The 461,373-nt window shown below is 50.6% G+C and carries 416 protein-coding genes, 1 tRNA gene and 4 pseudogenes (2 of these 421 cut by a window edge); 321 read left to right on the plus strand and 100 right to left on the minus strand.

Going from position 1 to position 461,373, the window contains the following annotated elements; genetic code table 11:
* The 3 genes from RHOM_RS05690 to RHOM_RS05700 form a co-directional block, all read left to right on the plus strand.
* Nucleotides 1–265, plus strand: partial view of a glycosyl hydrolase family 8 gene (locus tag RHOM_RS05690; RefSeq protein ID WP_014079324.1) — the end only. It extends 878 nt beyond the left edge of the window; the window shows 265 of its 1,143 coding nt (coding positions 879–1,143); the start codon falls outside the window, past its left edge; it ends in the stop codon at nucleotides 263–265.
* 115 nt (nucleotides 266–380) lie between these two features.
* Nucleotides 381–2,795 carry a GH36-type glycosyl hydrolase domain-containing protein gene (locus RHOM_RS05695; protein ID WP_014079325.1) on the plus strand — a complete coding sequence of 805 codons (2,415 nt, stop codon included), beginning with the start codon at nucleotides 381–383 and terminating at the stop codon, nucleotides 2,793–2,795.
* A gap of 17 nt (nucleotides 2,796–2,812) precedes the next feature.
* Nucleotides 2,813–5,524 carry a GH36-type glycosyl hydrolase domain-containing protein gene (locus RHOM_RS05700; RefSeq protein ID WP_014079326.1) on the plus strand — a complete coding sequence of 904 codons (2,712 nt, stop codon included), beginning with the start codon at nucleotides 2,813–2,815 and terminating at the stop codon, nucleotides 5,522–5,524.
* Nucleotides 5,525–6,141: 617 nt separating this feature from the next.
* Here RHOM_RS05700 and RHOM_RS05705 read toward each other — a convergent pair.
* Nucleotides 6,142–6,882, minus strand: coding sequence for an AraC family transcriptional regulator (locus tag RHOM_RS05705; protein ID WP_014079327.1), 741 nt, complete (start codon nucleotides 6,880–6,882; stop codon nucleotides 6,142–6,144).
* Nucleotides 6,883–7,065: 183 nt separating this feature from the next.
* Here RHOM_RS05705 and RHOM_RS05710 point away from each other — a divergent pair, with 183 nt between their 5' ends.
* The 19 genes from RHOM_RS05710 to cydC all read left to right on the plus strand — a co-directional run bounded on the left by RHOM_RS05710 (nucleotide 7,066) and on the right by cydC (nucleotide 30,251).
* Nucleotides 7,066–8,505, plus strand: coding sequence for an ABC transporter substrate-binding protein (locus RHOM_RS05710; RefSeq protein WP_014079328.1), 1,440 nt, complete (start codon nucleotides 7,066–7,068; stop codon nucleotides 8,503–8,505).
* 59 nt (nucleotides 8,506–8,564) lie between these two features.
* Nucleotides 8,565–9,524: a carbohydrate ABC transporter permease gene (locus tag RHOM_RS05715; protein ID WP_014079329.1), complete on the plus strand. Its 960-nt coding sequence runs from the start codon at nucleotides 8,565–8,567 to the stop codon at nucleotides 9,522–9,524.
* A gap of 3 nt (nucleotides 9,525–9,527) precedes the next feature.
* Nucleotides 9,528–10,373 (plus strand): carbohydrate ABC transporter permease, encoded by an 846-nt coding sequence (locus tag RHOM_RS05720; RefSeq protein ID WP_014079330.1) that lies wholly within the window; start codon nucleotides 9,528–9,530, stop codon nucleotides 10,371–10,373.
* Nucleotides 10,374–10,452: 79 nt separating this feature from the next.
* Nucleotides 10,453–12,825, plus strand: coding sequence for a glycoside hydrolase family 3 protein (locus tag RHOM_RS05725; RefSeq protein ID WP_044024873.1), 2,373 nt, complete (start codon nucleotides 10,453–10,455; stop codon nucleotides 12,823–12,825).
* 99 nt (nucleotides 12,826–12,924) lie between these two features.
* The gene (locus RHOM_RS05730) at nucleotides 12,925–13,539 is read left to right on the plus strand and encodes a DUF4867 family protein (RefSeq protein WP_044024874.1); all 615 of its coding nucleotides are present in this window, start codon (nucleotides 12,925–12,927) and stop codon (nucleotides 13,537–13,539) included.
* Nucleotides 13,540–13,600: 61 nt separating this feature from the next.
* On the plus strand, nucleotides 13,601–15,091 hold the full coding sequence (locus RHOM_RS05735; RefSeq protein WP_014079333.1) for an L-fucose/L-arabinose isomerase family protein: 1,491 nt from the start codon (nucleotides 13,601–13,603) through the stop codon (nucleotides 15,089–15,091).
* A gap of 93 nt (nucleotides 15,092–15,184) precedes the next feature.
* Complete coding sequence (xylB, locus tag RHOM_RS05740; RefSeq protein ID WP_014079334.1) at nucleotides 15,185–16,651, plus strand: xylulokinase; 1,467 nt, start codon at nucleotides 15,185–15,187, stop codon at nucleotides 16,649–16,651.
* 718 nt (nucleotides 16,652–17,369) lie between these two features.
* Nucleotides 17,370–17,852, plus strand: coding sequence for a GNAT family N-acetyltransferase (locus RHOM_RS05745; protein WP_014079335.1), 483 nt, complete (start codon nucleotides 17,370–17,372; stop codon nucleotides 17,850–17,852).
* A 15-nt stretch (nucleotides 17,853–17,867) separates the two neighbouring features.
* Nucleotides 17,868–18,095 (plus strand): hypothetical protein, encoded by a 228-nt coding sequence (locus RHOM_RS05750; RefSeq protein ID WP_014079336.1) that lies wholly within the window; start codon nucleotides 17,868–17,870, stop codon nucleotides 18,093–18,095.
* Between the two features lie 394 nt (nucleotides 18,096–18,489).
* The gene (locus RHOM_RS05755; protein ID WP_014079338.1) at nucleotides 18,490–20,646 is read left to right on the plus strand and encodes a PRD domain-containing protein; all 2,157 of its coding nucleotides are present in this window, start codon (nucleotides 18,490–18,492) and stop codon (nucleotides 20,644–20,646) included.
* Nucleotides 20,647–20,674: 28 nt separating this feature from the next.
* A complete protein-coding gene (locus tag RHOM_RS05760; RefSeq protein WP_014079339.1) occupies nucleotides 20,675–21,022 on the plus strand; it encodes a PTS lactose/cellobiose transporter subunit IIA in 348 nt (115 codons plus the stop codon).
* Nucleotides 21,019–21,327: a PTS sugar transporter subunit IIB gene (locus tag RHOM_RS05765; protein WP_014079340.1), complete on the plus strand. Its 309-nt coding sequence runs from the start codon at nucleotides 21,019–21,021 to the stop codon at nucleotides 21,325–21,327. The genes RHOM_RS05760 and RHOM_RS05765 overlap by 4 nt, the downstream gene beginning before the upstream one ends.
* A 24-nt stretch (nucleotides 21,328–21,351) precedes the next feature.
* A complete protein-coding gene (ptsP, locus tag RHOM_RS05770; protein ID WP_014079341.1) occupies nucleotides 21,352–22,965 on the plus strand; it encodes a phosphoenolpyruvate--protein phosphotransferase in 1,614 nt (537 codons plus the stop codon).
* Nucleotides 22,966–23,007: 42 nt separating this feature from the next.
* Nucleotides 23,008–23,265 carry an HPr family phosphocarrier protein gene (locus RHOM_RS05775; RefSeq protein WP_014079342.1) on the plus strand — a complete coding sequence of 86 codons (258 nt, stop codon included), beginning with the start codon at nucleotides 23,008–23,010 and terminating at the stop codon, nucleotides 23,263–23,265.
* A gap of 776 nt (nucleotides 23,266–24,041) precedes the next feature.
* Nucleotides 24,042–25,235 carry an HD-GYP domain-containing protein gene (locus RHOM_RS16485; protein ID WP_014079344.1) on the plus strand — a complete coding sequence of 398 codons (1,194 nt, stop codon included), beginning with the start codon at nucleotides 24,042–24,044 and terminating at the stop codon, nucleotides 25,233–25,235.
* 3 nt (nucleotides 25,236–25,238) lie between these two features.
* On the plus strand, nucleotides 25,239–26,405 hold the full coding sequence (locus RHOM_RS05785) for an HD-GYP domain-containing protein (protein WP_014079345.1): 1,167 nt from the start codon (nucleotides 25,239–25,241) through the stop codon (nucleotides 26,403–26,405).
* A gap of 3 nt (nucleotides 26,406–26,408) precedes the next feature.
* The gene (locus RHOM_RS05790) at nucleotides 26,409–26,798 is read left to right on the plus strand and encodes a nitrous oxide-stimulated promoter family protein (RefSeq protein ID WP_014079346.1); all 390 of its coding nucleotides are present in this window, start codon (nucleotides 26,409–26,411) and stop codon (nucleotides 26,796–26,798) included.
* Nucleotides 26,788–28,557, plus strand: a complete 1,770-nt coding sequence (locus RHOM_RS05795; protein WP_014079347.1) for an ABC transporter ATP-binding protein/permease — start codon at nucleotides 26,788–26,790, stop codon at nucleotides 28,555–28,557. The genes RHOM_RS05790 and RHOM_RS05795 overlap by 11 nt, the downstream gene beginning before the upstream one ends.
* Complete coding sequence (cydC, locus tag RHOM_RS05800) at nucleotides 28,557–30,251, plus strand: thiol reductant ABC exporter subunit CydC (RefSeq protein ID WP_014079348.1); 1,695 nt, start codon at nucleotides 28,557–28,559, stop codon at nucleotides 30,249–30,251. Before RHOM_RS05795 ends, cydC begins: the two co-directional genes overlap by 1 nt.
* Before the next feature lie 100 nt (nucleotides 30,252–30,351).
* On the opposite strand, the gene RHOM_RS05805 is transcribed toward cydC, so the two are convergent.
* A tRNA-Ala gene (locus RHOM_RS05805) sits at nucleotides 30,352–30,424 on the minus strand.
* Nucleotides 30,425–30,666: 242 nt separating this feature from the next.
* Between RHOM_RS05805 and RHOM_RS05810 the strand changes: the two genes are divergently transcribed.
* From RHOM_RS05810 to rhaD, 30 genes are all read left to right on the plus strand, one after another.
* Nucleotides 30,667–32,163, plus strand: coding sequence for an AAA family ATPase (locus tag RHOM_RS05810; protein WP_014079349.1), 1,497 nt, complete (start codon nucleotides 30,667–30,669; stop codon nucleotides 32,161–32,163).
* A 48-nt stretch (nucleotides 32,164–32,211) separates the two neighbouring features.
* Nucleotides 32,212–33,915 (plus strand): ABC-ATPase domain-containing protein, encoded by a 1,704-nt coding sequence (locus RHOM_RS05815; RefSeq protein WP_014079350.1) that lies wholly within the window; start codon nucleotides 32,212–32,214, stop codon nucleotides 33,913–33,915.
* Nucleotides 33,916–33,933: 18 nt separating this feature from the next.
* Nucleotides 33,934–36,594 carry a translation factor GTPase family protein gene (locus RHOM_RS05820; protein WP_014079351.1) on the plus strand — a complete coding sequence of 887 codons (2,661 nt, stop codon included), beginning with the start codon at nucleotides 33,934–33,936 and terminating at the stop codon, nucleotides 36,592–36,594.
* Between the two features lie 24 nt (nucleotides 36,595–36,618).
* Complete coding sequence (locus RHOM_RS05825; RefSeq protein ID WP_044024876.1) at nucleotides 36,619–36,867, plus strand: hypothetical protein; 249 nt, start codon at nucleotides 36,619–36,621, stop codon at nucleotides 36,865–36,867.
* A gap of 79 nt (nucleotides 36,868–36,946) precedes the next feature.
* Nucleotides 36,947–37,321, plus strand: coding sequence for a hypothetical protein (locus tag RHOM_RS05830; protein ID WP_143761678.1), 375 nt, complete (start codon nucleotides 36,947–36,949; stop codon nucleotides 37,319–37,321).
* 30 nt (nucleotides 37,322–37,351) lie between these two features.
* A complete protein-coding gene (locus RHOM_RS17680) occupies nucleotides 37,352–37,495 on the plus strand; it encodes a hypothetical protein (RefSeq protein WP_014079354.1) in 144 nt (47 codons plus the stop codon).
* 232 nt (nucleotides 37,496–37,727) lie between these two features.
* Nucleotides 37,728–38,753: a [Fe-Fe] hydrogenase large subunit C-terminal domain-containing protein gene (locus RHOM_RS05835; protein WP_242823164.1), complete on the plus strand. Its 1,026-nt coding sequence runs from the start codon at nucleotides 37,728–37,730 to the stop codon at nucleotides 38,751–38,753.
* 107 nt (nucleotides 38,754–38,860) lie between these two features.
* A complete protein-coding gene (locus RHOM_RS05840; protein WP_014079356.1) occupies nucleotides 38,861–40,270 on the plus strand; it encodes an RsmF rRNA methyltransferase first C-terminal domain-containing protein in 1,410 nt (469 codons plus the stop codon).
* 53 nt (nucleotides 40,271–40,323) lie between these two features.
* Nucleotides 40,324–40,929 carry a hypothetical protein gene (locus RHOM_RS05845; RefSeq protein ID WP_014079357.1) on the plus strand — a complete coding sequence of 202 codons (606 nt, stop codon included), beginning with the start codon at nucleotides 40,324–40,326 and terminating at the stop codon, nucleotides 40,927–40,929.
* 104 nt (nucleotides 40,930–41,033) lie between these two features.
* Complete coding sequence (locus RHOM_RS05850) at nucleotides 41,034–42,635, plus strand: hybrid sensor histidine kinase/response regulator (RefSeq protein WP_014079358.1); 1,602 nt, start codon at nucleotides 41,034–41,036, stop codon at nucleotides 42,633–42,635.
* A gap of 179 nt (nucleotides 42,636–42,814) precedes the next feature.
* Complete coding sequence (locus RHOM_RS05855) at nucleotides 42,815–44,269, plus strand: response regulator (protein ID WP_014079359.1); 1,455 nt, start codon at nucleotides 42,815–42,817, stop codon at nucleotides 44,267–44,269.
* 70 nt (nucleotides 44,270–44,339) lie between these two features.
* Nucleotides 44,340–44,837 (plus strand): RNA polymerase sigma factor, encoded by a 498-nt coding sequence (locus RHOM_RS05860; protein ID WP_014079360.1) that lies wholly within the window; start codon nucleotides 44,340–44,342, stop codon nucleotides 44,835–44,837.
* A gap of 20 nt (nucleotides 44,838–44,857) precedes the next feature.
* Nucleotides 44,858–45,790 carry an RsiV family protein gene (locus tag RHOM_RS05865; protein ID WP_044024877.1) on the plus strand — a complete coding sequence of 311 codons (933 nt, stop codon included), beginning with the start codon at nucleotides 44,858–44,860 and terminating at the stop codon, nucleotides 45,788–45,790.
* 35 nt (nucleotides 45,791–45,825) lie between these two features.
* Nucleotides 45,826–46,542, plus strand: coding sequence for an alpha/beta hydrolase (locus RHOM_RS05870; RefSeq protein ID WP_014079362.1), 717 nt, complete (start codon nucleotides 45,826–45,828; stop codon nucleotides 46,540–46,542).
* 122 nt (nucleotides 46,543–46,664) lie between these two features.
* On the plus strand, nucleotides 46,665–47,015 hold the full coding sequence (locus RHOM_RS05875) for a hypothetical protein (protein ID WP_014079363.1): 351 nt from the start codon (nucleotides 46,665–46,667) through the stop codon (nucleotides 47,013–47,015).
* A gap of 73 nt (nucleotides 47,016–47,088) precedes the next feature.
* The gene (locus RHOM_RS05880) at nucleotides 47,089–47,847 is read left to right on the plus strand and encodes a YdcF family protein (RefSeq protein ID WP_014079364.1); all 759 of its coding nucleotides are present in this window, start codon (nucleotides 47,089–47,091) and stop codon (nucleotides 47,845–47,847) included.
* Nucleotides 47,848–47,858: 11 nt separating this feature from the next.
* Nucleotides 47,859–48,575, plus strand: a complete 717-nt coding sequence (locus tag RHOM_RS05885) for a ribonuclease H1 domain-containing protein (RefSeq protein WP_014079365.1) — start codon at nucleotides 47,859–47,861, stop codon at nucleotides 48,573–48,575.
* 41 nt (nucleotides 48,576–48,616) lie between these two features.
* A complete protein-coding gene (locus RHOM_RS05890) occupies nucleotides 48,617–49,747 on the plus strand; it encodes a GntR family transcriptional regulator (RefSeq protein WP_014079366.1) in 1,131 nt (376 codons plus the stop codon).
* A gap of 38 nt (nucleotides 49,748–49,785) precedes the next feature.
* Nucleotides 49,786–51,186, plus strand: coding sequence for a glycoside hydrolase family 27 protein (locus RHOM_RS05895; protein WP_014079367.1), 1,401 nt, complete (start codon nucleotides 49,786–49,788; stop codon nucleotides 51,184–51,186).
* Between the two features lie 149 nt (nucleotides 51,187–51,335).
* The gene (locus RHOM_RS05900) at nucleotides 51,336–52,934 is read left to right on the plus strand and encodes a xylulokinase (protein WP_014079368.1); all 1,599 of its coding nucleotides are present in this window, start codon (nucleotides 51,336–51,338) and stop codon (nucleotides 52,932–52,934) included.
* Between the two features lie 140 nt (nucleotides 52,935–53,074).
* Nucleotides 53,075–54,571, plus strand: coding sequence for an L-arabinose isomerase (gene araA / locus RHOM_RS05905; RefSeq protein ID WP_014079369.1), 1,497 nt, complete (start codon nucleotides 53,075–53,077; stop codon nucleotides 54,569–54,571).
* Nucleotides 54,572–54,691: 120 nt separating this feature from the next.
* Complete coding sequence (gene fsa / locus RHOM_RS05910; RefSeq protein WP_014079371.1) at nucleotides 54,692–55,345, plus strand: fructose-6-phosphate aldolase; 654 nt, start codon at nucleotides 54,692–54,694, stop codon at nucleotides 55,343–55,345.
* A gap of 76 nt (nucleotides 55,346–55,421) precedes the next feature.
* Complete coding sequence (locus tag RHOM_RS05915; RefSeq protein ID WP_014079372.1) at nucleotides 55,422–56,258, plus strand: transketolase; 837 nt, start codon at nucleotides 55,422–55,424, stop codon at nucleotides 56,256–56,258.
* The gene (locus RHOM_RS05920) at nucleotides 56,246–57,184 is read left to right on the plus strand and encodes a transketolase family protein (RefSeq protein ID WP_014079373.1); all 939 of its coding nucleotides are present in this window, start codon (nucleotides 56,246–56,248) and stop codon (nucleotides 57,182–57,184) included. Before RHOM_RS05915 ends, RHOM_RS05920 begins: the two co-directional genes overlap by 13 nt.
* Before the next feature lie 29 nt (nucleotides 57,185–57,213).
* Complete coding sequence (locus tag RHOM_RS05925) at nucleotides 57,214–57,909, plus strand: L-ribulose-5-phosphate 4-epimerase (RefSeq protein ID WP_014079374.1); 696 nt, start codon at nucleotides 57,214–57,216, stop codon at nucleotides 57,907–57,909.
* A 59-nt stretch (nucleotides 57,910–57,968) separates the two neighbouring features.
* A complete protein-coding gene (locus RHOM_RS05930; RefSeq protein ID WP_014079375.1) occupies nucleotides 57,969–59,015 on the plus strand; it encodes an aldose epimerase family protein in 1,047 nt (348 codons plus the stop codon).
* A 193-nt stretch (nucleotides 59,016–59,208) separates the two neighbouring features.
* Nucleotides 59,209–60,201 (plus strand): AraC family transcriptional regulator, encoded by a 993-nt coding sequence (locus tag RHOM_RS05935; protein ID WP_014079376.1) that lies wholly within the window; start codon nucleotides 59,209–59,211, stop codon nucleotides 60,199–60,201.
* Between the two features lie 129 nt (nucleotides 60,202–60,330).
* Entirely contained in the window at nucleotides 60,331–61,752 is a 1,422-nt protein-coding gene (rhaB, locus tag RHOM_RS05940) for a rhamnulokinase (protein ID WP_014079377.1), read from the plus strand.
* Complete coding sequence (locus RHOM_RS05945; RefSeq protein ID WP_014079378.1) at nucleotides 61,749–62,999, plus strand: L-rhamnose isomerase; 1,251 nt, start codon at nucleotides 61,749–61,751, stop codon at nucleotides 62,997–62,999. The genes rhaB and RHOM_RS05945 overlap by 4 nt, the downstream gene beginning before the upstream one ends.
* Nucleotides 63,000–63,040: 41 nt before the next feature.
* The gene (gene rhaD, locus RHOM_RS05950; RefSeq protein ID WP_014079379.1) at nucleotides 63,041–63,862 is read left to right on the plus strand and encodes a rhamnulose-1-phosphate aldolase; all 822 of its coding nucleotides are present in this window, start codon (nucleotides 63,041–63,043) and stop codon (nucleotides 63,860–63,862) included.
* A 121-nt stretch (nucleotides 63,863–63,983) separates the two neighbouring features.
* Here the strand turns inward: rhaD and RHOM_RS05955 are convergent, their stop codons facing one another.
* Nucleotides 63,984–64,181 (minus strand): hypothetical protein, encoded by a 198-nt coding sequence (locus tag RHOM_RS05955; RefSeq protein WP_044024625.1) that lies wholly within the window; start codon nucleotides 64,179–64,181, stop codon nucleotides 63,984–63,986.
* 164 nt (nucleotides 64,182–64,345) lie between these two features.
* On the opposite strand from RHOM_RS05955, the gene RHOM_RS05960 reads away from it, so the two are divergent.
* The 10 genes from RHOM_RS05960 to fliB all read left to right on the plus strand — a co-directional run bounded on the left by RHOM_RS05960 (nucleotide 64,346) and on the right by fliB (nucleotide 80,188).
* Nucleotides 64,346–67,912, plus strand: coding sequence for a PD-(D/E)XK nuclease family protein (locus RHOM_RS05960; RefSeq protein WP_014079380.1), 3,567 nt, complete (start codon nucleotides 64,346–64,348; stop codon nucleotides 67,910–67,912).
* The gene (gene addA / locus RHOM_RS05965) at nucleotides 67,913–71,596 is read left to right on the plus strand and encodes a helicase-exonuclease AddAB subunit AddA (RefSeq protein WP_014079381.1); all 3,684 of its coding nucleotides are present in this window, start codon (nucleotides 67,913–67,915) and stop codon (nucleotides 71,594–71,596) included. It begins immediately after the preceding gene.
* A gap of 64 nt (nucleotides 71,597–71,660) precedes the next feature.
* Entirely contained in the window at nucleotides 71,661–72,287 is a 627-nt protein-coding gene (locus RHOM_RS05970; RefSeq protein ID WP_014079382.1) for a Maf family protein, read from the plus strand.
* A gap of 26 nt (nucleotides 72,288–72,313) precedes the next feature.
* Nucleotides 72,314–72,571 (plus strand): hypothetical protein, encoded by a 258-nt coding sequence (locus RHOM_RS05975; protein ID WP_014079383.1) that lies wholly within the window; start codon nucleotides 72,314–72,316, stop codon nucleotides 72,569–72,571.
* A 73-nt stretch (nucleotides 72,572–72,644) separates the two neighbouring features.
* Nucleotides 72,645–74,042, plus strand: coding sequence for an NAD(P)/FAD-dependent oxidoreductase (locus tag RHOM_RS05980; RefSeq protein ID WP_014079384.1), 1,398 nt, complete (start codon nucleotides 72,645–72,647; stop codon nucleotides 74,040–74,042).
* Between the two features lie 25 nt (nucleotides 74,043–74,067).
* On the plus strand, nucleotides 74,068–75,060 hold the full coding sequence (locus RHOM_RS05985; RefSeq protein ID WP_242823165.1) for a peptidylprolyl isomerase: 993 nt from the start codon (nucleotides 74,068–74,070) through the stop codon (nucleotides 75,058–75,060).
* A gap of 27 nt (nucleotides 75,061–75,087) precedes the next feature.
* The gene (locus tag RHOM_RS05990) at nucleotides 75,088–76,449 is read left to right on the plus strand and encodes an MATE family efflux transporter (protein ID WP_014079386.1); all 1,362 of its coding nucleotides are present in this window, start codon (nucleotides 75,088–75,090) and stop codon (nucleotides 76,447–76,449) included.
* Between the two features lie 110 nt (nucleotides 76,450–76,559).
* Nucleotides 76,560–77,459: an undecaprenyl-diphosphate phosphatase gene (locus RHOM_RS05995; RefSeq protein ID WP_081468035.1), complete on the plus strand. Its 900-nt coding sequence runs from the start codon at nucleotides 76,560–76,562 to the stop codon at nucleotides 77,457–77,459.
* Between the two features lie 9 nt (nucleotides 77,460–77,468).
* Nucleotides 77,469–79,025 carry an ABC-F family ATP-binding cassette domain-containing protein gene (locus RHOM_RS06000; RefSeq protein ID WP_014079388.1) on the plus strand — a complete coding sequence of 519 codons (1,557 nt, stop codon included), beginning with the start codon at nucleotides 77,469–77,471 and terminating at the stop codon, nucleotides 79,023–79,025.
* Nucleotides 79,026–79,060: 35 nt separating this feature from the next.
* Nucleotides 79,061–80,188: a flagellin lysine-N-methylase gene (gene fliB, locus RHOM_RS06005; protein ID WP_014079389.1), complete on the plus strand. Its 1,128-nt coding sequence runs from the start codon at nucleotides 79,061–79,063 to the stop codon at nucleotides 80,186–80,188.
* A gap of 232 nt (nucleotides 80,189–80,420) precedes the next feature.
* On the opposite strand, the gene htpG is transcribed toward fliB, so the two are convergent.
* Nucleotides 80,421–82,520: a molecular chaperone HtpG gene (gene htpG, locus RHOM_RS06010; protein ID WP_014079391.1), complete on the minus strand. Its 2,100-nt coding sequence runs from the start codon at nucleotides 82,518–82,520 to the stop codon at nucleotides 80,421–80,423.
* Nucleotides 82,521–82,839: 319 nt separating this feature from the next.
* Between htpG and RHOM_RS06015 the strand changes: the two genes are divergently transcribed.
* The 3 genes from RHOM_RS06015 (at nucleotide 82,840) to hcp (ending at nucleotide 88,236) form a co-directional block, all read left to right on the plus strand.
* The gene (locus RHOM_RS06015) at nucleotides 82,840–85,662 is read left to right on the plus strand and encodes a hypothetical protein (protein ID WP_014079392.1); all 2,823 of its coding nucleotides are present in this window, start codon (nucleotides 82,840–82,842) and stop codon (nucleotides 85,660–85,662) included.
* A gap of 65 nt (nucleotides 85,663–85,727) precedes the next feature.
* Nucleotides 85,728–86,540: a polysaccharide deacetylase family protein gene (locus tag RHOM_RS06020; protein WP_014079393.1), complete on the plus strand. Its 813-nt coding sequence runs from the start codon at nucleotides 85,728–85,730 to the stop codon at nucleotides 86,538–86,540.
* Between the two features lie 100 nt (nucleotides 86,541–86,640).
* Nucleotides 86,641–88,236: a hydroxylamine reductase gene (hcp, locus tag RHOM_RS06025; RefSeq protein WP_014079394.1), complete on the plus strand. Its 1,596-nt coding sequence runs from the start codon at nucleotides 86,641–86,643 to the stop codon at nucleotides 88,234–88,236.
* 99 nt (nucleotides 88,237–88,335) lie between these two features.
* Here hcp and RHOM_RS06030 read toward each other — a convergent pair whose 3' ends face one another.
* On the minus strand, nucleotides 88,336–89,640 hold the full coding sequence (locus RHOM_RS06030; protein ID WP_014079395.1) for a glycosyltransferase: 1,305 nt from the start codon (nucleotides 89,638–89,640) through the stop codon (nucleotides 88,336–88,338).
* A gap of 158 nt (nucleotides 89,641–89,798) precedes the next feature.
* Here RHOM_RS06030 and RHOM_RS06035 point away from each other — a divergent pair, with 158 nt between their 5' ends.
* The 4 genes from RHOM_RS06035 (at nucleotide 89,799) to crcB (ending at nucleotide 94,015) form a co-directional block, all read left to right on the plus strand.
* Entirely contained in the window at nucleotides 89,799–90,662 is an 864-nt protein-coding gene (locus RHOM_RS06035; protein ID WP_014079396.1) for a DUF6033 family protein, read from the plus strand.
* Between the two features lie 43 nt (nucleotides 90,663–90,705).
* A complete protein-coding gene (locus tag RHOM_RS06040; RefSeq protein ID WP_014079397.1) occupies nucleotides 90,706–91,440 on the plus strand; it encodes a GNAT family N-acetyltransferase in 735 nt (244 codons plus the stop codon).
* 70 nt (nucleotides 91,441–91,510) lie between these two features.
* Nucleotides 91,511–93,571 (plus strand): glycosyl hydrolase 53 family protein, encoded by a 2,061-nt coding sequence (locus RHOM_RS06045; protein ID WP_014079398.1) that lies wholly within the window; start codon nucleotides 91,511–91,513, stop codon nucleotides 93,569–93,571.
* A gap of 81 nt (nucleotides 93,572–93,652) precedes the next feature.
* Nucleotides 93,653–94,015, plus strand: a complete 363-nt coding sequence (gene crcB / locus RHOM_RS06050; RefSeq protein WP_014079399.1) for a fluoride efflux transporter CrcB — start codon at nucleotides 93,653–93,655, stop codon at nucleotides 94,013–94,015.
* Between the two features lie 667 nt (nucleotides 94,016–94,682).
* Here crcB and RHOM_RS06055 read toward each other — a convergent pair.
* The gene (locus tag RHOM_RS06055; RefSeq protein ID WP_044024626.1) at nucleotides 94,683–98,966 is read right to left on the minus strand and encodes a 2-hydroxyacyl-CoA dehydratase; all 4,284 of its coding nucleotides are present in this window, start codon (nucleotides 98,964–98,966) and stop codon (nucleotides 94,683–94,685) included.
* Nucleotides 98,967–99,227: 261 nt separating this feature from the next.
* On the opposite strand from RHOM_RS06055, the gene RHOM_RS06060 reads away from it, so the two are divergent.
* Nucleotides 99,228–100,085 carry a cation-translocating P-type ATPase gene (locus tag RHOM_RS06060; protein ID WP_014079401.1) on the plus strand — a complete coding sequence of 286 codons (858 nt, stop codon included), beginning with the start codon at nucleotides 99,228–99,230 and terminating at the stop codon, nucleotides 100,083–100,085.
* Between the two features lie 75 nt (nucleotides 100,086–100,160).
* Here RHOM_RS06060 and aroC read toward each other — a convergent pair whose 3' ends face one another.
* A complete protein-coding gene (aroC, locus tag RHOM_RS06065; protein WP_014079402.1) occupies nucleotides 100,161–101,261 on the minus strand; it encodes a chorismate synthase in 1,101 nt (366 codons plus the stop codon).
* Nucleotides 101,262–101,385: 124 nt separating this feature from the next.
* On the opposite strand from aroC, the gene aroA reads away from it, so the two are divergent.
* The 25 genes from aroA (at nucleotide 101,386) to RHOM_RS06185 (ending at nucleotide 130,957) form a co-directional block, all read left to right on the plus strand.
* On the plus strand, nucleotides 101,386–102,711 hold the full coding sequence (gene aroA / locus RHOM_RS06070; protein WP_014079403.1) for a 3-phosphoshikimate 1-carboxyvinyltransferase: 1,326 nt from the start codon (nucleotides 101,386–101,388) through the stop codon (nucleotides 102,709–102,711).
* 46 nt (nucleotides 102,712–102,757) lie between these two features.
* Complete coding sequence (tgt, locus tag RHOM_RS06075; protein ID WP_014079404.1) at nucleotides 102,758–103,909, plus strand: tRNA guanosine(34) transglycosylase Tgt; 1,152 nt, start codon at nucleotides 102,758–102,760, stop codon at nucleotides 103,907–103,909.
* 98 nt (nucleotides 103,910–104,007) lie between these two features.
* Complete coding sequence (gene yajC / locus RHOM_RS06080) at nucleotides 104,008–104,325, plus strand: preprotein translocase subunit YajC (RefSeq protein ID WP_014079405.1); 318 nt, start codon at nucleotides 104,008–104,010, stop codon at nucleotides 104,323–104,325.
* 130 nt (nucleotides 104,326–104,455) lie between these two features.
* Nucleotides 104,456–104,701: a hypothetical protein gene (locus RHOM_RS06085; RefSeq protein WP_014079406.1), complete on the plus strand. Its 246-nt coding sequence runs from the start codon at nucleotides 104,456–104,458 to the stop codon at nucleotides 104,699–104,701.
* Between the two features lie 120 nt (nucleotides 104,702–104,821).
* Nucleotides 104,822–105,922, plus strand: a complete 1,101-nt coding sequence (locus RHOM_RS06090; RefSeq protein WP_014079407.1) for a DUF6056 family protein — start codon at nucleotides 104,822–104,824, stop codon at nucleotides 105,920–105,922.
* A gap of 164 nt (nucleotides 105,923–106,086) precedes the next feature.
* Nucleotides 106,087–107,187, plus strand: coding sequence for a 3-isopropylmalate dehydrogenase (leuB, locus tag RHOM_RS06095; RefSeq protein ID WP_014079408.1), 1,101 nt, complete (start codon nucleotides 106,087–106,089; stop codon nucleotides 107,185–107,187).
* Nucleotides 107,188–107,212: 25 nt separating this feature from the next.
* Nucleotides 107,213–108,886, plus strand: coding sequence for a dihydroxy-acid dehydratase (ilvD, locus tag RHOM_RS06100; RefSeq protein ID WP_014079409.1), 1,674 nt, complete (start codon nucleotides 107,213–107,215; stop codon nucleotides 108,884–108,886).
* A 23-nt stretch (nucleotides 108,887–108,909) separates the two neighbouring features.
* Entirely contained in the window at nucleotides 108,910–110,592 is a 1,683-nt protein-coding gene (ilvB, locus tag RHOM_RS06105) for a biosynthetic-type acetolactate synthase large subunit (RefSeq protein ID WP_014079410.1), read from the plus strand.
* 86 nt (nucleotides 110,593–110,678) lie between these two features.
* Nucleotides 110,679–111,767 carry a 3-phosphoserine/phosphohydroxythreonine transaminase gene (serC, locus tag RHOM_RS06110; protein ID WP_014079411.1) on the plus strand — a complete coding sequence of 363 codons (1,089 nt, stop codon included), beginning with the start codon at nucleotides 110,679–110,681 and terminating at the stop codon, nucleotides 111,765–111,767.
* Nucleotides 111,760–112,923 (plus strand): phosphoglycerate dehydrogenase, encoded by a 1,164-nt coding sequence (locus RHOM_RS06115; RefSeq protein WP_014079412.1) that lies wholly within the window; start codon nucleotides 111,760–111,762, stop codon nucleotides 112,921–112,923. Before serC ends, RHOM_RS06115 begins: the two co-directional genes overlap by 8 nt.
* A gap of 15 nt (nucleotides 112,924–112,938) precedes the next feature.
* Nucleotides 112,939–114,180 carry a DUF1015 domain-containing protein gene (locus RHOM_RS06120; RefSeq protein WP_014079413.1) on the plus strand — a complete coding sequence of 414 codons (1,242 nt, stop codon included), beginning with the start codon at nucleotides 112,939–112,941 and terminating at the stop codon, nucleotides 114,178–114,180.
* Between the two features lie 18 nt (nucleotides 114,181–114,198).
* Nucleotides 114,199–115,164, plus strand: coding sequence for a mechanosensitive ion channel family protein (locus RHOM_RS06125; protein WP_014079414.1), 966 nt, complete (start codon nucleotides 114,199–114,201; stop codon nucleotides 115,162–115,164).
* Between the two features lie 113 nt (nucleotides 115,165–115,277).
* Complete coding sequence (locus RHOM_RS06130; RefSeq protein WP_014079415.1) at nucleotides 115,278–115,481, plus strand: cold shock domain-containing protein; 204 nt, start codon at nucleotides 115,278–115,280, stop codon at nucleotides 115,479–115,481.
* A gap of 280 nt (nucleotides 115,482–115,761) precedes the next feature.
* Nucleotides 115,762–118,689: an insulinase family protein gene (locus RHOM_RS06135; RefSeq protein ID WP_014079416.1), complete on the plus strand. Its 2,928-nt coding sequence runs from the start codon at nucleotides 115,762–115,764 to the stop codon at nucleotides 118,687–118,689.
* Nucleotides 118,690–118,727: 38 nt separating this feature from the next.
* Entirely contained in the window at nucleotides 118,728–119,636 is a 909-nt protein-coding gene (era, locus tag RHOM_RS06140) for a GTPase Era (protein WP_014079417.1), read from the plus strand.
* Nucleotides 119,637–119,660: 24 nt separating this feature from the next.
* Complete coding sequence (locus RHOM_RS17355; protein WP_014079418.1) at nucleotides 119,661–119,906, plus strand: hypothetical protein; 246 nt, start codon at nucleotides 119,661–119,663, stop codon at nucleotides 119,904–119,906.
* On the plus strand, nucleotides 119,845–120,612 hold the full coding sequence (gene recO / locus RHOM_RS06145) for a DNA repair protein RecO (protein ID WP_014079419.1): 768 nt from the start codon (nucleotides 119,845–119,847) through the stop codon (nucleotides 120,610–120,612). The genes RHOM_RS17355 and recO overlap by 62 nt, the downstream gene beginning before the upstream one ends.
* A gap of 44 nt (nucleotides 120,613–120,656) precedes the next feature.
* Nucleotides 120,657–121,427 (plus strand): hypothetical protein, encoded by a 771-nt coding sequence (locus RHOM_RS06150; protein ID WP_014079420.1) that lies wholly within the window; start codon nucleotides 120,657–120,659, stop codon nucleotides 121,425–121,427.
* Nucleotides 121,428–121,467: 40 nt separating this feature from the next.
* Nucleotides 121,468–122,865, plus strand: coding sequence for a glycine--tRNA ligase (locus tag RHOM_RS06155; protein WP_014079421.1), 1,398 nt, complete (start codon nucleotides 121,468–121,470; stop codon nucleotides 122,863–122,865).
* Between the two features lie 258 nt (nucleotides 122,866–123,123).
* On the plus strand, nucleotides 123,124–123,939 hold the full coding sequence (gene srtB, locus RHOM_RS06160) for a class B sortase (RefSeq protein WP_014079422.1): 816 nt from the start codon (nucleotides 123,124–123,126) through the stop codon (nucleotides 123,937–123,939).
* Nucleotides 123,923–124,945 carry an LCP family protein gene (locus RHOM_RS06165; RefSeq protein WP_014079423.1) on the plus strand — a complete coding sequence of 341 codons (1,023 nt, stop codon included), beginning with the start codon at nucleotides 123,923–123,925 and terminating at the stop codon, nucleotides 124,943–124,945. The genes srtB and RHOM_RS06165 overlap by 17 nt, the downstream gene beginning before the upstream one ends.
* A 59-nt stretch (nucleotides 124,946–125,004) precedes the next feature.
* A complete protein-coding gene (locus tag RHOM_RS06170; protein ID WP_014079424.1) occupies nucleotides 125,005–125,727 on the plus strand; it encodes a hypothetical protein in 723 nt (240 codons plus the stop codon).
* A gap of 292 nt (nucleotides 125,728–126,019) precedes the next feature.
* Nucleotides 126,020–128,656: a pyruvate, phosphate dikinase gene (gene ppdK, locus RHOM_RS06175; protein WP_014079425.1), complete on the plus strand. Its 2,637-nt coding sequence runs from the start codon at nucleotides 126,020–126,022 to the stop codon at nucleotides 128,654–128,656.
* 291 nt (nucleotides 128,657–128,947) lie between these two features.
* A complete protein-coding gene (locus tag RHOM_RS06180; protein WP_014079426.1) occupies nucleotides 128,948–130,315 on the plus strand; it encodes an MATE family efflux transporter in 1,368 nt (455 codons plus the stop codon).
* Between the two features lie 12 nt (nucleotides 130,316–130,327).
* A complete protein-coding gene (locus RHOM_RS06185; protein WP_014079427.1) occupies nucleotides 130,328–130,957 on the plus strand; it encodes a cytidylate kinase-like family protein in 630 nt (209 codons plus the stop codon).
* 224 nt (nucleotides 130,958–131,181) lie between these two features.
* Here the strand turns inward: RHOM_RS06185 and RHOM_RS06190 are convergent, their stop codons facing one another.
* Together RHOM_RS06190 and RHOM_RS06195 are read right to left on the minus strand one after the other, a co-directional pair.
* Nucleotides 131,182–131,955: a sulfite exporter TauE/SafE family protein gene (locus tag RHOM_RS06190; protein WP_014079428.1), complete on the minus strand. Its 774-nt coding sequence runs from the start codon at nucleotides 131,953–131,955 to the stop codon at nucleotides 131,182–131,184.
* Between the two features lies 1 nt (nucleotide 131,956).
* Entirely contained in the window at nucleotides 131,957–132,391 is a 435-nt protein-coding gene (locus tag RHOM_RS06195; RefSeq protein WP_014079429.1) for a MarR family winged helix-turn-helix transcriptional regulator, read from the minus strand.
* Between the two features lie 283 nt (nucleotides 132,392–132,674).
* Between RHOM_RS06195 and RHOM_RS06200 the strand changes: the two genes are divergently transcribed.
* Both RHOM_RS06200 and RHOM_RS06205 read left to right on the plus strand, forming a co-directional pair.
* A complete protein-coding gene (locus tag RHOM_RS06200) occupies nucleotides 132,675–133,571 on the plus strand; it encodes a YitT family protein (RefSeq protein WP_014079430.1) in 897 nt (298 codons plus the stop codon).
* A 77-nt stretch (nucleotides 133,572–133,648) separates the two neighbouring features.
* Nucleotides 133,649–134,170 (plus strand): GNAT family N-acetyltransferase, encoded by a 522-nt coding sequence (locus RHOM_RS06205; protein WP_014079431.1) that lies wholly within the window; start codon nucleotides 133,649–133,651, stop codon nucleotides 134,168–134,170.
* Between the two features lie 2 nt (nucleotides 134,171–134,172).
* On the opposite strand, the gene RHOM_RS06210 is transcribed toward RHOM_RS06205, so the two are convergent.
* Nucleotides 134,173–134,940: an exodeoxyribonuclease III gene (locus tag RHOM_RS06210; RefSeq protein WP_014079432.1), complete on the minus strand. Its 768-nt coding sequence runs from the start codon at nucleotides 134,938–134,940 to the stop codon at nucleotides 134,173–134,175.
* Between the two features lie 114 nt (nucleotides 134,941–135,054).
* Here RHOM_RS06210 and RHOM_RS06215 point away from each other — a divergent pair, with 114 nt between their 5' ends.
* The 10 genes from RHOM_RS06215 (at nucleotide 135,055) to RHOM_RS06260 (ending at nucleotide 144,959) form a co-directional block, all read left to right on the plus strand.
* Nucleotides 135,055–135,777, plus strand: a complete 723-nt coding sequence (locus RHOM_RS06215; RefSeq protein ID WP_014079433.1) for a DUF5131 family protein — start codon at nucleotides 135,055–135,057, stop codon at nucleotides 135,775–135,777.
* Between the two features lie 19 nt (nucleotides 135,778–135,796).
* Nucleotides 135,797–137,449 carry an ASKHA domain-containing protein gene (locus RHOM_RS06220; RefSeq protein ID WP_014079434.1) on the plus strand — a complete coding sequence of 551 codons (1,653 nt, stop codon included), beginning with the start codon at nucleotides 135,797–135,799 and terminating at the stop codon, nucleotides 137,447–137,449.
* A gap of 17 nt (nucleotides 137,450–137,466) precedes the next feature.
* Nucleotides 137,467–138,834, plus strand: coding sequence for an MATE family efflux transporter (locus RHOM_RS06225; protein ID WP_014079435.1), 1,368 nt, complete (start codon nucleotides 137,467–137,469; stop codon nucleotides 138,832–138,834).
* Nucleotides 138,835–138,998: 164 nt separating this feature from the next.
* A complete protein-coding gene (locus RHOM_RS06230) occupies nucleotides 138,999–141,605 on the plus strand; it encodes an EAL domain-containing protein (RefSeq protein ID WP_014079436.1) in 2,607 nt (868 codons plus the stop codon).
* Nucleotides 141,589–141,942, plus strand: coding sequence for an Hpt domain-containing protein (locus tag RHOM_RS06235; RefSeq protein WP_014079437.1), 354 nt, complete (start codon nucleotides 141,589–141,591; stop codon nucleotides 141,940–141,942). Before RHOM_RS06230 ends, RHOM_RS06235 begins: the two co-directional genes overlap by 17 nt.
* Nucleotides 141,939–142,646, plus strand: a complete 708-nt coding sequence (locus RHOM_RS06240) for a 4'-phosphopantetheinyl transferase family protein (RefSeq protein ID WP_014079438.1) — start codon at nucleotides 141,939–141,941, stop codon at nucleotides 142,644–142,646. The genes RHOM_RS06235 and RHOM_RS06240 overlap by 4 nt, the downstream gene beginning before the upstream one ends.
* Nucleotides 142,647–142,691: 45 nt before the next feature.
* Nucleotides 142,692–143,195 carry a transcription elongation factor GreA gene (gene greA, locus RHOM_RS06245; protein ID WP_014079439.1) on the plus strand — a complete coding sequence of 168 codons (504 nt, stop codon included), beginning with the start codon at nucleotides 142,692–142,694 and terminating at the stop codon, nucleotides 143,193–143,195.
* A 28-nt stretch (nucleotides 143,196–143,223) separates the two neighbouring features.
* Nucleotides 143,224–144,093 (plus strand): methylenetetrahydrofolate reductase [NAD(P)H], encoded by an 870-nt coding sequence (gene metF / locus RHOM_RS06250; protein ID WP_014079440.1) that lies wholly within the window; start codon nucleotides 143,224–143,226, stop codon nucleotides 144,091–144,093.
* Nucleotides 144,094–144,129: 36 nt separating this feature from the next.
* Entirely contained in the window at nucleotides 144,130–144,504 is a 375-nt protein-coding gene (locus RHOM_RS06255) for a hypothetical protein (RefSeq protein ID WP_014079441.1), read from the plus strand.
* Nucleotides 144,501–144,959 (plus strand): hypothetical protein, encoded by a 459-nt coding sequence (locus RHOM_RS06260; RefSeq protein ID WP_014079442.1) that lies wholly within the window; start codon nucleotides 144,501–144,503, stop codon nucleotides 144,957–144,959. Before RHOM_RS06255 ends, RHOM_RS06260 begins: the two co-directional genes overlap by 4 nt.
* Nucleotides 144,960–145,028: 69 nt before the next feature.
* Here RHOM_RS06260 and larC read toward each other — a convergent pair whose 3' ends face one another.
* Nucleotides 145,029–146,318, minus strand: a complete 1,290-nt coding sequence (gene larC, locus RHOM_RS06265; protein ID WP_014079443.1) for a nickel pincer cofactor biosynthesis protein LarC — start codon at nucleotides 146,316–146,318, stop codon at nucleotides 145,029–145,031.
* A 40-nt stretch (nucleotides 146,319–146,358) separates the two neighbouring features.
* Nucleotides 146,359–147,111, minus strand: a complete 753-nt coding sequence (gene larB, locus RHOM_RS06270; RefSeq protein ID WP_014079444.1) for a nickel pincer cofactor biosynthesis protein LarB — start codon at nucleotides 147,109–147,111, stop codon at nucleotides 146,359–146,361.
* Between the two features lie 216 nt (nucleotides 147,112–147,327).
* Between larB and RHOM_RS06275 the strand changes: the two genes are divergently transcribed.
* The 13 genes from RHOM_RS06275 to RHOM_RS06330 all read left to right on the plus strand — a co-directional run bounded on the left by RHOM_RS06275 (nucleotide 147,328) and on the right by RHOM_RS06330 (nucleotide 163,092).
* Nucleotides 147,328–147,900, plus strand: coding sequence for a TetR/AcrR family transcriptional regulator (locus tag RHOM_RS06275; protein ID WP_014079445.1), 573 nt, complete (start codon nucleotides 147,328–147,330; stop codon nucleotides 147,898–147,900).
* A 40-nt stretch (nucleotides 147,901–147,940) separates the two neighbouring features.
* Nucleotides 147,941–150,346: a glycoside hydrolase family 2 protein gene (locus RHOM_RS06280; RefSeq protein WP_014079446.1), complete on the plus strand. Its 2,406-nt coding sequence runs from the start codon at nucleotides 147,941–147,943 to the stop codon at nucleotides 150,344–150,346.
* A gap of 22 nt (nucleotides 150,347–150,368) precedes the next feature.
* The gene (locus tag RHOM_RS06285) at nucleotides 150,369–151,829 is read left to right on the plus strand and encodes a DUF6937 domain-containing protein (protein WP_014079447.1); all 1,461 of its coding nucleotides are present in this window, start codon (nucleotides 150,369–150,371) and stop codon (nucleotides 151,827–151,829) included.
* A gap of 33 nt (nucleotides 151,830–151,862) precedes the next feature.
* A complete protein-coding gene (locus RHOM_RS06290; RefSeq protein ID WP_014079448.1) occupies nucleotides 151,863–153,239 on the plus strand; it encodes a glycoside-pentoside-hexuronide (GPH):cation symporter in 1,377 nt (458 codons plus the stop codon).
* Complete coding sequence (locus RHOM_RS06295; protein WP_014079449.1) at nucleotides 153,240–155,681, plus strand: alpha-galactosidase; 2,442 nt, start codon at nucleotides 153,240–153,242, stop codon at nucleotides 155,679–155,681.
* On the plus strand, nucleotides 155,644–156,963 hold the full coding sequence (locus tag RHOM_RS06300) for an MBL fold metallo-hydrolase (protein WP_014079450.1): 1,320 nt from the start codon (nucleotides 155,644–155,646) through the stop codon (nucleotides 156,961–156,963). Before RHOM_RS06295 ends, RHOM_RS06300 begins: the two co-directional genes overlap by 38 nt.
* 70 nt (nucleotides 156,964–157,033) lie before the next feature.
* Nucleotides 157,034–157,357, plus strand: a complete 324-nt coding sequence (locus RHOM_RS16490; RefSeq protein ID WP_052298518.1) for a hypothetical protein — start codon at nucleotides 157,034–157,036, stop codon at nucleotides 157,355–157,357.
* Nucleotides 157,358–157,384: 27 nt separating this feature from the next.
* Entirely contained in the window at nucleotides 157,385–157,654 is a 270-nt protein-coding gene (locus RHOM_RS16495; RefSeq protein ID WP_052298519.1) for an acyltransferase family protein, read from the plus strand.
* A complete protein-coding gene (locus RHOM_RS06310; protein ID WP_014079451.1) occupies nucleotides 157,641–157,766 on the plus strand; it encodes a helix-turn-helix transcriptional regulator in 126 nt (41 codons plus the stop codon). Before RHOM_RS16495 ends, RHOM_RS06310 begins: the two co-directional genes overlap by 14 nt.
* 211 nt (nucleotides 157,767–157,977) lie before the next feature.
* Nucleotides 157,978–158,670 (plus strand): response regulator transcription factor, encoded by a 693-nt coding sequence (locus RHOM_RS06315; RefSeq protein WP_014079452.1) that lies wholly within the window; start codon nucleotides 157,978–157,980, stop codon nucleotides 158,668–158,670.
* Nucleotides 158,667–159,698 (plus strand): sensor histidine kinase, encoded by a 1,032-nt coding sequence (locus RHOM_RS06320; protein WP_014079453.1) that lies wholly within the window; start codon nucleotides 158,667–158,669, stop codon nucleotides 159,696–159,698. Before RHOM_RS06315 ends, RHOM_RS06320 begins: the two co-directional genes overlap by 4 nt.
* 221 nt (nucleotides 159,699–159,919) lie before the next feature.
* Nucleotides 159,920–160,585, plus strand: a complete 666-nt coding sequence (locus RHOM_RS06325) for an ABC transporter ATP-binding protein (RefSeq protein ID WP_014079454.1) — start codon at nucleotides 159,920–159,922, stop codon at nucleotides 160,583–160,585.
* A gap of 14 nt (nucleotides 160,586–160,599) precedes the next feature.
* Nucleotides 160,600–163,092 carry an ABC transporter permease gene (locus tag RHOM_RS06330; RefSeq protein ID WP_014079455.1) on the plus strand — a complete coding sequence of 831 codons (2,493 nt, stop codon included), beginning with the start codon at nucleotides 160,600–160,602 and terminating at the stop codon, nucleotides 163,090–163,092.
* A 256-nt stretch (nucleotides 163,093–163,348) separates the two neighbouring features.
* On the opposite strand, the gene RHOM_RS06335 is transcribed toward RHOM_RS06330, so the two are convergent.
* On the minus strand, nucleotides 163,349–164,389 hold the full coding sequence (locus RHOM_RS06335; RefSeq protein WP_014079456.1) for a hypothetical protein: 1,041 nt from the start codon (nucleotides 164,387–164,389) through the stop codon (nucleotides 163,349–163,351).
* Between the two features lie 302 nt (nucleotides 164,390–164,691).
* On the opposite strand from RHOM_RS06335, the gene RHOM_RS06340 reads away from it, so the two are divergent.
* The 10 genes from RHOM_RS06340 (at nucleotide 164,692) to RHOM_RS16500 (ending at nucleotide 172,689) form a co-directional block, all read left to right on the plus strand.
* The gene (locus RHOM_RS06340) at nucleotides 164,692–164,916 is read left to right on the plus strand and encodes a helix-turn-helix domain-containing protein (protein WP_008368839.1); all 225 of its coding nucleotides are present in this window, start codon (nucleotides 164,692–164,694) and stop codon (nucleotides 164,914–164,916) included.
* Nucleotides 164,917–165,062: 146 nt separating this feature from the next.
* Nucleotides 165,063–165,266, plus strand: coding sequence for a hypothetical protein (locus RHOM_RS06345; RefSeq protein WP_004614949.1), 204 nt, complete (start codon nucleotides 165,063–165,065; stop codon nucleotides 165,264–165,266).
* A gap of 286 nt (nucleotides 165,267–165,552) precedes the next feature.
* On the plus strand, nucleotides 165,553–165,870 hold the full coding sequence (locus tag RHOM_RS06350; RefSeq protein ID WP_008816380.1) for a DUF3847 domain-containing protein: 318 nt from the start codon (nucleotides 165,553–165,555) through the stop codon (nucleotides 165,868–165,870).
* 2 nt (nucleotides 165,871–165,872) lie between these two features.
* Complete coding sequence (gene mobQ / locus RHOM_RS06355; RefSeq protein WP_074104019.1) at nucleotides 165,873–167,345, plus strand: MobQ family relaxase; 1,473 nt, start codon at nucleotides 165,873–165,875, stop codon at nucleotides 167,343–167,345.
* A 47-nt stretch (nucleotides 167,346–167,392) separates the two neighbouring features.
* The gene (locus RHOM_RS06360; protein WP_014079457.1) at nucleotides 167,393–168,133 is read left to right on the plus strand and encodes a CHC2 zinc finger domain-containing protein; all 741 of its coding nucleotides are present in this window, start codon (nucleotides 167,393–167,395) and stop codon (nucleotides 168,131–168,133) included.
* Nucleotides 168,018–169,358, plus strand: a complete 1,341-nt coding sequence (locus RHOM_RS06365) for a virulence-associated E family protein (protein ID WP_009321442.1) — start codon at nucleotides 168,018–168,020, stop codon at nucleotides 169,356–169,358. The genes RHOM_RS06360 and RHOM_RS06365 overlap by 116 nt, the downstream gene beginning before the upstream one ends.
* Nucleotides 169,359–169,628: 270 nt before the next feature.
* Entirely contained in the window at nucleotides 169,629–169,814 is a 186-nt protein-coding gene (locus RHOM_RS06370; protein WP_004849804.1) for a hypothetical protein, read from the plus strand.
* Nucleotides 169,815–169,921: 107 nt separating this feature from the next.
* A complete protein-coding gene (locus RHOM_RS06375; protein ID WP_014079459.1) occupies nucleotides 169,922–171,544 on the plus strand; it encodes a recombinase family protein in 1,623 nt (540 codons plus the stop codon).
* A gap of 91 nt (nucleotides 171,545–171,635) precedes the next feature.
* Nucleotides 171,636–171,839, plus strand: coding sequence for an AbrB/MazE/SpoVT family DNA-binding domain-containing protein (locus RHOM_RS06380; RefSeq protein WP_014079460.1), 204 nt, complete (start codon nucleotides 171,636–171,638; stop codon nucleotides 171,837–171,839).
* Between the two features lie 334 nt (nucleotides 171,840–172,173).
* A complete protein-coding gene (locus RHOM_RS16500) occupies nucleotides 172,174–172,689 on the plus strand; it encodes a GGDEF domain-containing protein (protein WP_014079462.1) in 516 nt (171 codons plus the stop codon).
* Nucleotides 172,690–172,801: 112 nt separating this feature from the next.
* Here the strand turns inward: RHOM_RS16500 and RHOM_RS06390 are convergent, their stop codons facing one another.
* Complete coding sequence (locus RHOM_RS06390) at nucleotides 172,802–174,124, minus strand: MATE family efflux transporter (RefSeq protein ID WP_014079464.1); 1,323 nt, start codon at nucleotides 174,122–174,124, stop codon at nucleotides 172,802–172,804.
* Nucleotides 174,125–174,805: 681 nt separating this feature from the next.
* Between RHOM_RS06390 and RHOM_RS06395 the strand changes: the two genes are divergently transcribed.
* The 11 genes from RHOM_RS06395 to RHOM_RS06445 all read left to right on the plus strand — a co-directional run bounded on the left by RHOM_RS06395 (nucleotide 174,806) and on the right by RHOM_RS06445 (nucleotide 184,675).
* Nucleotides 174,806–176,272 carry an anthranilate synthase component I family protein gene (locus RHOM_RS06395; RefSeq protein WP_044024886.1) on the plus strand — a complete coding sequence of 489 codons (1,467 nt, stop codon included), beginning with the start codon at nucleotides 174,806–174,808 and terminating at the stop codon, nucleotides 176,270–176,272.
* A complete protein-coding gene (locus RHOM_RS06400; RefSeq protein ID WP_014079466.1) occupies nucleotides 176,269–176,838 on the plus strand; it encodes an anthranilate synthase component II in 570 nt (189 codons plus the stop codon). Before RHOM_RS06395 ends, RHOM_RS06400 begins: the two co-directional genes overlap by 4 nt.
* A gap of 14 nt (nucleotides 176,839–176,852) precedes the next feature.
* Nucleotides 176,853–177,626: an indole-3-glycerol phosphate synthase TrpC gene (trpC, locus tag RHOM_RS06405; protein ID WP_014079467.1), complete on the plus strand. Its 774-nt coding sequence runs from the start codon at nucleotides 176,853–176,855 to the stop codon at nucleotides 177,624–177,626.
* Between the two features lie 12 nt (nucleotides 177,627–177,638).
* Nucleotides 177,639–178,313, plus strand: a complete 675-nt coding sequence (locus tag RHOM_RS06410) for a phosphoribosylanthranilate isomerase (RefSeq protein WP_014079468.1) — start codon at nucleotides 177,639–177,641, stop codon at nucleotides 178,311–178,313.
* Nucleotides 178,314–178,361: 48 nt separating this feature from the next.
* Complete coding sequence (trpB, locus tag RHOM_RS06415; protein WP_014079469.1) at nucleotides 178,362–179,573, plus strand: tryptophan synthase subunit beta; 1,212 nt, start codon at nucleotides 178,362–178,364, stop codon at nucleotides 179,571–179,573.
* A 37-nt stretch (nucleotides 179,574–179,610) separates the two neighbouring features.
* On the plus strand, nucleotides 179,611–180,402 hold the full coding sequence (gene trpA / locus RHOM_RS06420) for a tryptophan synthase subunit alpha (protein WP_014079470.1): 792 nt from the start codon (nucleotides 179,611–179,613) through the stop codon (nucleotides 180,400–180,402).
* Nucleotides 180,403–180,416: 14 nt separating this feature from the next.
* A complete protein-coding gene (gene trpD / locus RHOM_RS06425) occupies nucleotides 180,417–181,427 on the plus strand; it encodes an anthranilate phosphoribosyltransferase (RefSeq protein WP_014079471.1) in 1,011 nt (336 codons plus the stop codon).
* Between the two features lie 18 nt (nucleotides 181,428–181,445).
* Complete coding sequence (locus RHOM_RS06430) at nucleotides 181,446–182,486, plus strand: threonine aldolase family protein (protein ID WP_014079472.1); 1,041 nt, start codon at nucleotides 181,446–181,448, stop codon at nucleotides 182,484–182,486.
* A gap of 14 nt (nucleotides 182,487–182,500) precedes the next feature.
* Nucleotides 182,501–183,523, plus strand: coding sequence for an asparaginase (locus RHOM_RS06435; RefSeq protein ID WP_014079473.1), 1,023 nt, complete (start codon nucleotides 182,501–182,503; stop codon nucleotides 183,521–183,523).
* A 153-nt stretch (nucleotides 183,524–183,676) separates the two neighbouring features.
* Nucleotides 183,677–184,234 carry a biotin transporter BioY gene (locus tag RHOM_RS06440; protein WP_044024887.1) on the plus strand — a complete coding sequence of 186 codons (558 nt, stop codon included), beginning with the start codon at nucleotides 183,677–183,679 and terminating at the stop codon, nucleotides 184,232–184,234.
* Between the two features lie 15 nt (nucleotides 184,235–184,249).
* The gene (locus RHOM_RS06445) at nucleotides 184,250–184,675 is read left to right on the plus strand and encodes a DUF1284 domain-containing protein (protein ID WP_014079475.1); all 426 of its coding nucleotides are present in this window, start codon (nucleotides 184,250–184,252) and stop codon (nucleotides 184,673–184,675) included.
* 595 nt (nucleotides 184,676–185,270) lie between these two features.
* Here RHOM_RS06445 and RHOM_RS06450 read toward each other — a convergent pair.
* Nucleotides 185,271–186,530, minus strand: coding sequence for a chloride channel protein (locus RHOM_RS06450; RefSeq protein ID WP_014079477.1), 1,260 nt, complete (start codon nucleotides 186,528–186,530; stop codon nucleotides 185,271–185,273).
* A gap of 252 nt (nucleotides 186,531–186,782) precedes the next feature.
* Between RHOM_RS06450 and RHOM_RS06455 the strand changes: the two genes are divergently transcribed.
* The 10 genes from RHOM_RS06455 (at nucleotide 186,783) to RHOM_RS17910 (ending at nucleotide 198,945) form a co-directional block, all read left to right on the plus strand.
* Nucleotides 186,783–187,001 carry a helix-turn-helix transcriptional regulator gene (locus tag RHOM_RS06455; protein WP_014079478.1) on the plus strand — a complete coding sequence of 73 codons (219 nt, stop codon included), beginning with the start codon at nucleotides 186,783–186,785 and terminating at the stop codon, nucleotides 186,999–187,001.
* 20 nt (nucleotides 187,002–187,021) lie between these two features.
* Nucleotides 187,022–187,828: a DUF3169 family protein gene (locus tag RHOM_RS16505; protein ID WP_014079479.1), complete on the plus strand. Its 807-nt coding sequence runs from the start codon at nucleotides 187,022–187,024 to the stop codon at nucleotides 187,826–187,828.
* 814 nt (nucleotides 187,829–188,642) lie between these two features.
* Nucleotides 188,643–190,076 (plus strand): ABC transporter substrate-binding protein, encoded by a 1,434-nt coding sequence (locus tag RHOM_RS06465; protein ID WP_014079480.1) that lies wholly within the window; start codon nucleotides 188,643–188,645, stop codon nucleotides 190,074–190,076.
* 118 nt (nucleotides 190,077–190,194) lie between these two features.
* Entirely contained in the window at nucleotides 190,195–191,037 is an 843-nt protein-coding gene (locus tag RHOM_RS06470) for a carbohydrate ABC transporter permease (RefSeq protein WP_014079481.1), read from the plus strand.
* Nucleotides 191,037–191,909, plus strand: coding sequence for a carbohydrate ABC transporter permease (locus RHOM_RS06475; protein ID WP_014079482.1), 873 nt, complete (start codon nucleotides 191,037–191,039; stop codon nucleotides 191,907–191,909). Before RHOM_RS06470 ends, RHOM_RS06475 begins: the two co-directional genes overlap by 1 nt.
* 50 nt (nucleotides 191,910–191,959) lie before the next feature.
* Nucleotides 191,960–192,976: a LacI family DNA-binding transcriptional regulator gene (locus RHOM_RS06480; protein ID WP_014079483.1), complete on the plus strand. Its 1,017-nt coding sequence runs from the start codon at nucleotides 191,960–191,962 to the stop codon at nucleotides 192,974–192,976.
* 10 nt (nucleotides 192,977–192,986) lie between these two features.
* The gene (gene malQ / locus RHOM_RS06485) at nucleotides 192,987–194,495 is read left to right on the plus strand and encodes a 4-alpha-glucanotransferase (RefSeq protein WP_044024889.1); all 1,509 of its coding nucleotides are present in this window, start codon (nucleotides 192,987–192,989) and stop codon (nucleotides 194,493–194,495) included.
* Between the two features lie 188 nt (nucleotides 194,496–194,683).
* On the plus strand, nucleotides 194,684–195,622 hold the full coding sequence (locus RHOM_RS06490; RefSeq protein WP_044024890.1) for a diacylglycerol/lipid kinase family protein: 939 nt from the start codon (nucleotides 194,684–194,686) through the stop codon (nucleotides 195,620–195,622).
* 133 nt (nucleotides 195,623–195,755) lie between these two features.
* The gene (gene spoIVA, locus RHOM_RS06495; RefSeq protein WP_014079486.1) at nucleotides 195,756–197,240 is read left to right on the plus strand and encodes a stage IV sporulation protein A; all 1,485 of its coding nucleotides are present in this window, start codon (nucleotides 195,756–195,758) and stop codon (nucleotides 197,238–197,240) included.
* A 694-nt stretch (nucleotides 197,241–197,934) separates the two neighbouring features.
* A complete protein-coding gene (locus tag RHOM_RS17910; RefSeq protein ID WP_014079488.1) occupies nucleotides 197,935–198,945 on the plus strand; it encodes a TrmH family RNA methyltransferase in 1,011 nt (336 codons plus the stop codon).
* On the opposite strand, the gene RHOM_RS06505 is transcribed toward RHOM_RS17910, so the two are convergent.
* Complete coding sequence (locus RHOM_RS06505) at nucleotides 198,930–199,520, minus strand: hypothetical protein (RefSeq protein ID WP_014079489.1); 591 nt, start codon at nucleotides 199,518–199,520, stop codon at nucleotides 198,930–198,932. The two genes, RHOM_RS17910 and RHOM_RS06505, sit on opposite strands and share 16 nt — an antisense overlap.
* Before the next feature lie 244 nt (nucleotides 199,521–199,764).
* On the opposite strand from RHOM_RS06505, the gene RHOM_RS06510 reads away from it, so the two are divergent.
* The 8 genes from RHOM_RS06510 (at nucleotide 199,765) to rpsU (ending at nucleotide 208,253) form a co-directional block, all read left to right on the plus strand.
* On the plus strand, nucleotides 199,765–200,409 hold the full coding sequence (locus RHOM_RS06510; protein ID WP_044024891.1) for a YczE/YyaS/YitT family protein: 645 nt from the start codon (nucleotides 199,765–199,767) through the stop codon (nucleotides 200,407–200,409).
* A 71-nt stretch (nucleotides 200,410–200,480) separates the two neighbouring features.
* Nucleotides 200,481–201,308, plus strand: coding sequence for a purine-nucleoside phosphorylase (locus RHOM_RS06515; protein WP_014079491.1), 828 nt, complete (start codon nucleotides 200,481–200,483; stop codon nucleotides 201,306–201,308).
* Between the two features lie 84 nt (nucleotides 201,309–201,392).
* Entirely contained in the window at nucleotides 201,393–202,691 is a 1,299-nt protein-coding gene (locus RHOM_RS06520; RefSeq protein ID WP_014079492.1) for an amidohydrolase family protein, read from the plus strand.
* Nucleotides 202,692–202,747: 56 nt separating this feature from the next.
* Nucleotides 202,748–203,503: an MBL fold metallo-hydrolase gene (locus RHOM_RS06525; protein ID WP_014079493.1), complete on the plus strand. Its 756-nt coding sequence runs from the start codon at nucleotides 202,748–202,750 to the stop codon at nucleotides 203,501–203,503.
* Between the two features lie 114 nt (nucleotides 203,504–203,617).
* On the plus strand, nucleotides 203,618–203,770 hold the full coding sequence (locus RHOM_RS06530) for a hypothetical protein (protein WP_014079494.1): 153 nt from the start codon (nucleotides 203,618–203,620) through the stop codon (nucleotides 203,768–203,770).
* Between the two features lie 19 nt (nucleotides 203,771–203,789).
* Entirely contained in the window at nucleotides 203,790–206,468 is a 2,679-nt protein-coding gene (gene alaS / locus RHOM_RS06535) for an alanine--tRNA ligase (protein ID WP_014079495.1), read from the plus strand.
* 175 nt (nucleotides 206,469–206,643) lie between these two features.
* Nucleotides 206,644–207,936 carry a methyl-accepting chemotaxis protein gene (locus RHOM_RS06540; protein WP_044024628.1) on the plus strand — a complete coding sequence of 431 codons (1,293 nt, stop codon included), beginning with the start codon at nucleotides 206,644–206,646 and terminating at the stop codon, nucleotides 207,934–207,936.
* 140 nt (nucleotides 207,937–208,076) lie between these two features.
* Nucleotides 208,077–208,253 carry a 30S ribosomal protein S21 gene (gene rpsU / locus RHOM_RS06545; RefSeq protein ID WP_006856185.1) on the plus strand — a complete coding sequence of 59 codons (177 nt, stop codon included), beginning with the start codon at nucleotides 208,077–208,079 and terminating at the stop codon, nucleotides 208,251–208,253.
* A 133-nt stretch (nucleotides 208,254–208,386) separates the two neighbouring features.
* Here rpsU and RHOM_RS06550 read toward each other — a convergent pair whose 3' ends face one another.
* Complete coding sequence (locus tag RHOM_RS06550; protein ID WP_014079497.1) at nucleotides 208,387–209,025, minus strand: lactate utilization protein; 639 nt, start codon at nucleotides 209,023–209,025, stop codon at nucleotides 208,387–208,389.
* 131 nt (nucleotides 209,026–209,156) lie between these two features.
* On the opposite strand from RHOM_RS06550, the gene RHOM_RS06555 reads away from it, so the two are divergent.
* The 9 genes from RHOM_RS06555 (at nucleotide 209,157) to gltA (ending at nucleotide 221,274) form a co-directional block, all read left to right on the plus strand.
* On the plus strand, nucleotides 209,157–210,896 hold the full coding sequence (locus RHOM_RS06555; RefSeq protein ID WP_014079498.1) for an ABC transporter ATP-binding protein: 1,740 nt from the start codon (nucleotides 209,157–209,159) through the stop codon (nucleotides 210,894–210,896).
* 124 nt (nucleotides 210,897–211,020) lie between these two features.
* Entirely contained in the window at nucleotides 211,021–212,226 is a 1,206-nt protein-coding gene (locus tag RHOM_RS06560) for a CobW family GTP-binding protein (RefSeq protein WP_014079499.1), read from the plus strand.
* Between the two features lie 50 nt (nucleotides 212,227–212,276).
* Nucleotides 212,277–213,218, plus strand: coding sequence for a TIGR03943 family putative permease subunit (locus tag RHOM_RS06565; RefSeq protein WP_014079500.1), 942 nt, complete (start codon nucleotides 212,277–212,279; stop codon nucleotides 213,216–213,218).
* Nucleotides 213,219–213,394: 176 nt separating this feature from the next.
* Nucleotides 213,395–215,515 carry a methyl-accepting chemotaxis protein gene (locus tag RHOM_RS06570; protein ID WP_014079501.1) on the plus strand — a complete coding sequence of 707 codons (2,121 nt, stop codon included), beginning with the start codon at nucleotides 213,395–213,397 and terminating at the stop codon, nucleotides 215,513–215,515.
* A gap of 350 nt (nucleotides 215,516–215,865) precedes the next feature.
* Nucleotides 215,866–216,972 (plus strand): ABC transporter substrate-binding protein, encoded by a 1,107-nt coding sequence (locus RHOM_RS06575; RefSeq protein ID WP_014079502.1) that lies wholly within the window; start codon nucleotides 215,866–215,868, stop codon nucleotides 216,970–216,972.
* 1 nt (nucleotide 216,973) lies between these two features.
* Nucleotides 216,974–217,942 carry an ABC transporter permease gene (locus RHOM_RS06580; protein WP_014079503.1) on the plus strand — a complete coding sequence of 323 codons (969 nt, stop codon included), beginning with the start codon at nucleotides 216,974–216,976 and terminating at the stop codon, nucleotides 217,940–217,942.
* 22 nt (nucleotides 217,943–217,964) lie between these two features.
* Nucleotides 217,965–218,783 (plus strand): ABC transporter ATP-binding protein, encoded by an 819-nt coding sequence (locus RHOM_RS06585; RefSeq protein ID WP_044024893.1) that lies wholly within the window; start codon nucleotides 217,965–217,967, stop codon nucleotides 218,781–218,783.
* Nucleotides 218,784–218,925: 142 nt separating this feature from the next.
* Nucleotides 218,926–219,804 carry a sulfide/dihydroorotate dehydrogenase-like FAD/NAD-binding protein gene (locus tag RHOM_RS06590; protein ID WP_014079505.1) on the plus strand — a complete coding sequence of 293 codons (879 nt, stop codon included), beginning with the start codon at nucleotides 218,926–218,928 and terminating at the stop codon, nucleotides 219,802–219,804.
* 84 nt (nucleotides 219,805–219,888) lie between these two features.
* Entirely contained in the window at nucleotides 219,889–221,274 is a 1,386-nt protein-coding gene (gene gltA, locus RHOM_RS06595) for an NADPH-dependent glutamate synthase (RefSeq protein ID WP_014079506.1), read from the plus strand.
* 635 nt (nucleotides 221,275–221,909) lie between these two features.
* Here the strand turns inward: gltA and RHOM_RS06600 are convergent.
* The 3 genes from RHOM_RS06600 to RHOM_RS06610 are packed head-to-tail and all read right to left on the minus strand — an operon-like array spanning nucleotide 221,910 to nucleotide 223,812.
* Nucleotides 221,910–222,752, minus strand: a complete 843-nt coding sequence (locus RHOM_RS06600) for a hypothetical protein (protein ID WP_014079507.1) — start codon at nucleotides 222,750–222,752, stop codon at nucleotides 221,910–221,912.
* Nucleotides 222,746–223,444, minus strand: coding sequence for an ABC transporter ATP-binding protein (locus RHOM_RS06605; protein ID WP_014079508.1), 699 nt, complete (start codon nucleotides 223,442–223,444; stop codon nucleotides 222,746–222,748). The genes RHOM_RS06600 and RHOM_RS06605 overlap by 7 nt, the downstream gene beginning before the upstream one ends.
* Complete coding sequence (locus RHOM_RS06610; RefSeq protein ID WP_014079509.1) at nucleotides 223,441–223,812, minus strand: GntR family transcriptional regulator; 372 nt, start codon at nucleotides 223,810–223,812, stop codon at nucleotides 223,441–223,443. The genes RHOM_RS06605 and RHOM_RS06610 overlap by 4 nt, the downstream gene beginning before the upstream one ends.
* Nucleotides 223,813–223,997: 185 nt before the next feature.
* Here RHOM_RS06610 and RHOM_RS16510 point away from each other — a divergent pair, with 185 nt between their 5' ends.
* From RHOM_RS16510 to RHOM_RS06630, 4 genes are all read left to right on the plus strand, one after another.
* Nucleotides 223,998–224,576, plus strand: a complete 579-nt coding sequence (locus RHOM_RS16510) for a LytR/AlgR family response regulator transcription factor (protein ID WP_014079510.1) — start codon at nucleotides 223,998–224,000, stop codon at nucleotides 224,574–224,576.
* 30 nt (nucleotides 224,577–224,606) lie between these two features.
* Entirely contained in the window at nucleotides 224,607–225,368 is a 762-nt protein-coding gene (locus tag RHOM_RS06620) for a hypothetical protein (protein ID WP_014079511.1), read from the plus strand.
* A 17-nt stretch (nucleotides 225,369–225,385) separates the two neighbouring features.
* Nucleotides 225,386–226,468, plus strand: coding sequence for a hypothetical protein (locus tag RHOM_RS06625; RefSeq protein ID WP_143761682.1), 1,083 nt, complete (start codon nucleotides 225,386–225,388; stop codon nucleotides 226,466–226,468).
* 285 nt (nucleotides 226,469–226,753) lie between these two features.
* Nucleotides 226,754–228,259, plus strand: a complete 1,506-nt coding sequence (locus RHOM_RS06630; protein ID WP_014079513.1) for a methyl-accepting chemotaxis protein — start codon at nucleotides 226,754–226,756, stop codon at nucleotides 228,257–228,259.
* Between the two features lie 552 nt (nucleotides 228,260–228,811).
* Here RHOM_RS06630 and RHOM_RS06635 read toward each other — a convergent pair.
* Nucleotides 228,812–229,900: a pyridoxal phosphate-dependent aminotransferase gene (locus RHOM_RS06635; RefSeq protein WP_014079514.1), complete on the minus strand. Its 1,089-nt coding sequence runs from the start codon at nucleotides 229,898–229,900 to the stop codon at nucleotides 228,812–228,814.
* Nucleotides 229,901–229,977: 77 nt separating this feature from the next.
* On the opposite strand from RHOM_RS06635, the gene RHOM_RS06640 reads away from it, so the two are divergent.
* The 13 genes and pseudogenes from RHOM_RS06640 to RHOM_RS06700 all read left to right on the plus strand — a co-directional run bounded on the left by RHOM_RS06640 (nucleotide 229,978) and on the right by RHOM_RS06700 (nucleotide 247,759).
* Nucleotides 229,978–233,526, plus strand: a complete 3,549-nt coding sequence (locus RHOM_RS06640) for a DUF5717 family protein (protein WP_014079515.1) — start codon at nucleotides 229,978–229,980, stop codon at nucleotides 233,524–233,526.
* 17 nt (nucleotides 233,527–233,543) lie between these two features.
* Entirely contained in the window at nucleotides 233,544–234,785 is a 1,242-nt protein-coding gene (locus RHOM_RS06645) for a DUF5716 family protein (protein WP_014079516.1), read from the plus strand.
* A 17-nt stretch (nucleotides 234,786–234,802) separates the two neighbouring features.
* A complete protein-coding gene (locus tag RHOM_RS06650) occupies nucleotides 234,803–235,615 on the plus strand; it encodes a tetratricopeptide repeat protein (RefSeq protein WP_044024896.1) in 813 nt (270 codons plus the stop codon).
* A gap of 15 nt (nucleotides 235,616–235,630) precedes the next feature.
* Nucleotides 235,631–236,800: an AAA family ATPase gene (locus tag RHOM_RS06655; RefSeq protein WP_014079518.1), complete on the plus strand. Its 1,170-nt coding sequence runs from the start codon at nucleotides 235,631–235,633 to the stop codon at nucleotides 236,798–236,800.
* A 58-nt stretch (nucleotides 236,801–236,858) separates the two neighbouring features.
* Nucleotides 236,859–237,080: a spore coat associated protein CotJA gene (locus tag RHOM_RS06660; RefSeq protein WP_014079519.1), complete on the plus strand. Its 222-nt coding sequence runs from the start codon at nucleotides 236,859–236,861 to the stop codon at nucleotides 237,078–237,080.
* Complete coding sequence (locus RHOM_RS06665) at nucleotides 237,080–237,349, plus strand: spore coat protein CotJB (RefSeq protein ID WP_014079520.1); 270 nt, start codon at nucleotides 237,080–237,082, stop codon at nucleotides 237,347–237,349. The genes RHOM_RS06660 and RHOM_RS06665 overlap by 1 nt, the downstream gene beginning before the upstream one ends.
* Nucleotides 237,349–237,957, plus strand: a complete 609-nt coding sequence (locus RHOM_RS06670) for a manganese catalase family protein (protein WP_014079521.1) — start codon at nucleotides 237,349–237,351, stop codon at nucleotides 237,955–237,957. The genes RHOM_RS06665 and RHOM_RS06670 overlap by 1 nt, the downstream gene beginning before the upstream one ends.
* Before the next feature lie 721 nt (nucleotides 237,958–238,678).
* Nucleotides 238,679–240,915: pseudogene (gene feoB, locus RHOM_RS06680) on the plus strand (ferrous iron transport protein B).
* Nucleotides 240,912–241,085, plus strand: coding sequence for a FeoB-associated Cys-rich membrane protein (locus RHOM_RS17370; protein WP_014079524.1), 174 nt, complete (start codon nucleotides 240,912–240,914; stop codon nucleotides 241,083–241,085). The pseudogene feoB and the gene RHOM_RS17370 overlap by 4 nt, the downstream one beginning before the upstream one ends.
* Nucleotides 241,086–241,225: 140 nt before the next feature.
* Nucleotides 241,226–242,545 carry an extracellular solute-binding protein gene (locus tag RHOM_RS06685; protein WP_014079525.1) on the plus strand — a complete coding sequence of 440 codons (1,320 nt, stop codon included), beginning with the start codon at nucleotides 241,226–241,228 and terminating at the stop codon, nucleotides 242,543–242,545.
* A gap of 16 nt (nucleotides 242,546–242,561) precedes the next feature.
* Nucleotides 242,562–244,295 carry a methyl-accepting chemotaxis protein gene (locus RHOM_RS06690; protein ID WP_014079526.1) on the plus strand — a complete coding sequence of 578 codons (1,734 nt, stop codon included), beginning with the start codon at nucleotides 242,562–242,564 and terminating at the stop codon, nucleotides 244,293–244,295.
* 142 nt (nucleotides 244,296–244,437) lie between these two features.
* Complete coding sequence (gene gltX, locus RHOM_RS06695; RefSeq protein WP_014079527.1) at nucleotides 244,438–245,892, plus strand: glutamate--tRNA ligase; 1,455 nt, start codon at nucleotides 244,438–244,440, stop codon at nucleotides 245,890–245,892.
* 13 nt (nucleotides 245,893–245,905) lie between these two features.
* On the plus strand, nucleotides 245,906–247,759 hold the full coding sequence (locus RHOM_RS06700) for an ATP-dependent helicase (RefSeq protein WP_044024630.1): 1,854 nt from the start codon (nucleotides 245,906–245,908) through the stop codon (nucleotides 247,757–247,759).
* Here the strand turns inward: RHOM_RS06700 and RHOM_RS06705 are convergent.
* Both RHOM_RS06705 and RHOM_RS06710 read right to left on the minus strand, forming a co-directional pair.
* Nucleotides 247,740–248,051 (minus strand): DUF1292 domain-containing protein, encoded by a 312-nt coding sequence (locus tag RHOM_RS06705; protein ID WP_014079529.1) that lies wholly within the window; start codon nucleotides 248,049–248,051, stop codon nucleotides 247,740–247,742. The genes RHOM_RS06700 and RHOM_RS06705 overlap by 20 nt on opposite strands.
* A 26-nt stretch (nucleotides 248,052–248,077) precedes the next feature.
* Nucleotides 248,078–249,172 (minus strand): HD domain-containing phosphohydrolase, encoded by a 1,095-nt coding sequence (locus RHOM_RS06710; RefSeq protein ID WP_014079530.1) that lies wholly within the window; start codon nucleotides 249,170–249,172, stop codon nucleotides 248,078–248,080.
* 335 nt (nucleotides 249,173–249,507) lie between these two features.
* Here RHOM_RS06710 and RHOM_RS06715 point away from each other — a divergent pair, with 335 nt between their 5' ends.
* Complete coding sequence (locus tag RHOM_RS06715) at nucleotides 249,508–251,409, plus strand: alpha-amylase family glycosyl hydrolase (RefSeq protein WP_014079532.1); 1,902 nt, start codon at nucleotides 249,508–249,510, stop codon at nucleotides 251,407–251,409.
* Nucleotides 251,410–251,421: 12 nt separating this feature from the next.
* Nucleotides 251,422–252,027, plus strand: coding sequence for a DUF5662 family protein (locus RHOM_RS06720; RefSeq protein ID WP_014079533.1), 606 nt, complete (start codon nucleotides 251,422–251,424; stop codon nucleotides 252,025–252,027).
* Here the strand turns inward: RHOM_RS06720 and RHOM_RS16905 are convergent.
* Entirely contained in the window at nucleotides 251,933–252,874 is a 942-nt protein-coding gene (locus RHOM_RS16905; RefSeq protein ID WP_014079534.1) for an RluA family pseudouridine synthase, read from the minus strand. The two genes, RHOM_RS06720 and RHOM_RS16905, sit on opposite strands and share 95 nt — an antisense overlap.
* A 152-nt stretch (nucleotides 252,875–253,026) precedes the next feature.
* Here RHOM_RS16905 and sigK point away from each other — a divergent pair, with 152 nt between their 5' ends.
* The 46 genes from sigK to tsf all read left to right on the plus strand — a co-directional run bounded on the left by sigK (nucleotide 253,027) and on the right by tsf (nucleotide 294,791).
* Nucleotides 253,027–253,665 carry an RNA polymerase sporulation sigma factor SigK gene (gene sigK, locus RHOM_RS06730; protein ID WP_044024633.1) on the plus strand — a complete coding sequence of 213 codons (639 nt, stop codon included), beginning with the start codon at nucleotides 253,027–253,029 and terminating at the stop codon, nucleotides 253,663–253,665.
* 132 nt (nucleotides 253,666–253,797) lie between these two features.
* Entirely contained in the window at nucleotides 253,798–255,327 is a 1,530-nt protein-coding gene (locus tag RHOM_RS06735; RefSeq protein ID WP_014079536.1) for a YifB family Mg chelatase-like AAA ATPase, read from the plus strand.
* A gap of 4 nt (nucleotides 255,328–255,331) precedes the next feature.
* On the plus strand, nucleotides 255,332–256,399 hold the full coding sequence (gene dprA, locus RHOM_RS06740) for a DNA-processing protein DprA (RefSeq protein WP_014079537.1): 1,068 nt from the start codon (nucleotides 255,332–255,334) through the stop codon (nucleotides 256,397–256,399).
* A 26-nt stretch (nucleotides 256,400–256,425) separates the two neighbouring features.
* Nucleotides 256,426–258,510, plus strand: a complete 2,085-nt coding sequence (gene topA / locus RHOM_RS06745) for a type I DNA topoisomerase (RefSeq protein WP_014079538.1) — start codon at nucleotides 256,426–256,428, stop codon at nucleotides 258,508–258,510.
* 107 nt (nucleotides 258,511–258,617) lie between these two features.
* The gene (gene codY / locus RHOM_RS06750; protein ID WP_044024634.1) at nucleotides 258,618–259,400 is read left to right on the plus strand and encodes a GTP-sensing pleiotropic transcriptional regulator CodY; all 783 of its coding nucleotides are present in this window, start codon (nucleotides 258,618–258,620) and stop codon (nucleotides 259,398–259,400) included.
* A gap of 222 nt (nucleotides 259,401–259,622) precedes the next feature.
* Nucleotides 259,623–260,018 (plus strand): flagellar basal body rod protein FlgB, encoded by a 396-nt coding sequence (flgB, locus tag RHOM_RS06755; protein WP_014079540.1) that lies wholly within the window; start codon nucleotides 259,623–259,625, stop codon nucleotides 260,016–260,018.
* Between the two features lie 14 nt (nucleotides 260,019–260,032).
* Nucleotides 260,033–260,473, plus strand: a complete 441-nt coding sequence (gene flgC / locus RHOM_RS06760) for a flagellar basal body rod protein FlgC (protein WP_014079541.1) — start codon at nucleotides 260,033–260,035, stop codon at nucleotides 260,471–260,473.
* A 33-nt stretch (nucleotides 260,474–260,506) separates the two neighbouring features.
* On the plus strand, nucleotides 260,507–260,821 hold the full coding sequence (fliE, locus tag RHOM_RS06765) for a flagellar hook-basal body complex protein FliE (RefSeq protein ID WP_014079542.1): 315 nt from the start codon (nucleotides 260,507–260,509) through the stop codon (nucleotides 260,819–260,821).
* A 3-nt stretch (nucleotides 260,822–260,824) separates the two neighbouring features.
* Entirely contained in the window at nucleotides 260,825–261,553 is a 729-nt protein-coding gene (locus RHOM_RS17915; RefSeq protein ID WP_242823168.1) for a hypothetical protein, read from the plus strand.
* A gap of 95 nt (nucleotides 261,554–261,648) precedes the next feature.
* The gene (locus tag RHOM_RS17920; protein ID WP_242823169.1) at nucleotides 261,649–262,443 is read left to right on the plus strand and encodes a flagellar M-ring protein FliF C-terminal domain-containing protein; all 795 of its coding nucleotides are present in this window, start codon (nucleotides 261,649–261,651) and stop codon (nucleotides 262,441–262,443) included.
* A gap of 1 nt (nucleotide 262,444) precedes the next feature.
* Entirely contained in the window at nucleotides 262,445–263,455 is a 1,011-nt protein-coding gene (gene fliG, locus RHOM_RS06775) for a flagellar motor switch protein FliG (RefSeq protein ID WP_014079543.1), read from the plus strand.
* Entirely contained in the window at nucleotides 263,436–264,257 is an 822-nt protein-coding gene (locus tag RHOM_RS16910; RefSeq protein WP_242823170.1) for a FliH/SctL family protein, read from the plus strand. Before fliG ends, RHOM_RS16910 begins: the two co-directional genes overlap by 20 nt.
* Nucleotides 264,258–264,269: 12 nt before the next feature.
* Nucleotides 264,270–265,580, plus strand: coding sequence for a flagellar protein export ATPase FliI (gene fliI / locus RHOM_RS06785; RefSeq protein ID WP_014079545.1), 1,311 nt, complete (start codon nucleotides 264,270–264,272; stop codon nucleotides 265,578–265,580).
* 29 nt (nucleotides 265,581–265,609) lie between these two features.
* Nucleotides 265,610–266,050: a flagellar export protein FliJ gene (gene fliJ, locus RHOM_RS06790; protein ID WP_014079546.1), complete on the plus strand. Its 441-nt coding sequence runs from the start codon at nucleotides 265,610–265,612 to the stop codon at nucleotides 266,048–266,050.
* Nucleotides 266,051–266,065: 15 nt separating this feature from the next.
* The gene (locus RHOM_RS06795; RefSeq protein ID WP_014079547.1) at nucleotides 266,066–266,929 is read left to right on the plus strand and encodes a MotE family protein; all 864 of its coding nucleotides are present in this window, start codon (nucleotides 266,066–266,068) and stop codon (nucleotides 266,927–266,929) included.
* Between the two features lie 85 nt (nucleotides 266,930–267,014).
* Nucleotides 267,015–268,499: a flagellar hook-length control protein FliK gene (locus tag RHOM_RS06800; RefSeq protein ID WP_014079548.1), complete on the plus strand. Its 1,485-nt coding sequence runs from the start codon at nucleotides 267,015–267,017 to the stop codon at nucleotides 268,497–268,499.
* A gap of 20 nt (nucleotides 268,500–268,519) precedes the next feature.
* A complete protein-coding gene (locus RHOM_RS06805; RefSeq protein WP_014079549.1) occupies nucleotides 268,520–269,329 on the plus strand; it encodes a flagellar hook capping FlgD N-terminal domain-containing protein in 810 nt (269 codons plus the stop codon).
* A gap of 21 nt (nucleotides 269,330–269,350) precedes the next feature.
* On the plus strand, nucleotides 269,351–269,749 hold the full coding sequence (locus tag RHOM_RS06810) for a TIGR02530 family flagellar biosynthesis protein (protein WP_014079550.1): 399 nt from the start codon (nucleotides 269,351–269,353) through the stop codon (nucleotides 269,747–269,749).
* 84 nt (nucleotides 269,750–269,833) lie between these two features.
* Nucleotides 269,834–271,492: a flagellar hook protein FlgE gene (locus tag RHOM_RS06815; protein ID WP_014079551.1), complete on the plus strand. Its 1,659-nt coding sequence runs from the start codon at nucleotides 269,834–269,836 to the stop codon at nucleotides 271,490–271,492.
* Nucleotides 271,493–271,727: 235 nt separating this feature from the next.
* The gene (locus RHOM_RS06820; protein ID WP_055230073.1) at nucleotides 271,728–272,522 is read left to right on the plus strand and encodes a motility protein A; all 795 of its coding nucleotides are present in this window, start codon (nucleotides 271,728–271,730) and stop codon (nucleotides 272,520–272,522) included.
* Complete coding sequence (locus RHOM_RS06825) at nucleotides 272,522–273,457, plus strand: OmpA/MotB family protein (RefSeq protein ID WP_014079553.1); 936 nt, start codon at nucleotides 272,522–272,524, stop codon at nucleotides 273,455–273,457. The genes RHOM_RS06820 and RHOM_RS06825 overlap by 1 nt, the downstream gene beginning before the upstream one ends.
* 13 nt (nucleotides 273,458–273,470) lie before the next feature.
* Nucleotides 273,471–274,004 (plus strand): flagellar basal body-associated FliL family protein, encoded by a 534-nt coding sequence (locus tag RHOM_RS06830; protein ID WP_014079554.1) that lies wholly within the window; start codon nucleotides 273,471–273,473, stop codon nucleotides 274,002–274,004.
* 26 nt (nucleotides 274,005–274,030) lie between these two features.
* Nucleotides 274,031–275,011 carry a flagellar motor switch protein FliM gene (gene fliM, locus RHOM_RS06835; protein ID WP_014079555.1) on the plus strand — a complete coding sequence of 327 codons (981 nt, stop codon included), beginning with the start codon at nucleotides 274,031–274,033 and terminating at the stop codon, nucleotides 275,009–275,011.
* 2 nt (nucleotides 275,012–275,013) lie between these two features.
* Nucleotides 275,014–276,177, plus strand: coding sequence for a flagellar motor switch phosphatase FliY (fliY, locus tag RHOM_RS06840; RefSeq protein ID WP_014079556.1), 1,164 nt, complete (start codon nucleotides 275,014–275,016; stop codon nucleotides 276,175–276,177).
* A gap of 67 nt (nucleotides 276,178–276,244) precedes the next feature.
* Nucleotides 276,245–276,604, plus strand: coding sequence for a response regulator (locus RHOM_RS06845; protein WP_014079557.1), 360 nt, complete (start codon nucleotides 276,245–276,247; stop codon nucleotides 276,602–276,604).
* 1 nt (nucleotide 276,605) lies between these two features.
* A complete protein-coding gene (locus tag RHOM_RS06850; RefSeq protein WP_014079558.1) occupies nucleotides 276,606–277,004 on the plus strand; it encodes a flagellar biosynthetic protein FliO in 399 nt (132 codons plus the stop codon).
* A 3-nt stretch (nucleotides 277,005–277,007) separates the two neighbouring features.
* Nucleotides 277,008–277,880, plus strand: coding sequence for a flagellar type III secretion system pore protein FliP (gene fliP / locus RHOM_RS06855; protein ID WP_044024635.1), 873 nt, complete (start codon nucleotides 277,008–277,010; stop codon nucleotides 277,878–277,880).
* A gap of 31 nt (nucleotides 277,881–277,911) precedes the next feature.
* Nucleotides 277,912–278,181 (plus strand): flagellar biosynthesis protein FliQ, encoded by a 270-nt coding sequence (gene fliQ / locus RHOM_RS06860; protein WP_014079560.1) that lies wholly within the window; start codon nucleotides 277,912–277,914, stop codon nucleotides 278,179–278,181.
* Nucleotides 278,182–278,189: 8 nt separating this feature from the next.
* The gene (gene fliR, locus RHOM_RS06865) at nucleotides 278,190–278,969 is read left to right on the plus strand and encodes a flagellar biosynthetic protein FliR (protein ID WP_014079561.1); all 780 of its coding nucleotides are present in this window, start codon (nucleotides 278,190–278,192) and stop codon (nucleotides 278,967–278,969) included.
* 1 nt (nucleotide 278,970) lies between these two features.
* Nucleotides 278,971–280,095 carry a flagellar biosynthesis protein FlhB gene (gene flhB / locus RHOM_RS06870; protein ID WP_014079562.1) on the plus strand — a complete coding sequence of 375 codons (1,125 nt, stop codon included), beginning with the start codon at nucleotides 278,971–278,973 and terminating at the stop codon, nucleotides 280,093–280,095.
* Between the two features lie 18 nt (nucleotides 280,096–280,113).
* The gene (gene flhA / locus RHOM_RS06875) at nucleotides 280,114–282,147 is read left to right on the plus strand and encodes a flagellar biosynthesis protein FlhA (RefSeq protein ID WP_014079563.1); all 2,034 of its coding nucleotides are present in this window, start codon (nucleotides 280,114–280,116) and stop codon (nucleotides 282,145–282,147) included.
* A complete protein-coding gene (gene flhF / locus RHOM_RS06880) occupies nucleotides 282,148–283,413 on the plus strand; it encodes a flagellar biosynthesis protein FlhF (protein WP_014079564.1) in 1,266 nt (421 codons plus the stop codon). It abuts the gene before it with no gap.
* Nucleotides 283,414–283,531: 118 nt separating this feature from the next.
* Complete coding sequence (locus RHOM_RS06885; RefSeq protein ID WP_014079565.1) at nucleotides 283,532–284,308, plus strand: nucleotide-binding protein; 777 nt, start codon at nucleotides 283,532–283,534, stop codon at nucleotides 284,306–284,308.
* On the plus strand, nucleotides 284,305–285,060 hold the full coding sequence (locus tag RHOM_RS06890) for a flagellar brake protein (protein ID WP_242823171.1): 756 nt from the start codon (nucleotides 284,305–284,307) through the stop codon (nucleotides 285,058–285,060). Before RHOM_RS06885 ends, RHOM_RS06890 begins: the two co-directional genes overlap by 4 nt.
* A 3-nt stretch (nucleotides 285,061–285,063) precedes the next feature.
* The gene (locus tag RHOM_RS06895) at nucleotides 285,064–286,149 is read left to right on the plus strand and encodes a protein-glutamate methylesterase/protein-glutamine glutaminase (RefSeq protein ID WP_044024636.1); all 1,086 of its coding nucleotides are present in this window, start codon (nucleotides 285,064–285,066) and stop codon (nucleotides 286,147–286,149) included.
* Between the two features lies 1 nt (nucleotide 286,150).
* On the plus strand, nucleotides 286,151–288,274 hold the full coding sequence (locus RHOM_RS06900) for a chemotaxis protein CheA (RefSeq protein WP_014079568.1): 2,124 nt from the start codon (nucleotides 286,151–286,153) through the stop codon (nucleotides 288,272–288,274).
* A gap of 15 nt (nucleotides 288,275–288,289) precedes the next feature.
* Nucleotides 288,290–288,736 carry a chemotaxis protein CheW gene (locus tag RHOM_RS06905; protein WP_014079569.1) on the plus strand — a complete coding sequence of 149 codons (447 nt, stop codon included), beginning with the start codon at nucleotides 288,290–288,292 and terminating at the stop codon, nucleotides 288,734–288,736.
* Between the two features lie 163 nt (nucleotides 288,737–288,899).
* On the plus strand, nucleotides 288,900–289,520 hold the full coding sequence (locus tag RHOM_RS06910; protein WP_014079570.1) for a chemotaxis protein CheC: 621 nt from the start codon (nucleotides 288,900–288,902) through the stop codon (nucleotides 289,518–289,520).
* Between the two features lie 13 nt (nucleotides 289,521–289,533).
* Nucleotides 289,534–290,019 (plus strand): chemotaxis protein CheD, encoded by a 486-nt coding sequence (locus RHOM_RS06915; RefSeq protein WP_014079571.1) that lies wholly within the window; start codon nucleotides 289,534–289,536, stop codon nucleotides 290,017–290,019.
* Between the two features lie 15 nt (nucleotides 290,020–290,034).
* Complete coding sequence (locus tag RHOM_RS06920; RefSeq protein WP_014079572.1) at nucleotides 290,035–290,331, plus strand: hypothetical protein; 297 nt, start codon at nucleotides 290,035–290,037, stop codon at nucleotides 290,329–290,331.
* Between the two features lie 22 nt (nucleotides 290,332–290,353).
* Entirely contained in the window at nucleotides 290,354–291,118 is a 765-nt protein-coding gene (locus RHOM_RS06925) for a FliA/WhiG family RNA polymerase sigma factor (RefSeq protein WP_014079573.1), read from the plus strand.
* A 22-nt stretch (nucleotides 291,119–291,140) separates the two neighbouring features.
* Nucleotides 291,141–291,467 carry a hypothetical protein gene (locus tag RHOM_RS06930; RefSeq protein ID WP_014079574.1) on the plus strand — a complete coding sequence of 109 codons (327 nt, stop codon included), beginning with the start codon at nucleotides 291,141–291,143 and terminating at the stop codon, nucleotides 291,465–291,467.
* Nucleotides 291,468–291,485: 18 nt separating this feature from the next.
* Nucleotides 291,486–292,205, plus strand: a complete 720-nt coding sequence (locus tag RHOM_RS06935) for a DUF6115 domain-containing protein (RefSeq protein ID WP_014079575.1) — start codon at nucleotides 291,486–291,488, stop codon at nucleotides 292,203–292,205.
* The gene (locus RHOM_RS06940; protein ID WP_014079576.1) at nucleotides 292,202–292,816 is read left to right on the plus strand and encodes a hypothetical protein; all 615 of its coding nucleotides are present in this window, start codon (nucleotides 292,202–292,204) and stop codon (nucleotides 292,814–292,816) included. Before RHOM_RS06935 ends, RHOM_RS06940 begins: the two co-directional genes overlap by 4 nt.
* A gap of 164 nt (nucleotides 292,817–292,980) precedes the next feature.
* A complete protein-coding gene (rpsB, locus tag RHOM_RS06945; protein WP_014079577.1) occupies nucleotides 292,981–293,721 on the plus strand; it encodes a 30S ribosomal protein S2 in 741 nt (246 codons plus the stop codon).
* A 134-nt stretch (nucleotides 293,722–293,855) separates the two neighbouring features.
* Nucleotides 293,856–294,791, plus strand: coding sequence for a translation elongation factor Ts (gene tsf, locus RHOM_RS06950; RefSeq protein ID WP_014079578.1), 936 nt, complete (start codon nucleotides 293,856–293,858; stop codon nucleotides 294,789–294,791).
* A gap of 141 nt (nucleotides 294,792–294,932) precedes the next feature.
* Here the strand turns inward: tsf and RHOM_RS06955 are convergent, their stop codons facing one another.
* Both RHOM_RS06955 and RHOM_RS06960 read right to left on the minus strand, forming a co-directional pair.
* The gene (locus RHOM_RS06955; protein ID WP_044024903.1) at nucleotides 294,933–295,628 is read right to left on the minus strand and encodes a hypothetical protein; all 696 of its coding nucleotides are present in this window, start codon (nucleotides 295,626–295,628) and stop codon (nucleotides 294,933–294,935) included.
* A gap of 17 nt (nucleotides 295,629–295,645) precedes the next feature.
* Complete coding sequence (locus RHOM_RS06960; protein WP_014079580.1) at nucleotides 295,646–297,166, minus strand: DUF1538 domain-containing protein; 1,521 nt, start codon at nucleotides 297,164–297,166, stop codon at nucleotides 295,646–295,648.
* 240 nt (nucleotides 297,167–297,406) lie between these two features.
* On the opposite strand from RHOM_RS06960, the gene RHOM_RS06965 reads away from it, so the two are divergent.
* The 14 genes and pseudogenes from RHOM_RS06965 to RHOM_RS07030 all read left to right on the plus strand — a co-directional run bounded on the left by RHOM_RS06965 (nucleotide 297,407) and on the right by RHOM_RS07030 (nucleotide 312,949).
* On the plus strand, nucleotides 297,407–297,844 hold the full coding sequence (locus RHOM_RS06965; protein ID WP_014079581.1) for a MarR family winged helix-turn-helix transcriptional regulator: 438 nt from the start codon (nucleotides 297,407–297,409) through the stop codon (nucleotides 297,842–297,844).
* A gap of 52 nt (nucleotides 297,845–297,896) precedes the next feature.
* Entirely contained in the window at nucleotides 297,897–298,352 is a 456-nt protein-coding gene (locus RHOM_RS06970; protein WP_014079582.1) for a hypothetical protein, read from the plus strand.
* Nucleotides 298,353–298,382: 30 nt separating this feature from the next.
* Nucleotides 298,383–299,345: pseudogene (locus RHOM_RS06975) on the plus strand (Na/Pi cotransporter family protein); the annotation flags it as partial.
* A gap of 32 nt (nucleotides 299,346–299,377) precedes the next feature.
* The gene (locus RHOM_RS06980; RefSeq protein WP_014079584.1) at nucleotides 299,378–300,229 is read left to right on the plus strand and encodes a DUF368 domain-containing protein; all 852 of its coding nucleotides are present in this window, start codon (nucleotides 299,378–299,380) and stop codon (nucleotides 300,227–300,229) included.
* Between the two features lie 122 nt (nucleotides 300,230–300,351).
* Complete coding sequence (locus RHOM_RS06985; protein WP_014079585.1) at nucleotides 300,352–301,308, plus strand: polysaccharide deacetylase family protein; 957 nt, start codon at nucleotides 300,352–300,354, stop codon at nucleotides 301,306–301,308.
* Nucleotides 301,309–301,333: 25 nt separating this feature from the next.
* Nucleotides 301,334–302,173 carry a polymer-forming cytoskeletal protein gene (locus RHOM_RS06990; RefSeq protein ID WP_014079586.1) on the plus strand — a complete coding sequence of 280 codons (840 nt, stop codon included), beginning with the start codon at nucleotides 301,334–301,336 and terminating at the stop codon, nucleotides 302,171–302,173.
* 5 nt (nucleotides 302,174–302,178) lie between these two features.
* Nucleotides 302,179–302,877, plus strand: a complete 699-nt coding sequence (gene pyrH / locus RHOM_RS06995; RefSeq protein ID WP_014079587.1) for a UMP kinase — start codon at nucleotides 302,179–302,181, stop codon at nucleotides 302,875–302,877.
* Nucleotides 302,878–302,903: 26 nt separating this feature from the next.
* The gene (gene frr, locus RHOM_RS07000; RefSeq protein ID WP_014079588.1) at nucleotides 302,904–303,455 is read left to right on the plus strand and encodes a ribosome recycling factor; all 552 of its coding nucleotides are present in this window, start codon (nucleotides 302,904–302,906) and stop codon (nucleotides 303,453–303,455) included.
* A 117-nt stretch (nucleotides 303,456–303,572) separates the two neighbouring features.
* Entirely contained in the window at nucleotides 303,573–304,295 is a 723-nt protein-coding gene (locus RHOM_RS07005) for an isoprenyl transferase (protein WP_014079589.1), read from the plus strand.
* A 24-nt stretch (nucleotides 304,296–304,319) separates the two neighbouring features.
* Nucleotides 304,320–305,126 carry a phosphatidate cytidylyltransferase gene (locus RHOM_RS07010; protein WP_014079590.1) on the plus strand — a complete coding sequence of 269 codons (807 nt, stop codon included), beginning with the start codon at nucleotides 304,320–304,322 and terminating at the stop codon, nucleotides 305,124–305,126.
* 15 nt (nucleotides 305,127–305,141) lie between these two features.
* Nucleotides 305,142–306,299 carry a 1-deoxy-D-xylulose-5-phosphate reductoisomerase gene (locus RHOM_RS07015; RefSeq protein WP_044024637.1) on the plus strand — a complete coding sequence of 386 codons (1,158 nt, stop codon included), beginning with the start codon at nucleotides 305,142–305,144 and terminating at the stop codon, nucleotides 306,297–306,299.
* Complete coding sequence (gene rseP, locus RHOM_RS07020) at nucleotides 306,296–307,330, plus strand: RIP metalloprotease RseP (RefSeq protein ID WP_014079592.1); 1,035 nt, start codon at nucleotides 306,296–306,298, stop codon at nucleotides 307,328–307,330. Before RHOM_RS07015 ends, rseP begins: the two co-directional genes overlap by 4 nt.
* Nucleotides 307,331–307,342: 12 nt before the next feature.
* A complete protein-coding gene (ispG, locus tag RHOM_RS07025; RefSeq protein WP_014079593.1) occupies nucleotides 307,343–308,395 on the plus strand; it encodes a flavodoxin-dependent (E)-4-hydroxy-3-methylbut-2-enyl-diphosphate synthase in 1,053 nt (350 codons plus the stop codon).
* Between the two features lie 30 nt (nucleotides 308,396–308,425).
* Nucleotides 308,426–312,949 carry a PolC-type DNA polymerase III gene (locus tag RHOM_RS07030; protein ID WP_014079594.1) on the plus strand — a complete coding sequence of 1,508 codons (4,524 nt, stop codon included), beginning with the start codon at nucleotides 308,426–308,428 and terminating at the stop codon, nucleotides 312,947–312,949.
* A gap of 125 nt (nucleotides 312,950–313,074) precedes the next feature.
* On the opposite strand, the pseudogene RHOM_RS07035 reads toward RHOM_RS07030, so the two are convergent.
* Nucleotides 313,075–314,369, minus strand: a pseudogene (locus RHOM_RS07035) (tyrosine-type recombinase/integrase).
* Nucleotides 314,370–314,443: 74 nt separating this feature from the next.
* Here RHOM_RS07035 and RHOM_RS17785 point away from each other — a divergent pair.
* The 5 genes from RHOM_RS17785 (at nucleotide 314,444) to RHOM_RS07060 (ending at nucleotide 317,477) form a co-directional block, all read left to right on the plus strand.
* Nucleotides 314,444–314,830: a hypothetical protein gene (locus RHOM_RS17785; RefSeq protein WP_172623727.1), complete on the plus strand. Its 387-nt coding sequence runs from the start codon at nucleotides 314,444–314,446 to the stop codon at nucleotides 314,828–314,830.
* Nucleotides 314,794–315,462, plus strand: coding sequence for a hypothetical protein (locus RHOM_RS07045; RefSeq protein WP_242823172.1), 669 nt, complete (start codon nucleotides 314,794–314,796; stop codon nucleotides 315,460–315,462). Before RHOM_RS17785 ends, RHOM_RS07045 begins: the two co-directional genes overlap by 37 nt.
* Nucleotides 315,463–315,621: 159 nt before the next feature.
* Nucleotides 315,622–315,999, plus strand: coding sequence for a GntR family transcriptional regulator (locus tag RHOM_RS07050; protein WP_014079596.1), 378 nt, complete (start codon nucleotides 315,622–315,624; stop codon nucleotides 315,997–315,999).
* 1 nt (nucleotide 316,000) lies between these two features.
* A complete protein-coding gene (locus RHOM_RS07055; RefSeq protein WP_014079597.1) occupies nucleotides 316,001–316,888 on the plus strand; it encodes an ABC transporter ATP-binding protein in 888 nt (295 codons plus the stop codon).
* Nucleotides 316,866–317,477, plus strand: coding sequence for an ABC-2 transporter permease (locus RHOM_RS07060; protein ID WP_014079598.1), 612 nt, complete (start codon nucleotides 316,866–316,868; stop codon nucleotides 317,475–317,477). Before RHOM_RS07055 ends, RHOM_RS07060 begins: the two co-directional genes overlap by 23 nt.
* Nucleotides 317,478–317,606: 129 nt before the next feature.
* Here RHOM_RS07060 and RHOM_RS07065 read toward each other — a convergent pair whose 3' ends face one another.
* Both RHOM_RS07065 and RHOM_RS16915 read right to left on the minus strand, forming a co-directional pair.
* Complete coding sequence (locus RHOM_RS07065) at nucleotides 317,607–317,822, minus strand: TnpV protein (protein ID WP_081467966.1); 216 nt, start codon at nucleotides 317,820–317,822, stop codon at nucleotides 317,607–317,609.
* A gap of 414 nt (nucleotides 317,823–318,236) precedes the next feature.
* Nucleotides 318,237–318,431 (minus strand): annotated as a pseudogene (locus RHOM_RS16915) (recombinase family protein); the annotation flags it as partial.
* 127 nt (nucleotides 318,432–318,558) lie between these two features.
* Here RHOM_RS16915 and RHOM_RS07070 point away from each other — a divergent pair.
* The 3 genes from RHOM_RS07070 (at nucleotide 318,559) to RHOM_RS17645 (ending at nucleotide 319,527) form a co-directional block, all read left to right on the plus strand.
* Nucleotides 318,559–318,864, plus strand: coding sequence for a type II toxin-antitoxin system RelB/DinJ family antitoxin (locus RHOM_RS07070; RefSeq protein WP_014079601.1), 306 nt, complete (start codon nucleotides 318,559–318,561; stop codon nucleotides 318,862–318,864).
* The gene (locus RHOM_RS07075) at nucleotides 318,861–319,190 is read left to right on the plus strand and encodes a type II toxin-antitoxin system RelE/ParE family toxin (RefSeq protein ID WP_014079602.1); all 330 of its coding nucleotides are present in this window, start codon (nucleotides 318,861–318,863) and stop codon (nucleotides 319,188–319,190) included. Before RHOM_RS07070 ends, RHOM_RS07075 begins: the two co-directional genes overlap by 4 nt.
* Before the next feature lie 133 nt (nucleotides 319,191–319,323).
* Nucleotides 319,324–319,527, plus strand: a complete 204-nt coding sequence (locus RHOM_RS17645; protein WP_044024639.1) for a hypothetical protein — start codon at nucleotides 319,324–319,326, stop codon at nucleotides 319,525–319,527.
* Here the strand turns inward: RHOM_RS17645 and rpmB are convergent.
* Nucleotides 319,498–319,683 (minus strand): 50S ribosomal protein L28, encoded by a 186-nt coding sequence (gene rpmB, locus RHOM_RS16920; protein ID WP_006856028.1) that lies wholly within the window; start codon nucleotides 319,681–319,683, stop codon nucleotides 319,498–319,500. The genes RHOM_RS17645 and rpmB overlap by 30 nt on opposite strands.
* Before the next feature lie 244 nt (nucleotides 319,684–319,927).
* Here rpmB and RHOM_RS07085 point away from each other — a divergent pair, with 244 nt between their 5' ends.
* The 3 genes from RHOM_RS07085 to recG all read left to right on the plus strand — a co-directional run bounded on the left by RHOM_RS07085 (nucleotide 319,928) and on the right by recG (nucleotide 324,178).
* Nucleotides 319,928–320,287, plus strand: coding sequence for an Asp23/Gls24 family envelope stress response protein (locus RHOM_RS07085; RefSeq protein ID WP_014079604.1), 360 nt, complete (start codon nucleotides 319,928–319,930; stop codon nucleotides 320,285–320,287).
* A 14-nt stretch (nucleotides 320,288–320,301) separates the two neighbouring features.
* Nucleotides 320,302–322,020 (plus strand): DAK2 domain-containing protein, encoded by a 1,719-nt coding sequence (locus tag RHOM_RS07090; protein ID WP_014079605.1) that lies wholly within the window; start codon nucleotides 320,302–320,304, stop codon nucleotides 322,018–322,020.
* A gap of 100 nt (nucleotides 322,021–322,120) precedes the next feature.
* The gene (recG, locus tag RHOM_RS07095) at nucleotides 322,121–324,178 is read left to right on the plus strand and encodes an ATP-dependent DNA helicase RecG (RefSeq protein WP_014079606.1); all 2,058 of its coding nucleotides are present in this window, start codon (nucleotides 322,121–322,123) and stop codon (nucleotides 324,176–324,178) included.
* Nucleotides 324,179–324,270: 92 nt separating this feature from the next.
* On the opposite strand, the gene RHOM_RS07100 is transcribed toward recG, so the two are convergent.
* Nucleotides 324,271–324,477: an alpha/beta-type small acid-soluble spore protein gene (locus tag RHOM_RS07100; protein ID WP_014079607.1), complete on the minus strand. Its 207-nt coding sequence runs from the start codon at nucleotides 324,475–324,477 to the stop codon at nucleotides 324,271–324,273.
* Nucleotides 324,478–324,812: 335 nt separating this feature from the next.
* Between RHOM_RS07100 and RHOM_RS07105 the strand changes: the two genes are divergently transcribed.
* From RHOM_RS07105 to RHOM_RS07115, 3 genes are all read left to right on the plus strand, one after another.
* Nucleotides 324,813–325,529, plus strand: coding sequence for an ABC transporter ATP-binding protein (locus RHOM_RS07105; RefSeq protein ID WP_044024908.1), 717 nt, complete (start codon nucleotides 324,813–324,815; stop codon nucleotides 325,527–325,529).
* Between the two features lie 14 nt (nucleotides 325,530–325,543).
* The gene (locus tag RHOM_RS07110) at nucleotides 325,544–328,345 is read left to right on the plus strand and encodes an FtsX-like permease family protein (protein ID WP_014079610.1); all 2,802 of its coding nucleotides are present in this window, start codon (nucleotides 325,544–325,546) and stop codon (nucleotides 328,343–328,345) included.
* Between the two features lie 105 nt (nucleotides 328,346–328,450).
* Nucleotides 328,451–329,587: a glycoside hydrolase family 88/105 protein gene (locus RHOM_RS07115; RefSeq protein ID WP_014079611.1), complete on the plus strand. Its 1,137-nt coding sequence runs from the start codon at nucleotides 328,451–328,453 to the stop codon at nucleotides 329,585–329,587.
* Nucleotides 329,588–329,594: 7 nt separating this feature from the next.
* Here RHOM_RS07115 and RHOM_RS07120 read toward each other — a convergent pair whose 3' ends face one another.
* Nucleotides 329,595–331,427 carry an Rqc2 family fibronectin-binding protein gene (locus tag RHOM_RS07120; protein WP_014079612.1) on the minus strand — a complete coding sequence of 611 codons (1,833 nt, stop codon included), beginning with the start codon at nucleotides 331,425–331,427 and terminating at the stop codon, nucleotides 329,595–329,597.
* Nucleotides 331,428–331,633: 206 nt separating this feature from the next.
* Between RHOM_RS07120 and pepF the strand changes: the two genes are divergently transcribed.
* Nucleotides 331,634–333,430 carry an oligoendopeptidase F gene (gene pepF / locus RHOM_RS07125; RefSeq protein ID WP_014079613.1) on the plus strand — a complete coding sequence of 599 codons (1,797 nt, stop codon included), beginning with the start codon at nucleotides 331,634–331,636 and terminating at the stop codon, nucleotides 333,428–333,430.
* Between the two features lie 80 nt (nucleotides 333,431–333,510).
* Complete coding sequence (locus RHOM_RS07130; protein WP_242823173.1) at nucleotides 333,511–333,735, plus strand: PTS sugar transporter; 225 nt, start codon at nucleotides 333,511–333,513, stop codon at nucleotides 333,733–333,735.
* A 29-nt stretch (nucleotides 333,736–333,764) separates the two neighbouring features.
* On the opposite strand, the gene RHOM_RS07135 is transcribed toward RHOM_RS07130, so the two are convergent.
* Complete coding sequence (locus tag RHOM_RS07135) at nucleotides 333,765–334,199, minus strand: hypothetical protein (protein WP_014079615.1); 435 nt, start codon at nucleotides 334,197–334,199, stop codon at nucleotides 333,765–333,767.
* 217 nt (nucleotides 334,200–334,416) lie between these two features.
* Here RHOM_RS07135 and RHOM_RS07140 point away from each other — a divergent pair, with 217 nt between their 5' ends.
* From RHOM_RS07140 to RHOM_RS07200, 13 genes are all read left to right on the plus strand, one after another.
* Nucleotides 334,417–335,631 (plus strand): L-aspartate oxidase, encoded by a 1,215-nt coding sequence (locus tag RHOM_RS07140; RefSeq protein WP_014079616.1) that lies wholly within the window; start codon nucleotides 334,417–334,419, stop codon nucleotides 335,629–335,631.
* The gene (gene nadC, locus RHOM_RS07145; protein WP_014079617.1) at nucleotides 335,600–336,457 is read left to right on the plus strand and encodes a carboxylating nicotinate-nucleotide diphosphorylase; all 858 of its coding nucleotides are present in this window, start codon (nucleotides 335,600–335,602) and stop codon (nucleotides 336,455–336,457) included. The genes RHOM_RS07140 and nadC overlap by 32 nt, the downstream gene beginning before the upstream one ends.
* Nucleotides 336,458–336,465: 8 nt before the next feature.
* Nucleotides 336,466–337,014, plus strand: a complete 549-nt coding sequence (locus RHOM_RS07150) for a transcription repressor NadR (protein WP_014079618.1) — start codon at nucleotides 336,466–336,468, stop codon at nucleotides 337,012–337,014.
* Nucleotides 337,015–337,187: 173 nt separating this feature from the next.
* Nucleotides 337,188–338,066, plus strand: a complete 879-nt coding sequence (locus RHOM_RS07155; protein ID WP_014079619.1) for a YicC/YloC family endoribonuclease — start codon at nucleotides 337,188–337,190, stop codon at nucleotides 338,064–338,066.
* Between the two features lie 9 nt (nucleotides 338,067–338,075).
* Nucleotides 338,076–338,345 (plus strand): DUF370 domain-containing protein, encoded by a 270-nt coding sequence (locus RHOM_RS07160; protein ID WP_014079620.1) that lies wholly within the window; start codon nucleotides 338,076–338,078, stop codon nucleotides 338,343–338,345.
* Entirely contained in the window at nucleotides 338,326–338,967 is a 642-nt protein-coding gene (gene gmk, locus RHOM_RS07165; RefSeq protein ID WP_044024640.1) for a guanylate kinase, read from the plus strand. Before RHOM_RS07160 ends, gmk begins: the two co-directional genes overlap by 20 nt.
* Before the next feature lie 25 nt (nucleotides 338,968–338,992).
* Nucleotides 338,993–339,241: a DNA-directed RNA polymerase subunit omega gene (gene rpoZ / locus RHOM_RS07170; protein WP_014079622.1), complete on the plus strand. Its 249-nt coding sequence runs from the start codon at nucleotides 338,993–338,995 to the stop codon at nucleotides 339,239–339,241.
* 85 nt (nucleotides 339,242–339,326) lie between these two features.
* Complete coding sequence (gene rimO / locus RHOM_RS07175; RefSeq protein ID WP_014079623.1) at nucleotides 339,327–340,667, plus strand: 30S ribosomal protein S12 methylthiotransferase RimO; 1,341 nt, start codon at nucleotides 339,327–339,329, stop codon at nucleotides 340,665–340,667.
* Nucleotides 340,664–341,206 carry a CDP-diacylglycerol--glycerol-3-phosphate 3-phosphatidyltransferase gene (gene pgsA, locus RHOM_RS07180; RefSeq protein ID WP_014079624.1) on the plus strand — a complete coding sequence of 181 codons (543 nt, stop codon included), beginning with the start codon at nucleotides 340,664–340,666 and terminating at the stop codon, nucleotides 341,204–341,206. Before rimO ends, pgsA begins: the two co-directional genes overlap by 4 nt.
* Nucleotides 341,207–341,220: 14 nt before the next feature.
* Nucleotides 341,221–341,751 (plus strand): CinA family protein, encoded by a 531-nt coding sequence (locus RHOM_RS17925; RefSeq protein WP_014079625.1) that lies wholly within the window; start codon nucleotides 341,221–341,223, stop codon nucleotides 341,749–341,751.
* Complete coding sequence (rsmD, locus tag RHOM_RS07190) at nucleotides 341,739–342,290, plus strand: 16S rRNA (guanine(966)-N(2))-methyltransferase RsmD (protein ID WP_014079626.1); 552 nt, start codon at nucleotides 341,739–341,741, stop codon at nucleotides 342,288–342,290. The genes RHOM_RS17925 and rsmD overlap by 13 nt, the downstream gene beginning before the upstream one ends.
* 29 nt (nucleotides 342,291–342,319) lie before the next feature.
* Complete coding sequence (gene coaD, locus RHOM_RS07195) at nucleotides 342,320–342,805, plus strand: pantetheine-phosphate adenylyltransferase (protein WP_014079627.1); 486 nt, start codon at nucleotides 342,320–342,322, stop codon at nucleotides 342,803–342,805.
* Between the two features lie 10 nt (nucleotides 342,806–342,815).
* Nucleotides 342,816–343,442 (plus strand): hypothetical protein, encoded by a 627-nt coding sequence (locus RHOM_RS07200; RefSeq protein ID WP_014079628.1) that lies wholly within the window; start codon nucleotides 342,816–342,818, stop codon nucleotides 343,440–343,442.
* Between the two features lie 14 nt (nucleotides 343,443–343,456).
* Here the strand turns inward: RHOM_RS07200 and RHOM_RS07205 are convergent, their stop codons facing one another.
* Nucleotides 343,457–344,398 carry a nucleoside recognition domain-containing protein gene (locus RHOM_RS07205; RefSeq protein ID WP_044024641.1) on the minus strand — a complete coding sequence of 314 codons (942 nt, stop codon included), beginning with the start codon at nucleotides 344,396–344,398 and terminating at the stop codon, nucleotides 343,457–343,459.
* A gap of 30 nt (nucleotides 344,399–344,428) precedes the next feature.
* Between RHOM_RS07205 and RHOM_RS07210 the strand changes: the two genes are divergently transcribed.
* Genes RHOM_RS07210 through RHOM_RS07230 form a run of 5 tightly spaced genes read left to right on the plus strand, consistent with a single transcriptional unit; the run spans nucleotide 344,429 to nucleotide 350,477 of the window.
* Complete coding sequence (locus RHOM_RS07210; protein ID WP_014079630.1) at nucleotides 344,429–345,892, plus strand: aminoacyl-histidine dipeptidase; 1,464 nt, start codon at nucleotides 344,429–344,431, stop codon at nucleotides 345,890–345,892.
* Between the two features lie 12 nt (nucleotides 345,893–345,904).
* Entirely contained in the window at nucleotides 345,905–346,765 is an 861-nt protein-coding gene (locus tag RHOM_RS07215) for a M23 family metallopeptidase (RefSeq protein ID WP_014079631.1), read from the plus strand.
* Between the two features lie 9 nt (nucleotides 346,766–346,774).
* Nucleotides 346,775–347,512 (plus strand): pseudouridine synthase, encoded by a 738-nt coding sequence (locus RHOM_RS07220; RefSeq protein ID WP_014079632.1) that lies wholly within the window; start codon nucleotides 346,775–346,777, stop codon nucleotides 347,510–347,512.
* Nucleotide 347,513: 1 nt separating this feature from the next.
* Nucleotides 347,514–349,481, plus strand: a complete 1,968-nt coding sequence (locus RHOM_RS07225; RefSeq protein WP_014079633.1) for a YgiQ family radical SAM protein — start codon at nucleotides 347,514–347,516, stop codon at nucleotides 349,479–349,481.
* Nucleotides 349,482–349,502: 21 nt separating this feature from the next.
* Nucleotides 349,503–350,477 carry an RluA family pseudouridine synthase gene (locus tag RHOM_RS07230; RefSeq protein ID WP_014079634.1) on the plus strand — a complete coding sequence of 325 codons (975 nt, stop codon included), beginning with the start codon at nucleotides 349,503–349,505 and terminating at the stop codon, nucleotides 350,475–350,477.
* Between the two features lie 166 nt (nucleotides 350,478–350,643).
* Here RHOM_RS07230 and RHOM_RS07235 read toward each other — a convergent pair whose 3' ends face one another.
* The gene (locus RHOM_RS07235) at nucleotides 350,644–351,021 is read right to left on the minus strand and encodes a metal-dependent transcriptional regulator (RefSeq protein WP_014079635.1); all 378 of its coding nucleotides are present in this window, start codon (nucleotides 351,019–351,021) and stop codon (nucleotides 350,644–350,646) included.
* A gap of 210 nt (nucleotides 351,022–351,231) precedes the next feature.
* Here RHOM_RS07235 and RHOM_RS07240 point away from each other — a divergent pair, with 210 nt between their 5' ends.
* The 21 genes from RHOM_RS07240 to RHOM_RS07340 all read left to right on the plus strand — a co-directional run bounded on the left by RHOM_RS07240 (nucleotide 351,232) and on the right by RHOM_RS07340 (nucleotide 378,577).
* Nucleotides 351,232–351,765 (plus strand): Holliday junction resolvase RecU, encoded by a 534-nt coding sequence (locus RHOM_RS07240; RefSeq protein WP_014079636.1) that lies wholly within the window; start codon nucleotides 351,232–351,234, stop codon nucleotides 351,763–351,765.
* A gap of 102 nt (nucleotides 351,766–351,867) precedes the next feature.
* Complete coding sequence (gene hisZ, locus RHOM_RS07245) at nucleotides 351,868–353,055, plus strand: ATP phosphoribosyltransferase regulatory subunit (protein ID WP_014079637.1); 1,188 nt, start codon at nucleotides 351,868–351,870, stop codon at nucleotides 353,053–353,055.
* A 28-nt stretch (nucleotides 353,056–353,083) separates the two neighbouring features.
* Nucleotides 353,084–353,746, plus strand: a complete 663-nt coding sequence (hisG, locus tag RHOM_RS07250; RefSeq protein ID WP_014079638.1) for an ATP phosphoribosyltransferase — start codon at nucleotides 353,084–353,086, stop codon at nucleotides 353,744–353,746.
* Nucleotides 353,743–355,050 carry a histidinol dehydrogenase gene (gene hisD, locus RHOM_RS07255; RefSeq protein ID WP_014079639.1) on the plus strand — a complete coding sequence of 436 codons (1,308 nt, stop codon included), beginning with the start codon at nucleotides 353,743–353,745 and terminating at the stop codon, nucleotides 355,048–355,050. Before hisG ends, hisD begins: the two co-directional genes overlap by 4 nt.
* 64 nt (nucleotides 355,051–355,114) lie before the next feature.
* A complete protein-coding gene (gene hisB / locus RHOM_RS07260; protein WP_014079640.1) occupies nucleotides 355,115–355,702 on the plus strand; it encodes an imidazoleglycerol-phosphate dehydratase HisB in 588 nt (195 codons plus the stop codon).
* 17 nt (nucleotides 355,703–355,719) lie between these two features.
* Nucleotides 355,720–357,000: a bifunctional phosphoribosyl-AMP cyclohydrolase/phosphoribosyl-ATP diphosphatase HisIE gene (hisIE, locus tag RHOM_RS16925; protein WP_014079641.1), complete on the plus strand. Its 1,281-nt coding sequence runs from the start codon at nucleotides 355,720–355,722 to the stop codon at nucleotides 356,998–357,000.
* Nucleotides 356,964–358,073 (plus strand): acyltransferase, encoded by a 1,110-nt coding sequence (locus RHOM_RS07270; protein WP_014079642.1) that lies wholly within the window; start codon nucleotides 356,964–356,966, stop codon nucleotides 358,071–358,073. The genes hisIE and RHOM_RS07270 overlap by 37 nt, the downstream gene beginning before the upstream one ends.
* A 28-nt stretch (nucleotides 358,074–358,101) precedes the next feature.
* Nucleotides 358,102–358,404, plus strand: a complete 303-nt coding sequence (locus RHOM_RS07275; protein ID WP_014079643.1) for a hypothetical protein — start codon at nucleotides 358,102–358,104, stop codon at nucleotides 358,402–358,404.
* 13 nt (nucleotides 358,405–358,417) lie between these two features.
* Entirely contained in the window at nucleotides 358,418–360,280 is a 1,863-nt protein-coding gene (locus RHOM_RS07280; protein ID WP_014079644.1) for a TIGR03960 family B12-binding radical SAM protein, read from the plus strand.
* Nucleotides 360,270–360,986: a TIGR03936 family radical SAM-associated protein gene (locus tag RHOM_RS07285; RefSeq protein ID WP_014079645.1), complete on the plus strand. Its 717-nt coding sequence runs from the start codon at nucleotides 360,270–360,272 to the stop codon at nucleotides 360,984–360,986. Before RHOM_RS07280 ends, RHOM_RS07285 begins: the two co-directional genes overlap by 11 nt.
* Complete coding sequence (locus RHOM_RS07290) at nucleotides 360,983–362,239, plus strand: ribonuclease E/G (RefSeq protein WP_014079646.1); 1,257 nt, start codon at nucleotides 360,983–360,985, stop codon at nucleotides 362,237–362,239. The genes RHOM_RS07285 and RHOM_RS07290 overlap by 4 nt, the downstream gene beginning before the upstream one ends.
* A gap of 89 nt (nucleotides 362,240–362,328) precedes the next feature.
* Nucleotides 362,329–365,058 (plus strand): GH36-type glycosyl hydrolase domain-containing protein, encoded by a 2,730-nt coding sequence (locus RHOM_RS07295; RefSeq protein ID WP_014079647.1) that lies wholly within the window; start codon nucleotides 362,329–362,331, stop codon nucleotides 365,056–365,058.
* An 11-nt stretch (nucleotides 365,059–365,069) separates the two neighbouring features.
* Nucleotides 365,070–368,186 (plus strand): hypothetical protein, encoded by a 3,117-nt coding sequence (locus tag RHOM_RS07300; protein ID WP_014079648.1) that lies wholly within the window; start codon nucleotides 365,070–365,072, stop codon nucleotides 368,184–368,186.
* 107 nt (nucleotides 368,187–368,293) lie between these two features.
* On the plus strand, nucleotides 368,294–369,709 hold the full coding sequence (locus RHOM_RS07305; protein WP_014079649.1) for an ABC transporter substrate-binding protein: 1,416 nt from the start codon (nucleotides 368,294–368,296) through the stop codon (nucleotides 369,707–369,709).
* Nucleotides 369,710–369,814: 105 nt separating this feature from the next.
* The gene (locus RHOM_RS07310) at nucleotides 369,815–370,750 is read left to right on the plus strand and encodes a carbohydrate ABC transporter permease (protein WP_014079650.1); all 936 of its coding nucleotides are present in this window, start codon (nucleotides 369,815–369,817) and stop codon (nucleotides 370,748–370,750) included.
* 2 nt (nucleotides 370,751–370,752) lie between these two features.
* Nucleotides 370,753–371,586, plus strand: coding sequence for a carbohydrate ABC transporter permease (locus RHOM_RS07315; RefSeq protein WP_014079651.1), 834 nt, complete (start codon nucleotides 370,753–370,755; stop codon nucleotides 371,584–371,586).
* Nucleotides 371,587–371,792: 206 nt separating this feature from the next.
* On the plus strand, nucleotides 371,793–373,451 hold the full coding sequence (locus RHOM_RS07320; protein ID WP_014079652.1) for an extracellular solute-binding protein: 1,659 nt from the start codon (nucleotides 371,793–371,795) through the stop codon (nucleotides 373,449–373,451).
* A gap of 18 nt (nucleotides 373,452–373,469) precedes the next feature.
* Nucleotides 373,470–375,278 carry a sensor histidine kinase gene (locus RHOM_RS07325; protein WP_014079653.1) on the plus strand — a complete coding sequence of 603 codons (1,809 nt, stop codon included), beginning with the start codon at nucleotides 373,470–373,472 and terminating at the stop codon, nucleotides 375,276–375,278.
* Nucleotides 375,275–376,777, plus strand: coding sequence for a response regulator (locus RHOM_RS07330; protein WP_014079654.1), 1,503 nt, complete (start codon nucleotides 375,275–375,277; stop codon nucleotides 376,775–376,777). Before RHOM_RS07325 ends, RHOM_RS07330 begins: the two co-directional genes overlap by 4 nt.
* 111 nt (nucleotides 376,778–376,888) lie before the next feature.
* A complete protein-coding gene (locus RHOM_RS07335) occupies nucleotides 376,889–377,416 on the plus strand; it encodes an ECF transporter S component (RefSeq protein WP_014079656.1) in 528 nt (175 codons plus the stop codon).
* Between the two features lie 12 nt (nucleotides 377,417–377,428).
* Nucleotides 377,429–378,577, plus strand: a complete 1,149-nt coding sequence (locus RHOM_RS07340; RefSeq protein WP_014079657.1) for a pyridoxal-phosphate-dependent aminotransferase family protein — start codon at nucleotides 377,429–377,431, stop codon at nucleotides 378,575–378,577.
* Between the two features lie 450 nt (nucleotides 378,578–379,027).
* On the opposite strand, the gene RHOM_RS07345 is transcribed toward RHOM_RS07340, so the two are convergent.
* Nucleotides 379,028–380,362: an MATE family efflux transporter gene (locus RHOM_RS07345; protein ID WP_014079658.1), complete on the minus strand. Its 1,335-nt coding sequence runs from the start codon at nucleotides 380,360–380,362 to the stop codon at nucleotides 379,028–379,030.
* Nucleotides 380,363–380,683: 321 nt separating this feature from the next.
* Between RHOM_RS07345 and rplU the strand changes: the two genes are divergently transcribed.
* From rplU to rsfS, 8 genes are all read left to right on the plus strand, one after another.
* Nucleotides 380,684–380,989: a 50S ribosomal protein L21 gene (rplU, locus tag RHOM_RS07350; protein ID WP_014079659.1), complete on the plus strand. Its 306-nt coding sequence runs from the start codon at nucleotides 380,684–380,686 to the stop codon at nucleotides 380,987–380,989.
* A 15-nt stretch (nucleotides 380,990–381,004) separates the two neighbouring features.
* Entirely contained in the window at nucleotides 381,005–381,334 is a 330-nt protein-coding gene (locus tag RHOM_RS07355) for a ribosomal-processing cysteine protease Prp (protein WP_014079660.1), read from the plus strand.
* A 3-nt stretch (nucleotides 381,335–381,337) separates the two neighbouring features.
* A complete protein-coding gene (gene rpmA, locus RHOM_RS07360) occupies nucleotides 381,338–381,622 on the plus strand; it encodes a 50S ribosomal protein L27 (RefSeq protein ID WP_014079661.1) in 285 nt (94 codons plus the stop codon).
* A 140-nt stretch (nucleotides 381,623–381,762) separates the two neighbouring features.
* The gene (gene obgE, locus RHOM_RS07365; RefSeq protein ID WP_014079662.1) at nucleotides 381,763–383,046 is read left to right on the plus strand and encodes a GTPase ObgE; all 1,284 of its coding nucleotides are present in this window, start codon (nucleotides 381,763–381,765) and stop codon (nucleotides 383,044–383,046) included.
* 17 nt (nucleotides 383,047–383,063) lie between these two features.
* Complete coding sequence (gene yhbY, locus RHOM_RS07370; protein ID WP_014079663.1) at nucleotides 383,064–383,360, plus strand: ribosome assembly RNA-binding protein YhbY; 297 nt, start codon at nucleotides 383,064–383,066, stop codon at nucleotides 383,358–383,360.
* Nucleotides 383,357–383,977, plus strand: coding sequence for a nicotinate-nucleotide adenylyltransferase (gene nadD / locus RHOM_RS07375; RefSeq protein ID WP_014079664.1), 621 nt, complete (start codon nucleotides 383,357–383,359; stop codon nucleotides 383,975–383,977). Before yhbY ends, nadD begins: the two co-directional genes overlap by 4 nt.
* A gap of 2 nt (nucleotides 383,978–383,979) precedes the next feature.
* Nucleotides 383,980–384,567, plus strand: coding sequence for a bis(5'-nucleosyl)-tetraphosphatase (symmetrical) YqeK (gene yqeK, locus RHOM_RS07380; protein WP_014079665.1), 588 nt, complete (start codon nucleotides 383,980–383,982; stop codon nucleotides 384,565–384,567).
* 49 nt (nucleotides 384,568–384,616) lie between these two features.
* Nucleotides 384,617–384,964 (plus strand): ribosome silencing factor, encoded by a 348-nt coding sequence (rsfS, locus tag RHOM_RS07385; RefSeq protein WP_014079666.1) that lies wholly within the window; start codon nucleotides 384,617–384,619, stop codon nucleotides 384,962–384,964.
* 320 nt (nucleotides 384,965–385,284) lie between these two features.
* Here rsfS and lexA read toward each other — a convergent pair whose 3' ends face one another.
* The gene (gene lexA / locus RHOM_RS07390; protein ID WP_014079667.1) at nucleotides 385,285–385,902 is read right to left on the minus strand and encodes a transcriptional repressor LexA; all 618 of its coding nucleotides are present in this window, start codon (nucleotides 385,900–385,902) and stop codon (nucleotides 385,285–385,287) included.
* Nucleotides 385,903–386,110: 208 nt separating this feature from the next.
* Here lexA and RHOM_RS07395 point away from each other — a divergent pair, with 208 nt between their 5' ends.
* Together RHOM_RS07395 and RHOM_RS07400 are read left to right on the plus strand one after the other, a co-directional pair.
* Nucleotides 386,111–386,443, plus strand: a complete 333-nt coding sequence (locus RHOM_RS07395) for a LysM peptidoglycan-binding domain-containing protein (RefSeq protein WP_014079668.1) — start codon at nucleotides 386,111–386,113, stop codon at nucleotides 386,441–386,443.
* A 134-nt stretch (nucleotides 386,444–386,577) separates the two neighbouring features.
* A complete protein-coding gene (locus RHOM_RS07400) occupies nucleotides 386,578–387,315 on the plus strand; it encodes a lysophospholipid acyltransferase family protein (protein ID WP_014079669.1) in 738 nt (245 codons plus the stop codon).
* A 113-nt stretch (nucleotides 387,316–387,428) separates the two neighbouring features.
* On the opposite strand, the gene RHOM_RS07405 is transcribed toward RHOM_RS07400, so the two are convergent.
* Both RHOM_RS07405 and RHOM_RS07410 read right to left on the minus strand, forming a co-directional pair.
* A complete protein-coding gene (locus RHOM_RS07405; RefSeq protein WP_014079670.1) occupies nucleotides 387,429–388,478 on the minus strand; it encodes a tyrosine-type recombinase/integrase in 1,050 nt (349 codons plus the stop codon).
* Nucleotides 388,475–389,245, minus strand: a complete 771-nt coding sequence (locus RHOM_RS07410; protein ID WP_014079671.1) for a tRNA 2-thiocytidine(32) synthetase TtcA — start codon at nucleotides 389,243–389,245, stop codon at nucleotides 388,475–388,477. Before RHOM_RS07410 ends, RHOM_RS07405 begins: the two co-directional genes overlap by 4 nt.
* Before the next feature lie 116 nt (nucleotides 389,246–389,361).
* On the opposite strand from RHOM_RS07410, the gene dtd reads away from it, so the two are divergent.
* Complete coding sequence (gene dtd, locus RHOM_RS07415) at nucleotides 389,362–389,811, plus strand: D-aminoacyl-tRNA deacylase (protein WP_014079672.1); 450 nt, start codon at nucleotides 389,362–389,364, stop codon at nucleotides 389,809–389,811.
* A 288-nt stretch (nucleotides 389,812–390,099) separates the two neighbouring features.
* Here the strand turns inward: dtd and RHOM_RS07420 are convergent, their stop codons facing one another.
* The 8 genes from RHOM_RS07420 to RHOM_RS07455 all read right to left on the minus strand — a co-directional run bounded on the left by RHOM_RS07420 (nucleotide 390,100) and on the right by RHOM_RS07455 (nucleotide 396,856).
* A complete protein-coding gene (locus tag RHOM_RS07420) occupies nucleotides 390,100–390,729 on the minus strand; it encodes a cytidylate kinase-like family protein (RefSeq protein WP_014079673.1) in 630 nt (209 codons plus the stop codon).
* 77 nt (nucleotides 390,730–390,806) lie between these two features.
* Nucleotides 390,807–391,730: an RluA family pseudouridine synthase gene (locus RHOM_RS07425; RefSeq protein WP_014079674.1), complete on the minus strand. Its 924-nt coding sequence runs from the start codon at nucleotides 391,728–391,730 to the stop codon at nucleotides 390,807–390,809.
* On the minus strand, nucleotides 391,723–392,277 hold the full coding sequence (gene lspA, locus RHOM_RS07430; protein WP_014079675.1) for a signal peptidase II: 555 nt from the start codon (nucleotides 392,275–392,277) through the stop codon (nucleotides 391,723–391,725). The genes RHOM_RS07425 and lspA overlap by 8 nt, the downstream gene beginning before the upstream one ends.
* Nucleotides 392,278–392,321: 44 nt before the next feature.
* Nucleotides 392,322–393,416: a 3-dehydroquinate synthase gene (aroB, locus tag RHOM_RS07435; RefSeq protein WP_014079676.1), complete on the minus strand. Its 1,095-nt coding sequence runs from the start codon at nucleotides 393,414–393,416 to the stop codon at nucleotides 392,322–392,324.
* 12 nt (nucleotides 393,417–393,428) lie between these two features.
* Complete coding sequence (locus RHOM_RS07440; RefSeq protein WP_014079677.1) at nucleotides 393,429–394,181, minus strand: YlmH family RNA-binding protein; 753 nt, start codon at nucleotides 394,179–394,181, stop codon at nucleotides 393,429–393,431.
* A 5-nt stretch (nucleotides 394,182–394,186) separates the two neighbouring features.
* A complete protein-coding gene (locus RHOM_RS07445; RefSeq protein WP_014079678.1) occupies nucleotides 394,187–394,732 on the minus strand; it encodes a cell division protein SepF in 546 nt (181 codons plus the stop codon).
* A gap of 9 nt (nucleotides 394,733–394,741) precedes the next feature.
* The gene (locus RHOM_RS07450) at nucleotides 394,742–395,449 is read right to left on the minus strand and encodes a YggS family pyridoxal phosphate-dependent enzyme (RefSeq protein ID WP_014079679.1); all 708 of its coding nucleotides are present in this window, start codon (nucleotides 395,447–395,449) and stop codon (nucleotides 394,742–394,744) included.
* Between the two features lie 15 nt (nucleotides 395,450–395,464).
* Nucleotides 395,465–396,856: an HlyD family efflux transporter periplasmic adaptor subunit gene (locus RHOM_RS07455; RefSeq protein ID WP_014079680.1), complete on the minus strand. Its 1,392-nt coding sequence runs from the start codon at nucleotides 396,854–396,856 to the stop codon at nucleotides 395,465–395,467.
* Nucleotides 396,857–397,035: 179 nt separating this feature from the next.
* Between RHOM_RS07455 and RHOM_RS07460 the strand changes: the two genes are divergently transcribed.
* Entirely contained in the window at nucleotides 397,036–397,248 is a 213-nt protein-coding gene (locus tag RHOM_RS07460; protein ID WP_014079681.1) for a DUF378 domain-containing protein, read from the plus strand.
* A 66-nt stretch (nucleotides 397,249–397,314) separates the two neighbouring features.
* On the opposite strand, the gene RHOM_RS07465 is transcribed toward RHOM_RS07460, so the two are convergent.
* The 26 genes from RHOM_RS07465 to RHOM_RS07590 all read right to left on the minus strand — a co-directional run bounded on the left by RHOM_RS07465 (nucleotide 397,315) and on the right by RHOM_RS07590 (nucleotide 425,904).
* On the minus strand, nucleotides 397,315–397,737 hold the full coding sequence (locus tag RHOM_RS07465; protein ID WP_014079682.1) for a hypothetical protein: 423 nt from the start codon (nucleotides 397,735–397,737) through the stop codon (nucleotides 397,315–397,317).
* A 146-nt stretch (nucleotides 397,738–397,883) separates the two neighbouring features.
* Nucleotides 397,884–398,870, minus strand: coding sequence for a D-alanyl-D-alanine carboxypeptidase family protein (locus RHOM_RS07470; RefSeq protein ID WP_014079683.1), 987 nt, complete (start codon nucleotides 398,868–398,870; stop codon nucleotides 397,884–397,886).
* Complete coding sequence (locus tag RHOM_RS07475) at nucleotides 398,854–399,249, minus strand: methylglyoxal synthase (protein WP_014079684.1); 396 nt, start codon at nucleotides 399,247–399,249, stop codon at nucleotides 398,854–398,856. Before RHOM_RS07475 ends, RHOM_RS07470 begins: the two co-directional genes overlap by 17 nt.
* Before the next feature lie 17 nt (nucleotides 399,250–399,266).
* A complete protein-coding gene (locus RHOM_RS07480) occupies nucleotides 399,267–400,370 on the minus strand; it encodes an FtsW/RodA/SpoVE family cell cycle protein (RefSeq protein ID WP_044024643.1) in 1,104 nt (367 codons plus the stop codon).
* On the minus strand, nucleotides 400,349–400,552 hold the full coding sequence (gene minE / locus RHOM_RS07485) for a cell division topological specificity factor MinE (protein WP_014079686.1): 204 nt from the start codon (nucleotides 400,550–400,552) through the stop codon (nucleotides 400,349–400,351). The genes RHOM_RS07480 and minE overlap by 22 nt, the downstream gene beginning before the upstream one ends.
* 1 nt (nucleotide 400,553) lies before the next feature.
* On the minus strand, nucleotides 400,554–401,357 hold the full coding sequence (gene minD, locus RHOM_RS07490; protein ID WP_014079687.1) for a septum site-determining protein MinD: 804 nt from the start codon (nucleotides 401,355–401,357) through the stop codon (nucleotides 400,554–400,556).
* 25 nt (nucleotides 401,358–401,382) lie between these two features.
* The gene (locus tag RHOM_RS07495) at nucleotides 401,383–402,057 is read right to left on the minus strand and encodes a septum site-determining protein MinC (protein ID WP_014079688.1); all 675 of its coding nucleotides are present in this window, start codon (nucleotides 402,055–402,057) and stop codon (nucleotides 401,383–401,385) included.
* Nucleotides 402,058–402,075: 18 nt separating this feature from the next.
* Entirely contained in the window at nucleotides 402,076–404,880 is a 2,805-nt protein-coding gene (locus tag RHOM_RS07500) for a penicillin-binding transpeptidase domain-containing protein (protein WP_044024913.1), read from the minus strand.
* A 22-nt stretch (nucleotides 404,881–404,902) separates the two neighbouring features.
* A complete protein-coding gene (gene mreD / locus RHOM_RS07505; protein WP_014079690.1) occupies nucleotides 404,903–405,421 on the minus strand; it encodes a rod shape-determining protein MreD in 519 nt (172 codons plus the stop codon).
* A gap of 10 nt (nucleotides 405,422–405,431) precedes the next feature.
* Entirely contained in the window at nucleotides 405,432–406,289 is an 858-nt protein-coding gene (gene mreC, locus RHOM_RS07510) for a rod shape-determining protein MreC (RefSeq protein ID WP_014079691.1), read from the minus strand.
* A gap of 8 nt (nucleotides 406,290–406,297) precedes the next feature.
* A complete protein-coding gene (locus RHOM_RS07515) occupies nucleotides 406,298–407,314 on the minus strand; it encodes a rod shape-determining protein (protein WP_014079692.1) in 1,017 nt (338 codons plus the stop codon).
* 12 nt (nucleotides 407,315–407,326) lie between these two features.
* The gene (radC, locus tag RHOM_RS07520; RefSeq protein WP_014079693.1) at nucleotides 407,327–408,022 is read right to left on the minus strand and encodes a RadC family protein; all 696 of its coding nucleotides are present in this window, start codon (nucleotides 408,020–408,022) and stop codon (nucleotides 407,327–407,329) included.
* An 89-nt stretch (nucleotides 408,023–408,111) separates the two neighbouring features.
* Entirely contained in the window at nucleotides 408,112–409,410 is a 1,299-nt protein-coding gene (locus RHOM_RS07525; protein ID WP_014079694.1) for a methionine gamma-lyase family protein, read from the minus strand.
* A gap of 17 nt (nucleotides 409,411–409,427) precedes the next feature.
* Complete coding sequence (miaA, locus tag RHOM_RS07530) at nucleotides 409,428–410,381, minus strand: tRNA (adenosine(37)-N6)-dimethylallyltransferase MiaA (protein WP_044024914.1); 954 nt, start codon at nucleotides 410,379–410,381, stop codon at nucleotides 409,428–409,430.
* A gap of 2 nt (nucleotides 410,382–410,383) precedes the next feature.
* Entirely contained in the window at nucleotides 410,384–412,504 is a 2,121-nt protein-coding gene (gene mutL / locus RHOM_RS07535; RefSeq protein ID WP_014079696.1) for a DNA mismatch repair endonuclease MutL, read from the minus strand.
* A gap of 39 nt (nucleotides 412,505–412,543) precedes the next feature.
* Entirely contained in the window at nucleotides 412,544–415,168 is a 2,625-nt protein-coding gene (gene mutS, locus RHOM_RS07540; protein ID WP_014079697.1) for a DNA mismatch repair protein MutS, read from the minus strand.
* Between the two features lie 10 nt (nucleotides 415,169–415,178).
* The gene (locus RHOM_RS07545; protein WP_014079698.1) at nucleotides 415,179–416,777 is read right to left on the minus strand and encodes an NAD(P)/FAD-dependent oxidoreductase; all 1,599 of its coding nucleotides are present in this window, start codon (nucleotides 416,775–416,777) and stop codon (nucleotides 415,179–415,181) included.
* Nucleotides 416,774–418,072: a BaiN/RdsA family NAD(P)/FAD-dependent oxidoreductase gene (locus RHOM_RS07550; RefSeq protein WP_014079699.1), complete on the minus strand. Its 1,299-nt coding sequence runs from the start codon at nucleotides 418,070–418,072 to the stop codon at nucleotides 416,774–416,776. Before RHOM_RS07550 ends, RHOM_RS07545 begins: the two co-directional genes overlap by 4 nt.
* A 102-nt stretch (nucleotides 418,073–418,174) precedes the next feature.
* On the minus strand, nucleotides 418,175–418,549 hold the full coding sequence (locus tag RHOM_RS07555) for a BofC C-terminal domain-containing protein (protein WP_014079700.1): 375 nt from the start codon (nucleotides 418,547–418,549) through the stop codon (nucleotides 418,175–418,177).
* Nucleotides 418,550–418,604: 55 nt separating this feature from the next.
* Entirely contained in the window at nucleotides 418,605–420,266 is a 1,662-nt protein-coding gene (locus RHOM_RS07560) for a putative polysaccharide biosynthesis protein (protein WP_014079701.1), read from the minus strand.
* A 46-nt stretch (nucleotides 420,267–420,312) separates the two neighbouring features.
* Nucleotides 420,313–420,813 carry an rRNA maturation RNase YbeY gene (gene ybeY, locus RHOM_RS07565; RefSeq protein ID WP_014079702.1) on the minus strand — a complete coding sequence of 167 codons (501 nt, stop codon included), beginning with the start codon at nucleotides 420,811–420,813 and terminating at the stop codon, nucleotides 420,313–420,315.
* A complete protein-coding gene (locus RHOM_RS07570) occupies nucleotides 420,810–421,991 on the minus strand; it encodes an HD domain-containing protein (RefSeq protein WP_014079703.1) in 1,182 nt (393 codons plus the stop codon). Before RHOM_RS07570 ends, ybeY begins: the two co-directional genes overlap by 4 nt.
* On the minus strand, nucleotides 421,984–423,030 hold the full coding sequence (locus RHOM_RS07575; RefSeq protein ID WP_014079704.1) for a PhoH family protein: 1,047 nt from the start codon (nucleotides 423,028–423,030) through the stop codon (nucleotides 421,984–421,986). The genes RHOM_RS07570 and RHOM_RS07575 overlap by 8 nt, the downstream gene beginning before the upstream one ends.
* Nucleotides 423,017–424,249 carry a sporulation protein YqfD gene (gene yqfD, locus RHOM_RS07580; protein ID WP_242823174.1) on the minus strand — a complete coding sequence of 411 codons (1,233 nt, stop codon included), beginning with the start codon at nucleotides 424,247–424,249 and terminating at the stop codon, nucleotides 423,017–423,019. The genes RHOM_RS07575 and yqfD overlap by 14 nt, the downstream gene beginning before the upstream one ends.
* A gap of 16 nt (nucleotides 424,250–424,265) precedes the next feature.
* The gene (locus tag RHOM_RS07585; protein ID WP_044024644.1) at nucleotides 424,266–424,565 is read right to left on the minus strand and encodes a YabP/YqfC family sporulation protein; all 300 of its coding nucleotides are present in this window, start codon (nucleotides 424,563–424,565) and stop codon (nucleotides 424,266–424,268) included.
* Between the two features lie 28 nt (nucleotides 424,566–424,593).
* The gene (locus tag RHOM_RS07590) at nucleotides 424,594–425,904 is read right to left on the minus strand and encodes a pyrimidine-nucleoside phosphorylase (protein WP_014079707.1); all 1,311 of its coding nucleotides are present in this window, start codon (nucleotides 425,902–425,904) and stop codon (nucleotides 424,594–424,596) included.
* Nucleotides 425,905–426,056: 152 nt separating this feature from the next.
* Here RHOM_RS07590 and RHOM_RS07595 point away from each other — a divergent pair, with 152 nt between their 5' ends.
* The gene (locus tag RHOM_RS07595; RefSeq protein WP_044024645.1) at nucleotides 426,057–426,488 is read left to right on the plus strand and encodes a DUF4854 domain-containing protein; all 432 of its coding nucleotides are present in this window, start codon (nucleotides 426,057–426,059) and stop codon (nucleotides 426,486–426,488) included.
* 7 nt (nucleotides 426,489–426,495) lie between these two features.
* Here RHOM_RS07595 and rlmH read toward each other — a convergent pair whose 3' ends face one another.
* Nucleotides 426,496–426,987, minus strand: coding sequence for a 23S rRNA (pseudouridine(1915)-N(3))-methyltransferase RlmH (gene rlmH, locus RHOM_RS07600; protein ID WP_014079709.1), 492 nt, complete (start codon nucleotides 426,985–426,987; stop codon nucleotides 426,496–426,498).
* 90 nt (nucleotides 426,988–427,077) lie between these two features.
* On the opposite strand from rlmH, the gene RHOM_RS07605 reads away from it, so the two are divergent.
* Together RHOM_RS07605 and RHOM_RS07610 are read left to right on the plus strand one after the other, a co-directional pair.
* Nucleotides 427,078–427,755 carry a hypothetical protein gene (locus RHOM_RS07605; RefSeq protein WP_014079710.1) on the plus strand — a complete coding sequence of 226 codons (678 nt, stop codon included), beginning with the start codon at nucleotides 427,078–427,080 and terminating at the stop codon, nucleotides 427,753–427,755.
* Between the two features lie 91 nt (nucleotides 427,756–427,846).
* Nucleotides 427,847–428,431, plus strand: a complete 585-nt coding sequence (locus RHOM_RS07610) for a xanthine phosphoribosyltransferase (protein ID WP_014079711.1) — start codon at nucleotides 427,847–427,849, stop codon at nucleotides 428,429–428,431.
* Between the two features lie 598 nt (nucleotides 428,432–429,029).
* On the opposite strand, the gene RHOM_RS07615 is transcribed toward RHOM_RS07610, so the two are convergent.
* The 17 genes from RHOM_RS07615 to RHOM_RS07695 all read right to left on the minus strand — a co-directional run bounded on the left by RHOM_RS07615 (nucleotide 429,030) and on the right by RHOM_RS07695 (nucleotide 450,624).
* Nucleotides 429,030–430,211, minus strand: a complete 1,182-nt coding sequence (locus tag RHOM_RS07615; protein ID WP_014079712.1) for a chitobiase/beta-hexosaminidase C-terminal domain-containing protein — start codon at nucleotides 430,209–430,211, stop codon at nucleotides 429,030–429,032.
* A 47-nt stretch (nucleotides 430,212–430,258) separates the two neighbouring features.
* Nucleotides 430,259–431,098, minus strand: a complete 840-nt coding sequence (folD, locus tag RHOM_RS07620) for a bifunctional methylenetetrahydrofolate dehydrogenase/methenyltetrahydrofolate cyclohydrolase FolD (RefSeq protein WP_014079713.1) — start codon at nucleotides 431,096–431,098, stop codon at nucleotides 430,259–430,261.
* A 21-nt stretch (nucleotides 431,099–431,119) separates the two neighbouring features.
* The gene (locus RHOM_RS07625; RefSeq protein ID WP_014079714.1) at nucleotides 431,120–432,790 is read right to left on the minus strand and encodes a formate--tetrahydrofolate ligase; all 1,671 of its coding nucleotides are present in this window, start codon (nucleotides 432,788–432,790) and stop codon (nucleotides 431,120–431,122) included.
* A 55-nt stretch (nucleotides 432,791–432,845) separates the two neighbouring features.
* Entirely contained in the window at nucleotides 432,846–435,668 is a 2,823-nt protein-coding gene (locus RHOM_RS07630; RefSeq protein ID WP_014079715.1) for a DNA translocase FtsK, read from the minus strand.
* A gap of 22 nt (nucleotides 435,669–435,690) precedes the next feature.
* A complete protein-coding gene (locus RHOM_RS07635) occupies nucleotides 435,691–436,569 on the minus strand; it encodes an undecaprenyl-diphosphate phosphatase (protein WP_014079716.1) in 879 nt (292 codons plus the stop codon).
* 95 nt (nucleotides 436,570–436,664) lie between these two features.
* Complete coding sequence (locus RHOM_RS07640; RefSeq protein WP_014079717.1) at nucleotides 436,665–437,348, minus strand: ClpP family protease; 684 nt, start codon at nucleotides 437,346–437,348, stop codon at nucleotides 436,665–436,667.
* A gap of 113 nt (nucleotides 437,349–437,461) precedes the next feature.
* Nucleotides 437,462–438,916, minus strand: a complete 1,455-nt coding sequence (gene glgA / locus RHOM_RS07645) for a glycogen synthase GlgA (RefSeq protein WP_014079718.1) — start codon at nucleotides 438,914–438,916, stop codon at nucleotides 437,462–437,464.
* Nucleotides 438,917–439,060: 144 nt separating this feature from the next.
* The gene (locus RHOM_RS07650) at nucleotides 439,061–439,789 is read right to left on the minus strand and encodes a YebC/PmpR family DNA-binding transcriptional regulator (RefSeq protein WP_014079719.1); all 729 of its coding nucleotides are present in this window, start codon (nucleotides 439,787–439,789) and stop codon (nucleotides 439,061–439,063) included.
* Nucleotides 439,790–439,834: 45 nt separating this feature from the next.
* Nucleotides 439,835–441,196, minus strand: coding sequence for a hemolysin family protein (locus RHOM_RS07655; protein WP_014079720.1), 1,362 nt, complete (start codon nucleotides 441,194–441,196; stop codon nucleotides 439,835–439,837).
* Nucleotides 441,197–441,276: 80 nt separating this feature from the next.
* Nucleotides 441,277–441,624, minus strand: coding sequence for a type II toxin-antitoxin system PemK/MazF family toxin (locus RHOM_RS07660; RefSeq protein ID WP_014079721.1), 348 nt, complete (start codon nucleotides 441,622–441,624; stop codon nucleotides 441,277–441,279).
* An 89-nt stretch (nucleotides 441,625–441,713) separates the two neighbouring features.
* Nucleotides 441,714–443,246, minus strand: a complete 1,533-nt coding sequence (locus RHOM_RS07665; protein WP_014079722.1) for a bifunctional ADP-dependent NAD(P)H-hydrate dehydratase/NAD(P)H-hydrate epimerase — start codon at nucleotides 443,244–443,246, stop codon at nucleotides 441,714–441,716.
* 108 nt (nucleotides 443,247–443,354) lie between these two features.
* Nucleotides 443,355–444,017 (minus strand): redox-sensing transcriptional repressor Rex, encoded by a 663-nt coding sequence (locus RHOM_RS07670; RefSeq protein ID WP_014079723.1) that lies wholly within the window; start codon nucleotides 444,015–444,017, stop codon nucleotides 443,355–443,357.
* A gap of 97 nt (nucleotides 444,018–444,114) precedes the next feature.
* The gene (abc-f, locus tag RHOM_RS07675) at nucleotides 444,115–446,067 is read right to left on the minus strand and encodes a ribosomal protection-like ABC-F family protein (protein WP_014079724.1); all 1,953 of its coding nucleotides are present in this window, start codon (nucleotides 446,065–446,067) and stop codon (nucleotides 444,115–444,117) included.
* On the minus strand, nucleotides 446,064–447,278 hold the full coding sequence (locus RHOM_RS07680; protein ID WP_014079725.1) for an NADP-dependent isocitrate dehydrogenase: 1,215 nt from the start codon (nucleotides 447,276–447,278) through the stop codon (nucleotides 446,064–446,066). Before RHOM_RS07680 ends, abc-f begins: the two co-directional genes overlap by 4 nt.
* A gap of 56 nt (nucleotides 447,279–447,334) precedes the next feature.
* Nucleotides 447,335–447,997 (minus strand): GntR family transcriptional regulator, encoded by a 663-nt coding sequence (locus tag RHOM_RS07685; RefSeq protein WP_014079726.1) that lies wholly within the window; start codon nucleotides 447,995–447,997, stop codon nucleotides 447,335–447,337.
* Nucleotides 447,998–448,011: 14 nt separating this feature from the next.
* Nucleotides 448,012–449,394 (minus strand): 2-isopropylmalate synthase, encoded by a 1,383-nt coding sequence (locus RHOM_RS07690; protein ID WP_044024916.1) that lies wholly within the window; start codon nucleotides 449,392–449,394, stop codon nucleotides 448,012–448,014.
* A 216-nt stretch (nucleotides 449,395–449,610) separates the two neighbouring features.
* Nucleotides 449,611–450,624, minus strand: a complete 1,014-nt coding sequence (locus RHOM_RS07695; protein WP_014079728.1) for a response regulator — start codon at nucleotides 450,622–450,624, stop codon at nucleotides 449,611–449,613.
* Between the two features lie 145 nt (nucleotides 450,625–450,769).
* On the opposite strand from RHOM_RS07695, the gene RHOM_RS07700 reads away from it, so the two are divergent.
* The gene (locus RHOM_RS07700) at nucleotides 450,770–450,997 is read left to right on the plus strand and encodes a hypothetical protein (protein WP_014079729.1); all 228 of its coding nucleotides are present in this window, start codon (nucleotides 450,770–450,772) and stop codon (nucleotides 450,995–450,997) included.
* A 59-nt stretch (nucleotides 450,998–451,056) separates the two neighbouring features.
* On the opposite strand, the gene RHOM_RS17685 is transcribed toward RHOM_RS07700, so the two are convergent.
* Nucleotides 451,057–451,209 (minus strand): hypothetical protein, encoded by a 153-nt coding sequence (locus RHOM_RS17685; protein ID WP_169312218.1) that lies wholly within the window; start codon nucleotides 451,207–451,209, stop codon nucleotides 451,057–451,059.
* A 159-nt stretch (nucleotides 451,210–451,368) separates the two neighbouring features.
* Between RHOM_RS17685 and RHOM_RS07710 the strand changes: the two genes are divergently transcribed.
* On the plus strand, nucleotides 451,369–451,704 hold the full coding sequence (locus RHOM_RS07710; protein ID WP_014079731.1) for a hypothetical protein: 336 nt from the start codon (nucleotides 451,369–451,371) through the stop codon (nucleotides 451,702–451,704).
* A gap of 16 nt (nucleotides 451,705–451,720) precedes the next feature.
* Entirely contained in the window at nucleotides 451,721–452,005 is a 285-nt protein-coding gene (locus RHOM_RS07715) for a hypothetical protein (protein ID WP_014079732.1), read from the plus strand.
* 31 nt (nucleotides 452,006–452,036) lie between these two features.
* Here RHOM_RS07715 and RHOM_RS07720 read toward each other — a convergent pair whose 3' ends face one another.
* Nucleotides 452,037–453,338 (minus strand): InlB B-repeat-containing protein, encoded by a 1,302-nt coding sequence (locus RHOM_RS07720; protein ID WP_014079733.1) that lies wholly within the window; start codon nucleotides 453,336–453,338, stop codon nucleotides 452,037–452,039.
* Nucleotides 453,339–453,400: 62 nt separating this feature from the next.
* Nucleotides 453,401–455,491, minus strand: a complete 2,091-nt coding sequence (locus tag RHOM_RS07725; protein ID WP_014079734.1) for an elongation factor G — start codon at nucleotides 455,489–455,491, stop codon at nucleotides 453,401–453,403.
* A gap of 309 nt (nucleotides 455,492–455,800) precedes the next feature.
* Here RHOM_RS07725 and RHOM_RS07730 point away from each other — a divergent pair, with 309 nt between their 5' ends.
* Complete coding sequence (locus RHOM_RS07730; protein WP_014079735.1) at nucleotides 455,801–456,898, plus strand: prephenate dehydrogenase; 1,098 nt, start codon at nucleotides 455,801–455,803, stop codon at nucleotides 456,896–456,898.
* A gap of 74 nt (nucleotides 456,899–456,972) precedes the next feature.
* Here RHOM_RS07730 and nagE read toward each other — a convergent pair whose 3' ends face one another.
* The 6 genes from nagE to queA all read right to left on the minus strand — a co-directional run.
* On the minus strand, nucleotides 456,973–458,442 hold the full coding sequence (nagE, locus tag RHOM_RS07735) for an N-acetylglucosamine-specific PTS transporter subunit IIBC (RefSeq protein ID WP_172623742.1): 1,470 nt from the start codon (nucleotides 458,440–458,442) through the stop codon (nucleotides 456,973–456,975).
* Nucleotides 458,443–458,558: 116 nt separating this feature from the next.
* Nucleotides 458,559–459,047 carry a PTS sugar transporter subunit IIA gene (locus RHOM_RS07740; protein ID WP_044024918.1) on the minus strand — a complete coding sequence of 163 codons (489 nt, stop codon included), beginning with the start codon at nucleotides 459,045–459,047 and terminating at the stop codon, nucleotides 458,559–458,561.
* A gap of 16 nt (nucleotides 459,048–459,063) precedes the next feature.
* The gene (gene licT / locus RHOM_RS07745; RefSeq protein WP_044024647.1) at nucleotides 459,064–459,906 is read right to left on the minus strand and encodes a BglG family transcription antiterminator LicT; all 843 of its coding nucleotides are present in this window, start codon (nucleotides 459,904–459,906) and stop codon (nucleotides 459,064–459,066) included.
* Between the two features lie 17 nt (nucleotides 459,907–459,923).
* The gene (gene nagB, locus RHOM_RS07750) at nucleotides 459,924–460,664 is read right to left on the minus strand and encodes a glucosamine-6-phosphate deaminase (RefSeq protein WP_014079739.1); all 741 of its coding nucleotides are present in this window, start codon (nucleotides 460,662–460,664) and stop codon (nucleotides 459,924–459,926) included.
* A gap of 244 nt (nucleotides 460,665–460,908) precedes the next feature.
* Nucleotides 460,909–461,247 carry a PilZ domain-containing protein gene (locus tag RHOM_RS07755; RefSeq protein WP_014079740.1) on the minus strand — a complete coding sequence of 113 codons (339 nt, stop codon included), beginning with the start codon at nucleotides 461,245–461,247 and terminating at the stop codon, nucleotides 460,909–460,911.
* Between the two features lie 14 nt (nucleotides 461,248–461,261).
* Nucleotides 461,262–461,373 carry the final stretch of a tRNA preQ1(34) S-adenosylmethionine ribosyltransferase-isomerase QueA gene (queA, locus tag RHOM_RS07760; protein WP_014079741.1) on the minus strand. 920 nt of this gene lie beyond the right edge of the window, so 112 of the gene's 1,032 nt are visible here — the last part of the coding sequence; its start codon lies beyond the right edge, outside the window — the gene reads right to left on this strand; its stop codon occupies nucleotides 461,262–461,264.

Below are 461,373 nucleotides of genomic sequence, written 5' to 3' on the forward strand. Positions count from 1 at the left end.
GAGCTTTTACTGCGAAAAGCAGAGCGGACACTGGGATGGTGTGTTTCTGACGGACGGCACGCTTCTTAGAGAGCGGGCGCTGCACCCGGTTGCGGTGATAGCGGTAAATGCAGAGGCTTCGCTGGCTGCGAAGGGAGAAAATGCAAAGGAGTGCATCAGAAGGTTCTGGGAGACGCCGCTTCGGACAGGGGAACGCCGTTATTACGACAATTTCCTGTATCTGTTTGCCATGCTGGCACTGTCCGGGAATTATCGTATTTACTGAATAAAGTTAGGTCATGAATCTGATATTTTAATGTCGTATCTGGTATTCTGATTTTCAAAGGAAGGTTATATTTAATGTAGAAAACCTTAGAAAATCAAAACAGGAGAAAGCATATATGAAATATGGATATTTTGACGAGACGAAGAAAGAGTATGTAATTACAAGACCGGATACACCGGCACCGTGGGTTAATTATCTCGGTTCCCCGGAATATGGCGCGATTATTTCAAACAATGCAGGCGGATACAGTTTTGCAAAATCCGGAGCTAACGGAAGAATTTTAAGATACATCTTTAACCAGTTTGACGAACCCGGAAGATATATTTATATCAGGGATAATAAAAGCAAAGACTACTGGTCGGCTTCCTGGCAGCCGGTGGGAAAGGATCTGAAAACTTACCGGAGTGAATGCCGCCATGGAACTGCTTATACAAAAATGCAGGCGGATTACAGCGGTATTCACTCAGAAGTGAGATATTATGTGCCGCTAGACCGGGCGTATGAGGTGTGGAATGTATGCATTGCCAACACATCTGCAGAAGAAAGAGAACTGACGGTTACCGGGTACGCTGAATTTACAAACAACAGCAACTATGAGCAGGATCAGGTGAATTTACAGTATTCGCAGTTTATTACGCGCACGGTTTTCTGTGGGGATCATGTGCGGCAGATGATTCATGCGAATCTGGATCAGATCGAGGAAGGCAGCGATGTCGATGATAAAATCGTTGTCAGCCGTTTCTTTGCACTGAAGGGAGCGAAAGTGACATCCTGGTGCGGCGACAGAGAGAAGTTCCTCGGAAGATATCATGGATATGGCAATCCGGCAGGTGTGGCAGAGGGAACATTGTGTAACGAGGGAAATGAGAACGGCAACAGCTGCGGAGCACTCAGTACGGTGGTGCGGCTTGCACCGGGAGAGCACTGTGAGTTCGCATTTCTGGTTGGAATGAAAGAGGAACCTGAGGTGGCAGAGATTTTGGCCTCCTATGCGCTGCCGGAGCAGGTCTGTGGAAAGGAATTGCAGCAGCTGACCGATTACTGGCATGGAAAGCTTGCACATTTTCAGATAAAGACACCGAGTGAAGAATTCAATGCCATGATAAATACATGGAACGCCTATAACTGCTTTATGACATTTATCTGGTCGCGTGCAGCGTCGTTTGTCTACTGTGGACTGCGCAATGGATACGGTTATCGTGATACGGTACAGGATATACAGGGAGTCATTCACCTTGCACCGGAGATGGCAGTTGAAAAAATCAGGTTTATGCTTTCCGCACAGGTGGATAATGGAGGCGGACTGCCACTGGTAAAGTTTACACACAATCCGGGACATGAAGATACGCCGGATGATGCATCTTATGTAAAGGAGACCGGGCATCCGGCATATCGTGCAGACGATGCGCTCTGGCTGTTTCCGACCGTCTACAAGTATATAGCGGAGACCGGACATCTGGAATTTATGGATGAAGTGATTCCGTATGCAAACCGGGGAGAGGCGACTGTTTACGAGCATCTGAAGCGTGCCATCGATTTTTCCATGAACCATCTGGGAAAACACGGTATGCCGGCGGGGCTGTATGCCGACTGGAATGACTGCTTAAGACTGGGCAAAGAAGGGGAATCCACATTTGTTGCCATGCAGCTTTATTATGCGATGAATATATTGCGAAAGTTTGCAGAATACAAGCAGGATAAAGAAACGGCTGCCTATCTTGATGAAAAGCAGGAGGAACTGGGGAAATTGCTGCAGGAACTCTGCTGGAATGAGGACCGTTTTATCCGTGGATTTACAGAAGCAGGCGAAGTGATCGGAAAGCGCACGGATCCGGAGGCAAATATGTGGCTGAACCCGCAGAGCTGGGCGGTGATCAGCGGGCTGGCAAAAGCGGATCAGGCGGATATGGCGCTTGAGAGGGTATATGAGAAATTAAACACGCCGTATGGTGCAATATTGATGGACCCGCCGTATCATGCGCACGCCTTTGACGGAGCACTGGCTGTCATCTATAATCCGGGTGCAAAAGAAAATGCAGGTATTTTTTCACAGTCGCAGGGATGGATTATCCTGGCGGAGGCATTGCGGGGACATGGAGACAGAGCATTTACTTATTTTATGGAAAATGCACCGGCTGCACAGAATGACCGTGCACAGATCCGCGTGATTGAACCTTATTGCTATGGACAGTTCACGGAAGGAAAGGCAAGTCCGAATTTCGGAAGGTCACATGTGCACTGGCTCACGGGAACTGCTTCCACGGTTATGGTCGGCTGTGTGGAGGGAATTCTGGGTATGCGTCCGGATTTCTATGGACTGCATCTTACGCCTGCAATTCCGCATGAATGGGAGGAGTTTGAAGTAAATAAAGTTTTCAGAGGCTGCCAGTTACATATTGTTGTGAAAAATCCGGGACATGTGCAGTCGGGATGCGACAGACTACTTGTAAATGGAGTCAGGATGCAGGGAGATTATATTCCGCAGGAAGTATTGAAAAAGCAGACAGAAATCGTATTGTATATGTCATAAGATGGGAGGAAAGATTCGTGGGAAAGATAGAATTTTTGGATCAGCAGGGAAGCTTCCGGGTGTATCAGCCGGAAGACTACAGTGGATTGTATTTTCCTCTTGCAGGAGACGGTGGGTTAAAATCCTGCATTACACCGACACTCGGCGGCGACAGCAAAAGGGATCAGAACCATTTCCTGATGGAGCCGGTCAGTATTGAAAATCTCCATAACAATAAAAATACAAGAAATTTCTGGTGCCGTATCAAAAACCGGGGATACTGGTCAGCCTGCGGTTCGTCGGCAGAGGCAGAATTTCTGCGGTTTACCGGAGAACAGGAGAAAAGCGTACTGGAAGCCGGATTTATGTGGCAGAAACTGACGCGGACATCCGCAGTCCATGGACTAAAAGCAGAGATTACTTCTTTTGTTACGGTAGACGGAGCGATGGAAGTGATGATGACGGAACTTACCAATATAACAGAGGAACCGCTTGAAATGACACCGATTGCAGTGATGCCGGTCTATGGAAGAAGTGCGGACAATATCAGGGATCACCGCCATGTGACTTCCCTGCTGCACCGGATCTGTACCACGGATTATGGGGTGGAGGTGACGCCTGCGATGTCGTTTGATGAGCGGGGGCATCAGAAGAATCATACAACGTATTTTGTATATGGTTCCACCGGAGAGGGAGAGGCACCGGCAGCTTTTTACCCGACCGTCGGGGAGTTTATCGGGGAGGGAGGTTCCTATCTCATACCGGAGGCAGTCCGGACAGAAAAGCCGGGAGCTGTGGCAGGAAGTAAGGCAGAGGGAAAAGAAGCAGTGGGAGCTCTTAAATTTGCGGAGATTTTATTAAAACCACATGAGACAGTCTGCTATCTGACTCTGGGCGGAATGACCGACGAGAGATCACAGATCGAACCTCTTACAGCATCTCTCAGACAAAGAAGCCAGGTAAAGGAAGCTTATGATGAAGTAAAACGGTACTGGACAAAGAAAGTAAACATCACATTTAAAACGGGTAATCCGGATGCAGACAATTATCTTAAGTGGATTACGTTCCAGCCAATTCTGCGGAGAATTTACGGCTGTTCGTTCCTGCCGTATCATGATTACGGAAAAGGAGGACGTGGCTGGCGGGATCTGTGGCAGGATTGTCTGGCATTGCTTCTCATGGACCCTTCCGCAGTCCGGCAGATGATCATCGACAATTACGGCGGTGTCCGGGTGGACGGAACCAATGCCACAATTATCGGAAATGCGCAGGGGGAGTTTATTGCGGACCGGAATCATATTACCCGTGTGTGGATGGATCATGCGTTCTGGCCGTTTGTGACGACAAAATTTTATATTGACCAGACAGGAGATCTCGAGATTCTTTTTGAGAAGGTTCCGTATTTTAAGGATCTGCAGTCCAAAAGAGGCACAGATCACGATACCGGATGGGACGAGACATATGGAAAATGCCAGCGCACAGAGGGTGGCGTCGTCTATTTCGGAAGTGTACTGGAACATCTGCTTCTTCAGAATCTCTGTGCATTCTACGATGTCGGCGCGCACAATGAGATGCGGCTGCACGGGGCAGACTGGAATGACGCGCTGGATATGGCATGGGAAAATGGAGAAAGCGTGGCATTTACAAGTGCTTATGCGGGAAATTTAAAAGAGATTGCGCACTGTATCCGGCTGTTAGAGCAGGAGACCAGCTGCAAGCGTTTTGAGATTGCAGAAGAGATGGGAATGCTGTTTGCAGGTGGCAGGGAGCTGTATGAGAATGTGGAAAAGAAACGAGGGATACTGGACGCCTATCTGGAGAAATGTGCACATAATCTCAGTGGTCAGACCATGATCGTAAAAGCAGAGCAGATCTGTAGCAATCTGGAGGAAAAAGCAGACTGGCTGATGGAGCATATAAGGATGCAGGAGTGGATTGCTGAGGATGAGGCACGCGGATGGTTTAATGGCTATTATGACGATCATAAGAATCCGGTGGAGGGCTGTAAAGACGGAAAGGTACGGATGATGCTGACGAGTCAGGTTTTTGCGATTATGAGCGGCACGGCAACACCGGATCAGATCCGCAAAATCTGCCAGAGTGCCGATAAATATCTGTATGATGAGAAAGCGGGCGGCTACCGTCTGAATACGGATTTTGGTGAAGAAAAAATGGATCTGGGAAGAATGTTTGGATTTGCTTACGGGGAGAAGGAAAACGGAGCAGTATTTTCCCATATGGCTGTCATGTACGCCAATGCACTGTACCGGAGAGGATTTGCGCGGGAGGGTAATAAAGCCCTGCAGGCTCTTCTTAACGCGGCAATGAATTTTGACAACAGCAGGATGTATCCGGGACTGCCGGAATATTATGATCTGTCAGGAAGAGGCATGTATGCATACCTGACGGGTGCGGCAAGCTGGTATCTCCTTACGATGGTTACGGAAGTATTCGGCGTAAAGGGGGTCATGGGAGATCTGGTAATTGCGCCGGCATTCATGCCGGAACAGTTTGATGCGCAGGGAAATGCAGAAGTAAAGCTGATTTTTGCGGGAAAGAAATTCGACATCCGGTTCTCAAATCCGGAAAAGTGCGAGTGTAAAAAAGAGTGGATAAAAAGTGTCCTCTGCGATGAAAAGCAACTGGAACCGGAAGCGGGGGCAGCATATGCCGTGCGGATCAAAAAGGAATGGATCAAACAGCTGGATGCAGAAAAAGAGCATGTCATAAAAATCCTGTTTGGAAGATAGGAAGCAGATAGTGGTCTTCACAGGAGGCATATACGGTTCTTCGGGGGTAAACAATATTGCAGGAAGCACAGCATGCCAGATTCCTGGAGAAAAGCAGCTGGAGCATTCGTCGGGAAAAAATGCGCGTATTTCTTCCAGCCAGAGCTTTGCAGCTGATTCCGTGTCTCTTCCACGTTTGGACACACTGGCGGGCACATGTCCGACACACCGGAGACAATGGGCGGACTTTCTGGCAGCACTAACTGTGCTCCCTCATAGACAATATTAAACCGCGCGAACCGAAACTCGCTGCTATCAGCTATTGAAATCAGGGCAGATAGCAGCTCAGACATCGGCTTCGCGCGGTTATGTTTTTTTCGGGAGCACAGGTAAGTGCTGCACAAAAGTCCTACAAATTGTCTCGCGGAGTGCGGACATGCCCCGCCGGAGTGCTCCAAACTTGGAAAGACACGGATCATCGCAGCTGCAAATCACGGCTGGTTAGAAATGCCGTATTTTTTGTACCGAATGCTCCGGCTGTCTTTCTCTGGGAATCGCAGGACATATACTTTCTGCAATATTGCTTACCGCCAAAGGGGAACCGTGCCTGTCTCCGGTGGTGGCTTCTTCGCGGGGAGTTACCACATGGATTTGTAATATTTATTGCGGTATTTTTTGGGAGTCATACCGGTAAAGTCCTCGAACGTCTGGATAAAGTGGCTCTGCGAAGAAAAGGAAAGGTAATTGGCAATGTCTATGATGGACTTGTCAGAGTAGCGCAGGAGATGCGTTGCCTTTTCTATTTTTTTCTCGCGGATATAGTCACTGATGGAAATGCCGAGGTTCTGCTTGAATACCCGGGAGAGATAGCTCTCGGATAATCCGGTATATTCTGCCAGCACGGCGACGGTAATGCGTTCTTTGATATGACTGTAAATATAATCCACACACTGTACGACCGGCTTGGATAAGATGGAACTTTTTTTCTGAAGAACCATCTTGCCGGTAAAGTCTTTAGCCATTTCATGGTGAAGATCCGCAATCTGCCGGACGGTTGTGCAGGTGTCCATTTTCAGAATGTAAAAGTCGCTCAGACGATAGGCCTGTTCCGGCTCCAAACCGCCGTCAATGCAGTAGCGTGTAAGCATGGCGGCAGTGACTACAAAATGATATTTTATGTTGGTAAGCGCATTGCGCGAGAGCACACCGGTTCCCTCCAGATGGATAAATGCATCCTCTTTGCAGTTGGCGACAACAGTTTCCATATCCCCTGTTTTGACTGCCGTATAAAAGGAATATTCCACGGTTGGCGGCCGGTGAAGGGTCTCAAGTTCACTGCTTTTTAATTCGGTCTCGTACCATTCTTCTGAAAAGGCCATTGGCTGTTTCCTCCGTAAAATAAGAATATGGTTATTATGACATGAATCTGATATTTTTACAATTGATTTAGTATATTCCAGTCATAAAATTCAGTACAATTCTATCTGTAATCAAGAAGACGGCAGACATTATAGGGAAAGGGTCTGACGTTGAAAAACTAAAATACAGGGAGGAATTGAAGTATGAAACAGCGGGTTATCAGCTTAATGCTGACAGTGGCTATGGGGGCTACTTTACTTGCAGGATGTGGAAGCAGTGCCACAGACAGTGCCAATGCCGGAGCAGACAGCGGCAAGGAGAGTGCAGCGGCTGCAGGCACAGAGTCGGACGAGAAAGATTTCAGTGGTGAGGGAAAGGTAATTAACATCTATTCCTGGAACGATGAGTTCCGTACACGTCTTGAGGCAGTATATCCGGAGGTGGAATCTACTTCCTCAGACGGAACGGTAACAACGCTGAAGGATGGAACAGAGATTCACTGGGTGATCAATCCGAATCAGGATGGTGTTTATCAGCAGAAGCTGGATGAAGCGCTTATGAATCAGGCAGATGCTGCGGCAGATGACAAGGTAGATATCTTCCTGTCCGAGACGGATTATGTATTTAAATATACCGATAAGGATGCGGATGTTGCCATGCCTCTGACAGATCTTGGAATTGATCCTGAGACGGATCTGGCGGATCAGTATGATTTTACGAGAACTACGGCTTCTGATTCTGACGGTGTGCAGAGAGGATCTACCTGGCAGTGCTGTCCGGGACTTTTAGTATACCGCCGCGATATTGCAAAGGATGTATTCGGAACAGATGATCCTGAGGCAGTCGGCGAGAAGGTGAAGGACTGGGCAACCATCAAGGACACCGCGGCAGAGTTAAAGGCAAAAGGATATTATACCTTTGCATCCTATGCGGATACGTTCCGTCTGTACGGCAACAGTATTGATGAATCCTGGGTTCAGCCGGGAGATACCACCGTCAAAGTAGATCAGAAAATCATTAACTGGGTGAATGATTCTAAGGAATGGCTGGATGCCGGTTATCTGGACAGCAACATCAAGGGTCAGTGGAATGATGACTGGAATAAGTCCATGGGCTCCCAGTCCAAGGTTTTTGCATTTCTGCTTCCGGCATGGGGCATTGACTTTGTGCTGAATCCGAACTGGGATGGAGAGGCCGGCAACTGGGCAGTTACGAACCCGCCACAGGAATATAACTGGGGTGGTTCCTACATCCATGCGGCAACAGGAACAGATAATGTAAAATATGCGAAGGATATTATTCTTGCAATGACAAGCAATCAGGACAACCTGTTAAAGATTTCACAGGATTACTCTGATTTCACGAATACGAAGTCCGGAATGGCAGAGGCAGCAAAGGATGATGCAGACTTCTCGTCAGAATTCCTTGGCGGACAGAATCCGTTTGTCTACTTTGCACCGGTAGCTGAGAATATCAAGATTGCTCCGTTATCTGCATACGATCAGGGATGCGTGGAACTGATTCAGAATTCGTTCAGCGATTATCTGCAGGGAAATGTAGATTTTGATAAGGCAAAGGCAAACTTTGAGACAGCAATCAAAGAGCGTTATCCGGATATCACAGAAGTTCAGTGGCCGGAATAAGACCATGACTGCGGAGCAATTTTGCTCCGCAGAACTATTATGGCAGAGAGGGCAAAGGAATGAAAAAAAAGAAAAAAAGTATCAGCTATGGAAAATGGGGACAGATATTTATTCTTCCGTTTTTTATTATCTATTTTATTTTTTCACTGATTCCGTTGGCAGATACCGTCAGATACAGTTTTTATGAATATTACCGTTCCGGAATTAAGGAGGTCGGACCTAATTTCGTTGGAATGGCAAATTATATCAGTCTGTTGAAATCCGATATGATGGCATATGGAAAAAACACGCTGATTCTGTGGCTGATCGGTTTTATCCCGCAGATTGTGATCGCACTTGTTCTTGCGAGCTGGTTTACGGATGCCAGATTAAAGATACATCACAAACAATTTTTTAAGGTTGTCATTTATCTGCCCAATCTGATCATGGCATCTGCATTTGCACTTTTATTTTTTACACTGTTTTCCACGAGTGGACCGGTCAATTCCATTCTGATGTCTCTGGGATGGATCAATAGCCCGATTGATTTTATGGGATCTGTTTTTGGCACGCGTTCCCTGATTGGACTTATGAATTTCCTGATGTGGTTTGGCAATACGACGATTATGCTGATGGCAGCAATCATGGGAATCAGTGTGGAGGTATTTGAGGCCTGCGAGATCGATGGGTGCAACAGTCTGCAGAGATTTTTCTATATTACGCTTCCGATGATCCGGCCGATTCTTGCATATACACTGATTACCTCGATTATCGGCGGATTGCAGATGTTTGATGTGCCACAGATCTTAACGAACGGTCAGGGAAATCCGGACCGGACATCCATGACACTGATCATGTTCTTAAATAATCATTTAAAGAGCAAGAACTATGGTATGGCAGGAGCGTTATCTGTTTATCTGTTCATCATCAGTGCGATCTTATGTTTTATCGTGTATAAGATGACAAATGATAATGATCCGGACGGATCGAAGGCAGCGGCGAAAAAAGCTGCCAGAGAAGAAAGAAGAAGGAGGAGATAAAACATGAAATCAAAATCAGGAAACAGTTTGCGGAGTGTTCTGGCGCATATTGTGTTGATTGTACTGTCATTTATGTGTCTGTTCTTCTTCTATATTCTGATTATCAATGCAACCCGTTCTCATGCGGAGCTGCAAAAGGGGTTTTCGGCATTGCCGGGCACCCATCTGCTGGAAAATTTAAAGAATGTGGCAAATGACGGAAGCTTCCCGATGTTTCGCGGAATTATAAACAGTATCTGTATCTCGACTGCCTGTGCGGGTTTGTGTACTTACTTTTCCGCGTTGACGGCATATGGTCTGTATGCTTATGAATTTAAGACCAGAAAGATAGCATTTACCTTTATCATGGCAATTTTGGTCATGCCGACTCAGGTAACGGCAATGGGATTTTTGCGGCTGATCACGAAAATGGGGTTGTATGATACCTGGTATCCGCTCATTATTCCAAGCATCGCGTCGCCTGCGGTATTCTATTTTATGTACAGCTACCTGCAGTCATCACTGCCCCTGTCCTTAGTGGAGGCGGCAAGAATCGACGGCTCAGGCGAATTCAGGACGTTTAACTGTATTGTGCTGCCGATTATGAAGCCGGCGCTCGCGGTACAGGCGATTTTCACTTTTGTCGGTTCCTGGAATAACTACTTTGTTCCGGCACTGATTCTTCAGACCAAGAGCAAAATGACAGTGCCGATCTTAATTGCGACATTGCGTGGAGCAGACTATATGAACTTTGACATGGGAAAAGTTTACATGATGATTACGGTGGCGATTGTGCCGATCATTGTAGTATATCTTTTATTATCAAAATATATTATCGCCGGTGTGACACTTGGTGGAGTGAAAGAGTAAACACGATCTGGACAGAGAATCATATGGAAGAAAATTCTGTATGGTTCTTTCTGTCATTTTGAAGGGAAAAGCAGAGAATATGGAAAAAAGAGAATGGAGATATAGTGGAACCATAGAGGAAAGAACGTCCATCCGGGAGCAGGTGCATGATGTTCTGGCAAGAAAAGTGGCAGAAGAGGCAATGGTTTTATTAAAAAATGAATCGCTTCTGCCGCTGCCTTTGGATGTTCCTATGGCGCTGTTTGGAAGCGGGGCAAAAAAGACGGTAAAAGGTGGAATCGGCTCCGGGGATGTCAACAACCGGAAGACAATTTCTGTCTATCAGGGACTGCTGGAAGCGGGCGCAATGATCACAAGTGAAGCGTGGCTGTGCGACTATGAAAAGCGGTATGAGCAGGCGAGAGAGGAATGGAAAAAACTGGTTCTCGAAGAAACAAAACGGGTTGAGAATCCGTTTGACGCATATTCCAATCATCCGTTCTGTTTCCCGGAGGGAAGAGCGGTTACAGAACAGGACATTGCCGGGGCAGGGGTGGCAGTTTATGTGCTGAGCCGCATTTCAGGTGAGGGAAGTGACCGCAGAAAAGAGCGCGGCGACTATGAATTAAGCCGCAGGGAACAGGAAGACCTGTTATTTTTGAATGAGAAAAAGATTCCGGTAGTGCTCCTGCTGAATACCGGTGGTCCGGTAGAACTGACAGATATTTTAGAGCAGGCAAAAAATATACGGGCTGTGTTAAATATTTCCCAGCCGGGACAGGCAGGTGGTTATGCGGTGGCGGACATCCTGTTTGGAAAGGCGGTTCCAAGCGGAAAACTTACGGCAACATGGGCGAGACATTACGGGGATTATCCGTCAGCGGATACTTATGGATACAGGAACGGAGATCTGGAAAAGGAAGAATACCGGGAGGAAATTTTCGTTGGATACCGTCATTTTGACCGGGAAAATCTGCCGGTATTATTTCCGTTCGGGTACGGACTTTCCTACACATCATTCCTAATCCGCCAGCGGTCTGTACGCGAGGAAACGAATTCCCTGGAACTTGCAGTGTCTGTGCAGAATACGGGTGGAACCTATGCCGGGAAGGAGACAGTGCAGGTCTATGCGACATTCCCGCAGACCGGAATGGAAAAAGAAAAAAAGCGGCTGGTGGGATTCGCCAAAACAAAATGTCTGCTGCCGGGGGAAATACAGCAGCTGGAGATTAAAATACCAAAAAACATGCTTGCAAGTTTTTCGGAAGAACAGAGTGCCTGGTATCTGGAAGACGGAACGTATGGCATATGGATCGGTGCCGATTCACAAAAGTTAGAACAGGCATGGGAATTTGATGTGTACGAACGGACGATCACAGAGCACACATGCCGGCTGGAGGCAGCAGAGAGTGATGCAGGAAAGCTTTCTGCCGCTGAAGAGCAAAAAGTGCATCTGACCGGAAAAATACCGGCAGAGGAACTGATTCCGCTCTTATATGGCCATGTGGAACAAAACAGCAGTACACTCGGCGCGGCGGGAATCCGTGTCCCGGGATCGGCGGGAGAGACAACACATGCGCTGGAACAGCCCTATGGAATAAGGGCGTTAATCATGGCGGACGGACCGGCAGGAATCCGGCTGCATCAGTCGTATGAGGTAGACGCAGATTCGGGGAAAGTCTATGGAAAAAGTGTACTGGGAGCACTGGAAAATGGCTATCTGGAGCCGATGCAAAAGCATGAGAATGCCAAGACCTACTATCAGTTCTGTACGGCGTTTCCGGTCGGAACGGCAATGGCGCAGACCTGGAATGAGGAACTGCTGCAGTCTTTCGGAAGAGCGGTATCACATGAAATGAAAGAATTCCATATTGATCTGTGGCTGGCACCGGGAATGAATATCCAGAGAAATCCGCTGTGCGGGCGGAATTTTGAATACTATTCGGAAGATCCATTTCTCTCAGGCAAGATGGCTGCTGCGGTTGTCCGAGGTGTACAGGAGGAGGGAACCTGTGGAGCTGTGATCAAGCATTTTGCATGCAACAATCAGGAAGACAACCGTATGGGGGTCGATGTGCATATTTCAGAGAGAGCCCTAAGGGAGATCTATCTTAGGGGATTTGAGATTGCAGTCAAAGAAAGCGCACCGGTTGCAATCATGACATCCTACAACCGGGTCAATGGAGTTCACGCGGCAAACAGCAGAGCGCTATGCACTGTAATTGCCAGAGAAGAGTGGGGATTTGACGGTGTACTCATGTCGGACTGGAGTACAACAGCGCCGGAAGACGGCAGTATTCCATGGAAGTGTATCGAAGCCGGAAATGATCTGATTATGCCGGGAAGTGAGAAAGATGATGCGGATATCCGGCAGGCGTATGCAGACGGAAGGCTGTCGGAAAAGAAAATCCGTCTCTGTGCGGGAAGAATTATTTCACTGATAAATAAATTAGATAAAAAGACAAAAAAGTGACATTGGAAAGACAAGAAACAGGTAGTCTCCATGACTGTCTCCTGTTATACTCTGCTTATAAGGTACACTTATGGAAAGGAGCACAAACAGGGGGGAATCATGGAGATTTATTCAATTAAAGACGAAAAGTTCCGCAGGTATGGGAAAGTCTGGAGCGGCTTTGACTGCACGAGACTGATCCGCGAGATGGAACACACGCCGCTGCCGGAGGATGTCATTTATGTGCCATCCATGGAGGAACTGGAGGTGCTGCCGGAGGCGGGAGAGTTTGCCAGACGGATCTACGGCGGACTTCCGATTCAGATCGGTTATTGTAACGGCAGCAATCACAGATTAAATGCGTTGGAGTATCACCGCAATTCGGAGATCAATATTGCGGTAACCAATATGGTGCTGCTGTTAGGATGGCTGCCGGATGTGACCGATGCGTTTACTTATGACACATCCAGGGTGGAAGCATTTTTTGTCCCGGCGGGAACGGTTGTTGAGATGTATGGAACGACACTTCACTATGCGCCGTGCAATGACGGGGAGGAAGGATTTAAATGTATTGTGATTCTTCCGAAAGGGACGAATACGGAGATTGATTTTGCCTTGCCCAAAAGCGGAGAGGATGCGCTTATGACTGCGAAGAACAAGTGGCTGATCGCACATGAGGAAGCAGGAATCCGTGGTGCTTTTAACGGACTTTTGGGGGTCAATATTGAGGTGTAAGAAAGATACAGGGAAAACGGAGCAGGAAGGTTTCTATTTTTGAAACGGAAAGGAGATTTTTATGAACAAAGAAAATATGCCGGAGATTAAGATCGGAGTTGTGGCAGTCAGCAGAGACTGCTTCCCGGAGAGCCTGTCGGTGAACCGGAGAAAGGCGTTAATGGACGCTTACACGAAAAAGTACGGAAAGGATCACATCTATGAATGTCCGATCTGCATCGTGGAGAGCGAAATACATATGGTGCAGGCACTGGAGGATGTGAAGGCGGCCGGGTGTGATGCACTGGTCGTATACCTCGGCAATTTTGGACCGGAGATCGCCGAGACACTGCTGGCAAAGCATTTTGACGGACCGAAAATGTTTATTGCTGCGGCGGAAGAATCCGGGGACAGTCTGCTGGATGGCAGAGGGGATGCTTACTGTGGAATGTTAAATGCCAGCTATAACTTAAAGCTTCGCAATATCAGGGCATACATTCCGGAGTATCCGGTTGGAACGGCAGAGGAATGTGCGGACATGATTCATGAATTTGAGCCGATCGCCCGCGCGGTAGTTGCGCTTTCCAATTTAAAGATCATAAGCTTCGGACCAAGACCGTTAAATTTCCTTGCCTGCAACGCACCGATAAAGCAGCTTTACAATCTGGGTGTGGAGATTGAGGAAAATTCAGAGCTTGATTTATTCGAGGCGTTCCATAAACATGACGGGGATGAGAGAATCCCGGCGGTTGTGGCAGAGATGGAGGCGGAGCTTGGAGCCGGGAATAAAAAGCCGGAAGTGCTTGCAAAGCTGGCGCAGTATGAACTGACCTTAAAAGACTGGGTGCGCGATCACAAGGGCTACCGCAAGTATGTGGCGATTGCGGGCAAGTGCTGGCCGGCATTCCAGACACAGTTCGGTTTTGTCCCGTGTTACGTCAACAGCCGTCTGACCGGACAGGGAATTCCGGTGTCCTGCGAGGTGGATATTTACGGCTGTTTAAGCGAGTTCATCGGCACCGTGGTGAGCGAAGATGCCGTGACACTGCTTGACATCAATAACTCGGTGCCGGCAGATATGTATGAGGAAGAGATCGAGGGAAAATATCCATATACGTTAAAGGACACCTTTATGGGATTCCACTGTGGAAATACCACTTCCGGAAAGCTTGCGTTCTGTGAGATGCGCAATCAGAAGATCATGGCGAGAAGCCTTCCGGTCGAGGTGACAAACGGAACCCTTGAGGGGGACATCATGCCGGGGGACATTACGTTTTTCCGTCTGCAGAGCACCGCAGACTGCGAGCTCCGCGCTTATATCGCACATGGGGAGGTGCTTCCGGTGGCGACAAGATCTTTTGGATCGATCGGTGTTTTCGCCATCCCGGAGATGGGAAGATTTTACCGCCATGTGCTGATTGAGAAGAATTTCCCGCACCACGGCGCGGTGGCATTCGGACATTACGGCAAGGCGCTGTACGAAGTATTTAAGTATATCGGTGTGCCGGTGGAGGAGATCGGCTACAATCAGCCGGCAGGCGTGCGCTATCCGACGGAGAATCCGTTTGCATAGAAAAGTCTTGCAGTGCATAGCGAAGTCTTGCAGTGCATAGCGAAGTCTTGCAGTGCATAGCGAAGTCTTGCAATGATAAGAAAAGGGGAGAGTATGTTATATATAGGAATTGATCTTGGCACATCAGCAGTAAAATTGCTGCTGATGGATGCCGATGGTAAAATAAAAAAAATTGCATCGCGCACCTACGATCTTTCATTTCCACATCCGGGCTGGTCGGAACAGAATCCGGCAGACTGGTATGAACAGTCGATCGACGGCTTAAAAGAACTTCTGGCGGAATGTGATAAAAGCCGGGTGGCGGGGATCAGCTTCGGGGGGCAGATGCATGGTCTGGTGACATTGGATGAGCGGGATGAAGTGATTCGTCCGGCGATCCTCTGGAACGACGGGCGCACGGCAGAAGAGACCGATTACTTAAATCAGGTGATCGGAAAGGAAACACTGTCGGGATATACCGCGAATATTGCCTTCGCCGGATTTACGGCGCCAAAGATTCTCTGGATGCAAAAGCATGAGCCAGATCTGTGGAAACGGGTGAAAAAGATCATGCTACCGAAAGATTATCTCGCATACCGCCTGTCCGGAACGTTCTGCACCGATTATTCGGACGCCTCCGGTATGCTGCTCCTTGATGTGGAGCACCGGGCATGGTCGGAGCAGATGCTTGAGATCTGCCATGTGGAAAGAGAGCAGCTTCCGAAGCTTTATGAGAGCTATGAGGTGGTGGGAACCTTAAAGCCAGAGATCGCGGAAGAACTGGGACTTTCTCCTGAAGTAAAGATCATTGCGGGAGCGGGCGATAATGCGGCGGCAGCCGTCGGCACCGGGACGGTCGGTGAGGGGAGATGCAACCTGTCGCTTGGAACGAGCGGCACGCTCTTTATCTCCAGTGAAAAGTTTGGTGTGGACGCACACAATGCCCTGCATTCCTTTGATCACGCGGATGGCGGTTATCATCTGATGGGGTGTATGCTCTCGGCGGCATCCTGCAACAAGTGGTGGATGGATGAGATTTTAAAGACGACGGAGTATGCGCGGGAGCAGGAAAAGATTAAAAATCTGGGAGAAAACCGGGTATTTTTCCTGCCTTATCTGATGGGGGAGCGCTCTCCGCACAACGACCCGGATGCGAGAGCCATGTTCCTTGGAATGTCGATGGACACCACACGGGAAGATATGACGCAGGCGGTGTTAGAAGGCGTAGCGTTCGGTCTCAGGGATTCCCTCGAGGTGGCGCGCAGTCTGGGCATCCGGATCGAACGCTCCAAGATCTGCGGCGGCGGTGCAAAGAGCCCGCTGTGGAAGAAGATCCTTGCGGCTGTTTTAAACCTTAAGCTTGATCTCATAGAGAGCGAGGAGGGACCGGGATATGGCGGAGCGATCCTTGCGGCAGTGGGCTGCGGGGAATATGAGAGTGTACAGGCGGCATGTGAGAAGCTGGTGCATGTTGTTGACACCGTTGAGCCGGATCCGGTGCTGGTGGAGAAGTATGAGGCGCGCTATCAGGAATTCCGGAAGCTGTATCCGGCTGTGAAAGCACTTTTCCCGTTTACGTGAAATAGAATTCTGCAAAAATGCGGCTGTCGCATTAGAGGAATCGTTGGCTTTCAGCGATAAGTGATATTATGAGAAGTATGCCACTACGATTTCGGTTGGAATACCTACGGAACATTCTGTTCAAAAAATGCGGTATTTCTAACCAGCCGGTGACTGCATCTGCGATGATCCGTGTCTTTCCAAGTTTGGAGCAATCCTAGGGTGCATGTCCGCACCCCAGAGACAATTTGTAGGACTTTTGTGCAGCACTTACCTGTGCTCCCGTAATATAACATAACCGCGCGAAGCAGATGTTTGAGCTGCTATCTGCCCTAATTTCAATAGCTGATAGCAGCGAGTTCTGTTCGCGCGGTTTAATAATGTCTATGAGGGAGCACAGTTAGTGCTGCCAGAAAGTCCGCCCATTGTCTCGGGTGTGTCGGACATGCACCCGTCGGATTGTCCAAACGTGGAAGAAACACGGAATCAGATGCAGTCATCCGGCTGGAAGAAATACACCCATTTTTTTCAACGAATGTTCCATCTGCAGTTCCAGCCGAAATCTGTATCATGTGCTTCCTGTAATATCACTTATCGCTGAAAGGGATAACATCTGCTACATGCGACAGCCTTATTTTTGCGGATATTTCACGTAAAGTGAAAAGGCTTTACTTGCACTGGGCGAAGAAGGCGCTTATAATGTGTTCTGATAAGAGAACGGCGCAGGGAGGAAGAGAAGATGATCATAAGACATGCGGCAATGGAGGACTTAAAGGCGGTTACAGAGCTGGAAGCAAAGTGCTTTCCTGCGGCGGAAGCGGCGGGGAGAGCGGCATTTTTCGATCGGCTGGCAAGTTTTCCTGATCATTTCTGGCTGCTCTACGAGGATGAAAAACTGGTATCCATGATTAACGGCATGGCAACCGACGAGGAGCATCTGACCGACGCGATGTATGAACATGCCGATATGCACAGCAAGGATGGTGCGTGGCAGATGATCTTTGGTGTGGCGACGGACCCCGCAGAGCAGGGAAAGGGATATGCGGCAGCGCTGATGCGCAGGGTAATTGCGGATACAAAGTCACAGGGGAAAAAGGGACTGGTGCTGACCTGTAAGGAGAGGCTGCTTTCGTTTTACGGGCAGTTCGGCTACCGGAATGAGGGGGTATCCGGATCGGAACACGGAGGCGCTGTGTGGTATGAAATGCGTCTGACTTTTTAGAATAAGGAGAAAAACATGGAAGAATATCTGATCAAAAATACAACAAGAGAACAGCGGGAGCAGATCGTAAAAGATTCCCTGGGATACAGTGAGTTAGGATGCGATGATGCCATGGACGGGTATGATATGTATCTGCCTTATATTGAGGGAATCAAGGAACTTCGTGAGATCACGATGGAATATCAGGCGCAGTATGTGCGTGATATGGAGCGCGAGGAGCGCGGGCGCTGCAATCTGTACTAGAAACGGTGCCATTTTTCCTTCAAGAAACATCAAAATATAACCTTGAAATTATCATAAGAACCCGTGAGAACATATCTGAATTGCGGAGATGTTCTCACGGGTTCTTTTTTTCAAAATCTTTAAAAATGTAAAAAAAGAAAAAACTTGTACACTAAGTGTATATGATCAGCAGAAACATATACACTAAATAAGCGGAGAAAGAAGCGACAGGAAGAAAAGAAGCGGATTATTGGAAAAAACAGACAAAAAGAGAGTTGAAAAAGAAAGCATTTTGTATGAAAATGAGTATAGATGAAGGATACAAAATTTATACACTATGTGAAATTGACAGTCAGAAAGAAAAAACATATAGTAAGCGTATCGAAGAGATCAGCGATTTCTTATGAGGAACCATATGAAGGGAAACAGAGAGCAGATATACGAATTTGTAAAACTCCACAGCTCCGTGAATGCCAATCACGGGATCTCTACTAATGAGATCGCAGAGGCACTCGGAATGCAGCGCACCAACGTCAGCACTGCACTGGGCGAACTCCTCCGGGAAGACAGGGTAAAAAAGAGCAGCAGCCGGCCGGTCTTATATTCGCTGACGGAAGCGTTTGCGGATGAGGAGGGAGCGTTCCGGGAACTGGTGGGATATGACGGCAGTTTAAAATACGCCGTTCAGCTTGCCAGGGCGGCACTTTTGTATCCGCACCGCGGACTGAATGTTCTTCTGATCGGAAGAGAGGGAAGCGGCAGAAAATACATGGCGGAAGTGATGCACAAAGCTGCCGTACAGCAGGGACTGGTTGCGGAACAGGCGCCGTTTGTAATGTGTGACTGCATGGATTTCGGAGCGGACGATACGGCAACGATCGCAGAACTGCTCGGAGACGGCGTGCAGGGAGGAATGCTCGCGGAGGCAGCCACGGGAATCCTGTTTTTACATAAGGTACAGTTCCTGTCGGTGAACGTCAGACGTAAGCTGCTCCGCTGTTTTGTGGAGGCGGAGGATGCGCGGGAACTGCCGATGATTTTTCTATCCTGCGACGACAAGGCGCTGGATGTGATTTCCATGCTGGAAGACCACGTGCTGGCGGAGATCCGGCTCCCGTCCCTTACGGAGCGTCCGCTTCCAGAGCGGCGGAAGCTGCTGGAACATTTTCTGGTGGCGGAGGCATGCAGAACGAAGCGCACGATCACGCTGGAGTCCGAGGTGCTCACCTGCCTGATGCTGTTCCCTTGTGAAAAGGAGATACTGACCTTAAAGACACAGATCCGGAAAGCCTGCATGAATGCTTATCTGCGGGACTACATGGATCACGGGGGAGAACTTCACCTCTACATCAGCGACTTTGATCCGTCTGTGCGCAAGGGATTCTTAAACTACCGCGCGGACAAGGAGGCGGTGGATGCGCTGGTAAAACCGCAGATGCGCTATTTCTATCAGGAAGGGGGCGTGACGGTACTTGCACCGGAAATGCCGCCTGCCGAGGAGACGCAGGTCAGCGAGCCACAGATCCGGACGGACGAACCGTCGCCGGTACTTTTATTTGTCTTTTACGGACAGGGAGTCGCGCGGGCACTCTCAGATACCATCGAGGAGCAGCTTCACCGCGGAAACGTGTATGCCGTTGACATTCCTTACGAACAGAAGGATGAACAGACCTACGAGTTGCTGCGGCAAAAACTGCTCGCGATCGATAGAGGGGCGGGAGTCCTTGCCGTGTATGACCAGAAGGTATTGCAGCAGATGTTGTATACAATTTCCTGCGAGACAGGAACACAGCTCCGCGCGGTAGCGCTTCCGGTCACAAGATTCGGAATGGAGTGGTCGAAGGGGGCGGCAATCGCCGATGGGGTGGACCGGGTTTACCGGATGGCGGCAGAGTCGCTCGGGGCGCTGCGGCATTCCCCAAAAAAAGTAATCGTTACGCTCTGCACCACAAGTGAGGGTGTTGCGCTGCAGATGAAGCAGTATCTCATCCAGCATAAAGCCTGCACGGACGCGGAGGTGATTGCCTTATCCTTATCGGACCGGAACCTGCTGCGGGAAAAACTGCTGGAACTTATGCAGGGAGCAGTGATCCTGTGTATTATCGGAACGTATGATCCGGACATTCTGGCGATTCCGTTTCTGTCAGCGGCGGATGTGCTGGCGGTGCCGGTGGAGCGTCTGCCGGAGCTTTTGCGCACACAGCGCATGGAAAAGGCGGAGGTTGATTTTGATGAAATGTTCCGCTGTCTGGGCGATCATCTGGAATATGTGGACATCGGCCGCTTAAAGGAGGCGCTCATGGAACTGGCGGAGCAGATTGAGGGAAAATATCCGATGTCGTTAGATACCAAGACAGGACTTGTGATGCACATTGCCTGCGCAGTCAACCGGATTGCGGGAAGGGGCGTTTCCATAGAGAATCCGCACCGCGAGGAAATTGTGCAGAAGTATCACGGGGTATACCGGGATCTGCGAAAATATGTAGCGCCGGTCGAGCGGAAATTCCACATGATTTTTTCCGATGACGAGATGGCGAACATCATTTCCATACTGATGCAGATTCAGGAATGAGACAGAGTCGGTCACGGAGGTGAGCAGGATGGATGAAATCGATGAGACAGAACAGCAAAGAGAAGCAGCGATGGAGATCATTGCGAAGGCAGGTGCGGCGAAAAGCTGTGCATTCGCAGCGATTCATAGAGCTAAGGACTTTGATTTTGCGGGAGCCGCGGAGCAGTTGGACGAGGCGGAACGCTATGCCACGGAAGCACATAAGGTGCACACCGATCTTCTGGTACGGGAGGCGGGCGGACAGCAGACAGACGCAGGACTGCTGATGACACACGCGCAGGACCATTTCATGATGGCGACGCTGGCGCAGGAAATGGCGGAGGAGATCGTGGATGTCTACCGTGCGCTTGAGGAGGCAAAAGGAGGCAGCCGATGAAGATATTACTTGTCTGCAGCGCGGGAATGTCGACCGACATTCTGCGCGGGGAACTGATAAAATATGCAAAAAAGGAACAGATTCCGCTGGAAGTAAAGGCCGTCGGGGTACATGCCTACAGGGAATGCTGCACGGGGTATGATGTGATCCTTCTGGGACCGCAGATTGCATACCGCAGGGAAAAGATTGCGGCGGAGTGCGGAAATCTGCCGGTGCTTGCCATTGCGCCGGGGGACTATGCCGCGGGAAATGCCGCACACATACTGGAACAGGTAGAGACCACACTGCGTGGATTAGATGAATAAGCGAAGAATGAAAGGAGAATGCATATGATTTGTATCGAGGGAAAAACCGCTTTTAGCGGAATCGCAATCGGCCCGATCCGGGAGTTTGCCAAGAAGAGCAGCGCGGTGAGAAGATCACATGTTGATGATACCGCAGCTGAGTGTATACGCTTTGAGGAGGCAAAAAAAGTCGCGATGGAGGAGCTGGGAGCACTCTATGACAAAGCGGTAAAGGAAGTCGGAGAGGACAATGCAGCGATCTTCGAGGTACATCAGATGATGCTGGACGATGAGGATTACTGCGATTCCATCCGCAACATTATCACGACACAGGAGGTCAATGCAGAGTTTGCCGTTGCTACGACAGGGGACAATTTTGCAGCGATGTTCGCCGGCATGGATGACGAGTACATGAAGGCGCGTTCGGCGGATGTCAAGGATATTTCCGAGCGCCTGATCGCCGTGTTGCATCACGGCAGCGGCGCGCAGTCCATGGAGATGGAGCAGGCGATCATTCTGGCGGACGATCTGGCACCGAGTGAGACGATCCAGCTTGACCGTTCCAAGGTGCTGGCGTTTGTGACGAGAGAAGGATCGACGAATTCCCACACCGCAATCCTTGCCCGCACAATGAACATTCCTGCACTGGTATGTACGCCGGTAGCGGACGGCATGGACGGCAAAATGGCGATTGTGGACGGCATGGCAGGCAAAATCATCATTGAGCCGGAGGAGAGCGTCCTGGCGGAGTATCAGAAGAAGAAAGAAGACGAGAGCAAACGCAAAGAACTGTTATCGGCATTGAAGGGCAAGCCGACCGCAACAAAATCCGGCAAATCCATTAAGCTGTACGCGAATATCGGCGGCATCGGCGACGTTGGCGCGGCGTTAATGAACGATGCGGAGGGAATCGGTCTGTTCCGCAGTGAATTCTTATATCTGCAGAATGACCATTATCCGACGGAGGAGGAGCAGTTTTCCGCATACAAGAGCGTTGCGGAGATGATGGGTGGCAGAAAAGTTATCATCCGTACGTTGGACATTGGTGCAGATAAAAAGATCGACTACTTTAATCTGGACAAAGAGGATAACCCGGCGCTCGGCTACCGCGCAGTGCGCATCTGCCTGGATCGTCCGGAGATTTTTAAGACACAGCTTCGCGCGCTGTACCGTGCGAGTGCGTTCGGCAACATTGCCATCATGGTGCCGATGATTATTTCCGTCTGGGAGGTACAGAAGGTCAAGGAGATCATGGCGGAGATCCGTGCAGAACTTGATGCACAGAAGATCCCTTACGGCAAGGTGGAGTTCGGTATTATGATCGAGACACCGGCGGCAGTCATCATTGCCGATGAACTGGCAAAGGAAGTGGACTTTTTCAGTATCGGAACCAACGATCTGACACAGTATACACTGGCAATCGACAGGCAGAATGCAAAGCTTGATATGTTCTATGATTCCCACCATCCGGCAGTGCTTAAGATGATTCAGATGGTCATCGACAGTGCGCATAAGGAGGGTATCTGGGCAGGAATCTGCGGGGAACTCGGCGCAGATACAACATTGACGGAACAGTTCGTTGCGATGGGAATCGACGAATTGTCCGTATCACCTGCGATGGTACTTCCGGTGCGCGAGCGCGTTGTCGGAATGGAGTAAATAAAAGCCACATAAATTAAGAAAAGAAAGGAAATGGAAAACATGAAAACATTTGATTACACCGTAAAAGACGAACTTGGAATTCACGCAAGACCTGCAGGTCTTCTGGTAAAAGAGGCAAAGAACTTCACCAGCAAGATCACCATCAAGAAGGGTGAGAAGGAAGTGGACGCTACCAGAGTGATGGCAGTGATGGCGCTTGGCGTAAAGCAGGGCGAGACAGTGACCGTCAACGTGGACGGCGCGGATGAGGATGCCGCTGTTGCAGCGATGAAGGCATTCTTCGAGAAAGAACTGTAAAATCTGAAAAAAGAGTAGCTCCGGCGGATTCGTAAGAGTCTGCCGGAGTTTTTTTATGGGGCTGCCGCGATAAGCATAGACCTCTTTGGGGTGATAAGTAATATTATTAGAATAGTAGAGCACAAAAAAGTTCCAGAATAAACATGCGACGGCAAATTCTTTGAAGCAAAATTCATGTATTTCTTCCATGCCGCAGTTGGCATCCCATTCCGTGTCTTTGCCACGTTTGAACACTCCCGGAGTGTGTCCGACAAGCCACAGACAATGGGCGGACTTTCTGGTGTCCCTAATGGCACCTCTTCACAGACAATATAAAACCGCGCGAACCGAACTCGCCGGCATCTGCTATTGAAAATATGGCAGATGCCGACTCAGACAGCGGCTTCGCGCGGTTATGTTTTGTTCAGAGGTGCCATAAGGGACACACACAAAAGTCCTACAAATTGTCTGCCGGCTTGTGGACACAGTCCGTGGAGTGCTCCAAACTTGGAAAGACATGGATCATCACAGATGTCATCTGCGGCATGGTTAGAAATACCGGATTTTGCGTTCAGAATTTGTTGCCGCATGTTTATCTGGAACTTTTAAATATCTGTTTCTAATAATATTACTTATCAGAGCAAAGCGTAATATGCTTATTGCGGCAGCCCCATAAAAACGCTCCTCTGTACATGTGAAGTGGGATTTGGTAGAATAAGGGATATGAAAAATGATGCTTGACAAGAAGAAAATAGTTAGGATAAACTAATTCGGCGGATAAAAGGAGCGGGAGACAAATGAAGCTGTTTCGGGGAGCGGTAGATACGATAAAAAGAGTGTACCGGTATGAGAAGACAACCGGCATGGATGTTGGGGCACTGCAGGGGGTCATGCTGATCTTTGCGGTGGTGTTGTTTCTGATTGACATTGAGAATTTCCGGCTGGGAAAGTATGTCATCGGAATTGTGACACTGGTCGTGGGAATTGTGAGCGTGACGGCGGTGTTTGTAATCCGGCGGTTCCAGAAGGTGGTTCTCGTGTGTCGGATTGCGGTCTTTTTGTTCCTGCTGCTGGCGGCTGCCATTCTGTACGCGGGTGCGAATGACGGCTTTTCCCTGCTGTGGTATCTGCTGCTGCCGGTTATCACGCTGGTTCCGCTTGGAATGCCATTTGGGGCGCCGGTGTGCATCGGATTTGGTCTGATGATTATGACTTTTTTCTGGACGCCGCTTGCGGATATATTAAGGTATGATTATCCGAGGGATTATCGGGTGTTCTATCCGATTTTTTACTGGGGATTCTGCCTGATGGATGTGGCGATGGATATTTTTTACAAAAATTATCAGATCCGGCAGCGCCAGAATGAGGAAAATCTGGAGAATGAGGTGCAGGAGGCGGTTGCGGGCACGAAGAATCTGATGATTCACTCAGTCACGGCGATCAGCCAGCTGATCGATGCCAAGGACCGTTACACGAGAGAACACTCCCAGCGTGTGGCGGAGTATTCCAGGCTGATCGCGGATTATATGCGGGGAGGCTGCGCATCAGGGGAGGAACTGGAACTGATCTACCGCAGCGGTCTGCTTCATGACATCGGCAAGATTGCGGTGCCGGACGCCGTTTTAAATAAGCCGGAACGGCTGACGGATGAAGAGTACGAGGTGATGAAAAAACATACGGTCTGGGGCAGAGAGATCTTATCCGGTCTGGAGTTTTTGCCGCAGGCGGATCTGGGCGCGACATACCATCACGAGCGGTACGACGGAAGCGGCTATCCTTATGGCATGCACGGGGAGGAGCTTCCGGAGATGGTCCGCATTATCAGTGCGGCGGATGCGTTAGACGCGATGAATTCCAATCGCTGTTACAGAAAGCACTGTGACAGGGATTACATTATCGGCGAATTCCGAAAGGGAGCCGGGAAACAGTTTGACGCCGGAGTGGCGCAGGCGGTTGTTGCATTGATCGAGGAAGGCAGGATTACGGTATAAAGGATGAAGAACGCAGAGACAAAAGCAAAGAGAATAAGAGAGAACTTCTGGGATACGGTCAATGCTCCTTATGAGGACAGGGAATTGGCACTCTGGATGAAAATTGTTTTCGGATTTATCTGGGCAATCAGTATTTTGAACGGCATATTTTACGGTGTCAGGGCATCCTATCTGATTGCGTTGGGGATCATGGTGGCGCTGCTTTTTGGCAATATTGCGGTCTGTCGGAGGCATTACCGCAGATGGATCGATGTGGTGACATTCACGTTGCTCAGCATTCCGATTTTTTATGTGTATTACCACGCGAGCATTGGGTACTTCAGTGTATTGTTCCCGATGCTGTTTTCCTGCGGAATTGTATTTATCTTAGGAATCCGCAACAGTTTTGTCATCAATCTGTTCTATCTTGCGGCGATGATTTTGTGCTTCCGGTTCGACCTGAATGCTTCCGCGGAAGATATCTACGGGGAGAATGTGGCACTGCGTTTTCCTTATCTGTATGTGTGCTTTGTGTTCATGGCATATCTGTTAATGTACTCCATCCAGCATTACTGGGTGGAGAAGCAGAGACGGCAGGAACGGCTGGAGCGGCGCGTGCGCGAGGAAAAGGAAAAGCTGTGGGGAATGTCCATGCGTGTGATGAATGCGATGTGCCGCGCGCTGGGCGCGAAGATTCCCGGTGAGGAGGAACACTGCAGGCAGGTGGCGGAATACGCAAAAGAGATTGCAAAAAGACTGGATCTTCCGGAGGATATGGTGTCCGGGGCTTATCAGGCAGGTCTTCTGCACGAGATTGGAATGATCGGCATTCCAGACGAACTGATCCAGAGACGGAACCTGACGGATGAGGAGTACGGTGTGTTCCAGACTTATGTGAAGATGGGCTATGATATGATCAGCGAACTGCAGGTGGCGGATACAATCGCGGAGACCGTGTACTATCATCGGGAGAATTATGATGGCAGCGGTTATCTGGCGGGAAAGTGCGGCAATGAGATACCGGTGCTCGCGCAGATCCTCGCGGTGGCGGACTATGCGGACCGCCATCTACGCTGGGGCGAGAGTACGGAAATGGTGAGAGGCAAGATAAAGGAGCGGGAAAATACAAGGTTTGAACCAAAGTGCGCCGGGATAATGGAACAGATTTTAAAGGAGAGAAGTGAGGACTAGGGAATGGAGAAAATGACGGCGCAGGAGATAGAACAGAAGCGTGCGGGGGAGAAAGAGACCGTGGATTGCATGATCGGCATCTACTGCCGCGGAGTGCACGGGACGAAGCGGGGAGAACTCTGCGAGGCGTGCCGCCAGCTGCAGGCGTACGCCGATCTTCGCACGGAAAAATGCCCGTTTATGGAGACGAAGACGTTCTGCAGTGCCTGTAAGGTGCACTGTTATTCGAAGGAGATGCAGGAGAAAATCCGTGAAGTGATGAAGTATGCGGGACCAAGGATGTTGTTTGTGCATCCGCTGCTTGCCATCCGGCATGTGCATATCACACTTCGGAATAAGAAAAAGCAGAAAGAGATCAGTACAAGGGAAAAGGGAGAGAAACATGTTTCATAAAAGACTGTTAAAGGAATTTTCCGATAACCGGAAATACGTGGCGGGAATGGTTATCATGCAGTGGGCGGCGCTTCTTGCCAATGTGGCGCTTATGTATGTGCTGGCAGCGTATGTCGGGAGAATATCCGGAATTGTAAAAGGGGAGAGCCTCACGACCTCCCCGTCCGACGGAGTGCTGCTTATCGTATTTGCGGCGGCGCTTTTTGTGCGGATCGCGGCGACGAGTGCGGCAAACCGGATGTCCTATCTTGCGTCCACGCAGGTGAAGCGCAGACTGCGCGACCGGATCTATGAGAAGATGATGGAGTTCGGGGCGGCTTACCGGGAGGCGGTGGCGACCTCGGAGGCGGTGCAGATCGCGACGGAGGGAGTGGATCAGCTTGAGATCTACTTCGGAAAATATGTGCCGCAGTTTTTTTACAGCATGCTGGCGCCGCTGACCTTGTTTGTGATTGTTGGCACCATGAGTATCAAGGTGGCGGCAGTGCTGCTGCTCTGCGTACCGCTCATTCCGGTGTCGATTGTGGCGGTACAGAAGTTTGCCAAGAAGCTGCTGGCAAAATACTGGGGAACCTACACGGAACTCGGCGATTCCTTTCTGGAAAATCTGCAGGGACTTGTCACGTTAAAGATTTATCAGGCGGACGGGCGCTATGCGAAGAAGATGGATGAGGAGGCGGAAAAGTTCCGCAAAGTGACCATGCGTGTACTGATCATGCAGTTGAATTCGATCAGCGTGATGGATCTGGTTGCCTACGGCGGAGCGGCGCTCGGCATCATCTTAAGCGTGCTTGAATACCGGGCGGGAGCGGTCACGTTTGCGGAGTGCTTTTTTATCATTATGATCTCGGCGGAGTTTTTCCTTCCGCTGCGTCTGCTCGGCTCCTTCTTTCATATTGCGATGAATGGAAATGCCGCTGCGGACAAGATTTTCCGGTTTTTGGATACGTCGGTGCCACAGCATGGTACTGTGCAGAAAACGCAGGGCAATGAGATCTGTTTTTCCCATGTGGACTTTGCTTACACACTGGATGCCCCGGTGCTGCGCGATGTGGATTTCTCCGTGCCGGGCGGGAGTTTTGTCGCGCTGGTCGGTGAATCGGGTTGTGGAAAAAGTACGGTCGCATCGCTTGTGATGGGGGAAAACCGTCCAAAAGAGGGCGGCAGTGTTACGATCGGTGGAGTGCCGGTCACAGAGCTTACGGCGGAGGCACTTTACCGGAAGGTGACAAGAGTGCGCCATGACAGCTATCTCTTTGCGGGAACCGTGGAGGACAACCTTCGGATGGGAAAGGCAGATGCCACGCAGAAAGAGATGGAGGACGTGCTTTTGAGAGTGGATCTGCTTCAGACGATCCGGGAGAAAGGCGGACTTTCCATGCAGCTTGAGGAGCGCGCGGCAAACCTTTCCGGCGGGCAGAAGCAGCGTCTGGTGCTGGCGCGGGCGCTGCTGCATGACAGCGATATCTATATTTTTGACGAGGCGACATCCAACATTGACGTGGAGAGTGAGAACCGGATTATGGAAGTCGTCCGCGGGCTTGCCCGTGAAAAGACGGTGCTTCTGATCTCACACCGCCTTGCCAATGTCACAGTGGCGGATGAGATCTTCGTGCTGCAGGCGGGGACGGAAGGGATCGCAGAGCACGGCACGCATCAGGAGCTGATGCAGCGGCAGGGATATTACTGCAGGCTGTATGAGGCGCAGCAGGAACTGGAATCCTATGCGGGCACACAGCAGAAGGAGGTGACGGTGTAATGAAGCAGAACAAAGACAATCAAAATAAAAAGCAGAGAAGCGGATTTGCCGTCATGTGCGGGCTGATCGGGATGATAAAGCCGCTGCTTGGCATCATGTGTCTGGCGATTCTGATGGGCTGTGCGGGCAATCTGATGGCGACGTTTTTAACAATCCTCGGAGGCTATGCACTGCTTACCGTGACCGGTGTATACAGTGGAATGAGGCTTTCCGTGATCTTTACGCTGCTGGTCTGCTTCGCGGTGGCGCGCGGAATCCTGCGTTACGCAGAGCAGGCGAGCAATCATTATATCGCGTTTAAACTTTTAGCGCGCATCCGGCATCAGGTGTTTGATTCCCTGCGCAGACTGGCACCGGCCAAGTTGGACGGCGCGAAAAAGGGCAACCTGATCTCGATTATCACCAGCGATATCGAACTTCTCGAGGTGTTTTATGCACACACGATCTCGCCGATCGCAATCGCGGTCATCACATCGGTGGTTATGACGATCTTCTTAGGAAGGATACATCCCGTTTTCGGAGTGCTGGCACTTTTCTTCTATGTGCTTGTCGGAGCCGTGATTCCGGTTGTCAACGGACGGATCGGAGCTGCCGGCGGCAAGGAATACCGGGAGGCATTCGGCGCTTTGAATACCTGTGTGCTGGACAACCTTTACGGCCTTGAGGAGACGCTGCAGTACGGACAGCAGGAGGCACGCATCGCTAAGATGGCGGAGCAGACCGGACATCTGGAGACGGTCAACGGCGCATTAAAGCGGGGGGAGAACTTACAGCGCGTGATCACCGACGGTGTGATTCTCTTTGCGGGTGTGCTTGCGGCGCTCGTGGGTGGAACGCTTGCAGAAAACGGCAGCATCCCGGGAAGCGGGGCGGTGATTGCGGTGATCGCGCTCGCAAGCTCCTTCGGACCGACAGCAGCACTCTCGGCGCTGTCAAATAATTTAAACCACACCTTGGCGAGCGGAAACCGTGTGCTGGATATCCTGGAGGAAAAACCGCTCGTGGAGGAAGTGACCGGAAAAGAGGAGACGTGCGGTCAGAATATACACTGCGACCATGTGTCCTTTGCCTACGCGAACACGCAGGAGAGCGGGGAAGAAGACGGACGCGACGTGCTGCGGGATTTTACGGCGGATTTTACGGAAAAGCGGATTCACGGCATTCTCGGAAAGAGCGGCTGCGGAAAATCGACCTTGTTGAAGCTTCTGATGCGGTTCTACGAGCCGGATGAGGGAGTGATTGCCTACGACGGAACAAAGATCGGAGAGATCAATACAGCGGCGCTGCGCGGCGGTATCTCCTATGTGACGCAGGAGACGTTTTTGTTCCATGACACGGTGGCGGAGAACCTTAAGGTGGCAAAAGAGGATGCCACAGAGGAGGAGCTGGAGCGGGCGGCGCGGGCGGCGTCCATCCATGATCTTATCATGAGTCTGCCGGACGGTTATGAGACGAAGATCGCGGAGCTGGGGAGCTCCCTGTCGGGAGGAGAGCGGCAGCGTCTCGGAATTGCGCGCGCCTTTCTGCACGATGCAGACATCCTGTTCCTCGATGAACCGACCAGCAACATTGACAGCTTAAACGAGGGTATGATTCTGCGCAGCCTGAAAGAGGAATGTGCGGACAAAACGATTCTGATGGTGTCACACCGGAAGTCCACGATGGGCATTGCGGACGACGTGCTGGAAATGTAGGCGGATCAAAGCCGTACAAGAGACCCGTTTGAAGATAAGAGAGACAGAAATGTCCGGCAGCGTCTGCTGCCGGACATTTCTTTAAAAACATAAAAAAAGATGGAGATAGGGGGACTCGAACCCCTGACCTACGCGTTGCGAACGCGTCGCTCTCCCAGCTGAGCTATATCCCCGGATTCTGATTCAGACGATATCAAAAATCTTTCGCCCGAACAATATGTATTATGCCACATTTGTTTTTGAAATGCAACAGGTAACGAAACCTTTTGCGGGTAAAGTTATTGACTTTTCCTGTAGCGGAACATAGAATATTTATAATTGCAGGGAACCGGCAAAAGACAGTGCATGTGAAGTGGCTGCAGGGAGTATTCCCGCGGTCATTTTTGAATTTTAAGAGATAAAAAGGGACACAGATATGAATATCAGGCAGGCAAAAAATGAGATCAAACATACCGTGGAGGCATACTTAAAGAAGGATGAGGCGGGGGATTATGAGATTCCGGAGATCCGGCAGAGACCGGTGCTTCTGATGGGACCTCCGGGCATCGGCAAGACACAGATCATGGAGCAGATCGCCAGAGAACTCGGGGTCGGGCTGGTGGCATACACGATCACGCACCACACAAGACAGAGCGCCGTCGGACTGCCGTTCATCCGGGAGGAGGAATTCGCGGGGAAGACCTACTCTGTGACGGAGTACACGATGAGTGAGATCATCGCCAGTGTATACCGCAGGATTCGTGACAGCGGGCAGCGGGAGGGAATCCTGTTTATCGATGAGATCAACTGTGTGTCTGAGACGCTTGCGCCGACGATGCTGCAGTTTTTACAGTGCAAGACCTTCGGCAACCAGAAGATACCAGAGGGATGGGTGATTGTGGCGGCGGGCAATCCGCCGGAGTACAACAAATCCGTGCGCGATTTTGATATGGTAACCCTCGACCGTGTGCGCTATATGACCGTGGAGGCGGATTACAGGGTCTGGAAGGAGTATGCGAGGGCACAGCACATCAGCGGAGCGATCTTAAGCTACCTGGAACTTCGCCCCGGCAACTTTTACCGCGTGGAGGCGGATGTGGACGGCATGCAGTTTGTGACGGCGCGAGGATGGGAGGATCTCTCCAATCTGATGGCGGTCTATGAGAAGCTCGGTTTTCTGGTGGACGAGCAGGTTATCCGGGAATATATCCATCACGCCGATGTGGCGGAGGATGTGGCGGCGTATCTGGATCTCTACCGCAAATATCAGGATGACTACGGCATTCCGCAGATTCTGGACGGCTGCGTCAGACCGGAGATCTACGCGCGCATCTATGCGGCGGCGTTTGATGAGCGGCTCTCGGTGGTACATCTGCTGCTGGACGGTCTGGCGGTGTTTTTCGGCAGGGCAGCGTCTGAGCGGGCATTGACGGATGCGTGGTATGCCTTTTTAAAAGAGTACCGCAGACAGGTGGAGACAGCCGCAGATCCGGCGGAATGTTACCGGACGCTTGTCGCAGAGCGGGAGCAGGAGATGCTGCGGCAGATTGCAAATGACGCTTACACCCGCGAGGAGGCAAAGCGGGAGAAGCTTTTGATGGAAAAATTAAAAGCAGCGCAGCAGGAAGTGACAAAAGATTCGGCACAGCGCTGTTTTGAAGCGGCAAAAGTGGGATTTGACCGGCAGCGGGAGGTACTGGTGCAGACCGAGGAAGCAGCGGGCGCGGCGTTGGAGCACGCGTTTGACTTTATGGAGCAGGCGTTCGAGAACGGTGAGGAGATGGTGGTGTTTGTCACGGAGCTCACGATTACGTCGGAGTCCGCAAGGTTTCTCTCCGAGCATACCTGCGAGCGCTATCTGACATACAACAAACAGCTTTTAATTGGAACGAGACGAGCGGAGCTGTTGTCGGAGCTGCGTCGGGACAACTGACGATTTCGCAGGAAAGAATATAAAAGGAATATAAGAAGGAATAAAAAGATGCAGTCACAGAATGAACTTAGAAATCTGTTACAGAGAATTGATCATAAGAGTTATCCGGCTTACAAGGATACGAGAGGAAGCTACGATTTCGGCAATTATGTGTTGTCGATCGACCATGTGCAGGGAGATCCGTTTGCCGCACCGTCGAAGGTGAGCGTCCATGTCAGGGGAGGGGCAGCGAAGTTCCCGGCGGATCTCTACCGGATGAAATGCCGCAGGCTGGCAGTGTGCGACTATCTGCTGCGTCAGTTCGGGCAGGAACTTGAGCGCGTGTCTTTCAAGGCAAAAGGCTCCGGAAAGAGCGGACTTCTGGCGGTGAGCCGCCCGGGACAGGAAGTGTTGGAGCGCACCGCATGCCAGATGGATGAGGCAAAGGGGGATCTGGTGCTTCGCTTTGAGGTGGGATTCCCTGCCAACGGGAGAACCGTCAATGCAAGAGAACTGGAGAAAATCTTCTTTACGTTTCTTCCGGAATGTGTATCACACAGCCTGTTTTATAAGGCGCTGGATGAAAAGGCGGTGTACCGTGCGGCGGATCTCGCGGAGGATCAGCAGTATATCCGGGATCATTTAAAGGAGCAGGGGCTGGTGGCATTCGTGGCGGATGCATCCATCCTGCCGCGTGAATCCGGCGTGTCCGGCAGACCGATGAAGGACGCCGTGAAGTTTACGGCGCCGGAATCCATGAAGGTAAGCTTTGCGCTGCCGCATGCGGGAAAGATACAGGGCATGGGAATAAAGAAAGGAATCACACTCATCGTCGGCGGCGGATACCACGGCAAATCCACGCTGCTTAAGGCGCTGGAGCTTGGCGTGTACAACCATATTGCCGGGGACGGCAGGGAGTATGTCATTACCGATGATACGGCGATGAAGATCCGCGCGGAGGACGGAAGAAGCATCAAAAAGGTGGATATTTCCATGTTCATCAACGATCTTCCGAACGGAAAGGATACGAGTGCCTTTCGCACGGAGGATGCGAGCGGAAGCACCTCCCAGGCTGCCAATGTGGTGGAGGCCATGGAGGCGGGAGCAGAGACGTTCCTCATCGATGAGGATACGAGTGCAACCAATTTTATGATCCGCGACGAGCTGATGCAGAGGGTGGTAAACCGCGAGGATGAGCCGATCACGCCGTTTATCGACCGTATCAGGGAGCTGTATGAGCAGTACGGTATCTCCACGATTCTAGTGGCGGGAAGTTCCGGCTCCTATTTTCATGTGGCGGACTGCATTGTCCAGATGAACCGCTACAAACCGCAGGAGATCACCGCTTTTGCGAAGGAGGAAGCGGACAGATTCCCGCTGCCGGAGGTGAAGCCGCCGAAACAGGCGGCTCCGACGTTTGAGCGTGCGGTGCGGCCGGATCGCGCATTCAAGGAAGATGCCCGCATGAAGTTAAAGACAATGGGACGCGACGGCATCTCCATCAACCGCGATACGATCGATGTGCGCTATGTGGAGCAGCTGGCGGATACGGAACAGCTCGCGGCGCTCGCCTACTTTTTAAAGTATGCCGAGATCCATGTATTCAACGGAAAACGCACCTTAAGGGAGAGCGTTTCCCTATTGATGCAGTATGTGGAGGAGCACGGACTTGCCGCGGTGACGGAGAGCAGCTATGTGCCGTGCGGGCTGGCAATGCCGAGGGCACAGGAGATTTTTGCATGCATCAACCGTTACAGAAGAATCAGTTTGTAGGAAAAGGAACCGGAGAACGTGAGTGACAAAGCGAATATTGCAGCAGCAGTTCTGGCACATGTAGATGCCGGGAAGACAACTTTATCGGAGGCACTGCTCTATGAGAGCGGAATGATCCGCAGGGCGGGCCGTGTGGACAACAAGGATGCGTTTCTGGATACCTTTGCGCTTGAGAAGGAGAGAGGAATCACCATTTTTTCCAAGCAGGCGGTATTAAAGCTGCCGGAGGAGACGGTCACGCTTTTAGATACGCCGGGGCATGTGGATTTTTCGGCGGAGATGGAGCGGACGCTTCAGGTGTTGGATTATGCGATTCTTGTCATCAGCGGGGCGGACGGTGTGCAGGCGCATACGAGGACGCTGTTTGGGCTTCTGGCGAAGTATGAGGTGCCGGTGTTTTTGTTCGTGAACAAGATGGACCAGCCGGGAACGGATCAGGAGGCGCTGCTCCTGGAATTGAAAAAGGAACTGCATGAGAACTGCGTGGATTTTTCGGATCAGGAGAGCGCGGCTTTTGCGGAAAATGTGGCGGTGTGCGATGAGCAGGTCTTAGAGCAGTATCTGGCAGGGGAAGCGGTCGGAACGGAGCAGATCAGAAAGCTGATCCGGGAACGTAAGCTGTTTCCGTGCTATTTCGGATCTGCGCTCAAGATGCAGGGGGTGAAGGAGTTTCTGGCGGACTTTATCCGGTATGCCAGTATCCCGGCCTGCGGGGAGACATTCGGCGCGCGGGTATTTAAGATTGCACGGGATGCGCAGGGAAACCGCCTGACCTACTTAAAAGTGACCGGTGGAAGCTTAAAAGTCAGACAGGTCATCGGGGAGGAGAAGATCAACCAGATCCGCATTTATTCCGGCGAAAAATATGAGACGGCAGAGGAAGTTGGCGCCGGAGGCATCTGTGCGGTCACGGGTCTGCTTCACACATTCCCGGGGGAGGGACTTGGCGCAGAGAAAGCGTCCAGGCTGCCGGTGTTAGAGCCGGTACTGACTTATCAGATCATACTGCCGGAAGAGGTAAGCCCGGCAGTCATGCTTCCCAGACTGCGGGAACTTGAGGAGGAGGAACCGCAGCTTCACATTGTGTGGGATGAGACCTTAAAAGAGATCCAGGTGCAGGTGATGGGGGAAGTACAGATCGAGGTTTTGAGCGAACTGATCCGTCAGCGCTACGGAGTGCAGGTCACATTTGGCGCCGGAAGGATTGTATACAAGGAGACCATTGCAGGTACGGTGGAGGGCGTGGGACATTTTGAACCGCTCCGCCATTACGCCGAGGTGCATCTTTTGCTTGAACCGGGAGAGCCGGGAAGCGGGCTCGTATTTGAGACGGACTGCAGCGAAGATGTGCTCGACCGCAACTGGCAGCGGCTGGTGCTCACCCATCTAAGAGAGAAGGAACACGTCGGTGTGCTGACAGGATCGGCGCTTGCGGATATGAAGATCACGCTCGTTGCCGGACGCGCGCACACAAAGCACACGGAGGGCGGTGATTTCAGGCAGGCAACCTATCGTGCGCTGCGTCAGGGACTGATGCAGGCGGAAACGGTGCTGCTGGAGCCGTGGTATGATTTCAGACTCTCGCTTCCGGCAGGAGCGGTCGGACGCGCCATGAATGATATCGACCGCATGAAGGGAACGATTGCCTACAGTGCAGACGGCTGCATTGTGGGAAGTGCGCCCGTGTCCGCCATGCAGAATTACCAGCGTGAGGTGATGGCATACACCGCGGGAGAGGGGAAGCTTTCGGTTGCCTTAAAGGGATATTTTCCCTGTCACAACACGGAGGAAGTGGTGGCGCAGATCGGGTATGATGCCCAGAGTGATCTGGAGAATACGGCGGATTCTGTATTCTGTGCGCACGGAGCAGGATTCATTGTGCCGTGGGATCAGGTGTTTTCCTATATGCACCTGCCGCCGGTGCTCGGGCAGGATAAGAACGGGGAGGAATGGTATCCCGGACAGTGGCTGCCGGATGCGGCGAATTTCCACGCAAAGACGGGGGAGGAAGAAGCCTGGATCGGCACGGAAGAGATTGACAGAATCCTTGACCGGACATACAATGCTAATAAGAGAGACAAAGATGCCGGCGCAACGAACGGCTATAAAAAGAAGCGCATCATAGAAAGCAGTCCCGCTTCTGCTTCCGGAGGCGGGAAGCAGAAGGATGCCGGCGTGGAATATCTGCTGGTGGACGGCTATAATGTGATTTTTGCGTGGCAGGAACTTGCGGAACTTGCCAGAGTGAATATGGATAGCGCGCGCGGGCGGCTTTTGGATATTCTCTGCAACTATCAGGGAATCCGCAGATGTGAGCTGATTGTGGTATTCGATGCGTACCGTGTCGAGGGACATCAGACGGAAGCGTGTGATTATCACAATATTCATGTGGTGTACACGAAGGAGGCGGAGACGGCGGACGCGTATATTGAGCGTTTCGCCCATGAACACGCGTCGAGATACCGCGTGACGGTTGCCACTTCCGACGGGCTGGAGCAGATTATTATCCGCGGAGCCGGATGCATCCTGCTCTCGGCGAGAGAGTTTGAGCAGGAAGTAAAGGAGAAGAACCGGCAGCTGCAGGCAGAGTACGACAGCAGAAAAGACCATGGAAAGGTCTATCTGCGGGATCAGATGCCAAGCCAGGTGCTTGACGGATCTTTGGAGGAACAGCAGTAATTTTGTTCCGGAATGGAGATTGGAATGAGAAGGGAAGAAGAAGTCAGACTGACACATTCGGGTATCTTTGCAAAAGACGGCAGACGCTGTGTGTCTGTGCGTTTTGAGCGGGGAAGGGATGTCGCGGAAGCCATATTGCCGGCATGCCGCGTGACGAAGAATGAGGGCTTTACGGACGAAGAAGTCCGCGGACTGGAGCAGTATCTGGAGAGTAAAAATGATGAGATTTTTGCAAAGGCAAAGGAAATCAATCCGATCAGGGGAATTCTTTAAATGCCATCTCTGCCTTTTGCTCATAGCCGCGATGCTTGTGGCGGCGGCACTGCCAAACGGAGTGCGGGAGTCCGGACCTTTGGACAGTGTGAAGCGGATGGGGCAGACCGGTGGACAGGAATTTTGTCCGGACCGTAAGCAGACCGGCACCATGGTCGCGTCACCGAACGAGGAGCGCCCGGAAGTGGAAGCCGCAGGCAGGGAACTGAGTGAGGCGCATGTCATAGAGACGCTGAGGCAGAAGAGTGCCTACCGCTACCGGAATGTCCAGCAGCTTCGGCTCCTAGTGTGGCTTCTGGAATGTGGTCTGGCGGGACTTTTGGGCGCGCTGTTTCTTTTGGCGGGGAGAGAGCGCGGGCAGCAGTGGGAACTGATTCCCTCGGGAAGAAGGATTGTAGCATACATAAGGAGGGCCGACGGAAAAAAGAACGGCCTTGTATCCTCCATAAAATAGCAATTATTATTTTATGAGAGGATAAAAACTATGAATATTTTAATATGGATTCTGATGATCGTTGGTGGAGCAGCCGGAATGTTATCGACTGCATATCTGGTGCTGGCTATGCCGGTAATCTTTGGATGGAAAGTATACCGCAAGTTCAAGTATCACATCGGTCTGTATGATTAGAAGAAACGGGAGTTTTGGCTCCCGGGGCAAAAGAGGAAGTCATCCGGCAGGAACGGATGGCTTTTTCTTTTGTGCATCAAACTACAACCGGAAAAGTGTGCGAAGAATAAAAAGGAGGATGTATGGGCATCCTTGAAAGAAAAGGCAGGTGTGAAAGATGGAGAGCATACGCAGATTGCATGAGGAAATATTAAAAAGAGAGCACAAAGCGGAGAAACAGAGGAAAGAAGAAATGCGATATGATCAGATGGACTGTCTGCTTTTGGCGGGAGAAGAAAAGACGGAGCGCACAATTCCGGTCTGTGAGACGGTCTTTCCGGAAAAGTTCGCGGATTTAAATGCGGTGCGCGAAGTGCTGCTTACACCGGAAAAACAGGTATATGCGCTGATTGCGCCGGCATTTATGGGACAGTTTGGAGAGGGGGTCTCCCCGGGAGCAATCCGTGCGGCATTGAAACGCGCGGGATTTTCCGGGATGGTGGAGGTGGCGGTATTTGCCGACATTTTAACCTTGAAGGAAGCGCTTGAATTTGACCGCCATGTGAACCGGGATACGGATTTTTTGCTTACGAGCTGCTGCTGTCCGGTCTGGGTGTCCATGATCCGCAATATTTACGGGGAACTGGTACCGTATATGCCGGGGGCGGTGTCTCCGATGATCGCTGCGGGCAGGGCGGTGAAAAAGATGCATCCGGATGCCGTCACCGTGTTTATCGGTCCGTGCCTTGCCAAGAAAAAGGAGGCGAAGGAGCCGGATATCTGCGATGCGATTGATGTGGTGCTGACCTTTCAGGAGACGGCGATGCTGTTTGAGGCAATGGGGATTGCGCCGCAGCAGATGGAGGAGGATGCAAGCGAACATTCTTCGGGAGCAGGCAGAATCTATGCGCGGACCGGAGGCGTCAGCGAGGCGGTCGTGCGGACGGTAGAACAACTTCACCCGGGACGGAAAATTGCGGTCCGCCCCATGCAGGCGGATGGCGGAAAGGCGTGTAAGCAGATGATTGAGGCAATCCAGGAGGGGAAGACGGAGGCTAATTTTTTTGAGGGAATGGGATGCGTCGGAGGCTGTGTCGGAGGACCGCGGGCGCTGCTGCCGCGCGAAGAGGGCAGTGCCTACGTGGATCATTACGGAAAAGAGGCATTGTATCAGACACCTCTGGAGAACCCTTATGTAATCGAATTGCTTGAAAAGCTGGGATTTTCCACCGTGGAGGATTTTCTGGAAAAAAGTGATCTTCTCACGCGCCATTTTTAAATGCAGTAAGTATTGTTCAGGGGCATGCATTTAAAATGCGTTGCCGGGGGGGACGGTTCGTGCTACAATAGGCGGCAGAGAATCATGCAGAGACAAAGGAGAGAAAGATGCTGCCACAGGAATTTTTGGAACGGATGGAGAACATGCTGGGGGAGGAGTATCCTGCATTTTTAAAAAGCTATGATATAGCGCGCTACCAGGCGCTGCGCTTGAATCCGCAGAAGGGGGACGACGCGTCATTTTTAAACCGCATGGTATTCTCGCTGGAGCGTGTACCGTGGGCAGAGCATGGCTACTATTACACGGCGCAGGATACGCCGGGAAAACATCCGTATCACGAAGCCGGCGTATATTATATCCAGGAGCCGAGCGCCATGGCTCCGGCAGCGTATCTGACGCAGCAGATGGCAGACGGTGCGGGCGAGCGGATTCTTGATTTGTGCGCGGCACCGGGAGGAAAAAGCACGCAGATTGCGGCGGCGATGGCAGGCAGGGGAATCCTCATCAGCAATGAGATCCATCCGGCGAGGGCAAAGATTCTCTCGGAGAATATCGAGCGCATGGGAATTGCCAATGCGGTGGTGACGAATGAGACGCCGCAGCGCCTCGCAGAACATTTCAGTGAGTATTTTACCAGAATCATGGTGGACGCACCGTGTTCCGGCGAGGGGATGTTCCGGAAGAACGAGGAGGCGTGTGAGCAGTGGAGCACACAGAATGTAGAACTGTGTGCCGACAGACAGGATGAGATCTTAGACTGCGCGGCATCCATGCTTGCGGGCGGCGGGAGACTGGTCTATTCGACCTGCACATTTGCACCGGCGGAAGACGAGGGAAGTATCGGGCGATTCCTGGAGAGACATCCGGAATTCTACGTGGAGGAGGTGCCGCTTGCGGAGGGAATGTCGCACGGACTGGGAGAACTTTCCGCGACGATCCGTCTGTGGCCGCATAAGCTTCGCGGGGAAGGACATTATGTGGCGGTGCTGCGCAAGGAGGGAACGCTTGCGGACGGCGGATCGGGTCTGTTAAAGAACGGGTATGAGAACGGACTTGCGGCAGGAGATTCTAAGAGCGCTGCGGCGGGCATCCCGGAATATCTGGCATTTGCCGGGGAGACTTTCGCCGGGGACGCATTGGAGAAGTATGCAGGACGGGAGTGCCGCTATCTGAAATTCGGCGAGCAGCTCTACCGGATCCCGGAGGGCATGCCGTCGGTAAAAGGTCTTAAGGTGCTGCGCCCGGGACTGCATCTGGGAACGGCGAAGAAAGGCAGATTTGAGCCTTCACACGCACTTGCGCTCACACTTCATGCGGCGGATGTTTTACATACGATGGATCTTCCTTCGGACGGGCGGGAGATCCGTGGATACCTAAACGGGGAGACGTTCCCGGCGCAGGGAGAAAAGGGCTGGTATTTAATCACGGTGGACGGATACAGTACCGGCTGGGGAAAGCTCGCGGGCGGAATCATGAAGAATCATTACCCGAAGGGACTGCGAAAACGGCTTTACTAGCACAACACCGACTCTGTAATGCAGTACAATAAGAGCAGGAAAGGGAGCGCAGTGTGGAACGAAGATACATAGAGAGCCGGCTCTGGACCTGTCTGACAAGTGTGTTTTTAGAACAGGTCAGGAGCCGGTATCATTTTGAGGAAAAAGATAAGGCGCTTTTGAAGGGTGTGGCATCCGATCTGGCGGGCTGCCTGAAATGGAAGGAAGCGGCGTATCTGATGTTTGAGGATGGGACGGATACGGTACGCCGGGCGACTGCGGTTGTGACGCTTGGAAGCGATGTGGACCTGCTGCAGGAACGCTACCAGAACACCGGACGCATGCTGGAAAGCTATATGCTTGAGAGTATCGGCGGAGAACTTCTGATGTTAGGCTATGGCATGCTGGAGGCATGGATACGGGAGAATACCGGGTATCAGGTGGCGGCATATCATTTTTTCGGTGATGACGAAGCACATCCGCTGTCTGCGATGCCGGAGATCTTAGCGCGGGCAAAACAGCACAAGGTCGTCTGTACGGCAGGGTATTGCCTGAAACCGAAGAAAAGCGTGGTGTTTGAGATGGAGCTTGCGCCGGCGGAGGCGTGCGGGGAGACGGCACATGGCGGCAGAATCTGCGCACATTGCAGCAGGAGGGACACATGCCCGAACCGTAGGTAGAACTGCACTTTCAGGGGGAAAAATGAAAAATTGCAGTGGAAAGTTTTTCAAATCCTGTTATAATAAAGCATAGTTTGTTTTTTTGAAATAAAGGAGTATGCAGAATGGGAGACGCGAAATCCATCAAAGAGCGCGGAATACTGGAGCAGGTCATCAAGTCGGAACTCGATTTTATTACCTATGTGGATGTACATACCGGAACATTTCATGTGATCGTGACCAATGACGATACGGATGTGACTCCGCCGCCGGAGGGAGATTATACACAGGTAAATGCGCAGATGATACCGCTGTATGTTCATCCCAAGGACCGGGAGGCATGCGCGGCTGCGTTAGAACTGCCGCATATTCTCTCGGAACTGGAACAGAGGGATGATCTGGTTGTTTCGTACCGCCTGCTGTGCGGGGAGGTATACCGCAGAAAAGAACTGCATATTTCTTATCAGCAGGATGACCGTGACACGGTGGTTTTGGTGCGCCGGGACGTGACGGAGAGCTATGAGGAAGAACAGCGGCAGCAGGAGAGACTGATGTCGGCGCTGTTTGACGCAAGACATGCCAATCAGGAGAAGAATGAATTTTTGGAGCGCATGAGTCACGAGATCCGGACGCCGATGAATTCCATCATAGGTCTTACGTATCTGACCAGGGAATATGTGAACAATGAGAAGCAGGTGCTCGAGAATCTGGACAAGATCAGCCAGTCAGCCCGTTTTATGCTGTCTTTTGTGGATGATATTTTAAATCTTTCCCAGATCGAGAGCGGCAACGTCGCATTGAACAGCCAGAAGGTGGTCTTAGATGCCTTTTTGGAGGAGACGGTGGAAGAGGCGATGCGGCAGGCGGCGGAGCGTCGCGTTCACTTTGCGGTGGACAGACGCGGAAGCTTTGATGCTACCTATTGCTTTGACGCGGAGAAGCTGGAGCGGGCGCTTTCCAATATTCTGGAGAATGCCGTAAAATACACGATGCCGGACGGAAAGGTTGACTTTATTGTGGAGCATACCGGCGATGACGGGGAGGATGCCGGCTTCCGGTTTGAGATCCGGGATACGGGAGTCGGAATGGACGAAGCGTTTATTCCGCATATGTTTGAGCCGTTTGAGCAGGAGGATGAAGGAATCACGACGCTAAACGGCGGTACCGGTCTTGGCCTTCCCATTGCGCGCAACATTATTGAATTTATGGGCGGGCACATTGACGCATACAGCGAAAAGGGCAAGGGCTCGACGTTCATTGTGAATGTGAACTTAAAGCGTGTCAGAAATTCCGGAGAAAAGCTGCGGGGACAGGGCGATGTACAGGCGCCCGACTACGATTTTACCGGCAAAAGAGCGCTGCTGGTCGAGGACAATGAGGTCAACATTGAGATCACGCGCAATATCCTGCTGCACAAGAATCTGCAGGTGGATGTGGCGGTCAACGGAGAGGAGGGCGTGACGCATTTTCTTTCCCATGAGCCCGGATATTACGACGTCATCCTGATGGATATCCGGATGCCGGTCATGGACGGACTGACGGCGACCAGAAAGATCCGGGAATCCGGACGTGAGGATGGCAAAACGGTTCCGATCGTGGCGATGACAGCCAATGTGTTTGAGGAGGACGTGCGAAAGTCCCTCGATGCCGGGATGGATGCACACTTAAGCAAGCCGATTGAGATTACACAGATGTATGCCGTCCTCGACAGTATGATTTACCGTTGAGAAGAAAAAGGGGCTGGTGCTTCAAGCACCAGTCCCTTTTTGTGTCGAATTTTGTAGAAGAGGAAGGACAGGGGCGCTGGATGTTAAAAAACGGTACGGATTTTGCTGAGAAATAAAAGATGGTATGTTATATTTTAAAAGATATGTTACCGATACGATAAAAGAATGGAGCCGAATCAATGCAAAAGAACAGAGTGATGCTGGTAGCGGATGATATCGACGTAAACAGAGCGTCGTTTCGCGCAATGTTTGAAGAGGAATATGAGGTGCTGGAAGCCGGGAACGGAAATGAGACACTAAAAATTTTAGAAGAGCGGAAAGTGGATATTGTCATACTGGATATGTGTATGCCCGTAAAGAGCGGGAAGCAGGTATTAAAGCAGATGAAGGCAGATCCGAAGCTTCTCGATATCCCGGTCATCGTGAAGACGGTCATCGGTGAGGAGAGAGAACTTGAAATGTTAGAGATGGGGGCGGACGATTTTATATTTTCTCCCTGCGAGCCGGAGGTGGTAAAAAAGCGGGTGTTCAATATCATGACACGCTATGAGACACTGGCGGAGCGGCTTGAGAGCCAGCGGCATTTAAGCACGGTCAGAGAACATCTGCTGTTTCAGGTGGCGCGGACGGTGCGCACGGACGTCGCGGTAATCGAGGAGTGTTACAGAGAAATGACAGGTCAGAGAACGGAAAATAAGTCTGTGGGACTGGAGGATATGTACAGGCATCTGGAGCACATCCGGGAACTGACGGACAGTGTTTTGGACGGGCAGATTGTAGGTGCGGGCGAGAGTGTCTGCGACACCTTTCAGATTTCGGATGTGGTTGCGGAACTGACCTCAGAGTGCAGGACAATCTGTACGGAAATGGGGATTGAGGTGACGGTGCAGGAGGGTGAGATTTTCTGCGAATATCTGGTGGGCGATGTCAGGAGGCTCAAGCAGATCTGGGCAAGACTGCTAAAGAAAGCGTATATCAACGCGCGGCCGGGATGCCGGATTTTTACAGGCTATCGGGAAGTAAGAACGGGGGAGGATGAGCTTGAACTGGAACTTGCCGTGCAGGGCAGCATTGACGGAGGAGAAGACTATCCGCTGATCAAGAGCCTCGTAGAACTTTTGCACGGAACGATGTGTGTGGAAGTACAGGAGGATGCGCAGATTCTCTGCAGGGTGTTCCTGCCTTTCGGAATCGGAAAAGCGATCGGACAGCCTAAAAGTTTTGCGGGGTTAAAGACGCTTCTTCTGGACGACAATGAACTGTCGAGAGATTATCATGCAGCGGTTCTTGCGCGTCTCGGGCTTCCGGTTGACGTGGTGCAAAACGGGGCGGACGCCGTGGCGTATTTAAGGAGAGCCGCGTCTAAGGGCAACGCCTATGATCTGTGTTTTGTGAACTGGTATATGCAGGGCGGTGAGCCGTTTATCCGGTCGGTGCGGGAAAATTTTCCGAAGGGAAGCCTTACGATCTGCTGTTCGACCAATGAGAAGGAACTGGTGGAGTGTCAGATGCTTGCCGCAGGAGTGGATTGTGTGGTGGAGCGCCCGATTTACCAGGAGGGAATGTACCGGTTTTTGACGGAACTGTGCAGACAGGAGAGTGGAAAAAACGGAACCGGATCGGAGAAAATATAATTTTTTATACGGCAGCGAAACTTTTTTGGTGTCCGGACGGTCTAATAGTTAAAAGGAGGTGTGAGATCGTATGTTTTTCTCCGGGAAAAACCATAAGGAACAAAAGATAGAACAGCTTTTGCTGGAAAATTACAACAAATACTATCGTCTTGCCTACAGTTACGTACATCATGAGGCGGATGCCGCGGATATCGTACAGAACGGAGCGTACAAGGCGATCAAAAACAGCGATGCGCTAAAGCAGGAGGAATATGCGCAGACATGGATTTACCGCATTATGTTAAACGAGATCTTCGGATATGTAAAAAAGAACCGGGAAGTTTCCCTGGATGAGATGCCGGCGGAAGAGGGAAGAGAAGACCGCTATGAGAACATTGATCTAAGAAGGGCATTGGACGCCATGGAAGAACGGGATAAAGCGGTCATTGAACTGCGCTATTTTGAGGACATGAAGCTGGAGGATATTGCGCGCGTGCTGGGGGAGAACCAGAATACGGTAAAGAGCCGGCTGTACCGCGGATTAAAGAAGCTACGGCTGGAACTTACGGATACATGGCAGTGGGAATAGAGGAAAGGATGGTGCCGCATATGGGAAATAAGAAACAGGATTGTAAAAAGATCGAGGAATTAAAGCGACAGTATGCCGGATCGGAAATGTCCGGCGAGCAGGTGGAGCAGATGAAAAAACGGATCGAGGAAGCAAAGATGGAAAAACGAAACGAGAGCAGAAAAATGCATACCGTGAGAAATATTGTGGCAGCGGCTGCTGCAGTGGCGGCAGTCTTCGTGGTGCTGCCGAACACCTCGGGGAGCGTGGCGTATGCCATGGGGAATCTACCGGTGGTCGGAAAACTCGTGGAGGCTGTGACGTTCCGGGATTATCAGTACGACAACGGAGGTCATGCGGCGGACATTAAGACGCCGGAGCTGACGGTAAAGGAGAGCGATACGGAACAGATGACGGACACTGAGGTCCAGGTGCAGGAGAACTTAAAAAAGACAACGGCAGAGATCAATGCGGAGATTGAAAAGATTACGGATCAGATCGTATCGGAGTTCGAGGAGAGCAGGAAGGAAGAAGAGGGCTATCAGGAGGTCGTGGTCAAGCACGAAGTTATCAGCACGACCGACGATTACTTTACGTTAAAGCTGATGTGCTATCAGGCGGCAGGCAGCGGCGCGGAGTGGGACTATTATTATACGATTGACTTAAAGACGGGGGAGCGTCTGACACTTTCGGATTTATTCCAGAGTGGCGCGGATTATATCACCCCGATCAGCGAGAATATCAAGGAGCAGATGCAGCAGCAGATGGCGGAGGATGACGGTAAGATGTACTGGGTGGATAATGCCGAGGTTCCGGAATGGAATTTTGACAAAATTACGGATGAGACTTCATTTTATCTGGATTCGGACGGCCATCTTGTGATATGCTTTAACGAGGGTGATGTGGCACCGATGTATATGGGATGCGTACAGTTCGTCATTCCGGATGAGGTGGTTGCAGATATCCGAAAGTAACGGAAGCAGATTCCGGTGTCGGAGGATGAGAGACAATGAAGCATGCAAAAGCGGTGCGCAGAATTATTTTTACGGTTTTAATCGTGGCAGCCGTGATTGTGGGATTTAATACCTATACGGCAGATTATTATCATGCGAAGGACTATGAACTTCAGACAACAGAGGTATCGGAGACGGATGCCTACATCGCTTACGGAGATCCGCAGAGTGAGACGGGACTGATCTTTTATCCGGGAGCCAAGGTGGAAGAGACGGCGTACGCACCGGTTATGGATGGGCTTGCGCAGCAGGGAATCTTTTGCGTGACGGTAAAGATGCCGGCGCACCTTGCCATTTTAAAGCCGAATGCGGCGGATGAGGTGCGGCAGGAGTTTGGAGAGGTAAAGCGCTGGTATCTGGCGGGACATTCTCTGGGCGGAGCCATGGCGGGCAGCTATGCGGCAAAGCATGAGTCAGAGCTCGCGGGACTTATTTTTCTGGCGGCGTACCCGACCAGGAAACTTCAGACGCTTCCGGTGCTCTCGCTCTACGGGAGCGAGGACGGCGTTTTGAATATGGAAAAATATCAGGAAGCAATCGGTCTTGCGGCGGACTGCCGCGAGTATGTCTTAGAGGGCGGCAACCATGCCGGGTTCGGCAATTACGGATCGCAGAAGGGAGACGGCGAGGCCGGGATTACGGACAGGGAGCAGTGGCAGGAAACGATCGATTACATCATGGACATGATCCGGCAGCAACAGGGGGAAAAGTAGCGGAACCCGGAGAATAATGAAACGGAATCTGAGCGGAAAACGAAGGAAAGCGGTTTACAGTACCGCCGCCTTTGTGGTATGATAGTACCAGTGCAAACTCAGGATAAAGGAGCGATTGGATCATGCAGGACAATTTGAGAGAGGAATTGATTAAGCAGTTTCCGGCGGAAGTTGTGGAACTGGTGGAGCCGTCCGGTAAGAAGTTTTATGCCTGTCCGACCTGCAAGCGCGTGGTGACATTGAACGAGAGCAAGTGTGCCGGTTGCAGCCAGGTATTGAGCTGGGATCACATCCGGCAGGAAGAGATGGTGAAGGGTGTGAAGACGGCAACCTTAAAATTTGAGGTTGGCGGAGATTTTAATAAAGGCGACTGCAGAAAGTGTCCGCTTTCTTACATTGCAAAAGAGAATAATGAGAACGTTTATGAATGTCCGTTAAAAATGCGTGCGAACTGTAAGCTGGAGATTTCGTAACAAGATTTGTAACAAGAGAGGACAAGAGCGGCCCGCTTCGGCGTGCCGCTCATTGCTTTTTGAGGGAGGTAAGATGGCACGGATGCATTGGTGGATAATGGCAGTTGGAGCCGTATTTTTCCTGTGGTTTTTCATTCCGGCATTTGTCGTGGTTAATATCGGTAACATTACGGGAATGGCGGTGTCAGCCCTTGTGCTGCTGTACGGTATTTTTTACCGGCAGGTACAGGATGTGGCAGGGAGACTTTGGCAGACGCGCGGTGGCAGAGCGGGATTGTCCGCCCTGGGCATGGTGCTCCTTTTTATTCTGCTTATCGTGACAGTGGAGACGGCGGGGATGATAAGAAGCGCGGCAAACCGTGCGCCGGAGAATACGACGGCGGTGGTCTTAGGATGCAGCGTCAAGGGGGAGCGGCCGAGCCGGGTGTTGAATGAACGGCTTTGCGCGGCGTATGAGTATCTGAACCGGAATCCAAAAGCTGTGTGCGTATTATCCGGCGGACAGGGAGATGGAGAGGAGATCAGCGAGGCAGAGTGCATGTACCGTTACCTGACCGGGCGGGGGATCGACGGGGCGAGACTGCTTCTGGAGGACCGGTCCACGACGACGGCGGAAAATCTGCAATATTCCATGGAATTGTTACAACAGCACGGAATCGACGGACCCATCACGATTATAACCAGTGAATTCCATGAGTACCGGGCGAATCAGACGGCAAAGAGACTTGGCATTACAAGCTACAGCACACCGAGCCGGACATTTTTTCTCTACCTTCCGACCTTTTATGTGCGGGAATTATATGGTATATTGTATTATAAAATATCGAAATAAAGGATGACGAGATGGCAGTAAAATATTATGCGGTAGCGGTTGGTAAGAAACCGGGAATATACACAAAATGGGACGAGTGTAAGGCGATGGTGCACGGGTTCCACGGAGCGGTTTACAAGAGTTTTAAGACGCTGGAAGAAGCGGAGACGTTTCTGGAAAGCGCACCGGCGCGTGGGGGAGAAGCTCATGCAAAAGGAGCGGCGCAGCAGAATGCAACGCAAGGAGCAGCACAGCAGAAATCAGGAACAGCCGGAGACGGCAAGGCAGAGACGAGAGGTGCGGAATCTGCCGGAGAGACAGAGGATCTGCCGGAGAATTACGCGTTCGTGGATGGCTCTTTTCACGCCGGTACCGGCGTGTACGGTTATGGAGGTTTTTTGATTCATGCCGGCGGAAAAGAAGTGCTGCAGGGTGCGGGGAAGGAGCCGGAGATGGCGTCGATGCGCAATGTGGCAGGCGAGGTTTTCGGGAGCATGGCAGCCATCGAAAAGGCGCTCGAACTTGGCTTAAAGGATCTTACGATCTATTACGATTATATGGGAATCGAGATGTGGGCAAAAGGACTCTGGAAGCGCAATAAAAAGGGTACGGTGGCCTACTACGAGTATGTGCGCTCGGTGGAGGATAAGATCCGGCTTTCTTTTGTGAAGGTAAAGGGACACTCGGGCGTCATGGGCAATGAGGAGGCAGACCGCCTGGCGAAGGAGGCTGTCGGGATAACGGGCTGACGGCGCGCAAAGAGAGAAGGCATTCAGGGGGATCGGACGGAATGGATAAGAGATTAAAATATTATGATCTGATGGAGCAGCTCCACGGCAAGATCATGTCGGGGGAGATACGCCCGGGAGAGAAGCTTCCCTCGGAGAATGAACTGTCGGCGGAGTACGGGGTCAGCCGGCAGACGGTGCGCAAGGCACTGCAGATTTTGCAGAATGAGGGATACATATATGCGGAACACGGCCGCGGAACCTTCTGCTCGGAGATGTTACGGCACACGATGCCATCCAAAAATATCGCGGTTGTGACAACTTATCTTTCGGATTACATTTTTCCGCGCATTGTGCAGGGAATTGACCAGGTGCTCACGGAGAACGGTTACAGTATTCTCCTAAAAAATACGCGCAACTCGAGAAGCCTTGAGGCGAAGTGTCTCGAGGAACTGCTGCAGAAGGATATTGACGGACTCATCATTGAGCCGAGCAAGAGCCAGATTTTCTGCCGGCATGTGAATCTGTATGAGATGCTCGACAGCTATCATATTCCCTATGTATTTATCCAGGGAGTACATGCACAGCTTCTGGACCGGCCGCAGATTCTCCTGGACGACTGCCGGGGCGCCTATCTTGCGACCAGATACCTGATTGAACTGGGACACCGGCGCATTGTGGGCGTCTTCAAATCCGACGACACGCAGGGACAGCAGCGCCACAAGGGGTATGTGCAGGCATTGCAGGAAGCGGGAATTGCGTATGATCCGGATAAGGTGATCTGGTTCTACACGGAGGACCGCAAGACCCATCCGTTTGAGCGGATCAGGCAGATGGCGAGAGATCGCGGCAATCATCCGTTTGAGGCGGTGGTGGCGTACAACGATCAGGTAGCCATCGAGGTGATCCGCGCGCTGAATGAGGAGGGGCTCTCCGTGCCCCAGGATGTTTCGGTGACGGGGTATGACAATTCCTATCTGGCACAGACATGCCGCGTGCCGTTGACGACGATCTCCCATCCGCAGGAGGAACTGGGAGCGGCAGCCGCCGAACTGCTGCTTCGGATTATCCGGGAGGGGAATTCCAATATCGAAGGAAAATGCGTCTTGATGGAGCCGGAACTTGTGATTCGGGAATCCTGCAGAAGAAGAGACGATACGGACATGACACAGGACGATAAAAACAACTTGTAAGTACGAAAGTACAAGTCATACACTTGGAAGCAGGATGTATGACAACAAAAAGCCGCTGCATCTGCAGCGGCTTTTTGTGTTCTATAGGAAATATCGTGAATGGGGAAGAGAAGGAGAGAAGCATGAAATACCGGATGAAACATGCCCCGATGGGGTGGAACAGCTATGACTATTACGACACCACAGTGACGGAGCGGGAGGTCAGGGCAAACGCGGATTATATGGCGGCGCACTTAAAACCGTACGGCTGGGAATATATTGTGGTGGACATCCAGTGGTATGCAAAGAACACCGGAAGTCAGAGGGAGAAGTATCAGTATATTCCGTTTGGGGAGGTGTCGATGGATGAGTACGGGCGGCTGCTCCCCTGTACGGACCGCTTCCCGTCGGCGAAGGACGGCGTGGGCTTTCGGGCGCTGGCGGATTATGTGCACGGGCTGGGGTTAAAGTTTGGAATCCATATCATGCGGGGAATTCCGCGGGAAGCGGCACACCGGCATCTGCCGATTTTGGGAAGCGACGCGCTGGCGAGCGATATAGCGGATCCGTCGTCGATCTGTAAGTGGAATCCCGACATGTACGGCATCCGTATGGGAGAGCCGGGCGCACAGGAATATTACGATTCCATCGTGGCGCTGTACGCACAGTGGGGTGTGGATTTTATCAAATGCGATGATATCTGCAATACCAATCTGTACGTGGAACATCCGTATTCGGCGGCGCATGAGATCGAAATGCTGCAGCATGCGATTGAAAAGTGCGGCCGGGACATCGTGCTCTCCCTGTCGCCGGGACCGGCGCTGATCGAAAAGGCATGGCATTATGAAACCTATGCCAACATGTGGCGCATCACGGATGATTTCTGGGATACGTGGGAGCTGCTCTACGACATGTTCCGGCGCTGTGAACTGTGGCAGAACCATGTGGGCTGCGGATCGTTTCCGGACTGCGATATGCTGCCGGTCGGCCGGCTCGGAAAAGGGTTCGGGCAGGAGCGGCAGACAAACTTTACGAGGGATGAGCAGAAGACGATGATGACGCTCTGGTGTATGTTCGGCTCGCCTTTAATGATCGGCGGTGAACTGACGAAGCTGGATGACTGGACGCGTTTTCTTCTGACGAGACAGGAACTATTGCAGATGCTCGATGCAGACTATGTGGGCAGGCAGGTGGCGCGCGATTTGCGGCATGCGGTCTGGAGCTGTGTTAATGAAAAAAAGGGCGAACGGTATCTTGCCCTGTTTAACTTTATGGAGCAGCCGGCGCAGTGTGAGGCTGCATTGCCGGAGACGGAAGCGTTTGCAGACATGTGCGGGCAGCCAGGAACCATCCGTGCGCGGGAACTCTGGGATGGAACGGAACTCATTGTGCACAATGACTGCCTTTCGGATGAAATCCCGGCACACGGTGTACATGTTTTCCGGATAGATAAAAAATAGAGAACCACACGATATAAAAATGAATAAAAAACAACTTGTTATTACGAGCATACAAGTTTTATGCTTAAGATAACATCAACAAGATGAGTGCAGGGAAATCATGGGTGTATGAGAGATGCGGCATGGTTTCGGAAAGGGGTTTGTTACACATGGGAAACGCAAAGGAGAGGATTGAGAGCGGGAAGGCGGTGCTTGGTATTGAGTTCGGTTCTACCAGAATCAAGGCAGTGCTGGTGGACGAGACACATCAGCCGATCGCGTCAGGCGCGCACGACTGGGAGAATCAGCTGGTCGACGGAATCTGGACGTACAGCCTGGATATGATCTGGGACGGTCTTAGAGACTGCTACCGCAAGATGACCGAGGATGTACAGAACAAATACGGTGTTGCCGTCACAAAGCTTGGTGCTATCGGATTTTCCGGAATGATGCACGGCTATATGCCGTTTGATGGGAAGGGGGAGCTTCTGGTTCCGTTCCGCACCTGGAGAAATACCATCACGGGCGAGGCGGCCGCAGCACTGACGAAGGAGTTCTCGTTTAATATTCCGCAGCGCTGGAGCATCGCACATCTGTATCAGGCAATCTTAAACGGGGAAGAGCATGTGGATAAAATCGCATATTTTACCACGCTTGCGGGATATATTCACTGGAAACTCACTGGGGAGAAGGTACTGGGAGTCGGAGAGGCATCCGGTATGTTCCCGATCGATGCGAAGACAAGAGATTACAACCGGAAGATGCTGGCACAGTTTGATGCGCTTCCTGCGGTAGGGAAATATACATGGAAGTTAGAGGAGATTCTTCCGAAGGTGCTCGTGGCAGGGGAGAATGCTGGAACACTGACAGAGGAGGGAGCAAAGCTTCTTGATCCGAGCGGCAGGCTGGAAGCCGGAATTCCACTCTGCCCGCCGGAGGGAGATGCCGGTACCGGTATGGTGGCAACGAATTCGGTGGCTGTGCGCACCGGAAATGTATCTGCCGGAACATCCGTGTTTGCAATGGTGGTTTTAGAGGAAGACTTAAAGGCGGTACACGAGGAACTGGATATGGTGACCACACCGTCCGGCGATACCGTGGCGATGGTGCACTGCAACAACTGTACCTCGGATCTGAACGCCTGGGTCGGTCTGTTCCGGGAGTTTGCGGAGAACTTCGGAATCAATGTCGATATGAACGAGCTTTTCGGAAAGCTTTACAATAAGGCGCTGGAGGGTGACAAGGACTGCGGCGGACTTCTGGCATACAACTATTTCTCGGGAGAGCCGGTGACCGGAGTGAACGAGGGACGGCCACTGTTCGTGCGCAAGCCGGATGCACATTTTAATCTCGCCAATTTCATGCGGACACATCTGTATGCAGCGCTTGCAACCTTAAAGATCGGTCTGGATATTCTGCTGAAGGAAGAAAAAGTAAAAGTGGATCGCATCTACGGACACGGCGGACTCTTTAAGACCAAGGGCGTCGGACAGGGAATTTTGGCCGCAGCGATGGATGCGCCGGTGGCAGTGATGGAGACAGCCGGCGAGGGCGGTCCGTGGGGCATGGCGCTGCTGGCATCCTACATGCTGCAGAAAGCGGACGGCGAGAGCCTGGAGCAGTACCTCTCCGAAAAAGTCTTCGGCGGGGAGTCCGGAAGCGTGATGGAGCCGGATCCGGCGGATGTTGCGGGATTTGACGCTTACATCAAGGCGTACAAAGCGGCGCTTGCAACAGAGAAAGAGGCAGCCCGGACGATGCCGTTATAAGACAGGCACGAAGGCGGCAGCCTGGACGATGCCGTTATAGACAGATACGGGGGCAGCGGCAGATGCTGCCGCTGCTTACAGATTGGGATTTACACAGCAGTTACTGCTGAAACATAAATATATTTCATGGAGGGAACATTATGTTAGCAACAAAAAATTACAAGTTCTGGTTCTGCACCGGATCACAGGATCTTTACGGAGACGAGTGCCTCGCACATGTGGCAGAGCATTCCAAAATCATCGTGGCAAAGTTAAACGAGTCCGGCGTGCTTCCGTATGAAGTGGTATGGAAGCCGACACTGATCACCAATGAACTGATCCGTAAGACCTTCAACGAGGCAAATGTAGATGAGGAGTGCGCAGGCGTCATCACATGGATGCACACATTTTCCCCGGCAAAGTCCTGGATTCTCGGATTACAGGAGTACAGAAAGCCGCTGCTTCATTTACATACCCAGTTCAATGAGGAGATTCCTTACGACACCATCGACATGGATTTCATGAACGAGAACCAGTCGGCACACGGAGACCGTGAGTACGGTCATATCGTGACACGTATGGGAATCGAGCGCAAGGTAGTCGTGGGACACTGGAGCGACGTCAATGTGCAGGAGCGCATTGCATCCTGGATGCGCACAGCAGTCGGCGTGATCGAGAGCAGCCATATCCGCGTGATGCGTGTGGCAGACAACATGAGAAACGTAGCTGTTACCGAGGGGGATAAGGTCGAAGCACAGCTGAAGTTCGGCTGGGAAGTGGATACCTATCCGGTCAACGAGATTGCGGAGGCAGTTGCAGCTGTATCCGAGTCCGATACCAACGCTTTGGTAGATGAGTATTATGACAAATATGACATTTTATTAGAGGGACGTGATCCGCAGGAGTTCAGACGCCATGTAGCCGTACAGGCACAGATCGAGATCGGTTTCGAGCGTTTCCTGGACGAGAAGAATTATCAGGCAATCGTAACACACTTCGGTGATCTCGGTGCCTTAAAGCAGCTTCCGGGACTTGCAATCCAGCGCCTCGAGGAAAAAGGCTACGGCTTTGGCGCAGAGGGTGACTGGAAAGTGGCAGCGATGGTGCGCCTGATGAAGATTATGACAGCAGGCAAGAAGGAGGCAAAGGGTACTTCCATGCTGGAGGATTACACCTACAATTTCGTAAAAGGCAAAGAGGGAATCCTCGAGGCACATATGCTTGAGATCTGCCCGTCCATCGCAGACGGCCCGATTTCCATCAAGTGCCAGCCGCTTTCCATGGGTGACAGAGAAGACCCTGCGAGACTGGTATTTACCTCCAAGGAAGGAAGCGGTATCGCGACATCCTTGATCGATCTCGGCAACCGTTTCCGTCTCATCATCAACGATGTGGACTGTAAGAAGACAGAGAAGCCGATGCCGAAGCTTCCGGTAGCAACGAATTACTGGACACCGCAGCCGGATCTCTACACCGGTGCGGAGGCATGGATTTTGGCAGGCGGCGCACACCACACCGCATTTACCTACGACCTCACCGCAGAGCAGATGGGCGACTGGGCAAATGCCATGGGCATCGAGGCAGTTTATATTGACAAGGATACAAAGATCCGCGAGTTCAAGAAGGATCTGATGCTTGGCAATCTGTTTTACCGCTAAAAAACAATAAGAAGCATACGGGGATGTCAAAACGGCATCCCCCGGTAAATGAGAATGGTACCGGGGCAGACCCGGATACACATATAGGGTGCGCGCACAAGCGCAGAAAGGGAGAGGAATATGAAGTTTTTTATTGACACAGCAAACGTAGAGGACATCCGCAAGGCAAATGATATGGGAGTGATCTGCGGCGTTACCACAAACCCGTCTCTGATTGCCAAAGAGGGCAGAGATTTCAACGAGGTCATCAAGGAGATTACGACGATCGTTGACGGTCCGATCAGCGGCGAGGTAAAAGCAACCACTGTGGATGCAGAAGGCATGATCAAAGAAGGACGTGAGATCGCAGCGATCCATCCGAACATGGTAGTCAAGATCCCGATGACCGTAGAGGGATTAAAGGCAGTCAAAGTGCTGTCCGCAGAGGGAATCAAGACGAATGTGACGCTTATTTTCACAGCAAACCAGGCGCTTCTTGCAGCGCGCGCAGGCGCAACCTATGTATCTCCGTTCCTTGGCAGACTCGACGACATCAGCACGGCAGGTATCGATCTGATCCAGGACATCGTGCAGATCTTCGACAACTACGGACTTGAGACCGAGATTATCGCTGCATCGATCCGCAACCCGATCCATGTGACAGACTGTGCATTAGCAGGCGCACATATCGCAACGGTTCCGTACAAAGTTATTGAGCAGATGACCAAGCATCCGCTTACCGATGCGGGAATTGAGAAATTCCAGGCGGACTACAGAGCTGTATTTGGTGACTAATTACCGAAGATGCTCTGCGGTATTTGATGACAAAGTTTTGCAGTAGCAATGACAAAGAATGCATGAAGGGGGAACTATGGATAAGCTGGCACTTCAGAAGATGGCTGTTGAAGTCCGCAAGGGAATTGTATCGTCCGTGCACAGCGCGAAGGCGGGACATCCGGGCGGATCACTCTCAGCAGCAGATATCTTCACCTATTTATATTTTGAAGAGATGAATATTGATCCGAAGGATCCGAAGAAGGAGGACCGCGACCGTTTTGTGCTGTCCAAGGGACACACGGCGCCGGGACTTTACTCGGCACTGGCAAACCGCGGTTATTTTCCGGTGGAGGATCTTTTGACCCTGCGCCATACCGGATCGTATTTACAGGGACATCCTGATATGAAGCACATTCCGGGCGTGGATATGTCTTCCGGTTCTCTGGGACAGGGACTTTCCGCAGCGTGCGGCATGGCTCTGGCAGGGAAGATGAAACAGCAGGATTACCGTGTGTATGCACTTTGCGGCGACGGCGAGATCGAGGAGGGACAGATCTGGGAGGCTGCCATGTTCGCAGGTTTCCGCAAGCTGGATAACCTCTGCGTGATTGTGGACAACAACAACCTGCAGATCGACGGACCGATCGACGAGGTCTGCTCGCCGTACCCGATCGACAAGAAGTTCGAGAGCTTTAATTTCCACGTCATCAACATCGACGGCAATGATTTCGATGAGATCAAGCGGGCGTTTGATGAGGCGAGAACTACGAAGGGAATGCCGACCGCGATCATTGCGCACACCGTAAAGGGAAAAGGCGTCTCCTACATGGAGAACAGTGTCGGCTGGCACGGAAAAGCGCCGAACGATGAGGAATACGCAGTGGCGATGGAGGATCTTAGAAAGGCAGGTGAAGCATTGTGTCAGAAGTAAAGATTGCAACGAGAGAGAGCTACGGCAATGCTTTGGTCGAGCTTGGAGGAGAGCATGAGAATCTGGTTGTCTTGGATGCGGATCTCGCAGCGGCAACCAAGACCGGAATGTTCAAGAAGGCATTCCCGGACCGCCACATTGACTGCGGTATCGCAGAGGCGAATATGACCGGCGTGGCAGCCGGAATGTCCACATGTGGATTTGTACCGTTTGTGAGCACCTTCGCCATGTTTGCGGCAGGACGTTCTTACGAGCAGGTGCGCAATTCCATCGGATATCCGCATCTGAATGTGAAGATCGGTGCGACACATGCCGGAATTTCCGTCGGGGAAGACGGCGCGACCCATCAGTGCAACGAGGATATTGCCCTGATGCGTGCGATCCCGGGAATGGTTGTCATCAACCCGGCGGACGACATCGAGGCTCGCGCGGCAGTGAAGGCTGCCTACGAGTACGTGGGACCGGTGTATCTGCGCTTTGGCAGACTGGCGGTTCCGGTCATCAACGACGGCGCGGATTATAAGTTTGAGATCGGCAAGGGCGTGACGCTCCGTGAGGGAAGCGACTGCTCCATCATTGCAACCGGACTTTGTGTCTCGGAAGCACTGGCAGCAGCGGATACGCTGGCAGAGCAGGGCATTCATGCGGAAGTCATCAACATTCACACCATCAAGCCGCTCGACGAGGAACTTGTGGTAAAGACTGCAAAAAAGACGGGGCGCGTATTCACGGTGGAGGAGCATTCCATCATCGGAGGACTCGGCGCTGCAGTGGCGGAGACGCTCGGTGAAAAATGCCCGACAAAGATTACCAGAATCGGTGTCAACGATGTCTTTGGCGAATCCGGTCCGGCAAAAGAACTTCTTCACAAATACGAACTGGATGCAGAGGGAATCGCAAACCGCATCCTGCGTGAGATGAAGTAGAACGGCGCAGCACAGGAGGAAACTAAGAGATGTTAGAAGAATTAAAAAAAGAGGTCTATGAAGCCAACATGGAACTTCCGCGCAGAGGGCTCATTACCTACACCTGGGGCAATGTCAGCGGAATCGACCGCGAGAGCGGCTATTTCGTCATCAAGCCGAGCGGTGTGGATTATGATGCCTTAAGCCCGGACGATATGGTAGTCATGGATCTTGACGGAAATAAGATCGAGGGCAGATATAAGCCGTCCTCCGACACGGCGACCCATATCGAACTCTACAAAAAGTACGAGGAGATCGGTGGTATTGTACATACCCATTCCCCGGAGGCTGTCGCGTGGGCGCAGGCGGGCAGAGACATTCCGCTTTACGGCACAACGCATGCAGACTATTTCTTCGGACCGATTCCGTGCGCCAGAAATCTGACGCCGGAGGAGATCGACGAGGCATATGAGAAGAACACCGGACTTGTGATTATTGAGACCTTTGAGACAAGAGGCATCAAGCCGATGTACACACCGGCGGTTCTCTGTGCGAATCACGGACCGTTTACCTGGGGTAAGGATGCCGCAGAGGCAGTCCACAATGCGGTCGTGCTGGAGGAAGTGGCGAAGATGGCGCGCAACACCGAGCTTATCAATCCGAAGGTGAAGCCGGCGCCGGATTGTATCAAGGAAAAGCATTTCTACCGCAAGCATGGGGCAAATGCCTACTACGGACAGAATTAGTACGTCAGAAGAAACGGTCTGCCGTTTCGCAATAAATATGCTTAGAAATGAGGATCAGTATGCAAAAACGAAGCTTTGGCCAAACAAAGGAAGGCAGGGAGGTCACGGAGTACACGCTTGTCAATGCGCAGGGAATGACGCTTTCTGTCATTGATCTCGGGGCAACGATCGTATCGATCACAATGAAGGGCTCAGACGGAAACGTATATGACGTTGTGCTGGGATACGATACACCCGTTGATTATCAGAACAATACCTGCTATTTCGGAGCTGTGATCGGGCGCAATGCGAACCGGATCGATCATGCACACATCCATCTGGACGGAAAAGACTATTCGCTGGAAGCAAATGACAACGAGAACAATCTGCACAGCGGATCGCACGGTTTTCACGCAGTGATCTGGGATGTGGTGCAGGAGAGCGCACAGAGTATTACGTTTTCCTATGTAAGCCGCGACGGGGAACAGGATTTCCCAGGCAATATGACGGCGAAGGTCACGTACACGCTGGACGATAACGGGGAGGTCGCGATCGCCTATGAGGCAGTCTGCGACCAGACGACGGTGGCGAACTTTACGAACCATGCCTACTTTAATCTGGACGGACATGATTCCGGCGTGATAGAAGGGCAGAAGCTTGAACTTCACGCATCTTACTATACGCCAGTCATTGATTCCAAGGCGATTCCGACCGGAGAACTCGCAAAAGTAGCCGGGACGCCGTTTGATTTCCGGGAGATGAAGGAGATCGGACGGGACATCGAAGCGGACGATACGCAGCTTCGTTATGCGGGCGGTTATGACCACAATTATGCGCTGGACAAGGCGGACGGCACCATGCAGCTTGCTGCGCGCGCCAGAGGTGCAAAGTCCGGCATCTGCATGGATGTGTATACGGACTGTGTGGGGATCCAGCTCTATACCGGCAACTTTATCACGCCGCAGACCGGCAAGGGCGGCGTGCAGTACGGCAAGCGCCATGCATTCTGTCTGGAGACGCAGTATTTCCCGAATGCGGTGAATGAGAAGAATTTCAAATCACCGGTGTTAAAAGCGGGCGATACGTATCGCTCGGTGACAAAGTATTGCTTCGGGCTGGAAAAATAAAAACAAATAATCAGGAATAAGGAAAAGTGGATTTTATCACGGAAAACGGTGGTAAGATCCACTTTTTTTATTCGGAGAAGTCTGATACTTGACAACGGGTGTGGCCTGTGTGGATAATTGTAGAAGAGAGCAGACGTGCTGGTGACAACGGCAGGCGGGGCGCAGAGTTTTACAGAAGGGCAGCAGAGCGGCGATGAGAGAAGAACTTCTTAACGAACTGATGGTCATTTCAGAGGAAGAAAAAAAGTACAGAGCGGGACAGGGAATGGTCGAGCGTCAGCTGTATGCGAGAGAGTCGATCGGGGAGATTGACCGGGATCTGCTGTTAAAGCGGGGACGGCTCATCACCGTGCGCCCGCACAGCCGCTTTGTGGATTTCCCGGAGCACCGGCACAATTATGTGGAGATCATGTATGTCGTGCAGGGGAGCATCACGCACATCATTGAGGGGAAGGAGCTGACGCTTCACAAGGGGGATGTGCTGATGTTGAACCAGCAGGTGCGCCATGCTATCCGCAGGGCAGAGTATGAGGATATCGGCATCAATTTTATCGCGCTGCCGGAGTTTTTTGAGGTGCCGCTTTCCATGCTGCACGAGAAAAATGTGCTTGCGGAATTTATCGCCGGCGCTTTCGGACAGAAAAATCCGGTATCGCACTACCTGCTGTTCCGCTTAAAGGAGCAGCCGCAGGTGGAAAATCTCATGGAAAATATGATCGAATCCATGTTGCATGAACATTCCGATGAGGATGTCATGAACCAGTATACGATGGGACTGGTATTTTTATATCTTCTGAATCACCTTGAGAATTTAAGCCACAATTCCTCGATGGATTACCGGGAGACGATCGTGCAGGCGGTGCTCGGGTACATCAAGAGCGACTGCAAAAATGCGAATCTGACGAAGATCGCAAAAGATACCCACCAGTCGGTCTCGGTGTTAAGTAAGCTGATCCGGCAGAAAACCGGCGATACGTTCAAGGAGCTTTTGCAGCAGCGGAGATTTGAGACGGCGGCGCATCTGCTTAAGGAGACGGATCTGGCGGTGGAGGAGATCGCGCTCGATGTCGGGTATGAGAATCTGAGTTATTTTTTCCGGCAGTTTAAGAGCCGGTACGGCGTGACGCCGCGTGCGTACCGCATGATGAATTTACGTGATGCCGGGAACCTTGATGAAAAATCATAGAGAATTATAGAGAACATTTGAGAATGGAAAATAAGGACAGTTTTTTAGTCGAATCAGAGCCTAAAAAACTGTCCTTATTTTTGTTATGCTGACAGCAGAAATGAGAAGGAAAGAGAAAGGAGCAGGGGGATGGAGACGACGTATTATCTGGCGGTGGACATCGGAGCGTCGAGCGGACGGCACATGCTGTCCCATCTGGAAGACGGGAAGCTGGTATTGGAAGAGATCTACCGTTTCCCGAACGGAATGACGGAGAAGAACGGGCACAAGGTATGGGATGTCGAGCGGCTGTTTGCGGAGATTTTAAACGGCATGAAGCAGTGTGTCAGACTGGGAAAAATTCCGCACAGCATGGGGATTGACACCTGGGCGGTGGACTATGTACTTTTGGATGGGCAGGGAAGACGTATCGGAGATGCGGCAGCCTACCGCGACGGCAGGACGCAGGGCATGGATGAAAAAGTGTATGCGCACATTACGGAGGAAGAACTCTACCGCAGAACGGGAATCCAGAAACAGATTTTTAACACGATCTATCAGCTGGCGGCAGTAAAAGAGCAGCATCCAAAATGGCTGGAGCAGGCGGACTGTCTGCTGATGATGCCGGATTATTTTCATTTTCTTCTGACCGGGAAAAAGGTGCAGGAGTATACCAATGCGACGACGACCCAGCTGGTCAGCCCGGTGACAAAGGACTGGGATGAGCAGCTGATCCGGCAGCTGGGCTATCCGAGACGGCTGTTTCAGGAGATCCGGATGCCGGGGTATGAACTGGGGAGCCTGCGGGGGGAGATCCAGAAAGAAGTGGGATTTTCCTGCAAGGTGATCCTGCCGCCCACACACGATACCGCCTCGGCGGTGGCGGCGGTGCCAACGCAGGAGGAAGAGACGCTCTATATCAGCTCCGGCACATGGTCGCTCATGGGAACCGAACGGATGACGGCGGATTGCAGCAGTGCGGCGAGAGAGCACAACATGACAAACGAGGGCGGTTACGACTGCCGGTTCCGCTATCTGAAAAATATCATGGGACTCTGGATGATCCAGTCTGTCCGAAAGGAGAGTGCGCCGGAACTTGGGTTTGGAGAGATCTGTGCGCGCGCCGCAAAGGAGACGATTGCATCGCGTATCGACGTCAACGATGCGCGCTTTCTGGCGCCGAAGAACATGACGGAGGAAGTAAGGAGGGCATGTCGGGAAGCGGGGGAGCAGGTTCCGCAGACCATCGGGGAACTGGCGGCGGTCATCTACCACAGTCTTGCGCAGTGCTATGCCGGGACGGCAGAGGAGATCGAGGCGTTGATGGGAAAACAGTACCCAGAGATTCACATTGTGGGCGGCGGCGCGAATGCGCAGTATTTAAACCGGCTTACCGCAGAATACACCGGAAAGACGGTCGAGGCGGGACCGACGGAGGCGACGGCGCTCGGCAACCTTGCCGCGCAGATGATTGCGGCGGGAGAATTTGAAGACCTCAGGGCGGCGAGAGCATGCATTGCGGATTCGTTTGCAATGGAGAAGTTTGAAGGAGAGAAGGGAGAAACGAGATGACAGGTTATGAAGCAGCAAAGGCAAAGTATGAGGCACTTGGCGTGGACACAGACCGCGCGATCGAGCGGTTGAAAAAGGTTCCAGTATCGCTGCACTGCTGGCAGCTGGACGATGTGATCGGATTTGACAATGACGGCGGACTCACAGGCGGAATCCAGACGACCGGAAACTATCCGGGGCGCGCCAGAACGCCGCAGCAGCTGATGGAGGACATGGAGGAGGCAATGAAGCTGATGCCGGGAACGGCAAAATTAAATATTCATGCGTCCTATGCGATTTTTGAGCCGGGAGAATTTGCGGACCGCGACGCCTTAGAGCCGAAGCATTTTGCAAAGTGGGTGGAATTTGCGAAGAAGCACCATATGGGAATTGATTTCAACCCAACGTTTTTCTCCCACGAAAAAGTAAAAGACGGACTTACCTTATCAAGCCCCGATGAGGAGACCAGAAAGTTCTGGATCAACCACGGAAAGGCATGCATCCGCATCTCAGAATATTTTGCAAAGGAGACCGGCGTGCCGTGCGTCATGAATATCTGGACGGGGGATGGATTTAAGGATGTTCCGGCAGACCGTATGGGACCGCGTCTGCGCTGCAAGGATTCGATCGAGCAGATTTTATCCGAACCGTATGACAGAAATCTCGTCAAGCCGTGCGTGGAATCCAAGGTATTCGGTATCGGTGTGGAGTCTTACACCGTGGGTTCGGCAGAATTTACATTGAGCTTCGCCGCACAGCATGAAGGCTGTATGCCGCTCATGGACAACGGACATTATCATCCGACGGAGTATGTTTCGGACAAGATTCCTGCCATGCTCTGTTTTTACCCGGAGTTTGCGCTTCACATTACCAGAGGCGTGCGATGGGATTCGGATCATGTGCTGCTCTTAGATGACGAGACGAAAGAGATGGCAAAAGAGATCGTAAGAAACGATGCGCTTGACCGTGTATACATGGCGCTGGATTACTTTGATGCGAGCATCAACCGTGTCCTGGCGCTTGCAACAGGCTTTCGGAGCTGGCAGAAAGCCCTGTTAACGGCACTGTGCACGCCGAATGAAATGTTAAAGGAGCTGCAGGATACGAATCAGCTGGGAAAACTCATGGTTATGCATGAGGCGGTAAAAATGCTTCCGATCGGCGAGATCTGGGAGGAATACTGCCGCAGGGAAGGCGTGTGCGACGACCTTCATTTCTACGACGAGATCGAGCGTTACGAGCGTGAGGTACTGACCAAAAGAGGATAAGCAGATAGAAGCTGAATCAGAGAGAAGAGAGGAAGAGAATCATGAAATTTTTGGATGCAGAATTTGTACAGGGATTTATCCGCATGGCAAACGACGGATGGGAGCAGGGCTGGCATGAGAGAAACGGCGGAAACTTATCTTACCGCGTGAAACCGGAGGAAGTGGAAGCGGTGCGGGAGAACTTTCAGGAAAAGGAGTGGCAGCCGATCGGCACCACGGTGCCCAATCTGGCAGGAGAGTATTTCCTTGTGACCGGAAGCGGAAAATATTTCCGCAACGTCATCTTAAAGCCGGAAGATTCGATCTGCATGATTGAGCTGGATGAAAAGGGCGAGAACTACCGGATCGTGTGGGGACTGGTAAACGGCGGAAGACCGACCTCGGAGCTGCCGAGCCATCTGATGAACCTGGAGGTAAAGAAACTGCAGAATCCGAAGTACCGCGTGGTCTATCACGCGCATACCACCAATATCATTGCGCTGACGTTCGTGCTTCCACTGGAGGACCGCGTATTCACGAGAGAACTCTGGGAGATGGCAACGGAATGTCCGGTGGTATTCCCGGCGGGTGTCGGCGTGGTGCCGTGGATGGTTCCGGGCGGCAGGGAGATTGCGGTTGCGACCAGCGAGCTGATGAAAAAATATGATCTTGCGATCTGGGCGCATCACGGCATGTTTGCTGCCGGCGAGGACTTTGACTTAACGTTCGGTCTGATGCACACCGCAGAAAAATCCGCGGAGATTCTGGTGAAGACGCTCTCCATGCGTCCGGATAAGCTCCAGACGATACAGCCGGACGACTTCAGACATCTGGCAGAGGATTTTCATGTGACCCTGCCGGAAGAATTCCTGTATGAAAAATAAAAGAGAAGCCTGCCTGCAGGCATAAGAAAACCCCCGGGCGCAATGGAAAGGTACGAAACCTTGGATTGTCAACCGGGGGCCTTCTTATGAAATTCTTTTGTCTGATTCATAGAACCTTTCTCTAGGCAGTGGCATCGAACGAATGAACATCATCCTCCTCTGTCACCGTCATTGCCTGATGCAGCAGTGTGGCGAACGAAGAAGAAGGCTGCTGTTTGGAACGTTGCTGCTTTCTGCTCTCTGGTGCAAGCCGGTCGATCCGGTTTACGGGGTGAACGGGTAACACGAAAACACTATCATAGTAGATTGCGACAATCATCCTCCTTGACAAATAAATCACAACTGATAGGGGTTAATGAGTTCCTTCTCTACTATATATATCGGCTGACATCAGAAATAATTAAGAGAAAATAGAGAGAATATTATTTGGAAGAAGCGTGCACCTGTGTTAAAATATTGCTGTGAACAGGGGGCACGTTTTTTATGTCATTACAGTTTGTGTTCGGCAATTCCGGAAGCGGAAAGTCCGATTATTTATATCAGTCGATATTGGAGGAAGCGGAAAGGGAACCGGAGAAGAATTTCCTTTTGCTTGTTCCGGAACAATTTACGATGCAGACGCAGCGCGAACTTGTGTGGCGGCAGCCCAATCATGCCATCATGAACGTGGATGTGCTCAGTTTTGTGCGTCTGGCGTACCGTGTGTTTGACGATCTCGGAATGCAGGATCTGGTCATTTTAGAGGAGACGGGCAAGAATCTGGTGCTGCGCAAGGTGGCGGAGCTTAAGAAAAAGGAACTCTCGGTGCTCGGTGGCAATCTCAACAAAATGGGATACATCGGCGAGATCAAGTCCCTGATCTCGGAGATGGCGCAGTACAATATCACGCCGGAGGATCTTGGCGCTTTTCTAGGCGCGCAGGATGTCGGGGATACCCTGCGCTGTAAGATGCAGGATATTCTTACGATGTATGAGGGATTCCGGGAGTATATTGACGGGAAATACATCACGGCGGAGGAGATTCTGACGCTCTTGTGTGAGGTGGCGGAGGAATCCGAGCTCATCAGGGACAGTGTGATTGTCTTTGACGAATTTACGGGATTCACCCCGATCCAGAACCGGCTGCTTAGGGTGATGCTGCCGCTTGCCGACCGCGTCATCGTGTCGCTCTCCATGGATATCCGGGAGGATTTTTACCACAGCAGAGGCGTGCACGAGCTTTTTTCCATGAGCAAGGAGACCGTACAGACACTGCTTAAGATTGCGGCGGATGCGGGATGCGAGGTACTCTCTCCGGTGATTATGGAGCCGGGAGAGCACAGGCGCTATGAAAATGCACCGGAGCTGTTTTTCATGGAACAGAATCTGTTCCGTCCGATGTACCGGAAGTGGCGGAAGCCGGTTAATGACATCAGCATCACCAGCTTAAAGGATCCGCGCCAGGAGCTTTCTTTTGTCGCAAGGGAGATTGTGCGTCTGGTACGGACAAAGGGCTACCGTTACCGGGATTTTGCGGTGGTGACCGGAGACGTGCCACAGTATGCCAACTACGTTCCGGAGACGTTTGCACAGTACGGGATCCCGTTTTTTATCGACCAGACGAGAAACATTCTGTTTCACCCGTTCATCGAGTTTATCCGCGCGGCGCTTGAGGTCGTGGAGTTTGATTTCTCCTATCAGAGTGTGTTCCGCTTCCTTCGGAGCGGACTGGCGGGACGGCTTCTGACGGAGAATAAGACGGAGCAGACGGCAGACGAGGACGGCGCTGGAGCCGGAGCCGGAGTGAATGATGAGGACGGCGCTGGAGCCGGAGCCGGTGCGGATGCAGAGGATGTGATTGACCGCCTGGAGAATTATGTGCTTGCAAAGGGAATCCGCGGCAGAAAGCGCTGGAGCGAGAAATGGACGTCTGTGACGAAGCGGGATGCCTGCCATCCGGAGGCGGCGCAGGAGGAGATGGCTCTTTTGAACCGGGTGCGGGAGCGGATCGTTCTGGCATTTGAGCCGCTGTGTGGACTTTTTTCCGGGAAAAAACACACGGTTGCGGAGCAGACCTACGGACTGTATGAGTTTATCTCGGCGCTGGATATTGAAGCGCAGCTTAAGGAGAAGCAGTTCCTCTTAGAACAGGCGGAGGAGACGGAGTACAACGGCGTGCGCAGGAACCAGACCAGAGCGCAGGAGTATGGTCAGATTTATAAGATCGTGATGGATCTTTTTGACAAGGTTACATCGTTGCTCGGGGAGGAGCAGATGTCGATCCGGGAGTACGGAGATATTCTGGACGCAGGATTTTCTGCGGCAAAGGTCGGTATGATTCCGCCGGGAAATGACCGCGTGACGGTCGGAGACATTGAACGCACCAGATTAAATCATATCCGGATTCTGTTCTTTGTGGGGGTCAATGACGGTATCGTGCCGAAAGCCGGCAGCACCGGAAGCATCATCTCACAGTTCGAGCGCGAGAAGATGGCGGAGCATCATCTGATGTTAGCGCCGGGGGCGCGGGAAAAAGTTTTTATCCAGAAGTTTTACCTGTATCTGAACTTAACCAAGCCGTCGGACGGATTGTATGTCACCTACTCGAGGGTCAGTCCGGAGGGAAAGGCGCTGCGCCGGTCTTATCTGATCGGAACGCTCTGCAATATGTTCCCGGAACTAAAGATCCGTGAGCCGGAGGAGGAGACGGAGGCGTCCGCGATTTTAACGCCGGAGAGCGGGATCGATTATCTGTTGGAGGGACTCTGGACAGAACAAAAGTCACATACCTGGAAGGCGCTTGCAAAGTGGTATCTCTCGGATGAGACTTATCATGCGAAGGCGCTGCGCCTGCTTGCGGCATCTTTTTACCGTTACAGCGGAGAGCCGATCGGAAAAGAGGTTGCGCGCGCCTTATACGGCACGGAACTGGAGAACAGTGTCACAAGGCTGGAGCAGTTTGCGGAGTGTGCGTTTGCGCATTACATGACCTACGGACTGGGACTGTCGCAGCGGGAACTGCAGGAGTTTGCCGGCGTGGATATGGGAAATATCTATCATGACGCGCTGTGGCATTTTGCGGAGCGCATCCGCAGGTCTTCGTATACCTGGTACGATCTGCCCGAACAGACGCGTGAGGCGTGGATTGAGGAGAGCATGAATGACGCGATTGCGGGCTGTGCGAATGTGGGCGCATTCGACGAGGCGAAGAACCGCTATCTGCTGTCGTGCATGAAAGACACGATCCGGCGCACGGTGTGGGCGCTCACGATCCAGGTGCAGAAGGGGCGTTTTACGCCGAGTGATTTTGAGGTGTCGTTTTCGCAGGCCGATCATCTGGAGGCAATCCGCTTTCAGCTGACAGAGGAGGAAAAAATGCGTCTGCGGGGCAGGATTGACCGTGTGGATACCTGTGAGACGGACGATAAGGTGTATGTAAAGATCATTGATTACAAATCGGGCAACACCACATTTTCCCTGCTGAATCTGTATCACGGGCTGCAGCTGCAGCTGGTGGTTTATATGAATGCGGCGCTCGAACTGGAGGCAAAAAAGCATCCGGGAAAACAGGCGGTGCCTGCGGGAATGTTTTACTATCACATTGAGGATCCCATGGTTGACGGCAGCGGCACAGAGTCGGAGGAGGAGATCCGGCAGGCCGTGCTGGAGGAATTAAAGCCGAACGGGTTAGTCAACGACGATCCCGAGATATACGGGGCGATGGATACGGAACTTTCCGGAAGCTCCGCAGTCATTCCTGTGGCGCTTAAAGCGGACGGTTCCTTAAAAGCGACGTCCAAGACGGCGAGTACGGAAGAATTTGAGACAATGTCGGACTACGTGAAGGAGACCGTGACGAAGGCGGGCAGAAGAATCCTAGGCGGAGATGTGGCGGCGGCACCGTATGAACTCGACGGGAGAAGCGGCTGCGATTATTGTCCGTATCACATGGTGTGCGGATTTGACGCGCGGATACCGGGCTTTTCTTACCGGAAGTTAGAAAAGCCGGACGGTGCCGAGGCGATTCTTGCGAAAATGAGAGAGACGCGAAGCGAGGAGAAGAGACAGTAGATGGGTGTTTCATGGACCAGAGAACAACAACAGGTAATCGATTTAAGAAAGCGCAACATTCTGGTATCGGCAGCTGCCGGTTCGGGTAAAACGGCGGTTTTAGTCGAGCGCATTATCAAGATGATCACGGAGGGAGAACATCCGGTGGACATCGACCGGCTTTTGGTGGTGACGTTTACGAATGCGGCTGCGGCGGAAATGCGGGAGCGCATCGGGGCGGCGATCGAGAAAGCGCTGGAGGAGCATCCGGATTCGGAGCATCTGCAACGCCAGCTGACGTTAATCCACAATGCGCAGATCACGACTATCGACAGTTTTTGTCTGTATGTGATCCGCAATCATTTCCACGAGATTGACCTGGAGCCGGATTTTAGGATCGGGGACGAGGGAGAGTTAAAGCTGTTAAAAGAGGACGTGCTGCGCGGCGTGCTGGAGAGCAATTACGAACAGATGACACCGGAGTTTGCGGCATTTGCAAAAGGGTATGTGTCGGGGAAGAGTGATGCGAAGGTGGCGGAGATGATCCTCTCGCTCTATGAGTTCTCCATGAGCTACCCGTGGCCGATGGAGTGGCTTACTTCCGGCATCTGTGGCTATGAGATATCGGATGTGCAGGAGATGGCAGAAGCGCCATGGATGCAGCCGCTCGTGCTGCATCTGCGGTCGGTGCTGGCGGATCTGGTAAAAAAGCTTCGCATCGCGCATGTGCTTACGCGGGAGGAAGACGGACCGAATATCTATGAGAAGGTGATCTCGTCGGATCTCGCAAAGTTCGAGGGACTGGCGGCGTGTGAAAATTTTCTGGAACTGTACGAAAAGCTTACCGCCGTCACTTATGACAGGCTGCCGTCGAGCCGCGGCTTTTCGGGAGATGCAGGGAAGCTTTCGCGTGTGAAGGAACTCCGCGACCAGGTGAAGGATACGGTAAAAAAGATCAACAAGCAGTATTTCTTTGCATCGCCGGAAGTCATGTGCGGGCAGGTGCGCCGGGCAGAGCCGATGGCGAAGGAACTGGTGCGTCTTGCCATCGCATTCTCCGAGGCGTTTGCAGCGGAAAAGCGCCGCAAGAATCTGGTGGATTTTCACGATCTGGAGCATTTCGCACTGGAGATTCTCGTGGATGCAAAGACAAAGCAGGCGCGCGCTGCGGCGGAGGAGTTCCGCGACATGTACGAGGAGATCATGATCGACGAGTATCAGGACAGCAATCATGTGCAGGAGACGCTTCTTAGGGCGATCTCGAGAGAGGAGTGCGGAGCGTACAACCTGTTCATGGTGGGGGACGTCAAGCAGAGTATCTACCGCTTCCGTCTGGCGAGACCGGAGCTTTTTATGGAAAAATACGATACCTACACGCTGGAGGAAAGCAGTACGCAGCGTATCGATCTGCACAGGAATTTCCGGAGCCGGTCAGAGGTGCTTGATCTGACAAACGATGTGTGTTACCGGATCATGGCGCGCGATCTCGGCAATGTGGCATACGATGAGGATGCGGCGCTCTACGCGGGCGCAGATTATTGTGCGCCGGATGAGGCAGGGATGTTTGCACCGGAGATTCTTGTGGCGGACAGTGCCGAAGAACTCTTAGAGGGCAGCGGGTACGAAGACCGGAAGCTGTATGAGGCGAAGCTTGTGGCAGAGCGCATCCGGAAGCTGATGACAGAGCAGAAGGTGACGGACAAGGCGACGGGGGAACTGCGCACCGTGCGTTACAGCGATATTGTGATTCTGCTCCGCAGCCTAAGCGGGTATGCCGATTCGTTTGCCGCCGTGTTGAACGAGGCGGGAATACCGGCGCATACGGTGTCAGCAACCGGCTATTTCTCGGCGGTGGAGGTGCAGACGGTGCTTGCGATGCTTCGGATTCTTGACAATCCGAGACAGGATATTCCGCTTGCGGCAGTGCTTAAGTCTCCGATCGCCGGGCTTACGGACGAGGAGCTGGGACGGCTTAGGGCGCACGACCGCAGCGTGCCTTTCTGTGAGTGTGTGCTCGCACGCTGCAGGGAACTTGCGCAGAGTGAAGAACCTTTGGCGGAAGGTTATGAGAAAAAACTGTGGGAGTTCTGGAAGCTGTATGAGAGGCTGCGGGCGCTTGTGCCGGACACCCCGATTCACGAGCTGATCGAGATCGTGTTGAAGGAAAGCGGCTACGGAAATTATGCGGCGGCGATGCCGGCAGGAGCCAGACGCAGAGCGAATCTGCGCATGCTGGTGGAGAAGGCGATCGCCTATGAGAATACGAGCTACAAGGGATTGTTTCATTTTGTGCGCTACATCGATGAACTCCAGAAATACGATGTTGATTTTGGCGAGGCGGACATGGTCGGGGAGAATGAGGACGTCGTGCGCATTATGAGTATCCACAAGAGCAAGGGACTGGAATTCCCGGTGGTCTTTGTGTGCGGTCTGGGAAGAAATTTTAACAAGCAGGATACCAGAAGCCGCATGGTGCTGCACCCGGAACTGGGAATCGGAATTGACTGGATCGACGGCGAGCGCAGGATCAAGACGCCGACCATATTAAAGCGCGCCATCGCAAAGCAGATCGAACTGGAGAATCTGGGCGAGGAGCTCCGCGTGCTCTATGTGGCGTTCACACGCGCGAAGGAGAAGCTGATCTTAACGGGGTGCAGAAAAGATGCAGAAAATGATCTGGCGGCGCTAAGGGAAGCGGCACAGGAGGAACTTTTCCCGGAAACGGAGCATGTTCCTCTGCCGTATCTGCTCCGGGAGAGCGCGGCAGGCTATTTCGACTGGCTGCTTCCGGCGGTGTTTTCCTATCACGGACGCTATCAGGTGCGCGTTGTGCCGGCGGAGGAACTGCTCGACGCAGAGAGCCGTCACATGAAGGAGGAGACGGAGAATCTGGAACAGTGTCTGTCACGCATTGCAGCGGCGGATGCGGCAGACGTGGCGGAATTTGACGGGAAGTTTTCATTCACCTATCCGTACGAGCGCGATCTGGAGCGCAAAAACAAATATTCCGTGTCGGAATTAAAGCATCGGGCGATGCGGGAAAAGCTTCTGGAGGAGGAGACGGATGTTGTCCCGGCGTTTTTAGAGACGGAGGGAAAATCCTATGTTCCGCCGTTTGTCCAAAAAAAAATGGAGCAGGAAGAAACCGGCGGACAGAACCAGGGTGCACTGCGCGGAACTGCGGTTCACAGGGTGATGGAGTGCTACCAGTTTTCGGCGGCGGCAGGAGTCACGGAACAGATTGAGGCGATGCTTGCCGGAGGACAGATCACGGAGGAGATGAAGCGCCTGGTAAAACCGGCTCTCATCGAGACGTTTCTCACATCGGCGGCGGGAGAGCGGATGAAGCGTGCGGAGACTGCCGGAACGCTGTACCGGGAGAAACCGTTTGTGATGGGATTTACGGGCGAGGAGCTCGCGGCATTCGGATTCGGAGACGGAGAGAAATGTGCGGATGACAAAGAGCTGACGCTGATCCAGGGAATCATCGATGTGTTCTGGATTGAGGAGGACGGCATTGTGGTGCTGGACTATAAGACGGACCGTGTGAAAACCGGCAAGGAACTGGCGGACCGTTATGCTTCGCAGTTAAAGCTCTACGGCGAGGCGCTGGAGCGGATCTATAACCACGGAAGTGAGAGGACGCTTCGCGTGAAGGAGCGGCTTCTCTACTCGTTCCGGCTGGGCGCAGTGATACCGGTGTAACGTAAATGGAACATAAGAAACGATAGATTTCAGAGATAAGAACATCAGAAAGGAAGAAAAAGAGATGGGACAGATCATACTGGCATCCGCCTCACCGCGGAGAAAGGAATTGTTAGAGCAGATCGGGATTTCGTTTGAAATCTGCCCGGCCAAAGGTGAGGAGCGGATCACGAAGAGCGTACCGCACGAAGTCGTGGAGGAACTGGCGTCGCAGAAGGCCATCGAGGTGGCATCCATGGTAAGAACCTACGAGGAGACGCATCAGGAACTGGTGACACCCTCGGATCTTATGGTGATCGGCGCCGACACGATTGTCTCCTGCGGGGGACAGATCTTAGGGAAGCCCAAAGACGAGCGTGATGCCTGCCGCATGCTTAAGCTTCTCTCCGGCGGCACACACCAGGTATACACCGGAGTGTCGATCGTGCTTTTGGATGCGTCCGGAAAGGCCGGTCAGGTGATGTTTCATGAGAAAACCGATGTCACGATGCGCGCGATGAGCGAGGAGGAGATCCGGCGCTATGTCGCCACCGGCGAGCCGATGGACAAGGCGGGCGCATACGGAATTCAGGGGAAATGTGCGATTTTTGTTGACAAAATCGATGGCGACTATAATAATGTTGTAGGGCTTCCGGTAGCAGCCATTTACCGGGAATTAAAGAAGCTTGGAATTGATATCTATTTATGGTAAAATAAAACGTTGGCGGAGGAAAAGATATGTACGATGAAATGTGCCTGGATACATTTTTGGCGCAGCAGGAGAAGCTGTTTCGGGAACCTGTGGCAGAAAGCAGGGAAGAGGCGGAGGAATTTCTTTCGGACTGTTTCGCAACGGTCTGTGAGAATCTGAAGGAAGTGCGGGCGTACTTTAAGGAAGAGGGTGCGGATATCGCCGGAATGAGCAGCGAGGATCTGGCGGAGCAGGCAGAAGTGTTCGCACTGCCGGACGGAAGATACCTGATCGTGGAAGCTTAAGCCGTCTGCTTTGGAGAACGTAGGAAGATACATAACAGAATGGTAGAATATATAGAAAGAACGAGGGAATGTAATGAAGAATTATGATGTGATCATTATAGGAGCCGGTCCTTCCGGAATTTTTTGTGCGTATGAGCTGATTCATGCGAAAAAGGATCTGAAAGTGTTAATGATTGAAAAAGGAAGACGGATTGAGAACCGTGAATGTCCGAAGCGTAAGACCAAGGTATGCGTGGGATGCAAGCCGTGTTCCATCACGACCGGATTCGCCGGTGCGGGAGCTTTCTCCGATGGCAAGCTGTCCTTATCGCCGGATGTCGGCGGCAACCTGCCGGAGATTTTAGGCTACGATAAGACCGTGGAGCTGTTAAAGGAATCGGATGATATTTATCTGAAATTCGGTGCGGATTCCAAGGTGTACGGTGTGGATAAAGAGAAGGAAATCCGCGAGATCCGTAGAAAAGCGATCATGGCGAACCTAAAGCTGATCGAATGCCCGATCCGTCATCTCGGCACGGAGGAAGGCTACAAGATCTATTCCAGACTGCAGGAGCACCTGTTAGAGGAAGGGGTCGAGATGGAGTTTGGCACCATGGTCAAGGACATCATCATCGAGGACAACCAGGTCAAGGGTATCATTACCGACAAGGATGAGACATACACGGCAGCAGAGGTCATCTCCGCTGTGGGACGTGAGGGTGCAGACTGGTTCTCCCATATCTGCAATCAGCATGATATTGAGACAAAGGTCGGCACTGTGGACATCGGTGTGCGCGTCGAGGTGCGCGATGAGGTGATGGAGTTCTTGAATGAGAACCTCTACGAGGCGAAGTTAGTGTACCATACGCCGACGTTCGATGATAAGGTGCGTACCTTCTGTACCAACCCGTCCGGCGAGGTTGCAACCGAATACTACGACAACGGACTGGCGGTAGTCAACGGCCACGCCTACAAGTCCAAGGATTTAAAGACCAACAATACCAACTTTGCCATTCTGGTATCGAAGAACTTCACAAAGCCTTTTAAGACGCCGATCGAATACGGCAAGCAGATCGCACAGCTCTCCAATATGCTCTGTGACGGCAGGATTCTGGTGCAGACATTCGGAGACTTTAAGCGTGGCAGAAGAACGACGGAGGAGCGCCTGTGCCGTAACAACCTCATCCCGACCTTAAAGGATGCGGTACCAGGAGATCTCTCCTTAGTATTCCCGCACCGGATCATGGTGGATATCGAGGAGATGCTGATGGCTCTCGACAAGGTAACGCCGGGTATTGCAAGTGATGAGACACTGCTCTACGGTGTGGAGGTCAAGTTCTACTCCAATAAGGTAGTGGTAAACTCTGACTTCGAGACGAGTGTCAAGGGACTCCGTGCGATCGGAGACGGCGCGTCCGTGACGAGAGGACTGCAGCAGGCATCCGCGAACGGAATTTCTGTGGCGAGAAGTATCTTGAAAAATATCATGTAGATGTTGAGATAAAGGGTGTTTCACGATGAGAAAAAGATGGGCGATGGGAATGACAGCGTGCGTATGCGCGCTGTCAATGGCTCTTACGGGATGCCAGATTGGCAATAAAGATATTGTGGTCTCGGGAACGCTAAGCAGCAGGCAGGTGTTTACACTGGACAAGTCTGCATGCAGCTTAAAGGAGGCAAAGGTATATCTGGCAAATTATCAGAATATCTATGGAACAGCATATACGATTGACCTCTGGCAGCATGACTTTGGAGACGCATCCCTGCTTGACTATGTGAAGGACATCACGCTGGAGGAGCTCACCCGTGTATACACGATGGATCTGCTGGCACAGTCGCAGGAAGTGACGCTCTCGGAGGATGAGACTGCGAAGGTGGCGGAAGCGGCAAAGGAATATTATGCATCCCTCTCGGAGGATGAGACCGCCTATATGGACGTCGCCGAGGCGGATATTGCGGAGTATTATACGCACTATGCGCTGGCGCAGAAGCTGTATCATTCACTGACGAACGGTGTCAACGAGGAGGTCAGCGACGATGAGGCGCGCGTGATGGAAATCATGCAGATTTATGTCACGGACGAAGACCGGGCGCACGAGGTGGAGCAGAAGCTGGCGCAGGGGGATGATTTTGCCTCCGTCGCCAACAATTATAACGAATTGTCGGCGATTCAGGTGACGGTATCGAGGGATGATCTGCCCGACGAGGTGGAGGAGGTGGCATTTCAGCTGGACGACAATGCCGTCTCCGGAATGATCGCTGCCGGAAATGGATACTATTTTATCAAGTGCCTGAATAAATATAATGAAGAGCTGACGGAAGCGAATAAGTCCAATATTGTGGAAAAACGTGAAAAAGAAGCATTTGACGATGTCTACAATGAATTTGTCGCATCGTTATCCTCGAGGCTGAACACGGATCTGTGGGATGGAATTGAGCTTACCACGGATGGCAGTATTCAGACGAACAGCTTTTTTGCGGTATTTGAGAAGTATTGCGGTGAGATCTGAGATACAGTATGAAATGAGGTAGATTCTATGACGAAAGATATGACAAGCGGTTCACCGATGAAGCTCATTTTAGGATTTTCGGTGCCGCTGTTGTTTGGATTTTTGTTTCAGCAGTTTTATAATCTGGTGGATACCCTGATTGTTGGAAGATTTCTGGGAGTGGATGCACTTGCGGCAGTGGGATCGACCGGTTCGCTGAACTTTCTGATTATTGGATTCTGCATGGGAGTGTCCAACGGTTTTGCCATTCCTCTGGCGCACCGGTTTGGAGCCGGCGATTATAAGGCAATGCGTGCGTTTATGATGAATGCAGTCTATCTGGCGGTGATCTTTTCTGCGGTCATGACGGTGTTTACGGTGGCATTCTGCCGGCCGATCTTACAGTTGATGCAGACGCCGGAGAATATTATTGATGACGCCTACACCTACATTGTTATTATTTTTGCGGGGATTCCGGCAACCTATCTGTACAATCTGGTGTCCGGCGTGATAAGGTCGATGGGTGACAGCAAGACGCCTCTGATTTTTCTGGCGCTGGCTGCATTTGTGAATATCGGACTGGATCTGCTTTTAATCATTGTATTTCCGATGGGAGTTGCCGGAGCAGCGCTTGCAACTGTGATCTCGCAGGCATTTTCCGGTATCGCGTGCGTCATCTACAGCAAGAGAAAGTTTGAGATCCTGCACACCGATGAGGAAGAGCGGAAAGTGAATAAGGGCTACATGAAAACCCTCTGCGGCATGGGTGTGCCGATGGGATTACAGTATTCGATCACCGCGATCGGCAGCGTGATCCTACAGAGCGCAGTCAACACGCTCGGATCGAATGCCGTGGCATCCATGACGGCGGGAAGCAAGATCGGTATGTTCTTCTGCTGCCCGTATGATGCGCTCGGTTCTACAATGGCAACCTACGGCGGACAGAACGTGGGAGCGAAGAAGTTAGACCGCTTGAGCGGCGGATTAAAAGCGGCGGGAATTCTGGGAATCGGATATTCGATTCTGGCGTTTGTGGTGCTGTGGCTTTGCGGCAATCAGCTTGCCATGTTTTTCGTGGAGAGTGCACAGGCGGAGGTCATTGCAAATGTAAGGCTGTTTCTGGTATGCAACAGTGCCTTCTACATTCCGTTGGCTTTCGTGAATATTGTACGCTTTTTGATTCAGGGTATGGGATACAGCAAGTTTGCAATTCTGGCAGGCGTCTTTGAGATGGCGGCGCGTACCCTGGTCGGATTTGTGTTTGTTCCGATGTTCGGCTATCCGGCAGCGTGCTTTGCAAGCCCGGTCGCATGGATTTTTGCTGACTGTTTCCTGTTCCCGGCATATTTCCATGTGTTGAAGAAGACGAAGAAAATGTTGAGCGAGCCTGTCCGCACGAGCGTGGCATAGCAAGCAGGCATGGTACCGGCTGAGCGTGGCATAGCAAGCAGGCATGGTACCGGCTGAGTGTGGCATGGCAGCGGCTGATGCATAGCAGTTATGAGAAGAATGGAGTATTTATGGCAGAGATTTTAAAGGCAATTATATTTGGTATCGTGGAGGGAATTACGGAGTGGCTGCCGATCAGCAGCACCGGACACATGATTCTCTTAAACGAGTTTCTGACACTGGATGTGAGCGCAGAGTTTTGGGATATGTTTCTGGTAGTGATCCAGCTGGGAGCGATTTTGGCGGTTGTGGTGCTGTTCTGGAATCTGATCTGGCCGTTTGCGCGCAGTTCCTCGGAAGCAGTCGTGGCCGCAGAACAGAATGAGAAGAGCGGTTCTCTTGCAAAGAGAGAATACTGGGTGTTAGGTCCCGTCACGGTGCGCATGCCGGTCATTATCAACTGGTGCAAGATCGTGGTGTCCTGCCTGCCGGCAATCGTATTTGTTGTGCTGGGGCTGGATGAGACCTGCGACAGACTGTTTTACAATCCGGTGTGTGTGGCGGTGGCACTGATTGTGTTCGGTGTTGCCTTTATTCTGGTGGAGAATCACAATGCAGCAAAGCAGGCGCCCGTGGAGCAGATGCGGGACATTACGTTTCAAATGGCGATTCTGATCGGTTTGTTCCAGCTGCTCGCGGCTGCGTTTCCGGGAACGTCGCGCTCCGGTGCAACGATTATCGGTGCGCTCTTAATCGGTGTATCAAGGAAGGCTGCGAGTGAGTTTACGTTCATTCTGGCGATTCCGGTGATGCTCGGTGCAAGCCTGCTAAAATTGATGGACTTCGGACTTCATCTGACCGGGACGGAGTGGGCGGTTCTGCTTTCCGGTATGGTCAGCGCGTTTCTGGTGTCGGTTGTCGTCATCAAGTTCCTGCTCGGATATATCAGAAAGCATGACTTTAAAGTGTTTGGCTGGTACCGCATTGGGCTCGGCGTGGTGGTGCTTTTGTACTTTTTTCTGCTGAAATAGAGGTGATGGATGAGTATTTTAAACGTAGAACATTTGACGCATGGATTCGGTGACCGTGCGATACTGGACGATGTGTCCTTCCGCCTGTTAAAGGGGGAGCATATCGGTCTTGTCGGAGCGAACGGCGAGGGAAAGTCGACGTTTCTAAATATCGTTACGGGAAAGCTGATGCCGGACGAGGGAAAAGTGGAGTGGGCGAAAAATGTGCGGGTCGGTTACCTCGACCAGCACTCGACACTCACCGCGGAAATGACGATTGAGAGTGTCTTAAAGTCGGCATTTTCGTGGCTGTTTGCGTTGGAAGAGAAGATGAATCAGATCTGTGATGCGCTCGGCGAGGCGGACGAGTCGCAGATGGATGCCATGATGGAAGAACTCGGCGTGATACAGGACACCCTGACGATGCATGATTTTTATACGATCGACGCAAAGGTGGAGGAGGTTGCCAGAGCGCTCGGACTCTTAGAACTCGGGCTGCACCATGATGTGACCGATCTAAGCGGCGGGCAGCGCATGAAGGTGCTGCTGGCAAAGCTTCTTCTGGAGAAGCCGGACATTCTTCTGCTGGACGAGCCGACGAACTATCTGGACGCGGAGCATATCGCGTGGCTGACACGCTATCTGCAGGAGTACGAGAATGCGTTTATCCTGATCTCGCACGACATTCCGTTTTTGAACGATGTTGTCAATATCATCTACCACATGGAGAACCAGCACCTCGACCGCTATGTCGGCAACTACGACAAGTTTGAGGAAGTCTACGCGGTAAAAAAGGCACAGCTTGAGGCGGCATACCGCAAACAGCAGCAGGAGATCAGTGAATTAAAAGATTTCGTGGCGCGCAATAAGGCGCGCGTATCCACCCGCAACATGGCGATGTCGCGGCAGAAAAAGCTGGACAAGATGGACGTCATCGAGCTTGCGGCGGAGCGCCCGAAGCCAGAGTTTTCCTTCCTGGTGGGACGCACGCCCGGCAGATATATTTTTGAGACGAAGGATCTGGTGATCGGCTATGAGGAGCCGCTCTCGAAGCCGCTTTCGATCGCACTGGAACGCGGACATAAGGTGGCGCTGATCGGTGCAAACGGAATCGGCAAGACAACACTTTTAAAGAGTCTACTAGGTCTGATTCCCGCGCTTGGCGGCGGTGTCGAGCAGGGCGAGAACCTCATGGTCGGCTACTTTGAGCAGGAGATCAAGGGGGAGAACAAGCGCACCTGCATTGAGGAGATCTGGGAGGAGTTCCCGGCATTTTCCCAGTATGAGGTGCGTGCGGCGCTTGCAAGATGCGGTCTGACCACAAAGCATATCGAGAGCCAGGTGAGAGTCTTAAGCGGCGGCGAGCAGGCGAAGGTGCGGTTGTGTAAACTGATGAACCGAGAGACCAACGTTCTGCTTTTAGACGAGCCGACCAACCATCTGGATGTGGACGCGAAGGAAGAATTAAAGCGTGCGCTGAAGGAGTACCGCGGAACGGTTCTGTTAATCTGCCATGAGCCGGAGTTTTACCAGGATATCGTGGGAGAGGTCTGGGACTGCTCGAAGTGGACGACGAAGATTCTCTGATAAGAGGCCGGCAGAATGACATGAGGGGGAACGAAATGAAGCCCGATTATTATGATGAGTTTCAATGCATCGCGGATGCGTGCAGTCTGACATGCTGTCAGGAATGGAAGATTGCGGTGGACCGTAAGACGGCTGCCGCATGGAAAAAAACAGAAACGCCGGAAGGGGTCCGTCCGAAAAGACGGACCTTATCTGATTATACAAAAAAATACGGGGATGGACGAATCATTACGCTCGATGAAAAAATGCGCTGTCCGTTTCTGGATGAGAGAAAGCTCTGCCGGCTGGTTTTAACTTACGGGGATGCGGTTTTGTCGGAGACCTGTACGGTGTTTCCGCGCGAGAAACATGAGGTGGCGGGGATCACGGAATATTCTCTGATGCCCTGCTGTCCGGCGGTCGTGGATCTGCTTTGGGGGCGGGAGTGCATCCGGTTTTCGGATGAGGCAGACAGTGCCTCCTACGGCGCATATGAAGCGGTGTATGGGGTGAGAAAACGTTTCCTCACAATCATGTCAGACCGTGCGTACCGGCCGGCACAGAGTCTTTGCATGCTGTTTTACATGGCGCTTGATCTGTGCGACGCGGGAACTTCATGGAAGGCGGAAGTCCCCAAATACGGGGATGCGCCTTTTAGAAAAGAACTTGCCGATGCGGTGGAGCATGCCGGGGCGGATTGCCGGGCGGCATTTGTGGAGCGCAATGAGCTGTTTCTGGATCTGGCGGAAAACTACCGGAAGGAAGGGCTGTACCGTACTTTTTTAACACCGGCGGCAGAGGAAGCGGAACAGATCGCGGAAGATTACGGGAAGATCCGTAAGGAAGATCTCGATGCATTTGCGCAGGCATTTTCTCCATATGAGGCACTGATGCGGTGCTATCTGCAGTCAGAGATTTTTTCGGAGTGTCTGGGGGAGCCGGACGACGTCGAGTATGTGACGGTAAAGCTGCAGTGGATTGCATTAGAGTATGCAGCCATCCGGCATGCCGCTTTTCTGTGCTGGCACAGGGAAGGCGCACTTTCCTATGAGACCATGCGCAGCTGTATGGTAATTCTGTCGCGCATGCTGGGATATGAAGACGAGGATATCTGGGAATACCTGGAGAACAGTTTTGAACGGCTGATCTGGGACTGGGGATATTTTGCCCTTGTTGTCTCGTAAAATGAGATGCCCTGCGTGTCAGGGCATCTCATCAAACGGATGGAGATGATGCTCCTTCAGATAGGAGACAGATGCTGCAAGATCCTCATAGCTGCGCACCTCAATTAACAGTGTGAAAATTGTGTGAAAGAGAAGGGATTTTCCGATAGAAAAAGCAGGACGGGGCGCGAAATTCACCCGCATAGAGTGAATTTCGCGCCCCATCCTGCTGTCTGTGAGAAGACGAATTGATTTATTTGGCAAGAAGCATCATGATCTTGTTGCTGCGCTCCACGAACTTGCTCATGGCATCGACGGACAACGGTTGGTTGGACAGCATTGCCAGGTCATAGAGCTGCTCGCAGAACATCGGAACGTTCTCGGAATCCTTGTGCTCGAAAATGTATTTGACCAGTGCATGGTTCGCGTTTAAGGTTAAGGTCTGGTCTGCGGCGAACATATTCGGGTCCATACCGCCCATGCCGCCCATAGCGTACATCTTCATCATATCCTGCATACGTCTGCCTTCCTCGGAGAGAGTGATGATGGAAGCAAGATTCTCATTCTTTAACTTCTCCACCTTGACGGTCAGCTTGTCGTTGCCAAGTGCCTTTTTAAACAGGTCGGTCAGCGTGTCGGTCTCTTCCTTTAAATCAGCGGCATCGTCTGCATCCTTTAAGGAGTCTGTGACATCCGCATCGATTCGCATGAATTTATAATGCTCGTTGCGTTGCTCTAACTGGGAGATGAAGGAGGTATCGATGTTGTGGTCTAAGATCACAGCGTCCATTCCCTGCTCCTTGAAGAGCTTGATGTACTGTCCCTGCTGTACCTTGTCGGTCACGTAGTAGATGACCTTGCGCTCGTCCTTTTCCTCTTCGGAATCGTCCTTTGCATCAGCATCCTCTGTGACGGAATTGCCGTTCTTGTCAACAACATCGGAAGCAGCATCGGTGTCTTCCTTTTTCTCCTCTTCTTTTACGAGAAGCTCCGGAAGGGTAAGGTACTTGTCATCCAGATTTTTAAAGAGGATATAGTCGTTCATCTTGTCGCAGAACTTGGGGTCTTTTAAGCAGCCGTATTTGATGAACGGACTGATGTCATCCCAGTATTTCTCGTAGGATTCCTTGTCTGTCTTGCACATGCCGATCAGCTTGTCAGCCACTTTCTTCGTGATGTATTCCTCAATCTTCTTGACGAATCCGTCATTCTGCAGAGCGGAGCGGGAGACATTGAGCGGAAGATCCGGACAATCGATCACACCCTTTAAGAGCATCAGAAATTCCGGAATGACTTCCTTGATATTGTCGGCGATAAATACCTGGTTGTTGTATAATTTGATAGTTCCCTCGATGGAATCGTACTCTGTATTGATCTTCGGGAAGTAAAGGATACCCTTTAAGTTGAACGGATAATCCATATTCAAGTGAATCCAGAACAGCGGCTCCTTGTAATCTAAGAATACCTTGCGGTAGAACGCCTTGTATTCCTCGTCGGTGCAGTCGTTCGGGTTCTTAAGCCACAGCGGGTTAGTGTCGTTGAGCGGAACCGGGCGTTTTAAAATCTTTAACTTATCCTTGGCAGGGGAGATCTCGACAGTCTCCTTCTCACCGTTCTCGTTCTCTTTTTCCTCGGTCTTTGCCTCCTCGTGAATCTCCTCCACGACCGTATCGGTATCGCGCTTGTCAGCAGCGTCGATGGTCTCGTATTCCGGCTCGGCATTTGCCTTGCTAAGGTAGATCTCGGTCGGCATGAAAGAGCAGTATTTCTCGATCACTTCGCGTGCACGGTACTCGTTTGCAAATTCGAGACAGTCCTCGTTCAGATGAAGCGTGATCTGTGTACCGATCGTTGTCTTGGTGCCGTCGGTCAGTTCGTAATCGGTACCGCCGTCGCAGGTCCAGTGTACCGGTGTGGCGCCTTCCTTATAAGATAAGGTATCGATCTCAACCTCGTCCGCTACCATGAAAGCGGAGTAGAAGCCCAGTCCGAAATGTCCGATGATCTGATCGTCCGTGGACTTGTCCTTGTACTTCTGAATGAAATCGGTCGCACCGGAAAATGCGATCTGGCAGATGTATTCCTCGACTTCGTCTGCCGTCATACCAAGACCGTTATCGGTAAATGTCAGGGTCTTAGCCTCAGGGTCTACGGTGACGCTGATCTTTGCCTTGAAATCAGCTGGGAGCGTGTACTCGCCCATCATGTCTAACTTTTTTAATTTGGTAATGGCATCACAGCCGTTGCTGATCAACTCACGATAGAAAATGTCGTGGTCGGAATACAGCCATTTCTTGATAATCGGAAACAGGTTATCGCTGTCAATTGAAAGACTTCCATGTTTGTTTGCCATAATAAAACACTCCTTTATCTAAAAATAAAATATGTACGGTAGAACGGAAGACGACAGTAACATCGTCATTCCCTTTTAAATAAGAGTTTATATCCGTCATTCCAAAAAGTCAATACAAAATCAGCACTCTTTTCACATGAGTGCTAACAACATTCCCGGAAGGCTGAAAAACAGGGAAACAGCGGAATTATTAAAAGTTTATAAAGTGAGGGGATGGTTTCTTGAAAAAAAATATTTTTTGCATGCGAGATTTGAAAAACGCCTCATATATGAGTATACTGTTGGTAGAAAGCGATGGATGAGAAGTGAGGTTGCGTCTATGATACTGTTGAGAGCAAATACGGAATTGCACCAGACATTTGAACGCCTGATTGAGGCGATGAAAGTTCCGGTCAAATGGAACGGCATATTTGTAGTGATTGACAATTACATGATTTTACAGGGGGAGGTGCGTTCCCTGTTTTTCCATTTTGACACGCGCAATGTGGCGACGAACATCATCGACATACCGGTAAAAGAGGACGAGATCGGTGAGGTCGGCACGAACATGCGGGTGCAGAATGCCATCAACCTGATTTTATATGCATTCGGAAAATGGGGGACGATCAAGGGCGTCCGCGTAGACAAAAGTTTTGAACAGTTAAATACGCTGTTTACGGACATTATGAAGGAGATGCAGGTCGAACCGGAGTACACGCCGTCCTATCTGCGTTTCTACCGGAGCGGAATGCGGATCACCTATGAGGATGTTATCCAGACGGCGCAGGAAGAGGAGCAGGCACAGCCGGAGGATGAGGAAACGAACGAGGGCGGACTCTGGCACAAGGTCGTCTGGAAACGCGCTCAGGCGGAGTTCGCCCGGGCGGACATCACGGTGAGCGAGCGGAGAAAGAGCCGGATCGGGAATAATTTTTACCTCGTGGGGTATCTCTGCCCGGCATGCTGCGGCAAGCTGCATATGGCGGTCTATCCGGCTGGAAAGGAATTTAAGATCGAGACGGAGGAGGGCGGCGTGCTGCTGGCGAGAGCCGCGACCTGCAATGCCTGCAGGCGGTTTTACACGCCGCGTCCCGGCAGATTGTTCTCGGAGGGCGATATTTACACGCTGGATTTTGCGACGGACGACGCGGCGTATGACGATTATCTGGAGCTTTTGGGGAGAAATGCCGACCGGGTGTCCAACTATCACACGAATGTCTATGCCGACGGAAGACGGCCGGATACGGAGGAGGACGGGGAGGAATCCCTGGAGGATCTCTGCAACGCACTGCCGGAATTGTCGGATCTTGAGGTGAAAAAGCTGTCCGCGCGGATGGAGGAGGGCTTTTATCCGGAAGAATCCGTGGAAAAATACGAGGCAAAAGTGCACAGCCGGGAGAGAGAGCGGCACGACGAGGGACGCTCTTTGCCGCAGCGGGAACAGGCAGCGGAAGAACCGGATAAGCAGTCTGGAACGCGGACACCGAAAGAGACGGCGAAGCAGTCAGCGGGGCGGAAGGAGACAGACAGCGTAGGGAGTGGACGACCGGCAGACCGCGGACGCGGTATGGCTGCAGAGACGGAAACGCGCAGAGCAGACCACAGAGCGGCGGAGGCAGAAATGCATGGAGCAGATCGCAGAGCGGCGGAGGCAGGAAGCAGCCTGCGTCCGGACGCGGATGGAGCGGGCAGACCCGCCGCTAAGGAGCGGACAGGCGGAAAAGACATCCATGCGGCAACGCAGACGCCGGAGGGAGGAATGACCGTGGACGGCGTCATTGTCACACCGGAAGAACGGAAAAGCGTGCAGGAGCACTATGAGGCGCGTCTGGCGGTCATGGACCGCTATTCCGACCGGCAGCTGCAGGAGTTAAAGCGGCAGCTGGAAGGAGAGCGCAAGCTGACGGAGGACGAGAAGAAGCCATATATAAAGAAGATACAGGACCGGATTTATGAGGGGCGTGTCCGGGAACTTCAGGAAAAAGCGGATGCCTGTGAGGGGAAGAACTACACGCTGACCAAACGGGTATTGGAGGAAGTGGAAGCTGCGGATCTTCCGGAAGAACAGAAGCATCCGCTGCGGGAGAAGCTGCAGCAGCTCAAACAGAGCCAGGCGGAGCGCGAAGTGGCGGCGATGGTGGCAAAGATGCCGGCGAATCTCGACCGGAAGCAGTACCGGCTCTATGTCGACCGGCTGCACGATTACGACGGAGTGGATCTGACACCATACGAACAGAAGATTGTGGCGGGGAGAGAGGCAGCGGAGAAGCAGGAACTTTCCAACATGATCCGGCGCGCGAGAAAAGTGAGCAGGGAGGACTACGTGGATCTTGCAGAGCGGCTTAGGGAGGGAGATTTTCTTCCGGGGCTTGTGGCACCCTATCTGGAGAAGGTCAACGACCGGATCAGGGAGCTGGATGCGGATGCCATCGCAGCAATCTGTCCGGCACCGATGCAGATGAATTTTGAGGAGGGCATAGAGGCATACCAGAAGATCAAGGAGGGAGATTTTCTCCCGGAGCTTAAGACGGATGCGCTTAAGACGCTCGAAAAGCGGCTCTCCAAAATCAAGGCGGACGAGTGTGAGCTTCTGGTGGGAAAGCTGAAAAAAGAACTGGAGGAGAACGGTGTCGGGGAGAATCCGAGACATCATTTTTATCCGGCGAGGAAAGTGCTGCTTGGGCAGGCGACGCCGGAGGAGACGGATGTGATCGAATATGCCATGGCGTCCTATGCGGCCGGCAGAGGTCTGTTTGAGTACCCGATTCTGGTGGTGGATGTGGCGCGCGATGCGTCTGGAAAAGAGGGGATGATTTTAACGCCGGAGCATCTTTACTACAGCACGGCATTTACCTCCTACGGAATCCCGGTCGCCTCGATTGCGTCTGTCACGGCGTCTACGGGACTGCTCAATAAGGGACTTTACGTGCACCAGAAGAACGGAACCAAATTAAAGATCCCTTATGCGGTTGGCACGAAGGAGCTGCCGGACTATGCCGGGGAACTCGATGATTTTATTCATTATCTGCAGGAGAAGCCGGAGTCCAGAAAGCTTACCTATCTGGCGAGCGAGAAGCACGATACAATCTGCTGCTTCCGCTGCGGCTACCAGTATAAGGGCGGCGGCGTCTGCCCGAAGTGCGGCTATCAGAATAACGGCTGATTCTGTCATGGGACAGGGCGGTTTCCGATATACATAGATAACAAGAGAACAGACAGGATCTTGTTATGCAGCAGAATTGTAAAAAGGGCCTGTGCCTTGCGTTTTTATTTTCCGCGATGTTTTTAACCGGGTGGGAGATCGCCGGGATGCGGAGCAGACAGACAAAAGAGACGGCGGCGGTCGCGTACGAGGCGGGCAACTGGGGGCTCGGCTTTGGCGCGGAGGGAACCCAGCCCACCGGCAATGCAACCTCTGCGGAGTTGGCGCAGTACGATGCACACTATGTCGGGGATCCGTCCGGGAAGGTGCTCTATCTGACCTTCGACTGCGGATACGAGAACGGGAATACAGAGCCGATTCTCGATGCATTAAAAAAGCACCAGGCGCCTGCCACTTTCTTTGTGGTGGGACATTTTCTGGAGAGCGCGCCGGAGATTGCCAAGCGGATGGTGGCGGAGGGACATACGGTGGGGAACCATACCTATCATCATCCCGATATGTCGTCGATCGCGGATCTTACCGCGTTCCAGAAAGAGATGGACGACAACGCCGCGCTTTTTTCCGAGGTGACCGGGCAGAAGATGGCGAACTATTACAGACCGCCGCAGGGAAAATACAGCACGAAGAATCTCGAGATGGCAAAACAGCTCGGCTATCACACTTTTTTCTGGAGTCTTGCCTATGTGGACTGGAATGTCGATGCACAGCCGACGAAGGAGGAGGCGTTTGAAAAGCTGCTGGGAAGAATTCATCCGGGGGCGATTGTGCTGCTGCACAGCACCTCGAAGACGAACGGGGAGATTCTGGATGAACTGCTGACCAAATGGGAGGAAATGGGATACACGTTTCATCCCCTGTCGGAGCTTTGCGAAAAATAAAAGCGAAAAGAATTGTTTTGTTGGAAAAACAACAGAAAAATCTCCGGAGATTTCATACAATGCGTAGGTAATCAATCAGGAAATCAAAGGAGAGATCAATATGGAACATAAAATGTTTTGTTTTCAGTGTGAGCAGACAGCGGGATGCAGCGGCTGCACCGGGAATGCAGGCGTCTGTGGAAAAAGCAGTGCGACGGCAGCGCTGCAGGATGAACTGACCGGCGCGTTGATCGGGCTTGCAAAGGCGTGCGGCAACAATCCACGCACCGAGGACACCACACATATTTTAATAGAAGGATTATTCACAACGATCACGAATGTCAACTTTAATGATGAGACACTGCGTGAGATGATCGCAAAGGTTCATGCGGAGAAGGAACGCGTGGTTCCGAACTGTGCCACCTGCGCATCGCCGTGCGGCAATACCTCGGATTACGACATGAAGGAGATCTGGGAGGCGGATGAGGATATCCGTTCCCTGAAGTCTTTGATTTTATTTGGCATCCGGGGCATGGCTGCCTACGCTTATCATGCGGCGGTGCTCGGCTATGAGGATGAGACGGTCAATGCATTTTTCTATAAGGCGCTTTCGTTCCTGGGCTTTGATCTGGAGATGGGAGACCTGCTTCCGGTGGTTCTGGAAGTCGGCGAGGTGAATTTAAAGTGTATGGAGCTTTTAGACCGCGCCAACACAGAGACATTCGGCAATCCGAAGCCGACAAAGGTGCCGCTTACCGTGGAGAAGGGACCGTTTATCATCATCACCGGTCACGATCTCTACGATTTAAAACTGCTTTTGGAGCAGACGAAGGATAAGGGAATCAATGTCTATACGCACGGTGAGATGCTTCCGGCACATGCGTATCCGCTGTTAAAGCAGTATCCGCATTTAAAGGGAAACTTTGGAACGGCATGGCAGAATCAGCAGAAGGAGTTCGACGGGGTTCCGGCGCCGATTCTGTATACAACGAACTGTTTGATGCCGGTGAAGGAGAGCTACCGTGACCGTGTATTCACAACAGAGGTGGTTTCTTATCCGCAGATGGTGCATATCGGTGCGGACAAGGACTTTACGCCGGTGATCGAGAAAGCGTTAGAGCTCGGCGGTTACAAGGAAGATACGGAGTTCACCGGCATCAACGGCGGTAAAGAGGTGATGACCGGATTTGCACACGGCACGGTGCTCTCCGTTGCGGATCAGGTGGTGGATGCGGTAAAGAGCGGCGCAATCCGTCATTTCTTCCTGGTGGGCGGCTGTGACGGTGCCAGACCGGGACGCAATTACTATACCGAATTTGTAAAACAGACCCCGAAGGACAGTGTGATCTTAACGCTTGCATGCGGAAAATACCGCTTTAACGATCTGGATCTCGGGGAGATCAGTGGTCTGCCGCGCCTGATGGATATGGGACAGTGCAATGATGCGTACAGCGCGATCAAGGTTGCGGTGGCGCTTGCCGAGGCGTTTGGCTGCTCGGTCAATGAACTGCCGTTATCCATGGTATTGTCCTGGTATGAGCAGAAGGCGGTCTGTATCCTTTTGACGCTGCTGCATCTGGGCATCCAGAACATCAAGCTGGGACCGACACTTCCGGCGTTTATCTCCCCGAATGTGTTAGCATATCTGGTGGAGCATTACCATATTGCACCGATCACGACACCAGAGGCAGACTTAAAGGAGATTCTCGGAGCGTAAGGGAACGGGAAAATTTCATTCTAATCGAAGAAGGCAGGTACAAAAAAGCAGTTTGTACTTGTCTTTTTTGTTACGGTATCTAAAAAACACGGCCGGGCGCTAGACGCCTAGCACCCGCATGGTATTTTCCTTGATCTTTTCCGTCACTTTCGCATAGCAGATGAGCTCTTCCTCGCTCAATCCGGCAAAGCGCGCCATATCAAAATCGTTTTGTGCGGTGGCGAGCTCCGGGAGGAGCGCAGTCGCTGCCGGAAGCAGATCCACGTGCAGGTATTTTCTGGTGCTGTTGACGCGGATATAATCTTTGGCGGAAAGCTTTTGCAGGGTGCGCGCGAGCGAGCTTTTGGATAATCCGGCAAAATCGGCAAGTTCCGTGCGGCTGCAAAATGTATGCATCTGGCTTAAGGACAGCAGGAGGGACAGCTCGCCAAGCGTCAGATCATTGCGCAGGGCGATCGCCTCCAGACAGCGGTCCAAAAGCTTGCGGCTCCGGTAGAACTCCGATAGGATACCCTCTCCGGAGATCGCGGAAGGACAGACCGGGATGCGCTCTGTGCCAAGCTTTTTTGCACCCGGCAGAAGCGTCGGCGGCACAGTGCCGTCACTGGCGGCATCCAGAAAAAAGCGGTAGACGGACAGCCGCTTTTTTTCGTATACTTTTTCGTCGTAGACATTCTTATAAAATTCATTGTAATATTCAAAGACCATGAATTTCATCTTGACGGTCTTTGTGATGCTTAATCCCTGACTTGCAAGGGAACCTTTTGTCTTGACATAATAGTAGACCGGCGCCTGCAGGGCGTAGAAGACGTTGGCATGTAAAATATATTCCAGATTAAACAAAAAGTCCTCACACCAGTTCACCGAGACATCCATGCGCAGATGATATTTTTCCACAAGATCACGCCGGTACAGCTTGTTCCAGAGAACGCCATAATAAAAATCAGCGGGATTCTCCATCATATGCGCAGCAAACTCTTCGCGTGTGAGGACACCGTTATCCTCAATATCGCCCTTGTGCGAGACGCGCTCTCCGACGACGCGGTAGAAATCGGCGATCACCAGATCGCAGTCATGCTCTGTGGCGGCGCGCACGAACAGCTTTGTCGCATCCGGTGTGATCCAGTCATCACTGTCGAGAAACTGCAGGTAAGTGCCGCGAGCCTGGCTGATGGCGAGATTACGGCTGTCCGATACGCCGGTATTTTCTTTGTGGATGACTGTAATGCGGGCATCTGCGGCGGCGTAAGCATCGCAGATGTCACCGGAGCCGTCTGTACTTCCGTCGTCGACTAAGAACAGTTCGTAGTCGGTATATTCCTGATGCAGAATGCTGTCAATGCAGCGCTGCAGATAATTTTTTGCATTGTAGACAGGTACGATAATGCTTACTGTAGGGTTCATGAAAAGAGACCTCCCGAAAAGATACTCCTTTTATCTTACCTTTGATTTTTTAAATTTGCAATGGCAAGATGGACATATCTGACCGATATATAAAGTAAAGAGAGCAGACCTGCCGAAACGGATTTCGGCAGGTGGAAATGGCGAAAGGGGAGATTTGTATGAGTTTGATACCGGATTATGCAAATGCAGTGGGAAGTGCCATGTCCTATAACCGTAAGGCGGCAGACACAAAAGGAAAAGAAAAGACGGATGGAAACGCATCGTCAGAGAAGACCGGGAAAGCCAATAAGGCGGACAAGACAGACAGGACAGGAAAAACCGGAACGGTGACTGGAAGAACGATCGGCAATCCGAAACTCAGCGAAAAAGCGGCAAAGTATTATGAAGAACTGAAAAGAAAATATTCCAATATGGACTTTATTCTGGTCAGCGAGGATCAGAAGGAGAAGGCAAGGGCGCAGGCGGGAAGCTATGCCAATGCATCGAAGATGGTAGTTCTCATCGACGAGGACAAGATTGAGCGCATGGCGGAGGATGAAAATTACCGCAGACAGTACGAGGCGATCATTGCGAATGCGGGAAGCGGCATTGCACAGATGAAAAGTTCGCTGGAGGCTTCCGGTACAAAAGTAAAAGGCTACGGCATGCAGGTGAATGATGGCGGCACCGCCACCTATTTTGCCGTGCTGCAGAAGTCTTCCGACGCGCAGAAGGAGCGGATTGAGAAAAAGCGCGAGAAGGCGGCGGAAGAAAAGAAGGCGGAGGCGAGACGGGCGCAGAAAGAAGCGCAGGAGAAGCGGATCAGGGACGGAAAAAATCAAAGAGATGAACATGCAACAGAGCGTGTGAATAAGACAGATGAGGCGTCTGAGGCAGACTGGGAAAATACGGTGACGATCACGGCGTCAAGTATCGGGGAGCTGTTAAAAAAGATCAGCGATTACCAGCAGAATGAGCGGATGAATACGGTGCAGACGAAAGAGGAACGCTTGGTCGGCGGACACATCGATTATAAAGGCTGACCGGATGCCGGGAGAATGAAAACAAAGAGAAAGAGATACGACAATGAAGGACGGACAGAAGCAATATCGGATTCTTAGGATTGACGAGCCGGATTTTGGCTGTGAAGGACGTGATGACGGGGAAGCGGCGTATGATGAGATCACGCTGGTAAACGAACAAGGAGAAACCTGCCTGGTGCGCATGGAGGAGCAGCAGGTGTGGAACATGGGACTGGATGAGGGAATGCTTGTCTGGGTCGGAAAAGACGGACAGATCCGGGGACGCTGTAAGAGAATGGACATCAGCCGCTGGTCGGAAAAATATCAGGTGCGCGCACTGACAGAGCAGGATGTGGGAGCTATTTATGAACTCTCCCGGAAGAACAATCTGTATTATGAATATTGTCCCCCGTATGTGACAAGAGACAGCATCCTGTCAGATCTTGTGGCGCTTCCGCCCGGAAAACTCCCCGATGATAAGTATTACGTGGGATTTTTCCGGGGAGAGACACTGCTTGCACAGATGGATCTCATTGCCGATTACCCGGAGCGGGCGATGGCGTATATCGGACTTTTTATGATGGAGGCTTCTGTTCAGCAGGCGGGGATCGGCACCAGAATTGTGGAGGATCTGTGTCGTCATCTGGCTGAGGAAGGAATCCGCACCGTGCGGCTCTGCTGGGTGAAGGGCAACCCGCAGGCAGAGCATTTCTGGAGAAAAAATCAGTTTGCGCCGATCAGAGAAACACAGAGCATGTCGGGACAAACGGTGGTTCTGGCAGAACGGAGGTTGAAATAAACGTCTTTATGTGATAAAATGTAGCTGCGTAACCGGTTGCGCAGCTACATTTTTTGCAGGAGAAGAAGTGATGATAACGTGTGGGAACAGGAATTACAGAAAATGGCTGGCACTTATGGTCAGCGGCGGTCTTGCCGTAACGGCGCTTGCAGGCTGCGGCGGGAGCAATGGAGGAACAGAGCAGAGCGCGCAGACAGAGGTCTCGGAGGGGATTAAGACGGCGGCAGAAGATAATAAGGTGACGACGTTTGCGCTGCCGGATGGACCGGAGGAGTCGGAGATCTATGTGGAGCCGATCGCCGATCTGCCGGATGATTTTATCCTGGGAATGGATGCGTCCGCGGTACTTTCACTGGAGAACAGCGGCGTGACGTATTACAATTATGAAGGAAAAGAGCAGGATGTCTTTGAGACGCTGGCACAGTCCGGCGTAAATTATATCCGCCTCCGCGTGTGGAATGATCCGTATGACGCGGATGGAAACGGGTACGGCGGCGGCAACAATGACGTTGCGACGGCGGTCACCCTTGGAAAACGGGCGACGGCGTACGGCATGAAGGTGTGCGTGGATTTCCATTACTCGGATTTCTGGGCGGACCCGAAGAGACAGCATGCACCGAAAGCCTGGGAGGGTATGAGTGCGTCGGAAAAGAGCGAGGCACTCTATGATTTTACGAAGGAAAGCCTTGCCGAGCTTTTAGACGCGGGTGTCGATGTCGGAATGGTGCAGGTCGGCAACGAGATCAACAACGGCATGGCAGGCGAGGAGGATGTCGATACGGTCATGGATCTGATTGCATCGGGAAGCCGTGCGGTGCGTGAGATTGCAAAGGATTACGGAAAAGATATCAAGGTTGCCGTTCATTATACCAATATTGAGGATTACGAGGAAGTGGACACCAGGGCTGCCAATCTGCAGAATGCCGGCGTGGATTACGATCTGTTCGGTCTGTCCTATTATCCTTACTGGGATGGAACGATGGAAAATATGCAGGCAGTTGCAGAAAATATTGAGAACACCTACGGAAAAGATGTCTATATCGCAGAGACATCCTACTGCTATACGACAGAGGACGGCGACGGCTTTGCAAATAGTTTTGCCGGCACGGAGGATCTGGTGGACGGATATGTGGCGACGGTGCAGAGCCAGGCGACGATGATCCGCGACATCTGTGCAGCGGCGGATGAGGCGGGAGCGCTCGGCGTCTTTTACTGGGAAGGCACCTGGATTCCGGTCGGAGATGCCGATGCGGATAACACAGCCCTCTGGGAAAAATACGGAAGCGGCTGGGCGAGCATCTATTCGGCGGACTATGATCCGGAGGATGCCGGTCTGTATTACGGAGGCTGTTCCTGGGACAATCAGGCGATGTTTGATTTTACGGGGCACCCGCTTGCCTCATTAAATGTATTCAAATATTTGAAATATGGTGCGACGGCGCCGCTTGCCGTCGATTTTATTACGGAGGTTGCGGTAACCTGCGATGTGGGCGGTGAGGTGACGCTGCCGGATACGGTTGAGGTGGTATACAATGACCGCGCGGCGAACACACAGGAGGACGTGACCTGGGATGCAGAGCAGCTTGCTGCGATCGATACGGGCAAAGCGGGAAGCTACGAGGTGGCGGGAACGCTTGCGGACGGTACGGCAGTGACGGCACAGGTTGAAGTGGAGATGGTGAATTACGTCTTAAATCCGAGCTTTGAGGATGAGGACACTTCGATGTGGAAGGTTTCCTACGAGGGAGAGAATAATCCGACCGATTTCCAGAACAAGGCGGATGATGCCTACACCGGAGATATCGCGTTCCATTTCTGGTCGGGAGATTCCGATATGGACTTTTCCATCGAGCAGGAATTTACGGATCTTGCGCCTGGAACCTATCAGCTTTCGGCGTACGCACAGGGCGGAGATATGTCAGTGGACGCTTCGATGGAATTGTATGCAGTGGCAGACGGTACGGAATGGACAGATCCGTTTATGATGACAACCTATGCCGACTGGCAGAATCCGACGGTCAGAGAAATTAAGGTGACGGACAGTACACTCACAATCGGCGTGCGCTTCAAGTGTAATGTGAAAAGCTGGGGAACGGTGGATGATGTGACCTTGAATCGTATTTCGGATTAAAAATATTGGAAGGAACGGGAGAAATTTGAACGGTGATTCCTCCTGCGAAAAAACGTCTGCGGAATGGAGAGGGAGATTCATATGATAAAATGTCTGTGTGTGGGACTTGGAGGAGCCGTCGGTGCCATGCTGCGCTATCTGATCGGACTGGTGCCGGTGGGCGCGTCCAACGGATTCCCGGTCAAAACGCTTCTGATCAATATACTCGGTGCGTTTGTCATCGGCGTGCTGGCGGTTCTGGGAGAAAAGCATTCGCTTCCGCCGCTTCTGGTACTGACGCTAAAGACCGGCGTCTGCGGTGGCTTTACAACATTTTCCACATTTGCACTCGAGACCAGCCAGCTGTTCCAGAACGGAAGCTATGGACTGGGGATAGGGTATGTGTGTGCCAGTGTTATTTTGAGCATTGTGGCGGTGCAGCTTGCGTGCCTGTGGCTGTCCTAAGCAGGGCTGACGCAATGCAGCGGAAGGGGCGCGCATGAAGTGTGTTGTGTCCTTTTTATGATAAGTAATATTAAATATTATAAGAAACACACCTACAGATTTCATGTGGAAATGCAGAGGAAAATTCGTTGGAGAAAAATGTGAGCATTTCTTCCGGCCGAATGTTTGCATCGGATTCCGTGTCTCTTCCACGTTTGGACAATCCGACGGGTGCATGTCCGACACACCGGAGACAATGGGCGGACTTTCTGGTGTCCCTAATGGCACCTTTTCACAGACAATATAAAACCGCGCGAACCGAAACTCGCCGGCATCTGCTATTGAAAATAAGGCAGATGCCGACTCAGACATCGGCTTCGCGCGGTTATGTTTTGTTCGACATAAAGATGGCATTTATGCCATCTGTTGTCTGATGCCGCAAGGGACACACACAAAAGTCCTACAAATTGTCTTCCGGGATGCGGACATGACCCGCGGAGTGCTCCAAACTTGGAAAGACACGGATCATCGAAGATGCAAACATCCGGCTGGTTAGAAATGCCACATTTTTTGAACCAAATTTCCCTCTGTATCTCCATCTGAAATCCCACGGTGTGATCTTCTGATAATATTACTTATCACGAAAAGGGGCTGCACATTTGATGCGCAGCCCCTTTCTCTGTATCTGTCAGCCTGCAGCCTGATCCTTCTGCTCCGGTGCGTTCTGCTTTGCCAGATTTTTGTTCGCGGTGGAGAGCATCAGCTTGATACGGTTGAGCTGGTTTACCTCGCTGGCACCCGGATCGTAATCGATGGCCACGATATTGGAACCCGGATAGCGGTGACGCAGTTCCTTGATGACACCCTTGCCGACCACATGGTTCGGCAGGCAGGCGAACGGCTGCGTGCAGACGATGTTCGGTGTTCCGGTGTGGATCAGCTCTAACATCTCACCGGTTAAGAACCAGCCCTCGCCGGTCTGGTTGCCCTCGGATACAATGTCTCTTGCATATCTGGCAAGATCATCGATGTGCGCAGGTGCAGTAAAGTGCCTGCTCTTTGTGAATTCATCTCTTGCAGCGCTGCGCAGCCACTCAAAGAAATTGATGCCCAGACGGCCGATCTTCTTGGACTTCTGGCTCATGCCGAGATTGTCTGCTTTAAAGCCCGTATTGTAGAAGCAGTAGAGCAGGAAATCGGTCAGATCCGGTACGACTGCCTCTGCGCCCTCGGATTCGAGAAGCTCCACCAGATGATTGTTTGCAGCCGGATGGAACTTGACAAGAATCTCGCCGACAACGCCAACGCGCGGTTTCTTGATGTCTTTGCGCGGAAGGTTGTCAAAATCGCGGATGATCTCGCGGCACATTTTCTTGAACTTGCCGTGGGAGAGCATCTTTTTCTGGGTAATAAAGGCGATAACCTCTTTTTTCCATTTTTCGTGCAACTCGTCCGTTGATCCGGCAACCGCCTCGTAAGGGCGCGTTGCGTAGACGCAGCGCATGAAGATATCGCCAAACTCCAACGCGTAGAGTCCGTGCTGGATCAGTGGCAGTGTCAGCTTAAAGCCCGGGTTCTTCTCCAGACCGCTCAGATTGATCGAGATGACCGGAACGTCCGGATAGCCGGCTTTTTCCAGTGCACGCCGGATGAAGCCGATGTAATTGCTGGCGCGGCAGCCGCCGCCGGTCTGGGAGATTAAGACCGCGGTGCGCGACATATCATAACCGCCGGACATCACGGCCGCCATCAGCTGGCCAACCACGATCAGGGACGGGTAGCAGGCGTCATTGTTGACGTACTTTAAGCCGACATCCACGCAGGTGCGGCTGTCCACATCCGGAACAACAAGGTTGTACCCGGCCGTCTGGAACGCCGGCTCCAACAGCTCAAAATGGATCGGTGACATCTGTGGGCAGAGGATGGTGTAATTCTTGCGCATTTCCTCCGTGAAGACGACGCGGTTGTAATTCGCCGGAACGATGGTGCGCTTCGTCTGCTTCTTCTCACGGACACGGATCGCCGAGATCAGGGAACGGATACGGATGCGCGCCGCACCGAGGTTGTTGACCTCATCGATTTTTAAACAGGTGTAGATCTTGCCGGACTTTGTCAGAATATCATTGACAGCGTCTGTCGTGACAGCATCCAGACCACAGCCGAAGGAATTCAGCTGGATGAGGTCGAGATCGTCTCTTGTCTTGACATAGTTCGCCGCTGCGTACAGTCTGGAGTGATACATCCACTGATCCATGACGATGAGCGGGCGCTCCACCGGCTGTAAGTGGGAGATGGAATCCTCCGTGAGCACGGCGATGCCGTAGGAGGTAATTAGCTCCGGAATACCGTGGTTGATCTCAGGGTCTACATGGTACGGACGACCTGCGAGGACGATACCGCGTCTTCCGGTCTCCTTTAAATACTGTAAGACTTCCTCGCCTTTTTTCTGCATCTCCATCCGGCAGACGGCAAGCTCCTTCCAGCCTTCGGCAACCGCGTCGCGGATCTCGGATTCCGGAATCCCGAACTCCGACTGGCCAAAGGTCTTAATCAGCTGGGAGGAAAGCGTCTCCTCGCTGGCGAAAGACATAAACGGATTTAAGAACTTCACCTGACCGGAAGTGATCTCGTCCACGTTATTTTTGATATTTTCCGCGTAGGAGGTAACGATCGGACAGTTGTAGTGATTGTTGGAATCCGGGAATTCGTTGCGCTCATAAGGAATACACGGGTAGAAAATAAAATCGACGTTCTGGTGGATCAGCCATGTCACATGACCGTGTGCCAGCTTTGCCGGGTAGCACTCGGACTCGCTCGGGATGGAATCAATTCCAAGCTCGTAGATCTTGCGCGTCGACTGCGGGGAGAGTACCACGGAAAAACCGAGCTTCTTAAAGAAAGTTGCCCAGAACGGGTAGTTCTCGTACATATTTAAAACGCGCGGAATACCGACTGTGCCGCGTGCTGCTTCCTCGGCGGAAAGCGGGGTGTAGTCAAACAGGCGTTTGTTCTTGTATTCGTAGAGGTTTGGAATGTTGTCTTTATTTTTCTCCTTGCCGAGGCCGCGCTCACAGCGGTTGCCGGTGATATACTGGCGGTTGCCGGAAAAGCGGTTGATTGTGAGGAGACAGTGGTTGGTACATCCCTGACATCTTGCCAGCTTTGTGTCGAAGGTCAGCGCATTGATCTGTTCGATGGAAAGCATGGAGGTCTGGTAGCCTGCCTCGTGACGCTCTCTGGCGATCAGTGCGGCACCGAAAGCACCCATGATGCCGGCAATATCCGGACGGACACATTCGACACCCGCAATTTTCTCAAAACTGCGCAGTACGGCATCGTTGTAAAACGTACCGCCCTGTACGACGATATTTTTCCCGAGCTGGCTTGCATCGGAAAGCTTGATTACCTTAAATAAAGCATTCTTGATGACAGAGTACGCAAGACCCGCAGAAATATCTGCAACGGATGCGCCCTCTTTCTGCGCCTGCTTTACTTTGGAATTCATAAATACGGTGCAGCGGGTTCCAAGATCGATCGGATTTTTGGCAAAAAGAGCCTCCTTTGCAAAATCCTGTACAGAGTAGTTGAGGGATTTTGCAAACGTCTCGATGAAAGAACCGCAGCCGGAGGAACAAGCCTCATTGAGCTGTACGGAATCCACCGTCTGATTCTTGATCTTGATACATTTCATATCCTGACCGCCGATGTCTAAGATACAGTCGACTTCCGGGTCGAAGAACGCGGCTGCATAGAAATGTGCCACCGTCTCAACCTCGCCGTCATCGAGCATCAAAGCGGCTTTTAACAGCGCTTCACCGTATCCGGTGGAGCAGGAGTGAACGATCTTTGCCTTCGGTGGAAGGAGCGTATAGATCTCCTTGATGGAACGGATTGCCGTCGCAAGCGGACTTCCGTTGTTGTTGCTGTAGAAAGAATACAAAAGGGAACCGTCCTCGCCGACTAAGGCAATCTTGGTCGTGGTGGAACCTGCATCGATGCCCAGATAGCAGTTGCCCTCGTAGGTGGAGAGATCTGCGGACTTGACATTGTGCCCGTCGTGACGTGCGCGGAAAGCGTCGTATTCTTCCTGGCTGGCAAACAGAGGATCCATACGGGCAACCTCAAATTCCATCTTGATGCCGTTCGAGAGCCGGTCGCGGAGAGAGACGAGCGTGGTTGTCTCGCCCGGCTTGTAGTTCAACGCGGAACCGATCGCCGCGAACAGATGCGAATTCTCCGGTGTGATGGCGTGTTCATCGTCCAGATTCAGGGTGCGGATAAAAGCAGCCTTGAGCTCGGAGAGGAAATGAAGCGGACCTCCGAGAAAGGCAACGTGGCCGCGGATCGGCTTACCGCAGGCAAGCCCGCTGATTGTCTGATTGACCACCGCTTGGAAAATGGAGGCAGAGAGATCCTCTCTGGTAGCACCCTCGTTGATTAACGGCTGGATATCGGTCTTGGCAAAGACACCGCAACGCGCAGCGATCGGGTAGATGGCCTTGTAATTCTTGGCGTATTCATTCAGACCTGTCGCATCCGTCTGGATGAGGGATGCCATCTGGTCGATAAAAGAACCGGTACCGCCGGCACAGATGCCGTTCATACGCTGCTCGACATTGCCGCCCTCAAAATAGATGATCTTGGCATCCTCACCACCGAGCTCGATGGCAACATCGGTCTGCGGTGCATAATGCTGCAGGGCAGTGGACACGGCGATCACTTCCTGGACAAACGGAACACCGAGATGCTTGGCGAGTGTCAGACCGCCGGAACCGGTAATCATCGGTGCAACAGCAAAGTCGCCGAGTGCATCGTAAGCTTTCTGGAGAAGGGAGGATAAGGTCTCCTGGATATTGGCAAAATGGCGCTCATAATCAGAGAAGAGCAGATGATCCTCCTGGTCTAAAATTGCGACCTTGACGGTTGTGGAACCGATGTCGATTCCCAATTTATGAAGTGTATTGTTTTCCATAATTCCCTCCATGGCTGTTTCTCGTAAAGTAAATACTTTAGCAGAGTAAAATATGTAAAAGATTTCTTCTTATTATAAATAGTGCCAATCTGGCGATAAACACTCTACATTATACGACAGGATATGTCAAAAGACAATGTGCATTTTGCCGGAAAAGTATAAACTTTTTGTAAAGAAGAATCCCTCTGATTGACAAAGATTTCCCCGACCGATATACTGAACAACGTAATGTCATTTTTGGAAAGGTCAGGAACAGAGTATATGAACTGGTTAAATAAATTAGAACGTAAATTCGGCAATTGGGCGATTCCCAATCTGATCGTGTGGCTGATCGGAGCTTACACGATCGGGTTTGTGCTCTACCAGGTGAATCCGTCGATCATAGGACTTTTGATGTTGAGTCCGTATCACATCCTGCACGGACAGATCTGGCGTCTGATTACCTGGGTGTTTATGCCCACAGACACGAATCTGGTGTATCTTCTCATTATGGCGCTTTTCTATTATCAGCTTGGAACGACACTGGAGCGCACATGGGGAACCTTCCGGTTTAACGTCTATATTTTCGGAGGTATGCTGTTTACCGTCATCGGAGCGTTTTTGCTGTACGGTATCATGTATCTTTTGAACGGCGGTGTGACGACGGAGATGCTTCTCATCGGAACGAGTTTCAGCACAAGTTACATCAACATGTCCATCTTCCTTGCGTTTGCATGTATGTATCCGGATATGCAGGTTCTTCTGATGTTCATTATCCCGATTAAGATGAAGTGGATGGCGGCTGTGTACGGCGTTCTGATTGCTTTAAGCTTTTTTGAGACCGGATGGGCGGGAAGAATGGCGATTTTTATGTCGCTCCTCAACTTTATTATTTTCTTCTTCTCCACCAGAAACCTCAAGCGCTATACGCCGCACGAGGTGCACAGACGCCAGAAGTTTAAGGCAGACATGCGAAGACCGCAGGGATATGCGGGCGGTGCGAAGCACAAGTGTGCTGTCTGCGGCAGGACGGAACTTGACGATCCGACGCTGGAATTCCGTTTCTGCTCCAAGTGCGAGGGCAATTACGAATACTGTCAGGATCATCTGTTTACACATCAGCATATTCGGATGAGCTAGAAAGTATGAAAAAGAAAAAGGTGATACTTCGATTGCGCCAGCCGGCGGAGAAGAAGTATCACCTTTTTGTTTCTTTTAGGAGTAGAAATCTTTTAACGCATCCATCCGTGCGCTCATATTGGAAAAGAGTGAGTCGACGATCGTGATGGCCGCCATGGATTCCACCACGACAACGGCGCGCGGAACGATGATCGGATCGTGGCGTCCCTTGATGTTGACCGAGATCTCCTCACCGGACTGATTGACGGTGCGCTGTGTGGCGGCGATGGAAGGGGTCGGCTTGATGGCAGCCCGGAGGATGATGTCGCTTCCGTCGCTCATGCCGCCTAAGATACCGCCGGCATGGTTGGTTGCTTTGGCAATTCTGCCGTCCTCACCGAGGACAAAGGCGTCGTTGTTGTTCTTGCCGGTCGCTTTTGCCACGTCAAATCCGTCCCCGATCTCAAAACCTTTGACGGCGCCGATGGACATGACCGCCTTGGCAAGGTTTGCATTCAGCTTCTCAAAGACCGGATCTCCGATACCGGCAGGCATTCCTTTTATGATACACTCCACGATGCCGCCGGAGGAATTTAACTCCGTCATGCAGGCATCCAGATAATTTTCAGCGTTCTCGGCCGCTTCGGCGTCCGGCATATAGAGTGGATTCTTTGTGACCTCGGAAAAATCAAAGTGCCCGGAAGATACGGCGATCGGGCCGATGGATTTTGTGTAGGTTATAAAGGTAATGTCGAGCTCGTTTAGAATCTTGACGGCGACGGCGCCGGCGGCGACACGCCCGATGGTTTCCCGCCCGGAGGAGCGCCCGCCCCCGCGGTAGTCGCGGAAGCCGTATTTCTGGTCGAACGTGTAATCGGCGTGACCGGGACGGTAATAGGAGGCAATCTCGCTGTAGTCTTTGGACTGCTGGTTGCGGTTGAAGACGACAAGCGAGATCGGGGTGCCGGTCGTCTTTCCTTCAAACACGCCAGAGAGAATCTCTACGGCGTCGTCCTCTTTGCGCGGCGTTGCATATCTGGACTGACCGGGCTTGCGCCGGTCGAGAAACTTCTGGATATCCGCTTCACAGAGAGAAAGTCCCGCCGGACACCCGTCGATGACGACGCCGACACCCTTTCCGTGAGATTCCCCCCAGGTTGTGATTTTAAAAAGAGTTCCCAATGTAGACCCTGCCATGTGATTCCCTCCTGCTTACATAATGATCTTTCTCGATTATAAAAGATTTGACTTTGCGCCGCAACAGAAATATGTTATGATTTGACGGAGCAGAAGTACCAGCAGGCGAGGAGAAGAATATTTCATGATAGAGAAATACCTTGTGAAAAAGATAACAGAGCCGGTGGACTGGAAGGTAACCGTGCCGGGATCAAAGAGCATGACGAACCGCGCGCTTCTTTTAGCAGCGCTGTCCGCCGGAACGGTGCGCGTGGAAGGCGTCCTGTTTTCCGATGATTCCAGACACTTTCTGGCGTGTCTTGTGTCGCTCGGCTTTGCAGTGCAGATAGAGGAAGAAAAAAAGTGCGTGACCGTGACGGGCTGCGGCGGCAGGATTCCCAGCAGGGAAGCGGTAATTGACGTCGGAAGCGCCGGGACAGCGGCGCGTTTCCTTGCGGCGATGCTCGGATTTTCAGACGGGTGTTATGAGATCCGCTGTTCAGCGCAGATGAAGCGGCGGCCGATGGCGGAGCTGTTCGAGCTGCTTTCCGGTGCGGGGGCGAAGATTACCTTCCTCGAGGAGGAAGGGCATCTTCCGGTGCGCATCGCAGGGTGCAGATCTGCCCGGGCAGATGAGACGGCAGGGGAGACGCCGCGGAGGCTCTCCCTTGACATTACGAAGAGCACGCAGTTTTTAAGCGCGCTGCTGCTGATTGCGCCGATGGTTCCGGAGGGGATGAAGATCCACATCACCAGCGAGAAGACGGACGGATCGTACATCCGTATCACACGGAAAATGATGCAGAAATTCGGAGTGAGTGTCACTTTTGACGGAAGAGACTACGAGGTGCCCGCGGAGGCTTCCTACCGGAAGGAGACTTATACGGTGGAACCGGATATGTCGGCAGCCTGCTATTTTTACGCGGCTGCGGCGGTGACCGGCGGACGGGCGCTTGTGCGTCATGTGCATATGGACAACACACAGGGAGATCTGCGTTTTCTGGAAGTGTTGGAGCGCATGGGATGTAATGCGGATGATACGCCGGAGGGCGTCCGGGTAACGGGACCGGCGGACGGTGCGCTGCGGGGCATCACAGTCAATATGAACGATTTCTCCGATCAGGCACTGACTCTGGCGGCGATCGCGCCGTTTGCCGACGCGCCGGTGCGCATAGAGGGAATCGGACATATCCGCGGACAGGAATGCGACCGGATTCACGCGATACAGACGAATCTGACCGCGCTTGGCATCCGGTGTGAGGAGGAAGAGACGGCTGTCACGATCTATCCCGGCAGCCCCCACGGCGGAAACGTGGAGACATACGACGATCACCGTGTGGCGATGGCATTTTCCCTGATCGGGCTTAGAACTGACGGGATTGTGATTGAGAACCCAGCGTGCTGCCGCAAGACATTTGAAGATTACTTTACCGTGTTAAGCGAACTGACCGGGAAGAAGACGGAGGCGTGAAGCAGCGCCGGCTTTGCATGAGTAATAAAAAGGAGACGAAAAACAGATGTATGAATTATTAAAACAGGAAGGACGCGCGAAGAGAGGCGTTTTCCATACGGTGCACGGAGATATCCAGACGCCGGTATTTATGAATGTGGGTACGGTGGCTGCCATCAAGGGAGCTGTCTCCACGGAAGATCTGGAACAGATCAAGTGTCAGGTGGAGTTGTCAAACACCTACCATCTGCATGTGCGCACAGGGGATAAACTGATCAGGGAAGTGGGAGGACTGCACAAGTTTATGTCGTGGAATCGTCCGATTCTTACGGATTCCGGCGGATTTCAGGTGTTCTCCCTGGCAGGCCTGCGCAAGATCAAGGAGGAGGGCGTCTATTTCCACTCGCATATTGACGGGGCAAAGATTTTCATGGGACCGGAGGAGAGCATGCAGATCCAGTCCAATCTCGGTTCCACGATCGCTATGGCGTTCGATGAATGCCCGCCGGCGCTTGCCGAGCGGAAATATGTGGAGGATTCCGTGGCACGGACGACACGTTGGCTGGAGCGCTGCAAGAACGAGATGCAGCGCCTCAATGGGCTGGAGGATACCGTGAACCGTCACCAGATGCTGTTCGGCATCAACCAGGGAGCCATCTACACGGACATCCGGATCGACCATGCAAAGCGGATTTCCGAGCTGGATCTGGACGGCTATGCGGTCGGCGGACTTGCGGTCGGCGAGACACACGAGGAGATGTACCATGTGCTGGATGAGACCGTGCCTTATCTTCCGGTGAACAAGCCGATCTATCTCATGGGAGTCGGAACGCCGGCCAATATTCTGGAGGGAGTGGAGCGCGGCATTGACTTCTTCGACTGTGTTTATCCGTCCCGCAACGGCCGACATGGCCATGTATACACGAACCAGGGCAAGATCAACCTGTTCAACCAGAAGTACGAGAAGGATATGCGCCCGATCGAAGAGGGCTGCGGCTGCCCGACCTGCCGCCGCTACAGCAGAGCCTATATCCGCCATCTGCTCAAGGCAAAAGAGATGCTTGGCATGCGCTTATGTGTTCTGCACAATCTGTACTTCTACAACACGATGATGGAAGAGATTCGGGATGCGCTGGATGCCGGAAACTTTGCCTCCTACAAGGAAGAAAAGCTATACAGCATGGGACAGATCAACCGGGAAAAGGAAATGGAAAAGTAAGAGGGAAAAGGCTTGCCAAACAGCGAGGTTTTGTGTACAATACTCTTTAATGAAGTCGGATGACTTCGGACAAGTTTATGATTTTAGGAGGATATCAGATGTTTTCAATCTTAGCAACAGAGAGTGCGTCATCCGCTGGCTGGATCAGTATGGTGGTGTGGCTGGTTATTTTATTTGCGTTTATGTATTTCTTCATGGTTCGTCCGCAGAAGAAGGAACAGCAGAAGAAGAACTCCATGCTTGCAGAACTTGCAGTGGGAGATACGATCTTAACAACAAGCGGTTTTTATGGAACAGTGATCGATATTGCTGATGATACAGTAATCGTTGAGTTCGGAAGCAACAAGAACTGCCGTATTCCGATGCAGAAGGCGGCCATCTCCGCAGTTGAGAAGCCGGAAGAAGCAGCTGAATAAGCAGGATATTGAATGGAAATCTAAGAGAATCTGCCTTGTAGCAATACAGGGCAGATTTTTTGGATCATAGGGGAATTATTATGAAAGTGATGAGAAAAAAATATACGGCGATGGAAATGGAGAAAGATATATGAAAAAGCAGCATGAAAAAATGATTCTTTGGAGCATTATTGTAATATCGGTTTTATCGGTGGTGCCGCTTTTGCACCTGTCCATGTACAACCATCCGTCTGGAGACGATTACTGGTATGCATCAGAAACCTATCATGCGTGGAGAGATACACATTCCCTGTGGGAGGTGTGCAGGGCGGCATTTGCAACTTCAGCCGAGTTTTACCAGACCTGGCAGGGACTTTACGCCTCCGCGGTGATATAGGCACTGGAGCCCGGTATTTTTGGCGAAGCGTGGTATCGGATCGCTGCGTGTCTGATTCTGGCGGCTCTGTATGGCGCGAATCTGATTTTTGCATGGCAGGTGCTGCACAGAAAGCTTGGAATGGGCAGGCTGGAAGCAGCAGCCTTTGGTTTTATGATGTCGGCTCTGATGCTGCAGTGGATTCCATCGGCAGTGCAGGGAATCTACTGGTACAATGGTGCGGTCAATTACACGTTTTTCTTCTGCGTATTATTGCTGCTTGTTTCGGCGGCATTGTGGTTGGGAGGAAAGGGAAAGAGACGCATCCTGCAGATGATTCTCACGGGACTGCTTGGACTGCTTCTGGCGGGCGGTAATCACGTGACGGCGTTTGGCGGAATCCTTTTTCTGGTAGGCTGTGTGATTTATGGAGGAGTGGTACATCGAAAGCCGTTTTTGGTAGACAGTTTGGTGGTACTGGTAGTGACAGTTGGAGGTTTTCTGATCAATGTGCTCTCTCCCGGCACGAGGGTACGCCAGTCGGCATTTGAAAATACCCCGGGCTTTTTTGAAACCATCTGGCTTGCAACGAAATGGGGAATTAGTGCGATCAACCAGTGGATGGGGCTGAAAATACTCATCGGCATGGTAGCGTTCCTTCCGTTTATCCTGCGTGCGGCGCAGCGGCTGTACCGAGAGAAGGGATTCCGTTTTTCATATCCGCTGGTGGTGGTAGTTCTGGCGGTGGGGTATATCTGTGCATTGTATTGTCCGCCATATTATGGAATGGGAGCAGCAGGTGATGGAAGACTGGCAAATGTGGTGTATTTTACGTATGTGCTGCTACTGTTTGTCGTAGAGTTCTATTTGTGCGGATGGCTGGTGCGTGTCCTTGCTGGGGACACTGCTTCGGAGAATGTCATAAACCAGCTCTCCCATGGCCATCTGGCTGTGACGGGGGTGCTGCTGCTTGGGGTGCTCATCGGCTGCGGGGAGAGCTCGACTGCTTATCAGGCACATTTGCAGATCAAAACAGGAACTGCGCAGAGATACTCGCAGGAAGCGTATGAAAGACACGATACATTAGAGGCGGCGAAGGGAACGGATGCACTCGTGGATGCTTATACAGAGCAGCCCTATATGATTTGTATGGATGATATTACAGAGGATGCAGAGGACTGGCGCAACCAGAATCTGCTCGCCTATTTTGAACTGAAAAGTGTTGCGTTAAAAAAGCAGTAAATAAGACCAGGTTATGGAATACATGAAAAAGAAAAATAGATTCAGAGGTTGCATTGTTTCCCGAGATACATTATTATAGAATTTATATACTGTCTGTTAGTAATGTACTAAAGTCAATACAAGACGGATTCCTGCATGGCAGGAAGAAAAGAGGGATTAGAGAGATGGAATATAAGGTAGGCGTGATTTCCGGCGACGGGATCGGACCGGAGATCGTAACAGAGGCAAAGAAAGTTCTGGATCAGATTGGAAAGACCTACGGACATGTGTTCCGCTATGAAGAGATTCTGATGGGAGGCTGCTCCATTGACGCGACGGGTGAGCCGCTCACGGATGCGGCGATCGCTTCCGCGAAGGCTTCCGATGCGGTGCTGATGGGATCGATCGGCGGCAACACATCGACTTCGCCGTGGTATCAGCTGCCGCCGGAGAAGAGACCGGAGGCGGGACTTTTAAAACTCCGCAAGGCGCTGAACCTGTTTGCTAACTTAAGACCGGCATATTTATATGAAGAATTAAAAGCCGCATGCCCGCTTCGGGACGACATCATCGGGGACGGATTTGACATGATGATTATGCGGGAGCTGACCGGCGGACTGTATTTCGGAGCGCGCAAGACCGAGGAAGTGGACGGTGTGCTGACAGCGACGGATACGCTGACCTACAATGAGAACGAGATCAGACGGATCGCTAAGCGCGGTTTTGACATTGCCATGAAGCGGCGCAAAAAGGTGACGAGTGTAGATAAGGCAAACGTGCTGGATTCCTCGAGACTCTGGAGAAAGATCGTCGAGGAGGTGGCGCAGGATTACCCGGAAGTGACCTATGAGCATATGCTCGTGGACAACTGTGCGATGCAGCTGGTAAAAGACCCGAAGCAGTTCGACGTGATTCTGACGGAGAACATGTTCGGCGATATTTTGTCGGATGAGGCGAGCATGGTAACCGGTTCGATTGGTATGCTCTCGAGCGCCAGTTTAAACGATACAAAGTTCGGACTCTACGAGCCGAGCGGCGGTTCGGCGCCGGATATTGCCGGAAAAGGAATCGCCAATCCGATCGCGACGATCTTAAGTGCAGCCATGATGCTGCGGTACAGTTTTGATCTGGATCGGGAGGCGGATGTAGTGGAACAGGCGGTGAAGCAGGTCTTACAAGATGGCTACCGTACCATTGACATCATGCCGCAGGAGAAGCCGCAGGAAAAGGTAACCCAGGTCGGCACGGCACAGATGGGAGATCTGATCTGCGAGCGGATCAGATAGAATGACAGAAACGGAGTTAAGATAGATGAAGAGTGATAATGTAAAAAAGGGGATGCAGCAGGCACCTCACAGAAGTTTGTTTAACGCGTTGGGATTTACCGAGGAGGAGATGAACAAGCCGATGGTCGGCATTGTGAGCTCCTACAACGAGATTGTTCCCGGTCATATGAATCTGGATAAGATTGTCAACGCGGTAAAGCTTGGCGTTGCGGAGGCAGGCGGCGTGCCGGTGGTATTCCCGGCGATCGCGGTCTGCGACGGAATTGCGATGGGACACATCGGCATGAAGTATTCGCTGGTAACGCGTGATCTGATTGCCGATTCCACGGAATGTATGGCGCTTGCACATCAGTTTGACGCGCTTGTCATGGTTCCGAACTGCGATAAGAATGTCCCGGGACTTTTGATGGCGGCAGCGCGCATCAATGTACCCACAGTGTTCGCGTCAGGCGGACCGATGCTTGCCGGACATGTACAGGGCAAAAAGCGCAGTCTCTCTTCCATGTTTGAGGCGGTAGGTTCCTATGCGGCCGGCACGATGACGGAGGAGGAAGTCAAGGAATACGAGGAGAAGGTTTGTCCGACCTGCGGCTCCTGTTCCGGAATGTACACGGCGAACTCCATGAACTGTCTCACCGAGGCGCTGGGAATGGGACTTCGCGGAAACGGCACGATCCCGGCAGTCTATTCGGAGCGCATCAAGCTCGCCAAGCATGCGGGTATGGCGGTGATGGAAATGTACCGCAAAAATATCCGCCCGCGTGATATTATGACGAAGGAAGCCATCTTAAATGCGCTGACCGTGGATATGGCGCTCGGCTGTTCGACGAACAGCATGCTCCATCTTCCGGCAATCGCCCATGAGGTGGGATTTGATTTTGATATTGCATTTGCCAATCCGATCAGCGAGAAGACACCGAACCTGTGCCACCTGGCACCGGCAGGACCGACTTATATGGAAGATCTCAACGAGGCGGGCGGCGTCTATGCGGTAATGAAAGAACTGGCGGACATCGGACTGCTGCACACGGAGTGCATGACCGTGACCGGAAAGACCGTCGGGGAGAATATTGCGGATGCAGTGAATAAGAATCCGGAAGTGATCCGTCCGGTGGATCACCCGTACAGCAAGACCGGCGGACTTGCCGTATTAAAAGGCAATCTTGCGCCGGATGGTAGCGTGGTCAAGCGCTCGGCGGTCTGCGATGAGATGATGGTGCACGAGGGACCGGCGAGAGTCTTCGACTGTGAGGAGGATGCGATCGCAGCGATCAAGGGCGGTAAGATTGTTGCCGGCGATGTCGTTGTAATCCGCTATGAAGGACCGAAGGGCGGACCGGGAATGCGCGAGATGTTAAACCCGACTTCCGCGATCGCGGGAATGGGTCTTGGATCTTCGGTGGCGCTGATTACAGACGGACGTTTTTCCGGTGCAAGCCGCGGCGCGTCGATCGGCCATGTATCGCCGGAAGCAGCGGTCGGGGGACCGATTGCACTGGTGGAAGAGGGAGATCTTATCAGGATCAATATTCCGGAGTTAAAGCTGGAACTCGCCGTACCGGACGAGGAACTTTCCGCCAGAAAGGCGAAATGGCAGCCGAGAGAGCCGAAGGTGACGACCGGATACTTAAAGCGGTACGCATCGCTCGTGACCTCGGGCAACCGCGGAGCAATACTGGCGCTCCCGGAAGAACAGTAGGATAGAAAAGGAAGGTATACGACATGGAGCTGACAGGAGCACAGATTGTCATCGAATGTCTGAAAGAACAGGGTGTGGACACCGTATTCGGATATCCGGGTGGAGCCATACTGAATGTATACGATGAATTATATAAGCATCAGGAGATTCGGCATATTTTAACCTCGCATGAGCAGGGAGCTTCCCACGCGGCGGACGGTTATGCGAGAAGCACCGGAAAAGTAGGTGTCTGTTTCGCAACGTCCGGACCGGGAGCGACGAATCTTGTGACGGGAATTGCCACGGCATACATGGATTCCGTGCCGATTGTAGCGATCACATGCAACGTCAATGTGCCGCTTCTCGGCAAAGACAGTTTTCAGGAGATCGATATTGCAGGCATCACGACGCCGATCACAAAGCACAATTTTATCGTAAAGGATGTCACAAAGCTTGCGGACACGATCCGCAGAGCATTCCGGATCGCACAGAAGGGGCGTCCGGGCCCGGTGCTCGTCGATATCCCGAAGGATATTACGGCGGCAAAGACGGAGTATGAATTCTGCAAGGCAGAGCCGATCGCGCGTGTGACGGACACGATACGAGAAGAGGATCTTGCGAAGGCGCTTGCGATGATAAAAGCGGCGGAAAAACCGTACATATTTGTGGGCGGTGGTGCTGTGATCTCTGGGGCGAGCGCGGAATTAAAAGAATTTGTACATAAAGTGGACGCACCGGTGTGCGATTCCCTGATGGGAAAGGGAGCCTTTGACGGGACGAACGATCTCTACACGGGGATGCTCGGCATGCACGGAACCAAGACGTCCAACCTCGGCGTGAGCGAGTGCGATCTGCTGATCGCCGTCGGCGTGCGCTTTTCCGACCGTGTGCTTGGCAATGCCAAGAAGTTTGCAAAGCAGGCGAAGATCTTACAGTTTGATGTGGATGCAGCGGAGATCAATAAAAATATCCGTGTCGATGCGGCTGTGATCGGAGACCTGAAAGAAATTTTAAAGCGGATCAACGCGGAACTGCCGCAGCTGGGGCATGAAGCGTGGATAGCGCATATTCTGGACTATAAAGTAAAATATCCGCTCACATACCAGGAGCCGGGACTGACCGGACCTTATCTGGTGGAGGAGATCTACCGCCAGACAGACGGCGACGCCATCATTGTGACAGAAGTAGGACAGCACCAGATGTGGGCTGCACAGTATTATAAATATAAAAATCCGCGCACGTTTTTATCATCTGGCGGACTTGGCACCATGGGATACGGACTGGGCGCTGCGATCGGTGCACAGGTTGCAAATCCGGGAAAACAGGTGATCAATATCGCGGGGGACGGATGTTTCCGCATGAATATGAACGAGATTGCTACCGCAGTCCGGCAGAAGCTGCCGTTGATCGAAGTGATTGTGAACAATCATGTGCTCGGCATGGTGCGGCAGTGGCAGGATCTGTTTTACGAAAAACGCTATTCAGCGACGGTTTTAGATGACGGCGTCGACTATGTGAAGCTTGCGGAGGCGATGGGGGCGACAGGGTACCGCGCCACAACCCGCGAGACATTTAATGAGGCGTTAAAAGCAGCGCTTGCTGCAAAGACGCCGGTAGTGATCGATTGTGTGATCGGCTGCGATGACAAGGTATGGCCGATGGTTGCTCCGGGTGCGGACATCAGTACGGCATTTACCGGGGAGGATTTAGCCGCAGCGCAGTCATAACATGCGTATATGTTTTGTTACAGGGGGCATGGAGGCGGCAGCGTAGGGAACTGCCGTAATAAAAGAGAAAGGAAAGGAATTAGAAAATGAGCAGAGTGTACAATTTTTCAGCAGGTCCGGCAGTGCTGCCGGAAGAGGTCTTAAAAGAAGCAGCAGATGAGATGCTGGATTACAGAGGAAGCGGAATGTCTGTGATGGAGATGAGCCACCGCTCCAAGGTGTATGACAACATCATCAAAGAGGCAGAGCAGGATCTGAGAGATCTGATGAACATTCCGGACAATTACAAAGTCCTGTTTTTACAGGGTGGGGCATCCCAGCAGTTCGCCATGATCCCGATGAACCTGATGAAGAACCGCAAGGCAGGCTATATCGTCACAGGCCAGTGGGCGAAGAAAGCTTATCAGGAAGCACAGATTTACGGCGAGGCAGTAAAGCTTGCATCCTCCGAGGATAAGACGTTTTCTTATATTCCGGATTGTTCTGACCTGGATATCCCGGAAGATCTGGATTATGTGTACATCTGCGAGAATAATACGATCTACGGAACAAAATACAAGAAGCTTCCGAATACCAAGGGACACACGCTGGTAGCGGACGTATCCTCCTGCTTTTTGTCCGAGCCGGTGGATGTGACAAAATACGGTGTGATCTACGGCGGCGTGCAGAAGAACGTAGGACCGGCGGGGGTTGTCATTGTCATCATCCGCGAGGATCTGATCACGGAAGATACCCTTCCGGGAACACCAACCATGTTAAAATACAAGACACACGCCGATGCGGATTCTTTATACAACACACCGCCGTGCTACGGCATCTATATCTGCGGCAAGGTATTCAAGTGGTTAAAGAAGATGGGCGGTCTTTCCGTGATGAAGGAGCGCAATGAGGAAAAGGCGAAGATCCTTTATGATTTTCTGGATCAGAGCAAACTGTTCCACGGAACCGTTGTTCCGGAGGACCGCTCCCTCATGAATGTGCCGTTTGTGACCGGCAACGAAGAGCTGGATGCGAAGTTTGTAAAAGAAGCGACAGCCGCAGGCTTTGTGAATTTAAAAGGCCACCGCACCGTGGGCGGTATGCGCGCTTCCATCTACAATGCAATGCCGAAAGAGGGCGTGGAGAAGCTGGTTGCGTTTATGAAAAAGTTCGAGGAGGAGAATGCAAATGCATAAGTATCATTGCTTAAATCCGATCGCAGCGGTCGGTCTGGATCTGTTTTCGGATGATTATCAGAAGGTGGAAGACATAAAGGATGCGGAGGCAGTGCTTGTGAGAAGCGCCGCAATGCATGACCTGGAACTCCCGGAGGGACTTGCGGCAGTGGCGAGAGCCGGTGCCGGCGTGAACAACATTCCTCTGGATAAATGCGCGGAGAAGGGAATTGTCGTATTCAACACCCCGGGCGCCAATGCAAACGGTGTCAAGGAGCTGGTGTTTGCGGGAATGCTCTACGCGTCCCGTGATATCGTGGGCGGCATCGACTGGTGTCTGGCGAATCAGAACGACGAGAATATCGCCAAAACTGCTGAAAAGCAGAAGAAAAATTTTGCAGGAACCGAGATTTCCGGCAAGAAGTTAGGTGTTATCGGACTTGGTGCAATCGGTGTTCTGGTTGCCAATGCGGCGACCCACATGGGAATGGAAGTGTACGGCTACGATCCGTATATTTCCGTCAGTGCAGCGTGGAGCCTTTCCCGGAGCGTGAAGCACATCAGCAACGTGGAGGACATTTACCGCGAGTGCGACTATATCACGATTCATGTGCCGCTTTTGGATTCCACCAGAAAGATGATTGGCGCGGATGCGATTGCAATGATGAAGCCGACGGCGATCGTGCTCAACTTTGCGAGAGATCTTCTCGTGGATGAGGAGGCGATGGTGGACGCACTTGCAGCGGGCAAGATCAAAAAATATGTCTCCGATTTCCCGAACACCACGACAGTCGGCGCAAAGGGCTGCATCGTGACACCACATCTGGGTGCATCCACGGCAGAGTCTGAGGACAACTGTGCGCTCATGGCAGTGCGCGAGATCCGCGATTACCTTGAGAACGGCAATATCGTACATTCCGTCAATTTCCCGGACTGCAGCATGGGCGCTTGCATGACGGCAGGAAGAATCGGTATTCTGCACAAGAACGAGAGTGGTATGTTAAGCCATTTTACGACAATTCTCGGCAATGCCGGAATCAATATCGATGGCATGGCGAACAAGTCCAGGGGCGACTATGCATATGCGCTGATCGATGTGGATACGAACGTGCCGGAGGATGTGCTCGCAAAGCTGGAGCAGACGGATGGAGTACTAAAAGTACGGAAAGTAAAATAACGAGGTGTGAGAACAATGGCAGAAATCAGACCATTTGTAAGCATCAGACCACAGAGAGGGAAGGCAGCAGAGATTGCTGCCCTCCCTTATGATGTTTATAACAGAGAGGAAGCTACGAAGGAAGTGGAGCGGCATCCGCAGTCTTTCCTTAGCATCGACCGCGCGGAGACACAGTTCCCGCTGTCAGTGGATATGTATGATGACAAGGTGTATGAGCGTGCACATGACACGCTCTGGCAATGGGTGGAGGACGGCACGTTTCTGACGGAGGATAAAAAGTGTTATTACCTCTACGAACTCACCATGAACGGAAGAGTGCAGACGGGAGTGGCAGCCTGCGCGTCCATCGATGATTATGAGAACGGCATCATCAAAAAGCACGAGAATACCCGCGCGGAGAAGGAGGTCGACCGCATCCGCCATGTGGATGTCTGTAACGCACAGACCGGACCGATCTTTCTGGCGTACCGCGCGAATGACGGGATCCGGCGTATCGTGGAAAAGACGAAGCAGGGAGAGCCGGAATATGATTTCACATCGGAGGACGGCGTGAGACACCGGGTGTTTGTCATCCGCGAGGATGCGGATATTGCCGCAATTCACGAAGCGTTTGCGGGCGTTGACAGCATCTACATTGCAGACGGACACCACCGGGCAGCGTCCGCGGTAAAAGTAGGGCAGAAGCGCCGGAAGGAACATCCGGGTTATACCGGGGAGGAGGAGTTTAACTATTTTCTCTCGGTATTGTTTCCGGATGATGAACTCATGATTATGGATTACAACCGTGTGATCCGCGATCTGAACGGGTATTCTTTTAAGGGATTGTACCGTGAAGTTGAGAAGCGGTTTGACGTTGAGGAGATTACCGGGGCAGAGGATACCAGACCTAAGGAGCGGGGAACCTTTTGCATGTATATGGAAGGACACTGGTTTTCCTGCCATATCCGGCAGGAGGACCGCACGCCGGAAGATCCGGTTGCAGATCTGGATGTTTCCATACTGCAGAATAAGCTTCTTGAACCGGTGCTCGGCATCAGAGATCCGAAGACGGACGGACGCATTGATTTCGTCGGTGGAATCCGGGGCATGGACGAACTGGTGCGGCGCTGTGAGCAGGACTGCGCGGTGGCGTTTGCAATGTATCCGACGTCCATTGCGGAGCTGTTCGCAGTGGCGGATGCGGGACTTTTGATGCCGCCGAAATCGACCTGGTTCGAGCCGAAGCTAAGGAGCGGTCTGTTTATTCATGAAATTTAAGAAGGATTATAAAGTTGGATGGAGGACGAGAGAGTGAACGGGATAGCGGCACTTTTGGAACAGGGAAGGTATCTGGCGGCACAGACAGATGCATTCCCGTCGACCACGGAGACCGTGGAGGCATTGAACCATGCACAGGAGGGAATTGAGGAGGTAGCAAAGAATCCGGGGATTATCCGTACATGGCTGGAAGGGCTGGTGCCGGATCTGTTAAACTTCGCATTCCAGATTCTGATCGCACTGCTTGTGTATGTGATCGGAGGCAGGATCATCAAGTGGATCACAAAGCTGGTGCGGCGCTCGATGGACCGGGCGGGAACCGATGAGGGCGTCAAGCAGTTCATGATACCGGTGATCAAGTATTCGCTGTATGTAGTGCTGATTTTTATCATTATGGGATTGTTTGGAATTGCGACGACATCAGCGGTGGCGGTGCTTGGATCGGCGGGTGTGGCGGTCGGTCTGGCGTTGCAGGGAAGCCTGTCGAATTTTGCGGGCGGCGTGCTGATTTTGCTGTTAAAGCCGTTCAAGGTCGGGGATTACATCATTGAACATTCCCACAATAATGAGGGGACGGTCACGGAGATTTCCATTTTTTATACCAAACTTCTTACCGTGGACAACAAGCTGATTGTGATACCGAACGGTACACTTTCCAACAGCAGTCTTACCAACGTGACCAACAAGGACAGACGTCGTGTGGATCTCGTGGTGGGCATCGCCTATGAAGCGGATATCCGCACTGCCAAAGATGTGATCTATGCGGTGGCGGAGAAGGAGGAAGCCAGAATCCCGGAGGAGAAGCCTGTGGTATATGTGGACAACCTGGCGGCATCTTCGGTGGACATCGGACTCAGGGTCTGGGTTAAGACCGAGGATTACTGGCCGGCGCGCTGGCGCATGACGGAAAATATCAAGTATGCGCTGGATGCGAAGGGAATTTCTATCCCATACCAGCAGATTGATGTGCAAATTAAACAATAACGATAGAAAAAGATTGACAAAAAAAGTAAAATGTGCTAATTTCAATTTGTTGTTTTATACAGACAGGAATAGTCTGTAATGTCAGAACTGTATTGAGGAGGGTTTTTAGAATTATGCAGCAGGGTACTGTAAAGTGGTTTAATGCCAAGAAGGGCTATGGCTTCATTTCAGATGCAGAGGGCAACGATGTATTCGTACATTTTTCCGCACTGAATATGGATGGATTCAAGGAGTTAAAGGACGGCGAGAAGGTCGAGTTCGAGGTGACTGAGGGTGCAAAGGGACCGCAGGCAGCGAATGTGACACGCATCGCATAGGGAGTTCTTATCAGTAGAATATATCTGTGAAGACATGGGAGGAGGCTGCCGCATTCAGGCAGCCTCTTTTTTGCGTTTGGACAATCTGGCAGGTGCCCAGCAAATCAGGGACAATTTCAGAAACTTTCATGTGGTACTTTGCCGGCACCGTTCGCAGAGTGTTCCAGACAAAATCTATAGATAGTTTACTCTTTTGCAGAATGGGAAAAGCTGTTATAATAGAACACAGTGTAAATACCGGACATACAGGATGACCGGGCAGGAAAGGAATTATGGATTTATGAAGCTTTCAGAATTGACAGCATATGAGCTGCTTGGTGAGCAGGAGTTAAAGGATATTCATTCGATGGGATATATTCTGCGCCATAAAAAGAGCGGGGCGAGAATCACCGTGATCTCCAACGACGATGAGAACAAGGTGTTTTACATCGGCTTCCGCACACCGCCGGAGGATTCGACCGGTGTGCCGCACATCATTGAGCACACAGTGCTCTGCGGATCGGACAAATATCCGGTCAAGGATCCGTTCGTGGAACTGGTCAAGGGATCGCTCAACACATTTTTAAATGCGATCACGTACCCGGAGAAGACCATCTATCCGGTGGCGAGCTGCAACAATGCGGATTTTCAGAACCTGATGAGTGTCTATATGGATGCGGTATTTCATCCGAACATCTACAAGCACAGAGAGATCTTTGAGCAGGAAGGCTGGCATTACGAGCTGGAGGATGAAGATGCGCCGGTAACGATCAACGGTGTGGTGTACAACGAGATGAAGGGCGCTTTCTCGTCCCCGGATGATGTGTTGGAGCGCCTGATTTTAAATTCACTGTTCCCGGATACCTCTTACGCAAACGAATCCGGCGGCGACCCGGAGCATATTCCGGAGCTTACCTATGAGCAGTATCTGAACTTCCACAGAAAGTATTATCATCCGTGCAATTCCTATATCTATCTGTACGGGGATATGGACGTTGCAGAAAAGCTGCGCTGGATGGATGAGGAATACCTCGGAAAATACGAGCAGATCGAGCTGGATTCCGCAATCCGGATGCAGAAGCCGTTCGCCGCGCCGGTGGAGATCGTAAAGCCTTATCCGGTGGCATCGGGGGAGCCGCTTACGGACAACAGCTACCTGTCTTACAATGTGGTGGTCGGAACCGTTCTGGACAAAAAGTTATACCAGGCGTTTGACGTTTTGGACTACGCACTGCTTTCTGCGCCGGGAGCGCCGCTTAAGCAGGCGCTGATCGATGCGGGAATCGGTATGGACATCGGCGGCGGCTATGATAACAGCACGCTGCAGCCGGTATTTTCCGTGATAGCAAAAAATGCGAATCCGGAGCAGAAGGAGCAGTTTTTGCAGGTGATCCGTGAGACGCTGCAGGCAAAGGTGGCAGACGGAATTGATCAAAACGCATTGTTAGCCGGAATCAACAGCTCGGAATTCCGTTTCCGGGAGGCGGATTTCGGACAGTTTCCGAAGGGACTGCTCTACGGAATCCAGTGTCTGGACAGCTGGCTGTTCGATGATATGCAGCCGTTTATGCATCTGGAAGCGCTGGACACCTATCAGTTTTTGAAGGATCAGATCGGAACCGGATATTATGAGGAACTGGTAAAGACATATCTTCTGGACAATCCGCATGCGTCAGTAGTGATTACGGTGCCGGAGCAGGGGCTGGGCGCAAAGAGAGATGCCGCGCTGGAGAAGAAGCTGGCCGAATACAAAGCGGGATTGTCCAGGGAAGAGCGAAAGAAGCTGATCGCAGACACGAAGCACTTAAAGCAGTATCAGGAAGAGCCGTCGCCGAAGGAAGACTTAGAGAAGATTCCACGCCTTACGAGAGCGGATCTGAAAAAAGAGGCGGCGCCGCTTCTTAACCGTGAGATTGAGACGGAGGGCGTTTCCATCGTTGCGCATGAGATGGACACGAATGGTATCGATTACCTGACCTATCTGTTTGATGTGTGCGATATTCTGCCGGAAGATCTGCCTTATCTCGGTATCTTAAAGGCAGTGCTGGGATATGTGGATACGGACAATCATTCCTACGCGGCGCTTGCCAATGAGATCAATATGTACACCGGAGGAATCGGCAGCAGCATCGGCATCTACCCGAACGTCAAAAAGCAGGGCGAAATCGGACTTTACTATGAGGTGCGCACGAAGGTGCTCGCGTCAAGATTGCCGGATGCAATGCGCCTGATGAAGGAGATTCTTCTGACCTCGCATCTTACGGACGAGAAGCGTATCTACGAGATCCTGGCACAGTTGAAGTCGAGACTGCAGGCGGGACTGAGCGCTTCCGGACATTCCGTGGCATATACGAGAGCGCTGTCGTATTTTTCGACGGCTGCCTACTGCCAGGATGCGACGGCGGGCATTGCCTGCTATCGCGTGATCGCGGACTACGAGGAGCATTTTGAGGAGAAAAAGCAGCAGCTGATGGAGAAGCTGTCCTCCCTTGTGAAAACCATTTTTACAGCGGAGCGTATGCTGGTGAGTGCAACCTGCGAGGAGTCGGAGATCCCGGCGGTGACGCAGGCGTCGGCTGCATTGAAAAATGTATTGTATGTGCCGGATCAGCCGGGTAAGAATCGCTCTATGCCGTCCTATCCGCTGGCAAAAAAGAACGAGGGATTTATGGACGCATCCCAGGTGCAGTATGTGGCGCGTGCTGGAAATTATGCCGCACACGGCTTTTCCTATCACGGGGCGCTCCGCATCTTAAAAGTAATTTTAGGATACGATTACCTGTGGATCAATGTCCGCGTCAAGGGCGGCGCTTATGGCTGCATGAACGGATATATGAGGAACGGAGATACGTATTTTGTGTCCTACCGGGATCCGAATCTCTCTGCAACGAATGAGATTTATGACGGCATCCCGGCGTACCTTGAGAAGTTTGATGCCGATGAGCGCGAGATGACAGGATATATCATCGGAACGATCAGCGATATGGACACGCCGATGAACCCGAGCGCGAAGGGTGCGCGTTCGATGACAGCCTATCTGCAGGAGCTGGACTACGAGACGCTTTCAAAGGAGCGGAGCCAGATTATCGGGGCACAGCCGGCGGACATCCGCGCATTGAAGCCTTTGATTGCGTCGGTGCTCTCAGACGGCAGCCTGTGTGTGATCGGCAATGAAGATGTGCTGACATCGGAAAAACAGATGTTTGAGACACTTGAGAGCCTGACCTGATGCGGGGAGGGGAAAACAGTACAGAAACGAGGAGAACGATGAAAGATAATTTTAAATCCGGATTTGTGACGATTATAGGAAGACCGAATGTGGGAAAATCGACGCTGATGAATCATCTGATCGGTCAGAAGATTGCTATCACGTCGAACAAGCCGCAGACGACCAGAAACCGCATCCAGACCGTGTATACGGATATGGAGCGCGGACAGATTGTGTTTTTGGATACGCCGGGCATTCATCAGGCGAAGAATAAGCTTGGAGAGTATATGGTGAATGTGGCGGAGCACACGCTTTCGGAGGTGGATGTCATTCTTTGGCTGGTGGAGCCGTCCACGTTTATCGGGGCAGGCGAGCAGCATATCATAAAGCAGCTAAAGAAGACGAAAACGCCGGTCATCTTAATTATCAACAAGGTGGATACCGTGGAGCGGGAAAAGATCCTGGAGTATATCGATGCTTACCGCAAGGTGTTTGATTTTGCAGAGATCGTTCCGGCATCGGCGCTCCGGGAGCAGAATCTGGATACGGTTGTGGACGTGATTTTCAAGTACCTGCCGTATGGACCGATGTTCTATGACGAGGAGACGGTTACAGACCAGCCGGAACGCGCCATTGTCGCGGAGATTATCCGTGAGAAGGCGCTTCATGCTCTGGATGATGAGATCCCGCACGGCATCGCGGTCTACATTGACCGGATGAAGGAGCGGAGAGGGCAGAACATCATCGACATCGATGCAACGATCGTCTGTGAGCGCGATTCCCACAAGGGCATCATCATCGGAAAAGGCGGTTCGATGTTAAAAAAGATCGGATCGAATGCCCGCTACGAGATGGAGCGGCTTTTGGATACGCAGGTGAACTTAAAACTGTGGGTGAAGGTGCGCAAGGACTGGCGCGACAGCGAACTGATGATGAAGAACTTCGGGTACAATAAAGACGATATCTGATACTGCCAATTTTTTGCTGGTATAATGGCGGAACCATCGGAGAACCTAATCTTAGAGGCGGGAAGCGTCAAAGAAACGGAGGATATGCCGATGGAGGAAGCCTGGAGAGACTTTTTAGTATCAGGAAGAGTGACTGATTACCTGCGCTACCGGAATGCAGTGGATGTGCAGGAGAGCAGTAATATTTTGGCGGGGGAAGAGCAGCCGGATGGGAAACAATATTGTGGTGACCGGGATGGTCTTACAGGTAATGCCGATTGGCGAATATGACAAGCGGATTACACTGCTGACAAAAGAAAGAGGGAAGATCACAGCATTTGCGCGGGGAGCGAGGCGTCCGAACAGCCAGCTTCTCGCGGCTGCCAATCCGTTTTGCTTCGGAGAGTTCGAGCTGTTTGAGGGAAGAAGCGCCTACACGCTTGCGAGGGCAACGATTCAGAATTATTTCCGTGAGCTGACCGGGGATTTTGATGCTACATATTACGGGTTTTATTTTCTGGAATTTGCGGATTATTATTGTCAGGAAAATAACGATGAGCGCGAGATGCTAAAGCTTTTGTACCAGTCGCTGCGCGCCCTTGCGAGCAGTGCCTACGACAACCGGCTGGTGCGCGCGGTGTTTGAACTAAAAGCGCTGGCGGTAAACGGTGAGGCTCCGAATGTGTTTTCCTGTCTTTCCTGCGGCAGCAGGGAGCATCTGACCTGGTTTTCCGTCAAGCGCGGCGGGGTTCTCTGCGCAGAATGCCGCAACGAGGCACCGGATGCGGTGGAATTGAATGAATCCACCGTCTATACCATGCAGTACGTGATCTCTGCGCGGATTGAAAAATTATATACGTTTTCCGTGAGCGGGCAGGTACTGGAAGAACTGACCAGGCTTTTGCGCAGTTATTTTGGCGTGTACGTGGGACACGCCTTCAAGTCGTTAAAGATACTTGAGGATGCGGAAAAGGTTGAAATCATGTTTTTAAAATAGTATAATATCACCGATACTTTTTCAGAAAGAATGGAGATTATGTGATGAAGAGATTAGTGTGCACGGTCTGCAGTGTACTGTTGTGTGCGGGACTTCTCTCCGGATGCGGTACCTCGCTGGAGGGAGAGGAAAGTGTCGTGTACGTGGGAAAGAAAGGCGTGATAGCGTCGCTGGATGTGGAGACGCTCGATCAGTCCTACTACGATGAGACGGAACTGAAGTCCTATGTGGATGCAGAGGTGGAAGATTACACCGCGGAGCATGGTAAAAATGCAGTCAAGGTGGAGAGCCTTAAGGTGGAAGACGGTGTGGCGAAGCTTAAGATGAAGTACAAGACACCGGAGGATTATACCGCATTTAATGGAATTGAACTCTATCAGGGGAAAGTCGTTGCTTCCCTGGCGGCAGGATACGTCTACGACGGGGAGTTCGCCCGCGTGGAGGAAGGCAAGGTTGTGGGAGCTGCCACAAAACAGGATATTTACTCTGAGGATGATTTGAAAGTTGCCATCATCCGTGCCAATACGGATGTGAAGGTGGACGGTGAGATCTGCTATGTCTCCTGTCAGAATGTGAAGCTGACCGGAAAAGACAGTGTGTCGATCCGTGACGGATATTATCTTGAGACGGGAAGCGTGACGGCATCCGTGGATGTGACCGGACAGGAGAGCGTCGGGACCGAGCAGCTTTCGGGAACCGAACAGATGGAGATGACCGGGGAGCCGGTGAATGCGGATGATACCGAGCAGACAGAGGCGGCGGCCGGTGACGGTTCGTTCGAGACAGACGTATATACTTTCATTGTCTACAAATAAACATATCACAATATAACCTAAGAAAGGCGAGGAATTTAGAATGGAAAAATCAATGGACAAAATCGTGGCGCTGGCAAAATCAAGAGGTTTCGTATATCCGGGATCGGAGATTTACGGCGGACTTGCAAATACATGGGACTACGGCAATCTGGGCGTTGAGCTGAAGAATAACGTCAAGAGAGCGTGGTGGCAGAAGTTTATCCAGGAGAATCCGTACAATGTCGGTGTGGATTGTGCGATCCTGATGAATCCGCAGACATGGGTGGCTTCCGGACATCTCGGCGGTTTCTCTGATCCGCTGATGGACTGCAAAGAGTGCCATGAGCGTTTCCGGGCGGATAAGATTATCGAAGACTACGCGGAGGAGAAGGGCATCACCTTACAGAGCTCCGTGGACGGATGGACCCAGGAGGAGATGAAGAATTTCATCGAGGAGAACCAGGTTCCGTGCCCGAGCTGCGGCAAGCACAATTTTACAGACATCCGGCAGTTCAACCTGATGTTTAAGACATTCCAGGGCGTGACCGAGGATGCGAAGAATACGGTTTATTTAAGACCGGAGACAGCACAGGGTATTTTTGTAAACTTCAAGAATGTCCAGAGAACATCCCGCAAGAAGATTCCGTTTGGAATCGGTCAGGTCGGAAAGTCTTTCCGTAACGAGATCACACCGGGTAACTTTACGTTCCGTACCCGTGAGTTCGAGCAGATGGAGCTGGAGTTCTTCTGCGAGCCGGGAACCGATCTGGAGTGGTTCCAGTACTGGAGAGGTTTCTGCCGTGACTGGCTGATCTCCCTCGGCATCAAGGAAGACGAGATGCGTCTGCGCGATCACGATCCGGCAGAACTTGCATTTTACAGTAAGGGAACAACGGATATCGAGTTCTTATTCCCGTTCGGCTGGGGCGAACTCTGGGGTATCGCAGACCGTACCGACTACGACCTTGGCAGACATCAGGAGACGTCCGGTCAGGATCTTACCTACTTTGACGACGAGAAGAACGAGCGTTATCTGCCGTACGTCATCGAGCCGTCTCTCGGCGCAGACCGCGTGGTGCTTGCGTTCTTATGCGCGGCTTACGATGAGGAGAACATCGGTACCGAGGAGAAGCCGGATATGAGAACTGTGCTTCATTTCCATCCGGCACTGGCTCCGGTTAAGATCGGAGTGCTTCCGCTTTCCAAGAAGTTAAACGAGGGCGCAGAGAAGATTTTCGCACAGCTCTCCAAGAAATATAACTGTGAATTCGACGACAGAGGCAATATCGGTAAGAGATACAGAAGACAGGATGAGATTGGGACTCCGTTCTGCGTAACATACGATTTTGAGTCTGAGAACGACGGTGCGGTGACCGTGCGTGACCGTGATACGATGGAGCAGGAGCGCATCAAGATCGAGGAACTGGATGCTTACTTTGCACAGAAGTTTGCGTGGTAAAAAGAATATTCTTATGACAGAGAACTGTCATCCTATCGAACCAGGTTCGGTAGGGTGACAGTTTTTTCGTTATAGGATACGTGTCGCAAGTGACCGCGCCTGGCGGGGGAATCCTGTCTGCGGTATTTTTTGAAATTAGGAAATAATGTCTAAAAATGGTGGGCAGATGACAAGAAATATGGCAGAAAATAATATTGACAAAAAAATTGGGGGGGGGGGGGTACAATCATAGTAGAATCACAGTAGGAGTTCGGTGAAATGTTAAACGAAGAAAAAGAGCAGCAAAAGAAAAAACAGATACACAGGATTGCACAGATTGTACTGGCAGGCATTGCCATTGTGTGCATTTTGTACCTTGTGGTTCACACTGTCCGGCAGGCGATGATTCAGCGCCAGTATGAACAGATGAGTCAGGAGAGCGTTGTGGTTCAGGCAGAAGTTACAGAGCAGATCGAAGCGCAGATTTATGGACCGGTTCCTAAGGTGGATTTTGATACGCTGTGGCAGACAAATGAAGATATTTGTGCATGGATTTATATACCGGACACGAAAGTCAGCTATCCGGTGCTGCGCAAGCAGGATGCAGAGAATCCCTATGATGATTATTATCTGTCACACACTGCGGAAGGGCAGAATGGTCTGCCGGGATCTATTTATGTCGAACCATGCAATGCCGGAGATTTTTCAGATAATAACACGGTAGTCTATGGACATCATATGAAAAACGGCACTATGTTTGGATCACTGCATGAATATCAGGATGAAAGCTATATGGAGAAGCATCCATATGTCTATGTGATTACACCGGAAAGGGAACGGGTTTATCAGGTGTTCGCTGCAATAGCTTATGATGACAGACACCTGATGGGCAGCTTTGCATCCTTTACAGAACCGGAGGAAAGAGAGGCATTTTTAAGTTCCCTCAAGGAAAATGGCGATGAGACGGATGTTATACGCGAAGATATTGCGGTGACAGCGGATAGTAAATTGCTGACGTTGTCGACCTGCATTAAAAATCAAAGTGAAAAACGTTTGCTGGTGGAGGCGGTACAGGTCTATGAGAGTGAGACATAAAAGAACCTTGGCATGCCGTATCCTGCTGGCTGTTCTGCTTCTTGTCATAATCGTATGCGCAGCAGCGGGAGGAATTTGGCTTTCTGCCATGCACAGTCTGGGAAAACATGCCGTATGTGGGACGGATTCGGGATATGAGACAGATGGATGCGTGTTAGAAGACACCGTCTTGTACCATGGAAAAACTTACCGCCGGAATGAAAAAATCAGCACGATTCTGTGTATGGGACTGGATACAGAAAATGATATGAAGTCCGCCGGCGGTGTGATTGGTTCAGGCGCACAGTCAGATGCCAATTTTCTTGTGGTGATCGACCGGGAGCAGAAAAAATTGCGGATTGTGGCAATTCCGCGTGACACGATGACGGATCTGGAAACGTTCTATATGACGGGGGAGCCGCTTGGATTACTGCAGGATCATCTGGCACTCCAGTATGCATTTGGGGATGGAGGCACAAAAAGTTGTGAATTGGTGGAACGTGCAGTGTCGAGACTATTTTATAATCTCCCGATTGATGCATATGTCACATTTAGTCTGAATTCCATTGAGAGTCTGAATGGAATGGCTGGCGGGGTGACGGTTTTTCTGGAACAGGATTTTGAGAACTACCATGCGGGAGAGACAGTAACGCTCAATAATGAGCAGGCGTATCGTTTTGTGAGGTGGAGAGACTGCGATGAAGCGTACAGTGCGCAGTATCGTCTGCAACGGCAGAAAGAGTATCTTACAGCATTTGTGGAAAAGGTCATTGGTGAGACGAGAGCCGATCTTAGAACACCGTTCCGGATGTATGCGGGCATTTCAGATTCTGTGCTGACGAACCTCTCCAGAACCCAGATACTATCACTTGCGCTGACAGGGATTTCCTGCGGATTTTCAGAGGAAAGCCTGCAGGTGGTTCCGGGAGAACAGGTGATGGGAGATTATTATGAAGAATTTCATGTGGATGAGGAACAGTTCTATGAGATGATATTGGATCTGTTCTATATCGGGGAAGATTCTTGATATTAACGCAAAGCGTTGATATAGACCACACAAAATAAAAAGAAGGGAAGAAAAAACCAATGAAGAAAATTATCACAATCGTAGCAGCAATGGTTCTTACATTCGCTGTAAGCACAACTGCATTTGCTGCACCGAGCGTAACCAACAATGCAACAAGTGGTACAACATCAGGCAGCGGTACCAGCACAAGCACATCCACTTCCACATCAAATGGAAGCGTAACTTATGTAAGAAATTTCAGCGCAGTAGCTGCAACGGCAACAGATGCAAACGGCAATGCAATTGAGGTACAGGTAAAACAGCTGACCGCAGCCCAGGTAGCAGCGGCACAGGCAGCTGTAACAGCTCAGTTTGGACAGAATGTAGATGTGCTGGGAGCTGGCGACTATAGTGTTGCAGGCGCATCTGAGACCAACCCGGTTACACTGAAATTCTCTGTTGCTGTAAGTGCAGGAGATAATGTATGCATTTTACATCAGCATCATGACGGTAACTGGTATGTAGAGTCTGCAACAGCAGGAGATGGCGTTGTGACGGCAACCTTTACTTCCTTCTCCCCGATGGCAATTATCCGCATTCCGGCTGCAACTGTTGCATCCAGTGATAACAATAATTACTCACCGGAATATTATGAGGCAATGAAGACTGGAAACGGTACTTCTGCCGGAACAACAGCAGTGACCTCCCCGAAGACAGGTGAGGGCAGTGCGTTTGGCATTGCAGCACTTGCTGCAGTATGTGCATGTGCATGCGTGATCGTAAGAAGAAAGAAGATCGCATAATTTAAGAAAGAAGAATAGTTCATTTTTGTGTGGGGAGAGAGACCGGCAGAGTGCCCGGTCTCTTTTACTGTTTTCAAAACACTATGCGTTCCACATCATGGAACAAGGTTTTGAATTGTGAAATTGTGACAAAAAACAGCAAAAAGAGACGAAAATAATTGTTGCTATTTAGCAAAAGTATGATATTATAGATGTGTGCGTTTTGGGAGACGTACATTCGTTTGCGGAATTATGGCAGGGGTTGGCTCTGACATAGTTACATAGTAAGTATAGTTTAGGAGGAATTAGCAAAATGGCGAACAAATGGGTTTATATGTTTAGCGAAGGCGACATGACCATGCGTAATCTGCTCGGTGGTAAGGGTGCCAACCTTGCAGAGATGACAAGCATCGGACTTCCTGTACCACAGGGATTCACAATCACAACAGAGGCTTGTACGCAGTACTACGAGGATGGACGTAAGATCAACGACGAGATCATGGCGCAGGCTATGGAAGGCGTTAAGAAGATGGAGGAGATCAACGGTAAGAAATTCGGTGATCTGAAGAATCCGTTACTGGTATCGGTACGTTCCGGTGCGAGAGCTTCCATGCCGGGTATGATGGACACCATCTTAAATCTTGGATTAAATGATGACGTAGTAGCAGCAATGATCGCAGGAAACCCGGATCCGGCATTCGAGCGTTTCGTATATGATTCCTACAGACGTTTCATTCAGATGTTCTCTGACGTCGTTATGGAAGTTGGTAAGAAGTATTTTGAGCAGCTCATCGATAAGATGAAAGAGGAGAAGGGTGTTCAGTACGACATCGACCTCACCGCTGCTGACTTAAAGACTCTGGCAGAGCAGTTCAAGGCTGAGTACAAGAATCAGCTGGGAACTGATTTCCCGTCAGATCCTGTAGAGCAGTTAAAGCTTGCAATCGAGGCTGTATTCCGTTCTTGGGACAACCCGCGTGCAAACGTATACCGTCGTGACAACGATATCCCGTATTCCTGGGGTACTGCAGTTAACGTAATGCCTATGGTATTCGGTAACTTAAACAACGAGTCTGGTACAGGTGTTGCATTCACCCGTGATCCGGCAACCGGTGAGAACAAGCTTATGGGTGAGTTCTTAATCAATGCACAGGGCGAGGACGTTGTTGCAGGTGTCCGTACACCTATGCCGATCGCTCAGATGGAGCAGGAGTTCCCGGAGGCATACGCTGAGTTCTTAAAGGTTTGCGAGACTCTTGAGAACCATTACCATGATATGCAGGATATGGAGTTCACAGTAGAGAACAAGAAGCTCTACATGTTACAGTGCCGTAACGGTAAGAGAACAGCTCCGGCTGCATTAAAGATCGCTTGCGACCTCGTAGATGAGGGACACAAGACAGAGGAAGAGGCAGTATTGATGATCGACCCGCGTAACCTCGATACACTGCTTCATCCGCAGTTCGATGCTGCTGCATTAAAGGCTGCTACACCGATGGGCAAAGGTCTTGGAGCATCTCCTGGTGCTGCCTGCGGTAAGATCGTATTCACTGCAGAGGATGCAGAGGCTTGGAATGCAAGAGGAGAGAAGGTCGTATTAGTACGTCTTGAGACATCTCCGGAGGATATCACTGGTATGAAGGCTTCCCAGGGTATCTTAACCGTTCGTGGCGGTATGACATCTCACGCTGCCGTAGTTGCACGTGGTATGGGTACCTGCTGTGTATCCGGATGCGGCGACATCGCTATGGACGAGGAGAATAAGAAGTTTACACTGGCCGGCAAAGAGTTCCATGAGGGAGACTGGATCTCCATCGACGGTACAACCGGTAATATCTATGATGGCGAGATCAAGACTGTTGACGCTACCATCGCAGGCGAGTTCGGACGTGTTATGGCATGGGCTGACAAGTACAGAACATTAAAGGTTCGTACCAATGCAGATACACCGGCAGACGCTAAGAAAGCTCGTGAGCTTGGCGCTGAGGGTATCGGACTTTGCCGTACAGAGCATATGTTCTTCGAGGAAGACAGAATTGCTGCATTCCGTGAGATGATCTGCTCTGATACCGTAGAGGAGAGAGAAGCTGCCCTTGATAAGATTCTTCCGTATCAGCAGGGTGACTTTGAGAAGTTATACGAAGCACTGGAAGGCTGCCCGGTAACCATTCGTTTCCTGGATCCGCCTCTTCATGAGTTCGTTCCGACAGAGGAAGCTGACATCGAGAAGCTTGCAAAAGCTCAGGGCAAGTCTGTTGAGACAATCAAGAACATCATCGCTTCTCTGCATGAGTTCAACCCGATGATGGGTCACAGAGGATGCCGTCTTGCAGTTACCTATCCGGAGATTGCAAAGATGCAGACAAAGGCTGTTATCCGTGCAGCAATCAACGTACAGAAGGCTCATCCGGACTGGACTGTAAAGCCGGAGATCATGATTCCGCTTGTATGCGAAGTAAAAGAGTTAAAGTATGTGAAGAAGGTTGTTGTTGATACTGCTGACGCTGAGATTGCAGCAGCAGGTGTAAAGCTTGAGTATGAAGTAGGAACAATGATCGAGATCCCGAGAGCAGCTCTGACTGCAGACGAGATCGCAACAGAGGCTGATTTCTTCTGCTTCGGTACAAACGACCTGACACAGATGACATTCGGTTTCTCTCGTGATGATGCAGGTAAGTTCTTAAATGCTTACTATGATACCAAGATCTTCGAGAACGATCCGTTTGCAAAACTGGATCAGACAGGTGTCGGCAAGCTGATGGATATGGCAATCAAGCTTGGCAAGCCGGTAAATCCGAAGCTTCATGTAGGTATCTGTGGAGAGCACGGTGGAGATCCTTCTTCCGTAGAGTTCTGCCACAAGATCGGTCTGGATTATGTATCCTGCTCACCGTTCCGTGTGCCGATCGCTCGTCTTGCAGCAGCACAGGCAGCAATCGCAAACAAATAAATCATATGCGTTATTTTTAGGAGAAGGTAATGTATAGATAGGGAAAAGGACAGTCACACATGTATGTGTGTGGCTGTCCTTTTGCGCTTTTGCTATATTGACTTTTTCTAAAATGAGAAATATAATAAGGATCAAACGAGTAGCAGACTAGCGTAAATCCAGTTTTGCTACTCGTTTTTCTGTTTTTAAAATAAATATCATGCCATAAAGAAGTGTGTAGCTTATCAGCGTAAGTCCAGCTTATGAGATAGGTACACATTTTTTTTTGTGCGGAAAAACAAGGAGGATTATATGACAGAGAGTAACAAGATGAAGGAAATGCCGGTAAAGAAGCTTATGGTGCAGATGGGAATACCGATGATCTTATCCATGGCATTGCAGGCTGTCTACAATATTGTGGACAGCGCCTTTGTCGGAAACATGAAAGTGGGGAGTGAGGCGGCATTAAATGCACTTACGCTGGTGTTCCCGGTTCAAATGCTTATGGTGGCAGTTGGAATCGGAACGGGTGTGGGGACAAATGCACTTTTGGCAAGGACACTCGGGCAGGGAAATACAAAAAAGGCAGCGAAGGTTGCAGGCAACAGTTTATTCCTCGGAGGAATCATTTATGCAGTATGCCTGTTGTTTGGAATTGCCGGAGTGAAGGCATATATTTCCTCACAGACGGTTGATCCGGAAGTAATTTCGATGGGAACAAGCTATCTTAGAATATGCTGCGTGATTTCCTTTGGAATTATCTTCTTTTCTTTATTTGAAAAGTTATTGCAGGCAACCGGACGTTCTTTATATTCGACCATCGGTCAGGTTGTGGGAGCCGTGATCAATATCATTCTTGATCCGGTTATGATCTATGGTATCGGACCGGTTCCTGAAATGGGAGTAAAAGGCGCAGCCTACGCGACGGTGATCGGTCAGGTGGCGTCTGCGGTATTGCTGTTTTTGTTCCATATGAAATTGAATCAGGAATTTGAGCATGGAGTGGAGTACATGAAGCCGGATGCCGGTATCATAAAAGAAATCTATGCGATCGGACTTCCGGCAATCATTGCGCAGGCGCTGATGTCGATCATGGTTTATGTGATGAACTTGATTCTGAAGTTCAGCCCTTCTGCACAGACCGCATACGGACTGTTCTATAAAGTCCAGCAGTTTGTGTTGTTCTTAGCATTCGGACTCAGAGATGCAATTACACCCATTATTGCTTTTGCTTATGGAATGGGAAGCAAAAAGAGAATCAAGGACGGAATAAAATATGGTCTCCTGTATACAACGGCGCTGATGATTTTTGGTATCATTATCACGGAAGTGTTCCCGGGAGCATTTGCGACACTGTTTAATGCCGGGCAATCCAGAGAATATTTTATTGGAGCGATGCGGATTATCTCCATCAGCTTTATCTTTGCCGGAATCAATGTGGCATATCAGGGCATTTATCAGGCTTTGGACGGAGGTATCGAGTCACTGGTGATTTCGCTGCTCAGACAGCTTGTCATCATATTGCCGCTGGCAGGAATTTTTTCAATCTTTGCAAGAAACGGTCAGATGGGCATCTCACTGATCTGGTGGGCATTTCCGATCACGGAGATGATAGCGTGTCTGGTGGGCTATGTATTTTTAAAGAGAATCAGAAAAAATAAAGTGGAGCGTTTAAGTTAGGGAGGAATTGAGATGGCAAAAAGAATCATTACAATCAGCAGAGAATTCGGAAGCGGCGGTCGTTTTATCGGCGAAGAAGTGGCAAAGAAGCTTGGAATTGCCTATTACGATAAGGATATCATCGGTCAGATTGCAGAGAAGTCAGGATTTTCTACGGAGTACATAAAGGAAAATGCGGAACTCTCTCCAAAGAAGGGTTTGTTTGGCTATGCTTTTGCCGGACGCGACCTTACCGGAAAATCCGTGGAAGATATGGTGTACGAAGCGCAGAGAAAGGTGATTCTGGAGATCGCAGAAAAGGAGAGCTGCGTCATTATAGGAAGAAATGCAGATTTTATTTTGAAGGACAGAGAGGATGTGCTGAATGTATTTATACACGGCGATATGCCGGAAAAAGTGCAGCGCATCTGCAGACTGTACCATGTCAACGAAGGCGAGGCAGCTAAAATGATGGCGGATATTGATAAGAGGCGTATGACAAATTATCGTTTTTACACGGAGCAGAAATGGGGAATGGCGGGCAATTATACACTGTCTATGAACAGCTCCAGGCTGGGGTATGAGATGTGTGAGAAAATGATTATGGATTGTACAAAAGCTGGCGTTGCGCACTCTTGTATTTGTACGTCTCAGGTTTTATAATGCCCTGCAGGACGATATCTTCTTGTTGTAACACCGGCCTATGCGTGGAGAATTCCAAGAATTGTGAGAGACTGGATGATCGGCACCGAATTTAAAGATGTCAGGCAGGTATGGCTGTGACCGGGAGATTTGCGGGGAACCGGGCGCTGGCGGCGGTGGGAAGCTGCCAGCGTCCGGTCGGCATATTTGTAAGCATATTCTGGTTATCTGCTATTTTGCAGATTTTACAACAAGGAAAACGCCAGCACGACGATGCCAAGGACTACAAGAATGACACCGGTTGCACGGTTTAACGTCTTTGGTGTGGCCTTATTGGCGAATACGGATGCGATTCTCGCCCAGAGGAACGTGAACACCACGCACAGAAGAAAGATTGTCCAGTCGGGAGCGCCGCCGATGGCAAAGTGCGACACGGCTCCGGTGAGAGCGGTGAAAGTCATGATAAATACGCTCGTGCCAACCGCAGTTTTTAACTCATAGCCCAGCACAGAGGTTAAAATTAAGAGCATCATCATGCCGCCTCCGGCACCGATGAAACCGCAGATAAATCCGATGATCACGCCGCAGACAACCGACTGGATGGCACGTTTTTTTGTGGAGACCTGCGCCATGGATTCTTTTGTCGTCATGACAGGTTTTACGATGAACTTGATGCCGAGAAGAAACGTCATGAAGACGGAAAAATTCCCCATGGTGGTGGACGGGACAAGGCTTGAGATGTAGCTTCCGATGACGGTGAAGATTAAGACGCTCACCATCATAATCACTCCGTTGCGGATATCCAGATTTTTGTTTTTACCATAGACGTAGGCGGAGACGGCGCTTGCAAGCACGTCGGAGGAGAGGGCGATGCCGACTGCCATATAGGGGTCGACATCCAGAAAAGTGATTAACATCGGGCTGATGACGGCGGCTGCGCTCATTCCGGCGAAGCCGGTGCCGAGTCCGGCGCCCATGCCGGCAAAAAAGGTGACGAGTATCGTGAATAATAATGTCATATCAGTGTTCCTCCTCTAACATGTGATCCAGATTCTGCTCCATCTGGTGAATACTTTCTGCGAGCTGCTTTCTGGCAGCGTCGTCGATGTGCGCCAGAAGACTGTTCATAAAGCGGTTCTGAAGTGTGCGCCCCTGTTCGATGACAGCGCCGGCTTTGTCTGTGCAGAGCAGATGGGTCTTCCTGCGGTCGTCTGTGTCCGCCTCACGCCGCAGATAACCTTCACCGACAAGCTTGTCTACGTTGATCGATACGAGGTTGGCTTTGATCTTGCGGACTTCCACAATATCGCGTGCGGTGGTATATTCTGGGTTGTTCGCCAGAAACATCAGAATATCGAACGCGGTCTGTGGGAGATTCAGTTCGTGACACAAAGGTCTGCATACAGCACTGTAGGCAGCCGATAGTTTCATGGTAAATTCAATACCGGTATTCATAGGTAAATGCTCCTTTCAATGGGATAAAATAATACTTCACGCATGTAATATTCATATTGATATGTCTTGCATATATATATACTTCAAATATGAATGATTCATATGTGAAGTATATTAACACGACACATACGGATTGTAAAGAGAAACATATTTGACAAATTCCGGATTCCGGTGTTACAATAGGATACGGAAAAGAGCGTTAGCATATTATATTCGTATAATCTGCTGGTGCTCTTTTTTTGTGTTGTGGAGACACTCGCATGCAAAGGAAGGATGAATGAAAATGAAAAAAGAAGATAGAGAGATATTTTTAAAACAGATATTCTGGGAGGTTGTGGGAAGTGCGTTTATCGCTGGCGGTATTTACAATTTTGCGGTGCAGGCGGGATTTCCGATGACCGGATTTTCCGGTATCTCGATCATTTTATATCAGCTGTTCGGTGTGCCGGTTGGATTTTCCACGATACTGCTGAATATACCGGTGGCAATATTATGCTATCGTCTGCTGGGAAGACATTTTTTCTTCAGCTCACTGCGCTGTATGCTGATTTCTTCTCTGATGATTGACTATGTTGCGCCGCTGCTCCCGGTTTACTCGGGAGACCGTCTGCTTGCGGCACTCTGTACCGGTGTGTTTGCCGGACTGGGATATGCGGTGATTTACATGCAGAATTCCTCGACCGGTGGTTCCGACTTTATTATTATGGCAGTCAAGAATCTGAAACCATACTGGTCTGTCGGGAAAATTTCGTTCGTGACGGATGTGATCATCATTCTTCTGGGCGGATTTCTGCTTCGGGATGTGGATGGAATTATCTACGGAATGATTGTGAGTTTTCTGCTGGCAATCGTGGTCGACAAGCTGATGTACGGCATCAATTCCGGGAAAATGACACTTGTCGTGACAGAGCATGGAAAGGAGATCTGCGATGTGATCGATTCCTGCTGCGGCCGCGGCTCTACGATATTACAGGGACAGGGCGGTTACCGCTGTGACAACAAACAGGTCGTGATGTGCGTGTGCAACAACAAAGAGATGTATCTGCTTCAGCATGCTGTTAAGGAGGCAGACCCGGCATCGTTTATGATTATATTGGAGTCCAATGAAGTGCACGGAGAGGGCTTCCGCACCATCAGGATCGGAGAGGGTGAGACGCAGGCAAAGAACAGCGCGGTTTGATTCCGTAGGAAATTTGTGCTATAATCTTGTTTTATGGTATAAAAGTAAGTAAGAAAGAATCAGCCGGGAGAGAGAACATGCAGAGTTTAGAGACACTGACAGAACGGGATTTTGACAGCGTATGGGAGATTATGGAGGAGAGTTTTCCGCGGGACGAGAGACGATCCAGGGAGGCGCAGAGAAAGATACTGGATGTCTCCTGGTATCACCTGTACGGGTACCGTGCACATGGGGAACTGATGGCGTTTCTGGCAGTGTGGGAGTTTGATACATTCCTGTTTGTGGAGCACTTTGCCGTGAGGAAATCATGCCGAAACGGCGGACTTGGAGCGGTACTTCTGACACAGCTGACGACGCAGAGCAGAAAGCCGGTTATACTGGAGGTGGAACTGCCGACCGGTGAACTGGAAGCCAGACGGATTGCATTTTATGAGAGAAACGGATTCGTGATGAATCCGTTTGAATATATGCAGCCGGCGATGGGAGAGGACAGACATGCCATCCCGCTTCGGATCATGTCTTATCCGAAGCGGCTTTTGGCGGATGAATTTGAGACCATGCGGGACGTGCTTTACTGTCATGTCTATCGGCAGAAATAGTGCTATGGACAGAATGGCAGATCGACGGTAAGTGTTACCGGACAGTGGTCGGAGCCAGTGACATCGGTGAGAATTCCTGCATCCACAAGGCGGTCATCGAGTGCGGATGAGGTGATGAAGTAGTCGATACGCCATCCGGCGTTCTTCTCTCTGGCGTGAAAGCGGTAGGACCACCAGGAGTAGATGCCCTCGGTATCCGGATAAAAATGGCGGAACGTATCGGTGAAGCCGGCGGATAAAAGAGCCGTCATTTTTGTGCGCTCCTCGTCGGTAAAACCGGCGTTTTTCCGGTTGGTTTTCGGATTCTTAAGGTCGATCTCTTCGTGGGCGACATTGAGATCGCCGCAGAGAATCAGAGGCTTGTTCCGGTCAAGACCTTTTAGATATGAGAGAAATGCATCTTCCCACTCCATGCGGTAGGAGAGCCTTGCCAGTTCATTCTGGGAATTTGGCGTGTAGCAGGTGACCATATAAAAATCCGGGAATTCCAGCGTAATCACACGTCCCTCGGTATCGTGCTGTGGAATGCCGATGCCGTAATGCACCGACAGAGGTTCCTTTCTGGTAAAAATGGCGGTGCCGGAGTAGCCCTTTTTCTGCGCATAATTCCAGTAAGCGTAATAGCCCTCCGGTGCAAAATCAATCTGCCCCTCCTGCAGTTTGGATTCCTGGATACAGAAAATATCAGCATCACTTGCTGTAAAAAATTCTGCGAAGCCTTTCTGCATGCAGGCGCGCAGACCGTTGACATTCCATGAGATCAGTTTCATAGACAATTCCTTTCTGTGGCTGCCCGGATGTGGCAGCGGTTTTACTTTTTCCAGATTTGTGATAAGTATACCATCCGGCGGACAAAAAGGAAAGAAGAAGGAGGCGCGTTTCGTATGGCGGTCTGGAATCCCTGGCATGGCTGCAAGAAAATCAGTGCAGGGTGCGACAACTGTTATGTATATGAAAAAGATGCGATGTACGGCAAAAATGCGTCCGTGATCCGAAGGACAGCCAATTTTGATCTGCCGGTAAAGAAGAACCGGAGAGGAGAATACAAGCTGCTGCCACAGGAGGAACCGGTCTATGTGTGCATGACGTCGGATTTTTTCCTGCCGGAGGCGGATGAATGGCGGAGCGAGGCGTGGGCGATGATCAAGGAGCGGCAGGATCTTTCCTTTGTGATTGAGACAAAGAGGGAGCACCGCTTTTTTAAAGCACTGCCCGGCGACTGGGGAGACGGCTATGAAAACGTGACGATTCTCTGTTCGGTGGAGATTCAGAGACGCGCGGATGACCGGATTCCTGCATTTTTAAAACTGCCGGTGCGCCATAAGGGAATTCTCTGCGAACCGCTCCTTGAAAAACTGGTGCTGGATGCGTATCTAAAGACCGGGGAGATTGCGCAGGTTCTCTGCGGCGGCGAACAGGGAGCAGACGCGCGTGTATGCGATTTTGCCTGGGCGCTGGAACTGATGAACCAGTGCGTGAACTGCGGGGTTACATTCCGCTTTTTGCGGACCGGCACTTTTTTCCGGAAAGGGAACCGGATATACCGGATCGCGGAGGAGGAACAGGAAGAGCAGGCGAGGCGGGCAGGCGTGGACTACACGCCATAACGCGGGGAGGAATGACTGGATGAACGTTCAATATGCAAAAGAAGTGATAGAACTTCCGGCAGGATCGGGCGGGAAGGCAGAGACGCTGCTGATGCGTCTGATAAGAGCGGGACATTATGTGGATGCGCCCTGCGGCGGAAAGGGAACCTGTGGAAGATGCCGCGTGCGCTTTGTGTCGGAGGCACCACAACCGACGGCAAATGAGCGGAGGCTGCTCACAGCGGAAGAACGAAGCAGTGGCGTGCGCATGGCGTGTGAAGTGTGCGGGGCAGAGGCATGCAGCCTGCAGCTTCCCGTAAGCCGGGAGCAGAAGATTGATGTGTTGGTCACGGCGGATGCAGCGGATGGGGAAAATACCGGTCAGACGGCAGGAGCCATCCCTGGTGAGAGAGATTGCGCGGCGATGCACAACAGAGAGGGTGCAGCCAAGATATGGGGGCATTCCGGGAAACAGCGCTGCGGCGCTGCCGTGGATATCGGTACCACCACGCTCGCTGCAACGCTTTATGACCTTACAGAGAGGAAACGGATTGCCGCCGCATCCTCGGTAAATCACCAACGGGCATACGGCGCGGATGTTCTGTCCAGAATCCAGGCGGCAAACGAGGGGGCGGCAGAGGAACTGCGCCTTAGCATCTGCCGGGATATTGATGCGCTGCTTGCGGGACTCGTGGCGGATGCCGGGATACCGGATGATGCTGTGGAGGAACTTGTGATTGTCGGAAATACGACCATGTGTCATCTCCTGCGCGGATTATCCTGTGCGGGGCTTGGAGCGGCGCCTTTTACGCCTGAGGATCTCTCTCTCTGGGAGGGGAGCGATGCAGAGCTTGCACTGTCTGACCGGTGGAGTGTGTCAGTGACCATTTTGCCCGGAATCTCTGCTTTCGTCGGAGCGGATATCGTGGCGGGAATCTATGCCTTGGAAATGGACCGGAAGAAAAATGCGTTGCTGCTGGACATCGGCACCAACGGGGAGATGGCAGCCGGGGGAGCGGATGGATTTCTTGTGACTTCCGCAGCGGCGGGACCGGTCTTTGAGGGCGGGAATATATCCTGCGGTGTTGCGGGCGTTCCGGGAGCCGTGACAAGCCTGGTTCTGGAGAGAGATCCTGCCGCCATAGGAGGAATAAGAACCGTGGAGTTAAGCACCATCGCTGGTGAGACACCGATCGGCTTATGCGGAACCGGGATTATTGACGCTGTGGGAGAAGCCGTGCGGCTCGGACTCATCGATGAGAACGGGACGTTTGAGGAACCCTGGTTTACGGACGGCATGCCGGTCGCGGAGGGCAGATTCCGGTTCCGGCAGGAGGATGTGAGACAGGTGCAGATGGGCAAGGCGGCGATCCGCGCAGGGATCGAGACGCTGCTCGCGGAATACGGCGGAGGAGACCCCGAAGAAATCCTGATCGCAGGAGGTTTTGGCTGCAGGATGGACGAGGAGCAGACTATCCGGATCGGACTGTTCCCGGAACAATTCCGGGGACATATCACGATGATTGGCAACAGTGCGCTTGCGGGAGCACAGCGGTATCTGCTCGACGACAGGACGGCGGCAAAACAGAGGCTTGCGTCTATCACAGGGCGCGCACAGGAACTTTCGCTTGCCATGCACCCGAAATTCAACGAATTATATTTGGACGAGATGTTTTTTGATACAGACAGATGATGGGAGGAACCGTTGATATGGAACAAAAAAATGATTTTCTCGGGAGAGATCCGATTGGGAGACTGCTGTGGCGCATGTCGCTTCCAGCGATCGTTGCACAGCTGATCAACCTGTTATATAACCTGGTAGACCGGGTCTATATCGGACATATGCCGGAAGATGGGGCGCTGGCACTTACAGGGGTGGGCGTCTGCCTGCCCATTATCATGATTGTGTCGGCATTTGCCGCACTTGTGAGCAACGGCGGGGCACCGAGGGCTTCCATGGCGATGGGAAAGGGCGACTATGACGAGGCGGAAAAAATTCTCGGCAACAGCGTTGCACTGCAGATTGTCATCTCCGCCGTGCTCACGGTTCTGCTGTTACTGTTTTACAGACCGCTGTTGCTGACGTTCGGAGCAAGTGAGAATACTATCGGCTTTGCTTCGGATTATATGAAAATCTATGCGGCCGGAACGGTCTTTGTGCAGCTGACGCTCGGCATGAATGCGTTTATCACGGCGCAGGGCTTTGCCAGGACAGGAATGCTCAGCGTTATGATCGGCGCGGGCTGCAATATTGTGCTCGACCCGGTTCTGATCTATGGATTCGGTATGGGAGTCCGCGGAGCGGCGACCGCGACGGTGATCTCGCAGGCGGTATCGACCGTCTGGGTTCTCTCATTCCTGACGGGAAAAAAGACTGTATTAAAAATCCGCAAAAAGTATCTGCGCATGGAAGCGGGCGTGGTACTTCCGGGGCTGGCGCTTGGACTTGCCCCGTTTATCATGCAGGCAAGCGAGAGCGTGATTACGGTCTGCTTCAATGCCTCGCTGCTCAAATACGGGGGAGACGTGGCGGTGGGAGCCATGACGATTCTATCCAGTGCGATGCAGTTTTCCATGCTTCCGATGCAGGGACTCGGACAGGGCGCCCAGCCGATCACAAGCTACAATTACGGCGCCAGAAATGCAGAGCGCGTTAAAAGGACATTCCGTCTGCTGTTGACCACAAGCCTGTGCTATTCGATGGCGGTATGGCTTTTAATCATGCTGTTTCCGCAGATGTTTGCAATGATTTTTTCCTCCAACGCAGAGCTGATCGCATACACGAAGTGGGCGCTCCGCATCTACTGTGCCGCCATGGGTATTTTCGGGGCGCAGATTGCATGTCAGATGACATTTATCTCGATCGGCAATGCGGGGGCTTCGATCATTGTGGCGATTATGCGTAAATTTGTGCTGTTGCTGCCGCTTATTTATCTGCTGCCGCATCTGGTGAAAAATCAGACCATGGGCGTGTATCTGGCAGAGCCGGCAGCGGATGTGATCGCGGTAAGCTTTACGCTTGTTCTGTTTTTCTTCCAGTTCAAAAAGGCGATTGCTGTCATAGAGAAGCCGCAATAGCGGGTAGGGCTTTTTTCCTGCTTCTTTTGCCCGAAGTATTGAAATGCGGCGGTAACTTTGCTATGATGAAGTGAGGTTATGATGCGTTTGATGACGAATGCAGATTAGGAATATAGGACGAATCGGATAGGAACCAGGAGAATAAAAAAAACCGGGGTAAGAGTATGGGCAGCAGAGATAAGGTACTCATAGTGGACGATTCAGAGCTGGATCGGATCGCATTGAAAAAGATGCTAAAGGATGCTTATGAGATTGTAGAGGCAGTAGACGGTGCAGGTGCACTTCGGATTCTGGAATCGCAGAAGGAGTTTGACGCGATATCTGCGATCATTCTGGATCTGGTCATGCCGCAGATGGATGGGTTTGAATTTTTAAGAGAATACCGCAAGGTGGATTCTTATCGTCGGATACCGGTCATTGTGGCGTCTGTGGAGCGTGACGTCAAGACGGAAAAGGCATGTCTGGCACTGGGGGCAAGAGATTTTATAGGAAAACCATATGATCCGCAGATCGTGCGGTTCCGGGTAGAAAATGCGGTGCGCAGCAGTGAACAGCAGCTGTCGAGAGAATTGAGATACCGTGCGGATTACGACATGCTCACCGGAATTTATAATAAGACGCATTTCTTTGAAGCAACCCGTGTTCTGCTTAAGAGACATCCCGAAGAGACGTATGCGTTTTTACGTCTCGACATCGAAAAGTTCCAACTGGTGAATTCTTTCTTCGGAAGCAGCAGCGGTGACGGACTTTTACAGTATATCGCGAAGGAGATCCGGAAATTTGCGGGAGATACGGAACAGATTGCCTACGGAAGAATCGAGGCGGATATTTTCGGCATCTGCATGCCGTACAGGGGCGAGGAGACGATGTTAGAGCTTGTGCGCTACATGCGCATGCGTCTCGGACAGTACCAGCTCGCTTTTGATGTGGTGCCGGCAATCGGAATCTATGTGATCCGGGAGCGGGATCTCTCCGTTGATGCGATGTATGACCGGGCGAATCTGGCTGCCAAGCAGTGCAAAGGCAATTACATCGAAAACTATGCGTTTTATGTGGATGAGATGCGGGAAGACATCGTGCGGGAACAGCAGATTGTCAACCATATGCGGCATGCGTTGGACGAGGAGGAATTCGTCCTTTACCTGCAGCCGAAGTACAGCCTGCAGGACAACAGGATCTGTGGGGCGGAAGTGCTGGTGCGGTGGGCAAAGCCGGAAGGCGGCATGATCTCGCCGGGAGAATTTATCCCGGTCTTTGAGCGCAATGGATTCATTACCAAGCTGGATTACTACGTCTGGGAGAAGACCTGTAAGCTGCTTGCAGGATGGATTGCCGAGGGGAAAAAGCCGTCGCCGGTGTCGGTCAACATTTCCAGGGTCAGCCTCTATAATCCAAGACTGGTGGAGGCAATCTGCGGACTGACGGACCGCTACCACATCCCCCGGGAACTGTTGGAACTGGAACTGACGGAGAGCGCCTACACGACGAACCCGAAGGCGATCAAGGAGACGATGGAACGTCTGCAGAAGGAAGGATTTTCTATTCTGATGGACGATTTCGGAAGCGGATATTCTTCTTTAAATGTGTTAAAGGATATTGCCGTGGATGTGCTCAAGATCGATATGAAGTTTCTGTCGGATACGGATCAGGAGGGGCGTAGCCAGAATATTCTCGCGTCGGTTGTGCGCATGGCAAAATGGCTGAATCTCCCGGTGATTGCGGAGGGTGTAGAGAGAAGGGAGCAGGTGGACTTTCTGCACAGCGTCGGATGCGAGTATGTACAGGGATTTTATTTTGCGAGACCGATGCCGGTATCCGACTATGAAAAGCTGGTATCCGAGAAAAAGGACGAACTGCAGGAGAAGTACCAGAAGGACGAGATCGGCAGGGATATGCTCTGGAACGCGACGTCACAGATGGGAAGCGTATTTTCCGGCATGATGGAGCCGGCGGTCATCTATGAATATGAGAAAGAGCAGAACCGGATTGATACACTCCGCGTGAACAACGCCTACTATGACATGTTCGGATACGGAGATATCAATTCCTCGGGCGGGCTTGTGATGGAAAAACAACTCTCGGACGAGAGTAGGAAGATTCTCCTCGGCACGTTTGAGGATATTGCAAAGTCGAAGGAGACCGCAGCCTGCGAATTTTTGCGCACTTCTAAGAGCGGACGCTCGATCTGGGTACATCTGAAGCTGAAATACATCACGAGCGTGGGCGAAAAGCACATTATCGTCGGTACGCTTACCGATATTACGGAACAGCGGATGATGGATCAGGAACTGCAGAAATACCGTCAGGTACTTCTGGCAGCGGAAAAGACAGAGCGGACGATGCTGGTTGTGGATGATCAGGAGGTAAATCGCGGACTGCTTAAGTGCATTTTTGAGCAACAGTACCGGATCCTTGAAGCGGAAAACGGAGCGGATGCCTTTGAGGTCTTAAACAGAGAGTCCGGCAAGGTGGATATTATCCTGCTGGATCTTGCGATGCCGGTGATGGATGGAATGGAATTCCTAAAGCGAAAGCAGCAGGATGCCGTCCTTGCGGGAATCCCGGTGATTATCATCACAGCGGACGACACGACCGGACATCAGATCCAGATGCTGCAGCTGGGCGCAGAGGACTACATCGTGAAGCCTTTCGTGCCGGAGATTGCGATGCGCAGAGTGGAAAATGTTCTGGGAGCTGGCAGACTGTTGAAGCGGGTGTCTGTTGCCGGAGAGAAGGATAAAGGAGAGACGGACAATGGAGGAACTGTTTGATTCCTTGAAAAACTGGGGCTGTGATGTGGACGGTGCGCTGGCACGGTTCATCGGTGACAGGGAGCTGTACCGCCGCTGCCTGTACACGGCAGCGACAGATCAGAATTTTGAACTTCTGCCGGAGACGCTGCGCTCAGGGGAGATGGGGCGTGCATTTGAATGTGCGCATACATTAAAAGGAATGCTTGCCAATATGGGACTGACCCCGTTATATGATATTGTGGTGCGGATTGTGGAACCGCTGCGTGCGGGAGAGACGGCGGGACTTTTACCTGCCTGCGACGAACTTCTGGCGGCGAGAGACAGGCTGAATACCCTGTTAAAGGAGACGGCATGAGGGTTCTGATAACCAATATTTCGCCGCTGCGGGATGCGGCATTGTACGAAGAGCTTCTGCGGTATGTACCCGCAGAGAGACAGGAGAAAATAGCGCGCTGCGGGAAGCAGGAGGATCGCAGGAGAAGTCTTGGCGCAGGTTTGTTGCTGGAGTATGGTCTGCGAAGTCTTGGCTGTTCCCTGCTTCCGCTGGTGCCAGGGACAGAGACGGTGCATCTGGTGCGCGGTGCCTACGGAAAGCCGGAACTTTCCGGCGGGACGGGGGTGCATTTTAACCTGTCCCACGCGGGAGACTATGCGGCGGCGGTATTTGACGACGGCGCGGTTGGCATCGACGTGGAACGGGCGCGGCGCGTGAATGTGAATGTTATGCAAAGGCAGTTTACGGCAGCGGAGAATGCGTATCTGCGGAGCAAACCGGATGCGTTTTTAAGACTCTGGACGCGCAAGGAAAGCTATTGCAAAGCGGTAGGGGAAGGACTGCACCTGCCGCTTTCTTCTTTTGATGTGCTGGAGGATCAGGTGGCAGGCCGGGAAGCATCGGACACAGAGACGGTAGGCAGGGAGGCGGATGCCGGGGACTTTTATTTGTATACAGAAGCATTTGCAAAAGATTATGTATTGTCGTTCTGCACGGGACATCCCATCACGGGGTGTCCTGTGCAGAACGTTGATCTGCGGAAATTATTTGACGGCATTTCCTAAAATCACTATAATAAATTCATCAGCCAAAAAGGATGGGGATAGATCATGTACGATGAATTGACAGAGCAGGATATCAAGAAAATGGAAGAGGAGATCGAGTATCGCAAGCTGGTTGTGCGCAAGGAAGCACTCGAGGCTGTGAAGGAGGCGAGAGCCCAGGGAGATCTCAGCGAGAATTTTGAATATCATGCGGCAAAAAAAGACAAGAACCAGAACGAGAGCAGAATCCGTTATCTGGAGAAGATGATCAAGACAGCGAAGATCATATCTACGGATTCCGCGGAGGACGAAGTCGGAATGAATAACACCGTCACCGTGTATTTCGAGGAGGACGATGAGGAAGAAGTCTATAAGATTGTCACCACCGTGCGCGGCAATTCACTCAAGAACTTGATCAGCAATGAGTCGCCGCTCGGTAAGGCGCTGCTTGGACACCGGGTAGGGGATCGCGTGGAAGTGCGGGTCAACGATGATTATTCTTATTTTGTCACAATCCGCAAGATCGAGAATACCGTGGATGACGGAACAGACAAGCTGAGAAAATTTTAGGCATGACGCAGAAGAAAGGATAGAGCAGATGAGACTGACAGAATTATTAAAGACCGATCAGGTTACGATTTCCTGTGAGCTGTTTCCACCCAAACAGGGGGCGCAGCTTGCCAATTACAAAAATATCGTTGCGGACATGGCGGCATTGAAGCCGGCATATATGAGCGTGACCTACGGCGCGACCGGCGGTACGTCCGACTATACGGTAGAACTTGCCAGCGAGGTGGAAAAGCATCAGATTCCGGCGCTTGCACATTTAACCTGTGCTTCCTCCACGAAGGAAAAGGTGGCATCCGTGATTGAGGAGTTAAAAGAGAAGCAGATCAGCAATATTCTGGCGCTCCGGGGAGACATTCCGCAGAATGCGGATTTCCCGCTTCCGAACCAGTACCGTCATGCGAGTGAGCTGATCGCGGACATCAAAGCACAGGGAGATTTCTGCATCGGCGGCGCCTGCTATCCGGAGGGACATCCGGAAGCGGACACCATTTTTGAGGATCTGGATCATCTGAAGGAAAAAGTGGATGCGGGCTGTGAATTCCTAACGACACAGATGTTTTTTGATAACCACATTCTGTACAATTTCCTGTACAAGGCACTCTCAAGAGGCATCGATGTGCCGGTGGTTGCGGGAATCATGCCGGTGACGAACAAGGCGCAGATCAAGAGGATCGTGTCGCTTTCCGGCAATATGGTTCCGCCGCGTTTCCTGGCGATCGTGGATCGTTTCGGGGATAATCCGGCGGCGATGCGCCAGGCCGGAATTGCTTACGCGACGGATCAGATTATCGATCTGATTGCCAACGGCGTGAATCACGTACATATCTATACTATGAATAAGCCGGATGTCGCGGGCGAGATTCTGGACAATTTGTCCGAGATCTATGTGAGAGCGTAATCTGGGGCTGATCCGGGCTTGTGCGGGAGGAAGGCTATGGCAGGGAAGAATGTTGAGGGACAGCTTGAGTTATTTTCACTGTTTGATTCGGTGGAAGAACTCGAGCAGAAGATCAAAGGCGCCGGACTGAAAGAAGTGCAGGGCGAACCGGTGATGGAACAGTGTTACAGGCACCGTGACACCGGTGAGACGGCGGTGGCGGCGTATCTGGACTATAACCGGGTCTATGTGGCGGACTGGGGCAGGAAGCCCCTGCTGTATCAGTTTGACAGCACAAAAGAGGCTGTCGGGTATTATGCAGACTGGCTGGACCGCCATGCGTCGGATGAAGCGGCGGTAGCGGCACAGCGGCCGGAAGCATTGCAGAAGGCGAAGGCAGTCCGCTGGGAGAATACGGAGGTAGAGAAATGAAACAGGAAGAATTATGCCGTAAACTGACGGAGATGATTGCGGAGACAAAAGCACAGAAGCTTTCCTGGAGACTGGAAGTACAGACCACAGAGGGAAATGATGCTTCCGAGAAGCCGATCGAGGAGGAGCACGGAACAAAGTGGACGATTGATGAGTGTTATGCGTCTTACAGCTGTAACTACCGCGGAAAAGAATTCTGCATGATTACCTATGAGCTGCTCAAGAAATCCGGGGATAAGGAGCGCTCAAGCAATCTGGTCTTTCTGCCGCCGGAGGGAATCCGCTTTTTCGACCTTCACACCTTACTGCCGTACAGTGTGGAGATGTCGGCGGTGCTTGCGGATCACATTCACCAGCTCTGGCTGCTTTTGATGGAGCAGTACAAGGAAAAGTGCCCCGGTGTGGAACTTGCGGTAAGATCCGGGATGCTTACGATCGAAGAGGAAAATCTGTAGACTGGGATTCATTACAGTACACAAAAAACGTGCGGGAGACTGCGGTATGTGCAGTCTCCCGCACGTTTTTTAGTGCAGGGATTTCTCGATTTCATTCAAAGAGAGGGCGCAGTGGTTCTTTAAGACCACGGATTTTAAATCCTCAAATTCCGCTTTCTCCTTCTGGATGCCGTAGCCGGAACTTTTTTTGATGCGGATATTGCCGTACGAGGTCTTGCGCGTCTCAAAAGTAGATTCCAGCTTTGCGCGTTCGAACACCTGGTAGCGCACGCCTCTGGTCGAAGTATGGAGGAAGAAAAGCCCTGTGAATTTTTCACGTTCCTCCATCTCACACAGACAGGTTAAGAGAATGCCGGGACGGTTTTTCTTCATCTGGATCGGGATTGTAAAGACGTCCAGTGCCCCGGCTGCCATAAAGATCTCCGTTGCAAGTCCCAGCGCTTCGCCGGTCATATCGTCGATGTTGCAGGAGATCGATAAAATGGTATCGTCGCAGGAGTATGGCTCCTCCTCCTCGGCAGCGAGATAGGAGGCGGTGTCGCCGAGAAAAGCACGGACACAGTTCGCGATGCCGAAATCTTTCGAGCCGATGCCGTAGCCGATCTCCGACGCGGTCATGGTAGGCATCGGGAGATAGCGCAGCACATAGTAGTGCAGGATGGCAGCACCTGTCGGGGTTAAAAGCTCGCCGGTCACGGAGCCGGTGTAGAACGGAATGCCGCGCAGAAGCTCTGCGGTCGCCGGGGCAGGAACCGGCAGCACGCCGTGTGCACATTTTACAAAGCCGTTTCCGACGTGAAGGGGCGACGCGAGAATCTGCTCCGGTGCGATCGTGCGGATTAAAAGCGCGCAGCCGACCACATCCGCGAGTGCGTCGAGTGTTCCCACCTCGTGAAAATGGATCTGCTCTAACGTGGTGTCGTGTACTTTTGCTTCTGCCTCTCCGAGCAGGCGGTAGATGGCGAGCGCATCGTCCTTTACCTCTGCGGGAAGATCAAGGGATGCGATCTCCTCGCAGACGGCGGCGTAGGTGGTGTGCGTGTGGGAGTGTCCGTCCTCCGCAGAATCGGACGCTTCGTGGGCAAAGGATGCATCCGGACTCTCTGCATGCGTGTGATGGGCATGTCCCGCCTTGACATCGAGAGAGACCTCCTCGGTACCGTCCACCGTTACTTTCATGTGGGTTCCGTTGATACCGCAGCTTACGGCGGATTCCGGAGAAAGCACGATATGATAAGGGGCAAAGACGGTGTTCATCTTGTGCAAAAACCATTCTTTCTGATCGCAGATCTCATAAAGGGCACTCATCAACATATCTCCGGCAGCACCCATATTACATTCCAGATAAATTGTTTTCATAGTGAGAAGAAACCTCCTGTTAGAGTGATGGATGGTGTGATCAGCCGCCGATGTGGTTGATCATGCTTGCAAGGTAGCCCGCGCCGAAGCCGTTGTCGATGTTGACGACAGATACGCCGCTGGCGCAGGAATTGAGCATGGACAATAGCGCGGAAATGCCGTGAAAGCTGGCGCCGTACCCAACGCTTGTGGGAACGCCGATGACAGGGCAGTCCACGAGACCGCCGATGACGCTGGCGAGAGCGCCCTCCATGCCTGCGACGGCGACGATGGCATTGGCGGATGAGAGCAGCTCCATGTTGGAGAGCAGGCGGTGCAGTCCCGCGACGCCGACGTCATAGACGCGTACGACCTTGTTGCCGAGCACTTCTGCCGTTAAGGCTGCCTCCTCCGCGACGGGAATGTCGCTCGTGCCGCCTGTGGCTACGACGATGGTTCCCTCCGCTGTGATATGCGGCGTACGGTTCACAATGCCGATGCGGGACGCCTCATCGTAGAACAGCGTAAAACGCTCGGAAAGGTAAGCAGCGGATTCCGGGGAAAGCCTCGTGATTAAGATATTCTCCGGACAGTGGGCGAGCAGACTGTTCGTGATGCCCTCGATCTGTTCTTTGGTCTTGGAGGCTCCGTAGATCACTTCCGGCGCTCCCTGACGCACTTCGCGGTGATGATCGACCTTGGCGTATCCGAGATCCTCAAAAGGAGCCAGCTTTAACTGCGCGTAGGCTTCGCTCGCGGTGAGCGTTCCGTTTTCAATATTATTAAGAATCGTTCTGATATGATCGTTTTCCATGATGTCCTCCATGTCTGTAATTAACCATATTATACCCATTGTACGGCGGGATTGCAAGAACGCGCAGGCGCTTGAAAGACCGGAATTTAGTACATTTATACAAAAAATGGAAACTGATTTTGTAAATTCGGTTTCTTGTGAGAACCTGGAAATCGTGATAGAATAAAGGAAACCAGAAAAATAAAAATAGTTTCCAAAAGAGGGAGGTGGCTAAAGATGCAGCAGAAAGAAGTGATCCTGGAGGGAACGATCAAAGCGTTTAATGAGAAAGGCCTGAAGTTCACCATGGACGATGTGGCGAAAATCCTCGGAATGAGCAAAAAGACCATATATACCGTATTCCGCGACAAGGAGTCGATGTTTCTTGCGATGGTGGATTACATGTTCGATTCCATCAAGGAGAGTGAACAGCAGATCGTGGAGGATGACGCGCTCTCTACGGTGGAGAAGATCAGACGGATTCTCGGAGTGATTCCGGAGAGTTACCGGGATGTGGATTTCAGACAGCTCTATCTGTTAAAGGACAAGTATCCGGTGATCTACAAGCAGGTGGAAAAAAGACTGGAGACCGGCTGGGAGACAACGATCCAGCTTCTGGAGCAGGGAATGGCGGAAGGCGTGGTCCGCAAGGTCAGCATTCCGATCGTAAAGATGATGCTGGAGGCCACGGTAGAACAGTTTTTCCAGAGAGATATCCTGATTCAGAGCGGGCTTTCCTATCTGGAAGCGCTCGATGAGGTGGTTTCGATTCTGGTAAACGGAATTGTGGTGCCGGAGGCGGCGGGATAAACGCGTGGCAATGCAGGAAGGTGACAGGCAAAGGTAGAACATGGAGAACAGAGTATATTTAAATGACGACTGGAAGTTTTCGGAGCAATTTACGGAAGAAATGCTAGGCGACGGCTTTGACGTGGGAAACATGATTCCGGTACGGCTTCCGCACACGGCAAAGGAGACACCGCTTCACTATTTTGACGAATCTGTTTACCAGATGGTCAGCGGATACCGCAGAGATGTCTATATTCCGGAAGAATGGAAAGGAAAACGTCTGCTGCTCACGATTGACGGGGCGGCGCATGAGAGCGAAGTCTACTGGAACGGGAAGAAGATCGGGGAACATCACTGCGGCTACACGGCATTCACGATGGACATCAGCGACGATGCCGTCTACGGCATCCGCAACACGCTGGTGGTCAAGGTGGACAGCAGGGAGAGCGTGAATATACCGCCGTTTGGATTTGTGATTGACTATATGACATACGGCGGACTCTACCGTGAGGTGTGGCTCGACATCAAGGAGAAAACCTATCTGAAGGATGTGTTTGTGCGGGGAGATCTTTCCGGTGACTCCGGCAGACTGATCTCCGAGATTACGGCGGAAGGCGGTGGGGAGAATCTTAGCGTCAGACAGAAGATCAAAAGATGCGGCGAGAGCGGCTACCGTCTTCTGGGCGAATGTGAACTGACCGGAACAAAGCTTGTGCTCGACTATACGGTGGAATCCGTTCTGCCGTGGGACACCGTTCATCCGGTCTGCTATGAGGTGTGCACACAGCTCATCCAGGATGAAAAGGTGCTGGATGAAAATGTGACGGTCACAGGCTTTCGACATGCCGAGTTTAAGGCGGACGGTTTTTATCTGAACGGTAAAAAAGTAAAGCTCCGCGGACTCAACCGACATCAGAGCTATCCGTATGTGGGATATGCCATGCCGGAATCCATGCAGCGGATGGACGCGGATATTTTAAAGTATGAGCTTGGCGTCAACGCCGTGCGGACATCCCACTATCCGCAGTCTCATTACTTTATCGACCAGTGTGACAGAATCGGACTTCTGGTATTTATGGAGATTCCGGGATGGCAGCACATCGGCGATGAGGCGTGGAAGGATCAGGCGGTTATAAATGTGCGCGATATGGTGATGCAGTACCGCAATCACACGTCCATCATTCTCTGGGGCGTGCGCATCAACGAGTCGCAGGACGATGATGATTTTTACCGCAGGACGAACGCGGCGGCGCACGAACTCGATCCATCCAGACCGACGGGCGGTGTGCGGGCGCACAAAAAGAGCAGTCTTCTGGAAGACGTCTACACTTACAATGATTTTGTGCATGACGGCACGAACCAGGGATGTGAGAAAAAGGCGGCGGTGACATCCGATCCGAAAAAGCCGTATCTGATCAGCGAGTACAATGGCCACATGTATCCGACCAAGGCATTCGACTGGGAGGAACACCGCGCGGAACATGCGCTGCGCCATGTGCGGGTGCTCGACGCGGCGGCTGCGGAGGGTGACATTGCAGGAAGCTTCGGCTGGTGCATGTTCGACTACAACACACACAAGGATTTCGGCAGCGGAGACCGCATCTGTTACCACGGCGTGATGGATATGTTCCGCAATCCGAAGCTGGCGGCGAGGGTCTATGAATGCCAGCAGGAGGAGCATACGGTTCTGGAACTGAGTTCTTCCATGGACATAGGGGAGCACCCGGGCTGCAACCGCGGCGAGACCTACATTTTTACCAACGCAGACAGTGTGCGGATGTACAAAAACGACCGTTTTATCAAGGAATACAAGAGAGAGGATTCCCCGTGGAAACATCTGCCGCACGGACCGCTCGTGATCGACGATTATATCGGAGATGCGATCGAGAAGGACGAACATTTTACAACGGCGCAGGGAAAGGGAATCAAGGATGCGTTGAATGCGACCGCACGCTACGGACTGTCGCATCTTCCGAAATCCGTGTATGTGACGGCGCTTAAGATGCTGCTCCTTTATCACATGAAGCCGACCGATGCGGTGGTGCTCTATAACCGCTATATCGGAGACTGGGGAGGCACTTCCACGACATACCGGTTTGAGGCGGTGTCGGACGGCGGCGTGACTGCGGAACTCATCAAAAAGCCGATGACAAAGGTTGTACTTTTTGCACGGGCGGATCACACAGGACTTCAGGAGAAAAGCACCTACGATGTGGCGGCCATCCGGATTGAGGCGCGGGACGAATACGGCAATCTGCTTAGCTTCTTTAATGAGCCGGTAAGCTTTGAGGTGAGCGGACCGGTGGAGCTGATCGGACCGTCCGTCATCTCGCTGGAGGGCGGAATGGGCGGCACTTATATAAAGACGACGGGTGAGAGCGGTGAGGCACGGCTTGTCATCCGGAATGCACAGACCGAACCGGTGGAACTGCGCTTTGCGGCAGCGGCAGAGCGACAGAGATTGTAAGAGAAGAGAGGGAACACAGGCAATGGAAGAAAAATCAAAAGTTATTTTTGGCAATCCGATGCCGGATAAGGTATACCGGAAAGCGGTAAAGTCGAAAAAGAAATATGCAAAAAAATTCGGGGACGATGCAGGGGCAGATTATCCTGCAATCGTGAAGAAGAATGAATACATCGGCGATATGCTGGACGTACATGACATCCGTGTGGGAGAGACGGGAGAAAACGTGGGATTTGACACGGAAAAGGGAATCATCGTCGGCAACATCCGCATGGGATTCGGACATTACCGCATTTCCATGGCGATCGCATCTGCGGCACATTCCATGGGCTATGTACCGTACTGGATGGACTTGAATTCCTACCCGCAGACGACCTGCACAAAAGTTATTGGTGCGCAGAATGATCTGTATTCCCTGGGATCAAGACTTTCCCAGAAGAGCAGACTGTTTAACCGTCTGGTCTGGGAGCCGATGAACTATGAAGGCTTCCGGAAGCTTTCCTACAATGCCGCGGATCAGAAAAACGCGGAACTGATGGCTCCGGTCTATGCGAATGTGCCGAAGGAGATTCCGGTGGTGGCGACACACGTGTGGCCGGCGCAGGCGGCAATCCATGCGGGAATGAAGCATGTGGTCAACGCGATTCCGGACAACTGGCCAATGGCGCTGCATTTATCGGAGGGAAGCATTCACACCGTGCAGACGCATTACGCCTACCAGGGCTACCGCATCTTAAACGGCATGCAGGGAGCTGACGTTCTTCGCCCGATGCCTGAGGATGATCTGATCTATACGGGACATTACATCGACCATGAGCTGGTGAGCAACATCGAGGCGGACTGTGAGACGAGACGGGCGCGCAAGAGAGAGAAAAAGCCGATGCGTTTTCTTCTCACAATCGGAGGAGCGGGAGCACAGAGAGAGATTTTTGCTTCCATCATTAAACATCTGCTCCCTGCGATTCGGGACGGCAGAGCCGCACTGTATGTGAATGTCGGTGATTACCGCAATGTCTGGGAGGAGCTGCTCGGCGAGATCCCGGGAATGAAGAAGTTTGCAACGGAGCATTTTAATAACTGGAAGGATACGACAGAGTTTGCCGCACAGGCACTTACCGGTGAGGTAAGCGGCATCCACGGCTTCTGGCATGAGAATATTTTCGAGGCAGTCTACTGCACGAACCTTCTGATGAGAAGCTGCGATGTGCTTGTGACAAAGCCGAGCGAGCTGGCATTCTACCCGGTGCCGAAGCTGTTTATCAAGCGTGTCGGCGGGCATGAGCAGTGGGGCGCCATCCACTCCGCAGAGATCGGGGACGGCACGTTAGAGTGCAGAGATATTCCGCACACGGTACAGATGCTGGATCTGTTCTTAAACGAGGACGCGCTGCTTAACGATATGTGCGACTGCATCGAGAAGAACAAGGCAGCAGGAATTTACGACGGAGCCTACCGTGTGGTAGAGCTTGCGATGGAGAAGAGATAAGGGGAGCGCGAAGGCGCAGAATTGGAGGATCACATGAAACTGACAGGAAAAGAAAAAGTCTCCTACGGACTTGGAGCAGTCGGAAAAGACATGGTGTACATGCTTTCCGCAAGTTACATACTGTATTATTATCAGGATATTCTCGGGGTGAGTGCGTTTGCAATGGGCGTGATCTTACTTGCAGCGCGTGTGTTTGACGCGTTCAACGATCCGATCATGGGTGTGGTGGTTGCCAAGACAAGGACGAGATGGGGAAAATTCCGCCCGTGGCTTTTGATCGGAACGATTTTAAATGCCATCATGCTCTACCTGATGTTCTCTGCACCGCCGGCACTCGACGGAGGCGGTCTGGTGGCCTATGCAGCAGTCACCTATGTGCTCTGGGGTGTGACGTACACGATGATGGATATCCCTTACTGGTCAATGATTCCGGCGTTTACCGAGGGCGGTAAAGAGCGTGAGGGACTTTCCACGATGGCGCGCTCCTGTGCGGGCGTCGGCTCTGCCATCATCACGATCATCACAATGTTATGTGTATACCGTCTTGGCGGCGGGGATGAGCGCGTGGGATTCAAGTGGTTTGCACTCATCATTGCAATCTTATTTGTACTTTTCACGACGATTACATGTGTCAACGTCAAGGAAAAATCTACGGTCAATGTGGATTCTCCGTCTGTGGGACAGATGTTCCGTGCACTGATTCAGAACGACCAGGCGATGACGGTCGTGATCACCATCGTTCTCATCAACTGTGCGGTCTATACGACCTCAAACCTTGTGATCTATTTCTTTAAATATGACTTCGGCGGCGAGGGCTGGTACAACAGCTACACCTTGTTTAATACGTTCGGCGGAGCGGTACAGATTCTGTCCATGATGATCTTATTCCCGCTGCTGCGCAAATTCATGGGAACGATCCAGGTGTTCTACACAGGATTTGCTATGGCAATCATCGGTTATGTGGTGCTTTTAGTACTGGCATTCACCAATATGTCCAACGTGATACTGCTGTTTATCCCGGGATTTTTCATCTTTGCAGCAAACGGCGTGCTGACAGTGCTGACGACGGTGTTCCTTGCCAATACCGTAGACTATGGACAGCTGAAAAATCACAGACGTGACGAGAGCGTGATCTTTTCCATGCAGACGTTCGTGGTCAAACTGGCGAGCGGCGTGGCGGCACTGATTGCATCGATCTGCTTACAGATCTGCAATCTGAGCAACGATACAACAGATACCGCAGCAGTTGCGACAGCTGCCACATCCTCGGTGGTAGGTCTGCGCATGACAATGACGATTCTTCCGATCATCTGCCTTCTGTGCGGCATTTTCATTTTCCACAAAAAGTATATTCTGACGGAGGAGAAGGTTGCCGAGATCGCAGAGCAGGTCAAGAAAGGGGCATACTAAATGATAAAAGCGGACGGACATATTTTTGTGCTGGAGACGGCGCATACGACATACTGCTTCCGGAGAATGGAGACAGGGCATTTGGAGCATCTGTATTACGGAAGGCACCTGACGCTGCCTGAGCATCCGGCGGAGTGTGATGTTGCTCCGCTGGTGGAGAAGCATACATTTGCACCGGGAAATACGAATCTCTGCGACGGGGAGCATCCGGCGTTCTCTCTGGAGGACATGCGGCTTGAGATGTCCTCCTACGGAAAAGGGGACATCCGCGAACCGTTTGTGGAGATCGTGCACGCGGATGGCAGCACCACTTCGGATTTCCGCTATGAAAGCTATGAGATCACAGAAAAGACGGCGGGGACAGAAAACGGAGATCTCCCGGGAGCTTACGACGAGAAGGGGGAGGCGCAGCGTCTCAGCGTAAGGCTGCGCGATCATTCCTATGATCTTGTGCTGGAACTTCATTATGATGTCTACGCAGAGTGCGATGCGATTGTGCGAAGCGCCGTTCTCTTCAATGAGAGCGGGGAGACGGTCCGTCTGAATCGCCTGATGAGCACCCAGATCGACTTTGATCCGGCAGAGTATGTTTTTACAACCTTTACCGGTGCGTGGGCGAGGGAGATGCACCGCTCCGATACGCGCATGGAGGCGGGAAAACATGTCAATGCGTCCTACACGGGAACCTCCTCCAGCCGTGCCAACCCGTTCGTCATGATTGCAAAGACGGATACGACGGAGGATACCGGAGAGTGTTATGGATGCAACCTCATCTACAGCGGCAATCACTATGAGGCGGCGGAAGTGAGCGGCTACGGCAAGATGCGCCTGACTGCCGGCATCAATCCGCAGTCATTTTCCTGGCTGCTGGCTCCGGGGGAGAACTTTGCGGCGCCGGAGGCGGTCATGGCGTATTCCTGCGAGGGCTACAATGGCATGAGCCAGTGCATGCATGCATTTGTGCGGGAGCACATCGTGCGTGGAGCGTTTAAGCACAAGGTGCGTCCGGTGCTGCTTAACAGCTGGGAGGCAGCCTATTTTGACATCAATGAGAGAAAGCTGCTTGCTCTGGCGAAGAAGGCAAAGGAAGCCGGCGTAGAACTTTTTGTGATGGACGACGGCTGGTTCGGCGAGCGCAATGATGACGCACATTCCCTGGGAGACTGGGAAGTCAACGAGAAGAAGCTTCCGGGAGGTCTTGCGGGACTTGGAAGAAAGATCAAGGCGCTCGGGCTGGATTTCGGTATCTGGGTGGAGCCGGAGATGGTGAATGTGAACAGTCATCTCTATCAGGCACATCCGGACTGGACGATCGAGATTCCGGGAAAACCGCACGCGGAGGGACGCAATCAGCGCATTCTGGATCTTACGAGAACGGAAGTGCAGGACTATATCATCGAGACGATGACGAATGTCTTTTCCTCGGCGGAGATCTCCTATGTCAAATGGGATATGAACCGGACGTTTACGGATTACTATTCCGGAGCGCTTCCGCCGGAGCGGCAGGGAGAGGTGGCACACCGCTATGTGCTGGGACTGTACCGGTGCATGAGAGAGCTTACCGCGCGTTTCCCGGACATTCTCTTTGAGGGATGCTCGGCGGGCGGCAACCGGTTCGATCTTGGAATTTTATCCTATTTTCCACAGATCTGGGCGTCGGATGACACGGATGCGCTCTGCCGGGCGGAGATTCAGACCGGCTATTCCTACGGCTATCCGATGTCCGTTGTGAGCGCCCATGTGTCGGCGTGCCCGAACCACCAGACGCTCCGCGTGACGCCGCTTGAGACACGGTTCGCCGTGGCGGCATTCGGCATCTGCGGCTATGAGTGCAATTTCTGCGATCTGTCCCGCGAGGATTTTGCGGCGGTAAAGGCACAGATCGCACTGTACAAACAGTGGCGGGAGGTATTGCAGAAGGGACGGTTTTACCGCGGACGCACATTCGGAGAGGGGGCACATGAAAGTGTACTCTCCCAGAGTGCGGGGAACCAGATGGAGTGGACCTGTGTGTCGGAAGACCAGACCCGTGCGGTCGGTATGCTCATGCAGAAGCTGGTCGTACCGAATACCCAGTATCACAGCTATCACGCGAAGGGATTAAAACCCGATGCGCGGTACCATTTCTATAACCGCAGCTTAAAATACAATATCAAGGATTTCGGGGATCTGGTCAATACCGTCTCCCCGGTACACATTAAGCAGGATTCGCTGGCGCTGGATCTGATCGCCAGATTTAAGAAGATGGACGGGGAGATCGAGGATTGCCATGTAGCCGGAGATATGTTAATGTATCATGGAGTGAAGCTTAAACAGGCGTTCGGCGGAACCGGATACAACAATGAGGTGCGGTATTTTCAGGATTTCGCTGCGCGCATGTATTTTATGGAAGAGGAAAAAGGACATGCAGACAGCGGGGAAGCAGAAGAAAAAGAGAGATAACAGCAGCAGAATCAGAAGCGGGGCAGCGGCACTTTGTGCGGCCCTGCTTCTTTTGCTGTCGGGATGCGGAGCGGCATCGGACGGGCAGGCGGTAAGGCAGCAGGCAGCACTGTCCGGAGGAACCTTGCAGGATGGTCAGATGTCGGAATTGCAGATGGCAGAGCAGCAGGAGAATGGCGGCTCACCGACAGAGGAGATGGCAGAGCCGGGGGAAGGACAGACGCCGGACGGAACGCTGTCGGTGACGTTTTTGGATGTCGGACAGGGCAATGCCGTTTTAGTGGAGCAGGGCGGAGCGTATATGCTGATCGACGGCGGCAACAGGGATTACTCCTCGTTTGTGGTAAGCTATCTGAAGGAACAGGGCGTGGAAGAACTCGCCTATGTGATCGCTTCTCACTACGATGCGGATCACTTAAACGGTGTGGTCGGCGCCCTGCACGCATTTTCCTGCGGGCAGGTGCTTGCTCCCGATTACGTGACGGATACCAGAGTCTATGAGTCGTTTGAGCGCGTGATAAAGGAGCAGGATATCGCACTTGCCTACCCGGCGGTGGGAGACACTTACACGCTTGGCGATGCCTCTTTTACGGTGGTCTGCCCAAAAGCCTATGATCCGAAGGAGGATAATGATAATTCCGTCGGAATCCGCCTTGTGTACGGCGACACCAGCTTTTTAATCTGCGGTGACGCCGGAAAAGCCGAAGAGCAGGCGATGCTTGACTCCGGCGTGACGCTGGAGTCGGACGTGTATCTGGCAAGTCATCACGGGAGTGAAGGGTCTTCCTCCGAAGCGTTTATGCGCGCCGTGTCGCCGTCGGCGGTTGTGATCAGTGCGGGTGCGGGGAACTCCTACGGCCATCCGACGCGCACGGTACTCGACCGGGTGAAGGCATGCGGGGCAGCGCTCTACCGGACGGATCTGCAGGGAACCATCACGGTCACAAGTGACGGAACCTCCCTTAGCTGGAGCGTGGACGCGACGCAGGATTACCGGGACGGGGATGAGGTCGCGGCAGGTGCTGCGGACACCACGGGAACATCCGGGGCGGCAGATACCGCAGGAAGCGCGGCACAGGCATCATCCGGGGGAGAGACTGCCGCGGGCGGCACAGCGGACGTGACAGGAGAATACGTGCTCAATACGAACACAAAGAAGTTTCACCGGTCATCCTGCTCGAGTGTTGCGCAGATGTCGCCGGAAAACAAGGCGGCATTCTCCGGAAGCAGGGAGGAACTGATTGCAGCCGGATATGATCCGTGCAAGAGATGTAATCCCTGACGGAATTCTGTCTGTACAACAGATGATAAGAGAAATGCAATGATTTTTAACAGAAAGCATAAAAAATGGAATGGAAAAAGACCGGTTGTATGCGTTTGGTGAAAAAGCTGCGCTGCCCGTTCTTTTTCTGCTTGTGATTCCCGTCTGGGGAGCTGCCCAGATCTTGAATACGCCGGTGATCTGTGTGTATCGTTTCGGAATATACGGCATCTGCTTCCTTCTGGGCTACTATGTCTTTTCCCATAAAAAAGTGACCGACCGGCTGGCGTGCGTGAGCGTCCCGCTTGCAACCGCGGCTGTGGTGCTGACAGTTTTTTATGTGCGGTATTATTTTGGGGAAAATTATGCAGAGGAGCCGGTGGTAAACAGTCCGTTTTCCATTTTGTATGGCTGAACGGTGTGTCTGGCAGTCCTGGGAGGAATGAAGCGCTGGGGCAACCGTACGTCGCGAAAGACAGCGTGGCTTTCTAAAAAGAGCTACGGACTGTATCTGTTCCACTATCTGGCACTCTCGGCGGCGGCATATTTTCTGGACCGCTACACCAAAGTTACGGGGGTTGCAGCCTACCTTTTGTCGGGAATTGCAGCCTATGCGGGCGGCTATCTTCTCTATGAGCTGATAAAAAGAATTCCGGTCATAAGATGGTGTGTGATTGGAGAGAAAAAGGAGAGGAAACATGTTCAAAGATAATCTGATGATGCTGCGGAAGATGCGTGGAATGACGCAGGAGGAACTGGCGGAGAAGATTGATGTGTCCAGGCAGACACTTTCCAAATACGAGACGGGAGTTTCCCATAGTTAAAGATACCACACCAAATATGATGAACCCACGCTTATACACTACCAGCTATAATAAACCGCAAGGACAGCAATTTGATGATACTGCTGTCCTTTCTTTTATAAAATTGCAGTACACATAAAAAAGCTGTAAAATGATAAATATATTTGTCCTTGTAACAATTCTCGGACATTTGCCTGTTATACTATCTGCAAAAAGCAAAGGAAGTGAGGATATGAAGCAGATTTTAATTGTCGAGGACGACAGTTTTTTGAATAAGATGGTGGCCTATAACCTGACCGCAGACGGCTATGGCGTGACTTCTGCCCTAAATGCCAGAACCGCAGCCGACGCCATCCGCCAGCGGGAATTTGATTTAGTGCTGCTGGACATCAACCTGCCGGACGGGAACGGCTTTGAGCTGTGCAAGCTAATAAAGCCTCAGCACCCGGACACCATCGTAATATTCCTGACCGCCAACGATCAGGAGAGCGACCAGATACGGGGTTATGAGGTGGGCGCGGTGGACTACATCACAAAGCCCTTTGTGATTGGGGCCTTGCAGCGGAAAATCAAAGCCATGTTCGCCATGCTGGAACACCACAAACCGGCCAAGGACATTTACGACGACGGGCGGTTGTTTCTGGACTTCTCGGAGCAGACGGCTTCCCTAAACGGCAAGCCCCTGACCCTATCCCCGATGGAGTACAAAATGCTGAACCTGTTCCGCAAAAATCCCCGGCAAGTGCTGACCCGTGGGCAGCTTTTGGAAAAGCTGTGGGATATAGATGAAAGGTTTGTGGACGAACACACCCTGACAACCTCCATCAGCCGGATTCGCAGCAAGATTGAATCTGATGGCGGCCCCCCCTACATCAAGACCGTTTACGGCATGGGCTATCAATGGACGGGAGGCGAGGCAAAATGAAGTTTCAAAACCTCTCGGTAAAGCGGCTGTTTGGCCGGGTGGCAATGGGGCTTGTCCTCTCCATGTCCGGGATCACCATAGCCCTGTTTTTTGTGACAAAACAGATTGCGGTGCTGCTGACGGGCGGGGCGCTGCTGCTGTGCGCCCTTGTGGGGATTTTTGTACTGACGCAGGCGTTTGGAAAGCGGCTGTCGCAGTTTACCGCTGACCTGTGCCAGACTTTAGACCACATGATCGCTGGGAATGAAGCGCCCCAGCGCCCAGAGGACAGCGAAACCCAGCTTGCTAGAATCGGACACCGGCTGGCAAGGCTTTACCAGATCATGCAGGAGAACCGCCGCCGGGTGGACGAGGAACGGCAGGAGTTACAGACCCTTGTATCAGATATTTCCCATCAGGTGAAAACGCCGGTGAGCAATCTGAAAATGGCGACGGACACCCTGCTGGAAAAGCCCATGACCGAGGCGGAGCGCACCGACTTTATCCGGGGAATCCGCAGCCAGACGGATAAGCTGGACTTTCTCTTTCAGGCCCTTGTAAAAACCTCCCGGCTGGAAACAGGCGTGATCCAGTTAGACAAGAAGCCGGGTCGCCTCTTTGATACCGTGGCGCAGGCCATGAGTGGGATTGTGTATGCAGCGGAGAAAAAGGAAATCGCTGTGTCCGTGGACTGCCCGGAGGATTTGACCGTTTTCCATGACAGCAAGTGGACATCCGAAGCCCTCTTTAACCTGCTGGACAATGCAGTGAAGTACACCCCGGCAGGCGGGAAAATCGCCGTGTCAGTGGTGCTGTGGGAAATGTATGTGGAGATCAAAGTAGTCGACACCGGCAAGGGCATTTCCGAAAGCAATCAGGCTGCCATCTTCCGGCGCTTCTATCGTGAGGAAGAAGTACACGAACAGCAGGGCGTGGGCATTGGCCTGTATCTGGCCCGCGAGATCGTAACGCGGCAAGGCGGCTATATCAAAGTGGTTTCGGAGCCGGGCAAGGGTTCAGAATTTTCCATTATGCTGCCGACAAAATAGAACGCGGCGGACGGCCATTTCCGGCTGCCCGCCGTAAGTCTTTTCGCAACAGTGTGCCGATAAAGCTGCCAGTGGCAGTTTTTCGGCGGAAATGTCCGAGCGTTGTAACATTTCACCCCCGATTTTCAATGAAATTTTTTGGCCGCTGTAACATTTCGCGGACATTTGGGTTTTACAATAGCCTTATCAACAGGCAGAAAGCCTTGAAAGGAGTTTTGAGTATGAGCGTTTTACAGGCGATTGATCTGAAAAAGTATTACGGCACAGAGCCGAACATTACCCGCGCCCTTGACGGTGTGAACTTCTCCGTGGAGGACGGCGAGTTTGTGGCCGTTGTGGGAACATCCGGCAGCGGCAAGTCCACCCTGCTTCACATGATGGGCGGGCTGGACACTCCCACCAGCGGAACCGTGATCGTCCGGGGCGAAGAACTGGCAAAGAAGAACGATGAACAGCTTACCATCTTTCGCCGCCGCAACATCGGCTTTATCTTCCAGAACTATAACCTTGTTCCTATTCTGAATGTGTATGAGAACATCGTCCTGCCGGTGGAGCTGGACGGGGACACGGTGGATCAGAAGTTTTTGGACGAGATCGTTCACCTGCTGGGGCTGGAAGATAAACTGAAAAATATGCCGAATAATCTTTCTGGCGGACAGCAGCAGCGTGTGGCGATTGCCCGCGCTCTGATTACCAAACCGGCTATTGTGCTGGCCGATGAGCCAACCGGTAACCTTGACAGCAAGACCAGCGCCGAGGTGCTGGGACTTATCAAGCGCACCAGCGCGGAGTTCCGGCAAACCGTTGTAATGATTACCCACAATGACGACATAGCCCGCCTTGCAGATCGGATTGTCCGCATTGAGGATGGCAGGATTGTGGAATAAGGAGGTGGCAAGCTATGACATGGCCTTTTGAAAATGATACCAGTGACATTGAAAAGAAGCTGGCAAAGCGCAGTTTGCATCGTGAACGGCAGCGTAATTTATTTGCAATCATTGCTCTTGTGCTAACTGCATTTATGATAACTGCGACATTCAGTATTGGTTTTAGTTACTTTGAAACCTACCAAATGCAACAAATTCGGTTAATGGGAACTACCGCTGATGTCGGAATCACAAATGTAACAGAAAATCAGTTGGTTGAAATTTCAAAATCAAACCTTGTCCTTGACGTAGGTATACAGCAGCGTTTAGGTAGTGTTGATACAGAACAACTGAGAAACGCAAGATTAGGTGTAGTATGGATAAATGATACAGAGTGGGAACACCACCGTCTTCCTACTATATCAGGTGTTGTAGGAAATTACCCATCAAGTAAAAACGAAATTATGCTACCTACATGGGTGCTTGAACAGATGGGCATTTCTGATCCGCAAATAGGGATGGAGATTGTGTTGTCATACCAAATTGGCGATAGCTATGATTATGTCACGGACACCTTTTTGCTGTCGGGCTACTATACGGACTACATTCCAGTGCGCACAAATAATCGTGGTTATGTTTATGTTTCATCCGCTTTTAAGGATAGCTTAAATGTATCACTGGATAATAGTGTTACGGCAATGATCCGTTTTCAAGGCAATGATAATGCTGACAAAAACTGTGAAAGATTGCGGCGTGAGATTGACTTTACAGAAGGGCAAACATTTGAAATTGTACCATTAGAACAGGCAAATGGTGGAACTATTATTTTAGCTGTAATAATTTTAGCAGTTTTTATATCCTTTAGCGGCTATCTGCTGATTTATAATATTCTTTATGTCTCTGTCATAAAAGATGTGCAATTCTATGGCCGTCTTAAAACGATTGGAACGACCCAAAGGCAGATAAAGAGAATTATCTATAAGCAGGCAATCAGAATCTCTTGTATTGGTATTCCGATTGGTCTGTTACTTGGTGCGGTTGTTTCCTTTGGCATTGTTCCTTACTTCCTGAATATGATGTATTCAACAAATTCTGATGTGGGAACAAAAGTATCTTTTTCGCCGTTTATTTTCATAGGAGCGGCCATATTTACGTTCATTACCGTTATGATTGCAAGCATGAAGCCCGCCAAAATTGCCGGAAGTGTTTCACCAATAGCAGCACTCCAATATACAGCAGCCAGCACAAAGAGTAGCGCCAGAAATTGTAGCAAAATGAAGTTGTCCAGAATGGCATGGAACAATGTCTTTCGTAATGCTAAGAGTACAACCCTTGTTTTTGCATCGCTTTTTTTCGGCCTTTCCTTGTTCCTTGTCGTCACAGGGCTATTACATGGTTTAAACCCGGAGAATTATGTGAGCCAATGGGGAGTAAGCGATTTTGCACTCACATATAGTATCCACGAAAGAGAAGATTTAATTTCCAGCGAAATGGTTTCAGAGGTTGGTCAGCTTGACGGCATTGAGAATTTGAGGTTGACCTATGCACCTTATCCTCAAGTAGTAGCAGATGTTGTATATGACGATGCTGTATTTCACGAGTTTCTTGCGTCATTAGACGGAGTAAACGGCATTGATTTTTCTGATCCGGCAAAATTAGAAAATTATCAGCAAAACTTTTTTAGTGGGGTTTTTGGAATTGACAGTGCATATTTGGAAGAAATCAATAAAACCTTAAACTTGCCTATTGACACGTCTGCCTTTGAACAAGGAAAGGTTGTGCTGCTGTCCAAAACAGTAGAAGACCTTATTCAGCCGGGGCAGGAAATAACAATCCAGACGCAGAACGGACAGCATTCCTTTATTGTAGCGAACGGTTATTTGAATGAAGGGTTTCGAGCAGGAGGAGGCAATGAGAGAGGGACGGCTCCTGATTTGTATATTAGTCAAACAGCTTTGAAAGAACTCTTTCCGCAATATAGAGTGTTCCGCGTGGCCTTTGATACGGATGGTCAACATGACGAAAGTATACTGCAAGAATTAAAGCAAATCACCGCATCACAAGCTAACATTGATATTATATCCCGATATGAACGGCGAGAAGAAATGCAGGAATATCTCATTACAGCAAAGGTTTTAGGAACAGGGTTGTCCGTGATCCTGCTGCTTGTTGGTGTCATGAACTTTGTCAATACAATGGTTGTCAATGTAAATACTCGGCGCTATGAATTAGCTGTTCTTGAAAGCATTGGAATGACAAAGCGACAAATCAAACGAATGCTATTTATGGAAGGTTTCTATTATTGGGGCGTTTCCCTTTCCCTTGCAGTCACCATTGGAACAGCAATCTTCATCTTGCTATATATGATTTTTAGTAAAGTGGCCTATTATGCTGTTTTCTCCTATCCATTTATCCCACTGGTGCTGGTGTCTGGACTGGTGTTGCTAATCTGCCTTATTGTGCCTATATGGGTCTACAAAACTGACGTTAACCTTCCAGTTGTGGAGCGATTGCGGTTGACAGAGTGAGTTTAATCAAATAGCAAAACATCCTTAGATCAATCATATCGAAGCGGAGCAGATTTTAGCTGCTCCGCTTCTTTAGTGTTTTTCAAAAAATTCTTTTGAAATGTCCGAGCTTTGTAACAATTCAGCCTGTTTTTTTGTCGAAATCAAAGGCACCTCGGACATTTATAGTTCTTCCAAAAGTTTGATGATAATATTACCATTCATGGAAGAAGCAATCTGTTATTGCAATAATGCGAAATTGACGATAGAAAGTTTTTCATATCTCGGTCAGCTCAACAATTACATTACTCTGCTGATACAGCCAGTCCGTAAATTCTTTCGGGCTGGCCGTTCCTGTTTTTACAGCCTTTTTTCTCTGCAAGGCTTCTTTCTTAAAGTCGGAAAAGGCAGCCTGTATTTTTTCCAGACGGTCAGCCGGAAAGCCTGCGGTATTCTTTACTCGGTTTATTTTGTTGCGCCAGTTCTGGCATTCATTTTTATAAAGCAGGTCATAGTTGTTTTCTCTTGCCCTCTCGTCAAATTCCCGCTTGTTTTGAAGCGCCTGTACTTTTCGGCACTTGTCGCTGCACAGCTCATACCGCTGGCTCTTTGCCAGAAAATATTTCCCGCAGACCTTGCACTGCCGGAAGCAAAGCCCCCAGTCATTCAGCCTGTTCAGATAATAGGTAATCAACGGGTAGAGGGACGCATAGGCAGACACACATTCTTCTGTGCGCCGGTTGTCCGGGAACCAGAGGTCAAGCCGGGTATCTTCTGACGGTGCGCCTTTGAAATAAAGGCTGCCAGTTTGAAAATGTTTCGGTTTTCCTGTTTCTCTGTCAAAGATCATGGTTTCGTTATGGAATACCCCGGTCAGGCTGCTCATTTTATCCATGAAGCGGTCACAGGCAGCGTTACGGTCACGGGGTTCTCTGGCAAGCAGATAGCTGTTCCAGATACGGAACGCTACATACATTTTCAGAGGATCGTTGCTAAGATATTTTCCCCAGAGAAATTCGCTTGCCGCCTGCTCCAGCTCCGGCTGTTTCCATCTGTTGGAGTGGAGGGCTTGCCGCAGCGGAGAAAGCCCATATAAGTTCCAATCTCTGTCCGTGTCACGCTCAAAGTTTATCAAAAAAGTTCCCAGTGGGCGTGTCATATCACAAAGCACCTCTGCGTTTTGGCTCCCGTTCAGCCGGAAGCGGATCTGCTGTTCTTCCCCAATCAAAATCCGCTCTTTCATTTTCTTCCTGTCCAGCGTCAGGACAAACAAAATCCTCTCAAAACATGGCTCATGCCGTATAAACTGATTCTCCATCCCTATCCCCTGCCTTTGTTTATGGTAATTATATAATTCGGTTATATCTGTTACACTCATGGTATCGCAGAAGCATTGTTTTGTCAAGGATAGTCCGCTATGATGATTGCAGTTGGTAATTTCGTGCCACACAGTACCTTGACAAGTGAATGACCGTCCAAAAGGGATATGACCGGCAGGAGAAGTGACGCATCCGGCGCACCAATGCAGGGAAACACCGCAGGAATGGGGCAGGAAAACGGCTTTTGGGGAGAACGGCAGCAGGAAGCATTTTAACCTATTTGATTTATGGGAGGAACAGAATGAACGATAAAAAGAGATTGAACAGCTACGAGGATTTACCGCTGGTTCTGGATGTGGCGGACATTCAGCGGATTATGGGAATTTCAAGAGCGAGCGCCTATGAGCTGGTACACACACCCGGCTTTCCAGCGTTCCGCAGGGGCAGACTTATCAAGGTCAGCAAAATTGCTTTCTTTGAATGGATGGCAAAAGGCTCCGAAACCGTACCGAGAAGCGACAAATAAGCGTGAGTTATCATTCCCTGACTGCAAATACTGCCGCACTTTACAAAGGGGTATACAGAGGGAAAAACCTTAAAAATGATACCGAAACGCTACACCAAAACAGCCTATCTGCGTACATCAGATAGAAACGGAGAAAGGAGCCGGTTATGGCAAGAATGAGTAACAAGCGGCGGTTGGAATGGTCTTTCTTCTTAAATGACCGCAGCCGTATCACTTACAACGAACTGTGCCGGAAATGCCAGCACGAATGTAAACAGAGCTTCCGGGCGGTTGTGGTTGACTGCCCGAAGTATCTTTCCAAGCGTTCCAAGAAAAAGGACAAGACTGCCGGAAACGGCAAAATCCCTTAGAAACTAAGGGCGCACTTCTATACATAGTCTAAAGACCATGTATCGTGCGTCCTGCGGAGCTTACCTCTGCCGCTGATAAAATCAGCAATCCGAGGTCTGCGTTCGCTTCGCTCCGACAAGGTGGCTACACCCCCTTGCGCCGCTAAAGCGGCTATCCCCTGTGTACCCGCCGCAAAGAGAAATCCGCTCTGCGGTTTTCCCTTTTCATCGGGTTTTATAGAAGCACTGACACACGGACTGTCTGCGGATGGTCTTTCTTTATCTTATCAGCAAAGGATGTGAGAACATGGAAAAATCTTTGGAACAGTTGAAGCAGGAATATGAAAAAACCACTGTCCTGCTGGAACAGGAAAAACGGAAAATGCAGCGTTTGAAAAACCGGCAGGCGTATCTGGAAAGCGGTTCCCGGAAACAGAGGACGCACCGGCTGATTACCCGTGGGGCAGCTATTGAGAGCATTGCACCACAGACAAAGGAGCTATCCGAAGCGGAATTTTATTCCCTCATGGAAAGCATTTTGAATCTGCCGCAGGCGGAGCATTTCATCCGGTCTGCCACAGAGAACCACGCCCGTATTTCCGGGCAGGAGAAAGGCGGTGACTAAGGATAGCACTTTATCATTTTTCAATCGCACAGATCAAGCGCAGCGCCGGTCAGAGCGCCATTGCCAGCGCAGCCTATCGAGCCGGGGAGCGTCTTTACAGCAGCTACTATGGAGAAGTCAGCGACTACACCAAAAAGGGCGGCGTGATCGCTTCGGAAATCATGCTGCCGCCCCATGCGCCGGAAATATATCTTGACCGGGCGACCCTCTGGAATGCTGTGGAGAACTGCGAGAAACATCCAAAAGCACAGCTTGCCTATTCCTTTGATATTGCCATGCAGAATGAATTGACGCTGGAAGAAAACATGGAGCTGGCGAGGAAGTTCGTACAGGAGCAGTTTGTGACAAAAGGCATGATTGCCGACCTTGCTTTTCACAGCCCGGAGAAAGAGGACGGCGGCATCCCTAACCCGCATTTTCATGTGATGACAACCATGCGCCCTTTGAACCCGGATGGCACATGGGGACAAAAACAGCGTCGGGAATATCTTCTTGATGAAGATGGAAACCGAATCCGGGATAAAAACGGCGATTATATGTTTAACGCTGTCCATACAACAGACTGGCATGAGCCGGAAACGCTGGAACACTGGCGGGAGCAGTGGGCGGCTGCCGTTAATACAAAATTTGAGGAAAAAGGGCTGGATGTGCGTATCGACCACCGTTCCTATGTGCGGCAGGGGCTTGACCTGATACCTACTGTCCACGAGGGAGCTAATGTCCGGCAGATGGAAGCAAAGGGCATCCGCACCGAGAAAGGGGAACTGAACCGCTGGATTAAAGCCACCAACCGGCTCATGCAGGATGTGAGGAAGAAGATCAAAGCCCTGTTTGTCTGGATGGCAGAGGTAAAAGAAGAACTTTCCAAACCGCAGACACCGAGCCTTGCCGACCTGTTGATCGCTTATTACAACCAGCGCAACGCAGGGGCATGGAGCAATAAAGCCAGAACCGGAAACTTAAAGCAGTTTGCCGAAGCCGTCAATTATCTGACGGAAAACAAGCTGCTCACATTAGAGGATTTGCAGGAGCGTCTTTCCTCTGTCAACGAAGAATTTGAAGCGTTAAGCGACTCCATGAAAAAGAAATCTGCCCGGATAAAGGAATTGCAGGAATTGATACGGGAGGGCGAGAATTACCAGCGGCTAAAACCTGTTCATACGGAATTGAACAATATCAAGTTTAAGAAACAGAGGGAGAAATTTGAAACATCCCACGATGCGGAGTTACGGCTGTTTTATGCCGCCCGCCGTATTTTGAAAGAAAAACTGGATGGAAAACCCATTGCCCTGAAAGCATGGAAACAGGAATACGCACAGTTAAAAACAGAGTATGCCGAACTGTCTCCGCAGCACAAGCCACTCCGGGAGGAAGTCATACGGCTACGGCAGGTGCAGAACGCCGTAGATACCGCACTGCGCCGGAGGGAGCAGCCACAGGCAGTACAGAGAAAGAAACATGAGATGGAGCTATGATATAACCGGCAGCTTTACCGCTACCAGTATTTTTATGGAGGGAGCATTTGAATGTATTTGAAGCGGTGAAACAGTCTGTTACCACCCGGCAGGCTGCTTCATTCTATGGAATCCGGGTGGGGAGAAACGGCATGGTCTGCTGTCCATTCCACAATGACCGCACGCCCAGCATGAAAGTGGACAGCCGCTTTTACTGCTTCGGCTGCGGGGCTTCCGGGGATGTGATCGACTTTGCCGCTTTGCTGCATGGATTGGGGAAACGGGAAGCTGCGGTCAGGCTTGCGGAGGACTTCGGCGTTTCCTATGAGAAATCCGGCAATGCGCCGCCAGATAGGAAGCGTCACAACAGGTCACAGCCCCGACAAAAATCAGCGGAGCAGAGATTTCAGGAAACGGAACGGTATTGTTTCCGGGTGCTATGCGATTATCTGCGCCTGCTGGAGCATTGGAAAACAGCACACGCCCCACAGCCGCAGGATGCCATCTGGCATCCTCTTTTTGTGGAAGCGTTGCAGAGGATAAGCTACACAGAATACCTTTTGGATATTTTGTTATACGGAGAAATAGAAGAAAAAGCGGCATTGATCGCCGCACAGGGAAAGGAGGTGTTGCGGCTTGAACAGCGAATTTCAGAGCTTGCCGCCGGAAACGCAGGAAGCGGTCAAAAGGACGATGGACACAATGGAACCGGCGCAGACACCGGCAGAAATCCGGGAAACATTAGAGGGGACGCAGAAAGGCGGCGTGAAGAACAGCATCCGAAACTGCCTGACGGTGTTCCAGCGTGACCCTCTGTTTCGCGGGGCGCTGCGCCTGAACCTTTTGACGGAGCAGATTGACATTGTGAAGCCGCTGGGCTGGGAGCGCACCAGTACCACGCTGACCGACATGGACATGAACTACCTGCTTTTGTATCTGGAAGAAAATTACGGGCTTACCAGCGAGAAAAAGGTGCAGAGCGCCATCAAGATTGTTGCCAATGAAAACCGCTACCATCCAGTCAGGGATTACCTGAACAGCCTGCAATGGGACGGCACAGAGCGCATCCGTTACGCCCTGCATCACTTTCTGGGAGCCGATACGGACGAATACACCTATGAAGCCTTGAAACTGTTCCTGATGGGAGCCATCCGGCGGGTATTCAGACCGGGGAGCAAGTTTGAGGTCATGCTCTGTCTGGTTGGTGGTCAGGGAGCCGGGAAATCTACCTTTTTCCGGCTGCTGGCAGGCAGGGACGAATGGTTTTCAGACGATTTGAAAAAGCTGGACGATGAAAATGTGTACCGCAAGCTGCAAGGGCATTGGATTATCGAGATGTCGGAGATGATTGCCACAGCCAACGCCAAGAGTATTGAGGAAATCAAGTCATTCTTAAGCCGCCAGAAAGAAACCTACAAAGTGCCGTATGAGACACATCCGGCAGACCGGCTGCGGCAATGTGTATTTGGAGGGACGACCAACCGGCAGGACTTTTTGCCCCGTGACCGCACCGGCAACCGGCGCTTTCTCCCCGTGACGGTGTACCCGGAACGGGCGGAGGTTCACATACTGGACGATGAAGCGGCGGCGAGGGCGTATATCGAACAGATGTGGGCGGAAGCCATGACGGTTTATCGCAGTGGGAAGTATAAGCTGTCATTCAGCATGGAAATGAACCGATACCTGAACGCCCACCAGCAGGACTTTATGCAGGAAGACACACAGGCCGGCATGATCTACGCCTATTTGGAGGACTACACCGGCGACAGGGTATGTTCCAAGCAGCTTTATGAGGAAGCGCTGGGGAACTTAAATTCCCCGGCAGACTGGGAGACACGGGCAATCTGCGAGATTATGAATACCGGCATTGCGGGCGGCATCATACAGGGCTGGGTAGCCTACAAAAGTCCGAAGCGGTATAAGAAATACGGTTCTCAAAAAGGCTGGGAGCGTGTCAACCAAGCTCCGCCGGAGGGGGACGGTTTTCAGGAAATCACGGAAGAAGAAGCCCGGCAAATGGAACTTCCATTCTGAAAAGCCACCGGTTGACAGTTTGGTTGACGCTTTGGTTGACAGCCGGTTGACGGGGAAAAGCCTGATATTTGGGGCATTTCTCTCCTTTGTCAACCATGTCAACCAAGAAATCAAAGAAAAAGTAAAAAGTAATAATAGAGCGCCTATGGATTGTTTTCAAAGTCTTTTCTGCCGGTTGACACGGTTTGGTTGACACGGAGACAGTCTGCGGCTGTACACCTGTCTGACATTCCCTTGTCGGGCATATTTCATTTATGGAGGTAACTGCCTATGGCAAAAAGCAAAAACGAGAGCAATAACAAAAACAGCGGCACCCTGCTTACCGAAAAAGACGGCACCCAGTATTTTGTCATGGGGAAAGTCCGTATCAAGGTATCGGAGCATTTCGCACAGGATGGGAAGCCGCTTGACAGCCTGCTGGAAGATGTGATCCAGCACGCTGCCGCCGCTTCCTGAAAAAATACGGAATAACGACTGTCAATCAGCCCACGCTTATGATATACTTGTACCAGCGAGTATTGTATAAGCGTGGGTTGTTTCTTTTAGAAGGAGGATTTTTAACCGTGAAACAACCATACAATACAACGATTTATAACACTGCACTATATTTGAGATTGAGCCGTGACGATGAATTACAGGGGGAAAGCGGCAGTATCCAGACCCAGCGCATGATGCTTAGACAGTATGCCGCAGAGCATGGGCTGACCGTTGTAGACGAGTACATTGACGACGGATGGAGTGGGACAAATTTCGAGCGTCCAAGTTTCCAAAGGATGATTGATGACATCGAAGACGGGAAAATCAACTGCGTTGTCACAAAGGACTTATCCCGTCTGGGAAGAAACTATATCCTGACCGGTCAGTACACGGAAATCTATTTCCCCAGCAAGGGAGTACGCTACATTGCTATCAATGACAATGTGGACACCATCAACGGAGAAAGCGAGCTTGCACCGTTCTTAAACATCCTGAATGAAATGCACGCCCGACAGACCAGCAAAAAGGTCAAGGCTGCCATGCACACAAGATTTGCCAATGGCGCACACTATGGAGCCTATGCACCGCTGGGCTATGTAAAAGACCCGGACAAAAAAGGTCATCTTCTGATCGACCCGGAAACACGCTGGATTGTAGAGAAGATTTTTGACCTTGCTGTACACGGGCGTGGAGCCGCCAGCATTACACGGATTCTGGTGGAGGAAAAAGTACCTACCCCCGGCTGGCTGAACTATGAAAGATACGGGACTTTCGCCAATATCTACGCCGGTGCGCCCGCAGAAAAAGCCTATGCGTGGACGATAGCACAGGTCAAGAGCATTTTGAAAGAGGAAACCTACATCGGTCACAGCATTCACAACAAGCAGAGCAACATTTCATTCAAGAACAAGAAAAAGGTGCGGAAGCCGCAGGAAGAATGGTATCGTGTGGAAAATACCCACGAAGCCATCATTTCTGAAGAAGTGTTCCAAAAAGTTCAGGAGCTGATTGCAAGCAGACGCAGGAAACGCAGAAACGGTACGACACAGATTTTCGCAGGATTGATAAAATGTGCAGACTGCGGATGGTCTTTAGCCTATGGGGAAAACAAGCAGAATAAGAACCCATACGGGTACTACCATTGCAGCAAGAACGGGCAGGGATTACGCCAGTGTTCCATGCACTATATCCGCTATGATGTACTGTATGCCTATGTGCTTGCAAGACTGCAATACTGGTCTATGCTGGCACAGAAAGACGAGGACAATCTGCTGAAACGCCTGCTCAATGCCAGCGACAGGGAAAGAAACTCTGCGAAGAAAAAGCAGGCTGCGGAGCTGAAAAAGGCAGAGAAGCGTAAAGCCGAGGTTGACGGGCTGTTTGCTAAAATGTATGAGGACTGGTCTGCCGGACGCATAACCGAGTATAACTTCAATATGCTGTCCGAGAAGTACCAGAACGAGCAAAAGGAGCTTGAAACAAAAATAAGACAGCTTCACGAAACGATGGAAGCCGCCGTACAGACCGCAGCGGATGCTGAAAAGTGGATTGCCCTGATGAAACAGTATGTCAACCCTGTGGAGCTGACCGCCGAACTTCTGAACACTCTAATTGAAAAAATAACCGTCCACGAAGCTGTCAAGGGCGAGGACGGAAGCCGTGAGCAGGAAGTAGAAATCTACTACCGCTTCATCGGCAAAATCGACTGACCTTTCTTTTTTACCCAACAATATCTTTAATTAAGGGAGACGGGAGAGTCCCTCCCGGATGTGGAGAAGAGCCGGCTGATCGCGGAGGTGTTTGCCGAAGGGAAAGCATGCGTTTGGAATGGTGAAGGTCGGTGAAAAAGGGCAGATTGTGATTCCTGCAAAGGCGAGAAAAATTTTTGACATAAAGCCGGGGGATGTATTGATGGTTCTGGGAGATGAAGAACAGGGAATTGCGCTGTTAAAGGAGCAGGATTTTATGGCGATGGTGCAGGCAATGCGGCATATGGAGACGTAAAATTGCGCAATCCGGTGCGCAGAGGATTGCAATATGTAAAATAACACAGGCGAGACCTTCCAGAGCGCAGGTCGGAAGTATTTGCGCTGGCGTCGGTGATTTATGTGCTTGGTTTTTTGCTTGAGGTGACATCGGCGGATCTTGGGAGTGTGTTTGCTTCGGTAAAAGTAGAATATTTCGGGGAACTTTTTCTGGTCATCGGGTTTACCTGATTTTTTGCGGAGTTTTGCCGCATTGCGCTGCCAAAAATCATTTACTGGTTTGAGTCGGCATTTTCGGTGTTCTCCATGTATCTGTTGTTTACCACGGAAGAGCTGGATGCTGTGTGCACTATATGGAATTCGATGAGATTCTGCGCGGACACGGGCAGCGGGTGCCGATCAAGGAAGCTCTTTTTGACGTGCGGGCAGAGCAGTTAAACGAGATGGGGGAGAATCAGGGATACCTCATCCGGGCGATTGATATGACGGAACACTATAACCGGCTGGATCAGGCGGAGATGTCTGCGCATGTGGATGCGCTGACCGGGCTCTGGGACAGAGAGCAGTTTAAGATTTCCATGCTTGATGAACTGTATCAGAACGGTGCCGGCACCATGTTTATGATGGATGTGGACAATTTTAAGGAGGTCAATGATCACTACGGACATGACATCGGCGACAAAGTGCTGCGGACACTCGGCACAGCAATCCGCGAGACCTGTCAGAATGAACATCTCTGTGGCAGGCTTGGCGGGGATGAGTTCTGCCTGTTTTTAAAGGGAATCACGGAGGAAGCAGAGATTCAGAAGTACGCAAAGAAAGTTGCGCGCTGTACAAGGAGAAGATTGCCCTGCTCCCGGATCACGTAAAGTCTTCCATGTCCATCGGTGCGGTGGTTGTTGACATCGGGAAGCATAATACTGCAAGAGATACGTTTGAGCAGGTTTACCGCAGCGCAGAGACGGTGTGACGCACGGCGCATCAGAGCAGTATTTTTGATCTGCGCAGCAGAAGAAAGCCCAGAATTCCGGTGAGGACATCGGAGACTGCCTGCGCGAGCAGAATTCCCATGTAGCCGAACAGGGAAGAAAAGAGCAGCATACACAACACGAGCAGCACGCCCTGGCGGCTGATGGACATCAGAAAAGCGGGAAGCGCCATGCCGGCTGCCTGGAACAGTGTGGTGAAGACTAAGATCATGCCGATCACAGGGGCGGTAATCATGAGACAACGGAGCATCAGGGCACCGGAGGCCACGATGACATCATCCTGCATGAAGATGCGGATGATGTGCGGAGCAAAAATACAGGCGGCGGCTGTGAAAACGAGCGCAATGAGAAGCTGCACGAGCAGATCAAAATGCAGAAACTGTTTCAGGCGTTCGCGGTTGTCTGCACCGTAGCAGTAGCCGAGGAGCGGCTGCGCGCCGAAGGCGAACCCGACCAGAATCAGCATGGTGATCATGTTGACTTTTAAGGCAATGCCAAGAGCGGCAACTTTATCAGAACCGTAAGGTAACAGAAAACGGTTGGTGAGGAGTACCGCAAAGCTCTGCATCAGGTTCGTGATGGAAGCCGGAATTCCGATCAGCAGAATGTCACGGACATGACCGGATGAAATATGCATTTCGCGGCAGGACATCGACAGATGCCCTGCCTTTTTGAATACAACCCACACGAGATAGCAGTCGGCAAGCAGATTGCTCAGGATGGTGGCAAGTGCGGCGCCGCCGGCACCCATATGCAGAGAGAAGATGAAAATGGGATCTAAAAGAATATTAAACACAGCGCCGATGACGGAACCAATCATGGCATCATTTGCCAGACCTTCTGTGCGGAGCAGATTCCCCGGGACAATATTAAAGATAATGGCAGGGCAGCCGAGAACCAGAAAGCGGTAATAGGCGCCGGCATAAGCGATGGTATCGTCCCTGGCACCCAGAAGATGCAGAATGGGTGTCTGAAAAAGCAGCATCAGAACGGCAACAGCAATGCCGAAGAAGATGGAGCCGAGAAGGCAGAAAGCACTGATCCGCCGCGCGGTGTCATAATCTTTTTTTCCGAAAAGTCTTGAGATGGCGGAACTTCCGCCAAGCCCGAAAATATCACCGAATGCAATCATGAGACTGAACACCGGGGCGCAGAGAGAGACGCCGGCGACGAGGCTGGTGTTCTGGGTCTTTGCAATAAACCATGTGTCGACCATATTGTATACAAGGCTGATGACCATGCCGAACACCACAGGCAGAGCCATCTTGAAATAGGCTTTCGGTACGGGCATTGTTTCAAATACATCATTGTTCATCTGAGAGTTCCTCCATTTCCTGTAACAGGATCAATGCTTAAAGTATATCATATTGATAGAAAAAAGGTGACGGGAAAATAAAAAGCTTCTTGACATTGCCACATTAGTGCAGTAAACTACTGACAAATAAATGAGAAATCGTTGAGCAAAAGGAGTACACTGTACGATTCTTCACAGAGAGCCTGGGGCGGTGGGAGCAGGCAGGATAGTATGGATGGAATGGATTTGCGAGAGCAAAGTGAAAGGCGGATAACAGCAGCCGAGTAGCGGAAGCCGTGTCCTCACGTTACAGGGGTACGATATAGAGAACATCTGTATCTGAGAGTCTATACATGATTGGTGGCGGATATTTCCAGTTTGGAAGTATCCGCTTTTTGTATCTTCTGTCAGATGAGTCCGGTGAGGACGGCTGATAAAAAGAGAGAAGCTAAGCATGGCAAGAGAAGAAGGGTGGCACCACGAGACATTCGTCCCTGATCCGGTTTACCGGGTCAGGGATTTTTTTAAATTCATGGGAAATTACGTCCAATGAATTAAAAAGCCCTCCGGGCAGGATCGCACTGCGTCAGAGCGGAATTATGTCGCTAGAGCGACCCGCCGCAGGCGGAGAATCCTGCAAAGCAGGATTCTTTCTTGATGGGACGCATTTTCTATGAATTAAAAAAAGAAAGAGGAGGATTTATGAAGCGCATCTATAAGGTCTACAAGAAAACAGTCAGCATTGTGAACGAGACGCCGACGGCGATGTACGAGAATCTGGTCGGAAGCAGAAAGGGATTTCTGCTCGAGAGCTATGACAAGAACTATGACCGGTATACGTTTTTGGGGGAACCGGAGGAACTGATCTCCTCGGAGGGGGAGTCGCTTGTCATCACAAAAAAGAGCGGGGAGCGCGGGGTGCGCAGGGGCAATCCGTTAGCGCTGTTAAAAGAATATTATGACGAATTTGAGATTCATAAGGAGAATGACGAACTGAATTTTTCCGGCGGACTGGTGGGCAATGTCGGCTACGATTTTATCCGCTACTCGGAAAAACTGCCGGAGAAGAATCCGGATGAGATCGGGATTGAGACGATTCAGCTGATGTTGATGAAAGCGTTTATCGTGATGGACTATGTGGCGGAGACGCTGACCGCGGTTGTCTTAGAGGAGGAGACGGAGGAAGGAAGAAAGCGTGCCGGCGTGACGGCGGAAGAGATGATACGTCGCGCCATGCATCCGGAGCAGACAGAGGGAGGATGTGACAGCAGGTGCGAAGCGGACACCGGGCACGGGACTGAGGAGGCGGCGCAGCCGGAGGGCGGAAAAAGGGACGGCGTCATCCGCAAAAAGTCGGATACGCCAGAGACGTACAGCGCGAAGGTGGAGAAGATCAGACACTATATCAGAGAGGGACATATCTTTCAGACGGTGCTCTCCCAGCGATGGACGGTGGAGACCGGACGTGACGGATTTTCTCTTTATAAGGAGCTTCGCGAGTTAAATCCGTCGCCGTATCTTTATTACTTCCAGTTCGGTAATTTTGAGGTGATCGGAAGTTCGCCGGAGATGTTAGTAAAACAGCAGGGCAAGCGTGTGTTTACCTGCCCGATCGCAGGGACCAGACCGAGAGGAAAGACAGTGGAGGAGGATGAAGCGCTGCGCAGAGAACTTCTGGCAGATGAGAAAGAGCGTGCCGAGCATGTGATGCTGGTGGATCTGGCGCGAAACGATATGGGGCGCATCTCGGAATTCGGAACAGTCAAGGTCACGGATTTTATGAATGTGCGGAATTATTCCCATGTCATGCACATCGTATCCATGGTGGAGGGAAGGAAAAAGGGCAGCTATCATCCGTTTGATCTGCTGGCATCCTTCCTGCCGGCAGGAACGTTAAGCGGTGCACCAAAGATCCGGGCAATGGAGATCATTGAGGAATTGGAGGAGGTACGGCGCGGGCTCTACGGCGGTGCGACCGGTTATGTCGATTTTTCCGACGATATGGATTTCTGCATCACGATCCGCACGATGATCAAGAAGGGCAGAGAGGTCTATCTGCAGGCGGGTGCGGGAATCGTCGCGGACTCCGTGCCGGAAAAAGAATATCAGGAATGCTGCAACAAAGTGATGGCGCTTGCAAGAACACTTCTGGAGGAGGAAAACTTATGATTCTTTTGATTGACAACTATGATTCCTTTACCTATAACCTCTATCAATATATCGGAACCTTCACGCCGGACATCCGGGTGGTGCGCAACGATGCCATTACGATCGGGGAGATAGAAAATATGCAGCCGGAGCGCATTGTGCTCTCCCCGGGACCTAAAAGCCCAAAAGAGGCGGGAATCTGTATGGACGTGGTAAAACATTTCTACAATAAAATACCGATTCTTGGCATCTGCCTCGGACATCAGTGCATCGGCGAGGCGTTCGGAGGAACCGTGAGCTATGCGAAGACATTATTCCACGGAAAACAGTCCGAGGTCACACATTGTCTGGACGGCGTCTTTGCCGGGATCGACACGCCGGTTAAGGTGGCAAGGTATCATTCCCTGGCGGTGCTAAGAGACGATCTGCCGGAGTGCCTGAAAGTCACCGCGCAGACCGCGGACGGCGAGATTATGGCGATGCGGCACAAAGAGTATCCGGTGGTCGGTCTCCAGTTCCACCCCGAGTCCATCTACACGGAACACGGAAAGCGGATGATCGAGAATTTCCTGTCGGGTGTCATTTAAGGGAGGAGCAGCGTATGATACTGGATCAGATTGTGAGCGATAAAAAAAGAAGACTGCCGGAACATAAGAGACGGATACCGGAGCAGGAGATGCGAAAGCTGGCGGAGGCGTATGAGGGCAGCCATCATGATTTTAAGGGAGCGCTTGAGGGAGATGTCATTTCCATCATCGGAGAGTTCAAAAAGGCGTCCCCAAGTTTCGGTAAAATTAAAAGCAAGATTAACTTACTGGATAGAATTGAGGAATACAATGCTTCTGTGGATGCGATCTCCTGCCTGACGGAGGAGGATCACTTTGACGGAAGCACGGCGTACTTAGAACAGATCCGGCAGATGACCGATCTTCCGATCCTGCGCAAGGATTTCATGATTGATCCATACCAGTTCTATGAGGCGCGGGCGATCGGTGCAGACGCGGTGCTTCTCATTGCGGCAATCTTAGACGATGTGCAGATGCATGAATTCTACCAGCTTGCCGGGGAGCTGGGGCTGGATGCGTTAGTCGAGGTACACGACGAGGCGGAGATGGAGCGGGCGTTAAAGCTGGATGCAAAGATCATCGGCGTCAATAACCGCAATCTGAAGGATTTTTCCATTGACCTGCAAACAACGGAGCGATTAAGCCGCATGGTGCCGCAGGAGAAGCTTCTGGTGGCGGAAAGCGGCATTGTATCGGATGAGGATGTGGAGTTCTTAAAAGCATGCGGTGTGAATGCATTTCTGATCGGGAGAGCCTTTATGGAGGCGGAGCACCCGGGAGAGGTGGCAGCGCGCTGGAAGCAGCGGTAGGGAGGATGGACATTGACGAAGATCAAGATCTGCGGCATCACAGGAGAGGATGAGATAGCAACGCTCAATGAGACAGGTGTGGATTACGCCGGATTCGTGCTGTACGAGAAAAGTAAACGTTATGTCACAGTGCAGAAAGCAAGACAATTATTTGAAAAATTAAATAAAGATATAAGAAAAGTAGCTGTAGCGGTAGCGCCGGAGAGCGAGTTGATTGAGGAGATCGGGCGTGCAGGATTTGATCTGCTGCAGGTGCATGGCGTGGATGCCGCAGAGGCGGAGCGGATCGCAGCGCAGACGAAGCTGCCGGTGTGGCTGGCAGTCAACCTCCGTGATCCTGCCGAGGTTCGCCGATGGCGCAGAGAAGAATATCACCGGATTGCCGGGGTTGTGATTGATGCCGGAGCGTACGGCAGCGGAAAGACATTCGGCTGGGAACAGAACGGACAGGATGAGATGTGCTGTGCCGTGCGTGCGTTCCGGGAGGAACTGCTGGCAGAGGGGCGTACTTTTGTGCTGGCAGGCGGACTTAACGCAGAGAATGTGGCGGAGGGAATCAGAATCTTTGCCCCCGATGTCGCAGATGTCAGCAGCGGCGTGGAAACGCTGTGTGACGGAATGAGAGCAAAAAGTATAATCAGGATTAAAAAATTTAAGAAAGCCGTGCAAAAAACAGAAGGCGTCTGAACAGGAAGAAGGCGCGGCGGAACATGATCAGGAAAGGAAAGACGAGACATGAACAGGAAAGCATATTACGGAGCATTTGGCGGACAGTATGTGGCGGAGTCGCTGATGAATACTTTAGAGGAACTGGATGCGGCATTCGAGGAAGCAATCCGTGATCCGGAATTTCTCAAACAATACCACTATTATCTGGAACAGTATGTCGGGAGAGAGACACCGCTGTATTACGCGGAGCGTCTCAGTGAAAAGTACGGCATGAAAATGTATTTAAAGCGTGAGGATTTAAACCATACCGGCGCACACAAGATTAACAATGTGATCGGACAGATTCTGCTGGCGAAGCGCATGGGCAAGAAAAAGGTGATCGCAGAGACCGGAGCGGGGCAGCACGGCGTGGCGACGGCAACCGGCGCAGCGCTCTTTGACATGGAGTGCACGGTCTATATGGGAGCCGAGGATATCAAAAGACAGTCACTAAACGTAATGCGCATGGAGATGCTCGGCGCGAAAGTTGTCAGTGTCACTTCCGGAAGCAATACGCTAAAGGATGCGACCAACGAGGCGATCCGCACCTGGGCAAAAACGGCGGAGGATACCTTTTACATCATCGGTTCGGCTGTGGGACCGTATCCGTACCCGAAGATGGTGAAGGAGTTTCAGAGCGTCATCAGCCGCGAGGCGAAAAAACAGATCCTTGCGGCGGAGGGCAAGCTTCCGGATGTCGTGCTGGCATGTGTGGGAGGCGGATCGAACTCCATCGGCATGTTTGCGGATTTTATTGAGGAGAAGGGGGTAAAGCTGATCGGCGTGGAGGCAGCCGGAAAGGGAATCGAGACCGGGGAACACGCGTCGGCGATGGCGCTCGGCGAGCCGGGAGTTCTGCACGGCATGCGTTCCTATCTGCTGCAGGATGCGGACGGCAATGTCCAGCTTGCACATTCCATCTCAGCGGGGCTGGATTATCCGGGCGTCGGTCCGGAGCACGCGTACTTAAAGGAGAGCGGACGCGCACGATATGTGGCAATCCGGGATGATGAGGCGATGGATGCGCTGATGGAGCTGTGCAGACTGGAGGGAATCATTCCTGCGATCGAGAGCGCCCATGCAGTTGCCTATGCGATGAAGTACGCGAGGGAGCGCAAAGAGGCGGTCGGTGAGAAGCAGGCGGCAAAGGAGACCATGGTCATCTGTCTGTCGGGCCGCGGCGACAAGGATGTCAATACGATCGCAGATTATCTTGCAGGAAAAGGATATTTAAATTGAGCCGGAAAGTTGTCCGGCGAGGGAGGATATGACAGATATGAATCGAATAGAAGCGCGTATGAACGCCTGCAGCAAAAAGCAGGAGAAAGCATTTATTACTTATGTTACCGCGGGACTGCCGGATCTGGCAGCCACAAAAGAAATCATCCGGGCGCAGGAGCGCGGCGGCTGCGACGTGATTGAGCTTGGCGTGCCGTTTTCCGATCCGGTGGCGGACGGACCGGTCATCCAGGACGCATCGTACCGTGCAATCTGCGGCGGGGTGAATGTGAAGAAGATTTTTGCAATGATGCAGGAACTGCGCACGGAGGGTGTGACGGTCCCGATCATCTTCATGATGTATTACAACACGATCCTGCACTACGGCGTGGAAGCGTTTGTAAAAAGATGCAATGAGGCGGGGGTGGACGGACTGATCGTTCCGGATCTGCCGTTTGAGGAGCAGGCGGAACTGATGACGGTGCTTAACGCATCGGAGGATACGATCTTAATCCAGCTCGTGTCGCCGGTGTCCGGGGCGCGGATTCCAAAGATTCTCGCCGGAGCGCGGGGGTTCGTCTACTGTGTATCGTCCATGGGTGTCACGGGGCAGGGAGCAGAGTTCCATAAGGAGGTAAGAAGCTATCTTACCGCAGTACGGGAAGCGACAGATCTGCCGGTGATGATGGGCTTTGGCATCCGGACGGCGGCGGACGTTCTGCCGCTTGCGGATCTGATCGACGGGGCGATCGTCGGAAGTTATTTTATCAGGCTGCTGGAGGAGCAGGGCTTTGCGCCGGAGGCGGCGGAGACATACTGCCGGACCTTTAAAAAGGAACTGAACGCATAGAGGAGGAAAAAGGGATGAAAGAATATATTGCAAAGGTTGCTGAGGGAGAGAATCTGACTGAGGAAGAAGCAAAAAAGGCGATGGACATCATGTTAAGCGGTGATGCGACGCAGGCGCAGATCGCGGCGTTTCTGGCGCTGGAGCGCGTGAAGGGCGAGACGCTGGATGAACTGGCTGGATTTGCAGCGGTGCTCCGCGACAAGGCTGAGACGATTTCCCCGAAGGTTGATAATTATATTGATCTGGTGGGAACCGGCGGAGATCGCACATTTACCTTTAACGTGTCCACCACGTCGGCGTTCGTGGTGGCTGCTGCAGGACTCCCGGTGGCAAAACACGGAAACCGCTCCATATCGTCGAAATCGGGCGCCGGGGATGTGCTAGAGGCGCTCGGTGTCAATATCATGGCAGATCCGAGGAAAGTGGAGGAATGCGTGGAGAAGGCTGGCATCGGCTTCATGTTTGCGCAGCTTTTTAACAAGTCCATGCGCTATGTCGGGCAGGCGCGCAGTGAGATGGGAATCCGTACCGTCTTTAATATCTTAGGACCGCTCGCTAATCCGTCCCGCGCAAAAAATATGGTGGTCGGTGTCTACAGTCCGTCACTCACGGAAAAGGTAGCGACGGCGATGAGCAGACTTGGGGTGGAGCGCGCGTATGTGGTCAGCGGTGAGGACAACATGGATGAGATTACGCTTACAGGAGCGACCACGGTATCCGAGATCCGGGATGGAGCGGTGACAACATTTACCATCACACCGGAGCAGTTCGGTATGAAGCGCGTATCGCTGGAGGAGCTGCGTGGCGGAAGCGGCGGGGAAAACGCAAAGATTACGAGAGCCATTCTGGACGGAACGGAGCGCGGCGCCAAGCGTGACATCGTTCTTTTGAACGCAGGTGCAACTCTTTATGTCGGAGGGGTTGCGGAATCTATGGAAGCGGGTGTAAAATTAGCGGCAGAGGCGATCGACAGCGGCGCGGCAGCACGGAAGCTGAAGGAGCTGGTTCGCGTCTCAAATACATAGAGAAAAGGAATCAGAAAGATGATACGGTTTAACAGTGATTACACAGAGGGATGCCATCCGGCGATCTTAGAGAGACTTGCGGCAACCAACATGGAACAGACCCCGGGATACGGGGAGGATGTATATTGTGCGGCAGCTGCGGAGCAGATAAAAGAGGCGTGCGCCGCACCGGAGGCAGCGGTGCATTTTCTGGTGGGAGGAACACAGACGAATGTGACAGTGATTTCGGCTGCATTAAGACACTATCAGGGTGTGATCACTGCGGTGACCGGACACATCAACGTACATGAGACGGGAGCACTGGAGTCCTGCGGACACAAGTGCCTTACGATCGAGACGGCGGACGGCAAACTGACAGCAGAACAGATTGCTGCATATACGGACGCGCATTATGCCGACGCAAGTTTTGAACACACGGTTCAGCCGAAGATGGTCTATATTTCCAATCCGACGGAGATTGGCACGATCTATAAAAAAGCGGAGCTGGAGGCGATCTATGATGTCTGCAAAGAGAGAGGGCTTTATCTGTTTTTAGACGGTGCAAGACTGGGCTACGGTCTTACATGCCGGGAAAATGATCTGACACTTGCCGATGTGGCGGCGCTCACGGATGTCTTCTACATCGGAGGAACCAAGGTCGGAGCGCTCTTTGGCGAGGCGGTTGTGATCACAAACGAGGAATTGAAGCGCGATTTCCGTTACAATATGAAGCAGCGGGGCGGCATGCTGGCAAAAGGCAGACTGCTCGGCATTCAGTTCCTCACGCTATTCGAGGAGAAAAGGTATTTTGAGATCTCGGCGCATGCATCAAGGCTTGCGGAAAAGATCCATGATGAGCTAAAGGACATGGGCGTAAAATTTTATGTGGACTCGCCGTCGAACCAGCAGTTTGTGATTCTTCCGGATGCGGTGCTTGAAAAGTTAAAAGACGATTTTGCATTTGAATATCAGGCGCGTGTGGACGATACGCATAGCGCTGTCCGCATCTGTACCTGCTGGGCAACCAAAGAGGAAAACGTGGAGGCGCTTCTTGCTGCACTGAGGGGATTATTACGATAGAACGGAGAGAGAGTATGCAGCAGAAGAAACGTATTTTATTACTGGCAACCGGAGGAACGATTGCGTCCAGAAAGTCGGATAACGGCTTAAAACCGCAGATTACACCGGAGGAGCTGATCGAGTATATTCCGCAGGTAAAAGAGATCTGCGATGTCGAGGCGGTTCAGCTTTTAAATCTGGACAGCACCAACATGGAGCCGTCACACTGGAAACTCATGGTTCATGCGATTTGGGAGCACTACGACGATTTTGACGGATTCGTGATTGCCCATGGGACAGATACGATGGCGTACACGGCAGCGGCGCTTTCCTATATGGTGCAGAACACGAAAAAGCCGATTGTGATTACCGGTGCGCAGAAGCCGATCGACCTGGAGATCACGGACGCGAAGTCGAACCTGATCGACAGCTTTTTATATGCTGCCGATGACCGCTCACAGGGGGTACAGATTGTGTTTGATGGAAAAGTCATCGCCGGAACCCGCGCCAAGAAGGTGCGGTCCAAGAGCTACAATGCATTTTCCAGTATTGACTATCCGTCGCTCGCCGTGATACAGGACATGAATATTATGCGCTATATCCCCATGCTTCCGTACGAGGAGGAAGTCCGGTTCTATGAGAAGCTGGATGAAAATGTTTTCCTGATGAAGCTGATCCCGGGAATCCGTCCCAAGGTGTTAAAGAGTATTTTTGAAAATTATGACTGTATCATTGTGGAGAGCTTTGGCGTGGGCGGTATACCGCAGTCTATCGCAGAGGAGTTTTACCGGCTGTGCCAGGAGCATCCGGACAAGCTGGTGGTCATGGCGACGCAGGTGGCGCACGAGGGAAGCGATATGACGGTCTACGAGGTCGGCCACAACATGAAAGAATATTGCCGCTTCTTAGAGTCCTACGATATGACGTTAGAGTCCGTGATTGCGAAGGTGATGTGGATGCTTGGCAACTATGATATATCGTCCTGTGATATCGAGGAGGTTTTCTATCACAGTATCAATTACGACCTGATTTTTGGAAAGAACCGGAAATGCAATTAGAGAATTGTCAACCGCGAGACAAAACAGGTTGACAATCGACAAAAAAGTGTTATGATTGTTTTTGCAGACAGAGAGACCCACAGGGGATTTCTGCGCGAAAAACAGCAGGAAAGAGCGGTAAAATATGCGATTCCTGCGGAAACGAGGAGAATCATGAAGATTTCAACAAAGACAATTGTAACAGTGGGTATGTTTACGGCAGTGCTTAGCGTGTTGTCCATCTTGACGATCCCGATGCCGACCGGCGTTCCGGTGACACTTCAGACTTTTGCAATGGCGCTGTGCGGCTATGTGCTCGGCTGGAAAAAGGGAACATCATCCACATTGATCTATATCCTGCTCGGTACAGTAGGCGTTCCGGTGTTTGCGGGAATGACAGGCGGACCGTCCTGGCTTGCCGGCTACAGCGGCGGATTTATCTGGGGATTCATTTTCCTGACAATGCTCTGCGGCGTGGGCATGGCACAGAAGCAGATCTGGCTCCGCGTGCTGTTAGGACTTGCCGGTCTTGCTGTGTGTCATCTGCTCGGTGTCATTCAGTTCGCCATCGTGGCTGCCACACCGTTTCCGGCTGCTTTCGTAGCGGTATCTGTTCCTTACATTGTGAAGGACGTGATCTCCGTTGTGGGCGCGTATCTGGTGGCAATTCCGATCCGCAAGGCGCTTGCAGCAGGAAATATTCTGGAAGAGAAGACAAAAGCGGCAGTTTAGGAGTGTACAGTTGCTATGGCAGACAAATTCAGAGGACATCACATCGTCTGTACTTCGCTCTATGAGGGAAAAGGCTACAGCGGTGCGTTTTGTGAAAATATGACGGCGGTGGTGGAGCGCCTGCGAAAAGATCCGGACGAGGAACTTCTTCTGGTGGCGGAACCGGATATGATCTGTGCGAACTGTCCGAACCGGACGGAGACGAACGAGTGCGTCCACAACCACAACCGTGTCGTGAACAAAGACCGCCGGGTCATCGAATTCTTCGGACTCGAGGAGAACAGGGTCTATACATACCGCGAGATGTGCAGACACGCACGCGCGGCGATGAACATGGATTTCTTTATGGAGAACTGTGGAAAATGCGACTGGCGCAAGCAGGGGCTCTGCAAGTACGAAGATCTGCTCGCACAGCTCGACCGTTGTATCGAGAAAGAATAGGAGATAGAAAAGCGCTGCCACACGAGGCGCTGATTAGCATGAGTGACAGGATAGGAGATTAGAGGGCACAAAGTTCCGAATGTATCTGCCAAGGCAGATCTTTGAAGTAAAATCTGAGTATTTCTTCCATGCCGCGTCTGACATCCTATTCTGTGTCTTTGCCACGTCTGGACAATCCACAGAGTGTGTCCGACAATCCGCAGACAATGGGCGGGCGTTCTAGCGCCCCTAATCGAATTGCTTCACAGACAATATAAAACCGCGCGAACCGAAACTCGCTGCCATCTGCCATTAAAAAAAAGGCAGATGGCAACTCAAACATCGGCTTCGCGCGGTTATGTTTTGTTCAGCAATTCGGTAAGGGGCACACGAACACCCTAAAATTGTCTGCCGGCCTGCGGACACAGTCCGTGGAGTGCTCCAGACTTGGAAAGACACGGATCATCAAAGATGCCGGACGCGGCATGGTTAGAAATACCGGATTTTACGGTCAGATCTGTCTTGGACAGATATCATCCGGAACGTTTGGCTCCTATTTTTCCTGGTATCACTCATAATAATCAGCGCCTCGTGTGGCAGCGCTTTTCTATTCCTGTTAGTGCGTCTTTTTGTTGATATAGTTGGTCTTGTACTTGGAGTAGACGATCTTCTGGCTCTGGTAGAGACCAAAGTAGCCAGACAGCATATAGCTGAACGCGATGGCGAGAAGGAAATACGGCATACCGTCATATCCAAACAGCTCAAAGCTGATGAGCAGTGAGGTGATCGGGCAGTTTGTCACGCCGCAGAAGACTGCGGACATGCCAACCGCTGTGCACAGGGTCGGCGAAAATCCAAGAACATTTCCGAACAGACAGCCGAATGCCGCTCCGGTAAAGAGAGACGGAACGATCTCGCCGCCCTTATAACCTGCGCCGAGTGTGGCGGCGGTAAAAAGCATCTTTAAGAAGAAAGCCTCCGGGCGGACGGTACCGTCCATGCAGCGGGCGATGATGTTGATGCCCGTACCGTTGTAGGTCTGATCCCCGACGAGCAGTGTCAGCACGACGACAATGCATCCGCCGACGAAGACGCGCAGATAGGGATTTTTAAAAAACTTCTTATACAGATGATCTGAACCGTGCAGCATCACGCAGAAGAGAATGCTCACCAGCGCACATAAGATGGCGAGGATGGAAATTTCAACGGCGGAGCCGATCGTAAAATCCGGAATTTTTCCGAGCGGGAAGCCGTCCGGGCTCACGCCGAACGAGGTGGCAATCGCGTGGGCGATCAGCGAGGAGATCACACATGGCACGAGGGCGGCATAGTACATGATGCCGACACTCACCACCTCCATGGAGAAGATGGCGGCTGCCATCGGAGTGCCGAACAGCGCGGAAAACGCAGCGCTCATACCGCACATGATCATGATGTGCTTGTCCTTCTCATCAAAATGAAACAGACGTCCCAGACCGTTTCCAATACTGCCGCCGAGCTGCAGGGCAGCACCCTCACGGCCGGCAGAACCGCCGAACAGGTGGGTGATCAGCGTCGAGATAAAAATGAGCGGCGCCATGCGCAGCGGCAGTTCATCGCCGGAATGGATGGCGGAGAGTACAAGGTTTGTGCCGGTATCGCGCTCATCGTGAAGCAGGCGGTAGGCACCTACAATGAGAATACCTCCGACCGGAAGCAGGAAAATAAGCCACGGATTTTTTGTGCGGACGAGAGTGACGAGAGCCATGCACAGATAAAAAAGTGTGCCCACAGATCCGACCAGCACACCGGAGAGGATGGCGAATACCACCCATTTCAGGGAAGTCTTTAAGCGGTTGACATTGTGGGTTATCTTATGTTTGATGATCTCTTTCATAATTAGATGTGATTCCCTTTCCATAACATACTCTTATATCTGAATTTTAGCATTTCCCAAACAGATTTACAATAGTATGCCGCTATGGTTGTTCCGTCAGTCATGCGCTGTCGGATGCACTGATGTGACAAGGAAAGTTGTCAAAAATGTATTGACAACTTTCCTTGTCATATCTATAATAACGGTGTGAGAAAATGTGCCGCAAAGAAAGCGGTGCGTTGTGTGAAAAGCACATCGGGATATGGAGGATTTATGCCATTATACAATCATTTAAAAGAATATCGGGCAAAAATCAACGTCAATCAGCACGAGATGGGACAGCTGGTCGGAGTATCCAGGCAGACCATCAGTCAGATCGAGCGCGGGGATTATTCGCCGTCGGTGACGTTGGCGCTTAAGATTGCAAAAGTGTTTGAGGTTCCGGTGGAAGCCATTTTTACCTATGAGGAAGAATCAGAGGAAGAAAAATAGCAGGCAGGGAGGAGAAGCGTATGACAGATGGGACAGAGAAATGCAACCCGAAGATTGAGGAGAATCAGAGAGAGGATAGGAGAGCATTCCGCAAGTTTATAGTGCTTCTTTTAGTATCCATGGTTGTGGGCGGGATAACAGGCGCGTTTTCGACCATGGCAGCCAAGGGGCAGGCGGATATCGGCGCAGGAATCACAGCGGGACTTCAAAAGATCGCACCCTATGCAAATCTTGTGATCGCGGCAGCTCTGGCTGTGTGGATGACGGGAATGCTTCGCGGCGGCAGAGCAGAGTACAGGCGCTGGGACGGCGAGGAAGAGCAGTTGATCGAAAAGATCGAGCGGAAACTGGGCATTGGTGTGATTGTCACGAATGTGGCGCTCATTGCGGGATTTTTCTTTTTCGCAGCCGGCATGAAGTCCACCGGCATAGACAGCGGCTGGGAGGAAGAGGTTCCGTGGGTAAAAATAGCAGCCACATTTTTGGGACTGATTGCGGTTATGGTCGTAACGGTGATCGCTCAGAACCGGATTGTGAATTTTACGAAGGAGATCAATCCGGAAAAGAAGGGAAGCGTTTACGATCTGAAGTTCCAGAAAACGTGGATCGCAAGCTGCGATGAGGCCGAACAGCTGCAGATATACCGCGCGGCGTTCCGTGCCTACACCGCAATGAATTATGCGGCGCTCGGAATGTTTCTGGTCTGCTTTATAGGGATGCTGTCCTGGAATTTTGGGCTGCTTCCGCTTACGATGGTACTTTTTGTCTGGCTGACAGGCGTGATCGTTTATGGGGTGGAGAGTCTTCGCATGACGGGAGGACGATAAGATCTTCGACCAGATAAAATGTGCAATGAAAGGCTGTCGCAATAAGCATATCGTGCTTTGATAAGTAATATTACAGGAATACTAGAGAACAAAAAAGTTCCAGAATAAACAGACGGCGGCAAATTCTTTGAAGCAAAATTCGTGTATTTCTTCCGTGCCGTGGCTGACATCCCATTCCGTGTCTCTTCCACGTTTGGACACTCACGGACTGTGTCCGACAAGCCACAGACAATGGGCGGACTTTCTGGTGTCCCTAATGGCACCTCTTCACAGACAATATAAAACCGCGCGAACCGAACTCGCCGGCATCTGCTATTGAAAATAGGGCAGATGCCGACTCAGACAGCGGCTTCGCGCGGTTATGTTTTGTTCAAAGGTGCCATAAGGGACACACACAAAAGTCCTACAAATTGTCTGTTGGCCTGCGGATACAGTCCGTGGAGTGCTCCAAACTTGGAAAGACATGGATCATCACAGATGCCAGCTGCGGCATGGTTAGAAATACCGGATTTTGCGTTCAGAATTTGTCGCCGCATGTTTATCTGGAACTTTTAAGTATCTATTTCTTGTAATATTACTTATCACCCCAAAGAGGTCTATGCTTATCGCGGCAGCCTTTCTTTTGTACAAATATCACAAAATGTCTTCATGAAACTTGGCAATAATGTGGAAAATAACGATTGGGTATTGCATTTCCTGACACATGGAAATATAATCTAACCATCAACTGAAAACGTTACCGGAAACATTACCGATAACAATACCGGAAACGTTACATAAGAAGTTGAACAAATCATATCAGGAGGGTAAATTTATGAAAAGAAAAGTGTTATCCGTAATGCTTGCAAGTGCAATGCTCGCAACGATGTTTACTGGATGTGGGGACAGCAGCACAACAGACAGTAACGCAGCAGCTACCACAGGAAACGACGCAGCTGCAACAACCACAGAGGCGGCAGATACAGATGCAGCGAAGACGGATGCAGCGGGCGGTTCAGTTTATTATCTGAACTTCAAGCCGGAGCAGGATCAGGCATGGCAGGATCTGGCAGCAACCTACACAGAGCAGACAGGTGTTCCAGTAACGGTTATCACAGCAGCAGACGGTACTTACGAGCAGACGTTAAAGTCAGAGATCGCCAAGACCGAAGCTCCTACCTTATTCCAGGTAAACGGACCGGTAGGACTTGCAAACTGGAAGGATTACTGTCTGGATCTTTCAAACAGCGAGATCTACTCCCATCTGACCAGCGATGACTATGCACTGAAGAATGACGCTGGCGAGGTTTCCGGTATCGCATATGTAATTGAGACTTATGGCATCATTTACAACAAGACGATCTTAAACGACTACTGCACAATGGACAACGCAGTGATCTCTTCTCCGGAAGACATCAACAACTTTGAGACATTAAAGGCAGTGGCAGACGACATTCAGGCAAGATTAGACGAGATCAACGACCAGTTCGGATATGACTTAAAGGGAGCATTTACTTCCGCAGGTATGGATGGATCTTCCGACTGGAGATTTAAGACACACCTTGCAAACCTTCCGATCTACTATGAGTACAAGGACAAGGGCATTGATTCCACCGATGCAATCGAGGGTACATACCTTGACAACTACAAGCAGATCTGGGATCTCTACATTACAGATTCCACCTGTGAGCCGGGTCTTCTTTCCAGCAAGACCGGTGACGAGGCTGAGTCCGAGTTCGGTATGGAAGAAGCTGTTTTCTACCAGAACGGTACATGGGAGTACAGCAACCTGACCAATGAGGATAACGGTTATCTCGTAACAGCTGAGGACATGAGCATGATGCCGATCTACATTGGTGTGGACGGTGAGGAAAATCAGGGACTCTGCACAGGTTCTGAGAACTACTGGTGCGTTAATAATCAGGCATCCGCAGAGGATCAGCAGGCAACACTTGATTTCCTTGAGTGGGTGATCACATCTGATGAGGGACGTGATTCCATGGCTAATGTAATGGGATTCACAACACCGTTTGATACTTTTGCTGACGGTTACACAGCAGACAATGTATTCATCCAGGCAGATGCAGCTTACACCAAAGCTGGCAAGTATTCTGTAACATGGAACTTCTCCACTATTCCTTCTGAGACATGGAAAGATGGCGTTGGTTCTGCATTACTTGAGTATGCACAGGGTACCGGCGACTGGGATGGCGTTGTGACAGCATTCGTAGATGGATGGAAGACTGAGTACGACGCAACACACGAATAAAAATCTGTAAAATGCAGGGGGTGGGCATGAGAACTGCTCACCCTTTTTTAGAAGGATGCGGGTACTGCAAAGCATCTGCCCGATATCGGTTTTATTGAATATGAGAGGATGAAAGAGTATGGAGAAATCAATTAAGAAATATTTTCCTGTTTTTGCACTCCCGACTTTAGTGGCATTTACAATCGGTTTTATAATTCCTTTTATTATGGGTATCTATTTATCGTTTTGTGAATTTACGACGGTGACTGATGCAAAGTTCGTGGGACTGAAAAATTATATCCGGATTTTTTCGGATGCAACATTCACACATGCGCTGGTGTTTACGGCACTGTTTACGGTCGTGTCCGTTCTTACGATCAATGTGTTTGCATTTGCGATCGCGATGCTTTTAACAAAGGGAATTAGGGGAACGAACCTGTTTCGTACCGTGTTCTTTATGCCGAACCTCATCGGAGGTATTGTGCTTGGATATATCTGGCAGATCCTGTTAAACGGTATTCTGGCGAACTTCGGAAAGACACTTACCTATTCCGGAACCTACGGATTCTGGGGACTTGTAATTTTAATGAACTGGCAGCAGATCGGTTATATGATGATTATCTATATCGCCGGCATCCAGAACATCCCGGGTGAGCTGATCGAGGCGGCAAAGATTGACGGGGCGACGAACCGTCAGCTGCTGCGCCATGTGACGATCCCGATGGTAATGCCGTCGATTACGATCTGTACATTCCTGACACTGACGAACTCCTTTAAGCTGTTTGACCAGAACCTGGCGCTGACTGCGGGCGAGCCGTCGAACAGTTCCCAGATGCTGGCACTGAATATTTATGAGACATTCTACACCAGAACCGGATGGGAGGGCGCCGGTCAGGCGAAAGCGGTGGTATTCTTTATCATTGTGGCAGTCATTGCAATGCTACAGAACAGACTTACCAGAAGTAAGGAGGTGCAGCAATAATGGCAAAGAACAAAAAAGCAGACAATCAGGTAAGCGCGGTAAGACGCGCCAAACACGGATGGGTTTTGACTGTATTTTTCTCAATCCTTGCGGTACTGTGGCTGTACCCGATTTTCCTCGTGGCGATGAACTCCTTAAAGAAAAAAGGATTCATCACGAGATATCCGTTTGCACTGCCGGATCACCGTTCTTTCTTCGGAATTGAGAACTTTATCAAGGGCGTGCAGAAGACGAACTTTTTTGCGGCGATGGGGAACTCCGTTATCATCACGGTAGGTTCTGTGGCGGTAATCATTCTCTGTACCTCCATGTGCGCATGGTACATTACGAGAGTACATAACAAAGTGAACTCCACGATCTACATGTTATGCCTGTTTTCCATGATCGTGCCGTTCCAGATGGTTATGTTCTCCCTGTCAAAGCTGGCGAACATGATGCATTTAAGCAATCCCATCGGTATTATTCTGGTATACCTCGGATTCGGAGCCGGACTGGCGGTGTTTATGTTCTGCGGTTTTGTGAAGAGCATTCCGCTTGAGATTGAGGAGGCGGCAATGATTGACGGGTGTACGCCGCTCCAGACCTTTTTCCAGGTGGTATTCCCGATTATGAAGCCGACCACGATCACGGTGGCAATTCTGCAGGCAATGTGGATCTGGAACGACTATCTGCTGCCTTATCTGGTGCTGGATCTGAAAAAATACAAGACCATCCCGATTGTCATCCAGTATTTAAAGGGCGGCTACGGCGCTGTTGACTGGGGTACCATGATGGCGATGCTGGTGCTTGCCATTGTTCCGATCATTATTTTTTATGCAGCCTGCCAGAAGTATATTATAGAAGGTGTTGTTGCAGGAGCTGTCAAAGGCTGATATAATAATTGCCAGTGAAATCAAGAAGACAAAAACAGGCAGGAAAAGTTATGGTTACAATAAAAGATATTGCCAGAGAGTCAGGCTATTCCGTCAGCACGGTTTCCAGAGTGCTTAATAATAGAAATGATGTCAGCCCGGATGCAAGAAAAAAGATCGAGGAAGTTGTCGCAAAGTTTAATTTTGTGCCGAACAACAATGCGAAGCATTTAAAACAGAACAATTCCAAGGCAATCGGCGTACTGGTCAAAGGTATCTCAAATATGCTTTTTGCCAGTGTCGTGGAGGAAATCCAGCGCATGATCGAGAAAACGGAATATACGCTGGTCGTGTCTTATCTGGACGAGGATGCAGATGAGGTAGAGCAGGCAATTCTTCTTTGCAGGGAGAGAAAGCCGCTTGGGCTTTTGTTCCTCGGCGGTAATCCGGAATATTTTCACCGGGAGTTCTCCGGTGTGGATGTGCCGTGTGTGTTGGTGACGAACCGTGCCAATGAGATGCATTTTGAGAATCTTTCCAGCGTTGCCACGGACGATATTGCAGCGGCACGCTGTGCGGTGGATCAGCTGTTTGTGGCTGGACACCGCAGAATCGGCATTCTCGGCGGTGATTTTGACAAGTCTTATACGAGTCATCAGCGTTTCCTGGGATGTGAGCAGAGCTTTTCGGAGCATGGGGCGGTTCTTGATGTGGAGCACTGCTATGAGAAGGCAAGATTCTCTTTTGGAAGCGCCTGCCGGGCGATGAAGCGCCTGATCGGGAAGTTTCCGGATGTGACCGCAGTGTTTGCAATGTCGGATGTGATGGCGATCGGGGCCATCCGCGCACTGCGTGATCTGGGGTACCGCGTGCCGGAGGATGTTTCCGTGATCGGTTTTGACGGTACATCGCTTGCAGAGTATTACAATCCGAAGCTGGCGACGATCAAGCAGCAGCATCAGACGCTTGCAAACCGCAGCATCGAGATTTTATTCGGCCAGATCGAGTTGAAGAAAGAGCCGATTCACGAGATTGTTCCGTTTGAGTTTGTAAATGGGGAGAGTATTCGAGTGATAGATGAAAGGTAAGGACGAGGTTATGAGAAGTAGTGGAGTATTGATGCATATATCATCCCTGCCATCTCCGTATGGAATTGGTACGATGGGAAAAGAAGCCAGAAAGTTTGCAGACTTTCTTGAAAAATCAGGACAGAAATACTGGCAGATTCTTCCGATCTGCCCCACAAGTTACGGTGATTCGCCGTATCAGTCATTTTCCAGCTTTGCAGGGAATCCGTATTTTATAGATCTGGAATACCTGTGTAAGGAAAAACTGTTGAAAAAGGCGGAGTGTGAGTCTTTCCCGTGGGGAAAGAAAGCAGACAAGGTGGATTACGGCGTGATGTACGAGTCGCGCTATAAGCTGTTAAAGATCGCGTTTGAGCGGTTCCTTCGCGCAGAGCCGGACGATTTTGAGGCGTTCTGTGAAAAAGAGGCAGACTGGCTTTCTGATTATGCGCTGTTTATGGCGTTAAAGGATGCCAACGGCGGAAACGCATGGTTTTCCTGGGAAAAAGATTTAAAGATGAGAAAACCGGAGGCACTTGCCGAGGCGAGAAGCACCTATGCGAAGGATATCCGCTTTTATCAGATGTTACAGTATCTGTTTTTCAAGCAGTGGTGGGAGCTAAAAGCCTATGTGAATGAAAAAGGTATTGAGATCATCGGGGATGTTCCGATCTACGTCGCAGGGGATTCTGCTGACGTATGGGCGAATCCGGAAGAGTTCTATCTGGATGAGGATTTAAATCCGATTGATGTGGCAGGGTGTCCGCCGGATGCATTTTCCGAGGACGGACAGCTCTGGGGCAATCCGTTGTTCCGTTGGGATGTAATGAAGAAAAACGGATACACCTGGTGGACGAAACGCATTGCGGCAATGTCAAAGCTTTACGATATTGTCCGGATTGACCATTTTCGCGGATTTGATTCCTACTATGCGATTCCGGCAAAGGATAAGACGGCAAAGAATGGTGAGTGGCGCAAGGGACCGGGCATGGATCTGTTTCATACGCTGGAGCAGAAGCTTGGCAGATTAAACATTATCGTGGAGGATCTGGGCTTTTTGACACCGTCCGTGTTAAAGCTTGTTGCGGATTCCGGATTTCCGGGAATGAAAGTCATACAGTTTGCGTTTGACTCGAGAGAGGGAAGCAATTATCTCCCGCATACCTACACGGAGCACTGTGTGGTGTACACCGGAACACATGACAATGATACGCTGCTTGGCTGGATGAAGACTGCGCCGAAGGAGAGCGTCAAATTTGCAAAGGAATACTTAAACCTCACGAAAGAGGAAGGCTATAACTGGGGCATGATGCGTGGTGCATGGTCTTCGGTCGGGGAGCTTGCGGTGGTGCCGATGCAGGATCTGATCGGTCTTGGTTCGGAGGCACGCATGAACACGCCGTCCACCCTGGGGGGCAACTGGCAGTGGCGTGCAACATCAGATCAGATTACCGTCAAGCTTGCCAAACGGCTTTATAATTATATGGAAATGTACGGACGTCTCTGGGTGGGCGAAGATGCAGACAGAAAAGAGCAGTAAACAGTTGTAATTGCCGTGTATCCGTGATACGATAAAAAAGAGCATTGCAGAAGAGAAACGCTCATCTGGCAGAGGCCGGGTGGGCGTTTTCGATTGTGTTTATATAGGAAAAACAGACGTGGAACAGAGCGGTGTATGTCCGGCACATGCCGGAAACAGCAGAATGTATGTTACGGTGGGAGAAACAGATGCTTTATTTTATTGTGAATGAGAAGTCCAGAAGCGGCAGGGGCGCGCAGATCTGGAAAGAGGTACAGAGAGAACTTGTGAAGAGAGGAATCCATTACCGGCATTATGTCACGGAGCATGAGGGGCATGCCACACGTCTTGCTGTCGAGATCTGCGCGAAGACGGATGATGATATCTGCCTTGCAGTGGTTGGCGGGGACGGAACGGCAAATGAGGTCATCAACGGCATCACACATCCGGAAAAAGTGCGGTTCGGACTGATACCGACCGGCTCGGGAAATGACCTGGCGAGAGGGTTAAAGCTTAGCGGCACGCCGTTGGAGAATCTGGCGCGCATGCTCTCCTGCATGCAGCGGGGGAGAGAGGCATGCACCGTGATCGATCTGGGAGAGGTGGCATGGGATGACTGCGAGAAGCCGAGAAAGTTCGCCATCAGTGCCGGCGTGGGACTTGACGCGTTAGTCTGCAAAAAAGCCCTGACATCGAAGCTGAAAGTATTTTTAAATAAGCTGCATCTGGGCAAACTGACCTATCTGCTCATTACGGTGCAGTCGCTTTTTTCCATGCAGACGACGGAGGCTGCGGTGCGTCTGGACGAGACCCCGGAGCGGAAGTTAGACCGCATCATCTATATCGCGGCGATGAACTTTAAGGCAGAGGGAGGCGGCGTTCCCATGGCGCCGAAGGCGGATGCCACGGACGGAAAGCTTTCGATCTGCAGTGTACACGGAATTCCGAAGTGGCGCACATTTTTATGCCTGCCGTTCCTCGTGGCGGCAAAGCATACGGGAATCCGCGGATTTGACATAGACGACTGCGGCACATGCGAGGTCCGGCTGAAGGATCCTATGGTGCTGCATGCGGATGGAGAATACTGTGGTGATGTCACGAAGCTGCAATTCCGCTGTCTGCCGGGAATGCTGCGGGTGATGCTGTAGAAAAGCGAAGTGTACAGATCCCCGGCTTTGTCTGCGCCAGAAGGTCATCCGCGCGCGATGATATTTTAGTTTCCGCGGGAATAATTACAGATCCCCCTTCATACATTTTATTAAGTATGGAAGGGGTATTTTTATGGACATCAGCAGCAAAAAAGAGTTTGATTTATACAAAGATATACAAAACCGCACAGACGGGGAGGTGTATCTTGGAATTGTAGGACCGGTCCGGACCGGAAAGTCAACGTTTATCAAACGGTTTATGGATCTTATGGTACTTCCCTATATGGAAGATGTACATAGCAGGCAGCGCACGATTGATGAATTACCCCAGTCTGCACAGGGAAAAACCATCATGACGACGGAACCGAAGTTTATTCCGAAAGACGCGGCAGAGATCGCGCTTGAAGATGATACGCGGATTAAAATCCGTCTGATTGACTGTGTCGGCTTTATGGTGGACGGAGCCACAGGACACATGGAAGGAAGCACGGACCGTATGGTTCATACGCCGTGGTTCGACCATGAGATTCCGTTTGTGGAGGCGGCGTCCATCGGTACGGAAAAAGTCATAAGGGATCATGCGACGATCGGCATTGTGGTGACAACAGACGGAAGTATCGGAGATTTGCCGCGGGAAAATTATGTGAATGCGGAAGAGCAGACCGTGCAGGAACTGGAGGAGATTGGCAAGCCCTATGTTGTGGTGCTCAATTCGACGAGACCCTACAGCGAGGAGACCGTCCGCATTGCGGAGGGACTTCGGGAAAAGTACCAGACGGCGGTGTTGCCGGTGAATTGCGAGCAGCTTCGCAAAGATGATGTCTTTCATATATTAGAGCAGATTTTATATGAGTTCCCGGTCGCCCGCATGGAATTCTATATTCCGAAATGGACGGAAATGCTCCCGCCCGATCATCCGATGAAGGCGGAAATCATACAGAGCGCCAGAACGATCCTCGGTGGAATGCGAAAAGTGAAAGATATTTATGCACAGGATTTTACGCCGGAGCACTATGTCTCGCGGATGAAATTGGAGGAAGTGGATCTTGCATCTGGCTGCGCCAAAATCCGCATGGAGGTCGCTGAGAAGTATTACTATGAAAATATGAGCGAGCTTGCGGGTGTGCCGATTGCCGGCGAATATGAACTGATCGCGCTGGTGAAGGAGATGTCGCAGCGAAAAGAGGCATATGAAAAGGTGGCGGACGCGATGGCGGCGGTACAGGTGAAAGGCTATGGCGTGGTAGGCCCCGGACTCTCCGATATTAAAATGGAAGATCCGGTGCTCATCAAGCACGGAAATAAATTCGGCGTCCGCATCCGCGCAACCTCCCCCTCGATCCACATGATCCGTGCCAATATTGAGACCGAGATCGCGCCGATCGTCGGAAGCGAGGAGCAGGCGAATGATCTGATCGCCTACATCAGAGAGGGCGAAAAGAGCGAGGAGGGAGCCTGGGAGACCAATATTTTCGGAAAATCCATCGGTGAGCTGATGGAGAACGGCATCCGCGGCAAGATCTCGATGATGGATGACGAGTGTCAAATGAAGCTGCAGGATACTATGCAGAAAATTGTGAACGACAACAACGGCGGGATGGTATGCATTATTTTGTAGGGCAGGAAGAAAAAGGAAGCAGAAAAAGCATTTGAAAATGTGACAGGAAAATGTGCGGGAAAGCATCAGAAAATATCAGTAATGAGGAAGCGCAATGAGCATTTGAAAATGTGACAGGGAACTCGCAGGCAGGAAAAACAGAGGTGGGAAATTTGTACGACAGACACCGGTCCGGGTGTAGAAACGGATAGATTGACACTTCTGATAAAGATCGGTATTATAATTAAATGTTTATGAGACTCAGATCCTGAATTTGATATGACCAACGGGTCTATAGTGGGAAAAGTTGCCTGTGAGACCCGTTTTTCCCTGTGATTCGGGTCTCAGAGAAGAAAAAGTGCTCCTGAGACCCGTTTCCTATGGCCTTTCATGTTAAATATGATGGGAAACAAGGAAAAACGGGTCTGGAGAGGATATTTTTGCCGTACAGACCCGTTTGAAAAAGATGCAGGTACCAAAATCCGTACGGAAAGCCAGATCAAGCCCGGAAAACGAAAGGGAAAATGAATTGATTACAAGGAAAACCAAATTGTCCCAGGAAATCGACTGTGAAGCCAAATCTCGGTCAAAAGTCAGGATGCAAAGAGAAACAGATCAGAAAACAGCCGAAAGCATAAAACGATCGAAAATGGCACCGCAAGATCGGGTGAGACAACGAACAAACAGAAATCAGTAGATGTGGAAGAGGAATAAAATGGCACAGATGATAGAAATAACAGATTTTGATGCACCGGAATTGGATGTGTATGCAAGACTGACAGAGAATCAGTTGATTAACCGCCATGAGCCGGAAAAAGGCATGTTTATTGCGGAAAGTCCCAAGGTTATCGAGAGGGCGCTGGACGCAGGCTATATGCCGGTGTCAATTCTGACGGAAAAAAGGCATATTGAGGGAGAGGGACAGAAGATTCTTGCGCGATGCGGGGAGATCCCGGTCTACACGGCGGAGTTTGATGTACTCACGAAGCTGACGGGGTTTCAACTGACCAGAGGAATGCTCTGTGTGATGTACCGGCAGCCGCTCCCCTCGGTGCGGAGTGTCTGCAAGGGGGCAAAACGAATTGCAGTTTTGGAAAATGTGGTAAATCCGACGAACGTGGGCGCTATTTTCCGTTCAGCTGCGGCGCTTGGAATGGATGCGGTGCTGTTGACCACGGGGTGCAGCAACCCGCTTTACCGGAGAGCAATCCGCGTGAGTATGGGTACGGTGTTTCAGGTGCCGTGGACATATCTTGGTGAGGAGACAAAGCCGGAGACTGTGAGAAATCCGGATCCGGAAGAAGAGAAAGAGCCGGGAACGGGGATAGAACGAAATCCGGATCCGGAAGAAGAGAAAGAGCCGGGAACAGGGATAGAACGAAACTCGGAGCAGGAAGAGAAAGCAGATTCCGGGAATTGGCAGAAGCAGCTTCATGAACTGGGATTTCATACGGTGGCGATGGCATTGAAAGAGGATTCCTTAAGTATTGATAATCCGAAGCTTATGAATGAGGACAAGCTTGCAATTGTACTGGGAACAGAGGGAGATGGTCTGGCACCGGAGACGATCGCAGCATGCGATGATACGGTATGCATTCCAATGGCGCACGGCGTCGATTCTTTAAATGTTGCAGCTGCCAGTGCGGTTGCGTTCTGGCAGCTTGGAAGACAGGCACACAAAGATAATTGCTGCAACATGAACTTAAATTATCAGCTATGGGAATGACGGGAACCGGTGTGCTGCTTTGCGTCATCCTCTTTTGTCTCTGGCAGCGACTGGTACTGGTCGGATTTCTGGAATTCCTTCATGGCATCATCGTAGGCTGCGATGATGTATTCTTTCATGGGATCTTCCTCGCTGATATGGGTGAGCGCGTCCAGATAGACAGATTGCGCCTCCTCCTTGGAAGTGCTGTGCGCAAGACCCGACTCAAGGGAGCCACGCATTGCCTGGACACGAGCCGCCTGCTGGTATAGCTGTGGATCTTCCGCCTGCAGAAAGCGCATCTCTTCTGATGTAAGCTTTTTGCCGCTCTTTAATTTCGCAATGATTTTGGCAAGGTAGGCTTTTTTCTCTTCCTCGCTCATGCCGTAGGCGGGACTGAGAAGCTCCGAGATATTCTGCGTGACAGAAAAACTGTCGAGCGCCGATGCCGCAGAGCCGGTATCAGCCGTTGCTTCGCCGCGGTTTAATCCGATGTTTGAGTGGCTTAAATGGTCAAAAATGCGCTCGGTGGCGGAGCGTTTGTCGCGCTCCGGATGAAGAAGTTTATTGATCCCTGTCAGATGAAGTGTCTGCATAAAAAAATCCTTTCATGTGAAAAAAATATGATATGAGAAATAACTGTCCAATGAAAAATATCGTGAATCCAAGAAAGCTGTCATGAATTCCGAAAAAACTGTCACGGATTCCTAGCGGGAAATAATTGCCATAAAATCATAATGCTGCCTTTAAAGAGAAGCGCACAGGAGTAAAAGGGAACTCTGGCAGAAAAGCCGTTCCTGTGTTACTATGATATATATCGGAAAGAACGGAGAGAAAATAATGAAAAACTTTATTCAGGGAATGTATCAGAAGAAACATTTTGCAAGGAGACTCATCTCGGTAATTCTCGCGGTGATCGTCATGGGATTTGCTCTGTCATGGCTGGTGCTGGTCAATTTTGGAACAGACCCCTGCACGAGCATGAATCTTGCTATTTCGGGCAGACTCGGCATGAGTCTCGGCAACTGGCAGGCGCTGCTCAACTGCCTTTTATTTATTATCGTGATATTGTGGGGACGGGAGTACATCGGATTCGGAACGCTTGCCAATATGTTCCTCGTCGGCTATTCGATTGATTTTTTCTCGTGGGTATGGTCAAAAGTATTGCCGGACGGGCTGTTTGATTCCATGGCAGTGCGCATCGGCGTGCTGTTCCCGGCACTGGCGGTGTTCGTCGTCGCGGCAGGTGTGTATATGGTTACGGAACTGGGAACTGCCCCCTACGATGCTATTCCGTTTCTGATTGTGAAGGCGCAGAAAAAGGTACCGTTCCGCGTGGTGCGCATGGTATTTGATTTTACGGTGATCGTGATTGCGTGGGTGTTCGGTGCGAAGATCGGTCTGGTGACGATCCTGATGGGCTTCACACTCGGTCCGGTCATCTCGTGGGTCGGAGAGAAAATGGCACCGTTTTTTAATGAATGAGATTGGAATTTCAGAGCGCATGGTATATAATATAAATAATTTTGTGATCGAAAGGAAAAGGAGAACCGACAATGAATCTAGTATATGAAAAGTTACAGAAATGCTATGAAAGTTATAAGGCAAAGATCGATTTTACCCCGAAGGTGGCACTTGTGCTGGGATCCGGACTGGGCGATTATGCGGATGATATCCGTGTGGCAGACACACTGGATTACCACGACATCGAGGGATTCCCGGTATCGACCGTTCCGGGACATAAGGGACGTTTTATCTTCGGATATGTCGGAGAAGTTCCGGTGGTGTGCATGCAGGGAAGAGTTCATTATTATGAAGGATATGACATGTCGGATGTTGTGCTTCCGGCGCGTCTGATGAAGCTGATGGGCGCGGAGGTTTTATTCCTCACCAATGCGGCGGGTGGCATCCAGCTTGGCATGAACGCCGGTGATTTTATGCTGATCAAGGATCAGATTGCAAGCTTTGTTCCTTCCCCGCTGCGCGGAGCGAATGTGGACGAGCTTGGCGTGCGTTTCCCGGATATGAGCCAGGTATATGATAAGGAGTTACAGCTTCTGGTAAAAAAAGCGGCGCTGGGACTGGATATTGATTTAAAGGAAGGCACTTATTTACAGCTTTCCGGTCCGCAGTTTGAGACACCGAAGGAAGTGGCGATGTGCCGGACACTCGGAGCCGATGCCGTTGGTATGAGTACGGCATGCGAGGCGATCGCAGCGCGTCATATGGGCATGCGCGTTGTAGGTATTTCCTGCATTTCCAATCTGGCATGCGGTATCTCGGCGGTTCCCCTCTGCCATGAGGAAGTACAGGAGACGGCAGACCGTGTGGCACCGAAGTTCAAGGCTCTTGTGACGGAGACGATCAAGAGCATCGGAAAATAATATCCGCAGAGACGCAGTGAAGATTTCGGGCTGGAGAGAGACTTCATAGAGTGAAAACAGCAGACAGAAGAAGGAGAAAGTGACATGAATACACGTTTTTATAATGCAAAGATCTTAACCCTTGCAGATCATCACAAGTTTGAGATCACGGAGGGAGAACTCTGGGTCAAGGGGAATACGATCTGCTACATCGGTGACGGGACGGACACGGCGGATGTGTGCAAGGAGGGAGAAGTGCTGGTGTGGGATCGCGAGATTGATGCATGCGGCAATCTGTTAATGCCGGGATTTAAGAACGCGCACACACACACAGCCATGACATTTTTACGTTCCTATGCGGATGATCTGCCACTGCAGGACTGGCTGAATCAGCAGGTGTTCCCGCGCGAGGGACAGCTTACCGAGGACGATGTATACTGGTTAAACATTCTGGGCATCATGGAATACCTGACCAGCGGCATTACGTCCAACTTTGATATGTATTTCTTCCCGCCGGTCGATGCAAAAGCATCCGCAGATACGGGATTCCGTACAGTGCAGACCAGCGGACTGAACAATTTCGGCGGTACAGTAGAGCTGATGGAGGAAAATTATCATATCGTCAATGAGATGAGTGATCTGACTTCTTTCATTGTCGGATTCCATGCGGAGTACACCACCTCGAAAGAACTGATGGAAGGCGTGGCGGCGCTGGCACAGAAGTTAAAATCTCCGGTATGGCTGCACAATTCCGAGACAAAGCTTGAGGTGGCAGAGTGCAAAGAGCGCTGGGGCATGACACCGACACAGCTTACGGACTCACTCGGCATGTATGAGTACGGCGGCGGCGGATACCATTGTGTATGGTTTGAGGAGCCGGATTTTGAAATCTTTAAAAAGCGTCATCTGACGGCAGTGACGAACCCGGCCTCTAACCTGAAGCTTGCTTCCGGCATCTGCCCGACGAAGCGGTTTGTGGATGAGGGCATTGCCATGGCGATCGGTACGGACGGCCCGGCGAGCAACAACTGTCTGGATATGTTCCGCGAGATGTTCCTTACCTCCGCACTTGCAAAGGTGCGCGAGATGGATGCCGAGTGCGTGGGTGCAGATGAGATCCTTTACATGGCAACAGCCGGCGGTGCGCATGCAATGCAGCTGGAGGACTGTGACCGTCTGGCGGTGGGCAAAAAGGCGGATATTGTCATGATTGACCTGAACCAGCCGAACATGCAGCCGGAAAACAATATCGTGAAGAATCTGGTATACAGCGGCAGCAAGCAGAATGTCAAGATGACGATGATTAACGGCAAAGTTCTCTATGAAGACAATCATTTCGAGATCGGGTTTGATCCGAAAGAGATCTATCAGCGTGCGAATGCGATCATCGGCCGCATGAAATAGAAATCATTAGATTTGCAGGGCAGAACTTCTGACATTGCGGAGAAACGAGGAGAATTATGCAGGTTATTTTTATTCATCACAGTTGTTTTCTGGTCGAGGTGGATGAGAAGGTGCTGATTTTTGACTGGTTTGATGGAGACCGGGTGGAGGGGTATCACTTTGGCGGTGTGCTGCCGGAGTACGAGCCGGATACGCCCGTCTACGTGTTCGCAAGCCACAAGCATCGGGATCATTTTGATATGGATGTGTTGCATCTCGCAGAAAAATATCCGAAGATCCGGTTTATTTTTTCAAAAGACTGTAAGATGAGCCCGCACTTTCTGACAAAGCATGGATTCGCGCCGGAGGTAGCGAAGCGGATTCACTATGTGGGGGCGGATGAAAAATGCAGGGTCGACGACTTGAATATTGAGACTCTGCGCTCGACGGACGCGGGCGTGGCATTTTACGTGGAGACGAACGGCGCGGCATTTTACCATGCCGGCGATCTGAATGACTGGCACTGGGACGGAGCCGGCGATCTGATCAACGGATCCATGCGTACAAATTACCGCAGCCAGATCCGCAGGCTTTCCGGCAGGAAGATTCATCTGGCGTTTGTGCCGGCAGATCCGAGGCTGATGGAGCACCAGTTTGACGGCATGAATTATTTCCTGGAGCACACGGATGCGGATTACGTATTTCCGATGCATATGTGGCAGGATTACAGCGCGCTTCCGGATTATCGGAAGAGGATCTCGAACGCTGCGATGGCGGAGCGGGTTGTGGAAATAAAGCATGAAAACCAGATTTTTGAGATCCTTGAGGAATGAGAGGAATTTCAAAAAAGCGGTACTTGACGATCATAAAACGGTTGCGCTATACTGATTTAGTTATAGAAGATTTCACACGGGGTGTGAAGAATTGGGGAAAGGCAGGACTTGACTATGGCATTTTTGGGATGGTTTGTACATTATGTACTGATTTTCGTGGTTTTGGTCGTGGTGGCGGGACTTGGAATTTTTGCGGGAAAGAAGTTGAGCGACCGCAAGGATGCTAAGAATGCCGGTGAGACCGGAAACGTCGAAGAGACAAAATAGATTTAAAATAGAAAGAAACATGTTGGAGGAAGAAGTCGTGAAGAAGTTTTACGGAGAAAACGAATTGCGCAGGATGTACCTGGAATTTTTCGAGAGCAAGGGACATCTGAAAATGAACAGTTTTTCACTGGTGCCGCACAATGACAACAGTCTGCTCTTAATCAATGCAGGTATGGCACCGTTAAAGCCGTATTTTACAGGACAGGAGATCCCGCCGAGAAGAAGAGTGACGACCTGCCAGAAGTGTATCCGTACCGGTGATATTGAGAATGTAGGAAAGACTGCAAGACATCTGACCTTTTTTGAGATGCTCGGCAACTTTTCCTTTGGTGATTATTTTAAGCATGAAGCGATCGCATGGTCCTGGGAGTTTTTGACAAAGGTGCTCGGACTGGAGGAGGACAGACTTTATCCGTCGATCTACGGGGAGGATGACGAGGCGTTCGACATCTGGACGAAGGAAGTCGGTGTGCCGGCAGAGCGTATCACAAGATTCTACCGTGACCCCAAGACCGGAGAGTGTGACAATTTCTGGGAGCATGGCGCAGGTCCATGCGGTCCGTGCTCCGAGATCTATTATGACCGCGGAGAAAAATACGGCTGCGGTAAGCCGGACTGCAAGGTCGGCTGTGACTGTGACCGCTTTATGGAAGTATGGAACAACGTATTTACCCAGTTTGAGGGTGATGGCAAGGGTGGTTATACTGAACTTTCCCAGAAGAATATCGATACCGGTATGGGACTTGAGCGTCTTGCGGTTGTCATGCAGGATGTGGATTCCGTATTCGACATTGATACGATGAAAGCAATCCGCGACAAGGTCTGTGAACTGTCCGGAAAGTCTTACCAGAAGGATGCGCTCGATGATGTGTCCATCCGTCTGATTACCGATCACATCCGTTCCGCAACATTCATGATTTCCGATGGTATCATGCCGTCAAATGAGGGTCGCGGCTATGTGCTCCGCCGTATCATACGCCGTGCAGCGAGACACGGAAGAATGCTTGGCATCGGTGGTACTTTCATGGCGAAGCTTGCAGCGACGGTAATCGATGAGAGCAAGGATGGTTATCCGGAACTCGAGGAGAAGAAGGACTTTATCTTCAAAGTGCTTACGCAGGAAGAGGAGAAGTTTGCCAAGACCATCGATCAGGGTCTTGCCATCTTAGAGAAGATGGAGAAGGAAATGCAGACAGCTGGAGAGAAGACGCTGTCCGGAGAGAACGCATTCAAGCTCTATGATACGTATGGCTTCCCGCTCGATCTGACGCAGGAGATCCTGGAGGAGAAGGGATTTTCCATTGACGAGGACGGATTTAAGAAAGCCATGGAGATCCAGAAGAAAAAAGCACATGATGCACACAAAGCAACGAATTACATGGGCGCAGATGCTACGGTATACGATGAGATTGATCCTTCGATCACGACGGAGTTCACAGGCTACGACAGCCTTACAGCATCTTCAAAGATCACAGTGCTCACCACCGAGACAGAGCTGGTGGAGGCGCTTTCCGACGGAGAGGTCGGCACGATCATCGTGGAGAAGACGCCGTTCTATGCGACGATGGGTGGTCAGCAGGGAGATAAGGGCGAGATCCGCACCGCCTCCGGTATCTTTCAGGTGGAAGAGACCATCAAGCTGCGTGGTGGTAAGGTCGGCCATATCGGCAAGATGACAAACGGTATGATTAAGGCGGGAGATGTAGCAGATCTCAGTGTGGATGCAAAGCTGCGCAGGGATACCTGCAGGAACCACTCTGCAACCCACCTGTTACAGAAAGCGCTGCGCGAAGTGCTCGGCACACATGTAGAGCAGGCAGGTTCCTATCAGGACGGTGAGCGCACCAGATTTGACTTCAGCCATTTTGCAGCGATGACACCGGAAGAACTTAAGAAGGTGGAAGCAATCGTCAACGAGAAGATCGCTGAGAAGATTGATGTCAGAACCGACGTCATGACGGTCGAGGAAGCGAAGAAGACAGGCGCGATGGCACTCTTCGGTGAAAAGTACGGTGAGACGGTAAGAGTCGTGTCCATGGGAGATTTTTCAAAGGAGTTCTGTGGTGGTACTCATGTGGCGAACACCGGCGATATTGTTGTATTTAAGATTATCTCTGAGAGCGGTGTGGCTGCGGGCGTGCGCCGTATCGAGGCTCTGACCGGAGACAATGTATTTGCATATTATAAGAAGGAAGAGGAAGAACTCGAGGCTGCAGCCAAGGCTGCAAAGGCAACACCAGCAACTCTCGTCGAGAAGATCGGTCATCTGATGGCGGAGTTAAAGGCACTTCAGAGTGAGAACGAATCCTTAAAGAGCAAGGCAGCCAAGGAAGCACTTGGAGATGTCATGGATCAGGTTGTGGAAGTGAAGGGTGTGAAGCTCCTCGCTGTCAGCGTGGACGGCGTCGATATGAACGGTCTGAGAGATCTGGGCGACCAGTTAAAGGGAAAGCTGGGAGAAGGCGTGATAGTTCTTGCATCTGCATCAGACGGAAAAGTCAATCTGGTTGCCATGGCGACAGACGATGCGATGGCGCACGGCGCACATGCCGGCAATCTCATCAAGAGCATTGCGGGTAAAGTCGGCGGAGGCGGTGGTGGACGTCCGAACATGGCGCAGGCAGGCGGTAAGAATCCGGCAGGCATTCCGGATGCCATTGCCGAGGCGAAAACGGCACTTGAGGCACAGCTTGCATAAAAACTCGACAGAAATACATGATTGCGTATATTTATAAAATTTAGAATTCAAAAAAATATTTTATAATTTGTTGCTACAAATAGTAAAAACGGTGTATAATGGTACGTAGGTATCGGCAATATGCCGTTTTTATGTATCGGGATATGGGCATATCTGATAAAACAGGAGGACAGGGATGGACGAAAGAGATAGGGGACAAGGTAGTCTGAGTGATAAGGTAAAAGGAAGTTACCGGAGAGTCAGTGTGGTAATGTATGTGACGCTTGTGATTGCAGCGATTGCAGTTTTTGCGGCGGCTTATGTGCCGAAGCAGTTTTCACTCGCTTACACGATTCTGGTTCTTATTGTATTTCTTATTACGGCAGTCAATGATACGAGACTGATCCAGAGGAACAGCCAGAAGATCGTGGATGCAGTGGTGGATCCGGTGACGGAGCTGACAAAAGTAGCGGAAGAGATCTCCAAAGGAAATCTGGATGTAGAAGTGCAGTACAGCTCGGATGATGAGCTGGGAAAGCTGGCGGACAGTTTCCGAGTGACGGTCACTACATTGAACAAGATTATTGAGGATCTTGGATATATTCTGGAAGAGTTTGCACAGGGCAATTATGCGGTAAGATCCAATTGCAAGGAATCTTATGTCGGCGAATTTGAGAATGTCATGACACATCTGATCAGCATGGTGACCGATGTGAGCGGCACGTTTAAGCAGATCCGCGAGTCTTCCGATCAGGTGGCAGCCGGCGCAGAGCAGCTAGCTATCAGCTCTCAGGATCTTGCGAAGGGAGCAACGGAGCAGGCAAGTGCGGTTGACGATCTTGTGGAGAGTGTCGCAACCGTATCTGAGCAGGTAGAGGCGAACAGTAAATCCACCGATGTGGTGCATGACAAGGCAAAGGAAGTCGGCATGGAGGCGAATGTCAGCCAGCAGAAGATGCAGGAACTGACGGAGGCCATGGAGCGTATTTCCGGCACCTCCCAGGAGCTTGTAAGTGTGATCGGCCAGATCGAGAGCATTGCTTCCCAGACGAACCTGCTTTCCTTAAACGCATCCATCGAGGCGGCGAGAGCCGGAGAGGCAGGAAGAGGATTTGCGGTTGTTGCAGAACAGATCCGTATGCTTGCGGAGAACAGTGCGCAGGCGGCTGAGACGTCCAGACATCTTCTGGAGGCAAATCAGAGTGAGGTTGACCGTGGCAACACCGTGACACAGCAGACGGCAGAATCCCTGAACAAGGTATTGACGGAACTTGACGATATTATTCAGGAAGTGGCAAATATCCGTGTGTCTTCCGATCAGCAGGCAGAGTCCGTTAAGAGAATTGCAAACGGCGTGAAGGATATTGGGGATGTTATTCAAAGCAATTCCGCAGCTTCCGAGGAGACATCTGCTACCAGTGAGGAACTTTCGGCGGAGGCAGATTCCCTGGATGGTCTGATTACCAAATTCAAACTGCGGGAAGAGTAAATTGTCTGAATTTTTCGCTTTTTTAGAAAAACAGTTGACGGGAAAAAAATATGTGTTATAATCTTATATAGTGCAATGAATATGACCCAAACAGTTGAATATGCACAATACGCAACTGGAGGGAGGTTAGGTGTGAGATAATGTCTAGTGTAATTGTAAAAGAAAACGAGACTTTAGACAGCGCTTTACGTCGTTTTAAAAGAAACTGCGCAAAGGCAGGTATTCAGCAGGAGATTCGTAAGAGAGAACACTACGAGAAGCCAAGCGTAAAACGCAAGAAGAAATCTGAAGCAGCAAGAAAAAGAAAGTACAACTAATGTATGCAAAAAGAGTTACCGTTTCGCGATAACTCTTTTTTTCGTAATAGAATTCAGGTCGCAAGCAGCCATGCGCGGCGTGGAAATCCGGCAAGCAGGATTTTTTCTGCCTTGTCGGGTGGAAACCTGGATTTTAGTATCCAAGTTCCTCGCCGATCAGAATGACTTTGATGCGTCCCTCGATGCCGCTTCGTCTTGTGATGACGACCTGATTGCAGATACAGTCAGGGGACAGGCAGTCGGAACAGACGCCGGTAGCGGAACAAGGCGTATTTTTACCGAGACGCTTGCAGTTCATCGGTGTGGCGGTACCATGAACACGGCTTAATGCCTCGTCTACGTTTGCAGCCACTTTATTCATGCCTGCCATGACGATCACGTGTTCCGGACCGTAGATTAAGGCTGCCACACGGTTGCCGGTGCCGTCGATATTGACAAGTTCGCCGTCTTTGGTGATCGCGTTGGTGCTCATAAAATAAAAATCGGAAGAAAGAGCATCGTGATAGATCTTTTTTGTCTCCTCCGGTGTCTTTGCCTGGGCGCGGTCGAGCAGGGTGATTCCCGGATCGTGGCGCAGGGCGGTCAGCATTCCGGTATCCTCCAGGGTCATGGAGCCGCCGAAAGATACTGTGCAGCCCGGGGTAAGGAAAGAGAATGCCATCTTTTCAGCGTCCTCGACGGTGGCGCAGTAGTAGCCTTCCATGCGGCGTCTGGCAAGATTTTTGATGATGGTACCGGCAAGCGTTTCATAATGCATTTGTCTTGGGTTCATAATGATGCCTCCTTAAATGGTAATCGTAACTATGTATAGTATAGCACAGTTCGTGCGGCGTGTCGCTTGACATTTTTCGCGTAGCAGATAAAATAGAAGAGTCTTTTGAAAAAGAGATAAGGAGTGTGAAAATGAGTAAAAATTTCAAAAAAATGTTGTCTTACTATAAGCCATACCGCGGCATTTTCTGGGCGGATATGTTTTTTGCGACGGTGTCGGCTGCCGTTGCGCTCGCGATCCCGCTGGTGATACGCTATGTCACCTACACGCTCGTGTACGAGGATAAGGCGCAGATTATGTACCAGATCAAAATCATTGCGGCTGCGCTGTTTGCAATGGTGGTCGCGGACTGCTATAGCAAGTTCTTTATCTCGAATTACGGTCACGTAATGGGAGCGAAAATCGAGTACAACATGCGTGCCGAGATTTTTGAGCATCTGCAGAAGTTATCCTTTTCTTTCTATGACAACCAGAAGGTCGGGCAGCTGATGAGCCGGATCACGACGGATCTGTTTGACATCACGGAGCTGATGCACCACGGACCGGAAAATATTATTCTCTCGGCGATCAAGATCATCGGTGCGTTTGTGATCCTGGTCAATATCAGCCCACTTCTGGCGCTGGCGGCGTTCATCGTCCTGCCGTTTATGTTTGCTTACGCGTATTACCTGAACGGAAAAATGCGGCGTGCGTTCCGCCAGAACCGTGTGAAGATTGCGGAGATCAACGGGCAGATTGAGGATAACCTCTCCGGCATCCGCGTGGTAAAGTCGTTTGCCAACGAGGAGATTGAGAAGAAAAAGTTTAAGATAGGAAATGCGGGATTTTTGTCCGCCAAGAAGAACAGCTATCATTATATGGGAAGCTTTCAGGCGGGATTGGGCGCGTTCACGACACTGATTCAGGTCAACGTCATTCTCGCCGGAACCATCCTTATTGCAAATGGTAAGGTCAATGTCAGTGATCTTGTCACATTTGTGCTCTACATCAGTGTATTTACCGATCCCGTGCGGACATTGATCGATTTCACGGAGCAGTTTCAGAACGGGTACAGCGGTTTCGAGCGCTTCTGCGAGATCATGGAGATCGAGCCGGATATCAAGGATCGGGCGGATGCAAAAGAGCTTACCGATGTGCGCGGAGATATTACTTTTGAAGATGTGTCGTTTCAGTACGAGGAGAATACTGAACAGGTATTGCAGCATATCAATCTGACGGTCCCGGCGGGCTCTTACATGGCGCTTGTCGGAGCGTCCGGAGCGGGAAAAAGCACACTCTGCTCCCTGATTCCGCGGTTTTATGATGTGACGGAGGGGGCGGTGAAGGTCGACGGAACGGACGTGCGGGACCTCACCTTAAAGAGTCTGCGCGACCACATCGGAATGGTACAGCAGGACGTCTATCTGTTTGTCGGAACCGTGTATGAGAATATCCGCTACGGAAGACCGGACGCCACGAGGGAGGAAGTCATCGAGGCGGCGAAAAATGCCAATGCCCATGAATTTATCATGTCATTGCCGCAGGGATATGAGACTGACATCGGACAGCGGGGCATCAAGCTTTCTGGCGGACAGAAGCAGCGCCTCTCAATCGCGCGCGTCTTTTTGAAAAACCCGCCGATCCTGATCTTTGACGAGGCGACGTCGGCACTCGACAATGAGAGTGAAAAGGTGGTTCAGGACTCCCTGGAAAAACTGGCGAAAAACCGTACCACATTCGTGATTGCACACCGCCTTTCCACGATCAAGAATGCCGAGAAGATTCTTGTGCTGACCGAAAACGGCATCGAGGAAGAGGGAACGCATGAGGAACTCCTCGCAAAGAAGGGAATTTATGAAAAACTGTATCACATGCAGTTTCAGAAGCAGTGAACCGGAGAAATATTATAAAAAATATATGAAAAAAATGCATATGATTTGCAAAATGGAGGAAAAACGAGTAAAATATATGTGTTTTGGAACAAATGATGTATTGTAAGGAAAGGAAGAGATAGATATGACAAAGATTGACATTATTTCAGGATTCTTAGGCGCCGGAAAGACGACTTTCATCAAGAAGATGATTGATGAAGTGTTCACAGGCGAGAAGCTGGTGCTGATCGAGAACGAGTTCGGGGAGGTCGGCATTGACGGAGGATTTTTAAAGGATGCGGGAATTCAGATCACCGAGATGAACTCCGGCTGTATCTGCTGCTCACTGGTTGGTGATTTCGGCAGAAACCTGCATGAGGTGATCGGCAAGTATCATCCGGATCGTATCCTGATCGAGCCGTCAGGCGTCGGCAAGCTCTCGGATGTCATGAAGTCTGTGATTGACGTGGAGAAGGAAGAGGATGTAAAGCTGAACGGGCTCATCACGGTTGTAAACGCATTAAAGGCGAGCAAGCAGATGAAGGCATTCGGCGAGTTTTTCAATAACCAGATCGAATATGCAACCACTGTTGTGTTAAGCCGCAGCCAGAATGCGACGCCGGAGCAGCTGGAGCTCTGCGTAAAGCAGATTCAGTCCATCAACGATAAGGCTGCCATCATCACGACCCCGTGGGATTCCATCCGTGGAGAGCAGATTTTAAAGGTGGTAGAGGGACAGGATTCTCTTGAGAGAAAGCTGATGGCAGAGCAGCATGCGAAGGAAGAAGCCGAGGAGCATGAGCACGAGCATCATCACGACCATGACGACCATGAGCATCACCATGACCACGACGATCATGATCATGAGCATCATCACGACCATGATGATCACGACCACGAGGATCACGATCATGAGCATCATCACGATCATGACGAGCATGACCATGAGGATCACGATCATGAGCATCACCACGACCACGACGAGCATGACCATGAGCATCATCACGAGCACGGCGAGAACTGTACCTGCGGCTGCCACGATCACGATCATGAGCATCACCATCATCATGCGGATGAGGTGTTTACAAGCTGGGGAAAAGAGACGCCGCATAAGTTTACCAAGGCAAAGATTGAGGATGTCTTAAAGACTCTGTGCGAGACGGACGACTATGGAACCATTCTCCGTGCGAAGGGCATGGTGGAGGATGAGAACGGCTCCTGGATTTATTTTGACATGGTGCCGGGGGAGTACGAGCTGCGTGACGGCGAGCCGGATTATACGGGACGTCTGTGCGTGATCGGAACAGATATCGACGAGCACAGATTAGAGGAGTTATTTGGAATCGCTTAAGCTGTGAAGACTGCCTTTTAATAGTGAGATAAGACAGAGAGGAATAGAACATGCAGGAGATACCGATTTATTTATTTACCGGATTCATGGACAGTGGCAAGACGACTCTGATCAAGGAGACGCTGCTGGAGAACGGGTTTGCCGATCAGGGAAAGAGCCTGATCATCTGCTGTGAAGACGGAGAGGTGGAATATGATGAGGCAGAGTTGAAAAAAATAAATGCAAGCCTCGTGATGGTGGAGAATGAGGAAGATTTTACTGCTGATTTTCTCAATGCCATCAATATGAAATATCTGCCGGATCAGGTGTTCATCGAATATAACGGAACCTGGGGAATGGATACGCTCACCGAGACGGAGCTTCCGCGCGGGTGGATGGTGGTGCAGTCCCTTGCGACCGTGGATGCGACCACCTTTGATATGTATCTTGCCAATATGCGCACGATGATTATGGAACAGCTGTTTCAGGCGGACGTCGTGATCTTTAACCGCTGTGACGACAGCACGGATAAGGGAAAATACCGCAGAAATGTCAAGGCGCTCAACCGTAAGGCACAGCTTGTGTATGAGCGCGCGGACGGATCGCTCGACGAGCGCGAGGAGGAGCTGCCGTTTGACATCTCGGGAGATGAACTGGAGATTACAGATGCGGATTATGCAATCTGGTATATGGACTGCCTGGACAACCCGAAGAAATACGAGGGGAAGAAAGTCAGCTTTCTGGCGCTTGTATACAATCCTGACAAGCTCAAGAAGGGCATTTTTGTTCCGGGACGTTTTGCGATGACCTGCTGTGTGGAGGATATTACCTTCATCGGATTTAAGTGCAAATATCCGGATGAGGATAAGATTCCGCACAAGTCCTGGATTCATATTACCGCGCAGATCAAGGTGGAGTTTGCAAGAGAGTACAAGGGAAAAGGACCGGTACTGTATCCGATTTCCATTACACCTGCAGAAAAGCCGGAAGACGAACTTGTTTATTTTTCATAGGAGCAGAGTGCGTGGGCATTTTTTTGAGAACCTCCTTGCTGGCAGAATGCCGGCAGGGAGGTTTTTGTTTAGAATGTAATACAATGAAAGAAAATACCGGATATTTACAAAAATGTGCGAAACATCTACAATGTAAGTAATAAAGTGTCATATTGCAGTATGAACGGAGGAAAAAGATGAAAAAATTGGGTTTAGGGCCGAAAATGATTTTGAGCTTTCTTGTGGCGATTGCGGGAAGTGTTGTGATCTGTGGAGTGATTACATACAGCCGTACGAAGAATGTGTTAAACAGCAACATGCAGCTCACAAGCGAGCAGACGTTAGAGAGCGCGTTGAACAGTCTGCAGACGTATGAGAAGACGATCAGCCTTCCGGTGGATCTGCTGACGCGCAAGACTTCCATCAAGCAGCTGGAGTACGAGGATCAGTTTGATGACTATATTGCCAACGTGCAGGATGAACTGGTGGCGGCGTGCAAGGTAACGCAGGGAGCGGTGCGAAGCTATTATGCGACGTCCAGCGGAAAACTCATCACCGGATGGGTGAAGTACGAGGACAACGGTGATAAGACGGCGATGAACACCATCGAGGAAAATGTGGATCTGTCCGGGGAAGACTGGTATGTGAACTGCCAGGGCAGAAAGGCAAAAGTAAATTCTATTTTCAGCTATATCACACAGCCTTATGAGGATCCGCAGACAGGCGGGCAGATCTTCACCGTAGCGCAGGAGGTCAAATACAAAGATGTCTTAATGGGCGTTGTGGCGATGGATATTGATGCGGCGCAACTGGAGAATTATATCAGGAATATCCGCATTCTCAACACGGGATTTGCCATGCTGATCGATGCGGACGGCAATATTGTGATCGACAGTGACAAAAATACCTTTGCGGACGGAAATGTGACGGGTCTGGAATTCTGGACGCCGATTTCCGGAGAACTGAAGTCTCTGGAGGAGCAGAAGAGCGCCCTGGAGGAAGCGGGCGATGAGAGCGCTTCCGACATCACACTGGAGTCTGTATACACAATGCGTGCAGATGGCATGGACTGTGCGGTGACCGCGATGACAGACCAGGTGACAGGCTGGATTCTTCTGGGCTGCATCAGCGATGTCGAGAACACCGGCAATCTTGCGAAGATCAACGGTGCGCTGGTATTTGCGGGTGCGTTCGGAGTGATCTTCGGTATTGTGATCGCGCTTATTACCGCGTACAGCCTTGTGCGTGAGATCAAAAAGATTGAGCGTGCGACAGCTGCTGTGGCAGAGGGAGATTTTACCCAGACGATTGCGGTCACCAGAGGAGACGAGTTCGGTGCGCTGGAGACGCATTTTAACGATATGGTCAAGGATGTATCCACAGTGATCCGTGAGGTGGAGGATAAGTCCAGACATATTTTAGAGACTTCGGATCATATTTCCGAGATCGCGGGAGATACCAGAAGCACGATGGGACAGGTCGCGGAGGCGATCTCGAGCGTGGCTGACGGTGCGGTGAAGCAGGCGGAGAGCACGCAGGAGGCAAGCAGTGAGGTGGACAACCTCAAGAACAGTCTGGAGTCCTCCAGAGATTGTGTCAGCGAGATCAACCAGATGACCGAGGAGACGAACCGGATCAGTTCGGAGGGACTCGGCAGCGTGAAGGATCTGATCGAAAAATCACAGAAGACCGTAGAGAAGTCGAGCATGTCCCTTGCAGTGATGAATGAGATGATTGCCAGCATCGACAAGATTTTCTATATTTCCGATGCGATTGCGGATATTACGGCACAGACCAATTTGCTTTCCTTGAATGCTTCTATCGAGGCGGCGAGAGCCGGAGAGATGGGCAAGGGATTTGCGGTCGTTGCAGACGAGATCCGGAAGCTGGCGGATGAGTCCAAGGAATCAACGGATGAGATCAAGAAGATTATCACCGAGATTACGGACAAGTCCAAGCAGGTGGAAGAGACCATGCAGGAGAACGAGGAGCTTCAGTCGGAGCAGCAGAAAGCGATCGAGCGCACGGAAGAGGTATTCCGTCAGATTATCGCGCAGATTGAGCAGCTGAATGCCGGCATGGAGAACATCAACCGGCTCAATGCGGACATGTCATCCAACAAGGATACGGTCGTAAGTCGTATGGAGGCGATTGCATCCGTATCGGAGCAGTCGGCAGCGGCGACGGAAGAGGTCAATGCATCCACAGATCAGGTCAACACGACGATGGCAGACATCACGGACTACACAAAGACACTTCAGAATATCGCGCAGGATTTGGAGCAGACGATCGAGAAGTTCCGTCTGATGGAAATTTAAAAATAAGGTTGACAAATACACGTTAATGTATTAAAGTAAGTGACATACCGATAAACCTTTGAGAAAGAGTAGTAGACATTTATCCGAGATCACAGAGAGCTGCAGGCGGTGGGATTGCAGTATGGAGGGATTTGTTGAATGGACTTTTGAGGGCGGCCTGAGCAGTGGATACGCAGGTAGGAGCCGCCGGGAACCGGACCCGTTATCCATCCGGCATGTATGATAGTGCATGAAGTGAGTGGACATTTTGTCAAGATGAGTGGCACCGCGATAATATTAGTTTATTACCGTCTCAAGCAATAGCTTGAGACGGCTTTTTTTTATGTAATAGGAAAAAGGAGGAAATGATTATGAAAAAGAAAATGATGACAGCAGTTCTTGCAATGACGATGGTGGCAGCAGCGGTGGCAGGCTGCGGAAGCAGTTCCGGCTCCGGTACGACCGTGGAATTGACCAATGAGGCAGGAGGAGACGCGCAGGCGGAGACACAGAAGGCAGAGGCAGACCAGACAGCGGCGGAGGGAACCGTATATAAAGTCGGTATTGTACAGTATGTGGATGATGCTTCCTTAAATCAGATTGAAAAAGCGATTGAAGCGGAACTCACAGCAAAGGGAGCAGAGCTCGGAGTTACCTTTGATTATGCGGATTACACGTTCAACGGGCAGGCAGATCAGTCGATCCTGACACAGATTGCAGCGGATCTGGTGGCGGATGATGTGGATCTGATTATCCCGATTGCGACGCCGACCGCAGTCGTGATGCAGAGTGCGACCGAGGAGAATCAGATTCCGGTTGTATTTTCCGCGGTGTCGGATCCGGTGGGCGCCGGACTGGCGGCAGATGTGAACGCACCGGGTTCCAATATTACAGGAACGTCGGATGCCATCGACACGGCAGCGATTTTTGATCTGATGCTGGCGGCAAATCCGGATACCGCAAAGGTCGGACTGCTCTATGATAAGAGTCAGGCTTCTTCCCTTGGTGCGATTGAGGACGCAAAGGCATACTGCGATGAGAAGGGAATCGCCTATGTGGAGAAGACCGGTACGACCTCTGCGGAGGTGCAGGCGGCAGCGGATGCCCTGGTGGCAGAGGGCGTAGACGCAGTGTTTACCCCGCAGGACAACACCGTCATGACGGCAGAACTTTCCATCTTTGAGAAGTTCATCGATGCGGGAATCCCGCACTACACAGGAGCGGACTCCTTCGCATTAAACGGAGCATTCTGCGGTTACGGAGTCAATTATGAGGAGCTTGGTACAAAGACAGCCGATATGGCAGTCGATATTCTGGTAAACGGAGCCGATCCGGCGGCAACTCCGATCGAGAACTTAGAGCGGGGAATTGTGACCGTGAATACAGAGACGGCGGAAGCACTTGGACTGGACTACTCCATGTTTAAAGATATGTGTTCGGAAGTTGTTGAGACAGTAACGGCAGAGGAGTTTGAATAATATGGGATCAATCATTACCTTATCGATCGTGCAGAGTGCACTGGAACTGGGATTTATCTATGCACTGGTTGCACTTGCACTGTTCATTTCATTTAGTATTTTAAATATAGCGGATCTGTCAACGGACGGATGTTTTACGCTGGGATGTGCAGTGTGCGCTTCGGTTACGCTGGCAGGACATCCGGTACTCGGACTTTTGGCGGCGATGGCTGCCGGTGTGTGTTCCGGTTTTGTGACGGCATTTTTGCAGACCAGACTCGGCATACAGTCGATTCTGGCAGGAATCATTGTCAACACCGGACTTTACACGATCAATATTGCGGTGATGGGATTCGCCTCCAACCTGAATCTGTTTGCCTGCGATTCCGTATTTACATGGGCAAAAGACGCGATCGGCGGAACCTGGTATAAGCTGATCGTGGCGGCAGTGATTGTCGCACTGGTCGGCGTATTGATCTCTCTGTTTTTAAATACGAGACTCGGACTTTCCATCCGGGCAACCGGGGATAATCCGGATATGGTGCGGGCATCCAGTATCAATACGGGAATGATGATTACGATCGGTCTGTGCGTCGCCAATGCGCTGACGGGACTCTCCGGCGGACTGCTCGCGCAGTACCAGAAGTCCTGTGATATTAACCTTGGAACCGGCATGGTGACGATCGCGCTCGCCAGCCTGATTATCGGAGAGACGATCATCGGAAAGGGCAGCATGTTAAAGCGGGTCATCGGCGTGATTCTGGGAAGCTGTCTATACCGTTTTATCGTGGCGGTGGCGCTTCGCCTGAATGTCCCGGCAGAGTGCTTAAAGCTGGTGTCCTCCATTATTGTGGCGGTGGCGATCGCTTTCCCGTACCTAAAGAAGCAGGCGGTGTTCTACCGGCAGAAACGGGCGGCAAAAGCGGAGAATGAGCAGTATATTGCGGAATTACTGAGAGAAGAACGGATGGGAAAAGGAGGAAATGCGTGATATGGCAGCAGAAAGAGAATCCATGCTGATTATGAAAAATGTCAGCAAGACCTTTAATCCCGGCACCGTCAATGAAAAGTGTGCCCTAAACGGCGTCAATCTGACGCTTGGCGCCGGAGATTTCGCAACGATCGTCGGCAGCAACGGCGCAGGAAAATCTACCCTGTTCAATGCAATCACCGGAGCTTTTTTCCCGGACCGCGGTCTGATCATGCTCGGCGGGGAGGATATTACCTATCAGCAGGAGCATGTGAGAAGCAAAGTGATCGGTCATCTGTTTCAGGATCCGTTAAAGGGAACGGCGCCGCACATGACGATCGAGGAAAACATGGCGCTCGCCTATCTTCGGACGACAACCTCCCGGAATGCATATTTCAGCAGGATCAACGCGGCGGATAAGAAAAAATTCAGAGAGCAGCTGGCGCTGCTTGACATGGGATTGGAAGACCGCATGAAACAGCCGGTGGGACTTCTCTCCGGCGGTCAGCGCCAGGCACTCACACTTCTCATGGCGACGATGGTCACACCGAAAATTCTTCTTCTGGATGAGCACACGGCAGCGCTCGATCCGGCGACGGCAGAGAAGGTGCTGCATCTGACCAGACAGATTGTGGCAGAGCGGCAGATCACCTGTCTGATGGTGACGCACAACATGCACCAGGCGCTGACGCTCGGCAACCGGACATTGATGATGAACGCGGGAAACATTGTGTTGGACGTTGTGGGAGAGGAACGTGCGGCGATGTCGGTGGATGACTTGTTGGAGCAGTTTGCGCTCCGCGCGGGAAAGGCGCTCGATAACGACCGTATCCTATTTTCCAAAGTGGAGACACAGGAGTAGGGCGCAGGGAGAAAAAACGTCACATACAGTCCGAAACGAAGTCGGAATAGCAGATATAAACAGAAAATATGGGAAAAGCCGTTGAAATGTAGGGGCTTTTCCTTTATTATATTAAGATAGTACAAAGGGCGAGGAGGAAATTATGTATCCGATTGTTAAAAAAGAAAAGCTGGCAGACAAGATCTATCTGATGGATGTCAAGGCACCGCGTGTTGCACAGTATTGCGAACCGGGACAGTTTGTCATTGTCAAGATTGATGAGCAGGGGGAGCGTATTCCACTCACAATCTGTGATTATAACAGGGAAGCCGGTACGATCACGATCGTATTTCAGACGGTGGGAGCTTCCACACAGCGCATGGTATCCTTGGAGCAGGGGGATGCGTTCGCAGATTTCGTGGGACCGCTTGGATGTCCTTCTGATCTGATAGATGAGGATATCGAGGAACTGAAGAAGAAAAAGATTGTGTTCATCGCGGGCGGCGTCGGTACCGCACCGGTGTATCCGCAGGTAAAGTGGCTGCATGAGCATGGTGTGGACTGTGATGTGATTATGGGATCCCGCAATAAGGATCTTCTGATTCTTGAGGATGAGATGCGGGCAGTGGCAGCGAATCTCTATGTGACGACGGATGACGGCTCTTACGGCTTTCACGGAACCGGCACGGCGCAGCTGCAGGAACTCTGGGATCAGGGCGTGCGCTATGATCATTGTGTGGCAATCGGCCCGATGATTATGATGAAGTTTGTCTGTAAGCTGACAAAGGAACTGGGAATTCCGACGGTGGTTTCCATGAACCCGATCATGGTGGACGGTACCGGAATGTGCGGCGCATGCCGTCTGGTTGTCGGCGACGAAGTGAAGTTCGCCTGCGTGGACGGACCGGAATTCGACGGACATCTGGTGGATTTCGACCAGGCGATGAAGCGCCAGCAGCAATATAAGACAGAAGAGGGCAGAGCGATGTTAAAGCTGACGGAGGGAGATACCCATCACGGCGGCTGCGGACAGTGCGGCTGAGAAGGCAGATGTGATCGTTAGAAGGCGGAGGCAGAGAGAATGAGTGCGTCTGCCGGATAGAAAATACAGAGTATGGAGGTTCCTATGGACGTAATGACAAGAGTACCGGTTCGTGAGCAGGACCCACAGGTGCGAGCAGCGAACTTTGAGGAGGTATGTTTGGGATATAATGCCGAGGAGGCAATGGCGGAGGCAACGCGCTGCTTAAACTGCAAAAATGCACAGTGCATGAAGGGCTGTCCGGTATCCATCAATATTCCGGCGTTTATCGCGCAGGTAAAAGAGGGCAATTTTGAGGAGGCTTACCACATTATCAGTGAGTCATCCGCACTTCCGGCAGTATGCGGACGTGTATGTCCGCAGGAGAACCAGTGTGAAGGAAAGTGTATCCGCGGCATCAAGGGCGAGGCGGTTGCGATCGGCAAGCTGGAGCGTTTTGTAGCAGACTGGGCGAGAGAGCATGGCATCAAGCCGAAGAAGGCAGAGAAGTTGAACGGTCATAAGGTGGCTGTCATCGGTTCCGGCCCTGCAGGACTTACCTGTGCCGGTGATCTGGCAAAATTGGGCTATGACGTGACCATTTTTGAAGCGCTGCATGAGGCGGGCGGCGTGCTTGTCTATGGTATTCCGGAATTCCGTCTGCCGAAGCAGAAGGTCGTTGCAGCGGAAGTGGAGAATGTCAAGGCGCTCGGCGTGAAGATTGAGACGAACGTTGTCATCGGCAAATCCGTCACGATCGATGAGCTGATGGAGAACGAGGGATTTGAGGCGGTATTTATCGGTTCCGGCGCGGGTCTTCCGCGTTTTATGGGTATTCCGGGCGAGCAGGCAATGGGCGTATTTTCGGCAAATGAATTTTTGACGAGAAACAACCTCATGAAGGCATTTTTAGAGGAGTACGATACTCCGATCAAGGCGGGAAAGAAAGTGATCGTTGTCGGCGGCGGTAACGTGGCAATGGACGCTGCGAGAACGGCTAAGCGTCTTGGTGCGGAAGTACATGTCGTGTACCGGCGCGGTGAGGAAGAACTTCCGGCGCGTAAGGAAGAGGTGCATCATGCAAAGGAGGAGGGCATTATTTTTGACCTGTTACAGAATCCGACGGAGCTTTTAGTGGATGAGAACGGCTGTGTAAAAGGCGCAAGAGTCATCAAGATGGAACTTGGCGAGCCGGATGCCTCCGGCAGAAGAAGTCCGGTGGAGATTCCGGGGTCTGAGTATGAGATTGAGGCGGACACGGTCATCATGTCGCTTGGAACTTCTCCGAATCCGCTGATCTCCTCCACGACAAAGGGACTTGAGACGAACCGCAGAAAGTGTATCGTGGCAGAGGAAGAAAACGGCGCTACCTCCAAGAGCGGTGTATTTGCCGGCGGAGATGCCGTGACAGGAGCTGCAACGGTCATCCTGGCAATGGGTGCAGGAAAAGCGGCTGCGAAGGGAATTGACGCATACTTGAACACAAAATAAATACGTAATAGATTCGGGAAGGGGCTGTCACATGAGTGGCAGCCTCCTTTCATGCATAAGAAATATTAGATAAGTAATATTATAAGAGGCACACTTGGGGATTTCATGTGGAAATGCAGATGGAAATTCGGTTCAAAAAATGTGGAATTTCTAACCAACAGAATGTTTGCATCCGCGATGATCCGTGTCTTTCTAAGTTTGGAGCACTCTACGGACTGTGTCCGCAAGTCAGCAGACAATTTTAGGACTTTTGTGCGTGTCCCTTATTGGCACCTCTGAATAAAACATAACCGCGCGAAGCCGATGTTTGAGCCGGCATCTGCCATATTTTCAATAGCAGATGCCGGCGAGTTTCGGTTCGCGCGGTTTTATATTGTCTATGAAGAGGTGCCATTAGGGACACCAGAAAGTCCGCTCATTGTCTGCGACTTGTCGGACACACTCCGTGAGTGTCCAAACGTGGAAGAGACACGGAATTCGATGCAAACATTCAGCTGGAAGAAATACTCACATTTTTCTCCAACGAATATCCCATCTACATTTCCATCTGAAATCCCACGGTGTGATCTTCTGATAATATTACTTATCACATCCAGAGGCGTTGCCGGTCTTAAGTGGCAGCCCCTGATAGAACGTTATTCGAGATTCAGATGCTTTGTGATGATTCTCGCGCACACAAGGTACAAAATGACAATGACGATGATCGAGTAAATGTTGCTGGTGACAAACAGTGAACTCGGCAGGATACTTGCCGTCGATGTGGTCGTATTGTCGATCGTTGTGGTAACGGCAAAGAAATTCACGGAATTATCTCCCGACTGGAACATACCGGTTCCAAACATGAGGATCATGGAGAAAATCTGCTGCATAAAATAGAGGACGATGCCTGCAACGAGGGAGGCAGCCACTTTATTGCTGGAGAAAAGCTGTCCGATCGAAGCGCTTGCAAACACCCAGAGCAGGTAGGTTAAGCAGGAGCAGATTACGCCCAATACCATCTGGAAGATGAAATGGAAGGAAAATACGTCCTGACCGAATAACTCCTCCCAGGCGGAAGTAAAATCCTGCCATGCGGTTCCGTGGGAGGCGCTGGCGATAAGCGCCACGATGGAGGCAGTCATCAGAGCCATGGAGAGAAACATCCACACGAAGGAGGTTATCAGTTTTACGTGAAAGGGAGCAAGTGTTTTTACCGGGAGCGTGTGTGTCAGATATCCCTGAGCGGAATACATCGTGCGGTAGAAGTGGACACACAGGTACACGTACATCACGATAAGGACAGCAAAAATGACAAGGATATAAAGGACAATCGCGGAGACGGATAGAATGGATGCCAGTTTGCTTTCACCCGCCTGATCCAGATCTAAGGAATACAGCACCACGGAACCTACGGAGGTGGTGATGATCAGAATGGCGTACAGGATCAACATGATCTTTGCCGTGCTCTTAAATTCATATTTAAATAATTTTTTTAACATCTGTATACCTCCCTGAAAAGTGCATCGACGGACTTACCGTTGTTCATACGGATATCATCCACGGATGCGGTGAGCCGGATCTGACCGTGATCGATGAAGATGACTTCATCCAGAATATTCTCGATGTCGGCGATCAGATGCGTCGAGATCAAAATGGAAGCTTCCGGTTCGTAATTCGACAGAATGATATTTAAAATAAAATCGCGTGCTGCCGGATCGACGCCTGCGATCGGCTCATCTAAAATATACAGATCCGCATGACGGCTCATTACGAGAATCAGCTGCACTTTTTCTTTGGTTCCCTTGGACATGGTCTTCAAACGATCCGAGGCGTCAATCTGAAGTTTTCCCAACATGTCGTAGGCACGCTTCTCATCAAAATCTTCATAGAAATCGGAAAAATACCGGATAATATCGCGAACCCGCTCGTTCATATTCAGATAAGTGTGATCCGGCAGGTAGGAGATATGCTTCTTACTCTCTGCGCCGATCGGATTCTGCTGCATGAAGATGGAACCGGAGGTGGGGGCAAGCAGACCGTTGATCATCTTGATCAGAGTGGTTTTGCCGCTTCCGTTCGGTCCGAGCAGACCGATGATATGTCCGCTCTCAATGGCGAGGTTGATATGGTCGATGGCGGTTTTTTTGCCGTAACATTTGGTCAGATCTTTACATTCCAACAAGGTACTCATTGTTTTTCCCCTTTCATCGTCTGATTCATGAGCGACAGGATTTCATCATTCTGAAAGCCGAGCTGCCGCATCTGTGCTAAAAATTCTTCCATTTTCTTGGTAGCGAGAGAGGTTTTTAACTGTTCTATCATATGACAATCCTCCGTGATAAAACGTCCGCTGGTCCGCCTGGAATAGACCAGACCGGTGCGTTCAAGTTCTGCAAAGGCCTTTTGCATGGTGTTCGGGTTGACGGATGCTTCCGCTGCGAGATCACGTACAGACGGAAGCTTATCTCCCGGCTGGTAGCGGCCGGAAACGATGTCCGTCTGGATTCGTTCCACAATCTGTAAAAAGATGGGACGATCAGAATCAAGGGTCCATGCCATAGTGTCATCTCCTTTCTACTAAATCATCTGTACTAATAAGATAATACAATAATACAGTAAGCGTGTCAACTGTTTTTTGATGACAAAAACAGCGTATTTCGTTACGAAAAATAAAAGAATGAAAAATATGACCGATATATAAAGTAGAAAACAGAGCATGGATGCGAAAGCGGGGAGGAATATGAGTGTTATACATTGCGGCGTGCGGGAATGAGGCATCCGTGCGTAAGTATTTAAAAGAGATGGAAGGCGAATATGTAAGAGAGGATGTACAGATTCTTTGCGGAGATGAAATTGAGGGAAGCGGCACAATGCCGGATGTTCTTTTCCTTTCGGATAGTGGCATAGAGGAGTGCCAGAAAAAGATTCCAGTATGGTTCCGCAGAAAAGCGTTTGACAATGCGGGAGAACTGAAACAGAGAAAAGCAGGGGCAGAAAGGAAGCGCCCGCTGCTGATTAAAACAGACGGAACCTATTGCTGTGTGGATCAGAAAACCATTCTCTATGCAGAGAGTGTGGGGCGTAAGGTGGTGCTTCACACAAACACGGGAATCATTGCATATTATGCCAGAATGAAGGAGGTGGAAGAAATTTTAGGCAACGGGTTTTTCCGCTGCCATCGCGGGTATCTGGTGAATTTTGCCGCGGTAAAAAGTTTTGAGGTGGGAACGATCCTGCTGAAGAACGGGGAGTCCATTCTGATGGCGAAACAGAAGTTTAATGATTTTGCGTCGGCTTATGAGACGTATCTTAACGAACGATAGGGATACAGAAAAGAAACGGGGAAAATGAGTATGAGAATTTATAACAGAGACCAGTCTGCCATTCTGGGTGCGAGGAACAACCGGCTGGCAAAGATGCGTGCGTTTTCCAGCAGCACAAAGACACGCGCATCATCCAAAGGAACGACGCAGAGCGCGCCAAAGAGTAAAAACTACAGGACATCTGCGTGGATGCAGTTTTTAAATCAGTTTCAAAACGGGACAGCCGTATCCGGCGACAAAATCGTGGAGAATCAGAAAAAAAGCTACGATTATGAGATCACGGGACTGGCGGCGGAGCGTGTGGAGACGCATATGAAGCGTTTTCTGGAGGAGGGAGAAAAATCCCTTTACCAGGAGGGAGAGGACGCCGGAAAGCAGCTTACGAAGGAAATGGAAAGTTTTGTATCCGATTACAATATGATGATCCGCAAGATTGGTGACTTGTCGGACAGTGTGGACGAGACGTATGCAAAGAAGCTGAAAACGGAGATTTCCGCGCGGGAGACCGCCTTAAAACAGATCGGAATCACGCTGGAGAAAGACGGCACGCTGTCGTTTGATAAGACGGTGTTTCAGACAGTAAAACCGGAGGCGGTGCAGAAGATTTTCGGGGATAAGAGCACGCTGTCGAACCGCGTGCAGGTGCTGGCTTCGGGTGTGAAGAGCAACTGTAGAAAACAGGCGGCAGCGCTTTCTGCAACTTCTTATATGACCAGCGGCAATTACAGCCGCTATGCGTCGGACAGTAATCAGACGCGGCAGACCGGCAGCCGCTACAATGCGAAAGGTTAGGAATGGAAGCAGAGCGGGTGAAGACAAAAAAGGTCAGCGCAGCAGACCGGATTCCGGAGAAGACCGGCAGAAAAAAGTGGAGCGTTCTCTTTCTGGAGTCTCTGCTCAAAGAGGCGAAGGAGCGGGAGGCGGAAAGCGAAAAAGCCAGACCGGCAGTCGACGGCGAGAGCTGGATCCGCCCCGGAAGAGACACCTTTGAACATTCGGAGGATCCGGAGGAACTCTGGTGTGAATCCTATGAGGATATCATGGGGATCGTGCGCATGGTGGGAAAGTGGAAAGCCAACATTCTCTATCAGATTGCCAATGCCATCCTGCGGGACTATCACGAAAAAAAGCTGGACGAGGACGGTGTGGGAGAACTGTTTGGCCTGTGCTGCCAGAAGTGTAAGGACACGGGAGGCGGCACCGGCAGGAAGACGGAGCCGCAAATCACGGAGACTGTCCTTGAATTTTTCCTGCGTGCCAATGCGCGGATGAGTGTATTTTCCATGGAGAGAGCGGGAAAGCGCCTGACGGCGCGCTGCGGCTTGAACTGGTCCGGCACGACGTACTATGACGCTTGGTATTTTTACCGCTGTGCACAGATGCACAGACGGCTTTTTGTGGTTGCCGGAAGAATTGCAGCGGAACTGGGAGAGAAGGTATCCTCCCCGGAGGAATTAGAGCAGAGGACGCAGTTTGCGGCGGTTGGCGGATTGACATTTCACGGGGTGTTTGGCTGGGTGCAGCAGAAGGACAATTATCCGGTCAACCAGTATGGCTTGAAGAATTCCGGAATCGAACCGCCGCACCATTTTGTGTATCTGTACCGGAATCATTACAGCGAGGCAGAAAGACCGTGCGTACAGTTTCTGGAGACGCTTATGCGGGAGCAGACCGCATGTGCGCAACGAAAAGAACTGTGGCGCCACTACACGATACAGGACGGACGGGAATACCACAACGGCATGAGTTATCTGCTTGAGGGAAGCCTTGCGGACGAGCAGGATGAAAAAATGTACGAGGCGGCACTTTTGTTTTTACAGAATTTCAGGCTGTACCGCGTAGACGGCTGCGTGGAGTTTTTGTATACGGCATATGAAAAAGAGTGGGGATGAGAGATCCGGCGGAAGTATCCGCCGGATTTTTTCATAGGAAATTACGTCCTATGAATGAAAAAGCCCTTCGGCAGGATCTCACTGCGTCGGAGTAGAATTATGTCGCTGGAGCAACCCGCCGCAGCTTACGGAAAAGAAGCGGATGCGTTGTGTTGCGCGAGGATAAGGAATGTGTAAAAAATTAGTCAAAATAATTGAAAAACAGTAGAAAAAATAGGAGAAATGAACTATAATAAAAAAAGATTTTGAATCGATAGAGAAAGAGTGACAGGAGGGAGTAAGACTATGGGTCAGACATCGGGTTCAGACAGGAATTACATTTATAAAGATAAGAGTGAACGCTACCGCTATATGAATACATTTTATATTTTTGCAGTGGTTATTTTATGGGTACTGTTTGGGGTGTATCTGCTGGCGAAGCTTGCGAGCAAGAGCATTGCGGTCGGTACGGCGGTCGGAAATGTTGTGCTGATTATTTTATTTGCGGTGGTTGAACTGGCGTTTTATCTGCGCAATAAGTCTGATGTGAGATTAAAGAGGGTTGTTGCCATCGGTGTCGGCGTAGAATTTGCGTTGATTGGAATGCAGACAGATGCAGAGTTTATCTATTTTGCACTTATTGCCATTCTGACATTGCAGATTCCGTATTATGATATGAAGAGATATAAACAGACCTGTATCGCTTTTACGGCGTTATTTACACTGGTGGAGGTCATTCGTGTAATCAAGGGGATTGGTTTGCAGGATGTGGACAGCTTGTGCCGGGTATTATGTGTGTATCTGTTATTTTTCATTATGTACCGGGTGGGCAGCATAGCCAAGACATTCAGCGATCATGCACTGGGTTCTGCAGCGTCCGAGGGTGAGAAACAGAAGGTGATGCTGGAAGGAATCCTTGACATCTCAAAGACTGTGCGGGATGAGTCTGAGAGGAGTACCAGTCTTGTGGATGAACTGGTGCACACTTCGGAGACAGTTGCGCAGAGCATGCAGGAGATTTCTTCCGCAACCAACACGACGGCGAAGAATATCGAAGAGCAGAATAATATGACACAGAGTATCCAGTCGGCTATTGACGAGACGGGCGAGCGCTCCAGAAAGATGGTGGATGTGGCGACGGATTCCAATGAGAATATTCAGGAGAATCTGCAGGTAATGGAAGAATTGAAGAACCAGTCCGAGCAGATTGCGGCGACGAATCATGAAGTGACGGAGTCCATGACACGCCTGCAGAATAAGACCAAGGAGGTCGAGGAGATCGCAGGCATGATCCTCAATATCTCCAACCAGACGAACCTGCTGGCACTCAACGCATCCATTGAGAGTGCGAGAGCCGGTGAGGCAGGACGCGGATTTGCCGTGGTTGCTGAACAGATCAGACAGCTTGCCGAGCAGACGAAGAAGTCCACGGAGGAGATTACCACGATCATCAACGAGCTGAATGAAAATGCACGCGACGTTATGACTTCGGTGGAGTCTTCGGTGGAAGCGACAGAGAGCCAGAATGAGAAGATTGCGGTTGCGGCAGAGTCTTTTGAACGTCTGAATGAAAATATGTCACAGCTTATAGGAGATATCAATGAGATCGCGGGACAGATCACAGGACTGTCGGATTCCAACAACCGTATTGTGGAGAATATCTCACAGCTGTCTGCAGCGACAGAGGAAGTGACTGCAAGCGCCGAGCAGGTGCGTGAGATAAGCGAGCAGAACCGGAACTATGCGGAGGAAGTAAAGGGGGCCATCGGAACGATCCGAGGCAGAACTGACGAGATGAAGCAGTTTACATAAAAAGAAAAGCGGGATCCATGATATTGTGAGATTACCCGAGAACCGAAAGTTCCGGAATAGAACAGACGGCGGCAATTCTTTGAAGCAAAATTCATGTATTTCTTCCATGCCGTGCTTGACATCCAATTCCGTGTCTCTTCCACGTTTGGACACTCACAGAGTGTGTCCGACGAGCCGCAGACAATGAGCGGACTTTTTGGTGTCCCTAATGGCACCTCTTCACAGACAATATAAAACCGCGCGAACCGAACTCGCCGGCATCTGCTATTGAAAACAGGGCAGATGCCGACTCAGACAGCGGCTTCGCGCGGTTATGTTTTGTTCAGAGGTGGCCATAAGGGACACACACAAAAGTCCTAAAATTGTCTGCCGGCTTGCGGACACAGTCCGTGGAGTGCTCCAAGCTTGGAAAGACATGGATCATCGAAGATGCCAAGCGCGGCATGGTTAGAAATACCGGATTTTGCGGTCAGAATTGCCGCCGTCTGTTCTATCCGGAACTTCCAGTTATCTGCTTTCCTCCAATATTACAGATCCCGCTTCTCTTTAATTCTAATGGAAGAGACAACGGATCAGACGGTCGTTGTCCTCTGGCTTCATAAAGCAGAGCCGGATGTATTTATTATCCAGAAACGGAAACGTCGAACAGTCGCGGATCATCATTTTCTGCCGGATGGCGCGGTCAAACAGATCCTGCGAGGTGAGATCTTCGCGCAGGATGCGCACCAGAACAAAGTTGGCACTTGGATCGTATACTTTGAAGTCCGGATTCTTATTAAAAAGCTTACACAGGCGGGCGCGCTCGGAGGAGATCAACGATTTGGTCTCTTTGATGTAGGCGCTGTCGGTGAACATTGTCTCACCGGCGATGACAGCAAGAGAATTGATCGTCCACGGATTCTTGCGTGTATTGATGGACTTGATCAGATCGCGGTTGCCTGTGACGGCGTATCCGAGACGCAGTCCCGGAGCGGCAAAGAACTTGGAGGTGCCGCGGAGAATCACGATGTTGTTATAATAATTTGTCAGCGGAACTGCCGTGAGTTCTGCCATATTATCGGCGAATTCCACGTAAGTCTCATCTACCATGACATAGATGTCGTACTGCTTGCAGACGTCTAAGATGTGGCGCATGTCGCTGCGCGGGATCGAGGAGGAAGTCGGGTTGTTGGGATTGCAGATGACGAGAAGATCAATGCTCTCATTTAAGTGCGAGAGAAAATCCTCGACATTGAGCTTGAAGTCATCGGCTTCCCGCAGCGGATAATAGAGTGTGGTGCCGCCGCCCAGCGCGATTTCACGTTCGTACTCAGAGTAAGTAGGACCAATGACAAGGGCCTTTTTCGGATGCTCGACCTGAATAAAAAGGGAGATCAGCTCGGTGGAGCCGTTTCCGACAATGACATTCTCAGTCTCGGTTCCGCAGTATGCAGCGATGCATCTGCGCAGAGAAGTGTACTCCCTGTCCGGATAGCTGGTAATGGCGTCGATCTGATCGGACAGCGTGTGTTTTAACAGCGGAGATACTCCTAACGGATTGACATTGGCGGAAAAACTGACAATTTCTTCCTTTTTAATGCCGTAGATTTCTTCTATTTTCTCGAGATCACTTCCATGAAAATGGTCCTTGTGTTTTATCATTGATTACTCCTCCAAATTAGTTTATAATCTATTATAGTCATTGCGTTCAAAAAAGCAATAGAAAAGCAGGTGTCAATTTGCGTAAACGGATACAACAGCTAGCAAGGGGAAAGTTCCAATACGCCAGACCGCTTCTTTCTTTTTCTGCAGATAAAGTCGACATTGAGGTGACGGAGGGTAGAGATTACACCGGAGATTTCATTATCACAAGTACGAACCATGTGCCGTTTCGGGGAGTAGTCTATACTTCTGATTCCAGAATGGAATGTCTGACACCCCAGTTTGAGGGGGAAGAGGTGCGGATCCGGTACCAATTTCATAGCAATGGACTGATCGAAGGGGATATTGTCAAGGGGGATTTTTTTCTAATCTGCAACCAGGGAGAATATAACCTTTCTTTTGTTGTGTCTGTATCCAGATTGTATGCGGATACTTCTGCGGGACGCATTAAGAATCTGAACGATTTTACGGGACTGGCAAAAAGCAGTGCCCAAGAGGCATATCATCTGTTTTATTCCGGTCATTTTAAAAATATACTAAAGCCCTCCGAGGTCAGGGAGCGTCTTCTCTATGACGGGGAGGCGGACGGCACGGCGTCATGGCAGAAGGTGGAGGAATATCTGCGCGGGTGCAGACAGAAAAAGCCGGTTGCGGTTACGCTTCTTGCGGATCATGCCTCATTCGAGCAGGTCGCCGGCGACCGCAGGGAGAGCCTGAAGCTGCACCGGGATGAGTGGGGCTATCTCTCCATTTCGATTGAGTCGGACGCGCCGTTTCTTTTGCCGGAAAAGAGTCAGCTGACGGATGAGGATTTTATCGGAAGCACACTGGAAGTGCCATATTATGTGAAAAAAGCTGCCATGCATGCCGGGAAGAATTTTGGAAGACTTTCGATTGTCCTGCCGGAGCAGACGCTTACGTTTGAAGTGTGCGCCACGACGGACGGCGCAAAAGCCGTATCGGAGGAGCATCTGGAATTACAGCGCGGACGGATGCGGCTTGCACAGCTATATATTGATTACCGGCTGAAAAAGATTGTGACCGGCGCATGGGCGAATCAGTCCGTGGAGCTCCTGGATCATATGATGGCAATGGAACCGGAGTGTGAGATGTATGCGCTGATGAAAGCGCAGGCGTTGATTGTGAACCGGCAGAAGCAGGAAGCTTCGTGGATTATGGAGGATTATAAGCGCGGCTGCAGGGACAGGGAGACGCCGGAATGGGGATACTATCTGTATCTGTGCACACTGATTGAGAGGGAACCGTCCTATGTCGATAAGCTGACGGATGAGATTGAACTCCTTTTTAAGAAGAATCCGAAGAGTTCGCTGTTGTTCTGGATTCTTTTGTTTTTGCGGGAATCCTACTATTACAGCAGTCCAAGAAAGTATAAGGCGATTGAAGCATGGATCGAGGGCGGATGCAGCAGCCCGTATCTCTATCTGGAAAGCTATTATCTGATCTGGCAGGATCCCTATCTTTTAACCAGACTGGGAACGTATGAATTGAAAGTCCTGCGGTGGGCGATGCGCCAGGGAGTCCTCACAAAGGAACTTGCACAGCAGATCAGGCATCTGCTGCCGGAGGTGCGTGAGAAGTCGCGGGTACTGTACGAGATCTTAGAGGCGGCGTATCAGGTGGAGCCGGAGGAGGAGATGCTTTCTGCCATCTGTGCATATCTGATCCGCACACAGTGTTACGAAACCGAGTACCACCGGTGGTATGAGCTCGGAATCGAGCAGAAGATAAGGCTTACAGGACTCTATGAGGCGTATCTGATGTCGCTGGATGCGCGTGAGGTGGGCGGAGTTCCGCGCATGATTCAGATGTATTTCCAGTATGACAGTACGCTTTCCTATACGCAGAAGGCGGTCTTGTTTGTCAATATCATAGCAGCCAGAACGAAACAGCCGGAGGTATACCAGAAATATCAGCGCACGATGGAGCAGTTTGCAATGGCACAGATCGAGGCGGGGCACATCAACGATCATCTGGCGGTGATCTACGATGAGATGCTGCCCAAGGGTATACTGGATGAAGAACTGGCACACAGTCTGGCGCCGCTTTTGTTCACACACAGAATCAGCTGCACCAACCGTCAGATCGCCCGAGCCATCATCTGGCATGAGGAGATGAAAATGCCGCAGAGCGTGTCGTTTGTGAACGGAACCGCCTATTTTAAGGCGTATACGCCACAGTATAGCATTGTGCTGGAAGATACGAACGGCAACCGGTTCTGTTCGAGTGTGGTATACCAGGATGAGGCGCTGATGTATCCGGAGCGGTATGTGGGTCAGTGTCTCTCGCTTGCACCGGGGGAGAACGCCTATCTGCTCTGGTATATGAGCAGGCATATGGAGCCGGAGGCATGGAGCGATACCGAGAAGACCTATGCATTGCAGCTGCTGCAGTCAGGCAGACTTTCCAGAACCTATCTCGTCCGGCTTGCACTTGCGCTGATTTCTTACGAGAAAAAAGACGGCAGGGATTTTTCCTATTCGGAGGGGGAACTGGATCTGATGAAGGGGCAGCTCGCGGAGGCACTTTCCGACGTGAGTGTGCGCAGGCAGATGGCCGCGCTTCTGACGGAGAACCACCTCTATGAGAAGGCCTATCAGATGGTGCAGATCGACGGCTACGATTATCTGAAGACGGAGTGGCGCGTCTCCCTCTGCAGCTATGCGATCGCGGATCACGGCTATGAGGAGGATGATTTTCTGCTGGGATTTGCGGAGAGCACCTTCCGGCAGGGAAAATACAGCGATGTCATGCTGATTTACCTCTGCAAGTATTTTAATGGGCCGACCAAGCAGATGGCGGAATTGTGGAAAGCTGCGGGCGAATTTCAGATCGACACGTTTGATCTGGAAGAGCGGATTCTGACACAGATGCTCTATACGACCGATTACACGCCGCATATGGAAGAGATCTACGAAAGTTATTGCGCAGGGGGCGGCAGAGATCTGGTCTGCATGGCGTATCTCTCTTATTTTGCCAATATGTATCTCACGGAGGACGCCGTCGTGCCGGAGCATGTGTTCCGCCAGATCAGGGAGCGTTATCTGACCGGGGGCGATCTAAACCGCGTCTGCCGGCTTGCACTGCTAAAATATCTCTCGGAGAATCACCTGTCGGAGCGTGACAGAAAGATCGCGGACGAGCTTCTTGACACCTGCATCCGGCATAATCTGTATTTTGCATTTTTCCGGAAGTTCGACGAAAAGCTGCTGCGCAAATATCAGCTTACAGATAAGTTCTTTCTGGAATATCACACCGCGCCGGGGCAGCAGATCGAGGTTCATTACCGGCTGGAGGCACAGCAGGAATATCTTGCGGATGAATTGACGGAAATGTATGACGGAATCTATGTAAAAGACTTTATCCTGTTCTTCGGGGAGAAGGTTCAGTATTATATCCTGGAGAGCCAGACCGCGGACGGGCAGATCGGGGCGAGCGGCTGCCTGGGCAACGGGGATATTATGGAAGAGGGCAGCGGGGACCGCTACGCATGGCTGAATGAGATGCTGCTGGCGTGTACGCTCGATGACAGAGAGAAGCTTGCCGGGAAGATGAAGCGCTATTATGGCATGACAAAAGTGACGGAAGAGGCATACCGGCTATTGTAGCACAGAGAGGGGAACATATGGAACACCGGTTTTATCTGGGAATCGATCTGGATGACCAGTACGCTGTGATCAGCAGCTATGAATTGAATAAGAAAGAACCGGAGACCTTTTCTGCGATTGCAGGGAGCGAAATCTATCAGATTCCGGCGCTGATTACCAAGAAGAAAGGAATCGGGCAGTGGTTTGTCGGCGAGGAGGCAGTGCGGCTTGCCATTGCACAGGGCGAGGAGGCGAACGGCAGACTTCTCTCGCGGGCGGTCGGCGGTGAGAAGGTTTTTGTGGATGGGGAGACCTATCCGGCGGAGGAACTGCTGACCCTCTATCTGAAAAAACTGATACGACTGGCATGCGGCCCCGACAGAAGATGGGAGCCGGAACGGCTGGTCATCTGTATGGAAAAGCTGTCGCGGGAGGCGACGGAGCTGTTCCTTTCGATGGCGCCGAAGCTTGGAATTGACCGGGAAAAGCTGCAGCTGCTTGACCGGAAAGAATGTTTTTACTATTTTGCCTACCATCAGGTGCCGGAACTTTCGATGCACGACGTGTATCTGTTCGATTACCGCAGGGAGGATATCCGCTGCTGCAGATTATATAAGGAAAAACGCACGACGCCGCAGCTGATCTCGCTGGCGGAGGAAGTGCGCCGGATGAATGCGGACAGCCGGGACGAGAATTTTCTTGGCATTCTAAAGGACTGCTTCCGCGGACATATTGTCTCGTCGGTGTACCTGACGGGAGACGGATTTGACGGGGACTGGATGAAACAGTCCGTGGCGTTTCTGTGTCAGGGCAGGAGAGCGTTTGTCGGGAAGAATCTGTACTCCAAGGGGGCCTGCTACGCCGCCTTGTGCAGTGAACAGCAGGAAAACTGGGATTATGTATATCTGGGTGACAATGAGATGAAAGTCAATGTCAGCTTAAAAGTCCGGAATATGGGAAAAGCAGAGTTCTATACGCTGATCAGTGCAGGGGACAACTGGTACGAGACGCAGGGAATGTGCGAAGTGATCCTTGCGGGAACGCCGGAGATTGATTTCTGGCTGCAGCCGCCGGGAACCCGGGAGGCGAAGGTGGAGAAGCTAAAGCTTCTGGATCTGCCGGAACGCCCGGACAAGGCAACGAGGCTTCGCATCACGGCAAAACCGGTTTCGGATACAAAGGTCTGGATCCAGATCCGGGATCTTGGATTCGGGGAATTATTTAAGAGTTCGGATAAAGTGTGGGATTACCGGATGGAATTTTCGGAAGAGAATCCGTAGAGGTGTGGGAGAAGACGATGGGAGAATTGATTCTGTGCAATCAGAATATGGCGGCATTTCCATATTATGTGGAGGAGGCGGCAATCGGCGTTTACTCGCTGGAGGAATTAAGTTATTATATCTGCCACAATGTCTATCTGCTCCGCAGTGATTTTATGAATGAGGATCTCTGCAACTGGCTGGAACGGGAACTGAAACTAAAAGATGCTGCAGATGCCCTTCGGGAGATTGTGAGAAAAGGCGGCACCCTGTCCGAGTTTGTGACCTGTCTGCTGTCGCAGAGCGGGTATTGTGACAGAATGCAGATCGCGCAGATTGCGCAGCAGATCGCGGAGCTGGAACACAAATCCGAATACGAGTGCAGCAAGATCCGCGCTGACCGCTATGTGACAAACGGGCGCTATGCGGCAGCCGTCTCGGCGTACAGGGCATTGCTTGCGGATCAGGAAGCGGAGAATCCGATCCTGGTCGGGAATGTCTGGCATAACATGGGAAAAGCGTATACTGGATTATTCCGGTTTCGGGAAGCAGCGGACTGTTACCGGAAGGCGTACGGACTCAATGAAAATCCGGAATCTCTCCGCGAATGTCTCTATGCGTACCGGTGTCTGCACGATGATGACGGATTCAAGAATACGGCGGCGGAATGCGGCATGACGGCAGAGGAGGCGGCGGAGGCGGCGCACAGACTTTCCGAGCTTTCCCGGACGGAGGAGATCCGTCAGTTTGAAGAGCAGGTGGACGGACTGTTTGCCGACGGGCAGGAAGATGAAATTGCAGGAATGCTTGCAGAGTGGAAAGATACCTATCGGAAAAATTGCAGAATATAGAGGAAGCGTGAAACGATGTTTTTTTGGAAGAGAAAGAAAAAGGAACCTGATTTTGAGAGTAAGATGGGAGAATTAAATACAACGGTTCTCTCAAAAAAGGATTACAAAAATACCGGTAAGATTGAACAGTACGTGGTGGAGCGCCTAGAGCAGATGATTGAGTTGACCAAGGAGCTGGACGATGAGAAGGAAGAATACCGGATTGTGACGTCCTATCTGAACGATATTGAGACTCTGGAGAAGATACCGAAGGAAGAAAGAGATAAGATTTCTGAGATCGCGGTAAATGTGGTGCAGTTAAACAAGGCGCGCACGGAATTTCTCAACTCCTCCAAGAAGTTGTCGGACGCGCAGTTTACACAGTTAGAGCAGCAGGAACGCGAACTGCCGGAGGCAATCAAACGTTTTAAGACCAACGAACTGCACCGTGACACGCTGCAGAGGGATATGAAGTATCTGGAGCGGGAAAAGTCCGAGTGGAATCTGCGCAAGGAATACCTGGACCATCAGCAGAAAAAGTTAAAAAATGTGCTGTATATTATTGTCGGTCTGGCGGTGACGCTCGCGGTGGTGTTCGGAATTTTACAGATTATTCTGGAAAAGGATTTCTACTATGCGTGGATGGGACTGATCTTTGCAACTGCGGTGGTGGTGTGCGGTATTTACATGAAAATCCAGAATGACCTGTCGGAGATACAGGTGGCGGAGCGGAGCCAGAACCGTGCGATTGTTCTGCTTAACAAGGTCAAGCTGAAATATATCAATGTTGCCAATGCGGTCGATTATGCGTGTGAAAAATACCATGTAAAAAGTGCTGGAGAACTGGAAAACCAGTGGCAGTATTATCTGGAGGCGGTCAAGGAACGCCAGAAATATCAGAGAACCAATGAGGATCTGGAATATTTTAACGGCAGACTGGTGCGCATGCTCTCCAATTATCAACTGTACGATGCGCATGTGTGGGTAACACAAGCAGTTGCGCTCGTCGATCCCAAGGAGATGGTGGAGATCAAGCACGGACTGATCGGGCGCAGACAGAAGCTGCGCGCACGGATTGAGAACAATCTCTCGCAGGTCAACGAGCAGAAAGAGGAGGCAGAACAGCTTTTAGACAAGGTCGGAAGCATGCGCCCCCAGATGGAGAAGATTTTAAATGCAGTAGATAAAATTAACGAGGGAGATTAGCACAAGTGAATGGGATGCGGCATAGAGTAAAGGGAAGATATCATAATAGGAGAGCCGCATGAGAAATTACAATGCAGCAGGAAACACGCGCAGCCGATGTGCGTGTGAACCGGATGCAGCTTCTGATAGACAGCCGGAATATGTGGTTGCGATGGCATATGTTCCCTGGCAGCACTTTAAAACGACCTACGAACTGGATAAGGCACTTGAAACCGGAACCATATTCCCAGAACTTGATAAGCCGTTTCTGGCAGTGGGAAGGGGGTGCAGGCGTTGCTGATGAATCAGATGACACAGATGAACCAGGCGCAGCTTCTGCACTGGATCAATATGGTGAGCTTTGCCGTGGTGGACATCGCGGAGTATCTTGATACGCATCCCGTCGATGCGGAAGCGATCTGTTACTTCAATCATCATATAGAAATGCACAGAAATGCCATGCAGGTGTATGCGGACAAATTCGGACCGCTGACGATTGATACGGCAAATCCAGATGCTTACTGGGATTGGGCAAAACAGCCCCTGCCGTGGGAAGGAGGTGGCTGCTAATGTGGAATTATGAGAGACGCCTGCAGTACCCGGTCAACATCACAAGCCCCAATGCGAAGATCGCGCAGATCATTTTGTCGCAGTACGGCGGCCCGGACGGAGAAGCGGCAGCATCGTTTCGTTACCTGTCGCAGCGCTACAGCATGCCGGATCGGAAGGTGGCGGGGCTGCTGACCGATATTGGCACAGAGGAGCTGGCACATCTTGAGATGGTTGCTTCCATCGTCCGTCAGCTCACGAAAGGACTGAGTGCGGAGGAACTGGAGGAGGCGGGGTTTGCGCCTTACTATGTGGATCACACGGCGGGTATCTGGCCGCAGGCGGCGGGAGGCATTCCGTTCAATGCGTGCGAGTTCCAGTCTAAGGGCGATGCGATCACCGATCTGTTTGAAGATATGGCGGCGGAGCAGAAAGCGCGCACGACCTACGACAATATTCTGCGTCTGGTCAAGGATCCGGAGGTCTGCGACCCGATCCGCTTTTTACGTCAGCGGGAGATTGTCCACTTCCAGCGCTTCGGCGAGGGATTGCGGATGATTCAGGACGATCTCGACCGCAGTAACTTTTATATGTGTAATCCCGAATTTGATCCGGGATGCGGAAAATAAAAGGAACTGCCGCAATAAGCATATCGTACTTGGGTTTGATAAGTAATATGATCAGAAGATTACACAGTGGGATTTCAGATGAAAATGCAGAGGAAAATTCGGTTCAAAAAATGTGGTATTTCTAACCAGCCGGATGTTTGCATCTTCGATGATCCGTGTCTTTCCAAGTTTGGAGCACTCCGCGGGTCATGTCCGCATCCCGGAAGACAATTTGTAGGACTTTTGTGTGTGTCCCTTATGGGCACCTCTGAGCAAAACATAACCGCGCGAAGCCGATGTCTGAATTGCCATCTGCCATGTTTTTAATAGCAGATGGCAGTGAGTTTCGGTTCGCGCGGTTTTATATTGTCTGTGAAGAGGTGCCCTTAGGGACACCAGAAAGTCCGCCCATTGTCTCTGGTGTGTCGGACATGCACCCGGCGGATTGTCAAAACGTGGAAGAGACACGGAATCTGATGCAAACATTCAGCTGGAAGAAATGCTCACATTTTTTTCCAACGAATATTCCCTCTGCATTTCCACATGAAATCCCCAAGTGCGTTTCTTTATAATATTACTTATCACCCCAAAGAGAGCTGTGCTTATTGCAGCAATTCCTTTTAGTGTTCCCTGAAACAAAAAATTCCATTACACCGGAATGCCGGTTGACAATGCAGAAGCATCATATTAGTATAAGTGAGAATGAATATCAATATCAAAAGAGAAAAGGTGTGTGGAAAATATGACATTAGAGGAACTGCCAATCGGAAAGCGCGCTGCTATTACTGCGGTCGGCGGAGAGGGCACACTGCGGTGCCGGCTGTTAGATATGGGACTGATCCCGAAGACTGCTGTGGAGGTGCGCAAGGTGGCTCCGATGGGAGATCCGATTGAAATACGCATCCGCGGGTATGAGCTTACGATCCGGCGGGAGGACGCAGCGAAAATTGAAGTGAAACCGGAGGAAGAAAAATGATATTTGCATTGGCTGGAAACCAGAACTGCGGTAAGACGACGTTGTTTAATCAGCTGACAGGAGCTAACCAGCATGTCGGCAATTTCCCCGGCGTTACGGTGGATCAGAAGATGGGGGAAATCCGCTCCACGAAGAATTGTTCCGTGGTAGATCTCCCCGGAATCTATTCCATCAGACCTTATACCAATGAGGAGATTGTCACCAGAGATTTTATCTTAAATGAGAAGCCGGATGGAATCATCAACATTGTGGATGCGACGAACATCGAGAGAAATCTTTACCTGACGCTCCAGCTTCTGGAAATGCACATTCCGATGGTGTTAGCACTCAATATGATGGATGAGGTCCGCGGAAACGGAGGTTCCATTGATTACAGGCAGATGTCGCAGGAATTAGGGATTCCCGTGATTCCGATCAGTGCGGCGAAGGATGAGGGAATTGAGGATCTGATTGCGGCGATTGTGGAAGTTGCGGGCAAAAAGATACCGCCCAAAGTCATGGATTTCTGCGAGCAGGGGCCGGTACACCGCTGCATTCATGCGGTGTCGCATCAGGTGGAGGATCATGCGGTAAATATCGGGATGTCCCCGCGCTTTGCGGCGACGAAGATCGTGGAAAATGACACGGACATTATAGAACGTCTGGCTCTTTCTGAGAATGAGCTGGAAATGATGGAACATAGTATTGCGGAGATGGAAAAAGACTGTGGATTGGATCGGAATGCGGCGTTAGCTGACATGCGGTATACCTTTATAGAGAAGGTGTGCCAAAAAACGGTTAAAAAATGTCAGGAGAGCAGGGAGCACATCCGGAGTGTGAAAATCGACGGTGTGCTCACGAACAAGTACCTTGCGATCCCGATGTTTCTACTGATCATGTTTTTAATTTTCTGGCTGACGTTCCATGTGGTCGGCGCGGCGTTGAGCGACTGGCTGGCGGTGGGAATCGACGCGTTTACTGCCGTCTGTGACAGGGGGCTTACCGCGTACGGATTGAATCCGGTTGTACACAGCCTGCTCATCGACGGTGTTTTTGCCGGCGTCGGGAGCGTGTTAAGCTTCCTGCCGATCATCGTGGTGCTGTTCTTCTTCCTCTCGATTCTGGAGGACTCCGGCTACATGGCGCGCGTGGCTTTCGTGATGGACAAGCCGCTGCGTAAGATCGGACTTTCCGGGCGAAGCTTCGTACCGATGCTGATCGGATTCGGCTGTACGGTTCCGGCGGTCATGGCGACAAGGACGTTGTCGAGTGAGAGAGATAGAAAGATGACAATTATGCTCACGCCTTATATGAGCTGTTCTGCCAAAATACCGATCTATGCAGTGTTTGCGGCGGCATTTTTCCCGGGGAACGAGGCGGTTGTGATGATACTTCTCTACACGGCGGGAATTGTGGTGGGCATTTTGTCCGCACTGGTACTGAACCACACCGCGTTCCGCGGGAATCCGATTCCGTTTGTCATGGAACTGCCGAATTACCGTTTCCCGTCGGCAAAGAGTGTCGGACAGCTGATCTGGGATAAGGCAAAGGATTTCCTGGAGCGCGCGTTTACCATTATCTTTGTTGCAACGATTGTCATCTGGTTCTTGCAGACCTTTGATCTGAAGCTTAATGTGGTGACAGACAGTGAGAAAAGTCTGCTCGCTCTGGTGGGGCAGTGGATCGCACCGCTGTTTGGACCGCTCGGTTTTTCGGACTGGAGGGTTTCTACGGCGTTGATTACCGGATTTACGGCAAAAGAGGCGGTGGTCAGCACCTTGAGTGTGTTGACCGGCACGGCGACTGCCAATCTAAGCAGGGTGCTCGGAAGTATGTTTACCGGGCGCTCGGCGGCAAGCTTCCTTGTGTTTACGCTGCTTTACACGCCGTGTGTTGCAGCCATTGCGGCGGTGAAGCGTGAGATGGGAAGCGGCATGCGGGCATTTCTCGTCGTGGTGCTTCAATGCGCGGTCGCGTGGCTGATGGCATTTGCGGTTTATCAGATAGGAGGAATCTTCTTTTGAGTGGGTTGCATGCGTTGGATCTGATTGTGCTGGGGTGTATCCTTTTGTGGATCATCCTGGCGCTTTTGTATATGGGAAAAAGAAAAAAAGACAAAGAAGATTGTGGCTGCTGTGGTCACTGCTCATCCTGCAGCGGATGTAAAAGTGGGAGAAAGGATAAGAAAAATTAAAAAAAAGGAACAACCGATTGCGCATTTTGTAAAATAGGTGTAAAATATATAAAATGAGTGCAAAATCGTGTATAAGAACAGAAGAGGCGGCAGAGAGAATTTGCACATACAGATACGAATACAAAGGAAGGGGATTTCAAATGAAGAAGCATGTTATTGCGGCGGTTGCAGCGGCAGCCTTTGTTACAACAGCAATGGCGGGCTGTACAGGTGCGGATACGACGGCAGGTGGAGAGTCCGTAAACGGTGAACCGTCCGTATTGCAGACGGAGGCGGTCATGGATTCGACAGAGTTGTCCGGCGATGTAGCGGAGGATGACGGCAAGGTTACATTGACCGTATGGGCAGAGGAGGCCAATTTTGATGTTCTGCAGGAGATGATCGACAGCTTCGAGCAGAAATATGCAGGACAGGCAGATTTTGATATTCAGCTTGCGGAGAATGCAGATGCTGAGACGCGCAATACGCTGCTTGGAGATGTACATAACGGAGCGGATGTCTTCCCGCTGCCGGACGATCAGCTTACCAGCATGGTTGCAGCCGGTGCCTTAGAGCCGGTACCAAATGCAGATGAGATCCGGGAGGCGAATCTGGATGAGGCGGTTGCAGCGGCTTCTGTGAATGATACGCTGTACGCTTACCCGATGACGGCGGACAACGGATATTTTCTGTATTACGACAAGAATTACCTGACGGAAGAGGACGTCCAGACGATGGACGGGCTTCTGGCAGCAGCGGGCGCTGTGGGCAAGAAGGTGACGATGGACTGGAGTTCCGGCTGGTACCTCTATGCGTTTTTCGGCAACACCGGACTGGATTTCGGTGTAAATGACGACGGGGTGACGAACTACTGCGACTGGAATGCGACGGAAGGCAGCATAAAGGGAACCGACATTGAGGAGGCGCTGCTTGCCATCGCACAGAATCCGGCGTTTTTAAGCTGTACCGACACGGAATTCATGGAGGGCGTGCAGGACGGAACGGTTGTGGCAGGCGTCAGCGGCGTGTGGAATGCATCGGAGATCAAAAAGGTATGGGGCAACGATTACGGGGCAGTGAAGCTTCCGACCTACACCTGCGCGGGACAGCAGATCCAGATGGCCTCTTTCACGGGCTATAAGATGATGGGCGTCAACGCCTATTCCAAGCACAAGGACTGGGCATTAAAGCTTGCAGACTGGTTTACAAACGAGGAGAACCAGATGCTGCGTCTTGAGGAGCGCGATCAGGGACCTTCCAATAAAAACGCGGCTGCGTCGGAGCAGGTACAGGCGGTGCCTGCCATCCAGGCAGTCATTGCGCAGGCGCAGTACGGCAAACTCCAGCGTGTGGGCAACAGCTTCTGGGATGCGACGACGGAGTTCGGCAATCTGATGGCGACAGGCAGCACAAACGGAACGGATCCGCAGGAAGTGATGGATACGCTTGTGGCTGGAATTACACAGTCGACGGTACAGTAACGGGGAGGAGCAGGATATGAAGAAAAAAAGCTATATCAGTACAAAGTTTATTATTCTGATTCCGGTATTTATCCTGGGATTTGTGTCAGTCGTTTCCAATATTCTGGCAGTGACCAATATTAAGAGAGTAAATGCAAATGCAACGCAGATTGCAAACGGCTACATGAGCTGTATTTCAGAGCTCGGCGATATTCAGAAAGAGACGCTTCTGATCCACAGACTGGGACTGTCCCATATCGTGGCGACCGACTTAAATACCATGATCTCGCTGGTCGAGACCATCCGGAGTGAGCAGGAGACCTTAGAGACATATCTGGATGATTTCCAGGAATATGTGACAGACGACAACAAGGCGGAATACGATGCGCTGGTGTCCAACTACGAGGGAATGAAGTACGAGCTTGCCAACCTCATGGCATACAGTGCCAACAACGATAACGAGGCGGCTTATGCGCTGGCAAACGGCAAGATCGCCGATTATTCCAGTGCAATGCAGGAGAGCATTGCGGCAATCCGCACCAATGTCAGCGAAAATGCGGATGTGGCAAAGGAACAGCTTGCAGCGGTCTACCGGACGGCAATCGCGGCGAGCACGGCATCCATCATCATCAGTGTGGCGGCGTTGCTTGCAACTCTGATCTGCGTATTCCAGCTGGTAATTATCCCTCTGTTAAAGACACAGAAGGAGATCACAGATATTATTGAGGACATTGACAAGCGCGAGGGCGATCTGACGAGACGTGTGAGCGTGCACGCCAACCAGGAGGTCGCGGCGGTCGGCAACGGCATCAACGTGTTTATGGACAAGCTTCAGGATATTTTCAAGGTGATCGTGAACAATTCAACCAGAATGGAATCTGTGGTCGGCGAGGTGCGCGACAGCGTCGTGACATCGAATGGCAGTGTGTCGGATCTGTCGGCACTCACAGAAGAACTTTCTGCCACGATGGAGGAGATGTCAGCCAATGCATCCCTCATCAATACGAACACCGAGTCTGTAAAGCAGGAAGTTGACCAGATCGCGGAGCGCACGTCAGAGATCAACGCGTACACCCGCGAGATGAAGGAACATGCGGATTCCATGGAGGCTTCCGCAAGGGAGAACATGGAGTCTACCGGAGCCAAGGTCAATGAGATTTTAACTGTATTAAATCAGGCAATCGAGGACAGCAAGAGCGTAAATCAGGTAAACAGCCTGACCGATGATATTTTAAATATTGCAAGCCAGACCAACCTTCTGGCGTTAAATGCCTCCATCGAGGCAGCGAGAGCAGGGGAAGCGGGCAGAGGATTTTCCGTTGTTGCGACGGAGATCAGCCAGCTTGCAGCCGCCAGCCAGGAGGCAGCCAACCGTATCCAGCAGATCAACCGCGTTGTGACGGAGGCGGTTGGAAACCTCACGGAACATTCCAACGGACTGGTGCAGTATATGAATGATTCCATTCTTCCGGAGTTTGAGGCGTTTGTCGATGCCGGAAGTGCGTACCGGGAGAAGGCAACCCACATTGAGACCAGCATGGGAGACTTTACCGAGAAGACGGAGGTCTTAAAGAAGACGATGGCAGAGATCGCGGATTCCATCAACACGATTGCACATGCGATCGAGGAGGGTGTGAAGGGCGTTTCCAGCGCTGCCGACAGCACGCAGGTGCTCGTGGGCGACATGGAGGACATCACGCGCCATATGGACGAGAACCAGCACATCGCGGCAGATTTGAAGCGCGAGACAGAGGTCTTCAAAAAATTATAGGCACAGGATTTGTCCGCTTGCCAGAAGTATCAAATTGTTATATAATAGCCTGTGGTCATGTCACAAGACAAAGGACAGCCACAGGCTGTTGTTATTCAGGAAAGAAACAGCACCGTAAGGTGTTATACAATGGAGGTTTAAGATGAGTAAAGTCAGAACCAGATTCGCACCAAGCCCGACAGGAAGAATGCATGTCGGCAATCTGCGATCCGCATTATATGAGTTTTTAATTGCAAAGCATGCCGGAGGAGATTTCATGCTTCGCATTGAGGATACCGATCAGGAGCGCTATGTGGAGGGCGCTGTCGAGATTATCTACCGCACGCTGCAGGAGACGGGACTTGTACACGATGAGGGACCGGACAAGGACGGCGGATACGGTCCTTATGTACAGAGCGAGCGTATGAAGACCGGCATTTACATGAAATATGCTAAAGAGCTGATTGAGAAGGGGGAGGCATATTACTGCTTCTGTGACAAGGAGCGTCTGGCATCCCTTAAGACAGAGGTGGTCGAGGGCAAGGAGATCACGCTCTACGACAAGCACTGCCTGCACCTTAGCAAGGAGGAGATTGAGGCAAATCTTGCTGCCGGCAAGCCGTTTGTCATCCGTCAGAATATTCCGAATGAGGGAACGACAACCTTCCACGACGAACTTTACGGAGATATCACCGTGGAGAACGCAGAACTGGACGATATGATTTTAATCAAGTCGGACGGATACCCGACTTACAACTTTGCAAATGTTGTTGATGACCACACGATGAATATTACACATGTGGTTCGCGGAAACGAATACCTCTCCTCAGCACCGAAGTATCAGCGTCTTTATGATGCGTTCGGCTGGGAGTCACCGGTGTACATTCATCTGCCGTTAATTACGGACGAGAACCATAAAAAGCTTTCCAAGCGCAGCGGACATTCTTCCTTTGAGGATCTCTTAGAGCAGGGATTCCTGTCCGAGGCAGTGGTCAACTACATCGCACTTTTGGGATGGAGCCCGGAGGACAACCGTGAGATCTTTACCCTGGATGAGCTGATCAAAGAGTTCGACTATCACAGAATCAGCAAATCCCCGGCGGTGTTCGATTACACCAAGTTAAAGTGGATGAACGGGGAGTACATCAAGGCGATGGATTTTGACCGTTTTTATGAGATGGCGGAGCCGTATCTGCGTGAGGTCATTCACAAGGATATGGATTTGAAGAAGATTGCAGCGATGGTGAAGACCCGTATCGAGGTTTTCCCGGAGATCCGCGACCACATCGACTTCTTCGAGGAACTGCCGGAGTACGATATTGCGATGTACACACACAAGAAGATGAAGACCAATGCAGAGACCTCGCTGGAGGTTTTAAGCGACGTCCTGCCGCTGCTGGAAGCGCAGGAGGATTTTTCCAATGATGCACTCTATGCGACGCTCCTTAAGTATGTTGAGGAAAAGGGCGTGAAGAACGGCTATGTGATGTGGCCGATCCGTACCGCAGTGTCCGGCAAACAGATGACGCCGGGCGGAGCGACAGAGCTGATGGAGGTTTTAGGCAAAGAGGAATCCATTGCGAGAATCAAAAAAGGCATTTCCATGTTACAGAAATAATCAGAGGTAATCTATGAGTTTTAACCCGTCTCAGCGTGAGGCCATCCGTCACAAGGATGGTCCCATGCTCGTACTGGCCGGGCCCGGTTCGGGCAAGACCCTTGTCATTACGGAACGCACCAGACATTTGATAACAGAATATGGAATCAATCCGGCAAACATTCTTGTCATCACGTTTACAAGAGCGGCGGCAACGGAGATGAAGGAACGTTTTTTGCGCCTGATGGGCGGAAAATCTTCCGCAGTGACGTTTGGAACTTTCCACGCCGTCTTTTTTATGATCTTAAAGCACGCCTACCACTATCAGGCGGAGAACATCATCCGCGAGGAGCAGCGGGTGAGCTGCATGCGTGAGATCATTAAGCGCCACAGGCTGGAATATGAGGATGAGTCGGAGTTCATCGCAGCGCTTCTGGGGGAGATCGGTCTAGTGAAAAACAGCGGAATTTCACTCGATCATTACTATTCCACGAACTGCGGGGAAGAGGTGTTCCGGAGAGTTTACAGCGAGTACCACGAATATCTCTATGCGCATCATCTGATTGACTTCGAGGATATGCTTTTGTATACATGGGAGCTTTTCAAGGAGCGGAAGGATATTCTGGCTGCCTGGCAGAAAAAATATCCCTACATTCTGATTGACGAGTTCCAGGACATCAACCAGATTCAGTTTGAGGTGGTCAGGCTGCTTGCGGGTGAGCAGAGAAATCTGTTTGTTGTGGGGGATGACGACCAGTCGATCTACCGCTTCCGCGGAGCAAAGCCGGAGATTATGCTGCGGTTTGAGCGTGAAATTCCGGGGACGAAAACCGTGCTTCTCGACACGAATTACCGGTCGCAGGCCAATATTGTCGAGGATGCGCTGAATCTGATCGGGCACAATAAGGAGCGCTTCCAGAAGCGCATCCGCGCGGCACTCCCGGCGGAGACCGGGGTGGAGTATGCCGTTTTTGAGGATCAGCGGAAGGAGAATCTGCGGATCATCCGCGATATTTGTGATGCGGTGGAGAGGGGAAAGAGCTACCGTGATTTTGCTGTGCTGTTCCGCACTAACACACAGCCGCGTCTTCTGATGGAGCAGATGATGGAGTACAATATTCCGTTTAGGACGAGAGACCGCATACCGAACCTTTACGAGCACTGGATCGCAAAGGATATTTTTGCCTATATCCGGATCGCGCAGGGAAGCCGGGAACGCCGTGATTTTCTGCAGATCATGAACCGCCCGAAGCGCTATATCAGCAGAGATTCATTGGACGAGGACACGGTGGCATTCGATGTGTGGGAATGGTATTTCAGAGAGGCGGAACAGCCGTGGGTGGCGGAGCGGATCGTCACGCTGGAGCATGATGTGATGCAGCTTCGCCGGATGAATCCGTTTGCCGCCATCAACTATATCCGGAAAGGCATCGGATATGACGAGTTCTGTGCCGAGTATGCAGATTACAGGCGTATCCGGGCGGATGAACTTTATGATGTGCTGGATGAACTACAGGAAAGTGCAAGAGGCTATGAAGATTATGACGGATGGTTTGCGCACATCGAGAATTACACCAGGGAATTGGAACGCCTGTACCAGAGCCAGGAAAAGCAGAGTGAGAGCGTAGCGCTTTCCACGCTGCATTCCGCCAAGGGGCTTGAGTACGAAAACGTCTATCTGATCGACGTGAACGAGGGAGTGATGCCCTACAAGAAGGCGGTGCTGGATCAGGACATCGAGGAGGAGCGCCGGATGTTTTACGTCGGTATGACGCGGGCAAAAAAATATCTGCATCTCTTTTCCGTCAAACAGATGAATCAGAAAGATGCAGATATCTCGCGCTTTATTGCCGAGGCAGGAGAGCGTCTCAGTCCTCCATGTCGTTAAATTCTGCCTCGTCAAGCCACTCATCAAAGCGGTCGGATACGGCTTCGTATTCGGCGTCGTCTAAAATATTATCCAGAGACGGATTGCCATCGCTATCCTCCGCATAGCGGTAGATATAGACCTCGCCGTCCTCGTTCGGCTCGCCGGCTTCGGTGAGCGGAAGAAGGGCGATATAGTCCTGCTCGTTGACGGTAAAAATGGTTAAAATCTCACATTCTACCTGGCTGCCGTCATCCAGATCCAGGGTGACCAGGATATCCTCGTCTTCGTTGGTGTTATGGTTGTCTGCCATCATGATATCTCCTTTATTGGATGTTATTAAATAATCGCCTGAATGTAGAGCTCCGGATGCTCCTCAAGATTGATGAAACGTGAGGGGGCGATCTGGATCGTAGGTCTCGTCAGACGCTTATTGATAAAAATAATCTCTCCGGTCTGTCCGTTGTTCAACAGAACCCGGTTGTGCAGGTAAGTGTGCGCAATGTGTTCGAGAAAGGTGAGAATATAGCGCGGCTTGTAGCGCTGCAAGCCTTCCTGTTCAAACTGGGCGATCACTTCAAACGGACACAGCCCCAGACGATAACAGCGGTCGGCGGTCATGGCATCATATACATCCGCGACGGCTATGATCGAAGCGTAGTCGTCAATGTCCGATGCGTACAGACCGAACGGATAACCGCTTCCGTCACACCGCTCGTGATGCATCAGGGCAGCGTTCTTTATGTGCGGATCGAGAGGCTGGTTTTTAAGCAGCTCGTACCCTAAAAGGGGATGGCGCTTGATCTGTTCAAACTCTTCGGAAGTCAGCCTGCCCGGCTTGCCGATGATGCTGGCAGGAATCCGGGATTTCCCGATATCGTGTAAAAGACCGCAGAGAGTCAGTGTGTTCTGGGCATCCTCCGAAAAACCGAGCCAGTTCCCGAGCATGCGGGAGATAATGGCGACGTTGACGCTGTGTGCGTAAGTCGAATCGTCGATCTGCCGTAAGTTATGGAGCATGTCGAACATGGAAAGTGTGGTAGTATGCGACGCAAACAAATCCAGGGTCCCTGCAAGAAGCTTGTCTGTCTCCAGCTTTTTGGCACGTAAAATACAGTCGTTTAACGCAGTGTGAAGCATCGTAGTGCAGCTGTCAAACTTCTGACTGAAAATCTTGTATTCTTCGCTTTGCCGGATACGCTCGGAACGGGAACGAACCGGAGCGTACTGCTTTTGCAGATAATCGTGAAGCCCGCCGGAGGAATCGCTGCTGTCCCTGATCCATACTTCCGGTATGGAATAGTCATGGATGTGCAGGATGGTCTGCGCACTCAAAAGACAGCCCTCATCCAGGATGATCTGCCCCGCGGCAGTGCGAACCGGTCTGGCTGTGAACATTCCGGGCTTTAAATCTGTCGTGGGTATTCGTTTCATATACATCACCTCGATCGTACTGTGACAATAAGAACTCTCGTTTCTTAATATTATAACATGAGATGCAAATGCCGGACAAGCGCATTCTCCCCGAAAAAGAAAAAACTATACAAAAAACAAGCGGGAATGATATAATGTACGCGAAGGCTATTGAGCAGTGCCAGACAGGGAGTTTTAAAAATTTGCCTGCGAAGGCAAAATTTTTTAAAATTCATGGCTGATAGGGCGAAAGCCCGTGAGTCCGGGAAATCTCTGATTTTCCGGACGTGCACAGCGAAATGATGTGTAGGTGCACAGCGAAATGATGTGTAGGTGCATTGCGAAGAGATGCAGACGTGCAGGCAGCGAAGACAAAGGTGGAAGATGGCATGGCGTATACGATAAAAGAGGGCGATTACAGACAATACGGGGCATCAGCCGCAGGCGGCGGAGTCGTGTTTACGTTTGAGGCAGAAAAGGAAGAGGACTGCAGTATTCTTCTGTATGGGAAAGATGGCGGAATCCGGCAGGAACTGAAGGTGCCGGAAAGCTGCTGCAGAGGAGCGATCCGGTCAGTCTTTGTCGCGGGGCTTAAGGCAGAGAGCCTGCGTTATAATTATAAAATCAGCGGGACGGTCGTGACCGATCCTTATGCAAACCGCATCATCGGCAGAGAGCGCTGGAGAGACGCAGGGCGCGTTAAGAATGAGTTCCGGGTCTGCGGTGGTTATTCGGATGACACTTTTTCGTGGGGGACGGATGTACATCCGGAGATCCCGCGCCATGAGATGTTCCTCTATAAGCTCAACATCCGCGGATTTTCGATGGATGCGGGAATCCCTGCAAAGGAGCGGGGAACTTTTGCGGCGGTGCGCGATAAGATTCCCTATCTGAAAGAACTTGGTGTCACGACGGTGGAGTTCATGCCGGTGTATGAGTTTGAGGAACTGATCTTAAAGGAGAAGGCGGTATTGCCGGAATATATCAGCTGGCAGGTGCGGAAAGAGGATCAGATCAAGCCGGAAGCATGTGCGATGCCGGAGCGTGTGAACCTGTGGGGATATGCGCCCGCCAATTATTTTGCGGTAAAGGCGTCCTACGCGAAAGGGCAGGATGCGGCCGTCGAATGGAAAAAACTCATCCGCGCGCTCCATGAGAATCACATGGAATGTGTGATGGAGATGTATTTTCCTGAGAATGTCAATCAGAATCTGATCTTAGATGCGCTGCGTTACTGGGTCAGGGAGTATCATGTGGATGGCTTCCATCTGCTGGGGGAGAATCTGCCCGTCACGCAGATTGCACAGGATGCGTGGCTTAGACGGACGAAGATTTTCTGCGCCGGTTTCGAGAACGCTGTGCTCTGGCACCCGTGCCGTTATCCGCATCTGTATGTATACAATGACGAATATCTGTATCCCGTCCGGGCGCTGCTCAATCACAAGAACGGCGGTATGGATGCATTTGCATGCCAGCAGCGCAAACAGCATCAGTATCACGGATTTGTCAATTACATTTCGGACAATAACGGGTTTTCCCTGCGGGATCTCTTCTGCTATGAGCAGAAACACAATGAAGACAACGGGGAGGAGAACCGGGATGGAAGCGACTGGAATTTGAGCGCCAACTACGGCGTGGAGGGACGAAGCCGCAAGCAGCGGATCGTAAGAATCCGTGAACGGCAGATGTGCAATGCGGTGGCGGTGCTTTTTCTCGCGCAGGGAGTCCCGCTTTTATACGAGGGGGACGAGACGGGAGATTCCCAGGAAGGCAACAACAATGCATACTGTCAGGACAATCCGACCGGCTGGGTGAACTGGAAGAAAGATGAGCGCTACGCGTGGTTCCGGGAGTTTGTGGCGCGGATGGCAGCGTTTCGCAGGGAGCATCCCGTGCTCGCCGCGGATATGCCAAAACAGCTTTCCGATGCAAAAGGAACGGGGTATCCCGATTTGTCCTATCACGGAGAGAATGCGTGGATTTCAGATCTTTCCGGCGAGAGACAGTCTTTGGGCATGCTCTACTGCGGAAAAGAGGATGGCGATGGAACAGAGGGGGAGAAATTCCTTTATGTCGGTTGCAATTTTCACATGGGTCCTACCAGATTGGCGCTTCCGAAGCTTCCCGGGAAGAAAAAGTGGTATCTGCTGATGGACACCGCCAGAGAGCGGGCACCGTTCCTAAAAGAGGAGGAGCGGGTGGATGCGCCGCGGATCGAACTTTGCGGTCAGTCTGTCGTTATATTAACAGGAAAATAAGGTTACATTATTATGAAAGCATGGAAACATTTTTGCACGATCAACCATCACAAGCATCTGGTCATGAAAGGCTGTTTTGCGGTGGGGTTATACAAACAGGGATTATTACATGATCTGTCGAAATATACGCCGACAGAATTTCTGGTGGGCTGTAAATATTATCAGGGAACAATGAGCCCGAACAATGCAGAGCGCAAGGATAAGGGATACTCGTCCGCGTGGCTGCACCACAAAGGGCGGAACAAGCATCACATGGAATACTGGATTGACTACGGCGTGCCGGACGAGGGCGGGGACAAGGGACTCTGCGGCATGAAAATGCCTCTGCGGTACGTGGTGGAGATGTATATCGACCGTGTAGCGGCCTCGAAAAATTACCAGAAGGAGCGCTATACCGACCGGAGCGCATTAGAGTATTACCTGCATGGAAAGGATTTTCATGTCATGCACAAGGATACGCGGGCGCTTCTTGAACTGCTTTTGTACCGGCTCGCTGTCCGGGGCGAGCCGGAAGTCAATACATTTATCCGCGAAGAACTGCTGGCAGGGAAGATCCCCTATGAGCAGAAGGTTCTGGATCAATTAGCGCAGCCATATCACAGGGAAGCGGAGAAGTAAACGTAAGCATCTCCCCGGTGACGGGATGAGAAAAAGACAAACGGTGGGAATGAAGTGCCTGCCGTTTTATTTTTGTGTCTGAAAATGCCGGATAATAGAGCTGGTCGCCTGCCAGAGGATAGCCGAGCGCGGACATGTGGACACGGATCTGGTGCGTGCGCCCCGTTTCCAGATGAAGGGAGAGCAGGGAATAGGGGGCGTGGCATAAGAGACTTTTATAGTGCGTGATGGCATCATCCCCGCAGAGAAAATCAACCTGCCGGCGGACATCGCCCGGTTTTACGCGGGCAATCGGCGCGTGGACGGTGCCGCTTCCGGTGAGCGTGCCGCATACGACGGCGAGGTATTCCCGGCGGATCATACGCTGCTGCATGGCTTTGCCGAGCAGGGCGGCGGAGAGCATATTTTTGGCGACGATGATCAGGCCGCTCGTGTCGGCATCCAGCCGGTTGATGCAGCGGAACGGGCGGATTTCGCCTTTTGCACGGTAATATCCCGTGACGGCGTTTGCAAGCGTATCCCTCTGGTGCGCGGCAGACGGGTGTACCGGCATGCCTGCCGGCTTGTCAATCACCAGAAGATCTTCGTCCTCGTAACAGATCGCGAGGGGAATCTGCTGCGGAAAAATGGAGGTGCCGGAAGTATTCTCCTCCAGATGAAGACAGAGAAGGTCGCCGGTGTGAAGCGTTTCATTCATATGCGCCCACACGCCGTTCAAGAGGGTGCCGTGGTCTGTTTTCTTTAAATGTACCAGTATCGGCCCGGAATAGCCGAGACTTTTTAAATAATGCAGAATGGTCTGCCCGTCCGTGGCGGATAAAATGCGGTAGGTAAGGGTGCGCAGCATAAAAATTCCTCCTGTTTCATGTAACGCTATTATAGCGAAGCGGCGGGGGAGATGTAAAGACGGCATGTATTTGTTTGCGGAAAAAAGAGGGGAAAAGCACGGAAAACATGGCCCATACATAGAATGTATCAATAAAGCTTTTCAGGTGCGTTGTGAAAACTTTCTTATCTCCGCTCACACCAGAACAGGAAATGGAATGCCTGAAAAAAATGAAAGACGGCGACCTTGAGGCAAAAAAAGAACTGACGCTTCGGAATATGCGCCTGGTAGCGCACGTGGCGAAAAAATATCAGAATTCCGATGAAGATATGGAAGATCTGATCTCCATCGGAACCATCGGTCTGATCAAGGCAATCTCTACTTATAAAGAAGATTACGGAAGCCGCCTGGCAACTTACGCGGCGAGATGCATTGACAATGAACTGCTGATGCATTTCCGTTCCAAAAAGAAGACGGCCAGAGAGGTCTCTCTGTATGAACCGATCGGAACGGACAAAGAGGGCAATCAGATTCATCTGCTGGATATTGTGGAGAGCGATGAACCGGATGTGGTGGAGACGATCGAGACCGACAGACGCACCAGAGAGGTGCTGGCACTTGTGCCGAAGCTGCTTTCCGGCAGGGAGCGCTATATCATAGAAAACCGGTACGGTCTCTATGCCTGTAAACCGATGACACAGCGTGAGATTGCAGCGGCGCTTGGAATATCCCGCTCGTATGTGTCGAGAATCGAGAAACGGGCGCTGGAAAAACTGCGAAAAGGAATGGAAAGCGCGGGGGGCGGGAGATAAATTGCCGCTTCCCTTTTTCTACAAATGATGTTATACTAAACATGTCTTTTTAACAAATGTATTTTCTAAGATATTCAGCAGTGTTCACTGCACAGAGATTCCAGATCTTTCTATAATGAAAAGGAGAACAGGTTGTATAGCAGAGTAGCAACAGCAACGATACGCGGTATCCAGAGTGTGCCTGTCTGCGTGGAAGCGGATGTGAGCGACGGGATGCCTGTTTTTGAGATGGTCGGTTTTCTGGCGTCTGAGGTCAAAGAAGCCAGGGAGCGGGTGCGCACAGCGCTCCGCAATGTGGGGTGTGCGCTGCCGCCGCGCAGAATTACCGTGAATTTTATGCCGGCGGACATCCGCAAATCCGGAGCCGGGTTTGATCTGCCGATCGCAGTGGCGGTGCTGGCTGCGATGGGAAGGCTTCCGCATGCGGTACTGGATGATGTGCTGATCGTGGGTGAGATCGGATTAAACGGCGTGGTGCAGCCGGTTCACGGCGTGCTCCCGATGGTGGCGGAGGCAAAGGAACGCGGAATCCGGCGCTGCATTGTGCCGCGGGCGAATCGAAAAGAGGCGGCGCTTGTTTCCGGGATGCTTGTCTGCGGTGTGGAAAATATCGGGGAGGTCATGCGGCTTCTTGAGGATGCGTCGTGGGAGAAGTACGCCGCAGAGGAATATAATATAGAAGAAACACAGCCCGCAGTGCTTCCTGATTTTTCGGAGATCCACGGACAGCGGCTGATGAAGCGGGCGTGTGAAGTTGCGGTAACCGGAATGCACAATCTGCTGTTTGTGGGACCGCCGGGTGCGGGCAAGACCATGGTGGCATCGCGTATCCCGTCCATTCTGCCGCCGCTTGCGGAGGCGGAGCGCATGGAGTTATCCAAAATCTACAGTGTAAAAGGAATGCTTGCCGGGGAGAACGGTCTGCTTACGCAGCGCCCGTTCCGGGCGCCGCATCACACCGTGAGTGTGCAGGGGCTTACGGGCGGCGGAAGAATCCCGCAGCCGGGGGAGATCTCACTGGCACATAAGGGCGTGCTGTTTCTGGATGAACTTCCGGAATTCGCCAGGGAGACGGTTGAGGCGCTGCGCCAGCCGCTGGAAGAGGGGGCGGTTCATCTGGTGCGTCTTGGCGGAAGTTATGTCTATCCGGCAGATTTTATGCTGGTGGCGGCGATGAATCCGTGCCCGTGCGGCTATTATCCCGATATGCAGAAATGCAGGTGTACGCAGACGGCGATCCACCGGTACTTAGAGAGGATCAGCCAGCCGATCTTAGACCGGATTGACATTTGTGTGGAGGCGCCGGCGCTGACATTCGGGGAATTAACCGGACAGCAAAAAGAGGAGACATCGGCGGCAATTCAGAAGCGCGTGGCGGTGGCACAGGACATTCAACGGGAGCGCTACCGGAAGGAAGGATTTTCGTACAACAGCCAGATACCTGCCACGAAGATCCGGGAGTATTGTGCTCTTGACAAGAAGCAGGAGCAGTATATGGAAGAGATCTACGGAAAGCTGCAGCTCACCGCCAGATCTTACCATAAGCTTCTGCGGGTGGCACGCACGCTGGCGGATATGGACGGCGGAGACCGGATTTGCGACCGGCATCTGGAGGAGGCAATCTGCTACAGAAGCTTTGACAGAAAGTTCTGGGAGAGGTGAAGAGATGAATTATGCGTATTGGTTTGCAAATATTCCCGGACTCTCCAACTGTGCGAAAATCAGTATCCATGAAAAGGTCGGGAATGCACAGGATATCTATTTTCTTAGCGAAAAGCAGATGGAAAATCTGCAATTATTGGCAAAAGAAATACAGGCGGTCCGGGCTGCGCAAAAGACGGACATGGAGGAAGCGTACGCTAAGATGTGTGAATCCGGGATCTCGTTTGTGTCGCTGGAGGATGCATCTTATCCAAAGAGGCTCCGCCATATCGCAAATCCGCCGTACGGACTGTATGTAAAGGGATGCCTCCCGCAGGGAGAGACCGTTGCGATTGTCGGTGCGAGAATGTGCTCCGAATACGGGCGGACGGTTGCAAGGGAGCTCGGGAGAATGCTTGCGGCGCGCGGCGTCGGTGTTGTGAGCGGAATGGCGCGCGGCATCGATGCTGCGGGGCATCAGGGAGCGCTTGACGTGGGCGGAATCAGCTGCGCCGTCTTAGGGTGCGGCGTGGATGTCTGCTATCCGAAGAGCAGCCGGGTGCTGTATGAGGAGATTCTGGAACGGGGCTCGGTTGTCTCGGAGTATCCGCCCGGCACGCAGCCGATTCCGGGATATTTTCCGCAGCGCAACCGCATCATATCAGGGCTTGTCCGGGCGGTTGTTGTGGTGGAGGCAAAGCAGCGGAGCGGATCGCTGATCACGGCGGATTTTGCGCTGGAGCAGGGGAGGGATGTCTATGCCATTCCGGGCAGGATTACAGATGCCTTGTCGGCGGGATGCAACAGCTTAATCCGGCAGGGAGCGGGGGCAGTTTCCGATCTCGAATCGTTTATACAGGAGCTTGCGCCGGATCCCGGAGCGGGCGGGGAGACATGCACCTTTGAAAAATTATTACTTGAAAAAGAAGAACGCTTGGTGTATAGTTGTGTAGATTTACGACCGAAAAGTATGGAAGAACTTCTGGAGGAGACAGACCTGTCTGTGCCCGAACTGGCGCAGATTCTGGGGATTCTTCTGAAAAAGGGGTTTGTTACGGAAGCATTTAAGAATTGTTATATCAGACGGATTTGAGAAATCAGCATAAAGGAGATGTATGAATGGCTAAGTACCTTGTTATTGTCGAGTCACCCGCTAAGGTAAAAACAATTAAAAAGTTTCTTGGAAAAAATTATGAGGTAGTTGCCTCAAACGGGCATGTGCGGGATCTCCCGAAGAGCCAGATGGGAATCGATGTCGAGCATGATTATGAACCGAAGTATATCACGATCCGTGGAAAGGGAGATATCCTTGCCAAGCTTCGTAAAGAAGTGAAAAAGGCAGACAAAGTGTATCTCGCAACCGACCCCGACCGTGAGGGAGAGGCAATATCATGGCACTTAAGCCAGGCGTTAAAGCTGGACGGCAAGAATGTGCGGAGAATCAGCTTCAATGAGATTACGCAGAACGCGGTCAAGGCGTCCTTAAAGCAGCCGCGCGATATCGATATGAATCTTGTCAACGCACAGCAGACCAGACGTATTCTGGACCGTATTGTGGGTTACAAGATCAGCCCGCTTCTGTGGGCAAAAGTAAAGCGTGGGCTGAGCGCCGGAAGAGTACAGTCGGTAGCACTGCGCATCATCTGCGACCGCGAGGACGAGATCAATGCATTCATTCCGGAAGAATACTGGACGCTGGATGCAAAGCTCAAGGCGGACGGCGAAAAGAAGCCGTTGACAGCAAAGTTCCACGGGGACGAGAACGGAAAACTGGCGATTACCTGCCGCGAGGAGGCGGACCGTATCATGGACGAGATCCGCGGAGAGCGGTTTGAAGTCCTGGAAGTGAAAAAGGGTGAGCGCGTGAAGAAAGCGCCGCTGCCGTTTACGACCAGTACCTTACAGCAGGAGGCATCCAAGACATTGAATTTCCCGATCTCCAAGACGATGCGTATTGCCCAGCAGCTCTATGAGGGCGTTGACGTCAAGGGACAGGGAACGGTCGGTCTGATCACCTACCTGCGTACGGATTCCGTCCGTATTTCGGATGAGGCGGATGCGGATGCGAGAGCGTATATCGCACAGAATTACGGGGAAGAATTCGTAGCGACACAGACCGTTACCCAGAAGGGCGGCGCCAAGATCCAGGACGCGCATGAGGCGATTCGTCCTTCCGACATTGCGAGAACACCGGCGGTGGTCAAGGAATCTCTTTCCAGAGACCAGTTCCGCCTCTATCAGCTGATCTGGAAGCGTTTTGCCGCAAGCAGAATGGCTTCTGCGGTATATGAGACGACGAACGTGAAGATCGGTGCCGGAAAGTACCGCTTTGGTGTCGCGGCATCAAAGGTCTCCTTTGAGGGATTTATGTCTGTGTACACGAGCGAGGACGACGAGAAGGACACGAACAATGTTCTGCTGAAAGGAATCGATGAGGATACGAAGCTTACGCTGGACACCTTCGATGAGAAGCAGCATTTTACACAGCCGCCGGCGCATTACACGGAGGCGTCCTTAGTCAAGACGCTGGAGGAGCTGGGAATCGGACGTCCGAGTACCTACTCGCCGACGATCACGACGCTGCTTGGCAGACGTTACATTGTCAAGGAAGCGAAGAATCTGTATGTGACGGAGCTGGGAGAGGTGGTCAACCAGATTATGAAGGAATCCTTCCCGAGCATCGTGGATGAGCATTTTACCGCCAATATGGAGTCGCTGCTCGACAGCATCGGAGAGGGCGCTGTGAACTGGAAGACGGTTGTGCGGAATTTCTATCCGGATCTGGAAGCCGCGGTGGAAGTGGCGGAGAAGGAGCTACAGAAAGTCAAGATCGAGGACGAGGTCACGGATGTTGTCTGCGACCAGTGCGGAAGAAACATGGTGGTAAAATACGGACCGCACGGAAAATTCCTGGCATGCCCGGGCTTCCCGGAGTGCAGGAACACGAAGCCGTATCTGGAAAAAATCGGCGTGCCATGTCCGAAGTGCGGAAAAGACGTTGTCCTCCGCAAGACGAAGAAAGGCAGAAAGTATTTCGGCTGCGAGAATAATCCGGAGTGCGATTTTATGAGCTGGTCACGCCCGGTAGCGGAGAAGTGCCCGAAGTGCGGCGGCTATATGGTGGTAAAAGGCAATAAGATCGCCTGTGCAGATGCGGGATGCGGCTACACCCGTGACAGAAAAGCGGACGAGGATACAAAATAGTTAAAAAAATATGTCAAATATTACGAAAATATTGAATTTTCAGAATTGACGTGTTAAAATATGAAATATAACGAAAAAGAGATTCGAAACGAAATGGGGGCACGGACATGAGTGTTCAATTGTTGGACAAAACCAGAAAAATCAATAAGCTGTTGCACAATAACAGCTCTTCAAAGGTCGTGTTTAATGATATCTGCGATGTGTTGAAGGATATTCTTGCATCCAATATTCTGGTCATCAGCAAAAAGGGAAAGGTTCTTGGAACGGGCGTGTGTCCCGGAGTGGATGAGATCCAGGAATTGATCGTGGACGAGGTGGGAGGTTTCATCGACCCGCTGCTAAACGAACGTCTGCTCGGAATCCTCTCTACCAAGGAGAATGTCAATCTTGAGACGTTAGGTTTCGTAGATCACGTGAAGGAATACACTGCGATCATCACGCCGATTGATATTGCGGGTGAGCGGCTTGGCACGCTGTTTGTCTACAGAGAAGACAGACAGTACGATATTGACGATATCATTTTGAGCGAATACGGGACAACCGTGGTCGGTCTGGAAATGATGCGCTCCGTGAATGAGGAGAATGCGGAGGAGACAAGAAAGGTTCAGATTGTCAAATCTGCAATCAGCACGTTGTCATTTTCGGAATTGGAAGCGATCATTCATATTTTTGATGAGATGGACGGCAAGGAGGGAATCCTTGTAGCAAGCAAGATTGCCGACCGCGTGGGTATCACACGATCCGTCATTGTGAATGCACTGCGCAAGTTCGAGAGTGCAGGCGTGATTGAGTCGCGCTCTTCCGGCATGAAGGGAACCTACATCAAAGTATTGAACGACGTTGTATTCGACGAACTCGACAAGATCAAAAAGCAGAATCAGAAAAAATAAACAGGACGAAAGGGCGTATCGAAGGGTGCGCTCTTTTTTATTTCCGTGGAACGTGGCTTTTTATGCGGGTTTATTTGACAATTTTGCTAATATCTTGTACTTATTATGCAAAAATCTACAAGATAGTGTAAAAAATAACAAAAATCTCTTGCAATTACGAAACCATATTTTATAATAGAATAAGATAGTTTGGGAAACTAGGTGAAGCGGAGGGCGATACATATGATAACTACGAATGCGTTCGACTATATTAACATCATGGATAAGGCGGCGGATGCCAGCTGGAAACGTGAGTCGGCAATTTCCAACAACATAGCAAATGCGGATACTCCGGGCTATAAGAGACAGGATGTGGATTTTGAATCTGCGCTGAAACGGGAGCTTGGCAGCTCGAAGTATATTCCGCTGGATAAGAAAGTGCGGGGACTGAACTCGGATCTTTCGGGCTTAGATGTGTCTACCTATACGGATTCCTCCAATTATTCCTATCGTCTGGACCGCAATAATGTGGATGTGGATACGGAGCAGGTGGAACTGGCATCGGAGCAGCTCCGCTATGAGATGCTGACGACATCGATCAACGAAGAATTCAATCGTATGAAATTAGTGCTTAAATAAACAGGAGGTAGCATATGGGATTATTTCAGTCTTTTGACATCAGTGCGAGCGGTATGACGGCAGAGCGCTTCCGCATCGACACCATCGCGGAGAATATTGCCAATGTCAATACAACGCGTACGGAGGACGGTGAACCGTACCGCCGCAAGATTGTGACGTTTGCGGAAAAGGATCTGACTCCGTTCAGCAAATATTATCAGTCATCCAGAGCGCGGGCTGTAGGCAACGGCGTGAAGGTTACCTCCGTCAAGGAAGATACAGAGACCGATTTTACAATGGAGTATGATCCGTCCCATCCGGATGCGGATGAGAACGGCTATGTGCGTTATCCGAATGTGAATACGGTGACAGAGATGACGAACCTGATTGACGCGTCCCGTGCATATGAGGCGAACACGACGGCGTTTAATGCCAGCAAGAGCATGATTCAGGCGGCACTTAAGATCGGTCAGTAAGACATAGATTAGGATGAAACGGGGGAAATACAGATGGATATCAGTTTATTGACGAATGCCACTTCACCGGATTACATGAGTGCGGTAACACAGAAGACACTGTTGTCTGTGGACACCGATGAGAGCTTTGACTCGGTGTTGTCTTCGGCGATCAATATGCTCAACGAGACGAATGATCTGCAGAATGATTCGCAGTCGGCAAAGATCCAGTTCGCGCTGGGCGAGGCGGACAATCCTCACGATATGCAGATTGCGGCAGCCAAGGCGTATGAGGCGCTGCAGTACACAGTTGCAGTGAGAGATAAGATGCTCGATGCATACAAAGAGATCATGAACATGCAGATTTAATGAATGGAGTTAGAAATTATGCCGGAACAGGTGCAAAAGATTTTAACGAAGATAACGGATTGGTGGAAAAAGTTTACAACCAAGCAGAGAATCCTGCTCGGAAGCATTGTGGCGGTAATTATACTGGCATTGGTGATTCTGGCGGTGGTTGTCGGGAAGCCGAACATGGTAACGCTTATCGAGTGCTCCTCCACAGCGCAGGCGGGTGAAGTAAAAGACCTTCTGGACAATGACGGAAGCATCTCCTACCAGATGTCGGATGACGGGCTGACATTCTATGTGGATGAAAAGGACAATGCGGCGGCGTCGATTCTGCTTGGGCAGAACGGTGTCCCGACGGAAGGATTTTCCATTGACAATGTGTTTGACGGCGGATTCAGCTCCACCGAGGCGGACAAGACCAAGAAATACAAGCTGTATCTGGAGAATTATTTCGCAGATCAGCTGGAGACACTGTCAAACGTCGAGAGCGCGTCTGTGACACTGGACATCCCGAATGATGATGGCACGATTCTTGCGAGAGAGCAGGATTCCTACGCGGCGGTAATTCTTACCTTGAATTCAGATATGAGCGACGAGCAGGCACAGGGACTGGCACAGTACATAGCGACACAGCTCGGCAATGACACGACGGACAACGTTCTGATTCTGGACTCGAACTCCAATGTCCTTTTTTCGGGCGGAGATTCTGATTCGTCGGTCGGAACCGCGAGCAGCCAGCTCTCTCTCTGAGAACTAAGACGGAGAATCTGCTAAAGAGCGAGGTAAAGGATGTTCTGGTCGGCTCGGGACTTTATGATCATGCGGAAGTGGCGGCAAAGCTGGATATGAATTTTGACGCATACCGCGAGACGGAGCGACAGTATTCGGCACCAGACGGTCAGACAAACGGTATGATCGATGAGCAGAGCAATTATGAGTCGAACAGTGTCGGCGGCGCAGCTGCCACACCGGGCACAGATTCCAATGACGATACATCCTATGTGATTGAGGATAACAATTATACCGAGTCCACGATCACCGATACCACGACAAAGTATCAGAACAATGAAAAAGTGACGGACCGCACGGCGGCGACCGGAACGATCAATTACGATACTTCCTCCATTGCGATCGTGGTAAAAAATTATGTGATCTATGATGAGGACACACTCAGGACATCCGGTGCGCTGGATAACATGACATTTGACGAGTATATTGCGGCAAACAGTGACCCGGTCAAGACGACGGTGGATCAGGATAATTACACGATGATCGCCAACGCAACGGGGTTTCCTGAGGCAAACATCAGCATCATCGCTTATGACGAGCCGATTTTCCAGTATTCTTCCGGTGGAAGAACCCTGTCGGATTATCTGCAGATCATACTTGCGGTACTGATTCTTCTCCTGCTTGGTTATGTGGTATTCCGCAGCACCAGAAAGGAGAAACAGGCAGAGATGGAGGAGGAACTTTCCGTGGAAAGCCTGCTGGAATCCACAAAAGAGAACCAGGAGCCGCTTGAGGACATCGGCTACAATGAGAAGTCCGAGACGCGTTTACTGATCGAAAAATTCGTAGAAGAAAAACCGGAGGCGGCTGCATCGTTACTGCGCAACTGGCTCAACGAGGAGTGGGAGTAATATGGCAAAAAACGAGGAATTTACAGGACTGCAAAAAGCTGCAATTCTTCTGATTACACTGGGACCGGAGCGGTCAGCAGATATCTTTAAGCATCTTAAGGAGGACGAGATCGAGGAACTTACCCTTGAGATCGCAAATACCAGAAGTATTTCACCGCAGGTCAAGGAGGATGTCTTAAACGAGTTCTATCAGATCTGTCTGGCTCAGCAGTATATTGCGGAGGGCGGTATCGGTTATGCGAAGGAACTGCTCGACAAGGCGCTTGGCGCGGACAAGGCACAGGAGGTTATCTCCAAGCTGACAGCATCCCTTCAGGTGCGTCCGTTCGAGTTTGTGCGCAAGACAGATCCAAGCCAGCTGCTGAACTTCATTCAGGACGAACATCCGCAGACCATTGCCATGATTCTGTCCTATCTGACAGCACCGCAGGCGTCGATGGTTCTGGGGGCGCTGCCGCCGGAAAAACAGGCGGATGTCGCAAAACGTATCGCGATGATGGATCGTACATCGCCGGATGTTATCAAGGAAGTGGAGCGGGTACTTGAGAGAAAGCTTTCTTCCCTGGTCAACCAGGATTACACAATCGTCGGCGGCGTGGACGCTATTGTCAGCATCTTAAATGCAGTCGACCGTTCGACCGAGAAACATATCATGGAGTCTCTCGAGATCGAAGAGCCGGAGCTTGCAGACGAGATCCGCAAGAAGATGTTCGTATTCGAGGATATTCTGCTGCTTGATGACCGTGCAATCCAGCGTGTACTGCGAGATGTGGATAATGCAGACCTTGGCGTTGCCTTGAAGGCGGCGAACGAGGAAGTACAGAATGTTATATTTAAGAACCTCTCCAAACGTCTTGCTGCGATGATCAAGGAAGATATGGAGTTTATGGGACCTGTGCGAATGAAGGATGTTGAGGAGGCTCAGCAGAAGATCGTAAGCGTCATTCGTAAACTCGAGGATGCAGGCGAGATTGTAATCTCAAGAGGCGGAGGTGACGAGATCGTTGTCTAATCTTTATAAACAGTGGTTTGTTCAGACGGATTCCACAAACACGCGCATCATCGATTCCAATGTGATCCTGCAGCAGCACCTGAAACAGGATCTGCCGCAGACACAGACACCGGCACAGAATGTGCAGGAAGAGGAAGGCGGATTTTCAGCCGGACTTGTGACGGGTGATCCGGGTCAGGTCATCAAAGCGGAGCCGCAGATTGATTATGAGGCAAAGGCAAAGGCAAAAGCCGAGGAGATCCTTGCGGCGGCACAGCAGAATGCCGATGCGATACTGGCACAGGCAAACGAAGATGCCGAGGAGATCCGTACATCTGCAAAGACGCAGGGGTACGAGGAGGGCAGAGCTTCGGCGGAGCAGGAGAATGAGCAGCTTCGCGTGCAGCTTGAGGAGTCCTACAGGAAAAAGCAGGGAGATCTTGACAGCGATTACAGGGACAAACGCGAACATATGGAACAGGATCTGGTGGATGTCATCGTTACCGTCTTTGAAAAAGTGTTCCATATTCAGTTTGACGACAAAAAAGAGATACTGATGCATCTGATTGAAGATGCCATTTTAAATATTGAAGACGACAAGCGGTTCCGGGTGAAGGTGGCGGAGGACAATGCACTGTTTCTGGAGAATCACAAGACCGAGATCCTGGATCGTGTGGGACATGACATTGAGCTTGAGATTGTCTCGGACGCGACGGTGGAGGGAAATGACTGTACGATAGAGACCGATTCCGGCGTGTTTAACTGCAGTCTCGGTACACAGCTTGAGAATCTGATCAAAGATATCCGGTCTTTATGTTCGTAAGGTGAGAGAATGATGACACATCAATTTGAAAAATATTTACAACTTGGAGAAAAGACCTACTTCAACCGCCTTGGAAAGGTTGTAAAGATTGTCGGACTTACGATTGAATCTGTCGGACCGGATGCAAAGTTAAACGATCTCTGCAGAATTGTCATTGACAGAGAGAAAGACCACGCGGTGATGGCGGAGGTAGTCGGATTCAGGGATAAGAGACTTTTGCTGATGCCGTTTGAAAATGTGGAAGGCATCGGGGTAGGATGTATCGTTGAGAATACCGGACATCCGCTTGGGGTGCTTGTCGGGGACGGCGTTCTGGGACACACACTGGACGGTATCGGAAGACCGACCGACGGCGGAGTCATTGAGGGCGGATGCGAATATCCGGTCGAGGCGGATCCGCCGGATCCGATGAGCCGTAAGATTATCTCGGAGGTGCTTCCGCTTGGCGTAAAGGCGGTAGACGGGCTGATTACCGTGGGAAAAGGACAGCGTATCGGAATCTTTGCGGGTTCCGGTGTCGGAAAGAGCACCCTGCTCGGTATGTTCGCCCGCAATACAAAAGCGGACATTAATGTCATTGCCCTGATCGGAGAGCGTGGCCGTGAGGTGCGCGAGTTTATCGAGAGGGATCTCGGGGAAGAGGGAATGAAGCGTTCCGTCGTCGTGGTGGCGACTTCCGATAAGCCGGCACTGATCCGTAACAAGGCTGCGAAGACGGCGACCGCAATCGCCGAATATTTCAGGGATCAGGGAAAAGATGTACTGCTGATGATGGACTCTTTGACCCGATTCTCCATGGCACAGCGTGAGATCGGCCTCGCGTCCGGAGAACCGCCTGTAACAAGGGGATATCCGCCGAGTGTATACTCGGAGATGCCGAAGCTTCTGGAACGTGCCGGTACTTCGGACAAGGGTTCCATCACAGGACTTTACACCGTTCTAGTAGACGGTGATGATTTTAATGAGCCGATTACCGATACAGCCCGAAGCATTTTGGACGGACACATCGTGCTTTCCAGAAAACTGGGACACAAGAATCATTACCCGGCGATTGATATTTTACAGAGTATTTCCCGTGTTATGAGCGCCATAGCGACCAGCGAGCACAAGGAGCTTGCCGGACGTTTAAAGAATGTACTGGCTACTTATAACGAAGCGGAGGATCTGATCAACATCGGAGCTTACAAGAGCGGTTCCAACCGTGAGATTGACTATGCGGTTCAGAAGATCAACGCAGTGAATCAGTTCCTGTGCCAGAGGACAGATGAAAAGTTCCTGTTTGACGAGGAAATCGATTTATTGAAGAAACTATTTGAAGATTAAGAACGCTCCGCGGAAAAGAGGCGCAGTGTATGGCAAAGTTTACATACCGGATGCAGAACATTCTTGACATCAAGATCAAGCTGGAGAATCAGGCAAAAATTGCATATGCGACGGCGAGCAGACAGCTTGCGGAAGAGCAGGAGAAGCTTCGAGAGATCCTGATGCGCAGGGCCGGCTACGAGAGAAAATCAAAAGAACTGGTCAACGGAACGCTGGATATCCAGGAGATCCGGGAATGCAAGCGTGCGATCGATGTGATGAAGAGTCTGCAGAGAGCACAGATGATGAAGGTGCACGCCGCGGAAAAGACGCTGGAGATGGCGCGAATCGAACTGAACCGGGTGATGGTGGAGCGAAAGACGCATGAGAAGCTCAGGGAGCGTGCGTTTGAAGAATTTAAGCAGGAAATCGCCCAGGCAGAGAGCAAGGAAATAGACGAGCTTGTTAGCTACAATTACCATGAAGGATAGGCACGGAGGTCTCAAATGGCAGAAGAAGAGAAAGACGAAGTATTAGATAAAAAGGCAGCAAAGGCACAGGAGAAGGCTGCACGTGCAGAAGCGAAGGCACAGAAGAAAGCGGACCGGAAAAAGGCAAAAGAGTTAAATGATGATCTGGATATGGATGACGAGACATCGACTGGCGGCAAGATTGCCGTGTTCTTTGTTACCCTGATCATTATTTTAATCTGGCTTGCCATCATCGTCCTGTTGATCAAGTGCGATGTCGGCGGTTTCGGATCATCCGTTCTGGCGCCGGTGTTAAAGGATGTTCCTTATGTGAACAAAATCCTGCCGGACAGCGCGACTGAGGAAGTGTCAACGGAGGATGACGCTTACGGCTATACTTCCATTGACGATGCGGTTGCCAGAATCAAGGAACTGGAGAAAGAACTTGCGGATGCACAGAATACGTCCAGCGCAAATGCGGAATATATCGCACAGCTTGAGAGCCAGTCCGCAGAACTGGCACAGTACAAGCAGAACGAGGCGGATTTTGAGGCTGAGAAGCAAAAGTTCTATCAGGAGGTTGTGTTTTCAGATTCAGCACCCGATATAGAGGAATATAAGCAGTATTATGAGAGCATTGATCCTGCGGATGCGGAGATCATTTACCGTCAGGTTGTAGAACAGACGGCAGCCAACGACGAGATGGATGATTATGTGAAAGCGTACTCTTCCATGAAGCCAAAAGAGGCGGCTGCAATTTTTGATACCATGACAGATAATCTGCAGCTGGTGGCAGATATCTTAGACAGCATGGACGCACAATCGAGAGCGAATATTCTGGGCAAAATGGACGCGGCTACTGCAGCAAAGGTGACCGCGATCATGGAACCTGTAGAATAGAGAAGGACAGTCTGCTTCTCATAGTGGCAGAGGGATTCCTTCAAAAATCAGGCTGCAGGTGCAGCTATGGGAAAGGAGGAAGAGAATGGGAGACAATAATGTTGCAAGCATTGGGAAAATGCTGATGCAGACGCAGAGTGGACAGAGTGTCACAGGCGTTGATGGCGCGGATATCGGCACCACATTCCGGAAGATGGTCGATCAGATGACACAGATCCCGGGAAGCAGCGTAAGTACAGGATCTCAGACAGCGCAGAATATGCAGCAGCTTACACCGCACAGTCCGGAGCAGAATTATGACCGTTACCAGTATCAGAAGAATAAGATGCCGGAGCAAAGCACGAAGGACTGGACAGCCGGCAGTCAGGTATCGGAGAAGCTGGAAAGCTTTGAGGAGAGTGTGAGAGACGTCATTAAGGATGAACTTCAGGTGACGGACGAGCAGATCACAGAAGCAATGGAGACATTGGGACTGACCGTGGCCGATCTGATGAATCCGCAGCAGCTTGCAGCTCTGGCAGCAGAATTAACCGGAACCGAAGACATGAGCGCACTTCTCTGTAATGAAGCGTTTATGAACGTGATGCAGTCGGTGGGAACACTGACCGAAGATCTCTTGCAGCAGCTGGGAGTCACGGCTGAGGAATTGACGCAGCTTTTGGAGGATGCCGGACAGACGGACATGGATGCAGATCTGATGCAGACAGTCCAGACAGCGGATGCTGGTGAAACAGATGTCACAGATGCGCAGAAGGTTTACGCTGATACGGCGGATGGAATCCGTGATACGGCAGAACAGCCGCAGATGGCTGCCCAGGCAGCAGAGACAGAGACCAGAACAGAAGAAGCAAAAGACATCACTCCGGAAGAGACTGATACGCAGGCAAAGTCAGCAAATGCAGGCGCAGAGGAAGAGACAGCTGCCGATGCAGCTGCAGGGTCGGATAAGGAACAGGCACAGACCGGATCAAATTCCAATTCCGGACAGCAGAATTCTGCGTCGCAGGCACATGTGGGCGTGGATGTACATACCGGCCCGACGCTGACAGAGACCGTGGCAATGCAGGGCGCCAATAGTGCGGGAGAATATGCCGCACAGGTGGACATCGCAGATGTCGTGCGTCAGATCGTGACTTATACGAGAGTAAATTACACGGCGAATCAGGAAACGACGATGGAGATGCAGCTGAATCCGGAGCACCTGGGCAAGATTTATCTGGAGATTACGTCAAAAGACGGAACGGTTTCCGCACATCTGACCGCACAGAATGAAGTGGTCAAGGAAGCACTGGAAAGTCAGATCGCAGATTTGAAGCAGAACATGAACCAGGCTGGCGTAAAGGTGGATGCCGTGGAGGTAACCGTCGGCGGACATGAATTCGAGAGGAATCTGGAGCAGAATGCAAAACAGGAAGAACAGCAGGCAGAGGAACGGGAAAAGGCAGCCAATGCGACCAGACACATCAACCTGAATGAACTGGACGGACTGTCCGGGCTGATGACGGAAGAGGAGACTCTGGTGGCGAAGATGATGGCAGAACAGGGCAATTCCGTTGACTTTACCGCATAACAGACAGAAAGGAGAGACATATGGCATTAGTACAGGCCGTAGAGAACGGCAAGATTACAGAGAGTACGACAGAGACAACGACCAGTGCCGGCAATGACCTCGGATATGACGAGTTCCTGCAGCTGTTATGTGCAGAGATGCAGTATCAGGATCCGCTGGAACCGACGAGCAATACCGAGTATGTGGCACAGCTGGCAACTTTTTCACAGATGGAGTCCATGCTGAACATGCAGAACAGCATTGAGAGCACGAAGGCAAACGATCTGGTTGGAAAGTATGTCATTGTAAAGACAACATCCGAGACGACCGGCGAGACGACGGCGGTGGCAGGATTCGTGGATTATGTGCAGTACGAGAACAACCAGAAATACATTTATGTCAACGGCAACCGTTATTCACTCGACGATGTATATCAGGTGGCAGACACCGAGTACATGGAGGCGGTTTCACTGGCAGAGGCATTCAAGGCATCTGTGGCAAAGCTTCCGGATGCGGATAAGCTGACGCTGGCATATCAGACGGATGTGGAGAACCTGGCAACCGTGTACAACGGACTGACTTCTTATCAGCAGAGTTATATTGACAGCGATACGCTGGCAACGTTTGTGAAGCTGGACGGAACCATGAAGAGCCTGGTATTTGACAATGCGCTTTCGCAGATTCCATCCGCGGACGAGCTGACCCTTGAGAACAAGGAAGCAGTGGAAGCACTTCGCAAGAATTACGATTCGCTGACCACCACAGAGAAGACTTATATCAGCAAGGATTCCTACGATCAGCTGACAGCACTCGAGGCTAAGATTGCGGAGCTTGAGAAGAAAGCTGGATGATCTGAGAAAGGAGCGTTGGTTATGAATAAGATTACGAACCAATTTGCTTCCATCGAACAGGTAACTGACCGGTATCTGAATCGCAAAAGCACAGAGACTGCGGCGCAGGAAAACAGTGTTTCTTTCGAGGATATATTAAGACAGAAACAGACGACCGCAGAAAGTCAGGAACTTCGGTTTTCCAAACATGCACAGGGACGTTTGAATGACAGACACATCAATCTGTCGGACGAGCAGAACGAGAGACTGGAATCCGGTGTTTTGAAGGCAAGCGAAAAGGGAATACGGGAATCACTCGTGATTCTGGATTCACTGGCGTTTATTGTGAATGTTCCGAGCAAGACGGTGGTCACAGCCATGGATCAGAGTGAGTCAGAGAGTAATATTTTTACAAATATTGACGGTGCCGTGATTGTATAATATGCCGGACCTTACAAGGAGGCAGAAGCTCCCCGAATGACAGAAGGGAGCAGGGCACCAGACATTACAGGAGGTCATTTCATTATGATGAGATCAATGTACTCTGCTGTGTCGGGTCTTAAGACACATCAGACAAAAATGGACGTTATTGGTAACAATATCGCCAATGTAAACACAGTAGCATTCAAGTCTTCTTCCGTGACATTCCAGGATATGCTCTACCAGAACACATCCGGAGCATCGGGAGCAAATGCGGCTACGGGAGTCGGCGGTGTGAATGCCAAGCAGATCGGTCTTGGCGTGACCACAGGTGCGGTAAATATCAGCATTACATCCGCGGGTGCAGCTGAGACAACCGGAAGAGCTTTCGATCTGCGTATGACAGATCAGTCGACCACCAATTTCTTTATTGTCAACAACGGATCTTCCAATCTGTTTACCAGATCCGGATCTTTCTATGTAGACGGTGCAGGCAACCTGTGTATGACGTCTACCGGATATACGGTCATGGGATGGCAGGTAGATAAGACAACCGGAAATATCCGGAAAGATACCGTATCCGCGTTGCGCGTCATGAGCACGGAGAATCTGACAAGCGCACCAGAGGCAACCTCTGAGGCAACCTGCGGCGGTATTATTGATAAGAACGATACCGACGTATTGAGTGACGACGGATTGATCAAGAACCTCAAGTTCTACGATAACCTGGGATATGAGTACACCGCACGTTTTTCCATTAAGTCAACCGGAACGGACGGAGAGTTCACGGTAGAGCTGTTGAATGTTTTAGACGGCGACGGAAATACCTACTACGATCCTGAGAATATTCAGGCGGGACAGCCGGCGTTAAACGCACTGTTCGGTAACACCGAGGATGCGACAAAGAGTTATACGCTCGGCAAGGATTACACTTATGTGTCCGCTAACGTCATCGTGGACAAGAGCGGTAATTACTACCAGTACAATGCAGCGACACACAGCTATGACCAGGTAAAAAGTGCGACGGACATGACGGTTGTCACAGCAGGGGCACTCAGCCTGACACAGGTATACGGTGCAGGAGCGGACATTCTGGCGAAAGCGGATGCTTACACCGGAAATGGCACCGGATATGCGGTTGACGGAACAACCGGGGCACTGACACTTACATACAACAGTGTATATCACAGATTAAGCTTCAACACGGACGATGGAACATTTTCAAAGGTTGGAAACGTGGCGGATGCGAAGAGTGTTGGACTGAACATGTCCCTGTTCGGCGGACAGTTCGCAAATATCAATGTGGACTTCAGCACCTGCCAGAATACGAACAACGGCGGCAAGTCCACTGTAACGATGAGCAAAGGCGCTACAGACGGAACAACTGGAGCAGGTAAGAAGCTCGGTAACCTGATCGGACTTTCAGTCAGCAACAACGGCGAGATCTACGGTATTTATGACAACGGTAACCGCAACCTGTTAGGACAGATCGCGGTCGCACAGTTCGCCAATGCGGCAGGTCTTGAGAAAGTCGGAGAGAACTGCTACAGCACGACCTTGAACTCCGGTGAGTTCGATGGTATCGGTGAGGATATTACGGCGGACGGAAGCAAGATGACATCCGGCGAGTTAGAGATGTCAAACGTGGATCTCTCCACCGAGTTTACGCAGATGATTACCACACAGCGTGGATTCCAGGCGAACTCCCGTGTAATCACGACATCCGATACGCTTCTTGAGGAGCTTGTGAACCTGAAGAGATAAGCGGCTGCGAGATGACAGAGCAGCATCACGGATAAGATTTTGGAGAACCGGGGTTTTGTCTCCCTGATAAAATCCCGGTTCCATGAAAGAAGAAACACAGAATTTGCAAAAGTAAGTAGACAAGCGGTCAAAAGTTTAGTAAAATTATACAAGATATAGGATGACAACTTGTTGAGATTTCAGTCTCCGCTTGGAGACAGCAATACTATAATATCAAGGATGGTAGGTGGAAGAATTGGATATAGCTTCTTTAGCAGGGATGCTGCTTGGCGTTGTAATGTTTTTGTTCGGTGTATTTTCCAGTGGTGGAGCTTCGGGTCTTTTCAATATGTTTGACTTCCCTTCAATCATTATCACACTGGGAGGTTCCATATCGGGTACATTGGCGTCCAACAAACTTCAGGATTTTATTGCAGGTCTGAAGAGTATTACATTAACATTTAAGGAGGTACCGCAGGATCCTGCGGCAGTCATCCGGAATATCATTGATTTGTCAAATACCGCCCGCAAGGAGGGACTGCTTGCACTTGAGGAGGCGGCAAACGGAATCGAGGATGAATTCCTCAAAAAAGGAATCATGCTTGTGGTAGATGGTACCGATCCGGAACTGGTAAGAGGTATCATGGAGACGGATCTGGGCTGTATCGAGCAGCGACACAAAAAGTCAATCGCTGTCTGGGAAAAATGGGGAGAACTTGGTCCTGCCTGGGGTATGATCGGTACCCTGATCGGATTGATCCTGATGCTCAAGGATATGAATGATGCATCAACGATCGGACCGAAGATGGCAGTCGCACTGGTAACAACACTGTACGGTTCGTTGATTGCCAACTGGCTGTGTAATCCGACGGCATCCAAGCTTTCTGTAAACAATAATAACGAGATGATGATGAAGGAAATTACGGTGGAAGGTATTCTGTCGATTCAGGCAGGAGAGAATCCACGTGTCATAGAAGAAAAACTGAAGTCATTCCTGTCACCTTCAGCGAGAGAGGAAACTGCGGAGGGCAGTGTCGGAGGTGAGGAATAGTGGCGAGAAGAAAGGAAGATCCACCCAAAGGCTCACCTGCATGGATGAATACCTTCGCGGACCTTATGAATCTCCTGCTCTGTTTCTTCGTAATGCTTTTCTCCATGTCCAGTGTGAATGAGGAAAAGTTTGAGAAGGTCATTGCCTCTTTCCAGAGTACATTCAGCATACTCCCGGGAGGCGGAGCATCGATCGGCGAGGGTGAATTGATTTCTTCCGGAATCAGTCAGCTTGAGAATTTTGATTCTTATTACAACCAGCAGCTGAGCAGCCAGTCTGACGGACAGACGGAGGAAGAAAAAGACATTACCGAAGCATATGAACAGCAGGAACTGGAAGAGTCTGAGGATATGGCGCAGCAACTTGAAAATGCACTTTCGCAATATGGGATACAGGACGACGTCGAGGTTGATTTTAATGCAGAGTATGTAACGCTTAACATGAACGGCGCGCTGCTGTTTGATTCTGCGAGCGCAGAACTCAGAGATGAGGCGTATCCGCTGGTCAACAAGCTTGGCAAGATACTGGTTACTTACGATAATAACATCATTGAGGTCGAGGGACACACGGACAATGTGCCGATTCATTCTTCCAAGTATGAGGACAACAACGTACTGTCCATGTACCGTGCGCTTGCGGTTGCCAACTATCTGCGGGATACCACAACACTGGATCCTGCATACATAAAGTCGTCTGGCCGCGGAGAGTATGTGCCGATTGCAGATAATGCAACGCCGGAGGGCAGGGCAAGGAACCGCCGGGTTGAGATTAAAATCTATAACTCATACAACTCGAATGTGAGCGGGACATCCACGGATGACACAGGTACAGAGACGCCTGCGGATGCGGCTTTAAGCACTGAGACGGTGACAGATACGCCGGAAGCAGCGACAACAGGTGCGACTGTGGAACCGACAGAAGTTGTGAACGAATAGGAAGGGAAGCATAATGAAGAAAAATTTATTGACAGTAATTATTTTGGCACTGGTTCTCGTGAATCTGATTCTGACCGCGGTGCTGGCATTTTCCGTTATTCCGCAGACCAAAAAGTCAAACGAACTGATTGATCAGGTGTGCGCTGCAATCAACATCGAACTCGAGGGCGGACAGAACAAAGACAGTTCCGCAGTGCCGATCGAAGAAATTGCAGTTTATAATATCACAGATAATTTTACCGTGAATCTGGCAGACAACGGCGATGGAAAGAAGCATTACGCTGTATTTTCTGTAGGACTTTCCGTCAACAAGACAAGCGAGTCCTATGCCACCTACGGGGGAGACGAGATGACAGAGCTTACGGATAAGGAGACCATTATCCGCAGCGACATCAATACGGTAGTGGCCAAGTATACCGAGGAGGAATTTAACGCCGATGGACAGAAGGCTGTAAAGGAGGAGATTTTATCCAAGATGCAGGATCTGTTCGGATCCGACTACATCGTGGGCGTGAATTTCTCAAGCGTGGCAACGGAAGCACACTAGAATAAGACATTAGGTGGTGAGAGAGAATGGGTGAAGTCTTATCTCAAAATGAGATAGACAGTTTGCTGAAAGCTCTTAGCAGCGGTGAACTGGATGTAGATGAAATAAAAGATGATAATGAAAAACAGGTCAAAAATTACGATTTTGCCCGTCCCGCGAAGTTCTCAAAAGAGCATTTGCGAACGCTTGAGATTATTTTTGAACATTATGGAAGATTGCTTTCAACGAATCTGCCGGTGTACCTAAGAAAAAATGTTCAGGTGGAAGTGATGAGTTCGGAGGCGGTGACGTATTCAGAGTTTGCGAATGCACTATCGAATCCGGTGCTGCTTGGAATTGTAAATTTTGCTCCGCTGAATAACAATATCATTATTGAAATTGCAGAGAATGTCGGCTTTACGATCGTGGATCGTATGCTCGGCGGCCAGGGGGCGCCGCTTGACAAGGCGAGGGAGTTCTCCGAAATCGAGCTTCTTCTGATTGAGCGGATCTATAACGTATGCGTGAATCTTCTGGTGGAACCGTGGGCGAGTGTGTGTGAACTGACACCGAGACTGGAGCGGATTGAGACAAATTCGCAGTACGCCCAGATCATTTCCCCGACGGAGATGATCGCGTTAATTACGTTAAATATTAAGATTGGTGATGTCGAGGGACTGATCAACATCTGCCTGCCGTATATCACATTGGAAAGTGTGATGGACAAGCTGAATACGAAATACTGGTATTCCAGCCTGCAGGAGAAGGATGAACAGCAATATACAGAGACCATTGAGGCACTTATTGCACGGGCACCGATGCCGATCAAGGCTGTGCTGGGTAACAGTAGTATATCAGTCAATGATTTCCTTGGTCTGCAGGTGGGAGACATTATCCGTCTCGACACCAAAGTGGATCAGGATCTGTCGGTGTATGTTGGAAATATAAAAAAATTTACTGCTCTGCCGGGTGCATCCGGTGATAATTATGCAGTAAGAGTGACATCAGTAATCAGAGAGGAGCAGTAAGTATGGATGGAGTAATGTCTCAGGAAGAGATCAATGCATTACTGAACGGGTCTGAGGACAGCAGCGAGCAGCCCAAAGAAGAGGTACTGACTGAGAAAGAAAAAGATACAATCGGAGAGATTGCCAATATCAGTATGGGAACGGCAGCGACCACGCTGTTTTCTCTGGTAAACCGAAAAGTAGAGATCTCGACTCCAGTTGTTTCTTTCGCAAACTGGAGTGATATCTGTGAAGCATATGAGAAGCCATGTGTGTTTATCCGGATCGGATATACTGTCGGACTGGATGGCAGCAACATATTGGTTTTAAAGGAACACGATGTAAAAGTAATCACTGATCTTATGATGGGTGGTGATGGAACCAATACGGATGGAGAGCTCGGCGAGCTGCACTTGAGTGCGATCAGCGAGGCGATGAACCAGATGATGGGTTCGGCGGCGACGTCCATGTCATCCATGCTGAACAAAGTGATTGATATCAGCCCGCCACAGGCGGATTTGATAGATTTACAGGAGACAATCGATGAGAGCGTCATCGATGAGTTCCTGGCAGGCGAGTTTGTAAAGATACGGTTCAGACTGGAGATCGGTGATCTGGTCGACAGTGATATCATGCAGCTGTATCCGATTCCTTTTGCAAAGGAAATGTGTGAGAGTGTGACACAGAATATGGAGGAAGATACGAATTCGACTGCAGGCAGCAAAGGTAGTGCTCCGGAAGCACAGGCGGCACCACAGCCGCAGGCGGCACCACAGCCGCAGGCAGCACCGCAGATGGGACAGCCGGCAATGGGAGCACCGATGATGGGAGGCCAGATGATGGGACAACCGATGATGGCACAGCAAATGCCACAGATGTATGGACAGCAGCCGGTAAATGTACAGCCGGCACAGTTTCAGGCGTTTACCGGAAGCGTTCCGGTGGGATACGGACCGGAAAACATTGATCTGATCAAGGATGTACCGCTTGAGGTAACGGTGGAATTGGGAAGAACTTCAAAATCTATTAAAGAGATTCTTGATTTTGCACCTGGAACTATTATAGAATTAAATCGTATTGCGGGTGAACCGATCGATGTTCTGGTAAACGGCAAATACGTTGCCAAGGGTGAAGTGGTTATTATAGAGGAAAGCTATGGTATCCGTATTACCGAGATTGTAAAGTGATTGGAAACAGGATAAGAAAAGCAATATAAGCAAAACAATATAAGAAAAGAAACAAGGAGAGAATGTTATGGCAAAGATTATGATTTGCGATGATGCAGCTTTTATGAGAATGATGATTAAGGATATCTTAACCAAGAATGGTTATGAGATCGCTGCGGAGGCTGAGAATGGAGCAGTTGCAGTTGAGAAGTACCCGGATGCAAAGCCGGATCTGGTTCTGATGGATATTACCATGCCGGATATGGATGGTATTCAGGCGCTGAAGAAGATCAAAGAGATCGATCCGAATGCAAATATTATCATGTGCTCTGCAATGGGACAGCAGGCCATGGTTATCGAGGCAATCCAGTCTGGCGCAAAGGACTTTATCGTAAAGCCGTTCCAGGCAGAGCGTGTGCTCGAGGCAGTAAAAAAAGTAGTAGGCTAATATGATTTTACTCAGTTCAAGCCTGAACAGTTTTATACAGCTGCTTGGCGTCCTGCTTATTTTTCTGTTTGTTCTTGTGATTACCTATTTCACAACCAAATGGATCGGCGGATATCAGAAGGTCCAGATGTCCGGACGCAGCTTTCAGGTGGTCGATACCATACGGATCGCCAACAACAAACTGGTTCAGGTAATAAAAATGGGAGATGTGTATCTTGTGATCGCGGTTGCAAAAGATAATGTGACCATGCTCGCAAAGCTTACCGAGGAAGAGATGGGACTTACGGAGGCAGAGATCTGCAACGGAAAGACTCCCGGACAGAATGGAGAAAAAGGTCAGATGACCTTCCAGGAGACGCTTGAGAAGTTAAAGGAACATTTCCCGAAAAAACAGGATTAAATTATGACAAAATCAAAATTAAAGAAATCATATTGTATTATGTCGTTTGTCTTTGCGGTGGCAGTGCTGATCATCGCATTGACGTTGTCCATGGGACAGACCAGAGTCTATGCGGCAGATACATCTTCAGATATGATTACTGGCTTGAGCAATACCGATAGCAGCGATGGACTGACGGATGCGACGAGCGATATCAACAACGGCCTGTCCATTACATACAACAACGACACCGGAGCCGTATCCACGCCGATCAAGGCACTTCTGGTGCTGACGATCATTTCACTGGCACCGTCCATTCTGATTATGATGACTTCTTATACCAGAATCATCATCGTGCTGCATTTCCTGCGCACCGCGATCGGTACACAGACAGCACCGCCGAATCAGATTCTCGTCGGTCTTGCCCTGTTTTTGACATTCTTTATTATGTGGCCGACCTTTCAGCAGATTAACGAAGATGCCATACAGCCGTTAGACAATGGCGACATTACCATTGAGGAGGCATACAAGGCAGCGGAGACACCGATTCGCGACTTTATGTACGGTCAGACACAGGAAAAGGATCTGCACCTATTTATGGATATTGATGGAGAAGATTATCCGGATCAGATGACACTGGAGCTTTATTACGATGTTCCGATGACAACCGTGATCCCGGCATTTATCATCAGCGAACTTCGGTATGCGTTTATTATGGGATTCCTCATTTATATCCCGTTTATTGTAATCGATATGGTAGTGGCATCGGTACTTATGTCCATGGGTATGATGATGCTGCCGCCGACAACGATTTCACTGCCGTTTAAGATACTGCTTTTTATTCTGGCAGACGGCTGGAATCTGGTGATTGGAAGCGTTGTAAAGACATTTTACTGATGCGTGCATTTGGAACAGGAGATGAAGTGAAATGACAGAAGGACAGGTATTAGACATTGCCAGACAGGCATTGTATACAATTATTTTGTGCTCGGCGCCGCTGCTGATTATTTCTCTGGTTGTGGGACTGATCGTCAGTATTTTTCAGACGGTGACGTCCATTCAGGAACAGACGCTTACCTTCGTGCCAAAGATTGTCTGTGTATTTCTTGGAATGATGATATTTGGTTCCTGGATACTAACCAATCTGACAGAGTTTATCAATACGCTCTGGTCAGACTTTAGTATATATCTGGGTTAGGTTGAGGAATGTTAAATTATACGTTTTCGTTGGTGGATTTTGAAATACTCATTTTAATACTGGTTCGCATATCCTGCTTTGTGTACGCGGCTCCGTTTTTCGGCATGAAAAATGTTCCGTCCAGAGTGAAGATCGGATTATCGTTTCTTTTGTCGATCCTGATATTCCCTTCGGTCGATCAGTCAGCGGTTACCTACACGGGCATGTTTGGATATGCGGTGATTGTTCTAAGAGAAGGAATTACAGGGTTGCTCATGGGATTTGCTGCAAACATTTGTAATTCCATTATTTTATTTGCGGGAAATATCATTGACATGGATATCGGACTTTCCATGGCGCAGGAGTTCGATCCGATGACCAACTCGCAGGTCACCATCACGGGAAATCTGTATCAGTACCTGCTGCTTCTGATGATGGTCGTGACGAACATGCATCATTATGTACTGCGGGCGCTCATTGATTCCTATCAGGTAATCCCCGTCAACGGGCAGGTGTTTCAATGGGACAGCCTGGCAGAGTCCATGACAACCTATATGGCGGATTCTTTTGTGATCGCGTTCCGCATTGTGCTGCCGGTATTTGCCTGCATGATGATACTAAACTGCATCCTCGGCATTATGGCGAAGGTAGCGCCGCAGATGAATATGTTTGCGGTCGGAATGCAGATGAAGGTGCTCCTGGGACTTACGGTATTGTTCCTCACGGTAATGCTGCTTCCGGGAATTTCCGATTTTGTGTTTAAAGAAATGAAACGAATGATTGTATCGATGATAGAGGGAATGTATTAGCTTGGAACAGGACAGAAGACAGATCCTTCCCTATCACCTCCAGTGGTTTGCGAAGGATGGACCGGGCGGAGAAAAGACGGAACCGGCAACCGCGAAAAAGTTAAGAGAAGCCAGAGAGGACGGTAAGGTCGCCAAAAGCAAGGAGCTTACCGCCGCCTTTGATCTGATTGTGATGTTTCTGATGCTGAAGATTTTTGTCTCCACGATTGGCGACGGATTTCTTCAGATATTTTACTATGTATATAATCTGATTCCGGATTTTATCGGAATCAATGCGATGGATGTGTCCACCTATGCGGTAATGTCTTTCTTTTCACCGGTGAATATACAGATGCTCAAAATCGTGGCACCGTTTTTTATTTTCGGATTCGCCGTGACGCTACTTGTAAATATTCTGCAGGTGGGGTGGAAGGTTTCCACGAAACCGATGCAGCCAAAGCTGGACCGGTTTAATCCGGTGAACGGAATGAAGCGGATTATCTCCAAGGATTCCGTTTTTGAACTGTTCAAATCCCTGATTAAGATTGCACTGATTCTCTATATCGCGTATACTGCAATCAAGGATCACGAAAATGACCTTTTTATTTTATATGATATTCCGTTAAATCAGGCGATCGCACTGTGTGGAGATGTGATTATCGGTGCAGGGCTCAAGATCAGTCTGGTGTATCTCGTTGTCGGAATTGCTGATTTCATCTATCAGAAATACCGCTTTAATGAAGAGATGAAGATGACCAAACAGGAGGTCAAGGACGAGTACAAAAATACAGAGGGAAATCCGGAAGTAAAAGGCAGACAGCGCCAGCGTATGCGCGAGGCATCGAGGCGCCGTATGATGCAGGATGTCCCGAAAGCGGATGTGGTTATCACCAACCCGACCCATCTGGCGGTTGCCATCAAGTACGAACCGGAGGTGCATAAGGCACCGGTGGTTCTGGCAAAGGGTGAAGATTATCTGGCGCAGAAGATCCGTGAAGCTGCCAGGGAGAATCACATTGAAATTGTAGAAAACAAACCGCTTGCAAGAATGCTCTACGCCAATGTCGAAATCGGCAATGAAATTCCGCCGGAATTGTATCAGGCAGTAGCGGAGATTCTTGCAATGGTATATAATATGAGACAGTAAAACGAAGGAGGAAGAGATATGAAAAAGGCTGACATAGGTGTTGCGCTTTATTTGCTTGCTGCAGTCATCTTTTTAATTGTGCCGATTAACTCTACGTTACTTGATGTAATGCTGGCGCTGAATATCTCGATCGCACTGATTGTTCTGTTCAACACATTGTTTGTGAAGGAAGTTCTGGATATGTCTTTTTTCCCGACATTGCTGTTGTTTACTACCATATTCCGTATTTCTCTTAACGTGTCCTCGACACGTCTGATCTTAACGACCGGTGCTCCGGGTAACGTCGTTGAAACATTCGGAAGCTTCGTGGGCGGTGGTGATATGATCGTCGGAGCGGTCGTATTTATCATTTTGATCATCATACAGTTCGTCGTTATCAATAAAGGTTCCGAGCGAGTGGCAGAGGTATCCGCACGATTTACACTGGATGCTATGCCCGGTAAGCAGATGGCAATCGATGCTGACTTAAACACCGGAGCCATTACGGAGACACAGGCGAGAGAGCGGCGTAATAAGATTCAGGAAGAAGCAAGCTTCTTCGGTTCGATGGATGGTGCTACGAAGTATGTCAAGGGAGATGCCACAGCCGGACTGATTATCACGTTTGTCAATTTAATCGGTGGAACCGCGATGGGGATGATGCGCGGTGGACTTGATTTTTCGGAGGCGATTCAGCGCTATGGTCTTCTCACCATGGGTGACGGACTCTGTTCCCAGATCCCGTCCCTGCTGATCTCACTTTCTACCGGTATCCTTGTCACGAAGGCATCCAAGAATGCAGACTTCTCCAACATTCTGGTAAAACAGCTGTTCGGTATTCCGAAGGCACTTTATCTGGTCGGTGGATCGTTGATCTTCCTCGGTGCTGTGACACCGCTGAATGTGGTATTGTTTGCTGCGCTGGGCGCTGCGTTTATCGTAGCGGGCAGAATGGTGGACAAGAACATCGGCATTGAGAATATCGAGGAGGAAGTCAGCCAGGCAGAGACGGAGGCGGAGGAGATCCGCAAGCCGGAGAACGTTGTGTCGCTGCTTCAGGTGGACCCGATCGAGCTGGAATTCGGCTACGGTATTATTCCGCTTGCGGATGTGAACCAGGGCGGAGATCTCTTAGACCGCGTGGTTATGATACGAAGACAGATTGCACTGGAACTTGGTACGGTTGTGCCGATTATCCGACTGCGTGATAACATTCAGCTGAATCCGAACCAGTACATTATCAAGATCAAAGGAATTCAGGTGACCGAGGGAGAGATCCTGTTCGATCACTATATGGCGATGAATCCGGGATATGTGGAGGAGGAGATTACGGGAATTCCGACGTTTGAACCGTCCTTCCACCTGCCGGCAATCTGGATCACGGAGAGCCAGAGAGAGCGTGCGGAGAGCCTTGGCTATACGGTGGTGGATCCGCCGTCAATCATTGCGACGCATCTGACCGAGGTGATCCGTTCCCATATCGCAGAGCTGCTTACCAGACAGGATGTACAGAACCTTGTCAATAACCTCAAGGAGAGCAATCCGGTTCTCGTGGATGAACTGGTGCCGAAGCTTCTTGGACTTGGCGAGATCCAGAAGGTTCTGCAGAATCTGCTCTCGGAGGGAATTTCCATCCGAGATCTGCTCACAATTTTTGAGACGCTGGCAGACCATGCGCCGGCGACTAGGGATACCGATGTGTTGACGGAGTACGCACGCCAGAGCTTAAAGCGCGCGATCTCCAGCAAATATTTCCCGGCGAATGAGACAACCAGCGTGATCACGGTAGATCCGAAGATCGAGCAGGAGATCATGGGTTCTGTCAAGCAGACGGAGCAGGGGGCATATCTGACGCTCGATCCGGAGCGCACGAAGGCGATTATGGCATCCGTTGAGGAGGAAGTGGCGAAGTTGGAGAACATGGGCAAGCCTGCCATCATTATGACATCGCCGATTGTGCGTATGTACTTTAAGAAGCTGACCGAGGATTACTTCAAGGATCTGACGGTGCTGTCTTACAATGAGGTGGAATCCAACGTAGAATTACAATCAGTAGGGATGGTGACAATATAAATGACCATTAACAAATATCAGGGCAAGACAAAGGAAGAGGCCGTCGAGAAGGCAAAGCAGGAGCTGGGCGCGGGGGCGGTCGTGCTGAACGTGAAGGAGATTAAGCCCAAGGGCATGTTTAAGATGTTTAAGAACACGCTGTATGAGGTGACGGCTGCGGTGGAGGAAAAGGAAGCGTTCCCGGCGCAGACGCTCCGCAGCGAGACAAAGCCTGTGCACGATACGATCAGTCTGGCTGCAGATGAAAAGATTACCATTCCGGGGGTGGCAAGAGAGAACACCAGACCGGCAGTGGCACCGGCACCGGCGGAACAGGAGGTTGTTCCTATGAAAGAAGCAAAGCGCGAATCTACGAATGAGGGACTGGAAAAGCGGCTGGAGAACCTGTCGAATATTCTGGAAAAGCAGTTTTCCGTGGAGGAGATGCGCAAGTCTCATCCGGTAGAGCCGCAGGAAAAGGAGAACCGCACGGAAGGGTTCCAGTTTATCAAGATGCTCTACCGCACGCTGCTGGAGAATGATGTGAATGAGAAGTATGTCAATCAGATCATGGACGAGGCGGAGAAGGTGCTTCACAACGGAAGCAGTGTGGATTCTATTCTTTCCAACGTTTATCAGAAGCTGATCTTAAAGTTCGATCAGCCGCAGACGATTGAGCTTACAGGCAAAAAGCCGAAGGTGATTTTTTTCATCGGACCGACCGGCGTGGGAAAGACAACAACGCTTGCCAAGATTGCGTCACGCTATAAGGTAGACAAAGAGAAGAAAGTGGCATTTCTGACTGCGGACACCTACCGGATTGCCGCGACAGAGCAGCTGCGCATCTACGCAAATATTCTGGATGCTCCGATGAGCATTATCTATACGCCGGAGGAGATGAACGATGCCATTGCGCGCGTGAGCGAATATGATCTGGTATTTGTTGACACGGCGGGATTCTCGCACCGCAATGAGGCACAGTGCCAGGATATGAAAAAGCTGATCGACGGACTGGATGAGGCTTACGAGAAAGAGGTATACCTCGTGCTCAGTGCGACGACCAAATATAAGGATCTGCTGGAGATCGCAGATACTTACAAGGAAATAGCAAATTATAAGTTGATTTTTACAAAGCTGGATGAGACAATTACTTATGGTAATATTTTAAATATCAAGCTGTATTCGGGGGCAAAGTTATCCTATATGACGAGCGGTCAGAATGTACCAGATGATATTGAAGTATTTGATACACAAAAGATTGTGAAACAGCTGCTGGGAGGCAGATAACACATGGATCAGGCAGAGAAGCTTAGAAGTGTTGTGAAATTAAAAAAAACAAAATTATAAGCCGGATGCCAGAGTCATTACCGTCACAAGTGGAAAAGGTGGCGTTGGAAAGTCGAATGTGGCTGTGAACCTTGCGGTGCAGATGCAGAAGATGGGAAAAAGGGTGCTTGTTTTTGATGCGGATTTTGGCCTTGCCAATGTCGAAGTAATGTTTGGCGCCATTCCCAAGTACAATCTGGCAGATGTGATATATCATGGAAAACAGATCACGGAGATCATATCGGAAGGTCCGATGGGAATCGGGTTTGTCTCGGGGGGAACCGGAGTTACCGGACTGGGCAATCTGACCGATGAACAGATCTCTTATCTGCTTCACTGTTTCGGGGAACTGGATCAGATGGCAGATGTGATTCTGGTGGACACCGGCGCGGGGATTGCCAATCATGTACTGGAGTTCGTGCTGGCAAGCCCGGAGGTTCTTGTGGTCACAACACCGGAGCCGACATCACTGACAGATTCTTATTCTCTGTTAAAGTCTCTGTACCGGAATCCGAAGTTTGACAGGGAGTACACCAAGATATCGGTTCTTTCCAACCGTGTGATATCTGCTGCGGAAGGCAGAGGAGTTTATGACAAACTGAATACTGTGGTAGGTCAGTTCTTAGAGGGGGAAATTACATATGCGGGGATGATTCCCCAGGATAGCGCGCTTGAAAAGGCGATCCGGATGCAGAAACCAGTATCGCTTCAGGCACCGTTGTCAAAATCTGCAAGAGCATTTGAAGTAGTGGCTGCGGAATTGCTGCAGGGTGAGAGCAGTGACGCATATCGTTCTTTTGGACTGTCAAGATTGTTTTCGGGATTTTGGAAACAGAAGAATGAAGGAGTGGAATGATGACAATAGCTGAAATTATTCAACCGGGAGATAAAGTTGACATCAGTTTCGTACAGAATGTGGAACGGGCAAAAAAAGACCAGTCCATGCCGAAAATCTACAAAAGCCAGGTGCTGGATTTAAAGGAGAACGGCAATCTTGAGATTTCCATGCCGGTGGAGAGAGGAAAACTGGTGCTGCTTCCGCTGGGCATCCGGATGGAGTTTATCTTTTTCTCGAAGGGAACGCTTTACCGCGCCGTCGGCCAGGTGCGGGAGCGCTACAAAAGAGAGAATGTATACATGTTAGAGATCGAATTAAAATCCCAGATCTCCAAGTATCAGAGAAGAGAATTCTTCCGGTTTCCATGTATTATGGACATGAATTATTACACCATTGAGGAACAGGAAGCCGCATTAAAGACGGGAGAAGCCCTATTTATTGAACTGCAGGAAGCGGAGGGAAAGAGCAGAGACCGGGAATATGCCGGAAGGATCGTGGATCTAAGCGGCGGCGGTATCCGGTTTCGGACGGATCAGAAGCTTCGGGAGAATCAGTATGTTCTCTTTGAGATACATCTGCAGAATGAAAATTTAGACAAACAATATTATATCATTGGAACAATTATTTCCTGTATCAAGACAGAAAAAACGCCGGAAACGCCCTACGAGGCCAGAGCCAAATTCCTGATTACCGACAGCAGTGTAAGGGAGGAAATCATCCGGTTCATCTTTGAAGAAGAACGCAAAGCGCGTCAAAGGGGTAGAGCATAAGATATGAGTAAAAAGATTTTAATTGTTGATGACTCTGCACTCATGAGAAGGGTCATGTGTGATATAATCAATTCAGACGGAACATTTCAGGTCACAGATACTTGCTGTGACGGTCTTGAGGCATATGAGAAGCTTAAGACGACGCGCTATGATGGCGTTGTTCTCGATGTCAATATGCCCCGCATGGACGGACTGCAGCTTTTGGAACAGTTACAGAAGGACAGAATCCGTGCAACGGTCATCATGGTAAGTACGACGACAACCAAGGATGCGGATGTCACGATCCGGGCGATGGAGCGCGGGGCAGTCGATTTTGTCACGAAGCCAACCAATGTTATTGAGGCAAAGGGCGAGGAGTTCAAAAAACAGCTTCTCGGCGTGCTCTCGGCGGTATGCGCGACCCAGAGTTACAATCGTGAACGGCGCATCACACCGCAGACCAAGGCTGTATCGGCTCCTGCGGGGACCGCAAAGCCGGTTGCAACAGCCGGACATGCGATCAAGAGTGGCAGCAAGATCGTTGCGCTTGCATGTTCGACGGGCGGTCCGAAGGCGCTGCAGAGTGTCATTCCGTATCTGCCGAAGAATCTGGACGCACCGATGGTACTGGTTCAGCATATGCCTGCCGGATTTACCAAGTCAATGGCAGACAGACTGGACGAGGTCAGCCCGATTCATGTCAAGGAGGCGGAAGACGGAGATGTGCTGATGAAAGGAACGGTGTACATCGCACCGGGCGGCAAGCACATGGAAGTGAAGCGCCAGCCGGATGGAAGTCACAGGATCCGGTTGAACGATATGCCTGCGATCGGCGGCTTGAAGCCGTGTGCCAACATCACGTACGATTCCCTGCGGGACTGCGGTTACGATCAGGTTGTATGCGTGGTTCTCACCGGAATGGGTGCGGACGGCACCAAGGGGATTGTTTCCCTTGCCAGGAAGAAGCCGGTCTATGTGATCGCACAGGACGCCGCATCGTGCGTGGTATACGGAATGCCGAAGGCGGTTGCCGAGGCGGGCGTTGTGGATGAAGTGGTTCCTCTTAATGACGTAGCTAAATCAATTATTAAGAATGTGGGGGTAAAGTAATATGGATGTAAGCCAATACCTTGAGATTTTTATTGATGAGACAAGTGAACATTTACAGAATTTAAGTGACTGCATCATGGAGCTGGAAAAAGATCCGGAGAACATGGACACGATCAACGAGATTTTCCGTGCAGCACACTCCTTAAAGGGAATGGCTGGAACCATGGGCTTTAAGAGAATGCAGCGCCTGACACATGACATGGAGAATGTGTTCCAGGAGGTCCGCAGTGAGAAAGTCAAAGTGACCAGTTCTATGATTGACCTTCTGTTCAAGTGCCTGGATGCGATCGAGGGCTATCTCGACAACGTAAAGGCAAGTTCGGATGAGGGAACAGAGGACAACGAACTGATCATCAAGGAACTGAATGATTTCATCGCGGCGGAGGATGGCGCAGCAGCTGCACCTGCACAGTCGGAGCCGAAAAAAGAAGAGGCACCGGCACAGACCGCGGGCGGAGATGATAAAAAGTATTTTGAGTTCGGTCTCAGCGAGTCCGAGAAGGATAAAATCAAGCAGGCGGAAGAGGGCGGCGCACACATTTACGGCATGACCATCTATATCCAGAAGGAGTGCCTGTTAAAGGCAGCGAGAGCATTCCTGGTATTCAAGGCAGTGGAAGAGTTTGGAGAGATCCTTGTATACAATCCGAGCTCCCAGGATATTGAGGATGAGAAGTTCGACTGCGATTTCAGCATTTTTATTGCGTCGGACGAGCCGTATGAGAAGATTGCGGAAGCTGCAAAGTCGGTGTCTGAGATTGATAAGGTTGTCGGTGAGGAAGTAAAATACGAGACGCTGGCTGCAAAGCAGGAGAAAGCGGAAGCGGACGCTGCGGCGGCAGAGAAGTCTCAGGATGCACCGGCTGAGGCGGCACCGGCACAGGAGCAGCCACAGGCACAGGCAGCAAAGCCGGCAGCGAAGACACAGAGCAGCGGCAATAAAAAGCAGACGGTTGCAAAGCCAGTCACAAACCGTACTGTCCGTGTAGATATTGAGAAGCTGGATGCATTGATGAACCAGGTATCCGAGCTTATCATCGCAAAGAACAGTCTGGTGTCGATCAGCTCCACCGATTCCGGAGATTTCCAGAACCAGTCCTTCCATGAGCAGATTGAATATCTGGAGCGTATCACGACCAATCTTCATGAGTCCGTGATGAAAGTCCGGATGGTGCCAATCGAGAGTGTAGTTGCAAAATTCCCGCGTATGATCCGTGATCTTTCCAGAAAGCTGGACAAGAAGATGGAATTGTACATGACAGGTGAAGATACAGAACTTGACCGTACCGTAGTCGATCAGATCGGTGACCCGCTGCAGCATCTGCTTCGTAATTCCGCGGATCACGGACTTGAAGACAACGCAACCCGTATTGCAAAGGGCAAGCCGGAAGTCGGAAGCATTTTCCTCAACGCATTCCAGGAAGGCAACAATGTCATCATCCAGGTTGGCGATGACGGTAACGGAATCGATGTGGAGGCTGTGCGCAACAAGGCAATCGAGCGCGGTGTCATCACTGAGGAGCAGGCTGAGACAATGAGCCAGAAAGAGATCATCAATCTGCTGTTTCTGCCGAGCTTTTCCATGGCGAAGAAGATTACCGATATTTCCGGACGTGGCGTAGGACTTGACGTTGTAAAATCCAACATCGAGGCTCTCGGCGGCGATGTGGAAGTAAAGACAGAGCTCGGTGTGGGAACGACCTTTACCGTACGCCTGCCGCTGACACTTGCAATCATCCAGGCACTCATGGTAGAGATCCGCGATGAGAAATACGCAATCGCACTTGGTTCCATTTCCAACATCGAGGATATTCCGGTGAAGGATATCAAGTATGTGGAGGCTCAGGAAGTGATTCACCTCCGCGGCAAGGTAATTCCGCTGATCCGTATGGATCAGGTTCTGGATATTGAGCCGAAAGAAGAAGAGCCGGAGAGCCTGACGGTTGTGATTGTACAGAAGGGCGAGAATCTGGCAGGCCTTGTGGTCGACAACCTGATCGGACAGCAGGAAATCGTTATCAAGTCACTTGGTAAATACATAAACAACAACAAGATCATCAGCGGCGCAACGATCCTTGGCGATGGTGAAGTGGCACTGATCCTTGATGTGAATGTACTGATGTAAGAGGAGGCGGACAACATGGCAGAAAAGAACGTGGAAGTAATTGACAAAGAGTCAAAACAGTATATTGTCGTAATGGTCGGAAGCGAGCAGTACGGAATTGATATCAGCTATATTGACAACATCGTGCGTATGCAGAAGATTACCCGTGTCCCGAAGATCCAGTCCTACTTTAAGGGCGTGATCAATCTGCGCGGTGAGATCGTATCCGTAATGAGTATCCGCAACAAGATGGGGCTGGAGGATGATGTGTTCACGAACGCGAGCCGTATCATCATCTTAAAGCTGGAAGAAAAAGGCGCGATCGGCGTGATTGTCGACGAGGTGAAGGAAGTCGTCAATTTAAGTGAGGATGAAATTGAAAAATCGACCAACAAGGGTAAATTCATCAATGGAATCGGTAAACACGGCGATGATCTGATCTCACTTCTCGAGATTAACTCGGTGGTGGATGACAACGCATAAGCACACAGAACATATGCGTGCATAGACGTGTGCGCAGGTTAGCGGAATGGAATACATTCCGCTAACCTGCTTGTTTTACTACAGGGAATGCAGCGGGAGAGAACCAGAGACATTCCTCTTAGAAAACCATGGATATATTATGTTGAGAGGAGAAAAAACGTTCATGGGTAATATGACACTAGAGCAAGTGAATGACATGTACCTGGACGTATTGCGTGAAATCGGCAATATCGGAGCAGGAAATGCCACTTCAGCCATTGCAAATATGCTTGGCATGAAGATCGATATGAATGTACCGAGCATCCGGCTGATGGAAGTATCACAGTTGGGAATGGCGGTAGGAGCGGAAGATGAGACAATTGTCGGCATTTTCCTTGAGGTGGAGACAGATATTGAGGGAAGCATGATGTTCCTTCTGGATATTCCGTCTGCACGTTATCTGGTCAACAAGCTGATGATGACAAACGAACCGGATGACCAGCCGTTTGGCGAGATGGAACTTTCCGCATTAAAAGAGATCGGCAATATCATTGCGGGATCTTATCTGTCCGCATTGTCCTCCCTGACCAATCTTGTCATCACTCCGTCCGTTCCATACATCGCGGTGGACATGGCAGCATCGATTTTGAGCGTGCCGGCGATTGAATTTGGACAGTACGGTGACAATGCATTGTTGATACAGACGGAGATCTGTGCGGATGTGGCGATCAACGGATATTTCATCTTGATGCCGGAGCAGGATTCTTACGAAAAAATATTAACGTCACTTGGTATCTCAATATAAGGAGAATGCGTATATGAGCGAAGTCATAAAAGTAGGCATGGCGGACCTGAACGTTTGCAAGGCTCCGGATGTAATTACGACTTTAGGTCTCGGTTCCTGTATTGGACTGGTTCTTTATGATCCGGTGACAAAAGTGGGAGGCATGGTGCATTATATGCTTCCTGACAGTACAAAAGTAAGAAACAACAGCAATATAGCTAAGTTTGGAGATACGGGAATTCGGGAATTGTTAAAGCGTGTTGTTGCAGCGGGAGCAAGTAAGCCAAGACTGATCGCCAAGATTGCCGGGGGCGCGCGGATGTTTGAGGTAAGCGGACTTTCGGATGTGGGAAATATCGGAGCGAGGAATGCGGAGGCTGCCAAAGCGATTTTAAAAGAACTTGGAATCCGGCTGGTAGCGGAAGATACAGGACTCAATTATGGTAGAACAGTGGAACTGCATTGTGATACCGGAGAATTTTATATTAAGTCGGTGGGCAAGCCGCTTAAGATTATTTAAGGAAGGGCTGTAAGTATGAAAACAAAATCAGTACCTGCGATTGTGATGCTGTCAGCCGGGTTTGTCGCCTGCGTAGCGGGCATCTGTGCACACATGGAAGTGGCAGATTTCATGAAAATGCTTTTGATTGTCCTGATTGTATTTTACCTTCTGGGCGGTGTGGTCAAAATTGTTCTTGACCGCAATTTTGCCGGGATGAATGACGAGGAAACCACGGATGGTACATTGCCGCAGGAAGAAGAGGATCCTGAGGCAGAAGAGAATGAAACGGCATCGGAGGAGACAGAGAATGCCGATGCGAAAGAACAGTAATCTTTAGACGTGGGGGCTTCCAATGAAAACGGTTGACAGAGAAAAACTATGGGGAGAATACCAGAAAAATCCATCGTCTGCGCTGAGAGAAAAGCTGATTACGGAATATGCACCGCTTGTGAAAGTGGTTGCGGGCCGGCTCAGCATGTATCTTGGATACAATGTGGAATACGAAGATCTGGTTAGTTATGGAATATTCGGACTTATCGATGCCATTGATAAGTTTGATCCCGGAAAAGACGTAAAGTTTGAGACATATGCGAGCCTGCGTATCCGCGGTTCCATTCTGGATCAGATCCGCAAGATGGACTGGATACCAAGGACTGTCAGACAGAAGCAGAAGCGGATTGAGGAAGCAATCAAAAATATCGAGGCGCGGACGGGACGTGCTGCGGCGGATGAAGAGATTGCAGGGGAGATTGGAATTGCGGCGGCTGAACTGAATGAGTGGCAGTCGCAGTTAAAAGTCACAAACGTGGTATCTCTCAATGAGTTCGTGGAGCAGGGCGGAGAGCCGGTGATGGATGCGCGCGGGAACTCCCATTTCGCACAGCCGGAGGACAATATTGAGGAGGAAGAACTGAAAAAAGTTCTGTCCGAGACAATGGATCTGCTCACGGAAAAAGAGCGCAAGGTGATTCTTCTGTATTATTATGAAGAACTCACGTTAAAGGAGATCAGCAATATATTGGAAGTGTCTGAATCGCGTGTGTCGCAGCTTCACACAAAGGCGCTGCTTAAGATGCGCAAAAAGATGGGAAGCTATATGGGAATTCTGACTGAGTAGCAGATGAGCGGAGGTGTGTTGCATGTCAATAAGACCAGTTGTTTTAAACGGGATGATTCAGAGGACGCAGGATGTCGGGAATCTGAAGCAGCAGGAGGATAATAGGCCGATTGTCGAACAGCAGAATATTCAGATTGAACAGCAGAAGCACGAAGACCAGCTGACCCATCGTGTGCAGGATCCGGAGGAAAAGGAGAACGATGGCTATCGTTATGATGCCAAGGAAAAGGGCAATAACGAATATGAGGGCGAATCTGGCAGGCACAAAAAGCGCCGCGAAGAGGAGCCTGAGAATGAGGGAAAAGTCATATTAAAAGGGCAGGGCAGCCATTTTGATATCAAGATATAGATAGGTGAGGAGAAGCATATGACCGGAGTAGCATGGATATTACTTCTGATCGGTGTGGTTTTTATGATCGGAAGCTTTTTTGTGACGGAAAAGTTATCGCCGTCAGAATTGAACCAGATTGCAGAGTTGAGCGAAGAGGAATTAAAGAGAATCATTGACCGGGGACTCAAGAATGCGGAGACACGGATTGAGGATGCGATTGATGAGCAGGTTGACCAGTCTTCCGAAAAGGTGGATCGTTCCCTTGAAAAAGTGACAAACGATAAGATCATGGCGATCAGTGAATATTCCGACACGGTGATCGAGAGCATGAATAAAACGCATAATGAGATTATGTTCTTATACAGTATGCTGAACGATAAACACACGGAGCTTACCGGTATGGCGGCGGATCTGCAGCGCCTGGCTGCGGATGTAAGAAGCCTTGAGGAGAAAGCACCTTTGACTGCACCGCAGGCTGCACCGGAGCGTGCCGCAGCGGTATCTGCGGTCTCGGCAGTAACACCGGTACCGGTTGAGACGGCAGATACGACGGAGAGAGATACGGCTGCTGCACCGGCAGAGCAGAAGGAAGAGATGCCGGAGACGGAAGAGACAAAGCAGGAAGGACTGCATGCAGAGATTCTGAAGTTGAAAAAACTCGGAATGACGGAGGTTCAGATTGCCAAGAAGCTTGGAATCGGAATCGGTGAAGTTCGCCTGGTCAATGGGCTTTACAGAGGAGAGAGTGATTCGTGAAACTGAAATATTATTTGCGGGGACTGGGGATCGGAATCATTGTCACAACGGTGATACTGGCAGTCAGTTTTTCAAAGAAAGAGATCAAGATGTCTGATGAGGAGATCATGGCGCGGGCGGCACAGCTTGGCATGGTCATGCAGGAGACAGAGACAACAGAGCAGGGCGATACGGAGCAGGATCCGGACGGCACGGACACCGGAGCGAAGACGGAGGTTGTGACCGAGCAGACGGCATCCGAACTGTTGGAAGAACGGACCGCGGCAGAAGAGACCGCGCAGAATACGGAAGCTGCAGCTGAGGACGTGGCAGCTGAGGCGCAGGAGAATAGCGCGAACACGGATGAGGAGACGCAGGCACAGCAGGAGGCTGCTGATGCAGAGAATCCGTCCGGCGTATACCGTCTGGTGATTCAGAAAGGGGATGTCTGCCGTATTGTCTGCGAGAAGCTGGCGGAGAACGGAGTCATTTCCGATGCGGAGACGTTCCGGCAGTATTTATCGCAGATCGGCTACGCTTCCAATATGCGTGTCGGCAACTACGATATTCCTTACGGTCTGTCGAATGAGGAAATTGCAAAAATTCTGCAGGCGGGACCGCTTGAAGAGTAAAAAGGTACTTGCACAGCAAAGATGTTTGTGATATAATATGCGAGGTTCAAGCGTGGAAAATCATTTCCACACAATAATACACATATGCTGACCACCGGGCCGGTGCCGAATGGTTGCCTTGCGGGATGAAGCATATGGAAGATTTCAACCATGGAGGTAAGAAAATGAGCGTTATTTCAATGAAACAGTTACTTGAAGCAGGTGTTCACTTCGGACATCAGACCAGAAGATGGAATCCTAAAATGGCTCCGTACATCTACACAGAGAGAAATGGTATCTACATCATCGACTTACAGAAATCTGTAGGCAAGGTAGACGAGGCTTACAAAGCAGTATCTGATATTGCAGCTGAGGGCGGCACCATTCTTTTCGTAGGTACCAAGAAGCAGGCACAGGATGCAATCAAGACCGAAGCAGAGCGCTGCGGCATGTTCTATGTAAATGAGAGATGGTTAGGTGGTATGCTTACCAACTTCAAGACCATCCAGAGCCGTATTGCAAGATTAAAAGAGATCGAGACAATGGCAACCGACGGTACATTCGAGGTACTGCCGAAGAAGGAAGTTATCGCACTTAAGAAAGAGTGGGAGAAGTTAGAGAAGAACCTTGGCGGTATCAAGGAGATGAAGAAGCTCCCGGATGCAATCTTCGTTGTAGACCCGAAGAAGGAGAGAATCTGTATTCAGGAGGCTCATACATTAGGAATTACCCTGATCGGTATTGCAGATACAAACTGTGATCCTGAGGAACTTGATTATGTGATCCCGGGCAATGATGATGCTATCAGAGCCGTAAAACTGATCGTTTCCAAGATGGCAGACGCAGTGATCGAGGCAAACCAGGGTGCAGAGATGACTGCAGAAGAGGCTGAGTCCGCAGAGGCAGATGCAGCAGAGGAAGCATAATAAGTTGGAAACAACGGGTGCCTGATTGGCAGGATCGCCCATATGTCAACAATCGGAAAGGGACGCGTGTTACGTCCCTTTCTGTGGCATAAAGATAAAGAATCAGGATAAATTATTTTTTGGAGGATGAGAAAATGGCAATTACAGCAGCTATGGTAAAGGAACTGCGTGAGATGACCGGCGCAGGCATGATGGATTGCAAGAAGGCATTAAATGAGACAAACGGTAACATGGACGAGGCTGTAGAGTTCTTAAGAAAGAACGGACAGGCTAAGGCTGAGAAGAAGGCAAGCAGAATCGCAGCAGAGGGTCTTTGCATGGTAGTGACCAAGGATGACCAGACAGCAGCGGTTGTTGAGGTAAACTCTGAGACAGACTTCGTTGCAAAGAATGCAACATTCCAGGAGTTTGTTAAGGCTGTTGCAACACAGGCAGTGAATTCCGATGCAGCAGACATGGATGCTTTCATGGCTGAGAAGTGGAATGAGGATGCCAGCAAGACCGTAAGTGAAGCACTGGTTGAGAAGGTTGCAGTGATCGGCGAGAACTTAAAGATCCGCAGATTTGAGAAGGTTGTAGCTGAGCATGGCTGTGTTGTACCGTATGTACACGGCGGCGGAAGAATCGGCGTTATCGTTGATGCAGACACCGATGTTGTAAATGACACTGTAAAGGAAGCAATGCACAATATCGCAATGCAGATCGCAGCACTCAATCCGAAGTATGTTTCCAGAGACGAGGTAAGTGCTGATTACATCGCTCATGAGAAAGAGATCCTCTTAGCACAGATCATGAACGATCCGAAGGAGTCCCAGAAGCCGGAGAAGGTAATCAACGGAATGATCGAAGGACGTATCAGCAAAGAACTCAAGGAAGTATGCCTGGTAGATCAGGTTTACGTTAAGGCTGAGGACGGCAAGCAGACCGTTGCCAAGTATCTTGAGGAAGTATCCAAGGCAGTTGGCGGTACTGTGAAGGTTAAGAGATTTGTTCGTTTTGAGACTGGCGAAGGTCTTGAGAAGAAGCAGGAAGACTTTGCAGCAGAAGTTGCAGCACAGATGAACGCATAATTTGATATTGTGCTAAATTGTTGAAGGATAATGACCCCTACGAATGGTGGAGACACTATTTGCAGGGGTCATTTTGTAAGAAAAAACCTTATCGAACCTGGTTATGATTCGATAAGGTTTTTGCGTCATAAAGTATAAATTCTACAGTCCCATGATCGCGTCGACCGGCAGGGCAAAGCTGACGCCGTGCGCCGGTGTGTCAATGCCGTGCTGCTTGCTGATGGCGGTCATGATTTCGGTCTTTTTATCCTTTGGAACGACGATGGCAAGGACTTCCTGTTCCTCCTGGAGAGCCATGCCGAAATGTTTGGCAACCTCCTCCGGACTGCAGCGCAGACCCTTTAAGATCGTTCCGCCGGTAGCGCCGGCAGCGCGCGCGGTGTACATGACATCATCGCTGTATCCCTGATTGATTGTGACAAGAATCATTGCATGTGTAATCGTTTCACTCATTTTTTTCACCTCTTTTTCTATCTCCGGCTCAGAGGAGTCCAAAGAACCGGAACCGAGAACTTTATAGAGCCATCCCTGAATGCCGGATAACGGTATGCTGACAGCGATACCGGTTCCTCTCTTGTGAAGCTGCAGCGCCTGATTCATCTCCGCCAACAGCATACGGGTGCGTTCCTTCGGGACGATGCATAGCATGATGGTTTTGTTGGTGTCGCCGAGACCGCACAGATTCAGAAAATCGGAACTGACGGTGCCGACGCCGTGCATCTGGTAATAGATCGGGATGGAGGCATCGGTGAGAAATTCGGTCAGTTTATCACGGATATTGGAATCTATGATAATGACGAGGCACCGGAATGCCGGCATCTTTTTTTTATGTTGCATGGTATGATCCTGCATAATTATTCCTCCTCAATATCCATAATGGCATTGTCGTCGACATCGATCATGATAAGCGCATCGGATGTCGCCCTCTTAAGCTTCAGCTGATACAGTACGCCCATGATCTGAATGGCAATTAACGGTGCCATTGCGACCATCGCCACGACGCCGAACGCATCGGTTACCACATTGCCGCCCACGGCGGTACATGCGCCCATGGCAAGCGGAAGAAGAAACGTGGAGGTCATGGGACCGCTGGCAACACCGCCGGAGTCGAAAGCGATACCGACAAATACTTTTGGAACAAACCGGGTGAGCACCAGAGCAATGATGTAGCCCGGAATTAAGAGCCAGTAAATGTTAAGTCCGGTCAGAACCCGGAGCAGCGCCAGCGCAACGGAAGCGGAGACACCGATGGAGAGACAGAGGTTCATCGCACTGCGCGAAATGGAACCGTTTGTCACATCCTCCACCTGCTTGTTGAGCACCTGCACGGCAGGCTCGGCTTTTACAATATAATAACCGATTAACGCGCCGATGGGAATCAGAACAAAGCGCCATGTCTGTGCGGCGAGATTGCTGCCGAGCAGACTTCCGACGGGAGCAAATCCTACGTTGACACCGGTCAGAAACAGGATCAGTCCGATGATGGTGTAGAGAAAGCCCATAAGCATCTTGATCATCTGGTTCTTGTGGTAGCGCCTGGAAATGAGCTGAAACAGTAAAAAGACGATCAGTACCGGAAGGATGGAAGAAATGACTTCCCTGCCATAGCCCGGCAGCATATGTACAAACTGACGCATGACATCCTGCATGGTCACAACATCCGGTATTTCGGTGGCATTGTAGGATGCACCGGCTGGATGGTAGAAAATACCGAGCAGGAGTACCATGGCAATCGGTCCGATGCTGCAGAAGGAGATCAGACCGAAACTGTCGCTCGAACCGTCCTTGTCACTTCGCGTGGAGGAGAGACCAACACCGATGGCCATAATAAAAGGAACAGTCATCGGACCTGTCGTCACACCGCCGGAGTCAAATGCGACTGCGATGAAATCAGCCGGCGCCGCAAAGGAGAGCAAAAATAGTGCGGCATAGAGGATACACAGCAGCAGGGGGAGGCTCAGCTTGAAAATGATACGCAAAACAGCGATGACCAGAAAGACACCGACGCCGAGAGCGACCGTCCAGATTAAGGTTTCGTTTGGAATAGAAGGAACCTGATTGGCGAGAACCTGCAGATCCGGTTCCGCGATTGTGATGATGACACCCATCACAAAGCAGACAATAATCAGAATCGAAAGACGCTTCGTCTTCATGATATGGGAACCGACACCTTCGCCGAGCGGTGTCATCGCCATCTCAGCACCCAGCTGGAAAAATGCCATGCCGATGATCAGCATGAACGCTCCGACCAGAAACAGGGCAATGGTTCCGGTCTCCATCGGTACGACAAAAATGCTGAGCAACAGCACAATGACGGTAATGGGAAGAACGGCGCTTACAGATTCGTCGAATTTCTCTTTTAATTTTTTGTTCAAAATAACATCACACACTTTCTAGGATTCGGTTAATAGAGTTACCAGTTAAACAGTTCACAAATCAACTATTATTTTATCGGTTGTTGTGTAGAAAGTCAACCGAGTCGGAGTGATTTTTCTGAAATTTTAACACTTTTTTAATTGACTTTTATACAGATTTCAAATAAAGTTTCTATATAAACAGTTCACAAATCAACTAAAACAAAGAGAAGGCATGAACCGGCGGAAAGGAGGGGGAACATGCTGGAGGACTTTTTTGAAAATTATTTTAAGATAGAGAAAGCATACCGGAAATACTTTCAGGATGAGATGGAGAAATATCATCTCACGCCGAACGAATTGCTGGTGCTTCTTTTTTTGGCACGCGACAACGGCGGATGCAATACGGCGCGGGATATTGCGCAGTACGAGGGGGTGTCCAAGGGACTGGTTGCCAGATCGGTGGAGAGCCTCGTGGAAAAGCAGTTTCTTGTGGTGGAACGGGATGCTGCCGATAAGAGAATCTGCCATTTATATCTCACGCAGCAATGTAGTGTGCTCACGAAGCAGATAACGGAGAAAAAAGCCGCGTTTTTCCGCAGGCTGGCCGAAGGCATTCCGGAGGAAGCGATTGCGACAACGGAACAGACACTGCGCAGGTTTATGGAAAATATATCCGCATCTATTGACAAGTCGTAAGTGCTTTGCTATCGTGAGGAAAGAGTCTTGGAATGGGAAAGGAGCAGGGAACATGCGCAGTGCAGATAGAAGAAAAGCATTTTTTGCGGTTTGCATGATGGCGGTTCTGCTGTTTTCCCATCTTGGTGTCTGTCTGTGGCAGACACAGATCGCCCAGGTGCAGAATCTGACGGCAGAGGCCGGAGGGGAAGCACAGGGTATTTTACGGACGACGGACTCCGATTATGTCTCAAACGCGCTCTCGGCGGAACCGGAAGCAGGATTGTCACAGAGTATGATTGTCGTGACGAGAAAAATGACCGGGGCGGCGGAGCAGCGTCTTTTTTTTCATCTTTTTACTGCTGTTTTATTCAAAATAGCAGAGATTCCCTATGCAGAGGCGGTAGTGCTTACCGTCACGGCGGCGTGCATCTGCCTGGCAGGTTACCGCATGGTACGATTCGTGCACAATTCCGACGGTAAAAAAGATTTGCCCTTTTGGTTATCACAGGTATTAGAAGCGTCATAAGATTAGGATAAGAAAAGGGAAAAGAAGAAAATGGAATATAGAAATTTTTTTGCACTGCTGGGAGGGCTTGCACTCTTTTTGTATGGAATGCATCAGATGAGCGAGGGCTTAAATGCTGCCGCAGGTGAGAAGATGAAGCAGATCCTGGAGCGGCTGACAAAGAACCGCTTCCTTGGCGTGGGCGTCGGAGCAGCTGTGACGGCAGTGATCCAGTCGTCCTCGGCCACCACGGTCATGGTCGTTGGCTTTGTGAATTCCGGGATGATGACTCTGCGCCAGGCGGTCTGGATTATCATGGGGGCGAATATCGGCACCACAATCACCGGTCAGCTGATTGCACTGGATGCGGGAGCCGTTGCGCCGCTTCTGGCTTTTTGGGGGGTGGTCCTGATTCTGTTTGCGGGAAAAGACCGGATCCGGTACACAGGCGAGATTGTGGCGGGGCTTGGAATCCTGTTTATCGGCATGGATATGATGGGGGAAGCCATGCAGCCGCTCTGTGATTCGCAGGTGTTCCTTCGGGCGATGACAAGGTTTGAACATCCACTGCTTGGAATCCTGGCGGGCGCGGCGTTCACGGCAGCCATTCAGTCATCCTCGGCTTCGGTCGGGATTTTGCAGACCCTGGCACAGGGAGGAGCCGTATCTTTCGCGGGGGCGGTGTATGTTCTGTTCGGTCAGAATATCGGCACATGCATTACGGCGGTTCTTGCTGCCATCGGCACCGGAAGAAACGCCAAGCGCACCACGATCATTCATCTTTCGTTCAATCTGATCGGAACGGTGGTGTTTACCGTGCTGTGCATGACAACGCCGCTCGTTTCGCTGGTTGCGCAGCTGACGCCGGGACGGCCGGCTGCCCAGATTGCCAACATGCATACGATTTTTAATATCGGAACGACCCTGCTTTTGCTTCCGGCCGGAAATCTGCTGGCAGGGATGGCAGAGCATCTTCTTCCGGATAAGAAGAGCGAATCGCTTGCGGCGGAACAGAGAAAGGCAGCATGCAAAAAAGTGGAGGATGTATGGAATTCATAAAGAATGTCATAAGAGGAATTACGATCGGAATCGCCAATGTAGTTCCAGGAGTGAGCGGCGGTACGATCATGGTGTCGCTGGGGATTTATGATGAACTTCTGCAGGCGGTCACCGGATTTTTCCGTCATAAAAAGGAAAGCATCTTAAAGCTGTTTCCGTATCTGTTTGGAATGGGGATCGGAATTATCTGCCTTTCCTTTATGATCGGTTATCTTTTTGAGAATTTTCCGTTCCAGACCGCGATGCTTTTTATCGGACTGATTTTCGGCGGCGTGCCGCTCATCTGGCGCAAGGTGTCCAGGGGATATCCGAAGGTGCCGGAGCTGGCGCTGTTTTTGGGATTCTTCTGCCTGATGATTGGAATGCAGTTCCTTGGAAAAGGCAGCGAACAGGTTCTTGCCGCCGGTCCTGGGACGGCAGTGAAGCTTTTTGCGGTGGGGCTGGCTGCCGCGGCTACGATGGTCATTCCGGGGGTGAGCGGTTCGATGCTTTTGATGGCGCTCGGATATTACACGCCGGTCATTGACCATATCAATGCGTTCGTTGTGGCGGTGGTCATGCTGGATGCCGGGACGGCGTGGTACTGTCTTGCCCTATTAGTCCCGTTCGGATGCGGCGTGCTTGGAGGTATTTTTCTTGTCGCAAAGCTGATGGAATATCTGCTCTGCCGGTTTGAGAGGCTGACCTACTGGGCAATTTTCGGGCTGCTGGCGGCGTCCCCGGTTGCCATATTAGGGAAAATCCCGCTGCGCGGGACATCGCCGGCTGTCATCGCCTGGGGCGTGATGCTGTTTAGTGTGGGGGCGGTGGTCACCGGGCTTTTAGCTGGAGAAACATAAAAATTCAGAAAATACATGAAAAAGTGTAGAAAAATCATACGATTTTTTTGCGCTTTTTTCTTTGAAAAATACAAAAATGTGATACAATAGATAAAGTATTATGATTAACTTGGGGGTTCTACATGCAGGATAAGGATTCTGAGGCACTCCGCAATCAACGCAGGCGGAGAAAGCGGATTGCAAGAATGAAACATACCATAATCGCGATAATTGCCGGGTGGATCATCCTGTCCATGATTCTGATCATTTTTCTGCTTGTCCGGACGAGATCCATGGAGAGAAAGTTAGATGAACTCTGGCAGATGCAGCGGGTGATGAACCAGCAGGTGCCGGATACGGAGGCACTACCCCAGGAAGAGACCGGCGGCATGGATACGGAGACAGTGGCTGTGACGGCACCTGCATCCGGGATCGACGAGACAGACAATCTGGCACAGGATGGAGATGTACATAAAGTTTATCTGACGTTTGATGACGGGCCGTCTGAGAATACGGACGCCATTTTAGATGTGCTGTCGGAGTACGATGTCAAGGCAACCTTTTTTGTGGTCGGAAAAGAGGATGAGGCATCGGCAGCCATCTACCAGAGGATCGTGGATGAGGGGCATACGCTGGGAATGCATTCCTATTCTAATAAGTACAGTCTGATCTATCAGTCGGAGGATGCGTTTGAGGCGGATTTTCATCAGCTGCAGGATTATCTCTATGAGGTGACCGGTGAAAAGAGCCGCTATTACCGGTTCCCGGGCGGGAGCAGCAATCAGATCAGCAATGTGCCGATGAGTTCGCTGATCCGGTTTTTAAACAGCGAGGACGTCGTTTATTACGACTGGAACATCTCGGCAGGCGATGCGGCAAATGCTGCATATACATCGGAAGAACTGGTCGAGAATGTTGTTTCAGATGTTTCAAAATACAAGACCTCGGTTGTGCTTTTGCACGACTCGGAAGATAAGTCAACAACGGTAGAAGCGGTAGGACCGCTGATCGAGGCATTGCAGGATATGGATGCCGAGATTTTACCGATTGATGAAGATACACAGGTTATCCAGTATGTCAAAGCCGACAGTGCCAGATGACCAGATTATAAATGGAGGTAAGAACATGGGATTTTTCAAGGACTTTAAGGATGATTTCTCACAGGCAGTGAATGAACTTATGCCGGGAGAAGACAATCTCGAAAGCACGGACAAGGATGATGACATGGTCGTGAACACACTGGAAGATGAAGTGGATGTGGCGAGCGAATTGTCGAAGCTGGATGGTCTGTTAGAGCAGGTAACGAAGCAGGAGCCGGCTTTGGAGCGGACACAGGCAGCAACGGTGGAACCACAGAAAACAAGAGAAGAATACACACAGCATGCAATGGCAGCAGCACAGGAGGAGAAGAAAATGGCTGATAATACAGTAACACCAGTACAGGTAGCACAGACAGGAGCACAGGCAGCAGCATCGCAGACCACACCGCAGGAGAAGCCGATTGTATCGGACGAGGTTTCCGTGATTACAGAGGGAACGATTATCAATGGTGATGTGATCTCAAACGGATCTCTCGACATCAGAGGTCAGGTAGACGGAAATGTAAGCTGCAACGGAAAGCTTACCGTGACAGGTGTTGTCAATGGTAACAGCAACACTTCCGAATTCTTCGCGGATTCTGCACAGGTAGAGGGTGAAGTCGTAAGCTCCGGTACGGTTAAGATTGGTCTTGGTTCTGTAATTATAGGTAATGTAACATCCAACTCGGCAGTGATCGCAGGAGCCATCAAGGGTGACATCGATGTGCAGGGACCGGTTGTTGTGGATACTTCCGCAGTGGTTATGGGTAACATCAAGTCCCGTTCTGTTCAGATCAACAACGGCGCTGTTATTGAGGGATTCTGCTCCCAGTGCTATGCAGATGTGGATGTTCAGAGCCTGTTCAATGCCAAGAAAGGAAACTAAGCATCATGAAGAGAGTTCTGTTAAAGTTAAGTGGTGAGGCGCTTGCAGGTGATAAACACACAGGATTTGACGAGCCGACAGTCACAGAGGTTGCAAAACAGGTAAAGCAGATTGTGGATGGTGGTACCGAAGTAGGCATCGTGATCGGCGGCGGCAACTTCTGGAGAGGACGCACCAGCGAGACGATCGACCGCACCAAAGCGGATCAGATCGGCATGCTTGCAACGATCATGAACTGCATCTATGTTTCAGAGATTTTCCGCTCTGTGGGCATGCAGACACAGATTCTGACACCTTTTGAGTGTGGAAGCATGACAAAGCTGTTTTCCAAGGATCGTGCGAATAAGTATTTTGCAAAGGGAATGGTTGTGTTTTTTGCAGGGGGAACGGGTCATCCATACTTTTCGACAGATACGGGAATTGTTCTGCGTGCGATTGAGATGGAGGCGGACGGAATCTACCTCGCAAAAGCGATTGACGGCGTGTATGACAGTGATCCGAAGCTGAATTCGAATGCAGTGAAGTATGATGAAGTCTCTATTCAGGAAGTAATTGACAAGAAGCTTGCGGTGGTGGATCTGACAGCCTCCATTATGTGTATGGAGAACCGGATGCCGATGTATGTATTCGGACTGAATGAAGAGAATAGTATCGTAAAAGCCATGACGGGAGAGTTTAGCGGCACGAAGGTTACGGTTTCTTAGAATTGATAGAAAGGCATGGTATATATATGGATCAGAGATTAGCGGTATTTGATGAAAAGATGGGCAAAACAATGAACAATCTTGCGGAGGAGTTCGGCGGAATCCGCGCGGGACGCGCCAATCCGCATGTGCTTGACAAGTTGAGAGTGGATTACTACGGTACTCCGACAGCAATTCAGCAGGTGGCGAATGTCAGTGTTCCGGAGCCGCGTATGATTCAGATTCAGCCGTGGGAGGCATCCATGGTAAAGGAGATTGAGAAGGCGATCCTTACTTCCGATCTTGGAATCAATCCTACGAATGATGGAAAGACAGTCCGTCTTCTGTTCCCGGAGCTTACCGAGGAGAGACGTAAGGAACTTGCAAAGGATGTAAAGAAAAAGGGCGAAAATGCGAAGGTTGCAATCCGCAATATCCGCCGTGATGCCAATGATTCCTTTAAAAAGCTTGCCAAGGAGGATGTCTCCGAGGATGAGATCAAGCAGCTGGAAGATCAGGCACAGAAGATGACCGATAAGTACATCGCAGATGTGGATCGTGCCGTTGAGGCAAAGACAAAGGAAATCCTTACCGTATAGTTTGGATAGATTTGAAACGAGAGGAGATACAGGTGTTTATGGAGGCATACATCTGTATCTTTTCCGTTATTTTGTATAGTTGATACTTCAGTACAGATACGAGGGAGAAGCACAGGTATGGAGACGGGAAGAAAGATTCCACAGCATATAGCGATCATACTGGATGGAAACGGAAGATGGGCAAAAGCAAAGGGAATGCCCCGGAATTACGGACACACAGCGGGAGCCAAGAATGTCGAGACGGTATGCCAGGCGGCACATGATCTCGGTGTAAAGTATGTTACCATGTACGCATTTTCGACGGAAAACTGGAACCGCCCGGAGGGCGAAGTGGAAGCGCTGATGAAGCTTTTGGAAAGCTATCTGAAGAACTGCATTAAGACAGCAGACAAAAACAATATGCGCGTGCGCGTGATCGGCGATACGACGAGACTCAGTGAGCGCTTTCAGGAGCGCATCCGTGAACTGGAGGCTGCCTCCGCAAAAAATGACGGCTTGAATCTTCAGATTGCCATCAATTACGGCAGCCGCGACGAGATGACACGCGCAATGCGCCGTATGAGCGAAGATGTTGCGGCGGGGAAGAGAAAGCCGGAAGAGATCACGGAAAGTGTGTTTGAGGAGTATCTGGATACCGCAGGCATTCCGGATCCGGATCTTTTAATCCGCACGAGCGGGGAACTCAGGTTGTCCAATTTCCTGCTCTGGCAGCTGGCGTACAGTGAATTTTACTTTACCGATGTGCCGTGGCCGGATTTTCACAAAGAGGAATTAGAGCGTGCCATTGAAGCGTATAATAAAAGAGACAGAAGATTTGGCGGTTTGACAGACAAGAAATAGGAAGGACTGCCGGATGGAGGAGATATGTTTAAGACGAGATTATTGAGCGGAATCGTTCTTGTGATTGCCGCATTGGTATTGATTATTACCGGCGGGGATGTGCTGCTGGTGTCCACGTTGCTGATTTCCTGGATCGGGATGTTTGAATTATACCGGATTTTTCATATTGAGAAGTCTGCACCGGGCATTGTCGGGTATGCGGCTGCGGCGGTCTACTATGCGAATCTGCGCTTCGGCTTTCTGCCGGATCTGATGATGCTGGTTTTAGGGCTTCTGATCGTATTGATGTTCGTGTATGTGTTCACTTACCCGAAGTATCAGACGGAGCAGCTGCTCGCCGCATTTTTCGGCGTGTTCTATGTGGCAGTGATGTTGTCCTACGTGTACCAGACCAGAATGCTTAGCGCCGGAACCTACATTGTGTGGCTTATTTTTCTGTGTTCCTGGGGATGCGACACCTGCGCGTACTGTGTCGGCATGCTGATCGGGAAGCATAAGATGACGCCGAAGCTGAGTCCGAAAAAGTCCGTGGAGGGCGCCGTGGGTGGTGTGATCGGAGCTGCGCTTCTCACCGTGATTTACGGCATGGTATTTCGCGGGGCGATGGGAAGTGAGATGTCACATGTCTGGATTATGGCAGCCATCAGTGCGGCGGGCGCACTGGTATCCATGGTGGGAGATCTGACAGCTTCCGCCATCAAGCGTAATTACGGCATCAAGGATTATGGAAAACTCATTCCGGGACACGGCGGTATCCTGGATCGTTTCGACAGCGTCATTTTTACGGCGCCGCTCATCTATTTCCTTGCCGCTAATTTGATTGTATTGTAATTTTGGGAGAGACCTATGATGAAGATAGCTATTTTGGGATCGACAGGCTCCATTGGGACACAGACGTTAGATATTGTGCGGGAGCAGGGCGACATACAGGTGACGGCGATTGCGGCCGGAAGCAACATCAAAAAGCTGGAAGAGCAGATGAGAGAGTTTCATCCGCTGCTGGTATGCGTTTTTCAGAAGGACGCCGCCAAAGAACTGCGCGATCGCACGAAGGATCTGAATATCCGCGTGGTGTCCGGCATGGATGGACTTCTGGAGGTGGCGGTACAGCCGGAGAGTGAGATCCTTGTGACGGCGATTGTCGGGATGCTCGGCATAAGACCGACGATTGCAGCCATTGAAGCGGGGAAAAAGATTGCACTTGCGAACAAGGAGACGCTTGTGACGGCAGGTCATATCATTATGCCGCTGGCAAAAAAATGCGGCGTGCCGATTCTGCCGGTCGACAGCGAGCACAGTGCTATTTTCCAGTCGCTGCAGGGAGAAAACGGGAACCGCATTGCGAAGATTCTTCTCACGGCGTCCGGCGGACCGTTCCGCGGGAAAAAGCCGGAAGATCTGGCGCACATTCAGGTGGGGGATGCGCTGCGTCATCCGAACTGGACAATGGGACGCAAGATCACGATCGATTCGTCAACGCTTGTCAATAAAGGCCTGGAAGTCATGGAGGCAAAGTGGCTGTTTGATGTGGAGCTGGAGCAGATTGAGGTGGTTGTCCATCCGCAGAGTGTGATCCACTCCGCGGTGCAGTATGAGGACGGCGCAGTCATTGCGCAGCTCGGCACACCGGATATGCGTCTGCCGATCCAGTATGCGCTCTATTATCCGAAGCGCAGACCGCTCTCGGGCGACAGACTGGATCTGTTTGCATTGGGACAGCTGACGTTTGAGAGACCGGACACGGAGACGTTCCGCGGTCTTGCGTTAGCCTATCAGGCGATGCGCCGCGGCGGCAATATTCCGACGGCATTTAATGCGGCGAATGAAAAGGCGGTAGCGCTTTTCCTGGATCGAAAAATTGCCTATCAGCAGATCCCGGAGATGATTGAATCGTGTATGGAGGCAGCTGATTTTATTGCCAATCCGACGGTTGATGAGATCCTGGAGACGGAGGCAGCCGCATATGAACACATTGCAGGCAAATGGGGAAAGGTTTTTGCATGAAGATTATTATCGCAATTCTGATATTCAGTCTGATTATTATTTTTCATGAACTGGGGCATTTCCTTCTGGCGAAGGCAAACGGAATCCGGGTGAATGAATTCTGTCTCGGGCTGGGACCGAAAGTGTTTGGCATCACAAAGGGAGAGACGACATACTCCCTGCATCTGTTCCCGATCGGTGGAGCGTGCATGATGGAGGGAGAGGATACGGAGAGCGAGGACGGCAGGGCGTTCGGGAAAAAATCAGTCTGGGCGCGCATCAGTGTGGTTGCCGCCGGTCCGGTATTCAATTTCCTGATGGCGTTTGTCTTTGCTTTTATTCTGTTATGCAATATCGGCTATGATCTGCCGGTGCTCGCCGGAGTGACGGAGGGATATCCGGCCGAGGAGGCGGGAATGCAGGCGGGAGATACAATCTTAAAGATTGATCACACCCGGATACATTTTTTCCGGGACATCAGCGCCTACACACAGTTTCATTCCGGGGACGCGGTCACAGTGACCTATGAGCGGGACGGAGAACGCTATCAGACGGTGCTCACGCCCAAATATAACGAAGAATACGGCTATTATATGTACGGCTTTCAGGGAAGCGCGCAAAAGACGAAAGGTTCCGTGCTTTCCAATTTAAAATACAGCGTATATGAGGTGGAATACTGGATCCGCGTGACGATTGACAGCTTAAAGTCTTTGGTGGACGGAAAGGTGAGCGTCAATGACATGAGCGGTCCGGTCGGAATCGTGAATATGATCGGGGACAGCTATGAGCAGAGCGTGACGTACGGCTACTATATGGTATTTTTGCAGATGCTTTACATTACGATCTTCTTATCGGCAAACCTCGGTGTGATGAATCTGCTGCCGCTTCCGGCGCTGGACGGAGGCAGACTGCTGTTTTTGATTGTCGAGGTGATCCGCGGAAAGCGCGTCGATCCCGACAAGGAAGGCATGGTACATTTTATCGGCATGATGCTGTTGTTTGCACTCATGTTTTTTACATTTTTTAATGATATCCGCAAGCTGTTCGGATAGAAAGGCAAAAAGATGACGAAAGTAGTGAAAATTGGCGACCGGGTGATCGGCGGAGGCAATCCGATCCTGATCCAGTCCATGACAAATACAAAGACGGAGGACGTGGCTGCAACTGTGGCGCAGATTCAGGCGCTTACCGCTGCCGGATGTGATATTATCCGCTGCGCCGTGCCGACCATGGAGGCGGCGGAGGCATTGACCGAGATCAAAAAGCAGGTGAGCATTCCCGTTGTGGCAGATATTCATTTTGATTACCGCCTGGCGCTTGCCGCGATCGAGCACGGTGCGGATAAGATCCGCATCAATCCGGGAAATATCGGAAGTACAGAGCGTGTGCGCGCAGTGGTGGATGCCGCAAAAGAGCGCGGTATTCCGATCCGTGTCGGCGTCAACAGTGGATCTCTGGAAAAAGATCTTGTGGAAAAATATCACGGTGTGACGGCTGAGGGGATTGTCGAGAGCGCCCTCGATAAAGTACATCTGATCGAGGATATGGGGTGTGACAATCTGGTCATCAGCATCAAATCCTCCGATGTGATGATGTGCGTGAAGGCACACGAGCTGATTGCGACACAGACGGATCATCCGCTGCATGTCGGCATCACGGAGTCCGGCACCATCATCAGCGGCAATATCAAATCCTCGATCGGGCTGGGACTCATTCTGCATCAGGGAATCGGCGATACAATCCGCGTATCGCTCACGGGAGACCCGTTGGAGGAGATCAAGTCCGCGAAGCTGATCCTGCGTACCTTAGGGCTGCGCAAAGGCGGCGTGGAGGTCGTGTCCTGTCCGACCTGTGGCAGAACCAGAATCGATCTGATCGGGCTTGCCAACCAGGTGGAAAATATGGTGGCAGACATCCCGTTAGACATCAAGGTGGCGGTTATGGGCTGCGTTGTCAACGGACCGGGTGAGGCAAAGGAAGCGGATATCGGTATTGCCGGAGGAATCGGAGAGGGACTTTTGATCAAGAACGGGGAAGTATATAAAAAGGTGCCGGAGGGCGAACTGCTTGAGGCATTGCGCTATGAGCTGCTGCACTGGAATGAGCAGCAGAAGTAGAACAGACTGAGGAAGAAGTGAGAAAAGGGCATGGCAAAACGGTTTTTTGATGTATTTCCATCACTGCAGGTAGAAGGCGACATGAAAAATCTGCTGACGGAGACGGAAGTAACGAAGGTGGGCATGAATCATGAGCGCGATCATCTGCGCGTCTATTTAAGCAGCACGCGTCTGATTCACAAAAAAGATATCCGCCAGTTGGAATCTGCCATTGCACAACAGATTTTTAAGGGCAGGATGATGCAGGTCAAGGTCATTGAAAAGTATCATCTCTCGGAACAGTATACGCCGGAAAAGCTGCTTGATCTGTATCGCGACAGCATTTTAGAAGAACTGAAAGATTACAGCCTGATGGAATACAATCTTCTTCGGACGGCGAAGATGGAGTTTACGAGCGAAAGCCACATGCTGCTCACGCTGGAGAATACGATTATCGCACAGACGCGTTCCCATGAGATCGTGGAGTTTTTAGAGAAGGTGATCTGTGAGCGCTGCGGACTCGATCTGGCGGTGGAGCTTGCCTACGAGGAACCGAAGGAAAGCAAATATAAGAAAAACAGTGATCTGCAGATTCAGTTTGAGATTAAAAACATCATGAAAAAGGTACATATCCGCAATGGCGACGGGGAGAGTGTGCCGGCGGTCGCAGAAGGCGGTGCCGAGGCGGTTTCCGATGGCACAACAACATCTGGTGGTACAGGCGGCAATGCCACCACAAATACCGTTTCTTCTGCAAAAAATGCTGCAAAACCTGCGGAACATGCAGGAAAAACTGCAGGAAATGGCGAAAAAGGGAAGAAGGAATTCAAGCGCAGATTCGAGGGCGGCGGCCTTAAGAAGTCGGACAATCCGGATGTGATCTACGGGCGTGATTTTGAGGATGAACCGATCGCGATCGAGAAGATTGTGGGAGAGATGGGAGAGGTGACGATCCGCTGCCAGGTCATGACGTTAGAGACCAGGGAGATCCGGAATGAGAAGACGATCGTGATTATGTCCGTGACGGATTTTACCGATTCGATTGTGTTAAAAATCTTTACCAGAAACGATCAGCTGCAGGAACTGCTTGACGGAGGACTCGCAAAGGGAGCGTTTTTAAAGATCAAGGGTGTGACGACGATCGACAAGTTCGACAGTGAGCTTACGATCGGTTCTGTGGTCGGCATCAAAAAGATTGCGGATTTTACGTCCACACGTGCAGACACCAGCCCGGAGAAGCGCGTGGAGTTGCACTGCCATACGAAGATGAGCGATATGGATGGCGTCTCGGATGTCAAGGATATTGTAAAACGCGCCATGAAGTGGGGACACAAGGCGATCGCCATCACGGACCACGGCGATGTACAGGCTTTCCCTGACGCGAACCATGCGGTTCCGCCGGATTCGGATTTTAAGATCATCTACGGCGTGGAGGCGTATCTGGTGGATGATCTGAAGGATATTATCGTTGACTCAAAAGGACAGAGCTTAAATGACAGCTATGTCGTATTTGACCTGGAGACAACCGGACTTTCGCCGGATAAGAATAAGATCATTGAGATCGGTGCCGTCAAGGTGGTGGACGGAGCTATCACGGAGCGTTTTTCGACCTTCGTCAATCCGGAGGTGCCGATCCCGTATAATATTGAGCAGCTGACGTCCATCAAGGATGACATGGTGCTCGATGCGCCCAGGATTGAGGAGATCCTGCCCGAATTCATGAAGTTCTGCGAGGGGACCGTCATGGTGGCACACAATGCGGAGTTCGATACCGGATTCATCCGCAAGAACTGCGAGCGCATGGGACTGCCGTTTGATTTTACCATCGCAGATACCGTGGCGCTGGCGAGAATCCTGCTGCCGCAGTTAAACCGTTTCAAGCTGGATACCGTGGCAAAGGCGGTCGGTGTATCGCTGGATCACCATCACCGGGCGGTCGATGACGCGGCATGTACGGCGGAGATTTTTGTCAAGTTTATCGAGATGCTTCATGAACGCGGCATGGAGACGTTAGACGATGTGAACCAGATGGGCGCGACGTCGCCGGAACTTGTGAAAAAGTTAAAGAGCCATCACGCGATCATACTGGCGACAAACGATATCGGACGCATCAATCTCTACCGTCTGGTCTCCATGTCACACCTGACCTATTTTCACAAGACACCGCGTGTGCCAAAGAGCGAATTTGTAAAGTACAGAGAGGGACTGCTGCTCGGATCTGCCTGTGAGGCAGGCGAACTCTACCGTGCGATTTTAGACGGCAGACCGGAGGAGGAGATCATCCGTCTTGTGAAGTTTTACGACTATCTGGAGATTCAGCCGATCGGCAACAACAGTTTCATGCTGCGGGATGAGAAGAGCGCCATCAACTCTGTCGAGGAGCTGCAGGATATCAACCGGCGGATTGTAAAGCTGGGCGAGACATTCAACAAGCTGGTGGTCGCCACCTGCGACGTGCATTTCCTTGATCCGGAGGATGAGGTATACCGCCGTATCATCATGGCGGGCAAGGGATTTAAGGATGCCGATGACCAGGCACCGCTGTTCCTTCGGACAACGGAGGAGATGTTAAAGGAGTTCGAGTATCTCGGAAGCACCAAGGCGGAGGAGGTTGTCATCACGAATCCCGGCAAGATTGCCGATATGTGTGAGAAGATCGCACCGGTGCGCCCGGACAAGTGCCCGCCGGTCATTGAGAATTCCGATCAGATGCTGCGTGACATCTGCTACACCAAGGCGCACAGCATGTACGGCGAGGAGCTTCCGTCCATCGTGAAGGAGCGATTGGACCGTGAGCTGAATTCCATCATTTCCAACGGCTATGCCGTAATGTATATCATTGCACAGAAACTGGTGTGGAAGTCCAACGAGGACGGTTATCTGGTAGGCTCCAGAGGTTCGGTCGGATCTTCGTTCGCGGCGACCATGTCCGGTATCACGGAGGTCAATCCGCTGCAGGCACATTACCGCTGTGCCTACTGCAAGTACAGCGACTTTGATTCGCCGGAGGTCAAGGCGTTCTCCGGGCGAAGCGGATGTGATATGCCGGATAAGATCTGTCCGGTCTGTGGCAAGAAGCTGGTAAAAGACGGGTTTGACATTCCGTTTGAGACGTTCCTGGGATTCAAGGGAAACAAGGAGCCGGATATCGACCTGAACTTTTCCGGTGAATATCAGAGTAAAGCGCATGCCTACTGTGAGGTTATTTTCGGATACGGTCAGACATTCCGTGCCGGAACGATCGGTACGCTGGCGGACAAGACGGCGTTCGGATACATCAAGAATTACTACGAGGAGCGCGGTGTCCACAAGCGGAACTGTGAGATTGACCGTATTGTGCAGGGATGCGTCGGCGTCCGCAGGACGACGGGACAGCACCCGGGCGGAATCGTCGTGCTTCCGGTGGGAGAGGAGATCAACACGTTTACGCCGGTACAGCATCCGGCGAACGATATGACGACAGCGACGGTAACGACACATTTTGATTATCACTCGATCGACCACAACCTGTTAAAACTCGATATTCTCGGACACGATGATCCGACGATGATTCGTATGCTGCAGGATCTGACGGGAATTGACCCGACAACGATCCCACTCGACGATGAGTCGGTCATGTCCTTATTTAAAAATACATCGGCACTCGGTGTGACGCCGGATGACATTCATGGAATTCCGCTCGGATGTCTCGGTATTCCGGAGTTTGGAACCGATTTCGCCATGCAGATGGTTATTGATGCCAAGCCGCAGGAGTTCTCGGATCTGATCCGTATCTCCGGTCTGTCCCACGGTACGGACGTATGGCTCGGCAATGCGCAGACACTCATCGAGCAGGGACTGGCAACGATTTCCACCGCGATCTGTACCCGTGACGATATCATGATCTACCTGATCCAGAAGGGACTTGACAGTGAGCAGTCCTTCACGATCATGGAGTCGGTGCGTAAGGGAAAAGGCTTAAAGGAAGAGTGGAAGACGGAGATGCGTGCGCATGATGTGCCGGAGTGGTACATAGATTCGTGTCTGAAGATCAAGTACATGTTCCCGAAGGCACATGCGGCGGCATACGTTATGATGGCATGGCGTATTGCCTACTGTAAGGTATATTATCCTCTTGCTTACTATGCGGCATATTTCTCGATCCGTGCGACGGGATTTAACTACGAGATCATGTGTCAGGGCAAGGAGCGTCTTGAATATTTTTACAAGGATTACACGCGGAGAAAAGATTCGCTCTCCAAAAAGGAGCAGGATACTTACCGCGATATGAAGATCGTGCAGGAGATGTATGCCAGAGGGTTTGATTTTACGCCGATCGACGTGTACCGCGCAAAGCCGGATCGTTTTCAGGTGATTGACGGCAAACTCATGCCGGCGTTAAACACGATCGACGGTATGGGTGACAATGCTGCGATTGCGGTTGCCGAGGCGGCGAAGGATGGCAAGTTTCTGTCCAAGGACGACTTCAGGCAGCGCACCAAGGCGACCAAGACGGTCATCGATCTTATGGCAGATCTGGGACTGCTCGGCGAACTGCCGGAGTCGAACCAGCTGTCGCTGTTTGATTTTGCATAAATTGATATTAAAAATTCAATCTTCCGAAATTCCTTGAGTTTTCAAGGCTTACCGCCTATCAAATATCAAAACCTTATGTATTTTCCCTTGTTTTTGCCCTTATGAGCCGAAACAAGGGAAATTTTTTATGCTTCGCCCACAACCTTATCCAAGAGCCTTGCGGAAGTCCGCTTTGCTTCTCTGGTAGAGTGGGCATAAATGTTCATTGTGGTACTGACTCAGCGTGTCCGAGAAGTTCCTGCACATCTTTGGGTTTTGCACCGCCTGAAAGCAGATTGCTTGTGTAGGTATGGCGGAGTGTGTGGAAATGAAAGTCCTCCAATCCCTCGACCTCTGCCTTTGCCTTGCGGCAAATCTGACCGACTGCACTTGCAGAAACAAAAGCACCGTCCTCCTTTAAGCAGACAAAGGATAATTCCCTGTCATCTTCGGGCATTCCCTGCGTCCTTTGCAGACTGTAAACCTCGTAATAGGTGCGCCCCTTTTCTTTGACTGTCTTACAGTAGTTCAGATGATACAGTTCGCCATAGCGGAAACGGTTTTTATGCTGTTCCGTCTTTGCTTTCCGTAAGATGTCTGCCAATGTGTCGCAGAAATCAACGGTACGGACTTTACTGCGTTTTGTCGTGCCGACTTCGTGCTTATGCCTTGTGCCATTGTACCGCATACTGCGTCTTACAGTTAGATATTGCTCGTCAAGGTTGATGTCCTGCCAAGTCAGACCGCAGACTTCTCCGATACGCAAGCCTGCATAATAGGCTATCTGCACCGCAAGCAGCGCTGGGTGTTTCTTCCCAGTTAAGAAGTCCGCCAGCTTTTGGTATTCCCCATGTGTAATCGTAGGAATAACAGTTTCTTCCTCGCTGTCCGAGAAAATATCTGTTTCCTCTTTTTTGCCACGCAGTTTTACATACTGCATCGGGTTAAAGGTTATCAGCTTTTTGGGAAATACCGCAAAACGGAATGAGTCTTGCAGCATCGCCGAGAATTGCAGCATATAGCCTTTGCTCATAGGCTTTGAAGTTGTACCGTCTGGGTTTATCCCGCCGTAGCTCATAAGGTCGATAAACGCCTGTAAATGGTCGGCGGTCACGGTTTTCAGTTTTCGGCTGCCAATGGGATATTTCTTAATCTTTTTGACTGCCGTCGTGTACGCCATGACCGTACCGTTGCTGAGATTGCCGGGCTTTAATTCTTCCTCCACCCACATATCCAGCATTTCGCCTACCGTGATGTTTTCGGCTTTCCCGACAAACTTCTTTTCCTCATAGTCAGCGATTGCCTTTCTGAGCAGGGCTTCGGTTTCCGACTTGCTTTCTGTTCCTACAAACTCTTTCTGTACTTTTCTGCCGCTTTCATCTTCGATGTAAAAGCGAGCGTACCACTTTTTACCTTTTTTTCTTACAGAACCTTTTGCCATAGATAAAATTCCCCTTTCTATCCGTGGCAATCGGGACTGTGACATATGGTGTGCGTAAAATAATAGTGTCACTTATGCCGGTGAATGTCAATCGGCATTTTCACTTGTCAAAGTGCCACGGAATTTTTCTTTTTCAGCAATCCGTTCTTCGGCTGCTGTCACTACGGAAAGGCTGTACCGTCATTAAAAAGAGCGAGGTTTACGAAAGTCACCTCTTTACCGTGAAAGACGATAAATTCAAGAGCGAGCCTTTTCTTCGGGAGGTAAAAGCGATTTATACCGACCTTATCAATCGGCATATCTCTGATCTCGAACAACAGTTAAAGGTATTTGATAAGAACAGCGTTTATCTTCCTACCAAGAAAATCGGCATGAATAACCCCAAAGCCGCCGAGATTGAAGCGGACAATACCGCAAGACAGGAATGGAACAGGACAGCGGATATGGCGCAAAGATTTTAGAGGTCAAGCAGACCGAGATACACGAAAAAGCAAGCCAATCTATCAAGAGCAAAGGCTGGCTGCCTAATCTGTTCCGAGGGATTGTGGCAAAGGCAAAAGACTTTCTGCAAAACCTTATCCGTGAAAAGGATATGCTGCCCAAGCCTACGCTTGATATTGATATGGCAGAGTTTCGCCATATGCGGAATCTGATGATAAAGGCGCAGGACAAAGCGGCGGAAATCAAACACTTGCAGGACGAGGTACTGCCAAAGTTAAAATCACAGCTTGCCGAAGTAAAAGGAATATTCAAAGGCAAAGAGCGTAAAAGTCTTACCGAGCAGATAGAGCAGACCGAAAAGAAAATATCTGAGAAGCTGGAAAAACTGCCCTATGTTCTGAAGAAAGACGGTTATCCCGATGTACAGGCGTTTATGCGTATTTTCCGAGAAATGGAAAGTGTTGTAGAGCAATACAACCGTGATCTTGTCGAGTGGGAATACCAAAGCAGAAGAAAATCCGCAGCCGCCAACAAAGAACAGCGCAGACCGCCCGAAAAGCAGAGTGTACTCAAACATCTGCACGAGATACAATACAGGAGCGAAACAGACAAAAGCCACCGCAAAAAATCCTTTGACAGAGATAGCCAATAGGCATTGAAAAAACGCCGTTATGGTGTTACCCATAGCGGCGGCATACATAGCAATCTCATTTCTTCTCACAATTTTGTTTTATTGGGTTGACTAAAATTGTATAGATGATATAATGTACTTGCACATTAAGTACACTCGTGAAATAAAAGGCGGTGAGGTATGGAAATCATTATCAGTAATAATGCCAACAAGCCCATATATGAGCAAATCACATCACAGATTAAAGCCATGATAATGAGTGGCGAATTGAAAGCTGGTGACGCAATCCCCTCAATGCGAGCATTGGCAAAGTCAATTCAGGTAAGCGTCATTACTGTTCAGAAAGCCTATGAAGATTTGCAAAGGGACGGTTTCATAGAAACCACGGTTGGTAGAGGAAGTTTTGTATCTGCACAAAACAAAGAATTTTATCAAGAAGAACAGCAGCGTATAGCAGAAGAACATTTACAAATAGCTGCCGAAATCGGGAGAACAAACAATATTTCTCTTGAGAAATTGACAGAATTATTAACTTTATTTTATAAAACGGAGGAATAGCATGGAAAATATTTTAGAATTACAGCAGGTTTCCAAGACATTTTCAAAATCAAAATTTTCATTGGAAAATGTGTCCTTCAACTTGCCGTATGGGGCAATTATGGGGTTTGTTGGAGAAAATGGAGCAGGAAAAACAACGACGATTGGTTGCATATTAAATACAATAAAAAAGGACAGCGGAAAGATAAAACTGTTTGGACAGGAAATGTCAGACGCAGACACAGATATGCGTGAAAAAATAGGCGTTGTTTATGACGGAGATAATTTCCCGACTTATTGGACGGCTACACAATTAGCAAAAGTTATGGCAGGCTTTTATAAACAATGGGATAATATCTTATTTCTGAAGTATTTAGAAGAATATAAACTACCTGCAAATCAAAAAATCAAACAATATTCCAGAGGAATGACAATGAAATTAGCGATTGCGGTTGCTTTATCACACCATCCACAACTGCTTATTTTGGACGAAGCTACTGGCGGACTTGACCCTATTGTTCGTGATGAGATGTTAGATACGTTCCTTGATTTTGTACAGGAAGAAAACCATTCTATTTTACTTTCTTCTCATATTACAAGTGATTTAGAAAAAGTTGCAGATTATATTACATTTATTCATAACGGGAAAATGATTATGACCGTATCGAAAAATGATTTGGTTTACAATTATGCGGTTATGCGTTGTAAGGAAAATCAATTCCTTGCATTAGATCCAACAGATATTATTGCCTATCGAAAGCGTGATTTTCAAATTGATGTCCTAGTTTCTGATTGTAAAGCAATGCAGAGAAAATACAAAGATACGGTGATAGACCACATTTCAGTTGATGATATCTTTTTACTATTGGTACGAGGGGGGAACGTATATGAAAGGGCTTTTCAAAAATAATTTTCTTGCCGTATGGACAAATGCAAAAATATTTTTATTTTTTATGCTTGTAATGGGTATTGTCGTTATCATTATCCCAGACCAGACATGGCAAATGTATTTCATAATTATTGGAATTGTTGGATTGTCAGTAAATGCAGCTACTGCTATCGGAAATGAATTTTCCTCAAAATGGGGGAAATATAAGCTCACTTTGCCAGTAAAAAGGATTGATATTGTAAAAGGCTTATACATCAATCAGTTATTGTGGATTGTGATAGGGACACTTTTCGTTGGTAGTATAACAGCCTTATCCTATCTGTTACATGGAGTTCCTTTTAACCAGTTTGAAGGTATAGCAGGTGTACTTATATTAGGACTCAGCATAAGCCTTTCAATGGGGGCAATATTTATTCCTAGCATTTATTTAGCAGGGGAAGATAAACTGATAGTGTTTCTTATCATATCTTTGCTTTCCGCAGTTGGTATTGCTGCAATGCTTTTTAATATACCGTCATTTGGACAGTTTATTTTAATAAGTGGTTCTATATTGCTATTTATCCTATCTTTTCCTTTGACTGTCCGTATTTTCAAGAAAAAGGAATACTAAACGAGATAGCAAAGTCAGCCGAGCCAGTCAACGGCAAGTAAATGGGCTGCCCTCAACCGTTGACAGCCCCGACTGTCCTTACAATATGGTAATTAAGAGAGCGACAGCAAAAATGCTGTCGCCCTCTTTTTAGGTATAAATCAGTTCTTGATATACAATTTCTCTCGCCCTTGCTTGTATCTCATTCATTCTTCCAACCCATAACATCGGGCTTTCTACTTTTAGTTGTTCGGTCACGCCCTCTTTGTCAGCCATTTGCTCGACCAAGCGAAACATCATATCCGTTGCCTGTTCGTCAGAGGTTTGCAGGATCAGTTTAATAACAGTGATGCTTTTAACGGGTATTTGCGATCAGCAGGAACGAATACAGGTCACGGGGTCAACAAGGCATATATATTTACATCAAGTCGAGAAAGAGAAGTATTCAAAGGAGAAAATCATTAAAACTTATAAAGAGTTTATGGAAGAGATGTACATTGTCAATAAGAGAGTGTAAATATGAATACAGAAAGTGTGTAAGATAATTCATGAGGTTTGCCCCACAATCTGGGGCAAACCTCAACTTTTACTGAAATTCTATATAAAAGTGGAGTTCATGCATGAAAGAATAAACAATGAAGACTCCCTATCGCCGGAAATTATCCAGTGGTGAGGAGCCTTCGTGCGTCTATGAAGTTATGTGTCTGCATCAATGCTGACGCCGGATTTTAATTCAACTGTGATGCGGTCATCCCAGATCGTGATCTGCTTGATCCAGCATCGCACCAGTTCTTCCTGTCCCTGCAGGTAAATATCTTTCGGAATAATGGCTTCGTGGTCGTCTTCTACATAGTATTGTGGAACAAGACCGTTATTTTTAACTCTGGTCTTGTTTAGAAAGTCGGTGGTGTAGGTCTTTTGGAGCAGAGCATCACCGATGTATTTTTCGTTACGGAGAATTTTGTTGATGGTGCTTGTTCATAAATATTCCTTTCTTCTGCAAAGGGCGTATAAAATTCAAAGTTTCGTCATAAAATAATCTATGTAAATGCTTGCAATCGCAAGCAAATGCGAATATAGTAAAGAAAAAGGAGGCGATACTATGGCAAATACATCCGCTGTTTATGCAAGAATAGATACCAATCTCAAGGATAATGCTGAGAGCATTCTTTCTCAGCTTGGCATTTCTCCATCCAGTGCAATTCAGATGCTTTATAGCCAGATTGTACTGAAGAAGGGTATGCCATTTGAACTGAAACTTCCTTCTTCTAAGCCATTAGCTGTTGGTGCAATGACCAGAAAACAGCTTGATGCAGAACTCCAGAAGGGTGTTGATTCCATCAAAGCAGGAAAGGTATATTCTGCAGATGAAGTCGATGCGGCACTTGCAAAGGAGTTTGGCATATGACAGATAGCTATAAGGTCGGCTATTCTGTAGATGCACTTGACGACTTACGCGAGATCTATTCATACATTGCGAATGAACTCCTTGTTCCAGAGACTGCTTCTGCTCAGCTTGGCTGCATCCGAAAAGAGGTGCGCTCATTGGATTTCATGCCAGCTCGCTATGCGTTAGCTCATTGGGAACCTTGGCATTCGATGAAAATGCATCAGCTTCCGGTAGACAATTTTATTGTGTATTATCTGGTTGATGACGAAAAAAGGGCAGTTACAGTAGCTCGAATATTCTACGGTGGTCGTGATATTGAAGAAATCATAAATTCAAATAAATAAACAGTAATGGAGCTTTTGAGTAAAAAACAAGAGCTCCATTTTTATATGAATAAAATTCCTCGGGAGCATCCCAAAGTTTGTGTAAACCTCCAAACTGATGTAAGATAAAATTACTCAGTTTACACGCCAGAAAATGAGAGAATTTATTAATGAAGATAAAGATAAGTTTTTTCAATTGAAGGCGGAAGTGAAAGATCAAGATGGTTATACAGTTTCTAGTAGTCATGTTTTTTCGATTATGGAAAGGGAAGAGTACAAAAAAATAACATCTGAATCAGCAGGACTGAAACAGATGTTATTACTTTTCCTAAGCTCTTTCTACTTTGCCGGACTTTAAACAGGAAGCACATACATATAACTTCTTCGGTGTTCCGTTCACTTTACAGCTGACACGCTTGATGTTCGACTTCCACATTCTATTTGATCTTCTATGAGAATGGCTCACGTTGTTACCGAAATGAGCGCCCTTTCCACAAACTGCACATTTTGCCATGATTTTGCACCTCCTTGCATATTTTATCCTGGTGATGCAGGACTTGCCCGCACATTCTACAGGTAAAACCTGTATAGCATACAGGCTCACAACATGATTATTCTATCAGAAGAAAGTACATATTGCAAGCAAAATTTAAAAAAAAATATAAAATTCAAAAAACAGGGCTATGAATTTGTGCAAAAAGCGGTTATAATAGCAATAAACTAGCGTTAATATGGCTTTGAAAGGAGCATCGTATTATATGAATGGACATATGGAGACCCAGTTGGGCAAGGTTACAATAGATCCGGAAGTGATCGCAACGTATGCAGGATCGGTTGCAGTGGAATGTTTTGGAATTGTCGGTATGGCTGCAGTCAACATGAAGGACGGTCTGGTGAAGCTTTTAAAGAAGGATTATCTCACGCACGGCATCAATGTCGTCATTGATGAGGAGAACAAGATCACGATCGATTTTCATGTGATCGTATCTTACGGCGTCAGCATCATCACGGTATCCGATAATCTGATCGAGACGGTAAAATATAAGGTCGAGGCGTTTACCGGAATGGAAATTAAGAAAATGAACATCTACGTCGAAGGCGTACGAGTGATTGATTAAGGAGGATTTTTGAGGTGGAGATCACTACGATAAATGCCGAGGCTCTCGCAAAAGCGTTTCTGGCCGGAGCGAAAAACTTGGAAGCAAAGAAAGAGTGGATCAACGAACTGAATGTATTCCCGGTTCCAGATGGAGATACCGGTACCAACATGTCGATGACGATCATGTCTGCCGCGAAGGAAGTGGCGGCGATGGCAGAGCCGGACATGAAGTCGCTTGCAAAGGCAATTTCCTCCGGTTCCCTCCGCGGAGCGAGAGGTAATTCCGGCGTCATTCTTTCCCAGCTGTTTCGCGGGTTTACCAAGGTTATTGCAGAGTATGATGAGATTGACGTGCAGGTATTGTCCGATGCGTTTGAGAAGGCAGTAGAGACCGCATACAAGGCGGTTATGAAGCCGAAGGAAGGTACGATTCTTACGGTTGCCAAAGGGATGGCGGTACGTGCGGTAGAGCTGAGCGAGGAGGAGACGACCGATCTGCTTGCGTTCTGCGAGGAAGTCATCAAAGAGGGCGATCATGTCCTTAGCATGACGCCGGATATGCTTCCGGTATTAAAACAGGCGGGAGTTGTGGATTCCGGCGGACAGGGTCTGATGCAGGTGATGAAGGGTGCGCTTGACTCCCTGCAGGGCAAGGAGATCGATTACTCGATTGAGACACCGGAGAAGCAGCCGGCGGCCGAGACGGGAAGCGCCTCCTACAACATTGAGGCACAGGCAGCGCAGGAGATCAAGTTTGCGTACTGTACCCAGTTTTTGATTATGTTGGAGAAGCCGATTTCCACAAGACAGGAGACGGAATTCAAAGAGTACTTAGAGAGCATCGGTGATTCGATCGTTGTTGTCGCTGATGACGAGATTGTAAAGGTGCATGTGCACACGAATGATCCGGGACTTGCGATGCAGCGCGGTCTGACTTACGGAAGCCTTACGACGATCATCATTGAGAATATGAAGTTAGAGCGTGACGAGAAGATCTCTGCACTCAAGGAAAAAGAGATGCAGTCGGAGACCATCGAGGACGTGGAGAAGCAGCTGAAGGACGAGGAAGCTCCAAAAGAGCAGGAACCGCCGAAGGAGATGGGCTTTATCTCTGTCAGCATCGGCGACGGTATCAATGAGATCTTTCAGGGACTTGGTGTGGACTACATTATTGAGGGCGGACAGACGATGAACCCGAGCACCGAGGATATGTTAAACGCTATCGAAAAAGTGAACGCGAAGAATATCTTTATTCTTCCAAATAACAAGAATATTATTCTCGCAGCCAATCAGGCAGCCTCTCTTGTGGAGGACAAAAAGATCATCGTGATCCCGACCAAGACGATCCCGCAGGGAATCACGGCGCTCATCAACTATATTCCGGACAGCACACCGGAGGAGAATGCAGAGCGCATGAGCGAGGAACTGGGGACGGTAAAGACCGGTCAGGTGACCTATGCGGTGCGCGATACCGTGATCGATGACAAGGAGATCAAGCAGGATGATTTTATGGGCATCGGCGATCAGGGAATCCTTGCCGTTGGGAAGGAGCTTGAGGCTACGGTGTTGGATATGATCGAACAGCTCATCGATGAGGATTCGGCGATTGTCAGCATCTACTACGGGGAGGATGCCAGGGAAGATGCAGCGAATGCGATCGGTGAAAAGATCACAGAGGCGCATCCGGATGTCGAGGTGGAAGTCCACTATGGCGGACAGCCGATCTATTATTACGTGATCTCCGTCGAGTAAGACGAAAAGTGTAAATAACATAAGCACAGGCAGGGCTGCTGCACGGACATCGCTTGAGGCGGTTGACGGTGCGGCAGCCTTTTTCTAAGGGAAACAGAGTATGAATCAGAGTACATCCATAATAGAGATCAAGGGAATCGGGGAAAAGACAGCCGCCCTGTTCCAGAAATTAAATATCGAAACGGTGGGGGATCTGCTGCTTCATTATCCGAGGACGTATGTGCAGTTCCCGGTAGCAAAAGAGGTGGCGGAGGTCACGGACGGCGAGACGGCGGCGGTACTCGGCAGGGTGAGAAAGACGCCCGTTGTGAGACGCACGAGAAGCATGCCGGTCACGGTGACGACCATCGGCACGGATGAGGCGGAACTTGAACTGGTGTGGTTTCGGATGCCATACATCAAAAGCCAGCTTGCACCGGGCAATACCTATGTATTTTACGGGAAGGTGGCGCGCAAAGGCAGCCGTCTTGTGATGGAGCAGGCAGCCATCTATTCCGGGGAAGCGTACGCCGCCATGGAGCAGGCATTTTTGCCGGTGTATGGTCTGACTGGAGGAATCTCGAACAATCTGGTCACAAAGACCGTGCGCTCGGTGCTCGGCAGAGAAGAACTGTTTAAGGAATATCTGCCCCGGGAGATCCGCAGCCGCTACAAAATCTGCGAGTACAATTATGCGATCAAAGAGATTCATTTTCCGGAAAATATGGACACGCTGATCGCGGCGCGCAACCGTCTCGTGTTCGATGAGTTTTTCCTCTTTATTTTAAATATGCAGTACCACAAGGAGAAGCGGATCAAGGAAGCCAACGAATTTGAATTCCGGGAGGATTCCTTTACTGATGAGCTGATTGCCAGGCTGCCGTATGAGCTGACCGGCGCGCAGAAGCGGGCGCTCTCGGAAGTGAAGCGCGATATGCGAAGCCCTTATGTCATGCAGCGGCTGATTCAGGGAGATGTCGGTTCCGGAAAGACGATCATAGCGTTTTTGGCGATGGCAGATGCCGCGCACAATGATTACCAGTCGGCGATCATGGCGCCGACGGAAGTGCTTGCCAGACAGCACTATGAGACGTTTCAGAAGTTGTGCGAAGAGTTTGGATTAAAGATTCCGGTGGTGCTTCTCACCGGCTCCATGACGGCGCGTCAGAAGCGCATGGCATACGAGGCGCTGCAGCTTTATCCCAATGCGATGGTGGTCGGAACACACGCGTTGATTCAGGAGCGCGCCATCTACGATAACCTGGCGCTCGTCATCACGGATGAGCAGCACCGCTTCGGCGTCCGCCAGCGGGAAATATTTGCGGAAAAGGGCAGACATCCGCATATTCTGGTGATGAGCGCCACGCCGATCCCCAGAACGCTCGCCATTATCCTGTATGGGGATCTGGACATCTCGGTGGTGGACGAGGTGCCTGCAAAGCGTCTTCCGGTCAAAAACTGCGTGGTCAATACGGGCTATCGGAACAAGGCGTATGCATTTATCGAAAATGAGGTCAAAAACGGGCATCAGGCATACGTGATCTGTCCTCTGGTGGAGGAAGTCGAGGGCATGGAGACGGAGAATGCCACGGACTACGTCAAGAAACTCCGGCAGATTTTTCCGGAGGAGATTCAGCTCGGACTGCTGCACGGGCAAATGAAACCGGCGCAGAAGAACAAAGTCATGGAGGCATTTATGAAAAATGAGGTGCAGGTGCTGGTGGCGACCACGGTCGTGGAAGTCGGCGTCAATGTGCCGAATGCCACGGTCATGATGATCGAAAATGCGGAGCGGTTCGGCCTGGCGCAGCTTCACCAGCTCCGCGGCCGTGTGGGAAGAGGCGATGCACAGTCCTACTGTATTATGGTGAACTGCTCGAGCGCAAAGACGGCGGAGCGCAGACTTAAGATCTTAAATGATTCCAATGACGGATTTCGGATTGCAAGCGAGGACTTAAAACTGCGGGGGCCGGGGGATTTCTTCGGGATCCGTCAGTCCGGCGAACTGCAGTTTGCACTTGGCGACATCTATCAGGATGCTGCCGTGCTGCGGGATGCATCGGAGGCGGTCGGCGAACTGCTTGCAGAAGATCCGGATCTTATGTCCGGTGAGCATGAGAACCTGCGGCATTATCTCGAAGCTTTCCTTATGCGGGAACAGAATCAGATGAGCTTATAATTTCACACATAAAACGGGACCGGTGCAAGCGCCGGTCCCGTCTTTTTCTTTGGTATTTTTTTCTCTTTCTCGGAATGTCTGCGACGGGCGGGTTACTTGCCTGCCATCTGCTTTTCCTGTGCCTCAATCATTTTCTTGACCATATAACCGCCGACAGAACCATTCTGTCTGGAGGTAAGATCTCCGTTGTAGCCGTCCTTTAACGGCACGCCGATCTCGCTCGCCACTTCGTACTTGAAGCGGTCCAGTGCACTTTTTGCCTCAGGGATTGCTGCTCTGTTAGATGAACGATTTGCCATGATTGTTTCCTCCTTTGGTGTGTTAATGATCCTTTGTTATCATTGTTATGATCACTTTGTCTGTCTTAGACTTTTTGGTCACAGACTTCGTCTGAACTTGCGCCATCTGCGTTTGTTCAGGAATAGTATGTGAGAATTTAAGAGAGATAAACATGCAGTTTTTGTCAAAAAAACAGGAAAAAGCTTCCATTTTTTGTACAGGCTTCCCTGCGGTTTGGTTCTTGCAATCTTGCGGGACTATGATATAATGTGAAAAAGTTAGTTAAAGCTAACGGCTGTCTGCAAAAAGGAAACAGGAATATTCCTGCATGGGGATGTTCCGGAAAGAGGAGATTATGTCGGAGGAAGAAAAGAAATTTCTGGAAATTGTTGATCTGAAAAAGGGATTTGGAAGCGGCGAGACACGGCAGGAGGTACTGCGCGGGATGAACTTTTCCGTGGCGAAGGGAGAGTTCTGCGTGCTGCTCGGACCGTCCGGCTCCGGAAAATCGACGCTGCTCAATATTATCGGAGGCATTGACAGCGCGGATTCCGGTTATATCTCGATCGGCGGTGATAAGCTGGAGGAGATGAGTGAGAAGAAACTAACGCAATACCGGCGCAAGCATCTTGGTTATGTCTTTCAGATGTATAACCTGATCGGGAATCTGAACGTAAAGGAAAATATCGAGGTCGGCGCGTATCTGTCCGATCATGCGCTGGATATTGATGAACTGTTACATACGCTGGGACTTTATGAGCACAGATACAAGCTCCCGAATCAGCTCTCCGGCGGTCAGCAGCAGAGAGTATCCATCGGAAGGGCGATCGTCAAGAACCCGGATATTCTGCTCTGTGATGAGCCGACGGGCGCACTCGATTATCATACGTCCAAAGAGATCTTAAAGCTGATCGAGGATGTGAATATAAAATACGGCAATACGGTTATTATGGTTACGCACAACGAGGCGATCCGGCATATGGCAGATCATGTGATCAAGCTGCGCGACGGGGAAGTACGTCACAATGAGATCAACACGGATAAAGTTTCAGCGGCAGATCTGGAATGGTAAGGAGTGTGACCGGCATGAAGAAGAAAAAGACAAGAAATCCGCTGATCAGACGCATACCGAGGGAACTGGCGGGAGACTGGAGAAAATATCTGCTCGTGAGCCTGTTCCTCATTTTGACAATCGGCTTTGTATCGGGAATGTACGTTGCCAACGAGAGCATGATGAAGGCTGCAGATGAGGGAGTCACGAAATATAAGCTGGAGGACGGACATTTTGAACTGAATGAGGAGGCGGATCAGACACTGCTCGCCGCGATTGCCACGGGAGAGAAAGCGGATGTAAAGCAGTATTACACGGACAAGGCAAGGCGTGAGCTGGATGAGAAGTTTGACGATGAATTTGAGGACAAGTTCAAGGACGAATTCGACAGCCAGTTCAAGGAGGAATTTGACCGGAAATTCAATGCGGAATTTCAGACACAGTTCGACCAGACATTTGCGGCGCAGGTAAAACAGACACTGCTGGCACAGGGGATGGATGAGACCATGGCTGCAGCGATGCTAGATACGGCGGTGGCGCAGGCAAAGCAGGCGGGAAGTTATCAGCAGGCCTACGATGCCGCTTACGAGAGCGCGTATCAGAAAGCCTACGATACCGCCTATGACGAGGCGTATGGGAAGGCACATGACGAGGCGTACGAGAAGGCTTACGACGAAGCCTGGGACAAGATTCTGGATGAAATTGATGAAAAATATCAAAAGGCGGAAGACAAATACGAATTGAACTATCCTGATTTTGCGGCGGTTCCGGTGAACATATCCGAGAATTTCTACCGCAATGAGGAGGAGGATCACGACGGCGACGGCGTCTCGGACGGAACCGTCCGCGTCTATCAGAAGACAGATGACATCAATCTGGCATGCCTGATGGAGGGAAGCTTCCCGGCATCTTCTGATGAGATTGCGGTGGACCGCATGCATGCGGACAATGTCGGCATTGCGGTGGGAGATACCATAACGGTTGGAGGAGAGGCGTATCGTGTCGTCGGACTGATTGCCTATGTCAACTATGCCACACTGCATGAAAAAAGTACGGATCTGATGTTCGATGCGCTGAAATTCAATGTGGCGATGGTGACGGAAGACGGGTTTGCGCGCCTGCACGAGAAGGTGCACTATGATTATGCATGGAACTATGTGACAGAGCCGGCGGATGAGGCAGCAGAAAAAAATCTGTCGGATGATTTTATGAAAGCCCTGCTGACGCAGGTGGTTGTCGCGGATGCGGAGATTGAGGATTATGTTCCGGAATATGCGAACCCTGCCATTCATTTTGCAACGGATGACATGGGCTCTGATGAGGCGATGGGCGGTGTGCTGCTCGATATTCTGATTGTGATTATCGCTTTTATTTTTGCCATTACAATCAGCAACACGATTGCCAGGGAGTCGTCCACGATCGGAACACTTCGCGCTTCGGGTTACACGCGCGGGGAACTGGTGGCGCATTATCTGTCGATGCCGGTCATTGTGACGCTCGTCGCGGCGCTGATCGGAAACATTCTCGGATATACGGTGTTCAAAAATGTTGTGGTTTCGATGTACTATAACAGCTACAGTCTTCCGACCTACGAGACGATATGGAATCCGGATGCGTTTATAAAGACGACGCTGATTCCGCTGATTCTGATGTTTGTTGTGAACCTTGTGGTGATTGCGCGGATGATGCGCCATATGCCGTTACAGTTTTTGCGGCATGATTTAAAGAAGACAAAGCGTAAAAAGGCGATGCTCCTGCCGCGGTTTCAGTTTTTGAGCCGTTTCCGTCTGCGCGTCATGTTTCAGAATATGGCAAATTATGCGGTCCTTTTTGTCGGGATATTTTTCTGCATGGTCATGCTGGCGATGGCGGTCGGCATGCCGGATACGCTCAGCTACTATAAGGAGAACGCCAAGGATCTGATGTTCGCAAAGTATCAGTATGTGCTTGCGTCCTGGGAGGATGAGGACGGCGACATCATCACAACAAAGGAGCCGGGTGCGGAAAAATTCAGCATGACATCTCTTTTACGGAAGAGTGATACGCTCGACGAGGAGGTATCGGTCTACGGCATCTCCGATGAAAGTCAGTATGTGAAGATCGACGATCTTAATTATTTAAAAGAGAACGAGGCATATATTTCCGCCTCCTATGCAGACAAATACGATGTCTCTGTGGGCGACGATGTCACACTGGATGAAAAGTACGAGAATCAGCAGTATACCTTCCGGGTGGCGGGCATTTTTGACAAGTCCCAGAGCATTGCCGTATTTCTGCCGATTGAAAATTACCGGGAGGTATTTGAACAGGATGCGGATGCGTTTGGCGGTTATTTCTCGGACACGGAGATTACGGACATTGCGGAGGAAAATATCGCGACGGTAATTACGGAGCAGGACATCACGAAAATGTGCGATCAGCTGGACCACTCGATGGGATCGTATATGAGTTATTTCCAGATCTTATGCATCCTGCTGTCTGCGGTGTTAATCTATCTTCTCACAAAGATCATTATTGAGAAGAATGAGACGGCAATTTCCATGACAAAGATCCTGGGCTATGAGAACCGGGAGATTGCTAGCATTTATCTGCTGTCGACCACGATTGTTGTGATCGTGGCGGATGCAATCTGCGTGGTGCTTGGCGCGCTCGTGATGAATGCCGCATGGAAAGTGATCATGTACAGTTACAGCGGATGGTTTTCCTTTGTCATTCTTCCGGCGGGCTATGTGAAAATGTTCGCGTTTGTTCTGATCGGTTATCTGATCGTGATGATGTTTGACTTTATGCGGATCAGAAAAATTCCGATGGATCAGGCATTAAAAAATGCCGAGTGAGATGCACCACTGGAAAAGAGAGGGATATCTATTGCATAGTTTCCGAAATTCTTCTATAATCAAGGGGATGTTTTTTGAAAAATCCCCGAGATAAAGGAGCAGAACATGGACAAAATAGAAACCTATATTGACGAATTGCTGGAGAAGAGTACTCCGGACCGCCCGATCTGGAATATTGAGAAGATTCTGCAGGGCTTAAAGTCCACCTGGAATTACATAGACGGATGCATGATCAAGGCGATTCTTGAGATGTATGCGATCACAAAAGACGAGAAATATTTTCGCTTTGCCGACAATTTTATCGACTGCAAGGTCAGAGAGGACGGCTCGATTGAAGGCTATTCGGTAGAAGAGTTAAATATCGACAATGTCAATGCGGGGAAAACCCTGTTTGAACTCTACGATCTGACCGGAAAAGAAAAATACCGCAAAGCGATTGATCTTGTATACAGCCAGATTGAGCAGATGCCGCGCACGGCAGAGGGAAATTTCTGGCACAAGAATATTTACCCGAATCAGGTCTGGCTGGACGGACTGTATATGTGTCAGCCGTTTTATATGGAGTATGAGACGAGATTTCATGAGAAGAAGAACTACGACGATATTTTCCGCCAGTTTTTCAATGTGGTGGAACATATGCGTGATCCGAAGACCGGACTGTACTATCATGCCTACGATTCTTCCAGAGAGATGTTCTGGTGTGACAAGGTGACGGGATTAAGCCAGAATTTCTGGCTGAGAGCGCTCGGATGGTATTCCATGGCGCTTCTTGATACGTTGGACAAGGCGGACGCGTCGGTTGGCGAGCCGTATGAGCGCTTAAAGGGCGTGTTTGTGGATCTGATGGATGCCATGTTAAAGTATCAGGACGCCAGCGGCATGTGGTATCAGGTTGTGAATTTTGGAGGCATGGAAAAGAATTATCTGGAGACCAGCGGAAGCTCGATCATGGCATACGCGCTGCTTAAGGGCGTGCGCCTGGGCTTTCTGCCGGAGAACTATCAGACATACGGTGCAAAGGCATTCCACGGCATCTGTGAGAAATATCTCTCTGAGGATGCGGACGGAAGCCTGCACTTGGACGGCATCTGCTTAGTTGCCGGACTTGGCGGAAAACAGATGCGCTCCGGCACCTACGATTATTATATGTCGGAGCCGGTGGTAAAAGATGATGCAAAGGGCGTCGGCCCGTTCCTGCTCGCATACACAGAGATGCGCAGAGCAGGACTGATCGAAGCCTAGGGCGCTTTTACTCGATCAGGGTCAGCCCGGAGATGTCCGGGTGAATGGTCAGAGAATAATTGGTATAGTATACAACAAAGCCGGGCGCGCTGCCGTTCGGCTTTTTTACGTTCTTTTTCTGGAGATAGTCAATCTCAATCTTGTCGTTGTCCCTGCCTTTGGAATAATAACCGGCGAGTCTTCCGGCTTCCTCAAAGACGCGGTCCGGCAGTTCGTCGTTGCCGGATTTTACGATGACGTGGGAGCCGGGCATTCCTTTGGCGTGAAACCACCAGTCGTTGCCGGTGGCAAATTTAAACGTCAGTTCCTCGTTCTGGTAATTGTTCTTCCCGACATAGATGTCATACCCGTCGGAGGAGCGGTAGTGGAACGGCTTGCTCTTACTCTTGGCCTTCTTGTCGGTGCGCTTCCTGCGGATATAGCCGTATTCGATCAGCTCTTCCTTGATCTGCACGAGATCGTCTTCCGTGAGTGCAATATCGAGCGAGGTTGCGATGCTCTCCAGGTGTTCGATCTCGGCGCGCGTCTCCGCGGTCAGATCCGTGAGGGCTTCATACGTGCGCTTTAACTTATTGTATTTGTCGAAATATTTCTGGGCATTCGCCTTGGCATCAAGCATCGGGTCGAGCGGAATTTTGATCATCTCGTTGGTGTAGTAATTGAGCGCCTCCAGTTCCTTTGCGCCCTCCGCAAGTCCATAGCCGTAAGTGTGGATCAGTTCGCCGTAGACTTTGTACCTGTCGCGCTTTTCCGTGTCCTTTAACTGCTTTTCCTGCAGCTGGTATTTCTTGCGGTTGCGGTCTAGGGCGGTGGCAACAATCCGGCGCAGATCGACGGACTTCTGCCGGATGCGCGTGTAGACGTTGCGTGAGGCGTAATACTGTTCCAGAACCGCTGAGATCGAAGAAAAGTGCTGCATCGTGTATTCGCTTTCGTTTGCGTCTGCACCGGCAAAACCTGCGTTGCCGGCGGAATCCGTGGCAACAGTAGAATTTGTGGCTTCCACGGCATCATCGCTGCCGACATATTCGGTCAGACGGAAGCAGGAAAATTCGACCGGCTCCCTGCCGCGGGTGATGATGTTCGGCTCATAGCGGTGCTCTTTTACATCCTCCATCAGCCAGGCAAAGTTGTGATAGAGATGCTTTTTGGCATCCGGGGTAAGCGAATCCACGGACATGTCGCCGTCGATGGAAGCGCGGTGGCAGATCTCGTTGGCGACGACGGGGCTGACGCCGGTAAAAGAGGTGTAGAGCGCCTTCGCGATCGGAAGCGGCTTTGTCATGGCGCTGTCCCAAAACGTCTCCTCCGTGACCTCCAACGGATTCAGACGGTCGTCCTGCGTCGCGGGAATGCAGTAGGTGCGTCCCGGCAGGACCTCGCGCAGCGAACTCATCGCCGCCGATACGTGCTTGATGCTGTCGATGATTCTGCCATTTGCATCGCAGAAAATGATATTGCTCCGCTTGCCCATCAGCTCCACAATTAAGGTTTTCTGACACAGATCGCCCATCTCGTCTAAGTGTTCGATCTTAAAGTTGATGATGCGCTCCATGTGCGGCTGGCTGATCTCCACGATCCGCCCGTTTGCGATATGCTTGCGCAGAAGCATGCAGAAATTCGGCGCGGTGAGCGGACTCGGTTTGTTGGCGTCGGTCAGATATAAAAACGGCAGGGAAGCGCTCGCCGACATGGCAAGGCGGTACTGGCCGTTTGATCCTTTTAAGGTGAAGAGCAGCTCGTCGGTTTCCGGCTGCGCGATTTTGCTGATTTTGGCATTCAGAATCGTGTTGTTTAATTCGTATACTAAATTGGATATGACAAATCCGTCAAAAGCCATGATGTTTGTACTCCTTCATAAATAATGTGAATCCATTATAGTAGAAAACGCCGCAAAATACAAATGGAAAGAGGAGGCGGGGAGTTAGAAAAAACAAACTTGGTCTTTACAATTCGGCTTAGGGAAGGTAAATTAAGAGAGGGATTTTATAACCCTTATTTTATGCGGTGCGACCGAAAACGGGGACACCGGACAGGAGGTTATCTATGGCAAAAGAATTACCAAAAAGAAGTGAGGTAAAAGAGGAATATACATGGGATGTAAGTGCGATGTATGCTTCTAAAACAGCATGGGAGGCAGATCTTAAGGAAGTGGATGCGATCGTTTCTGATCTCGCAAAGTTAGAGGGCAGTGTTATGGCTTCCGCAGAGAAGCTTCTTGCGGCGCTGGAGCTTGGCGCGCGCGCAGAGCAGAAGATCGATCTGGCGTTTAATTATGCGGAGCGCCTGTTTGACCAGGATCAGAAGAACACCGAGCATCAGGCAATGTCGCAGAAAATGTACGGTGTTGTGACGGATTATCAGAGCCGCACGGCATTTGTTGTGCCGGAGATTCTGGCAGCCGACAAAGCGACGCTTGCACAGTATTTTGCTGAAAAAAAGGAACTGGAACTCTACCGCGGACTGGTAGATGAGATCCTGCGCACCAAAGAGCATGTCCTCTCGGCGGAGATGGAAAAACTGGTGGCGATGACCGGAGAGATGGCACAGACGCCGGAGCAGGTATATTCCATCATCAACAATGCGGATCTGATCTACCCGGAGATCGAGGATGAAAACGGGGAGAAGGTGCGCCTTTCCCACGGCAATTTTGTGCCGTTCGAGGAATCGGGCGACCGCCGCGTCAGAAAAGATGCGTTTGAAGCTTTTTACAGCATCTACAAACAGTTTGCCGGAACGATTGCCGGACTTTACAACGGACAGGTAAAGCAGCAGATTTTCTATGCGAAGGCGAGAAATTATGCGTCTACGCTGGAAGCGGCAGTCGATGCGAACAATGTGCCGGTGAAGGTTTACCGCAATCTGGTGGAGACCGTAAATGCCAACATGGACAAGATGCACCGCTATGTAAAGCTGCGCAAGAAGTGCCTCGGGGTGGACGAACTTCACATGTATGACGTCTACACGCCGATGATCGCGGATGCAGCCAAAAAGGTTTCCTATGATGAGGCGAAGGAGACGGTGCTTAAGGCGCTCGCACCTCTTGGTGAGGACTACGTTGCAACGGTAAAGGAAGGCTTTGAGAACCGCTGGATCGATGTCTATGAGAACGAGGGGAAGCGGAGCGGTGCATACTCGGCAGGCGCGTTCGGCACGCACCCGTATGTCCTGTTGAATTATAACGATACGTTAGACAACATGTTTACGCTCGCACACGAGATGGGACATGCCATGCATTCCTGGTACTCGAATGCAAATCAGCCTTATATTTACTCCCAGTACAAGATTTTCGTGGCGGAGGTTGCCTCTACCTGCAACGAGATCCTTCTGATGGAGTATCTGCTCGCGAACACGACGGACAAAAAAGAGCGTGCCTACCTGTTAAATCATTATCTCGACAGCTTTAAGGGAACAGTGTACCGCCAGACCATGTTCGCGGAGTTCGAGATGAAAAGCAACCAGATGGCGGAAGAGGGCGAAAGCTTAAATGCTGAGAATCTCTGCAAACTCTATTACGAACTGAACCAGAAGTATTTTGGCGAGGATATGGTCTCCGATCCGCAGATCGCTTATGAGTGGGCAAGAATCCCGCATTTTTACTATAATTTCTATGTATACCAGTATGCGACCAGCTTTTCTGCAGCGGTGGCGATCGCGCACGGCATTCTCGAGGAGGGCGCACCGGCAGTGGAGCGCTACAAGAAGTTCCTCTCCGGCGGATGCTCCATGTCTCCGGTAGATCTGTTAAAACAGGTCGGCATCAATATGGAGGAGCCGAAGCCGATTCAGGATGCACTCGATGTATTCGGAAAAGTGCTCGACGAGATCGAGACACTGATCTAGCAAAAAGATGTAAATGATTGATTACGGCAGCGGAAAGTCTGGAATACTATACCATAAAAGAAACAGGAGGTATGGTATTCGTGAAACAGGTAGAAGTGCTGCTGAATGCGCCGGAGCGCGCACTAAGATTCTGCAATATCCTAAGTGCCTGCGAGGGACCGTTTGATCTTGGGCGGGGCAGTTACACGGTGGACGGCAAGTCCATTCTGGGAATCTGCACAATGGATCTTACTGTGCCGCTCACACTTTCCATCTATGATGAGACGGAAAATGTGCTGGAAAAAATCCGGGAGTTTCTGGTGTAAATTCCGGATGCGGCGCAGGGTTTTTCTGTCTATAAAAACGGTTTCAGTTCGCATGCGAGCAGTTCTTCCATGCGGATGAGTTCTTCTGCCTTGCCTCTGGCCTCGCGGTCAGCGGCAAGGTACTGGTTGATGTGCCGCTGCATTGTCTTGGTGCCCATGTGGCAGCCGTCCGTAATCAGATCTGCACAGACCCGGTCACTGTCGTCGATGGCAAGTTTTGCGTTCGTTTTGATCCAGGACATGCCCTTGGCGATGACGCCCGGGTCTTTTGTCGTATCGCCGTATTTCTGCAGCAGAATATGCAGTTCGTTGCCAAGCTGTTCGTGATGGTTTTTGGATGAGATCAGAATCTCACGCAGCTTCTGATCTTTGACATTTTCCAGAATCTCGCCGATGGAATAGACTGCCATCTGCGTTCCGGCGTTGCACTCGCGCAGCAGATAAATGGTATCTTCGTTAATCATAGTTGTCTCCTTTTGGGAACCTGGTCTGAAGCGACGGCATCCCTTTTCGATAATATGTCTTTTTTATTTTGGAATTATACATGACAAATTGTCTGACAAATTGTCTTGACAATTTGTCATAACAACTGTCTTGTCATCTGTAAAGATATGTGCTATACTCGGATGAAATGTGACCGGCGTATCAGATGCCGGGATACGAAAAGAGGGAATAAATAAGATGAGAGATATGTACTATGACGTAGTGATTGCAGGCTGCGGAGTGGCAGGGCTGTATACGGCGCTGCGTCTTGGAAGAGACAAGAAGATTCTGATGCTGTCCAAAGAAGATCTGGAGAGCTGTGATTCCATGCTGGCACAGGGAGGCATCTGTGTGCTGCATGATGAGAACGATTATGATTCCTATTTTGAGGATACCATGCGGGCGGGACATTATGAGAACCGGAAGGAGAGCGTGGATCTCATGATCCGCGGAAGCCGGGCGATCATCGATGATCTGCTTTCCCTCGGGGTCCGTTTTGCGAAGAATCCGGACGGCACGCTTGCCTACACGAGAGAGGGAGCACATTCCAGACCGAGAATCTGTTTCCATGAGGATATCACCGGCAAGGAGATCACCACGACGCTGCTTTCGCATGTGAAAAAATTGACGAATGTGACCATCATGGAATATACTGTAATGACAGATATTCTCGTCGTGAATGATCACTGCTGCGGCATGATCGCGAAGACAAGGGACGGCGAGACGCTGCACATCCATGCGCAGGATACGGTCATGGCGACAGGCGGCATCGGCGGTCTGTATGAGCACTCCACGAATTTCCCGATTCTGACGGGCGATGCCTGCCGGATTGCGGAGCAGCACGGAGTAGAATTGGAGCACATGGATTATGTGCAGATCCATCCGACCTGTCTCTACAGCAAAAAGCCGGGCAGAAGCTTTCTGATCTCAGAGTCCGCCAGAGGCGAGGGCGCGATTCTCTTGAATCACAAGGGAGAGCGGTTCGTCAACGAACTGCTTCCGCGCGATGTCGTGACGAAAGCGATCCGCGAGGAGATGGAAAAAGAGGGTGTCGACCATGAATTCATCTCCTTTGAGAACGTACCGGAGGAGATCATCAAGGGACATTTCCCACATATTTATGAGAAATGTCTGGAAGAGGGCTATGACATCTTAAAGGAGCCGGCACCGATCGTTCCGGCACAGCACTATTTTATGGGCGGCGTCCATGTGGATCGCGATTCAGAAACGACTATGCCGCATCTGTATGCGGTCGGGGAGACAAGCTGCAACGGGGTTCACGGGAAGAACCGGCTTGCCAGCAACAGTCTCCTGGAGAGCCTTGTTTTTGCAAAGCGCGCCGCACAAAAGATCGAACTTACACAGAAAGGAAAAGAAGAACATGAATCCAATTACCATGCAGCTTGTTGCTGACAAATATATCAAGATGGCGTTAGAGGAGGACATCAACAGTGAGGATGTCTCCACCAACGCCGTGATGCCGGAGTACAAAAAGGGCGACGTACAGTTGATCTGCAAGGAGGACGGAATCATTGCGGGTTTACAGATTTTCGAGCGTGTGTTCACACTGCTGGATGAAAAGACGCAGGTGGAGTTCTTCGTGAAGGATGGCGAGAAAGTGAAAAAGGGACAGACCCTTGCGGTTGTGACCGGCGATATCCGGGTACTGCTGTCGGGAGAGCGCACGGCACTCAACTATCTGCAGCGCTTAAGCGGCATTGCAACCTACACGCACAGCGTGGCGAAGCTTCTGGAGGGATCGAAGACGAAGCTTTTAGATACCCGCAAAACAACGCCGGGCATGCGTATTTTTGAAAAATATGCGGTGCGCATCGGCGGCGGATGCAATCACAGATATAATCTGTCGGACGGCGTGCTCTTAAAGGACAATCACATCGATGCGGCAGGCGGCGTGAAGGAAGCCGTGGCGGCAGCAAAGGCATATGCACCGTTTGTGCGCAAGATCGAGGTGGAGACAGAGAACCTTGATATGGTAAAAGAAGCCGTGGAAGCAGGCGCGGATATTATCATGCTCGACAATATGACACCGGAGCAGATGGCGGAAGCGATCCGCGTGATCGACGGACGTGCCGAGACCGAGTGTTCCGGCAATATCACAAAGGAAAATATTAAGACCATTACATCTCTTGGTGTGGATTACGTGTCCAGCGGCGCGCTGACACATTCTGCGCCGATCCTGGATATCAGTCTGAAACATTTGCGTGTGCTGGAAGGGTGAGAAAATCTATGGAAAAAGAAATGACCGGTGCGGACAGAAGAAAAAAACTGATCCTTCTGATGCGGGAGTCGGAACAGCCGCTCTCCGGGACGCAGCTTGGACAGGTCACGGGGGTGAGCCGGCAGGTCGTGGTGCAGGACATTGCGCTGCTTAGAACAGAAGGGTATCCGATTGTGTCGACCGCGAAGGGCTATCTGCTCAACGAACCGAAATGTGCGACCCGCGTGCTTAAGGTCTGCCATACCAATGAACAGGTGGAGGAGGAACTCACGACGATCGTTGATCTGGGCGGTACCGTCTTAAATGTCATGGTGAACCACAGGGTTTACGGGCGCGTGGAAGCGGCGCTCAATATCAGGAACCGGCGGGATGTGCAGGGCTTTTTAAATGATCTTAGAACCGGAAAATCGGTTCCGCTTTTGAATGTGACTTCCGGCTATCATTTTCACAAGATTTCCGCGGAAAGCGAAGAAGTGCTCGACGAGATAGAGCATGCACTGCAGAAAAAGGGCTTTCTGGCGGAAGTGATGCCCTACGAGCAGGAGACACATGCCTAAATGGCACGATATGCCGCATGACACGCCGCATGGCATGCCATGCGGCACCTGTATGTCATAGAGAATGGCTGTCATGTCGTAAGGAATCATTTTGCGGCTCTTGACTTCAAACCGGATTCGATTTATAATAAATCGAATTAGCATCAGAAGATATCATGTTAGGGAGACAGTGAATGATTAAGAGCATGACCGGTTTCGGGCGCGCGGAGGTTGCGGATGCAAGCCGCAAGTTTACCGTGGAGATCAAGTCCGTGAATCACCGTTATCTGGATGTGAATATCAAGCTGCCGAAGACGCTGAATTTCTTTGAGAGTGCGATCCGCAGTCTGTTAAAGGAATATATCGAGCGCGGCAAGGTGGATGTATTTATATCTTATGAAGATTACACAGAAGAGAATTATTCGTTAAAATACAATGCGGGGCTTGCAGAGCAGTACATGACCTATCTGAAGGAGATGGCAGAGCAGTTCGGCATCGAGAATGACGTGCGCGTGAGCACGTTGTCCCGCTATCCGGACGTCTTCGTGATGGAGGAGCAGAGCCCGGATGAGCAGAAGCTTTGGGCGGGATTGGAGCAGGCGCTCCGCCAGGCGGCAGTGCAGTTTGTGGAGAGCCGTATCAAAGAGGGAGAGCGTCTCAGGGCGGATCTCGTGGAGAAGCTTGACGGCATGATTTCCTATGTGGATTACATTGAGGAGCGCTCGCCGCAGGTTCTGGAGGAGTACCGCATGCGGCTGGAGAGCAAAGTGCAGGAACTCCTGGGCGACAGACAGCTCGACGATGCAAGAATTGCGGCGGAGATTACTATTTTTGCCGACAAGATCTGCGTGGATGAAGAGACGGTGCGTCTCAGAAGCCATATCTTAAGCATGAAGGAGACCCTGCTTGCCGGCGGCGGCATGGGCAGAAAGCTTGACTTTATTGCGCAGGAGATGAACCGCGAGGCGAACACCATCCTCTCAAAGACGACCGATCTTAAGGTTTCGGACGTCGGCATCAATCTGAAGACGGACATCGAGAAGGTCCGTGAGCAGATTCAGAACATTGAGTAGGTGGCGTCCATGGCTGGGTTAATCAACATCGGCTTTGGCAATATGGTCAACACCGATAAGATCATAAGCATCATCTCGTCGGATTCCGCTCCGGCAAAGCGGCTGATACAGCGCGGCAAGGAGACGGAGACGTTAATCGATGCGACACAGGGCAGACGCACCAAGAGTGTGATCTTTACCGAAAATAATAAAATTATATTGTCGGCATTGCAGCCGGAGACACTGGCAGGAAGATTTAACGGCAATACCGCAGAGGATTATGACGATGCAAAAGAATAAAGGAATTTTGACAGTCGTATCGGGGTTTTCCGGTGCGGGAAAAGGTACGATCATGAAGGCGCTCATGCAGGCACACAGCGAGACCTACGCGCTCTCGATTTCCGCGACGACGCGCGCACCGCGAACCGGGGAGCGCGACGGTATCGAGTATTTTTTCAAGAGCCGCGAAGCGTTTGAGCAGATGATCGCGGACGATGCGCTTGTGGAATATGCAGAGTATGTGGGCAACTATTACGGCACACCGAAGGCATATGTGGAAGAGCAGCTTGCCAGGGGCAAGGACGTGATCTTGGAGATTGAGATTCAGGGTGCCTTAAAGGTACGCAGACAGTTTCCGGATGCGCTGCTTTTGTTTGTGACTCCGCCGAGCGCGGAAGTGTTGAAGAACCGGCTGATCGGCCGTGGAACAGAGACCATGGACGTCATTGAACACCGGCTGGCACGCGCGTTAGAAGAAGCCGAAGGGCTGGAGGAATACGACTATCTGGTAGTCAACGATGTGCTGGAGGAAGCGGTCAGGGAAGTGCATGAGATCATCCAGAATGAGCACTACCGCGTAGCGCGCAATGCAGACAAAATCCGTGAAATGAGAAACGAGCTGAAAGGCTTCACGCGTCAGTAACAGGGCGTCAGAAAGGAGATTTATTATGATACATCCATCTTATGTAGAGTTAATGAAGGTAGTCAACGAGGGCGTAGAGATCGGTGAGGAACCGGTGGTAAACAGCCGCTATTCCCTGGTGATTGCAGCTGCAAAGCGCGCACGCCAGATCATCGCCGGAGATGAGCCGATGGCAGATAAAGTCACCTGCCCGAAGCCGTTATCCATTGCCGTGGAAGAACTTTATGAGGGCAAGGTAAAGATTATTCCGGAGTCACAGTCCGAGGAAGAGTAATCATTTTTTCAGATAGTTTCAGATGGGAAAAGGATGATATGCTTATCATCCTTTTTGGCGTTAAAATACAATGATGGAGACAACGATGAAGTTATTATTTATATCCCTTGGCTGTGACAAGAATCTGGTAGATACGGAATTCATGCTTGGAATGATCCGGGATGCCGGCACATTTGACGGACAGCCGATCGAGATGACCGATGATGAATATCAGGCGGATATCATCATCATCAACACCTGCTGCTTTATCAACGATGCGAAGGAAGAGAGCATCAACACCATTTTGGAGATGGCGGAGCACAAGCGCGATGCAAAGTTAAAGGCGCTGATCGTGACCGGATGCCTGGCGCAGCGCTACAAGGAAGAGATTCGCAAGGAGATTCCGGAGGTGGATGCGATCCTTGGAACCAATTCCTACGAAGATATCGTGAATGCCATAACGGAGGCGCTGGGCGGCAGGTTCTACGAGAATTTTGAGACGCTGGAGGGACTGCCGAAGCTTACAGCCAAGCGGAGCGTGACGACGGGCGGACACTTTGCTTACCTAAAGATTGCGGAGGGTTGCAACAAGCGCTGCACCTACTGCATTATTCCGTATATCCGCGGCAATTACCGCAGTGTTCCGATGGAGGAGCTGGTGGCACAGGCGAAGGAGCTGGTGGCGGCAGGCGCGAAGGAACTGATTTTAGTGGCGCAGGAGACGACGCTTTACGGCGTGGATCTCTACGGGGAGAAGTCCCTCCACAAGCTGCTGGATGCGTTAAATGAGATTCCGGGACTGTTCTGGATCCGCATTATGTACTGCTATCCGGAGGAGATCTATGAGGAGCTGATTGACGCCATTGCCCGCAATGAGAAAGTCTGTCACTACCTGGATCTGCCGATCCAGCACGCCAACGATACCATGTTAAAGCGGATGGGCAGACGCACCAGCAACGCGGATCTTGTGCGCATTATCACGCATTTGAGAGAGCGGATTCCGGACATCACGCTCCGGACAACGCTTATCTGCGGATTTCCGGGAGAGACGAAGGAGATGCACGAGGAGCTGATGCAGTTTATCAATGATATGGAGTTCGACAGACTCGGAGCTTTCACCTACTCTCCGGAGGAGGGAACACCTGCGGCGGAGTTCCCGGATCAGATTGACGAGGAGACGAAGAAAGAGTGGCAGGCGGATGTCATGGAACTGCAGGAGGAGATCATCTTCGACAAGAACGAGGAGATGAAGGGCAGAGAGCTTTATGTCTTTATCGAAGGAAAAGTGAGCGATGAGAATGCCTATATCGGCCGCACCTACCGCGATGCGCCGGATGTGGACGGCTACATTTTCATCAACACGGACGAGGAACTGATGACCGGTGATATTGTACGCGCCAGAGTGACAGGAGCGTACGAGTATGATTTGATAGGAGAATTGTTATGAATTTACCAAACAAATTAACCATTATGCGTGTAATTTTGATTCCGTTTTTTGTATTCTTTCTGCTGTCGCCTTATTTCCCGGCATACGGCAACTATATTGCAGTGGCGATCTTTATCGTGGCGAGCCTGACGGATATGCTGGACGGCAAGATTGCAAGAAAGTACAATCTTGTGACAAATTTCGGCAAATTTATGGACCCGCTGGCAGATAAACTTCTGGTGTGCTCTGCCATGATCTGTCTGATCGAGCTTGACCGCCTGGCGGCATGGATTGTGATTGTGATCATTGCGAGAGAATTTATCATCAGCGGTTTCCGTCTGGTGGCATCCGACAACGGGGTTGTGATCGCAGCAAGCTACTGGGGAAAGTTCAAGACAACGTTCCAGATGCTGATGGTGATCGTTCTGATCCTTGACATCCAGATGCCGTTCTTCCAGATTCTCGGCACCGTGCTGACGTATGTGGCGCTGATTCTGACCGTGGTATCTCTGATCGATTACATTGTGAAGAACAAAGACGTCTTAAAAGACCAGAAATAGAGAAGGAAGAAAAGATGGCAGCAGAGGGACAGAACGGCAGCAAGATGCTTGATGAAATGTCGGAGTATCGGATTTTTGAATTGTTAAAAAAATATCATTATACGCTCACGACAGCAGAGTCCGCGACCGGCGGGATGATTGCCTCAACGCTTATCAATGTGCCGGGGATCTCCGCATTTTTTACGGAGGGATATGTCACCTATTCAAACGAAGCGAAGGTGAAGATGATCCATGTGAAGCCGGAGACGATTGAGCGCTACGGCGTTGTGAGTGCCGAGACGGCTGCGGATATGGCGGTATCTGCGGCGCGGACGGCGGATACGGATGCGGCGCTGTCTGTGACCGGCGTGGCAGGACCGGACGGCGGAACCAGGGAATGTCCGGTCGGGCTTGTCTACATCGGCTGCTGCCTGCACGGAAGGGTTGTCACGGAACGGCATCTGTTTGCGGGAGACCGGATGCAGGTGCGGAAAAGTGCCACAGATGCGGCGCTTCATTTACTTGCCCGCACGATCACAGAGGAGGGAACCATATGCGAATCATAGCTGGAACGGCGAGAAGCCTGCCGCTTAAGGCACCGGAGGGAATGGATACGAGACCGACCACGGACCGGATCAAGGAGACGCTGTTTAATATCATACAGGATGAAGTGCCCGGGGCATATTTCCTGGATCTGTTTGCGGGAAGCGGTCAGATGGGATTGGAGGCAGTCAGCAGAGGCGCGCGCTATGCGGTGTTTGTCGACAATGGCAAAAAGCCGGCAGCCTGCATCGAGGAGAATATCCGGTTTACGAAGTTTGAACATCAGACAAAGCTGTATCCGACGGAAGTGTTGAGCGCGCTGCGCGCCATGGAGGGCAAATATCAGTTTGACCTGATTTTCATGGACCCGCCTTACCGCAAGGGAATGGAGCAGGAGGTTTTACGGTATCTTGCAGGATCTTCCCTTTTAAAAGAGGACACGGTTCTGATCGTAGAGGCTGCGTTAGATACGGATTTCAGCTATCTGGATGAGTATGGAATGACACTTTCACGCCTCAAGATGTACAAGACAAATGAGCACGCATTTATCCGCAGAAAATAGCCGGAGCATGCGAAAAGGAGAAGAAACCTATGAAGAGGGCAATATATCCCGGAAGTTTTGATCCGCTTACACTGGGACATCTGGATATGATTAAGAGATCCGCAAAAATCGTGGATGAACTGGTGATCGGCGTACTGAATAACAGCGCAAAAAATTCGTTGTTTTCTCTTGACGAACGTGTTAGTATGATAAAAGAGATGACGGAATCCATGCCGAATGTCACGGTTGCATCTTTTGACGGTCTTTTGGTAGACTATATGAAGGAGATCAACGCGACGATCATAGTGCGTGGGCTTCGGGCTGTGACGGATTTTGAATACGAGCTTCAGATTGCACAGACGAATCATGTGGAGAATCCGGAAGTGGAGACGATTTTTCTCACGACGAGCCTGCAGTATTCCTATCTGAGTTCCACCATTGTGAAGGAGTTCGCATCCTACGGAGGCGACATCTCCAAGTTCGTTCCGGCGAGATTCATAGACAGGATCTATGAGAAATATCACATCTCAAAATAAGGAGAGGCTTATGGCAAGTAGAATTGAACAGATTATAGAAGAAATCGAGGAGTATATCGATGGCTGCAAGCCGCAGACATTTTCCTCTTCTAAAATTATCGTAAACCGCGAAGAGATGGAGGAGCTGCTCAACGAACTCCGCATCAAGACACCGGAGGAGATCAAACGCTATCAGAAGATCATAAGCAATAAGGAAGCAATTCTGGCAGATGCCCAGGCAAAGGCAGATGCGATCATCGCACAGGCGCAGGTCAAGACGGACGAGCTGGTCAGCGAGCATCAGATCATGCAGCAGGCATATGCGCAGGCGAATGAAGTGGTCATGATTGCAACCAAGCAGGCACAGGAGATTCTCGATAATGCAACGAATGACGCCAACAATATCCGTATGGGTGCCATGCAGTATACGGATGACATTCTGCGGAATCTGGAGAACACGATCTCACATTCCATGGATGCGGCGAAGGCGCGCCATGATGCTTATGTAAGTTCCCTGCAGGGATTCCTGGATGTAGTGACGGCGAACCGTGCCGAGCTTAATCCGACTGCCGAGGAGCCGGAGACCAAGACGACGGATGCGCAGGCATCCCAGGCAGACGGTCCGAAGGTGGAGATCTCTTCGGATATGCTGGGCTGACCGAACGCACTGTCTCACAGATGAAAGATCTGTGAGACGAGGCAGGCGAGCAGTCCGCAGCAGGCAGCAAGAAGCAGCTTTGCGATGCAGTAGTGTTTTATGGAGAGTGGTGTGTCACGGATCATGGAACTTGTCTGGGCGATACCGGACAGTCCGCCGAAGGCGGTATAGACCACGGCCAGCACATACTGAACGGACTGCGGCAGACCCGAGTCCGGAAGCATGGCAATCCCGTTTGTGATTTCGACCATTCCTGTAAGGATCAGTGTGAGGATATGGGGAACGGGAAGCTTCTGCAGGAGAGAGGCGATCATGGAAAACAGCATAATATACCCACCAAGTCTGGTCAGTGTTTCAAAACCATCCATGATGCCGGTATCTATGATTTTAAAATTCATTTGAGATCCAGATGCCGGCTGTTTTTGCGCGTGGAACGCGGTGCGGTCTTTTGTGCGGCGTGCGTCTGTAGAGAGCAGGATACTGCCCAGCAAAAGCGCCGGAAAATACAGGATCAGCAGGGTAACTGCCGACAGATGGGACAGCTTTAACTGGGTGTAGAGGATGAAGCTTGTGACAAAGACCGGACTGATGTTGTTGGTAATGATAAATAAAACATCGGCTTCCCGGCGTGTGATTTTTCCGCTTGCAAGCAGGGCGGCGCAGTTTTTGCTCCCGATCGGAAAGCCGAACAGAAAGCCGCTTAACAGAACAAAAGCCCCGTTGTCGCTGACCGGAATGAGCCGGGATACAAGCGGTGCGGTGATTTTGTTCAGATATTGCAGGTAATTTGAGTCCATCAGGATATTGGACAGAATGACAAAGGGGAGCAGCGTCGGAAGAACGCGCGTGTACCATAGAACGAGTCCTACGGATGCGGCGTTTACGGCATCTTTCGGGGCGGTTAAGATATAGGAAATAAATAATAGCAGACAAAGGAATATCAATTTCTTTTTCATACTAGAATGTATGAAGAACAGGAGGATTCTATGAGCAGTTTAAAAGAAATACAGGCATTACAGTTACAGTCGGAGAAAGTGTTTGATTATTTTGAGGAGATCTGTGCGATTCCGCACGGTTCGAGGAACACAAAGGCCATCAGTGATTATCTGGTTGCGTTTGCTAAAAAGCATGATCTGACCTGGTATCAGGATGAGTCCAACAACGTGGTGATCGTGCAGGAGGCGACAGCCGGCTATGAGCAGGCAGATACCATCATTCTGCAGGGACATATGGATATGGTATGTGAAAAGGAAAGCGGCTGTGCGATCGATTTTGAGAAGGACGGTCTGGATCTCTACGTGGACGGAGATTTCTTAAAGGCGAGAGGAACCACGCTGGGCGGCGATGACGGCATTGCTGTTGCCTATGCGCTTGCCATTATGGATTCGCCGGAGATTGCGCATCCGCGCCTTGAGGTTGTGATCACGGTGGACGAGGAGATCGGAATGCTCGGTGCCGAGGCGATTGATCTGTCCATGTTAAAGGGACACAAGCTTTTAAATATTGATTCCGATGTGGAGGGTCATTTCCTGACCAGCTGTGCAGGCGGCATGACGGTGGAGACTACGATTCCGGTTGACCGTATGTCCCAGAACGGACTTGCGGTGACGCTGACGGTGACAGGACTTTGCGGCGGACATTCCGGAAGTGAGATTGACAAAGAGCATGCGAATGCCAATATGGTCATGGGACGTGTGTTAAAATACGTCTCTGACCGGATGGAACTGGGCGTTGTGACCTTAGAGGGCGGTTTAAAGGACAATGCCATTCCGCGTGAATGTACGGCAGGTCTGCTGATTCCGGAGGAGAAAAAAGAGGAGCTTACCACCTATATTAAGGAACTTACGGCGGAGCTTAAAAAGGAGTATGCGGTATCGGATGCGGGAATAACGATTGACTGTGCTTTCGGAGAGAAGGGGGAGGCATCGATTCTTTCCTATACGGCGATGGCGAGAGTGATTTTTTACCTGCGCCATGTGCCGAACGGCGTACAGCATATGAGCACGGTGATGCCGGGGCTGGTGGAGACCTCATTAAATCTTGGCATCTTAAAATTAGAGGATCAGGCGCTTCTTGCGACATCCTCCGTGCGAAGCAGTGTGTCTTCCCGCAAGGAAGATCTGCGTGACCGTCTGGAGCATATCGCAGAGTTCTTAGGCGGAGAGATTGCCGTAAGCGGTGATTATCCTGCATGGGAGTATCAGGCGAAGTCCGAGATCCGCGATACCATCAGTGCCGTATATGAGGAGCTGTTCCAGGAGGAGCCAGTATTTGAGGCAATTCATGCCGGACTGGAGTGTGGTATCCTTTCCGGAAAGATCAAGGAGCTTGACTGTGTATCGTTCGGACCGAACAATTACGATATTCATACGCCGAAAGAGCGTCTGTCCATCTCCTCGACCGAGAAAGTATGGAAGCTTCTGGTGGCATTTTTAAAAAAATGTAAATAAAAAAGGAATGATATGAATTTCAGACATGTCCGTATGCTGCTGTTACTGTTTACCATGATCCTATGGAACGTTCTTTTAAACGCATGGATTCTGGAGAGAACCAGACAGATAAACTGTTTTTCCTATGAGACGGCGCTTTACAGTTTCCGGGAACACCGGGTGAGCGGGGAACTGCTTGCCCGGATGCAGGAGGAGGCAGAAGAAAAAGGAATGTCGGAAAAAGAACTGCTTGCCGTCTATTTTGCGGAGGATGGAAGCGTCACCGATCCCGGGCAGCTGGCCGTAGAGGCTCTGTATGCAAAACGGTATCAGCCGCAGGCATATGCGCGGATCTGCGGCTATCTTTCTGCCGTGTGGGACGATCTGGAACGTTTTCCGGTCGGGACGGTGGCCTCCGACGGGAATGCGGGAGTGAGCTTTGCAGACAGCTGGATGCAGAGCAGGAACTTTGGCGGTGAGCGGGGACATGAAGGCTGTGATATTATGGCTTCGGTGAACGAGCGAGGCATCTATCCCATATACAGCGTATCCGACGGAGTCGTGGAAAATGTGGGATGGCTTCGCCTCGGCGGGTACCGCATCGGCATCCGCAGTCCGTCCGGAGCCTATTTTTATTATGCGCATCTGGCGGAGTATGCGAAGGAGTTTGAAGTTGGGGAGACAGTCCTTGCAGGCACCCATCTGGGCTATATGGGGGATACCGGTTACAGCGATATTCCGGGAACCACCGGCAACTTTCCGGTGCATCTGCACTTTGGAATCTATATCAACGATGAGAACGGGCAGGAACTTTCCGTAAACCCGTATCCGATGGTGTTATATCTCTGGGAACAGCAGGGAAAGTACACATTCGGTGAGACAAAGAGACAGTGAGGGAGAAAAATGGCACTTCGTCTGGATAAATATCTGACAGAACTGGGCGCAGGAACCAGAAGCGAGGTAAAAAAACAGATCAAAGCCGGTCTGGTCACCGTGAACGGAGCGGTTGCAAAAAAGCCGGAACAAAAGGTTGATGAGACGGGCGATGAGGTATGCCTGCGCGGGGAGCGCCTGCTCTATACCGCTTTTGAGTATTATCTGTTTCACAAGCCCGCCGGCTGTGTGTCGGCGACACAGGACAATATGCACCGCACGGTGATGGATTATCTGAGCGACACCGCAAGAGGAGATCTGTTCCCGGTGGGAAGGCTGGATCTCGACACCGAGGGACTGCTTTTGATCACGAACGACGGTGCGCTGGCACACGCGCTGCTGTCGCCGTCCCGCCATGTGGCAAAAACATATTACGCCCGGGTGCAGGGCGTGGTGGATGAGACCGATGTCAACCTTTTTAAAAACGGGGTTGACATCGGGGAGGAGAAGCCGGTCAGACCGGCAGATCTGGTAATTCTGGGCTGTAAAGCGGATGTGTCAGAGATTACGCTTACCATCACGGAGGGAAAGTTCCATCAGGTAAAGCGGATGTTTGAGGCGGTCGGGAAAAAGGTACTGTATTTGAAGCGGATTTCCATGGGACCATTGGTGCTGCCGGAGGATCTTGCACCGGGAGCGTACCGGAAACTGACCGCGGAAGAGCTTGCTGCGTTAAAGAATGAGCAGCCGAAGAGAAATGAGGATTAGAATGAACAACGGATTTTGGCCAGTCAGCCGTGCGGAGATGGAAGAGCGCGGAATCAAACAGTTTGACTTTGTCTATGTGATCGGGGATGCCTACGTGGATCATCCTTCGTTCGGTCACGCCATTATCTCAAGACTTCTGGAAGCACACGGCTATTCGGTCGGAATTATCTCGCAGCCGGACTGGAGAGATAAGGAGTCTGTCTGTATCTTCGGGGAGCCGCGGCTCGGGTTTTTAGTGTCTGCGGGCAATATGGATTCGATGGTGAATCACTATTCGGTGTCCAAGAAAAGGCGCGCGACGGATGCGTTTACGCCGGGCGGCGTGATGGGAAAACGGCCGGATTACGCGACCATTGTCTATTGTAATCTGCTCCGGCAGACCTACAAGCACACGCCGATCATTATCGGCGGCATTGAGGCCAGCCTGCGCAGACTGGCGCATTATGATTACTGGTCGAACAAGATGAAGCGGTCCATTCTTCTGGATTCCGGGGCGGATCTGATCTCCTACGGTATGGGGGAACACAGCATTGTGGAGATTGCGGATGCCTTAAACAGCGGACTGGCGGTCAGCGATATCACATTTATCGACGGCACGGTCTATAAGACCAGAAAGCGTGAGGACATCTATGATGCCATAGAGCTTCCGCATTATGAGGAGGTGCTGGCGGACAAGGCGGCATATGCGCGCAGCTTTTATACCCAGTACTGCAATACCGATCCGTTTGTAGCCAAACGTCTGTTTGAAACGTACGACGGAAAGCTTTTTGTCGTGCAGAATCCGCCGGCGAAGCCGCTGACACAAAGCGAGATGGATCAGGTCTATGCGCTGCCGTATCAGCGCACGTATCATCCGAGTTACGAAGCGCAGGGCGGGGTTCCTGCAATCGAGGAAGTGCGTTTTTCTCTGGTCAGCAACCGCGGCTGCTACGGAGGATGCAGTTTCTGTGCGCTTACGTTCCATCAGGGACGGATTATTCAGGTGCGCAGCCACGAGTCCATTCTGGCGGAGGCGGAGAAGATCGTCTGGGAACCGGACTTTAAGGGATACATCCATGACGTCGGCGGGCCGACGGCCAATTTCCGCGCGCCTGCATGTGACAAGCAGATGACAAAGGGCGTATGTCCCAACAAGCAGTGCCTGTTTCCGACACCGTGCAAGAACTTAAAGGTGGATCATAAGGATTACCTGAAGCTCTTAAGAAAGCTACGGGAACTGCCGAATGTGAAAAAGGTGTTCATCCGTTCGGGTATCCGTTTCGATTATCTGATCTACGATGAGGACCGCACCTTCCTCAGAGAACTCTGTGAACACCACGTCAGCGGTCAGCTAAAGGTGGCGCCGGAGCATATTTCCGATGCGGTCTTAGAGAAGATGGGCAAACCGCGCGTGGAGGTGTACAAGCGGTTTGTGAAGGCCTATCAGGATATGAATGAGAAGCTCGGGAAAAAGCAGTATCTGGTGCCGTATCTGATGTCATCCCATCCGGGATCGACGTTGAAGGAGGCGGTGGAACTCGCCGAATTCTTAAGAGATCTCGGCTATATGCCGGAGCAGGTACAGGATTTTTATCCGACCCCGTCGACCATATCCACCTGCATGTACTATACGGGACTTGACCCACGCACGATGCAGCCGGTCTATGTGGCGGTAAACCCCCACGAGAAAGCCATGCAGCGCGCGCTCATCCAGTACCGGAACCCGAAGAATTACGATCTTGTTGTGGAGGCGTTAACCAAAGCGGGACGGACGGATCTGATCGGCTTTGACAAACACTGTCTGGTACGGCCGCGGGGCATCGGCTACGGCACAACAAACGCCAAAGACCGCTACGCTGGAGGTGACAAGAACCGCCGCACGGCAGGCGGCGGGAATAACCGCGGAAGAGCAAATGCTTCCGAGAAGAAAAATACGAAAAAGACAATCCGCAATGTTCATCATAAAAAAGCAGGTGCGGGGAAAAAGTAAGCGGGCGAATGGAGAGAGACTATGCAGGAATTGCACATCGGCGAGAACGACGCGGGACAGCGTTTTGACAAGTATTTAAAAAAGCTTCTGGCAGAGGCTCCCGGCAGTTTTGTCTACAAGATGCTGCGCAAGAAAAACATTACCTTAAACGGCAAAAAGGCGGACGGCACGGAGAAGCTCTCCTGCGGGGACGAGGTGAAGTTGTTTCTCTCGGACGAGACCTACGAGAAGTTCCGGGCAAAGTCAAAAACGGTGATGCCAGAAGCTTTCAGTGGTTCAGAAAAGACTTTAAGGCAGCTTAAAGTCCTTTATGAGGATGCGGATATTCTTATCATAAACAAGCCGTCCGGCATGCTCTCCCAGAAGGCGAGACCCGAGGATGTTTCCGCCAATGAATATATCTTAAGCTATCTGCTTAGGGAGGGAGCGCTGACCGAGGAGGAGATGCGCACCTTCCGTCCGTCAGTCTGCAACCGCCTGGACCGGAATACTTCCGGTATTCTGATTGCGGGAAAGACTTTAAAGGGACTTCAGGAGATGTCTAAGGCATTAAAGGAGCGGACGATCCAGAAGTATTACCGGTGTGTGGTAAAAGGGGAAGTCCTTAGAGAAGATTACTTGAAGGGGTGGCTCGTTAAGGATGAACGTGAGAATAAAGTTACCGTCAGTACGGTAAAACCCAAAAGTGCGGATGCCGCGCCGATTGAGACAGCGTACCGGCCCATCTGGACGGGCGGCGGTTACACCGGGCTGGAGGTTCATCTGATCACCGGACGTTCCCATCAGATCCGGGCGCATTTGGCGTCCATCGGACATCCGATCATCGGGGATGTAAAGTACGGCGACGCCGGCACAAACGAACAGTTCCGCAGACAGTGTAAGGTAAAATCACAGATGCTTCACGCATACCGCATTGTCTTTGCGGACGGGAGAGAAGTGATCGCGCCCTGCGGCGCAGAGTTCGCGCGCGTGGAAGAGTGGTGTAAGAACCGGTAGACAGGTTGTGGCAGAAAGAATTGCAGCACAAAAAATGGAAGTTCAACCTTAAGCTGAACTTCCATTTTTGTCGTTTTCGATGAAATCTTTCCTGTACGGAAATGGATGTGGCGTCTGACCGCCTCAGATCTTTCCTGTACGGAAATGGATGTGGCATCTGACCGCCTCAAATCTTTCCTGCACTGGAATTGATGTGGCGCTTGATCGCTTCAAAGCTTTCCGCACTGACATCGTGCTCGATCTTGCACGCATCCTCTGCGGCAACCCGCGGATCAACCCCAAGCATCGTCAGCCAGTTGGATAAGATTGTGTGGCGCTCATAAATTTTTTCCGCGACTTCAAGTCCGCTTTCCGTCAGATGGATGTATCCTTCCGGGCTGACGGTAATATAACCGTTCTCACGAAGATTCTTCATTGCCACGCTGACGCTTGGCTTCTTAAAGTTCATCTCATTGGCGATGTCGACAGAGCGCACGTTGCCCAATCTATGATTTAAGACCAGAATCGTTTCCAGGTAATTCTCGTTTGACTCATTCATGACCATCTGGCATCCCTCCCATTGCTAACCTTCATTCTAGGATCTTCGGGTAAAACCCCTCTCTGGGTTCAAGTATATCATAATTGGAGAGGTTTGACAAAGGGATATTTTTATTGTGTACCTACTGAGAATTCTATATAATAGAGAAAAGAAAAGGATGAAAGATGCATGACGGCAGCTAACTGCCGGTGTGTCAAGAGAGTATCTGGAGGCAATATGGCAACTTGGAATTCAAGAGGACTGCGTGGATCAACGCTGGAAGAGTTTATCAACCGTACCAATGAGATTTATCAGGAGAACGGTCTTGCGCTGATTCAGAAGATTCCCACACCGATCACGCCGATCAATATCGACAAACAGACCAGACATATCACGCTGGCGTATTTTGACCAGAAGAGCACGGTGGACTATATCGGTGCCGTACAGGGAATACCGGTCTGTTTTGATGCAAAAGAATGTAATACGGATACCTTTCCACTTGCCAATATTCATGAACATCAGGTTGCGTTCATGGAGAACTTTGAAAAACAGGGAGGGGTATCTTTTTTCCTGCTCAGTTTTACGAAGCGGGATGAGTTCTACTATCTGCGCCTGGATATGCTCTTAGAGTTCTGGAAGCGCGCAAAGGAGGGCGGAAGAAAGAGTTTCCGCTATGAGGAACTGGACCCGGAGTATTTCCTGCCGCGGCAGCGTGGCGTTTTGGTTCCGTATCTGGATGCACTGCAGAAGGATTTGCTGCGCAGGGATTGACAATTATTCTAAGATCTCCTATAATAAACAGAGTTTCACTTGCTATCATGCTACCATAGTAGCAAGGTAAAGTATAAAAGTATCAGGGAAATGAGGGCGATCATGAAAAGACAGTTATTGCATACGCCGGAAGGTGTGCGGGATATTTATAATGATGAGTGTGAGAAGAAAATGCTTCTTCAGGACCAGCTATATCATATATTACGTCTGCACGGTTATCATCCGATTCAGACGCCGACATTTGAGTTTTTTGATATATTCGGACGGGAGATCGGCACCACGCCGTCGAAGGATCTCTACAAGTTTTTTGACCGGGAAGGCAACACGTTGGTGTTAAGACCGGATATCACGCCGTCGATTGCACGCTGTGCCGCAAAGTATTTTGGCGAGGAAGAACTTCCGATCCGGCTGTGCTACATGGGGAATACTTTCATCAATAACAGCAGCTATCAGGGACGACTGAAGGAATGTACACAGCTTGGCGCGGAGCTTTTGGGAGATCCATCAGTGGATGCGGATGCGGAGATGATCTCCATGGTGATTTCCTGCCTGAAGGCGGCGGGGCTTAAGGAGTTCCAGCTTAGCATCGGACATGCGGATTTCTTCCGGGGACTGATGGAGGCAGCAGGGCTTTTGGAGGAGCAGGAGGAGGAACTGCGCGAACTCATTTCCAACAAGAACTTTTTCGGTGTGGAGGAGTTCGTGGAGACTTTAAACCTCGAGGAGAACTTAAAGAATCTCTTTGGCATGCTCGGGAATCTCTACACGGGTTCGGATGAACTTTCTGCCGCAAGGGAATGTGCAGCATCCTATCCCAGGATCTTAAAGGCGATCGGGGATCTGGAGGAACTTCATAAAATACTGGAAGTCTATGAGGTTTCCCGTTATGTTTCGTTTGAACTTGGAACGATCAGCAACTACCAGTATTACACCGGTATCATATTTGCGGGATATACGTTCGGAAGCGGAGAGGCGATTGTAAAGGGAGGCAGATACGACCGGCTCCTCACCTGTTTTGGAAAAGATTCAGCATCCATCGGCTTTGCGTTTGTGATTGACCAGCTGATGGCTGCACTGCAGAGACAGAAAATTGATGTTCCGGTGGAACGCTGTGTGGAGCTGATGGTCTATAAATCTGCCAAACGGCAGAAGGCGATTACCGCAGCGGCGACAGCGCGTGCAGTCGGACGCTGTGTGGAGCTGATGTTGTGGGATGAGACGAAGCAAAGGAAAGATTACGAGGATTATGCAGCTCGCAGCCGGATGACAAACGTGCAGTTTTTCGCGTAGAAGGCAGAGAAGGGAGAGACGTTTTAATATGGAGGATATGAGATATCTGACTTTTGCGCTCGGCAAAGGCAGACTTGCAAAAAAGACACTGGAACTGTTTGAGAAGATCGGCATTACCTGTGAGGAGATGAAGGATAAGGACACGAGAAAGCTGATTTTCGTGAATGAGGAGTTAAAGCTTCGTTTTTTCCTTGCCAAGGGACCGGATGTGCCCACTTATGTAGAATACGGCGCCGCGGACATCGGTATTGTCGGGAAGGATACCATACTGGAGGAGGGACGCAATATCTACGAAGTCTTGGATCTCGGGTTTGGAAAATGCCGGATGTGCATCTGCGGACCGAAGGATGCGGAAGAGTTGCTGAAGCACCATGAACTGATCCGTGTTGCAACCAAGTATCCGCACATCGCCAAGGACTATTTTTACAATAAAAAGCATCAGACGGTGGAGATCATCAAGCTGAACGGTTCCATCGAGCTGGCGCCGATCGTCGGGCTCTCGGAAGTCATCTGCGATATTGTGGAGACCGGCTCGACTCTGCGCGAGAACGGTCTGGTGGTTCTGGAGGAAGTATGTCCGCTGTCTGCACGGATGGTGGTCAACCAGGTCAGCATGAAGATGGAAAATGAACGGATCACGAAGCTGATCGCGGATTTAAAGAGAGAGATAGAAAGGAAGGATCTGGCATGAGAATCTTAACGTTAACCAAAGAGACACAGCAGAATATACTGGAGAATCTGTTAAAGCGCAGCCCGAACTCCTACGGGGAGTACGAGGGGCGTGTGAACGCCATCATCGAGGAGGTGCGCGCCAACCGCGACGCGGCTGTTTTTTCCTACACGAAAAAGTTTGACGGTGCCGACATTGATGCCGGAAATATCCTTGTCACGGAGGAGGAGATCAGGGAAGCCTACGAGAAGGTAGATCCAAAGCTCCTCTCCGTGATCCGCAAGGCACTTGTCAATATCCGAGACTATCACAGCAGACAGCGCCAGAATTCCTGGTTTGATTCACAGGAATCCGGCATTATCTTAGGACAGAAGGTGACTCCGCTTGCGAGAGTCGGCGTGTATGTGCCGGGCGGCAAGGCCGTCTACCCGTCGTCGGTGCTCATGAATGTCATTCCGGCAAAAGTGGCGGGTGTGGAGCAGATCATTATGACGACACCGCCGGGAGCAGACGGGAAAGTCTATCCGTCCACACTCGTGGCGGCAAAGGAGGCGGGCGTGGACGCCATCTATAAGGTGGGCGGCGCGCAGGCGATCGCTGCGATGGCGTTCGGAACCGAGAGCATCCCGAAGGTGGACAAGATTGTAGGCCCAGGAAATATCTATGTGGCACTTGCAAAAAAGGCTGTGTTCGGTTATGTCAGCATCGACTCCATCGCGGGGCCGAGCGAGATCCTTGTCCTTGCGGACGAGACAGCGAATCCGCGTTATGTGGCGGCGGACCTGCTGTCGCAGGCGGAGCATGACGAGATGGCTTCCGCTATTCTGATTACCACAAGCCGCACGCTTGCCGGGCAGGTGGCGGCTGAGATCGACCGCTTTGTGGAGAAGCTGTCGAGAAAGGAGATCATCACAAAATCGCTGGAGAATTACGGATACATTCTGGTTGCCGACAGTCTGGACGATGCGATTGCAACGGTCAATGAGATTGCGTCCGAGCACCTGGAACTTGTGACGAAGAATCCGTTTGAGGTGATGACGAAGATCCGCAACGCCGGAGCAATCTTTATCGGCGAATATTCCTCCGAGCCGCTCGGCGACTACTTTGCGGGACCGAATCATGTGCTTCCGACCAACGGTACGGCGAAGTTCTTCTCGGCGCTTGGCGTGGATGATTTTATCAAGAAATCCAGCATCATTTCCTATTCCAGGGAGGCGCTTGAGAATGTATACAAGGACATCATCCAGTTCGCGGAGTGCGAAAAACTCACGGCACACGCCAATTCAATCCGTGTCCGGTTTGAGGAAAATTCTGAACAAAAGTAATTCCTTTTTCGTGGAAACCGTAATATAATAAAAGTTGAAGTGTTGGGAAGGAACGGGAGTCAGTATGAGCAGAACAGCAGATTATGTGCGAAAGACCAAGGAGACAGACATCACGCTCAGTCTGGAACTGGACGGGAGCGGAGTAAGCGAGATCGATACCGGGATCGGCTTTTTCGATCACATGCTCGAGGGCTTTGCCAGACACGGTTTTTTCGATCTGTCGGTCAAGGCGGAGGGCGATCTGATCGTGGATTGTCATCACACGATCGAAGATACCGGAATTGTGCTCGGCAATGCGATCAAAAAGGCGGTCGGGGACAAAAAGGGCATCAAGCGTTACGGAAGCTGTATTCTGCCGATGGACGAGACACTCGTTTTATGCGCGGTAGATCTCTCCGGACGGCCGTATCTGTCCTTCGACGGTAATTTTACCGTAGAGAGAGTCGGATACATGGACACGGAGATGGTGAAGGAGTTCTTCTATGCGATCTCCTACACGGCAGGGATGAATCTGCACATCAAGGTGCTGACGCCGGGCAATAACCATCACATGATTGAGGCGATGTTTAAGGCATTTGCGCGAGCCCTCGACGAGGCGACATCTTATGATCCGCGGATTACGGATATTTTGTCTACGAAGGGCAGTTTATAGAAAGGTATTATATTTTTATGGAACAGAAAAATATCGTTGCAACGATTTACTTAAAGAACGGACAGGCGGTACGGGGGATTGAGGATCACACCCCGCTGGCGGACGTCATCGAGCTGGCAAAGCTTTACAATGACAACGGAATTGACAAGATTATCATTTTTGATCTCTCTGACGATGATGAGGAGCATGAGAAGAATATTCACACGATCAAGAACATCAACCGTAACGTGGAGATCAAGACCTGCGCGGGCGGCAACATCAACCGCCTCGAGGACATCAAAAAGTTTATCTATGCCGGATGCCTTCAGGTCATTGTCAACGGCGCCAAGGCGAACAGCATCGAGCTTGCCGAGGAGGCGAGCAAGCGTTTCGGAAAAGACCGGATCCTCGTGTCGGTGGAGAATGTGGACTTCGTGTTCAAACATCAGGCGAAGATGAATGAGAATTTCCATGAACTTCTGGTGTTAAACACCGGTGTTCTGGATGCAATTGAGAATATTACGGATGTTCCGTATGTGGTCTATTTTGAGACCTGCGATTACGAGAAGATCATTGAGGTGTTAAAGCGGAGCAACACGCGCGGAATTGCCGGCGGTTTCTTAAACGATCCGAATACCAACATCATGGAGATCAAGTCACAGCTTTCTTCCGCGGGCATCAAGATGGACAATTTTGACCCGGCGTTAAAGTGGGATGATCTGAAAAAGAATTCAGAAGGCATGGTTCCCGTGATCGTGCAGGATTACCGTACAGATGAGGTGTTAATGCTTGCCTACATGAACGAGGAAGCTTTTTATACCACAATCAATATCGGTAAGATGACCTATTTCAGCCGGAGCCGTCAGGAACTCTGGACGAAAGGCATGACCTCCGGCCACATCCAGTATGTGAAGTCTTTGACGGCAGACTGCGATTATGACACAATCCTCGCGAAGGTATCCCAGGTGGGAGCAGCGTGCCATACCGGCAATCCGACCTGCTTTTTCAACGAGATTGTCAAGAAGGAATATGTGGAGAAGAATCCGCTTAAGGTACTCGAGGATGTCTATGAGATTATTCTCGACCGCAAGGCACACCCGAAGGAGGGATCTTACACGAATTACCTGTTTGACAAGGGAATCGATAAGATCTTAAAGAAAGTCGGCGAGGAGGCGACCGAGATTGTGATTGCGGCAAAGAATCCGGATCCGGAAGAGGTAAAATACGAGATCTCGGATTTCCTGTATCACATGATGGTGCTTATGGCAGAAAGAGGAGTCACATGGGAGGATATCACACAGGAACTTTCCCAGCGGTAAAGCCGCCGCGAAAGGTTTATATGGATGTTCTGCGCGTGATTGCGACGGTGTTTGTGATCTGTGTCCACACCGTCGCGCTCGCGAAGACGACAGCAGCGCCGGGGACGCTGCTTTTTCGCGTATTGGAAGTCTTTAATTATACGTTTTTGTCCTGCAACCTGTTCTTTGTCATGATCAGCGGCGCATTGCTGCTGCCGGTAAAAGGAGAGCGGTGCAGGGATTTTTTTGCGCGCCGTTTTATCCGTGTCTTCATCCCACTCGTGGTCTATTACAATCTGTATGTCTGTGCCAAAGAGGGAATCGGACGGCTCGCTCCGTCGCAGTGGGGACTGATGCTGCAGCGGTTCTTCATCGGACCGCCGGTGGAAGCGCCGCATCTGTGGCTGGTCTATGTCATTATCTGGCTGTATGTGCTCACCCCGTTTTTGCGGTATCTGGTGCAGAACATTCCCGATCCGGTCATGAACGGCGTGATGCTTGTGATCTTCCTTCTGAATGCGTATGTCACCTATGTGCCACTGTTTGGCGTTACGCCGCCTGCGGTACTCTCCGGTATTGTGAATTCGTATGCGGGGGCGTTTCTGCTTGGCTATTATCTCGCGAACCGCGCGGGGAAGCGGGCAGAGAATTTTTTCCTTGCGGCGGGTCTTGTGTCATATCTGATCACCTGCTATGTGATTCTGTTCCATGGCTGGTATGACGACTATATTTACAACAATGCGCCTACGATGATGTTTTATGCCGCCGCCGTGTTTGTGCTCATAAAGCGGCTGGTGCCCTGCGGCAGCAAAGAGAGCCCCTTTGTGCGCGTCATCGGGAAGTACAGTTATTCGATTCTGCTGATTCACTGGGGCGTGCTCCACTATGCCGTCAAGCAGGTGCTTCACGTCAATGTCCTGTCCGGCGGCATCGTGGGAGGCTGTCTGCTTGCCGTACTTCTCACGTTTGCACTGTCATTTGTGGGAGCCGTCATTTTGGATCAGACCATCATCCGTTTTTTGACGTTTGCGGTTTCAAAACTGATCGATGTTCTGCGCACATGTTTTTCCCAAAAATCTCATATAGTATCCTAGAGCACAGGCGGGATAGGAGAGGTGCAGTATGACAGACTATGTAGAACGGCGGAGAGCGTATGTCTCACAGGTCCGCAGTTCCTTTGAGACGGTAGCGGATGCGGGAGAGCCTTTTGACAGAGAGGAGCCACAGAGAGGGCGCGCGGGGGGACAGCTCCGCTTTCTTGTGGCACTGCTGCTGTTTTTGTTCTTTTTTGCATGGGATGACAGTGGAAATACGGTTTGCGGCGTCACTCCGGCGAAAATGATTGACATGATCGAAGATAATCGGTATGATACAATTTTGCAGGAGTGCGACGCAGTGCTTGCAGAACTTCTGCATACAGAATGAAAGGATAAAAGAAATGACAAAGTTAGCGTTATCCGATGAGATACTGATGAAGATTGATAAGCCGGCGCGCTACATTGGAAACGAGTTGAACAGCGTCTGTAAAAACAAAGACGAGGTATCGATTCGTTTTGCCATGTGCTTTCCGGATGTATATGAGATCGGTATGTCCCATCTGGGCATCCAGATTCTCTATGATATGTTTAATAAGAGAGACGATGTGTGGTGTGAGCGCGTGTATTCCCCGTGGCCGGATCTGCACAAGATCATGAAGGAGGAGAACATCCCGCTGTTTTGCCTGGAATCACAGGAGCCGGTGAAGAATATGGATTTTCTTGGAATTACCATCCAGTATGAGATGTGTTATACCAATATTCTCCAGATTCTTGACTTAAGCCAGATTCCGCTGCTTGCCGCAGACCGTGACGATACCGTTCCGATCGTGATCGGCGGCGGTCCCTGCACCTACAATCCGGAACCAATTGCAGACTTTTTCGATCTGTTTTATATGGGAGAAGGGGAGGTCGTATATGACCGCATGTTAGATCTCTATCAGGAGATGAAGCGGGCGGGCAGAAGCCGCAGGGAGTTTTTGCATGAGGCGGCAAAGATTCCGGGAATCTATGTGCCTTCCCTGTATCAGGTGGAATATAAAGAAGACGGAACGATCGCGTCGTTTACACCGGTGGATGAGGAAATCCCGGCGACTGTGACCAAGCAGCTCGTGATGGATATGACGGATGCGGTCTATCCGGAAAAGCCGGTCGTACCGTTTATCAAAGCCACGCAGGATCGCGTTGTGCTTGAGATTCAGCGCGGCTGTATCCGCGGCTGCCGTTTCTGCCAGGCGGGAATGGTGTACCGTCCGGTGCGCGAGAAAAATATTGAGCGCCTAAAGGCGCTTGCCACACAGATGATTGAGGCGACCGGGTATGAGGAGATCTCACTCAGCTCCTTAAGTTCATCGGACTACAGCTCTCTGGAGGAACTTGTCAATTTCCTGATCGACGAGTGCAGGGAGCGCAGGGTGAATATTTCGCTTCCGTCGCTCCGCATCGATGCGTTTTCACTGGATGTCATGAGCAAGGTGCAGGACATCAAAAAGAGCAGCCTGACATTCGCACCGGAGGCGGGATCACAGCGCCTGCGCGACGTCATCAACAAGGGACTGACGGAGGAGGTCATCTTAAACGGCGCCCAGATGGCGTTTGAGGGCGGCTGGAATAAGGTCAAGTTCTACTTTATGCTGGGACTTCCGACCGAGACAGAGGCGGATATGCGGGCGATCGCGGAGCTTGCCAATGAGACGGCGGCACGCTATTATGACACCGTTCCCAAGGAGAAGCGGAACGGCAGATGCCAGATCACGATCAGTACCTCCTTTTTCGTCCCGAAGCCGTTTACACCGTTCCAGTGGGCAAGAATGTACCCGCCGGAGGATTACATCGGACGTGCAAAAGTGGTCAACGACACGGTCAAGGAACAGTTAAACAAAAAGAGCATTAAATACAACTGGCATGAGGCGGATGTGACGGTCTTAGAGGGCGTATTGGCGCGCGGCGACCGGAAAATCGGACAGGCTATCTTAAAGGTTTATGAAAAGGGTGGCATTTTTGATGCATGGTCCGAATATTTTGACTATCAGAGATGGCTGGACGCCTTTGCGGAGTGCGGCATTGATCCCGATTTTTACACGATGCGCGAGCGTTCCATGGACGAGATTTTCCCATGGGATTTTATCGATACCGGCGTGACCAAGGAATTTTTAAAGCGTGAGTGGAACAATGCCATGAAAGAGACCGTGACGCCGAACTGCCGGATGCGCTGTTCGGGCTGCGGTGTGAAGAAGTTCGGAGGAGGTGTCTGCTATGAAAATTAGAATCCGTTTCCGCAAGTACGGTGTGATGAAGTTTATCGGACATCTCGATGTGATGCGGTACTTCCAGAAGGCAATGCGCAGAGCACACATTGACATCTGCTATTCGGAGGGATTTTCCCCGCACCAGATCATGTCGTTTGCTGCGCCGCTCGGCGTGGGCATTACGAGCGACGGCGAGTATATGGACATTGAAGTGCACACGAGTGCATCCACGGAGGAATCCCTCCGGGCGTTAAACGGCGTCATGGTGGAGGGCGTGGAGTGCACCGGTTATGTGAAACTTCCGGATCAGGCAAAGACGGCAATGTCGATCGTTGCCGCCGCAGATTATGATCTGTATTTTAAGGAAGGGTATGCGGCACCGGTTTCTGTTTCGGCGTTTGCTGACGGTATCCGCGATTTCTTTGAGAAACCGGATGAGGTTCTCATCACCAAGCAGACGAAAAAGAGCGAGCGCGTGCTGGATATCAAACCGCTCATCTACGGCTTTCAGGTGACGGACCGCGGCGGCGTGCCGTCCTTCTATCTGAAGCTTTCCACCGGAAGTACGGATAATCTGAAGCCGGAGCTGGTGCTTGAGGCGCTGTTTTTACACATGGGACTTACCTATGATCCCAATGCGATTCAGATTCACAGGAAGGATGTCTATGCGTCCGACGGGGATGATTTTGTGTCCTTAGGCGCGATGGGAGAAGTAATCGAATGAACCGTTACATGATAACGCGAGAGAAGATAAAAGGGCAGGAATATCTGATTTCTGCCCTTTATGATGAGAAAAAACATATGATTGAGGTATTGCCGGAGGCGGCGGGGGAGACATCACTGCTCGGCAATATCTATGTCGGAAAAGTCGAGAACATTGTCACCAATCTAAATGCCGCGTTTGTCAAGATAGCGCCGGATATACGGTGCTATCTGCCGCTGTCCGATGTGAAGAATCCCGTTTTTACCAGAAAGCTGTCGCAGACAAAGGCGCTTGCGGCGGGCGATGAACTTCTGGTACAGGTCTCGCGCGAGGCGCTTAAGACAAAAGATCCCGCGGTGACGACAAACCTGACGATCGCGGGAACCTATGCCGTCTTAACTTCCGGAAACCGGAAGAAGAGCGTCTCATCAAAGGTAAAGGGGGAGGCCAGAGAGCGTCTGGTGAAGCTTGTAGAGCAGACGGCAGGGGAGTACGGCGTGATTCTCCGCACCAATGCCGCAGAGGCTTCCGATGAGACGGTTCTGCTTGAACTGGAAGTGCTTTCGGAGCGCTATGAGACGATGGCGGAGGCGGCGGCACACAAGAACTGTTACACGCTTGTATACAGGGAGGAAGCGGGATGGCTGCGCCATATCAGAGACCTGCGGAAGGACGATCTGGAAGAGATTGTGACAGATGACCGCGGAATGTTCGAGGATATCTGCAGTGCCTGCCGGATCCATAAGCAGGCGCTTACGACGGGAGGAAGCGTGCCCGTGCCGGTGGACGATGTAATGACGGCGGATGGAATCCGGATCCGTTATTACAAGGATCCGGCGCTCTCCCTTGGAGCACTCTACAGTGTCCGGTCGGAGCTGAAAAATGCATTGAGTGAGCGCGTATGGTTAAAATCCGGTGCCTATCTGGTCATTCAGCCGACGGAGGCTCTGACGGTGGTGGATGTCAACACCGGAAAGAATGTGGCAAAAAAGGAGATGCAGGAGAACTTTCTGCGCGTGAACAAGGAAGCGGCAGAGGAGATTGCCAGACAACTGCGGCTGCGGAATCTCTCGGGAATGGTTCTGGTGGATTTTATAAATCTGACATCAAAATCCGCGGAAGAGGAACTGCTTAAGACATTCCGGGCGGCACTGCAAAAAGATCCGGTTCCGGCGCAGCTTATCGATATGACCGCACTCGGTCTGGTCGAGGTGACCCGCAAAAAAATAAAAAGACCGCTGCATGAGATTTTTCCGGACGGTCTGGGATTCTAAAAAAAAAGATACCTTTCAAAAAAAAGGTATCTTTTTTTGTGCCTGTTTTTTTCCTTAGAATAATAAAAAAATGAAAGGAAACTTGCAGGATGCAGAATACATATCAATTTATCAGTGATAAGGGAGTTTTTTCTCTGCCGGGGGCGGCAGATTACAGTGATCTGTATTTCCCGGTCGCAGGGGAGTGTGGTATCAAAAGCGCGGTGACGCCGACACTTGGCGGGGACTGCAAGCTGGATCAGAATACGTTTCTGCTGGAGCCGGTGAGCGTGGAGAATCTTCATAATAATCGGAATGCCAGAAATTTCTGGTGCCATATCGGAACGCACGGAAGCTGGTCCGCCACGGGCAATTCGGCGGAAGAAATCGCAAAAAAATTTACGGATCTTGCGGATGAAAACGAAGTGACAGCCGGTTTTATGTGGCAGACCGTGACGAGAACCTCCAGGAAGTATCAGCTTTCGGCACAGATCACGTCGTTTGTTCCGCTGGACGATCCGATGGAGATCATGTATGTGGAGATTACCAATACAGGCAACATGCAGGTACGATTCACGCCGACCGCAGCCATACCGGTCTATGGCAGGAGCGCGGACAATCTGAGGGATCACCGGCATGTGACATCGCTGCTGCACCGCATCCGCACGGTGGAGAACGGTGTGCTTGTGACGCCGACGATGTCTTTTGACGAGCGGGGGCACCGCCCGAACGAGATGACCTACTTTGTGTGCGGATACGACCAGACGGGGGAGGCACCGGAAGATTTTTACCCGACCGTGCAGGATTTTATCGGCGAGGGAGGTAATTTTGAGCGGCCAAAGGCGGTTGTCAAAAATCTTGCCGGTGTGCCGGCGGGCAGTGCATATGCCGGATGTGAGGCGGTCGGCGGACTCCATTTTAAGGAGAGGATTCTTGCACCGGGCGAGACCGCAGGATACACGATCATGATCGGGGCGGTGCGAAAGACGGAATATGCCGGGGAGACGATTTTAAGCATGACGGCAGCGTACCGCACGGCGGCGCAGACGAAGGCGGCGTATGAGCGCATGAAAACATACTGGGAACAGAAAGTAAATGTATCCTACCACACGAAAGACCGCCAGTTTGACCGCTATATGCAGTGGGTCAGCTTTCAGCCGATCCTGCGCCGGATCTATGGCTGTTCCTTTTTGCCGCACCATGATTACGGAAAGGGAGGAAGAGGCTGGAGAGATCTCTGGCAGGACTGTCTGGCACTTCTTTTGATGAATCCGGACGGTGTGCGCGAGATGCTTCTCAATAATTTTCAGGGTGTCCGCATCGACGGAACCAATGCGACCATTATCGGAAGCAAGGAGGGAACCTTTATCGCCGACCGCAATCAGATTACGCGCGTGTGGATGGATCACGGGGTCTGGCCGTTTGTGACGACAAAGCTCTATATCGACCAGACCGGCGATCTTGCGGTTCTGGAGGAAGAGATCCCATATTTTAAGGATCAGCAGGCAGGGCGCGGGACAAAGAAGGATGCGGCATGGAAGGCGCAGGACGGCTGCTGGCAGAGGGATGCCGCGGGAAATGTCTACCGCGGAAGCGTGCTGGAGCATCTTCTGCTGCAGAATCTGACGGCTTTCTACGAGGTGGGCGAACACGGACATATCCGCCTTCGCGGCGCGGACTGGAACGATGCGCTGGATATGGCGGGCGAGCGCGGGGAGAGCGTTGCATTTACCAACGCCTATGCAGGCAATCTCCGGGAACTCGCGGAGCTGCTTGCACTCTACGCAGAGAAAACCGGGAAGGAGTCTGTGCCGTTAAATCGGGATCTTTTCGTGCTGCTTGCGGATGACGACACCCTGTATGCATCGGTTCAAAAAAAGCAGGAACTCTTAACGCGCTATACCGATGCATGCATCCATGAAGTAAGCGGGCAGAAGACAGAGGTTTCGATTACAGAGCTTGTCCGCAGCCTGCAGAAGAAAGCAGCCTTTCTGACCGGACATATCCGTGCCACAGAGTGGGTGACCGATGAGGAGGGAAACGGCTGGTTTAACGGATACTATGACAATCATGGCAGGTGCGTGGAGGGTGTCTTTGCGCAGGGCGTGCGCATGATGCTGACCAGTCAGGTGTTTGCCGTTATGGCACAGACCGCGACGGATGAACAGGTGGCAGAGATTGTCCGCAGCGCAGACAAATATCTGTACTGCGACGCGATGGGCGGTTACCGGTTAAATACGGATTTCGGTGAAGTGAAAATGGATCTGGGAAGAATGTTCGGGTTCGCTTACGGGGAAAAGGAAAACGGTGCGGTCTTTTCACACATGGCGGTGATGTTTGCAAACGCCCTCTATAAGCGGGGATTTGTAAAGGAAGGGCACCGGGCATTGGATGCGCTTTACCGTCAGTCTGTCCATTTTGAAACCAGCCGGATTTATCCGGGAATCCCGGAGTATTTTAACAGCCGCGGAAAGGGAATGTACCATTATCTGACGGGGGCGGCAAGCTGGTACATGCTTACCGTGATTACGGAAATGTTCGGCGCGAAGGGATGTGCCGGCAATCTGATGTTGGAACCGAAGCTGGAGCGGCAACAGTTTGATCTGGATGAAAGAGCGGAGCTTTTCTTTTCGTTTGCGGGACAGTCGCTGCATCTGGTCTACGAGAACAAAGAGCACAAGGAGTACGGCGCTTACCGCCCGGGAACGATCCGGATTGACGGGGAATTGTGGGATTATTCCGGGGGAGAGAAAGAGACGCGCAGTGTCTGCATCGACAGGGAGCGGTTAAAGCAGCTGGATTTTGATGTCACGCATGAAATTTTGGTGGAACTGGTGTAAAGGAGAATGAGATGACAGGGAAAAATGAGACGTTTGTAATGAATGATTATGGGAAAAAATCCACATTTGCGAGTTTTCTGCCGGGAATTGCAGGAATACGGGGAATCCCGATCTGGTGCTACTATGTGAATCGCGGACAGTGTGTGGTGAGTTTCGGCGTGGACAATAAAGATCATGCGATCATGGAATTTTATCCGGCGCATCAGGCATATCAGAATGTAAAGACCACAGGGTTCCGCACATTTTTAAAGAAGAACGGTACGGTTTTTGAACCGTTTTCGGATGAGAACATCACGCAACGGATGCAGATTCACATGAATGGTCTTGCAATCGAGGAGCAGAACCGGTCAAGTGGAATGGACACAAAAGTGGTGTACTATACACTGCCCGGAGAAAATGTCGGCGCGCTTGTGCGCGTGGTGAGTGTCACCAATCAGTCCGGGGAGCCCATCGAGCTGGAACTGCTTGACGGCATGCCGGCGGTGATTCCGTACGGCGTGTCCATGGACAGCATGAAAAATATGGGGCAGACCGCGAAAGCGTGGATGCAGGTCGAGGATTTAAACGAGGGTCTGCCGTACTACCGCGTGCGGGCAAGCATGGATGACACCGCGGCGGTGCGCAGGATCGACGGCGGCAATTTCTCGGCATGCTGCGAAGCGGATGGCAGACGGTTGCAACCGATCGTGGATCCGTCTTTGGTTTTTTCCTATGATCTGTCGCTGAAAAGACCGGTCGGTTTTGAAGAACGCCCGTTAAAGGAACTTCTTCTGGAAGAACAGATGACGCAGAACCTGCTGCCGTGCAGCTTTTACGGCATCACGCGCACCCTTGCCCCGGGCGGAAGCGTCACCTTATATGAACTGATCGGACAGGTGGAGAACAAGCAGCTTTTAAAGGAATATTTTGCGGAAAAGAAAGATGCCGCCTATTTTGAGGCGAAAAAAAGAGAAGCTGATGAACTTGCAGAGGCGCTGACAGACGGTATCTGCACCAGGACAGCTTCCGCGGCGTTCGATGCCTACTGCAGGTACACTTATATGGACAATGTGCTGCGCGGCGGTTATCCGATGCAGCTGGGGAACAATAAGATCTTTTATGTCTATTCCAGAAAACACGGTGATCTGGAGCGGGATTACAATTACTTTTCCATGCTGCCGGAATTCTATTCGCAGGGAAACGGGAACTTCCGCGATGTCAATCAGAACCGCCGCTGCGACACCTTTTTTGCACCGTTCGTCGGCAGAAAGAATATACAGGAATTCTACAGTCTGATCCAGCTGGACGGGTACAATCCGCTTGGCGTCGAGAAACTGACCTACCGCCTTTCAAAGGAGCGGGCAAAGAAGCTGTTGACAGACGTGAAGGAGGAGCAAAGAAGCGCGCTGATTGACTTCGTGACAAAGCCGTTTACGCCTGGAGCACTCTGCCGGAAGTTCGGGGAGGTATTCGGCGATACCTGGGATGAGACGTTATTTATCCGGGTCATTGATTTTGCGGAGGAGATGGTGAACGGATCGTTCGGGGAAGGCTACTGGAGCGATCACTGGACCTACAATCTCGATCTGATTCTGGATTACCTTTCCGTGTTCCCGGAGCAGGAGAAGGAAATGCTCTATGAGGAGGTCTATACCACCTTTTTGTCCAGAATCAATGTGAACCGCAGGTTCCGCCGCTATGTGGAGACGGAGAATGGCTTAAGGCAGTACCGGGCGTTAAACGAGGCGTCCAGGCGGGCGGACTTGGGGGAAAAACTGGTGAGAACCGAATACGGCAGCGGGGATGTGCTGACCATGACGCTGATGGAGAAATTGATACTGCTCGGTGCTGTGAAATTTGCCACGCTGGATGCTTACGGAATGGGAATCGAGATGGAGGGCGGAAAGCCCGGATGGTATGACGCCCTAAACGGTATGCCGGGACTTTTCGGTTCTTCCATGGCGGAGACCTACGAGCTGGCGCGCATGCTCTCCTACACCATAGAGGCCTTAAAGCAATATCCGGGAGAAGTCGCACTCATAGAGGAACTGGGATGTTTCCTGGATGAACTGAATCTGATCACGCGGCTGGAGCACGACAATATCATGCGGGACGAGGAACTGTTGTCCTTCTGGAACCGGATCAATGACGCGAAGGAGATTTACCGCGACAAGACCTATCAGGGCGTATCCGGTAAGAAGATGGTCTATCACACGGAGCAGCTTGCGGCGATTCTGGAAGGATTCTTGGAGATTGTTACCTGCGGAATCAAAAAGGCGCGCCGGATCTCCGGGGAGATCTGCCCGACGTATTTTACTTACGAGGTGCCGGAGTATGAAAAGTTAAAGGACGGCGGCATCCGCCCGTTAAAATTTGTTCCCCAAAATATGCCGTATTTTCTGGAGGGACCGGTGCGCTATCTGAAGCTGCCTGTGGAGCAGGGCGAGAAGCGTGCCCTGTACGAAGCGGTCAAAGAGAGCGATCTCTACGACGGGGAACTGTCCATGTACAAGGTGAATGCTTCCCTTGCGGATTCCTCTTTTGAACTTGGGCGTGCGCGTGCATTTACCCCGGGCTGGCTCGAAAACGAATCCATCTGGCTTCATATGGAATATAAATATCTTCTTGAACTTCTGCGCAGCGGTCTCTATGAAGAATTTTTCGCGGATTTCAAGAAGGCTGCGATACCGTTCCAGAACCCGGAGATTTACGGAAGAAGCATTTACGAAAATTCCTCGTTTATAGCCAGCAGCAGGAATCCGAATCCGTCCTGCCGCGGAAGAGGATTCGTGGCAAGACTCAGCGGATCAACGATCGAATTTATCAGCATGTGGAAAGAGATGATGTTCGGCGCACATCCTTTCCGGACGGAGCAGGAGGAACTGGTCTTTTCGCTTGCACCGGCCATTCCGGCGTATCTGATTCCGGAGGATGGCAGACTTTCCGCTGCGTTTATGAGCAAGACGACCGTGTGCTATGAATTTGGCGGGCACAGGGATTATGTGCCGGGAACCTACCGGATCCGCCATATGGTGTTTTTCTATGAAAATGGCAGTCAGGCGACCGTTGAGGGGGAGAAAGTCTCCGGAAAACTGGCGGAGGATATCCGCGCCGGAAGGGTCAGAAAAATGGAGGTTGCCGTGGACTAAAAAAATGATACCTTTTTAAAATTTGGATCATTTTTTGAGGAAATGAAAGCATCTATAATGCAAGTATCAAAACAACAGAGATGTTGAAATAAAAGGAGGATATTTTTATGAATTGGAAAAAAGCAGTATCCGTCATGCTCGTTGGCATTATGGCATTATCAATGACCGCATGCGGCGATTCGGGAGAAACAAGCACAGATGCAGCTTCTGGTGGGGGAAGTACCGCAGAATCTACGGAGGGTGCAGGCACGTCCGCTTCCGGCGATGATAAGCTGGTGGTATGGACACTCTCAAATGACCTGATCGACTTTGGTGAGCGCTTTGAAGAGCAGACCGGAGTTGCCGTTGACACGGTTGTCATTGAGCCTGCAAACTATCCGACCAAGGTGCAGACAGCGCTTTTGGGCGGCGAGAGCGAACCGGATATTATCGTAGGCGAGCCGAAGATGCTGGAGGATTTTTACGACGCAGGATTTTTTGAGGATCTGAATCAGGCACCGTACAACGCACAGGACTATGCAGATCAGATCGTTGATTATGTATGGAAAGTCGGACAGGATTCCGAGGGCATCCAGAGAGCCATTTCCTATCAGATCACCCCGGCAGGTATCTATTACAGAAGAGATATTGCCAAGGAAGTATTCGGAACGGATGATCCGGATGAGGTCGGCAAATTATTTAAGGATTACCCGACTATTCTGGATACCGCGCAGAAGTTGAAGGACGCGGGATACCGTATTTTCTCCTCAGACGCAGAGATGGGCGTATTTTCCGGTGATTCCGCATGGGTGGTTGACGGTGTCTTAAATGTAGACCAGGCAAGATTTGATTACATGGATCTTTGTGTGGATCTGTATCAGAAGGATCTCACCGCATATGCCAACCAGTGGTCCACGCCGTGGTATCAGGCAATGGCGGGAGAGGTTCCGATCTTAACCGCAGATATCCAGAATTACGCGGATGATTCTGTCAACGTATGGGATGCAACAGAGTTTGCAGAGGCAACCAAGGGCATGGACACCACGACGGTCTTCGCGTTCGGACTGCCGTCCTGGGGCGTACTTACCATGAGAGATAATGTCGGCGACACCTCCGGTTTGTGGGGCGTCTGCAAGGGACCTTCCTCCGGATTTGACGGTGGTACCTATATCGGTATTTCCTCCCAGTCCAACCGCAAAGATACCGCATGGGAGTTTGTAAAATTCTGTACATTAAATGAAGACACCGCAGACTGGTGGATCGATTTCTCCCAGGGCGATACCGTTTCTCTGAAATCCGCGCTTGAGAAGCACAAAGATGATGAAAATGCAATCTACGGCGGTGAGAAACTGTACCAGTTCTGGTTAGAGCAGGCGAAGGAGATTGATACCTCCAAGGTAACCCGTTACGATCAGGCAATCGGTGATGCATGGGGCAATGCGATCTCTGCGGTCAAGACAGGACAGATGACCAAGGAAGAGGCAGTGAATGATTTCTATGACACGATTGAATCTACATATCCTGATATCACAGTAAACAGATAAGAGCAGGGTAACTTGGTATCCTCCCGGACGGCAGCCACAATGTCCCCAAAGGATGTTGTGGCGGTGCCGGAGGGGGAATACAAAATGAGATAGAGGGGATTTCCTATGGCAAAAACAAATCCGAAAAAAAAGACATCAAACCTCACAAAGTATAACCGGGCAGGCTACTTTTTCGTGGCTCCCTTTGTGATCGTTTTCCTGATTTTCAGTGTGTACCCGGTATTCCGCACACTCGTTTTAAGCTTTACCGACAGCAAGCTGGCAGGAATGCCGTACCATTTTGTCGGTCTGAAAAATTATACACGCGTATTTACCGATAAGTTTTTCTGGAGAGCGCTCTGGAATACAATCAGGATCTGGGGCGTTAATATCGTACTACAGTTAGGACTCGCATTTTTGCTGACCGTTGTGTTCAGTGATATTAAATATAAATTTAAGGGGCTGCCGGTGTTTCGGGCACTGTATTATCTGCCGAACCTGATCGCAGCCACCTCTGTCGCTTTTCTCTTTAAGACACTGTTAGACTGGAGATACGGTACGTTTAACCAGATCTTAAATTCCGTCTATCAGTTCTTCGGAGTGAACAAGGCGCCGGTAGACTGGCTTGGAAATTCCGGCACCGCAGGAAGCGTCATCGCAGTCATCAGTGCATGGATGTGGTTTGGCAACTCCTTCATTATGCTGATGGCAGGCGTGCAGGGAATCAACAAAGATTACTTTGAAGCCGCAGCGATTGACGGGGCAGGGCGCTGGACGACATTTGGAAAAATCACGCTGCCGCTGTTAAAGCCGATCATGCTTTACGTGGCAATCACTTCCTTGATCGGAGGACTGCAGATGTTTGACCTGCCGTTCCTTATGTCGGAGAAGACGGCGGCATCCTACAACTCAATTGAGACCGTGGTAATGTATCTGTATAAATTTGGTTTCTCGACAGGCACAACACAGACCGGATATGCATCTGCCATTGCATATGCATTGTTCTTAATCATTCTGATTGTATCTGTGCTGCAGTTAAAATTAGTCAACAAGGAGGATTAGTTATGACGACGGGTGATAAGATAAAAAAGAGCGTTATTTATATTCTGCTTGTCCTGCTTGCGGCGGCGTGCCTGTTCCCGTTTCTTCTGATGATGGTCAACGCGACCAGGGACGGTGTGGAGATTACACATTTCTTTACGCTGATACCGAGCACGCATCTGAAAGAAAACTGGGAGACCGTATTTAGTTTCTTTAATCTGTTCCGCGGAATGGCAAACAGCTTACTGGTTGCAGTTCCTGCCACACTGCTGACGGCGTATTTCTCGGCGATGACGGCATATGGACTGGCAATGTATCGATTCCGCGGCAACAAGCTGATCTTTACGGCGATCCTTGTGTTTATGATGATTCCGGGACAGCTCAGCCTGATCGGTTTTTACAATTTATGTACCAAATTAAAACTGGTAAATTCCTATATCCCGCTGATTGTGCCGGCGGTTGCGGCACCCGGAACGGTGTTTTTCTTAAGACAGTACATTTTATCGGTGATGCCGCCGGCACTGGTGGAGGCAGCCAGAATCGACGGTGCAAGCGAATTATATTCCTTCCACAGGATTGCGCTTCCGATCATGTCTCCTGGTATTGCGACGATGGCGATCATGGCATTTATCGGAAACTGGAACAATTATCTGCTTCCGATGATTATCTTAAACAAAAATGAGAAGTTTACATTGCCGGTCATGATGGCGACGTTAAAAGCATCGACGGACATTCAGAGAAATCAGGGCGCTATTTATCTGGCGGTGGCAATCTCTGTCATACCGATCCTGATTGTGTTCTGTTTCTGCTCGAAATACATTATCAGCAGTATTTCGGCGGGCAGCGTCAAAGAATAAACTGCCAGCAGGTTTCAAAACTTTATTTTCATAGTTCTCCTCTTAAAAAGAGGCACTTTCCGGAAACGGAAAGTGCTTCTTTGCGTGCTTTACGCTAGTACAGGGGAGATGGGAAAACGGCTTTTCCTGCTGGAAATATGCCGGAAAATATTATATGATAGAGACAGGAAAATCTTTGATTTTACGGAGAAAAACGGGGGATTGGAATGGGTGGCAAATATAAAAAACAATGGGCGTGTGTGACGCTTTTTTCTCTTATAACAGCGGCGCTGTGCGGTGCCTGCGGGAATGTTATGACCGGCGCTTCCGGAAATGTGCCGGAAACGGAAGCAGCCGGACAAGTGCAGCCGGACGGGGATCTTCCGGCATGGCAGACGTACGCAGACGATCCGGTGACGCTGGACTGGTATATCAACTACTCCTGGTTTTCGACGCCGTGGGGCGAGAACCTGGTGTCGCAGACGATCACGGAGGAGACGGGCGTGGATATTCATTTTATCACGCCGCTCGGAAATGAATCCGAGAAACTGAACGCCCTGATTGCGTCCGACTCGCTGCCGGATTTAATCACGCTCGGATGGTGGGAACCGCAGGTGAGCGAGATGACAGAAAACGGCATGGTCTATGCGCTCAATGAGCTTGCGGACAGCTATGATCCGTATTTCTGGGAGGTCTCGGACCCGGTGGCCGTGAACTGGTATACCACGGACGACGGCAATATTTACGCCTACCCGAACTCCTCCATCACGCCGCAGGATGTAGAGCAGTGCGAGGATTTAAGCAGCAATCAGACCTTTCTGGTGCGCAAGGATATCTACGAGGCGATCGGAAGCCCGGATATGACAACACCGGAAGGCTTTTGCGCAGCGGTAAAGAAGGCAGCGGAGATGTTTCCGGAAGTAGACGGGGAGCCTCTGATCCCGATCGGTGCGCACGTGTTCGACAACGAGGGAAATGTCTCCTTTGACAAATACCTGATGAATTTTCTTGCCATTCCGTGGGAGAAAGACGGCGTCTACTATGACCGCTATACCGATCCGGAATATTTTCGCTGGCTGAAAGTATTCAGACAGCTGGGAGAGGAAGGTTATCTTGCGAATGATATTTTTGTGGACACCCGGACACAGATGGAGGAAAAAGTGGCGCAGGGCCGCTACTTCTGCATGCTGTATCAATATTCGGATATGCTGACACAGCAGAAAATTTTATATGCCAATGATCCGGACAGCATTTATATGGCGGTGGAAGGTCCGAGAAATGCAAATGGGGACGATCCGCTGCGCCCGACAACCACGATCAACGGGTGGACGGTGACGCTGATTTCCAAGAACTGCAAACACCCGGAGCGCGCGATTGCGTTTCTGGATTATCTGATGAGCGAGCACGGGCAGCTTCTCACCTATCTGGGCGTCGAGGGTGTGACTTACGATATAAAGGACGGAAAGCCGGTACTCCGCGATAACATCAAGCAGATTCTGGACACGGACCGCGCAGCTTACGACAGGGAATACGGGGCGGACGATGCCTACTGGATGCTGCAGGACAATGTGATGCAGCTTCAGTGGAAACAGGAACCATCGCCTGCAACGGCACAGCTGGAGGAATGGGGAAGAAAATATGTCGTATACAACGGTCAGTATGATGTGGTATTTGACTCCGGCTCCAAGGAGGCATCGGAGGAGGACAAGATTACAAAGCTCTGGAGCCAGACGCTTCCGGCGCTTCTTATGGCACCATCGGAGGAGGAGTTTGACACCCTTTTTGAAGAATTTATTGAGAAGCGGGATGAGCTGGGCTATACGGATGTCATGGAGAAGAAGACGGCATATATGAACAGCGCCAAAGAGAAGCTTGGCATCCAGTAAAGAGACGGAGAGTGTTACATGAATTGGAAAAAACGGTTTGTCAGCCAGAAACTGAATGTAAAGTTTACCCTTGTGATTATTCTGTTTATGGTGATTCCCATCGGCATTCTTGCCGGCATCCTTTTTTACAATATGGAGAAAAACGTCGTATCGGAGAATACCGGATATATGGAGTACACCATGGAGCGCAACAAAGATGCCGTTGCAACCAAGATCAATTCCATCAACATGTCCACACAGTTTTTCCTGAGCGATGAGCCGCTTTTGGAAATGCTCAAAAGAACGAAGGACGGGGAGACTTTTTCGGCGGAGGAATGGTACAGCTTTAAGAACAGCGATATTGTGTCCCTCGAGCGTCTGGTAAACAACAACCCGCTTCTCTACGGCGTGCGTGTGTATGCGTCAAACGACCGGGTACAGGAGATGATGCCGATTCTCTATGCAGCCTCCCGCATGGAAAAGCAGCCCTGGCAGTCGGAGGAGACTGTTACCGGCTGGCATTACGACTTTAACGATCAGATTTTTAATTCTTACACGATGAGACAGAACCGCAAGATCTTATCGCTCGTGACGGAGATAAAGGACAGCGATTCCGGGACGCTCGGAATGATCGAGGCGGCTATGACGATGGAAAACATGTTTCCCAGTCTCTACGAGAACATTGAGGACGAGTGGAGCTGTTTTCTGACAGAGGACGGCGGGTGTTATTTTGGAGAAGGTGACGGGGAGGACGAAAACACAGGACGGCAGGAACTGCTCGCCGAGATCATGGCACAGTATACGGCGGACGAGGAAATACAGACCTGCTATCTGAAGCTGCAGGGACAGCATCTGATCGTATCCTACCTTCCCTTGCAGGAATTAAACGGAACCCTGCTCTGCGTGAAAAATATTACGTCCAACATTCATCACGTATACCGCATGCGCAACACGTTTGTGGCGGTCATGCTCGTGTTTTTGGTTGTTCTGACATTTTTTATCAATGCGATCGTAAAACATCTGTTAAAACAGCTGTACGAGATTCTGCGCGCCATCCGGCGCGTGCAGGGCGGAGATCTGGACGTGGTGATCGAGCACTGCGGACCGGATGAGATGGGAGAGCTGGGAACACAGATCAACAAGATGTTAACGAGGATCAAGCAGCTCATGGACGACAATCTAAAGCGCGAAATGCTGGTAAAAAATTCAGAGATCCGTGCGCTGCAGAATCAGATTAACGCGCATTTTATCTATAATGTCTTGGAGTCCATCAAGATGATGGCGGAGATCGACGAGGAGTACGATATTTCGGATGCGGTCACATCCCTCGGGAAGCTCTTACGCTACAGCATGAAGTGGGTATCAGGCAATGTCCTGGTGGAGCAGGAACTGGAATATATCAAGAATTATATGGCGTTAATCAATCTGCGGTTTGATTACGAGATCTATTTATCACTCAATCTGCCGGAGATTATTTTACAGCAGGAGATTCCCAAAATGTCGCTGCAGCCGATCGTGGAAAATGCCATCTATCACGGAATCGAGCAGATGGCGGAAGATACCAACATCTACATCAAGGGGCGCGTGGAAGGAAACGACTGCGTGATTGAAATTACGGATGCCGGGCGCGGCATGACCGAGGAAGAGATGGCACAGCTTCGTCAGAAGATTGCAGGGGAACTGGATTCGAGCGGGGGTTCCGGAAACGGAATCGGCTTAAAAAACGTGCAGGACCGGATCCAGATTGCATTTGGCGGGGCGTATGGCATAGAAGTGGCGTCGCAGATCGGATGCTATACCAAAATTATCGTCCGCATTCCGATGACGCACAGGGGAGAAGCAGAATGAAGACTGTATTGATTGTTGAGGATGAAAAACTGATCCGGCAGGGACTCCGCAAGATGATTCAGCGGAGCGGTGTCCCGGTGGAAGTGATTATGGAATGTAACAACGGTGAGACGGCGCTTGAGATTTTAAAAGAGCAGTCCATCGATGTCATGTTTACGGATATCCGTATGCCAAAGATGGACGGAATCGAGCTGGTGGAGCGCATGCAGGAATGTGAACACATACCGCTCACCGTTGCGATCAGCGGTTACGATGACTTTAACTATGCGGTGGCGATGATGCACAACGGGGTGCGGGAATATCTGTTAAAACCGATCGAGCGCGAAAAAATCTGCGACATACTTGCCAGGCTGAATCAGGAGATTGAGGAGGGCAGGGAGCAGGAGAAAACGCGCCAGAAGCTCGGACAGCAGCAGATCCGTCATCTGATGCTTCTGGCAGAGATGCCGGAAGAGGAGCTTACCATGTTGGAGACCCAGTATGACCAGCATTTTATTTTAGATCTGAGCGGAAAGCCGTATGTGGTCTGCTGCAGGAACCGGAAAAAAGAGGAGGAATCCTGCCCGAAGGACTGCCTGTTCCTGGGCGATGTCGAGGAAAATGATCTCTTTTTAATCGAGGCGGAAGCACTTTCGGACCGTCCGGGGGAATATCCTTTTTTGCAGGAATATACCGGAATCAGCCGGCCGCATCAGGGAATCCGCGAACTGCGCGAGGCATATCTGGAGGCGCGGGAAATGCGCAGGTGCGCGTTTTGCACGAACCGCAGTCAGATGCGCTATGGGCAGGAGATGCCGCGTGTCCCACAGAAGCTGGTGCAGGAGGCGTCAAAGCTGGTTGCAGACGAGATGAAACTGCAGCGGGTGCAGTTACTTGGAACCGACCGCACCGAGGAACTGCAGCACGTCTGGACGCAATTTTTTTACGAGGTAAAGCATGGCCGCATCGGTGTCCGGGACTTTGAGGAGTGCATGACGGATTTCCTTACGGAGACGTCAAAAACGTACCGGAATGTGCTGGAGGAAAAAGAAAACTGCGGGGAGATCAAAGAGATTACAGACCCATTCGGGGAGGATGCAATCGACTGCTACGAACAGAAGGTGCTGGCCTTTGTGACCGGTCTGCAGGCGCAGATTTTAAGCCAGTTTGACACAAACGGGAATCAGCAGAAAATGAAGCAGGCGGTCGCCTACATTGAAGAACACTATGCCAGTGATCTGAATATGGCGGTTGTCTCTAATTATCTGTCCATGAATTATTCCCTGTTTTCTTATTCGTTTAAGCAGTATACCGGAAGTAATTTTGTCAATTACTTAAGAGATATCCGCATGAAGGAGGCAAAGCGGCTGCTCGCAGGAACCGATATGCGCATCGCGGAGATCTCCCAGGCCGTCGGCTATGAGAACGAGAAGCACTTTATGAAACTGTTTAAGGGCTGCTGCGGTGTTTCGCCGAGCGAATACCGGAGAAATATGGGATTCACCGGAGATGAAAGTTGAACTGGACTGGTCAAAAATAGTAAAACTGGACATATTCATTCATCCAGAAATGGGGTATCATGGCTCTAACAAAAAAGAAAGAGAGAAAGAGTCATGTCAGAAACCAAAACTATGAGTAGCACAAAAACAACCAGCACAGAGCAGGTGCGTTTTCTCACCGTCACGGCGATCGGAATCGCACTGGTATATGTATTTACCTGGCTGATTAACATTCGTCTGCCGTTTGCACCGCAGGGCGGATTGATTCATCTTGGAAATGTCCCACTGTTTATTTTCGCAATCCTGTTTGGCAAAAAGACGGGAGCCATTGCCGGCGGAGTCGGCATGGGACTGTTTGATCTGTTGTCCGGCTGGACGGCATGGGCACCGTTTACCTTTGTGATCGTCGGATGCATGGGATTTGTGATGGGATGGATTACAGAGAAGAAGCAGGGCTTTCAGTGGTATGTTGTGGCAATGCTTGCTGCCTGCGCGATCAAGATCGGCGGATATTACATCGCAGAGGGAATTATTTACGGCAACTGGATCACACCGGTGACATCGATTCCGGGCAACCTGCTTCAGATCGGAACAGCAGCTGTGATCGTTCTTATCATCATTGCACCGTTAAAGAAAGTAGCTGCAAAACTGTGGAACTAAGGAGGCGTTTCCATGTATAAGATTATGACACCGGGACCTACGCAGGTCAAAGAGAATGTCCGCATGGCGCGCAGTTTTCCCTGCACCAATCCGGATCTGGATGAAACTTTCGTAGATTTTTATAAGGAGACCTGTGAACTGATCAGCCGCCTGCTGCACACTGGGAATGAGACCCTGATTTTAGGCGGAGAGGGAATTCTGGGGCTTGAGGCTGCCTGTGCCTCCCTGACGGAACCGGGCGATCCGGTACTGGTGCTGGATAACGGCGTATACGGCAGAGGGTTTGCTGATTTCGTTTCCATGTATGGCGGAAAGCCGGTTCTGTATTCCGTGGATGAGAAAAATCCGATTGATCCGGCCGCCCTGGAAGAATATTTAAAGGAACATCACGATTACAAATATGCAACGCTCGTGCACTGCGATACCCCGAGCGGCATGTTAAATGACATCTCTGCGCTTTGTCCGCTTCTGAAAAAATACGGGATACTCACGGTGGTGGATTCCGTCTCCGGCATGTTCGGCGAGGATGTGCGCCTGGATGATTTTCAGATTGATCTCCTCTGCGGCGGTTCCCAGAAAGCCGTTTCGGCGCCTCCGGGACTGACGTTTGTGACGGTGAGTGATGCGGCATGGGCAGCCATCGATGGCAGAAGTGTACCGATTGCCTCTTTTTATGCAAACCTTAAGGTGTTTGAGGGATATTACGAGAAAAAATGGTTTCCGTACACCATGCCGATCAGTGATATCTACGGACTGCGCGCCGCGTTCGACAATATCGCGGGCGATCCGGATATGCTGGCGCGTCATGCACGGATCGGTGAGGCATGCAGGGCGGCAGTCCGCGCAGTGGGACTGAACTTACACCTTGCATCCGGTTTCTCCAATACCGTCACGGTGTTTGACGTCCCGAAAGAGACGACCGCGGATGCCATTTTACAGACCATGCGTCAGAAGCACGGTATCATGCTGGCAGGATCGTTTGACTCCCTAGCGGGGCAGGTGATCCGTATCGGACACATGGGTAGCAATGCGAACGTGGTGGACATGATCGAGACGTTAGATGCATTGGATGACACCCTGAGGGAACTGAATGTTCCGCTGAAAGGGCAGCTTCGCATGATCTTTCAGGAGGAAGTGTCCAAAAAGGGGCTGGTACTTTAGAGGGCAGTGAATTTTGAAGCGATAAGTAATATGCCAGAAAACACAGCATGTAGATTTCAGCTGGAACTGCATAGGATACAATTATTTGAAAAAAATGAGAGCATTTCTTCCTGACGGAGGTTTGCATCTGATTCCGTGTCTCTTCCACGTTTGGACTCTCCCGGTGTGTGTCCGACAAGCCACAGACAATGAGCGGACTTTTTAGTGCCCCTAGTGCCACCGCTTCACAGACAATATAAAACCGCGCGAACCGAAACTCGTTGGCATCTGCTATTGAAAACATGGCAGATGCCAATTCAAACATCGGCTTCGCGCGGTTATGTTTTGCTCAGTGGTGGCACAAGGGGCACGCACAAAAGTCCTAAAATTGTCTGTTAGCTTGCGGACACAGTCCGTGGAGTGTTCCAAACTTGGAAAGACACGGATCATCGCAGATGCTTTTGACAGATGTTATTTTCTGCTTCCGACCGCCTTATGGTAGATATAAGCGGCGATGACCGAGGTGACTGCTTCGGTGATCCAGAAAGCATGCCATACTCCGGTTGGTCCAAAGATACGGCACAATACAAAGGCTGCCGGGATCATGAGAATTACATAGCGGAACAGCGATATGACAAGGGACTGCGTTCCTTTTCCAAGTCCCTCCAAGGCGCCGGAGGCTGTGACGGACACGGAGGAGATGATAAAGCCTGCGCTAATGATGCGCAGTGCGGTTCCTCCGGCTGCGATCGTCTCGGCATTTTCGGTGAACAGTTCCATCAGACCGCGCGATGCCACCAGGCATAAAATTGTGCCGAGCGCCATAATGACAGCACTCATCGCAAGCGTAATCTCATAGATCTTTTTCACGCGCTTCTGCTCGCCGGCACCGTAATTATAGCCGATCAGCGGACGCATGCCCTGGACAATGCCGTTTGCCGGAAGATAGAGGAAGGTCTGTAATTTGTAATAGATTCCCAGAATGACCACATAGATCTGGGAGTAAGCTGCCAGAATACCGTTTAAGACGGATACTAACAGCGATGGCAGGGCAAGATTTAAGATGGCAGGAACTCCGATCGAGTAGAGACGATGGTCGGTTTCCTTATGAAAAGCAAGGTATTCTTTGCGGATTTTGACCGGGATCGGGCGCTTGTTGTACACCGTCAGGTAAAGAAGGAGGGTACACAGCTGACCGATCGCTGTGGCAATCGCTGCGCCGGCGATACCAAGCCTCGGGAAAATTCCGATGCCGAAAATCAGGAGCGGGTCTAAGATAATATTAGTAATACTTCCGCACAGCAGGCCGATCATGGATACTTTCATGCGTCCCACGGACTGAAAGATTTTCTCAAAGGAAAGATTCGCCATGGTGATTGTCGAAAACGCAAATACGATCACCGCGTACTCCATTCCCATCTGATATACCTGCACATCGTTGGTGAACATGTCCAGGAAAGCCGGCATGATGGAGATGCTTAACACAGTGACGACAACGCCGTGGATGAGTGCCAGAACAAGTCCCTGTGTGGCGGCGCGGTCGGCGCCTTTTTTGTCGCCTGCTCCGAGAAAATAGGCAATCAGTGCATTGATACCAACGCCGAATCCGATGGCAAGCGCGTTGACAAAATTCTGAATCGGGAAGACGAGGGACAGCGCTGTCATGGCATTCTCATTGATTCTGGCGACGAACAGACTGTCTACAATATTATAAAGTGCGTTTACCATCATGGATATGACCATCGGAAGCGCCATGGAGGTAAGCAGCGGCAGGATAGGTTTTTCTTTCATAAATGTTTCGTTCATGTGGTATTTCCTCCTATATAATAGTCTGGGTTTATTGTATCCAGGATAAAACAGAAAACGCCACACAATGACTCAAAAGAATCATTGTGTGGCGAAAAAAAGTCAGACTTGAAAAGTCCACACCAAGTTTTAGCGAAGAGAGTATAGCACGATCCATAGGAAAAAGTCAAGAATTTTGGCAAAAAAAGTCAAAAAATCTGTTGACGAAACCAAACTGCTATGCTATTATAATCAAGTATGCCGCACAGTGAGGTCTCAAAGTCCGTCCGGATTGCCCGGGCGACACCACAACTGGCGAGTAATGATAATAGGAGGTGCCATATGTACGCAATTATAGCAACAGGTGGTAAACAGTACAAAGTATCCGAAGGCGATATCATTACCATTGAAAAGCTTGGTAAAGAAGCTGGTGAGAAAGTAACTTTTGATCAGGTTTTAGCTGTATCCGACAACGGAATTAAGGTTGGTTCTGATGTAGCAAACGCATCTGTAGAGGCTTCCGTTGTAAAAGAGGGAAGATCCAAGAAAGTTATTGTTTACAAGTACAAGAGAAAGACCGGCTATCACAAGAAGAACGGTCACAGACAGGCGTTTACACAGGTTAAGATCGAGAAGATCAACGCTTAATCCTGGAAGGTTGTTATGACAAAGATAACGATTTTCCGCAATCATGACGGTGAGTATTTGGGCTTCGACTGCCTGGGACATGCCGGGTATGCCGATGAAGGCGAGGATATTGTATGTGCGGGAATTTCTGCACTGGTTATCAATACGATCAATTCCATCGGGCTGTTTACCGACGAACCATGCGAGACGGATGCCGACGAAGACGATGGCGAGATTCGCCTGCGATTTACTTCACCGGCCGGTCACGATGCCGGATTGCTGATGCAGTCGCTGGTACTTGGCCTGCAGGGAATACAGAATACTTATGGGAATGATTATATCATTCTGAATTTTAGGGAGGTGTAGAACATGATGAATATGAACCTTCAGTTTTTCGCTCATAAAAAGGGAGTTGGTTCTACAAAGAACGGCCGTGACTCTGAGTCTAAGAGATTAGGCGCTAAGAGAGCAGACGGACAGTTCGTGAAGGCTGGCAACATTTTATACAGACAGCGCGGAACAAAGATTCATCCGGGCGTTAATGTAGGCATCGGCGGTGATGATACATTATTCGCACTGACAGATGGTATCTTAAGATTCGAGAGAAAAGGAAAAGACAAGAAGCAGGCTTCTGTTTATCCAGTAGCTGAGTAATAAGATGCAGAGTGTAGACCCGACTATGCAGCGCTTACCTGATGGCAGGCGTCTATAGCCGGGTCTTCTTGTATCTGGATTTGTAACCGTTCGGTAGGTGGCAGCATCTGCTGCCTGAAGTTGAATTGAGGTAGAATATAATGTTTGCAGACAGAGCAACAATTATCATAAAATCAGGGAAAGGCGGCGACGGGCATGTGAGCTTCCGCCGTGAAAAATATGTGCCGGATGGCGGTCCTGACGGCGGCGACGGCGGCAAGGGCGGCGACGTGATCTTTGTGGTGGATGAAGGTTTAAACACTCTGACGGATTACCGTCATCGCAGAAAGTTTGCGGCACAGCCCGGAGAAGAGGGCGGCAAGCGCAACTGCCACGGCAAAAACGGTGAGGATCTCATCTTAAAGGTGCCGGAGGGAACCGTGATCAAGGATGCAGAGTCCGGCAAGGTCATCGCCGATATGTCCGGAGAGAACCGCAGACAGGTCATTCTGCGGGGCGGCAGAGGCGGACTTGGCAACCAGCATTACGCGACATCGACGATGCAGGCACCAAAATATGCGCAGCCGGGCGGAGATTCGATCGAGATTGAAGTCAAGCTGGAATTAAAAGTAATCGCGGACGTCGGTCTGGTCGGCTTCCCGAATGTCGGGAAATCCACGCTGTTATCGCGCGTGACCAACGCACAGCCGAAAATTGCCAACTATCATTTTACAACGCTGCAGCCCAATCTTGGCGTGGTGGATTTAGACGGCGCGAAGGGTTTCGTCATTGCTGACATTCCTGGACTGATTGAGGGCGCTTCCGAGGGTGTTGGACTTGGACTTGAATTTCTGCGCCATATCGAGCGCACGAAGGTAATGATCCACATGGTGGACGCTGCCGGCACCGAGGGACGTGATCCTGTGGCAGATATTATCGCGATCAACAAGGAGCTGGAAGCTTACGATCCGGCACTGTTAAAAAAGCCGCAGGTCATCGCGGCAAATAAAATGGATGCGGTCTACGGGGACGAGAATGAGATTATCCAGAAGTTAAAAGACACCTTTGAAAAAGACGGAATCCGTGTGTTCCCGATTTCTGCCGTAAGCGGCAAGGGATTAAAGGAACTGTTGTACTGCGTGAGCGAGCTTCTCGACCAGTGCAGCAAGGAGCCGGTTGTCTATGAGCCTGAATTCGATCCGGCACTCCGTTTCTTTAAGGATGAGCCATACACGATTACGGTGGCTGACGACGGTGCATTCGTTGTGGAAGGACCGAAGATCGAGAAGATGCTTGGCTATACGAATATGGATTCCGAGAAGGGATTCCTTTTCTTCCAGAAGTTCATGAAGGAGCAGGGCATTTTAAAAGACATGGAGGCACAGGGAATTGAGGACGGCGATACCGTGCGCATGTACGGTTTTGAATTTGATTATTATAAGTAAAGAGGAGGAAGCAGGATATGGAATTGACAAGTAAGCAGCGCGCCTATCTCGGCGGATGTGCAAGCACCTTAGATCCAATCTTTCAGATCGGCAAGGCAAGCCTGACACCGGAGATTATCCAGGCGCTGGATGAAGCATTAGAAAAACGGGAACTGATTAAGATTTCCGTATTAAAGAATTGTGCGGATGATCCGCGGGAGATTGCACAGGTCATCGCAGAGCGCACACATTCTGCTGTTGTAAAAGTTATCGGCAAGAAGATCATCTTATTCCGCCAGGCGAAGAAAAACAGCAAGTTTGAACTTCCGGCATGAGAAAAATCGGAATTTTAGGCGGCTCGTTTGATCCGATTCATCAGGGACATCTGAATATTGCAAGGAGCGCCTACCGGGAGTTCGCGTTGGACGAGGTGTGGTTCATACCGGCAGGGCACTCTCCGAATAAGGAGGAGGCGGAGATGACACCCGCGCAGGTGCGCGCGGAAATGACGCAGGCGGCCATCAAAAATGATGCGTCATTTAAGCTTTCACGTATAGAAATAGAGTCTTCCGGGACAAGTTATACGTATAAGACGCTGCAGCATCTAAAGGAACAGTTCCCGGAGGATCAATTCTTCTTTATCATGGGAGCCGATTCCCTGGACTACTTTGACAAGTGGAGGCATCCGGAGATCATCTGTCAGAATGCCACCGTGCTTGCAGCGGTCAGGGATACCTTAGAACTGCCGCAGATTGAGGGAAAAATACGGCGCATCAAGGCGTTGTTTCCGGCTGAGATCTATCCGCTTGCGGGCGGACGAACCGATGTCTCCTCGACGGCAATCCGCGCACAGATCCGCATGACAGGTGAATGTCCCGCCATGCTCCCGGGCGAGGTGTGGGAGCTGATCAAACGCTATCATCTGTACGGCGTATCGAATTTGGGAGAATAAAAATGGAACAGCATGAGATTCGTAAACGATTAAAAAAAGAGTTGGATAAGGGACGGTATGAGCACACGAAAGGTGTCATGTATACCGCCGGATGTATGGCGATGGCTTATGAGACATCGATCGAGCAGGCGATGCTCGCAGGTCTGCTCCACGATTGTGCCAAATGTATTCCGGACGATGAGAAGCTTCAGATCTGTGAGGAACATGACATTCCCATCAATGCCGTAGAATATGAGAGCCCGTTTCTGCTGCATGCCAAGCTGGGAGCTTATCTGGCAGAGACGGTCTATGAAGTAAAAGATCCTGAGATCCTGCACGCCATCAAGGTGCACACAACCGGCGCGCCGGATATGAGTACGCTCGATAAGATCATCTATATTGCGGATTATATCGAGCCGGGAAGGAACAAGGCCGCAGATCTGCCGAGGGTGCGGAAACTGGCATTTGAAGATCTGGATGCCTGTATGGCGGAGATTCTCTGCGACACATTGAAATACCGCTCCAGGGTCGGCGGACCGTTAGATCCCTCCACACAGCTTGCCTATGAATTCTACCGGCAGTACCAGAAGGAACAGACAGATCCGGTTTGACGGATTACCTGTTAAAACGAACAAAGAACAGATAGAAAGGAAACATGCAATGACATCACAGGAATATTGTAAAATAGCAGTAGCGGCTTTGGAAGACCGCAAGGCGGAGGATGTTAAGATCATTGATATCCGTGAGATTTCACCGGTTGCAGATTATTTTGTGATTGCGGACGGAACGAATCAGAATCAGATTCAGGCAATGCGTGATGCCTGCGAAGAGGCATTATACAAAGCGGGACTTAAGACCAAACAGATCGAGGGAAATTCCAGTTCTACCTGGATTCTCATGGATTACGGTGACATCATTGTCCATATTTTTTCCAAGGAAGATCGTTTATTCTATGATCTGGAGCGTATCTGGAGAGACGGAAAGATCGTAGATGTGGCTGATCTGTAAGATTCCGGAGAAATGGAAAGGTCATAGATGCGGCGGATCCGTAAGATTCCGGAGAGACGGAAAGGTCATAGATGCGTGTTTTGAACTTAAGAGTGTCGTAAAAAGAGTATGCCTCCCTTCTGGCTGACAGGAAAGGGGGCATACTTTTTTCTATATAATAGGAAACTTCGTTCCTGTTACATAGAAAAGCTCCGCAGGGATGTGCACTCGCGCGATGTCGCTAGAGCAACCCGCCGCAGGCGGAGAATCCTGAAAAGCAGGATTCTTTCTTGTACATTATAATAGGAATCTGCATTTTATTCCAGGAATACCGAACTTCATCAGGAAAGAAAACGGAAAATACCAATGACCTTTCCGAGAATCTGGCAATCTGGAACAATGATCGGATCCATCGTGTCATTCTCCGGCTGAAGGCGGATATAACCGTCCTCCTTATAAAAGGTCTTAACTGTAGCGGAATCCTCCACCAGCGCGACGACCATCTCGCCGTTGCGCGCGGTCGACTGCTTCTCAACCAGCACATTGTCTCCGTCGAAGATGCCGACGTTGATCATGCTTTCGCCCTTTACCCTCAACATGAACGTCTCCGCGTTCGGGAGAAATTCGGTCGGAATCGGGAAGTAGGTCTCAATGTTCTCGACTGCGAGTAACGGCTGACCGGCAGCCACATTCCCGAGAATCGGGACATTGACAACCTCGCGTCTGGTGAGGTTAAAGTTATCATCAATGATCTCGATCGCACGCGGCTTCGTCGGGTCGCGGCGGATGTATCCGTTCTTCTCAAGTGTCTCCAGATGGGAGTGGACGGAGGAGGTAGACTTCAAGTCAACTGCCTCGCAGATCTCACGCACAGCGGGCGGATATCCCTTATTCAATATCTCCTGTTTAATGTATTCGAGAATCTCTCTCTGCTTCGTGCTGATCTTGCCGTATGCCATGCATATACCTCCTGTCAATCATTACCAATGCTATTATGTATAATTTAGTTTAACACAGCATGCGTAAAAATGCAAACATATATTCCGAAAATTTGTTCGATTTTCTTGTTGACAAACGGATGTTCTGGTATTATGATAGGAACATAAACAAATGTTCGCAACAAACGTTCGGAATGAACGTTCGATTAACATGACAGGAGGTATTCTTATGAGAAGCAGAAGAGCAGCGGTAAAGGCGCAGAGACGCACATTCATGTTGGGATTGATGGTTTTAACCGTCATTGTGATCGGTTCTGTCCTGCTGGGAACGATCCGCACACAGGCGGCTCCTGCAGAACCTTCTTATAAATATTACACAAGCATCCAGATCCAGAAGGGAGATACCCTCTGGAATATCGCAGATGAATATATCACAGACGATTACGACAGCATGGACGAATATATGGAGGAGATCTGTGCGATCAATCACATCCTGCCGGGGGACATTCATTCCGGACAGTATCTGACCATCCCGTATTATTCGGCAGAACATCTCAAGTAAGATGGTATTTTTTGTGCAGCGTCTCCGGTCGGTTGTGTTTTTTGGGTAAGTACGGTATAATGAATTCTGACGAGCTCATATTGTGCGGGAAGGCAGCACAGAGAATATGAATTACGGAGGATGAGTTATCTCGTATGATAAAGTTTATCTATGTGATTTTAATGAATCTTTTCAGAGCGCCTTATATGATACCGAAGATGCGCAGGGAGGCGGATCATCCTGAAAAGTATAGTGTAGAGGAGCGCTACGCGCTGGCGCGCCATGTGATTCGCCTGATGAAGGTAACCGGCGGCATCCACACAAAATCTTACGGCACAGAGCTGCTTCCGACAGAAGGCGGCTACATGATGTATCCGAATCATCAGGGAAAGTACGACGCACTCGGCATTATCTACACCCACAGGGAGCCATGTTCGCTTGTGATGGATAAGGCGAAGTCCAATACCATACTGGTTCGTGAATTTGTGGATCTGCTTCAGGGAAAGCGGCTGGATAAGAAGGATGTCAGACAGGCATTGACGATCATCAATGAGGTATCCGAGGAAGTAAAGCAGGGAAAGCGTTATATTCTGTTTCCGGAGGGCGGATACGAATTTAACAATAAGAACCATGTGTGTGATTTTAAAGCCGGCAGTTTTAAGATTGCGTTAAAGACAAAGGCACCGATCGTACCGGTGGCTCTGATTGATTCTTATAAAGTTTTTAACAGCTTTTGTTTGGGATCGGTCACCACGCAGGTACATTATCTGAAACCGATCTTATACGATGAATATGGCGGTCTCAAAACGCATGAGATTGCGGATCTGGTGAAGGTACGTATCCAGGAAAAGCTAGATGAAGTTCTTAAGCCAGCAGAAGCTCCGGTCGGATGACTGGAGCTTCTTTGTGAGCTGCTTTTTTTATAAACAGCTTTTTGTTTGTCAGAGTCTTGCCAGAGCCACGGATCTGATAGGACTTAAGGCGATGGATGCATCTCCGGGGAACACTAGACATCACGGAGCTTTACATATTTGGCTGCGCTGCGTCGTCGATCATCGTCGATGGCAGCGTAATGCTTCCGCGTCGTGTTGACGTCCTTATGGCCGAGTACATCCGCGACCAGATAGATATCCCCCGTCTCGCGATAGAGGGAGGTGCCGTAGGTACTGCGCAGTTTGTGCGGTGTAATATGCTTTAAGCTGGTCACCAGTTTTGCATATTTTTTGACCAGATTTTCGACCGAACGCACGCTGATTCTCCGGTTCTGCAAGGAGAGAAAGAGGGCGTTGATACTGCCGTCTTCGGCGGTTATTTTCTGGCGCTCAACCATATAAGCGAGAAGTGCTTCGCGTACTTCTTCCCCAAAGTATACAACAACCTCTGCGCCGCCTTTTCGGTGAATCTTGATGCCGTTATTGCGCATATCCACGTCTTCCAGATCGAGTCCGACACATTCCGAGACACGGATTCCGGTTCCGAGGAGCAGCGTCATAAGGGCGAGATCTCTTGTCTTTGTGCGGTCGTGATATTTTTGCTGGCGTGGAGTCAGACTTTCACCGGATTCGACTTCGTCTAACAGTCTCGCGACCTCATCGATATCCAGCCGGATAATATTTTTGTCGTGAATCTTGGGCATGTCCACTTTCACAGCCGGATCATTTTTTATCAGGTCGTTTTTGAAATAGTAGCGGTAAAAGGAGCGGAGAGAGGCCAGCTTTCGCTTGATACCGCGCTCGTCGTTCGTGTGCTCTACACCGTTTTTTTCGTAATACTTCAGATAGGAGAGATATTCCTCGATATCCATAGGCGTGAGCTCGTCTAAAAGCGAGAGCGGAATATCCTTTACGGTATAGTTCTGGCAAATGGGATTCACATCGCAGAGATAGTCAAAAAAACAGCCGATATCGTAAGCATACGCGATTCTGGTACGCGAGGAAGTGGTTGGCTCAATGCCAATGAAAAACTGTTTGCAGAAATCCGGAAGCTGTTCCAGAAGCTTGCGCAATTTTACTTCATTTTTTACATTCACATTTTCATAATATGCTTTTTCTTTCATAAACGAATTGAATTCTCCTTTTCCTCAGCGACGTCTGTCTGCCATCCGGGGATATTTCCATGTAATACTGCATGAAAAAGCTGTTTTTTGGCTCCGGGATGATCCAGATTGATCTGTCGGATCAGATTTTTCACGTAAGCACGCTGTGTGTGCCCGTCTGCAGAACATGGATTGGCGACGACCGGAAGCTTCATCTTATTCCGAAATCCTTTTACTTCCGCTTCAGAGACGTATAGTAAGGGGCGTATGACCACAAGCTGTGTGCGGTCTAAATGTGTGCTCGGTGGAAACGCATAGAATCTTCCCTCAAAAATCATGGAAAGAAACGCCGTCTCAATCACATCATCCATGTGATGTGCGTAGGCAACCTTATTGCATCCTAATTCCAGAGCCGCCTCATTGAGTGCTCCCTTGCGCATTTTGGCGCACAGCGCACACGGAGATCCCTTGACTGCTTTGTCCGACACGCTGTCGCCGTGAAACAGGATACGTGCAATCTCTGTTTTTACAATGTGGTACGGTACCTTAAGTTCCTCGCAGAGCTGATTTATGGGAGTAAGATCAAAAGAATCATATCCCAGATCGACGGTGATTGCCGTGAGTGTGAATTTCTTCGGATAAAAGCGTCTGAGTCCGGCAAGCGCGTAGAGGAGAGTGAGAGAGTCCTTGCCGCCGGAAATACCGACCGCAATATGATCGCCCTCCTCAATGAGTTTATAATCGTCAACCGCCTGGCGTGTATAGCTTAAAAGTTTTTTTAATTCCATAGATTGCATATCACCTCGTAACTATTTTATAATAAAATTATCTGTCATGAAATGATCTATCATGAAATGAAATTTAGGATCAACGAAGCAAATAATTCAAAAAGGAGATTGATAAAATGAAATTTGTAATACAGCGTGTAACCGAGGCATCCTGCACGGTAGACGGCAATGTCACCGGCGCAATTCAAAAAGGATTTCTGGTTCTGATCGGAATTGCCGATACCGATACGACTGCAATCGCCGATAAAATGATCAAAAAGCTGTTGGGGCTTCGTATTTTTGAGGATGCGGACGGAAAAACAAATCTATCGTTGGCGGACGTCGGCGGAAGTCTTTTGCTGATCTCGCAGTTTACCTTATATGCGGACTGCCGCAAAGGAAACCGTCCTTCCTTTGTCCGTGCCGGGAAGCCCGAAATGGCGAGCCGGATGTATGATTATATTGTCGCACGGTGCAAAGAACAGATTCCAGATACCGGCTGCGGTATTTTCGGTGCGGATATGAAGATCTCTCTGTTAAATGACGGCCCGTTTACCATTCTGCTGGATTCCGAAGAGATCTGTTAAAACAGAACCCGTAAAACATCCGGCACAGCGTAAAACAGCTTTATGGTTGTTTTATGGTAGAAACTATTCGTTAAACTTGTGTTTTGCGAATAAATATCTGTATCTCTACTATAGCACACTGCCGCCCGCATTTCAAGGAATATGTGCGTTTTTCCTGCATTTTGCCGGTGTTTGTTTGCGCAGACATAAAGAGGCGGCACCTTAAATCAAATAAGTGCCGCCTCTTTGAAACCATTTGAAACCATTTGAAACCATTTCGTTCACGTTGTATGATATTAGCCGATGATGTTATCTGGATGCATCGAGGATTTCACGAAACTTTAAGATCATATCAATACAACCGTCAATTCCCAGTTTACCGGAGTCCAATGTCAGATGATAGCTCTGGGAATCACCCCATTTTTTGCTCGTATAATAGTTATAATAGCTTGCACGCTGCTTATCCTGTTTCTGGATCAGATCCCTGGCTTTGTTTTCCGTAATATTGGCGCGTTGGCTGATAATCTTAACGCGTTTGTCCATGTCCGCATGAATAAAGATATTGATGCAGTCCGGATTGTCTGATAATGCGTAATCGGCGCATCTTCCAACAATCACGCAGGATTCCCGCTCTGCAATCTTTTTGATGGTGTCAAACTGCGCCAGGAACACTTTGTGGTTTAAAGGCATATCGAGAAACGGTGCCGAATGATAGCCGTTCAGCGAATATGTATCCATGACCAGGGAATACAAAAAGCTGCTGGTCGGTTTCTCATCATGATTCTCGAAAATCTCCTCACAGAAACCGCTTTCCTTTGCCGCCTGCTGTAACAATTCTTTGTCGTAGAGCTTAATTCCAAGACGTTCCGCAAGCTTTTCGCCGATTTCTCTTCCCCCGCTGCCAAATTCACGACCAATGGTATAGATTTTGTTGCCCATAAAAGATCCCGCCTTTCCTAACATTCTATGAATATATTATAATACATTTTTTTGAAAAACGGAATTATTTTTTGAAATTATCGCAAATCTTTTAGAATTTTTTCAAAATATTCTGGAAGAGGCGCCGTAACCTCCATGTACTCTCTGGTTCTCGGATGAATGAAGCCGATCGTCATGGCATGAAGCGTCTGCCCCTGCAGCTTATAGGGACTTCTTCCGCTGGAATACAGCGTGTCGCCAAGCAGCGGATGACCAATGCTAGCCATGTGCACGCGGATCTGATGGGTGCGCCCGGTCTCCAGTTTAAACTCCATGTATGTGTACCGCTCAAAGCGTTCCAGAACCTTGTAATGGGTGATGGCAGGCTTGCCGTTTTTCTCATTGATCGCCATTTTCTTGCGCTCGATGGGATGGCGTCCGATCGGCGCATTGACGGTACCCTCTTCCTCTTTCACCACACCGTATACGATGCCGCGGTAGCGCCGGTTCACGGAATGTTCCTTGATCTGCTCCGCAATAAAGACATGGCTCTCATCATTTTTGCATACAATCAGTGAACCCGTTGTATCCATATCGATGCGGTGTACGATGCCCGGGCGGATCTCCCCGTTGATGCCGGACAAACTGTCCCTGCAGTGATACATGATGGCATTGACAAGCGTGCCGGTATAATGCCCGGCGGACGGGTGGACGACCATTCCCTTCGGCTTGTTGACGACTAAAAGATCGTCATCCTCGTAGAGAATGTCAAGCGGAATATTTTCCGGAAGAATCGGCGTCTGTACCGCATCCGGAATCTCAACGCAGATCATATCATCTGCCTTTAACCGGTAGTTGGCTTTCTGCGCCGTATCATTGACAAGCACATGCCCCTCTTTGATCAGTTTTTGAAAAAAGGAGCGCGACTGCGCCGCATCTGTCTCGCTGAAAATGAGATTCAGATACTTGTCCAGCCGCTCTCCCTCATATGCAATTCCCGCTTCAAATGTTTCTCTAGTCATTGTCTTTTTTCTCCGAAGAATGTTGTCTGGAAGAACCCGATGGGAAAATCTGTTCAAAATCTTCTTCTTTGTAATAGAACAGACATAAAAAGATCAATAAAAATGCCGCTACTGTCACATAAATATCTGCAACATTAAAGATCGGAAAATTGATCAGGCTGAAATAGAAAAAATCTACCACATAGCCCTGTCTGACGCGGTCGATGAAATTCCCGATGGCTCCAGCAAAAAACAGTACGGCAATCGCATTGAGCCAGAAAAAGTGTCTCGTGGCGGGAAGTTTTTTGAAAAAAAGATACAGAATAAGTAACGTTACCACGACGGTAACGGGAATCAAGATAATCAGCTTATTCTGCATCATTCCGAATGCGGAACCACGGTTCTCCAGATAGCGCAGCTCAAACACGCCGTCTATGAGTACGTTGGACGGCTGATCCTTCAAATGCGCTACCGCAAGCATTTTGGTAAACTGATCGAGCAGAATGAGGAGCACGGCCGCCACACAGCCGGTCAGATTGCGTTTCAAAATAGGTGAATGATCTTTCATAGATAGGTTTGTCCTTCCGTGTTGTTTTCACTGTCAGGCCGGGATTACGCCCGGCATACATAACGAATGCCGTCCAGGATTTGTGCGTCGCTTAACTCGCGGTAGATATAAGCATCTCCGATGGTATGCAGCAGAATAAATTTGACCTGGCTTCCGACCATTTTCTTATCGGATTTGGTGGCAGATAACACAGCATCTGGTGAGATCCCCCCGATCTGTGTCTGAAATCCAAAGGCAGCCAGGCACTGACTGATGCCGGCAAGCTGCTCTTTTGTCAGGTTCCCCTGTTTTTGGGAAAGATACGCCGCCGCAAGGATTCCGAGCCCTACACATTCTCCGTGATACAGGGAAAAACCGCACAATTTTTCAATGGCATGTCCGATGGTATGACCAAAGTTTAACAGCGCACGCTCTCCCTTCTCCGTCGGGTCGTGCTCTACAACTTCGCGCTTGATATCACAGCTTCGGGCGATCATCTCTTCCATGACTGCTGGCTCCAGTGCCAAAATGGCATCGTGATGTGCCATCAGCCATTCATAGTAAGCGTCGTCTTTGATAAGACCGTGCTTTATAATCTCTCCCATTCCGGAAACAATCTGCCGGGATGGCAGGGACTGTAAGACGGACAGGTTCATATAGACCAGTTTGGGCTGATAAAAGGCGCCCACCATATTTTTGTACTGCATAAAGTCTACGCCGGTCTTTCCGCCGATGCTGCTGTCTACCTGGGAAAGCAGCGTGGTCGGCACCTGGATAAAATCAATGCCGCGCAGGTAGGTGGCCGCCGTAAAACCGGTAAGATCTCCGACGACACCGCCGCCCAAAGCGATAAGCAGATCCTGACGATCAAAATGCTGCTCGATCAGAGTCTGGTATAAAGTGTTTACCGTCTCCAGATTTTTATTGTGCTCTCCTGCTTCAAACGTATGAAGAATGACCGTGTCAAACTCTTTTTCCAACAGATCCTGTACGTCCCTCGCATACAAAGGCGCAACGTTGGAATCGGTCACAATGCAGATTTTCTGTGTGCGTCCGTATCCCAGCTGCTGCAGAAACGTAGGGAGCATTGAAAAATCATGAACCAGTTCAATATGATAAATGATACTGTCGTTTGCTTTTACTGGAATCGATTGTGCCATGAAAAACTCCTTTCAGTTTGCATAGAGGTCGTAATGTATTTTGAGCCGTCCTTTTCCGGTTGTTCCGTATTCCCCTCGGTAGATAAAGCGTCCGTAACCGCGGACAGAGATAATATCATCCGCATGGCAGGTATAGGATGGATTCTGTATCAGCTTTCCGCTGACAAAAACCTTCTCCTGGCGTAGCAAAAGCGACGCCTGACTGCGGGACAGATGGTAAACGCACGCGACGACGGCGTCAATCCGGTCTGAGGTTACGATTCCGTCCTGTGTCTGGAATTCCTGTGTCACCTTAAGGTCTGACAGACTGCACGGTTCGACTTTTACGAGAGTGTGGCGTATCTTTTCAAGATGCTCCGCAAAATAGTCTGCAACGGTCTCTTCACACAGCAGATAGGCTTCCTGCTCCCCGACCAGAATATCGCCTAATTTGCAGCGGTCAACGCCCAGCTGCATCAGCGATCCGAGGATGTCCCGATGTCCAAGCTTCTCGGCAAATTTGGGATAAGCCGGTGTGATTTTTAAAGCGGAAATGGGATATTCCCAATCATAATAAAGAGCATCAGGAAGAAAGGCAATCATCTGACGCTCTGCACATGGAATACCGCCAAAACATTCGGTCCTCGTCGCAAACAGCTTCTCGGACTGGTGGTATATATTCAATTCATTTAAATTGAGGAAATCGCTGAATAGAACGATTCCCTTGCGATCCGCCTGTCTGGAGAGATCAAGCAGACGCTTCTGACAAAGATCCTGTTCGTTCATAGACTCTAAAAATCGGTCTGGACACTGCGTGTCGACTGGAACGTGTCTACCAGACTTAAGAAATCGCCGGAAATGTCAACCGATGCCGGTGTAATGATAAAGATATAGTTGGAGATCTTCTGAAGATTACCGCTGATTGCAAAGCAGGAACCCGATGTAAAGTCGATAATCCGCTGTGCGATCTCGACGTCCAGTCCCTCAACGTTCAATACGACCGTGCGGTTATTGAGAAGCGTCTCTGTAATCTCTCGGGCATCTTCCACTGAGGTTGGTTTGATGACACATACTTCCATGCCGCTTCCTCCCTGCTTCTTGACCGGGCGAATCGGTGTGACCTTCGGAGAACTCTTGACGGCTTTCTCGTGGATAGAATGATCTTCTTCATAATCATCCTCCTCCGCCTTCTTCTTGTCCTTGCGGAAAGAACTCTTCGATTTTACCGGTTCATCCTCTTCATAATCATCATCGTAATCATAATCTTCATTGTAAAAATCGTCGTCATCGTCCGGATTAAGACGCATGACATTTAAAAATTTATCTAAAACACTCATGTTATACTCCTAATGCGATTCATTGCTTTTTTTGTAATTGCGTGCACCGAAAATTCCGGTTCCGACACGCACCATCGTCGCTCCTTCTTCAATGGCAACCTCGTAATCTCCTGTCATACCCATAGACAGAATTTCCATAGATACATTATCTATGTTTTTATTTGTTATGTCAACAGATAATTGCTTTATTTTCCGAAAATAAAGGCGATTATCCTCCGGATTTTCAACGAACGGCGCAATCGTCATAAGTCCCTTGATCCGCACATTTTCCAGTTTGGAAATCTCTTCCACAAGCAGCATGGCATCTTCTGCCGTTGTGCCGAATTTGGTCTCCTCGCCGGCGATATTGACTTCCACCAGAATCGGCACGATGATGCCGCGTTTCTTTGCCTGGATATTGATCTCTTCTGCCAGCCGGTATGTATCAACCGAATGAATCAGGGCAACCTTTCCGACAATATATTTGACCTTGTTGCGCTGCAGATGTCCGATCATGTGCCAGCGGATGTCGGACGGGAGCTGCTCCATTTTATCGCACAGTTCCTGCACTTTATTTTCTCCGAAATCGCGGACGCCCTCCCCGTAGATTTCATGCAGCATTTCCAAAGGTTTTGTTTTGCTGACAGCGATCAACGTCACTTCCTCGCGGGAACGACCTGCACGCTTACAAGCCTCCTGTACATGCTCTTCCACTGTTTTTAAATTTTCCTTTAACATATCTATTTCCTCCGTTTAATTGATCAGATCATTTTCGTGAATTTTGCTTCCGTCGAGCGCTATATGGTCATAGAGCGCAATTCCGTAGGTTGTCCCGGTCCGCACGATGGCGTATTCCTCATTCTGATAGAGAATGTCGATCTGTTTGAAGATGGCATATCCCTTATTGATATTATAAACGCCCTGCAGGCTCGCCGTGCCGGAACCGATCTGGTACGTCTCCGTAGAATCCGCCTTTCGGATGATATCCGAAGCGCCAACCTCCTCACCGTCGATGTAATAATCGGTATCCGTCTCATAGTAGATGGTCGGGGCAATGAACTCCGCCCCTGCTTTCCCGGAGGAATCGCTCCTCTGCACCAGAATGCCCAGACTGCCGGAATCGCCGCCTTTCATGAAGAAATCCTTGGGAACGGTATAGAATTCCTTCTCCGTGATGGCGGAATTGGGGATCTTAAGTCCGGTCTCCTCACTAAGCAGCAGCTCCACCTCGGCATAGCGATCCTTGGCATAGCGCACCATCCCCGAGCGAAGCGTCAGAATCAGATAGGTGGAACCTTCCTTTTCCGTGATGGTATAGGTCGCATAGGTCGTGGTGTTATCCTTCATAAAACGCAGCTGCAAGGTATCATCGTCCGCCAGCCGCTTTGCCAGATCGGAGCCGATTGGAATGACAAGCGACCAGTATTCACTTGTAATCAGCTTATACAGAGGGGCTCCTGCCGCAACCTGCAGTGCCCGCTGACCGTCCGTGCGGTCGTAGGATGCCTCGTCAAACATGGACGACTGAAACGTATCCGTGGTAACGCCCTCATACCCGTCGGTGGAATAGACGACAATGCCGGGCTGATCGGCATGATAGGTGTGAAATGTATTTTCTGCCTGCGCCGCCGCGGCGTAATCAGAGATTCCGTCCAGCGCGGCAAGGCTCAAGGATTCATTCAGTGCAGAGTCAAGATCTTCCTTAAACGTGGAAACGCTATAAAAATTCTGGGCGCTGTAGGAAATCTGAAATTCGCTTATGGAATCCTCAATCTCCGAGAGATCATGCGCACTCAGATTGGAAGCGTTGCCGGCTGCCTCCTCGATTTTCTTGGACACACTGCCACCTTCATCGACGGAGCAGATCAGATTTCCGTAACCCACCCGGGAAGCTTCCTTTACATATACATTCAGCGCCCCCGCCGTATCCGAGGAATAGACCTGCTCCTGGCGGAGAATCAGTCCACGGTATATATTATTTTCTGCCATCGTGCCCTGCTCTACTTCATACGTGGAAATATGCTCCGTCGTCATGTAGGAGAAAATGTTAAATATCAGATAGATAAAAATAATAATAAAAATGATCATTCCGATATTGACATTAAACGGCTTGCGATAGCGAACCACTTTTTTATTTTTACTCAAAAAATGCCCCACCTTTTTTCAAATTCAACATTTTTATTCTACCATTTTCAGCCCTGGAAAACAACTTTTTAGCGGCAATAAATTCGGGATTTGTTCCCGGAGTGAACAACAAGTCCGGCAAAGCAGAATAAAACCGGCGCAGCATGTCCATACTATGATAGAAAAAGGAGGCATAGAAAATGAATACAAATTGGTTGGATTATACACTGCTTACGCTGGTGATTATCGGAGCCATTAACTGGGGACTGATCGGATTTTTCCGTTTTGACCTCGTTGCCTTTATTTTTGGCAATATGTCATGGTTCTCCCGGATCATCTATGCGCTTGTCGGACTCGGCGGTCTCTATCTGATCAGCCTGTTCGGGCGCATCCGCTCTGTCGATCAGGCATAAGAAGTCCCTGCCGGCAAAGAAAAAGTGCTGTATCGCTACAGCACTTTTCTTACGGCATTTTACATTTTATAAGGAAATGACAATTTTTGCTTTGGCGCAATCCGGAAGAGATGCCTCGTTCCTGGAGACGCTTAAAACAAATTTTACGTTGTATTTTTCACTGATGATATCCAGTTTCTGAATTGCATGACAGATCTCGTCATCCGTCTCTACGGAAGCGATCGTAAGAAAGCTGTCCAGATACATTTCTTCCAGATCATGATCCTGTGAAACAATACCACAGATAAATCCGAGGAACTCATCACAATTATCGATCGGATAATCGGTAACATTGATGAGACGAATCTTGTTGCTGAGTTCGTACATATGCTTCTGACTCTTATCAAGGTATACAATGCTTCCGGATGCAGAGGCAACCGCAGCATTTACCTTGGTCAAAAGCTCTTTTGTCTTCCCTTTTCCCTTTTCGCCTGAAATAATCTCTATCATAGTCATTTCCTCCTGCTGATGCTGCTTTCTACACAAAATCCGTTAATATGTATAAAAGCAGTTGATTTTATAAATTGATTATAGTCTATATGCACATAAAATACAACCAATTTTCAAATAAATATAAACAATCAGGGATCCGCCGTCTAAATGGCGAATCCCTGCAGCATTTCGTTCATTAAAAGATAGAGATTGGACTTACCGTCCGCTTTGAATACGATCGATATGATCGGCTGGCCGGATGGATTATACGAATACAGTACCAGACAGTAGCCCGCCTCGCCCGTGGTTCCGGTCTTACCGCCCACAATCTGAAATCCGTCCGGTGTGGTTGCATTCCCGGTCAGATACTGATTGGTGTTCTCCCACGTATGGGTCACTGCCTCGCCGGAAGCGTCGGTATAGGTAACATCGTAGGAGGTTGTGCCGATGATGGATACAAAGGTATCGTTTTTGATCGCATTGGAAAAAATCAGATACATATCATAGACACAGGTGTAATGGTTCTCATCCGGAAGGCCGTTCGGATTGACAAAATGGGACCTTGTCGCCCCCATTGCTGCCGCCTCCTGATTCATCAGAGCCGCAAACGAATCGACATCTCCCGATATGTATTCCGCAATGGCAACTGCGGCGTCGTTCCCGCTGCGCAGCATCAGACCGTATAGTAAATCCCGAAGCCGGATCACGTCGCCGGCTTTTAAATTGCAGACGGAAGAATCGGATGCCTGATTGACGGCATTCTCGCTGACCGTCACCATAGCGTCCAGATCATCACAATATTTTAAGGCAATGTACGCCGTCAGAATCTTTGTGGTGCTGGCGGGATAGAGCCGCTCATACAGATTCTTGGCATACACTACGGTATTTGTCTCAAGATTAAACGTGCCTGCGCCCTCTGCCACCTGGGAATCCGTGGAATCCGTTCCGATCGCCACATCTTCCGAAACGCAGAGATTACTCGCAAAATAAGACTTTGCCTCTGCGGTGCCATTCGAGGACAACCCGAAATCCGCTGCGGTTGCATACACGTCATAGGGCTGTTCGATGGCAGCTGACGTCTTGCCGCATCCGCTGACGCAGGAAACTGCAATCAGAAGGGACAGACAGATCCATTTATTTATACATTTCACGCCACTCTAAGTCTCCTCTGTCCAGTGATTTGATTAACAACTCGGCCGTTGCCAGATTGGTTGCAAGCGGAATATTGTGGGTATCACAGATGCGCACAACCGTATTGACATCCGGCTCATGGGACTTCGGAGTCAGGGGATCGCGCAGAAAGATCACAAGGTCGATCTCATTGTGTTCGATCTGTGCTCCGAGCTGCTGTACGCCGCCTAAATGTCCAGCCAGATATTTGTGGACGTTTAAGTTGGTGACCTCCTCGATCAGTCTCCCTGTCGTTCCTGTTGCATAAAGTTCGTTTTTACATAAAATTCCACGATAAGCAATGCAGAAATTCTGCATGAGTTTTTTCTTTGAGTCATGTGCAATCAATCCGATGTTCATAATTTAAGTCCCCCCTGTTAATATTTTTTCGGCTGCAGACCTACATTAAGAACAAGCCCTATACCGATATATAATGACCATAGCGACGTAAGCCCATAGCTGACAAACGGGAGCGTAACACCGGTATTCGGCAGTAATCCCGTCGCTACACAGATATTGACAATACTCTGAAATCCAATCAATGCCGCCATGCCGCAGCAGATCAGTCTGCCCGCCGCATCTTTTGCTTTTCTAGCAATAAATATACACTCAATCGTAATGAAAAGCAAGAGAATTATAATGGTGACCGTTCCCACAAAGCCCATTTCTTCCCCCGCTACGGCGAAAATAAAGTCGTTCTGCGGCTCTAGTATAAACTTGCCGTTTTTTACGGAGGTAGGATCGGTATTGCCGAGTCCTTTTCCCCACAAAAGGCCGGAACCGATCGCCATGATAGAGTTCTGCTGCTGGTAGGCAATATCCGGATATTTATCCGGATAAAGCCATCCCATAATACGTCCGAGCTGATAGCTGTGTATAAACGGAAACTTATCCTGAATGATTAACGTCAATACGATAAAAAAGGTCGGAACGCACACGGCCAGCACGCCCACCACGATCTTATAACTGAGCCCCGCGGCAAACAGCATCGCCGCAAAAACGAGCGCCAGAACGATGGTCGTGGAAAGATTGGGCTGTGCCAGAATAAGGGCAAGCGGAATGCCGATCAGCATAAAAGATCCGAACAGCACCCGCGGGGAATTTATTTTTTCCTCGTACCGCATAAAATAGTAAGCCAGAAAAAGGATCATCAGAATCTTGACCAGTTCGGACGGCTGGAACTGAAATCCGCCGATCTTGAACCAGCGCTGCGCACCCTTGCTCTGCTCTCCTGCCACAATGACAAGCCCCAGAAGACCGATGGCTCCCAGATAGATCAGCCAGGAAAAACGCAGTATAAAATTATAATCAATATAGGATACCAGAAGCATAATGATGATCCCGGATACCATACCGATGATCTGCTTTTTCTGGTCGCCCGGGCTTGCACTTCCCACCAGCGCCACACCGATGGTATTTAAGATCACCACCAGTGCAATCAATATGAACTTGTAATTCTTTAGTTTGTATTGTTTGAACATATGTAATCCTTAAGTATGATTTTAATTTCAACGTTTTCGGGTTCAATATCGACATATCTGGTAACGATTTCGCCAATTTCGTGGCGGATCTGCGCCAGGGTCTCGTCATCCAGCTGTTTCCTGCGGCTGTCGATCATCAGCTTCAGCCGCTCTTTTGCAACACCCTTGCTTCTATGACACATCCTACACCAGCTTTCCGGCATGATTCCGCCAGAAGAATCTGGAGAACATCCCTTTGTGATGAAGATAATCCGGTATTGCGACTTCCATGCCGGCAATCCGGCGTGCAATATTCTGGTAACAGGTGTCGGAAACCGTATGCTTCCCGATCACCGGTTCCCCGTGGTTCTGGCTGATGATAATCTCCTCGTCTTCCAGAACAACACCCAGAAGCTCCGCTTCCAGAAGCTCACAGATATCCGGAATATCGAGCATGTTGCCGTCACGCACCATCTGTCTGCGGTAACCGTTGACCAGCAGATCGATCCGGGGCACCTTTTTCCGGTGCAGAAGCTGGATTACACAGTCCGCATCGTGAATCGCCGCAATCTGCGGCGTTGTGACCACAATAATGCGGTCGGAATCCGCCGTCGCCAGCTTAAAACCGCCGTCAATTCCCGCCGGACTGTCAATCAGAACGTAATCAAATTCTTTTCGCAGGTCCGACAGCAGATTTTTCATTTGTTTTTCATTCAGATTGTTTTTGGAGTCACCGGAGCACGAAGACGGTATGATCCAGAGATTCGGATACCGCTTGTCCCGGATCAGCGCCTGCTTAACGCGGCATCTCCCGGTCAGGACATCGACCAGATTATAGAGGATCCGGTTTTCCAGTCCCATGACTACATCGAGGTTCCTTAAGCCGATATCGGTGTCTACCAATACCACCTTTTTATCTAACAGTGAAAGTCCCGCACCGACGTTAGCTGTTGTAGTCGTCTTGCCAACGCCGCCTTTTCCTGAGGTAAACGTAATTACTTCACCCATGGAAGACCTCCTGTTTTTATAGTCTTTACGAGAAAGACCTTATATTAATAATACCGTCACAGAGGAAAGCCATTTTCGCCTGTGTGGTCTTATTACGCTTGGAAAAGATGGAATTTTTTGCTTTTTCCATCGGACTGCCGTAAACGCCGGCAATGTTATACTGCTCGGGCAGGAAAGAAAGCGCCGTGATCGTGGCATTGGTATTGCCGCTCATTCCGGCAAAGGCGTTTCCCGAGAGTTCGCCGAGCACCACGATATCCGATTGGGATACCACCACCGCTTCCTGCGGGACATCGCCGATGATGACGATGCTCTCCTCGGTCTCAAGGCGCTCTCCCGGCAGAAGGGAGCCACGGTAAAAGCAGCCGCGGCTCTGTCTTCTCGCCTCTTTCTCTTCGTTTGTCTGCTGCATCTCGCGGCATTTCTGTTCGATCACCGCATCACGGATCTCATCACTGTCTAAAATACACAGGATTTTGACTCTGGTCTGTTCCATGATGGCGTCTACGATCTGGTATTTTTCTTCATCGCTTAATTCTCTGCCCTCAAAAGAGATGGCAAACGATGCGTTCGCGAAAAAGCGCTCCGCCTCCGTAAATTTGTGAAGAATTTCTGTGAGCAGTTCCGGAAACGGCATCGATGCATCCAGCACCAGATTGATTCCGTTTTTACTGCTTTTGATAATGACTGCCTGACTCATTGTCTGCGCCTTTCTCTCTTAATCACTGATCTCGTTGGATGAAGAATTGCCGTTTGCAGCCTGACCGTTTAACAGTTCATCTTCATTCTCGACATTAAAGTAGTAGGCAAATACATTCCGGGCGAGTTTCGCCGCATTGTGAGAGGTATAACCGTATGCGATACGCGTCGCGATCGAGATTTCCGGATCGTCGTAAGGCGCATATCCCACAAATAATGCGTGGTTCGGCCGCTTTAAATTCTGCTGTGCCGTACCGGTTTTTCCGGCTGCCTCGATCGGAAAACCGTCAAACTCTTTTGTATTCTCCACCACCATGCGCATACCGGAATGGATGGCATTCCACTCTTCCGTATCAAGCACGTCGATCTGATTGCGCACCTGCGGCTCAAATGTCTGTAACACATTTCCGTCGGAATCCTCCAGGCGGTTCAACAGTGTATACTGGTAGACGGTTCCCTCATTGGCGACGGCTGTCACATATCTGGCAAGCTGTACCGTGGTGTAGTTGTTATTACTCTGTCCGATAGCGGCCATGACCGGGAATTCATTGGCGATCTGCGGCGCCGCTTCTTCGATCTCGATTCCGGTGCGTTCGTTTAAACCGAAGAGGCTCGCGTATTTCTGAAGCTTTTCAATGCCGAGCGAATCGTTATATGCCGTGGAATAATTGTTCGTGGCAAGCCGGTATCCTACCTCGTAGAAATAGTAGTTACAGGAATCACGAAGCGCTTCGGAGACATTGATCTCCCCGTGGGTTCCGCCGTTGGATGAAAAAATCCAGCATTTTGGATGGTTGCTTACGTTCTCATAGACGCCGAGATCACGGATGCGCTCCCCGATTGTGATGCTGCCCTCCGCCAGACCTGCCGTGGATGTTACCATCTTGAAGGTAGATCCCGGTGCGGTCTCCTGCTGGGTCGCGTAATTGTACTGCGGGAGTGATTTGTCATCCTGCAGACTGTTAAAGTATTCGGTGTCGACGTTGTTTGCCAGACGGTTGCTGTCATATCCCGGGTAGGTGACAAGCGCTAACACCTCTCCTGTCTTGGTATTCGTGACCACACACGATCCCGAGCACGGATCCAATGCCAGCTGGGCTGGTGTGATCTCCAGATTCTGTATCTTTTCCTTTAAGAACGATACCGCTGTCACAGAGCCGTTGTTTAACGCTGCAATCTCTTCCTCGTTGTACGGAAGCACGCCCTGGTCGAACAGAATCAGACAGAGCTGTGTCCCGGAAATCTGCCCGCCGGTAATCAGATATTCATAAATGATCTTGGAAAAATCTATTTCATAGAAAAGCTCTTCCAGAATATAATTACACAGGGCATCATATATTTCCGTGGAATCCGAGTATTTTTCATCCACCGTAAACTGGGTAATGTCAATCCAGTTCTGGGCAATGGCGTGATTTAGATAATCTTTCGGACTGCACTCCCCCTGCTGCCACTGCTGGTAGACCTCATCGGAGGTATCGATGTTGCTGTCGGCAAGAATATTATTTTTGCGGAGTCTCCGGATAATATAAGTGAAATAATCCTGCTCCTCCTCGCTGAGATCCTTAAAATCCGTCGGCGTGTTGCCGGTAAGCTGCTCTCTCAACTGGCTTTTTACCACGTCCTGCCGTGCGGAAAAAATGGCGGATACCGACTGCTCCGCCGTCGATGCGTCGGTACTGTCAAAGTGTGAGAGATCGATGACGTTGTTATTGATTAACGCAAAGTAGACATCTGTGATCGGGATCGGAATATCGGAAGAAGGATTGTCAATATTGGAATACACGATTCCCGCAATCTCCTGCTCCAAAAGATTGTATACCGCAATCTGCAGATCACTGTCCAATGACAGGTACAGATTATTCCCGGCCTTGGACTCCTTGCGGTCAATCACCTCGATGGCTTTTCCGAGATAGTCGACATACAGCTTTTCGTAGCCTTTTTCACCCTTTAAGTAGGAATCCATATACTGCTCAATGCCGCCCTTGCCGACGACATCGTTGGTGGTATAACTGTCATCCGTCTCGGATAATTTGGCGTATTCCTCGGAAGAAATTTTACCGGTGTATCCGAGAATGGAGGCAAAATATTCGCTGTTATTGTACTTGCGGATGGTGTCATCCATCACCTCAACGCCCTGCAGTTCCTGTGCGTGCTCGCTGATGTACGCCACGGATTCTTCGGATACGTTGGTCGCAATCGTGGTTGCGATATATTTCTGGTAGGCATTCTGCGCCATGGCAAAACGCACGATCGTGATCTTGAACGCCATCTCGTCGCTGTAGCTGTCGTCGATGCCGTAACAGTCGTTGCGGAGATAGTCCATAACCTGATCCACGGTCGCCTGGGAGGTGTCGTAGCCAAGCTTTTTGTTCATGCCGAGATCATCGTAACTGCTCTCGCCGTAAACATCCGCCAGGAAACGTTTTAACGAGGTACCTGTGACATTGAATTCGTAGGTACCCTCTCCGGTGCGGTCAATCTTAAAATCATCGGTGATCGCATCGCCGTTTTTCTCCAGTGCAGTGATAACCTGGGCAATCTCGGCGTTTAACGATTCGTTTTTCTTATCGGTGCTGCTGTAACTGCCGTTGTCCTCGATGGTGATCGAATAAGCCAGCTCATTGTATGCGAGCAGTTCGCCGTTGCGGTCGTAGATATTGCCGCGCGTACTGTTCAAGGTCCGCTCTTTTACGATCTTTAAGGTGTAGTTGTCCTGATATTTCTCGCCCTTTACGATCTGTAGGTAGAACACGCGCCACAAAAGCACACCGAACAGCACCGTCATAAGAACGGCAGCAACGGCAAGTCTCGATTTAAAAAACATGCGGAAAACTTCTTTTATATTCTCAAACAAACTTACTTGCACTCCTTTTTTCCAATGTCTCAAGCCGCTGGTTGACTTTCAGGATAATCACATACAAAAAGATCGTAATCAGCATGGTGTAGACAAGTTCCGGCAACATGATGTTCCACAGATAATATTGAAAATGATAACGATTGCGGAACAAAAACAAGAAAAAGTAGATCAACAGATTGCATCCCAGATCACTGCCGGCAATCAAAAGCATGGGCAGCTTTAAGTCTTCCGGGTAAAACATTTTGCGGAAACAGCCGTTGATGTAGCCGATATACATATAGAGCAGCGCATAAAATCCAAGAATTCCGCTGCCGAAGATATCAAGCAGAAGCCCACAGGCAAAACCGATATACATTCCTTCTTTTTTCCCACGCATAAACCCGAAGGACGACACGACGATAATCAGAAGGTTCGGCGAGATCGATGCGAAAGACAATGCCTGAAACAGCGTGGTCTGAAGCAGGAAACAGATTGCAATGATAATAAACACATTTACTTTTCTTCTCATAATATGAATCCTACTCCCCGGCTGACTGCTTCTTGTCCAGAATGACAAGAACCTCTTCGATATGCTCAAAATCCACTGCCGGCGTGATCGTGCCGGATTTGGTAAGGTTGTTGGAATCCGTCGAAAGACTGCTGATGTAGCCGATTAAGATTCCCTGCTGATATTTATCTGAAATGTAGGACGTGACAACAGGGTCGCCAACCGCCACCTTATTGTCGCTGTCATTCAAATTGGAAAACTCGATGACCATGTTCTCATTCATGTTCTGGAGACTTCCGTTTACGATCAGGTTGTCGGAGGTTGTCGTCACCATACCGCTGATCTGCGCCGTATCGTTGATAATGGAAGTGACTTTGGCATAATTCGGGCCGACGTCCGTGACAATGCCGACAAGTCCGCTGCCGGCGATCACATTCATGTCGACTTCAATTCCGTCGTCGGTTCCCTTGTCGATCGTGAAATAGGAAAACCAGTTCCCGCTGCTCTTGCCGATGACATTGGCAGCCACCTTCTCATAGCTCGGGTATTTCTGGTCCAGTGCCAGAAGCTCGCGCAGATTCTCAAGCTCATACTGCTCCAGATTGTTGGTATTCAGTTCGGAGGTAAGCTCATCCACCTGCTTTTTGAGCGCATCGTTTTCCGCCATGACATCGCTTAAATTTTTAAGATTGTCGGCTTTCTCCGTAATCCATGCGCCGACCGTGTTGATCCCGCGCTGCATGGGAACAAACACATAACCGGCAACCGCGTTGAGCGGACCGCCGGAGATATTGAGCGTAAAGCTGGTAATCATGGCTGCCACGCAGACAACGGTCAGAATCAGCAATATGTACTTGGCAGGCAAAACAATTTTGGGTTTCCGTTTCATAATTTCCTCTATAACAATATCTTATTCTTCATACTGAATGCCAGATGCTTAAACTTGGCATCGGATACGATCTTTAAGAGTCCGCGCACCACACACTCCTCCGGCTCCTCGCAGGTATTGATCTCGATTCCTGTAATATCACGGAACAGCTGATCCAGATCATGAATCTTGGAGCTTCCTCCCGTGATATAGATGCCGGAATGAATAATGTCTCTTGCAAGTTCAGGCGGCGTCTTCTCCAGGATCATTTTGATGGAATTGCAGATCGTGTTGAGGTTGTCCTTGATCGCCTCATAGACAACAGCTCCCGACATCTCCATCTCAATCGGCAGACCACTCACCACGTCGCGTCCGACAACCACCATGGTCTGGGTGTTGCCCGGGATACCGCTTCCGAGGGTCTCCTTCATGCTCTGCGCGGTCTTCTGTCCGATGACAAGATTGTACTTGCGCTTCACATAAGTGATAATGGATTCGTCGATCTTGTTGCCGCCGGAATGTAACAGATCACTTAAGACCAGCCCGCCCAGCGAGATGACGGAAATCTCTGTGGTATCCGCACCGATGTCTACCACCATAATACCGGTCGGCTCGTTGACGTTTAGACCGAGACCGACGGCATCTGCGATCGGCTTCTCACATAACAGCACGCTCTTTGGCTTTAATTTGCTCTTGTAGAACATGTCGAAAAATGCACGCTTCTCCACGTCCGTAATATCTGTTGGAACAGCAACAATGAATTCCGCTCCGCGCAGCTTGCCCTTGGCGTGGGTCTCCAGATAAGTCTGAAGCATTACCTGAAGATTATTAAAATCCGCAATCACGCCTCCCACAACCGGGAATGTCACCTGAATCGTTTCCGGTGCCTTCTCATACATTGCATAAGCGTCATCACCGTAGGCATACATCTCATTCTTATTCACCAGAGCGATGGTGTTCTTCTCGTTCATAATCTTGTTGGACGCCTTACAATAAATCTTCATATTGCAGGTACCAAGGTCAATACCATACACGTTATTCGTCATTGTTCTCTCCCTTTATTGTATTCTTTTGCATTCTCTGTAGCTGTAGTACGTGCGGTCACCGATAATAATGTGATCCACAAGAGGGATGCCAAGAAGCGCTCCGCACTCCGCCACTCTCTTTGTCACTGCATCGTCCTCCGCCGAAGGGGAGGGATCACCGCTGGGATGATTGTGCATCAGCACAATCTGAATCGCACTTTTGTCCAATGCAGCGAGAAAAATCTCGCGCGGTGAGACAAGTGCAGCCGTCGCACTACCGACAGACATCATAACCTTCTCCAGCAGGCGGCATTTGGCGTCAAAGAGAAGCACCATCGTACGCTCTCTGCTCTCATGCCGCATATCCTCCATGTAATAACTTGCAATGGAGCCCGGATCGCCAAGACAGATGCGCTCTTTATAGCGCGTCTTCGCCATCCGTTTGGATAATTCTGCAATGCATTTTAACTGGATCGCCTTCACCTGTCCGATTCCGGGAATCTTCTGCATATCCTGAACAGATAACGTGTAGAGATTCAACAGATCGTGTCCGTCCTGCCGCAGCAATTCCTGCGCCACTTCCACAGAACGCGTCCCGCGCGTCCCTGAACGTATGATGACGGCAATCAGCTCCGCATCGCTTAAGGATTCGACCCCGGATATTAAAAACTTCTCATATGGCTTCTCCGAGTCCGGCAGTTCCTTAACCGTTGTAAAATGATGATTCATAAAGATTTCCCGTCTCTCCCCGGCAATTCCCTATGATGGTTTGTAGAATTTATGTCAACCAATTACGGGACAAAAACTTACATTATATTTTAGCATAACGCATCCAGATTCACAAGTTTTCGTTCCTTAAGTTTTTGTAAAGATTTCAAAATGCCGAGTTTCGCATGGTACCAGGTCAGACCGCCCTGAAAATACACGGCATACGGCGGTTTGATTGGTCCGTCGGCAGACAGTTCGATGGAGGAACCCTGCACAAATGCACCTGCCGCCATGATGACATCGCTGTCGTAGCCCGGCATCGCCCACGGTTCCGGCGTCACGTAGCTGTCCACAGGCGCCGCAGCCTGAATTCCCTCGCAGAAGGCGATCAGTGCGTCCGGATTGTGGAAGGAAATCGCCTGGATGATGTCGTGACGGCTCTCACTGCCGTCCGGCACAACGTCAAATCCCAGCTTTTCATAAATATTTGCCGCAAAAATAGCGCCCTTTAACGCGCCGCTCACCACGGTCGGTGCCAGGAACAGTCCCTGGTAGAACGACTGCAGAATGCCGAGGGAAGCGCCGACCTCCTTGCCGAGTCCCGGGGAAGTCAGACGGTATGCCGCATTTTCCACACATTCTTTTTTGCCGACAATATAGCCGCCGATCGGTGCAAGTCCGCCGCCCGGATTCTTGATGAGGGAACCGACAATCATGTCTGCCCCGACCTCAATCGGCTCACGCTCTTCCACGAATTCGCCGTAGCAGTTGTCGACCATGCAGATCACGTCCGGTTTGATGTCCTTGATGAATGCGATCAGTTTTCCGATGCGCTCCACAGAGAGCGTCTTGCGCGGCGCATATCCCTTGGAACGCTGGATGGTGACAAGATGCGTGCGCTCGTTGATGGCGGCGCGGATGCCTTCATAGTCAAACTCTCCGTCCGCAAGCAGATCCACCTGACGGTAGGTAATGCCGTACTCGGCGAGCGATCCCTTGGACGGCCGGATGCCGATGACCTCCTCCAGCGTATCGTATGGCTTGCCGACCGGGGATAACAGTTCATCGCCCGGCCGCAGATTGGACATCAGAGCCAGCGCCAGCGCGTGGGTGCCGCACGTGATCTGCGGACGCACCAGCGCATCCTCCCCGCCGAAGCAGGAGGCATAGACTTTTTCCAGGGTGTCTCTGCCCAGATCGTTGTAGCCGTACCCGGAAGTCGTATTGAAACATTCTGCCGAGACACGGTTGTCCTGCATGGCTTTTAACACTTTTAGCTGGTTGTATTCTGCGCGTGCATCAATCTCTTCAAAACGCTGCTTCAAGGAAGCTTCTATTTTTTCCCCGAATGCACTTACCTCCGGGGAAATCCCCAGACGCTCGTATTGTTCCTGTAATAACTGATTCATATCTCTGTACCTCTCTTTTATGCCGGCAAAATTCCTTTCGCCTGTAACACATCCATCATGTATGTAAGTATTTTTGTATCGTCATACTCAAAATCCGGCTTGTTCAGCCAGATGACATCCCGCTCCCTGCGGAACCAGGTCAGCTGCCGCTTGGCAAAATGTCTCGATTCGCGCTTGATGATATAGATCGCTTCCTCCAGGGTGCTGGTGCCGTTTAAATACGCCAGTATCTCTTTATAGCCAAGTCCCTGCATGGACACCATATCCGCATGGCAGCCCATCTGCTGCAGCCTTGCCACCTCATCGACAAGCCCAGCCTTTACCATGGCATCAACGCGCGCATCGATGCGGCGGTAAAGCTTTTCGCGGTCGTCATTTAAGACAAAATAGGCAAAGTTGTAGGGGGATGTCTTCTGGCTCTCCCGCTCGTTATGCTCGGAGATCCGCTCGCCGGACTCATGGTAAAATTCCAGGGCGCGGATGACGCGCTTGCGGTTATTCTCGTGGATCGCCTCTGCAGATGCCGGATCTACCGCCTTTAGCATTTCGTGAAGATAATGATTCCCGCGTGTCTCTGCCAGCTCTTCCAGCTGCCTGCGGTATGCACTGTCACACTCCTGCTCCGTAAAATCAATATCGTAGAGCAGCGCCTGGATATAGAATCCGGTTCCGCCCACCACAATGGGGATCTGACCGTTTGCCGTAATCTCTTTTAACGCCTGCTTTGCCATCTCCACAAAACGGACGACATGGAACTCATCGGATGGATCCAGTTCGTCCACAAGATAGTGCCGGACGCCGTCCATCTCCTCCGGCATGATTTTTGCCGAGCCGATATCCATGTATTTATACACCTGCATGGAATCCGCAGATATAATGGCTCCGTTTATTTTTTTCGCCAGTGCAATGGAAAGCGCTGTCTTCCCGACCGCTGTCGGGCCGGTCAGAATTACCATGGGATTTGGTTTCATTGTCATACAATCCTCTTAAACTTCTTTTCAATCTCATATTTGCTCATGGAGATAATGGTCGGCCGCCCGTGCGGACAATGGTAGGGATTCTCCAGGGACAGCAACTCGTCGATCAGCTGTTCTGCCTCCGCCCTGCTGATGGAATCGCCTCCCTTGATCGCCGCCTTGCAGGACATGGAAGCCACCTTCTCCAAGATCAGTTCCGGTGCTTCCCTGCCGCTTATGTTGGTAAAATCGTCCAGCATGTCCAAGAACATGCCTTTCATATCGACCGCCTCAAAATCGGCTGGAATCGCCGTGATGGCAAATTCCTTGCCGCCGAACGGCTCCACCTCATAACCGAACAGACGGATCTGCTCCCCGTAGCGTGTAAGCATTTCCTGTTCCTCGGCGCTCAACGTCAGAATGATCGGCGGGCTTAGCGTCTGCGAGGCAAAATTCTGTGTGCGGACGCGCGCCATGGTGCGCTCATAGAGCACTTTTTCATGGGCGGCATGCTGGTCGATAATGAACAGCTTATCCTCGTATTCAATCAGCCAGTAGGTGTCAAACACTTCGCCGATGATCCGGTGCCGTCTGGCTGCATCCGGCGTGAAAAATCCGGTGTCCGCCGCCTCGAGCGTCTGCTGCTCGTACACGACCGTGTCCGCTGTCTCCTGCGGATTCTGCGTCTCCTGCACATTCTGTGTGTCTGTCTCCGGCATATTCAGATTCTCCGGCATATTCAGATTCTCCGGCGTATTCAGATTCTCCGGTGTATCAGGAGTTCCCCGCACGGCCTCTGCCTTAGGAATCGGCTCCGGCTGCACATCCGGCTGTACGGTATCCGCCGCCGGTATGCATTCCGCTTCCCATGACATCTCCTGTATCCGGCTGCCGTCTTCGGCCGAAGCAGAACCCGCAGATGCGGAATCCGCATGATAGCTGCTCTCCTCCCGCACCAGAAGCTGCCGGAACACGTCCAGATTTTCCGGTGTTCTGACTGGTTCCGGCGTCACGTTCTGCCCCTGCGGCAGCACCTGTGTCTGCGGCGGGATATGCAGACGTTTTGTCTCAAATGGCTCCGGCAGGCTACCGGTAATGGCTGGCCGCTTTTCTTCTTTCTTTTCCTCCACCGGGACAGCCGGAATAAATTCCTTGTGAGTCAGCACATCGCGGATCGTCTGATATAGCTTCCGGTACACTTCCTCATTGTTGGAAAAACGAAGCTCCATCTTGGTCGGATGCACATTGACGTCCAAAAGCTCCGTATCCATGGTAAAATACAGCACGCAGAACGGATACTGATGCTGCATCATAAAGCCCTTGTACGCCTCTTCCACCGCTTTGGAGAGCAGTGCGCTTTTGATGTAGCGTCCATTGATAAAATAGCTTTCGTAGCTGCGGTTTCCGCGGGAAATCATCGGTTTTCCGACAAAGCCCTTTACCGAGAAATATTCTGTCTCTGCGCAGACCGGAAGAAGCGCCGCCGTAATATCGCGCCCGTAGATATGATAGATCAGATCTTTTTCATTGGAGTTGCCGGAGGTATGCATCTTGGTCTGTCCGTTGCTGATAAACTTAAAAGAGACATCCGGATGGGACAAGGCAAGGCGCTCTATCAGGTCACTGATATAATTTCCCTCCGTCTGCGCGGTTTTTAAAAACTTTTTCCGTGCCGGCGTATTGTAAAAGAGGTTTCTGACGATGAAGGTCGTGCCGTCCGGCGCGCCGATCTCATCGTTGCTCATCTCTCTTGAGCCTTCAATGACATAGCGCGTTCCGGTCAGATCGCTGTAAGTCTTGGTAATCAGCTCCACCTGCGATACGGCGGCAATGCTTGAGAGCGCCTCACCGCGAAACCCGAGCGAATGGATGCATAAAAGGTCTTCCACACTCTTAATCTTGCTGGTGGAATGGCGCAGAAACGCGAGCGGTACCTGCTCACGCTCAATTCCGCAGCCGTTATCCGTAATGCGCACGAACGTTGTGCCGCCCTCCTTGATCTCGACCGTGACGGCGGTTGCCCGGGCATCGATCGCGTTCTCGACAAGCTCCTTGACCACCGAGGACGGCCGTTCCACCACCTCCCCGGCTGCTATTTTATCGATTGTTTCCTGCGAAAGCAGTGTTATCTGCGGCATTCCATTCCTCCCATCTGCCTTTGCCAAAGGCGCTTCCGGTTACCAGCGGTTCTTTACCTTGTTCTGAAGTTCGTATAATTTGTTTAAAGCCTCAATCGGCGTCAGATTTCCGACATCCACATTCCGCAGTTCCTCTATGATGTCATCGTCCCGCACGGTATCAAACAACGACATCTGCGTCAGATCCACCTCGTCCAGCTTTTCTTTTTTCTTTTTGCTTCCCGTATCGACGGAGATATTTCTCGCAACTTCCGTGATGTCGTTGGCACTTAATTCCTCCACGATCTCCTTGGCACGCGCAATGACAGAATCCGGCACGCCGGCAAGCTTTGCCACCTGGATACCGTAACTCTTGTCCGCGCCGCCCTTTACGATTTTGCGGAGAAATACAATGTCATCGCCCTTTTCCTTTACCGCCACGCAGTAATTGTTGACGTTGTTTAATTTGCCTTCCAGCTCTGTCAGTTCATGATAATGTGTGGCAAAAAGCGTCTTGGCACCGAGGAGCTTCGGGTTGCTGATATGCTCCACCACCGCCCAGGCAATGCTCAGCCCGTCGTAGGTGCTTGTGCCGCGCCCGATTTCATCCAAGATCAGCAGCGAGTTGGAGGTAGCGTTGCGCAGAATATTTGCAACCTCATTCATCTCCACCATAAACGTACTCTGCCCGCTGGCAAGATCATCCGACGCTCCCACACGTGTGAAAATGCGGTCCACGATACCGATCTTCGCGGATGCCGCAGGCACATAGCTGCCAAGCTGCGCCATCAGAACGATCAGCGCCGTCTGGCGCATATAGGTGGATTTTCCCGCCATGTTCGGTCCCGTAATGATCGAGATGCGGTGATTGCCGTTGTCGAGGTACGTGTCATTGTCAATAAACATATCGTTGTTGATCATCTTCTCGACCACCGGATGACGTCCGCCCTTGATGTCAATGATGCCGTTCTCGTTGATTTTCGGACGGCAGTAATTATTCTGATCCGCGACAAGTGCGAGCGACACGAATACATCCAGACCGGCAACCGCCTTGGCGGTCCGCTGGATGCGCACAACCTCCGCAGCGATCGTACTCCGCACCTCACAGAAGAGATCGTACTCTAATGTGACAAGCTTGTCCTCCGCGCCGAGAATCATGTCCTCCAGTTCTTTTAATTCCGGCGTGATATAGCGCTCGGCGTTGGCGAGCGTCTGCTTGCGCATAAAATAATCTGGAACCAGATCCTTGTAGGAGTTGGTCACTTCCAGATAATAGCCGAATACCTTGTTATATTTGATTTTTAAATTCTTGATGCCTGTCTTTTCACGCTCTTTGGCTTCCAGTTCCGCCAGCCAGGTCTTCCCCTCCGTCTTCGCCTTGCGGTATTTATCGACATCCTCGTTGTAGCCGTCCTTGATCAGACCGCCGTCCCGCACCGAAATGGGCGGTTCCTCCATGATAGCCCGGTCGATCAGTGCGCAGAGCTCCTCCAACGTATCCATGTCCTCGCGGATTTCTCCCAGCAGCTCGCACTGAAAATCGCCCAAAAGACTCTTGATCGGCGGCAGCATGGCAATCGAACTGCGGAAGGCAATGAGATCCCTGGGATTGGCGGTCAGATATGTAACACGCGTAATCAGACGCTCCAGATCGTAGATCGGATTTAAATATTCCCGGAGTTCCTCTCTGGTAATCACGTGCTGATTCAGCTCACAGATTGCATCCTGGCGCTTCTCGATCTCCGCCTTGTCAATCAGCGGCTGTTCCACATAGGAGCGGAGCAGTCTGGCACCCATCGCCGTCTTCGTCTTGTCAAGCACCCACAGGAGCGATCCGCGTTTCTGCTTCTCGCGCAGCGTTTCCACAAGCTCCAGATTCCTTCTGGTCGAGCTGTCGATGATCATGTATTTTCCGGTGGAATACGGATGAATCACGGAAATGTTGTTGAGATCGTTCTTCTGTGTCTCGTACAGATACTTTAACAGTGCTCCCGCAGCAATCATGCCGCAGTCATAATCGGCAAGTCCCAGCGCCTCCAGACTCTTTACCTTAAAGTGTGTAAGCAGTGTTGTCTCTGCAAGCTCATCCCCAAAATACCATGTCTCCAGCGCATAAATTGTAATCTTGAGTCGATGCCTTAAATCTTCTATATCGACACCACTCATATAAAAACTTTCGTTGCATATAATTTCAGATGGCGAAAATTTTGTGATCTCATCGAAAAGCTTCCGCTCCGAATCCACCTCGGTGACATAGTAGTCTCCGGTTGAGACGTCCGCAATGGATACGCCGTAGCGGTCTGCCAGATACACGATGCACATAATATAATTGTTCTTGGATTCGTCCAGCGCCTGCATATCCAGGTTCGTTCCCGGCGTCACGATCCGGATGACCTCGCGCTTGACCAGTCCCTTTGCCAGCTTCGGATCTTCCACCTGCTCGCAGATGGCAACCTTGTGTCCGTTTGCCACAAGTTTATTTAAGTATCCCTCCACCGCATGGTACGGGATGCCGCACATCGGTGCGCGCTCCTCCATGCCGCAGTTTTTTCCGGTCAGCGTCAGTTCCAGTTCTTTGGACACCAGTTCGGCATCCTCAAAAAACATCTCGTAGAAATCTCCCAGCCGGTAAAACAGGATACAGTCTTTATATTCTTCCTTCGTCTGCAGATATTGCTGCATCATTGGTGTAAATTCAGCCACGTTGCTCCTCCATATCTCTCATAATCGCCTCTGCCACTTTCAGTCCGTCCATCGCCGCGGACATGATGCCGCCTGCATAGCCCGCGCCCTCCCCACACGGATAGATGCCGCCTGCAGCCACAAGAAGCTTCGGATCGCGCACCAGGCGCACCGGTGAGGACGTCCGGCTCTCCACGCCGGAGAGGATGGCGTCTTCCCGGTCAAAAGCCGGAATCCGGCGGCTGAATGCGTGCATCCCCTCGATAAAGGACTCTTCCAGTGCCTGCGGCAGCAGACCTCTTAAATTGCCAAGCACACATGCGCCCTTTGTGGCGCTCTCAAACGCCCCGTAAGACACCGAGGCACGATTGCTGCAATAGTCTCCAAAAAGCTGCTGCGGAATCCGCCCTTTTCCGATAGCGAATGCCCGCTCCTCGAGCATCTCCTGAAAACGGACACCGGCTAGCGGATCTTTCCCCGCAAAGTCGTCAGGAGTTACCGCCACAATAATCGCACTGTTTGCGTTTTTCCCGTCACGTCCGGAATAGCTCATTCCATTGACCGCAAGCCTGCCTTCCTCGGAGGATGCGTTTACCACATATCCGCCCGGACACATGCAGAAGGAATACACGCCTCTGCCGTTTGCGAGGTTCGCTGTCACTTTGTAGGGGGCTGCCGGAAGTTCGTGTGCATGCAGCGCTCCATATTGCTGCAGATTCATCATCTCCTGCGGGTGTTCCACACGGAAACCAACCGCAAACGCTTTTGCCTCCATGACAAGATCCTGCTTCTGATACAGCATCCCAAACGTGTCCCGCGCACTGTGACCGATTGCAAGAACGAGTCTGGAAGTCTCGATCCACTCCTTGTGGTTGACCTCAACAAACATCTTTCCGTCCGCTTCCCTGCGGTAATCTGTCATACAACTCTCAAAGCAAAACCTGGCGCCGCGCGCTTCCATCGCCTGCCGCATGTTTTTGATGACTCCGGCAAGAATATCCGTTCCGATGTGCGGTTTGTTTTCGTACAGAATCTGCTCCGGCGCTCCGAATTTCACAAAGGTTTCCAGAACAAACCGGTTCCTGCCGGTGGGATCCTTGACCAGTGTATTTAATTTGCCGTCCGAAAAAGTTCCTGCGCCGCCCTCTCCGAACTGCACGTTGGAAACCGTATCCAACACTCCGCTCTCCCAGAAGCGCTCCACATCCTTTGTGCGCTCCGTCACTGAACGCCCGCGCTCAAGGACAACCGGTGCACAGCCGCTCATCGTGAGCGCATACGCGCAGAAAAGTCCCGCAGGACCCGCACCGACAATCACCGGCGGGATGGACGGCGTTGGCGAAACCGCCCCGGGCAGATGATAACCGGTCTGCTTTACGATCGTAACATTCGGATCGTTTGCCCTTTTTATGATTTTCTCTTCTCCGGAAGTGGAAACCTCCACGGAATACACCAACGACAGTTCCGGTTTCTTTCTCGCGTCAATGGATTTTCTGATAATCCGGTAGCGAAGCTCCTGGTCTCCCGAAAGTCCCAGACGTTTTCTGATTTTCTGTTCCAGTGCTGCCGCATTGTGATGCAGCGGCATTTTTATCTGATTGATCCGTATCATCTCTGTTCTGACATTCCTTCCTCTGCTGCATGCATCCCCGCCACAAAGCCGCTCGACCACGCCCACTGCAGATTGTAACCGCCGCAGGTGCCGTCAATATCAATGACCTCGCCCGCAAAATAGATACCGTCTGCCAGCTTTGACGCAAGCGTTGTAGCTTCAATCTCCTCCGTGTCAACGCCCCCTGCGCATACCTGCGCCGCTTCCATTCCGTTGCTTCCGGTAATATCAACCCGGAAATTCTTGACACACTTCACCAGCCGGTGCAACGTGGCGCGTGCCACCTCCCCGGCATAGAGTTCCGACCGTATGCCAGCTTCGGAGAGCAGTACCTCGCTCAGCTTTCTGTTAAAGAGACCGATCAGTGCCTCCCCGGCGCTCTTGCCATGTGTATTCTCGTAGAAGCGCTCTGACAGCAGGTCAAAAAACTCCTTGTCCGTAAGATCCGGCGCAAAATCAATCAGCACGTAGGGATGCTTTTCGTCCGCGAGCGCTCTTGTCGCATAACGGCTGATCTGAAAGACCGGGATACCCGAGATTCCGGAAGCCGTAAGCTGAAGTTCGCCCCGCTCACTGCACACCGTGTCAGGCTTTTCTCCCCGGGCTGTCCCACGGCTGCCTTTTGGTTGAAATTGCGCATTTTCCAGGTAGAGTGTTACCTGCATTTCTGCACGAATTCCTGCAAGTTTCTTGAAAAATGCCTGTTTTCCATGCAGTTGCACGAGAGCTGGCACCACATCTACAAAATGATGACCAAGTGCTTCTATATATGGAAATGCACTTCCGTCGCTTCCTGTCTTGGGTGCTGCCAGCAATCCGGGCGCAAAAATCACTGTTTTGGTTGAAAACGCGCCTTTTGTGGTGCGTATTTCATACCCGGTACAGGTTTTTTGAATGGATTGCAGTCCGCAGGACGTCCACAGATCAACGCCGAGGTAATCGCATTCCATGCCAAACACTTCCACGACAGACACCGCCTGCTCACTCGCCGGATAATAGTAACCGTTTTTGATCTTCGGATAGATTCCAAGTTCTTCAAACAGGCGCACGGTATCCTCCTGCCCGAACTGCTCAAAAACAGGCAGCACAAAAGCAGGGTTCTCTCCACGATAACAGGAAAGCCCCTGCACTGCATTTGTGTAATTACATTTTCCGTTGCCGGTGGATAGAATCTTTTTTCCAATCCGGTCCATGTGTTCGATCACCCGTGTTCTCGCGCCGCACCTGGCTGCACTGACCGCCGCCATAAGTCCTGCCGCGCCGCCACCGATCACCGTAACATCTATATCTGTCATTTCAACCTCTTATCTAACCGCTGTATCATTCTGTCCGTTCTTCTTAACCGTAACAATTTTACCACACAGCCCTGTAACATTCAATGAATAACTTCTCTTACGTCAGCTGGAATAGCTTTCGAGCAGATCGTACAGTTCTCTCTCATCGTCTACCGGAATTCCGTCGGAAAGCTGCTCCCTCGTCTGCACGGAAAGCCGTTCCGCACGGATGTTGGTCTCAAATAAAAGGGTTATCCCGTCCGCCTCATAGACTTTTAAGATGCCGTCGTCATCCATGCGGAGCAGATAGCGGCAGGTTTTCTGGATCTGCATGCTCTCCGCAGTCCGCTCCGTCTGTGTCACTGCGGCATCTTCCGTGACCGCCTCCGTCTCCTCTGCCGTACGGATCCTTTCTGCATCAAATGCGTTTTTCCCGCACAAGCCTCCGGCAAACAGCATCACTGCCGCAAAAAGGCAAATACCTATCGTCCGTTTCATAATGTCCTCCCATTCTCTGCGATAAGTATCTGCCAGTTCTTTCCTTTTTATTCAATTAACGCAAAAGATGCATCTTCCGCGCGAGTTTTACAAGCGTTCTGCCTTTCGGGAAGCGCAGGATTTCCTGCTCGGTCAGTCCCTTAAGCATCAAAAGCAGCGTCGCGTAGGTAAAGACGCCTGCAACAATCGATACAAGCGTTGCGATCAGATTGCTCCGAAGCAGATAGAGGAACAGACGGTAAACAAGCCATACCACCACGCCCATTCCAGCCGCTGAAACCGCCGGCACGAAAAACGTGCGCCGCACTTCCTGACGGTATCCGCTGTAACGGCGGATCGAGCGCGCATTTAGAATACACATGATCAGTCCGAAGCATGCATTTGCGATGATCACCGCAAAAATGTTCAGATCCAGCCCAAGCATCAGCGCCACCAGAATGATCAAGTGAAGCGCCAGTGCAATCACTGCATTCTTGATCGGCTCCTTCATCCGATTCATCCCCTGCAGCAGACCGTTGGAAAGGGTCGACAGGGAGAAGAAAATGATGGCCACGGAACCGGTCTGCAGCATTCTTGCCGCAAGCTCGGAGGAATCACCAAACAGCATCTGAAGAATCGGGGAGGCAAGCACGCCCATTCCGACTGCACACGGGAATGCCACGACCATGATAAAGCGTGTGGCAAGCCCAATCTGCCGTTTCGCCTCGCCTCGTTTTCCGCTCGCATAAGCAGCAGAGAGCGCCGGCACACTCGATGCCGCAAGGGAGGATGCAATGGCCAGCGGCACATTGATTAACACCTGGTATTTTCCGGTATAGATACCGTTCCAGGTACCGTAGTCCGTCTTGGAATATCCCTGCCATGCCGCGATATTCTTGTAGACCGCCTGGTCAATGGTGGCGTTGCAGTTGTAGATCGTGCTGCTCACCAGCACCGGAATAATGGTGATGATCAGCAGTTTAAAAATCTCTCCGTACGAATCTGCGCTTGTCTTCCGCTCCTTGCGAAGCGTCTTTTTAAACACCCGCAGATAGACAACAAGGACAAAACCCGCAAACAGCAGCGCACTCAGCGCTCCGGCAGCGGTTCCGATCGTTCCGCCCGCCGCACCGTAGGCTGCGCCGTAATCCTCGGCATTGCCTAAAAGCGCTCCGGCTTTGGAACCGTAGGAAAAAAGGACATACGCCGCCCACACGCTGACAATCGCATTTACAATCTGCTCTAAGATCTGGGATACGGCACTCGGCATCATCGTGCCAAGTCCCTGGAAAAAGCCTCGCATCACACCTAAGACCGCAACAATTACAAGAACCGGCACTAAAACCTTTAACGCAAAGATACAAAGTGGGGTTCTAAGCAGCGTACCCGTAATAAAATCCGCTCCGAAATAGAGAATTGCCGCGGCAGCGGTTCCGGACACCAGCGCAAAAATCAGCGCGCACTTTAAGATGCGGTAGACATTGCGCCTTCTGCCCTGTGAGATATTTGCCGAGACAAGTTTGGATACCGCGAGCGGCAGGCTGTAGGACGAAATAATTAACAAAATATTATAGATGGTATAGGCACTGCCATAATAGTCGTTGCCGGTATCCCCAATAATCGCCGTCAGCGGCATGCGGTAAATCAGGCCGATCACACGGCTGATCAGCGAAGCCGCCGCGAGGATTGTGCCCTGCGCCAGAAAACTTGTCGTATTTTTCCTTTTTTTATTGCCCATAAAAGTACCTCAAATCCTTTCGGAAGCGCCACGGCGCCGCCGTTCGTTAATCACGCGAGATGTTCATCTCCTCCAGAATCTGTCTCTGCTTCGGCTCCATGACTGCCGCGTCCTCCGGCGTCATGTGGTCATACCCGAACAGATGAAGCATGCTGTGCACGATCAGAAACGCAAATTCCCTGCGCTCGCTGTGTCCGTAGGCGGCAGCCTGCTCTCTCACCCGGTCCACCGAGATGACAATGTCTCCCAGCATGATCTCCCCGGTATCCGGATTAAAATTATCCTCATAATCCTCTTCCAACGCCGAGAAATCGCCCGCCTGCTCATAGGAGAGCATCGGGAAAGACAAAACGTCCGTCGGTGCATCAATCTGTCGGTACATCCGGTTGATCTCATGAATTCCTTCATTGTCCGTCAGCGTCAGATTCACTTCCGCCTCATAAGGAAAACCTTCATGGTCGATGGTAAAAGCGACAACCTCGCCCGCCAGCGCTTCATAATCAAATGTAAATGGCACGTCCACTTCGACTTCTAAATTCAGGCTCATACCAGTAATGCCTCCTCGTTCACAAGATATTCCCGTATTTTCAAAAACATATTCATGCTAAGCCCGGAACGGTCATACAGCCCCGCGGCAGAATATTCATTCAAGGTCTGATAGATCACCATATCCTGGTTCCAGTTGCTGCCAACGGTATCCTCATCCAGAACCTCCAGTTTTTTCAACAGCCCGTCCACCATATGTACAATCGCCGACTCGATGGTGGATGGCAGGGCCTCTTCCCCGTTGTATTCCCCGATAATGCGGATTACCTTCTCCGGGAAGCAGGCTCTCTGTGCCATTTTCACACCGTTTTTTGCAAGCGGTGCGCCCTCCAGTACGCCGATACGGTAATACATCCCCGCGGCGCTGCACACACGTTCGTCTGCCCCGACCACAGCAGCACATCGCGCCGCCACAAGCATTACCCGCCTTGCATGGCTGTAGTCTGCCCTGGAAAAACTCGCCAGTTCCCGCGCCAGCGGATAGGATTCATCGGTGATGTCGACCATGACCTCATCGACTTCCGCATTTCTTGCATCCGCTAACTTCCGGTAGCACAGATGCAAAAACAAAAAGACGACCACACCGTCCGCCACGGCAGATACCATGATCCGGACACTGATCTCCCGGTAGGTCAGATAGTAGAACAGAACCGGAAGAAGCATGCCTGCCATGCCAGCAAACCATTCATACCAGAACTGCTTTTTGCTGTTTTCCACTGCGTCCGCTGCCACCGCTCCGATCAGAACCAGCAGGATATACATGGAGAATTCCTGGATGGTTCCACCGCACAAAAGACCGAGCAGGCTGCAGAAAAAGAGTCCGCTGCACAGGGAAAGCTCGATATTCCCCACACCGAGCATCAAAATGGCAGATAGCATCACAGGTCTTGAAAATTCCGGAAGTACAAGACAGACCGCCGTCACGCCAAGCGACGCCAGATACCCTGCAAAAATACGCCGGTAGCTTGTCTCACGGTTTCCCGCAATGCTCCGCTTCATCCGGCAGTGCTCCAATAAAAAGAACCACAACGCCAGAAATACCAGATTGATGATAACAAGGACGATCCACTCGTCGAGATACTGTCCCCTGATAAATGCCGCCGCTGTCGTAAACAGGATCGTTGCGGCAGACATGCCAAGCAGATATATTACTCTCTTTGCCACATAGCGATCATCCATTCGTGTTCTCTCTCCTGCTTCTCGCACCGGTTCTGCCCGCTCCGGTTCTGCTCGTGTTCTTTCTCGTGCCGGACGTCTTACCGGCGCGCTTCTCATAATCCTCGTATGCCTTGACAATCTTCTGCACCACCGGATGCCGCACGACATCCTGGCTTGTCAGTTCGCAGATACCGATCTCCTCCACATTGCGCAGCACTTTCAGCGCAATGTCCAAGCCCGATGCGGCATCCGGCGCCAGATCCTTCTGGGTGGCGTCACCGGTGATGACCGCCTTTGAACCGAAACCGATTCTGGTCAGAAACATCTTCATCTGCGCCGGCGTCGTGTTCTGCGCCTCGTCCAGAATGATAAATGCGTTATCTAACGTACGTCCGCGCATGTAGGCAAGCGGAGCCACCTCAATCAATCCCTTTTCCATATTCTTCTGGAAGCTTTCCGCCCCCATAATCTGATACAGCGCGTCGTAAAGCGGTCTTAAGTAAGGATCAACCTTGCTCTGCAGATCGCCCGGAAGGAAGCCAAGCTTCTCCCCCGCCTCAATCGCAGGCCTGGTAAGGATAATCCGCCCGACCTCCTCGTTTTTAAACGCGGTGATTGCCATCGCCATCGCCAGATAGGTCTTACCGGTACCCGCCGGTCCCATGCCGAACACGATCATCTTTTCGCGGATGGCATCCACATAGGCTTTCTGACCGAGTGTCTTGGGCTTTACCGGCTTGCCGTTGATCGTGTGGCAGATGCAGTCGCGGTCGATCTCCACGATCGCCGACTCTTTTTCCTCCGCCATCAATGCCAGTGCATAGTTGACATTCTGTTCCGTGATGACATTTCCGCGTTTGGACAATTCCAGAAGCTGCATGAAAACATCCTGCGCGCGCCTGCAGCGTCTTTCGTCTCCGAGGATTTTCATATCTTCTCCCCGGACAACCACCGTCACATTCAAGGTACGCTCGATTTTTTTGATATAGACATCAAACTGACCGAACACATTCGCCATGTGGTCTGTCGGTATATTTAACGAAACTTCAGTCAGACTCATTTTCATTCTGCCTTTCTTGCATTGTGGTATCGTAAACCTCTGTCGGCTGATAGGAAACAATGGATTCGTGCGCCCACAGATCGCCGCTTACCACATATTTTTCACCCGTACTTTTTATAATAACATTTTTTGATATAATTTGAATACCTTTTTCTTCCAAATCTTTGATGTAATCCGAGAAATTCTTTGTGGCAATCTGACGGATCTCCGCTTCGGTGCGCTCGTGCCGCACCTGCTCGACCTCTGTGAACTCACTTTTATTCAGCCACACGGGCAGATAAAAATTGTCCGCCACATGGAGCTGCCTGCTCTCCGTCTGCACCTGATACTCTGCAAACGGATTCCGGAAAAGCGGCCAGTCGAACACGTTATCAAGCAGCGTGATGCTGTAACGCTCCTTCGTGTTCCCGGTCGGTGCCATCTCCACCCAGGTGCCATCAATCACATCCCGGTAGGAATAGAGTACCTTCGCCTTGATGTCCGCATCGGACGGACGGTAGAGGTACTGCATGATCTCACCGTCGTCGTTTAACACTTCAATGCGCCCCGAGACTAAGATGTCGCCTTTCTTTACCTCCGCTCCCACCGCGGTAAGCGGCGTGCCCGCGCGTGTCACCATCTCGGTAATCACGCCGTCTTTGGCGGCGACAATGTCCTGCGGTTCATCGCTCTTCGCCTCATATTCTTCCTGCGACAGGAGGTTTTCCTGAATATCGACCGTCATCTTTGTACCATAAATCTTGATGGAAGTCCAGATGACATCCCGGTAGCGGCTCCGCATGGCTTCTTCCAGATCCTCGCACGAAATCTGGGATTTTTTCGTTCCAAACGATGCGTGTTCCTCCTCCAGGAAATCCAGAATCGTCTCCGTGGTCAGATAAGAATTCCCGTTGATTTCGATATTCCAGATGAATCCGGACAGATCATACAGCAAAAAGCAGAAAAAAAGCAGGCCTGCCGGGAAAAGATACCGTCTGCGGTAGCGAAACGCGCAAAACGGCATCCCCACACGCTTCTGAATCCGGATCTGCGTTTTGGTTTTTTTCAGAATGGGCTTCAGCTGTCGGAATGCATCGACACTGATACAAAAAGTATATCCATTTTCACACGGTTTTAAATTCCAGATCAGGATATTCCGGTTCCCGCACAGATTTAAGAACCGTTCCGGTGCATATCCCGTCAGCTTCACATGAACATAACCGCGAAAATATTTGATCACAGAGAGCAACATCGTCTCAGTTCTCGTACTCTATCGTATCAATGCTGCCCGTTATTTTCATTTCTTCATTCGTGTAATAATCTATGGCAAGACGGACACCGGTAATCCGTATCCTGCAGGTTTTTGTCTGCACCCGGATAAAGGAATCCTCGTATTCCAGGATTCCTTTATAATTTGAAATCACAGCTTCCCCTCTGCCGGTGACGGTCACGATCGCCGCCCCGAGCATGAGGTCTTTGGGAAGCTCCAGGTTATCTACAATTCTTTCGCGCAGCGAAATCTGTGACCCCGCTGAAGTTCTGCTATTTTTTCTCATATAGCACTATATGAGGAAAAATACCGTCTTATTCTGGAAAGATATATTCTCTGACCACCGGCACGAAAGCCGCCGGCTCTTTGGCGATCTCGTAGGCATGGGCAATTTTTTCATACGCCGCCTGCATTTTGGCATCATCATTGCCATAAATCGTCGCAAGCACTTCACCGTCACTTACCGCATCCCCGTTCTTTTTCTCCAGAATAATACCAACGGATAGATCAATCGCACTCTCCTTGGTCTCTCTTCCGCCTCCCAGGGTCATGCAGGCAATTCCGATGTCTTCCGCCAGAATCCGGTGCACATATCCGCTCTCTTTTGCCGTGACCTCTAGTGTCTTCCCCGCAACCGGCAGAAGGGATGTGTCATAGACCGGTGCAGCATCTCCGCCCTGTGCGCGCACGAACTGGGCAAATTTATCGAGTGCCGATCCGTCTTCTATCACGCCCTCCATCAGTGCGCGGGCTTCCTTTTCGTCCGCCGCCCGCCCTGCGAGCATAAGCATCTGGCTGCCCAGTGCAAACACCACTTCTTTGAAATCAGCCGGTCCCTCTCCGCGCAGGGTATCAATCGCTTCCCGGACCTCAAGTGAATTGCCGACCGCGCGTCCCAACGGCTGATCCATATCCGTGATGACAGCCACCGTCTTCTTGCCCGCCATCGTACCGATGGAGACCATCTCTTTTGCGAGCGCTCTGGAATCCTCAAGCTTTTTCATAAAAGCGCCGTTGCCCGTCTTGACATCCAGAACGATGGCATCGCTTCCGGACGCCAGCTTTTTGCTCATGATGGAGCTGGCAATGAGCGACATCTGATCCACCGTTGCCGTCACATCACGCAGCGCGTATAATTTCTTGTCCGCCGGCGCCAGATTGGCAGTCTGTCCCGCAATGGCAATCCCGATGGTATTGACATTCCCGGCAAACTGCTCCTCGGAGAGCGCGGTCGTAAACCCGTCAAAACATTCTAACTTGTCGATTGTTCCGCCGGTATGCCCCAGTCCCCTGCCGGACATTTTCGCAACCGGAACCCCGAGCGCAGCAATGATCGGTGTCAGCGCCAGTGAGGTCTTGTCTCCCACGCCTCCGGTGCTGTGCTTATCGACCTTTACCCCCTTGATCCCCGAGAGATCCAGCACATCACCGCTGTCCCTCATGGCAAGCGTTAAATCCACCGTCTCGCGCGGCGTCATTCCGCGAAAACAGATCGCCATTGTCATGGCGGACATCTGATAATCCGGAATGCTTCCCTCCGTAAAACCTTCTATCATATAGCGGATCTCATCCGTGGAAAGTTCCCCGCCCTGCTTCTTTTTTAAGATCAAATCATACATTCTCATACTGCAATCCCCCTTATTTCTAAAGTATACTTTATTGTAACACCGTTTAACCGCCGATTCAACATTTGCCGCGCGGACGCTTGACAAGTCGTGCGGCGGACTTCTATACTGATGATAGATTTTTAAGCTTCTACAGGGAAAAGGAGACCGTTATGACCGGATATCAAATTCAAAGCCACAGAATATTACTGTGCGTGCTCGCACTTTTTTGCTTGGGAATGGCTCTGATGGGATGTAAAAAAGCATCGCTGGATGACTGGTATGCCACACAGGCGGATCAGTTTCAGGAGATGACAGACGCCGTCAATTCCCAGGATCTGGGATACACCCTGGACATTGTCACCGCAGATTCCGATGCGTTAGTGTTCCAGTACACGCTTTCTAAGGCGTATGATATGTCGGATGATGCAGACGCCGACGCACTGACGCAGCTGTATGACGCCATTTTTGACAGCTATGCCTCCACTTTTTCCTCGCTGCGCGCGCAGATTGCAGATGAGACCGGCATAAACGGCATCGCCATCCGGCTGACCGCCTTAAATCCGGACGGAACCGTTCTGTATTCCAGGGACTTTACCGAATAGCCTGCCGCTATTTGTGGTAGGGTTCCCGGTTCATGATGCGGTAGCCGCGGTAGATCTGCTCCAGCAGAATCACGCGCATCAGCTGGTGTGGAAACGTCATTCTGGAAAAAGAGAGCTTAAAATCCGCCGCCGCAAGCAGCTCTTTTGACATGCCGAGTGACCCACCGATCAAAAAGATCACATTGCTGATCCCGTCAGTTCCCAGTTTTTCCAGTTTCTGTGAGAGTTCGACCGAATCGAGTTCTCTGCCGTCTATGGCGAGTGCCATGACATAGGAGCTGCTCTGCCTGCATTTCTCGAGGCGGGCAAGCACACGCTCCCCCTCCTTTTGCCGGATCTGCATTTCTTCCGTGGCACTTGCGCCGTCTGGCGTCTTTTCATCTGCGACCTCGATGATTTCCAGCTTGCAATAGCGCGTCAGGCGCTTAGCGTATTCCTCGATGGCATCTCTGTAAAATTTTTCTTTGATTTTTCCAACGCATAAAATTGTAATCTTCATAGCAGGTTCATTATAACATTCTTTGGTTGCGGCAGTCTATAAAATCTCCTATAATATAGGAAAAGAAAACTAAGAAAGCGAGAACTTATTATGTGGTGTCCAGAATGTAAAAACGAATATGTAGCGGGAATCGTCCGCTGTCCGGACTGCGGCGTGGATCTGGTGGAGTCGCTCTCCATATCAGAGGACAAATCAAAAGACAGTCCGGATGCCTTCTCCCCTGATGACATGGAAGAACTTTCGGCAGCTTCCACCGTCAGGGCAGCGGAAGGCGGCAGAGGAGATACTCCGCCGCTTACTGCACATTCACACGCCTACCGGTCCAAGGCTTCCCAGACCGAAGATATGAAGTCTACCGCCTACACCTTTACCGGGGTCGGCATCATCGGACTGGTTCTTTTAGTGCTGTTTTTCTGCGGCGTTCTTCCGATCCATATTACCGGTGCCGCCAGAATTCTGATGGGTCTTGTCATGGGAATCATGTTCGTTATCTTTTTGTGGATCGGCATCCGTTCCTTCGGACAGATCAAACAGCTCAAAGATGCGACTGCAACAGAAGATGCACTGCAGGATGAGATCCTCAAATGGTTTCTGGATACCTACCGTGCCGATGTCATTGATCAGTCCGTCGACAACGATCAGCCGGAGGAGGCGCTGTATTTTTCCCGCTACGAAGTGATGGAAAAGCTGCTGCTTCATCAGTATCCCTCCCTTTCGGAATCCTTTACCGATCATATGATTGAACTGCTCTACGCCGAGCTTTTCTAAAATCGGGACATTTCTCCAAAACAGCACTTCTTTCATGCAGCGACTTATGGTACAATAGAACCATCAAATATACTATTGAGAGGTGACGATTTTGAAATTACTGGAAGAAAAGATTCTTTCCGAGGGAAAGGCATTAAACAAAGACATTCTTAAGGTAGACAGTTTTATCAATCATCAGGTGGATCCGGTGCTCATGGCACAGATCGGGGAGGCATTTGCCGCACATTTTAAAGGCAGAGGCATCACGAAAGTGGTTACTATCGAAAGTTCTGGAATTGCTCCTGCACTCATGACCGCATCTGCGCTGGGCGTTCCTATGGTAATTTTGAAGAAGCAGCCTTCTCAGATTTTAAATGATAATCTCTACCAGACTGTGATCACATCCTTTACCAAAGAGACGAACTACGAGCTGACGCTCTCCAAGAAGTACATCTCCGAGGAGGATCACGTCTTAATCATCGATGATTTCCTTGCAAACGGTGAGGCTGCGACCGGAGCGATCCGTCTTCTGCGTCTGGCACATGCGACCATCGCCGGTCTCGGCGTTCTGGTGGAAAAGTCTTTCCAGCCAGGACGTGAAAAGCTGGTTGATCAGGGAACCGAAGTGTATGCACTTGCCAGAGTCGGTGCAATGGATACGGACCACGTTGAATTTTTACCGGCGGACGACGAGTGATCTTCTAAAAGGGGATTGTCGCAATAAGCGTATTGTACTTTGCGCTGATAAGTAATATTATTAAAAGACCACACCGTGGGATTTCAGATGGAAATGCAGATGAAAATTCGGTTCAAAAAATGTGGCATTTCTAACCAGCCGGATGTTTGCAATCTGCGATGATCCATGTCTTTCCAAGTTTGGAGCACTCCACGGACTGTGTCCGCAAATCATGAGACAATTTAAGAACTTTCGTGTGGCGCTTTTGCCGCTGCTGAATAAAACATAATCGCGCGAACCGAAACTCGCTGCCATCTGCCTTATTTTCAATAGCAGATGGCAGCGAGTTTCGGTTCGCGCGATTTTATAGTGTCTGTGAAGCAGCAGCATTAGCCGCCACTAGAAAGTTTGCTCATTGTCTCTGATTTGGCGGACACACTCCGGGAGTGTTCAAACGTGGAAGAGACACGGAATCCGATGCAAACATTCGGCTGGAAGAAATACTCACATTTTTCTCAAACGAATTTCCATCTGCATTTCCACATGAAATCTCCAAGTATGTTTCTTATAATATTACTTATCACCCCAAAGAGGTTATGCTTATTGCGGCAATTCCTTTTTACGGGTAATAGATAAAATTGGCACGGTAAACACCGCTGTCCAATCCCGTCTTTTTGTCCACCACAAGTACGGACAGGACATTGTTGCCCTCCGGCACCTCAAACGGCTCCGTGTAGCGCGCAGACGCCGTGGTAGGATCGGTTCCGTCCCAGGTATAGTAAATGCTGCATCCATCCTCTGCGGTCAGCGTCACGAGTGTCGGCTCATAAAAACGGCCTCCGTCCGGCGACACCTCTGCAAAATCCGGTGGTGCAAGTTCGATCTCAAAATCGGCATACGTCACGGAACTGTAGATTCCCTTATCGTTCCGGCAGACCGCCGCGATGGTATATTTGCCACTCTCATCAAAGACGAGCGGGTTTCCGACAAAATACCTCGTTCCGGTCTTGGCATCCAGTTCGTTCTCATCTCCATTGATCGTATAGTAGATGGCATCCCCGTCTGTCGACGCAATCTCTACCTCGAGCGCCTCATCATACTTTCCGGACGGCACATCTCCCTCAGGATCCGTAATCAGCGGTGCAGATGTCATGTAATCCGCAAACAAATCCAGAATCTTATCCTTATTCTTAAGATCCTCGGCATCGACCTCCGCTTCCAGATCCAGAATGCTGTCGTAATCTTCCCTCGCATCATAGATAGCGATCAGATCTCTGTATGCGTCCTCATTGGCAGGATCAAGCTTTATGATCTCAATCAGGAGCACCATTGCCGCATCGGTATTTTTCTGTTTTTCATAGATTTCAATCATCTTCTCACGCGCGGTAATATCGTTTGGATACAGATACAGCGCACGCTCGTAATAGTCAAGTGCCTCCCCGTCATTCTGCGCATCAGCCGCCATGGCCGCCTGTTCCATCTGATAGTCGTAAGAATTGGCATTCCGGTGATCAATTGCAGCCTTAATCAGAATTCCCGCCAGAACGAGAAGCACCAGCAGAATTCCCCCGATGAGAAATGGCAGCCGGCGATTTTTCTTCCTCTGCGGCTGTTTGGGCTTTTGCTGCTTTGCCTGTGCCGGCGCCGGTTCCTTCCCGGCAGATTCCTCCTCTTTTAGAAGAGAACGCAGATAGTCATCCTCCAACACACTGTAATCCGGCACAATCTGTACCGCATTTCCACACACGGAGCAGTAGATACATCCCTCTTTGATCTCTGCCCCACACTTTGCACATTTCATATGAAACGATTCCTCTCACTCTTTCATCCATATGGATTCTACATCTGTTACTGCAACATGGACTCCACACAATTATGCATCAGCATTGCAATGGTCATAGGCCCTACTCCGCCCGGAACCGGTGTGATCGCCGACGTATGCGGCGCAACCTCATCATATCTGACATCCCCGCACAGCTTGTTGTTCTCATCGCGGTGAATTCCCACATCGATGACAACCGCCCCTTCTTTGATGTAATCTGCCGTGATAAACTGCGGCTTTCCGATTGCAACGATCAGGATATCCGCCGTTTTGCAAAGTTCCGGCAGATTCTGTGTCTTGGAATGTGCAATGGTGACCGTGGCATTCTCGCGTAGCATTAAAAGTGCCATCGGCTTCCCCACGATATTGCTTCTGCCGATTATCACACAATGTTTTCCTTCCATCTTAATTCCGGAGCGCTTTAAGAGCTGGATGATTCCCGCCGGTGTGCAGGAGACAAATCCCGGCTCCCCGATCACAAGCTTTCCAACGTTTTCCGGGTGGAATCCGTCCACATCCTTTTCGGGTGCGATCGCACGAATCACTTTGTCTGCGTCAATCTGTGCCGGAAGCGGAAGCTGCACCAGAATTCCGTTTACCGAAGCATCACCATTCAGCTTCTCCACAAGCGCAAGAAGTTCTTCCTCCGTCGTCTCCTCCGGCAGTTCATAGGACAGGGAACCGATGCCGATATAGGCGCAGGCTTTCTTTTTGTTATTGACATACACGCTGGAAGCCGGATCGGTTCCTACCTGGATCACTGCAAGCGCTGCTTCTTTTCCAAGCTTTTTCTGTTCCGCAACCTGCTCGCGCAGTTCGTCCTTGATCTCCTGTGAAATCTTTTTTCCGTCAATGATCTGTGTCATACGTATCCTCCATTCTGTCTCTTAGAATAATCCGGTAATGACTCCGTCATCATTGACATCAATACCGTACGCCGCCGGGTTCTTGGAAAGTCCCGGCATCGTCATGATCGAACCGGTAACTGCAACGACAAAGCCGGCTCCTGCCGATACGTAAACCTCGCGCACATTGATGGTAAAACCGTTCGGTCTTCCAAGCTTCGTCTGGTCATCCGAAAGAGAATACTGTGTCTTTGCCATGCAGACCGGGAAGGATGACATTCCCATATCGGTAATTCTCTTCAGTTCCTTTTTGGCAGCTGCGGAATAGGTCACTCCGTCGGCTCCGTAAATCTCTCTCGCAACAGTTGCGATCTTATCCTCAAGGCTCATATCATCCGGATATAATGGCTTGAAATGGCTTTCCTTCTGCTCCAGTGTAAGCAGCACCTTGTTGGCAAGCTCAATGCCGCCTTCACCGCCCTTTTCCCAGACCTCGGAAAGTGCAAACTCACATCCGCGTTCTCTGCAGAACTGCTCCACGTAATCCGTCTCCGCTTTTGTGTCTGTGACAAAGGAGTTCAAGGTAACCACAACCGGCACACCGAACTTCTGCAGGTTCTCAATATGCTTCTCCAGGTTGACAATTCCTTTCTTCAACGCGTCCAGATTCTCTGTGCCAAGATCCGCTTTCGCCACGCCGCCGTTGTATTTGAGTGCACGCACAGTTGCAACCAGCACAACGGCATCCGGTGCCAGTCCTGCTTTCCGGCACTTGATATCGAAGAATTTTTCAGCGCCGAGATCTGCGCCAAAGCCGGCCTCCGTAATCACATAATCCGCGAGCTTTAAGGCTGTCTTTGTAGCACGGACACTGTTGCATCCGTGCGCAATATTGGCGAACGGACCTCCGTGAACAATGGCAGGCGTGTGCTCTAACGTCTGGATCAGGTTCGGCTTTAGCGCGTCCTTTAACAGTGCCGCCATCGCGCCGGTCGCTTTCAGATCGTCCGCGGTCACCGGCTTTCCGTCAAACGTATATGCGACGATAATCCGTCCGAGCCGGCGCTTTAAGTCATGCATATCGTCAGCCAGACAAAGAATAGCCATAATCTCCGACGCAACCGTGATGACAAAGTGATCTTCTCTTACCATTCCGTCCATCTTGCTTCCCAGACCGACGACAATGTTACGGAGGACACGGTCGTTCATATCCATGCAGCGTTTCCAGACGATCTGCCGCGGATCAATTCCAAGCTCATTGCCCTGCTGGATATGGTTGTCCAGAAGAGCCGCCAGGAGATTGTTGGCGGAGGTAATTGCATGGAAATCACCGGTAAAGTGCAGATTCAGATCCTCCATCGGCACAACCTGCGCGTATCCGCCGCCGGCTGCACCTCCCTTGATTCCAAAACACGGTCCAAGGGACGGCTCTCTTAACGCGATGACCGCCCTTTTCCCAAGTCTGCCGAATGCCTCGCCGAGGCCGACGCTCGTGGTGGTCTTTCCCTCTCCCGCCGGCGTTGGATTGATTGCGGTCACAAGAATCAGTTTCCCGTCTTTTCTGTCGGAAACCCGACGGATCAGCTCGTCCGAAAGCTTTGCCTTGTACTTTCCGTACAATTCCAGATCATCCTCCGGGATGTCAAGCTTTGCAGCCACCTCGCGAATATGTACCATCTGGGCTTCCTGTGCAATTTCAATATCACTTTTCATAATGTCTCCTCCATTCCGCCGCCAGAGCGGCTTTGTATGTTTTATATGAATCCTGTTACAGATATTCCTCTTCGTACTGCTCAAACTGCTCGGGCGACATTAAAACCCGCCGCGGCTTTGTGCCTTCCTCAGGACCTACGATACCCGCTTCCTCCAGTTGATCCATAATGCGGGCTGCACGGTTAAAACCGATTTTAAAATACCGCTGAAGCATGCCGATGGAACCTTTTTCCTTCTCCATGAGAAGGCGCGCCGCATCTGCAAAATAAACGTCCCTGCCGTCCCCTGCATCCGCGCTGGAATCGATCGCTACGGTGGTGTTGGCGGATTCCATGTTGCTCAGCTTCTCCTCCATCTCCGCACTGTAGGTCACCTGACCATTCTGTTCCTTGATAAACCCTACAACGGCAGATACTTCCTCATCCGATACAAATGCGCCCTGCACACGCACCGGCTTTGGAATTCCCTGCGGGCTGAACAGCATGTCTCCCTTGCCGAGGAGCTTCTCGGCGCCGTTCATATCCAGAATGGTTCTCGAATCCACGCCCGAAGTCACGGCAAAGGCGATACGGCTCGGCATATTCGCCTTGATCAGACCGGTAATGACATTGACCGACGGACGCTGTGTCGCAATGATCAAATGAATGCCGCACGCTCTTGCGAGCTGTGCCAGACGGCAGATGGATTCCTCGACTTCGCCCGGCGATACCATCATAAGATCCGCCAGCTCGTCCACGATAATCACAATCTGCGGCAGCTTTTCCGGCTTCGGATCGCCCTCGATCGTCGGCAGGGATTCGATCTTCGCATTGTAGCCCTTTAAGTCTCTCACCGAGGCATTGGCGAACTTCTGATAACGGTCTGTCATCTCATCCACCGCCCAGTGCAGTGCACCCGCCGCTTTTTTCGGATCGGTGACCACCGGTATCATCAGGTGCGGGATGCCGTTATAGACACTCAGTTCCACAACCTTCGGATCAATCATAATCAGCTTGACCTCTTTGGGGTTCGCCTTGTAGAGGATGCTCATGATAATCGTGTTGATACATACGGACTTACCGGAACCCGTCGCACCGGCAATCAGAAGATGCGGCATCTTGGCAATGTCCGCCACCGTCACCTTTCCGCCGATGTCCTTTCCGACGCCGAAAGAAATCTTTGACGGATGCTTTTTAAATTCTTCCGACTCTACCAGTTCTCTAAAAGAAACCATGACGTTTTCTTTGTTCGGAACCTCAATACCGATCGCCGCCTTTCCGGGGATCGGTGCCTCGATACGAATATCCGCCGCTGCCAGATTCAGCTTGATGTCGTCGGCCAGATTGACAATCTTGCTGACCTTTACTCCCATCTCCGGCTGCAGTTCATAGCGCGTCACGGCAGGACCGCAGCTGATGTTGGTAATCGTGACATTCACGCCGAAATTCTTTAAGGTCTGCTGCAGCTTCATCGCCGTCTCCTGCAGATGCTGTCTGGAATCCCCGGCTTTGTTTGCCGCCTTTGTCAGAAGATCTGCCGGAGGGAACACATACGGACGCTCCGGAGGCATCTGCTCCGCCGACACACTTTCACCGGATGCCGCAGGTGCAGATGTGGTATGTCCGGCATTTTCCCCGATGCCGGACACAGCCTTTGTCTCTGCGGGCGATACGGCTGCCGATGCTTCCTGCGGCTCTTTCAGCTGTACTTTCGGCGCAGCCGCCTCCCATGCGTTTTCTGGTCCGGCCGCACTGCCCCATGATTCTTTCTGTTCCTGCGCAGATGCAGTGCTCCACGGATCTTCCGGTTCGGCTGCGCTGCTCCACGGATCTTTCTGTTCCTGCGAGGCTGTAGTGCTCCATGGATCTTCCGGCTCTGTTGCCACATCCCACGATGCTTCCGCCGGCGCAGTATTCCAGGATGCTCCCTGTGCAGTCTCCGTTTCCGGAGTCCATGCAGATATGTTCTGTGAAGCCTCCGGTGTCACAGCCGCAAGCGCTTCGTCTGAGAACGCCGACGGCGTCAGATTCTCTGCAGGCGGATATCCGCCGTCCGACGTGAGAGGCACAATCTTTTCTTCCCGTACCTCCGGCATCTCCAGATAATCCTCCGCATTCAGTTCACTGATCTCATCGGAATGTTCAATGACATTCTGCCGCGGCAGCACCCGGGTGTCAATGGCAACCCCTTCCACCTTGCGATCCATCCGCCTTAATGCCTGTTCCTCTCTGCGCTGCTCCCGCTCTTCCCGCTGGATTCTCACGCGTTCCTTATGGCGTTCATTTCCGCTGCGCGCGGATTCGTAGACCTTTTTCCCGCCTTTTTGCATTCCGCGAAGCGCAGAGCGCTCTGTAATTAACACCAGCGATATGATTAACATGATCGCATCGATCACATAAGAACCAGCCAGACCGAAATTCGGGCAGAAAATCCATGCCAGAAGTCCGCCGATGAAGCCGCCTCCCGTCCGGTGCTCAAAACTGTAGCTGTATGCCGCAGCGGCACCGTCAACCGCAGACCCTTTGGTCAGCAGTTCGATCAGCATACATAAGAACAGATCAAACAGAATCATCGCCACAAGCTTTACGGTTGCCACCCGGTTGCCCCTGTTCGACACGGCAAAAAAAGTACCGACAAGAAGAAGCACCGGGAACACATACGCGATCAGTCCCATGACGCCAAAAAAGAACCTGCTCACTGCATTGCCGATGGTTCCCCCGATTCCGAAATTACTGATAAATAATAAAATAGATACCGCTACAATGATCCAGAGAATGACCTCCCTGGTAAAATCCTCCTGCTGCTGTGCAGCCGTCTTTTTCTTCCGTCCTGTACTTCCCTTCCGGCTTGTCTGTGCCTTTCGTTTCCCAGATGTACTCTTTTTATTCCCTGTTGCCAAAACTTACTAACCTCCAAAACCGTTATGCCAGATAAAAATACCCGCCGATGGACAATGCGCCAACGAGCAGACAGTAGATGGCAAAAACAGTGAACTTCTTTTTGCGGACGATGACAAGCATCGTCTTAATGCAGACATATCCCACAACCGCCGCGACCGCCATACCGATCACATAGTAGACAACCTCCGTTCCCGACACCGCCAGGTCTGTGGCATCCTTTAATTCGAGAACAAGCGCGCCAAGAATCGCCGGTATCGACATCAAAAACGAGTATTTCACGGCAAAATTGCGCTGATAACCCGCAAGCAGGCAGGCGGTAATCGTCGTACCGGAGCGTGAAAGTCCCGGAAGCGTTGCGATTCCCTGTGCGATTCCGACAGAAAACGCATCCGTGTAGGTGACGTTTTTCGGAAGTTTGTCGCCGTCCTTGCAGTGATCCGCGATCAAAAGCAACACTGCCGTTGCGATAAGGCAGATGCCTGGAACAATCAGAATCTCGGAAGCCATCTCCACGACATCCTTGCAGAAATAGCCGATAATTCCAGTCGGTATTGTCGATACGATAATCAGCATGGCAAATTTGCGGTAGCTGCTGTTGATCACGCGTCGATACGCCATCTGCTCTTTGCCGGTCTTATTCCGGAAGAAGACAATCACATTGTATCCGGCGTCGCGGATGATGCAGCATCCATCTACCACCAGTTTTAAGATGTCCCGGTAGTATACCAGGGAGATTGCAATCAATGTACCGACGTGAAGCAGTACATCATATAAAATTCCCGTGTCGGTATTGACATCAAACAGTATTTTAAAAAGTGCCAGATGCCCGGAACTGCTCACCGGCAAAAACTCGGTCAGTCCCTGTATAATGCCCATCAAGATCGCCTGTAATAATGACATGGCAGCCTCCTTATCCGATTCGTAAAAATCTGTCAAACTTATACATACATGACCAATTTTAACATATTTGAGGGCGGTTGTCATTAAAAGGTTTCTTAATAATTTTTTCCCTTTGCGGCATCAATCATCGCATGCAGTTTTAAAAACGCGGCATCGATTCCGCCCACGGCATCGATCAGCCCTTCCCGAACCGCTTCCTCCCCGACTAAAATGGTTCCAAGGTCTTTTGTCAGCATTCCCGTGTTCATCATCAGTTCCTCCAGACGCTCTTCCCCCGCCTTTGAATGCGACGCGATAAAGGTTAAAATCCGGTTCTGCATCTGTTTAAAATAATCGTAGGTCGGCTTGGCTCCTATGACAGTTCCGCTCATGCGCACGGGATGAATCACCATGGTGCCCGACGGGACAATAAACGAGTAATCCGTGGAGACAGCGAGCGGCACGCCGATCGAATGGCTTCCTCCGAGCACGAGCGATACCGTCGGTTTGCTGATCGACGCAATCATCTCTGCAATGGCGAGTCCGCTCTCAACGTCGCCGCCGACTGTATTTAAGAGCAGCAGGATTCCTTCCGTATCCCGGTTGTCCTCCATCTCCGCCAGCTTCGGAAGCACGTGTTCGTACTTGGTTGTCTTAGTCGTCGCCGGCAGACAATCGTGTCCCTCAATCTCTCCTATAATCGTTAAAAGTGAGATCCGGTTGTTCTCCCGGTTGTTATTTAACGCAACCTGTCCGAATTCCCGGATATCCTCATTTTTCTGTTCCTGTTTTTCTGACATAGTTTCTCCTTCTCCTTCGGTCTTCTCTTTTTACTAATTGCATAAAAATGCAGGGTGCAAAATTGCACCCTGCTTAGTATGTATCATCCAGCGTCATATTATGTCAGTTCACGCTACACTTCTCCCAGAAGATAGCGGTACAATCCCTCATAGCGTCCCCTGGAATTGTTCCAGGAATAGTCGTTTGCCATTCCGCGGTCAATCATCTGGTTCCACTGCTTCTTGCGGTCAAAATAGATATGTTTGGAGTAGTTGATCACGCCTAACATCTCGTCTCCGTTATAGTTTGCAAACGAGAATCCGTCTCCGGTGTTCTCGTACTCATTGTACGGCTTTACGGTATCCCGGAGTCCGCCCGTCTCACGCACGATCGGCACCGTGCCGTAACGGAAAGAGATTAACTGCGTCAGTCCACACGGTTCAAACCGCGACGGCATTAAGAACGCGTCCGCAGCCGCGTACAGCTTGTGGGCAAGTTCGTCCGAGTAGCAGATATTCGCCGAGACACGGTCGCCGTACTTCCATGCATAGTGGCGGAACATATTCTCGTACTGCGGATCACCGGTTCCGATGACCACGAACTGCGTATAGTCGTCCACAATGCGGTCGATCGCGTAATTGATGAGATCGAGTCCCTTCTGGTCCGTCAGTCTTGAGATCAGGCCGATCATGTATTTTTTCTTGTCGACGGCAAGTCCCAGTTCCTCCTGCAGCTTCATCTTATTGGACGGCTTTTTCTTGCGGAAATCTGCGGCGTCGTAATTGACATAGATCTTTGGATCCGTCTTCGGATTGTAAACCGTATAGTCGATTCCGTTTACAATTCCCTGCATGTCGTAATGTCTTGCCGAGAGCAGACCGTTTAACCCTTCCCCGTAATACTCCGTCTGAATCTCATTCGCATAGGAATCGCTGACGGTCGTGATGTAATCCGCATACACCAGTCCACCCTTTAACATGTTGGCGTCCTTCTGGAACTCCAGCTTATCCGGCGTAAACAGATCCGCCGAGAAACCGGTCAGTCCCTGCATTGTCTTCATGTCCCAGATTCCCTGGAACTTTAAGTTGTGGATCGTGATGACCGACTTGATGCCCCAGTAAAAGGAGTCCGCCTGGAACTCATTTTTCAGATAAACCGGAATCAGTCCCGTCTCCCAGTCGTGACAGTGAATCAGATCCGGCCGGAAATTGATCTGTTTTAAAATGGAGAGTACCGCCTTGTCAAAAAAACAGAACTTCTCAATGTCAAACCGGATGTCCCCATAAGGCACGATGCAGTTAAAGTATTCCTGATTATCGATAAAATAGTAGGTGATGCCATCAAGCACATACTGAAGAACCCCGACGTACTTGTCCTGGATATAAGTCCCGGCGCTCATATAAAAATGCGTCACATACTCAAACTGGCTGCGGTATTTTTCCGGAATACAGCTATAATTCGGAATAACCACCCGCACATCCCACTCTTCCTTGTCAAATTCCTTGGGAAGCGCGCCGCAGACGTCCGCAAGTCCCCCGGTCTTGATAAACGGAACGCACTCAGAAGCTGCAAAAAGTATTTTTTTCATAAAAACCTCCTTGTATCGGAAACATCCTGTTTTTCGCAGAAAGCATATACAATATTATGATATACCATTTCACCCTACAATTCCAGCGTTTTACAAAAAAAGGACAAACCATCTGTTATGGTCTGCCCTCTCTTTGTAAATTTATTATTCATCCCAGTTGTGAAATACTTCCTGCACATCATCATCTGCATCCAGAAGATCCAGAATACGGTTGATGTTGGTCAGATCCTCCTCCGCTGTTAGCTCCACATAGTTCTGCGGAAGCATGGTCACAGAAGCTTCTGCCATCGGAATACCTGCATCCTCCAACGCTCTGCGGACATCCTCAAAATCGTCCGGCGCTGTAAGGATCTCGTAGCTGTCTTCCTCCTCGGAAAAATCCTCAGCTCCTGCGTCAAGAGCCTGCATCATCAGCTCATCCGCATCTCCCTCGTAATCTTCCTTTGCGACAATAATCTGTCCCTTCTCATCAAACATATAAGATACACAGCCCTGTGTACCGATACTGCCGTGTCCCTTTGTAAACGCGTTGCGCACATTCGCAGCCGTACGGTTCTTATTGTCCGTCAGGCACTTTACGATGATGGCGGTTCCGCTCGGACCGTAGCCTTCATAAGTACAGAATTCGTAATTGACCGAGTTGCCGTCTCCAGCAGCCTTCTTGATACCGCGCTCGATCGTATCGTTCGGCATATTGTTGGATCTTGCCTTGGCGATGACCTGTGCCAGCTTGAAGTTGTTGGCAGGGTCAGGACCGCCCTCTTTTACTGCAACAGCAATCTCTCTTCCGATAATGGTAAAAATCTTTCCCTTTGCCGCATCATTTTTTTCTTTCTTGTGCTTAATGTTGGCAAATTTTGAATGTCCTGACATGTTTTTTCCTCTTTTCTGTTGAAATCCGGTTTATTATTTTAACATTTATTCTTCATTCTGGCAAGTCCCGTCTGCCAGTTCGACTTCCGAAGCCTTCTCCTCCGGAAGTTTGATCACGTGTACCTTCTGGATCATCTTGTTCTCTACAGAAAGGATCTCAAACAGATACCCGTATGCGGTTGTTGAAAACACCTCGTCGTCGCTGGGAATCTTATCGATCAGTGAGATCAAAAAACCGTTTAACGTCTCGAAATCGTCCTCTTCATCCAGCGGAATTCCCAGCACTTCCACAACCTCGTCAAACGGAGCCATACCGCTCATCAGATAGCTTCCATCCGGCTGCAGTTCGACCATGTTCGTCTCCTCGTCGTGCTCGTCCTCGATGTTTCCAACAATCTCTTCCAGAATGTCTTCCATCGCAACAATGCCTGCCGTCTGTCCGTACTCATCCACCACGATCACCAGATGACTTTTGGCTGCCTGCATCATGGCAAACAGGGAATTGATGTTGCGCGTCTCGGGGATGAAGTCCACCTCGCGGATCAGACCCTTGATCTTAGAGACCGGCGTGTCATAAACCGCCGCATCCAGGCTCAGTTCCAGAGCCTCCTTGATATGTAGGACACCGATAATGTTATCGATGTCGTCCAGAAACACCGGGAATCTGGAATAGTTGTTCTCCTTGATGAACTCCAGGGCCTGTCGAAACGTTCTGGTTCCGTCGAGCGCACAGATATTCTTGCGGTGCGTCATGATATCCTTGGCTTCCTTGTCGCCAAACTCAAAGATGTTATGAATCATCTCCGCCTCGCTTGCAAGGAGCACACCCTGCTCGTGACCCTCGTTTACCATGGAGATAATCTCTTCCTCCGTCACATCATCCGTATCGCTTAACGGATCAACGCCGAACACGCGCGCCAGAAGGTTGGCTAAACCGTCCGTCAGGAATATGATCGGGTAAAAAAGAAGCTCCACCACATGTACCGGTCCCGCCAGACGCAGTGCCCAGGCTTCCGGCTTTCTGGACGCCACTTTCTGCGGCGTGTAGATTCCAAACACCAGCACAATGAGAATCAGGATCACAAAAATGAGGACATCCACAAGTACCGACATGACGCTTCCCACATCTTCCGGCAGAAAATACGCGCGCCAGAGCGGTACCTCCAGAAAACCGAGCAGCATATGCACGATTAAAACCACCAGTTCGCAGACATGCGTATATCGTTCATTCTTATCCGTATAGCGCCGCAGAAGTCTCGCACCGCGGTCTTCCTCTCCCGCCAGACGTTCTATGGCAGCCTCATTCAAATTCTGCATGGCGGCGATAAAGCCAAAAACCACAAAATCTAATATGACAAATCCTGCAAAAATGAGGATGCCCACAGTGGGGCTGCAACCATCATCCATATAGTATCCTTTCTTTCGTGTCTCCGGTATTACACACTAAAACATCAGAAATCATAACATTTTCGCGCATAATAGTCAAGTTATGTATAGAGTTCCAGACTGATCTCCAGCGCCTTGTCTATTTTCACAAGGATCTGGTGATCCAGATGGCACACTTTATCTTTCAGTCTCGTCTTATCGATCGTCCGCAGTTGTTCCAACAGCACCACGGAATCCTTGACCAGCGCATATTTCTGGCTGTCAAGCTCCACATGTGTTGGAAGCTTTGCTTTATTCATCTGCGATGTGATTGCCGCGCAGATGACCGTCGGACTGTGTCTGTTTCCAACATCGTTCTGTATGATGAGCACCGGCCGCACACCGCCCTGTTCCGAGCCGACCACCGGTCGCAAGTCTGCATAAAAGATATCCCCACGTCGAATTACCATACTTTCCACTCCATTTCTCTCTGGATCTTTTACGGATAGTATTGCCATTTTTCACGGGTGTATTCCATTTTGTTTTTATTTTCCCAACACTATGATATGCCATCTTTTCCCGGCTGTGACTGCGTCTGTTCCAGTCCGGCCAGGATCTCGCACATTCCGTCATGAATGTCCGATGCCGTCATGCCGCGCATGGAGCGCCGCGCACCTGCCGCTTCGCCCGCCTTTCCGTGCAGGTAGACGCCGAGCGGCGCCGCCTGCTCCACACGGATTCCCTGCGCCATCAGTCCGCCGATGATACCGCTTAAGACATCCCCGCTTCCCGCCGTTGCAAGCCCGGCATTGCCGGATACATTCAGCCATGTCTGGCTGTACGGAATCGCGGTAGCCGTGTGTTCGTCCTTCAAGACGCAGATCACATTATACTGTCTTGCGAATTCATCCGCCGCCTCAATCAGATGATTCTGCAGATACGCCACCGAATCCCCCGTCAGCCGGCTCATCTCTCCAAGGTGCGGCGTCACCACGAGTTCCGTGTGCGGCAGAAGCAGCAGGTTTGTATCTTTTGCAATCACATTCAGCGCGTCCGCATCCAAAAGCACCGGAACCGCCGCATTCTTGATCACTGTGCGAACCATCCCCGCAGCCGTATCCGGCGTGCCGATCCCCGGTCCGCACACGATCGTGTCCGCCCAGCTCATTGCCTCCAAAAGCTGCGGCGCCTCCGCCTTTTTGGAGGAATATGCCGTGATTACCGCCTCCGGAAGCTGCGTCTGTAAAATGGCGCGGTTTTCCTCCGGTGTAAAAATGCGCACCAGCCCGCAGCCGCTTGCATATGCGGCTTTCGCGCAAAGATATGCCGCTCCGGACATTCCCTGGCTTCCGGCAATCACGAGAAGTCTGCCGAACGTTCCCTTGTTGGAGTGGCTCTCCCTTGCGGCAAGAAGGGACAGATCCGCGTCTTCTAACGCTGCCACCGCCGGTTTGCGCTCCCCGAATGCATCCGGCGTAATCCCGATATCCGCCACAACGACTTTCCCGGCGTACTGATTGCCCGGCCACAGCAGGCATCCCACCTTTTCAAACGCGAATGTGACCGTCAGATCTGCCCGGAAAGCGGTTCCCAGCACATTTCCATTGTCCGCCGAAATGCCGGAAGCAATGTCAACCGCCGCCTTCGCCCCTTCCATGGCATTCATCCGGTCGATTAACGATGCGTATTCTCCCTCCACACTGCGCGATAATCCCACGCCGAATACCGCGTCGATCACGAGCGTGTAGGACTTCCCCTCCGGAAATTCCGTGAGGATCTTACCGCCGTACGCAAGAAAGATCTTCTTCTGGAGCTGATTGCCGACGGACGCTTTTCCTGTGTGCGGCGCTTCCAATACATCGACGGTGTTTCCCGCCTGCATGAGTATTCTGGCGATCGCATAGCCGTCTCCGCCGTTGTTGCCGCTGCCGCAGACGACGAGTGTTCTTGACGTATTCCGTTTTTCCCGGCGCAGTGTCTCCACAAAGGAAAACGCCGCCCGCTCCATCAACACTGCCTGCGGCATATGAAATTCCTCGATTGTCCGGCTGTCATAAAGATTCATCTCCCGGCTGTTTACGATATATCGCATCTTTTCCCTCCCGCCTGCCGGCATCACACCCGGCATTTTATTTCAGTAAAACACTGGAACAAAGTTCCCTATAGAGTAAAAAAGAGATCCTGCTATGCAGGACCTCTTTTAATCTGTCTGACGGCTGTTCTCTTTGGCGCGCTGATTCTTCACAATATTGTAGGATAACTGCATCAGGCTGTCCGAGAGATGGACATTTTCCACAACAACGTCCTTATTGATCAATTCCAGATCCACATGTGCAAAATTCCAGATCGCATGAATGCCAAGACCGACCAGACGGTTGGCAATGGCGTCCGCTTTTTCCTTCGGCATGGTAAGCGCTGCAATGTCTACTTTGTTCTCTCTACAGAAATCTTCCAGCTCATCCAGCATACGGATCTTGATCCCGCGCACAGTCACACCGTCCAACGCCGGATTGACATCGAACAGTCCGATGATCATAAATCCAAGCTTTTCAAACTTCACGTAATTGGCGAGTGCCTGCCCGAGATTTCCGGCACCGATCACGATAATATTGTGCTGCTGGTTCAGTCCTAGAATCTTGCCGATTTCCTCATATAGGTATTTTACGTTATATCCATATCCCTGCTGGCCAAATCCCCCAAAATTATTGAGATCCTGACGAATCTGGGATGCGGTGACATTCATCCTGAGGCTCAGATCATTTGAAGAAATACGTTCTACCCCGGCGTCCAGCAATTCTCCCAGATATCTGTAATACCGCGGCATTCGACGAATGACAGCCTGTGATATTTCTTTTTCCTGCATGGTGATGCCCACCTTTCTATCAAAACATCTCTTTTATTATAGTGATAAACCAGATATCTGTCAATGTGTCAAAAATTTAACAACCAGACGGCATCCCTCACGACTCAAGCTCCATCGATACCTGCTCCCATTCCTCGTAGCATTTTTCCAGCTCGCTCCGGTATTCATTCTGTCTGCCGGTCAGCTCGCCGAGCTTCGCGGAATTGGTTGCATTGGCAGGATCTGCGCACTCCTCATCAATGCCGGCGATCAGATCCTCCAGCTCGGCAATGCGCTCTTCCGCCTTCTTTAGCGTATTCTCAAGCTTGCGGATGCGCGCCTGCTCGGCTTTCTGCGTCTGCCAGTCCGCTTTCTTGTCTGTTCCACTTCCGTCCTGCGCCACGGTCTGTTCCGTCATCTGCGCCGCCTGCGCCTTCGGCTCCGCCTCCACATAGATCCGGGTCAGCTCGTCATGTTTTTCCAGATAGTAATCGTAATTCCCGATATAGTTGACAATCGTCCCTCCCGTCAAATCCAGAATCCGGGTTGCGGTCTGATTGATAAAATAACGGTCGTGCGACACGAAAAAGACGGTTCCGGTGTACTGGTTTAACGCCGACTCCAAAATCTCTTTGGATGTGATGTCCAGATGGTTGGTCGGCTCATCCAGAATCAGAAAATTCGCATCGGAAAGCATCAGTTTGGCAAGGGAGACGCGCCCGCGCTCCCCACCGCTTAAGTCTGCAATCCGCTTGAATACATCATCGTTCGTAAATAAAAACGCCGCCAGGACATTGCGGATCTTCGTGTGGTTTAACTGCGGATAGTCATCCGCAATCTCCTCAAAGATCGTTTTCTCCATATGGAGCAGCTGATGTTCCTGATCGTAGTACCCGATGTGCACATTCGACCCGAGCACGATGGTTCCGCCGTCCGCCAGAAGCAGTTCGTTGATGATCTTAAGAATCGTCGTCTTGCCGGTTCCGTTATTGCCGATCAGCGCCACGCGCTCCCCACGCTTAATCTCAAAAGAGAGATCGTCAAACAGCGTATGTGTTCCGAACGCTTTCCTTAAATGCTCCACCGTAAGAACATCATTACCGCTTGTCACATCCGGCTCGAGCACAATATGGATGTCCGTGTTCTCATCCGTCGGCTTTTCGAGACGCTCGATCTTATCCAGCATCTTTTCACGGCTCTCCGCCCGCTTAATCGATTTCTCGCGGTTAAAAGACTTGAGCTTTGTGATGACCTCTTCCTGGTGCTTAATCTCCCGCTGCTGGTTGTAATACTGCTTTAACAGATCTTCCCGGATCTTCGCCTTTTTCTTCGCAAATTCCGTGTAATTTCCCTGGTAGACATACCCCTGATGCTGGAAAATCTCCACCACTTTGGTGACGACGCGGTCCAGAAAATAGCGGTCATGCGACACGATCACGACCGCTCCCTTATAGTTCATCAAAAATCCCTCCAGCCACTGGATCGATTCCATATCCAGATGGTTGGTCGGCTCGTCTAAAAGCAGGACATCCGGCTTTGTCACAAGGAGCTTGCCCAGTGACACGCGCGTCTTCTGTCCGCCGGAAAGTTCGCTCATCTGCCGGTCAAATTCACTCTCCACAAAGCCAAGTCCCTTTAAGATTCCCGTCACTTCACTGCGGTAGGTATAGCCGCCCAGCAGTTCAAACTCGTGGCTCAACCGGTGATACCCGTCCAGAAGCGCTTCAAGCTCCTGCCCTGTGAGCGCATTCATCTGCGCCTCCATCCCGCGGAGACGCTCCTCCATCTCGATGATGTTCTTCTTTGCGTCAAGGACTTCCTCGTAGATGGTCCGGTGCCCGGACACATCCTGATACTGCGCCAGATAGCCGATGGTGGCGTCTTTTGCAAGGATCACCTCACCGGTATCCGGCGTCTCTTTCTGCATAATAATTTTAAGTAGCGTAGACTTGCCGGCACCATTGATGCCGACAATCGCTGCTTTTTCATTTGCTTCGATATGAAAACTTACATTTTTGAGAATTTCGTCTGTCCCGAATGACTTGGAAATATTCTGACAGGATAAAATCATAACAATAACATTCCTTCTAACGTGCTGCGAATTGCCTTGATAAAATCTTCACTGTTTAATACAACCGGATTAGAAATGGTTGTGATCAGCGCAAGGTCTTTTGTCATTTTACCATCCTCGATGGTCTTAACACAAGCTTTTTCCAGCTTGTCGGCAAACTCTTCCAGCTCGTGACTGCCGTCCAGTTCTCCGCGCTTTCTGAGTGCGCCCGTCCATGCAAAAATGGTTGCGACGGAGTTCGTGGAGGTCTCCTCCCCCTTCAGATGCTTATAGTAATGGCGCTGTACGGTTCCGTGCGCCGCCTCGTACTCGTACTTTCCGTCCGGTGTGACAAGCACGGAGGTCATCATTGCCAGCGAACCGAACGCGCTGGATACCATATCGCTCATCACATCGCCGTCATAGTTCTTGCACGCCCAGATATAGCCGCCCTCCGACTTCATCACACGCGCCACCGCGTCATCAATCAGTGTGTAGAAATATGTGATTCCGGCATCTTTGAACTTCTGCGCATACTCGCTGTCATAAATCTCCTGGAAAATATCCTTGAAGGTGTGGTCGTATTTTTTGGAGATGGTATCCTTGGTTGCAAACCACAGATCCTGCTTTGTGTCAAGCGCATAGTTAAAGCAGCTTCTCGCAAAGCTCTCGATGGAATTGCAGAGGTTGTGCTGTCCCTGCACCACGCCCGCACCGGTAAAATTGTGGATCAGCTCTCTTGTCTCGGTTCCGTCCTCCGCCGTGTAGACCAGTTCGCATTTGCCCGGTCCCGGAATCTTCATCTCGCTCGCCTTATAGACGTCGCCGTATGCATGTCTCGCGATCGTGATCGGCTTTTTCCAGTTCTTCACGCACGGCTCGATCCCCTTGACAATAATCGGTGCACGGAACACCGTTCCGTCCAGCATGGCGCGGATTGTTCCGTTCGGGCTCTTCCACATCTCCTTGAGATGATACTCCGTCATACGGGCGGCATTCGGCGTGATCGTCGCACATTTTACAGCAACCCCGTACTTTTTCGTTGCATTTGCAGAATCTACGGTAACCTGATCGTCCGTCTCATTGCGGTGTTCCAGTCCGAGATCATAATACTCCGTCTTAAGATCGATAAACGGATACAACAGTTCGTCTTTGATCATTTTCCAGAGAATCCGTGTCATCTCATCTCCGTCCATCTCTACAAGTGGCGTTGTCATTTTGATTTTTTCCATGGCTGCTTCCTTTCTGTGCTGTGATTCTGTTCTATCTGACATGGCATCTTCCGCTCTTACTGCTTGAGCAGATTGTCCCAGCCGTAATGATCCATATTGTTAATGGTGTTGCGCATATGTGCGTCCGCCAGTTCTTCCGCCCTGGCCCCGTCATGCTGCTTTAGCGCCTCCACAATCTTGCGGTGCTCCTCATTTGAATTGACCGCTCTCTCCTGCACGGCGAGCGTCACCTTGCGCACGCGCTGCACATAGTGGTGAAAATCCCTCAGGATGTGGCGCAGCTCCTTGCTGCCTGACGCATCGTATAAAATTTCATGGAACTTGTTGTCAAGCTCCACCACCTGCTCGGAATTTCCCTTGGACGAGTGGAAATCGGACAGATAAATGTTCTCCTCCAGCTCATCCAGCTGATCCTTTGTGATGTTATCGCACGCCCACCTCGCGCAGAGTCCCTCCAGCCTGGAGCGGATCTCATAAATATCGCGGATATCCTTCTGGGAGATTCCGACGACATATGCTCCCTTGTTCGGAATGATGGTCACAAGACCCTCCAGTTCCAGCTGGCGCAGTGCCTCCCTGACCGGAGTCCGGCTGACACCCAGTTCCTCTCCGATGGATTTTTCTTTTAATTCCTCGTCCGTCGCATATTTCCCGGACAGTATATTTTCACGTATTGTGTGAAACACGCGCGAACTCAGCGAATAATTATCCTCACTCATCTATTTACCTCATGCTATATCGTGATGTTCAGCTCTTTGCAGCACTTTCCGATCTCTTCCACAAGTTCGGAATCCGTAAGTACCGTCACACGTCCGTCCTCATACTGTGCATCCACCCAGACTTTTATTTTCTTAACCAGATCCGAATTCTTATCGACCCATTTCTCCTTCGGCAGATGATAGTACGAATTGATCCAGTGTGCAATTCCGGCAAGACCCGATGTGTTGGACACCGATACAAGAGGCGGTCTGTTTAAGAATTTCCCCGTATCAAAAATGTTGTAAATCTCCTCGTTCTTGAGCAGTCCATCTGCATGAATTCCCGCTCTCGTCACATTAAAGTTGCTTCCGACAAACGGTGTGCGGCTCGGCTGTACATAGCCGAGTTCTTTTTCAAAGTATTCTGCCAGTTCTGTAATGACCGTTGTATCCATACCGTCAAGTGTTCCCTTTAACTGCGCATACTCAAAGACCATCGCCTCAAGCGGTGTATTTCCGGTGCGCTCTCCGATACCGAACAGGGAGCAGTTAACGCCGCTTGCGCCGTAAAGCCATGCGGTTGTGGAGTTATTGACCGCCTTGTAAAAATCATTGTGGCCATGCCACTCAATCAACTCCGACGGAACGCCGGCATGGGTGGTCAGTCCGTAAATAATACCTGGCACGCTCCGTGGGATCACGGCACCCGGGAAATTCACGCCGTATCCCATGGTATCGCACGCGCGGATCTTGATCGGGATCTTGTACTCATCCATCAGCTTCATCAGTTCCACACAGAACGGAATGACAAACCCGTAAATATCCGACCTCGTAATGTCCTCCAGATGGCAGCGCGGACTGATTCCCGTCTCCAGGCACTCGCGGATCACGCTCAGGTACAGATTCATGACCTCACGTCTGGTCATCTTCATCTTATAAAAAATATGATAATCCGAGCAGCTTACCAGAATACCGGTCTCTCTGAGTCCGATGTCCTTCACCAGCTGGAAATCCTGCTTGCTTGCACGGATCCAGCTCGTAACCTCCGGGAACTTGTATCCTCTTTCCAGGCACTTGTAGACCGCATCCCTGTCCTTCTTGCTATATAGGAAAAATTCACTCTGACGGACCAGTCCTTTCGGACCGCCCAGCTTATGCAGATAGTCATAGATCGTTACAATCTGCTCCGTTGTATAAGGAGCTCTCGACTGCTGACCGTCCCGAAACGTCGTGTCGGTAATCCAGATATTCTCCGGCATGTTGTGCGGGACAATACGATCATTGAATGCGATCTTCGGTATCTCACTGTACGGGAACAGATTGTGGAATACGTTCGGCTCTTCCACATCCACGAGCTGATAAAAATGCTCTTCCAACTGTAGCAGGTTCGTTTTCTTATTCATTACGACTTCTCTCATAGCTGCACTCCTTTTGCCATCATCCAATGCGGCGGTTCCTTCACGGCTTCTCTCCGTCGTATAATCTTTCTTGATCATTGCATAAATAACCGCTTGCATAATTGTATACAATTATACCGTCTTCTTATACTATACATTTCTTGTTCTATTTGTCAATGAATAAAAAGTTATAGCAGATATAATGCTTTGTTATAGTAATGGCAGACATTATGACATTCAGCGCCGTAATGCCAGATTAAAAATCGTCTCCTGCTCCTTGTTCATGACGACAGATTTGTATCCGAGCGCGTCGATCGCAAGTTCCGTTGCGCGTGACAATCCCTCCCGCATTGTTGTATTTTTAATTCTGAATGAATCTTTATACATCTGTATGCGCACACGAAGCACATAGACCTTTTCCATCGGCTCCAGGATTGCCATGATCCGATAGCCGTTTAAGATATCCTTACACAGTCCGGTAATAATCCGCAGAATATAAGTGACCTCGTTCATCCGTTCCGGGTCGACCACCTCATCGGCAGTGCACCTCAATTCAAAATATTCCTGCTGTTCCGGTTTATTGCCGAATGCCGCAAGCCCCTCGGCTGCGGTCTTAAACTCGCCAGTCCCGCACGAAACACAGTTGATGTATTCGGATACAATCCAGACATACCAGCGTCCGAGGCGTTCCTTTCGTTCTGCTTCCATATCTGAAAAAGAAAGGTTCACCTTCATCAGTTCCGCCAGCACGTCCTGCGCTCTCTTATTGTTGCTTGCCCGCATCAGCCACATCCTGCGGTGCTCCAGATACGCCTGCTCCGTCATGCTGTACGCAGTCTCCTGTTCCTGCTCCTGTCCGGCAGCCCGCTCCAGCTGTTCCTTATACCGAAAGGCTGCACGGATCGGAGCCATGAGGTCATCTGCCACACGGCACGGCTTGATGATAATCTTAAAGGTACGGCATTCATTCATAAATGCCACAGTATCTGCAATCCGTGCGCCGTCAGTCATCACGATCCGTATTGTCTCCGGAGACATCATCTCAATCATTGAAAACAGTTCTGTTCCCTTAATCACCGGCATCTGCATATCCGCGATAAACACATCGGTGGTATTCTGCTCCACAAGCTGTATCGCTGCTTCCGCTGAACCGACAAGTGCATAGGAAAAATCCTTGTCCAGACTGTCTAATATCGTCTTAATGCGCGCCGCATTTACTTCATCCGGTTCCGCAATTACAACAAATCCCATGTTCATCCCTCCCGCCATCTGGCTCTGTTTTGCTACGTTCATCATAGCAAATTAGAGAACGCATAACAATTGTTTTAGAAAAATTTGTAACAAATCTTTCCGGATGCCATAAGATACAGTGTAAGAAAAATTTGGAGGATTTAATATGAGTGATTTAGCTGCGACAAACTGTGGTGGTGGATGTTCCTGTAACGAGGGCGGATGCGGTTCCATTCTCTGGATCATCTTATTGCTGTGCTGCTGCGGTGGCAACGGCTGCGGTCTTAATTCCGGCAATGGCTGTGGAAATGACAGCTGCCTTTGGATTATCCTGCTTCTCTTCTGCTGCGGCGGATGCGGAAACGGCAACGGCAACGGATTCGGCTGCTGCTAATAAAAACGCACACGGATTCTAAAAGGGAGCGGCATTTGCCGCTCCTCATTTTTATTATTCTAGCGTTCGCTCTTTTTCTCAAGACCGCTCTCCGCATCCCGTTTTCTCTGCATCTGCAATTTCTGTGCCGTCTGGCATTTTTCAGGGACTTTTCTTTTTCGCACACATTCCTCATCAATCTCGTATACACTGTTACCTTCTATTATAAGCATACCAATCTCCATTCCACAGACGCGTATATGATTGCGCTCCGGCAAAAGTCCTGCCTCTTTTATTCCATGCTTCCTTTTGCCTTTGCCCACATTATATGATATGCGTTACCGGTCATAAAGTCTCTTCTCTGCTCATAAACTAAAAGAAAAAGGGTTCTTATGGATCATAACGAAACATCCACTTTTACACCGTTTGATTATATGACACAGACACGGGAACTGCAGATGTTAAAAACCATGCTCCCCTACATGAAAGATACACAAAAAAAGCAATTTGCCATATTGATAAAATATATGGAGCTGCAAAACACCGTCCAGGTGTTCTCGCAGGATGACAAGGTGATGTCCATGTGCTCCGTCGATGAGGGCAGCAATAATATGGTTGCCATGTTAAACGATCTGCGCGCTTTCTGCACCAGCAAAGAGCAGGAAACCATCGACATGCTTGCGAATATGTTCTCCATGCTTGAGACCTACGAAACCATCTTCAGTTAAACAGAAAGGAATTCCTATGCCCTACGATTTTTTGAACAACAATCCGCTTCTCGCCGATATGTCTCCGGAGAAGCTACAGTTTCTCATGAACTTTGCCACCGCCAAAAAGCCGACCGACATCAAGGAGATGATGCCGTTTCTGCTCTCTGCCATGAATTCCGCAAAATCAAATAACATCCAGTTCAGTGAACCGGAGACGGATCTCTTATTCCAGATCCTAAAGCAGAACATGTCCGCAGAAGAATCTGCCAAAGCTGACAAAATCATGAACCTAATGAAAAACAGAAGGAGCGGCTCTTAAAACCGCTCCTTCTGTGCTGTTCTTCTATTTTTTACCAGATCGACGCCACCGTCACTTCCAGCACCTTGTCAATCGGCGAGCTGCTGTTGCCCTTGCCGTCGGTTCCCTCAAAATAACGCAGGCTTGCAGATTCAAATAACACATACACATTATCATCCGCAATTGCGATCTCCTCCGAGCATGGCGGCATCTCTACCTTTGCCGACGGCTCATTGGGATGCTTCGTCAGCGTCAGAAGCGATGCGTATACTTTCAGGTAGGAGGAACTGTTGCGTCCAAAAGATGTGCTCAGATATACTTGACCGCCTTTGTCAAAGGCAATTCCCTGCACTTTGTTCGGAATATTGTAGCTGCTGAGTGAGGTAAGCGTATCATTTTCCTCATCGTAGCTGTAGGAAAGCATCTCGGAATCAAAGAATTTGGTGTGGGTTGCCACCCAGATTCGCCCGCCGTAGCAGGTGATGCAGGACGGAATATTGTCGAGCTTGTATTCGTCGGAAAGTGCAGATGCGTCCACACAGTATCCGGGTGCATCGGCTCCGATTCTCTCAATATATTCATATGGAATCCGCTCCAGCGTCTTTGAATTGGAATGGCAGATCCATACATTCTCCCCGTCAAAGGCAATTCCGCCGAGGTGGCTCTTCTCCTTCATGCCAAGCGTCGCCAGATAGGTTCCGGTCTCACGCTCAAAGATCATTAAGGAGCCTTTCGTGTCGGATCCATCCGCATACGCCGTCATAAGAATGTAATCCGGTGTGAAGCAGAGTCCCTGCAGACACTGTCCCTCGCTGCTGATCAGATTGTCGAGATAGTCTTTCTCTCTGGTGGACGGCATTCCCGGAATATCCAGATCATCCAGAAACGCATAATTGCACTCTTTTAATTCTTTTTGATTGCGGCTTAACACGCTCGCGGTCTGATAGGAATACATCTCGACGTTATAGCGGTTGTCGATCGGTCTGGTCCATTTTGCAAACAGAACCATATTCGCTGCATTTTCTTCCGTGATCTCCGTGATCTTGTGATCGTAGGAGCTGTCCGTATACCAGCCGGCAAAATTATACCCGTCCCGGACAGGAATCTCAAGCGTAAAGGGAAGTTCTTCCACTGCGATCACATCCAGGTTGGCATTGTGGTTCACACCGCCGTTTAACTCATACACCAGATGCACAGCGTCATCGTTCACGCCGAGGAACGGATCAATCGAAGCCGTCCCGCCCTGCTCCCATCCTGTGCCATCCGTCGGAACCATCATGTAAGCCTGTGCCACCATCGGATCATTCAAAAGGAGGACAAACATCGATACCAGTGCAAGAAGTTCTTTTCTCATCTCTGCTCATCCTCCTTTCTTTTCTGCCTATTACTCTTTTCTGCTGCTTTTACATACTGCTGTTACTCTTCCGCACGTTCTACCTTGGATGCCCTTGCCTCGATCTCCTTCTCCTGTACATCGGAAGGTGCCTGCTCATACCGTGCAAATTCATAAGAAAATGTTCCGCTTCCGCCTGTCATGGAACGCAGGTCTGTGTTGTACCCGTAAAGTTCCATCACCGGAACGTCCGCGATGATCTCCTGATAACCGTGCTCCGTCGGATTCATGCCGAGCACGCGGCCGCGTCTCTTGTTTAAGTCTCCCATAATATCGCCGGTGTACTTATCCGGCACAACCACCTTGAGGGAGGCAATCGGCTCCAACAGGATCGGGGATGCGTCCATAAAACCTTTTTTAAATGCCTGCATCGCCGCTACCTTGAATGCCATCTCGGAGGAATCTACCGGATGGAAGCTGCCGTCGTAGAGAACCGCCTTCACTCCGACAACCGGATACGCTGCCACAGGTCCTTTTAATACCGCTTCCTGTACGCCCTTTTCGACTGCCGGGAAGTAATTCTTCGGCACCGCGCCGCCGACAACACACTGTTCAAATACATACGGCTGTTCCAGATCTCCGGAAGGTTCAAATGTCATCTTTACGTGACCGTACTGTCCATGTCCGCCGGACTGCTTTTTGTATTTATACTCCACATCGACTTTCTTGCGGATGGTCTCGCGGAACGCCACTTTCGGACGTTTTAATTCGATCTCAACTTTGTAGCGCTCGAAGAGCTTGCTCGCCGCAACCTCCAGATGCTGATCGCCCATGCCGTATAAAAGCGTCTGTCCGTTCTCGCTGTCATTGACAGCTTTTAATGTCAGATCCTCCAGCATCAGCTTCTGCAATGCCTGCGAGATCTTATCCTCATCACCCTTGTTCTTCGCCTTGTAGCGCTTGCAGGTATAGGGTGTGGAGATGGTTGTTCTAATATACAGAATCGGATTCGCCTTTGTGGAGAGAGAATCGGTCGTCGTCGCACCGGAAAGCTTTGCCAGGGCACCAATGTCGCCCGCGTGCAGCTCCTTTACCTCCTCCGGCTTGTTGCCCCGCATCACGTAGAGCTTTCCTACTTTTTCCTCCACATCCTTATGCTGATTGAATAAGATGTCGTCCGTCTTTAACACGCCGGAATTGACTTTAATAAGGGAATATTTTCCAATAAAAGGATCTGCGATTGTTTTCCAGATATAGGCGGATTTTGCCTTTGCGAAATCGTAATCCGCATTGTAAACCTCATTGGTCTTGGCATTGATGCCGGTGCAGGTGCGCTTTTCCGGGCTTGGCAGATATTTCACAATGTCCACCAGCAGCGTGTAGATGCCGCGTGCCAAAATATTGGAACCCATAAGCACCGGAACGATGCTTCCCTCCGCCACATTCACACGCAGTGCCTGTCGGATCTCATCCTCAGAGAATTCCTCACCGCCAAAATAGCGGTCCATGAACTCCTCGCTCGTCTCTGCAACCGCCTCCATCAGAGCCTCTCTGCAGATGCCAAGATTCTCCTTTGAATAATCCGGAACGTCCGTCTTCTCAACCTCGCCGTTCTCCTTCCAGCGCTTCGCCCGCTGCTGCAGCACGTTGACGTAGCCGACGAACTGTCCGTTCTCACGGATCGGCAGATGGAACGGTGCGATCTTTTTTCCGTAGAGTTCCTGCAGATCCTGTACCACCTGGCGGTAGCTCGCCTCATCGATATCCATATCTGTCACAAAAACCATGCGCGGGAGCTTATACTGCTCACATAATTCCCACGCCTTGCGCGTGCCGACCTCAATACCCGCCTTGCCGGAAACCACGATGATCGCCGCGTCAGCTGCACTTACCGCCTCCTCGGTCTCACCCACAAAATCAAAATACCCCGGTGTATCCAGTATGTTGATCTTGGTATCTTCCCAGATAATCGGAACAACCGAAGTATTGATGGAGAAATGCCGCTTCATCTCCTCCTTGTCATAATCACTGATGGTATTTCCGTCCTCAACCTTTCCCATACGTGATGTCATGCCTGCCAGATAAGCCATTGCTTCCACAAGACTCGTCTTACCACATCCCCCATGACCAAGTAAAACCACATTACGAATTCTGTCAGTTGTGTAAACATTCATAGCAAACCCTCCATATTCTGTAATTGTTTTATGTATGGATATATTTTACTAAATTCCGTCTTTTTTTACAACTTATTTATTCAATATTACTAACTGTATTTATAATATCAGAAACATTTAGCAATAATATGTATTACTTTTGAACATTTTTGGAATACTTCTTTTTATTATTTACACAATATTTACAATTTGGACATGTTCTCGCCATACACGCCGCATCTTTCCGTACTCTCACAGATTAACGTGTTGACTTTCCAGGCGGAAATGTCTATGATAATTGGGTACCAATAACTTGTGGGGGATTCATTTATGAAACTTCAGAAAATCGGATTTATCGGGCTTGGACTGATCGGCGGTTCGATTGCCAAGCGCCTTCGTATTCTACATAAAGATCTGGTCATTATCGCTACAGCCGGTCATGCCGCGACGATAGAGGCCGCTTACAAAGAGGGACTGACCGACAACGCCAGCCCCTGTGAACTGTCGGATTTCTATGACTGCGACTATATTTTTCTGTGCACGCCTGTCCAGAAAAACATGGAATATCTGCGTCTTTTAAAGGGACACGTCTGCGACCGCTGCATCATTACCGATGTGGGCAGCGTCAAGACCGACATTCACCGGGAAGTGACCGCCCTCGGCATGGAGGCGCAGTTTATCGGCGGACATCCGATGGCAGGCTCCGAGAAGACCGGTCTTGCCAATGCCAGGGAATTTTTATTGGAAAATGCTTACTATATTCTCACCCCGACCGCCCAGACCGATCCCGCGGCATTAAAAGACTTTAAGGAGCTTGTGGCTTCTCTCGGTGCGATACCGATGGTGCTTGACTACGAGCAGCACGATTATGCCACTGCCGCCATCAGCCATCTGCCCCACATCATCGCCTACAGCCTTGTCAACCTTGTGAAAAGCTGCGATGACTGTGAAGGAACCATGAAAACCATCGCCGCCGGCGGCTTTAAGGACATTACACGCATTGCCTCCTCCTCCCCCGTCATGTGGGAAAATATCTGTCTTTCCAATCAGGAACAGATTCTAAGACTGATTGACTCTTTCTGTGGGGAGCTTGGTCATATGCGCTCTGCCATCGCCGCTTCCGACAGCAAAGCGCTGATGGAGGCCTTTACCTCGGCAAAAGACTACCGGGATTCCCTGACCCTTCACGCGAACGGCACCTTAAAGCAGGTATATGAGCTGTACATGGATCTTCTGGATGAAGCGGGCGGAATTGCCACAGTTGCCACCATTCTTGCTAGCAACCATTTGAGCATCAAGAATATCGGCATCATCCACAACCGTGAATTTGAGGACGGCGTGCTGCATCTGGAAATGTACGACAGCGAATCGCTCGCCGCCGCCATCACACTTCTAAAAAAGCACCACTACACCATTTATGAGCGCTGAATATATGTCTGCATCGAAAAACGACCGCTTTCGCGGTCGTTTTTCATTGGGGCAATCTATTTTACAGAATATGGTTACTTACAAAGTTTTTTAAATTCATCAGCCACAAACTGTACCTGGGTACCGATAATGACCTGTACTGTTTTCTGGCTTGGGCGAACCACACCTGCCACACCGGCAGATTTGATCTTTTTCTCATCTACCTTAGTGTAATCCCTGATCTCCAGACGGAGTCTCGTAATGCAGTTATCAATGCTTTCTATATTCTCTTTGCCACCGACACCTTCAAGCACGATTCTTGCCACTTCGGTGTAATCATTATTCTCAAGCTTTGCACCTTTCTCTGCATCATCATCGTCATCTTCACGTCCCGGAGTCTTTAAATCAAACTTCGTGATCATAAAACGGAATACAACATAGAATACGACAAATGCTGCGATTCCGAGCGGAAGAATCATCCAGGTGTTCTTTGCCGCCGGAAGGGAAGCGGAAAAGATCAGGTCGGTTGCACCTGCAGAAAAACTGAAGCCTGCACGGAAGCCTACCAGAACCGTGATAAAGGTAAAAATACCGTATAATAATGCATATACTACATAGAGTGCCGGAGCAAGGAACATGAATCCGAACTCGAACGGCTCAGTAACGCCACAGATGAATGAACAAAGTGCTGCGGAACCAACCAATCCGATTGCGATCTTTTTCTTATTGCTCTTTGCCGTGTGAACCATGGCAAGTGCCGCACCCGGAATACCAAACATCATACACGGGAAGAACCCGGACATATACATACCGAGATCCCATGATACATCCGCCGATGTCTTGCCCTTCCAGAAGTTGGCCAGATCACCGAGTCCGATCGTATCAAACCAGAATACGTTGTTCAATGCATGATGCAGACCGGTTGGAATTAAAAGACGGTTCAAAAATGCGTAGATACCAGCGCCCACTGCATCCATTCCCACAATTGCCTGACCAAGAGCGATCAGTGCGCCGAACACAACCGGCCATACGAATAACAGGATAGCTGACACGACAATCGATACCACACCGGATACGATGGCAACACAGCGTTTGCCGCTGAAAAATGCCAGCCAGTCCGGAAGCTTCGTTCCCTTGAACTTGTTATAACAGGTTGCTCCGATGATACCGGCAAGAATACCGATAAACGGGTTTGCAATCTTGTCGAATGCCAGCGTCTTATCCGCATTCTCTGCGATTGACGGCATCAATGTGGTAACAACGCCCGTCGAGAGCAGATTGGTAATCATCAGCCAGGATGCCAGCGCCGCAAGTGCCGCGGTACCGTCATTGTCGTCTGCCATACCAACGCCGACGCCGATGACAAACAGCCATGCCATATTGTCAATTAAAGCGCCCCCCGCTTTTACAAGGAAAAATCCAATCAGCGCCTTTGCACCTGCAATGTCACCACCCTGCATGGTTGCCGGGCAGAGTGCATATCCGATTCCCATTAAGATACCGCAGATCGGCAGACAGGCAACCGGAAGCATCAATGCTTTTCCCAACTTCTGAAGATATTTCATCATAACTTCTTCCTCCTTCTTTTTCTGGCACAGTAGACCTTCTCCCTATGCCATATATGATTTGCCCCTTTATTTTATACCGGAAAGTTCCGGTTAAAATACCATTGAATAACAGATTACTTCGATGTGAGAATCAGAACCGTATCCTGCGGCGTCACCTCCGCACCCGTCACCGCTTTTACTTCGGCAAAATGGTCGGTATTGCAGACAATCATCGGTGTGATCACATCATATCCGGCTTCCCGGATCGCCTTAAGATCCGCCTCCAACAGCAGATCACCCTTTCTGACTTTATCCCCCGTCTTTACATGCGCCTTAAAATGCGCACCCTTTAATGCAACGGTGTCCAGTCCAATATGGAGCAGCAGTTCTGCCCCGGTATCCGTCGTCATGCTGAGCGCATGCAGTGTATCAAATAACAAGGTAATCTCCCCATCCGCCGGCGCGTAGATCCTGCCATCCGTGGGTCTTACCGCCACGCCTTTTCCGAGAATCTCCCCGCCGAACGTGGGATCGCTCACCTCCTGAAGCGGTACTGCCTGCCCGCTTACCGGCGCTCCCAGTTCCAGCGCTTTCTGTTCTTTTTTATGAAATAATCCAAACATCAGCCTCTCTCCTTTCTCATTCATCGCTGTCTGTCGTAATTCTCCGGATATGAATTGCCAGGTACATGATCTCTTCCTTGGTCACCGTGCAGTCATACTGCGCTTCGATGTAATCGGCAATTTTTCTGGCACACGCATATTCCCTCGGATATTTCAGTTCAATCAGATCGGAGAACTCCTGCTCCTCATCGGAGAGCATTTCCTTGCTGAAGAAGATTCTTCTCGCGAAAAATTTCAGATGCGCCACAAACCGCTCGTAGTGCATGGATTTTTCATCCAGCGCTTTCTGATACTCTGCCTTTACAATCTCGATTCCCTTCTGAATCACATCCGTGATCATATAAGTGTCATGTATATCCGTATTATATTCGGCATTCACAAAATGCAGTGCAATAAATCCCGCCTCATCCTCCGGGAAATGAATATCCAGTCTCTCCGCAAAAAGGCGGAGCGCATACTCTCCGACGAGATACTCCCTGCGGTAGAACTGCCGTATCTCCCACAGAATAGCGTTCGACAGCGCAATCCCATTCCTGTATCGTTCAATCGCGAAATTGATGTGATCCGTCAGCGCAACGTAAATACTCTGGTTTAACTCCATGCCGCACTCGTTCTTGGCGTAGGAGATAATGTCCGCCGAGATCTGCATATGCTCCATAGGGATGTTGGAGATCATTTCCTGAAACTGCCTTGAGAGCGCCGAATTTTCGATGCAGAACACTTTCTGTACCCGGCTCTCGTCAATGTCGTCTCCTGTCTTCGCCTTAAACCCGAGTCCTCTTCCCATGAGAACGACTTCCTGCCCGTTTTCATCAAATGCCGACAGGACGTTGTTATTAATCACTTTACTTATCTTCATGATTTCATTCCCATATCCTAACTCTGACAGGAGCCGATCAGCGACAGCGCCGCCTCATCTCCCACCAGTGTCACATCGTTGTGAAGCTGCAGTACCGATGCAGGCACCTCCGGTGTGATCGGTCCGAAAAAGGCACGTTTTACAATCTCCGCCTTGTCTTCCCCGCTTGCCACCATCAGAATCTTGTTCGCCTGCATGATCGTCTTGATTCCCATCGTGTACGCCTGCCGCGGCACGTCCTCCTCCGATGCAAAGAACCGTTTGTTGGCCTCAATCGTGCTCTGTGTCAGATTCACACAGTGCGTCGTGCGGTCGAACTGTCCGTTCGGCTCGTTGAATCCGATGTGACCGTTGTGACCGATTCCGAGCAGCTGCAGATCCACTCCGCCGAGCGCTTTTATCTTCGCCTCATAGCGCGCACATTCCTTGTCCGCATCCGTTTCCATTCCATTTGGGATATTGACATTCTGAAAATCAATATTGACCTTGTCAAACAGATGTTCCGCCATGAAGTAAAAATAACTCTGGTCGTTCGACTGGTCGAGTCCTTTATATTCATCCAGATTCACCGTCTTTACCTCTGAAAAATCCAGATCCCCCTTTTTGTACCACTCCACGAGCTGTGCATAAGTGCCGACCGGCGTCGAACCGGTTGCAAGTCCCAGCACACAGTCCGGCTTCATAATCACCTGCGCGGATATGATGTTGGCTGCCTTTCTGCTCATGTCATAATAATCTTTTGCCCGATAGATTCTCATCTGACTCCCTCCTCTTTCAAACAACAGACTCCTCTTGGGAAAAAAGAAAACCGGAAAACTTCATACATGCCCAAATAGCCTGTATTCAGCTTTCCGGTTTAGTGCACCTTGCGGTGTGAACTATCCTTTAACTGTCTCCAATTATAAATTTAATGATCACCATTGTCAATAGTGTGGCACCATTTTATCGTCATTTCGTATATAATGCACACAATCAGACGTGTCTTTTTGTCTATTTTCACGGTCAGATGTCGTGAAAGACCTGGTAAATATCAATCTTTACCGCATCCGAATCCGATATGCCGATAAATTCTCCGCCGTAGTAATAGCCCTTTTCCTGCTCTTCCACATGTACGATTTCCAGCACAGCGTCAATCATCTCCCGGCTGAACAGGCTGATCCTGGTGTCATAATAACTGCCGACCTCGAGTCTCTTGCGGGACAAAAATCCGACTCCGCCGCGCGAGATATTCAGGATATCCGCATTCACAACGCCGCCGTCGGCCGTGCCGTCCGCATTTAACCGCGCCAGTTCCAGCGCGTGTTCCATCTTAAGGCGCTTATGTTTTCTCTTTTCCAGCATGGGACCAACTCCTCCTATTTTGCGGTAATAAACATCGCATCACCAAAGCTGAAAAACCGGTAACGCTCCTGTACTGCAATCTCATATGCATGCAGCACATGTTCCCTTCCTGCAAGCGCAGACACT

It is taken from the genome of Roseburia hominis A2-183 (assembly GCF_000225345.1).
In the GTDB taxonomy this organism is placed as follows: Bacteria; Bacillota; Clostridia; order Lachnospirales; family Lachnospiraceae; genus Roseburia; species Roseburia hominis.

Coding starts and splice junctions, on each gene's coding strand:
- RHOM_RS16485 (WP_014079344.1), top strand. CDS start 24,042: ATGAAGCTGTTTCGGGGAGCGGTAGATACGATAAAAAGAGTGTACCGG.
- RHOM_RS06040 (WP_014079397.1), top strand. CDS start 90,706: ATGAAGGACGGACAGAAGCAATATCGGATTCTTAGGATTGACGAGCCG.
- RHOM_RS17355 (WP_014079418.1), top strand. CDS start 119,661: ATGGCGGAACCATCGGAGAACCTAATCTTAGAGGCGGGAAGCGTCAAA.
- RHOM_RS05785 (WP_014079345.1), top strand. CDS start 25,239: ATGAAGAACGCAGAGACAAAAGCAAAGAGAATAAGAGAGAACTTCTGG.
- RHOM_RS06810 (WP_014079550.1), top strand. CDS start 269,351: ATGAATAAGATTACGAACCAATTTGCTTCCATCGAACAGGTAACTGAC.
- RHOM_RS06205 (WP_014079431.1), top strand. CDS start 133,649: ATGCAGAGTTTAGAGACACTGACAGAACGGGATTTTGACAGCGTATGG.
- RHOM_RS07690 (WP_044024916.1), bottom strand. CDS start 449,394: ATGAGAGAAGTCGTAATGAATAAGAAAACGAACCTGCTACAGTTGGAA.
- RHOM_RS06915 (WP_014079571.1), top strand. CDS start 289,534: ATGAGCGAAGTCATAAAAGTAGGCATGGCGGACCTGAACGTTTGCAAG.
- RHOM_RS05745 (WP_014079335.1), top strand. CDS start 17,370: ATGATCATAAGACATGCGGCAATGGAGGACTTAAAGGCGGTTACAGAG.
- RHOM_RS05980 (WP_014079384.1), top strand. CDS start 72,645: ATGAAGAATTATGATGTGATCATTATAGGAGCCGGTCCTTCCGGAATT.
- RHOM_RS07340 (WP_014079657.1), top strand. CDS start 377,429: ATGTATAAGATTATGACACCGGGACCTACGCAGGTCAAAGAGAATGTC.
- RHOM_RS06445 (WP_014079475.1), top strand. CDS start 184,250: ATGGCAGACAAATTCAGAGGACATCACATCGTCTGTACTTCGCTCTAT.
- RHOM_RS07560 (WP_014079701.1), bottom strand. CDS start 420,266: ATGGGCAATAAAAAAAGGAAAAATACGACAAGTTTTCTGGCGCAGGGC.
- RHOM_RS07205 (WP_044024641.1), bottom strand. CDS start 344,398: ATGAAAAAGAAATTGATATTCCTTTGTCTGCTATTATTTATTTCCTAT.
- RHOM_RS07140 (WP_014079616.1), top strand. CDS start 334,417: ATGAGAGATATGTACTATGACGTAGTGATTGCAGGCTGCGGAGTGGCA.
- RHOM_RS06905 (WP_014079569.1), top strand. CDS start 288,290: ATGGCAGAAAAGAACGTGGAAGTAATTGACAAAGAGTCAAAACAGTAT.
- RHOM_RS05945 (WP_014079378.1), top strand. CDS start 61,749: ATGACAGGTTATGAAGCAGCAAAGGCAAAGTATGAGGCACTTGGCGTG.
- RHOM_RS05725 (WP_044024873.1), top strand. CDS start 10,453: ATGGAAAAAAGAGAATGGAGATATAGTGGAACCATAGAGGAAAGAACG.
- obgE (WP_014079662.1), top strand. CDS start 381,763: ATGTTTGCAGACAGAGCAACAATTATCATAAAATCAGGGAAAGGCGGC.
- RHOM_RS05735 (WP_014079333.1), top strand. CDS start 13,601: ATGAACAAAGAAAATATGCCGGAGATTAAGATCGGAGTTGTGGCAGTC.
- cydC (WP_014079348.1), top strand. CDS start 28,557: ATGAAGCAGAACAAAGACAATCAAAATAAAAAGCAGAGAAGCGGATTT.
- RHOM_RS16490 (WP_052298518.1), top strand. CDS start 157,034: ATGGAAAAAGACCGGTTGTATGCGTTTGGTGAAAAAGCTGCGCTGCCC.
- RHOM_RS05870 (WP_014079362.1), top strand. CDS start 45,826: ATGAAGCATGCAAAAGCGGTGCGCAGAATTATTTTTACGGTTTTAATC.
- spoIVA (WP_014079486.1), top strand. CDS start 195,756: ATGGACATCAGCAGCAAAAAAGAGTTTGATTTATACAAAGATATACAA.
- RHOM_RS07450 (WP_014079679.1), bottom strand. CDS start 395,449: ATGTTAAAGGAAAATTTAAAAACAGTGGAAGAGCATGTACAGGAGGCT.
- RHOM_RS05810 (WP_014079349.1), top strand. CDS start 30,667: ATGAATATCAGGCAGGCAAAAAATGAGATCAAACATACCGTGGAGGCA.
- RHOM_RS06520 (WP_014079492.1), top strand. CDS start 201,393: ATGAATACACGTTTTTATAATGCAAAGATCTTAACCCTTGCAGATCAT.
- malQ (WP_044024889.1), top strand. CDS start 192,987: ATGAGAAGTAGTGGAGTATTGATGCATATATCATCCCTGCCATCTCCG.
- RHOM_RS06180 (WP_014079426.1), top strand. CDS start 128,948: ATGACAGAGAGTAACAAGATGAAGGAAATGCCGGTAAAGAAGCTTATG.
- RHOM_RS05765 (WP_014079340.1), top strand. CDS start 21,019: ATGAAGATATTACTTGTCTGCAGCGCGGGAATGTCGACCGACATTCTG.
- RHOM_RS06635 (WP_014079514.1), bottom strand. CDS start 229,900: ATGATAAAACACAAGGACCATTTTCATGGAAGTGATCTCGAGAAAATA.
- RHOM_RS05915 (WP_014079372.1), top strand. CDS start 55,422: ATGGATAAGCTGGCACTTCAGAAGATGGCTGTTGAAGTCCGCAAGGGA.
- RHOM_RS06630 (WP_014079513.1), top strand. CDS start 226,754: ATGGGTCAGACATCGGGTTCAGACAGGAATTACATTTATAAAGATAAG.
- RHOM_RS17785 (WP_172623727.1), top strand. CDS start 314,444: ATGCCGGTGAATGTCAATCGGCATTTTCACTTGTCAAAGTGCCACGGA.
- RHOM_RS07700 (WP_014079729.1), top strand. CDS start 450,770: ATGAGTGATTTAGCTGCGACAAACTGTGGTGGTGGATGTTCCTGTAAC.
- RHOM_RS07545 (WP_014079698.1), bottom strand. CDS start 416,777: ATGATACGGATCAATCAGATAAAAATGCCGCTGCATCACAATGCGGCA.
- RHOM_RS06510 (WP_044024891.1), top strand. CDS start 199,765: ATGAAAAACTTTATTCAGGGAATGTATCAGAAGAAACATTTTGCAAGG.
- tsf (WP_014079578.1), top strand. CDS start 293,856: ATGGCAATTACAGCAGCTATGGTAAAGGAACTGCGTGAGATGACCGGC.
- RHOM_RS06515 (WP_014079491.1), top strand. CDS start 200,481: ATGAATCTAGTATATGAAAAGTTACAGAAATGCTATGAAAGTTATAAG.
- flgC (WP_014079541.1), top strand. CDS start 260,033: ATGGGATTATTTCAGTCTTTTGACATCAGTGCGAGCGGTATGACGGCA.
- trpA (WP_014079470.1), top strand. CDS start 179,611: ATGAATCGAATAGAAGCGCGTATGAACGCCTGCAGCAAAAAGCAGGAG.
- RHOM_RS06150 (WP_014079420.1), top strand. CDS start 120,657: ATGAAGAGATTAGTGTGCACGGTCTGCAGTGTACTGTTGTGTGCGGGA.
- RHOM_RS06585 (WP_044024893.1), top strand. CDS start 217,965: ATGCTGATTATGAAAAATGTCAGCAAGACCTTTAATCCCGGCACCGTC.
- RHOM_RS06930 (WP_014079574.1), top strand. CDS start 291,141: ATGTCAATAAGACCAGTTGTTTTAAACGGGATGATTCAGAGGACGCAG.
- aroB (WP_014079676.1), bottom strand. CDS start 393,416: ATGGCACAATCGATTCCAGTAAAAGCAAACGACAGTATCATTTATCAT.
- RHOM_RS07235 (WP_014079635.1), bottom strand. CDS start 351,021: ATGGTCATGAATGAGTCAAACGAGAATTACCTGGAAACGATTCTGGTC.
- flhF (WP_014079564.1), top strand. CDS start 282,148: ATGACCATTAACAAATATCAGGGCAAGACAAAGGAAGAGGCCGTCGAG.
- rpsB (WP_014079577.1), top strand. CDS start 292,981: ATGAGCGTTATTTCAATGAAACAGTTACTTGAAGCAGGTGTTCACTTC.
- hisIE (WP_014079641.1), top strand. CDS start 355,720: ATGGAACAGAAAAATATCGTTGCAACGATTTACTTAAAGAACGGACAG.
- RHOM_RS07650 (WP_014079719.1), bottom strand. CDS start 439,789: ATGTCAGGACATTCAAAATTTGCCAACATTAAGCACAAGAAAGAAAAA.
- xylB (WP_014079334.1), top strand. CDS start 15,185: ATGTTATATATAGGAATTGATCTTGGCACATCAGCAGTAAAATTGCTG.
- dtd (WP_014079672.1), top strand. CDS start 389,362: ATGAAATTTGTAATACAGCGTGTAACCGAGGCATCCTGCACGGTAGAC.
- RHOM_RS07010 (WP_014079590.1), top strand. CDS start 304,320: ATGTTTAAGACGAGATTATTGAGCGGAATCGTTCTTGTGATTGCCGCA.
- RHOM_RS07725 (WP_014079734.1), bottom strand. CDS start 455,491: ATGAATGTTTACACAACTGACAGAATTCGTAATGTGGTTTTACTTGGT.
- RHOM_RS06260 (WP_014079442.1), top strand. CDS start 144,501: ATGAAACAGGAAGAATTATGCCGTAAACTGACGGAGATGATTGCGGAG.
- RHOM_RS06125 (WP_014079414.1), top strand. CDS start 114,199: ATGGAGGACGAGAGAGTGAACGGGATAGCGGCACTTTTGGAACAGGGA.
- RHOM_RS06030 (WP_014079395.1), bottom strand. CDS start 89,640: ATGAACCCTACAGTAAGCATTATCGTACCTGTCTACAATGCAAAAAAT.
- RHOM_RS05855 (WP_014079359.1), top strand. CDS start 42,815: ATGCAAAAGAACAGAGTGATGCTGGTAGCGGATGATATCGACGTAAAC.
- araA (WP_014079369.1), top strand. CDS start 53,075: ATGTTAGCAACAAAAAATTACAAGTTCTGGTTCTGCACCGGATCACAG.
- rseP (WP_014079592.1), top strand. CDS start 306,296: ATGAAGATTATTATCGCAATTCTGATATTCAGTCTGATTATTATTTTT.
- RHOM_RS05775 (WP_014079342.1), top strand. CDS start 23,008: ATGAAAACATTTGATTACACCGTAAAAGACGAACTTGGAATTCACGCA.
- RHOM_RS06345 (WP_004614949.1), top strand. CDS start 165,063: ATGGCAAGAATGAGTAACAAGCGGCGGTTGGAATGGTCTTTCTTCTTA.
- srtB (WP_014079422.1), top strand. CDS start 123,124: ATGTTAAACGAAGAAAAAGAGCAGCAAAAGAAAAAACAGATACACAGG.
- RHOM_RS06310 (WP_014079451.1), top strand. CDS start 157,641: ATGTTCAAAGATAATCTGATGATGCTGCGGAAGATGCGTGGAATGACG.
- mreC (WP_014079691.1), bottom strand. CDS start 406,289: ATGAAACGGAAACCCAAAATTGTTTTGCCTGCCAAGTACATATTGCTG.
- yqeK (WP_014079665.1), top strand. CDS start 383,980: ATGGAACAGCATGAGATTCGTAAACGATTAAAAAAAGAGTTGGATAAG.
- RHOM_RS06965 (WP_014079581.1), top strand. CDS start 297,407: ATGCTGGAGGACTTTTTTGAAAATTATTTTAAGATAGAGAAAGCATAC.
- RHOM_RS06540 (WP_044024628.1), top strand. CDS start 206,644: ATGGACGAAAGAGATAGGGGACAAGGTAGTCTGAGTGATAAGGTAAAA.
- ybeY (WP_014079702.1), bottom strand. CDS start 420,813: ATGAGCCTGAATTTAGAAGTCGAAGTGGACGTGCCATTTACATTTGAT.
- rpmB (WP_006856028.1), bottom strand. CDS start 319,683: ATGGCAAAATGTGCAGTTTGTGGAAAGGGCGCTCATTTCGGTAACAAC.
- RHOM_RS06530 (WP_014079494.1), top strand. CDS start 203,618: ATGGCATTTTTGGGATGGTTTGTACATTATGTACTGATTTTCGTGGTT.
- RHOM_RS05985 (WP_242823165.1), top strand. CDS start 74,068: ATGAGAAAAAGATGGGCGATGGGAATGACAGCGTGCGTATGCGCGCTG.
- fsa (WP_014079371.1), top strand. CDS start 54,692: ATGAAGTTTTTTATTGACACAGCAAACGTAGAGGACATCCGCAAGGCA.
- RHOM_RS06400 (WP_014079466.1), top strand. CDS start 176,269: ATGATTCTTTTGATTGACAACTATGATTCCTTTACCTATAACCTCTAT.
- RHOM_RS05865 (WP_044024877.1), top strand. CDS start 44,858: ATGGGAAATAAGAAACAGGATTGTAAAAAGATCGAGGAATTAAAGCGA.
- RHOM_RS07305 (WP_014079649.1), top strand. CDS start 368,294: ATGAATTGGAAAAAAGCAGTATCCGTCATGCTCGTTGGCATTATGGCA.
- RHOM_RS06340 (WP_008368839.1), top strand. CDS start 164,692: ATGAACGATAAAAAGAGATTGAACAGCTACGAGGATTTACCGCTGGTT.
- RHOM_RS06525 (WP_014079493.1), top strand. CDS start 202,748: ATGCAGGTTATTTTTATTCATCACAGTTGTTTTCTGGTCGAGGTGGAT.
- RHOM_RS06130 (WP_014079415.1), top strand. CDS start 115,278: ATGCAGCAGGGTACTGTAAAGTGGTTTAATGCCAAGAAGGGCTATGGC.
- miaA (WP_044024914.1), bottom strand. CDS start 410,381: ATGAAACCAAATCCCATGGTAATTCTGACCGGCCCGACAGCGGTCGGG.
- RHOM_RS06590 (WP_014079505.1), top strand. CDS start 218,926: ATGTATCCGATTGTTAAAAAAGAAAAGCTGGCAGACAAGATCTATCTG.
- RHOM_RS06925 (WP_014079573.1), top strand. CDS start 290,354: ATGAAAACGGTTGACAGAGAAAAACTATGGGGAGAATACCAGAAAAAT.
- RHOM_RS06275 (WP_014079445.1), top strand. CDS start 147,328: ATGCAGCAGAAAGAAGTGATCCTGGAGGGAACGATCAAAGCGTTTAAT.
- RHOM_RS07720 (WP_014079733.1), bottom strand. CDS start 453,338: ATGAGAAAAGAACTTCTTGCACTGGTATCGATGTTTGTCCTCCTTTTG.
- flgB (WP_014079540.1), top strand. CDS start 259,623: ATGATAACTACGAATGCGTTCGACTATATTAACATCATGGATAAGGCG.
- abc-f (WP_014079724.1), bottom strand. CDS start 446,067: ATGATTTTATCCTGTCAGAATATTTCCAAGTCATTCGGGACAGACGAA.
- RHOM_RS07355 (WP_014079660.1), top strand. CDS start 381,005: ATGACAAAGATAACGATTTTCCGCAATCATGACGGTGAGTATTTGGGC.
- RHOM_RS07060 (WP_014079598.1), top strand. CDS start 316,866: ATGAAAGGGCTTTTCAAAAATAATTTTCTTGCCGTATGGACAAATGCA.
- mutS (WP_014079697.1), bottom strand. CDS start 415,168: ATGATGCAGCAATATCTGCAGACGAAGGAAGAATATAAAGACTGTATC.
- RHOM_RS05715 (WP_014079329.1), top strand. CDS start 8,565: ATGAAAAAAAAGAAAAAAAGTATCAGCTATGGAAAATGGGGACAGATA.
- RHOM_RS07595 (WP_044024645.1), top strand. CDS start 426,057: ATGACCGGATATCAAATTCAAAGCCACAGAATATTACTGTGCGTGCTC.
- era (WP_014079417.1), top strand. CDS start 118,728: ATGAAAGATAATTTTAAATCCGGATTTGTGACGATTATAGGAAGACCG.
- lexA (WP_014079667.1), bottom strand. CDS start 385,902: ATGGCATACGGCAAGATCAGCACGAAGCAGAGAGAGATTCTCGAATAC.
- RHOM_RS06215 (WP_014079433.1), top strand. CDS start 135,055: ATGGCGGTCTGGAATCCCTGGCATGGCTGCAAGAAAATCAGTGCAGGG.
- RHOM_RS06325 (WP_014079454.1), top strand. CDS start 159,920: ATGAGCGTTTTACAGGCGATTGATCTGAAAAAGTATTACGGCACAGAG.
- RHOM_RS06705 (WP_014079529.1), bottom strand. CDS start 248,051: ATGGCAGACAACCATAACACCAACGAAGACGAGGATATCCTGGTCACC.
- RHOM_RS07585 (WP_044024644.1), bottom strand. CDS start 424,565: ATGAGAAAAAATAGCAGAACTTCAGCGGGGTCACAGATTTCGCTGCGC.
- RHOM_RS06000 (WP_014079388.1), top strand. CDS start 77,469: ATGAGTATTTTAAACGTAGAACATTTGACGCATGGATTCGGTGACCGT.
- RHOM_RS06505 (WP_014079489.1), bottom strand. CDS start 199,520: ATGCAGACACTTCATCTGACAGGGATCAATAAACTTCTTCATCCGGAG.
- RHOM_RS07605 (WP_014079710.1), top strand. CDS start 427,078: ATGTGGTGTCCAGAATGTAAAAACGAATATGTAGCGGGAATCGTCCGC.
- RHOM_RS05960 (WP_014079380.1), top strand. CDS start 64,346: ATGTCATTACAGTTTGTGTTCGGCAATTCCGGAAGCGGAAAGTCCGAT.
- RHOM_RS06230 (WP_014079436.1), top strand. CDS start 138,999: ATGGGCAGCAGAGATAAGGTACTCATAGTGGACGATTCAGAGCTGGAT.
- RHOM_RS16505 (WP_014079479.1), top strand. CDS start 187,022: ATGACAGATGGGACAGAGAAATGCAACCCGAAGATTGAGGAGAATCAG.
- RHOM_RS07635 (WP_014079716.1), bottom strand. CDS start 436,569: ATGTCATTATTACAGGCGATCTTGATGGGCATTATACAGGGACTGACC.
- RHOM_RS17920 (WP_242823169.1), top strand. CDS start 261,649: ATGAATTTTGACGCATACCGCGAGACGGAGCGACAGTATTCGGCACCA.
- dprA (WP_014079537.1), top strand. CDS start 255,332: ATGAATTATGCGTATTGGTTTGCAAATATTCCCGGACTCTCCAACTGT.
- RHOM_RS07290 (WP_014079646.1), top strand. CDS start 360,983: ATGAACCGTTACATGATAACGCGAGAGAAGATAAAAGGGCAGGAATAT.
- addA (WP_014079381.1), top strand. CDS start 67,913: ATGGGTGTTTCATGGACCAGAGAACAACAACAGGTAATCGATTTAAGA.
- RHOM_RS06660 (WP_014079519.1), top strand. CDS start 236,859: ATGAGAAATTACAATGCAGCAGGAAACACGCGCAGCCGATGTGCGTGT.
- RHOM_RS06045 (WP_014079398.1), top strand. CDS start 91,511: ATGATAACGTGTGGGAACAGGAATTACAGAAAATGGCTGGCACTTATG.
- RHOM_RS06430 (WP_014079472.1), top strand. CDS start 181,446: ATGATACGGTTTAACAGTGATTACACAGAGGGATGCCATCCGGCGATC.
- RHOM_RS07515 (WP_014079692.1), bottom strand. CDS start 407,314: ATGACGAATAACGTGTATGGTATTGACCTTGGTACCTGCAATATGAAG.
- rplU (WP_014079659.1), top strand. CDS start 380,684: ATGTACGCAATTATAGCAACAGGTGGTAAACAGTACAAAGTATCCGAA.
- RHOM_RS07670 (WP_014079723.1), bottom strand. CDS start 444,017: ATGCAGGAAAAAGAAATATCACAGGCTGTCATTCGTCGAATGCCGCGG.
- RHOM_RS07285 (WP_014079645.1), top strand. CDS start 360,270: ATGAAAATTAGAATCCGTTTCCGCAAGTACGGTGTGATGAAGTTTATC.
- RHOM_RS17925 (WP_014079625.1), top strand. CDS start 341,221: ATGGCAGCAGAGGGACAGAACGGCAGCAAGATGCTTGATGAAATGTCG.
- RHOM_RS06455 (WP_014079478.1), top strand. CDS start 186,783: ATGCCATTATACAATCATTTAAAAGAATATCGGGCAAAAATCAACGTC.
- RHOM_RS07115 (WP_014079611.1), top strand. CDS start 328,451: ATGGACAAAATAGAAACCTATATTGACGAATTGCTGGAGAAGAGTACT.
- RHOM_RS06235 (WP_014079437.1), top strand. CDS start 141,589: ATGGAGGAACTGTTTGATTCCTTGAAAAACTGGGGCTGTGATGTGGAC.
- RHOM_RS06690 (WP_014079526.1), top strand. CDS start 242,562: ATGAAGAAAAAAAGCTATATCAGTACAAAGTTTATTATTCTGATTCCG.
- RHOM_RS07575 (WP_014079704.1), bottom strand. CDS start 423,030: ATGAGTCTGACTGAAGTTTCGTTAAATATACCGACAGACCACATGGCG.
- RHOM_RS06440 (WP_044024887.1), top strand. CDS start 183,677: ATGAAGATTTCAACAAAGACAATTGTAACAGTGGGTATGTTTACGGCA.
- RHOM_RS06435 (WP_014079473.1), top strand. CDS start 182,501: ATGCAGCAGAAGAAACGTATTTTATTACTGGCAACCGGAGGAACGATT.
- RHOM_RS06020 (WP_014079393.1), top strand. CDS start 85,728: ATGCAGCAGAATTGTAAAAAGGGCCTGTGCCTTGCGTTTTTATTTTCC.
- fliI (WP_014079545.1), top strand. CDS start 264,270: ATGACACATCAATTTGAAAAATATTTACAACTTGGAGAAAAGACCTAC.
- RHOM_RS06120 (WP_014079413.1), top strand. CDS start 112,939: ATGGCAGAAATCAGACCATTTGTAAGCATCAGACCACAGAGAGGGAAG.
- RHOM_RS06795 (WP_014079547.1), top strand. CDS start 266,066: ATGGCAGAAGAAGAGAAAGACGAAGTATTAGATAAAAAGGCAGCAAAG.
- RHOM_RS06645 (WP_014079516.1), top strand. CDS start 233,544: ATGGAACACCGGTTTTATCTGGGAATCGATCTGGATGACCAGTACGCT.
- RHOM_RS07680 (WP_014079725.1), bottom strand. CDS start 447,278: ATGGAAAAAATCAAAATGACAACGCCACTTGTAGAGATGGACGGAGAT.
- RHOM_RS06195 (WP_014079429.1), bottom strand. CDS start 132,391: ATGAATACCGGTATTGAATTTACCATGAAACTATCGGCTGCCTACAGT.
- RHOM_RS05975 (WP_014079383.1), top strand. CDS start 72,314: ATGTACGATGAAATGTGCCTGGATACATTTTTGGCGCAGCAGGAGAAG.
- fliB (WP_014079389.1), top strand. CDS start 79,061: ATGAAGCCCGATTATTATGATGAGTTTCAATGCATCGCGGATGCGTGC.
- RHOM_RS06910 (WP_014079570.1), top strand. CDS start 288,900: ATGGGTAATATGACACTAGAGCAAGTGAATGACATGTACCTGGACGTA.
- RHOM_RS05900 (WP_014079368.1), top strand. CDS start 51,336: ATGGGAAACGCAAAGGAGAGGATTGAGAGCGGGAAGGCGGTGCTTGGT.
- RHOM_RS06330 (WP_014079455.1), top strand. CDS start 160,600: ATGACATGGCCTTTTGAAAATGATACCAGTGACATTGAAAAGAAGCTG.
- mutL (WP_014079696.1), bottom strand. CDS start 412,504: ATGCCGCAGATAACACTGCTTTCGCAGGAAACAATCGATAAAATAGCA.
- gltX (WP_014079527.1), top strand. CDS start 244,438: ATGAGTAAAGTCAGAACCAGATTCGCACCAAGCCCGACAGGAAGAATG.
- RHOM_RS06990 (WP_014079586.1), top strand. CDS start 301,334: ATGGGATTTTTCAAGGACTTTAAGGATGATTTCTCACAGGCAGTGAAT.
- RHOM_RS06900 (WP_014079568.1), top strand. CDS start 286,151: ATGGATGTAAGCCAATACCTTGAGATTTTTATTGATGAGACAAGTGAA.
- coaD (WP_014079627.1), top strand. CDS start 342,320: ATGAAGAGGGCAATATATCCCGGAAGTTTTGATCCGCTTACACTGGGA.
- RHOM_RS05705 (WP_014079327.1), bottom strand. CDS start 6,882: ATGGCCTTTTCAGAAGAATGGTACGAGACCGAATTAAAAAGCAGTGAA.
- RHOM_RS06190 (WP_014079428.1), bottom strand. CDS start 131,955: ATGACATTATTATTCACGATACTCGTCACCTTTTTTGCCGGCATGGGC.
- RHOM_RS07480 (WP_044024643.1), bottom strand. CDS start 400,370: ATGTTCAAACAATACAAACTAAAGAATTACAAGTTCATATTGATTGCA.
- RHOM_RS05860 (WP_014079360.1), top strand. CDS start 44,340: ATGTTTTTCTCCGGGAAAAACCATAAGGAACAAAAGATAGAACAGCTT.
- RHOM_RS07075 (WP_014079602.1), top strand. CDS start 318,861: ATGACAGATAGCTATAAGGTCGGCTATTCTGTAGATGCACTTGACGAC.
- trpB (WP_014079469.1), top strand. CDS start 178,362: ATGAACAGGAAAGCATATTACGGAGCATTTGGCGGACAGTATGTGGCG.
- RHOM_RS07320 (WP_014079652.1), top strand. CDS start 371,793: ATGGGTGGCAAATATAAAAAACAATGGGCGTGTGTGACGCTTTTTTCT.
- RHOM_RS16905 (WP_014079534.1), bottom strand. CDS start 252,874: ATGCTGCGCACCCTTACCTACCGCATTTTATCCGCCACGGACGGGCAG.
- RHOM_RS06470 (WP_014079481.1), top strand. CDS start 190,195: ATGGAGAAATCAATTAAGAAATATTTTCCTGTTTTTGCACTCCCGACT.
- RHOM_RS05885 (WP_014079365.1), top strand. CDS start 47,859: ATGGCAGTAAAATATTATGCGGTAGCGGTTGGTAAGAAACCGGGAATA.
- RHOM_RS05990 (WP_014079386.1), top strand. CDS start 75,088: ATGACGAAAGATATGACAAGCGGTTCACCGATGAAGCTCATTTTAGGA.
- rhaD (WP_014079379.1), top strand. CDS start 63,041: ATGAAATTTTTGGATGCAGAATTTGTACAGGGATTTATCCGCATGGCA.
- RHOM_RS07500 (WP_044024913.1), bottom strand. CDS start 404,880: ATGTTTTTTAAATCGAGACTTGCCGTTGCTGCCGTTCTTATGACGGTG.
- htpG (WP_014079391.1), bottom strand. CDS start 82,520: ATGGCAAACAAACATGGAAGTCTTTCAATTGACAGCGATAACCTGTTT.
- mreD (WP_014079690.1), bottom strand. CDS start 405,421: ATGAGAAGAAAAGTAAATGTGTTTATTATCATTGCAATCTGTTTCCTG.
- RHOM_RS06055 (WP_044024626.1), bottom strand. CDS start 98,966: ATGGAAAACAATACACTTCATAAATTGGGAATCGACATCGGTTCCACA.
- nagB (WP_014079739.1), bottom strand. CDS start 460,664: ATGAGAATCTATCGGGCAAAAGATTATTATGACATGAGCAGAAAGGCA.
- RHOM_RS16500 (WP_014079462.1), top strand. CDS start 172,174: ATGGAATTCGATGAGATTCTGCGCGGACACGGGCAGCGGGTGCCGATC.
- RHOM_RS05840 (WP_014079356.1), top strand. CDS start 38,861: ATGCTGCCACAGGAATTTTTGGAACGGATGGAGAACATGCTGGGGGAG.
- RHOM_RS07345 (WP_014079658.1), bottom strand. CDS start 380,362: ATGAACGAAACATTTATGAAAGAAAAACCTATCCTGCCGCTGCTTACC.
- rlmH (WP_014079709.1), bottom strand. CDS start 426,987: ATGAAGATTACAATTTTATGCGTTGGAAAAATCAAAGAAAAATTTTAC.
- radC (WP_014079693.1), bottom strand. CDS start 408,022: ATGAATCATCATTTTACAACGGTTAAGGAACTGCCGGACTCGGAGAAG.
- RHOM_RS07555 (WP_014079700.1), bottom strand. CDS start 418,549: ATGAAACGGACGATAGGTATTTGCCTTTTTGCGGCAGTGATGCTGTTT.
- RHOM_RS06320 (WP_014079453.1), top strand. CDS start 158,667: ATGAAGTTTCAAAACCTCTCGGTAAAGCGGCTGTTTGGCCGGGTGGCA.
- gmk (WP_044024640.1), top strand. CDS start 338,326: ATGACGATGCAAAAGAATAAAGGAATTTTGACAGTCGTATCGGGGTTT.
- RHOM_RS06670 (WP_014079521.1), top strand. CDS start 237,349: ATGTGGAATTATGAGAGACGCCTGCAGTACCCGGTCAACATCACAAGC.
- RHOM_RS06955 (WP_044024903.1), bottom strand. CDS start 295,628: ATGCAACATAAAAAAAAGATGCCGGCATTCCGGTGCCTCGTCATTATC.
- RHOM_RS05825 (WP_044024876.1), top strand. CDS start 36,619: ATGAGAAGGGAAGAAGAAGTCAGACTGACACATTCGGGTATCTTTGCA.
- RHOM_RS07550 (WP_014079699.1), bottom strand. CDS start 418,072: ATGACAGATATAGATGTTACGGTGATCGGTGGCGGCGCGGCAGGACTT.
- RHOM_RS06015 (WP_014079392.1), top strand. CDS start 82,840: ATGATACTGTTGAGAGCAAATACGGAATTGCACCAGACATTTGAACGC.
- tgt (WP_014079404.1), top strand. CDS start 102,758: ATGTATGAATTATTAAAACAGGAAGGACGCGCGAAGAGAGGCGTTTTC.
- RHOM_RS06085 (WP_014079406.1), top strand. CDS start 104,456: ATGAAAAAGCAGCATGAAAAAATGATTCTTTGGAGCATTATTGTAATA.
- greA (WP_014079439.1), top strand. CDS start 142,692: ATGTACGATGAATTGACAGAGCAGGATATCAAGAAAATGGAAGAGGAG.
- RHOM_RS07475 (WP_014079684.1), bottom strand. CDS start 399,249: ATGAACATCGGATTGATTGCACATGACTCAAAGAAAAAACTCATGCAG.
- ptsP (WP_014079341.1), top strand. CDS start 21,352: ATGATTTGTATCGAGGGAAAAACCGCTTTTAGCGGAATCGCAATCGGC.
- RHOM_RS07570 (WP_014079703.1), bottom strand. CDS start 421,991: ATGGATGATCGCTATGTGGCAAAGAGAGTAATATATCTGCTTGGCATG.
- RHOM_RS06170 (WP_014079424.1), top strand. CDS start 125,005: ATGAAGAAAATTATCACAATCGTAGCAGCAATGGTTCTTACATTCGCT.
- RHOM_RS06060 (WP_014079401.1), top strand. CDS start 99,228: ATGAACTGGTTAAATAAATTAGAACGTAAATTCGGCAATTGGGCGATT.
- aroC (WP_014079402.1), bottom strand. CDS start 101,261: ATGGCAGGGTCTACATTGGGAACTCTTTTTAAAATCACAACCTGGGGG.
- RHOM_RS06240 (WP_014079438.1), top strand. CDS start 141,939: ATGAGGGTTCTGATAACCAATATTTCGCCGCTGCGGGATGCGGCATTG.
- RHOM_RS07155 (WP_014079619.1), top strand. CDS start 337,188: ATGATTAAGAGCATGACCGGTTTCGGGCGCGCGGAGGTTGCGGATGCA.
- rhaB (WP_014079377.1), top strand. CDS start 60,331: ATGGAGACGACGTATTATCTGGCGGTGGACATCGGAGCGTCGAGCGGA.
- hisD (WP_014079639.1), top strand. CDS start 353,743: ATGAGAATCTTAACGTTAACCAAAGAGACACAGCAGAATATACTGGAG.
- RHOM_RS06890 (WP_242823171.1), top strand. CDS start 284,305: ATGATGACAATAGCTGAAATTATTCAACCGGGAGATAAAGTTGACATC.
- RHOM_RS07410 (WP_014079671.1), bottom strand. CDS start 389,245: ATGGAATTAAAAAAACTTTTAAGCTATACACGCCAGGCGGTTGACGAT.
- RHOM_RS07715 (WP_014079732.1), top strand. CDS start 451,721: ATGCCCTACGATTTTTTGAACAACAATCCGCTTCTCGCCGATATGTCT.
- RHOM_RS07270 (WP_014079642.1), top strand. CDS start 356,964: ATGGGAGGATATCACACAGGAACTTTCCCAGCGGTAAAGCCGCCGCGA.
- RHOM_RS06700 (WP_044024630.1), top strand. CDS start 245,906: ATGAGTTTTAACCCGTCTCAGCGTGAGGCCATCCGTCACAAGGATGGT.
- hcp (WP_014079394.1), top strand. CDS start 86,641: ATGGAACATAAAATGTTTTGTTTTCAGTGTGAGCAGACAGCGGGATGC.
- pepF (WP_014079613.1), top strand. CDS start 331,634: ATGGCAAAAGAATTACCAAAAAGAAGTGAGGTAAAAGAGGAATATACA.
- RHOM_RS07015 (WP_044024637.1), top strand. CDS start 305,142: ATGATGAAGATAGCTATTTTGGGATCGACAGGCTCCATTGGGACACAG.
- RHOM_RS06210 (WP_014079432.1), bottom strand. CDS start 134,940: ATGAAACTGATCTCATGGAATGTCAACGGTCTGCGCGCCTGCATGCAG.
- glgA (WP_014079718.1), bottom strand. CDS start 438,916: ATGAAAAAAATACTTTTTGCAGCTTCTGAGTGCGTTCCGTTTATCAAG.
- RHOM_RS07215 (WP_014079631.1), top strand. CDS start 345,905: ATGAATTTCAGACATGTCCGTATGCTGCTGTTACTGTTTACCATGATC.
- RHOM_RS06390 (WP_014079464.1), bottom strand. CDS start 174,124: ATGAACAATGATGTATTTGAAACAATGCCCGTACCGAAAGCCTATTTC.
- RHOM_RS07280 (WP_014079644.1), top strand. CDS start 358,418: ATGACAAAGTTAGCGTTATCCGATGAGATACTGATGAAGATTGATAAG.
- RHOM_RS05695 (WP_014079325.1), top strand. CDS start 381: ATGAAATATGGATATTTTGACGAGACGAAGAAAGAGTATGTAATTACA.
- yajC (WP_014079405.1), top strand. CDS start 104,008: ATGTTTTCAATCTTAGCAACAGAGAGTGCGTCATCCGCTGGCTGGATC.
- RHOM_RS06185 (WP_014079427.1), top strand. CDS start 130,328: ATGGCAAAAAGAATCATTACAATCAGCAGAGAATTCGGAAGCGGCGGT.
- RHOM_RS16495 (WP_052298519.1), top strand. CDS start 157,385: ATGAAGCGCTGGGGCAACCGTACGTCGCGAAAGACAGCGTGGCTTTCT.
- RHOM_RS06315 (WP_014079452.1), top strand. CDS start 157,978: ATGAAGCAGATTTTAATTGTCGAGGACGACAGTTTTTTGAATAAGATG.
- gltA (WP_014079506.1), top strand. CDS start 219,889: ATGGACGTAATGACAAGAGTACCGGTTCGTGAGCAGGACCCACAGGTG.
- RHOM_RS06580 (WP_014079503.1), top strand. CDS start 216,974: ATGGGATCAATCATTACCTTATCGATCGTGCAGAGTGCACTGGAACTG.
- RHOM_RS05890 (WP_014079366.1), top strand. CDS start 48,617: ATGGATAAGAGATTAAAATATTATGATCTGATGGAGCAGCTCCACGGC.
- RHOM_RS07465 (WP_014079682.1), bottom strand. CDS start 397,737: ATGATAGAGATTATTTCAGGCGAAAAGGGAAAAGGGAAGACAAAAGAG.
- RHOM_RS07230 (WP_014079634.1), top strand. CDS start 349,503: ATGCAGGAATTGCACATCGGCGAGAACGACGCGGGACAGCGTTTTGAC.
- hisG (WP_014079638.1), top strand. CDS start 353,084: ATGGAGGATATGAGATATCTGACTTTTGCGCTCGGCAAAGGCAGACTT.
- fliG (WP_014079543.1), top strand. CDS start 262,445: ATGGCAAAAAACGAGGAATTTACAGGACTGCAAAAAGCTGCAATTCTT.
- RHOM_RS07730 (WP_014079735.1), top strand. CDS start 455,801: ATGAAACTTCAGAAAATCGGATTTATCGGGCTTGGACTGATCGGCGGT.
- nagE (WP_172623742.1), bottom strand. CDS start 458,442: ATGAAATATCTTCAGAAGTTGGGAAAAGCATTGATGCTTCCGGTTGCC.
- RHOM_RS06805 (WP_014079549.1), top strand. CDS start 268,520: ATGGCATTAGTACAGGCCGTAGAGAACGGCAAGATTACAGAGAGTACG.
- RHOM_RS07310 (WP_014079650.1), top strand. CDS start 369,815: ATGGCAAAAACAAATCCGAAAAAAAAGACATCAAACCTCACAAAGTAT.
- RHOM_RS07070 (WP_014079601.1), top strand. CDS start 318,559: ATGGCAAATACATCCGCTGTTTATGCAAGAATAGATACCAATCTCAAG.
- RHOM_RS06685 (WP_014079525.1), top strand. CDS start 241,226: ATGAAGAAGCATGTTATTGCGGCGGTTGCAGCGGCAGCCTTTGTTACA.
- RHOM_RS06290 (WP_014079448.1), top strand. CDS start 151,863: ATGAAACTGACAGGAAAAGAAAAAGTCTCCTACGGACTTGGAGCAGTC.
- RHOM_RS06980 (WP_014079584.1), top strand. CDS start 299,378: ATGGAATTCATAAAGAATGTCATAAGAGGAATTACGATCGGAATCGCC.
- RHOM_RS06920 (WP_014079572.1), top strand. CDS start 290,035: ATGAAAACAAAATCAGTACCTGCGATTGTGATGCTGTCAGCCGGGTTT.
- recG (WP_014079606.1), top strand. CDS start 322,121: ATGAATCAGAGTACATCCATAATAGAGATCAAGGGAATCGGGGAAAAG.
- fliQ (WP_014079560.1), top strand. CDS start 277,912: ATGACAGAAGGACAGGTATTAGACATTGCCAGACAGGCATTGTATACA.
- RHOM_RS07275 (WP_014079643.1), top strand. CDS start 358,102: ATGACAGACTATGTAGAACGGCGGAGAGCGTATGTCTCACAGGTCCGC.
- RHOM_RS06935 (WP_014079575.1), top strand. CDS start 291,486: ATGACCGGAGTAGCATGGATATTACTTCTGATCGGTGTGGTTTTTATG.
- RHOM_RS07150 (WP_014079618.1), top strand. CDS start 336,466: ATGGAAAAAGAAATGACCGGTGCGGACAGAAGAAAAAAACTGATCCTT.
- rpmA (WP_014079661.1), top strand. CDS start 381,338: ATGATGAATATGAACCTTCAGTTTTTCGCTCATAAAAAGGGAGTTGGT.
- rsmD (WP_014079626.1), top strand. CDS start 341,739: ATGCGAATCATAGCTGGAACGGCGAGAAGCCTGCCGCTTAAGGCACCG.
- RHOM_RS07695 (WP_014079728.1), bottom strand. CDS start 450,624: ATGGGATTTGTTGTAATTGCGGAACCGGATGAAGTAAATGCGGCGCGC.
- RHOM_RS06475 (WP_014079482.1), top strand. CDS start 191,037: ATGGCAAAGAACAAAAAAGCAGACAATCAGGTAAGCGCGGTAAGACGC.
- RHOM_RS05790 (WP_014079346.1), top strand. CDS start 26,409: ATGGAGAAAATGACGGCGCAGGAGATAGAACAGAAGCGTGCGGGGGAG.
- RHOM_RS07105 (WP_044024908.1), top strand. CDS start 324,813: ATGTCGGAGGAAGAAAAGAAATTTCTGGAAATTGTTGATCTGAAAAAG.
- rpoZ (WP_014079622.1), top strand. CDS start 338,993: ATGATACATCCATCTTATGTAGAGTTAATGAAGGTAGTCAACGAGGGC.
- licT (WP_044024647.1), bottom strand. CDS start 459,906: ATGAAGATAAGTAAAGTGATTAATAACAACGTCCTGTCGGCATTTGAT.
- RHOM_RS07740 (WP_044024918.1), bottom strand. CDS start 459,047: ATGTTTGGATTATTTCATAAAAAAGAACAGAAAGCGCTGGAACTGGGA.
- RHOM_RS06035 (WP_014079396.1), top strand. CDS start 89,799: ATGAGTTTGATACCGGATTATGCAAATGCAGTGGGAAGTGCCATGTCC.
- nadD (WP_014079664.1), top strand. CDS start 383,357: ATGAGAAAAATCGGAATTTTAGGCGGCTCGTTTGATCCGATTCATCAG.
- RHOM_RS07460 (WP_014079681.1), top strand. CDS start 397,036: ATGAATACAAATTGGTTGGATTATACACTGCTTACGCTGGTGATTATC.
- RHOM_RS06300 (WP_014079450.1), top strand. CDS start 155,644: ATGCAGACAGCGGGGAAGCAGAAGAAAAAGAGAGATAACAGCAGCAGA.
- RHOM_RS06620 (WP_014079511.1), top strand. CDS start 224,607: ATGAGAATTTATAACAGAGACCAGTCTGCCATTCTGGGTGCGAGGAAC.
- RHOM_RS07210 (WP_014079630.1), top strand. CDS start 344,429: ATGAGCAGTTTAAAAGAAATACAGGCATTACAGTTACAGTCGGAGAAA.
- RHOM_RS07300 (WP_014079648.1), top strand. CDS start 365,070: ATGACAGGGAAAAATGAGACGTTTGTAATGAATGATTATGGGAAAAAA.
- RHOM_RS06830 (WP_014079554.1), top strand. CDS start 273,471: ATGAAGAAAAATTTATTGACAGTAATTATTTTGGCACTGGTTCTCGTG.
- pgsA (WP_014079624.1), top strand. CDS start 340,664: ATGAATTTACCAAACAAATTAACCATTATGCGTGTAATTTTGATTCCG.
- RHOM_RS06650 (WP_044024896.1), top strand. CDS start 234,803: ATGGGAGAATTGATTCTGTGCAATCAGAATATGGCGGCATTTCCATAT.
- RHOM_RS06255 (WP_014079441.1), top strand. CDS start 144,130: ATGGCAGGGAAGAATGTTGAGGGACAGCTTGAGTTATTTTCACTGTTT.
- RHOM_RS06395 (WP_044024886.1), top strand. CDS start 174,806: ATGAAGCGCATCTATAAGGTCTACAAGAAAACAGTCAGCATTGTGAAC.
- RHOM_RS07330 (WP_014079654.1), top strand. CDS start 375,275: ATGAAGACTGTATTGATTGTTGAGGATGAAAAACTGATCCGGCAGGGA.
- RHOM_RS05925 (WP_014079374.1), top strand. CDS start 57,214: ATGTTAGAAGAATTAAAAAAAGAGGTCTATGAAGCCAACATGGAACTT.
- RHOM_RS06335 (WP_014079456.1), bottom strand. CDS start 164,389: ATGGAGAATCAGTTTATACGGCATGAGCCATGTTTTGAGAGGATTTTG.
- RHOM_RS07655 (WP_014079720.1), bottom strand. CDS start 441,196: ATGGATGATGGTTGCAGCCCCACTGTGGGCATCCTCATTTTTGCAGGA.
- RHOM_RS06720 (WP_014079533.1), top strand. CDS start 251,422: ATGAAAGCATGGAAACATTTTTGCACGATCAACCATCACAAGCATCTG.
- RHOM_RS06815 (WP_014079551.1), top strand. CDS start 269,834: ATGATGAGATCAATGTACTCTGCTGTGTCGGGTCTTAAGACACATCAG.
- RHOM_RS06135 (WP_014079416.1), top strand. CDS start 115,762: ATGAAGCTTTCAGAATTGACAGCATATGAGCTGCTTGGTGAGCAGGAG.
- rimO (WP_014079623.1), top strand. CDS start 339,327: ATGAAGTTATTATTTATATCCCTTGGCTGTGACAAGAATCTGGTAGAT.
- topA (WP_014079538.1), top strand. CDS start 256,426: ATGGCTAAGTACCTTGTTATTGTCGAGTCACCCGCTAAGGTAAAAACA.
- trpC (WP_014079467.1), top strand. CDS start 176,853: ATGATACTGGATCAGATTGTGAGCGATAAAAAAAGAAGACTGCCGGAA.
- RHOM_RS07590 (WP_014079707.1), bottom strand. CDS start 425,904: ATGAGAATGTATGATTTGATCTTAAAAAAGAAGCAGGGCGGGGAACTT.
- fliJ (WP_014079546.1), top strand. CDS start 265,610: ATGGCAAAGTTTACATACCGGATGCAGAACATTCTTGACATCAAGATC.
- RHOM_RS07640 (WP_014079717.1), bottom strand. CDS start 437,348: ATGTCAGAAAAACAGGAACAGAAAAATGAGGATATCCGGGAATTCGGA.
- RHOM_RS06575 (WP_014079502.1), top strand. CDS start 215,866: ATGAAAAAGAAAATGATGACAGCAGTTCTTGCAATGACGATGGTGGCA.
- RHOM_RS07685 (WP_014079726.1), bottom strand. CDS start 447,997: ATGAGTGAGGATAATTATTCGCTGAGTTCGCGCGTGTTTCACACAATA.
- ispG (WP_014079593.1), top strand. CDS start 307,343: ATGACGAAAGTAGTGAAAATTGGCGACCGGGTGATCGGCGGAGGCAAT.
- RHOM_RS05895 (WP_014079367.1), top strand. CDS start 49,786: ATGACAACAAAAAGCCGCTGCATCTGCAGCGGCTTTTTGTGTTCTATA.
- rsfS (WP_014079666.1), top strand. CDS start 384,617: ATGACATCACAGGAATATTGTAAAATAGCAGTAGCGGCTTTGGAAGAC.
- hisB (WP_014079640.1), top strand. CDS start 355,115: ATGAGCAGAACAGCAGATTATGTGCGAAAGACCAAGGAGACAGACATC.
- RHOM_RS07405 (WP_014079670.1), bottom strand. CDS start 388,478: ATGAAAGAAAAAGCATATTATGAAAATGTGAATGTAAAAAATGAAGTA.
- RHOM_RS06985 (WP_014079585.1), top strand. CDS start 300,352: ATGCAGGATAAGGATTCTGAGGCACTCCGCAATCAACGCAGGCGGAGA.
- crcB (WP_014079399.1), top strand. CDS start 93,653: ATGATAAAATGTCTGTGTGTGGGACTTGGAGGAGCCGTCGGTGCCATG.
- rpsU (WP_006856185.1), top strand. CDS start 208,077: ATGTCTAGTGTAATTGTAAAAGAAAACGAGACTTTAGACAGCGCTTTA.
- metF (WP_014079440.1), top strand. CDS start 143,224: ATGAGACTGACAGAATTATTAAAGACCGATCAGGTTACGATTTCCTGT.
- RHOM_RS07710 (WP_014079731.1), top strand. CDS start 451,369: ATGGATCATAACGAAACATCCACTTTTACACCGTTTGATTATATGACA.
- RHOM_RS06970 (WP_014079582.1), top strand. CDS start 297,897: ATGCGCAGTGCAGATAGAAGAAAAGCATTTTTTGCGGTTTGCATGATG.
- frr (WP_014079588.1), top strand. CDS start 302,904: ATGGATCAGAGATTAGCGGTATTTGATGAAAAGATGGGCAAAACAATG.
- RHOM_RS06280 (WP_014079446.1), top strand. CDS start 147,941: ATGGAGAACAGAGTATATTTAAATGACGACTGGAAGTTTTCGGAGCAA.
- RHOM_RS07755 (WP_014079740.1), bottom strand. CDS start 461,247: ATGCTGGAAAAGAGAAAACATAAGCGCCTTAAGATGGAACACGCGCTG.
- RHOM_RS05710 (WP_014079328.1), top strand. CDS start 7,066: ATGAAACAGCGGGTTATCAGCTTAATGCTGACAGTGGCTATGGGGGCT.
- trpD (WP_014079471.1), top strand. CDS start 180,417: ATGAAAGAATATATTGCAAAGGTTGCTGAGGGAGAGAATCTGACTGAG.
- fliY (WP_014079556.1), top strand. CDS start 275,014: ATGGATGGAGTAATGTCTCAGGAAGAGATCAATGCATTACTGAACGGG.
- RHOM_RS06655 (WP_014079518.1), top strand. CDS start 235,631: ATGTTTTTTTGGAAGAGAAAGAAAAAGGAACCTGATTTTGAGAGTAAG.
- RHOM_RS05835 (WP_242823164.1), top strand. CDS start 37,728: ATGCGATATGATCAGATGGACTGTCTGCTTTTGGCGGGAGAAGAAAAG.
- RHOM_RS17685 (WP_169312218.1), bottom strand. CDS start 451,209: ATGCTTATAATAGAAGGTAACAGTGTATACGAGATTGATGAGGAATGT.
- RHOM_RS06490 (WP_044024890.1), top strand. CDS start 194,684: ATGCTTTATTTTATTGTGAATGAGAAGTCCAGAAGCGGCAGGGGCGCG.
- RHOM_RS07335 (WP_014079656.1), top strand. CDS start 376,889: ATGAGTAGCACAAAAACAACCAGCACAGAGCAGGTGCGTTTTCTCACC.
- RHOM_RS07225 (WP_014079633.1), top strand. CDS start 347,514: ATGAACAACGGATTTTGGCCAGTCAGCCGTGCGGAGATGGAAGAGCGC.
- RHOM_RS05750 (WP_014079336.1), top strand. CDS start 17,868: ATGGAAGAATATCTGATCAAAAATACAACAAGAGAACAGCGGGAGCAG.
- RHOM_RS07160 (WP_014079620.1), top strand. CDS start 338,076: ATGGCTGGGTTAATCAACATCGGCTTTGGCAATATGGTCAACACCGAT.
- larC (WP_014079443.1), bottom strand. CDS start 146,318: ATGAAAACAATTTATCTGGAATGTAATATGGGTGCTGCCGGAGATATG.
- pyrH (WP_014079587.1), top strand. CDS start 302,179: ATGAAGAGAGTTCTGTTAAAGTTAAGTGGTGAGGCGCTTGCAGGTGAT.
- RHOM_RS07055 (WP_014079597.1), top strand. CDS start 316,001: ATGGAAAATATTTTAGAATTACAGCAGGTTTCCAAGACATTTTCAAAA.
- lspA (WP_014079675.1), bottom strand. CDS start 392,277: ATGAAAGATCATTCACCTATTTTGAAACGCAATCTGACCGGCTGTGTG.
- RHOM_RS05755 (WP_014079338.1), top strand. CDS start 18,490: ATGAAGGGAAACAGAGAGCAGATATACGAATTTGTAAAACTCCACAGC.
- RHOM_RS06555 (WP_014079498.1), top strand. CDS start 209,157: ATGAGTAAAAATTTCAAAAAAATGTTGTCTTACTATAAGCCATACCGC.
- flhA (WP_014079563.1), top strand. CDS start 280,114: ATGAAAAAGGCTGACATAGGTGTTGCGCTTTATTTGCTTGCTGCAGTC.
- RHOM_RS05995 (WP_081468035.1), top strand. CDS start 76,560: ATGGCAGAGATTTTAAAGGCAATTATATTTGGTATCGTGGAGGGAATT.
- RHOM_RS06610 (WP_014079509.1), bottom strand. CDS start 223,812: ATGGCATGGACCCTTGATTCTGATCGTCCCATCTTTTTACAGATTGTG.
- RHOM_RS07050 (WP_014079596.1), top strand. CDS start 315,622: ATGGAAATCATTATCAGTAATAATGCCAACAAGCCCATATATGAGCAA.
- ilvB (WP_014079410.1), top strand. CDS start 108,910: ATGGAGCTGACAGGAGCACAGATTGTCATCGAATGTCTGAAAGAACAG.
- larB (WP_014079444.1), bottom strand. CDS start 147,111: ATGGAAAACGATCATATCAGAACGATTCTTAATAATATTGAAAACGGA.
- RHOM_RS06800 (WP_014079548.1), top strand. CDS start 267,015: ATGGGAGACAATAATGTTGCAAGCATTGGGAAAATGCTGATGCAGACG.
- alaS (WP_014079495.1), top strand. CDS start 203,790: ATGTTGGAGGAAGAAGTCGTGAAGAAGTTTTACGGAGAAAACGAATTG.
- RHOM_RS06285 (WP_014079447.1), top strand. CDS start 150,369: ATGGAAGAAAAATCAAAAGTTATTTTTGGCAATCCGATGCCGGATAAG.
- RHOM_RS06450 (WP_014079477.1), bottom strand. CDS start 186,530: ATGAAAGAGATCATCAAACATAAGATAACCCACAATGTCAACCGCTTA.
- RHOM_RS07315 (WP_014079651.1), top strand. CDS start 370,753: ATGACGACGGGTGATAAGATAAAAAAGAGCGTTATTTATATTCTGCTT.
- RHOM_RS07420 (WP_014079673.1), bottom strand. CDS start 390,729: ATGGGCAACAAAATCTATACCATTGGTCGTGAATTTGGCAGCGGGGGA.
- RHOM_RS05720 (WP_014079330.1), top strand. CDS start 9,528: ATGAAATCAAAATCAGGAAACAGTTTGCGGAGTGTTCTGGCGCATATT.
- RHOM_RS07425 (WP_014079674.1), bottom strand. CDS start 391,730: ATGACTAGAGAAACATTTGAAGCGGGAATTGCATATGAGGGAGAGCGG.
- RHOM_RS05875 (WP_014079363.1), top strand. CDS start 46,665: ATGCAGGACAATTTGAGAGAGGAATTGATTAAGCAGTTTCCGGCGGAA.
- RHOM_RS06200 (WP_014079430.1), top strand. CDS start 132,675: ATGAAAAAAGAAGATAGAGAGATATTTTTAAAACAGATATTCTGGGAG.
- yhbY (WP_014079663.1), top strand. CDS start 383,064: ATGGAATTGACAAGTAAGCAGCGCGCCTATCTCGGCGGATGTGCAAGC.
- RHOM_RS07030 (WP_014079594.1), top strand. CDS start 308,426: ATGGCAAAACGGTTTTTTGATGTATTTCCATCACTGCAGGTAGAAGGC.
- RHOM_RS07660 (WP_014079721.1), bottom strand. CDS start 441,624: ATGGTAATTCGACGTGGGGATATCTTTTATGCAGACTTGCGACCGGTG.
- RHOM_RS17645 (WP_044024639.1), top strand. CDS start 319,324: ATGAGAGAATTTATTAATGAAGATAAAGATAAGTTTTTTCAATTGAAG.
- RHOM_RS17915 (WP_242823168.1), top strand. CDS start 260,825: ATGGAGTTAGAAATTATGCCGGAACAGGTGCAAAAGATTTTAACGAAG.
- RHOM_RS05955 (WP_044024625.1), bottom strand. CDS start 64,181: ATGATTGTCGCAATCTACTATGATAGTGTTTTCGTGTTACCCGTTCAC.
- RHOM_RS07615 (WP_014079712.1), bottom strand. CDS start 430,211: ATGAAATGTGCAAAGTGTGGGGCAGAGATCAAAGAGGGATGTATCTAC.
- RHOM_RS05970 (WP_014079382.1), top strand. CDS start 71,661: ATGGGACAGATCATACTGGCATCCGCCTCACCGCGGAGAAAGGAATTG.
- RHOM_RS06115 (WP_014079412.1), top strand. CDS start 111,760: ATGCATAAGTATCATTGCTTAAATCCGATCGCAGCGGTCGGTCTGGAT.
- fliR (WP_014079561.1), top strand. CDS start 278,190: ATGTTAAATTATACGTTTTCGTTGGTGGATTTTGAAATACTCATTTTA.
- RHOM_RS05850 (WP_014079358.1), top strand. CDS start 41,034: ATGGGAGACGCGAAATCCATCAAAGAGCGCGGAATACTGGAGCAGGTC.
- RHOM_RS06895 (WP_044024636.1), top strand. CDS start 285,064: ATGAGTAAAAAGATTTTAATTGTTGATGACTCTGCACTCATGAGAAGG.
- RHOM_RS07440 (WP_014079677.1), bottom strand. CDS start 394,181: ATGAACGAACAGGATCTTTGTCAGAAGCGTCTGCTTGATCTCTCCAGA.
- nadC (WP_014079617.1), top strand. CDS start 335,600: ATGAATCCAATTACCATGCAGCTTGTTGCTGACAAATATATCAAGATG.
- RHOM_RS06295 (WP_014079449.1), top strand. CDS start 153,240: ATGATAAAAGCGGACGGACATATTTTTGTGCTGGAGACGGCGCATACG.
- fliE (WP_014079542.1), top strand. CDS start 260,507: ATGGATATCAGTTTATTGACGAATGCCACTTCACCGGATTACATGAGT.
- RHOM_RS07295 (WP_014079647.1), top strand. CDS start 362,329: ATGCAGAATACATATCAATTTATCAGTGATAAGGGAGTTTTTTCTCTG.
- RHOM_RS06665 (WP_014079520.1), top strand. CDS start 237,080: ATGAATCAGATGACACAGATGAACCAGGCGCAGCTTCTGCACTGGATC.
- RHOM_RS06370 (WP_004849804.1), top strand. CDS start 169,629: ATGGCAAAAAGCAAAAACGAGAGCAATAACAAAAACAGCGGCACCCTG.
- RHOM_RS06220 (WP_014079434.1), top strand. CDS start 135,797: ATGAACGTTCAATATGCAAAAGAAGTGATAGAACTTCCGGCAGGATCG.
- minE (WP_014079686.1), bottom strand. CDS start 400,552: ATGTGTCATAGAAGCAAGGGTGTTGCAAAAGAGCGGCTGAAGCTGATG.
- RHOM_RS17910 (WP_014079488.1), top strand. CDS start 197,935: ATGGCACAGATGATAGAAATAACAGATTTTGATGCACCGGAATTGGAT.
- fliP (WP_044024635.1), top strand. CDS start 277,008: ATGACAAAATCAAAATTAAAGAAATCATATTGTATTATGTCGTTTGTC.
- RHOM_RS07085 (WP_014079604.1), top strand. CDS start 319,928: ATGAATGGACATATGGAGACCCAGTTGGGCAAGGTTACAATAGATCCG.
- ilvD (WP_014079409.1), top strand. CDS start 107,213: ATGAAGAGTGATAATGTAAAAAAGGGGATGCAGCAGGCACCTCACAGA.
- RHOM_RS07495 (WP_014079688.1), bottom strand. CDS start 402,057: ATGAGTCAGGCAGTCATTATCAAAAGCAGTAAAAACGGAATCAATCTG.
- RHOM_RS05930 (WP_014079375.1), top strand. CDS start 57,969: ATGCAAAAACGAAGCTTTGGCCAAACAAAGGAAGGCAGGGAGGTCACG.
- RHOM_RS06465 (WP_014079480.1), top strand. CDS start 188,643: ATGAAAAGAAAAGTGTTATCCGTAATGCTTGCAAGTGCAATGCTCGCA.
- RHOM_RS07005 (WP_014079589.1), top strand. CDS start 303,573: ATGGAGACGGGAAGAAAGATTCCACAGCATATAGCGATCATACTGGAT.
- RHOM_RS07325 (WP_014079653.1), top strand. CDS start 373,470: ATGAATTGGAAAAAACGGTTTGTCAGCCAGAAACTGAATGTAAAGTTT.
- leuB (WP_014079408.1), top strand. CDS start 106,087: ATGGAATATAAGGTAGGCGTGATTTCCGGCGACGGGATCGGACCGGAG.
- RHOM_RS06605 (WP_014079508.1), bottom strand. CDS start 223,444: ATGAGTACCTTGTTGGAATGTAAAGATCTGACCAAATGTTACGGCAAA.
- RHOM_RS06850 (WP_014079558.1), top strand. CDS start 276,606: ATGATTTTACTCAGTTCAAGCCTGAACAGTTTTATACAGCTGCTTGGC.
- RHOM_RS06350 (WP_008816380.1), top strand. CDS start 165,553: ATGGAAAAATCTTTGGAACAGTTGAAGCAGGAATATGAAAAAACCACT.
- RHOM_RS05880 (WP_014079364.1), top strand. CDS start 47,089: ATGGCACGGATGCATTGGTGGATAATGGCAGTTGGAGCCGTATTTTTC.
- RHOM_RS06710 (WP_014079530.1), bottom strand. CDS start 249,172: ATGAAACGAATACCCACGACAGATTTAAAGCCCGGAATGTTCACAGCC.
- hisZ (WP_014079637.1), top strand. CDS start 351,868: ATGAAAAGACAGTTATTGCATACGCCGGAAGGTGTGCGGGATATTTAT.
- RHOM_RS07120 (WP_014079612.1), bottom strand. CDS start 331,427: ATGGCTTTTGACGGATTTGTCATATCCAATTTAGTATACGAATTAAAC.
- RHOM_RS06155 (WP_014079421.1), top strand. CDS start 121,468: ATGGAAAAATCAATGGACAAAATCGTGGCGCTGGCAAAATCAAGAGGT.
- folD (WP_014079713.1), bottom strand. CDS start 431,098: ATGACACAGATCATTGACGGAAAAAAGATTTCACAGGAGATCAAGGAC.
- ppdK (WP_014079425.1), top strand. CDS start 126,020: ATGGCGAACAAATGGGTTTATATGTTTAGCGAAGGCGACATGACCATG.
- RHOM_RS05935 (WP_014079376.1), top strand. CDS start 59,209: ATGAGAGAAGAACTTCTTAACGAACTGATGGTCATTTCAGAGGAAGAA.
- minD (WP_014079687.1), bottom strand. CDS start 401,357: ATGGGTGAAGTAATTACGTTTACCTCAGGAAAAGGCGGCGTTGGCAAG.
- RHOM_RS07100 (WP_014079607.1), bottom strand. CDS start 324,477: ATGGCAAATCGTTCATCTAACAGAGCAGCAATCCCTGAGGCAAAAAGT.
- RHOM_RS07445 (WP_014079678.1), bottom strand. CDS start 394,732: ATGAGTGTTTTAGATAAATTTTTAAATGTCATGCGTCTTAATCCGGAC.
- recO (WP_014079419.1), top strand. CDS start 119,845: ATGGGAAACAATATTGTGGTGACCGGGATGGTCTTACAGGTAATGCCG.
- RHOM_RS07625 (WP_014079714.1), bottom strand. CDS start 432,790: ATGAAAAGTGATATTGAAATTGCACAGGAAGCCCAGATGGTACATATT.
- RHOM_RS07135 (WP_014079615.1), bottom strand. CDS start 334,199: ATGATTAACGAAGATACCATTTATCTGCTGCGCGAGTGCAACGCCGGA.
- RHOM_RS07045 (WP_242823172.1), top strand. CDS start 314,794: ATGGAACAGGACAGCGGATATGGCGCAAAGATTTTAGAGGTCAAGCAG.
- RHOM_RS05730 (WP_044024874.1), top strand. CDS start 12,925: ATGGAGATTTATTCAATTAAAGACGAAAAGTTCCGCAGGTATGGGAAA.
- RHOM_RS06365 (WP_009321442.1), top strand. CDS start 168,018: ATGGACACAATGGAACCGGCGCAGACACCGGCAGAAATCCGGGAAACA.
- RHOM_RS06845 (WP_014079557.1), top strand. CDS start 276,245: ATGGCAAAGATTATGATTTGCGATGATGCAGCTTTTATGAGAATGATG.
- RHOM_RS07400 (WP_014079669.1), top strand. CDS start 386,578: ATGATAAAGTTTATCTATGTGATTTTAATGAATCTTTTCAGAGCGCCT.
- serC (WP_014079411.1), top strand. CDS start 110,679: ATGAGCAGAGTGTACAATTTTTCAGCAGGTCCGGCAGTGCTGCCGGAA.
- RHOM_RS07525 (WP_014079694.1), bottom strand. CDS start 409,410: ATGAATCAGTTATTACAGGAACAATACGAGCGTCTGGGGATTTCCCCG.
- RHOM_RS06565 (WP_014079500.1), top strand. CDS start 212,277: ATGCAGGAGATACCGATTTATTTATTTACCGGATTCATGGACAGTGGC.
- RHOM_RS06550 (WP_014079497.1), bottom strand. CDS start 209,025: ATGAACCCAAGACAAATGCATTATGAAACGCTTGCCGGTACCATCATC.
- RHOM_RS05795 (WP_014079347.1), top strand. CDS start 26,788: ATGTTTCATAAAAGACTGTTAAAGGAATTTTCCGATAACCGGAAATAC.
- RHOM_RS17680 (WP_014079354.1), top strand. CDS start 37,352: ATGAATATTTTAATATGGATTCTGATGATCGTTGGTGGAGCAGCCGGA.
- RHOM_RS06225 (WP_014079435.1), top strand. CDS start 137,467: ATGGAACAAAAAAATGATTTTCTCGGGAGAGATCCGATTGGGAGACTG.
- codY (WP_044024634.1), top strand. CDS start 258,618: ATGAGTGTTCAATTGTTGGACAAAACCAGAAAAATCAATAAGCTGTTG.
- RHOM_RS06600 (WP_014079507.1), bottom strand. CDS start 222,752: ATGTTAAAAAAATTATTTAAATATGAATTTAAGAGCACGGCAAAGATC.
- RHOM_RS06570 (WP_014079501.1), top strand. CDS start 213,395: ATGAAAAAATTGGGTTTAGGGCCGAAAATGATTTTGAGCTTTCTTGTG.
- fliM (WP_014079555.1), top strand. CDS start 274,031: ATGGGTGAAGTCTTATCTCAAAATGAGATAGACAGTTTGCTGAAAGCT.
- aroA (WP_014079403.1), top strand. CDS start 101,386: ATGATAGAGAAATACCTTGTGAAAAAGATAACAGAGCCGGTGGACTGG.
- RHOM_RS05760 (WP_014079339.1), top strand. CDS start 20,675: ATGGATGAAATCGATGAGACAGAACAGCAAAGAGAAGCAGCGATGGAG.
- RHOM_RS07220 (WP_014079632.1), top strand. CDS start 346,775: ATGGCACTTCGTCTGGATAAATATCTGACAGAACTGGGCGCAGGAACC.
- RHOM_RS06165 (WP_014079423.1), top strand. CDS start 123,923: ATGAGAGTGAGACATAAAAGAACCTTGGCATGCCGTATCCTGCTGGCT.
- RHOM_RS07200 (WP_014079628.1), top strand. CDS start 342,816: ATGGCAAGTAGAATTGAACAGATTATAGAAGAAATCGAGGAGTATATC.
- RHOM_RS07395 (WP_014079668.1), top strand. CDS start 386,111: ATGAGAAGCAGAAGAGCAGCGGTAAAGGCGCAGAGACGCACATTCATG.
- RHOM_RS07665 (WP_014079722.1), bottom strand. CDS start 443,246: ATGCGATATATCGTAAACAGCCGGGAGATGAATCTTTATGACAGCCGG.
- RHOM_RS07110 (WP_014079610.1), top strand. CDS start 325,544: ATGAAGAAGAAAAAGACAAGAAATCCGCTGATCAGACGCATACCGAGG.
- RHOM_RS06480 (WP_014079483.1), top strand. CDS start 191,960: ATGGTTACAATAAAAGATATTGCCAGAGAGTCAGGCTATTCCGTCAGC.
- RHOM_RS07240 (WP_014079636.1), top strand. CDS start 351,232: ATGGCAACTTGGAATTCAAGAGGACTGCGTGGATCAACGCTGGAAGAG.
- RHOM_RS06560 (WP_014079499.1), top strand. CDS start 211,021: ATGACAAAGATTGACATTATTTCAGGATTCTTAGGCGCCGGAAAGACG.
- RHOM_RS06090 (WP_014079407.1), top strand. CDS start 104,822: ATGGGCAGGCTGGAAGCAGCAGCCTTTGGTTTTATGATGTCGGCTCTG.
- RHOM_RS05815 (WP_014079350.1), top strand. CDS start 32,212: ATGCAGTCACAGAATGAACTTAGAAATCTGTTACAGAGAATTGATCAT.